Origin of the sequence: Paenibacillus oryzisoli, from assembly GCF_001653565.1 — a bacterium.
In the GTDB taxonomy this organism is placed as follows: Bacteria; Bacillota; Bacilli; order Paenibacillales; family NBRC-103111; genus Paenibacillus_E; species Paenibacillus_E oryzisoli.
Map to the genome: position 1 here is coordinate 171,381 of NZ_LYPB01000049.1, position 355,010 is coordinate 526,390.

286 protein-coding genes and 3 pseudogenes (1 of these 289 only partly in view) are annotated in these 355,010 nt (G+C 44.4%); 72 read left to right on the top strand and 217 right to left on the bottom strand.

Going from position 1 to position 355,010, the window contains the following annotated elements:
- Positions 1–1,164, top strand: partial view of a DUF11 domain-containing protein gene (locus A8708_RS06845; RefSeq protein WP_082927307.1) — the 3' portion only. Its footprint begins 5,556 nt before the window's first position; the window shows 1,164 of its 6,720 coding nt (coding positions 5,557–6,720); its start codon lies off the left edge, out of view; it ends in the stop codon at positions 1,162–1,164.
- Positions 1,161–2,846 (top strand): DUF11 domain-containing protein, encoded by a 1,686-nt coding sequence (locus A8708_RS06850; RefSeq protein ID WP_068662752.1) that lies wholly within the window; start codon positions 1,161–1,163, stop codon positions 2,844–2,846. Before A8708_RS06845 ends, A8708_RS06850 begins: the two co-directional genes overlap by 4 nt.
- A gap of 111 nt (positions 2,847–2,957) precedes the next feature.
- On the opposite strand, the gene ypfJ is transcribed toward A8708_RS06850, so the two are convergent.
- Positions 2,958–3,803 (bottom strand): KPN_02809 family neutral zinc metallopeptidase, encoded by an 846-nt coding sequence (gene ypfJ / locus A8708_RS06855; RefSeq protein ID WP_068662753.1) that lies wholly within the window; start codon positions 3,801–3,803, stop codon positions 2,958–2,960.
- A gap of 123 nt (positions 3,804–3,926) precedes the next feature.
- Positions 3,927–4,847, bottom strand: a complete 921-nt coding sequence (locus tag A8708_RS06860) for an NHL repeat-containing protein (protein WP_068662754.1) — start codon at positions 4,845–4,847, stop codon at positions 3,927–3,929.
- A gap of 164 nt (positions 4,848–5,011) precedes the next feature.
- On the opposite strand from A8708_RS06860, the gene A8708_RS06865 reads away from it, so the two are divergent.
- A complete protein-coding gene (locus tag A8708_RS06865) occupies positions 5,012–5,848 on the top strand; it encodes an AraC family transcriptional regulator (protein WP_068662755.1) in 837 nt (278 codons plus the stop codon).
- Between the two features lie 35 nt (positions 5,849–5,883).
- On the opposite strand, the gene A8708_RS06870 is transcribed toward A8708_RS06865, so the two are convergent.
- From A8708_RS06870 to A8708_RS06895, 6 genes are all read right to left on the bottom strand, one after another.
- Positions 5,884–7,647 (bottom strand): glycoside hydrolase family 2 protein, encoded by a 1,764-nt coding sequence (locus tag A8708_RS06870; protein ID WP_068662756.1) that lies wholly within the window; start codon positions 7,645–7,647, stop codon positions 5,884–5,886.
- 617 nt (positions 7,648–8,264) lie between these two features.
- The gene (locus A8708_RS06875) at positions 8,265–8,543 is read right to left on the bottom strand and encodes a hypothetical protein (protein ID WP_068662757.1); all 279 of its coding nucleotides are present in this window, start codon (positions 8,541–8,543) and stop codon (positions 8,265–8,267) included.
- A gap of 165 nt (positions 8,544–8,708) precedes the next feature.
- Entirely contained in the window at positions 8,709–9,575 is an 867-nt protein-coding gene (locus tag A8708_RS06880; RefSeq protein WP_157264577.1) for a hypothetical protein, read from the bottom strand.
- Positions 9,541–10,560 carry a hypothetical protein gene (locus tag A8708_RS06885; RefSeq protein ID WP_068662758.1) on the bottom strand — a complete coding sequence of 340 codons (1,020 nt, stop codon included), beginning with the start codon at positions 10,558–10,560 and terminating at the stop codon, positions 9,541–9,543. Before A8708_RS06885 ends, A8708_RS06880 begins: the two co-directional genes overlap by 35 nt.
- A gap of 13 nt (positions 10,561–10,573) precedes the next feature.
- Positions 10,574–11,341 (bottom strand): DUF975 family protein, encoded by a 768-nt coding sequence (locus tag A8708_RS06890; protein ID WP_068662759.1) that lies wholly within the window; start codon positions 11,339–11,341, stop codon positions 10,574–10,576.
- Between the two features lie 75 nt (positions 11,342–11,416).
- Positions 11,417–12,319, bottom strand: a complete 903-nt coding sequence (locus tag A8708_RS06895) for an ArsR/SmtB family transcription factor (protein ID WP_068662760.1) — start codon at positions 12,317–12,319, stop codon at positions 11,417–11,419.
- A gap of 147 nt (positions 12,320–12,466) precedes the next feature.
- On the opposite strand from A8708_RS06895, the gene arfA reads away from it, so the two are divergent.
- Positions 12,467–13,978 (top strand): arabinosylfuranosidase ArfA, encoded by a 1,512-nt coding sequence (gene arfA / locus A8708_RS06900; RefSeq protein ID WP_068662761.1) that lies wholly within the window; start codon positions 12,467–12,469, stop codon positions 13,976–13,978.
- A gap of 171 nt (positions 13,979–14,149) precedes the next feature.
- The gene (locus A8708_RS06905) at positions 14,150–15,754 is read left to right on the top strand and encodes a glycoside hydrolase family 26 protein (protein ID WP_239696574.1); all 1,605 of its coding nucleotides are present in this window, start codon (positions 14,150–14,152) and stop codon (positions 15,752–15,754) included.
- On the opposite strand, the gene A8708_RS06910 is transcribed toward A8708_RS06905, so the two are convergent.
- From A8708_RS06910 to A8708_RS06940, 7 genes are all read right to left on the bottom strand, one after another.
- On the bottom strand, positions 15,751–16,221 hold the full coding sequence (locus tag A8708_RS06910) for a hypothetical protein (protein WP_068662763.1): 471 nt from the start codon (positions 16,219–16,221) through the stop codon (positions 15,751–15,753). The two genes, A8708_RS06905 and A8708_RS06910, sit on opposite strands and share 4 nt — an antisense overlap.
- Before the next feature lie 13 nt (positions 16,222–16,234).
- Positions 16,235–16,537, bottom strand: coding sequence for a hypothetical protein (locus A8708_RS06915; RefSeq protein ID WP_068662764.1), 303 nt, complete (start codon positions 16,535–16,537; stop codon positions 16,235–16,237).
- A gap of 120 nt (positions 16,538–16,657) precedes the next feature.
- The gene (locus A8708_RS06920; protein ID WP_068662765.1) at positions 16,658–17,428 is read right to left on the bottom strand and encodes an arylamine N-acetyltransferase family protein; all 771 of its coding nucleotides are present in this window, start codon (positions 17,426–17,428) and stop codon (positions 16,658–16,660) included.
- Between the two features lie 56 nt (positions 17,429–17,484).
- Positions 17,485–18,777, bottom strand: a complete 1,293-nt coding sequence (gene murA / locus A8708_RS06925) for a UDP-N-acetylglucosamine 1-carboxyvinyltransferase (RefSeq protein ID WP_068662766.1) — start codon at positions 18,775–18,777, stop codon at positions 17,485–17,487.
- 19 nt (positions 18,778–18,796) lie between these two features.
- Positions 18,797–19,468, bottom strand: a complete 672-nt coding sequence (locus A8708_RS06930; protein WP_239696575.1) for an FHA domain-containing protein — start codon at positions 19,466–19,468, stop codon at positions 18,797–18,799.
- A 172-nt stretch (positions 19,469–19,640) separates the two neighbouring features.
- A complete protein-coding gene (helD, locus tag A8708_RS06935; RefSeq protein WP_068662768.1) occupies positions 19,641–22,073 on the bottom strand; it encodes an RNA polymerase recycling motor HelD in 2,433 nt (810 codons plus the stop codon).
- 267 nt (positions 22,074–22,340) lie between these two features.
- On the bottom strand, positions 22,341–23,267 hold the full coding sequence (locus A8708_RS06940; protein ID WP_068662769.1) for a ketopantoate reductase family protein: 927 nt from the start codon (positions 23,265–23,267) through the stop codon (positions 22,341–22,343).
- A gap of 148 nt (positions 23,268–23,415) precedes the next feature.
- Here A8708_RS06940 and A8708_RS06945 point away from each other — a divergent pair, with 148 nt between their 5' ends.
- Positions 23,416–23,622 (top strand): hypothetical protein, encoded by a 207-nt coding sequence (locus A8708_RS06945; RefSeq protein WP_068662770.1) that lies wholly within the window; start codon positions 23,416–23,418, stop codon positions 23,620–23,622.
- Positions 23,623–23,765: 143 nt separating this feature from the next.
- On the opposite strand, the gene A8708_RS06950 is transcribed toward A8708_RS06945, so the two are convergent.
- The 8 genes from A8708_RS06950 to A8708_RS06985 all read right to left on the bottom strand — a co-directional run bounded on the left by A8708_RS06950 (position 23,766) and on the right by A8708_RS06985 (position 34,738).
- Positions 23,766–25,190, bottom strand: coding sequence for an aldehyde dehydrogenase family protein (locus A8708_RS06950; RefSeq protein ID WP_068662771.1), 1,425 nt, complete (start codon positions 25,188–25,190; stop codon positions 23,766–23,768).
- Between the two features lie 9 nt (positions 25,191–25,199).
- On the bottom strand, positions 25,200–26,555 hold the full coding sequence (gene gabT, locus A8708_RS06955) for a 4-aminobutyrate--2-oxoglutarate transaminase (RefSeq protein ID WP_068662772.1): 1,356 nt from the start codon (positions 26,553–26,555) through the stop codon (positions 25,200–25,202).
- Between the two features lie 205 nt (positions 26,556–26,760).
- Positions 26,761–28,266: an extracellular solute-binding protein gene (locus A8708_RS06960; RefSeq protein WP_068662773.1), complete on the bottom strand. Its 1,506-nt coding sequence runs from the start codon at positions 28,264–28,266 to the stop codon at positions 26,761–26,763.
- Between the two features lie 60 nt (positions 28,267–28,326).
- A complete protein-coding gene (locus A8708_RS06965; protein ID WP_157264579.1) occupies positions 28,327–29,193 on the bottom strand; it encodes a carbohydrate ABC transporter permease in 867 nt (288 codons plus the stop codon).
- Between the two features lie 20 nt (positions 29,194–29,213).
- Positions 29,214–30,164, bottom strand: a complete 951-nt coding sequence (locus A8708_RS06970; protein WP_068662774.1) for an ABC transporter permease — start codon at positions 30,162–30,164, stop codon at positions 29,214–29,216.
- Positions 30,165–30,609: 445 nt separating this feature from the next.
- Positions 30,610–32,211, bottom strand: a complete 1,602-nt coding sequence (locus A8708_RS06975) for a response regulator (protein ID WP_068662775.1) — start codon at positions 32,209–32,211, stop codon at positions 30,610–30,612.
- Positions 32,211–33,944, bottom strand: coding sequence for a sensor histidine kinase (locus A8708_RS06980; RefSeq protein WP_068662776.1), 1,734 nt, complete (start codon positions 33,942–33,944; stop codon positions 32,211–32,213). Before A8708_RS06980 ends, A8708_RS06975 begins: the two co-directional genes overlap by 1 nt.
- Positions 33,941–34,738 (bottom strand): helix-turn-helix domain-containing protein, encoded by a 798-nt coding sequence (locus A8708_RS06985; protein ID WP_068662777.1) that lies wholly within the window; start codon positions 34,736–34,738, stop codon positions 33,941–33,943. The genes A8708_RS06980 and A8708_RS06985 overlap by 4 nt, the downstream gene beginning before the upstream one ends.
- A gap of 121 nt (positions 34,739–34,859) precedes the next feature.
- Here A8708_RS06985 and A8708_RS06990 point away from each other — a divergent pair, with 121 nt between their 5' ends.
- Positions 34,860–35,213, top strand: a complete 354-nt coding sequence (locus A8708_RS06990; RefSeq protein WP_068662778.1) for a Rieske (2Fe-2S) protein — start codon at positions 34,860–34,862, stop codon at positions 35,211–35,213.
- 17 nt (positions 35,214–35,230) lie between these two features.
- Positions 35,231–36,304, top strand: a complete 1,074-nt coding sequence (locus tag A8708_RS06995) for an amidohydrolase family protein (RefSeq protein ID WP_068662779.1) — start codon at positions 35,231–35,233, stop codon at positions 36,302–36,304.
- Positions 36,305–36,372: 68 nt separating this feature from the next.
- On the opposite strand, the gene A8708_RS07000 is transcribed toward A8708_RS06995, so the two are convergent.
- From A8708_RS07000 to A8708_RS07170, 35 genes are all read right to left on the bottom strand, one after another.
- Complete coding sequence (locus A8708_RS07000; protein ID WP_239696576.1) at positions 36,373–38,631, bottom strand: glycoside hydrolase family 88/105 protein; 2,259 nt, start codon at positions 38,629–38,631, stop codon at positions 36,373–36,375.
- Positions 38,632–38,646: 15 nt separating this feature from the next.
- Positions 38,647–40,203, bottom strand: a complete 1,557-nt coding sequence (locus A8708_RS07005; RefSeq protein WP_068662781.1) for a type 2 periplasmic-binding domain-containing protein — start codon at positions 40,201–40,203, stop codon at positions 38,647–38,649.
- 179 nt (positions 40,204–40,382) lie between these two features.
- Positions 40,383–42,743 (bottom strand): helix-turn-helix domain-containing protein, encoded by a 2,361-nt coding sequence (locus tag A8708_RS07010; protein ID WP_082927310.1) that lies wholly within the window; start codon positions 42,741–42,743, stop codon positions 40,383–40,385.
- Positions 42,744–42,815: 72 nt separating this feature from the next.
- Positions 42,816–43,682 carry a carbohydrate ABC transporter permease gene (locus A8708_RS07015; RefSeq protein ID WP_056623712.1) on the bottom strand — a complete coding sequence of 289 codons (867 nt, stop codon included), beginning with the start codon at positions 43,680–43,682 and terminating at the stop codon, positions 42,816–42,818.
- A gap of 56 nt (positions 43,683–43,738) precedes the next feature.
- Positions 43,739–44,707, bottom strand: coding sequence for an ABC transporter permease (locus A8708_RS07020; RefSeq protein WP_068662782.1), 969 nt, complete (start codon positions 44,705–44,707; stop codon positions 43,739–43,741).
- Between the two features lie 331 nt (positions 44,708–45,038).
- Positions 45,039–46,571 (bottom strand): sulfatase family protein, encoded by a 1,533-nt coding sequence (locus A8708_RS07025; protein ID WP_068662783.1) that lies wholly within the window; start codon positions 46,569–46,571, stop codon positions 45,039–45,041.
- Positions 46,572–46,578: 7 nt separating this feature from the next.
- Positions 46,579–49,884, bottom strand: a complete 3,306-nt coding sequence (locus A8708_RS07030; protein ID WP_068662784.1) for a glycosyl hydrolase — start codon at positions 49,882–49,884, stop codon at positions 46,579–46,581.
- 442 nt (positions 49,885–50,326) lie between these two features.
- A complete protein-coding gene (locus tag A8708_RS07035; RefSeq protein WP_068662785.1) occupies positions 50,327–51,940 on the bottom strand; it encodes an extracellular solute-binding protein in 1,614 nt (537 codons plus the stop codon).
- A 26-nt stretch (positions 51,941–51,966) separates the two neighbouring features.
- Positions 51,967–52,827, bottom strand: a complete 861-nt coding sequence (locus A8708_RS07040; protein ID WP_068663018.1) for a carbohydrate ABC transporter permease — start codon at positions 52,825–52,827, stop codon at positions 51,967–51,969.
- A gap of 42 nt (positions 52,828–52,869) precedes the next feature.
- Positions 52,870–53,838, bottom strand: coding sequence for an ABC transporter permease (locus A8708_RS07045; RefSeq protein WP_068662786.1), 969 nt, complete (start codon positions 53,836–53,838; stop codon positions 52,870–52,872).
- 99 nt (positions 53,839–53,937) lie between these two features.
- The gene (locus tag A8708_RS07050) at positions 53,938–55,716 is read right to left on the bottom strand and encodes a sensor histidine kinase (protein ID WP_068662787.1); all 1,779 of its coding nucleotides are present in this window, start codon (positions 55,714–55,716) and stop codon (positions 53,938–53,940) included.
- Complete coding sequence (locus A8708_RS07055; RefSeq protein WP_068662788.1) at positions 55,713–56,807, bottom strand: response regulator transcription factor; 1,095 nt, start codon at positions 56,805–56,807, stop codon at positions 55,713–55,715. Before A8708_RS07055 ends, A8708_RS07050 begins: the two co-directional genes overlap by 4 nt.
- A 117-nt stretch (positions 56,808–56,924) precedes the next feature.
- On the bottom strand, positions 56,925–58,757 hold the full coding sequence (locus A8708_RS07060; RefSeq protein WP_204787480.1) for an S-layer homology domain-containing protein: 1,833 nt from the start codon (positions 58,755–58,757) through the stop codon (positions 56,925–56,927).
- Between the two features lie 139 nt (positions 58,758–58,896).
- Positions 58,897–63,912 carry a golvesin C-terminal-like domain-containing protein gene (locus A8708_RS07065; RefSeq protein WP_157264581.1) on the bottom strand — a complete coding sequence of 1,672 codons (5,016 nt, stop codon included), beginning with the start codon at positions 63,910–63,912 and terminating at the stop codon, positions 58,897–58,899.
- A 151-nt stretch (positions 63,913–64,063) separates the two neighbouring features.
- Positions 64,064–64,942: an AraC family transcriptional regulator gene (locus tag A8708_RS07070; RefSeq protein WP_068662791.1), complete on the bottom strand. Its 879-nt coding sequence runs from the start codon at positions 64,940–64,942 to the stop codon at positions 64,064–64,066.
- 34 nt (positions 64,943–64,976) lie between these two features.
- Complete coding sequence (locus A8708_RS07075) at positions 64,977–66,152, bottom strand: Gfo/Idh/MocA family protein (RefSeq protein WP_068662792.1); 1,176 nt, start codon at positions 66,150–66,152, stop codon at positions 64,977–64,979.
- Entirely contained in the window at positions 66,149–67,159 is a 1,011-nt protein-coding gene (locus A8708_RS07080; protein WP_068662793.1) for a zinc-dependent alcohol dehydrogenase, read from the bottom strand. The genes A8708_RS07075 and A8708_RS07080 overlap by 4 nt, the downstream gene beginning before the upstream one ends.
- Positions 67,160–67,338: 179 nt before the next feature.
- Complete coding sequence (locus A8708_RS34725; protein WP_082927312.1) at positions 67,339–71,811, bottom strand: S-layer homology domain-containing protein; 4,473 nt, start codon at positions 71,809–71,811, stop codon at positions 67,339–67,341.
- Positions 71,812–72,054: 243 nt separating this feature from the next.
- On the bottom strand, positions 72,055–74,400 hold the full coding sequence (locus A8708_RS07090) for a helix-turn-helix domain-containing protein (RefSeq protein WP_068662794.1): 2,346 nt from the start codon (positions 74,398–74,400) through the stop codon (positions 72,055–72,057).
- A 16-nt stretch (positions 74,401–74,416) separates the two neighbouring features.
- Entirely contained in the window at positions 74,417–76,000 is a 1,584-nt protein-coding gene (locus tag A8708_RS07095; RefSeq protein ID WP_068662795.1) for an extracellular solute-binding protein, read from the bottom strand.
- Between the two features lie 906 nt (positions 76,001–76,906).
- Positions 76,907–81,343 (bottom strand): S-layer homology domain-containing protein, encoded by a 4,437-nt coding sequence (locus tag A8708_RS07100; RefSeq protein WP_068662796.1) that lies wholly within the window; start codon positions 81,341–81,343, stop codon positions 76,907–76,909.
- Between the two features lie 90 nt (positions 81,344–81,433).
- Positions 81,434–82,333 carry a glycoside hydrolase family protein gene (locus tag A8708_RS07105; RefSeq protein WP_068662797.1) on the bottom strand — a complete coding sequence of 300 codons (900 nt, stop codon included), beginning with the start codon at positions 82,331–82,333 and terminating at the stop codon, positions 81,434–81,436.
- 2 nt (positions 82,334–82,335) lie between these two features.
- Positions 82,336–83,934 carry an extracellular solute-binding protein gene (locus A8708_RS07110; protein ID WP_068662798.1) on the bottom strand — a complete coding sequence of 533 codons (1,599 nt, stop codon included), beginning with the start codon at positions 83,932–83,934 and terminating at the stop codon, positions 82,336–82,338.
- A gap of 59 nt (positions 83,935–83,993) precedes the next feature.
- Positions 83,994–84,869, bottom strand: a complete 876-nt coding sequence (locus tag A8708_RS07115) for a carbohydrate ABC transporter permease (RefSeq protein ID WP_068662799.1) — start codon at positions 84,867–84,869, stop codon at positions 83,994–83,996.
- A complete protein-coding gene (locus A8708_RS07120) occupies positions 84,863–85,837 on the bottom strand; it encodes an ABC transporter permease (RefSeq protein WP_082927313.1) in 975 nt (324 codons plus the stop codon). The genes A8708_RS07115 and A8708_RS07120 overlap by 7 nt, the downstream gene beginning before the upstream one ends.
- A gap of 279 nt (positions 85,838–86,116) precedes the next feature.
- Entirely contained in the window at positions 86,117–89,608 is a 3,492-nt protein-coding gene (locus tag A8708_RS07125) for a family 16 glycoside hydrolase (protein WP_068662800.1), read from the bottom strand.
- A 116-nt stretch (positions 89,609–89,724) separates the two neighbouring features.
- On the bottom strand, positions 89,725–91,071 hold the full coding sequence (locus A8708_RS07130) for an FAD-dependent oxidoreductase (protein ID WP_068662801.1): 1,347 nt from the start codon (positions 91,069–91,071) through the stop codon (positions 89,725–89,727).
- 93 nt (positions 91,072–91,164) lie between these two features.
- Positions 91,165–92,706, bottom strand: a complete 1,542-nt coding sequence (locus A8708_RS07135) for an ABC transporter substrate-binding protein (RefSeq protein WP_068662802.1) — start codon at positions 92,704–92,706, stop codon at positions 91,165–91,167.
- Between the two features lie 58 nt (positions 92,707–92,764).
- A complete protein-coding gene (locus tag A8708_RS07140) occupies positions 92,765–93,703 on the bottom strand; it encodes a carbohydrate ABC transporter permease (protein WP_338044186.1) in 939 nt (312 codons plus the stop codon).
- Positions 93,704–93,727: 24 nt separating this feature from the next.
- Positions 93,728–94,639, bottom strand: coding sequence for an ABC transporter permease (locus tag A8708_RS07145; protein ID WP_068662803.1), 912 nt, complete (start codon positions 94,637–94,639; stop codon positions 93,728–93,730).
- Positions 94,640–94,739: 100 nt separating this feature from the next.
- Positions 94,740–96,362 carry a response regulator transcription factor gene (locus A8708_RS07150; RefSeq protein ID WP_068662804.1) on the bottom strand — a complete coding sequence of 541 codons (1,623 nt, stop codon included), beginning with the start codon at positions 96,360–96,362 and terminating at the stop codon, positions 94,740–94,742.
- Complete coding sequence (locus A8708_RS07155) at positions 96,355–98,106, bottom strand: sensor histidine kinase (protein ID WP_204787481.1); 1,752 nt, start codon at positions 98,104–98,106, stop codon at positions 96,355–96,357. The genes A8708_RS07150 and A8708_RS07155 overlap by 8 nt, the downstream gene beginning before the upstream one ends.
- A 131-nt stretch (positions 98,107–98,237) precedes the next feature.
- Positions 98,238–99,797, bottom strand: a complete 1,560-nt coding sequence (locus A8708_RS07160) for an extracellular solute-binding protein (RefSeq protein WP_082927317.1) — start codon at positions 99,795–99,797, stop codon at positions 98,238–98,240.
- Positions 99,798–99,838: 41 nt separating this feature from the next.
- A complete protein-coding gene (locus tag A8708_RS07165) occupies positions 99,839–100,699 on the bottom strand; it encodes a carbohydrate ABC transporter permease (protein WP_068662806.1) in 861 nt (286 codons plus the stop codon).
- The gene (locus A8708_RS07170) at positions 100,693–101,553 is read right to left on the bottom strand and encodes an ABC transporter permease (RefSeq protein ID WP_239696596.1); all 861 of its coding nucleotides are present in this window, start codon (positions 101,551–101,553) and stop codon (positions 100,693–100,695) included. The genes A8708_RS07165 and A8708_RS07170 overlap by 7 nt, the downstream gene beginning before the upstream one ends.
- Before the next feature lie 303 nt (positions 101,554–101,856).
- Between A8708_RS07170 and A8708_RS07175 the strand changes: the two genes are divergently transcribed.
- The gene (locus A8708_RS07175) at positions 101,857–104,097 is read left to right on the top strand and encodes a helix-turn-helix domain-containing protein (protein ID WP_068662807.1); all 2,241 of its coding nucleotides are present in this window, start codon (positions 101,857–101,859) and stop codon (positions 104,095–104,097) included.
- 48 nt (positions 104,098–104,145) lie between these two features.
- On the opposite strand, the gene A8708_RS07180 is transcribed toward A8708_RS07175, so the two are convergent.
- From A8708_RS07180 to A8708_RS07220, 9 genes are all read right to left on the bottom strand, one after another.
- Complete coding sequence (locus tag A8708_RS07180; protein ID WP_068662808.1) at positions 104,146–106,422, bottom strand: FAD-dependent oxidoreductase; 2,277 nt, start codon at positions 106,420–106,422, stop codon at positions 104,146–104,148.
- A gap of 229 nt (positions 106,423–106,651) precedes the next feature.
- On the bottom strand, positions 106,652–107,197 hold the full coding sequence (locus A8708_RS07185; protein WP_082927319.1) for a DUF1003 domain-containing protein: 546 nt from the start codon (positions 107,195–107,197) through the stop codon (positions 106,652–106,654).
- 29 nt (positions 107,198–107,226) lie between these two features.
- Complete coding sequence (locus A8708_RS07190) at positions 107,227–108,042, bottom strand: PPK2 family polyphosphate kinase (protein WP_068662809.1); 816 nt, start codon at positions 108,040–108,042, stop codon at positions 107,227–107,229.
- Positions 108,043–108,054: 12 nt separating this feature from the next.
- A complete protein-coding gene (glgD, locus tag A8708_RS07195; RefSeq protein WP_068662810.1) occupies positions 108,055–109,197 on the bottom strand; it encodes a glucose-1-phosphate adenylyltransferase subunit GlgD in 1,143 nt (380 codons plus the stop codon).
- An 18-nt stretch (positions 109,198–109,215) separates the two neighbouring features.
- A complete protein-coding gene (locus A8708_RS07200) occupies positions 109,216–110,397 on the bottom strand; it encodes a glucose-1-phosphate adenylyltransferase (RefSeq protein ID WP_068662811.1) in 1,182 nt (393 codons plus the stop codon).
- A 7-nt stretch (positions 110,398–110,404) separates the two neighbouring features.
- Positions 110,405–112,309, bottom strand: coding sequence for a 1,4-alpha-glucan branching protein GlgB (gene glgB / locus A8708_RS07205; RefSeq protein ID WP_068662812.1), 1,905 nt, complete (start codon positions 112,307–112,309; stop codon positions 110,405–110,407).
- A 253-nt stretch (positions 112,310–112,562) separates the two neighbouring features.
- Complete coding sequence (gene araA, locus A8708_RS07210) at positions 112,563–113,987, bottom strand: L-arabinose isomerase (RefSeq protein WP_068662813.1); 1,425 nt, start codon at positions 113,985–113,987, stop codon at positions 112,563–112,565.
- A 42-nt stretch (positions 113,988–114,029) separates the two neighbouring features.
- Positions 114,030–114,725: an L-ribulose-5-phosphate 4-epimerase gene (locus A8708_RS07215; RefSeq protein WP_068662814.1), complete on the bottom strand. Its 696-nt coding sequence runs from the start codon at positions 114,723–114,725 to the stop codon at positions 114,030–114,032.
- Positions 114,726–114,727: 2 nt separating this feature from the next.
- The gene (locus A8708_RS07220) at positions 114,728–116,344 is read right to left on the bottom strand and encodes a xylulokinase (protein WP_068662815.1); all 1,617 of its coding nucleotides are present in this window, start codon (positions 116,342–116,344) and stop codon (positions 114,728–114,730) included.
- A 304-nt stretch (positions 116,345–116,648) separates the two neighbouring features.
- Between A8708_RS07220 and A8708_RS07225 the strand changes: the two genes are divergently transcribed.
- The gene (locus tag A8708_RS07225; protein WP_068662816.1) at positions 116,649–117,746 is read left to right on the top strand and encodes a GntR family transcriptional regulator; all 1,098 of its coding nucleotides are present in this window, start codon (positions 116,649–116,651) and stop codon (positions 117,744–117,746) included.
- Between the two features lie 79 nt (positions 117,747–117,825).
- Here the strand turns inward: A8708_RS07225 and A8708_RS07230 are convergent, their stop codons facing one another.
- From A8708_RS07230 to A8708_RS07245, 4 genes are all read right to left on the bottom strand, one after another.
- On the bottom strand, positions 117,826–118,587 hold the full coding sequence (locus tag A8708_RS07230) for a GTP cyclohydrolase II (protein ID WP_068662817.1): 762 nt from the start codon (positions 118,585–118,587) through the stop codon (positions 117,826–117,828).
- Positions 118,588–118,649: 62 nt separating this feature from the next.
- A complete protein-coding gene (locus A8708_RS07235; protein WP_068662818.1) occupies positions 118,650–120,011 on the bottom strand; it encodes a hypothetical protein in 1,362 nt (453 codons plus the stop codon).
- A 28-nt stretch (positions 120,012–120,039) separates the two neighbouring features.
- Positions 120,040–120,810: a DODA-type extradiol aromatic ring-opening family dioxygenase gene (locus A8708_RS07240; RefSeq protein ID WP_068662819.1), complete on the bottom strand. Its 771-nt coding sequence runs from the start codon at positions 120,808–120,810 to the stop codon at positions 120,040–120,042.
- Positions 120,811–120,818: 8 nt separating this feature from the next.
- Entirely contained in the window at positions 120,819–121,478 is a 660-nt protein-coding gene (locus A8708_RS07245; RefSeq protein ID WP_068662820.1) for an alpha/beta hydrolase, read from the bottom strand.
- A 142-nt stretch (positions 121,479–121,620) separates the two neighbouring features.
- On the opposite strand from A8708_RS07245, the gene A8708_RS07250 reads away from it, so the two are divergent.
- From A8708_RS07250 to A8708_RS07260, 3 genes are all read left to right on the top strand, one after another.
- On the top strand, positions 121,621–122,172 hold the full coding sequence (locus tag A8708_RS07250; protein ID WP_068662821.1) for a helix-turn-helix domain-containing protein: 552 nt from the start codon (positions 121,621–121,623) through the stop codon (positions 122,170–122,172).
- Positions 122,173–122,744: 572 nt separating this feature from the next.
- Positions 122,745–124,673: a PAS domain S-box protein gene (locus tag A8708_RS07255; RefSeq protein WP_082927320.1), complete on the top strand. Its 1,929-nt coding sequence runs from the start codon at positions 122,745–122,747 to the stop codon at positions 124,671–124,673.
- A 21-nt stretch (positions 124,674–124,694) separates the two neighbouring features.
- Positions 124,695–125,468 (top strand): helix-turn-helix domain-containing protein, encoded by a 774-nt coding sequence (locus A8708_RS07260; RefSeq protein WP_239696579.1) that lies wholly within the window; start codon positions 124,695–124,697, stop codon positions 125,466–125,468.
- Positions 125,469–125,476: 8 nt separating this feature from the next.
- Here A8708_RS07260 and A8708_RS07265 read toward each other — a convergent pair whose 3' ends face one another.
- Positions 125,477–126,448, bottom strand: coding sequence for a Gfo/Idh/MocA family protein (locus tag A8708_RS07265; protein ID WP_068662824.1), 972 nt, complete (start codon positions 126,446–126,448; stop codon positions 125,477–125,479).
- A 186-nt stretch (positions 126,449–126,634) separates the two neighbouring features.
- Between A8708_RS07265 and A8708_RS07270 the strand changes: the two genes are divergently transcribed.
- Together A8708_RS07270 and A8708_RS07275 are read left to right on the top strand one after the other, a co-directional pair.
- Positions 126,635–127,444, top strand: a complete 810-nt coding sequence (locus A8708_RS07270) for a helix-turn-helix domain-containing protein (protein ID WP_068662825.1) — start codon at positions 126,635–126,637, stop codon at positions 127,442–127,444.
- An 85-nt stretch (positions 127,445–127,529) separates the two neighbouring features.
- The gene (locus A8708_RS07275) at positions 127,530–129,344 is read left to right on the top strand and encodes a family 43 glycosylhydrolase (RefSeq protein ID WP_068662826.1); all 1,815 of its coding nucleotides are present in this window, start codon (positions 127,530–127,532) and stop codon (positions 129,342–129,344) included.
- A 72-nt stretch (positions 129,345–129,416) separates the two neighbouring features.
- Here the strand turns inward: A8708_RS07275 and A8708_RS07280 are convergent, their stop codons facing one another.
- A complete protein-coding gene (locus tag A8708_RS07280; protein WP_068662827.1) occupies positions 129,417–130,259 on the bottom strand; it encodes a phytanoyl-CoA dioxygenase family protein in 843 nt (280 codons plus the stop codon).
- A 128-nt stretch (positions 130,260–130,387) separates the two neighbouring features.
- On the opposite strand from A8708_RS07280, the gene A8708_RS07285 reads away from it, so the two are divergent.
- The gene (locus tag A8708_RS07285) at positions 130,388–131,266 is read left to right on the top strand and encodes a helix-turn-helix domain-containing protein (RefSeq protein ID WP_068662828.1); all 879 of its coding nucleotides are present in this window, start codon (positions 130,388–130,390) and stop codon (positions 131,264–131,266) included.
- Positions 131,267–131,338: 72 nt separating this feature from the next.
- Here the strand turns inward: A8708_RS07285 and A8708_RS07290 are convergent, their stop codons facing one another.
- The 4 genes from A8708_RS07290 to A8708_RS07305 form a co-directional block, all read right to left on the bottom strand.
- Positions 131,339–132,421: a Gfo/Idh/MocA family protein gene (locus A8708_RS07290; RefSeq protein WP_068662829.1), complete on the bottom strand. Its 1,083-nt coding sequence runs from the start codon at positions 132,419–132,421 to the stop codon at positions 131,339–131,341.
- Between the two features lie 445 nt (positions 132,422–132,866).
- Positions 132,867–133,583, bottom strand: a complete 717-nt coding sequence (locus A8708_RS07295; protein ID WP_056624013.1) for a response regulator transcription factor — start codon at positions 133,581–133,583, stop codon at positions 132,867–132,869.
- Between the two features lie 120 nt (positions 133,584–133,703).
- Positions 133,704–135,500, bottom strand: a complete 1,797-nt coding sequence (pnpS, locus tag A8708_RS07300; protein WP_068662830.1) for a two-component system histidine kinase PnpS — start codon at positions 135,498–135,500, stop codon at positions 133,704–133,706.
- A 147-nt stretch (positions 135,501–135,647) separates the two neighbouring features.
- Complete coding sequence (locus A8708_RS07305; RefSeq protein WP_068662831.1) at positions 135,648–137,198, bottom strand: fumarate hydratase; 1,551 nt, start codon at positions 137,196–137,198, stop codon at positions 135,648–135,650.
- A gap of 117 nt (positions 137,199–137,315) precedes the next feature.
- Here A8708_RS07305 and A8708_RS07310 point away from each other — a divergent pair, with 117 nt between their 5' ends.
- Both A8708_RS07310 and yfbR read left to right on the top strand, forming a co-directional pair.
- Positions 137,316–138,455: a polysaccharide deacetylase family protein gene (locus A8708_RS07310; protein WP_068662832.1), complete on the top strand. Its 1,140-nt coding sequence runs from the start codon at positions 137,316–137,318 to the stop codon at positions 138,453–138,455.
- 714 nt (positions 138,456–139,169) lie between these two features.
- A complete protein-coding gene (gene yfbR / locus A8708_RS07315) occupies positions 139,170–139,769 on the top strand; it encodes a 5'-deoxynucleotidase (RefSeq protein WP_068662833.1) in 600 nt (199 codons plus the stop codon).
- A gap of 327 nt (positions 139,770–140,096) precedes the next feature.
- Here the strand turns inward: yfbR and A8708_RS07320 are convergent, their stop codons facing one another.
- The 4 genes from A8708_RS07320 to citZ all read right to left on the bottom strand — a co-directional run bounded on the left by A8708_RS07320 (position 140,097) and on the right by citZ (position 144,370).
- Positions 140,097–140,537: a hypothetical protein gene (locus tag A8708_RS07320; protein WP_068662834.1), complete on the bottom strand. Its 441-nt coding sequence runs from the start codon at positions 140,535–140,537 to the stop codon at positions 140,097–140,099.
- 272 nt (positions 140,538–140,809) lie between these two features.
- A complete protein-coding gene (gene mdh / locus A8708_RS07325) occupies positions 140,810–141,751 on the bottom strand; it encodes a malate dehydrogenase (protein WP_068662835.1) in 942 nt (313 codons plus the stop codon).
- A 52-nt stretch (positions 141,752–141,803) separates the two neighbouring features.
- A complete protein-coding gene (gene icd, locus A8708_RS07330; protein WP_068662836.1) occupies positions 141,804–143,102 on the bottom strand; it encodes an NADP-dependent isocitrate dehydrogenase in 1,299 nt (432 codons plus the stop codon).
- Between the two features lie 155 nt (positions 143,103–143,257).
- Positions 143,258–144,370 carry a citrate synthase gene (gene citZ / locus A8708_RS07335; RefSeq protein ID WP_068662837.1) on the bottom strand — a complete coding sequence of 371 codons (1,113 nt, stop codon included), beginning with the start codon at positions 144,368–144,370 and terminating at the stop codon, positions 143,258–143,260.
- A gap of 302 nt (positions 144,371–144,672) precedes the next feature.
- Here citZ and A8708_RS07340 point away from each other — a divergent pair, with 302 nt between their 5' ends.
- Positions 144,673–146,211, top strand: a complete 1,539-nt coding sequence (locus A8708_RS07340; protein WP_068662838.1) for a Ppx/GppA phosphatase family protein — start codon at positions 144,673–144,675, stop codon at positions 146,209–146,211.
- Here the strand turns inward: A8708_RS07340 and ppk1 are convergent.
- Complete coding sequence (ppk1, locus tag A8708_RS07345; RefSeq protein WP_082927321.1) at positions 146,180–148,336, bottom strand: polyphosphate kinase 1; 2,157 nt, start codon at positions 148,334–148,336, stop codon at positions 146,180–146,182. The genes A8708_RS07340 and ppk1 overlap by 32 nt on opposite strands.
- A 236-nt stretch (positions 148,337–148,572) precedes the next feature.
- Here ppk1 and ytvI (A8708_RS07350) point away from each other — a divergent pair, with 236 nt between their 5' ends.
- Entirely contained in the window at positions 148,573–149,658 is a 1,086-nt protein-coding gene (gene ytvI / locus A8708_RS07350) for a sporulation integral membrane protein YtvI (protein WP_239696582.1), read from the top strand.
- A 32-nt stretch (positions 149,659–149,690) separates the two neighbouring features.
- On the opposite strand, the gene A8708_RS07355 is transcribed toward ytvI (A8708_RS07350), so the two are convergent.
- The 8 genes from A8708_RS07355 to A8708_RS07390 form a co-directional block, all read right to left on the bottom strand.
- Positions 149,691–150,086 carry an FxsA family protein gene (locus tag A8708_RS07355; RefSeq protein WP_068662840.1) on the bottom strand — a complete coding sequence of 132 codons (396 nt, stop codon included), beginning with the start codon at positions 150,084–150,086 and terminating at the stop codon, positions 149,691–149,693.
- A 4-nt stretch (positions 150,087–150,090) separates the two neighbouring features.
- Entirely contained in the window at positions 150,091–150,534 is a 444-nt protein-coding gene (locus tag A8708_RS07360; RefSeq protein ID WP_068662841.1) for an acyl-CoA thioesterase, read from the bottom strand.
- 567 nt (positions 150,535–151,101) lie between these two features.
- The gene (gene pyk, locus A8708_RS07365; protein WP_068662842.1) at positions 151,102–152,856 is read right to left on the bottom strand and encodes a pyruvate kinase; all 1,755 of its coding nucleotides are present in this window, start codon (positions 152,854–152,856) and stop codon (positions 151,102–151,104) included.
- A complete protein-coding gene (locus tag A8708_RS07370) occupies positions 152,849–153,829 on the bottom strand; it encodes an acetyl-CoA carboxylase carboxyltransferase subunit alpha (RefSeq protein WP_068662843.1) in 981 nt (326 codons plus the stop codon). Before A8708_RS07370 ends, pyk begins: the two co-directional genes overlap by 8 nt.
- A complete protein-coding gene (accD, locus tag A8708_RS07375) occupies positions 153,819–154,685 on the bottom strand; it encodes an acetyl-CoA carboxylase, carboxyltransferase subunit beta (protein ID WP_068662844.1) in 867 nt (288 codons plus the stop codon). Before accD ends, A8708_RS07370 begins: the two co-directional genes overlap by 11 nt.
- A gap of 66 nt (positions 154,686–154,751) precedes the next feature.
- Positions 154,752–154,940 (bottom strand): hypothetical protein, encoded by a 189-nt coding sequence (locus tag A8708_RS07380; protein WP_028554922.1) that lies wholly within the window; start codon positions 154,938–154,940, stop codon positions 154,752–154,754.
- Positions 154,941–155,202: 262 nt separating this feature from the next.
- The gene (locus tag A8708_RS07385; RefSeq protein ID WP_068662845.1) at positions 155,203–155,703 is read right to left on the bottom strand and encodes a phosphatidylglycerophosphatase A family protein; all 501 of its coding nucleotides are present in this window, start codon (positions 155,701–155,703) and stop codon (positions 155,203–155,205) included.
- 334 nt (positions 155,704–156,037) lie between these two features.
- Positions 156,038–159,634, bottom strand: a complete 3,597-nt coding sequence (locus tag A8708_RS07390; RefSeq protein ID WP_068662846.1) for a DNA polymerase III subunit alpha — start codon at positions 159,632–159,634, stop codon at positions 156,038–156,040.
- A gap of 122 nt (positions 159,635–159,756) precedes the next feature.
- Between A8708_RS07390 and A8708_RS07395 the strand changes: the two genes are divergently transcribed.
- The 3 genes from A8708_RS07395 (at position 159,757) to A8708_RS07405 (ending at position 160,956) form a co-directional block, all read left to right on the top strand.
- A complete protein-coding gene (locus A8708_RS07395) occupies positions 159,757–160,089 on the top strand; it encodes a YtrH family sporulation protein (RefSeq protein ID WP_068662847.1) in 333 nt (110 codons plus the stop codon).
- The gene (locus A8708_RS07400; RefSeq protein WP_068662848.1) at positions 160,086–160,577 is read left to right on the top strand and encodes a hypothetical protein; all 492 of its coding nucleotides are present in this window, start codon (positions 160,086–160,088) and stop codon (positions 160,575–160,577) included. Before A8708_RS07395 ends, A8708_RS07400 begins: the two co-directional genes overlap by 4 nt.
- An 85-nt stretch (positions 160,578–160,662) precedes the next feature.
- Positions 160,663–160,956 carry a YtpI family protein gene (locus tag A8708_RS07405; protein WP_068662849.1) on the top strand — a complete coding sequence of 98 codons (294 nt, stop codon included), beginning with the start codon at positions 160,663–160,665 and terminating at the stop codon, positions 160,954–160,956.
- On the opposite strand, the gene A8708_RS07410 is transcribed toward A8708_RS07405, so the two are convergent.
- The 7 genes from A8708_RS07410 to A8708_RS07440 form a co-directional block, all read right to left on the bottom strand.
- Positions 160,953–162,281 carry a DRTGG domain-containing protein gene (locus tag A8708_RS07410; protein ID WP_068662850.1) on the bottom strand — a complete coding sequence of 443 codons (1,329 nt, stop codon included), beginning with the start codon at positions 162,279–162,281 and terminating at the stop codon, positions 160,953–160,955. The two genes, A8708_RS07405 and A8708_RS07410, sit on opposite strands and share 4 nt — an antisense overlap.
- A 176-nt stretch (positions 162,282–162,457) precedes the next feature.
- Positions 162,458–162,760: a hypothetical protein gene (locus A8708_RS07415; protein WP_239696584.1), complete on the bottom strand. Its 303-nt coding sequence runs from the start codon at positions 162,758–162,760 to the stop codon at positions 162,458–162,460.
- Between the two features lie 86 nt (positions 162,761–162,846).
- Positions 162,847–163,575, bottom strand: a complete 729-nt coding sequence (nfsA, locus tag A8708_RS07420; protein WP_068662851.1) for an oxygen-insensitive NADPH nitroreductase — start codon at positions 163,573–163,575, stop codon at positions 162,847–162,849.
- A 233-nt stretch (positions 163,576–163,808) separates the two neighbouring features.
- Positions 163,809–164,864, bottom strand: coding sequence for an acyltransferase (locus tag A8708_RS07425; RefSeq protein WP_068662852.1), 1,056 nt, complete (start codon positions 164,862–164,864; stop codon positions 163,809–163,811).
- Positions 164,865–164,983: 119 nt separating this feature from the next.
- On the bottom strand, positions 164,984–165,556 hold the full coding sequence (locus A8708_RS07430; protein WP_068662853.1) for a ferric reductase-like transmembrane domain-containing protein: 573 nt from the start codon (positions 165,554–165,556) through the stop codon (positions 164,984–164,986).
- Positions 165,553–166,518, bottom strand: coding sequence for an FAD:protein FMN transferase (locus A8708_RS07435; protein ID WP_068662854.1), 966 nt, complete (start codon positions 166,516–166,518; stop codon positions 165,553–165,555). Before A8708_RS07435 ends, A8708_RS07430 begins: the two co-directional genes overlap by 4 nt.
- 30 nt (positions 166,519–166,548) lie before the next feature.
- On the bottom strand, positions 166,549–166,884 hold the full coding sequence (locus tag A8708_RS07440; protein ID WP_068662855.1) for a hypothetical protein: 336 nt from the start codon (positions 166,882–166,884) through the stop codon (positions 166,549–166,551).
- A gap of 409 nt (positions 166,885–167,293) precedes the next feature.
- Here A8708_RS07440 and A8708_RS07445 point away from each other — a divergent pair, with 409 nt between their 5' ends.
- The 5 genes from A8708_RS07445 (at position 167,294) to A8708_RS07465 (ending at position 173,515) form a co-directional block, all read left to right on the top strand.
- Positions 167,294–168,685: a YheC/YheD family endospore coat-associated protein gene (locus A8708_RS07445; RefSeq protein ID WP_068662856.1), complete on the top strand. Its 1,392-nt coding sequence runs from the start codon at positions 167,294–167,296 to the stop codon at positions 168,683–168,685.
- A gap of 8 nt (positions 168,686–168,693) precedes the next feature.
- Positions 168,694–169,806 carry a YheC/YheD family endospore coat-associated protein gene (locus A8708_RS07450; protein WP_204787483.1) on the top strand — a complete coding sequence of 371 codons (1,113 nt, stop codon included), beginning with the start codon at positions 168,694–168,696 and terminating at the stop codon, positions 169,804–169,806.
- 104 nt (positions 169,807–169,910) lie between these two features.
- Positions 169,911–171,275: a YheC/YheD family endospore coat-associated protein gene (locus A8708_RS07455; RefSeq protein ID WP_068662858.1), complete on the top strand. Its 1,365-nt coding sequence runs from the start codon at positions 169,911–169,913 to the stop codon at positions 171,273–171,275.
- Entirely contained in the window at positions 171,275–172,402 is a 1,128-nt protein-coding gene (locus A8708_RS07460) for a YheC/YheD family endospore coat-associated protein (protein WP_068662859.1), read from the top strand. Before A8708_RS07455 ends, A8708_RS07460 begins: the two co-directional genes overlap by 1 nt.
- Positions 172,403–172,408: 6 nt before the next feature.
- Positions 172,409–173,515 (top strand): YheC/YheD family endospore coat-associated protein, encoded by a 1,107-nt coding sequence (locus A8708_RS07465; RefSeq protein ID WP_068662860.1) that lies wholly within the window; start codon positions 172,409–172,411, stop codon positions 173,513–173,515.
- A 91-nt stretch (positions 173,516–173,606) separates the two neighbouring features.
- On the opposite strand, the gene A8708_RS07470 is transcribed toward A8708_RS07465, so the two are convergent.
- The 3 genes from A8708_RS07470 to A8708_RS07480 all read right to left on the bottom strand — a co-directional run bounded on the left by A8708_RS07470 (position 173,607) and on the right by A8708_RS07480 (position 175,824).
- The gene (locus tag A8708_RS07470; protein WP_082927323.1) at positions 173,607–174,665 is read right to left on the bottom strand and encodes a cation diffusion facilitator family transporter; all 1,059 of its coding nucleotides are present in this window, start codon (positions 174,663–174,665) and stop codon (positions 173,607–173,609) included.
- Between the two features lie 186 nt (positions 174,666–174,851).
- Positions 174,852–175,076 carry a spore germination protein gene (locus A8708_RS07475; protein WP_068662861.1) on the bottom strand — a complete coding sequence of 75 codons (225 nt, stop codon included), beginning with the start codon at positions 175,074–175,076 and terminating at the stop codon, positions 174,852–174,854.
- A gap of 76 nt (positions 175,077–175,152) precedes the next feature.
- Complete coding sequence (locus tag A8708_RS07480; RefSeq protein WP_068662862.1) at positions 175,153–175,824, bottom strand: HAD family hydrolase; 672 nt, start codon at positions 175,822–175,824, stop codon at positions 175,153–175,155.
- A 320-nt stretch (positions 175,825–176,144) separates the two neighbouring features.
- Here A8708_RS07480 and nagB point away from each other — a divergent pair, with 320 nt between their 5' ends.
- The 3 genes from nagB (at position 176,145) to A8708_RS07495 (ending at position 183,134) form a co-directional block, all read left to right on the top strand.
- Positions 176,145–176,873, top strand: coding sequence for a glucosamine-6-phosphate deaminase (gene nagB / locus A8708_RS07485; protein ID WP_068662863.1), 729 nt, complete (start codon positions 176,145–176,147; stop codon positions 176,871–176,873).
- The gene (gene nagA, locus A8708_RS07490) at positions 176,870–178,042 is read left to right on the top strand and encodes an N-acetylglucosamine-6-phosphate deacetylase (protein WP_068662864.1); all 1,173 of its coding nucleotides are present in this window, start codon (positions 176,870–176,872) and stop codon (positions 178,040–178,042) included. The genes nagB and nagA overlap by 4 nt, the downstream gene beginning before the upstream one ends.
- Positions 178,043–178,478: 436 nt before the next feature.
- Complete coding sequence (locus tag A8708_RS07495) at positions 178,479–183,134, top strand: S-layer homology domain-containing protein (RefSeq protein WP_068662865.1); 4,656 nt, start codon at positions 178,479–178,481, stop codon at positions 183,132–183,134.
- 111 nt (positions 183,135–183,245) lie between these two features.
- Here A8708_RS07495 and A8708_RS07500 read toward each other — a convergent pair whose 3' ends face one another.
- The 11 genes from A8708_RS07500 to A8708_RS07550 all read right to left on the bottom strand — a co-directional run bounded on the left by A8708_RS07500 (position 183,246) and on the right by A8708_RS07550 (position 194,583).
- Positions 183,246–183,815 (bottom strand): manganese catalase family protein, encoded by a 570-nt coding sequence (locus A8708_RS07500; protein WP_068662866.1) that lies wholly within the window; start codon positions 183,813–183,815, stop codon positions 183,246–183,248.
- A gap of 15 nt (positions 183,816–183,830) precedes the next feature.
- Positions 183,831–184,097, bottom strand: coding sequence for a spore coat protein CotJB (locus A8708_RS07505; RefSeq protein WP_068662867.1), 267 nt, complete (start codon positions 184,095–184,097; stop codon positions 183,831–183,833).
- Positions 184,094–184,333 carry a spore coat associated protein CotJA gene (locus tag A8708_RS07510; RefSeq protein ID WP_068662868.1) on the bottom strand — a complete coding sequence of 80 codons (240 nt, stop codon included), beginning with the start codon at positions 184,331–184,333 and terminating at the stop codon, positions 184,094–184,096. Before A8708_RS07510 ends, A8708_RS07505 begins: the two co-directional genes overlap by 4 nt.
- Positions 184,334–184,479: 146 nt before the next feature.
- Positions 184,480–185,526, bottom strand: coding sequence for a sporulation integral membrane protein YtvI (gene ytvI / locus A8708_RS07515; protein ID WP_068662869.1), 1,047 nt, complete (start codon positions 185,524–185,526; stop codon positions 184,480–184,482).
- Between the two features lie 14 nt (positions 185,527–185,540).
- Positions 185,541–186,878 carry a hemolysin family protein gene (locus A8708_RS07520; protein WP_082927324.1) on the bottom strand — a complete coding sequence of 446 codons (1,338 nt, stop codon included), beginning with the start codon at positions 186,876–186,878 and terminating at the stop codon, positions 185,541–185,543.
- A 27-nt stretch (positions 186,879–186,905) separates the two neighbouring features.
- Complete coding sequence (gene yfkAB, locus A8708_RS07525) at positions 186,906–188,033, bottom strand: radical SAM/CxCxxxxC motif protein YfkAB (RefSeq protein ID WP_068662870.1); 1,128 nt, start codon at positions 188,031–188,033, stop codon at positions 186,906–186,908.
- Positions 188,034–188,161: 128 nt separating this feature from the next.
- A complete protein-coding gene (locus A8708_RS07530) occupies positions 188,162–190,387 on the bottom strand; it encodes an MMPL family transporter (RefSeq protein WP_068662871.1) in 2,226 nt (741 codons plus the stop codon).
- Positions 190,388–190,459: 72 nt separating this feature from the next.
- Positions 190,460–191,593, bottom strand: coding sequence for an HD-GYP domain-containing protein (locus A8708_RS07535; protein ID WP_068662872.1), 1,134 nt, complete (start codon positions 191,591–191,593; stop codon positions 190,460–190,462).
- Positions 191,594–191,710: 117 nt separating this feature from the next.
- Positions 191,711–192,523 carry an undecaprenyl-diphosphate phosphatase gene (locus A8708_RS07540; protein WP_068662873.1) on the bottom strand — a complete coding sequence of 271 codons (813 nt, stop codon included), beginning with the start codon at positions 192,521–192,523 and terminating at the stop codon, positions 191,711–191,713.
- Between the two features lie 46 nt (positions 192,524–192,569).
- Complete coding sequence (locus A8708_RS07545; RefSeq protein ID WP_338044185.1) at positions 192,570–194,054, bottom strand: bifunctional metallophosphatase/5'-nucleotidase; 1,485 nt, start codon at positions 194,052–194,054, stop codon at positions 192,570–192,572.
- A 58-nt stretch (positions 194,055–194,112) separates the two neighbouring features.
- Positions 194,113–194,583 carry a molybdopterin-binding protein gene (locus A8708_RS07550; protein ID WP_068662875.1) on the bottom strand — a complete coding sequence of 157 codons (471 nt, stop codon included), beginning with the start codon at positions 194,581–194,583 and terminating at the stop codon, positions 194,113–194,115.
- Positions 194,584–194,705: 122 nt separating this feature from the next.
- Here A8708_RS07550 and A8708_RS07555 point away from each other — a divergent pair, with 122 nt between their 5' ends.
- From A8708_RS07555 to A8708_RS07565, 3 genes are read left to right on the top strand one after another with little or no spacing between them, the layout of a single operon-like run.
- Complete coding sequence (locus tag A8708_RS07555) at positions 194,706–195,410, top strand: molybdenum cofactor biosynthesis protein MoaE (RefSeq protein WP_068662876.1); 705 nt, start codon at positions 194,706–194,708, stop codon at positions 195,408–195,410.
- Between the two features lie 57 nt (positions 195,411–195,467).
- Positions 195,468–196,496, top strand: coding sequence for a ThiF family adenylyltransferase (locus A8708_RS07560; RefSeq protein WP_068663028.1), 1,029 nt, complete (start codon positions 195,468–195,470; stop codon positions 196,494–196,496).
- 46 nt (positions 196,497–196,542) lie between these two features.
- A complete protein-coding gene (locus A8708_RS07565) occupies positions 196,543–197,592 on the top strand; it encodes an HD-GYP domain-containing protein (protein ID WP_068662877.1) in 1,050 nt (349 codons plus the stop codon).
- Positions 197,593–197,618: 26 nt separating this feature from the next.
- Here A8708_RS07565 and A8708_RS07570 read toward each other — a convergent pair whose 3' ends face one another.
- The 14 genes from A8708_RS07570 to A8708_RS07630 form a co-directional block, all read right to left on the bottom strand.
- The gene (locus A8708_RS07570) at positions 197,619–198,008 is read right to left on the bottom strand and encodes a DUF350 domain-containing protein (protein ID WP_068662878.1); all 390 of its coding nucleotides are present in this window, start codon (positions 198,006–198,008) and stop codon (positions 197,619–197,621) included.
- Positions 198,005–198,652, bottom strand: a complete 648-nt coding sequence (locus A8708_RS07575) for a hypothetical protein (protein WP_239696585.1) — start codon at positions 198,650–198,652, stop codon at positions 198,005–198,007. Before A8708_RS07575 ends, A8708_RS07570 begins: the two co-directional genes overlap by 4 nt.
- A complete protein-coding gene (locus A8708_RS07580) occupies positions 198,649–199,845 on the bottom strand; it encodes a glutathionylspermidine synthase family protein (RefSeq protein ID WP_068662880.1) in 1,197 nt (398 codons plus the stop codon). The genes A8708_RS07575 and A8708_RS07580 overlap by 4 nt, the downstream gene beginning before the upstream one ends.
- 4 nt (positions 199,846–199,849) lie before the next feature.
- Positions 199,850–200,536, bottom strand: a complete 687-nt coding sequence (locus A8708_RS34730; protein ID WP_082927325.1) for a hypothetical protein — start codon at positions 200,534–200,536, stop codon at positions 199,850–199,852.
- The gene (locus A8708_RS07590) at positions 200,533–200,754 is read right to left on the bottom strand and encodes a hypothetical protein (RefSeq protein ID WP_068662882.1); all 222 of its coding nucleotides are present in this window, start codon (positions 200,752–200,754) and stop codon (positions 200,533–200,535) included. Before A8708_RS07590 ends, A8708_RS34730 begins: the two co-directional genes overlap by 4 nt.
- A gap of 217 nt (positions 200,755–200,971) precedes the next feature.
- Positions 200,972–202,084 carry a C40 family peptidase gene (locus tag A8708_RS07595; RefSeq protein ID WP_082927326.1) on the bottom strand — a complete coding sequence of 371 codons (1,113 nt, stop codon included), beginning with the start codon at positions 202,082–202,084 and terminating at the stop codon, positions 200,972–200,974.
- A 201-nt stretch (positions 202,085–202,285) separates the two neighbouring features.
- Entirely contained in the window at positions 202,286–203,683 is a 1,398-nt protein-coding gene (gene sufB, locus A8708_RS07600) for a Fe-S cluster assembly protein SufB (RefSeq protein WP_057310357.1), read from the bottom strand.
- A gap of 63 nt (positions 203,684–203,746) precedes the next feature.
- The gene (gene sufU / locus A8708_RS07605) at positions 203,747–204,181 is read right to left on the bottom strand and encodes a Fe-S cluster assembly sulfur transfer protein SufU (RefSeq protein WP_068662884.1); all 435 of its coding nucleotides are present in this window, start codon (positions 204,179–204,181) and stop codon (positions 203,747–203,749) included.
- The gene (locus tag A8708_RS07610; RefSeq protein ID WP_068662885.1) at positions 204,168–205,394 is read right to left on the bottom strand and encodes a cysteine desulfurase; all 1,227 of its coding nucleotides are present in this window, start codon (positions 205,392–205,394) and stop codon (positions 204,168–204,170) included. Before A8708_RS07610 ends, sufU begins: the two co-directional genes overlap by 14 nt.
- Positions 205,391–206,686, bottom strand: coding sequence for a Fe-S cluster assembly protein SufD (gene sufD / locus A8708_RS07615; protein ID WP_068662886.1), 1,296 nt, complete (start codon positions 206,684–206,686; stop codon positions 205,391–205,393). The genes A8708_RS07610 and sufD overlap by 4 nt, the downstream gene beginning before the upstream one ends.
- Before the next feature lie 147 nt (positions 206,687–206,833).
- The gene (sufC, locus tag A8708_RS07620) at positions 206,834–207,664 is read right to left on the bottom strand and encodes a Fe-S cluster assembly ATPase SufC (protein ID WP_068662887.1); all 831 of its coding nucleotides are present in this window, start codon (positions 207,662–207,664) and stop codon (positions 206,834–206,836) included.
- Positions 207,665–207,830: 166 nt separating this feature from the next.
- Positions 207,831–208,400, bottom strand: a complete 570-nt coding sequence (locus A8708_RS07625; RefSeq protein ID WP_068662888.1) for a DUF1802 family protein — start codon at positions 208,398–208,400, stop codon at positions 207,831–207,833.
- 123 nt (positions 208,401–208,523) lie between these two features.
- Positions 208,524–208,691, bottom strand: coding sequence for a hypothetical protein (locus A8708_RS35290; RefSeq protein ID WP_157264591.1), 168 nt, complete (start codon positions 208,689–208,691; stop codon positions 208,524–208,526).
- 90 nt (positions 208,692–208,781) lie between these two features.
- The gene (locus A8708_RS07630; RefSeq protein WP_068662889.1) at positions 208,782–209,240 is read right to left on the bottom strand and encodes a Dps family protein; all 459 of its coding nucleotides are present in this window, start codon (positions 209,238–209,240) and stop codon (positions 208,782–208,784) included.
- 240 nt (positions 209,241–209,480) lie between these two features.
- Between A8708_RS07630 and mtnK the strand changes: the two genes are divergently transcribed.
- Positions 209,481–210,701 (top strand): S-methyl-5-thioribose kinase, encoded by a 1,221-nt coding sequence (gene mtnK / locus A8708_RS07635; protein ID WP_068662890.1) that lies wholly within the window; start codon positions 209,481–209,483, stop codon positions 210,699–210,701.
- A complete protein-coding gene (gene mtnA / locus A8708_RS07640) occupies positions 210,698–211,792 on the top strand; it encodes an S-methyl-5-thioribose-1-phosphate isomerase (RefSeq protein WP_068662891.1) in 1,095 nt (364 codons plus the stop codon). Before mtnK ends, mtnA begins: the two co-directional genes overlap by 4 nt.
- A 290-nt stretch (positions 211,793–212,082) precedes the next feature.
- On the opposite strand, the gene A8708_RS07645 is transcribed toward mtnA, so the two are convergent.
- Positions 212,083–213,051: a helix-turn-helix domain-containing protein gene (locus A8708_RS07645; RefSeq protein WP_068662892.1), complete on the bottom strand. Its 969-nt coding sequence runs from the start codon at positions 213,049–213,051 to the stop codon at positions 212,083–212,085.
- Between the two features lie 33 nt (positions 213,052–213,084).
- Positions 213,085–214,101 (bottom strand): Gfo/Idh/MocA family protein, encoded by a 1,017-nt coding sequence (locus A8708_RS07650; protein WP_068662893.1) that lies wholly within the window; start codon positions 214,099–214,101, stop codon positions 213,085–213,087.
- A 379-nt stretch (positions 214,102–214,480) separates the two neighbouring features.
- On the opposite strand from A8708_RS07650, the gene namA reads away from it, so the two are divergent.
- Positions 214,481–215,485 (top strand): NADPH dehydrogenase NamA, encoded by a 1,005-nt coding sequence (gene namA, locus A8708_RS07655; protein WP_068662894.1) that lies wholly within the window; start codon positions 214,481–214,483, stop codon positions 215,483–215,485.
- 51 nt (positions 215,486–215,536) lie between these two features.
- On the opposite strand, the gene A8708_RS07660 is transcribed toward namA, so the two are convergent.
- From A8708_RS07660 to A8708_RS07725, 14 genes are all read right to left on the bottom strand, one after another.
- Positions 215,537–216,391, bottom strand: coding sequence for a M15 family metallopeptidase (locus A8708_RS07660; RefSeq protein WP_068662895.1), 855 nt, complete (start codon positions 216,389–216,391; stop codon positions 215,537–215,539).
- A 206-nt stretch (positions 216,392–216,597) separates the two neighbouring features.
- A complete protein-coding gene (locus A8708_RS07665; protein ID WP_068662896.1) occupies positions 216,598–217,893 on the bottom strand; it encodes a homocysteine synthase in 1,296 nt (431 codons plus the stop codon).
- A 221-nt stretch (positions 217,894–218,114) separates the two neighbouring features.
- The gene (locus tag A8708_RS07670; protein ID WP_068662897.1) at positions 218,115–218,807 is read right to left on the bottom strand and encodes a DUF1961 family protein; all 693 of its coding nucleotides are present in this window, start codon (positions 218,805–218,807) and stop codon (positions 218,115–218,117) included.
- A 3-nt stretch (positions 218,808–218,810) separates the two neighbouring features.
- Positions 218,811–220,394 carry a sulfatase family protein gene (locus A8708_RS07675; protein ID WP_068662898.1) on the bottom strand — a complete coding sequence of 528 codons (1,584 nt, stop codon included), beginning with the start codon at positions 220,392–220,394 and terminating at the stop codon, positions 218,811–218,813.
- A complete protein-coding gene (locus A8708_RS07680) occupies positions 220,391–221,590 on the bottom strand; it encodes an oligogalacturonate lyase family protein (RefSeq protein ID WP_068662899.1) in 1,200 nt (399 codons plus the stop codon). Before A8708_RS07680 ends, A8708_RS07675 begins: the two co-directional genes overlap by 4 nt.
- Positions 221,591–221,704: 114 nt before the next feature.
- Complete coding sequence (locus A8708_RS07685) at positions 221,705–223,261, bottom strand: extracellular solute-binding protein (protein WP_068662900.1); 1,557 nt, start codon at positions 223,259–223,261, stop codon at positions 221,705–221,707.
- A gap of 132 nt (positions 223,262–223,393) precedes the next feature.
- Complete coding sequence (locus A8708_RS07690; RefSeq protein WP_068662901.1) at positions 223,394–224,275, bottom strand: carbohydrate ABC transporter permease; 882 nt, start codon at positions 224,273–224,275, stop codon at positions 223,394–223,396.
- Positions 224,276–224,335: 60 nt separating this feature from the next.
- Positions 224,336–225,304, bottom strand: a complete 969-nt coding sequence (locus A8708_RS07695) for an ABC transporter permease (protein ID WP_068662902.1) — start codon at positions 225,302–225,304, stop codon at positions 224,336–224,338.
- A gap of 134 nt (positions 225,305–225,438) precedes the next feature.
- On the bottom strand, positions 225,439–226,470 hold the full coding sequence (locus tag A8708_RS07700; RefSeq protein WP_068662903.1) for a glycoside hydrolase family 88/105 protein: 1,032 nt from the start codon (positions 226,468–226,470) through the stop codon (positions 225,439–225,441).
- Positions 226,471–226,763: 293 nt separating this feature from the next.
- Positions 226,764–229,067, bottom strand: coding sequence for a helix-turn-helix domain-containing protein (locus A8708_RS07705; RefSeq protein ID WP_082927327.1), 2,304 nt, complete (start codon positions 229,065–229,067; stop codon positions 226,764–226,766).
- Between the two features lie 239 nt (positions 229,068–229,306).
- Positions 229,307–230,038, bottom strand: a complete 732-nt coding sequence (locus A8708_RS07710) for an amino acid ABC transporter ATP-binding protein (RefSeq protein WP_068662904.1) — start codon at positions 230,036–230,038, stop codon at positions 229,307–229,309.
- Between the two features lies 1 nt (position 230,039).
- Positions 230,040–230,687, bottom strand: a complete 648-nt coding sequence (locus A8708_RS07715; RefSeq protein ID WP_068662905.1) for an amino acid ABC transporter permease — start codon at positions 230,685–230,687, stop codon at positions 230,040–230,042.
- Between the two features lie 83 nt (positions 230,688–230,770).
- Complete coding sequence (locus tag A8708_RS07720; RefSeq protein ID WP_068662906.1) at positions 230,771–231,562, bottom strand: basic amino acid ABC transporter substrate-binding protein; 792 nt, start codon at positions 231,560–231,562, stop codon at positions 230,771–230,773.
- A 223-nt stretch (positions 231,563–231,785) separates the two neighbouring features.
- A complete protein-coding gene (locus A8708_RS07725) occupies positions 231,786–232,088 on the bottom strand; it encodes a YunC family protein (RefSeq protein ID WP_056624253.1) in 303 nt (100 codons plus the stop codon).
- A 652-nt stretch (positions 232,089–232,740) separates the two neighbouring features.
- Here A8708_RS07725 and A8708_RS07735 point away from each other — a divergent pair.
- On the top strand, positions 232,741–233,232 hold the full coding sequence (locus A8708_RS07735) for a hypothetical protein (protein ID WP_068662908.1): 492 nt from the start codon (positions 232,741–232,743) through the stop codon (positions 233,230–233,232).
- 43 nt (positions 233,233–233,275) lie between these two features.
- Here the strand turns inward: A8708_RS07735 and A8708_RS07740 are convergent, their stop codons facing one another.
- From A8708_RS07740 to A8708_RS07775, 8 genes are all read right to left on the bottom strand, one after another.
- A complete protein-coding gene (locus A8708_RS07740; RefSeq protein WP_068662909.1) occupies positions 233,276–235,135 on the bottom strand; it encodes a putative bifunctional diguanylate cyclase/phosphodiesterase in 1,860 nt (619 codons plus the stop codon).
- 190 nt (positions 235,136–235,325) lie between these two features.
- Positions 235,326–235,694: a DUF423 domain-containing protein gene (locus tag A8708_RS07745; protein ID WP_068663030.1), complete on the bottom strand. Its 369-nt coding sequence runs from the start codon at positions 235,692–235,694 to the stop codon at positions 235,326–235,328.
- Positions 235,695–235,729: 35 nt separating this feature from the next.
- On the bottom strand, positions 235,730–236,032 hold the full coding sequence (locus tag A8708_RS07750; protein ID WP_068662910.1) for a hypothetical protein: 303 nt from the start codon (positions 236,030–236,032) through the stop codon (positions 235,730–235,732).
- Positions 236,033–236,131: 99 nt separating this feature from the next.
- Positions 236,132–237,052, bottom strand: a complete 921-nt coding sequence (locus A8708_RS07755; RefSeq protein WP_068662911.1) for an AEC family transporter — start codon at positions 237,050–237,052, stop codon at positions 236,132–236,134.
- Positions 237,053–237,091: 39 nt separating this feature from the next.
- The gene (locus tag A8708_RS07760) at positions 237,092–237,532 is read right to left on the bottom strand and encodes a MarR family winged helix-turn-helix transcriptional regulator (protein ID WP_068662912.1); all 441 of its coding nucleotides are present in this window, start codon (positions 237,530–237,532) and stop codon (positions 237,092–237,094) included.
- Between the two features lie 135 nt (positions 237,533–237,667).
- Positions 237,668–239,266: an extracellular solute-binding protein gene (locus A8708_RS07765; RefSeq protein ID WP_420848539.1), complete on the bottom strand. Its 1,599-nt coding sequence runs from the start codon at positions 239,264–239,266 to the stop codon at positions 237,668–237,670.
- Positions 239,267–239,341: 75 nt separating this feature from the next.
- On the bottom strand, positions 239,342–240,232 hold the full coding sequence (locus tag A8708_RS07770; RefSeq protein ID WP_068662913.1) for a carbohydrate ABC transporter permease: 891 nt from the start codon (positions 240,230–240,232) through the stop codon (positions 239,342–239,344).
- Positions 240,233–240,245: 13 nt separating this feature from the next.
- Positions 240,246–241,169: an ABC transporter permease gene (locus A8708_RS07775; RefSeq protein WP_082927329.1), complete on the bottom strand. Its 924-nt coding sequence runs from the start codon at positions 241,167–241,169 to the stop codon at positions 240,246–240,248.
- A gap of 273 nt (positions 241,170–241,442) precedes the next feature.
- Between A8708_RS07775 and A8708_RS07780 the strand changes: the two genes are divergently transcribed.
- From A8708_RS07780 to A8708_RS07790, 3 genes are all read left to right on the top strand, one after another.
- Positions 241,443–243,728 (top strand): AraC family transcriptional regulator, encoded by a 2,286-nt coding sequence (locus tag A8708_RS07780; RefSeq protein ID WP_167355856.1) that lies wholly within the window; start codon positions 241,443–241,445, stop codon positions 243,726–243,728.
- Positions 243,725–244,663 (top strand): hypothetical protein, encoded by a 939-nt coding sequence (locus A8708_RS07785; RefSeq protein WP_068662914.1) that lies wholly within the window; start codon positions 243,725–243,727, stop codon positions 244,661–244,663. The genes A8708_RS07780 and A8708_RS07785 overlap by 4 nt, the downstream gene beginning before the upstream one ends.
- A 74-nt stretch (positions 244,664–244,737) precedes the next feature.
- Positions 244,738–244,977 (top strand): NHLP leader peptide family RiPP precursor, encoded by a 240-nt coding sequence (locus A8708_RS07790; protein WP_068662915.1) that lies wholly within the window; start codon positions 244,738–244,740, stop codon positions 244,975–244,977.
- Between the two features lie 42 nt (positions 244,978–245,019).
- Here the strand turns inward: A8708_RS07790 and A8708_RS07795 are convergent, their stop codons facing one another.
- The 13 genes from A8708_RS07795 to A8708_RS07855 form a co-directional block, all read right to left on the bottom strand.
- Positions 245,020–246,927 carry an ATP-binding protein gene (locus tag A8708_RS07795; protein WP_068662916.1) on the bottom strand — a complete coding sequence of 636 codons (1,908 nt, stop codon included), beginning with the start codon at positions 246,925–246,927 and terminating at the stop codon, positions 245,020–245,022.
- Between the two features lie 250 nt (positions 246,928–247,177).
- Positions 247,178–248,134, bottom strand: a complete 957-nt coding sequence (locus A8708_RS07800; protein ID WP_068662917.1) for a 3'-5' exoribonuclease YhaM family protein — start codon at positions 248,132–248,134, stop codon at positions 247,178–247,180.
- Positions 248,135–248,230: 96 nt separating this feature from the next.
- Entirely contained in the window at positions 248,231–248,563 is a 333-nt protein-coding gene (locus A8708_RS07805; protein WP_068662918.1) for a hypothetical protein, read from the bottom strand.
- A 538-nt stretch (positions 248,564–249,101) separates the two neighbouring features.
- Positions 249,102–250,964 (bottom strand): FAD-dependent oxidoreductase, encoded by a 1,863-nt coding sequence (locus tag A8708_RS07810; protein ID WP_167355857.1) that lies wholly within the window; start codon positions 250,962–250,964, stop codon positions 249,102–249,104.
- A 118-nt stretch (positions 250,965–251,082) separates the two neighbouring features.
- Positions 251,083–251,916 carry a (2Fe-2S)-binding protein gene (locus A8708_RS07815; RefSeq protein ID WP_068662920.1) on the bottom strand — a complete coding sequence of 278 codons (834 nt, stop codon included), beginning with the start codon at positions 251,914–251,916 and terminating at the stop codon, positions 251,083–251,085.
- Between the two features lie 204 nt (positions 251,917–252,120).
- A complete protein-coding gene (locus A8708_RS07820) occupies positions 252,121–252,645 on the bottom strand; it encodes a DUF6930 domain-containing protein (protein ID WP_068662921.1) in 525 nt (174 codons plus the stop codon).
- Positions 252,645–253,088 carry a DUF7309 domain-containing protein gene (locus tag A8708_RS07825; protein ID WP_068662922.1) on the bottom strand — a complete coding sequence of 148 codons (444 nt, stop codon included), beginning with the start codon at positions 253,086–253,088 and terminating at the stop codon, positions 252,645–252,647. The genes A8708_RS07820 and A8708_RS07825 overlap by 1 nt, the downstream gene beginning before the upstream one ends.
- A 39-nt stretch (positions 253,089–253,127) precedes the next feature.
- Positions 253,128–254,354: a plasmid pRiA4b ORF-3 family protein gene (locus A8708_RS07830; RefSeq protein WP_068662923.1), complete on the bottom strand. Its 1,227-nt coding sequence runs from the start codon at positions 254,352–254,354 to the stop codon at positions 253,128–253,130.
- Between the two features lie 11 nt (positions 254,355–254,365).
- Complete coding sequence (locus A8708_RS34735; protein WP_082927333.1) at positions 254,366–258,796, bottom strand: hypothetical protein; 4,431 nt, start codon at positions 258,794–258,796, stop codon at positions 254,366–254,368.
- Positions 258,780–259,541: a DUF6063 family protein gene (locus A8708_RS07840; protein ID WP_068662924.1), complete on the bottom strand. Its 762-nt coding sequence runs from the start codon at positions 259,539–259,541 to the stop codon at positions 258,780–258,782. The genes A8708_RS34735 and A8708_RS07840 overlap by 17 nt, the downstream gene beginning before the upstream one ends.
- Complete coding sequence (locus A8708_RS07845; RefSeq protein WP_068662925.1) at positions 259,525–261,051, bottom strand: replicative DNA helicase; 1,527 nt, start codon at positions 261,049–261,051, stop codon at positions 259,525–259,527. The genes A8708_RS07840 and A8708_RS07845 overlap by 17 nt, the downstream gene beginning before the upstream one ends.
- A 252-nt stretch (positions 261,052–261,303) precedes the next feature.
- Positions 261,304–261,582, bottom strand: coding sequence for a hypothetical protein (locus A8708_RS07850; protein ID WP_068663035.1), 279 nt, complete (start codon positions 261,580–261,582; stop codon positions 261,304–261,306).
- 2 nt (positions 261,583–261,584) lie between these two features.
- Entirely contained in the window at positions 261,585–261,851 is a 267-nt protein-coding gene (locus A8708_RS07855) for a hypothetical protein (protein WP_068662926.1), read from the bottom strand.
- Between the two features lie 175 nt (positions 261,852–262,026).
- Here A8708_RS07855 and yhbH point away from each other — a divergent pair, with 175 nt between their 5' ends.
- From yhbH to A8708_RS07870, 3 genes and pseudogenes are all read left to right on the top strand, one after another.
- Positions 262,027–263,184 carry a sporulation protein YhbH gene (gene yhbH, locus A8708_RS07860; protein WP_068662927.1) on the top strand — a complete coding sequence of 386 codons (1,158 nt, stop codon included), beginning with the start codon at positions 262,027–262,029 and terminating at the stop codon, positions 263,182–263,184.
- Positions 263,181–263,993, top strand: a pseudogene (locus A8708_RS07865) (SpoVR family protein); the annotation flags it as partial. The gene yhbH and the pseudogene A8708_RS07865, both read left to right, overlap by 4 nt.
- Positions 263,994–264,186: 193 nt before the next feature.
- On the top strand, positions 264,187–265,617 hold the full coding sequence (locus A8708_RS07870; protein WP_068662928.1) for a SpoVR family protein: 1,431 nt from the start codon (positions 264,187–264,189) through the stop codon (positions 265,615–265,617).
- A 223-nt stretch (positions 265,618–265,840) separates the two neighbouring features.
- On the opposite strand, the gene A8708_RS07875 is transcribed toward A8708_RS07870, so the two are convergent.
- The 9 genes from A8708_RS07875 to A8708_RS07915 all read right to left on the bottom strand — a co-directional run bounded on the left by A8708_RS07875 (position 265,841) and on the right by A8708_RS07915 (position 279,846).
- Positions 265,841–267,772, bottom strand: coding sequence for a hypothetical protein (locus tag A8708_RS07875; RefSeq protein ID WP_157264595.1), 1,932 nt, complete (start codon positions 267,770–267,772; stop codon positions 265,841–265,843).
- 179 nt (positions 267,773–267,951) lie between these two features.
- Positions 267,952–269,310, bottom strand: coding sequence for a restriction endonuclease subunit S (locus tag A8708_RS07880; protein ID WP_068662930.1), 1,359 nt, complete (start codon positions 269,308–269,310; stop codon positions 267,952–267,954).
- Positions 269,303–270,790 carry a class I SAM-dependent DNA methyltransferase gene (locus tag A8708_RS07885; RefSeq protein WP_068662931.1) on the bottom strand — a complete coding sequence of 496 codons (1,488 nt, stop codon included), beginning with the start codon at positions 270,788–270,790 and terminating at the stop codon, positions 269,303–269,305. The genes A8708_RS07880 and A8708_RS07885 overlap by 8 nt, the downstream gene beginning before the upstream one ends.
- Positions 270,791–274,039, bottom strand: coding sequence for a type I restriction-modification system endonuclease (hsdR, locus tag A8708_RS07890; RefSeq protein ID WP_068662932.1), 3,249 nt, complete (start codon positions 274,037–274,039; stop codon positions 270,791–270,793).
- Between the two features lie 265 nt (positions 274,040–274,304).
- The gene (locus tag A8708_RS07895; RefSeq protein ID WP_082927334.1) at positions 274,305–275,975 is read right to left on the bottom strand and encodes a zinc-ribbon domain-containing protein; all 1,671 of its coding nucleotides are present in this window, start codon (positions 275,973–275,975) and stop codon (positions 274,305–274,307) included.
- A gap of 182 nt (positions 275,976–276,157) precedes the next feature.
- Complete coding sequence (locus A8708_RS07900; RefSeq protein ID WP_068662934.1) at positions 276,158–276,904, bottom strand: NAD-dependent deacylase; 747 nt, start codon at positions 276,902–276,904, stop codon at positions 276,158–276,160.
- Between the two features lie 5 nt (positions 276,905–276,909).
- Positions 276,910–277,545, bottom strand: a complete 636-nt coding sequence (locus tag A8708_RS07905; protein WP_204787484.1) for a hypothetical protein — start codon at positions 277,543–277,545, stop codon at positions 276,910–276,912.
- Positions 277,546–277,840: 295 nt separating this feature from the next.
- On the bottom strand, positions 277,841–278,110 hold the full coding sequence (locus A8708_RS07910) for a hypothetical protein (protein ID WP_239696587.1): 270 nt from the start codon (positions 278,108–278,110) through the stop codon (positions 277,841–277,843).
- A gap of 29 nt (positions 278,111–278,139) precedes the next feature.
- Entirely contained in the window at positions 278,140–279,846 is a 1,707-nt protein-coding gene (locus A8708_RS07915) for a DUF262 domain-containing protein (protein ID WP_082927335.1), read from the bottom strand.
- Between the two features lie 128 nt (positions 279,847–279,974).
- On the opposite strand from A8708_RS07915, the pseudogene A8708_RS07920 reads away from it, so the two are divergent.
- The 3 genes and pseudogenes from A8708_RS07920 to A8708_RS07930 all read left to right on the top strand — a co-directional run.
- Positions 279,975–280,384, top strand: a pseudogene (locus A8708_RS07920) (SpoVR family protein); the annotation flags it as partial.
- A gap of 350 nt (positions 280,385–280,734) precedes the next feature.
- Positions 280,735–282,213, top strand: coding sequence for a recombinase family protein (locus A8708_RS07925; RefSeq protein ID WP_068662938.1), 1,479 nt, complete (start codon positions 280,735–280,737; stop codon positions 282,211–282,213).
- Positions 282,210–283,931: a recombinase family protein gene (locus A8708_RS07930; protein WP_068662939.1), complete on the top strand. Its 1,722-nt coding sequence runs from the start codon at positions 282,210–282,212 to the stop codon at positions 283,929–283,931. Before A8708_RS07925 ends, A8708_RS07930 begins: the two co-directional genes overlap by 4 nt.
- A gap of 173 nt (positions 283,932–284,104) precedes the next feature.
- On the opposite strand, the gene A8708_RS07935 is transcribed toward A8708_RS07930, so the two are convergent.
- The 3 genes from A8708_RS07935 to A8708_RS07945 all read right to left on the bottom strand — a co-directional run bounded on the left by A8708_RS07935 (position 284,105) and on the right by A8708_RS07945 (position 287,179).
- Entirely contained in the window at positions 284,105–285,163 is a 1,059-nt protein-coding gene (locus A8708_RS07935) for a toll/interleukin-1 receptor domain-containing protein (RefSeq protein WP_068662940.1), read from the bottom strand.
- A gap of 594 nt (positions 285,164–285,757) precedes the next feature.
- Positions 285,758–285,982 carry a hypothetical protein gene (locus tag A8708_RS07940; protein ID WP_068662941.1) on the bottom strand — a complete coding sequence of 75 codons (225 nt, stop codon included), beginning with the start codon at positions 285,980–285,982 and terminating at the stop codon, positions 285,758–285,760.
- 111 nt (positions 285,983–286,093) lie between these two features.
- Positions 286,094–287,179, bottom strand: a complete 1,086-nt coding sequence (locus A8708_RS07945; protein WP_068662942.1) for a ParB N-terminal domain-containing protein — start codon at positions 287,177–287,179, stop codon at positions 286,094–286,096.
- Positions 287,180–287,372: 193 nt separating this feature from the next.
- On the opposite strand from A8708_RS07945, the gene A8708_RS07950 reads away from it, so the two are divergent.
- From A8708_RS07950 to A8708_RS07960, 3 genes are all read left to right on the top strand, one after another.
- Positions 287,373–288,182 carry a hypothetical protein gene (locus tag A8708_RS07950; RefSeq protein ID WP_068662943.1) on the top strand — a complete coding sequence of 270 codons (810 nt, stop codon included), beginning with the start codon at positions 287,373–287,375 and terminating at the stop codon, positions 288,180–288,182.
- Positions 288,183–288,306: 124 nt separating this feature from the next.
- Positions 288,307–288,717 (top strand): GIY-YIG nuclease family protein, encoded by a 411-nt coding sequence (locus A8708_RS07955; RefSeq protein WP_068662944.1) that lies wholly within the window; start codon positions 288,307–288,309, stop codon positions 288,715–288,717.
- A 13-nt stretch (positions 288,718–288,730) separates the two neighbouring features.
- The gene (locus A8708_RS07960; RefSeq protein ID WP_068662945.1) at positions 288,731–288,946 is read left to right on the top strand and encodes a hypothetical protein; all 216 of its coding nucleotides are present in this window, start codon (positions 288,731–288,733) and stop codon (positions 288,944–288,946) included.
- Positions 288,947–288,974: 28 nt separating this feature from the next.
- Here the strand turns inward: A8708_RS07960 and A8708_RS35775 are convergent, their stop codons facing one another.
- From A8708_RS35775 to A8708_RS07980, 6 genes are all read right to left on the bottom strand, one after another.
- Complete coding sequence (locus A8708_RS35775; protein WP_167355858.1) at positions 288,975–289,409, bottom strand: NAD(P)/FAD-dependent oxidoreductase; 435 nt, start codon at positions 289,407–289,409, stop codon at positions 288,975–288,977.
- A complete protein-coding gene (locus tag A8708_RS35295) occupies positions 289,385–289,549 on the bottom strand; it encodes a hypothetical protein (RefSeq protein WP_157264596.1) in 165 nt (54 codons plus the stop codon). Before A8708_RS35295 ends, A8708_RS35775 begins: the two co-directional genes overlap by 25 nt.
- Positions 289,550–289,593: 44 nt before the next feature.
- Positions 289,594–290,112, bottom strand: a complete 519-nt coding sequence (locus A8708_RS07965) for an NAD(P)-binding domain-containing protein (protein ID WP_068662946.1) — start codon at positions 290,110–290,112, stop codon at positions 289,594–289,596.
- A gap of 27 nt (positions 290,113–290,139) precedes the next feature.
- Positions 290,140–290,628, bottom strand: a complete 489-nt coding sequence (locus A8708_RS07970; RefSeq protein WP_068662947.1) for an arsinothricin resistance N-acetyltransferase ArsN1 family A — start codon at positions 290,626–290,628, stop codon at positions 290,140–290,142.
- A complete protein-coding gene (locus A8708_RS07975) occupies positions 290,619–291,101 on the bottom strand; it encodes an ArsI/CadI family heavy metal resistance metalloenzyme (RefSeq protein ID WP_068662948.1) in 483 nt (160 codons plus the stop codon). Before A8708_RS07975 ends, A8708_RS07970 begins: the two co-directional genes overlap by 10 nt.
- A 70-nt stretch (positions 291,102–291,171) precedes the next feature.
- A complete protein-coding gene (locus tag A8708_RS07980) occupies positions 291,172–291,630 on the bottom strand; it encodes a MarR family winged helix-turn-helix transcriptional regulator (RefSeq protein ID WP_068662949.1) in 459 nt (152 codons plus the stop codon).
- 91 nt (positions 291,631–291,721) lie between these two features.
- On the opposite strand from A8708_RS07980, the gene sigZ reads away from it, so the two are divergent.
- Both sigZ and A8708_RS35300 read left to right on the top strand, forming a co-directional pair.
- Positions 291,722–292,294, top strand: coding sequence for an RNA polymerase sigma factor SigZ (gene sigZ / locus A8708_RS07985; RefSeq protein ID WP_068662950.1), 573 nt, complete (start codon positions 291,722–291,724; stop codon positions 292,292–292,294).
- Positions 292,295–292,513: 219 nt separating this feature from the next.
- Positions 292,514–292,669 (top strand): hypothetical protein, encoded by a 156-nt coding sequence (locus tag A8708_RS35300; protein ID WP_157264597.1) that lies wholly within the window; start codon positions 292,514–292,516, stop codon positions 292,667–292,669.
- A 73-nt stretch (positions 292,670–292,742) separates the two neighbouring features.
- On the opposite strand, the gene A8708_RS07990 is transcribed toward A8708_RS35300, so the two are convergent.
- Both A8708_RS07990 and A8708_RS07995 read right to left on the bottom strand, forming a co-directional pair.
- Positions 292,743–292,940, bottom strand: a complete 198-nt coding sequence (locus tag A8708_RS07990) for a hypothetical protein (RefSeq protein ID WP_068662951.1) — start codon at positions 292,938–292,940, stop codon at positions 292,743–292,745.
- Positions 292,941–293,006: 66 nt separating this feature from the next.
- Positions 293,007–293,387 (bottom strand): YolD-like family protein, encoded by a 381-nt coding sequence (locus A8708_RS07995; RefSeq protein ID WP_068662952.1) that lies wholly within the window; start codon positions 293,385–293,387, stop codon positions 293,007–293,009.
- Between the two features lie 246 nt (positions 293,388–293,633).
- Between A8708_RS07995 and A8708_RS08000 the strand changes: the two genes are divergently transcribed.
- A complete protein-coding gene (locus A8708_RS08000; RefSeq protein ID WP_068662953.1) occupies positions 293,634–294,344 on the top strand; it encodes a hypothetical protein in 711 nt (236 codons plus the stop codon).
- A gap of 88 nt (positions 294,345–294,432) precedes the next feature.
- Here the strand turns inward: A8708_RS08000 and A8708_RS08005 are convergent, their stop codons facing one another.
- From A8708_RS08005 to A8708_RS35785, 12 genes are all read right to left on the bottom strand, one after another.
- The gene (locus A8708_RS08005; protein ID WP_068662954.1) at positions 294,433–294,867 is read right to left on the bottom strand and encodes a protein-tyrosine phosphatase family protein; all 435 of its coding nucleotides are present in this window, start codon (positions 294,865–294,867) and stop codon (positions 294,433–294,435) included.
- Positions 294,868–294,878: 11 nt separating this feature from the next.
- Positions 294,879–295,352 (bottom strand): ArsI/CadI family heavy metal resistance metalloenzyme, encoded by a 474-nt coding sequence (locus A8708_RS08010; RefSeq protein WP_068662955.1) that lies wholly within the window; start codon positions 295,350–295,352, stop codon positions 294,879–294,881.
- 1 nt (position 295,353) lies between these two features.
- Positions 295,354–295,782, bottom strand: coding sequence for an arsenate reductase (thioredoxin) (arsC, locus tag A8708_RS08015; RefSeq protein ID WP_068662956.1), 429 nt, complete (start codon positions 295,780–295,782; stop codon positions 295,354–295,356).
- A gap of 31 nt (positions 295,783–295,813) precedes the next feature.
- Complete coding sequence (locus A8708_RS08020) at positions 295,814–297,226, bottom strand: arsenic transporter (RefSeq protein ID WP_068662957.1); 1,413 nt, start codon at positions 297,224–297,226, stop codon at positions 295,814–295,816.
- Positions 297,227–297,235: 9 nt separating this feature from the next.
- A complete protein-coding gene (locus tag A8708_RS08025; RefSeq protein WP_068662958.1) occupies positions 297,236–297,559 on the bottom strand; it encodes an ArsR/SmtB family transcription factor in 324 nt (107 codons plus the stop codon).
- The gene (locus tag A8708_RS08030) at positions 297,559–297,996 is read right to left on the bottom strand and encodes an arsenate reductase ArsC (RefSeq protein ID WP_068662959.1); all 438 of its coding nucleotides are present in this window, start codon (positions 297,994–297,996) and stop codon (positions 297,559–297,561) included. The genes A8708_RS08025 and A8708_RS08030 overlap by 1 nt, the downstream gene beginning before the upstream one ends.
- A 198-nt stretch (positions 297,997–298,194) precedes the next feature.
- Positions 298,195–299,643 (bottom strand): CD-NTase-associated endodeoxyribonuclease Cap4, encoded by a 1,449-nt coding sequence (gene cap4 / locus A8708_RS08035; RefSeq protein ID WP_068662960.1) that lies wholly within the window; start codon positions 299,641–299,643, stop codon positions 298,195–298,197.
- Entirely contained in the window at positions 299,640–300,116 is a 477-nt protein-coding gene (locus A8708_RS08040) for a Mov34/MPN/PAD-1 family protein (protein ID WP_068662961.1), read from the bottom strand. The genes cap4 and A8708_RS08040 overlap by 4 nt, the downstream gene beginning before the upstream one ends.
- On the bottom strand, positions 300,109–301,827 hold the full coding sequence (locus tag A8708_RS08045; protein ID WP_068662962.1) for a ThiF family adenylyltransferase: 1,719 nt from the start codon (positions 301,825–301,827) through the stop codon (positions 300,109–300,111). The genes A8708_RS08040 and A8708_RS08045 overlap by 8 nt, the downstream gene beginning before the upstream one ends.
- Positions 301,828–302,823, bottom strand: coding sequence for an SMODS domain-containing nucleotidyltransferase (locus A8708_RS08050; protein ID WP_068662963.1), 996 nt, complete (start codon positions 302,821–302,823; stop codon positions 301,828–301,830).
- A gap of 53 nt (positions 302,824–302,876) precedes the next feature.
- Complete coding sequence (locus tag A8708_RS35780) at positions 302,877–303,314, bottom strand: hypothetical protein (RefSeq protein WP_167355859.1); 438 nt, start codon at positions 303,312–303,314, stop codon at positions 302,877–302,879.
- A gap of 210 nt (positions 303,315–303,524) precedes the next feature.
- On the bottom strand, positions 303,525–303,695 hold the full coding sequence (locus A8708_RS35785; RefSeq protein ID WP_167355860.1) for a hypothetical protein: 171 nt from the start codon (positions 303,693–303,695) through the stop codon (positions 303,525–303,527).
- Between the two features lie 252 nt (positions 303,696–303,947).
- On the opposite strand from A8708_RS35785, the gene A8708_RS08055 reads away from it, so the two are divergent.
- Complete coding sequence (locus A8708_RS08055; protein WP_204787485.1) at positions 303,948–304,280, top strand: helix-turn-helix domain-containing protein; 333 nt, start codon at positions 303,948–303,950, stop codon at positions 304,278–304,280.
- Positions 304,277–304,810, top strand: coding sequence for an ImmA/IrrE family metallo-endopeptidase (locus tag A8708_RS08060; RefSeq protein WP_068662965.1), 534 nt, complete (start codon positions 304,277–304,279; stop codon positions 304,808–304,810). The genes A8708_RS08055 and A8708_RS08060 overlap by 4 nt, the downstream gene beginning before the upstream one ends.
- A 62-nt stretch (positions 304,811–304,872) precedes the next feature.
- On the opposite strand, the gene A8708_RS34740 is transcribed toward A8708_RS08060, so the two are convergent.
- Positions 304,873–305,586, bottom strand: a complete 714-nt coding sequence (locus tag A8708_RS34740) for a restriction endonuclease (protein ID WP_082927338.1) — start codon at positions 305,584–305,586, stop codon at positions 304,873–304,875.
- Between the two features lie 233 nt (positions 305,587–305,819).
- On the opposite strand from A8708_RS34740, the gene A8708_RS08070 reads away from it, so the two are divergent.
- Complete coding sequence (locus tag A8708_RS08070; RefSeq protein ID WP_068662966.1) at positions 305,820–306,677, top strand: hypothetical protein; 858 nt, start codon at positions 305,820–305,822, stop codon at positions 306,675–306,677.
- A 213-nt stretch (positions 306,678–306,890) separates the two neighbouring features.
- On the opposite strand, the gene A8708_RS08075 is transcribed toward A8708_RS08070, so the two are convergent.
- Together A8708_RS08075 and A8708_RS08080 are read right to left on the bottom strand one after the other, a co-directional pair.
- The gene (locus tag A8708_RS08075) at positions 306,891–307,223 is read right to left on the bottom strand and encodes a YnfA family protein (RefSeq protein ID WP_068662967.1); all 333 of its coding nucleotides are present in this window, start codon (positions 307,221–307,223) and stop codon (positions 306,891–306,893) included.
- A 12-nt stretch (positions 307,224–307,235) separates the two neighbouring features.
- A complete protein-coding gene (locus tag A8708_RS08080; RefSeq protein ID WP_057304368.1) occupies positions 307,236–307,631 on the bottom strand; it encodes a MerR family transcriptional regulator in 396 nt (131 codons plus the stop codon).
- Between the two features lie 78 nt (positions 307,632–307,709).
- Between A8708_RS08080 and A8708_RS08085 the strand changes: the two genes are divergently transcribed.
- Both A8708_RS08085 and A8708_RS08090 read left to right on the top strand, forming a co-directional pair.
- Positions 307,710–307,961, top strand: coding sequence for a hypothetical protein (locus A8708_RS08085; RefSeq protein WP_068662968.1), 252 nt, complete (start codon positions 307,710–307,712; stop codon positions 307,959–307,961).
- Between the two features lie 4 nt (positions 307,962–307,965).
- On the top strand, positions 307,966–308,313 hold the full coding sequence (locus A8708_RS08090) for a hypothetical protein (RefSeq protein ID WP_239696588.1): 348 nt from the start codon (positions 307,966–307,968) through the stop codon (positions 308,311–308,313).
- A gap of 237 nt (positions 308,314–308,550) precedes the next feature.
- On the opposite strand, the gene A8708_RS08095 is transcribed toward A8708_RS08090, so the two are convergent.
- On the bottom strand, positions 308,551–310,041 hold the full coding sequence (locus tag A8708_RS08095) for a recombinase family protein (protein ID WP_068662969.1): 1,491 nt from the start codon (positions 310,039–310,041) through the stop codon (positions 308,551–308,553).
- A gap of 105 nt (positions 310,042–310,146) precedes the next feature.
- On the opposite strand from A8708_RS08095, the gene A8708_RS08100 reads away from it, so the two are divergent.
- The 3 genes and pseudogenes from A8708_RS08100 to A8708_RS08110 all read left to right on the top strand — a co-directional run bounded on the left by A8708_RS08100 (position 310,147) and on the right by A8708_RS08110 (position 311,390).
- The gene (locus A8708_RS08100; protein ID WP_068662970.1) at positions 310,147–310,356 is read left to right on the top strand and encodes a hypothetical protein; all 210 of its coding nucleotides are present in this window, start codon (positions 310,147–310,149) and stop codon (positions 310,354–310,356) included.
- Between the two features lie 71 nt (positions 310,357–310,427).
- A pseudogene (locus A8708_RS08105) lies at positions 310,428–311,063 on the top strand (SpoVR family protein); the annotation flags it as partial.
- 150 nt (positions 311,064–311,213) lie between these two features.
- On the top strand, positions 311,214–311,390 hold the full coding sequence (locus A8708_RS08110) for a YjfB family protein (protein WP_068662971.1): 177 nt from the start codon (positions 311,214–311,216) through the stop codon (positions 311,388–311,390).
- A 57-nt stretch (positions 311,391–311,447) separates the two neighbouring features.
- Here the strand turns inward: A8708_RS08110 and A8708_RS08115 are convergent, their stop codons facing one another.
- On the bottom strand, positions 311,448–312,014 hold the full coding sequence (locus A8708_RS08115) for a Uma2 family endonuclease (RefSeq protein ID WP_420848537.1): 567 nt from the start codon (positions 312,012–312,014) through the stop codon (positions 311,448–311,450).
- 195 nt (positions 312,015–312,209) lie between these two features.
- Here A8708_RS08115 and A8708_RS08120 point away from each other — a divergent pair, with 195 nt between their 5' ends.
- A complete protein-coding gene (locus tag A8708_RS08120) occupies positions 312,210–312,848 on the top strand; it encodes a spore coat protein (protein ID WP_068662973.1) in 639 nt (212 codons plus the stop codon).
- Between the two features lie 119 nt (positions 312,849–312,967).
- On the opposite strand, the gene A8708_RS08125 is transcribed toward A8708_RS08120, so the two are convergent.
- The 5 genes from A8708_RS08125 to A8708_RS08145 all read right to left on the bottom strand — a co-directional run bounded on the left by A8708_RS08125 (position 312,968) and on the right by A8708_RS08145 (position 317,332).
- Positions 312,968–313,741, bottom strand: coding sequence for a YqcI/YcgG family protein (locus tag A8708_RS08125; RefSeq protein ID WP_068662974.1), 774 nt, complete (start codon positions 313,739–313,741; stop codon positions 312,968–312,970).
- Between the two features lie 99 nt (positions 313,742–313,840).
- Complete coding sequence (locus A8708_RS08130) at positions 313,841–314,467, bottom strand: LysE family translocator (RefSeq protein ID WP_068662975.1); 627 nt, start codon at positions 314,465–314,467, stop codon at positions 313,841–313,843.
- Between the two features lie 71 nt (positions 314,468–314,538).
- The gene (locus tag A8708_RS08135; protein ID WP_068662976.1) at positions 314,539–315,129 is read right to left on the bottom strand and encodes a DUF1989 domain-containing protein; all 591 of its coding nucleotides are present in this window, start codon (positions 315,127–315,129) and stop codon (positions 314,539–314,541) included.
- A 155-nt stretch (positions 315,130–315,284) separates the two neighbouring features.
- Positions 315,285–316,388 (bottom strand): ABC transporter permease, encoded by a 1,104-nt coding sequence (locus tag A8708_RS08140; RefSeq protein WP_068662977.1) that lies wholly within the window; start codon positions 316,386–316,388, stop codon positions 315,285–315,287.
- Positions 316,385–317,332: an ABC transporter ATP-binding protein gene (locus tag A8708_RS08145; RefSeq protein ID WP_068662978.1), complete on the bottom strand. Its 948-nt coding sequence runs from the start codon at positions 317,330–317,332 to the stop codon at positions 316,385–316,387. The genes A8708_RS08140 and A8708_RS08145 overlap by 4 nt, the downstream gene beginning before the upstream one ends.
- 237 nt (positions 317,333–317,569) lie before the next feature.
- Here A8708_RS08145 and A8708_RS08150 point away from each other — a divergent pair, with 237 nt between their 5' ends.
- Together A8708_RS08150 and A8708_RS08155 are read left to right on the top strand one after the other, a co-directional pair.
- Complete coding sequence (locus A8708_RS08150; protein ID WP_157264600.1) at positions 317,570–317,782, top strand: hypothetical protein; 213 nt, start codon at positions 317,570–317,572, stop codon at positions 317,780–317,782.
- 151 nt (positions 317,783–317,933) lie between these two features.
- Entirely contained in the window at positions 317,934–318,737 is an 804-nt protein-coding gene (locus tag A8708_RS08155; RefSeq protein ID WP_239696589.1) for a hypothetical protein, read from the top strand.
- An 807-nt stretch (positions 318,738–319,544) separates the two neighbouring features.
- On the opposite strand, the gene A8708_RS08160 is transcribed toward A8708_RS08155, so the two are convergent.
- From A8708_RS08160 to A8708_RS08185, 6 genes are all read right to left on the bottom strand, one after another.
- Entirely contained in the window at positions 319,545–320,384 is an 840-nt protein-coding gene (locus A8708_RS08160; RefSeq protein ID WP_068662980.1) for an aldo/keto reductase, read from the bottom strand.
- Between the two features lie 155 nt (positions 320,385–320,539).
- Positions 320,540–321,985: a nicotinate phosphoribosyltransferase gene (locus tag A8708_RS08165; RefSeq protein WP_068663039.1), complete on the bottom strand. Its 1,446-nt coding sequence runs from the start codon at positions 321,983–321,985 to the stop codon at positions 320,540–320,542.
- Between the two features lie 72 nt (positions 321,986–322,057).
- The gene (locus A8708_RS08170) at positions 322,058–322,606 is read right to left on the bottom strand and encodes a cysteine hydrolase family protein (RefSeq protein ID WP_068662981.1); all 549 of its coding nucleotides are present in this window, start codon (positions 322,604–322,606) and stop codon (positions 322,058–322,060) included.
- 183 nt (positions 322,607–322,789) lie between these two features.
- Positions 322,790–323,110, bottom strand: a complete 321-nt coding sequence (locus A8708_RS08175; protein ID WP_068662982.1) for an SPW repeat domain-containing protein — start codon at positions 323,108–323,110, stop codon at positions 322,790–322,792.
- A gap of 139 nt (positions 323,111–323,249) precedes the next feature.
- Complete coding sequence (locus A8708_RS08180; RefSeq protein ID WP_068662983.1) at positions 323,250–324,368, bottom strand: stalk domain-containing protein; 1,119 nt, start codon at positions 324,366–324,368, stop codon at positions 323,250–323,252.
- 117 nt (positions 324,369–324,485) lie between these two features.
- Complete coding sequence (locus tag A8708_RS08185; RefSeq protein ID WP_068662984.1) at positions 324,486–326,192, bottom strand: methyl-accepting chemotaxis protein; 1,707 nt, start codon at positions 326,190–326,192, stop codon at positions 324,486–324,488.
- Positions 326,193–326,351: 159 nt separating this feature from the next.
- Here A8708_RS08185 and A8708_RS08190 point away from each other — a divergent pair, with 159 nt between their 5' ends.
- The gene (locus A8708_RS08190; RefSeq protein ID WP_068662985.1) at positions 326,352–330,143 is read left to right on the top strand and encodes a response regulator; all 3,792 of its coding nucleotides are present in this window, start codon (positions 326,352–326,354) and stop codon (positions 330,141–330,143) included.
- An 84-nt stretch (positions 330,144–330,227) separates the two neighbouring features.
- Positions 330,228–331,133, top strand: a complete 906-nt coding sequence (gene trhO, locus A8708_RS08195) for an oxygen-dependent tRNA uridine(34) hydroxylase TrhO (RefSeq protein ID WP_068662986.1) — start codon at positions 330,228–330,230, stop codon at positions 331,131–331,133.
- Between the two features lie 291 nt (positions 331,134–331,424).
- Here the strand turns inward: trhO and A8708_RS08200 are convergent, their stop codons facing one another.
- Both A8708_RS08200 and A8708_RS08205 read right to left on the bottom strand, forming a co-directional pair.
- Positions 331,425–331,967 carry a hemerythrin domain-containing protein gene (locus A8708_RS08200; protein WP_068662987.1) on the bottom strand — a complete coding sequence of 181 codons (543 nt, stop codon included), beginning with the start codon at positions 331,965–331,967 and terminating at the stop codon, positions 331,425–331,427.
- A 139-nt stretch (positions 331,968–332,106) separates the two neighbouring features.
- Positions 332,107–334,317 carry a methyl-accepting chemotaxis protein gene (locus tag A8708_RS08205; RefSeq protein WP_068662988.1) on the bottom strand — a complete coding sequence of 737 codons (2,211 nt, stop codon included), beginning with the start codon at positions 334,315–334,317 and terminating at the stop codon, positions 332,107–332,109.
- A 351-nt stretch (positions 334,318–334,668) separates the two neighbouring features.
- On the opposite strand from A8708_RS08205, the gene A8708_RS08210 reads away from it, so the two are divergent.
- From A8708_RS08210 to A8708_RS08220, 3 genes are read left to right on the top strand one after another with little or no spacing between them, the layout of a single operon-like run.
- Complete coding sequence (locus A8708_RS08210) at positions 334,669–336,123, top strand: circularly permuted type 2 ATP-grasp protein (protein WP_068662989.1); 1,455 nt, start codon at positions 334,669–334,671, stop codon at positions 336,121–336,123.
- Positions 336,124–336,163: 40 nt separating this feature from the next.
- Positions 336,164–337,123 (top strand): alpha-E domain-containing protein, encoded by a 960-nt coding sequence (locus A8708_RS08215; protein WP_239696591.1) that lies wholly within the window; start codon positions 336,164–336,166, stop codon positions 337,121–337,123.
- Positions 337,120–337,983 (top strand): transglutaminase family protein, encoded by an 864-nt coding sequence (locus tag A8708_RS08220; RefSeq protein ID WP_068662990.1) that lies wholly within the window; start codon positions 337,120–337,122, stop codon positions 337,981–337,983. Before A8708_RS08215 ends, A8708_RS08220 begins: the two co-directional genes overlap by 4 nt.
- 448 nt (positions 337,984–338,431) lie before the next feature.
- Here A8708_RS08220 and A8708_RS08225 read toward each other — a convergent pair whose 3' ends face one another.
- Positions 338,432–339,655: a GNAT family N-acetyltransferase gene (locus A8708_RS08225; RefSeq protein ID WP_068662991.1), complete on the bottom strand. Its 1,224-nt coding sequence runs from the start codon at positions 339,653–339,655 to the stop codon at positions 338,432–338,434.
- Positions 339,656–340,033: 378 nt separating this feature from the next.
- Here A8708_RS08225 and A8708_RS34745 point away from each other — a divergent pair, with 378 nt between their 5' ends.
- Both A8708_RS34745 and A8708_RS08235 read left to right on the top strand, forming a co-directional pair.
- Complete coding sequence (locus A8708_RS34745) at positions 340,034–341,281, top strand: carbohydrate-binding protein (protein WP_082927341.1); 1,248 nt, start codon at positions 340,034–340,036, stop codon at positions 341,279–341,281.
- A 574-nt stretch (positions 341,282–341,855) separates the two neighbouring features.
- Positions 341,856–342,044 carry a hypothetical protein gene (locus tag A8708_RS08235; RefSeq protein ID WP_068662992.1) on the top strand — a complete coding sequence of 63 codons (189 nt, stop codon included), beginning with the start codon at positions 341,856–341,858 and terminating at the stop codon, positions 342,042–342,044.
- A gap of 212 nt (positions 342,045–342,256) precedes the next feature.
- Here the strand turns inward: A8708_RS08235 and A8708_RS08240 are convergent, their stop codons facing one another.
- The 4 genes from A8708_RS08240 to A8708_RS08255 form a co-directional block, all read right to left on the bottom strand.
- Entirely contained in the window at positions 342,257–348,382 is a 6,126-nt protein-coding gene (locus A8708_RS08240) for an S-layer homology domain-containing protein (RefSeq protein WP_204787486.1), read from the bottom strand.
- A gap of 101 nt (positions 348,383–348,483) precedes the next feature.
- The gene (locus A8708_RS08245; RefSeq protein ID WP_068662994.1) at positions 348,484–350,037 is read right to left on the bottom strand and encodes an extracellular solute-binding protein; all 1,554 of its coding nucleotides are present in this window, start codon (positions 350,035–350,037) and stop codon (positions 348,484–348,486) included.
- 82 nt (positions 350,038–350,119) lie between these two features.
- Positions 350,120–350,980, bottom strand: a complete 861-nt coding sequence (locus tag A8708_RS08250) for a carbohydrate ABC transporter permease (RefSeq protein ID WP_068662995.1) — start codon at positions 350,978–350,980, stop codon at positions 350,120–350,122.
- 16 nt (positions 350,981–350,996) lie between these two features.
- Positions 350,997–351,902: an ABC transporter permease gene (locus tag A8708_RS08255; protein WP_068662996.1), complete on the bottom strand. Its 906-nt coding sequence runs from the start codon at positions 351,900–351,902 to the stop codon at positions 350,997–350,999.
- 335 nt (positions 351,903–352,237) lie between these two features.
- Between A8708_RS08255 and A8708_RS08260 the strand changes: the two genes are divergently transcribed.
- Positions 352,238–354,511, top strand: a complete 2,274-nt coding sequence (locus A8708_RS08260) for a helix-turn-helix domain-containing protein (protein WP_068662997.1) — start codon at positions 352,238–352,240, stop codon at positions 354,509–354,511.
- Positions 354,512–355,010: the final 499 nt, after the last annotated feature.

Below are 355,010 nucleotides of genomic sequence, written 5' to 3' on the forward strand. Positions count from 1 at the left end.
CCAACGCCTCAAACGCTCGTTAACACGGCAACGGCTAACTTCACATATAGCCCTCCTGATGGGCGAATCATCAACGGATCCACCACTTCGAACACTGTAACGATTCCTGTTTCAGCACCTAATGTATTGCTCTCCAAATCATCTCTTGCAACGGATGCTGTTGTTGGTGATATTGTTCCTTATGAAGTTGTCATTACGAATAATGGGATCACAACGATTAATGGCGTACAATTCTTTGATCCGCTTCCAGCTTCAACAAGCTTCGTAACTGGCAGCGTAAAGATTAATGGAGTAACTGCACCGACTGCGAATCCAACGAACGGTATTTCACTCGGTTCCATTCCTGCAGGCAGCCAGATCACAGTCAGCTTCAATGTCACGGTTACGGCATTACCTACTTCCCAGCAACTTAGCAATCAATCGTCTGTCACCTTTACATCGGGTGCTTTCTCGGCTGCTGCCTTCTCGAATACGGTTATTATCCCTGTGTACCAGCCAATACTTTCTGTGCTCAAAGGGGCGAATACAACCAATGCTACAGTTGGAGATACGATTATCTATTCCTTAACACTGCATAATTCCGGGAATCTCCCAGCAGTTGCAACAGTGTTCGATACGATTCCAACGGGTACTGCCTTTGTTCCAAACAGTGTTATTATCGACGGGGTGACACAACCAGGTGTGAATCCAGCAACAGGTATTGACGCGGGAACGATAGCGCCAGGCGCTTCAGTCGATGTCAAAATCACGCTCGAAGTAACCGTAGATGCGCTGCCATCACCACAATTACTTTCCAACCAAGCGACTGCCAACTATACGTACTCACCGCCAGATGGCCGTCAATTGTCGGGCACTGTCCTATCCAATATTTTGGTTATACCTGTATCAGCGCCTAATGTAAAAGTAGTGAAAAGCACGGATGCCGTTGACGCCATTGTCGGTGATACTATCCTGTACACCATCGTGGTAACCAACAGTGGTATCGAAACCGTCAATAACGTTGTGCTGACTGACCCGATTCCAACTGGAACCACCTTTATCGTAGGAAGCGTAACCGTAAACAGTGTATCCAAACCTGCGCTGAATCCGAGCACAGGTGTACCACTCGGTCCTATACCTGCTGGTGGTTCTGTCACGGTTACATTTGAGGTGACGGTCGTATGACGGCCGACTCCCACTCCACTAATCACCTTATTAATCAATCTGTCGTAAGATTCAGTTCAGGCACCTCCACTAGCCATTCTTACTCCAACATCGTAGATACCCCTGTGGTTGGTCCAATTATTACTGTGCTCAAAAAGGCAAACACCCATCTGGCCGTTCTCGGCCAGATCATCACTTATACGTTGTCGATCGCCAATAAGGGTAACTTGGATGCACAAGTTACCCTTTTTGACAACATGCCCGAAGGTACGGCATTCATACCCAACAGCGTCATTGTTGATAATATTCCATTGCCCATGGCTAGACCCGATCAAGGCATCCAACTAGGAATTATACATGTATGCCAAACCATGGAAGTCACCTTTCAAGTCATCGTCTTAGAAATACCGGCCAATCGGCAACTTAAGAATCAGGCCACTACCGTATATCATTTCCGTACATCTGGAGGTCGAGATGTTTCAGGAAGTTCAAAATCCAATACAATCATTATTCCATTCAAAGAATCTCTAATAAAATTCACCAAACAGGCAAGCTCTACCTCTACGTATGTTGGAGACACGGTCAGCTTTTATTTCACCATCAAGAATGACGAAGCTTGTCCAATCCATCATCCTTTTTTCCAAGATGAATTGCCTGCCGGGGTTGCATTTGTACCAGGAAGTGTCAAAATCGATGGGGTTAGTTACCCGTCCGCAAATCCGAATGTAGGTATTAAACTTGGAGAAATCCCTGCGCATTCAGAAGTCTGTCTTCAGTTCCAAGTGACCATCATGCATGTGCCTACTTCCCACTGTATCGTGAATTCAGCTGTGCTCACGTATACCAACGAAGATGGCAAAGGAAAGATCGTTTCGAATACGATATCGATTCACGTATATGATCCAGCTCTGACTGTAGTTGAATCTGTGGTAGAACCTCAGGCTACGCTTGGAGATACATTGACATACGAGATTACCATTACCAATCATGGCAATATTGCCACAGAGGTTCATCTTTCCGATTTCATTCCGCAAGGCAGCTTCTATGTCGTTGGAAGTCTTACCATCAATGGCGTTCCCTATAGTCAGAAAGTTCTGCCAAGCTCAATTCCGCTGGGCACGTTACAGCCAGGTGCGTCATTCCTGGTGAAATTCCAAGTCACGGTTAGCTCGTTTGCTATTTCCTTAGATCAGAGACTGCTTGTTAGTCAGGCTCATGTCCTATTTACCTATGTACTCCCTGATGGTCGAATCGTCTCTAATCAAATATTATCCAATCTAGTCAGTGTTGAACTCCTACTGCCCATTGTGGATGTTCTACTTTCGGCTACGCCTCGTCAAGCTGAACCTGGTACGGCCATTCATTATCAAATTTTAGTTGCCAATACTGGAAATTTAGCCGCGAATCAAGTAAATCTGCTCGATTGGATCTCACAACTCAATACACTTATTCCGGGATCCCTGCGGATAAATGGCATTCTCATCCAAGAAGTCAATGTGAAACAACCTTTGTCCTTAAGCAATCTACAACCTCGTTCAACCATAGAGATTACCTATGATGCGTCCATCATTCATCATTCCAATGTAAGGCGTCTCACACTTCAAGTTCCTGCAACCTACGAGTACCAAGTGAATGCCCCCGTTCATAAGGGAAATGTGTTATCCAATGTGATCGTGATTCGAATTGATCATTCCGAGGAGTAACCAATTTACCTAAACATGCAACAAAGCAACAGCCTAGGACGACGAAATGAAGTCCTAGGCTGCTGCACGTTATACGATTTAGATTCTGTTCAGTGTGACAGTTGTCCATGTTCACAAGCTGGACGCACTAAACGTATCTCCGCCTTCAATGGTTCCAGTGCTATATCCCTTCTTGAACCAGTTCGCACGTTGTTGGGACGTGCCATGGGTAAAGGTTTCAGGTACGACGTATCCTTGCGCTTGCTTCTGCAGCCTGTCATCGCCGACGGCACTCGCCGCACCAAGAGCTTCTTCGACATCACCCATCTCCAGCAGGTTCATCTGCTGTTCATGGTTCGCCCAAACGCCAGCCAGGTAATCGGCTTGAAGTTCAAAGCGCACCTGATACGTGTTGTAATCCCTCTCGCTCAGATTCTGCCGAAGCGCGTCTAGTTTATCGGTCGTGCCCAGCAGCGTCTGCACATGATGTCCGACTTCATGTGCAATGACATAGGCTATTGCAAAATCGCCCGGCGCTTTATACTTGTCCTTAAGCTCTTGAAAGAAGCTGAGATCAATGTACAGCTTCCCATCTCCAGGACAGTAAAATGGCCCCACCGACGAAGATGCCGAACCACAGGCAGACTGAACTTGGTTCATATAGAGGACAAGCTTCGGATTGGTATACGTCAAACCTTCCTTGCGGAACTCCTCTGCCCACACTTTCTCAGTATCCGCCAGCACCACGGAGACGAATTCCTTCATTTCTTTGTCCTGGGCAGATTCCGTATAAGAGCTGCTTTGTTGCTGCGAGTTGCCTTGCAAGCCGCCAAGCAAATCCTCGGTATTGCCGCCAAGTAGCGTAATAATGAGTACGATAACCAGCCCGAGTCCGCCTCCAATGATCCCCTTGCCGCCTGTCGACATGCCCCTGCGATCTTCAATATTCCCGCTTCCTTCTCTGCCTCTCCATTGCATAATTCATTCCTCCCTGGGTTTGTGAAATGCGTTCTCCACTTAGCTGCCTCGAGACGCATAGATTAGAAATCACTTACCCAGGAATTTCTTTTTCAAAACAAATGCCTGTCACTTCATCTAACTTTACACGCGACGCAACTTCGTTACTCGGCCATCCGAAATCCATTCGGCTACATAGACATCACCATTGGAGTCAGCACACACCCCGTGTGGAGAGCTAAATCTGTCGTCACGATAATAGTCCTTCGCTAAATTCGGCCAACCTTGCTGTTTATATGCTTGCTGGTCTTCACCTAAATGAGCGACAAGCGTATCATCCTTGGCATCGAAAACGGTAACACGACTGTGAAGATCAGGGAACAGCATGTAGTCACCGGTAAAATAAAAACTACACGGCATATCCATATCATTTGTAATAAATTTAATATGGTTGCCCTCAAGATCTACGACTTGAATGCGGAAGTTACCGCGATCCGCTACGTAAAGCTGCGGCTCCTCCCCATCAAGCTTCACTGAGATGCCGTGTGGACACTTAAACTTGCCTGGCTCATTCCCTGTTCCCCCAAAGGATGTGATGTACTCACCGCTTGCTGAATAACGATGAATCCAGTGCTGACCGTACCCATCTGTCACATAGATATCCCCGTTCGGAGCTACAGCGAGATCTGTCGGCTTGTATTTCTTCTCTTCATTGTATACATCCGGAAGTTGTGGAGGTTGAATCTGTAGGACGATTTCTCCTTTCAAGGTTGTCTTTATAACCGTTCCTAAATTCACATCGGTCAGATAGAGAAATTCCTCCCCCTGTTCGACATGTAAATAAAAGCCGTGGGCACCGTCTGCTATACCTGCTGCAGACCAGGAGCGCAGATATTCCCCAGACTGGTTAAATACGGTAACATTCTCATGCCCCGTGTGAAGGACATAGACATTGTCTTGCTGATCTACCACGATTCCGTGCGTATAGCCGAATGATTTTCCTTCCGGCAGCTTGCCCCACCCTTGTACGACTTCCGTCATAAATTGCTGATTTCCTGTTTTCATATGTGGCTCCTTAGTTATATTGAATATCTCTTCCCTCTACTTTACCTGATTCAACATAGACTCTATTTCCTTTTACATCGTACCTTTTCTATTTACATGAATCTTCTATTTTGCTAACCTATTTGTAGTGAAAACTAACTTTGTTTTTAGAAAAGGGGCTTTACATGGCGGTCGAGGTTCTGGAAAATTCATTGCGCAGCATACTGACCAATCTGCATGTTGATGTAATCGTTTCCAAAGAACAACACATATGCGACGATTGGGAACGTGACAACAAAGTTCATAGCTTTAACCGATTGTATTACATCGTTAGTGGCCGAGGGGTGCTCGAATCGGATGGGGTAACGTACAACTTACATCCAGGCCAGCTTATTCTGCTTCCTTGTCATTCCGCTCAAAAGATTTCCATTGACAGCGGGCAGAATTTCCATAAATACTGGTGCCACTTCACCGCCCGTGTCGGGAATCGAGATTTATTCGAAATGTATCGTTTTCCCGTGTCTATAGATAAGTTGGATTGCTCTGAGATCGAGGCTTGGTTCCAACATATGATACTCTCAAATGATGATCCATCCCCTGCTTCTATTCTCAAAGCTAGAGCATCACTTCTTAGTTTACTGAGTCAATTCCTTGAGCAGAATTTCGAGGAAATCTCCGATCCACTGTCTGCGACTCGTAAAATGCATTGTGTACTTCAATATATTGAACAGCATCTGGATCAGAAAATAACTGTCGAGCAGCTCGCTGGAATCGCTCATTATCATCCCAATTACTTTATTAGAGCCTTTCATACCACCCTAGGCTGTTCCCCTATCCAATACATGAAACGTCTGCGAATCGATAAGGCACGAAAACTGCTAGCTTCAGATCAGCCTATCGGCAGCATCGCGCTTGCTGTCGGGATTGAGCAGCATAACTTCTCTACGTTATTTAAGACCTATACAGGCTTTTCCCCCCGAGAGTTCCGTCGCATGCTGAAGCATGAGGGGAAATCATCGTGAGAAAGCCGAGGCTGCAATAGCCTCGGCTTCGTTAGTTACTTGCGATCATTAATCGCTTTGATGATTTCCACAGGGATTTTAGGCTTGCGATCGTAGGTAAGCAACCCATTGATCTCTTGTTCAACATCCGTCAATTGTGTATAACAGTACCCTTGGACAACGCCTGAGTTCAGGAGTGGACGAATGACGGCACGCAGCTTTTGCTCATAGTCCTCATCATTATCTGCGCCAGAGTAGCCCCAACCTTCCCATTCGCTCTTCTTATAGGCAATCCCGCCAAATTCGGTAACGAGAATCGGCTGATTTTGATAAGGGAACCCTTCGACAAATAAACGTCGATTCGCCGGCATCGCATGAACTGCTTTCTCTTTAGAGCTGTAACGCTCCGCGAGCACCTCTTCTCTCCACTCATAATCATGAATGGCGAACAGATCGGTTGTCACTAGCTCCCATCCATCATTCGAAATAACTGGGCGCATAGGATCCAGCGATTTGCTCAAATGATACATTGTCAAAGCATGCTGCTGCTGCAATTTATCAATTTGAATGTTCGGGACACCCCAGCTTTCATTGAGCGGTACCCATGCAATAATCGACGGATGATTATAATCCCGTTCCATCGAAGCAACCCATTCTTTAGTAAATTGACCTACGTATTTGTCCGAATACTCATAGGCATTCGCCGCTTCACTCCAGACAACAAGCCCAAGCACATCACACCAATACAGGAATCTTGGATCTTCCAGTTTCTGATGCTTACGAGCTCCATTGAAGCCCATCGCTTTCGTAAGCTCAACATCTTGTTTAATCGCCTCATCGCTCGGAGGCGTCAAATTCCCATCTGGGAAGTAGCCTTGATCCAGCACCATTTTCAGGAAATACGGACGATTATTCAAGCACAACTTGCCATCCTCGATCGAAACTTTGCGCATCCCGAAGTAGCTTCCTACAACATCCTCAACCTCATTATCCACTAGCAACGTGAACGTAACGTCATATAAATTCGGTTTCTCTGGTGACCACCATCCGCCAAGCCCATGATCATTAAAATCATTCAAACGGATCTTCCGTGCACCTGTCCCACTTCTAATGCCATATACATCTTCGGAAACTAGCTCGCCTTTCCAAGAAATATCAACCTTAAGTTGGTATTTGGACGTTGAATTCGCGTCGATACCATCAATTTCATATTTGATTTCGATTTGCTTCGCATCAATATCCGGCGTCATCTTCACCTTATCTAAGTGGGCGTTAGCAGAAACAGCCTCTAGCCACACTGTTTGCCATATCCCTGTCGTTCTTGTGTAAAAAATACTAGCGGAATCCGCTTTCCAATACTGCTTTCCTCTTGGTAGTGTTACGTCTTTGCTGAAATCCACTGCCTTCACCACAAGTGAATTCGTCCCTGCTTGAAGCGCTTCCGTAATATCCGCATGGAATGGTGTATGGCCACCTTCGTGCGTGGCCACCAGAATGCCATTCACCCAAACCGATGCAAGGTAATCCACCGCGCCGAAGTGAAGCAGAATTCGTTTACCGGCAAAAGACTGCGGAATCTCGAGATCGCGGCGGTACCACACGATATCGTGAAATTCATTAGAGCCAATACCGCTTAATTGGCTTTGAAAAGCGAAAGGAACTTGAATCGTCTTCGAGAACGCTTTATCACCCTTGTGCCATTTCTCTTTCGTACCTATGGAAGCATCATCGAACTCGAACTGCCACTCCCCATTTAAGTTAATCCAGCTATCTCGTACAAATTGCGGTCTAGGATATTCAGCTCTCGGTTGGTTGCTCATTGTAAAGGAAAACCTCCATTGAATAATTTGTAAGTTAACTAAATAACGTGATAAATCCTAAACTCATTATGCAATCCCTCAAAAATAAAGTCAATACATGTTATTCAATTAACTTTAAGGTTAACTTAATGTCACTCTACATGGCTCACTTGTTACTTCTCACTTCCCCCTTACATTCACCTTGCTACATCACTTTCTATCTCCACACTTACCTCCTACTACAACTAGCTACTCTTTCCTAATTACACTTACCTCCTACTCCAACACGCTACTCTTTCACTCCCCCTTCCCCTCTCCTCCTACACGTTTAACTGGAAAAACTACATCTATTTCTGCGATTTCCCTTCAATATTTTCATTTAAATGGAAAAAGTACATCTAATTCCCTCTAATTCTTGATTTCCAATAGAACAGGGTAAAATTAGCTACATAAAATCCAGTTATTCCTCCAAAAGCACGATTTTCACGGAATTTAGATGGAGGAATTCCAGTTATTTCGCGTTATTTGCTGTTGCAGGCTGGCTACCATCGGCATTTCTTGACTGTTACAGTCAATGTGCCCAAGCACAAAAGAACCCCCACGTAGATTTCTCTACGTGAGGGTCCTCAGAGCAAACATTAATCCATGTAGCCAGCCATGCCATTTTTCATCAGATACTCCATCTCGGCCTCAAGAATCGTATCCACCGCAAGCTCGCTTAGCTTCACGTCTGGACGGCCAAGAATATGATCAATCAAGTCATCACTGTCGATATCTACAGCACCTTTCGAACTTTGTTCTACCTTGGCGATATAGGCTTTCTCATGTTTCAGAACTAACTCAATTTGCTTGGGATCCGCCTTCGTCTTGCCGATGATGAATTGTAAAAGCTCCTGCTCGTTCACGCTTGCAGTCATTCTTCTCACTCCTATTCGATGTATGCCTCTTATTGTACCATAGATAGGCAAAAAGAGACCCACAGCAACGGGCTGCGGGTCTAAAGGTTTATATTTAAAAAGGGGGTCGTCTTTTATTATAACCGACTAACATGTATGGAAGATGACGACTATATTTCTTTTATATTACAAATTTACATGAATTACGTAAGGAACGATGAACTCTTCATTATTTTGCTGAAATTGGCCCCAAATTTTATAGATTCCTTTCTTTGGAAACACAATTTTGAACGCCGCGGTCGGCCCCGAAGTCGCTTCTGAATCCGTCGGATGTACATGAACGAAATCATTCCCATCCTCACTGATCGCAACGACATGTCCGACACTCCCCAGGTAGGGCTGTAGATTCGTTACGGGTGTTTTGGCTGCTCCCTGCGTAAACGAGAACACCATATCCAGCTCCATGCCTGCCATGAGATGATCGAAAGCTAGGGTGACTTCCTTGTCACCGACCTGTTTCGTTAAACGTTTATCCGGGAGCAATTTAACGTTTTTCGGCGCCTTCCCGTCAATGGTCACCCAATGGGACTGCACACTTTCCCCCGAGCCCGTTGGTGTGAAATCCGCAATAAGCTGATAATAGCCTCCTGCTGGAAACGATGTCTGGACATCGAATCGCCCGGCGCCAGCATAGGTCGGATGCACGTGTTCGAAGTAGGACAAATCCTTACTAACCACAATAAGGTGCATGAGTTTCTCGTGCATGACATCGAATTTCTCGATGGGGCGATTCCATTTATTTTGAACCAATATCGTGATGTTGGATATCTCTTTCGGTAAATTATGGGGTGAATCCACTGCAAAATGAGCAATCGCATCGCTCGTATGCTGATGTGCAACAGATGATGCCATCGTCATTCCCGACATCCCGGACATATCGGACATATCAACCGTCGTGGCTGACGAACCGCAAGCGGATAGGAGTATGAAGAAGCAAGCTATGGCAACAGCATGACTCTCATTCGGTTTTGTCGGATGAAACCGGCCCTGCAAGAATACTTAACCCGAGTGAGGACAATGCACATAAGAAGATGGATCCACCCCAGAGCTCTGGCGTCCAGTTCAACGTTTCAAATAATTTCAAATGTGCGAAATACAGCCCCCAGATCAAGATCGGAAGTACAAAGAAGATGGCTTTATACCGCCAATCTGCTCTGTCCCGCTCTTTGATCTCTCGAAATAATAAATCGCCGATCACACCACTAATTAGCAGAATGATAATCGAGCTATAGTCCCGGAACCCGTCCAGTACCGCTAGGAACATCGACTCAAATAGAAAGAAGAACGTCACCGTCCCGAACGGGAGTTTCCATCTGCGCAGGACGAACATCAATGGAATCACAAGAATCATCGTGGTAAGGAGGAAATCCACGACAGCTCTGCCAATCGCATCTTCACCTCTAGCCATCCACAGATTTTGCCGAAAGGACCAGGCGTACATGAGGAAGAAGGCGAACACCGTGAAGGTTAGTCCTACTGAAGTTAACGCCGGTAACAATTGGCGAAACGTTGGTGCTGCACCCTTTTCAGCAGCGCTGATCGCACGGTAGGGACTTGTCAGTATCAGTAAGGCACCCGTCAGCAGCAGGAGATGCGTAGGGCTAAGCAGGGCTTCAATATTTTTCTCAATGCCAAACACAGTATGCCAGTACATATCACCAAGCCCGCCGACAAAGAAAAGAATGACGCCAGCGACACCAAGTTTGTAGCCGACAGGAATTGCTGTGAACCATGTTGGGGATTGCGCGCTGATTTTGTTCGAACGGATCATCATAAAGATCCACACCGCACAAGCCAAATAACCAGAGTAAAGAATCGCGTGCCACGGTGTAAAAAATGTTTCTACTGCGCCATGATTATGGGCGAAACCATCAATAAACAAACCAATGATAAGCCACATGCCCATGATCATTGTAATCGAATGCTTGGACGTCGTCGTGGTTGCTTGCGTCTTACTCACCGCTACTTGGACGGACACAACAATCAGCTCCTTATGAGATCGGTAAATGTAATTCTTCCGAGGTGCTAAGTCCATCATATAACGCCTGTTGACGCAGTGCCACATATAACTCTGCTTTGGTAGAATTATAATACGGTAATACGAACAACACTCCTACGCCGAGCGCTATTGCACCAAGAAGGAACCACCCAATAAACGAGAGATCCAGTACAAACATCCGCCATTTATGGCCTCGCGTCATCTGGTTGCTGAGCTGAACCGCTCTTTTCCGACCAATAGTCGGATTGTCGCCAAGGATATATGGCACCATGCTGTACGCATAGGACTTCACTATGCCTGGAATGATGAGCAATAAAAACCATAAGAAATTAAGTAAAGCACTCCAGAACATAGCAGCAACCGTGCCTAGGTATCTTCCTTTGCCGAATGCGTATAGGAGATAGTTCATATTCACATCGCCTTGGGAGGCTTGTTTGAAATATTGCTGTGCATTCACCTTAAACGGATTAAGTACGAAGATACTGAAGGCTATCGCTGACAAACCAGCTATAATCGCAACAATGACGATGATAACAAGAATGAGTGCACCGACACCATCCGAAATATCCCCCGTGCCTAGATGCCAGTCTGATATGTTGAATGACGACGACGATGCCCCATTACTTGAACCCCAATTATTGCAGCTCGGAACCCCGCCTCCAACAATGGCAAGCAGCAAACTAACCAGAAATGCCTTCCAATACGATGTGCGAAGTACTTGTTTGGCTCTGCTCTTCAACTCTTTACGTGACCAACCCACGCAATCCCTCCTCAAATAAATACATATATACCATCTTATTGGGTCTTGGAAAGTCATAGAACAATACGCTATCCCTCACTCATAAAAACATCTCATCTTAATATCTTGCTCGTAATTGCCAAATCCCTTGCCGAAAAGTGTTAGACCACCGCGCCCACGTTTCGTATCCTCCGCACTTATTCGAAACACCCAGTACTTCGGATCAATACGCAGGTCCGTGATGCTGATATCCGAAAGTCGTTGACCATCCATGAATGTCCCCCTATCCGTAATCCGAAGAACCTTCAGGAGCCCATACTGATTCACATCCGAGTGCCACCACTCTGGTGTTAGCTTCCCCCTCGTCTCTCCATAGTCACCAGGACTTGTCCATACACCAAGCTGCGTTTCATTCAGTGTAAAACAAATATCTGATGGCCAATTCTCATTTACTTGAGGAGCTTCCGAGCCAATTTCCAGTGAGATTTCTATTTCTTTCAGAGAGTCATCTTTCAACAAATAATTGGGTACTTTATACTCGACAAATCCTCTCCCAAACCAGAGAATACCAGCCTCTACTCTTTCAGGATCCATAAAATAGGCCGGATTATCATAGTTGCCAATGACCTTCTCGGTCGTAGCAAGCCCACATGTCGGCCACGCTTCATAATCGGTGTAATGTCCGATTGGCACGGACACTTCCTTGCATTTATGCAAGGAGGTTCTTTCCGGAGATAGCTTAATCTGCAAATAGGACGTATTCACGAAACAATATTTATAAGTTCCACCGTTAACACGCCTCATCTTACTCCCTACAAGTCCTGCTTGCTCGAGTTTGTTAACATGGCTGCTGACAATGGCATTGCTGAGATAGAGTTCGGCAGCTAGTTCCTTAATGTGCATTTCCTTTATGAATAGTTTATCTATGATTTTCAGGCGAACTTCACTCGCCAATGCCTCATACACTTGAAGCGAAGCAGCATCTGTCTTAAGATACATTCGTTCACACCCTTTAGAATACGCAATTTTATTAATCCTATAAAATAACCATTGATGATCAACTCCATTATCGTACATAATAAAGATGAAATCAACATAAGTAGAATTCACAAATATATTAATTATTAATATAAGGAGCGATCAATCATGTCTTTACGTTCACAAATGCTCATCGACAAAAGTTTTGTTCTAGCTCAAATTGACCCTCGTCTATACGGATCCTTCATCGAACATCTGGGACGGGCTGTTTATGGAGGGATTTATGAACCCGATCACCCTACGGCAGATGAGAATGGTTTCCGACTAGATGCGATGGAAGCGATCCGCGCGCTGCAAGTTCCGATTATTCGTTACCCAGGCGGCAACTTCGTTTCCGGATATAATTGGGAAGATGGCGTTGGACCTAAGAAAGACCGTAGACGATTGCTAGAACTAGCATGGTGGACAACGGAGACGAATGAAGTGGGCACGAATGAATTCGCGGATTGGGCGAAGTTAGTTGGTTCTGAAGTGATGATGGCGGTTAATCTCGGCACACGCGGCATTGACGATGCTAGAAATCTGATTGAGTACTGCAATCATCCTTCTGGCTCCTATTATAGTGATCTGCGCATTTCCCACGGCTATAAGGAACCCCATCGTTTCAAAACCTGGTGTCTAGGCAACGAAATGGATGGCCCTTGGCAGATTGGCACGAAGACGGCTGTTGAGTATGGTCGCCTCGCGAATGAAACGGCCAAAGTGATGCGTTGGGTAGATCCTAGTATCGAGTTAGTGGCTTGTGGCAGTTCATCGAGCGGTATGAGTACGTTTGCAGATTGGGAAGCTACCGTTCTGGATTTGAGCTATGAGAATGTTGATTATTTGTCGCTCCATGCTTATTACAATAATAATAGCAACGATACAGCCAATTTCCTTGCCTCATCGCTTAATTTAGATAGTTTCATTAGCAGCGTCGCAGCCATCTGTGATTATGTGAAAGCCAAGAAGCGCAGCAAGAAGAAGCTTATGCTCTCCTTAGACGAATGGAATGTCTGGCATACCATTGGATCAAGTCGCGCCGAAGAGCGTTGGCAGATTGCTCCACCCGAATTTGAAGATGTGTATACGCATGAAGATGCCCTAGCTGTTGGTTGTTTCCTTATTACGTTACTCAAGCATGCTGATCGTGTCAAAATGGCCTGCATGGCACAATTGATTAATGTTATTGCACCGATTACGACAGAAACAGGTGGCCCTCTGTGGCTGCAAACGACCTACTATCCGTTCCTTCATGCTTCCGTCTACGGCCGAGGCACTGTCCTTCATACGGTCAATTCTTCACCTAAATATGATGCCAAAGATTATACCGACGTCCCTTACTTGGAATCGGTGTGCGTATACGACGAGGAGCAAGGCTATATTACGGTTTTTGCCGTCAATCGCCATCTCACCGAGACTATGGAACTCGATCTGGATATCCGCAGCTTCGGTGACCTTAGCTTGATTGAGCACATCGTGCTCCAGCACGAAGACTTGAAAGCCGTAAATACGAAGGCTAACCCACATCATGTTAAGCCGCATCATGACGGTTTGTCCGTCCTTGACAATGGACATGTCAAAAGTAACCTGGCCAAAGCATCTTGGAACGTTATTCGCCTTCAAACTAAGCAAGGATAATGGTTGTCCCTTGCCTTATCATCGAAGCGGGTCCCTTCAGCATAATATGCGCACGGGACCCGCTTTTTCATCACGCCATTGTTGCGCGAACCTGCAATTATACGTCATTGACCCACCTTCGAGTTTGGGCATACAATGAAGAGGAATCCCCCTATGAGAGGAACCTGTATCATGCGAAATAAAGTTGCTTGGGGGCTTACAACCCTCCTCGGATTGGCGAGCTGTATCGCGCTTCCCTTGCTTGTCATGAAGACTGGCGGCGATTCGCGCGAATCCCATTCGCTTGATGCCGTTGTCAGGCTGGATCCTCCTCCGGTTGTCACTCCTTCTTCACAACCTAAGCAGCCTGATATCGTCACCTATTGGCTCAACCAAGAGAAGAAATCGGAACAAACCGGACATGCTGAGACCGCAACAGCCTATCGGAAGCGGATCGATGCCTACCATGCTGGTCTTCCTTCGGCACTTCCACTTATGTCTAGTTGGCCCACTAACCAAGCCACTTCAACAGATATGGAACTCTATCTCCGCGTTCCGACACCGGATCAACCACTTAAACCAACAGAATCTCCCCTCACGCTTGCCAAACATGAGCCTGCATCAGGGGTCTATATCGGCATGCTGGGAGCAGATCGGCGAGTTGGCTATGATGTAACGAAGATTGAAGATGTCTACGGCCGCAAGCACGCACTGTATTTGTCATACGTGGGATGGCGCAAGGTGCAGACCGACACCAATACCTACTTTCCCGCGCGAACAGCGGAAAGGGTGAAGGAACTAGACGGCGCACTTCAGATCGGCTGGGAACCGCGGTTCGGCTTAGACGACGTGCAAGATGATGAATATGTTCGCCGTTTCGCCCGGGAGGCGAAAGCTTCCGGCATCCCCATTTTCCTCCGCTATGCTTCAGAGATGAACGGAGCTTGGGTGCCGTGGCACGGCGAGCCGCAGAAATATATCGAGAAATTCCGCCTGATTCATGACATTATGGCGGAAGAAGCACCGAATGTCGCCATGGTATGGTCGCCAAACTTCTGGCCGCCAGATACGATCGATAGTTACTATCCAGGCGATGCCTATGTAGATTGGGTGGGTTTCTCCTTATATAGCACCCCTTACTCAGCAGAAAAAGAGCAGCTCCAAGGTACCGTGATCGATACCTTCGCTCCTCTCTATAAACGATATAGCCATAAACCTATCATGATTTCTGAGGGTGCTGTTGCTCATACGTATTTGCCAACTAACCAAGCTTACTGGAGCTGGGCAGAGAGTCAGCTGGGTTACATGTATGGCCATCTCCCGCGCTTGTTTCCACAAGTAAAAGCAATCACTTACTTTAATTTCAGTCGGGCTCAGGCGATTCGAACGAACGGAAGCTATGTCTATGACATCGGGGAAAATCCATTTATGGACGGGTATTATCAACGGCTGATTGCATCCGATTGGTTTCTGAGTAAAGTAGAGCCAGGGGTAAATCCCATTCCATACCGCTATACACCAGTCTTGACAAGTTCTCTTCCTACTGGTCGACAGACCGCTCTTGTCTATCCTAAACTTGTCAATAAAGAGGGTAAGCCGCCCTTTGCAATTGCTATTTACCAAGGGGATCAACTCCTTGGTGCCAGTTATGAAGCTCCATGGGAAATCGAAATTGGCGTTCGGCCAGAATCTGCATCAGCACCTTGGTATGTCGTCGCTTACAATGATCAAATGGAAGTGACTGCTGTCAAATCAGGCATTGGACCTATCGCTCGCACAACTGCTGTTACACCTTAATTGCCGAAATGATGGGATGGAATAATACGAATGTCCTTATCCAAATTCTTTAGCATCATGAAATTACGATTAAAAGTAAAAATGCGTTTCACCTGATAGTACGACATGGTTACAGCCGTAAGGGCTTCGCTGAGTGAGAAGCGGAGCTCGGGCCTATCCATTAACAATCTGCGCGATTCCCCCTCAAATTCCGGGCCGCTTGAGATGACGGCCAATCTCCCTCTACTTACTGCTTTCTCAATCGCCTTCAGGAAATATTCCGCCTGCTCATAACTATATTCATTCCGCAGCCATTCATGGAGATCGAATACAATGGAGTTCGTCGTCATGTAATTACGTTCAAGATCATGTAAATCCAGAAACATGGATCTTGCTTTGATATATCGAGGGTCTTTAGGGTTCATAAGAGCAGCTAGAGCTGTTTCATCCAGAAAAATGGCATCCTGAATATTCAAGTGATTATCCATCGATCAGACCTCCTTAATCTTCTTGTTTGCAAATACCGTCCAAGTATAGCAGCGGGTTTGCTTCCTTTTGATCCACAGAGATGGGGGTTAGTTCGTAAGTAGCGCTTGCCAAATATTGCGCAATGAGTCCATTAACGATCGCTTCTACAGTGGTTTGCTGTAGATCGGCAGTTTCTTTCAGCTTATCCACATAACGTGGGTCGAGCTCTATCATGTCTTCATCTTGTTCCGCATTTCTTGGAGAAATGAACTCGGATGCGGTAGACTTCGCTTTTTCGAATTGATTATGAATGAAGCGTTTGTAATTGTTCGCCATCGTGATTCACTCCTTATGCTATAACTCCTATACAGATTCGTCGAATTTCGTCGATTTCAGGGGGTAATTAGGCTAAAAAGGCAACCGTACCCTAAGGTCAGCTGCCTTCTCAAGTTCTATTTAGTCAAGACGTATGCCAAAATACGTGAATAAAGCTTCTTTGTACGCCTCGTCTGTCTGTGGTGTAAAGGTTTGCACGTCTGTAGCGCTGAATACGCGGAACTCCTTGTCAGCAAGGGTATGCCTTCCTTCTGACGTGCGTATCGCAACAATAGCGGATTTATTGAAAACCGAATCCGGGGACTTTTCACACCAGAAACTCGCAAATAGATAGTCTTTGGGGAGCTGAGGCTCCTCTGTGAAAGAGTAGATGCGTTGCCACCCCTTCGTTTTCTGCTCACAAAGCACCCAGCCGTCATAGGGATCTCGCTCTAAACGGTACATCTCCTCACCTTGCTTCTGGGCAACACCTTCGACGAATGGAAGCGGTCTGCGGGGTACGATTCCGCCCACGCCAACATCGCACAGGTAGTTGACGCCTTCAGCCTCTACCTTCAAGACATGATGGCGCCTTTTGGGAGGCAGATTGGGCTCATCACGCCAAAAACGGGCAACCAAGTCCGTCACCTTGTAGCCGAGTTCACGAAGCAGCCATCCGAATAAGGCATTGGTTTCAAAACAATATCCACCACGATGGCGTATGACAATCTTCTCGAATAGATCCTGAGGATTAAGCGATAACGCTTTTCCTTCGAGAATATCAAGATTCTCATAGGGAACCGTGTGCAGGTGCCGTTCCTGCAGATGGGCTAATGTCTTCGCACTGCCATCGAGCGAACCATGAAAACCGATGCGTTCGAGATACTTCTCAATTGGATTGTTTGAATGCATCAAGGGAAGACACCATCCTTAAAGTTGTTATACGTTCATTATCAAAGAGATCACCGTTATCCTTGCATGTGAATTCGGCTGGAAATCTCTTGAGCATCCAGCTCGCGCATCGAGAGCTTACCACCGATCGATCTAAAGCTGCCAATAACGTCCTCATAGCCGCGCTCGATGTGCTCGACCCCTGTTATACACGTGCTGCCCTCCGCCGTGAAACCGGCCATCAGCATGCAAATTCCGGCACGCACATCCGTCGCGTGCACCCAGCCCCCTCGCAAGGGGAGCCCACCGCGAATAAATGCTGATTCTTGGCGTATCTCTATTTCCGCACCAAGCCGCCTTAGCTGCGGAACATGAGCGAACCTTTTCGGATAGACACGATCGGTAACAATACTCTTGCCCTGAGCCTGCAACAAGAGCGCGGTCATGGGTTGCTGTAGATCAGTAGCAAAGCTTGGATACATGCCTGCACGAATGCGCGTTGCTTTCAGTAAGCCAGAACCATAAGCTGTAATACTATTTTCACCGCATTCCACATGCAGTCCGACTTCCTCCAGTTTCGCTAGACAGGAACCCAGATGCTCCGGAATAACATCTTTAACCGTAATTTGTCCCCCATTGAGCCCAGCTGCCATTAAGAAAGCCCCAGCAATGAGTCGGTCTGGAATGACCGTGTGGAAGCCCCCGTTCAAGTAAGGAACTCCTTCAATACGAATGCGATCCGTACCTGCCCCATAAATACGTGCACCGAGCTGATTCAGGAATCTTGCCGTATCGCATACCTCCGGATCCACAGCCGCATTGTGCAGCTGAGTCCGCCCTTTGGCCAACACAGCCATCATCATCGCATTCATCGTCGCTCCAGAGGTAATTGTGTCGAAATAAATGTCCGCTCCCCTCAACTCTGCCGCTTCAACCTCATAATAATCCTTGAAGATGCGGACTTGAGCGCCAAGCGCTTGGAACACCTTGATATGCTGATCCATCGGTCTTGAAACGAAATCGTCCCCACCAGGCAATCCAATCGTGACTCTGCCGAATTTGGACAGCAGCGCGCCAACGAAATAATAAGACGCTCTGTAGCTCGATGCTTTGCCAGGATCAATGACGGAGCTGTGAATCCAGCGTGGATCTATAATGACCTGTCCGCCTGCCTGTGTGAGCTTGAGGCCGATATCTCGGCCAATATCCGCGATAAGACGGACATCATCTATGTGTGGAATTCCTTCTAATGTTACGATATTATCCGCCAGACAGGCAGCTGCGAGTAAGGCAAGAGAACTATTCTTTGCTCCAGGTATGTGTACTGTTCCGTTCAGTGGGCCTGAGTACTCCGTTTGTATATACTTCATGAAGGGTCCCCAACTTTCGTTATGACGATTTCAAATCGGATTCGAGCATATAACCCCCGCCGCGAATGGCACTAATGAGAAAGGTGTCTTTTCCGTACTTTTTGCGTACCCGATACACCAAGGCGTTCAGTTCGTCGAGTGACACATCCAAGAAACCTGCTGCCCCCGGTGATCTTTCTGGCCATACCTTGGATTTAATTTCCTCCAGCGGAACGAGTCTGTTGATATGCTCATGCAGCACACGAATCAATAGATATTCTTTCTCGGACATCGCGATCCGCTTGCCATCCACCACACACTCTCTTTTCTCCCAACTTATTTCCAGTGGAAGTTTAGGAATTTCTAGCTGTCTGGTGATGCTGAGCGGTTCGATTTCAAGCGTTTGATCGGCAAACATATAAGAGAAATGGATGACGGTCATCCCTTTGGCAAGCCTAATAATATCAAAATTGTTCAACGGATACGGGGTATGCGGCGTTAACTGTACGCCGTTAATTTCAGTCCCATGGCGACTTCCCAAATCATAGAGCACCGCTTTGTCTTGCTCTTTGCGGATGATGATATGCTTTCGGGAAATAAAAGCGTTCGTAAACGCCAAATCCGGCGTTAACTCCTGGGATATCCGGCCGATGTTCGTTTCATCCTCATTCAAATTCACGCAAGTGCCCGCTCGATAGGGCTCACCGCGCACAACATATAAGCATGCAAAGTTATCCAGTAGTGTCCCCTCCGTTTTTGCGCATGCAGCTTACCTCACTTCTTGGGAAATAACCCCATTAATTATCGTACCTCAAACTGACGCTGAATAAAACCCCTGCACACTGACGGATCACTCATATTTCAGTCATAATTTACCCTGCCTATTAACCCTCTGCTTCGTATAAATTCGCATCCAGTGACTGAATAAATGGTGTCCATTCCCCTGTCGTATAGAGTAGAAGCCGGTGCATCGCACGCGTACATGCGGTATAAAATAACTTACGTTCACTCTCACGATCGTACACGTGTGCAGATGCATCATAAATCAATACGGCATCGAACTCGACACCTTTGGCGAGATATGCGGGTATGATCATGGTTCCTTTTTCAAAGGTCAACGTTTCCTTCGTAATAAGCCGCATCGCCTCTGAACCCGCTGACATCAAAGCTTCATAGGCTTCGCGACTCTCCGCTGCAGTCTTCGTAATAACGCCAATCGACGCGAAACCCTCTGCCTTTAATTCAGCGAGATGCGCTAGCATTCGCTCAACTCTCTCTGCAGGGTTGCTCACCTTAATGAGACGCGGCTTCTCTTCACTCCGTTCAAAAGGCACAATTTCTACGCCAGGCAGTAACGCCTTCGTAAACGCAACAATCTCGCTGGTGGAGCGATAGCTTCGTACAAGTCGAATCAGATTCGTTTCCTCTTGGCCGTATAGCCGAATCAACGGCGAATTCAGCTCGGACAGATTGGTCGCCTGTGGGAAAATCGCTTGGCTAAAATCTCCGAGAACTGTCATATTGGCACGGGGAAATAGCTGCTTAAGGAAGTAGAATTGGAAAGGGGAATAATCCTGGCCTTCATCGACAAATACGTGTCGCACATTCGTGTTCCTCCGCGTCCCCTCTACGAATTCTTTCAAGCATAAGAACGGCGCTGCATCCTCATAAAACAGCTCACCTCGACTCAGCTTCTCCTTCGTTTGCCTGCAAATTTCCGTCCATTGTTCGGGTATCACGGTCTCATTCGTCATTCCTCGATACGCAGCCTCATCGCTGAATAACTGATCGTACAATCCGATGATATCGATAAACTTAAATCGCTTAACGTCATTTCGCAATGGCTTATAGTGTCCACTCACGATCATCTTCCGAAGAAGTCCTTCTATTTCCTGCATAGCAAAATCAATATCCTGCTCTTCGTCTTCCCCCTTGCCAAGAAACTGTCCATAATCATCCAGCAGCTGCTCGTTCATATGAAGGACTACTTCCTCTTCCTGCTTATATTTCTTGAGCAACTCTCTGTAAGCTTCGGCGTATTGCTCGTTGTCGAGGTAATCGAGCTCATCTTGCACCCAATGCGCTCTTTGTTCTTTGCGCTCGAGCAAAGTCAGCTGTTGCAGGATCCATTCCTGTAAAAGAAGAACTCGATTAGCCAGACGAATCGTAGGGTCATAGCTGTAGAATTGCAGTTGAATCCGCTCCGCGGTAATCAACTCACGTTCCTGGAATCGGATGCTTCGGAACAGCATGCCTTCTTTCCCCAACCATATCGCGTACTGCTGCAAGGCATGGAGGAAAGCTTCAGATGCTTTATACTGAACGCCACTTCGTCGTGCTTCATACGCTTGCGAAGAAAGGGATGTCAGCATATATTCGATCTGCTCGAATGGACTTTCCAGCTCTAACGTGGATCCCAGCCAATACACCAAATATTCTTGGATGGTCGTTTGCTGCATATTTTCCTCACCGAGCTCAGGAAGAACCGTTGAGACATAACTATTGAACATCGGATTCGGGGAAAAAAGCACGATTTGGTCCGCTTTAAGCTTATCGCGGTGCTTATATAATAGATAGGCAGCCCGCTGCAATGCTGCTGACGTCTTGCCACTGCCTGCCGCTCCCTGCACAATAAGCATGCGAGTCTTATCGTTGCGAATGATGGCATTTTGTTCCTTCTGAATCGTCGCTACAATGCTCTTCATTTGTGAATCTGCTCCTTGCGCAAGCACTTCTTGGAGCAACTCATCCCCGATCGTTACACTCGTATCGAACACACGCTTGAGCTTGCCGTCGCCGATGTGATATTGCCGCTTCAGCGTCATCTCCCCTGCAACTCGACCTCCTGGCGTGTCATAGGCCGAAGCTCCTGGGGAGTAGTCGTAGTACATACTTGCAATAGGTGTTCGCCAGTCATACACCAGGAAGCTTAAGCCGTCTACGTCTACGAAAGACGAAACGCCGATATAAATAGGTTCGCTGAAGCTGAACCCCTCTTCTTGAAAATCTATTCGACCGAAATACGGCGAGGGCAACAACCGCTTCATGCTCTTCAATCGCTGCATCCGCTGCCCGTGACTCCGTTCCCGCTCCGATAACAATGTTTCTTGCTGTCTTATGCTATAGAAGGCTTCCTCGAAATCTTCATGCGTGCTCGTGTTGATCGACACTTCTTCCCAAAAACGTTTGCGGAAGTCTGTCACCTGATCGCGTAACCCCACGACTTCGGGTTCAATTTCTGAGATTGCAGAACGCAATTTATCCGTAACGAGGTCTAATCGTTGTTGTTCTTGCTGCCATTCGTTTCCCTTTATCATCTTCACGAACACGCTCCTTTAAGATCTTGTGTGAAAAAAATAAAAAATATTTGACAACCTGCCTTTATTCATGCTAAAATTTAATTAAAGATAAGATGTAATAGTTATGCGTTAAATTAATAAAAGGCCAATGGTCTTTGTATCTTAACATAAAACACTCTCGTGTGTAAATATAGGATTGAGCAAGAAGAACCGGCATTTCTGCCGATTCTTCTTTTTTCATTTTAACCTGGAGTCCACCTCGGGACCTCCGATATTGTTGTTCAATTATCGTTTCCCGTTAGGTTCCGTTTTGATTTCATTTTGACTTAAAAATTTCATCAAATCATTCCTCAGCTGCACAATCTCCTTGTTGGCATTATTCGCATAATCCGGCAACATCATATCCCTAACCATTTTAGTTCGCAGCCATGTCATAAAGAAAAGATTCAAAAATAAGTTTGGACATTTAACCACTATCTTAAGCATTGGCGGATCAATTGAAACGCCAGCTTGTTGTATTTCCCTCAGATAAGCTTTTAGAGTGACTGTTATTTGGCTTGCCATCTTTCTGGTTCTGGCTGTTTTGTTGTCAGTTATCTGATTCTCAGAATACAAAGCGCTCAACAATGCAATGTCTGATACGGAATGTGTGATTAGATACGCTAGCATATCCTTTTTAATAACGTAGGGAAGCTTTGCTGTTTTAAATACTTTCGCGAGGTTTTCAGTGCGTTCAGTCACTTCACCGTTTATTTCTCCAAATGCAGTTGCCGCTATCATCTTTGGTAGAAATCGAGGATGCAATACGCCATCTTTAATCTGTCCGCCGAAGCCGGGAAAAGCCGGCAAAAGTCTATCCCCTACGATATTCAGCCACGAAGAAAATCCAATTGAATTATTAGTCATCGTAACTATATGTTTGCTTTGATTATTTTTTAGCGCTAACAACGCTGATTCGGACCGATCATAACGGACGGTAACGAAAATAAAATCGTATATATCGTCACTTTCGAGCGTATCAATGACATTCACTTGGATTGATCTAACTCTACCTTTTTTTGTATATTGCAGGCCATTTTCTCTTAATGATTTAAATCTATTAAAATGTGCAAATAGGCTAACGTCAAACCCTGCTTCAATAAGCTTAATTGCGTACATGCTCCCAATGACACCTGCACCAAAAATTAAAATTCTAACTTGTTTTGCTGACATTAAAACCACTCCTACGTATTAACATTTCATTTTATTCATCAGACAACATGTTGGATGATGTGATTATAAATTTTTACTATTCCTTGATCAACCATCAGTTTTTTAGTATTTGTCGGATGATATTCTATTTCGTTAGTAGGAGGGCACCATGAAAAAGCAGCCCCAAATAACGGAGCAAACAAATCAAAAGTTTGTAGAAGTTTTTTGTGAGTCATATAGCCAAAAGCCGATTGAGAAAATTTCGGTTCAGGAAATTGCGAATAAAGAGTTATCGATGCATACGGTTCAAGATGCGCTTCATTGTCTGGACAAAAGAGAACATCTCTTGGTTCTCAATGCCCTTTTGGGTGACTAAAAGGCAGAATAAAGAGCTGAAATAGCAGTACATTTTCCAGTTAATTGGTTCGTGCAGCTTCACCAAGTTATCTTTAGCCATGCTATGTAATCCTAATCATCGCATATCATACGAAAGCACCCCAAAGGGTGCTTTTTTCACGCCTATAACTTAATTGAAATGAGCTTCAACTCCGTCAACTCCTCCACCGCATAGCGGATGCCTTCCCGTCCGAAGCCACTTTCCTTCACACCCCCATAGGGCATGTTATCCACGCGGAACGTGGGGAAATCATTAATCATGACACCGCCTACTTCCAACTGCTGGGCAGCGTGCAGCGCGGCACGGATGTCATTCGTATAGATCCCTGCTTGTAGACCATAGCGGGATTGATTCACATCGTTGATGGCTTGATCAAGCGAGGTGAACGAGGAAACCGTAACAAGGGGTCCGAACACTTCTTCACAAGAAACAGGCTCGTTAGCAGCAACATTCGTCAGAATGGTCGGAGGATATATGCGAGAATTTAGCTCTTTGCCGCCCGTGATCACAAGGGCTCCTTTGGACACTGCACTATCCACCCAATCCTGCATCCGACGCACATCCCTCTCACTAATCAGCGCAGACACATCCGTCGTCTCTTCTAGCGGATCACCCATCACCAATTTCTCCACTTGTGCTTTGAATCGAAGCATAAAATCATCATGATGTGACACATGGACGAGTATCCGCTGAATAGAAATACAGACTTGACCACTATATGAAAAGGCACCGAGTACACAGCGACTGATTAACTCATCTGTCAACTCATAGGCTTGATCTATAATTAAAGCTGAATTCGATCCTAACTCTAAGGTAACTCGCTTTAAACCTGCTTTGTTTTTCAACGCAATCCCGACTGCAGGGCTGCCAGTGAAAGTAACTGCCTTCACACGCGAATCACTCACGAGCTTCTCGCCCACCACCGAACCAGGCCCAGGAATGACATTCAGTGCCCCATTAGGAAGTCCGGCTTCTTGAAAAATTTCTGCAAGCATCAAGGCGGAAAGTGGTGTTTGCCCTGCAGGTTTGAGCACAATTGTGTTCCCTGCGGCAATCGCAGGACCGACTTTATGTGCAACCAAATTAAAAGGGAAGTTAAAAGGCGTGATAGCCGCGATCACACCTAGCGGTTTGCGCTGCGTAAAGGCAATGCGGCCCTCTCCGCCAGGCGCTGCATCTAGAGGAACCGTTTCGCCATGGATTCGACTTGCTTCCATCGCAGCGAATTTATACGTTTGGATCGTCCGGACGAGTTCGCCTCGCGCGGTCTTGAGCGGTTTAGCCGCTTCCAAAGCAACTAGTCGAGAAAGCTCCTCTTTGCGTTGTTCCAACAATCCAGCCACTTTATATAAAATAGTCGTACGCTCGTGCGCGGGCATGTGAGCCATGATCGGTGCGGCTGCTTGCGCAGCTCCAATCGCTTCATCCGTTTCCGCTACATTCGCATACCCTACGTCTGCAAGCCACTCCCCTGAATACGGTGAGTAAAGTGCTTCGTAACGAGCAGCTTCTTTCCATTGTCCGTTAATAAACAAATGCCTCTTCATCTGTATTCCCTACTTTCTCTCTTCGGCATATCGCTCAATTATAACATGTTGGATGATATCAAGGCCTTCCGCGAGCTCTTCATCGGAGATGACGAGTGGGGTCAGGAAACGAATCACATTGCTATGCACCCCAGCGCTTAATAGGATAACGCCGGCTTCATAGCAGCCTTTTTGAATCGCTGCTGCATTCGCTTTATCCGGTTCTTTCGTATCAGGATGAACGAATTCAATCGCACACATCGCCCCTAAACCTCTAACCTCGGCAATGTGTGGAACCGTCTTCTGCAAGTCCGTAAAGAAACTGCGGATTGTTTCACCGATAACCCGTGATCGTTCAACGAGATTCTCGCGTTCTATCTTCTCGATAACCGCTAGTGCTGCCACACAACCAAGTGGACTGCCGCCATACGTCCCGCCGATTTCACCTGGTGCAGGCGCATCCATAATCTCCGAACGCCCAATTACCGCCGAAATCGGCAGTCCTGCTCCAATGGATTTCGACATCGTCATCAAATCGGGCTCAATCTCAAAATGAGTCGAAGCAAACATTTCTCCCGTCCGCCCGAAACCAGTTTGTATTTCATCAGCAATGAATAAAATATGGTTTTTTTTACAAATTTTATATACACCTTGAACAAAATCCTTCGGAGGCACGATAAAGCCACCTTCACCTTGGATCGGCTCCATAATGACTGCCGCTAACTCTTCTGGTGCTACGTCTGTAAGAAGGAAATCCTCAAATTGCTGAACACAATAGCGCGCATACTCTATCTCTGACATGCCTTGCGGACGATTCATCGGATACGGAAACTGCGCTTTGTAGGTGGCTGGAGCAAACGGCCCCATCTGGAACTTATAGGGTCTGACTTTGCTTGTAAGCGACATGCCTAAGAGCGTCCGACCATGGAATCCTCGCGAAAAGGAGACAATGCCTGATTTCCCTGTAAATTTCCTGGCAATTTTCACAGCATTTTCAACGGCTTCTGCACCGCTATTCAAGAAGATCGTTTTCTTCGGGAAGCTGCCTGGCGTGATGTGCGCCAATTTCTCTGCTAGCTTCAGATACGGTTCATACATAGCAACATGGAAACAAGGATGAATATATTTTTCAAGTTGATCTTGAACAGCTTTGATAACTTCAGGCGGGCAATGCCCCACATTCAACGTCCCGATGGCACCCGCAAAATCAAGGAACACATTACCATCCACGTCATAAATCAAAGCGCCTTCAGCTTTTTCAACAAAAATAGGCGTATTGTTAGCAACACCCCTGGGTACGAACGCTTGTCTTTTATCCATGAGTTCCTGCGTGCGGCCACCCTGTAATTTGGAGGGTACTGATGCAAATTTACGCGCGATGTGCATGTTCCTATTCCCCTTTACTAGTTAGATAAATCCCATTATGATCTCCTTTATACCCACTACTTTCTCCTTTATTTTATGACTGTACTTATTGAAATACGATTATGTAGAAGATAATAAAATAGGAAATAGAACAAAAAGGGCCCCCACCATATTCATGGCTTCGGGACCCTCCTTATTCAAATCAGCACAATCCACGCCGAAATTTCTATTTCTTTTTGGTAAACCATTCATTCATCGCATCGATAGCAGCCTTGCCACCCTTAGCGTTGAACTCCTGCACAAACTTATCAAACTCGCCTAGATCTCTTTTGCCCATAATAAATTTCAAAGCGTTCTCTTCTGTGTAGTTACGCAACTCTGTAAACTTCGTATCGTAAGCCTCAATTGAAGGTGCGTATGCAGTTTCTTCACGATTTTGTTTGAATTTCAGCAACGGCTCGTAATACGGAAGGAATCCTTTGACCTTCAAACGCGCATTGAAACTCGGGTCACTGTCACCGAAGAAGTACAATGTCCGCCATGGAATGTTGTTGCTCTGTTCTGGCGTCTGCACGATTTGCCCGTTATCCACCTTGTAATCCTGACCTTCAATTCCGTATGTCAAAAATTTGTCCGTATCCCCATTCAGAATGTAATTGATGAAAGCGGCAGCGCCTTCCTTATTCTTAGCTTGCTTTGGAATAACGATATAGTTTCCTGGGATACCTTCCTCTTGGAAGCCTGAGGCGCCATTCTTACCGCTAACTGGAGCGATATACTGCAAGGTTCCTCCGGTCTTCTTATCTTTGATTGAGGTATCAATCGTCAGCGCATCGCCCCAATACACCGTACCGAAAGCGGCAGTACCGTTGATCATCTTATCCTTAATATCTTTATTGATAGCGAATTCTTGGTCGATTAGGCCTTCGGAATACCATTTCTTCATAGTCGTGAGGTATTCTTTATATTCCGGTTGCAGCCATGCGAATTCTAACTTACCATTTTTATTCACCGTGGAGGTACCTACTCCGAATGCTGATGCGTAAGGCAGGAAAGAAGACATAAACGCACCAGGATTGCCAGCAGCCCCAGTGAGAGGCGCTAAGTTCTTTTTCTCTTTGATCGTCTTGAGCGTCGTGTACATCTCATCGATCGTAGTCGGTTCTTTCAAGTTGAGCTCCTTCAGAATGTCAGAGCGCTCCAGAAGGCCGTTGCCAACTTTTTGGGCAACACGTACGGGAATGCCGTACATTTTACCATCCAACTTGGAGGCGTCGAGAATTTCTTTAGGCAGAAATGAAGATAGATTAGGAATATTAGTTGAAACCAACTCGTCAAGTGGCTCAAATGCCCCTTGCTGCGCTAACTTAAAGTAGTCAGATTTGCCTGGAATCCACATAATATCGGGGACATCACCTGAGGCTAGAATGATCGAAATCTTCTGGTTGGGGTTGTCCTTGGGCAGTGACTCAAATTTCACATTGTACCCGGATTTCTCCTTCAGCACGTTGACTAGCTTATTATCATTAATCGTATCGTTGCCCTTGTATTGTTCCATGGCAGGATGATACATGCGCATCACTTTCAGTTCCTTGTTTTTAACCCCACCACTTGAACTTGTCGTTGCAGGGCTAGTGCTTGCAGGAGCTGCGTTATTACCACTACAACCTGCCACAAGTCCAACCAGCAGGACAGATGACATGCCCACAAGCGTTGCTTTTTTGATTATCATTGAATATAACCTCCCCTAAATTGTTTATAAGAAATAACGGGTGTGCTCGCAGGTTGGCCATTACCCTTTGACTGCACCCAACATAACCCCTTTGACGAAATATCGTTGAATGAACGGATACACGAACAGAATAGGAACTACCGCGCACAGAATGGCCGCCGCCCGGATCGTTTCCGGGGTAACTTCGCGAAATACATCATTCACAACCAGATCAGCTGATTTCTCATCGGTAACGAGTTGTAAGAGAAACATTTGTAGCGGCATTAACTGCCGGTCGGTGATGTACATCATCGCTTGGAAGAATGCATTCCAGTAACCAACTGCATAGAACATGCCAACGGTAGCCAGTGCAGGTACGGATAATGGCAGGTAAATGGAAGTCAGAATGCGCAAGTTCGACGCCCCGTCCATTCGGGCAGATTCCTCAAGCGAGTCCGGTACGCCCATGAAGAAGTTGCGGATCAGAATCATATTAAACGGAGCCAGCGCAGTTGGCAAAATGAGCGACCATAACGAGTTGAGCAGTCCAACTTGTTTTACAACGAGATATGTCGGAATGAGTCCACCATTGAAGAACATGGTGATCACGAATAGCAACATCATAAAGCGCGTGTACGGTAAGCCTTTGCGGGAAAGCGGATACGCTGCGAGCACCGTCAATGCCATGCTGATGATCGTCCCGACGATTGCAATGAAAACCGAGTTACCGAACGAATAGTAAAATTGTTTATTTGAAAGCACGTATTCGAATGAAATTGTAGTTATTCCCTTGGGCCATAATAAAATGTCTTTGGCTAGCACATGTGCTTCGCTGCTGAACGCTTTGGCTGCCACATGGATGAACGGCAGAATCATCGACAGCGATATGAGCGAAAGAATGAACACGTTAATGTAGCTGAATACGGTTTCTCCTCTAGTACGAATCACACTAGCACCACCTCTCTAAGTTAGTAAATTCCTTCCTCACCCATTCGGCGGGCAAGCGTATTTGCAATAACTAACAGCACACAACCAATGACTGATTTAAACAGCCCCGCTGCGGTAGTCAATCCGAACTGCATGGTCCCTAATCCCACTCGGAATACGTACGTATCAATAATATCACCGACATCGTAGACGGTTGGGTTGTACATGACGAGCACTTGCTCGAAACCAGCATCGAGTAAATGACCAATTCGGAGCAGTAGCAGAATAATAATGGTTGAGCGAATACTCGGCAATGAGATGTGCCAGATTTGTCGAAGCCTTCCCGCTCCATCTACGGTTGCTGCTTGGAACAATTCTTCATTGATGCTAAGCAATGCCGCCAGGTAAATGATGGCTCCCCATCCGGCTTCCTTCCAAACATCGGTGTACACGAGAATCCAGCGAAACCATGACTCACTCGTTAAGAAGAAGATGGGCTCTCCGCCAAATGCTTGAATCAATTTGTTCACGATTCCGCTGCTCGGTGACAGCAAGTCGACTGCGATTCCGCCGATCACGACCCACGAGATGAAATGCGGCAAGTACGTAAACGTCTGAACCCAACGCTTGAAAATAGCAAGGCGAAGCTCATTTAGCAGAAGCGCGAGCAAGATTGGTGCCGGGAATCCGATGACCAGCTTCATCAAGCTGATTACGAGTGTGTTGATCACTACTCTCGGAAACTCATCGAACATAAACAACTCTCGGAAATACTGTAAACCAACCCATTTACTTGCTAATACCCCTTGCATAATGTTGTAGTCTTTAAAGGCAATGACGACTCCGTACATCGGTCCGTATTTGAACACTAGCAGGAACACCAGCGCGGGTAGAACCATTAAATAAAGATCCCAATACTTAAGCAGCGGATGGCGATTGGCTCGCTTGCTTGTCAGCACATGAGTTGTTGCGGCAGGGACTGAGGCTTTCATATCTTGGATCTCTCCTCTCCTAGTTGCTGGTTTTGAACTTCTGTGCCCTCATTATATCCCTTGCCGATTTGAAAGCGTATACCAATCCTTTTACTATCATTGCAACTATTTTTACTTCCTGAGTTAGAGCAAATCGAAGCCACACGTAGGGTTAACTGGAAAACCTCACCTACCTAGATCAAATCCACACCAACCTTGTATTTAACTGGAAAACCTCCAGTTATTTCATGGATTTATGTTGGAATTTCAAGTTTAACTGGAAAATATACAGCTAATTTAAGAGTTTCTGCTGTTTCTGAGACAATCGCTTGAAATTAGATGTAGTTTTTACAGTTACTACTATAAAATAGAAAATCCCCACCGAATTAGATGTATATTTTCCAGTTATTTCATAACCCAGCACATCATTACTCCGACGAGAAAAAGCCAATCACAGGATTGGCCTTTATTTGTTAACCTCGCTCGGTTTAACGCCCCAGAACTTCTGGAAACTCTTGGAGAAATAGTTCATATGACGGTAACCGACCTGCTCCGATGCATCGGATACCTTGACTCCTGTGCTCAATAACTCCTTGGCCCGCTCCATCCGAAGGCGCAGCACATAACTTGAGAACGATTCCCCAATCGTTTCTTTGAAAATTCGACTTAAGTACGAATAATTAATGTACATGCTTTCCGCTGCAAAATGTAAACTCAGCTCTTCCTTATGCAAATGCTCTTGAATAAATCGCATGACCTCATGTGCGGTCCGCTGTGAGCTGGACTGTCTTCGCTGTGCGATAGCCAAACTGATTCGGCCTGCCATCCGATTCAGCCATCCTGCAATCTGCTCCCGGGTAAGCAAAGAAGCGAACGACTCGAAGTCTTCATAGTCGCTTTTCAGCGTTCCTCGCAATGTCCAGCCTTGCGCGTGTACAATCCGTGCAAGTAAACAAGCCATCCGGAACAAGACCTCTCGTGCTTCCACCACGGGTATGCCACTGGCAAACCCCGTCTCCATAATACGACGGATGGTCTCTTCTCTCCGCTCCTCTTCGCTGCCCGCCTCGATCACCGCCTCAAACTCACGTTCGATCTCTTGCAGTTCGTCCCAAGAATCTTCCTCAGGTACATCGTCACGGTATGGAATCGCAACGCCGTTGCCAAGAATTAGCCTCTCTTGCAGTGCAAGACGGCACATCTTGTAAGCCCTGGGCAACGAAGCGCTCTCAGCCACTGGAGTACCTATTCCAGCACTTGCAGTCAACTTCAGTGTGTCCTTGACCGTCTCCAACAGCGCAAGAATCTGCCCGTTCGCTAGCCCTTTCATCGCGTCGTCCCCTTCGTCCGTAGAAGCAAAGAAGATAGCTGCTGTCAAGCTATCGTCATCCTGTACGACAACACAGTTCTCATTCTCCAGCATATCCCGAGCAATCGTAAACAGTGAGAACTGCACCAACTGACGGTCCTTCACCTCAAAGCGCTCATTTCCATCGGGGATTGGATCCATATCCAGAATAATGGGCAGCATCTTTCGATTTGCTAGGTCTATGGCAAGGTCATGACCTCGTCGATCGATTTCCCAGGCGGAGAACCGGCCGTTCAACCAATTTTTATAAAACAACTCCTTCAGATGGGGCAAATGTTCGTTCCACCGCATTTCGAGCAGCGTGGTATTATGCTTTTCGTTCAGCTCTTTTTCCCTTAACTGCTTCGCTTCCAGCACAGCCTCTATAATCTGCTCATTCTCTGCCGGCTTGATCAAATATTTGAATACGCCTTGCTCAATACTTTCCCGAGCATAATCAAAATCGTCGTGACCGGTCAGAATCAGCAGCTTCATATGCGGGTACTGCCGTTTGACAATCTTCGCCAGTTCCAATCCATCCATCTCTGGCATTCGAATATCCGTCAGTACGATATCAATATGATCATTCTGAAGGACAGACATCGCTTCTTTGCCCGTGGACACGGCAGCTGCCAGTTCAATCTGCACCTCGGCCCACTCGATGCCCTCTGCCAATCTCTCGCGAACGTAGCGCTCATCCTCCACAATCAACAACTTCATCACGCTTCATCCTTTCCAAGTGGAATCTTAATTATGACCTTCGTTCTCTCATTCACAACGCTGTGCACCTGCAAATCTGCCTGTTCACCGTAATACAGCTTGATTCGTGACTTGACATTCTTCAGTCCAAAATACAAATCCGGAGGGCTGCTCTTAGAAATCCGATACGTATGGCTTGTAATCGTACTCAGCTCGCTGTTCAGGTGATTCATCTTCTCTGGTGGAATTCCCAAACCGGTGTCTTCCACCTGTATGAACAGGAAACCGTCCTCCAAGTTCGAGCTAATTCTTAGTTCGCCCCCCGATGGATTGCGTTCTAACCCATGAATGATGGCATTTTCAACGACAGGCTGTAAGAGCAGCTTCAGGATTTGAATCGACTTGGTAGATTCCTCTAATGTGATCACAACTGTAAAATGATCTGAACGAATCTGCTGCACTCGGATATAGTACATCAGATGCTGAACCGTCTCCTCCAGCGTAAACGTCTCACGCCCCTTACCGAGACTGACCCGGAAGAATCGGGCAAGATTAATGACCATTTCACTAATCTCGTGAATTTTATTCTTATATGCAACGGAATAGATGGAATCTAACGTGTTATATAAAAAATGCGGATTAATCTGCGATTGCAGAAGGCTAAATTCCGATTTGGCGAGTCGGAGTTCCTTCACGTAATCCTCCTCTATGAGTAGCCGTTGTGCCTCTGCCATTCGGTTAAAGCCATTCATGACGGCACCGAATTTATCCTTGCGTCGGTGTACAATTTGTGTATTCAGGCTGCCGCCACTGAACTGCTTAAATGCTGCCAATAGTTTCGATAGCGGCTTAGAAATTTCCACATACACGAGCCACGCAATCCACACTGCCATGATGATACTGATAAAAATAATCAAATACGTAAACTGTTGTAACCTATGCGTCAGCTTGAACAATTCCGAGCGCGGCTGCTCCAGCTCAATTGACCAGAAGTTACTCTCTTCTTTAATTGACATCACATCTTTCTCACTGCCGTTCCCGTGTATAGCATTCGGATTCGTTTCTAACACGAAACCATTATTATAGGCCAATTTAATGTTCATATTGTCAGAAGTCTGGAGATGTTGAATAATTTTGCGAACGGAAATTTTGTCTACGGCAAGCACGAGCACGTTTGGCTCTTTGCTGTTGCTCTGCATATCGAGCAGCCGAGAATAATAAATCATATCGCTATTCAGATAGGCAGACGCGCCACCGACTTTCGCCGTCGGCACATGCACCACAAGCCCGCCATTCGAGTTCACGGTTTGCTTGAACCAGAACTCCTGTTTCACATCCGGCCATCTCAAACCACCCGTCATCGTGGATACACCATTCCCGCTTTCCCCATGAATGATAAACGCCTCTTTGATAGAGCCATTCACATTGGTAAGTGCGCTTAATTGCTGCTGTACCGTATGTAGTCCATACAGATGATCTGGACTGAGAGGGTTATCAATATTGTTCCAAATATCGACAATGGACGAATTCAGTGAGATAAGCAGCGTTTGTTGATCCATGTTTTTCGTCAGTTGATCTACATACTCGAGGGTCGTCAATAACGCACCTCGGGTGCGGTCATTAATCTGATCATCCAGAATGGACTGGGAATAATTATTGGCAAAAACACTGACGCTAACGAGCGGCAGCAAGATAAGCAGAAAGGTAAGCGTTAGCTTAAATTGAATGGAATGCAGCCGATTAAGCAGCTTCATCGCAGGCCACCTCTTTGGACTTCCCGCTGCACAGCTGAGGGCGGGTGGCCCATTATTTTTTTGAACACACGGTTGAAATGAGCCTGATCGCTATATCCCAAATACTCCGAAATCTCGCCGATTGTCATTCTTGTGTTAAGGATCAAGTCGCGCGAAGCATGCACACGAATGTGATGTAGATAGGTAATTGGTGTCATGCCCGTTACTTCCTTGAATGTTTGCGTCACATAATTGGGAGCACGGTCTACTAGTTGGGACAGCTCCTCAATGCGGATGCGATCCCGATAGTGGGCAGAGATATAGTCTTGCACTTCGCGCATCAATCGCAGCTTCGCATAGCCAAATCGTTCTTCCGATGTTTCTTGCACAAAATACCCGAACAGCTCGGTTGCAATCCCTGTGCAGATGATGTCGGCATGCTCTCGCTGGCCGAACCAATGCTGCGCAAGTGTGCTGAACCGTTGCTTGATATAGTCGAATTGCTGAGCCTTCACTTTTCGATACGGTTCAAGATTCGTGAACGCTTTCATTTCGTGTCCAGACTGCCCAGGGTGCAACTGAAAATGCGATGAATACTTCACATGAGGGCCGTCTGGGGAATTTGTTCCTGAGCGCATCGCACCTTGTCGAATATACAGAAAGTCACCTTTCTCCAAATACACCGGATCATTCTCCACAATATATGTCACTTTGCCATGCGTCACAAGAATCAACATGTCCGTTAAGGTCGCTGATTCCTCCTTCTGCCAATCTGCGTTCATATCATCAATAAATACAGAAACGAGCTGCATCATCGTACATATCCCTCCTTGCCTCTTACCTTAGAATTATACAAAAAACAGTTGTTTCCGCAATAGTTTTTTTTCAGCAATTCCCTTAAGATTGAACTAACAAAGCTTAAGGGGGCTGAACATTATGGCCATATATCCGGTCGCTTCCATTGAAGATATTCCATCCGGTTCATTTAAAATCGTACAAATCGAACAACGCTCCATCGGGGTCTACAACGTCAAAGGTGAGTATTATGCTGTTCATAATTATTGCCCGCATCAAGGGGCCGAGTTATGCAAAGGCGTCGTCTGCGGAACAACCCTCGAATCTCAAGTGTATGAATTCATCTATGGGCGCGATCAAGAAATTTTACGCTGCCCTTGGCATGGATGGGAATTCGATCTCAAGACGGGCAAGTCATTATTCAGCGATAAAGTGCGGACACGCACCTACCCTGTCGTCGTTGAAGATGGTCAAATTGGTATCATGATTGGTTAATAAGGAGGAGATATGAGATGAATCCCAACAAAGAGAAGTTGCCTGTTATCGACTGTGATGTACACAATCAGTTCCGTAGTAGTAAAGACTTGATCCCTTACCTTGATGAGCCATGGAGGAGCCATGCCGAGCGGTTCGGTTTACCCGGAGCTGGGCTTCCCTATTCGTCGCCAATTGGCAGCAAGCGCAAAGATGCGGATCCACCTAGCGGGCTACCGCTCGGATCCGATCCGCATTACATGCTCGAGCATCTGGTCGAACCGTTCAACCTTGATTACGCGCTGCTGTGCTCCGATTCAGTCATTGGCATCTCTGGTTATGCAGACAGCGATCATGTGGCAGCCGTATGCCGAGCCTACAACGATTATCTAATCGCCGAATGGCTGCCCGTTAGCCCGAAGTTCAAGGGCTACCTGTGCATCGGTACCCAAGATCCCTTAGAGGCAGCACGCGAGATAGACCGAGTCGGCCCGCATCCAGACATCGTCGCTGTCAGCGTGATCGGCGGTGCTCGGATGCCATACGGGCAGCGTTTCTTCCATCCGATTTACGAAGCATGTGAGCGCAACGGACTTCCATTAGTCATCCATCCGGGTGCCGAAGGTGCAGGTTCCTTTAACCCACCGACAGCGGTAGGCTATGTATCGAACTATTTGCAGTGGCACACTTGCTTACCGCAAACCTTCATGGCGCATCTGGTTAGCTTCGTGTGCGAAGGTGTTTTTGAGAAGTATCCCGGGTTTAAAGTGGTGTTCTGCGAAGGTGGCGTCACGTGGCTGCCTCCCCTATTATGGCGGCTGGACAAAAATTTCAAAGCTTTGCGTTCCTCCACGCCATGGCTGAAGCGTATGCCGAGCGAATATGTGCGCGACCACTGCTTCATGACGACTCAGCCGATCGAAGAACCGGATGACTTCAAGCATCTCGAAGCCATGTTCAATATGTTCGACGCTGAGAATATGCTGCTCTTCTCCAGCGACTACCCGCACTGGGATTTCGACGATCCGACGAAAATCCTGCAGCGCCTTCCGATTGAGAAGAAGAGGAAAATTTTCAGCGAAAATGCTCGGCAGTTATTTAAACTGAAGTAAATGTACAAAACTCCCCTACTCCTCTAATAATGAGGGGCAGGGGAGTTATTTGTTTCCAACTATCAGGCTTACAATGTATGGTTAAAATTGTAGAGTGCGTTCCCTTCGGCCAAATAGCGTTCCAACTGCAGCACTTCAATGCCAGCAAGCAAAACAATGCCGATACCATGCGTATCGTTAAGCAGCCATGACAGATCGTCCTTATAATAACCAACACTGTACGAGTAGCCTGAACCGCGGCACACACCATACACATTGCCGAACTTATCAATAGAAATACGGGCCATGCCGTTCCATCCCTTATGGATCGCTGCGATATACTTCTCTGTATCTCTGATCCAGCCATATCTTACACCGCGAGCATACGCATACAAAAACATCGAGGTGCATGAGGTTTCTTCATATGAAGCCGGCTCCGTCAGCACTTGGTGCCACAGGCCGTTCTCCCCTTGCAGACGCAAGTAGCCTTCGCTCAATTCATTGAAGAACTCCAGCAGTTCGCCCCGTCGCTCATGACTTTCCGGCAGCACAGCCAGCAATTCCGATAAGGAGAAAATGACCCAGCCATTGCCGCGGCCCCAAGCAATCTTCGTCGGCTTGTCGATACCGAAGTCATAGACGTGAGACATGATTTGCAGATCAGGGATGTACAATTTCTTCTTGAACTGGATGAACTGGTTGGCTGCATCTTCCAGATAACTCATTTCACCGGTCCGCTGGTAGCAGCGGCACATGTACGGCACGCTCATGTACAAGTCGTCGCACCACAACGTCGCATTCGGGAAATCAACATGCTTCGGCTTCCGGTACAGGGAACCGTCAGGGAGCCGATCCTGTTTGTTGCTCATATAATCCGCAATCACATCAGCAATCCGCTCAGCGCCTTGAAGCGGCTGATTTTGCAGCGCAAGCAGCATTGTTGCACCGAACGAGCCGCAGTCATCCAAGCTATCCAGCGTCGCCAATGTGTTCAACACACCCGAAGCGCCATATTGCGTTTTGTCCCAATTGGCATACGTATAGAGCCGCGTGCATGTTTCAATATGCTTATACACATACTGCAGCAAATCGTCACGACCAAGCAGCTTTCCGGTCTGAAGCATCCCATATAGCGTTACGCCAAGCGGATAGTTCCACTTGCCGAACAACGCATTCTCCGTGAACGGTCGTACCCACGTGTTCGGCTGATCCAGCCGCCAGAACGTTCCGCCCTCTTGCGTTTCCACCAAGGCAAGGAGCGAATCCTCAACATCAGGGATGGCTTCACCTGCAAGGAACGGGCCTAAATATAACCAAGCATCCTTAGCCCCATGTACAGGATATGGTTCCACAAGCTGGACGCCAACCGAAAGCGGATCCAGACGAAAGCCTGCGCCCCCGTTCGTTCCAAAGCATTGCATGACAAGATTATGCTCGCCGTACGCTAACTGCAGTTCAACACGGAAAGCGCCTGCTTGGCCGATTCGGGCTTGCAGTTCCCCATTCACATAAATCACAATGCTTCCTTCCGCATGACCGCTTAATTCAACCATCCGCAGTTCAGACGAGAATGAGCGCAGCTTCGTCCAAGCCATTGCATACTTGCCGCTAAGTTCTCCGAAGATGCGTGCAACAGAGGTCTTCGGCTGCTCGTCGTCGCTCCAGGCCAACTTCGGATACCAAGTGCGATCTGCTTCCGTACTTCCCTCTCCGGGGAGCTCGCTCCACACATGATCCTGCGGTGCAGAGTAGATCCAACCTTCGTGGCCGAATCGCTCGGGTGAAGGTGCCAGGAAATGCACCGGATTACTCTTATAGGAACCTGGTCCTAGAGAGCCGCCGCAGCCCGCTTCCGTTTTGGTAAACTGGAACACCAAGTGATTCCAGCCTTTATGCATCTGAATCGTAACGACCGTTCTTCGTCTCGGATTTAGTTCGTCTGCGATATTCGCTTTATAAACGGGCTGCCCGTTCGCATACAACATGAGCGGTCCGTAGCAGTGCAAAATGAAATTGAGCGGCATTTCCACATCACTCCAATATTGCGACCATGCATAGACGATCTGTCCGTTCTGAAGATCGGGGAACCGTTTTACGAAATTAAAATCATAACTGTAATCGTGGTTCTTCCTAATCCCGTTGGCACAAAAAGCCCGGTATGCCATCGGATGAGGCGGATTGTTTCCTACATATCTGTCAGCTACTGTAGCTAAAATTTCGCTTACACGGTCTCCGCATTTCGTAAAAATGCTTTCGTTGATGTCGATGTAACGCTCCGTCATGGTCGCTTCCTCTCCCGTTTCAATAAATAAAGAGGCGGAGTCTCCCCGCCCCTTGCTAAAATTCATTCACACAACAAGTTCTTATTTTGCAGCGCCGCTGCTACGTTTTTGATAAGCTTCCGTCATTTCTTGGCTCATTTTCGCCAAATCCGCATCTGCTTTAGCTTTGGTAACGAAATCATCCCAAGCCGTAATCGGCTCGCGTCCAAGAATAATCTTCGTTTTCAAATCTTGCACCTTTTTCTCAAATTCAGGCAACAGCTTTTGCGCCGTCGGCGAGTATAGACCGATACTGATATCGGCGACACTTGTTTTGGCACGCTCATCTTGAATTTTCATGAACAAATCGTTGGCTTCTTTCGGGAAATATACCTTCGTGGAGCTCGCATAAGGATCCGCGACATAGACGATTTGGTTAAAGTCAGGACCGTTATCTTTCGCCAATTGCTCGGTATTGATCACTTTTTGACCATCCTTGACCGTATGATCCACACCTTCGATACCGTATTGTTGAATCGCGAACACATCGTCGTTCATCCACGTATCTACCATTTTCAAGATGCGCTTCATTTTAGCTTCAGGTACGGATTTCGGAATAGAAACCATCCCTGAGAAACCAGGACCTTTCGGATTGTAGCCATTCATGTTGGTCAATGGATAGAAATCAGTCGGCTTCATATTCGGATCGATTTTTTTGAGCAGTTCATAGTGATCGTTCATCGTACCTGCTTTATCCATGATGATGCCTGCTTTACCTCCGTTAAACAAATCAGAGGCCTGGGAAAGCTTCAATGATGCGAAGTCTTCCGGAAGCAGCTTGTCTTTGTACATTTTAGTCAAATATTCAATGGACTTGCGAGTTTCCGGCAGCAACGCTGTATTTACAATTTTGCCGTCAACCAATTTCCACTTGTCGTTCTTCACGTTCGCTCCAGTAAAGCTGTTCTCGATTGTAGCCAGCGTGCCCATATCGGCTGGAGGCGTCATAAAGGCTGCGAGCGGAGTTGTATCGTTTTTACCGTTTTTATCCGGGTCTTTCTCCGCAAAGGCTTTCATAACGTCGTACAGTTCGTCAGTTGTTGTCGGCACCTTAAGTCCCAGATTGTCGAGCCAGTCCTTGCGAATAATGAAGAAAGAATCAGCTTCAGCCGGGCGCGGGCGCGGAATGCCGTAATTTTTGCCATCCTGCATTTTGGTCAAATCCCAAGCTGTTTTGGAAACTTTGGAATTCAAGTTCGGATAGTCCTTAATATAGGGTGTCAAATCCCAAAAAGCACCTTGGGTTACTGCGTTACGGAATACTGGGGTGAACGGATCGTTAATCGTAATTAAATCCGGAATATCGCCTGAAGCCAGCGTCACGTTCAGCTTATCTGTATAGTTGTTGCCAGACACCCATTGAATTTTCATCTTAGAGTTCGTGGCTTTCTCAATCTCCTGCTTAATCTTGTTATCATCTGCTGCCGGAGACGGCGTAAGCAAGATCGTCATGATGCTGACATCTAACGGTGCTTCTTTTCCGTCTGATGCGCCATTTCCTGTCGTGCTCTTATTTCCGCATGCTGCAACGAGACTAGAAATCGCCAACATAAGAACCATGGAACCTAGGACAACTTTTTTGCTTTTTCTTACTTTCATGAGTGATCCTCCCTTGTTATGAACTTCTGAACTTCTTCGTATCCATCGCTCCAACAGAGCACAAGGTAGACATTAGTACATTCCGCTTTGATCGACAATCGGACTTTTTTGTACGGCCATTTCAGCAGATTTAGGACTATCTTGCAACTTGCACATCGATGCACAAAGCCAGAAAACCCTTATTCCGTGCGGTTTAGCTCGCGAAATTGACTTGGTGTAATGCCTTCGTACTTTTTAAATAGCCGGTTAAAATAACTGTGCTGGTAGCCGATGGCATCGGAGACTTCATTGATTTTCATATCGGTTTCAATGAGCAGCGACTTGGCGTTACCTATTCGAATGTTCGTCAAGAAATCGATGAAATTAATGCCTGTGATCTGCTTGAATGCGCGGCTTAATGTATATGGACTGGTGCCAAATAAATCTGCGCACGATTCCAGCGACAGCTGCGTCATGTACTGCTCGCGCAAATGAACGATCACCTGTTCAATGATTTGTTTGAAGTGATAGTCCTGCCGGGAAATCATCTCCTGCACGAAAACGCCGATCACTTTGTGCTGGAACCACTTGAGCATTTCTTCCGGCTCTTTAATCTGCGCCAACTGCTCGAACAAGTTCACACTGCCGAACAACTGCACCGGATTCATCCCGGATTGCAGAGATGCGTATCGGATGCTCCCCAGAAGCTGAAGCATGCCTTGCTGAAGCATGAATTCCGTAGAACCATTGGCAGCCAACTCCTTCATGAACTGAGCAATAAGGTCGATGGCACCTGATTCCTGGCCGTTGCGGATCGCATTAATAATTTCTTTATCCAAGGTGAAGGGATAGCCTGTTTCCTTATAAACGTTTAACTTGGAAAGCTGTTCCGTCTTAATAATCTGATTCTCATCGAGCAGATCCCGATAGACCAACGCTTGCTTCACTTCCTCGAACACATTTGGAATTTGTTTCACGTTGTGGACCCATTTACTGATCGATATGGTAACCTGCATTTTTAGAATCCCATTAATGGCTCGAATGATCTCTTGGCACACCTGCTCCAAATCGTCCTCGAGCCAAGTCGTCGGATGGGATAACGGAAAGGACAGCAGGATCCCAATTGAAAAGTTATGGAAATTAATAATCTCCGCTTGCTCATATTGGCTCCTAATCAACTCATCGATAATGTTCGACGCTGCGAAAGTTACGAGGTTCTCATCCCCTTGAGAGAACCTTCCCTCGAGGTTTGCGAAACCCGTCAATTGAAACACCAACGCAACAAATTGACGACCCTCCGTTTCCCAACCATATCGCTTCATCCGTTCCTTCATGTCGTTCTCTTGCAGGGAAATCAAGTAACCCTGTGCCAGTTGCAAGAAGAAGCCTTCACGCAAAAGCGGCATTTGCTCCTCAAGCTTATGACGCATCGTTTCGCTCTCCCTGGACATATGCTGCCAATGTTTCTCAATCATGGCGAATTCGTCTTTCACCTCTTCGTTCTTTTCACCAGACAACAGCGTCATTAGACGCTGCACGGGATGATAGATACGGCGGGATACGAACCACGAAAGCAGCAGTGCAAAAAGCAAACCTGAGACGCTAATCACCAAGATCCATTTGGAAATGGCAATGACCGGCGCGGTAATGGACGATAGCGGCGCAGCAGAGATATAAACCCATTTTTGACCCAACCGATTAAAATGACCGTAAGAAACCGAGTACGAAACCTTGTTGTAGTCAAATAAAAACGATTCTGGTTTCGCATCTTTTACAGCCGCTTCGCCAAGCTCCATTTGATGCTTCGCGTAAGCCTCTTTGAGAGCGAGATCCAATTCCGATCCTCCGGCTCCACTACTTGATAAATTCCATTCTTCTTTCTCATTGAACAGCATTGTGACCCCCTCATCATAGGGAGTCAACGTTTTCAGCACCTTCAGCAGATTATCCTGATTCAATGTGGCAACAAGAGCACCGAAGGGTTCGGTGCTGTCGCCGGGGATTTTATCTATAATGGCAAGTCCCTGTTTGCCTGTTCCTTGCGGCTTCCGTAACATCCAGAACATCGACTTATCATGCCGGAGTAAGGTCTCATAATTTTCGATGTCGGACTGATTGCTGAGAAATGTGTAGCGTTCCGTTGAGAACACAAGCGGACGCGGCTTGTCCAGAAACAACTCCACCTTTTGCAGAAAAGGATGTGCGCTCTCCAGCGACAAGAGGGTCCGGTACATATCCTGAACCGTGTCGTAATTATAAGCAAAATTAATCGTTTTCAGCTTCTCATCGAACTTGGAATCGAACGCCCAGTGCGATACGGTCATTTCCAGAAATGCAAGCTGATCATCAATATTGGCCGCCCGATTAGAAATTTGATTCTGGTGGAGCCCTTGTAGTTCTTTTTCCACGTTATTCGTTGCGATCCAATAAATGCTCAGACCGATAATCAACCCGGGAATACTTGCCATAATAAGTATCATGACAAGGCTCTTCCGGAAAAACCGCTTGTTATATTTATATTTCTGAATATAGCCTAGTACATTATTGAAGATTCCAGCCAAGATGTTCACCTTCCAATCACTAATATTCTACACGCTTCGACATCTTGGACTGGAATCCCTCCCCTCAGACTGCTACCCCTTGACCGAGCCTACCATAGCTCCTTTGGCAAAATGCTTCTGCAAGAAAGGATAAACCAGCAAAATCGGAACCGTCGCGACGATCACTGCTGCCATTTTTAACGTTTCAGATGGAGGCGGAACACTAGAAACATCCATCCGAAGGTCCGCATTATTGGCATTGAGCAAAATGTTTTGCAGCATAACCTGAAGTGGCCATTTGCTTGCATCGTTAATATAAATCAGTGCATTAAAGAACTGGTTCCAGTACGCGACTGCGTAAAACAATCCGAATGCCGCCAACGAAGGAAGCGACAGCGGCAAAATGATCCGGAAAAAGGTCGACAGATCGTTGCATCCGTCCATCGAAGCGGACTCCTCCAGCTCAGCGGGGATGCTGTCAAAAAAACCTTTCATCAAAATCACATTCCAGCCACTGGCAAGTGCTGGTAAAATCAACGACCATAAGCTGTCAATCAGGTGCAGCTCACGAACCAACATGTAGTTCGGGATCATACCGGGATTAAACAAAATGGTGATGAGAATCGCAAGCAGAGCGAATCGTCTTCCGCGAAGCCTTTTTCTAGACAATGTATACGCTAGTGAAGCGGTAACAACCAAGCTCAGTGCCGTACCGACAAGGGTTACGTAGACGCTCACACCGATCGATCTCGGGAAAGCGCCCGTCGCCATTAGAAATTTATACGATTCCAGCGACCACGTCTTCGGGAAGAGCACGAAGCTTTCTTTCAGATATTCCGTCGGGTCGGTAAAAGAAACGACAAACACATAATACAATGGAAAAAAAGTGATGATACCGACCAGCCCCAGCACAGCAATATTTGCTATGTTAAACAATCGGTTGCTCAGGCCTACTTTCATATAATTCCCTCCTAAGGACATTGCTATAGCTACGTCTTGTCGATAAGAAGTAACGTTTAATATACGCCTTCTTCGCCCATCTTTTTAGAAATCCAATTCGCTATGACAACCAATACTAAGCCGACTATCGATTTAAACAAACCGGCAGCGGTACTGTAGCTAAACTCACCTTGCTGAATCCCAACCCGGTAAACATACGTATCGAACACTTCAGCCACTTGCGAAACAGCGCCATTGTACATCAGAAATACTTGTTCAAACCCTACATCTAACATATGTCCAAGCCGCAATATGAGCAGCGTGATGATGACCGTACGAATCGCTGGGAGCGTAATGTGCCACATTTGGCGAAAACGTCCCGCCCCATCAATTTTGGCTGCTTCATAAACCCCTGGATCAATGCTGGCCATCGCCGCCAGGAACAGAATCGTCCCCCACCCACATTCTTTCCAGATGGATTGAACAGTAAGCATGGCCCAAAACGTATTGGGATTCGTTAAAAAGTCCATTCTAGCAAAGCCTAACCCTTCCAGCACTTTGTTGACCAAACCTTCTCCCTTGGCAAACAACAGGAATGTTAAGCCAGAGATAATGACCCACGACAAGAAATGCGGCATATACACGATCGATTGAATCACCCTTTGATATAACACGCTTCGCAGCTCATTCAAGAGAAGCGAGAGTACGATCGGCAGTGGGAAAAAGAGGACGAGATTCATCAGATTAATCGCCATCGTATTGCGGAAGAGCAGCATAAAGTCTGGATTGGTGAAAAACCGTTGGAAGTGCTCGAATCCCACCCATTCGCTGCCGGTAATGCCGGCAAACGGAGAAAAGTTCTGAAATGAAATCACGACGCCCCACATCGGGACAAATTTGAAAATCAGAAAAAACAACACACCTGGCAACGCCAGTACATATAAATATTTGTCACGCCTTAAATCCCGTAAAAGACCTCCCTTGCGAACAGTTCGGGATTTCGCAGAATTGCCGGATGCTGCAGATTCTGGTTGTACCATTGCCATCCTCTCATTCCCCTTTCCAGTTATGTTATCGAATGTTATCAACTTAGACTAGTTTCGTACCGTTTACAATCAGACAATATTGTTTGGGTACAGGGCAATTTTGTCGCAACTGGAATGGGGATTGCGACTATTTTGCCGATTGAGACAATATTGTACGGTGGCCTAAGAATGGCGTCATGACGTGAAAAATCGCGTGCAAGGAGGGACTTACTGCTGGAGACTGCCACTCTTTAACGCTGAGCTCCCGTCCAAATGAAAAGGGGCAATCCCCCTCGTCATCGACGCTTGGGACAGCCCCTTCTTTCATTGAAGACGTTCAAAAAAAACAAGATTATTCCAACGCCGCAAGCCCATGCCGGTCATAAAAGACCGGGCCGCGGGACCAGACGCAGGCCAAATGCATAAGCAGTTCACCAGTCATCCGTTCACGGATCGCCGCATACTTCTCATCGACATACACATTGTGCCATTCATTCGGATCCGCAGCCAGATCGTAAAGCTCCCCTTGGAATTCGCCGATTCGGCCAATCGCCCCTCCAAGCGTGCCTTGCATATACATGATCAGCTTGTAGTCCTGCTTTCTCCACATCAAAGCGGGAGCCGAATGATGCGGCTCAGTCCCTTTGCCATGAAACTCGCAGAAAGTCGCAAGACGCTTGGTCTCGCCCAGTAAATCGAGTCCGGGCAACTGCGGATTACGTGGCAAGCCCGCCACCTTCGACAAGGTTGGTACGAGATCCACCAGCTCGGCCGGACGATCATCCTCCGTGCCGTGCGACACTTGCGGCAAATAACTGCCAGCCAAGATCATCGGCACACGGACACTGCTCTCGTACAAACAGTATTTACTGAAGCGGTGCTGCCGTTCGCCCATCATCTCGCCATGGTCAGAGACGAAGACGATCAGGGCATTGTCGAGCCTGCCTTGCCGCTCCAGCTTCTCAAGCGCCTTGCCTAAGTAATCGTCAAGCCAAGAGCAATTCGCCCAATAACGAAGCGTCGTCCGTTTGCGTTCCTCCTCTGTCATCGCTTCCCAGACATGCCGCTTCTCCCAATAGTTGATCTGACTGCTCTCATTAACAGCGTCCGTCGCGGCTAGATGTGTATCTTGCTCAAGCTCCCATGGCGGCTGCGGGATATCCGGGATCTCGTTTATATCGTAGAGATCCTCGAATTCCTTCGGCACATTGAAGCCGGCATGCGGCTTTAAAAAGGAAAGATATAGAAACAGCGGACGCGACTCATCCAGCCCCTCGTCGATGAAATTCAAACATTGCTCCGCCACCCAGCCGTCACGGTGCCAAGGCGTCGGCACTTGACTCGTGCAGCCGATGTAGCCTTTCGAATTTTCTTCGCCTCCGCCGTAGTCTTTCGTTTCTTCATAATAAGCAGCGAGTCCCTCCGGCTCGGCATCCCCCATCATGACGGCGCCGTCTTCGTAATGTCCACTGTCACGGGACAGCCCGACAGCCCGCACCTCGAAGCCCCGCGTGGACGGGACCTCAGTTTTTACGCCGTGATTCCAATGCGTTTTCCCGAAGCCTGCAGTTTGATAACCCGCTTGCCGCATCAATTCCGGGAGCGGATTGCTTGGCAGCTTATCCTCATCATATAATCCGCCATGATTGGTTCTCACCCCGAGCTGCGATGGATAGTAGCCAAACATCATGGAAGTGCGACTCGGCACGCACATTGGCGCCTGGCATACGGCCTGACTATACGTGATGCCCTGTGCAGTCAACTTGTCGATATTCGGTGTATGGATATGTGAGTTGTATGTACCAATACAATCCCAACGTTGCTGATCCGTCATGAAAAAAATAATGTTAGGTGTAGACGCTGCATGTTCTGTGTTGTGTGGCATGTATGTCTCACTCCCCTTCCCGGTTCTGGTAGGATTGCACGCGCTCAACAGTGTACACCGGCTTCAGTTCGTGCTTCGCATAATCGAAATACTTTCCTTCCAGCAAACCGATTAACGTATTGGTCACGCGCACTTCAATACGATTCATACCTTCCGTCAACATGGATGTCTGGCCACGGAAGTGGTAGGGCATCCATGTGCGGGCTCCAAGGGAAGCACCATTCACCAGTACTTCCGCCACGTCGTGGAATTCACTGTCCAGTCCTTCGAACACAAGCTCAAATCTGTCCTCCGCCGGCAATTGCTCAAACTTCAGCTCACGGCTAAAGCTCATCGTTCCGGCAAAAAATGGATAACCTGCATATGGACTTGCAGCGAGTGGCTGCTGCTGGCCAACCGGACGCTTCAAAACAGGACGCTGCTCCGCGTCAAAACCAGTTTGGAAGCTCCCTGTTACATACAGCGCATCGATCAGTCCGTTCCAATCCTGTTCAATCGTAACTTCTACCTCAATTTCATTGACTCCAGGCTTCAAATAAGTGGTAATCTCGCAGCCCACGTTCATAAAGTCATACACATTGTGTCGCGTAAAATCCGATTTATGGAGACGATGACCATTTATCAAAATCGATCCCTCACCAGAGATCGCACCTTGATCCATCACGAGGTGAACCCGATCGAGCGGCTTCTCTATAACAAAGGTTGCCGTATAGTTCGCCTGCAGTGGATATGCTAGCTGGATGCGCATCGGCGTCCCAAACAACTGGCTCATGTTCACTGGCAACTTCGTCGAAGCAGCAAGGTCGGCACACTGATCAATGAATGTTTTCACTTGTACCTGTGGAAGTGCGTCCTGTGCACCTGCTTCCGAGCTGTTCACACCTTGCACGGATAGGTGGAAGGTATCCAAGCGTACCGCATTATCTTCATCGGTCTGCATCGTCCATAAGGTTGAGTCGGACGCATCGATTTGGAAAGTCCATGGTTTGTTTGGCACGGCAACCACAGTATGGCTGCGCGTGATGCGGAACAGTCTGGATTCATACGCTCCGAGCAGAACCGGCAATATCCAGCCGTTGACGAAGAGCTCAGCCCCAACAGCTGCCTCGTCACCGTGATCTAAGGATAGCTCAGTAAACTGAGCGGCCTTCACGTCATTTCCCTCCCAAAGAGCGGTGGAAATTTGTAAAGACAAATCACGTTCCGCCTCTTCCTGATTGCTTAGGAAAACAAGGAAGCTATCCGCGTCAATCCGGCGCGTTTGCATAAGAATACTGCGCCCGCCGTATGCCGGGTTCAGTTTCACAGCCAGCGGCTGCAGCTCTTCTAGGAGCGCTGTCATGCTGCCCAGCGTCGCAGCCTCGTCAGCCGACGTCGCGAACGGCAAGTGATAGGCACTCCCTGTGCCTTTGGACCACGACAAGGACGATTCAGCGCCTTCGTTCCAGAAATGCTCGGCGACAGGCTGTGGCAAACCGAAGGTGCTCGCTGACGTCGCCAAGTCCCAGCTGTTCTCTTCAATCGCGTGGTACGGTAATTGCCCCATGCTGATCACCGTTCCGCCCTGCGCAAGGAACGCATCCAGCTTTGCCCACGCGCCGCTCTCTAGATTGGTTATTGGCGGTACAATCACGATTGAATAGCTGGCATTACCAAGTAGAATCTGACCGTTCTCTACCACGGCTTCCGCTAGCAGTTCCGTATCCAAATGGTCGTAATCGCGGCCACTGTAGGTCAGCTCGTTGCAAATGCGTGTCCACCACGCTTTCAAGTCGCCAAGTTTGCGCTTCTCTTCAGCGTTGTTGCCACCGTAATCAAAATGATGGAAGGGATTGCCCATTTGTGCCCAAAGCGAGGTTGTCGGTTGAAGTACCGCTGTTCGAATGTCGGCTTCACCACAGCTCATGACGTAGCTGATCCGTCCAACATAATCGCCGAGTTGTCTAAAATGCGGCCAATACGGATTTTGTAGGAACTGTGACGGCGGCGCGTCATGCTTCATTAATGCATCGAGCGTATAGAAAAAAGCATGGAAGTTAAAGAAATTCGTGCCTTGCGCAGCCATACGATCGATCATCCACTTGGCATCCTGAAGCGTCATCGACCATCCCACACTATGGAAGCACTCAATCAAGTTACGCTCACGACCGAATTGACGGGCAATGGAGCTGACCATTTTGGCACTCGACCGAAAGCTTTCCGCTTGGTTATTCAAAATCCAATCCAGCGAACGTCCGAGCTTCTCATGTGCGGTATCGCCTCCAGGCACATGGCTGTATCGCTGTGTCGTATGCCGCACGGAAGGCACCTCGGTCACGTACTGCAAACCATACCGTTCGCACCAATCGTGCACCTGTTTATGGTAAGTGCTGAGCAGCAGCTCATGAATGGCTTGATAGTAATCATAACGAATACGAGCCGACTGCTCCCCTTCTTCATACAGCAGCGCATGAAGGTGCTCCCGCAAATCGTAACCGTTGCGTTTCTGGAAAAAATGCGGCAGCCTCGGAGACCAGGGCAGCTTGCCCAACAGCCCGATCTCGTCGGTAAACATACCTTTAATCGTACCGCCGAAGTATTCGCCCAGGTGCTGTGCATACTTATCGTGGGTCAATCGAATAAACGTCGCCATTGCTTCATGATTGCATGGATCGACGAACGTTCCGTAGTATTTGAAATCTTCGATTTCCTTCTCCTGCATAATTAGCACTTCCCAATCGCCTGGGGGTGCCGTCCATTCCATTTTCTGAACGGTGCGGTACGTAAAGAATCGCTTTTGGTTGTAGGCCGTTAAGCCTGCTTTCTGAAAAATCGGCTCCGCCTGGAAGTTCCCGATCGACGAACGAACGTCTATCGCCTCATTCCACAGCTTAGCGCCTTCCGGACTGAGAGGAATCGCTTTGGCATATAAAATGCGCGCCCACGGCAGCTCCATGGACAAGTGCTCTCCACCTTGCACCTCCTCTGCTCGATGCTCGAGTGTATAGTGCTTCGCCTCCGGGTGTTCCAGCGTCACTTCACCGCCCGCGATCCCGCTCGGATAAGGATACTCGTCATAGAGCCACACCTGCAAGTTGCGGCGCTCGGCCGCTTCAACCGCTACGCGTACTTTTTGAAACCAGGCATCGGATAAGTAAGGTACCTCAAGACCCTGTCTCGCACAGATGAAAAATCCCCCCAACCCCTTGTCCGCCATCTCATCGATCTGATAACGAATCTGTTCATCGTCCATATCGCCATTCCAAAACCAGAACGGATGAATCCGGTAAGTTGCTTCGGGCTGTGCAAAAGACTGCATCGTAAACTGGGCCATATAAGCTCATCTCCTTGATAAGTGAATAACTACTTCCTTCTATATAAGCACTATAAAGGAAGTCACTTTGCCCTAACAATCGGACTATTTTGAAACGGTGTTCCTCCACCTGCAACTATCTTGTCGAGTTTGCACATCCTTGCAAAATTTCTACATAATTTGTTAAAGTTGAAAAATTCGTTAATACACCTATTGCGCATAAGATAAGAGCCCTTGAAGTTTTAGTCGAACGCGACAAATGGGTTTGTAAGCTACTAACCACACCCCATGTCTTTGGTGTAAGCCATTTGCGTTCCAAGAATGCCTTCAACCATTAATCCCGTGAATTTAGCTGTAACCTATTCTCTTCCATACCTAAAATAAAGTAGACCCATGCGCAATTGCATGGGCCTCTCACAGAACAGAATGTCAGACTGTCTAACAATTATTAGTCATCCCGCTGCTATTTCTTATTCAATTTGTCATAAATAGCTTTGCCGTCTTTGGTAAACCAATCCTGCGACGCTTTAATGACATCTTGTCTGCCAGCTGCGTCCGCTTTTTTGAAATACTCATCCAATGCCGTCAGAGGTAATGCCCCGTTGATGATTTTGGCAATATATTCATTTCTCAGGTCGATCAACGCTCTTCCTTTGGCAAGTTCAACTTCCGTCTGCGGTCTGTATTGGTTGATATTGAATGCTGTCAACTGTGCGCCTGCTTGGGCAAAGCTTTTCATAGCTGGCTCATATCCTCCAAGCAATGCGTTAGGCAACCAAATGTCCGGTGTATTCCACATTCTGTAATACAGTTTATAGATGATTTGATCATAAGCAGGTTTCTTCGGAGTCAGGGCACCATTGACCATGTCATAGTGAACGCCTTCCTTACCGAAATTCACAAACTTCTGCAGATCCTTATCTTTCAAATAGGTGTTCAGTAAATCTACAGCTTCATTCACATTTTTCGAGCTTTTCGGAATGATGTAGAAGTTGGATACTGGTGCAGGCATTGTATAACCTTTCTGACCGTCTTTCCCTTCTACTGTAGGCAAGAAGCTCAACTTCGCATTAGCATCTGCTTTATTTAAGCCTGCTTGGTAGGTCGCTGGGTCCCAGTAACCTGCAAACACAGTAGCTGCTTTCCCTGACGACATCTTCTCTGTCACTTGCTGTGTTTTGTTGAATAAGTACTCGTTGTCAATCAAACCTTCTTTGTAGAGCTTGTTCAGGTAGGTCAGCAAATCCTTCAGATTCACATCTTGTGCATCAACCAATTTGCCATCCCTTACGATGAAAGGAACAGCGAGGTTATTGATGCCGGACATTCCGAAAGCTGCGGTAATGACATCAAGTCCATCCAGCGGATTCCCGTTATTGCCAGCTGCTGCTACATAAGGTATGGTTCCTTTGCCGCTTGGATCTTTATCCTTCAACGTTTTCAAGAACGTGTATAATTCATCCAAATTCTTAGGTGCCTTCAATCCCAATTTATCCATCCAGTCCTGTCTTGCTAGAAATCCTGAGCCAAGATCAACGTTTTCGAATTTCTGAAAAGGAGGAACCGGAATCGCATATTTCTTCCCTTCCAAGGATACAGCCGTCCATGCGTTCTCCGTTACTAATTTATCGACTTCGCTACCATATTGCTTGATGGCATCGTCCACTGGCAGTAGAGCTCCCTGTGCGCTGAAACGTTTGAAAATATTGAGATCGCTCGTATAAATCAGATCATACACATCACCAGAAGCAAACATCAAATTGTACGTATCCAATTGATTAGCTGCCGGAATGACATTCCATTCTATATTGGTGTAACCCGTTTTCTCTTTGATCATGTTTAGGAATTGATTATCATTTGCGCTTGCTCCTTGCTCGTAGCCCTTGACTCCTGCATTATCGGGAACGGCGATTCTAATTTTGGCCGCCTTATTCAGCTTTGGTCCCTGTGTAGCAGAAGCCACTTTCGTTTCCTTGCTTTCTGGTGTCGCCTCTTTACTACAACCAACAAGTGCTACCGATGCTGCAACTGCGACTACTAAAGTTGTCGTTGACCATTTTTTTAATTTTGTACGCATATTACTTCCCCCTTTATAATAGTGAGCTATTGTTTTACAGCCCCAAGCGTCAACCCTGTGACAAAATATTTTTGTAGGAATGGATACACGAGTAGAATCGGTATGGAAGAAACGAAAATGGCTGCGGCCCTGAATGTCTCAGAGGCAATATTGGCCAATTGTTCGGGATTCTCCATCCCGTTCTTGTTGGAAGCTGCCACGACATTTTGCAAGAATAAAGGCAAGACCTGAACTTCTTTTTTCGTTAAATACATTAAAGGGTCCATATAGTTGTTCCATATCCCTACCGCGCTAAAAATGGCGACTGTCGCAAGCAAAGGCTTGGAGATCGGAAGCATGATGCGGAACAGGATGGTCAGATTTCCAGCTCCGTCTATTCTCGCTGATTCCTCTAAACTGTGAGGCAACGACTCAAAGTAATTTCGCACTAGAATCAAGTTGAAAGCGCTAACCATCCCAGGAATAACAAGCACCCACAGATGATTTATTAATCCTGTATTTTTAATAACCATATACGTAGGAATCATTCCCCCGTTGAACAACATCGTGAACACATACAGAATATTGATGGCCTTACGACCTACCAAATCCCTCTTCGCGATGGCGTACCCGACACAGGCTGTAAAAAACACTTGAACGGCTGTACCAATAACGGCTACAAACAAGCTGTTCGTAAACGCAGTGCGAAAATCAACGCCTGACAGCAACACTTTATAGGCTTGTAACTGAAAGCCCATTGGCCATAAGCCTACTTGACCGCTGACGACGTAAGCTTCTTCACTAACCGATTTTGCTAAAAGTGTGATGAACGGTAGGACGCAAATGAGACCTACTGTTATCAACAATGTGTAATTAACAACCGTAAAAACCTTTTCCCCGGTCTTCATCCTCTTGTCAAACAAAGCTATTTGCTCCTCTCTGCCTCTTATTTACCATATCCCTCGGTTCGAATACTTCCGACTAATCTTATTGGCCGTAACCATCAATGTAAATCCGATAATGGATACGAACAAACCAACTGCCGTTGTATAGCTGTAACTACCATTCTGGATTCCTTCCCGGTACACGTAGGTTCCAATGACATCCCCAACACCGTAAACAAGAGGATTATACAGGAGTAATACCTGTTCCGTATCGCTGCCCAATAAGGTAGACACCCTTAGAATAATAATGAATACGATCGTACTGGCTATGCCTGGGAGCGTAATATGCCATGTTTGTCTGAGCTTACCCGCACCATCAACGCTGGACGCGGCGTACAGATCAGGATCGATAGACGTTAAAGCGGCCAAGTAAATGATGGCGCTCCAACCGGTTTCTTTCCAAGCTGTTGATGCAACGAGAACACTTCGGAAGTAACTATCATCACCAAGGAACGCTATCGGCGAGATATTAAATACCTTTAGCATCGCATTGATAATACCTGTACTTGGGGAGAGGATATCCACAAAGATTCCTGCGATAACAACCCATGACAGAAAATGAGGCAGATAGGTAAGCGTTTGCGTCATCCGTTTGACAAAGCCCGTCCTAACTTCATTCAATAACAGCGCCAAGATAATAGGCAATGGAAACTGAAAAATAAATTTGAATAGATTAATCAGCATCGTATTGCTCAACACACTAAAAAACTTTGGATCCGATAACAATGTTCGAAAATGCGTTAATCCTACCCACTTACTATCCAGTATGCCATCAAATACCCGATAGTTCTTAAATGCAATGACGATCCCCAGCATCGGGACATAGCTGTAAATCAAAAGCACCAGTAAGGGGATCGAAATAATCAGATATAAATCTAGATTATGAACGATTCTTGCCTTCAGGCGATTTTTTGTCTTGGGGATCACACCTGCGTCTAGTGAATCTATCGTGTGGGAGGGTGTAATCTTTGCCATTTCATCACCTCAACTCCTCGTTGTATAGCTTTATTTTACGTAAATAAGCCTATCAACCACAACAGGACAGAAGTAAGATATCACTGACAAAAATACGGATTATACGCTCCCCGAAGCCTTTAGTTTAGCGACTACACGGCAGCCACTGCCAGGCTCGCTGTGAAACTGTAGGCCACATTCCTCACCATAATAGACTTGTATACGCTGATGCACATTCTTCACGCCATATCCTCTACTCTCGGTTTCAAAGAGTTGCTGCAGCCGCTCCCCCGTTATCCCCACGCCATCATCTATAACCTCTAAATACATATAGGCTTCTTCCCGATAAGCTCGGACGGCAACCGTTCCAGCCTTCCCTTTTTTGGGCCTGATTCCATGAATAACTGCGTTTTCGACTAGCGGTTGCAGAATCATTTTGATCATAATCATCTGTTCCAGACCTTCCTCAACGTCCGTTATGAACTGGATAGCCCCTCGATAGCGGTAATTAATAATGTGCATATAGTTACTAACTTCCATCATTTCTTCGGCGACGCTAATATGTTCCTTGCCTTCATTCAGACTGAGCCTCAGAAACTTCGCAAGTGATTCCGTCAATTCCGCAATTTCCTTAGCGTCGATTCGCAGGGCACTCCATTGAATAATATCCAAGGTGTTATACAAAAAGTGCGGGTTAATCTGCGCATACAGCAGCTTCATTTCCGCTTCTTGCTTGCTGATTTGTGCTTGATATACCTCTTCGATAAGAGCTTTAATTCGCGTACTCATCTTATTAAAAGAGCGCTGTAATCGCGCGTACTCATCATTTCCTCGAATGTTGTCCTCCGTCTCAAAGTTCCCTTTTTCCGCATGTTTGATGAGCTTGACTAACTTTTTCAACCGTTTGGTAATACTTCCTGAAATGATGAAGGCCGTAATAATCGCTATAATCGAGACTACCCCTGCCAAGCCGAGCATAAAGTTCTGAATCCACCTACTGTTCATCCCTAGATGCTTCTCCGTCATGAGTAGTGCAATTTGCCAATCCAGACCCTTCGCCTTGCTGAAAACAGCATAATTCGTTCTCTCCGCAGGTCCGAAACTAGCAATCCCTTCTTCTTCTTCCGGCAAAGACTTCAGAAAGAGGTCGCTTACACCGCTGCCCCCTGCGAGTAATTGTGTTTGTCCAATTCGCTTGTTAGGGGACATGACCAGTGTTTCCGCGCCATCCGGAAGCCGAATATCATTCAGAATAGACCAGATAAATTTGGCATCCAGCTCAATCATCACATAGCCAAGAACGTACTGGAATCGATTGATATCCTTGATTTCTTTAATAAAGAGAACCTCGTCATTTTGAACGATGCTCAAATGTTCCACGTCACTGGCATAGAACCATTTCTCTTTGATTGTGCCATCCAATAGTGGCTTTAGACCTCCTTCACGTTGAAGCTGGTCTATGCCAAAAAAATTAGGACTTGCCGAAACGAAAGTTGGATTCCCTTTCATGAAATAGCTAACCTTGAGCACATTGCTCTTGCCCACGTAATTGCTCACATTTTTGTTAAGCAGATTGAAAAAATCGATTACTTCACCCGACGTCAAAGCTCGTTCAGATACCGTTCTAAGAATTTGTTGAATATCATAGTTGCTTTGCGTCAGATCAGCAATGTTATAGGCAGTTTCGATGCCGAACGCAATGTTTTTCTCTGCTTGCTTCAAAGTTTCCAAGTAGGCATTGCCTGTCTGCTCAACCACTGATTTATGAATCGTAATATAGGAAAAGTAGACCAATACCATTACCGGAATAATAATGAGAATTAAATAAGAAATGACCAGCTTGGTTCGCAAGTTGATGTTATAGTACATGCCGCTAAGCTTATTTAGCACGGTTCTCATAGCATTTTCTCCCGATATTCCATAGGGTTGACGCCCACGACCTTCTTGAATATTTTGGTAAAATAATGCGTATCTTGGTACCCAACTTGATTGGCTACTTCATATATTTTAATAGAGGCGTCCTTAAGTAGCTCCTGCGCCTTCTTTAATCGTACATGCGTGATATAATCATTAATCGTGTGACCTGTTTCTTTCTTGAATAACGTTTGAAGATGCCCGGGAGACATGAATACTTCCGCCGCCAGTTGCCCAATCGTGAGATTCTGATAGTAAATTTTATGAATAATACCCTCAACATCCCGAATAATTCTGCGAGACTTACTGTTTCGCAACTCATTGGAAGCCGACTCCAAATAGGTCAGCTTCTCGAGCACAAACATCTCGATTTGCTGAGGGCTCTGCATCGTTCTGAATTGGTGCAGGGACTCTTTCACTTCTTGTGCTATGGCAGAATCAATATGCATGGATGCTTTGCGTATGGCTTTAATCAGAAGCTCAGAGCAGATGGTCGTTAGGAAAAGCATGCTTTCCATCTTTAATTGCCGAATTGTAATAAAGAGTTGCTGCACCTCTTCAGTCAGTGCTTCCGTTTGCCCCGTGCTGCACATTCCTACAATCTTCTCTATGGAATCCACGATTACGGGCAGCCCTGTAGATGAGATACTCCCTGAATAATATTGACTGACGTCGTCTTTCAGTTGCTTCTCGGCTCTTTCTTTATCCAACTTCGTGACAACTTTGGCGACTACCTGCTTTAATTCCTCTCGATTAAACGGTTTCAATATATAATCGATGGCATCCAATTTAATTGAAGCCTTCACATACTGAATGTCTTGATGAGCGCTAATCATAATTACCATGACAGCAGGCTGCTCAAGTTTCAACTTGTCGATTAATGTGATACCGTCCATCACAGGCATCACGACATCGGTAATTACGATATCCGGCCTCAGATCACGTGCAACAAGCAGCGCCTCCGCCCCGTCTTCTGCTTCACCTACAATCTCGATACCTAGACGATCCCAGTCGATGAGATCTCGCAGTCCTTCCCTCGAAATATAATCGTCATCGACAAGCATCATTGTATACATGGGCAGAACCTCCTAGGGAATTCAAGCGTGTTCTCTTGATTGTAGCTTACTCCCCTAGATTTGCTCAATCACAATATAGGGTAAACGTAGGGAAGCAACACTTATTGGATGATCAGCTTACTCGTTCATGAACGAAAGCTTAATCAACATACGTTTCAGCATGACAGCTGCTTCGGCACGTGTCGCTGGTTGAGAAGGTCGTATTCTGTGCTCCTGATCCCCTGTAATGATACCGAGTCCCACCATCCCTTCAATAGCGGCTTTAGACCAGTCGTTCAGTTGTTCCCCCTCTAGCAGTTGAATTGATTGGGGAGGTGAATCGTATTTATATCCCGTCAGGTGAATCGCACGATCTAGCATAACGGCAAGTTCTTCCCGCGTTACGAATGCATCTGGACGAAATAATCCTCCATCATAGCCTTCCATTAGGCCGAATGAAACCGCTTTACGAAAAGATGCAGAATACCAAGCAGATGGGTCTACATCACTGAAGGTCGTGCGGACATCTTTCTCTGGCAGGGCAAACGCATCCGTTAGCAGCTTCGCGAACTCAGCTCTAGTTATGGCATCATCCGGGCGGAATCGGCCCTCTGAATCCCCATTCACGAGCAAGCGGCCTGCCATGACTTCAATGTGACGTTCGGACCAGTGTCCGCTCAAGTCTGCGAATGTTCGGCTCCCCGTAATAAGCCCGTAAGTACTATTGCCCATACGTTGGATGAGTGCCACGTAAGAGCCATCCGGTTGCTTCACGAATAGGGTTGGAACTGGGGCCATGGTGCCATCTGGAAGGAATAGAACAGCTGCCGTTTGCTCTGGATCCAGTTGCCTAGCCGGTAATGTTCGAGCGGCAAACGCACTATCATAGTCATGCAGCTCAGTTATTTGACCTGAGGAAAGTTGGATTGAAACGGAGAAATCCACTGGCGCACCCGTGAGTGTAAAGCCTTCTGCTGCAACACGTGTACCAATCGCCTGTATTTGTTCTTCTGTAACGGTCGCCATCGCTATCGTTACCTTCGAATTCGCATCCAGTTTAAGTTGATTAATTGGCAATTTATACATGCCTACGGAGCTCGAAATAACGAGAGAACCACTTCCACCGCTTGCAGATAGGATTGCTTGAAGAACTTCGGAGGGGATATCCACCGAAACGGACGAAGACTCCTTCGTGGGAATCGTGATAACGAACGTTGATGTTTCCTTAGAGGATTCCTGAATCTCTTGCAGAACTTGTGTCATATTCAAGACAGCATGTACACGATTCCCTGATTCGGAAGTGACCCTAACCGCTTGTTCAGACACTTGCATGGTTTGAGCAGGATTCGTAATTATAGCGACTTCCGGGGCTACAGTGGCAGGTTCTTTCCCAGCTCCTTCCGCTCTAGGCGCACTTACGCCTCCTGTACTTCCAGTACTTCCTGTATCATCAAGACTAGATTCAGAACGAGCTTGAGCCCGAAATGAACGATCCGGCGTTACGGCAACTTCCTGCAAACTGCGGTTTGCAATCTTGAGCGATTGCCAGCTGACCTCCGTCTCCCCTTCTTGGAGCACATTAAAAGTAAGCTGGGCCATTCTCACGATACCATTGAGGGACTGTTCATTGCCCGCCTCTGACCATGCAAGAATAATAGTCCCTTCACCACCATCAGGTTTCAACAGATTGCCGTTTGAGGCTCCATCTGCACGAATCAGCTTAACTTTCAGTGGGTCATAACGAAATATGGCTTCGAAGGCGAATACCTCCGAAACCTGCGCTGTCGCAGTTACCGTGAAACTCCCACCAACCACTGGGCTTGCATTACCTGATAGGGTAAAAGCGGATGCCGCTGGCAACGTATTGGCATGTGCTGGGAATGGGGCTATAAGCATGCACAGCAGCACAAAAATATATAAGGGAATCCTCATTTTCCAACGCTTCGAATTATAAATTGCAATCATTTCCATGCTCCTTTGCACAAAATAAACGACTACTCCGTCCTTCACGGACGTCTCCTAGTACCACCCTTCGATGGTGCCTCGCAGGGTTCATGAAATAAAAGATTCGGGAGATTGGGTCTATACCCATCTCCCGAAGTCTGGATAGCTATTCCATTTTCATAGCAACTGCGGCCATATCAAGATAATCAATCTTCAGATCTTGATTAACATCGTACCTAAGAACAGTCGACCAATCAGGGCTTGCTGATGTTTTGCCATAATTGATCAAAATTGGATACAGATCGCTGACGCTAATCCGATTGTCACCATTCAAGTCCTCAGGCTTCCGCTTATTCACGGTCAGTTTAAAGGCGTCTACAGCCCCTAAGAGTACGCTCGTTGCCGTATCAATCTGCGACTGAGTCACGGCAGTGTCCGCCTCTACGGCCTTCGCTGCGTTAATCGCCGATTGAAGCGTCGCTTTGGCACCTGCTGGATACTGTCCGATCAGTGTTCCCTCTACCGAAGCTGTATAAAGTGCCTCTGCGGCAACAATAGCTGCGGTTAAGTTTGTTTTGTTTGCATATTGCACGTTGACTGTAAGCTTGTGGGAAGCCAACGTGCTTTCAAGACCTGCGCCGACAACGGCAATGGAAGCGGCTTGAAGATCTACACTGCCATTCGTTCCATTCGCTTTGGATGTAAAGTTCAACTCGAACACATCGCTGTTCGCCTTAATGGCTTTAGCTGCACCTAAACTTGAAGCAATGATACGCACTTGGCCCGCAACTGGGGTTTTCGTCGAAAGTATGTCGAAACCTTCCTTCAACGACGCAGCTGAGATGAAATCCAGTTTGGTCGCATCATACGTTACAGTCGCATCCAGCGCATATACGCTGTCCGTCACACTGTCGAGACTGTACGTGACCTTGAAGCTTTGACCTCCATCTACCGTTGCCGGACCTGTCAGCTTATTGTTCAAGTTCTGATTCGGAATCGGTATTGGACCCGTCCGCGTAAAGCGAACGCCATCGGCCAGAATAAAATTGCCTTGTGTATAAGCATTGGTGACAACTACGCTTCCCGATTCCCCTTTATGGAAAGGGTAGCTGCCAATTTTGTACCAACTCTTCCCATTTTGCGATTGATTCACCGGGACTGTTTCGGAACCGTTTGCATGATGAATGGTAAAAGGTGCGTTCTGCGTCCCCGTCGTAATATGCTGCCATACATAGACATCATACATACCGTCAGTCGGAATAGCTGGCTTGTAGCTCACGCTGGATGCTCCGTCTTTGGTTGTATTTAAAGCAAAATTACCTTTGTTTGCATCTGCATTTGTTCTGCTTTCCCATTGGCCTAAGAGGGTGACGCCAGTAGGATCTGAATTATCCATGGAGATAGTAACATTCTCTGGCACCAACTCAAAGCTAACGTTATCAAACACAATTTTACCTACTCCTGAAAGGATGCCCACATTAAGCACTAAGTTTATGGGCCCAGTGACTTCATAAGTTTGACTGTAATTGACATACTGATTCGTTAACGTAACTGGGGCAAGCTGATGATCGACAGTCCCATCCCAAATGTTCAATTCAGGCTGCACATCGCTGCCTTCCAACTTTTTAATCTGCGCAGAGAGTACGTATGTACCAGGCTGGGTGATAGATACTTGCTGGTACAAAAACGTTCTATTACTCGGCGCTCCTGCCGAATTGAATTCAGCCGCGCTCTGTCCTGCAAATTGAGAAGTCTTCGTCACATAGGCATTGGTTCCATATACACCTCTGTTCCAGCCCATCGTCCAATCTGGCAGCAGCACAGCGGACGTGCCTCCTTCCGGGTCTCCGCTTACACGTTCAAAGTCCCCATTTTTCACTGTCGCAAGTGGCACATCTCCCGTAACTTTCGTGATTTGTAATGGAGCTTGAGAGACAATAAACAAGCTATTCTTTTTCATCAAGCGTTTCGTTCCATCGAAATCCGTAACCGGGACAGCATTACCGTAGGCATCCTGCGCGCTAACGATTTGCTCTGCGTTGGCAACTGTGACATATAACAATAGGTCATCTGCTGATAGTACACTTAGATACTTTCCATCCGTACGTCTCAGATAGTGATTGGTTTTTAGGAAATTAGCCCCTTCAAAGTTAGCATACGAACCTAAATATTCATCAGCCTTACGAATATGATGCTGCAGTGTTGCTAATGCCTGATACATTTCTGTTGGCGACTGGGAATGCCGTGTAACGAACGTATCTTCAGCTGGTGTGCCCATGTTGAAATATTTAGCTGTACCTACGCTCAAGAAATCCATGTAATTCCACACAGTGTCATAAATGCGCCATGGCGTATAGGTGCTATTAAGTGGGTACACCTCCGACTGCCACAACTGCAGATTCGGGTGATTCGTTTTGGCTTGCCCATAAGCGGTAAGAATATCTGAGATTCCTTGTGTTCCGACATATCCATGCACATTGTAAATATCGTAATAGTTAATATTATTCCCCTTCAGTGTATCAACCGCCATTTGGCGATCTGCAGCTCCGTCTGGTGTTGCAAATCCGCTTGTTGTTACGTAGAGCTCAAGATCTTGACCCGTCGCCAGCTTATGTTCGGATTTCACACGCTGCGCTTGTTCATAAGCTATTTTTTGCATCAGGATATATTCTTCCATTGTACCTGAGAAAGCAGCTGTGACTGCTTTGGGATGTGAAGTTGGGTGGAAGTTCACTTCGTTGAGGACCTCCCAATACTTCACCTTACCGGCATAGCGCTTCATCGACTGGTAGACATAGTTGGACCAATCCTCGCCTGTTCCTGGCGTCCCGTTCGTATACTTGATATCCTTCGGCACCCAACGTTCCGCTCGATACATAAGATCCTTCAAGTCTGCTGAAATATCCTGTTCAGAAGGTCTACTGGATGCCCAATCGGAAGGGTAACCAAGCACGGCGAGCACATCCATTCCTGCTTCTTGTGCTTTCTCCACGTAAGCATCGCTTTTGATCCAATCGAAATTGCCTTTGGTTGGCTCAACGGCATACCATAAGAACTGCAACGCACCTTCCCAACCGCGCGTTGCGCTCGTATTAATTTTGGTCCATGCCGACATATCATAGTCATAATTCGCATGCTGTCCATAATAATTGGCATATTTACCATCAGCTACGCCTGCTTCATCTACGGGTACTTTGGATATGCCACTCTTATAGACGATAGGTGCGGTGTTGCTTGAACTCACTGTTGTTTCCAAATACCAGAAGCCTACCTTATTCTTCAGCAAGGGAAGCGGCAGCTCCTCAATACCATACGTACCCCCAGCTGCTACTTGCACAGTATGGTTCTCGGTAAATTCCACCTTCCCGTAAGGATCTGTTGCTTTAATGCTTACGTTGTAGCTCTTGGTACTGTCTCCATAATTAACCGTCATAACTGGATAGACAGCGTCTTCGCCTGAATAGTACACCTGTTTCTCATTTCGAAATGCAGGCTTTACTACGCTGTATTTGGCTGAGTTATGCCAAGGAGTAATAAATTTCTGGGATTGAATGTCTTGGCCAAATGTAATGTCAGCAAGTAGTGCCGTATCCGTTCCCCGGCTGAAAGTCTGTGCCGTGTGCTCTAGTTCACTTGCACTTAGCGCTTTGGTTGAAACCCTAACTTGGCTGACATTAAACGGACTGCTGCGTTCTACCATGAATTCGTAGGGCATGAACTTCTCCATTACCGCTGGGGCAGTTACAGGAGTTGGAGGTGTAACTTCAACACCATCTTTATAAATAGCGGCATAACCGCCAGTTCCCATTTTCCAAGTAAATGCTAAATTAAATGACTGACCAACTTGATAGCTGAGTTGATTCGGCTGTGCATAGGCATATGCACCATTGGTTCCTTCCCCGTTTCTCACAAAAAAGGTAAGCGGTTGTTCATACACTGCATTCGCACCGGTAGGCTTCTTACTCGGCGGTGGAATATGTGCCTGAATCAACGTATTACCGGGACCACTTTGTTCCGGAATTAATTTGAACAAGAAATCCCACGTGTTACCGAATTCCTCGTAAGGTTTATCCAGACGCACCCGAAGCTCAATCGTCCCTTCATTCGGATTGAATATTCCCGGTGCATAATCACGGTACCAAGTTGGTGTATCCGTGAAATTGCCTTCATCACCAGGGGTCGTGACTGGACTTGGCGCAATCGTTACTGCGAGGCTAATCGTAGCTGATGCATCACCCATACTCAGTTTTATGTTAGCGTTTTCATTTACATCCGAAGTTGTCAAATTCTTAGCTTTTAGCAGCAGTTTACCATCTACCACTTTCAAATATGTACCATCGACTGGAGCTACTGCGGTAATTTGAATATTAGGGTTACTTGAATTCCCCGTCTTCAATCGAAGAACCTGTTCATACACGCTCGAACCAACTGTCGTACTAGCCGCAATTGTGCCTGTCACTTCGTATTTCGCTTTTTCCAGATCAACTGCCCATTGGTTCATGGATGCCGTCATGTCGGCATCACGCGCAACTTTGATTGCATCCAGTCCTGCTTGGTCTGGCAGCTCTCCGACTTTGATGAACTTAATGCCGTCAATGGCAATCGGAATCGTGCCATTCGCAGCAGGCGCTACTGGCGGGAACAACTGATACCCAGTTCCACCAGCTGTAACCGTATAAGTCTGTCCGCTTCGGAAAGGGTATACGCCGTATTGCACCCATGCATCTGTCCCGTTGCCTGAACTCGGGTTGTTAATCACATGTTCACCTGCGACATGTGTAATCTTATACGGGACGTTGCCGGCATACCAGCGCGTCGTAGCAGGCTTCCTTACGTAGAATGCGTACATGCCATCCTGCGGAAACTGAGGTGCAAACGTCATGCTTTGAGGCGTTTCCTTGTTCAAATTCGCATAAGTAAATCTGCTTTGATACGTTCCACTTGCTCCCTGTATGAAGTTCGCCACGCTTGGCGGAGCTGCAAACCCCGTGTACGTGACACTCGGATCTTGATCGTCAATGATTACGCCAATCTCTTCAGCACCCAGCACATCGCCTGTAGCTGCATAAACCGCTGTCATTCCAATTGGAACGATGCTAATTAGCAGCGTCGCAATCATGATCAGTGCTATGACCTTTTTTACAACACGACTTCTCCTTACTCCTGTTAACCTGTTCAACATTTTCCAAACACACCTCCGATGATTATGATCACGCCAGCAATAAGTCTTTAGTCACCTCAGCTCTTATGGGTATGATCTTATTCTAAGAAAAGGATGTATGCGTTCACAACAGGACAGAAGTAAGATATCTATGACAAAAGGACGGACTATTTCACTGCTTGCCAATATTAGAATTCATCGCCATAAACTGGCTGGGCATAACGCCGACTGTAGCCTTGAATGATCGACTGAATAAATAAATGCTCGAAAAACCCACCTGTTCAGCAATAGCGGTTAAAGTTTGCGTCCCTTCAATTATTCTGATTTTCGCTTGTTCGATACGAATATGCGTCAAATATTTATGAATCGTAATACCAAGCTGCTCTTTAAATAGAAACGATAAATGATTCGTCGAAATTCCGACATGCTCACTTATCGTATGATTATCCAGTTCAGGATCCCAATATCTTTCATTTATGAATGTAATGGTGTTCTCTATGAACATCCAGCCCTTCGTCATCTTTCCTTCTCTAGCGTGATGACCCACCTGCCCCTTCATAAATAGGACTAATAATTCCAGACATATCCCCTTAAGAATCAACGAAAAGCCGGATCTCTTGTCCAAGAACTCCTTCTGCATGATTAGGAATCTCTTCTTTAGCTCGATCCGGTCCGGTAAGCTCAAGTGGGATATTGGACTTGCAGATGCGAACTGCATCTCCTTGGCTGGAATCGCTTTCCGCTCTTCCGTAATCGCTTGATCCTTCCAAGTGCTTCGTTCTTCCTCATAGTACAAATCAAAATGTACGATATACTGGATCAGTGGCACCTCTGACGTAGAGCGAATAATATGCGCCATGAAGGGTGGCATGAGCAGTATGTCGCCTTCCTTCACTTGGTATTTGATCCCATCCAAAAAGAACTCCGCTTCCCCTTGTTCGATATACGTAAACACATGGTCATAATCCATCCATTCACCCGCTAGAGAGAAGGATTTGTGAATTTTGACCACTCTGACGAAAGGCGTTATGCCGTTCATCCAATTCTCCATATACATCCCTCCTGCGGAATGATTGATGATCACCTTAATATTTAACAGTTATTCGTGCACCCTTTGACGCCGACTTGGCAATCGCATCCAACACCACTTGATTCCGATACCCATCCTCGAAGCTTGGAGACGGATTGGTATTGGTTGAAATGCCTTCCATAAACGCATGCATCAGATTTATAAAAGTGTGTTCATAGCCAATTCCATGACCAGCCGGCCAGTAAGCTCCAGCATACGGGTGTATGCTTTCTGTACATTGAATTGTTCTAAAACCTTGCATGCCGAACTCATCCTTGTCCAAGTATAACTGAAGGGTGTTCATATTTTCCATATCCCAGCGCAAAGAACCCCTCGATCCATTGATTTCAAGGCGATTGCCATTGCGGTTTCCTTTGCCATATCGTGAAGCTTCAAATACGCCGAAGGCCCCATTTTCAAACTTGGCCAGCGCCGCAACAGCATCATCTACCTCTACATCTGCTAAGACCTGTTCACCAGTCCCAGCAGTTGGACCTGCAGTAGTAGGACCTGGTAAGCCCTCCATAGGCCTTTGTTTAATAAATGTTTCCATCATGCCACTAACCTCTTCGATTTCACCCACCAGAAACCGCGCCAAATCAATGGAATGAGCCATAAGATCGCCTAAAGTCCCTGATCCGCAAATATCTTTTCTTAAACGCCAGACGAGGGGAAAATCGGCATCCATGAGCCAATCTTGTAAGTATTGCGCTCTTATATGATAGATTTCCCCTAGAACTCCTTGTTCAATGAGCTTTTTGGCATACTGAATGGCGGGCGAGAAGCGGTAATTATGTGAGATCATATGGATCACACCAGCTTTTTGAGCAGCCTTCCACATGGTGAAAGCTTGTTCTTTATCCATGGCGAGTGGTTTCTCGCAAATAATATGCTTCCCCGCTTGAGCTGCAGCTATGGCAATTTCCGCATGCAAATGATTCGGAGTACCGATATCAATCACATCTATATCGTCTCTCTCGATTACACGACGCCAATCCGTCTCATAGGATAACCATCCAAATTTATCTCCTGCTTGTTTGACATTAGCTTCATCACGACCAACAATTGTTTGCAGGACAGGCTCGATATCTGTATTGAAATAAAAAGGTAAATCTCGGTACGCATGACTATGCGCTTTGCCCATAAATTTGTAACCGATCATACCAATGCGAACTTTTCTTTTCAAACTCATGCCTCGCTCCAATCAAATAATACACCGCTGTACTGATCTTTATTTAATCGGAGACCCTCATAAGCTGTCTTGGCTTCTTCTGGCTTCAACACATGGCTAATTAAAGGTTCGATCTGCAGTCGTTTCTGTTTCATCAGCTCGAAAATAATAGTCGAATTTCTGACCAAGGAATGTTTAACAAACTCGTTGGGTTCAATCGGATAACGCCATTCATGCGCTCCTTTGAAAGTAATACATCCTCTATTATACAGATGACAATAATTCAGAACCTCCGTCACGTCCGTGTTATATTCACCGCGAGGACTGCCTAAGAAAATGATTTCCCCTAGCTTGGCGACATAAGGAAGACTCTGGATGGCTACTTGCGGGATACCTGTTGCCTCTATATGGGTTGAAACGCCCTTCCCATGGGTGATCTCGGCAATCTGTTCCTTTACGCTGTCTTGTCCACCATGCACACCATAACTCAAACCACATTGCTCGGCAATACGAAGTCGTTCCCCGGACAAATCTATACCTATCACTGTGGCGCCTTGAGCCTTCGCTAGCTGAGCAGCCATATTTCCGATTAGACCAATCCCTGTTACGCTTACATAATCCCCGAACTCAATCGCCGAAACACGAATCGCTGTTGTTGCGACAGTAGCCATACGCGTAAAAGGTACCCATTTCAAATCCAGATTCTCAGGAACTTGAAGAAAGGTTCCCCTAATCGAAACAACCTCATACTTACTGTGGCTCCCATAATGAAAAACAATATCACCTGGTGAAAATCCCGTTACACCTGCTCCAACTTCCACAATTTCACTCACTGCCGCATATCCAGGAATGCCTGGCATCGGGAACCAAGATTCATTCCCTGACAACATGGCCAGTTCCGTCCCCGGACTGATTAAGGTGTACAGTTTCTTAACAAGTACCTCCTCTACGCCAATTTGTGCAGTGAAGTTCTCTTTCACCGTTTCAACCTGCCATGGACTTTGGAACATTACTTTTTTGTTGATCATCACATCGACACACTCCTTATATATGGATCTCATTTTCAATATAAATGTTTTTACTTGGAGCGTCTTTGATGGAAAGCATGATTTTTTATCTAAAAACACGGAACCCCATATGGAGTTCCGTGTTTTTGTTCTTGCGATGTTCTACATGGTCAAAAATGGGGCTTAACCTCTGTTTCCTCTTACGGAAGGATCAACCCGGCCTGCTGCAGAAGACGTTGCGACATGACAGCAACTTCTGCTCGTGTCAATAATCCTTTCGGTGCCAGCGTACTATCCGTTCGGCCAGCAACTATGCCTCCCTGTAGACAAATGAAAATACTTGTTTGCGCCCACTCCGATACCTGATCAGCATCCTGATACTTGATAAGAAGTGCTGTGTCAGCTAGGTTCTTCTTCATGCTTGTTAATTTCATGGCGTTAGCCATGATCATCATCGCCTGTTCCCTGTCGATGGTATTCGTCGGCCGGAAAGTGCCATCCTCATAACCCCCAATAAGATGGTAGGCAGAGGCAGTTTGAATCGCATCATGGTACCACGATGTACGAGCAACATCAGCGAATATACTACTTCCATTTTGCAGCTTTAATCCTAGCGCCCGAACAATAATAGTAGTAAACTCCGCTCGTGTAATGTGATGATCCGGGTTAAAGTAATTATCGTCTTGCCCTTGAATAACCATTCTGGCAGCCAAATCATTTACTTCTTTTTTCGCCCAGTGATTTTGAACGTCTCCAAACTCGACGCGGTGTGAGACCAGAAAGTAGACGCTATTCGTTAAACTACTTATTTGAGCCCAATATTTCCCGTCTACTTTCACTATCTTGGTCGGTACGTGTCGTAAGGTTCCGTCTTGGTCGATCACGACTGCTGTCGTGATTTGGCCCACATCTGCTTGATTCTCAATTGGCAGCATTCTTTCTACATAATTGCTGAAATGAGAAATCTCTATCGTTTGGCCGTTATAGCTTGCAGTCACTTTGAAGTCAACTAGCGAAGATTTCAGCTCCAGCTCGTTAGTTTGAAGGGTATTGTTTACAAGCTGCACCATATCCTCATTAGGTTTAACAATTTCAATCTGGATTGCAATGTCTTGAAACGCCACATTTTCACCAAACTGACGCTGTAAACTTTCAATTTGAATCTGCTTTGCTGGTAAAGTATACCTAGCTGCATCGGTTTGCAATTCTAGTACAGCATTCTTTTGCTCCATGCTTTTAACCATTTGTCCGGTCAATTTACCTAGGAATGCGTCCGTTGTACCCGAAGTCGACAAAATAATATGACTACCCTCTTCACCTGTGGATAAACGCTGCTCCAGCTTTTGAGCATCGACGGTATAAGTGGTTGTGGATTTGCCTCCTTGTTCATCTATAACAGTAGAGCCCAACTCACCTGTTTGTGAGGTAACAGGAGCCTGTCCGGAAGGTATACTAGATGGATTGCCATCCCCGTTATTCGAATGCTCTTCCGTATACGGAACCGCACTTACTTCTTGCGATGCTTCGCTGACACCACCCGGATTTACAGCTTTAACGGTAAAATAGTACTTCGTGCCATTGATCAAATTCACGATATCATACGTATAAACAGAGCCGCTTACGGTTGCAAGTTCGCTTCCATATTCACCTGAACTCGTGCTGACAAAAATCTGAAAACTCGTCACATGATCCATCGGGTCCCAGCTGAGACTTACTTGCCTGTTGCTAACAACTGGGGCTTTAACGGTTGGTGTGCCAGGCGGCGATATTTGTGGTGTTGCACTGACTTCCTGGGATGCTCCACTTAATCCTCCTAGATTGCTGGCCTTTAGAACAAAGTAGTAAGGTTTTCCATTCGTTAAATTCACAACATCATACGCATAAACAGAACCGCTCACGGTTGCAAGTTCATCTTCGTATAAGCCTGAATGATCACGGACATAAATATGATAATGAATGGCTGAATCCATTGGTTCCCAAGTGAGACGCACTTGAGTATCGCCCGGCAGCGCGGACGTTACTTGAGGTGCTCCCGGCATTGCTATTTGCGGGACTGCTAACAGTTCATTGGAAACACCGCTCTCTCTTTCACCACGAACTGCCTTGATGACGAAGTAATAAGTATCGCCGTTATTCAGTCCTTCAGCCTTGTACTTATAAACTTCATTGCTAACCGTTGCTAGCGGGGAACCATATGAACCCGCTGTTGCGCTAGCATAAATGCGATAATTCAAGGCTCTGTCTACGTTGCTCCAGCTCAGATTCACGTAACCATCTCCTGCTATAGCAGATAGCAATTGTGGTTTGTTCAGTTCAGTTACCGTAATCGTTGCCACTTTTTTGAATTCACCATTCGAGGTTTTGGCTTCTATGAAAGCTGTACCTAAGCCAATCGCAGTAACGAGTCCATTTTTATCTACGGCAGCTACATTTTTGTTGCTCGACGACCATAATACTTTATTATTCGTTGTATTTGCTGGCAGCACCGTCGCCATCAAGGGCTCCGTTTCGCCTGGAAGCAAGGCTAATGCTGTTTGGCTCAAAGAAATGCTTTCCGGATACACTTCTGGACCATAGACTTCAAACTCCCAGATTGAATAGCCATACTGCGTAGCCCTTACTGTACCGTACATCCTTACATATCGAGCATCAGTCTGATTAAATGTAATTTTTTCAATTAAACCCTTGCCAGCGGTTGTGCTATACACGTTATTCCAGGATTGCAGATCATTTGACACCTGAATCTGATAGCTTTTTGCGTAGGCAGCCTCCCAATAAAGCTTCACTTCATTAATAGATTTGATGGTTCCCAAGTCAACATAAATCCAGCCTGGATCGACGGCTCTTTTGGAACCGAACCGGGTCGACATATCTCCGTCAAATGCCCAAGGCGCCGTATCCACCGTGCTGTCATTAGAGGAAGCGACCGCTGGCTGATTTAGGGCCAGATTCGTCTGGGGCCGAGGTTCAGGATTCTGTAGCGGTTTGATGGTGATATCGCTGTAATTGTCCTTATTCGCAAAATTCATCTCATATAAACTTGCCGCAGGCTGGGCTTTTCCCGGCATATATACATTCTCAAATGTGATTCCACTTACGAGGGCATCGGGCAGCCCTTTAATTTTGGCAACACCCTCGCCAACATCACGTACGTTAATATTTTTGACCGTAATTCCTGAGATCGGTCCTACACCCGTATTGCTCCCATTTACCGTGAACAACGTCATCCAAGCACTGTTATCTTCGTTGAACCCGCTAATATCCTCGACATCTATATTCTCGAAAGTAACATTGCTCACAGCACCAGTGCCATATTTATGATGAATCGCAAACCCGACTGCCGCCTTGTACACGACGCCATCTCGAAAAACTACATTATTCTGATCCTGCATGACCCCTTGGCCAATTTTGAATCCGTAGCACAATGTCCAAGTGATGACATCCTCAAAGAGCACATTACTTACAGGCTGTGGACTGCCGGGCCAAGGTACTTTGCCCGACGCAATATCCGTCGTTTCATTCCAAGTTTTCGTCGAGAAGGGATCATCCAGCGCAATCCCGATTGCATTTCTCACTACGACATTTTGCGACTCGCACACATCGATCCCGTCATTTTCACCCATACCCAAACTGTTAAAAAACTTCACATTGTTAAAACTAAGATCGTGTGAACGAATAGGTGTAACCGCCCAAGATGCGGATTCTCGGATAATAATCCCATCCATGATGAAGTTAGATGTCGCAATGGGTACAACCAGATTGTTAATCATACCTTTGCCATTCGTGGATTTATCGTCATGTAGCGCTGCGCCATTCCCATCTATTGTTCCACGTCCATACAGCTTGATGTTCGTCGACTCGAATGCGGTAGAAATCCACCAGGTTGCCGGCCTGCCCATTGAATTCTTGAACCAGTGTTCTTTATAATCGGCTGTTTTTCCAGTTCCTATAAACACTGCCCCCGGCTGCATATAAAGCGCGGTATTGCTTTTCAGCACAAGATTGCCAATATAGTATTGTCCCGCAGGAATATACACGATTCCTTGGACGCCGTCCCCTGCCTGGGTACCGTAGCTGCTAGCATCGTCAATGGCTTGCTGAATGGCTGCTGTTCGATCTGCCACACCCGTTTTGTCCCCGGTTGGGGTGACTAGATAAGGGGCTTGTCCAACATTGAAAATACCTGTTCCTGATGATGCAGGCACATCGGTTTCTGCCGGATCAGCCGCAATGACGAGGCGTGTCTTCCTGCTGTTCATCGTAATAATCAAATATTCGTCTTTCTGCGTGGTGAACGTCAAGGTTCGACCCACAACGCTGTCCGGTTGAATTCCCAGTTTCTTGGGGCTAATTGCGTAATCGTGAACTTTGTCCGTATTTAATATCGTAACCTCGAAGGTAACCGGTCCATTGGACATGGAAAAGTTCGCATAATCATAATCGTCAAAAGCTTTGACTACTGGAATATCCACTCCGTTCGCCTTCAGCGTGTAGTTAACGGAAGCCGCATACTTCGCTGGTTGATTATAGGGATATATGACTGCTTTCGGAGCTGCTACATTATTTTCTGAAGGCACTGCTGCCTCCATGCTTGTTGTTAGAGGGTTAAAAAGAAACCCTGCCGTAAAAACAACCGCCATGATCATACTGAAAAATCGATTAATTGTTTTCATCTGTTAATTCCCCCCTGTATAGCTTCGCTGACTTTCGCAAAGGTGTTAGCGCTTCCACTTTTCCATTATAACAACTGGATCCTTTGGTAATAATGCGGTATTCTCCATTTTGAGGGCAGATATTTATTGATAATGGCGCTCAGCAACAACGATAATGAAAATAACGTATAAGAAAACCCCCGCTGCTCTTGGCAACGAGGGATTGATATAATTGGAATATTTTATATTTAAAGGTAATTACATTTATGCATTGACCCGCAACAACTCTGCACGATACTCACCTGGCGTCTTCCCGGTTTCCATTTTAAATGCTTTCGTGAAGGATTGAACCGTCAAGTAACCTACTTGATCCGCAATCTCCTGAATTTTCAGTCGAGGATCGCCGAGAAGCGTCCTGGCAGCCGCAAGTCGACGCTCCGATACTCTGTCCTTAATCGTCATGCCGGTTTCATCCTTATAGATTTTACGCATATGGGACGTGCTGATTGTAAAAATTTCACTTAACCGCTCAATCGTTAAGTCATCTGCCAGATGTGCATCGATATAAGCGGTAATTCCGTCAGCTAATTCCTGATTTTTCAGAGATCGTTTCTGTTCTAGCTGATCAAGTACGAGCTCGTAGAGCGCCTGCATGTAAGCGACCATGCTCTGCATCGTTTCCATTTCCAACAGGTCGGTATGCCTTAACTGCTGAATAACCGGCTGAAAGCCGAGGTTGGCGTCGATATCATACACACAGCGCAGTGATGAAGAAAACAACTGTAGGAAGTAATGCCTTACCACCTCAATTTGCCTCGCGTGATGATCCATCATATGGCTTTCAAATTCTTGTAAGCCAGCAATGACACCTTCCCGGTTCCCCGTTTTGAAATGAGTTAACAATTGCTTCTCGAGGCCCAACGGATATATTGCAATGCCTATATCAGGACGAATGGCTTCGTAAAAGATGACCGTATTGCCGCCATATACGAGCTTCTGCCGCAGCGCTGATCCAGCTTCCTGATAGCAATCACTAAGCTCTTCGATCGTCATATGCAGTGCACTTACGCCGATCGTAAACGTCATCATAGATTCCTTGCATAGAAGCTCTAATAACTGACGCAACCAAATGCGCAGGTTATCAGGAAGCATCTCTGATGTGTTCTCTTCTTTGTCCAAATGGAGTACCAGCACCATTTCATTCGGCTCTGTCTCGACCAAGAATCCTTGATACGCCTGTTTGCCGAAAGCCTCTTCCTGTAACCCCTCGGAAAGCTGTAGGAGCCTTGAATTTCGCTCGGATTCATGAATCCCCTGAGAGAACTTGGTATATTGATCCATGGAGACGAGTACAACAACGAAAGCCCCTCTCTCGGGTAAGCTCAAGCCGTAATAAGCCAATCGTTCCATGGTTTGTGGCGTTATCTGTTCGTCACCGCAAACCAATCGTTGCAGAAATTTATTCCGGCTTTGGATCTCATAATCCTTCAGCAACATGGTCAAATCGCGGTTCTGATCCATCAGACGGCTGACATTGCGCTCAATCTGAACGATCTCCTTGACATGTTCAGATTTCCTATCTTCGGGTTTCTGATCCGTACCGCGCATCATAATCAACAGCCGGTTCATTGGATTGACGATTCGTTTGGACAGCAGCAACGAGCCTATTAGGCTGAGCACCACCGCCATCAAACTGATAATGACCGTCATCCGGCTCCATAAGTGGAGACTGTGCGTCACTACGGACTTCGGAATCATGTACGTGTACACCCAACCGCTCGTTACGGATGTGACATAGCAGACCAACGTGTCTATTCCGCGTACTTTGGTCAGTAAGCTGCCTGATGCCCCGTTAAATTGAGAAATATCTAGGTCGCTGACAAGTTCACCAATATCGGTGATCCCTTCTTCCGTTTTTTGTGAAAGAACATGCCCTTCCTTGTCGGTTACAATCAATTGGACATCGGGATTCGTATTCAACGACTGCATAATCTGCGCCAAATAGTTCCCCTTGATGTTGATCACGACATAAGCGGAGGGCGTCCCTGCATGTATGATAGGAAGCGTCTTCACAATGGAGATAACTGTTTCTTCCTTAGCTGCGGAAATTCCCGGTAGAAATCTTGTACGGACGAGCGATTTATTAATCGGCTGTCCTACCATAGAACCGACGAAGTCTCTGTCTTGAAAACCGCTGAGCGGCACCGCTCCCTCTAACGAGGACAGAATTAACTGTGAGTTGGTATAGTAAATAGATACGGAGTGAATATAGTCACTGGACAGAACGACATTCTCGAGACGCTGTCTCAGCTGCAGCTGCATGTAGATATCAGCTTGCTCATAATAATCCATATAATGAAGAAAAGATGAATCCAAGAATACAGATTCCATCGCCTTATCGACTTCAGCCAGCACAATTTCCTGCCCGTTCTTAAGCAATTGCAGCGTATTGCTGCTGTTCTGGATGGCATCTCTCCAAAGTAAAGAAGAGGATGAATAATATAGTGCCCCGCCTGAAATCGCTGCGACCAGTAGAGAAAGCACCAAGAAATAGTTGAAATATTCAAATAAGCTGCTCTTCATAAAGCGCTTTTCTTTTTTCTCTTTCATTTTTGCAGCCCCCACACTAGATACCTGGGCTCACATTGCCCGATCTCAGTTCGTTATATGTTTTTATCTTGGAGTCCATCAAGGCTTTACCACCCTTCTTCTTCCATGTAGCCACATATTCGTCCCATTTGGACAACGGCTCTTTCCCAGTAACAAATTTGATAAACATCTCCTCTTCGTATTTGGCCACATCGGGGCCGTACGATTTCTGCTCATCGGTCAGTGGAATCCCATAGAAAATATCCTGGTACAAGGTATATTGAGCTGCCGATTCAATGAAGTGATTATTATTAATTTGCACCGGATCCTTAGATGAGTTGCTCACTTGCTCCACTAGCTCTTGTCTCGAAATAATTTGACTAAGCGGGTCCAGCCATTTCTCGTCGAACGCCTTCTGTCCAGCTTGCGTCCGTGCCTCCGTAATTTCACGATAGTGCTCACCTTTAATGCCATAATGACTAAGCTCCCAGCCCTCATCTGTAGACAAATAATCGAGAAACTGTAGGACGGCTTCCGGATTTTTCGTCTTAGATGAAATGGCAATTACTCCGCCTAAATTACCAAAAGACAACATCCCGCTTTTCCCTTCTGGCCCCTTAATGCCCGGAAAAATAGGTTCCCATTGTGCATTCGGCACAATATCCTTCATTTTAAGCTGCTGTCCAAGTGTTTGCGGGGCGAAGGACCACCAGGCATTGAAATAGCCGATTTTCCCTTGAGCCACCTTTTGCATCGCTTGGTCGGCCTTAATCGTAAACATCTCCGGATCGATGACCTTAGCATCCCATAAGTTTTTGATATAGCTAAGCGCTGACTTATATTCTGGTGAAATGGCAACGGGATAAATCTTGTTACCTTTTAAATAACTATGCATAGGCACACTGTTGGCAAACATGCCTGGTGAGATGCCAAATGCCCCGAAAATCGGCATGAAGCTTTCCGCATACGTGTTCGCGTTGCCGATGCCGTACGTATCATTCTTGCCGTTCTTGTCAGGGTCATCATAGGTAAACGCTTTCAGCATCTGCTCAAATTCTTCCAGATTAGTGGGCATCTTCCTATTTAGAACATCCAGCCAATCTTTGCGCACGACAGGAACTTCCTTGCCTGCCGCATTCTCATAGGGAATTACGTATTGCTTGCCTTTGTGCTTCGTCAACTCCCACATCTCGGGCTTCACATTCTTCATCAGGTTAGGCGCATATTGAGCTAAATAAGGGGTCACGTCCAGGAACAAGCCTTGATCTACAAATTTCTGATAGTCGAACGAGCCCAGTCTGCTCATATCGGGAATATCCCCTGAAGCAGCCAGTGCGTTATATTTACTATTAAAATCATTATTGGGCAGCATGTTCACGTTCAGCTTCACATGAGTCCTTTTCTCGATTTCTTTGGTCACCGAATTGTCGTCTCGCCAAACCCGACCCCCATCGGGCTGAATAAGCGAAAGGGTCACTGGAGTCTCAGATACTTGACCACTCTGAACACTGCCACTTGGAGGGTTCTTGGTTTCCGTGCTGCTGCAGGCCGCCGCCAGAGTTGCAGCTAACGAAACCATATATAGCAAAGCGGTAGCGCGCTTAGTTGAATTGGTTTTCATTAATGGCCATCTCCCCCTTTGTCTTGTTTTTATTATAAGCCATAACTGCCAATGATCACAGACTTCCCCTTTATAAAACTAGTTCCACGATTCATCCTGCGCCAGGCCACGATTTGTGCATAGTGATTGATAACTCTATTTTCCCACGAAAGCGATTACATTTATAGATAACAATGTGCTTTTTTGTGCCCGTATTGCCGAATCGTCAGTTTGGATAAAGAAAAGCAATTCTTTTCATTGCCAACTCACGATTGGGACGTAACGCTAATTTTTGAAGGGTTTCTCTCATCTGATCGAGAGGGAAACATAACGGGGGCGGCGCAAGGGCGGGAGCGTGTGGCCAGTAAAATGGCAGGGGCTCAGTGAGAGCTGGCGACGATGGGGTGGGTGACAGCTCGATGGGCGACGGCGGAGCCCCAAAAGTGCAAAAATACAACCTTTTCCACTGATTTATAGCTCAATTTGGTAAATACGTGCAAATAGGCATCCTTTTTGGGCTATTTCACGATAATCTGGTGAAATCTCTCCAAATTGATGCCTATTTGCATCAATTTCCAATAATAGAGAGGAGAACCGTTTCCCAAAAGTGCTCATTTGCACTTTTGATAAGGGGGGGAGGACTTGAAATCTTACTCTATCGAGCAATACATTTGTTTCATCGACTATCTTGCTACTTTACTTCTTACTATATACTCTACTCTACTCTACTCTTACTCCTTCTCCTACACAATACTTTACACGACTCCACTTACCGACACATTCTTCATCCTCCCAACTATTCAATCTTATTCACCACTCCAACTAGTTAGATCAACTGGGCAAAGTTGCGGATACCGGATGGGAAACACAAATGATTGCCACACACCCAGCTTTAATGACTAGGTGAGTGACAATCCTTGTAACTAGTTATTTAATAACTGGTATCCCTTCTTTGGTTAGCTTCCAAAGCATTTGAATCGCTTCTGCTCTTGTGGCAAACCCTAATGGTCTGACGGAACCATCCTCATAGCCGCTTAGCAAGCCGGCAAGAGCTGCCTGCTGCATATCTTGCAGCGCCCACTTCGAAATAGCATGTTGATCGAGAAAAGGTGGTCGTTGGGCAGAATCTTCGAGTTGAGTGACTTGGCGGCCTGTATAGGTCAGCCCCCTCATCAACATGACGGCCATCTCCTCACGAGTAATTTTCGCTTCAGGCACGAATAGTCCTTCCTCTTTCCCAGTTACAATCCCTGCTTGCTGCGCTATCGCAACTGCTTCTGCATAATACGCCGAAGCCGCTACATCATGGAAGCCTGCTCCTATCGCGGAAGCCGAGTCCCGTTTTACTGGCTCTAATCCCAATGCCCGTATGACCAGTGTAACAAATTCAGCTCTCGTAACCGACCGCTCAGGCACAAAGAGGTCAGCACTGTCTCCATTTACGACATGGGCTGCCGTTAAGCCTCTGACTGCCGGGTATGCCCAATGGTTTTTGGTAACATCCGAGTAGTTTTTCGAATACCCCAGCAGCGAGTAAGTGCTGAAATGGTTAAGGCTAGCCGTTATCGTATGTTTGTTCGCGTCATATGTGCTTCGCACATATTCTGGGGCTCCTGTGCCCGCATTCCAATAATAGATACCCGCTACGTCTGGATTGGGCAGATGATCTGTGTTGAAAGTAAGCGTAACTGGCGCCGCAAAAGAATGGACAGACACTTGCTCGCCACTCGAAGTCACTGTGTGAAGCGTCAGCTCCAAGGGCTTGCTTATTGAAGTTAAACTGCCGCCCCACTGGGCTTGTGTCCCCGATAATCCCGATAACTGCGCTGGCGTATAATCTCCCAGACCTTTGACGCCAATCCGAATACTTGTGTAAGCATGTTCTTTCCCAAATAGAGCTTGCAAGACAGTCTGTGGAATGATCAGTCTACCCATTTCCGTTTCGAGCTGTAACCCTTGGCCGTTCAACTTACCCAATAGTTCCGACCCCAATTCCACCAAATCCGCTCCAGGCGGAACGAATGCTAGGAGTGTACTGCCATGCATAAGCTTCAAGTCGTCTGCCGTTAACTTTTGCACAGTATCATCCGACGGACTTCCTTGTATTCCCCCACCCGATGTGTTCACTGGTATAGATGGTGTTCCTGCAATAGCGGTCACACTGGATTTCACAGACATGAGTCGTCCAATCGCATCGAACGCTTTCAATTTCAAGTCGTGGGTGCCGGGTAATAGCACCGTAGAAGCCGTAAGCGTTTGGCCGTTAATCTGATAAGGAACTATGGTTCCGTCTACCAATAGCTCTGCCGTCCCCGCTGCGAAAGGAATTTCTCCTTGCACCAAGTCGGCGGAGATCGTAACATTCCCTGATTGAATCTGCTGATTATTTACCGGAACCAGATTGATGATTTTACTATACAGACCTATATCAGGCTGCGTATAGACGCCGACCTCCCCAACCTTGAAAGAAACATCGGTTGCTGTCCTGGAATTGATGCCGATACTGAACCTCTGGATCTGATCGGGATCCAGATGGAAATTGTCATCCGGCGTTCCGAAAGCAGCGAAATCCGACCACGGTAATTTGACTTGCTGCCAGCCACCTACGGGTGTAATTCCCGTTCCAGTGAAATACCCGGAACCATTATTTTCATAGATGAAACTTCGAACAACTACACCGTCTATAGGGGCTGGGAAATAGACATTGAACGTAACTCCTTCCGTTCCAGCGAAGGACAAATCACTTGGCAAATAATAATTCGGATACGTCCACTTGTCCCCAACATTAGCAAAATGATAATCAAACTGAATGATCCCAGGGCTCGGCTGAGTCACCGTAGCGGTAGCACCTGGCGAAATATTTTCCTCCCACTTGGCAGGATTATCATAGTCTGGAACCAACAAACTCGGCGTTACTGCCTTGTTTTCATTCGAAGCGATCAATGTCGTCGACTTGGAGGTGGGCTCTCCGCTGAACAATCCTTGGAATACGACTGGGAACTTCACATCTGCCGCAATATTCTGGCTTCCTGTTAAAGTAAACGTCAGTGTCTCTTTCGAATATGGAGCAACTGTCACGACCTTGGAAGGTGTTGATAAGTTCCAACCGCCATATACGGATCCGTTAATGGTCCCACTCATCGGTGTCGCATTAAAATTGTAAACTTCCACTTGAATATCCGATGCTGTTGTCTTATCCAATAAGTACCCTTTGGCTTTAGCCTTAGCCGCTGTAGATTCGGGATACTTCTGCATGATGACGATTTTATCCGCACTCGAAAGCTCATCTGCTTTAGGCACAGGCGTTCCATAGAAGGAAGTGCTCAAACTTTGGAAGCTGCCAGCAATCCTCAAATAATGGATATCAGGACCTGACGTCAATGCATAGCTGCCGGTGGAGGACGTCAACTGCATCTCTTTACCTATAATATCCGTTAATTGTGCCGCGTTAGTGCCTGTCGACAAGGTTAGTGGCGTCTCATGCTCGCTCCAGTAAGCGACCACGCTGTCTTCTCCGTCTTTGAACACATAACCGGCCACTCCTTCAGGCAAGCCAGTTGGCTTGCCTAGATAAATGGCTTCACCTAGTGCATGCGTCATCGCTGCTTCCGCATTCACCGCTGCGTATGGCGTCCCTCTGGAGGTGAAAGTACCATAATTCCCAATGGTCTCCTGGTAATTCGGGAACACGAACCAGAAGTGCTTATCCACGCCAGTAGCGATAGATTGAATCGTGGAGGTGGTCAAATATCTGGCCTGCGTCCGCAACTGCTCGCCATACAGCGTCTGTGTGCTGTCAGTGAACGTTTGGGCTACCCCTGCTTCTGTCACATAAATAGGTTTCGTATCCAAATCGTAGCCCTGAATAAACTCCGTATGAGCCGCAAAGGATGGGGGCAAGTCCAATATCTTCTGATCCCCATTATCACTACGGTGACCATGATAATTGTAGATGTCGATATAAGGAGCAATATCGTTCTCCATTAGTAACTCTGTATAACCCCCTGGCGGATAGGCGATTCCTCCCAGTGCGACCCGAGTATCTGCCCCGGAATCCCTCGCTGCAATCGTAGTTGCCTTCAAGAATGCGGCATATAGATCGGCAGGCTCACTATCCGCTGTATAAGCAATATCTTCCTCGTTCCAAAACTCCCAATCTGATTGGCTTCCATAATGTTCAGCACTTTTTCTGGCCAGTTGATACGCATCCAACAGGTTGCGAGGCAGTTTTTTATCATCACTCTTCGTCCATGTCGGAGCAATGTGGTTCAGCTCCAACACGCGAATGCCATTCGCCGCATAGGCGGTGTTATAGGGATCATATTTGCTGAAATCATAGGATCCGCTCGCACTGCTTATGGAATTCCAATGCATCCGTTCTCGCACATAATCGACGCCGGTCAGTCTGACCGCACGAGCGTAATTAGCAGCTTGAGCAGCAGGAATCAGAGAGCCTCCCGCCGCATCAACGGCAAAGGGGTTGCCCGGAGCTGGCCTCCGCTCAGACGAATTCATCACAACCGAGAAATATTCCTTGATCGGCTTGCCGTTATGATCAGCTTCCGCGGTTATCGTATAATGGCCCCGTTGCAGCTGCGATACAGCAACCGTGTAGGAAGGCTCGTACACACTCATGGTCACACTATTCTGAAGAACGACATTGCCGTCATAATCTTCGACCTTGTAGTCAAGGACATGACCACCGCTGGCAGCATCGGTGAATTGGATGGAGATTTCCTTTGTATCCTGTTCTTCAAATAAGCTATTAGGTGCATTGGATGTGATTTTGTTCAGTCCCCAAGGGAGCTTGGTAAACTGCATATAATCCAAGTAAAAATAGATGCGTCCGTCTGACGCTCTCCCGTTCGGAATACGAAAGGTGATTGTATTGCCCCCTGCTTGAAGCGTCACCGGACCTAGATTGAACTTATGAAGCACATTCGCCGGTGTGTCAATTTGCCCAATCTTAGTGGCTAACGTGCTATTTACCGCAACATAATTGCCGTCATTAATTTTCATTTCATAAAGCGGGAAAGATGATAGGCTAATCGGGCTCGACATCACTTCCATCCCATAAATGCCTGAAACTTCAACGTTCACTTGATATTGAACCGTGTAATTTGAAACAGGTACACCACTTAAGCTTTTCATATACAATAGGTCACCATTACTTAGTAAGCTCCGATTGATACCCAAATAATTTTCTTTTGTCCCCGTAATCTCGTTCCCAACTTTGGAGGTGTAATTCTCCCCCTCTACTCGGATTACAGGTACATTATCAGCTGAAGCAATCGATGGAACCGCTTGCAAGATAAGTGTGAGTACAAGAAAGAATGATAATAGGAATGACAACTGTTTTTTCACAGCTCGTTTCCTCCAATTCGATAGAATTCAATAGGATGAGTCGTCTATCACTTTATAATAGGGCTACCCTGGCGGCAGCCCTATGATCTCTTAACGCTCTTTGCCTGGCCAGTCCCATATTTCCAAGTCCTGGCTCCAAGCTATGCCAATCGAAGCATGCGTGTCAAACAATACGCTCTCATCCTCGGGACCACTTCCGTGAAAAAACATCACAAATGCCTCTATGCCTTCCGTTTGTCGGAGATCCAGGACGAACCCAGCCGTCAATCGGCCTTGTGCCCATTCCCACTCCTGCTGGCCCAACGTTATTAGATGGTCATCATCATGCCAATGAACCAAATCCGTTGACCTCATAACAGCGATGCCATTCTCAGGAGAATGGAGCATCACATACGCCTCTTGATACCGGATGATGCAAACGTTCTCTCCTGCACTTGCGTTGCCGCAATAGGTCCACTGCTGAAAATTATCCGTTTTCGATAGGCTCACGCCATTTTGCTTGTAGAAACAAAACCATTCCCCAGGCTTACCGGCGTTCTCTATGAAATAAGGATCGATCATTCGCCCCATCTCCTCCACAGCAACCTGGTCTCCCTTGACACGGAGCAGTTTCGGAGCCGTCCAGTTGATCAGGTCTTCGCTTTCCATCATCCAAATGCGGCAATCACCGTTACCATATTTCTCACCATGGGGTCGCGGATAGGATTGCAAGCACATTCGCCAGGTGTTGTCAGTCCGAATTAGATTACCAGGACTGGAGAAATTCAAGTGTTGATCCCTTGGGGTCAGAAGAAGCGGCTCGCTCCACTGGCGAAGATTCGTGCTCTGACTCATTGCCGTGTACATAAAGACGCGGCCATCTTCCTCCGTCTCCACGAGGGTGTAATACAGCCACCAAATGCCGTCTTTATAAAGCGCGCACGGGTCCCGGAAAGCTCTCCTGTGATCACCCTTCAAGAGAATGGGCGACGACATTTGGCTATCATCCATGATTAGATACCAGAGGCAATATTACTTGATTTCAGTTCGTTATACTTTTTAACTTTGGAATCCAACAGGGATTTGCCGCCTTTCTTCTTCCATCCATCTACATAGGCATCCCAGTTTGACAGTGGCTCGGCGCCTGTTACGAATTTCAAGAACATCTCCACTTCATATTTCGCAACATCGGGTCCTAGCGTATTTTGCTCATCCGTTGCCGGGATACCATAGAAGATGTCCGAAATCAATGTATAACTAGCTGCTGCATCGATAAAGCGGTTGTTTTCAATGGCAATCGGATCCTTCGTAGCGGCATTAATTTTATTCTGGATATCTACGCGAGAAACGATCTGGCTCAGCGGATCTAACCATTTCTCGTCAAACGCTTTCTGACCCTCAGGTGTACGAGGCTCATTAATGCTAGTGTAATGCGTACCCTTAATACCGTAGTGGTTCAGCTCCCAGCCTTCATCTGTGGACATGTAATCCAGGAATCGCAATACAGCTTCAGGATTTTTCGTCTTCGCGGAAATGGCGATCGTTGCGCCTACATTACCGAAAGACAGCATGCCGCTCTTTCCTTCTGGCCCCTTGATGCCTGGAGCGACTGGTTCCCATTTCACATTTGGCACAATCTCTTTCATTTTTAGCTGCTGAATGAGCGTTTGCGGAGCAGTGGACCACCATGCTGCGAAATAGCCGATTTTCCCTTGCGCTATTTTTTGCTGTGCCTGATCGGGTTTGATCGTAAATAGTTCGGGGTCGATTACCTTCGCATCCCACAACTTTTTGATATAGGCTAATGCCTCCTTGTATTCAGGCGATACAGCAACCGGTACAATTTTATTGTCTTTCAGATAACTGTTCATAGGCACACTGCTAGCGAACATCCCAGGCGCAATGCCATACGCTCCAAATATCGGCATGAACGTTTCCGCGAAGCTGTTGGCCATGCCCATACCGTACGTATCGTTCTTGCCGTTTTTGTCTGGATCGTTGAACGTGAACGCTTTCAGCATTTGCTCGAACTCGTCCAAATTCGTCGGCATTTTCATATTCATGGCATCCAACCAGTCTTTCCTAACTGCTGGAACTTCCTTACCTGCTCCGTTCTCATACGGAATGACGAATTGCTTGCCTTTGTGCTTCGTCAACTCCCACAGTTCTGGCTTCAGGTTCTTCTTCAAGTTCGGTGCATATTGATCAATAAGCTTAGTAATATCTAAGAACAAACCTTGATCCACATACTTTTGGTAATCGAATGCGCCGAGTCTGCTCATGTCGGGAATGTCACCGGAAGCAGCAAGTACATTGAACTTTGCGTTAAAATCGTTATTTGGCATCATGTTTACGTTCAATTTGACATTGGCCTTTTTTTCAATTTCTTTGGTGACAACATTGTCATCTTTCCAGACACGTCCTCCATCGGGCTGTGCAAGAGAGATCGTTGCTGGGGCAGTGGATGCGGTTGAAGTTGCAGGTGCCTTGGTGCTTTCCCCTGTAGCTGCTGGTGTACTAGTTTCCGTGCTGCCGCATGCAGCGGTCAATGCTGTTGCGATCGAAACTGTAGCTAAGGATGCGATAACACGTTTGCTTGATTTGGTTTTCATAGATTTTGTGTCTCCCCTTTGAATAGTTTTGCGAATCGTTTTTATGATAAGTCAACTCTTTACCCCTTCACGGACCCGACCATAACACCCTGCACAAAGTACTTCTGCAGGAACGGATAGACGATGATGATTGGCAAAGCTGACAGAATCACCGTAGCGGCACGAATCGTCTCTACAGGCGGCGGCAGGCTGTCGCCGTCAAGCTGTTCCAGCGAAACCGTATACATTTTACGCAGGATCATTTGCAGAGTCGAAAGCTTCGGATTGTTGATATAAATAACGACATTAAGATATTCATTCCAGTGTCCCACACCATAGAACAGAGCTAGCGTGGCTACGATTGGCAGGGACAACGGCAGCATGATGCGAACGAGTATCCCGAGCTCCGAACAGCCGTCCAATCGGGCCGATTCGCTCAGACTAACCGGAATGCCCTGAAAAAAGTTGCGCATCAGGATCAACAGCCAGGCATTAATCGCAGTTGGAATCATCAACGCCCACAGCGTATCGACTAGATGCAGCGAACGGACAACGAGATACGTAGGGATCAATCCGCCGTTGAACAGCATTGCGATGACGATAATCGTCATCAACGCATTGCGCCCCGGCAGCTCCCGGTTAGAGAGTACATAGGCTCCAAGAGCAGTCATAACCAAATTAATTAACGTGCCGACAACCGTAATAAGAATCGTGATGCCATAAGCATCAAGCAGCCCGGAATGGCGCAGCACATAGCGATAGCTGTCGAAATGGATCGAACGTGGATAGAGTAATACGCCCCCTTGCAGCACGTAATCCTTCATATCGGCGAACGATACGATAATGACATTCACGAATGGATACAGGGTGCTTACGCAGAGTAGTGTCAGAATGAACCAAATGATATAGTCCACGAAGCTTGGCTTAGATAAGGACTTGGATTTTGCGTTTACCATATTGCCCCCTCCTCATCAAGTTTCTTGGATACAAAGTTAGCAATCAACACGAGTACAAGTGCGATAGCCGATCGGAATAAGCCTACTGCAGTGGCGTAGCTATAGTTGTTTGTATTCAGCAAGCCGATACGATAAATATAGAAATCAATGACCTCCGCTACTGGAGCTACCTGAGGATTATACATAACCAACGTTTGCTCAAAACTTACACTGAGAATACCGCCAAGGCTCAATACAAACATAATGCTAATTGTGCTTCTAATGCTTGGCAGCGTAACATGCCACAAGCGATGCCAGCGGTTCGCACCGTCAATGGCCGAAGCTTCGATCATATCGGGGTCGACCCTCGTTAAGGCAGCCAAAAAGATAATGGCCCCCCACCCGATTTCCTTCCAAATGGCGCTGCCTACGAACATCATCCGGTAATATTCCGTGGAGGATAGAAATTCAAATGTGTGACCAACCGACGATTTAAGCGCGATATTGATCAGTCCGCTTTCCGAGAACAAATTGTACATTAAAGCGTACACGACAACCCAGGACACAAAATGCGGCAGATAGGAGACCGTTTGGAAGAAGCGCTTCCATTTTGTGAATCGCATCTCATGAACCAGCAGCGCGAACAGAATAGGTGCCGGAAATCCGAATAGAATGCGGTAAAAAGCTAGTACCAGTGTATTTTGGAAGATCTCCCAGAAGTCACCGCTATCAATAAAACGTTTGAAGTGAGTGAGCCCTGCCCACCGGCTTCCGAAGATGCCATCCATAAAGGTGTATTGCTTGAACGCAATCACCACGCCGGTCATCGGCGCATAATGGAAGATGACATAATAGGCCAGTACCGGCAAGAATAAGAGGTAAAGCGGTAGGAATCGCTTCATCTTCTTCCAATTTTTGCGCCGCTTGGCCGATGTCGTTGGCTCCCTGATCAGCGTATGGGGTATGGCGTGATTCGTTGCAGGTTTCATCTTGGTATTCCCCTTTCCGATATGTAGCTAGGCGTTTAAAATTCATTTAACATCATCATGTAAGCGATTCCGCTTTACAATTCCCTGCTGTGACCCCATTGTTGCATGAAGATGGCTCGTAAATATAGAAACCAAATTGCTTTTTGTTGCCGATAACGCCAATTCAGCAGTTCGGATAAAAAAAAGCAGTGGGGTATAAGAGTAAAAGAGTGCCCTCCACCTAGCCTTTCTGGCTTGGTGAGCGGCACTCTTTATTTATTTGACATCTATTTCATATGATTAAGGCGTATCTACTAGTATGAGGCTATTAGCTTGAAGTCCACCCTCCACTGTCGTTACTGTAATTGTAGCCGACCCAGCGCTTAATGCTGTCACATTACCCGACTGATCTACCGTCGCAACCGTTGGATTACTCGTCGACCACACTACTTTTTTATTATTCGCTTCAAGAGGAAATACCGATGCTTGTAAATGATAGACATTATTCGTCACCGTATCGAGTGTGGGATTCATGGCTGAGACCGTTACTCCAGTGACTGGTACATACATCGTCACAAGCATATCGTCGAATAAAGCGGATGTGTTGTAGGATCTAAAGCCGATTGCTCCGTTACCTAATGCCGTATCTGTGAGCGAAATCTTCTCCTCCCCGTTTAGGTAACCCTTTATTGAAGAACCATTTATCAAAATCTTAGCCAGGTACCAAGTATCTAAACTCAGCGTCTGGGAAACAGTCCCTAGTGTCGTCCATGTCCCACTTTGCTTTTTTAATATTTTTAATTGATTACTTGCACGGTTTAGCTGAAAATAGTACATATTATTGCCATTCTGGTATCGGAACACCAGTCCTGCTCCTGAACTTCCCGAACCTTCCGAGGTCATTTTGATTCTCGACTGAACGGCATAGTTCGCCCAACTCGTATTCCCCGTTGATATTACATACTCTCCTGAATTCGAATTGGCAGCCAACAGCTTGTTGATGCCATCCGTAATAATGCTCCAAGTACCTAGCACCTGCGTCCAGCCCACAGAATCCCCGTCATCGAAGTTATCACTGAAAAGATTCGCGCCTGCAAGATCTTTTACACTTACATCGTCATAAACGGACGCGATGTTGTAAGCCTTAAAACCAATTTTCCCCGTGCTAAAAGTCGTATCCGTCATATTAATCTTTTCTGTGCCATCTAGATAACAGATGATGGAGGATCCATTGACAATGACCTTAACGGTGTACCACTGATTCCATTCAAACTGCTGCGTAACCGGTGTACCTACTGTGGTCCATGTGCCCGCTTGTTTTTTCAAGACTTTTATTTGACCATCCGCTTTATTCAATTGAACCGCATACATATTATTGGCATCTTGGTAACGGAATAAGAGACTAGCCCCCGTTCCCCCATATCCTTGCCCCGTCATCTTAACCTTCGCTTGAACCGAATAGTTCGCCCAGGATGAGGTACCTGCTGCTATCTGACCGTCTGTTGATGGAATACTCAACACTTTAGAACCTTCCGACACCACATTCCATGTGCCTAGGGAGGAGGTCCATCCCGTGGAATCCCCATCTTGGAAATGATCACTATACAAGTTGCGATCATAATACTTATCATACTCGTATACCCAAGTACCTGAAGATGTTCCTACATATACCCTTGGCAAATTGGGATGAAAGGCGACCTTCCATATATCCTTGGTGCCTTTAAGTCCTTCGACGACCCGCCAGTTCTGACCGCCGTCCAATGATTCGAATAATCCAGCACTAGGTGTTAATCCCTGATTATCTGTTCCCCCTGCTATGAGATGCAGTTGATTATTAGGATCCTGTGCGATATCAAAAATAGGTAAAGTACCGCTTAAGCTTTTGACCAAGCCATTCGATTCATTGATACTCGTTAGCGTACTTCCATCAAGTCGGTATAGCCCGGATACATAGCTGCCTATCCAAAGGCGATCCGCCACGAACAGATCCGGTACGATACTCTGAATACCACTGATTGAGGAAGTCATCGTTACCCATGAAGAGGGGGAACCACCATTCGTTGACTTTGAAATAACTCCTCCATCGGCTGACCATACAACATCTCCATCGAAAGGAGACACAGCGGCAACACCTTTATCTAATTGACTCCAAGTGAGGCCACCGTCTATGCTTTTATTTTTACCTGCATAAATAATGTTATTGTTCTGCGGGTGATACATGATTACGCGAGCTTTCGAAGTCATCCCTGTGCCTGGAATCTGTGTGAAATTCAGTCCGTCGTCATGGCTTTCTGATAGGATGGTATGCGAGCCCCAATCCCCGATATTGATGAACAAATGCTCAGAATCCTGAGGATCGCGGGCGATTGCATGTACAGTCCTGTGCCCACCATACCTTGGTTCGTAGCGATCATCCATCAAATATTGAAACATCGGATACTGTTCTGTACCGTATACGTTCGATCTTACAAGCCCGCGATCAATAGCTGTGATATAAATATTATGATTATCTGTAGGATCAAATAGGAATCCACTTGCACGTAATCCGGAGAATCCACTACTGGAGGGATACAAACTTACTCCGCCGTCTTTGGACTTGTAGATCTCATTATCCAACGGCACCCATACGATATTCGGATTTGTAGGGTGCGTAGTAAAGGCTTCACTAAACCATCCCCAGTTATCTTTCATGAAAGCGGTGCCATTATTAACCGTCGAAGCTTGCCAAGTTACTCCCAAATCCGTGCTGTACCTCAAACTATACTGCGAATTTCTAATGGAGAGATATAATCTTGGGTGACCATAGGCATCCGGTGCTCCAAATAGAAGCTTGGTAAACTTCCCGTCTGTTGGAACATCGAGTCTCGGCACCTGTAAGTCAGTCCAGGAACTCCCTGCGTCAGTACTGGTATATACCTTCCCATCTGCAATAGCAAACCAATGATTGGGATTGGTCGGATTTTCCGAAATGCTGGCAGCTTCTAATCCGGAAAATCCCGTATTTTTCGCCACCCACGTCGCACCGTCATTCAAACTGACTTGAATGCCACTTCCGTATGTCGCCGCCATGACCGTTCCGCTCGTGGCATCTACAAATAAGTCATTGATAGCTTGGTCGATTAGACCGATATTCGTCCAAGTCTCTTTCTCTCCATTACCAATAGATTTGAAAACTCCCTTACTATGCGAGGCCACATAGATCGCTCTGTTGCCATTACTCTCGATCCCTCCGAAACGAATCAGCTTATTGGATGATTTCCTATAGAAGGACGTGCTTAACACTTGCTTCCAACTAGTGCCGCCATCTGTACTTTTCCATATTCCAGCCAAATTGGACTCTTGCATGATGTTATTGGCCGAATGTGGTGAAGCCGCTGCATAAGCAATTTGTTCATTATCAGGATCAAAGACGATATCCATCGTCCCCATCAACCCAAAGCCATCATTACTGGATTTCCATGTTACGCCTCCGTCCTCGCTCTTCCAAATCCCTGAGGTATCTGTTCCCATGAGTAGATGCTGCGGATTTACCTGCGAAACAGCCATGGCATACACCATCTGCGAGGCCTCTCCACCTTTATACCCAATAGCTGCTTGCTCTTGAGGCGTCATATGATATTGCACCCACCAAGGCGTATCATAACGGGTTGTTGTCAAAGCATCAATATCGGTTCCAGCAGGTAGAGATATGGGGGGGACAGGTAATTGCGTCAACGCTTCTGCTCGCTCCGTGAAAGGATTACACATGAATATCAGCATGATGATCAAAAGGCCAGCTAACTTTTTTCTCATTTTATTTCCTCCTTGTACGTTTCTATTTCGTACGATCTCTAATCATCCCATCCTTACATTTATTTTCTATTTAGGTTCTTACCTATCACCACCCTTCCAACCCACTCTGCCTTTCACTACAAAACAATAGATCCGCCACTTTGTAACCGATGACGCAATGACTGCACATCCACATTGGCAAATCCCTTCTCTTCGGTAAGCGCAATGTAAGCCGCAACACCCACCGCTTCGCCCAATTGATTCATATTGACCATGACTCGCACACCACCGAAAGCTTCCTCATCAATGTCCAACATCCGGCCTGCCACAATCACATTCTTGTATGGACCCTCAGGGAGTAAACTACGATACGGTATCTGATAAAAAGTAGGATTACGTTCCATTGGCTCCCGCCATCTTCCAACCTCTTTCGGATAACCAGGCCGAATATAGGCTTGCTCACCGTCTAAATATTTGAAGGTAATACCTGGCTTATCCTGATGATGAATATCGATACGGTAACTCCCATTCGCAATTGCGTCATCGAATCTTCGACCATAGAGAACGTCTTCTCCCGTCAATTGATAGTGACATGAGATATGGCGGGTTTCACGTGTCCCTATATAGGAAGGAAGTGATACGAGTGACATCCTGTCACCATGACCATACGTATGGACGAGATCCATAATCGCCCTCACTTGCCGGCGCCCCTCCATTTCGCTATAGGTCAATGCATCACCATCTGCACTGTTGGCATGGTATACACGCGTACCTGCGTACATATGGACATCCTGAGACCCCGGAACCTGGGTCCCCCAACCAAAACCTTCAGGAATCCCAAATTCATCTTTATGTTTCAGCAACAAGTACGGTAAGTCGATCCCTTCTGTCCCTTGCTCCCATCCGCTAATCTTTGCACAAGCTGTGGAAGGTTGAAAATGTGGTGAAAGCCGCTGTGCGATTCCTAATCGATCACATAGATCTCCATCCCCTGTCGCATCGATAAACAACTTCGCTTTAATCGCCCCGCGACCTGACTTATTTTCAACAATAACGGCCTGAAGTTCGCCATTCACCACATGGGGAGATACGAACATCGTGTGTAAATATGCCTTCACCTTGGATTCCTGAATAAGGCGATCTAACTCAATCTTCAGCTCTTCCGTGTTAAGTACATACCCCGCTGAGTGATTCTTCCTCTCCTCAATGACCCCACCTACTCGGTCCAACCGCTCGATGGTTTCTAGCGTTAAACCGGCAATGATCTGTTGATCAAATTCCGTATTTTGCAGTGAATGCCAAATGTTAACCAAGCCTGATGTCGCTACACCACCGAAAGCGTTCTGTTTTTCAATAATAACGACACGGGCTCCCAGACGGGCAGCTCGCACAGCAGCAAATACGCCAGTACAGCTTCCCCCTAATACACATATATCCGCTTCATAAAAGATAGGAATTTCCCTGGCTTCCTCACGTAATAGCATGTTTTCAACTCCAAGCCCTATTTGTATTGGCAAAAATGGATAGTCAAAAGAAGTAAACCAAGCAAATAACCGCTTGGCTCAATTCCCTATTTGTTACTTCTTTTTAGTAGCGAGAAACTCATCAAATTGCTTCTGCTTCTCAGTAAGAATTTTATCAACACCAGCTGCCTTCAATTTCTCAAGATATTTGGGAAGAATCGTATTCGGATCAACAGCACCGGTATTTAAAGCGCCAGAAAACTCAACTTTTACAGAAGTCGTTGCAGCAATTTCATTTTTAACAGCAGCCGTATCGAACGTAAATCCTACAGCAACTGAAACAGCGGCTTTCTTATTGAATTCGCGGAATTTATTCCACTTCTCGGGATCTTCGTTCTTCCATAAGTAATTCAAAAACTGACTACCGAACATCCAAGCTGCACCAGGCAAGTATTTATTTGCCTTTGGATCGTTACCAGGTGCGATATCAATGACATTATCGTTTACCTTCACATAGTGCACGCCCTCGATGCCAAAATCGAGTAAATTCAGTAAGTATTTATCCGTATGGAGCAAATTAATAAACATCATGGCGCGCTCAGGGTCTTTACTCGTTTTTGAAATTGCGAGCATCGAGCCAGATGCCGTTGATGAGCTGGTCCATGTCTTCATCGTTTCAGCCTGCACAAACGGATAGCCTGAAGCTAAACTAACTTCCCCATCCTTACCTGGTTTAAGCGGCGTAACAATGGCAAATACATTGCCTGCTTTTATTTGTGTTTCTGGCGAATTTTTCGTCGTTGGCGCGTCTTTGTTGATGTACCCTTTCATGAACCAGTCGTGAGTCAAATCTATAAGATCTTTATCTTTTTGCTGTTCTTGTGTGAGGACGACCTTCGTACTCGTAAGCGTTCCATCAATAGCACCGAAGGAAGTCGCCCCTCCCATGTAATCCCATGTGTTTAGATGCTGAACAAGATTGTTGCCGCCGTCGAGATACAACGGAATCATGTTGGGTTCGCTATCTTTAATAATCTTGAGAAACGGCTCCAGATCCCTCTCTGATTTAAGCGTAGACAGGTCCAATTTATATTTCTCTACCATGTCTTTTCTCAGTAGGAATCCACCTGAAGTGGCCATTTCTTTATTTGTGGGAACAGCGTAGATTTTCCCTTTGATTCTCGCACCATCAAGTGCACTTTGACCCAATGTTTCCTTAATGCCCTTACCATATTTGTCGAGTAAATTCTTCTCTTCCAGGTCAATGAAAGCTCCTTTGGTTACGTTCGTGGCGTATGAGTTCCAATTGGCTGCGAACAGAATGTCCATCGGTTCACTAGATGCAATCATCAGATTAACCTTATCCCCCCAAGAGCCTGAGGAAATCGGAGTAATATCAATCGTTGCATTGATTTTTTTAGTTAAATATTTGTTCATTTCTGCTACAACTAGGGCTTGATCTTTTTGAACCTCACCAGGATAAATCAATTTTATTGTGTAGGGTGCGAGTTGCGGTTCTGCTGTAGGGCTGGATGCGGATGGTGCTGCTGTAGATGAAGATGCTGATTCCTTATTTGTGCTGCACCCCGTCAAAAAAATCGCGAGAACCATACTAACGGATACGGCCAACAGACTTGCTTTTTGAATCCTTTTCATGCGAATCCTCCCTTTTTTTGTAACCAATTTGATATAAATTACGTAGCCAAGGCTAGATTCAGCCTTTTACAGAGCCTACGGTCAAGCCTTTAATGAAAAACCTTTGAAAGAAGGGATACGCAAATACAATCGGACCTACGCCTATGACACACATGGCCATTCTCACGCTTTCGGTTGGTAGATTCATGCTTCCGCCTGCTTGTGTAAATCCTTGCTGTGCTTGGATATTGGTCGTCATAAACTGAATATTCAGCATGGCTTTATACATTAAGTACTGGATGCTTATCGTTGTATTATCCGTAATAAAAACGAGACTTAGAAACCAATCATTCCAATAATTCAGCGTACTGAACAAGGCAACAGTGGCTAGTACTGGCAAAGAAAGCGGCATCACGATGCGGCTAAATATTGTCGTTTCACCAGCCCCGTCGATCCTAGCCGATTCAATCAAAGCAGGTGGGATTGTCGTTTGAAAGAACGTACGAATAACCAGTACGAAGAAGGGTGAGATCAGCAAAGGAATAATTAACGCCCAGATGCTATTCTTTAAATCAAGGAACTGCGTGTAAACAAGGTACCAGGGTACCAGACCACCGTTAAAGAGCATGGTAAAAAACATGAAAAACGTAAATATCCTTTTATGCGGAAAATCTTGACGTGAAATGGGATATGCGAACAATGACATAATAATGACACTGATAGCGGTACCTGCCACGGTAACAAGGATCGATATGCCATAGGATTTCACGATCTGATGGATGTCCAGCAACATAAATCTATAAGCCTCTAAACTGAAGTGTACAGGTAGAAATCGATACCCATCCGTCAAGACTGACTTTTCTTCTGAAAAGGATACGGAGAGAACGAGGATAATGGGCAATAAACAACAAATGCTGTACACTCCAAAAAACAAGCTAAAGATCATATTTGCCTTACGAGATATTGCGTTAATGGGATTGAATGACGGATCCCTATGGGGCTTAACCGTTTCTATCACTTCCAAGCATGCCACCTCCTTTATTTAAAATAGTGCGTTCTCTTTATTAATTTTCCTAACAATATAGTTAGAGAAGAATACCATGATGAAACCGACAAGAGATTGGTAGAGTCCTGCTGCAGTGGACATTCCTATATCTCCCAGCGTAATAAACGTGCGATATACATAGGTGTCGATGACATTCGTCGTGGAGAATAAAGATCCTGAATTCAGGGGCACCTGAAAGAATAACCCGAAGTCCGTATAAAAAATTCTGCCAATTGCTAGCAAGGCTAGAATAACAATGATTGGAACGAGCGATGGGAGCGTAATATGGATCATTTGTTTCCATTTACTAGCTCCATCGAGTGTAGCTGCTTCGTAATACTCGTTATCGATGCCAATGATGACAGCTAAGTACATAACTGTTGAATAACCAATCGTTTTCCACGTGTGAACAAATGACAAGATATATGGCCAGTACTGAGGCTCGCTATACCATGAAATCGGTTTCATACCAATGAGCGGTAGAAGCGTGTTATTAATGAATCCGTGCTCCGTACCCAAGTAGCCAAAAACTAAATAACTCGTCACAATAGCAGATAAAAAATAGGGGAGAAACATCGTACTTTGGAAAAACTTCGAAAGAAGACGGTTTCTTAATTCATTCAACATAATGGCGAACGAAACCCCGATTACGATATTAAGAACAATAAATAGCGCATTATAAAGCAACGTATTACGCGTAATAATCCATGCATCGTTCGTTTTAAACAGATACGTGAAATTATCCAATCCTACCCAAGGACTTCCTAGAATACCATCCGTCAAATTAATGTTCTTAAAAGCAATGATAATGCCGAACATGGGGAGATAGTTGTTGATGAGTAGGACTACCGATGCTGGCAGCAGCATCAAATAAAATACCCAATAGGTTCGTATTGTTCTCACTGGCATGCCTCCTGTGTTACTGGTTGATAACTTAATTATAGGAGGCGCTCCCTTGTGAAACTATCCGATACGTGACCTGTTAGTTAACACTTTAATGACATACTTGTTAGTCTATTTCAAGGGATGATTTAACCATTTTGCGATAATCTTGCGGCGTAAGAGAAGTCAATTTTTTAAACATTTTTCCAAAGTGCGAGAAGTGCGAGTAACCGACTGCCTCCGCCACAGTTGAGATTTTCAGACTTGTTTCTTCTAAAAGCCTCTTAGCTTTGTCGATGCGGATCTGCAAAATATAGTCGGCTAGCGATAACCCTGTTTCTTTTTTGAACAGCCGCGATAAATAGGCCGGATTCAAATGAACATACTGCGCAATGTCTTCACGCGTGAACTCCAGGCTCATATTTAATTCCATATATTGCTTAACGGATGCAATGACTCCGCCATTGTCGCTATGGCTCTCTCGATTGAAGTAATCCATTCCTATTGCCGCGATACGTTTCGCCCAAAGACTGAAATGAACCAACGAGCGAATGGCTTGGGATTCGCTGCTCAGATCCTTTAGGGAATAAATATTGTGTATGGAATACCCTTGACTATGAACCGTGTTATAGATCATATGAATGTATCCGTGATAGAACGCTTCTAACGATTCAGGCGGGATCACATCATGTTTCCATCGTTCCACAACTTGATCCAGCTTGGTATACAGCTCTGTCTTCCTTCCTGTTTCAAATAACAATGACCATTCACCAAAATCAAGCAGTGGTATGACCGTAACAACATCACGGCGCATGTGTTCAAATTTGAATACGACACAGCCCACTGTCATAATATTATTGCGTTCCAACTTCAGTAAATCACGATACTCTGTTGCCAACTTATTTAAAGCTACAGCATTGCCGACATAACAGGACATACTGCATTCAAAGTATTGTGAGCACGCATCCAAATAAAGCTGACAGATCCTCTGCAGCTCATCATGTGATAATCCTACTTGACCATTATCGTAAAGCAATACCACATTGCTACCGTTACCATCCTGAATGACATGGCCATTTCGACGATTCAGAAAAATTTCCGCAGCAACATTACGCACGGCGTACCCCATAATTTCTTCATCACGTACACTCATCTCTTCTTTCCAGTATTCAATATTAATGATAATTGGAATTATCCTATCTGTCGGGGAAAGCGGAAGCTGATACAGCTCAAATGCAGCTGTTAAACGTTCAGGAAATAAGGGAATACGCTCGTTCAGCACATCTTGCCAGAATCGCTCAACCATTAACGGCAGTTGAACAAACCATTCTTTATAATACTTTTCCAATACTTTGCCGTATTGCCTCTGCTCACTACTCTCGCGAACTACGCCTAGAGCCGCAGATACAACCCGCTCCAATTGTTCATTATCGACAGGCTTAAGCAAATATTCAAAGCTGCCAAGATGCACCGCCTGTTGAGCAAATTGAAAGTTGGCATGACCGGATAAGAAAATCGTTTTGGTCACTGGGGAGTGTTCTTTCACCCATTTGAGTAATTCCAAGCCACTCCTTCCAGGCATATCGATATCAGAAATCATGATATGAATGGGGTGCTGACTCAGTATGTGAATCGCTGTTTCAACATCGTACGCTTCAAACACGGCCTCAAAGGACCCCGACCAATCGATCGACTGCGTAATGCCTTTCACTGTATACATTTCGTCGTCCACTACAAGAAGGTTATACACGTTCATCTTCCCCCTTATTTTGACTTTCCTTTATAAAAGGAAACCTCATTTGCACCGTTGCGCCACCATCCGAGCCATTAAACAGCTTGATTTGAGCCTGTCCTTTGTAAACAATCTTCAATCGACGAATTACATTCCATATCCCAATATGGTTCTCGTCTCCAGCATCTATACTCGAATCATTCGCCATGAAATAGGTCAGCGTCTCCTCACGGAATCCTACCCCATTGTCTTGGATACGCACTTCAAAATATTGCTCTGGATGTACGGGGTCAGGAGCTACCGTAATATGAATACGAAACATTTTCCCTCTTTTCTGAAACCCGTGAATAATCGCGTTTTCAACGAATGGTTGAATAATAAGGGCTGGAATTTCAAAGGTTTTATACACATCTGGAATTTGTATGCTTGTCTCCAACACATCTGGAAACCGCATCTGCTGAATTTCCAAATAATTGCGGATATGCCTGACTTCCTCCTCAAGCGTAATGAAGTTCCGATTGTTCCGCATGATAAAACGAAAATATTCGGCTAAATGCATCGTCATTTTCTGCACCGTTTTATAATCTTTCAGCGCTGCCAAATAATAAATGATATTCAATGTGTTCAAATAGAAATGAGGATTAATCTGCATTTGCAGATGCTTCATTTCTGCTGTTTGAACTCGCAGCTTTTCCTCGTATACATGAATCTTTAGATGTTTAATTTGCGAAATCATATCATTGAACGATCCAATTAAAGAGGCAAACTCATCAACCCGGCTCTCCTTCAATCGAAATGCAAGGTCGCCCTGCGCGATTTTCCGCATTCCATTCATTAAATTGGTCATCGGTAGAAAAAAAGCTCTGCGCAAAAACAATAAATAAACGGATAGAATGAGAAGACTTCCAATCGGGATAAAGTAAAGAGCTGTTTGAAAATAGGGAAGGTTTTGAAGTAGGGATTTCTCTGGAATGACAGAAATAAAGGAAATCGGTACCCATGCCGACTTGCTGCCAATAACAAGGTAATTCTGTTTATTTTCTGTATCTTTCATGATCTGGTACGATTTATCGGCCAGTTCTACCATCATTTTAGGAAGCGTTTCTGACTTGGAAATAAGCCACTCATCGTTAGAGAGAATCTGTCCCTCGTCGGATACAATGTAATACCTCTCATCAACGTTTCCTTTGTTGTCTTGCAATGGCGCCATCATCGTACCTACATTAATCCAGGACCCCATATAAATGTCCTCATTTACACTTACGATTTTAACGATGGCATACCCCGTTGCCGTTTGAACCACCTGCCAATTCTTCAATTTCTCTGGAGAGATATTTTGAACGAAGCGAGGAATCTCCTGATTAATCATTCTCGTTATTTCCATCGAGGTATCTTGTACAGCGAATATTAAGTCTTGATTTTTCTGGCTATATACAAAAAAAGCATCAATTGTATTGTAAAATCCAATATCTTTTGTAAGCTTGTTGGTAATGCTAACTTGGTTCAAGACATATTCATCGCTATCTTTCGCGTAATCCCTCAATAAATAAATATCTTGTTCTTTATCGAGATACTTATAGATATAATTACTAGCTTCCTTCATGGCTCTATCTGCTTGCGAAACAAACGTGTACAGCACACTGCTTTTGGAATTGGAGATTTGATTATGCAGAACGGTCATAGAGTAATAATTGCTATAGAACAGAAAGATAACTAGCGGAGTTGTAGTTCCAATAAACCAAACGATAATCTTTGTCCTCAATGAATTTCTCATCATCATGCCACTCCTGCCCTACACATAAACCGAAAAGGCACCAACCAGTCCGACACAGGAATCGCGCGTTCTGGCATAATGCCTCCAAGTCACCTTATCATTTCTCATATTACAAGACTTTACTTAATCAATCCTTTTTCCTTAAAAGCCTTATCGGCCTCATCCACATACTTCTGTAGTTGGTACGTTGTGTTCAACGTTTTCACAAAATCGTCGAACTGGTCGATCGGGCGTTTCCCGTAAATGAATTTAATGATCTCTTCATTCTCGAAACGATCCTTATCTGATTTGTTTAAGCCGTCAGGAATCTTGGAGAAATTGTTATACACTTTGATGTACGGCAGGTTAATAGCAAAATCGATGTACTCTTTTTGTTTCGGGAATTTGGTATACAAGTAGGGCAACTCATCACGGCCGGTCAACTGTAATTGGAATGTCGTACCAAGCTCAGACACGGCTGGGAGCGGTTTGATGGCATCGCCTTCTTTGGTATAGTGGGTGCCTTCAAAACCGAACATCACCAAGTTCTGACCTTCGCCCGCTCCTGTGATGAAATTAAGGTATGCCAGCGCTTTCTCTAATTTTTCCGGCGTTTTCTCGAGTGCTTTTGGAAGAGCAATACGCCAGTCGGCTGCACTGTTGTCAAACGCTCCGTTAAACTTACCTCCTGATCCAACTGGCGGCTCTATCGTTATGAATTTGGCATTGGGATTCGTATCTGTCGTAAGCTTCACAAACTCATCTTTGAACATATCCGACCAATTCGAGTAAATAACGCCTACTTGCCCCTTCTGAGCTTTGGTAGATGCCGCGTTCCCCTTGTTGGTAAGAATATCAGGATCGATAGCGCCAGATTTATAAAGATCATTGATAAATTTGAGTGCTTGCTTCATTTCCGGCTGGGTAGTGGAATACGCCACTTTATCGTCTTTAATCATTAAATTCCCTTCGGCCGACGAAGCTGTACCATAGCTAGCGCCAAAAGCTCCGAAAAATGGCGCGAATACATCCAGTCCCGTACCCGTCAGTCCGTAGGTGTCTTGCTTGCCATTCCCGTCTGGATCCCTATCATGAAAGGCCTTAATGACTATCGCCAATTCGTCCAGCGTCTTAGGGATCGGCAAATTGAGTTTATCCAGCCAGTCCTTCCTAAGCATCAGAGTCCGATATGGAACTGCCGCCCGCTTAGGAAGCGTCATTTGCTTACCATCGACTTTGCCTTTGGTTAAATCGGCGGCACTGTAGGCTTTTTTTACATTGGGCATCTTGTCCATATAGTTTGTTAAGTCTAGAATCGCCCCTTGCTTGGAAAATTGCTGCATTTGATCATTGCTGACGGTGAAAATATCCGGCACATTGCCAGCGGCAACTCGGACGTTGATTTGATTGGCATATTCATTGTTATTGCTGGTTTGCATCACATTGAAATCGAAATCCACACCGATTTTTTTACCGATTTCAGCTTGAATTTTCTTATCGACATCGCTTAACCCCGTTCCACCAATCAGCACACTAAGTTTAACTGGCGTCGTTGATTTGGGGGATGCAGCTGGCGCTGCCGTTGCACCGCTAGGTGTTGCTGTACCGCCATCTGTCACAGACTCCGTCTTTCCACAGCCACTTGCTACGATACTGAACGACAAACCGATTACCGCACATAGCTTGAATGAAACTTTCATAGAAACATCTCCCCTTTTTGATCTTAAATATATGTTAACTGTTATCCCTTCACTGCGCCAATAAGCATTCCTTTAGTGAAATACTTTTGAATGAAAGGATAAACAATTACAATCGGAAGTGCCGTTAGGATAACGCCCGCCATTTGCAAGGTTGTGGAAGGAACGGTATTCTCCAAATTAATTTCAGCTGACATGGATGAGGTTAAAATGCTTCGCAAGACAACTTGCAGCGGATATAACGATTCATCCGTAATATATAAGATAGAGCTGAAAAACTCATTCCAATGCATCACACCATAGAAGGTACTGATTGTAGCAACCACGGGTACGGACATTGGCAATAGAACACTAACCAGAACTCGGCTTTCCGAAGCCCCGTCTATTCTTGCCGCTTCCATAATCTCCTCAGGAATATTTTCAAAGAAGGTCTTTGTGATGAGGAGAGAAAAGGTGCCTACGGCTGAAGGGATAATCATCGACCATACGGAATTCAACAATCCAGTCTCTTTGACGATAAGGTAGGTCGGTATAATCCCCCCATTGAACATCATCGTAAATAAGATTAGGAAGAGAATAATGGATCTCCCAGGCAATGTTTTCTTACTTAGCGGATAAGCCATGAGCACCGTAAGCAAGACGTTTAATGCAGTTCCGACGATCGTGACAAATAGGGAAACACCAAACGCTCTAGGGATTGTAGCATCCTTTAGAAATAGTGCATACGCCTCAAACGAGATATGCTTCGGAATGATGATAAAGCCTCCATTTTTCATAACCTCGCTAAAGGGGGTCAGTGACATGGATAACACGTACAACAATGGAAATATAAAGCAGACAGCCATAAGTAAGAGAATGACATAAATAATGCCCTCAAAAAATCGTTCTCTCCAATCCATCACCATATGCTTCCACCTACTCGCTTCGCTAAAGTGTTCGCACCGAGAACTAAGATCAGTGCAATGATTGATTTATAAAGTCCTACGGCTGCTCCCAAGCTAAAATTGAACTGCTCTAAGCCAGTCCGGAAAACCCAAGTATCAATAATATCTACTTTCTCATACACTTGAATATTGTACATCACGTAGATTTGTTCAAATCCAGCATCCAAAATTGTGCCAAGACGAAGGATTAGCATCAGGATAATCACATTACGGATCCCGGGTAAAGTGATATGCCAAATCATTCGGATTCGGCCAGCTCCATCCACCCTAGCCGCTTCATACAAGGTTGAATCAATGCCGGCAATAGCAGCTAAGTAAACGATAGTGCCCCACCCTAGATTTTGCCAAATATCCGTCCCTACAATTAACGATCGGATCCATTCATTCGACGTTAGAAAAGGAATCGTTTTCAGACCGGAGTTCTTCAGTATCATATTAATTAGTCCATCTGCTTCCGAGAATAAGGCCAAGGAGATTCCGAAAATAATCACCCATGAAATAAAATGCGGCATATACATAATAGACTGAATAACATTTCTAAAAGCTTTCCATCGAATCTCTGATAATAGAATAGCTAGAATGATAGCAGGCGGTACAATCCAGAAGAGTTTGTATACACTAATGAGCATGGTATTGACCATAATTTGCGTAAAGTAAGGTGAATCATAGAAATATTTAAAATGCTTGAACCACGGGTCAGCCCAAGGACTATGCCAAATCCCACCCGAGATGTTGAAATCTTTGAACGCAATGATGGCGCCCCCCATCGGTACGTACTTGAAGATGAAATAATATAGAAGGCCAGGAAACAACATGAGATAATGTGCTTTGTGAAGAATAATTCGCTTGTATATAAGACTCACCTTTCTTTCTGGATCTCGGTTGCGTGCTTCAAATCCGTTGATACGACTTACTCTATTCGCTTGATTAAACGTTGTATAGTTCTTAGTTTGAAGACGGTTCTGTGATTCACATAACGTCAAGTTCTCCTTTTCACACAAGGTTTTCAATCTCATGAAACCCTCTTAGATGATTGCTTTCTAATAAGACTGCTGAGACAATGGAAGGGACACATTACGGAGATTTTTCCATTTTCATAAACTTGGGGGTTGGCAGCTTTGCTAAGATGGATTCATTTCAAAGAACTGTACATGCGTATTTTTTTCATCATAGGGATGGTCTTTGTCGGAATGGCGTTGCTCTATTCGCTTTTCCTCTCCCAACAAATTTCGAAATATGCGATCAATGAAGTAAATGGAAGTACGGCCGTTAAGCTTAATCATTTCAAAAATACGATGGAAATTACGTTACGCAAGTTAAAAGTAAGTTCTATTCAGCTGTATCAGGAGCGAAATATTGGCTACTGGCTCACGGCTACTGCGAAGGATTCCTATTTGAATCATCTCATTGATTTAAAGATTGGTGAATTTCTAAGTACAGAGAGACTCATTCAAGATGTGTATTTATTCAATCTGTCTTCTCGCGAAGTCTTCTCGGCAAAAAGCGGACCGGTCCCTTTCGATAACTTTCCCGATCAAGCCATGCTCCAGCAAGTTGTCAATCAAACGATGCAACCGCTTAATTTCTCTAAAGTGACCTTCATGGGGCAGACGGAGTTGACACTATCTCTTCCTAATGGTGGCATAGACCAAACGCCCAATGGCCGCCTTATGATTGTTCTAGATAAAACTTTTCTCGCTGAGGATCTTCTGCTAAGCAATAATGAGTTCGAAGGAAAATGGTTCGTGGTCGATAAAGACCAGAACATGCTTATGGGAGATGTTAGCGCATCTAGCGCAGGTGACATCATACATGCAGGAAATCAATGGCGATCCGATGGACAAGACTGGGGCGTTCAATCCATTACCTTTTCAGATGAAGACTGGCAACTGTTTCTGCTATCCCCTCAGGGGATATGGAAAAATAAACTCTTGGTGCTGAACTTCAAGGTATTAGGCTCTTTCTTTCTCATGATTGCTCTACTGCTAGTCATTCTTTATTTCTTATCTAAGCACAATTACAAACCATTAACAGAGATTCTGGGTAAAATTCGTATGTACACCACAGGAGCGAAACTGTCAGAGAATGCACTGTCGATTTCTTCCTTACATACGGAATTCAAGTTAGGAATTGATACGTTGGTTCATCGCATTGAGGAACAGAATCGCTCGCTTAAAAACAATGATTCCATTGTCAAAGATGAACTGCTCAGGCAGTGGATCTTAAGCGATACGGTTGGTCCCTCCTTACGTGAAGACCTTCAACAGAAGCTAACCATTCGTTTAAATAAGCCGATTCGGTTAGTGGTCTGTCGCATTGAGGATTATACCGCCTTCTGTCAAACTTACAACTTTCAATCCCGGAAATTGCTGAAATTTGCTATACAGAACGTGATGGAGGAAGTTCTCCGAACTTATGGACTCAAAGCAGAGACCTCCGATCTCGGGAGTGATCATATCGTCATTGTGCTCTCCGTTCCTGATACACAGAAACATAGTGAGCAAGAACTCCTAGGTATACTTGGAGATGCTAAACATCACGTCCTGCAATGGATCAAGGTCGCCATAACCGTTGGATGTAGTGATCCCATCGAGCCAACTGAAAATATCCATCATATCTATCGAATGACGTATGAACTAACTGAAATCTCCTTTATTACAGGAGAGAATGCCATCTATACACCACAAGATCGAAAAGCGACATACATGAATACCCCATTCAATGGGTTGGATACCGAGCAAATAACAGCATTTATTCAATCGATTCGTATTCGGGATACGGATGCCCTGCAACGACAACTCCAACAATTGTTCAATCAGTTGCAAGACTTGCCTGCTGATGAGAGCAAACTCCAGCTCATACAGCTTCTGTATGTGCTACAGAAATCTTTTAAACAATTGAATACACCTGGTGGTATGGTCGGCATACGCAGCCAATTGGAACCATTCAACAATTTGAAAGAAGTTCATGTTTGGGTTGAAGAGACACTTATGAATCTCATTGAACAAATGTCCAATCGTCGTACACAGAAGGAAGATATTTTCCCTGAGATTGTTGAATACATTTCCAATCATCTTCACGATGCCATGCTAACCATTGATGATATCGCTAATCATGTGAATTTCTCAGTCAATTATCTTCGTGTGATATTCAAAGAGCAGAATGATATCTCGATCTCCGATTTCATTTTGGAGCGACGCATTGAGAAAGTGAAGGAATTGCTGATCAAAACCAAATGGTCGATTGCCGAAATCTCCTCTCAGTCTGGCTTCCAGTCCAAAAGCCATTTCTTTACTGCTTTCAAGAAAGGCACGGGGATGACGCCTAGCCAGTATCGTGATGAGCACACGCAATCCTAGCCTAAATAAAGTCCAAGGAGTCCTGCATGTAACAGGACTCCTTGGACTTTATTCATACACCCTGACTTCATAAACAGCCGCGCTGGGATCACCATTGGTCTCATGAATGAGAATTCGTATCTGTGTTGTATGAACGGCTTGAGCGAGACGATGAATTCGTTTGCGATTGTAATTATTATCCACCCGGTCCAAAGTAGCCCAACCATTTGCTATCCATGCTTGTAGCTCATAAACTTTCACGCACTGTGGGTCCTGGTTAAGTGGCGCGTAAAAGCGATAATCACGCAGCAAATTTCCTGCGAAAGTTACTTCTACCTGTGAAATAACTTGTTCCTCACCCCACGTTAATTCTATCCACTGGGGCATCATTTCCGAAGGTGATGAACGCCACAGATTCGTACTCCTATAAGGTCTCGTAACGCCGCTTAGTACATGTGTAACGGGATAGCTGCTTTGTTCAGGTTCAATCTGGAAAGCCAACGTTTCTCCGTTTCCAACCCTTCGCATAAGCCCATTGCCCATATCCGCTGCGGCTGCCATGCCTGGTACCATATCGGCAGCTTTATGCCAGTACAGATGCGGATGTGCTCCGATGTCTAGACGAATATAACTTGCAGTTTGATTTGCTTTCAATTCCATATTCATTTCCCAGCGAATCCAATGGTGCTTGCCAGGTGGAACCGCAAGTTTAGTTTGAGCAAGCTTAGGCTCAATATCCGTTGCATAGTCCCAAATGTGTCGAACTGCTACTAGCGAAGCCTCGACCCACTGTGTCTGATTCGTAGAATTACTTAAACACACGGCGAGCGCCTCCACTTGCTCTGTGCTTGTTGCAATCCATTGACCACGCATCTCACTTAGAAGCTCGCCTTCATCTAGGGTGTCATCCTCGTTGACTACTTGTCTCGGTTCAACTCGACGCAGCCTCGCTTCACTACTTGCCGAAGGTTTTGCCGTTCTAGCCAGATCCATCACATCTTGATTTGATTCATGCAGCAAGAAGCAATCGTCTCGTATCAGCCTTTGTTTAAGCGCCGTGATTGTACTTGCCGACAAGTTCGTTACGCTCTCCCCTCGGCTGAGTGCAATTGCAGCAGCCGTACCTGCCGCTTGACCTAGCAAAGCAGTTGTCCCCATCACTCGGGTGCTTCCTAATGCCACATGAGATGCGCTAATATTGCGCCCCGCCATCAACAGATTAGATACGTCCTTAGCTATTAAGCTTCGTAGTGGTATGCCATAAGGAGGGATATAGCTCTTCTTCATATAATCCGAATTCTCACCATCAGCGACCGATTGCTCACTGTATTCAGCAAGTAATCCTCCAGATTTATGTAAATCAATATACCAGCCACCGAAGGCAACTTCATCTTCAAACACAGGCTGATTGACAAGATCTGCTTCCGTTAATAGGTAGTGCCCCATAATTCGACGACTCTCACGTTTGCCTGGAACTTGCCCGATCCAGTCAAGTGCATACTGTTTAGTCTTTTCCATTAAATCAGGATCCTTATTCTTCATATAATCCCATATGCCCAGCACATGTCGGGTTAATTCATGCCGAATTAACTCGTTATCAGTGATTGTATGCCAGGGTACACCTAGTTCAATCCACCAAAACCCACCCTCCGGATCATGCGGAACGCGGCCCCCCTTATAGAATACATCGGGGTTATCATAATGATATGCCCAGGCAGGTGCCTGAAAGGGTACAGGCTTCCCCATATCCTTGGCACGAAAATGAATCGAGCTCCCCATCACGTCAGAGCTTGCTGTTAGGGGAGCATGGTGCTCACCGAATTCCGCTTGTCCCTCTGTTCCCATTCGCCACTCACAACCGGATAATGCAGCTAAGATGCCATCCCCAGTACAGTCAATAAATACATTGGCATACAGGGTAAGGTTAGTCTCCGCGTTTCCAATTCTAGCGTGAATCGCCTTGATCTCCTTGGTTTCCCCCATTTCCAATGCATACACGGATGTGTTCAGATAATGCGATAAATTGGGGGTACTTATAATTTTGTCATATAAGATGAGATCCCAGACACTATTTGTTCTGCCATTCTCACTATTGGGCTCGTGATTCACCGCACGTTCTTCGATCAACAATTCTGAGATAATACCTGTCTCTCGTGCATAAGCATTGTAATTCGCTGCTCCCTGTGGAAATACACGAATTTCAGATGAACTGTTTCCGCCGAATACAGGACGATCCTGTACAAGGCATGTTCGTGCACCATTTCTTGCTGCTGCAATTGCAGCACATATCCCCGCTAATCCACCGCCACATACGATCACATCATAAGAATCATGTATCTGTTGCAACCTTAACCCCCCTGTCATTCAGTTACTCATTGACTCCACAACATACTTCAATAATGAATTCGTTGATAAGGGATACTGTAAGCCTTCATTCCCAAAATGTATAGTTCTCAGTTTTATGTTGGTTCTGATAGCAACGAAAACCTTGTGTGGTTTCACGCAGATATCCCCCAACCAACACAAAGAGGCTCCCTCCCAGGAGCCTCTCATCAACTACTTATGTATGAAGACACTACCTACTATCCTGTTTCTCAATTCTTGCAAGCCTTTGATCCAATCTTTCCAACAGGACCTTGATCTCCATATTTTCCTGCTCTGCATGATAATTAATTGCGAAGTCAAGGATCGCCTCCTGTTTATCTTTAGAAGCTTGTCGGTTCTGACTCATGAGAATGACTGGAGCTTGAAAGGCCGAAATACAAGAAAGGATAAGGTTTAGCAGGATGAACGGGGGTTTATCGAAGGCGAAACTCATGACATTAATGGACATCCAAAGGATCAAGAACAAACTGAATAGCAAGATAAATGCCCAACTTCCACCGAAATTTGCAATGCCATCAGCAAGCCGATCAGCCCTAGAAGTCTTCTTCTCCTGCTGCTCAATTAAATGGGATTTAATGTTCCCTTTATACGCATTTACAATGGAGGCTATGCGTTCTAATTGATCATTATCCAACTTAAAGTTAGGATCATTATCTAATTCATGAAACAACTTCTCCGATGTGACATCATCTGTGGTTTGTGCGCCTTCCGTCGCTTTTCCTATCTCTTTATTCATACTCCTGTCCCTTCTTCCCTAGGCCAAACTTACTGCAATGTAGCGAGGAGCTTCTCATCAAACTCCTGATCCGATTCCGGATAAGTTAAATCCATGCTTTCTAACGTTGCCACGGCAATTTGCAGTACCGCCCAATCCCGATACCAGCGATGATTGGCAGGGACAATATACCAAGGTGCTGACTCCGAGCTGCAGTGTTTGATCACATCCTCATATGCCTCTTGATATTCGTCCCAAGATTCACGTTCGACCAAGTCGTTCTTATCAAATTTCCAACGCTTTGTTGGATCCTTGAGTCGATTTCGAAGTTTGGCTAATTGGAAATCTTGCGAAATATGCAGGAAAATCTTAACAATCTTAACACCACTACTCTCCAGCAGTTTCTCAAAATGTTTAATATGCTTGAACCTTTGTTTGGTTTCAACTTCGTCAATCGTTCCATGGACGCGGGTGATCAGTACATCCTCATAGTAAGACCGGATGAAAGCTCCAATCATGCCTTTGGCTGGCGTTGCTCTATGCGCACGCCACAGAAAATCATGAGATGCCTCTTCTTCTGTTGGTGTTCGGAAACTCGTAACTTGGAATCCTTGGGGATGCAAACTACCAAGCGCATGCTTTACCACACCATCTTTCCCACTGCAATCCATGCCTTGAATAACGAACAGAACAGACTGTCGCTTTTCTGCATACAACATGTTTTGAAGAGCTTCTAACCGTTCCCTTAAACGTGCCATATTAAGCTCAATTTCATCTCTTTCTTGATGAGCATTTGTATCGTTGGGATCTAATTCAGATAAATGCACTTTTTTACCAGGTTCCCATCGGAAATCGCTGTTAGACATAGTTGACCTCCTCTACCGTGTCATGTGTTGAATCCCCACGAATTTCTCTGCCACAATGGGGTGGGCGAACTCTCCGCGTAAGATAGCCCCTTCCTCCACAACAACTTGTTTATCCAAAATGACATGATCCAAATAGGCATTCGCTTCAATGGCACACTGGTGCATCACGATACTATTTTTGATGCTAACGCCGCGATTCACCTTTACACCTGGAAACAGAATGCTATTCTCCACATACCCTTCAATGCTGCATCCAGGTGCAATGAAGGAATTACGCACCAATGCTTGATGATGGCATGCCGTTTCCAGTTCTTCCTCTTGTCTTGTATAGACTGATTCATGGTTTATCATGAATTCACGCCACCCCTGCGGTTGCAGAAGATGCATACTATGAGCATAGTAACTATCAATCGAATCCATTATTGCCACATACCCATGATTGGCATACCCTTGCACATGAATATCTCCCAAGCGGTTCCAGATGACTTCTTTCAGATACCTTTCACTACCTAGCTTCATACTTTGTTCAATTAATTCAATGAGCAGACTTCGCTTGATCACCATCGTATCCAAATCGATATTTTGTGGTTTCAAGCTTGGTAATGCATGGTACGTTGGTGCGACACTTATGACCCTGCCCTGATCGTTCATTTCCAAGTTATACGCATGACCGATATGTGCATGACGATCCATCTCCATCACATGCTTATAGAGAATCGTAATATCTGCGTCATTGTTAAGATGGTAATCGACCATATTTTCGAAATTCATATGGTAGATTACGCTGCTAGGCGCAAGCAGGATATAGGTTTCGGTACAATTCTTCAGAATATCAATATGACTGTACAGGTGAAAGAGATCCCCACGCATATCTTTAGCGAGTTGGCAAGGAGGGAGAATCGTTACGCCGCTTTCCCCCGTCATCGTTAAGCCCCAATGGTAACCGTCACCGACATGTTCAAGAAGGGAATCCGCTTTGTCATTCGCAAGCAGCATAACCTTCTGAATACCGGAATTGCTCATATTCGAGAGCGCAAAGTCGACTATACGGTAACGACCTGCAAAAGGTACAGCACCTACGCAGCGATTGCGTGTAAGTGTAGATAAATCATCCTGTTCATTCATCAAATTGATCATCCCAAGAATATCCTTCATCTTATATGCCTCCTTGGATTATCCGAAGTACACTTGATTGGTTAGCTTGGCCGGAATAACAGCTGGGTACTGACGTCTTACTGTTGTTCTCTCCGCAATGGTTGTAATCTCGAATCCATCCATCTGGCCTACAACAGCTCCATCTTTAATAATCGCGCCTTCTCCGATAATCGCATTGCTAATAAGTACATTTTTCCCAATTTGCACACCTGGCATGATGACACTATTGAGAATTCTGCTATTTTCCCCAACCCGTACGTTATCGAAGATCACAGAATGACTGACATTTCCATAAATGGTTGTCCCATCACCGATTACCGCATTATTGACTCTGGCCGTTAAGGCAACATGCGCTTTCGAGAGATTCTTCTTTTTGGTCAGTACAGGCCACGTTTCCTGGTCCAACTGCAACTTCGGCGTATAGCCAAGTAAATCCATATGGGATTCCCATAGGCTTTGAATTGTACCTACATCTTTCCAATATCCTTCAAATGGATACGCAGATAAATGGGCACCTCCAGCCAGTAGTCCTGGAATAATATTGTGTCCGAAATCATGGTCCGAGGTATGATCTTGCGCATCTTGTTCCAAAGAGGACAGAAGAACATCCCAATTGAACAAGTACACACCCATGGAAGCTAGATTACTATCGGGTTTCAGTGGTTTCTCTTCAAAAGCTGTCACCCGGTGGTTGTCATCCGTGCTCATAATCCCAAACCGGCTCGCTTCCTCCCATTTCACAGGCGTCACCGATATGGTCACATCCGCACCAGTTGCCTTGTGATGCTCAATCATCGCGCGATAATCCATGTTGTAGATATGATCACTGGAAATAATTAACACATAACTTGGATCCTGTTTCCGAAGAAAGTCCAAATTCTGATAGATGGCATCTGCTGTCCCCGAGTAAGCATTAGGCGCGCCAACTTGTCTTTCGAAGAGAGAGATCCCGCCTCTATCACTCTTCATTCCCCAAGCTTCCCCGTTTCCGATATGAGCATGCAGAGTGGCCGGTTTGTACTGTGTCAACACGCCTACCGTATCAATTCCCGAATGGGTGCAATTGCTCAAAGAAAAGTCAATAATTCTATATTTCCCACCAAAATGGACAGCTGGCTTTGCAATATTTTTCGTTAACGGACTAAGTCTGCTGCCCTCACCACCTGCTAATAACATAGCTACACATTCCTGTTTCTTCACTTTAATCTCATCCTTCCTTAGGCATATATTTGAGGATTACCGCTGCAAGTGGCGGTATGTTAACTGAAATACTGTGAGCATATCCTTGACAAGACCATTCCTCAGTTTCCAACCGTTCTGCATTCGTTATTCCTGAACCGCCGAATTCTAACTTATCGCTGTTAAAAACTTCCTGATAGCCCCCAGGCTCTGGGACCCCAAGGCGATATCCTTCATGCGCTTCAATCTTGAAATTGTTAATGAGAATCAGCTGATCGTTGCCACTCTTCGCTTTTCGTAAGAGCGTTACCAAACTATCCTCTTTCTCTTCCGCAACTAGGGAGACAAAGCCGCTGGGCTCAAAATCAAGTTCCCACAATGCTTTTTCTCCTTTATAAAAATGATTCATCTCCTTCACAAATTCGGCAAATTGTTGATGCTCTTCATGGCTCAACAATTCCCATTCCAAGGAACCTTCTGCATTCCAGTCGTTCATTTGACCGAATTCAGTGCCCATAAACACGAGCTTTTTGCCCGGATGAGCCATCAAATAGGCATACAGTACACGCAGATTAGCAAAACGTTGCCAATTATCGTCCCCCGACATTTTACCTAACAAGGACTTGTTCGGATAATTCACTTCGTCGTGGGAGTAGGGTAAGACATAATTCGCATCCCTTGTCCCTAACAGTGAGCGGGTTAACTGATCTTCCTGTCCGTTGCGTTCGCTCTGATTCTTCTTCATAAATGACAGCGTATCCGAGGTAAACGCTAAATTCCATTTGTAATTAAAACCGAGTCCGTCATAGTCAACAGGTGTAGTCACACCTGGAAAGGCACTGGAATCTTCTGCAATCATCAACATATCGGGATACCTGGAAAATACAACTGCATTTAATTTCTGAAGAAACGCAATTCCTTCCAGATGCTCTTCTCCGCCATGTTCGTTCGTAATCCATTCCTCTTTCGGCCGATTAAAATTCAACGTTAACAGACTATACACAGCATCAACTCTTAGTCCATCCACATGATATTTATCCATCCAGAAGAGCGCATTCGAAATCAAATAGCTGACGACTTCCGGCTTCCCATAATCGAAAATATATGTCCCCCAAGTCGGATTCTCACCTTTGCGACTATCCGCATATTCGTACAAGGGCGAACCGTCAAATCGGCCTAAGCCATGCGCATCCTTGCAAAAATGGGCAGGAACCCAGTCCATAATTACGCCAATTCCCTTTTGATGACAACGATCAACAAAGTACATAAAGTCCCTCGGTGATCCAAACCGACTTGTCACGGAATAATAGCTAGTTACTTGATATCCCCAAGATGAGTCAAGCGGATGTTCGGCTAGTGGCATGAGCTCAATATGGGTATACCCCCGCTCGTGAACGTAATCGACGAGTTCATCTGCTAGTTCCACATAACTATAAAATCCGCCGTCCTCCTTGCGCTTCCAACTGCCCAAATGCACCTCATAGATGAGAAGCGGCCGCTGCAAGTGTTGATCCGAGGAGTTATTCGCCACCCAGTCCTCATCCTGCCATTCATAATTTTCAAGCGAAGTAATAATCGAAGCGGTTTCTGGTCGAACTTCCGTTTGAAACGCATATGGATCCGCTTTTAGATATCGATCCCCGTCCAGCGTAACGATTTCATATTTATAGAGAGTTCCTTCTTCAAGTTCAGGTATGAACAATGACCAAATGCCATCTTGCATGGTCATTGCATGGTGGGTTCCATCCCAACCGTTAAAGCTGCCAGATACGTTGACTTCTTTGGCGTTCGGCGCCCACACAGCGAAGTTGACTCCTTTGCAGCCATCTCTTTCTTCCAAGTGTGCTCCTAGAAATTGGTAGCTTTGATATTGTGTGCCCTCATGCAGCAAATAGAAAGCTTCCTTGTTTGATTTCGAGGCAATCAATGTCATGCCGTTTCCTCCCCGTGTGTCGAGTTTAATCCTAATTACACATATCTTGGTAAATTGAAACAACAGACGTATAACTTCTTGCACGAATTTCAAAATAGCACGATACCTAAATGGCTCGTGTTCAGTGTTTTTTGTAGCATTTATATTACAAAAAGAAGAATACATAAATAGCCCGTGGGATATTCTCCCACAGGCTATGCCTTATGTTGCCTATATGCATTTTTGCCACACTTCAGCTTCCAAGAATGATGAATTACTTAATGACGACGTATTCTAAGTTAACCAACTTCGCGTAGGTCACGATTTGGTCTGTCGTCAGGTTCAAGGAAACGACAGTGTGGTGGCCTCCACCATTCTCGATCCAAGCTTTTACCCCATCTTGGAAGTTCGGCTTTACGTTCCACAGAACTCTAGCCACGGGAAGATTAGGAGCTGGAACGGTCGGCTCGAATGCAGAAATTTCGTTGATTAACAGTTTATAATGCGTACCGAAATCCGCCATAGATACGACGACACCTTCGCCCGCTTTACCGTCGAATACCAGACGCGCCGGATCTTCTTTACCACCGATCCCGAGCGGGGAAACGATGATTTTCGGTTGGTTGCTTGCCAAGGTTGGATCTACCTCGAGCATATGGGATTGAAGAATGGATTCCTGACCAATCGCCATCTCGTACGTGTAATCCTCCATAAAGCCCGTGTTCTGGTTGCGGCTCATCACCTTCAACAAGCGATCGATTGCGGCCGTCTTCCAGTCGCCTTCACCGGCAAAGCCGTAACCTTGCGCCATGAGACGTTGAACGGCAAGGCCTGGCAACTGTTTCATTCCATGCAGATCCTCGAAGTTCGTGGTGAAAGCATTATAGCCTCTCTCGTCGAAAAAGCGTTTCATCGCGATTTCATAGCTCGCTTGAACTCTGACGCTGGCTTCCCAATTTTCTTTGCTATTCGTGCCATAATCGAATTCGTAAAGTTCCGCATATTCGCCCATCAGAATGTCAATTTCCTGCTCGGTCACGGCATTCACGTATTGCACGAGATCGCCGATGCCGTAGTAGTCCACAGTCCAGCCGAACTGAATCTGAGCTTCAACCTTGTCTCCATCCGTAACGCCAACATTACGCATGTTGTCGCCGAAACGGGCAACTTTGATGTTGAAACTTTCGTTATAGGCAACAGCTACGTCCATCCAATCCGCTATCTGCTTCTTGACTTCCGCACGTTCCCAATAGCCTACTACGATTTTATTTTGTTTCTTCAGGCGAGCATTGATGAAGCCGTATTCACGGTCGCCATGGGCGGCCTGATTTAGGTTCATGAAGTCCATGTCGATCGTTGCCCAAGGAATGCTTTCATTATATTGGGTTGCCAAATGAAGCAGAGGCTTCTGCAGTAATTTCGTACCGCGAATCCACATTTTTGCAGGTGAGAATGTATGCATCCACGTAATCACACCCGCTACTTCGTCGCGATAGTTGACCTCTTTCATGATGGTTGTAATTTTATCTGCGGAGATAGCCAGGTCTTGCAATACAAGCGGATATGGTAGCACACCGCTGTTATTCAAAGCATCTGTCATCGTCTGTGCATGAGCTTTAACTTCAGCCAAAGCTTCTTCCCCGTACAAATGCTGCGATCCTACAACAAACCAGAACTGTTTAGTAGCTGTTGCTGACATCCTGATCATCCTCTTTTCTCTATTTTATAATGAATAATGCCATTACTTCTGCCCGTAGTAGGCATCTTTCCCATGTTTACGAAGATAGTGCTTATCCAAAATGCCTTGCGGCAATTCTTTGGCAAAGTTGTTTAGTTGTCTCGCGTACAAATTCATTTTGCACACTTCTTCCAGCACGACGCTGTTCACTACGGCTGATTTCACGTCTTTCCCCCAAGTGAACGGCGCATGACCTTGAAGAAGGACAGCAGGAATTGCCATAACATCCACGCCAAGTTTCTCGAAAGTCTCGATAATCACGCGACCTGTCTCAGCTTCATACCCCCGGTCAACCTCTTCTTGGGTCAAAAAGCGCGCACAAGGGATGGCGCCATAGAAGGTGTCCGCATGCGTCGTACCCATGACTGGTACATCCAATCCTGCTTGGGCCCAGATCGTTGCCCAAGTAGAGTGGGTATGGACGATGCCGCCGATTTGCGGATAATGTTTGTACAAGACCGCGTGCGTCGCAGTATCGGAGGAAGGTCTAAGCTCTCCTTCGACTACACGGCCATCGAGATCTACAACGACCATGTCGCTCGGCTTCATCGTTTCGTAGCTGACCCCGCTTGGTTTAATGACGAACAGACCGCTTTCCCGATCGACGGCGCTCGCATTGCCCCAAGTGAATTTCACCAGTCCGTGCTTCGGCAAGTCTAGATTCGCTTGATATACTTCTTCTTTCAGCTGTTCTAACAACGTTAGCCCCTCCCGTTCTCTAGCATATGGTATACAGCAGCCTGTTCAATAGCTAGCCCTGCCTGGTAGCGTTGGATGAATGCTTCGAACCCGCTAACGTCCGTCGCATCCGGAGTAATTTCCTGTCCTTCGACATCTTTGAATACTTTCTCTCCGAGGAAATGCTCCAAGCTTTGGTCCTGATCCTTATTAATCAGGTAAGAGGCCAGTAGCGCCATGCCCCATGCTCCGCCTTCGCCAGCCGTGGACATCACCGAGATCGGCACGTTCAGCGCAGCCGCTAACATCTTTTGTCCGACGACAGGGGTCTTGAAGAGGCCGCCATGAGCCAAAATACTGTCGATGGCCACCTTTTCATTTTCCGTCAGGATATCCATACCGAGCTTGAGGGCTCCGAACGCCGTGAATAGATGCGTACGCATGAAGTTCGCCAAATTGAAATTGCTCTCCGGCGAACGAACGAACAACGGCCGGCCTTTATCGATGCCGGTAATATTTTCGCCCGAGAGATAGCCGTAGCTAAGCAAACCCCCGCCATCCGGGTCCGCTTCGAGCGCTTTGTTAAGTAGTTTGCTGAACAATTCCCCAGAATCCACGTTGAATCCCATGGTTTCAGAGAACTCACGGAACAATCCGATCCAGGCATTGAGATCACTGGAACAATTGTTGGCATGCACCATACCGACAGGACTGCCATCCGGCGTCGTCACCATATCGATCTCTGGATATACCTTTGCCAGTTCTTTCTCTAGGACAATCATCGCAAACACGGAAGTGCCCACGGAAATGTTTCCCGTACGCTTCTTAACGCTATTGGTCGCCACCATACCTGTGCCGGCATCGCCTTCCGGAGCACATAATGGAATGCCAGACTGCAGATCCCGTGCTGGATCAAGAAGCTTGGCTCCCGCCTCCGTTAATTCACCGGCTTGCTCGCCGGAAAGATATACCTTAGGAAGAAGATCCTCCAGCTTCCACGGGTAGCCTTTGGCTGCGATTCGTTCATCGAACTGCTTAACCATTGCAGGATGGTAGTCATGGGTTGCTTCATCAATGGGAAAAATACCCGAAGCATCTCCAATTCCAATGACTTTATGTCCAGTCAGCAGCCAGTGAATGTAACCGGCCAGCGTCGTCACGAAATCAATGCGAGGCAGATGCTCCTCTTGATTTAATATCGCTTGGTATAAATGCGCGATGCTCCATCGCTCAGGAATATTAAATTGAAATAAGTCCGTTAGTTCCCTTGCAGCCGCACCTGTTGTTGCATTGCGCCAAGTCCGAAACGGCACTAACAGCTCACCTTTGTTGTCGAATGCCATATATCCGTGCATCATAGCGGAAAATCCGATTGAGCCCACTGTCTGGAGCGTGACTCCGAAATTCTGTTCCACTTGCTGCTTCATTTCGCGATACGCAGTTTGGAGACCTGTGATAATATCCTCCTGGTTGTATGTCCAATATCCGTCTTTCAACAGATTCTCCCACTCGTAACTTCCCGATGCGATGGTCTCGAATTGACGATCAATCAGCACCACTTTAATCCGCGTAGATCCTAATTCAATACCCAGCGAAGTTTCTCCCTTGGTTATCGCTTCTTTCAAATCTAGATGATTCATGATCACATAAATCCCCTCTCTATTCGCGGTAATACACGTAAACAACTTTATTTCTCGAACTAACAACATCAGTATATTTTTTGTACGTACATTTGTCAACGACTTTCATTAGTTATACCTACATGAATGTCTACCCTGTCTCCTAAGATAACTCTTACTGCCTCTAATAGGGATAAGTACAGAACAACTAGTGGGATTCACATCACCTGTATTTGCAATCCATACGATTCATGTTAAAATGTGTACGTACAACTTAAAACCTGTACGTACAACTTTACTGACAACAATGAAAGAAGTGGATTGCATGAAACCAAAGTATCAAGTAATCATTGATGATATAAAAAGTAATATCCTTTCAGGAACGTACAAAGCAAGCGAGCAGATCCCTTCGGAATCCACTTTGCAGGATAGCTACAACGTTAGCCGGCAGACCGTTCGAAAGGCCATTCTAGAGTTATCGAATGAAGGTTTCTTACGAAGCGAAAGAGGATCTGGGACGTTCGTTAGCAGTCAATATCGAACCAAATCGGGCGGGAGTGCTGCGAAAAAAACGATCGGCGTCATCACGACCTACATTTCAGATTACATCTTCCCCTCCATTATCCGCGGCATTGAAAGCCGATTGAATGAAGACAACTATTCGTTACTACTAGCCAGTACAAATAATGATATCGCCCAAGAAAAAAAGGCGTTGGAAATGATGTTAGCCTACGGCGTCGACGGACTCATTATTGAGCCTACAAGAAGTAATGAATACAACCCGAACATCGCTTATTATTTGGCATTTAGGGAGCAGGAGATTCCATTTACGATGATTAATGCCTATTATGAAGAATTGGAGGTTCCTTTCTTCTGTCTGGATGACGTGCAGTCCAGCTATCTGGCAACTCGAGAACTGATTGCCAAAGGGCATAAGCAGATCGGCATTGTCGCGAAAATGGACGATTTGCAAGGGAAGTATAGAATGAAGGGTTATATTAAGGCGCTTGGGGAAGCCAAATTAAGATTCCACTCTGAACATGTGCTTTCTTTCGATACGTCGACGAAGCCACACCTGTCCTCTAACTTGGAGGTGTACCTGAACGACAATCGGGATGAATTGACTGCGCTTGTGTGTTACAACGACGAGGTTGGTTTGGAAGTCGTACATGTCTGCGGAAGACTTGGGATCTCCATTCCGGACGAGTTATCCATTATTGGCCAGGACAATTCATATATCGCCAAAAGCGCAAATATCAAACTAACAACGCTGACGCACCCGCAAGAACAAATGGGACGTGACGCAGCAGACTGGGTCATCAAAAATTTGCAAGGCAAAAAAGACCTACCTACCAATACCTATTACCAACCCGTGCTAATCGAGGGTGAAACCGTGAAGGACATCCTAGCTGAACCTAACTGACCTGCTAGAAATTTCCCTTCATCGAAAACACAAGGAGCCACCCAGACTTGCGGGATGGCTCCTTGTTCTAGATCTCAGGTTAATCATTATTGCAACAGCCTTCGTCGGCGTTCAAATGCCCGGATCGCTCGATTTTCGTTTTCAAGTACTTCTCGTTATACTCGGAGACATCTCCCCACAGCTGCACGCGATCCTCTATATCCAGACCTGCTCTACTAAGCGCATCTAATTTCTTGGGGTTGTTTGTCATCAGTGTGACCGGCTTAGTTCGGAGTGCTTTCAATACCTGGATCGCGTCACTATAATCACGTGAATCATCCACAAAACCAAGTTGAAGATTCGCATCCACTGTATCGTATCCGTTTTCTTGTAGAATATAGGCAAGCGCTTTGCTAAAGAGCCCTATACCTCGTCCTTCATGATTCGCTAGATAAAATAACGCGCCATTCCCATGATCGGCAATATGTTTCAACGACTGATGGAGTTGATAGCCGCAGTCACATCGCTTGCTGCCAAAGATGTCTCCGGTATGACAGATGGAGTGAAACCGAATCAAGGCATGATCTGCCTGCTCAAAATCCCCATGGACAAGAACACTCGATTGTTGATATTCCGCTAAATTAGCAGAAGATAATTTGGCGATAATACGCTCAAAGTCTTCCGTTACTTCATCGCAATTGAGCCAGCAGTACCACTTAAACTGGATGGTCTCCCCAAATAAGTTAACCGGCAGCCCGATAGGTCCAACAAGATATACCGCCCCTTCGCCCTTTTTGATCAGTTTTATTTTCTCTTGTAAAAGCGAAATCACTTTAGGATCAAAACTTTGTACAACAGGCATGAATTTTTCTCCTTTTCAAAAGAGCATGTGGGATTTCCGACCCATCCTATCTTCTGTCTTTCTTAATTTCCTAATACAACCATCACATAAATGATTAGCACGATCGCCATACAGCCAGCAAATTTGTAATTGGGCACGACCACTTCAAACACTGGCTTCTTAAATAGACCCGCTAGCAAGTTATTCACGGCCGAGGCCGGTGATATGGGGTTGGATAAGCTCCAACTTCCCAACAACAGCACTGCGAAATATAACGGACTGATCCCTACACTTGCCGGATCAATGCCACCCGCAAGAATGGTTACCGGTACGATCGGGTGAAGACCGATTAACGATGATCCGGCGATGAGAAGCACTGTGAATAGCGAGAAGGTAATCGATACAGATAGTGGTATCTGTTCCAGCATTGCCGGAATCGAGGATCCGAACTTGGTTGCACCAATGGAACCGCTAAAAAATCCGGCAGCCAAGAACAGTGTGATTTCTTTCTGCAAAGCGGGTAGCGTGACGGTAACATGATTCTTCAACCCTTGTCTGTATATGGCCATCGCTCCATTAGCCATGCACCAAATGAGCGGAAATAATACCGCCGCCATGCAAATTAATATTACCATCGGCAGCTCGATCAACCGCTCCAAAATCAATATAGCCAAGATTGCTGATAGTAAATATATGCCAAGCCCAATCGGAAAAACGGCACTTCCCTGCTTCTTAATCGACTCCCGTTTCGTTCCGTCTGTTTCAGCCCCCTGTATTTCCCGGAAATCGACCGCAAAGCTCACAACAAGACTTAGGAAAGCTAATCCCAGCATATAAGGAAGAACAGACGACCATGGCAATTCAAGCGCCGTTGTCACGAGCGTCATGGCAGCAAAATACGGCGACCATAGTATCGCCCCTGCAAATCCTCGGTTTAATGCATTGGCAAGCAGCCGCGACATACCGGGTTGCGGCTTTACCAAAACCATTTGATATACGACAGGAATCGAGCCGACGTTGATAAATACACCCATAATTTGCGTAAGAATCTGCGTTCCTATGAATAAAGCTGCTTTGCTGCGAAAGTTTTCTTCATAGAAACGTTTCAGTGCTTCGACGTATTGAGGAATCCGTACGGGAATCCCGAACAGGGGCGCGAAAAGAAATAGCGTTACGATCGTCACATTGATTCCAGCCGATTCGAACCATACGGAAGCCCCCACTTCTTGAAACAACATGAGCACAGTCCCGGCAACCATAAAGGATACTGAAAGCCAGAAGGTGACTCCTTTAAGATTCGGCAACAATATGGCGATGGCTAAGAAAACAAGGCATCCCAGTATTGGCGTTAGCATTTCCAACTGCGTCAGTTGCTGAACAATATAAACCACGGCAATGGAGAAAGTAATCCCCCTCTCCATTGCGGCTTTACCTGCGGATATCATCTGATCCGCCCTCTTTCATTTAGCTTCATTAGTTAAACTGCCAGCAACTTAAACTTAGGTTGCCGTATTGGTAGCTGCGGTGAAGCAGCTTCGCTTGACGATTCGCGTCCCCTGATCCCATTGCAAGAATCAAAGGAATAAAGTGTTCATTGGTTGGCACAGCTTCTTGGGCATTAGGGGCTAGCTCATGATATTGAAATAGCGCCTCAGTATCCCATGACTCCAGCTTATTCTGAAGCCAGTTGTCGAATTGCTCTGCCCAATTATCGTTTCCTTGTGATTGCCAATTCAATCTTCTTAGATTATGAACGGTTCCTCCACTTCCGATAATCAGAACATCTTGTTCCCTAAGCTCCCCTAACGCTTTGCCGATCTGATACTGCTCCTCGTTACTCAGATGACGATTCACGGATAAGGCGACAACCGGTATATCCGCCTCCGGATATAACAGCTTCAACACCGCCCAAGCTCCGTGGTCAAGTCCTCTGCTCTCATTCAGAACGCTCTGAATGCCTTGTTTCTCAAACAGGGCACGAACATGATCACTTAGCGCTCGGTCGCTCTTGGCCGGGTAGGTCATCGTATAGAGTTCGTCTTGAAACCCGCCGAAATCATAAATGGTTTCATACGTTTCTGCAGCTCCGACAGACTGCTTCGACTCTTCCCAGTGGGCGCTAAAGAGCACGATGGCTTTCGGTCTAGGTGTATTGTCCTTAAATTTCTTTAGCAGTTGTGTGTATTCGTTATCTTCAAGTACGATCGACGGGGCGCCATGCGCGAAAAAATAGGAAGGCATCATATCGCTTCTCACTCCTTTATTATAGTCAAACCAGCATCTTGCTTAAGCCAGTTCAGAAAATCTAATTGGTTCTCTTCAGCTACACCGTGGTCAGTTGCATATAATTTAAATGTCAAATGCTGTGTCTTATCCCTGAAGTATGCCGCCGACTCGTGCCCGATCCGAACAGGGAAGACGGAATCATACTCGCCATGTGAAATAAATACCGATACATCCTTCACACTTCGTAGCGAATACTCCGTCTTCACGAAATCAGGAACATACCCGTTCAGCGAAACAATTCCCTTCAGCTCATCTCCCATGGTAAGCGCTAGTGTCATCGAGAGGATTGCGCCTTGGCTAAAGCCCAGCAAATACCGTTTGCTTGGATCGATTGGATATTTTTCCGTTGCATAATAAATGAAAGCTTCGAGTTGTTTAGCCGCTTCATCAAACATCTCACGTATAGGATTGCCTAGGCTTTTCAAATCATAATACTGGTAACCTGAGCCAAGGAGTAGATTGCCGCGGATACCGATAATAATGAAATGGTCAGCCAACGGAGCGACTAAGCCAAACATATTGTTCTCATTGGAGCCCTTGCCATGCAGGGTAAAGACAACTGGATATTGCTTGGCCGGGTCCATTTTGGTCGGTAAATGAATGTCATATTGATAAAATGGTTTCATCATGATCCCCCATTAATATTAGTAATAAAGAAATAAAGTTTATATAACTAATTTAGATCATAATGAATTGACTTGTCAATATATAAATTGCTAATATAAAATTATATTTTCTATTACTAATATTTTTAAGGGGTGTATGCGGATGGATATCGGCTCCACGATACGAGCGATTCGAAAGAGAAAAAATATTACCATCGCTCAAATTTGCGAAGAAACCGGCTTGTCCCAAGGCTTCATGAGTCAGGTTGAAACGAATAAAACATCCCCCTCTATAGCAACGCTTGAGCATATAGCTCAGGCTTTGAAGGTACCTTTAGCTTATTTACTCCTTAAAAAAGAAGATCGCATGCATATTGTTCGAAAGAATGAACGAAGAACCACAACAAGCGGTTCCGAGAAGCTGAAAGTGGAACATCTTAGTTCTACGAAGAACGTTAGAATGATGTTGGTAGAGTTCCCGCCAGGAGCCTCGATAGGCGATGTGCCTCACGCTCATGAAGGTGAAGAGGTTCATATGGTCGTTTCAGGAAGAATATACGCAGAGCAGGGAGAGGATGGAGCTGAATTCGGAGAGGGTGATTCGTTTAGTTGGAACGCATGTACTCCCCATGTGGTAAGAAATATAGGGGAAGATACGGCAATCGTACTCATATCGATCTATACAGAAAGTGACATTGGACAAGACCTTATCTAAAAGTTAGCTAACGAAAGACACGGACATTGGATAATTGGTTCGAATATAAAGTGTCCCAACTCAATTGACTCCGCCATTAGTATATAAATTGGCTATCTCAAAGTCTATGTTGACTTCCTCAGACGCCTCTCTTTCGCATTATCAGGTTAACTAGAATCTCTGGTTGGCCTTTATTTAGGTTCGGTATAAGATGGCGGTAGCCCGGAGAACGAGCTTCCGTAATTTAGCTGGATTTCCTCCATCTATTTGAAACGAATTTAGCTAATTCGAATGATTAACTGTATATCCTGTAGTTAAATTCCTTCCATTGAATCAATTTTTCCAATTTCATAGAATTTAACTGTAAATTTTCCATCTAATCAGCAAAATCCCTTAAATTCGAGCACATTAACTGTAGTTTTTACATCTAAATGTGATCCAGCATCCGATGATGCCCCGCGGGCAATTCCAACATATCCATGTACGGTTGCAGTGACTGCGACTGATATCGATGTCCCATTCATAGTCCCTGTCCAAGGACCTATTTATAGACAATATTTCGACAGCAATCGATCTCATCATACAAATTTTGGATGAAAAAGAAAATAAACAAGCCGACATCTCTTTCGAAATTTAAAGGAAAATTTGCCACTTTGTCCAATACTCTTAATAAGAATGATATCATCGTGGATCAAGGAGGACACATGGCAACGACTCTAGACATTTTACAGCCCGATCTCTTCTCTCAAGTGTTCAAATACTCACCTATTGGCATGGCACTCCTATCCGATGAAGGAAAAATGCTACAAATTAATACTTCTCTATGCCAAACAATTGGGTATTCAGAAGCAGAGATCCTTGGCATGACTTTACAAGACATCACTCATCCAGATGATTTGGATCATGCAAGTCCTATTAGCAATCATTTCGTAGACAGTACGATGGATTGTTACCAAATAGAGAAATGTTTCATTCATAAGAATGGCTCAAGCGTACGCGTTTTATTGGTCATTACTTGCATCAGGGACGAAAGTAGACAACCCTTGTTTTTTATTAGTCAAATAAAAGATATTACAGAAAGAAAATTAGCAGAAGAGGATCTCAAAGCGAAGACGGAGCAATTGCAATCTTTTATCGAAAATAATGCGGATGCCATGTGGGTGATTGATGTCGACGATTTTCTGCTGGAAGTGAATCCTGCTTTTGAAAAGTTGTTTGGTTGGTCGGCTGAAGAGGTTAAGAACAGAAAATTACCTATCATTCCGAATTTCCTTAAGGATTCTATAGAAGAAATTCACCAAGGTATCAAAGTTGGAGAAACAGTCATAGGTTTGGAAACCACTCGTCAACGAAAAGACGGCGTCCTCATTAATGTGGAGGCAACGTTATCTCCGCTTCGCGATCGTAATGGATCGGTTATCGGAATCACTGGCATATGCCGTGACGTTACCAATAGAAAACGTGCGGAAGAGGAACTCAAGGCTAAAACAGAGCAACTAGAGTCTTTTATCGAAAATAATGCAGATGCGATTGTCATCTTTAATAACGAAGGTTATGTGCAGCGAGTAAATGAAGCATTTGAAACTATTTTCGGGTGGTCAAAGAAAGAAGTCTTTAATGTCGAGTTACATAAGCCTCCATTTATTCCCACCGAATATTGTAAAGAATTCAACCTTATGCTTGAACAAGTGAAACAAGGGCAGTCTATCATTGGTGTCGAAACGATTAGAGGGCATAAGAATGGAGATGTAATCAATGTTGTTTTAACTGCTTCTCCTATTGTTGATGGTAAAGGCACCCAACTTGGTTGGTCAGCTACACTTCGAAATATAACAGCGTGGAAAATTGCTCAAGAACATCTTCAAAATTCGGAGAAATTATCTGTAGCCGGACAGTTGGCTGCTGGAATAGCCCATGAGATCAGAAATCCCATTACTTCCATCAAAGGGTTCATTCAATTAATGAAATCGGGAATTGGCGAGAAGCCAAAATATTTCGACATTATATCATCTGAAATCGAGCGGATTGAATTGATTCTTAGTGAACTGTTAATACTGGCGAAGCCGCAAACAATTAAATTTGAGAGAAAAGATATACGGGTGTTACTAAGCCAAGTTATGACCCTACTAGATACACAAGCGATTCTTAACAATGTGGAATTCTCCGCGGAATTCAAGCCTGGCGCTACCCATCTGTACTGCGATGAAAATCAATTAAAGCAAGTTTTTATTAATTTCATCAAGAATTCCATTGAATCCATGCCAACTGGCGGGAAAATAACCATCGAAATCAACAGTGATAATCGTCAGCAGATGTTGATTCGTCTCATTGACCAAGGCTGTGGAATTCCAGAAGACGTGCTCTCCAAATTAGGCCAGCCCTTCTTTACCACCAAAGAAACAGGAACTGGATTAGGTTTTATGGTAAGTAAAAAAATCATTGAGAATCACGCTGGTTCAGTCCATGTAGAAAGTGAGCTCAACAAAGGCACTATAATTGAAATAACTCTGCCTGTTACGTAATACGAATTGGAGGCAATGATCATGAGCTTTGATGAATATCCCCTACTCGCTGGACTCTATGTGAAGAACGACTCGTATAACGAGCAACGACCCCAAGGAAGGCAAGATTGGCTGCTTACGTTCACCCTCGAGGGCGAAGGTTTTTTTAACCTGCAAGGCAGCTTGTCCAAATGCAAAACAGGTGACATTCATTTATTGCGCCCAGGTACCCCGCAACACTATGGAACAAGTCCTAGTGCGACGTGGAGATTCTGCTGGGTTCATTTCCCGGATACCTTCATGGAAACGAATCTTCTTCCCAATCTACAACTGTTGCATCTCACTGTGGATAGCGAGTCGCTGCGCGAGCGTATTTATCATACCTTTATTCGTATCCTTGAAGATTCACGCGAACGGCAAGAATATTGGTTTGAGCTTTGCAGCACGTCCGTCCAAGAACTATTACTCGTCATCGCTCAGAAAATGCACAAAAATATCGACCCGCGCATCGAAGAAGTACAGTACCTGCTCTCGAAGAATATGCACCAACCTATTCGAATTGATGAACTGGCTAGTGCCGTTGGTTTATCCTCTTCCCGTTTATCTCATCTCTTTAAAGAAAGTACAGGACATTCGGTTATCGATACTCTGAACCAAATGCGAGTTAAACAAGCCGTTCTCCTCCTGAAACACACGGATCGCAGCGCTTCTGAGGTATGCTATGACGTTGGATTCCAGAACTACAACCATTTCACAAATCAATTCCGTAAATGGTACGGCGTGAATCCTAGTGTATTAAAGAAAGAGGAGCGGTAGATTGGCATCTAGTTGAACCGATAAGGCAACCCCGATTTCGCCGATTCCAAGGCAGCAACTGTCACTTGCTGAGTCTTGAAAGCATCCGCGTAGTCTGAAAGAATACGCCCCGTATCCCCTGTTTTTAGAGCATATATGAAGGCTTCATTCTCTACTACATACGGATTAACTTTTTTATGCCTAATCGTAGTTTCATGCGCTTCAATCATTGTCAATCTGTCTGGATCCCACTCCAGTATTCCTTGTTGTGTGTAACAGGTAATCCCTGTCTTCCCCACACCATCAGGCAATACGCACGTATTCGAAATATTTGCAATAACTCCGCTCTTAAATTTGAGCGTAACAGTCCCTACGTCAGGCACTGTAACACCCTCATATTGCTTATGGATTACTTGATGGCCATACATTGCGTAGACTTCATCTATTTCCCCAACGCAATAACGCATAATATCAACCAAATGTGTGCTTTGCTCAAGGAATTGCCCACCAGATTTACTCTGATCTCGCCACCAGGCAACCTGAGGCATACTCCCCATCCATTTACCAGTCAGCATCCCAATTGGCCGTTCTTTCAACAGCTGTTTCATCAGATCCACTGTATCTGTATAACGGAAATGATAGCCTACAGACGTAATTAAGGATTGCTTACTTATCTCATTTCGAATCTGTTCAGGCTGCTCTGTATTCAGACCCAGCGGCTTCTCAACAAAGAAAGGAATACCTCTCGCGATGAGCTTCATTTCATATTCACCATGTGACATTGGTGGTACTAGGATATAAACAGCATCCAAGCGTTCGCCATCCAACATGTCATCTAGGCTTTCATAGCTGGACCCAATTCCACACGCCAGGGCAAACGCTTCAGCCTTTGCTAAGCTCGTCCCGCATACCGCCACCACCTGCACGTCATCCATCCCAGATAGTATTCTCGCGTGCATCTTACTGAACCCACCTGTACCGATAAGACCGATTCGTAACATCGTTATCCTCACCTATTCTTATAAAATGTCTCTCTTCCTTCTACTGTAACATTCGAGCACGCATTCCGTATAGCTCAATAACGCCTGACTTATTGTGCTATAATTATTTTCAAGTCTCTTTAGTTCACTTATATTCTAAATAATTCTTCATAAATAAACTGATCAATGATCTTGTGGTGATACATAATGATACAACTATTTACTTGTGGTTATAATTTCGTTCATGGTAATGGCATCGTGATTGATAGGCCTCGTGGATCCGGGGATTATGCATTTGTGCTGTTTAAAAGCCGTGCAGAACTTGTTCTTCATGGTCACTTGCACACGATTGAGAAGAACACCTATATCTTAATGAAACCTCATACTCCGCATCTCTACAGACATTTGGATAAGCCGTTTATCAATGACTGGTTTCATTGTTCTGGTAACGAGCTTGAGTCGTTCCTGTCCGAGATCGGTTTTCCATTGGACACGCCAATATATGCGGATGATACCATGCTGATTTCCAAATGTTTGATGGACATGAGTAATTATCTTCGACAAAATTCTCCTCTGAAAGAAAGAATCTTAGACTGTGATCTGCAATCACTCTTTATGAAGCTCGTCAACTTACGCAACCAGTCTGCGGTCCATGAAAGTAAGAGCCAGTATCTGGTTCCGTTCACCAAGCTGCGAAACCAGTTATACAGCTCACCTCATTCAATTTATACCGTAGACAAGCTCGCTTCTAGCGTAAATTTAAGCAAATCTTACTTCCAACATATTTATAAAGAATTGTTTGGGTGCTCCATCATCATGGATCTCATTAACGCTAGGCTTGAATATGCCAAATACCTCCTGTTGAATAGCAATACATCCATTAATCTGATTGCAAGTATGTGCGGCTACGAGAACGATACTCATTTTATGCGACAATTCAAGAAATTTGTTGGTGTTACCCCTAGTCAATATAAACGCAATAGAATCTCAGATCATGAAAGGACGATAGGTCAGTAAACAACCACGATAGTTTATTGATCCACTCGTAACTGACACCTATACTTTTACTATAATTCATCAATTAACGAAGGAGTACTTCCAAATGTCAGTACATACTAATCCATATGCAGGCTATCTTTTGGTGCATTTTATCGGAGAACAGCCACTCGGTGAACAAGTCTATTTCTCCTATAGCGAAGACGGTTTGCACTGGAAGGACTTGAACGCGGGTCTGCCAGTACTGTCTTCAGAGTTGGGCGAGCAAGGCGTGCGGGATCCTTTTATCGTCAGGTCACCGAAGGAGGAGAAATTTTACCTAATCGCCACGGATTTGCGTATTGCGAACCAGAAAGGTTGGGATACCGCAGTAAATGCCGGAAGCCGCGACATTATTGTCTGGGAATCTGCAGACTTAATCCATTGGTCGGCCCCTTGGTCCGTTACAGTAGGCGTGCCAGGAGCTGGCTGTGTCTGGGCGCCTGAAGCCATTTATGACGAAGCCTCCGGCGATTTCCTTGTATTCTGGGCTTCGGCGACACAAGAACGCCATGAGGATCATAGAAAGCAAAAAATCTTCTGTGCGCGCACCAAAGATTTCCGCAGTTTCATAGGAACGGAAACGTACATCGAGCGTGACAACCATATCATCGATACCACAATCATTGCCCATAACGGGTGCTATTACCGATATTCCAAGGATGAAACAACGAAGAATATCCGCGTTGAAAAAGGTATCTCGCTGGATAAGGATTCTTTTATCGGCCTGAGCGCTCCAGCTTTAGAGGAATTATTAGGCGTAGAGGGGCCGCAAATATTCAAGTTTAACGACCGGGAAGAATGGTGCCTCATTGTGGATCGCTTTGCGGAGGGCAAAGGTTATCTTCCCCTTCTGACCTCCGATTTGGCTAGCGGTGAGTTCCGGGTTCTACAGGATGGGGAGTTCAACCTCGGTGCATCCAAGAAACGTCATGGCGGCGTCATCCCGATTACTTACGAAGAGTGCAGCCGACTACTTGCAGCATTCGGAGACGGTCATCAAGTGCTGGCTGGTCAATTCGCCGACCCTGATCTTGTGAAGTTCGGTGACCGATATTACCTGTATCCTACAACAGATGGATTCGATGGCTGGTCAGGCACGCAGTTTCATGCATTTTCCTCAGCAGACCTATCGAATTGGCGAGATGAAGGTGTGATTTTGGATCTTGCAACAGGGGATGTTCCTTGGAGCGTTGGTTCTGCTTGGGCACCCGCTATCGCCTTCAAAAGAAGTAACTATTATTATTACTTCTGTGGTAAAACGGAAACCGGAAGCCACGCCATTGGAGTTGCAATTGCCGAGACACCAGTGGGTCCGTTTCGGGCGCAGTCCGAGCCGCTTATTTCGATGGAACAAATGAAGCGTTTGGGCATTCCCATGTCGCTTACCATCGATCCCTCCATTTATATCGAAGACGACGGCACCCCTTACCTGTTGTTCGGAAATGGGAATCCTACTATCGTTCGGCTCGAAGATGATATGATCAGTGTTGCCGAGGATACGATGCGAAGTGTGTCTGGTCTGCTCGACTTCCGAGAAGCTGTAACTGTCCTCAAGCGCGGCGGAATATATCACTTCACCTGGTCCTGTGATGATACAGGCAGCGAAGATTATCACGTCAATTATGGCACAGCGGAGCACTTGTATGGCCCTGTCACTTACCAGTACGCGATTCTTGTTAAAAATAAAGAGAGAGATATGCTCGGCACCGCTCATCACTCAATTCTCCAAGAGCCCGGCACCGATCAATACTGGATTGCCTACCATCGGTTTGTCACACCGCTGACACGCTTCACCCAGGGTAAAGGCTTTCACCGTGAAGTCTGCATAGATCCACTTACATTTAGCGAAGACGGTCTTATGCACCCCGTGCAGTTGTAATCCTACGTGCAACACTACATTTAATAAAGAAGATCGCCTCCTTCACTAGATTCAGTGGGAAGGCGATCTTCTTTATTTACGGCTATATAACAAGGGATTGAGTTCAGAAGCAGCGAGCTCTCCTGGCCCCAAACCAGGAAACCACCTATTCAGATCACTCTCGCGCGCTTTACTATCCGGTTCTGCGATACGCAAACCATCCGCATAGTAGATAACGGTCATAACTTTGCGCATCGTATCTGTCGGATTGCCTGGCGCATTGTGCAGCGTCCATCCCGCGTGGAACGTCGCATCCCCCGCTGCCATTGCTCCGTGTGACTTCGTTTCGAAGCCCTTCCCTTCGATATATCCCGCTAGCGTCCGATGAGACTCATCAGAAATTACCATCTTATTGATATAACCCAAGAGATGGGATTTCGAAGCAAACGTCATGGAACCTACTGCTTCGGAAATCGGGACAAGGGGCATCCACATGGTAATCGTCTTATCCGTGTCCAGCGGCCAATAAATTTGATCTTGATGCCATGGCGTATGACCGCCATGAGGCTCCTTATACAAGGCTTGATCATGATAGATGCGAACTCCGTCTACGCCCATCAAGTCAGCGGCAATTTGCGCAAACCGCTTCGCAAATACGAAGCGCTGAATGGCTTCACTATGCTCCCATACATTTGAAATTTGGATAAATGCCTTCCCATACGTATCACGCTGATCAAGCGGTTTATCTTGCGTGTTTAAATTCTTCACAAGCGTCGATATGATCGGCTCATACACCTGAATCTCAGCTTCGCTCGCAACACCTCGAAGAGCGATATGACCATCGCGTTGATAGCCCTCCTTCTGCTCTTGCGACAATGTGTAACTGTCTTCTAACATCGGCAATGCGTGGATTTCATTAGCATTTAGATGACTCATGCGATATGCACCTCTTTTGTCTATTTATAGCTTTATTATACGAATCACCTATCTAATTATCTTTGTCAAACAAGGCTGTTGATTTGTCAAAAACAACTATAATATACTAAAGTGAAAAGAGGACTTCTATGCTGCAACCCTTCCAAGATTCTCCGCCGATTGTCCCTTACATCCGAGAATGTGATTTTGCCGTTCGCAAGCCTTGGAACTACCCAGAACGCAGACTGATGGATTATTTGTTGGTATACATCCAAGAGGGGACATGCTGCTTCTGGGTGAATGATCAGAAGTATATGTTCTACGCTGGTCAGTTCTGCCTCGTCCAACCAGGCAGCTTAGTAACTTTAGAGGGATTAACGAACACGGTCACACCTTTTCTCCATTTTGACATTGCCTATAGTCCCCTTCGAGAAGAGAGCTTTCCCACACGACCGGGACAAATTGATCTATCTGCTTACAACCATCTCATCCAGCCATCCTTACACGACTTATTCAAGATTCGAGTTCCCGTACATATCCAACCGCAGGATCCTATTCTTCTCAAAGAAAAACTCCTGCAAACGATAGAGCTATTCTATGTACCCAACTCGCTCACCCAACTTCGAACACAGCAGCTCATGTTAGATATCATTCTTTCTATTATGGAACCCTATCAACGCGAGGCTCCTTCACCTGCTCCATCTTTAAACTGGATCACCTCTTATTTCTCTCATCATTTAAGTGATCCGATTTCAGTCAAAGACATGGCTGGCCGCGCCAATCTGTCACTTTCTAGGTTCAGCTTTCTTTTCAAGCAACGCTACGGCACATCTCCACACCAATACTTATTGCAGATGCGCATTCACCATTCGCAGGAGTTGCTTACGAACACAGAGCTCAGTCTTGAATCCATCTCTGATTATTGCGGCTTTGCTGATTTGCATCATTTCTCTAAAATATTCAAACAACGCACAGGCACAACGCCCGGCGAGCATCGAAAATCAACTAAAAATCCCTCCACCCGATAATAGCTATCGGGTGAAGGGATTTTTCATGTCATTAACTATTTCCCAGAAAATAGGACATACGATCTCATTGTCCTAGTCGAAGTAAACAGCTTTACCTGTTCTCGCCGACTCATAAATAGCTTCCAGTATCTCAGATACCACACATGCTTGTTCAGGGGTGACCACTGGATCTGTATCGTTCTCTATTGCTTGAATCCATAATTTCATTTCTAAATCGGAAGCAGATTCCGCTTTACCGTCATAGAACGCAACACCGCCAGCTTGCAATTCTACTTCTGTTGTGAACAATCGACTATGTTTCTCGCCGTTGATACGTAGGCCGCCTTTCATATCCGCGCCGCCTTCTGTTCCGGAAAGCGTACATTTCGCTTCATCGACTTCCAGCGTATTCAATGCCCAACTCGATTCAAGAATAATTGTTGCACCATTTTTCATCGTAATCATGCCAAATGCAGAATCTTCTACCGTGAACTTAGCTGGATCCCACGGTCCCCAAGCATTTGCCGCATTCTCACGTTGGGATAGCTTGTGGTAGGAAGTCCCCAAAACAACAGCTGGCTCATAGTTGTTCATCATCCACAACGTCAAGTCTAAAGCATGCGTGCCGATATCGATTAACGGGCCTCCGCCTTGTTTCTCTTCATCGAGGAACACACCCCAAGTAGGTACCGCGCGGCGACGAATCGCATGTGCCTTCGCGAAATAAATATCGCCGAGTTCACCTTCCGAGCATAGCTTATGTAAATGTTGGCTATCGCCGCGGAAGCGATTGTTATAGCCAACTGTTAACTTTTTGCCTGTACGTTTAGCTGCTTCAACCATGCGTTTAGCGTCAACCGCAGTTTTCGCCATTGGCTTCTCTGACATCACATGCTTGCCAGCTTCCAAAGCAGCAATCGTAATCTCAGCATGCGAATCATTCGGCGTACACACGTGTACGATATCAATGGAGCTATCTTTCAATACCTCGCGATAATCTTCATACACACGAGCTTCTCCCTTACCGTACTTCGCAGCAGCTTCCTGCGCTTTCTCGGAAATGATATCACAAAAAGCTACCATTTCTACATTGTTCAACTTGCTTAGACTAGGCATGTGCTTGCCATTGGCAATCCCTCCACACCCAATAATTGCAATCCGATACGTCGTTGACATGATGTTCCTCCTCTATACTGATCTTGCAAGTTTTTATGATGACAGCAGTACTTGTATGTATAAAGTAATTATACCCAATACCACCGTTAATAAAATTCCCGATTTGGCGATGATTGTATGCAATTGTGTTCTCTCCATATGTAACGAGCTAGCTAATTCTAGTCCTCTTCCAACACTTAACTGGAAAAACTACAGCTATTTCAATAAAAAAATCTCTCAAAATCGATTTAGATGGAAAACATGTAGCTAATTCTCGACTTACTCTTCCAATCAGCTAAATCATCTACAATTACCTGTAGGAAATCCATTTATTCTTCATTTCTGTCGGAATATCCAAGAATTAACTGCATAACACCCATCTATTTCTTCGACTACTAGCAACTCCTCCCAACCTTCCAAAAACAGAAAAAAAGCACGGTTACTGACGAATCAGCATCCATGCTCTTTACTTTTTAATCATCGTGGCCACAAGCTTGTATCCCACGCCGCGTATCGAATCAATCTGAACCGATTGCTGATTCATTTCCAGCTTCTTGCGCAAAGAGCTCACATGCACATCAACCGTACGTTGACCTCCGATATAGTCGAAGCCCCACACGATATTCATGAGATCATCTCGGGTCACAACGACACCCGGGCGCTGGACCAGATACAGCAGAACCTCAAACTCCTTAGGTCGGAGCGGAATCGACTCGCCATTCAACACAACTTCATATTTCTCCGGATAGATGCGAAGCTCACCTGCCTGAATCACTTTCTCATTCGATTTGGCGATATCAGCAGCCGCTTCGTCCGATTGGGTACGACGCAAGACTGCAGCCACTCTCGCAAGCAGCTCGGCCACTCCAAATGGTTTTGTGATATAATCATCTGCCCCATGCTTCAAGCCCTGTACGACTTCATCTTCGGCATTCCGAGCAGTCAGGATTATGACAGGCGTTCGATTTCCTTTCTGCCTAAGCTTTGCCAATACTTCAAAGCCACTAAGTCCTGGCAGCATAATATCCAAAATAATCAAATCATACGACTGCTGAAGCGCCTCTTGCAAGCCGTCTCCACCATGATCTATTACCTTCGTATCGTACGCTTCCTGCGATAAATTATAAGACAATAACCGAGCCAATGTCGGCTCATCTTCTATAACTAGTATCTTTTGTGCCATGGGATCCCCCGCATTTACAGTTTATTAACATTGCACAACCCCAGTGTAACACACAATTGTAAAGGCATTGTAAAGCCTTCGTCAGCGCAATGTAAATCCGCCTCAATTAATCAATCTATTTTAATGAATCACAGGCAATTCAATAATGAATTTTGTACCCACACCAACTTCACTTTCAACCCGAATCGTACCTTTATGCATTTCCACGAGATGCTTAACGATAGATAGCCCTAGTCCTGTACCGCCTGAACTTCGGGATCGCGCTTTATCAACCCGATAGAACCGTTCAAAGATACGCGGCAAATCCTTCCTCGGTATCCCCATTCCCGTATCTGAAACGATGAAGCGTAGTCGCTCATAATCTCCGTCTGCATTGGTTTCCAGGGGTTCTACTCGAAGCCTAACTTTCCCGCCATCTTGCGTATAGGCAATCCCGTTGGACAGCAGATTGATAATGATTTGTCGTAACCGGTCCTCATCCGCCTCAATATACATATCATCCTCAACCGTCATACTGAGCTCGATATGCTTCTTCTCCGCTTCTTTCCGCAACACACTAAATGATCTCTCCAGAAACTCAGGTAAATAGACAGGAGAGAAATTCATCGGAATCCGCTTCGATTCAATCTTCGATAGCTCCAGAATGTCCCCAATTAAACGGTTCAAGCGCTCACTCTCATCAAAAATGATTTGCAAAAACGATACCGCCGTTTCCTTGTCATTCAATGCGCCTGCCAGCAGCGTCTCAGCAAAGCCCTTCACTGCGGCAATCGGCGTCTTCAGCTCATGGGAAACATTCGCCACGAACTCACTGCGCATACGCTCTAATCTGCGAACCGCGGTGATATCGTGAAGAACGATAAGCACACCTGACCATTCTTCATCTTCATGAGCGATCGGACTCAAGTGAATATCCAAGATGCGCTCAGCAGGGTAATAGAACATCATCTCATCTGAGATCGGTTCCTGCAGCTCAATGCATTCTTGAATCATTTTGGTAAAATCATATTGTTGCTTAGCTTCATTGTATTTCTTCCCTAGTAGCTCTTGGGAAGAAAAGCCAAGAATCGCCTCAGCAGACGGATTGAGCAACATGATCCGCTCTTCGCGGTCAATCATCATGATCCCGCTCATCATGTTTTCCATGACGCCTTGCAGCCTGCGTTCATTTTCTTGAATACGTGCCATTTGACCTTGGAGACTTTCGGACATCCGATTAATCGCTTGGCCAAGTTGTCCCACCTCATCATTCCGATAGGCGGGCACACGAGATTCATAATTCAAATTCGTAATTTGTTGAGCAACTTTAGTCATTCGTTCAATCGGACGTGTAATCCCTTTGGCAATGCGATAGCTGACGATACCCGCGATGACGAAGAGAATTGCGAGTCCGGAAATAAGGAAATACCACAGACTGCGAATAGATTTATCCACTTGAGCTAAGCCCAAAGAAATGCGTAAATATCCAATTGTCAGCTTGGCTTCATTTTTAACTGGAATAGCAGCGTACAACATATTCTCCTTCAACGTATCACTATACCGTGTCGTATACCCAATGCCATCCTTAGCTGCTGCCGCGATTTCCGGTCTTGTTAAATGGTTGTCCATCTGTTCTGGCAATTGATCAGAGTCACCGAGTACCTTGCCATCCGCACGAATATACGTCAAACGCTCCGTTGTCGCATCTTTGAGTCGGTGGGCTTGCGTTGTGTAGTACTTAAACAACTCAGCGTCCGTCCCTTGATAATCCCATACACCACTGGAGGCAATCACATGAAGCTCTCGCTCCATATTTTCTTGTAATGAATTCACATGCGAATTCTCGAGCACTTTTGCCATGAATATGCCGGCAACCAACATCGAGCATCCAATTAGTAAAATTAAAATCAGGGTTAGCTTTGCACGAAATTTGGTCATGAATGCATGAACCTCCAACAGAGTTGTGTGCCTATGTCGTCTATAACATATAGAAAAAGGGCTACTCTAAATAGTAACCCTAATTTCTACAGCTAATCCAGTTTTTTTTTTGTAAAGGTAGAAGTAGAGATAATCACAAGGAATGTATTATTTGAAAACTGGCTCTTTCAGCGCTGCCAACTTCTCTAACGAATTCTTCTCTACATCTGCATGCAAGCTGTTGCCGTGTGAATCCATCGTCACAATCGCCGCAAAACCTTCTGTTTCTAAATGCCACATTGCTTCTGGAATACCGAACTCCAGATAGTCAACGCCTTCAACCTTTTTGAAACATTGTGCGTAGTACTGTGCAGCACCACCGATGGCATTCAAGTATACGCCGCCATGATCTTTCAGCGCTGCTAGCGTTTTAGGACCCATGCCGCCTTTACCAATTACCGCGCGAATACCGAACTTTTTAATGATGTCACCTTGATATGGCTCCTCACGAATACTCGTTGTCGGCCCAGCCGCTTTCACATGCCATTCACCCGCGTCATCTTTGGCCATAACAGGACCACAGTGATAAATCGCTGCGCCATTTAGATCGATTGGAGCGTCATGATCCATCAAATATTTGTGCAGGGCATCGCGTCCTGTGTGCATCGTTCCATTAATAACGACAACGTCTCCGACCTTCAAGCTGCGAATTTGCTCCTCTGAAATCGGAGTCGTCAATACGATCTCGCGACGTTCTTCTTGCGGCGTGTTTCTGGCTTCTTCCGCACTTGCTTCGAAAGCCTCCTGGAAGGATACTTCAGTACCTCTTGGATAGGACCAGCCATTGATTTCTCCCGTTTCAGCATTGAGAATCACACCTTGGCGACGGAACGCCCAACAGTTATACGCCACAGAAACGAAGAAGCTAGCTGGCAGACGGTTCATCACGCCTACTTTACAACCAAGCAAAGTAACTTGACCGCCAAATCCCATCGTACCAATCCCTAGTGTGTTCGCGTGCTCCATCACATACTCCTCAACCTTACGAAGGTCTGGATGTGGGTTCACATCGTCAACATGACGCAATAATTGATGTTTCGCCAGCTCATAACCGCTTGTGCGATCGCCGCCAATACCAACACCGATAAAGCCTGCGCTGCAACCTTGACCTTGTGCTTGATACACGGCGTGCATCACGCACTTGCGAATACCGTCGAGATCACGACCTGCTTTGCCTACGCCTTCGAGATCAGCTGGAAGACTGTATTGAATGTTTTTGTTTTCACAGCCGCCACCTTTAAGAATCAGCTTCACCTCTACATCATCACGTTCCCATTGCTCGAAGTGAATTACAGGTGTTCCAGGTCCAAGGTTATCCCCACTATTAGCACCCGTAAGCGAATCTACGGAATTCGTTCGAAGTTTGGAAGCCTTCGTTGCATTCGCAACAGCTTCAAGAATATGTTTCTTCATAACAATTTGGTTTGCCCCAACTGGACAGTGTATAATAAACGTTGGCATGCCTGTATCCTGACAAATCGGGGATACATTCGTCTCCGCCATATGAATGTTATCAGCAATTCGGGAAAGTGATAACGCAGAACGCGTGCCATTATCCTCTTTAATTTGTGCAGCCTGTACCGCACGTCGAACATCACCAGGAAGATTCGTGGAAGTTTCCACAATTAAATCATACACACTTTGATAAAAATGTTGCATAACGCTTTCTAGCTCCTCTCAATTACCCGCATAATCGTAAAGAATATCTACCATTATACCATACCTCGTAGGAACAGTTCGACGGTTCTTGTGAGCAAAACAAGGAGATTCGCTGACATGTATAAAAGAATCGCGATTTCGTTTCTCGTTAGTCTATTAGGGCTTACACTTTTGCTGACGCCCCTGCAAGCTGAACGGTCCGAGACCATATATTACGAAGATCAGGTTGCCGTTCTGATGTATCATCACATCCATGAGACAGATAAGAGCTCAAGCACAATCACAAGTGCCCTGTTCCAGAATCAGTTAACAACACTACTGAGCAAAGGCTATCATTTTATTTCTTTAGATGAGTTCAAAATGTATATGGCAGGCGCAACGGTTCCCTCTAACGCTGTGCTAGTCACGTTTGATGATGGGTATCAAAGTTTCTACACTGGGGCTTATCCGATTCTCAAAAGCTTGCGCATACCCGCTGTCAACTTCGTCATCACGACAGATCTAGCGAATCCGTTGGCCTCATATATTCCTTCAATGTCCAAGGAACAGATTAGTGAAATGACCCATGCGACCAATTTCATTGACATTGGCTGTCATACGGACAACCTGCATCATAAGAATCCAGATGGAGAAGCAGCGTTAGTTGGCAAGCTCGATGGCGAGAACGATGAGGCCTACAAACAGCGTGTTGCCGCTGATGCGGAGGCTTGCGTCGGCAAGCTGGCACCGCTGACGGAGAAGCCGCTAGACGCGATGGCGTACCCGTACGGCATCGTGTCGCCTGAGGCGACAGAGCAAGTGAAGAAGGCGGGCATCCGCTTCGCCTTCACGATCTCGCCCGAGATGGCGACGCGCAGCGCCGATCACATGTTGATCCCGCGGATCAACGCGGGCAGCCCGAACATCACGCCGGAGCTGCTGCTGCGCTCGATCCAGCGCCGGACTGAGGCGCAGCGTGACGGCGCGCCGCTGCGCGTGGATGCGGCAGCTGCCGCCGCGCAGCTCGGCGGCAGCGCTGTCGCTGAGGGCGGAGAGCTGCGCCTCCGCCTAGGGCAACAGGCATTCACCCTAGGGGTGAATGCCAAGACCGCGACGCGCGGCGACGGCGCGCGCGTCCGGCTGCGTGAGCCCGTGCTGCGCGAGCACGGGCTAGTAACGATCGCGCTTGACGATCTGCAAGCGCTGAGCGGGCAGCCGCTCGTCTACACCCCCGCCACCGGCAAGGTGGCTGTTCGGGTGGCGCCGAGCGTGAAGTAGTGCATAAGGGGCAACACGTTTTTCACGTGTTGCCCCTTATTTTTTGGCTATCAGGACTAACTACTCGTATTATCCACCTATCCCACTTCTATCACCACTCGCTACTCCAATTTCCGACTACACCCACGCCTATCGCCACTCGCTCGCACAAGCTACTCGAATTTATCATCTAACTACGCATAAGTTACTCCTCCCGCACCAAATAGTCCGAAATAACCGAACTATTCTCAGGTGCCGCATCACTCAAGATTAATTAGTCAGAAAAAGCCTAACTAAATCGATCCCAACCCCTCCACCAAAGGAAAAATGGGATAATTAAGTCGACAAAATCGGACTAATTGGCCTATTTCAAAAGCAATTCTCGCTTTATTTCGGTGATTTCGGACTAATGATAGTTCCTTCGAAGCTGGACGTTCAAGCACTTTTTTCCACACCGCGGTTAAGCTCGAAGTTGTAGCGCAGTTTATCAGGAAAGAATACAACAGCAAGCAATCAGGTTCTAGCCTTCTATTCTTTATGCACTCCGAACGCCTCCCAGCACGGTGCTATCGCGGCATGCGGTGCTCGGTCACGCGTCAGATGTCAAATCTCGTTCCTAGCTTCTTCCCCACTTCGACTCCCACATTTATTGACTTCAAATAGGTGAAGTGTTATACCTGTTAGGGGACAATAATTTACGGAATGCATACGCTCCGTTTTCGGGAGGAACTTACGATGAATCATCACTTTTTTGCTTACTTATATCGTCTCAAATATATCGACCGCTGGAGCCTCATGTGGAACATGCGCCGCGAGAATGTAGCCGAGCATTCCTTCTATGTTGCTTCGATTGCACATATGCTGTGCACCATCTCCAACGAAGTCTATGGTGGGAATGTACCAACCGACCGCGTTGTCTCTATCGCTCTGTTCCACGACGCTTCCGAGGTGCTCACAGGTGACATCCCTCAGCCCGTCAAACACAACAACGAGCAAATTCTGCGGAATTTCCGTGAAATTGAAGACGTCGCTGTAGAAAGACTGATCGGCACTATCCCACCAGCGCTAAGCAGCATCTACCGCGGCCTTATACAAGAACCTGACCCTGAGCTTTATCGTTGGGTGAAGGCCGCTGATCTGATCGAAGCCTACATCAAATGCTTAACTGAGCTCTCTACTGGTAACCGTGAGTTCGTTGTCGCCAAACAGCAAGTGCTCGACAGCTTGAAGAAGATGAACATGCCAGAAGTCGATTACTTCTTGGAACATATGAGCGCTTCCTTCGAAAAAACGCTGGATGAAATCACGCTGGATATCGCAGACCCGAGCGAATAAGACCGCATTGGAAGATTATCGCTCCAAGCTGACTACTAACAGGAAAAACTCCATCTACTTCTACCGTTTTCACCTCATTTTTTGAAATAGATGGATTTCATGTAGTTAATTTAGTCGATATGCATCCAATTTTCCGAAAAGCCTCAGATTAGCTGTACAATTTCCATTTACTGCATGAATCCCATTGTTTCCTCCAAATTTAACTGTAAGAAATCCATTTAGTTGGCCAGTAGTTGATAAGTGCCTATCCCTTATCACCCAAACAACAAAGAACCTCTTATCCCGCATGAACCATGCGAAATAAGAGGTTCTTATGTATCCTTATTACTATGCCAAAATTTGAGGATTTGTCATAATCACAATAGCTAGAATAACTGCAATGGAAGCAATCCAGCTAAATGTTTTAATTTTCGCAGCGTCTGCTGCTGTATTTTTACCTGCCGCACTGTTCGCTCTCAATTTCTTGATACGACCGCCAATCATGCCTGTAACTGCCCCCACAATTACAAGTAGAATGATAGCGAGTGCCATCCATAAACCTGAGAAGCTACCTTCGCTGACCATCGCTCCTCCAGAGATGAAGGTGACAATCAAAGAAAACTGGCCAATACGATTCAACGTTGACAATAATCCCATGAAGCTTTCTTGTCCTGCACCGGATAAGCTGGCTGCTCGTCCTACAATGAAAGGGAAAACAACATAAGATCCAAGCAATAAAGCACTAATTACGTGTAAAAAAAGCATTACGTGTTGTACTGATTCTGGCATTGAGTCGACCTCCGCAATTTTAATTAGAATCGTTCTCTTTTAGTATACAGAATCAGAATGTAGGTAACAAGAAAGCGATGTCAAATTCCATACAAATTCACCATATCTCCATAAAACTGTGACTAAATAAGCAGAAACACCCCCTAATCTCCCTTCGTAAGATTCGAGCATTGACACGGAAAGACCTATCGATCCTTCAATATCCCTTCATTGGTGCATCTCAATAAAAAAAGACCAGCCTCCTAAGATCTAGGAAACTGGCCCATCTTGATTTAACCTGCCACTACTTTAATAACATTCCGTACGGATTCAGCTGTTTTGTCCAGCGCTGACTTCTCAGCATCTGTCAATTCGATGTCCATAATTTTCTCGATGCCGTTCGCACCCAGAACTGTCAGAACTCCCATGAACAGATTGTTATATCCGTACTCGCCTTCAAGCAGCGCGATTGTCGGTATGATTCGCTTCTTATCTTTCAGGATCGCTTCCGTCATCTGCACAAGCGACGCCGCTGGTGCGTAGTATGCACTACCGTTACCAAGCAGGTTAACGATTTCGCCCCCGCCAGTGCGTGTACGCCCCACGATAGCTTCGATGCGCTCAGCTGAAATCAGCTTCTCAATCGGCACACCGCCGGCGTAGGTGTAACGCACAAGCGGTACCATGTCATCACCGTGTCCACCGATAACAACACCCTTTACATCCTCCACGGATACGTTCAACTCTTGCGAGATGAATGTTAAATAACGGGCAGTATCAAGTACACCGGATTGACCGATAACGCGGTTTTTCGGGAACCCTAGAGCCTGGTAAGCGACGTAGGTCATGGCGTCAACAGGATTACTCAAAATGATTACAATGGAATCTGGCGCAACTTCCTTCACGTTCTCACAAACGGATTTGACGATACCCGCATTTGTGTTAACAAGATCGTCGCGGCTCATTCCCGGCTTTCGAGCAATCCCTGCCGTAATAATGACAATGTCGGAATTGGCTGCATCCTCATAACTGGATGTACCTGTGATTTGAGCGTCAAAGCCTTGCACAGGACCTGCTTCAAGCATGTCAAGCGCTTTTCCCTTAGTAGGGTTTTCTAATTGCGGAATATCGAGTAGAACAACGTCACCAAGTTCTTTTTGAGCTAGCATTAGAGCAGTAGTAGCACCTGTGAAACCCGCGCCAACAACGGTAATTTTATTACGACGAATAGCCATTTAAAATATACCTCCTCATAATCTTCAGTCTAACTCAACGATAGGTACGAAATTAAGCCATGTTTTTGATGATTTCGTTTGCGAACTCGGAGCACTTGATTTCTTTCGCGCCTTCCATCAAACGTGCGAAGTCGTAAGTAACTGTTTTGTTGTTGATGGATGTTTCCAAACCTTTGTAGATCAATTGAGCTGCTTCCAACCAGCCAAGGTGCTCAAGCAACATTACACCGGAAAGGATAACGGAACCTGGGTTAACAACGTCAAGACCAGCATATTTAGGAGCTGTACCGTGAGTTGCTTCGAAGATCGCGTGACCAGTCAAGTAGTTGATGTTAGCTCCTGGAGCGATACCGATACCGCCAACTTGTGCAGCTAGTGCATCAGACAGGTAATCACCATTCAAGTTCAATGTAGCGATTACGTCGAAATCCGTAGGACGTGTCAATACTTGTTGAAGCGCGATGTCAGCAATCGCATCTTTTACGATGATTTTGCCAGCAGCTTCAGCATCTTTTTGTGCTTTGTTTGCAGCTTCAGCGCCTTCTGCTTCTTTAATACGGTCATATTGTGCCCATGTAAATGTTTTATCCGCATATTCACGCTCAGCCAACTCGTAACCCCAGTTTTTGAACGCGCCTTCTGTGAACTTCATGATGTTACCTTTGTGTACCAATGTTAACGTTTTGCGGCCATGTTTGATTGCGTACTCGATAGCTGCGCGAACCAAACGCTCTGTACCTTCGGAAGATACTGGCTTAACACCGATACCTGAAGTTTCAGGGAAACGGATTTTGTTAACGCCCATTTCATTTTGCAAGAAAGAGATTACTTTCTTAACTGCTTCGGAACCAGCTTCCCACTCGATACCTGCGTAGATATCTTCTGTATTTTCACGGAAAATAACCATGTCAACCAACTCAGGACGTTTAACTGGGGATGGAACTCCATTGAAGTAACGAACTGGACGGGAACATACGTAAAGATCAAGCTCTTGACGAAGTGCCACGTTTAGGGAACGGATACCGCCACCGATTGGTGTAGTAAGAGGTCCTTTGATAGACACGATGTATTCACGCATAGCTGTTAATGTATCGTTAGGCAACCAGTTGTTGAATTTGTTGAATGCTTTCTCACCAGCAAATACTTCATACCAAGCGATTTTCTTTTCGCCTTTATATGCTTTCTCAACTGCAGCATCTAGAACACGAACGGAAGCTGCCCAGATGTCAGGACCTGTACCGTCACCCTCGATGAAAGGGATAATTGGGTTATTAGGGACTTGAAGTACACCGTTTTCGATCGTGATTTTTTGTCCTTCTGTTGGTAGTTCGTAGTTTTCGAATTGTGGCATGTGAATAGTTCCTCCTCAAATTTGTATGAAAATGATATCTTTTTCTATATGTTGTGCATGACTAGGCACACAAAAAGTGACGGGTATTACAGCACTCCCCCAGATACCTGGGGCACAGTACCGAACGCCCGCACTTTGAGCTTAAGAATTAACAATTAGCGTTGGCCAATTGGAATATATTTTTGGTTAACTGGACCTGTATACTCTGCGCGAGGACGAATCAGACGATTGTTCTCGTACTGCTCAAGAATATGAGCGGCCCAACCGGAAGTACGGGAGATCGCGAAGATCGGTGTAAACAAGTCACGTGGGATCTCTAGCGTCGTGTATACAGATGCGGAGTAGAAATCAACGTTCGGTTTCAAACCTTTAAGACCTGTTACCAACTCGTCTGCTTTAATGGACATTTCGTACCATTTCAGGTTACCTGTCAATTTGCCAAGCTCATAAGACATTTTTTGCAAGTGCTTTGCACGAGGATCCCCGTTTTTGTATACGCGGTGACCGAAGCCCATGATTTTGTCTTTGCGCTCTAATTTGCCGTTAATGTACGGAACAACATTCTCAACTGTACCGATCTCTTCAAGCATAACCATAACCGCTTCGTTCGCGCCACCGTGAAGTGGTCCTTTGAGCGTGCCGATTGCGGACGTAATACCAGAATAAATGTCAGTCAATGTTGCTACAGTTACACGGGCAGCGAACGTGGAAGCATTCAACTCGTGGTCAGCATGAAGTACCAATGCTTTGTCCAACGCTTCGATAGCAACTTTATCTGGCTCTTTACCTGTCAGTTGGAACAAGAAGTTAGCAGCAACAGATGAATATCCTGGGGAAGCTACTGGCTCTTTGCCTTCACGTATGCGTGAGAAAGCCGCGATAATTGCTGGAATTTGCGCTTGCAATTTGATAGCTTTACGTACATTGGATTCCGAACTTGAATCATTTGCTTCCGCATCATACAGAGCAAGTGCAGAAACTGCTGTACGAAGCGCAGCCATGGAATTCACATCTTTCGGGAATGCACGAATCATATCAATTACCGCGTCGGGTACTTTGCTGTATGCGTTCAGGTCGCTTTGCAATTTCTCAAGTTCAGCTTGAGTAGGCAATTTACCGAACCAAAGTAAGTAAATAACTTCTTCAAAAGTCGCATTTTCTGCGAGGTCATCAATATCAATCCCGCGATACGTAAGCACGCCATCTACAATGGAGCTGATCGACGAGGTTGTGGCTACAATTCCTTCTAAACCTTTGGTTGCAGACATGGGAATCTCTCCTTAGCTACTCTATTAGCATAATATTGCTGTTTTCTTCTCTTAATAATAAGGTATTTTACTCGTTAAGTGAACAAATGGGGTCATAGAAGTAAATTATCACTACCATAGAAAATCTTTTTGGCGAAAAATTTTCGCGTTTTTTGAACTCACTGGTTCCGAACACACGATACAAGTTTTTGTTAAATTCCTCGAATTAATGCAATGTGTACGGAAAAATTTGTAGACATTGTGCGAGATTGATACAATGTAAGGAATGTATCCGTGAAATTAAGTTATAAAGGAGCGACACAATGAGCAACCTTGCAACTAGGATTGGCATCATCGATATCGGATCCAACTCCATTCGACTTGTCATTTATGAAATAAATGCGCATGGAGCATATCGCGTCGTGAGCGAACATAAAGATTCCGCTAGACTTAGCGAACGTATGGGTCAAGATGGCATCTTACATAACACAGATATTATTTCAATCGTTCCTATCTTAACCCACTATGCCAGGTTATGCCAGTCTCAATTTGTTACAACCGTTCGAGCCGTAGCTACTGCAGCTGTTCGAAACGCTGCCAACACGTCAGAAATCGTCCGGATTCTTGAAGAACAAACAGGACTCACAATCGAGGTGCTGAGCGGGTTTGAGGAGGCTCGGTATGGCTATTTAGGCGTCATTAATTCCATGGATATCCGCGATGGCATGATTATTGATATTGGCGGTGGAAGTACAGAAGTTTCCTTCGTCAAAGATCGGGAGCTCGTGCAAAGTGTCTCTTTTCCCTTCGGAGCTGTGAACACCACTCGTCAATTTATGAAAGGCGATAATCTAACGGATTCTGAGATGGCTGATATTCGTAAAATGGTACACGAGGCCGTAGCTTCACAGTCATGGATTATGAATTCACCCTATCTTCCTATGATTGGACTAGGCGGGACGATTCGGACACTTGGCAAAATGAGCCGCAAACGTAATAGGTACCCCCTTCAACTTGCTCACAATTACGTTATGAAGCCTGGTGAGCTTCAAGAATTCTCAATACTTTTATCCACGTTAACGATTGAAAAAAGAAAGAAGATCGATGGCCTCTCCAAAGAACGAGTGGATATTATGGTGCCTGGGCTACTTATTCTAGAGACGATATTCGAAGCCGCGCAATCCTCATCATGTGTCATAAGTGGATCTGGCTTACGCGACGGCTTATTCTTTGAAACCTATAACCCGAAGCAGCCTGTAAAGGTTAACGTATTGGAAGCTAGCATTCAGAATATCCTGATGCTCCACCCGAATGCAGCTCTCCCCCATGTTCGGCACATTGACACCTTTGCGATGCAATTATACGACGCGCTGGCGCCATGGACAGATTTAGAAACACGCGGCAGACTGTTGCTTCACACAGCTGCTCTTCTGTACCGAATTGGCGTGAGCGTCCATTACTACCAGTTCCTGAAGCACACGGAATACATGATTCAAGAGGCGCACATTGACGGCCTCAGCCATCGAGAGATTGTTATCGTATCGCTAATTGCCACTTTCAAAACAAAAAATCGGACCCAGCAGCAGGCACTTGTATACAAGGACCTCTTACTGGAATCCGATCTTACCTTGATCATCAAGTTAGGTGCTTTACTTAAGCTTGCTATAACTATGGATGCCAGTGAGACACAGCCCATTCAAACCTTACAGATCGACAGTTCTGCAACTTCAATGAATCTCACTATGCATTACACGCACAAGCCTTATTTGGAGCTTAAGGAACTTAACGCAATCACCAAGGATTTCGAAAAAATATGGGAACTCAAACTTTCTACTCAAGACGAAGTTTTTTCCAAGAAGTAATTCGCATCGCCTCGAACTGGCTCCGATAAGGGGTCAGTTCATTTTTTATGCGCGTATACATACCATTAGGCATGAGTTCCCGTGCTTTGACATTATCATGAAGTGTCACATTGAGAATTTGAATCATCATCTTCTTCATATCTCCGTCCAGAACAGGGCACATCAACTCGATTCGCCGAGTCAAATTGCGCGTCATCCAATCTGCTGAAGACAGATAGACATCGACATCTCCGCCATTCTCGAAATAGTAAATCCGGGAATGTTCCAAGAATCGGTCTACAATACTTCGAACAGTAATATTCTCACTCAGACCAGGCACACCAGGTCTCAAGCAGCACACACCTCGAATGATAAGTTCAATTTTCACGCCAGCTTGTGACGCTGCATATAGCGCATCCACCATTTCTTGGTTAGATAAGGAATTCATTTTCGCAATAATCTGCGCTGGACGGCCTGCTCTCGCATGCTCTGATTCACGTGCGATAAGCTCGAATAACTTATCCTTCAAATCCGTTGGCGCGACAGCAAAAGATTGCCAATCATGAGGTGCCGAATAACCGGTAATTTCGTTGAAAAGTGCAGAAGCATCTTCGCCAATCACACTGTTCGATGTGAATAAACCTACATCCGTATAGAGCCGCGCTGTACTGTCATTGTAGTTCCCTGTTCCAACATGAACATAACGACGAAGCGTATGCTCTTCCTGACGAACGACAAGTGTAATTTTGGCATGTGTTTTGAGTCCTACTAGTCCATAAACCACGTGGCAGCCCGATTTCTCCAGCATTCGTGCCCAAGCAATGTTCCGTTCTTCATCGAACCTCGCCTTCAGCTCAACGACTACCGTAACTTGTTTACCAGATTCTGCGGCCCTAGCCAAAGCTTGAATGATCGGCGATTTGCCACTTGCCCTGTATAAGGTCATCTTGATAGCCAATACGTGCGGATCATAAGCGGCATGGACGATAAAATCCGTCACTGCGTCAAAAGTTTCGTACGGATGATGAACGAGCACATCTTTCATTCTGAGAATATTAAAAAATTCTGCCGAATTAGCTGTATCTTCAAACTCTACAGGATATTTGGCCACAACGCGCGGATAGCGCAGATTATCGTAGCCGTTCAGAGTGTTGGCAAGCTTCATAAAGTATGTGATATCCAAGGGTCCATCAATCTCAATGATTTGTTCCTCAATCTCAAATTCATCCTGCAATTGCGCCAGCGCGTATGGATGGATACCCTCTTGGACCTCCAGTCTCACAGGAGAGCCCCAACGTCTGCGTCTAAGCTCCTTTTCGATCTCTTCCAGTAAATCCTCTGCTCCTTCTTCATTGAGCGTTAGATCCGCATTTCGCGTTACTCGGAAGCCATGCACAGAAATAGGAATGTAGCCACTAAATAAGGACTGAATGTGATGCTCAATCAACTCTTCAAGAAGAATAAACTCATTCTTTTTGCTATTAGTCCGGGTAGGAACAGGAATACAGCGAGATAAATTGCTAGGAATTTGAACAATAGCGAAGTAAGGTTCCTCGTCCAGATCCTCCCCCTCACGCACTAACAACACGGCCAAATATAAGGATTGATTATGTACAAGTGGAAACGGACGACTCTGATCAACTGCCATTGGCGTGAGTACGGGAAAAATAATATCATGATAATACGCGTCCATGGCTTTTTTCTGAGACGTGTTCAGATCTTCATATTCCGTAAAAACGATGCCTTCCTTCGCTAGATGCCTCGTTACTTCTCGATACGTCTTGTACTGCTCCGTCACCATTTTCGCTGTACGCTTCATAATTCGCTTAATGAGTCCTGCCGGTGTGTACCCCGTGAAATCCTTCTTAGTATAGCCAGCCTTTATCTGATCCTTGAGTCCTGCGACACGAACACTCATGAATTCATCGAGGTTGCTCGATACGATCGATAGAAATTTCACACGCTCTAGCAGTGGTGTACTCGCATCCTGCGCTTCCTCAAGCACACGCCAATTGAACTCGATCCAGCTCAAATCACGATTTAAGTACTTGGTTGAAATCTCTTTGACTTCTTTGATTTCCTTGAGTTCTTTCAGTTCTTTCAGTTCCTTAACATCCTTCAGTTCTGGTTCGCGCGCAATACTCATAAATCCTCCAGTATTATTCCATTTTTAGTGATTTAATATCTTCATTGTACTATGCGTGTTAGGGGGGCGACAATCCAATACCCCTCATTTCACTATATTAAGATTTTGTAAAGATGATGATATTTCCGTATTTATCCATGTTCGTGTTACAATATAATGACTTGAAACAAGGAGTGATTCCTACCATGGGTATCCTAAATCCGCGACTGGTTCACCAAATTTTCAGGGGCATATGGGTGGCCATAATTCTGTTCTTAGTAGCCATTGCCTTTTACTATATCATTCCACTCATTTATCCTTTTATTTTTGGTTGGATTATTGCACTTATGCTCAATCCGTTAGTTAATTTTTTTCAATTCAAATGTAAGCTTCCCAGATGGCTGTCTGTCTCGTTATCCATGATTTTATTCGCTGGTGCAATGGTTACCATTATCACTTTGCTTGTAGCTAATATTGTTGTGGAACTTGGCTCCCTTGCGGATACAATTCAACTTCAAATTAACCGGTGGGTCGAAGAATTTAACGTATTTATTAATTCCGTCACCTTTCAACAATGGATTGAGCGCGTGAATGAGTTTTTTGAAAATAACCCGAAATATCAGGAGACCGTTAATACCAATCTCTCTTCCACAGCTGGTTCAATTGCAGACGTAAGTAAATTGGTCATCACCTATATTTTTGCAGCGCTCAAAGCTTTCCTAACCTCATTACCCAATATCGCTACGATTACAATCATTGTTATGTTGGCTACCTTTTTCATCAGCAAGGACTGGTACGGACTCATAAAGCGCTATAAGGGCATCTTCTCTGATGTGATTGTCAAAACGACCAAATTGATTCGAACAGACCTGCAGAAAGCGTTGTTTGGCTATTTAAGGGCTCAGTTGATTCTCGTTTCGCTCACTGCACTCGTCGTTATTATTGGCTTGCTTGTTCTCCGAGTTGATTACGCGATCACGATCGGCCTATTAACTGGTTTAGCTGACTTGATGCCGTACCTAGGAACAGGCGCTGTTATGGTACCATGGATCCTCTACGTTTTCTTCGCGCAAGGTAATATCGTACTTGGCATTGGTCTGAGTGTCCTATATGGCGTTATTGTGATCGCGCGGCAAATTATGGAGCCTAAGGTATTAGCCTCATCGGTCGGCCTTGATCCACTAGCTACACTTATTGCCATGTTCGTAGGGTTGAAATTATTCGGGCTACTTGGACTCATCGTCGGACCCGTATCCCTTATTCTCATCACCGCGTTCTATCGGGCACGAATTTTCCATGATATTACAGCATACATACACAAAGGCTCGGCACCTCCTGAATAGGAGGCTGACCGAGCCTTTCGTTTACATATTCCTTATCTGCGATTAATGATGTGCATCTTGCCTTTACCAATTTGTCTACGAATGATGGCTAGCAGCATAACTTTGAATATCGGCCTCGTGTAGGGAAAGACGAGTAGGAAACCTAGGATATCTGTTATGAATCCCGGTGTAATAAGCAAAATCCCACCAAGGAAAATACAGATCCCATCAAGGATTTGCTGCGCTGGCAACTGCCCCTGCGACCACTCAAACTTCGCATACTCCATTACCTTCCGTCCCTCGCGCTTCGCAAAGTAAGCACCCAAGAAGCCGCTCGCTATGATTAACAGGAAGGTCATCCAACCTCCAACTAAATGTCCAAGCATGATTAGAATGGTAATTTCTACTGCAGGAACGAGAATTAAAATAGCTATAATCCATCGCAACATAGGTTCAGCCTCCGTCTTCAGTATACTTCATAATGAGCTGCCACAACTCCGGCGCTTCCTTATCTATACGTACTGGCTTCCAAGAAGGATTCACCCAAACGTGATGGGATGTTCCGGTAACTAGCAATTCTTCAGTGAGATCGTCATGAATTCTGCGAATTTCATAGGCAAATTGCAATCGAACACCGCTCATTTGCGACACCCGTGTGTAGATGCCAATCCGGTCATCGTATCTAGCGGGCTTTTTGAATTTGAGATCGGCTTCCGTAACGGGGAGCAAGAGTCCCATTTCCTCTATTTTACGATAAGGATAACCTAACGATCGAATGAGCTCTGTTCGTCCGATTTCGAACCAAGTCAAATAGTTGGCATGGTACACGACCCCCATTTGATCCGTCTCTTGATAACGCACACGCAGCTCTTGCTGATGCCACCGTTCTTGAGTCATGGTGTTTCCTCCCACTATCACTTGGTGAGTCCATTATACCATAGGTACGGTGTATATCCTTCATTGTGTGGTCTACTACATAACGATTACTGATGCTGTTGCCTTGCCACTTCCCCAACCCCAACTCCAACCTCCACCTACGCCTATGCCTCTGTAGCCGCAGCCAAACCTTACTCCACCGCCACAAACAAGTTAAATGGATTTTATGTAGTTATTTTCGCTGATTCTCTGTATTCGAGAGCTTTAGATGGATTTTCTACAGCTAATTTCCTGTAAAACCCACGAAACCATCAATCTTGATCAGATTAGCTGTACTTTTTCCATCTATTCGATAATTCTCAGAGAAATCAGTGAAATTAACTGTAGATTTTACATTTATTTGGAAAGCATGCTACTCAATTGACCATACTTCTACTCCTTCATCTTTACCTTCTACGATTACAGCCAAGTAGCCCAAATTGAGCTAATCTTAGCTCTACAGCGGAAGAGGGAGCGATATGGAGCAGAAGCGGAAAAACGCAAAAAAGAGTGAAGCAAGATAACTCTCGCTTCACTCTTCGTTATACCTTACAGAACGCTCGCTTGACCTGAGTAGATAACGCCTACTTCTGGGTAAATGGACACTTCTGTACCGTCTTTGATTAATTCAACTGCATTTTCTACGCCTACGATGACTGGGATACCAAGGCTTAGTGCAACAACTGCCGCGTGAGACGTGATACCGCCAACTTCGGTAATCAGGGCAGAAGCTCTTTGAACAGCCGGCATGTACTCTTTGTCCGTCGAAACTGTTACAAGCACAGCTCCGTCTACCATTTTGGCAAGAGCCTCTTCAGGCGTACGTGCCGTTACGACAGTACCTGTCGCTGTTTGCATGCCAATGCCTGTCCCTTTTGCAATCATCTCACCAACGTGATGAACTTTGATCAGGTTCGTTGTTCCAGAGCGGCCTACTGGCACGCCTGCTGTGATCACAACGATATCACCAAGGGAAACAAGTCCTGTTTTGATGGAACTATCCACCGCAAGGTTGAATAGCTCGTCCGTTGTTTTCGCTTGTGTTCCCAGTACTGGGATAACTCCCCAAACAAGTGATAAACGACGAATCACTTGCTCGCTTGGTGTAACTGCGATGATCGGCGATTTCGGACGATATTTGGATACCATACGAGCTGTGTAGCCACTTTCAGTAGCTGTCAGAATCGCTTTAGCGCCTAGTTCTAGTGCGGAGTTCGCAACCGCTTGTGAGATCGCTTCAGTCACAGTCACTTGTTGCGCTTGTGCTTGGCGTAGGAAGATTTCTTTATATTCCAAAGCCGCTTCTGCACGCTCAGCAATACGAGCCATCGTTTCAACGGATTCAACTGGGTATTTTCCAGCCGCTGTCTCACCGGACAACATTACAGCATCCGTTCCGTCGAATACCGCATTCGCTACGTCACTTGCTTCTGCACGTGTAGGACGCGGATTACGTTGCATGGAATCGAGCATCATTGTAGCCGTAATAACCGGTTTACCAACGATGTTACATTTTTTGATCATTTGCTTTTGAACAACTGGCACGTCCTCAGCTGGAATCTCAACACCAAGATCTCCACGAGCAACCATCAAACCGTCGGAAACTTCAAGAATTTCGTCAAGGTTATCAACGCCTTCTTGGTTTTCGATTTTGGAGATAATTTGGATATGTGAAGCGTTATGACGCTCCAACAATTCACGAATTTCCATAACATCACTTGCTTTACGCACGAAAGAAGCTGCGATGAAATCTACACCTTGTTCGATACCAAACACGATGTCATTCGCATCTTTTTCGGTGATGCCTGGAAGGCTAATTTTCACGCCTGGTACGTTAACGCCTTTTTTACTTTTGATCGTTCCGCCATTAACAATACGGCACTCGATTTCAGTTCCACGAATGTCAACAACCGTAAGACCGATCAAACCGTCATCGATAAGAATCGTCGATCCGACTTTAACGTCACGCGGCAGATCCGAGTAAGTAACAGAGATACGATCTGCATCCCCGAGAATTTCTTCTGTTGTTAAAGTGATGTGCTTGTCCTGAACAAGCTCAATTGGCTCTTCTTTTAGCTTGCCTGTACGGATTTCCGGTCCTTTGGTATCAAGCAGAATTGCAGCTATTTTACCTGTCTCGGCGGATGCAGCGCGAAGGTTGCGGATACGTGCACCGTGCTCTTCAAAATCTCCGTGGGAGAAGTTAAGACGAGCGACGTTCATGCCCGCTACTAGAAGTTTTTTCAAATTCTCTTGTGATTCGCTTGCTGGTCCAATGGTACAGACAATTTTCGTTTTACGCATGGTTACTGTTACCCTCCTGAGTGAATGTGAACCGACCGATATCTCTAAATTTGCGGTAACGGTCCTCGAGCAGCTCCCCTTCGGTCATACTTAGCAATTGCTGAAGCTGTTCCCAGATCGCTGATTTAATATGTTCGGCTTGTGTTGCTAAATCCCGGTGAGCGCCGCCCTTGGGCTCCGGTATGATCCCATCGATAACACCGAGTTCAAGGATGTGATCAGCCGTAATTTTCATAGCTTCTGCCGCGTGTAATGCTTTAGACGCATCTTTATAAAGAATTGAAGCCGCGCCTTCGGGACTAATAACCGAATAGATCGCATTCTCCAACATTAACACCTTATTGCCTAAACCTAATGCAAGAGCGCCACCACTGCCGCCCTCTCCGATAACGATACAAATGATCGGCACACGAAAAGAGGCCATTTCCAGCAAGTTTCTGGCAATCGCTTCTCCTTGACCGCGTTCTTCAGCAGCATTCCCAGGGAATGCCCCTTTGGTATCAATAAAAGTCACAATCGGACGCTTAAATTTATTAGCTTGACGCATCAAACGCAGCGCTTTACGGAATCCTTCTGGGTGCGGACATCCGAAATTTCGTAAGATATTGTCCTTCGTATCTTTCCCTTTTTGGTGACCAACAACCGTCACGGGTACCCCGTTCAGTTTCGCCAGACCCCCAACGATGGCTAAATCATCACCATATAAACGGTCTCCATGAAATTCGATGAAATCCGTAAAAATCGTATGGATATAATCGATTGTCGTCGGTCTTTGCGGATGACGTGCTAATTGCATTTTTTCCGCAGACGTCATGGTTGTATACAGTTCATCCTCTAATTGCGCATATCTTTCTTCTAAACGTCGAATTTCCTCTGAAAAGTCAATTTGCTTCTCTGCGCCAAATTTACGCAGCTCGGCAATTTTGCTTTTGAGTTCCGCCAGCGGCTGTTCAAACGGCATTTCACCCGGCATAAGTCGCCTCCTCCTTCGTCCCGTGCATGTCAAGCAGCTTAATTAACGTCGGTCTCATATCCTTGCGGCAGACGACCTTGTCGAGCTGACCATGTTCGAGATTGAATTCAGAAGTTTGGAAATTATCCGGAAGTTTCTGCTTAATCGTTTGTTCAATAACACGGCGACCGGTAAAACCAAAAGAAGCAGCCGGCTCTGCAATAATAATATCGCCAAGCATCGCAAAGCTCGCCGAAACCCCGCCGAATGTCGGATCTGTAATAATAGATATGAATAATCCGCCATCCTCGCTAAGCTTGGACAATGCTGCACTTGTTTTGGCCATTTGCATAAGGCTAAGAATACTTTCTTGCATACGTGCGCCACCAGATGTGGAATAAATGAGAATCGGAAGCTTTTTCTCAATCGCAATTTCGACGGCTCTCGTCATTTTTTCACCAACAACAGAACCTAGCGAGCCTCCCATAAAATCAAAGCTCATCGCAGCAACGATAACCGGATATCCGCCAATTGTTCCTTGACCCGTCATAATCGCATCCTGAAGCTTCGTTGCATTCTTGGCTTTGTCCAACTTCTCGACATAATCAGGAAACTGCAAGGGATCTTCGGAAATCATATCCGCATCAAATTCTATAAATTGACCTTCATCGAGCGTTAGTTGGATTCGTTCGGATGCGCTTAAACGATAATGATAACCGCAAGACGTACACACTTTTAGATTCTTCTCAAGCTCTTTGCTTGTTTGAATCGTGCCACACTTCGGACATTTATTCATTAAACCCTCAGGAATCTCTCTTTTCGTTCTTTCGGAAGGAATCGTTGCATATTTTCGCTTTTGAAATAAATCCTTTAGCACATTTCCACCTCTACTTGGCTATGATCTATATTCCCTGACAAGCCACGTTTCTTAGTTCTACTTTAACTATCTATGTAAAATAGAATTGAGCACTTCTTGCACTTCTTCTAGCTCCCCTTCGGGAACAACAATTTCAAACTGATTCTTGGATAAAGAGATGCCTCGTACTTGAACCAGAAAACCTTCTTCCGTCAGCCTCTGTTTAATCCGCTCTGCAATTTTCGCAGTAGGAGCTATATAGATCACCGTCCACATGAATAAACCTCCTATGACGTGCAACTACAAACACTAAGGCAACTAAGCTATGACGATAATAACATCCTTTATACCCATAGGAACACACAATGCAATAATGATAGCATAATTTCACTTTTGCCCGCAACAGAGCAGATTCTTGAAACGAAATAAACGACTACACAGTCCACTATGGACGTGAGCGTTTATCTAGAAATATAGCAGATTTATTATGTGAAACATATAATTTCTATATTTAAAGTAAAGCCTGAACTATTTGGGTTTAGTCCAGACGTTGTTTGGAGCTATAATCAGGCGCATGCTCATTTTGGTGAGCGATTCTGGCTGAGGCTGCTGCTGCCAATCCACAAATTAAGTCGTCCAGAAAAACATGCACACTGCTGCGATCATCGTTCAGCGCCCGAATGATTCCTATTTTTTCCTTATCCAAATAACCGAAGCTGGTTAACCCAATCATCCCATACACATGCACTATCCCAAGTGCTAACGTCTCATCTACCCCGTAGAGAGGCTCATCTACATCAAGAATCGATTGCAGCGGTTCTGGCAGCATCTTCTTCTCGGCTAATTCATCCAGCGCAATCCCTGTATAGAGGGTATATTGCACTTCGCGTTTGGAAAGTACTGCCAGCACACTGTCTACACATTCTTGAATCGTGAGTTGATCATTATACGGCTTCTGCAGCTTGTATACAATTTCTGAGACTTGATCCACGGACACACCGCGTCTCTGGAGCAGCTGGATCATGTGTTGTTCGGTCATAAATCCTCCTCCTAGCAATGGGATGCTGAATATGAATAAGAAAATCCGGGTTCCTATTCATATGCGAAGGAAGTCATATTTACCACAAGAAACACTAGAACAACAAGTAAAAACAACGATATACTTTTTAGCCTGGCCCTCCGGGCGGCGGGCGCTTGCGCACAAATATTGTGCGCTAGGAGCAGTTTCCCTCCAACGAAGTGGTAGGAATGAATATTTACATATATATCAAGTGGTGCCTGATGTCAGAAATAAGTGGAAAATGCCCTAACTCAGCAGTAAGACTACAATTTAACCTGATAGCACTCGTTAAATGGCTCCGATAAAGGAATTCTCATTTCACTCGAACGGAATCTTTGCCCATAATCGTCTCGATCATGCGTGTTAAGTCCTTGTTGGGATCGACCCGGTACTGATCGCTTAAAGCCAGGAGCTTGTTGCTTCCCTCATAGAAAAGCGCAACCGCTAGCTCGCCCTTGTGCAGCTTCAGCAGCGCCTTCAGCTGCTGGAGCTTATCCGGCTGCTCGCAGTCAGCCGTGATCTTGACGAACACCCGCTGCGGCTTCGCCTCCGAAGCGGCAGGCTCTGGGCGGCCCGCTGCCGGGGCCGCCTGTACTGGAGCGGCGCTGCGCGCGCCGCTCTGCGGGGCAGCCGAGCGCGGCGCACGATCCCTGACATCGTCAGGGGATCGTCTGCCCGCAGGCTGCCGGCGAAGCCGCTGGACGGCCTCTGAGTCGTCCAGCGCAGCCAGCTGCTCCGCGAGCAGCTTGGGCGCGTCCTCGTCCTGAAGCTGCAGCTTCCCGCGGACGAGAACGAGCCTGCCCTTCCCTACGAGCGGAGCCGATTTCTTCCAGGTCTCGGGGAACAAGACCACCTCGACCTTGTCAATGCGATCCTCCAACTCCATGAACGCCATCGGATCACCTTTTTTGGTGACGATGGTCTTATTCGAGAGGATCATCCCGGCAACCAGAACATCGCTATGATCTGGTAGCTCTGTCAGCTGATGGAGCATCACAGCATCAAGCTCTGCTAGCTGTTCCGTATAGGCATCCAATGGATGACCTGAGATGTACATGCCAAGGAGCTCTTTCTCCAGCTCAAGCTGCTTCGTTTGCGGCATCGGAGGGATATTCGGTACTTCCACCTCCCAATTCGGTTCTTCAACGAATCCGAACAGGTGAAGCTGGAGATCGTCCCGTTCCTTGCGCCATTTCGTAGCGGAAGCGATCGTTTCATCCAGGATGGCAAGATGCTGCGCGCGATGACCGCCAAGCGAATCGAAGGCCCCGCCTTGAATGAGGGATTCTACCACGCGTTTATTACATACACGGAGGTCGACCCTGCGGCAGAAATCGAGCAAGCTCTCGAACGGCGCTTTCTTTCTCTCGCTAAGAATGGCATCTATAGCTTGCGTGCCCACATTTTTGATAGCTGCCAATCCAAAACGGATCGCGCCTGCACGCGAATCCGGTGTAAACACCGTTCCGCTGCCGTTCACATCCGGTGGCAGGACGGCTAACTTCACGCGTCTACATTCGTCCACATACTCAGCAACCTTGCGGTGATTCCCCATAACGGCGGTTAACATGGATGCCATGAAGTAGATGGGATAATGCGCTTTAAGATAAGCTGTTTGAAAAGCTAAGACGCCATAGGCTGTCGCATGCGCACGCGGGAAACCGTAATCGGCAAAACGCACGATCATATCATACACATGGTTCGCCTCATCCGCGTTAAAACCTTGACGCAAACTTCCCGAAACGAAATGCGTCCGTTCTTCATCAAGGACTTCCCGCTTCTTTTTGGAAACAGCTCTACGTAATAAATCTGCTTCGCCTAAGCTGAAACCTGCCATCGACGAAGCAATTTGCATGATTTGCTCTTGATAGACGATGATGCCGTAAGTGTCCCTCAGAATGGGTTCAAGTGTTGGATGCGGATAAACAACCTCCATTTGTTGGTGCTTGCCAGCAATATATTTCGGAATAAACTCCATCGGACCTGGACGGTACAAGGCCAAGACAGAAATAATATCTTCGAATTGGGATGGTTTCAAGTCCTTGAGAACTTTGCGGCAGCCGGTCGACTCTAGTTGGAATACACCTGTTGTTTCCCCTCTGCTGAGCATTTCATATGTGATATCATCCGAATCCATATCAAGGAGGTCGAAATTAATGTGAACCTCTTCCATCTGGGCAAGCCAATCTACGGTTCGTTCAATAATTGAAAGCGTCCTCAGACCCAAGAAATCCATCTTGAGAAGTCCAATCGCCTCTAAATGCTCCATCGTATATTGGGTAAGCGCCGTCTGAGTCGTCCCTTCTTGCAGAGGCACATAGTGTGTCAGCGGCTCTCGTGAAATGACAACACCAGCAGCATGCGTTGAAGCATGACGCGGCATCCCCTCAACGCGCATGGCCATTTCTAGCAACTCTGCGGTCTTAGGTTGTCTAGCGACCATTCCCTTCAAGTCAGAGCTTATCTCCAGAGCATCCTTCAGGGTCATCCCCAGCTGATTCGGAATGGCTTTCGCCGCTCGATCCACGTCTCCATAAGGGACATTTAGAACACGCCCTACATCTCGTACTGCAGCTTTTGCCGCCATCGTTCCGAAAGTAATAATTTGCGCAACGTGTTCATGACCATATTTGGCTACGACATAATCAATGACTTCATCCCGTCGTTCATCGCTAAAATCGATATCAATGTCGGGCATTGAGATACGCTCAGGATTCAAAAACCGTTCGAATAGCAGCTTATATTGCAACGGATCGACATTCGTAATGCGCAGGACATACGCAACTAAACTTCCCGCAGAGGATCCCCGCCCTGGCCCTGTCATAATCCTTTTCTCATGTGCAAATCGAATAAAGTCCCATACGATTAAGAAATAATCGGAGAAGCCCATGTTCGCGATAACACCAAGCTCATAAGTGAGTCGGTCTTCGGCTTGTTTCTTCATGGGATGGGCCGCATCCTGCCACTCAGGCTTGCTGCCGTAACGCTGTTCCAGCCCTTGTCTGCATAGCTCCTCCAAATAAGCGCCTGCTGTTAAATGTTCTGGGATCGGACGGAAGCTGGGCAGAATCGACTTGCCGAACGTCAGTTCTAAATCACAGCGTGATGCTACCACGGCCGTATTCGCAAGCGCTTCAGGCACATGGACGAATAGACGCCTCATCTCCTCTTCGCTTTTCAAATACATCTGGCTCGTTCCCATCTTAAGCCGATCCGTGTCCTCTACCGTTTTGCCCGTGCCTATACAAATAAGAATATCTTGCATCACATGATCTGGCTCTGTGACATAATGCACATCATTCGTTGCAATCAACGGGATACCGGTTTCTTTGCTCAATTCAATCATGGAAACCATCACTTTTTTCTGCTCGATCATGCCATGATCTTGAATCTCCAGGAAGAAATCGTCACCGAAAATGTCGCGATACCGCTCTGCTGCTTGGCGAGCCTCGTCATACCGGTTATGCAGCAAATGCTGGGAAACCTCACTCCCTAGACAGGAACTGAGGCAAATTAACCCTTCTGAGTGCTGGGATAAATGTTCTAAATCAATACGTGGTTTATAGTGAAAGCCCTGTAGATGTGCGATCGACGTGAGCTTCATGAGATTTTGATAGCCTTTGAAATTTTTGGCAAGCAAAATAAGATGATAAATCGGCTGCTCCTGCCGGGTCCCTTTTTCACGAATGGAACTCGAAGTGAAGTAAACCTCACAGCCAATAATTGGTTTGATGCCCCGCTGTTTGCAAGCTTTGTAGAATGCGATTGCCCCGTACATGACGCCATGATCTGTCAACGCCAGAGAGGTCATACCTAGATTGGCCGCTTGTGTAACAAGCTCCTCCATTCGTGCCGCACCGTCTAATAAGCTATATTCACTATGCACATGCAGATGTACAAACGAACTCATCGCTGGTTCCCCCCTTCTTTCGTGATTTATTCCTTACATTTTATCATAATAGAGCTAGCCAGTCCCATACAGTAGTAGAGAGAGTTTGTCCTCCAACTCAGTAGAAAGGAAGCGATTGGCACATGGCTGGCTTTTGGGCAAGTATTATCATGTATTTCTGTATTGCGTTTGGGGTCGTATTCGGAGGAAGTATGTTGAGCGGCATCGCAGCCGTATTAACCTTACAGTCTCCAACGGAGAAAATGCTGACCATTTCGGAAAATATCAAGATCTGGGCGATGGTCGCTGCGGTAGGCGGTACTATTGATCCAATCCGCTATATTGAAAGTCATGTGGCTATCGGCCATCTCAATCCGGCCATCAAGCAGATAGTCTATATTATCGTTGCTTTTACAGGGGCACAATTCGGTACTGCACTCATTCAAATGATCTGCAAAGGTGGGCATCAGACTTGAGAATCCCTCCTTTTGCAAGATACCAACGACTGCTGGCGAGCTTTGGACTGCTGTTGTCGGGAGCGATCATTGGGAGTGCTGTGTATATGAGTATTCATCAACATACATACAACGAGTTGTATGTACAGTTACATAAAGTTTTGCAGGAAAATCAAGATCTCGAAGATGATATCGCTAGTTTGAAAAAGACCAAAAATAACCAAACCTTAGTCAATGTCATTAATGTTCATCTGCTGCCCAGGAATCAAGACGATCTGATCAGCGAGGATATTCAAAAAGAAATCGAAGGCGATGTGAAAGCTGAACTCAAGCTGGTCATTGGCCAAAAAGCAACCTTCGTGCGGGATTCTCAACCCCTCTACGAGCGACTAATCACACAAAGAACGTATTTTCTTCACGATAAAAAGTATGTTGTCGAGGTCAAATCCATCGTTCTTATTCAAACGGAGTTAACCCTCTGGATTACAGCGCAAGAGAAAAAAACATAGCGTCGGCTGGCCTCTCATCTTGCAATCCCCTCATAAAATCGCTAAAGTTAATTGTAAAATCAATGAAAAGGGACGGATTGTCGCTATGCACGCCATACAACTGACGTTATTCATTCTTATTTGCCTCTTCCTCGCGCTTACATTGTTCTATAGCATTCGCTCACGTCGCGAGCCGGATGCCGCCAAACGAGGCTTGTATACAGCACGCATGAACATTTGCATGGGCTTGATGCTCGTACTCATCGCAGTTACGCAGATCTTCTTCTTCAGTGAATCGAGTTTCCGCCGTATCTTCGGTACTGTGCTCGTATTGATCGGTGTATTCAATGTTTTCGTTGGTATCCGCAATCATGGACACTTCGACCGCTTGCTGCGCTAGATCACTTGGGCGGTTAACATCGCCTTGGAAACTAGAGCTCCCGCATGATAAATTTCTACATCAATCTTGCCAAATTTACGGCTCACCTCAATGATGGTGGGTCGTATTTCTATTTTGGAATCAATCTGAAGCGGCTTAAGGAAATAGGTCGACATATTATCCATAACGAGATCACCTTTCTTATGCTCTTGCACAATGCGGTAGGCCGCCTGCGTCATAAGTGTCGTAAGAACCCCTTCCGAAACCGTGCCTAAATGATTCGTCATCTGCGGAGTAATGATCCCATGAAATTGCAGTTTGCCCTTCTCATCTCTAACCTCTTCCATCCCAGACCAGATTAGATCTTCAAAGGTTTCACCATTTTGCGGCTGTTTTTGGATCGATTGCATAGCTTTTAAGATATCGCTGCGGTTGAGCACGCCAACAATTTTGCGATTGGTATCCACAACTGGCAAAAGCTCAATGCCTTCCCACACCATCATGTGGGCAGCCGATGCGACTGAAGTCTGTGGTGAGACCGTCAAAGGATTGCGTGTCATCAATTTATCAACGGATTGCTGGATGCTCGCGCCAACCATATCTTTGGACGTGACAACACCGATAATGCGATTCCACTCATCGACAACAGGAAAGCGGCTGTAGCCCGTATCCTCGGACATACGCTGCCAATCCTTCAACGTACTGTTCGCCTTCAAGGCGAAGAGTGCTGTACCAGAGGCGAGAATATCTTCGACGAGCATGATTTTCTTTTTGATCAGACGATCGTAGATAGCTCGGTTAATCATGGATGCCACGGTAAACGTGTCATAGCTGCTTGAAATAATCGGCAACTCCAACTCGTCCGCGAGCACTTTGACCTCTGTACTCGTATTAAATCCTCCTGTAATGAGAACGCCAGCGCCTTGCTCAAGCGCACATAAGTGGGCCTTATTCCGGTTACCCACAATCAGTAAGCTGCCAGCCTCAATGTAACGCATCATCGCGTCTTGCTCCATCGCACCGATAACGAACTTGTGCAGCGTTTTATGCAGCCCCTTCGCTCCGCCAAGTACCTGGCCATCCACCATATTCACAACTTCGGCAAATGTCAGTTTATCAATGTTCTGACGAAGCTTCTTCTCCACGCGAACGGTTCCGATCCGCTCTTTCGTTGAAACGAGTCCTTGATTCTCCGCCTCTTTAATGGCGCGGTATGCCGTGCCTTCGCTGACTTCCATATTTTTGGCAATTTTACGTACGGAAATCCGACTGCCTAACTTCAAGTCCTCAATATGCCGCAAAATTTGCTCATGTTTCGTTAATGTATCGACGGAATGTGTTTCCAACTGTTACACCTCATCATAAGTTCCTGTATTAGTCTGTACTACTAGTATAATCATTCTACGGAGTAAGAACAATGAGGTATTGCAAGATGGAAAAGCATCCAACCCTAATGGATTGGATGCTTCTTATTCATTATACCAAACATATGTTCGAAGTCAAAATTCAGCTCATTCTTCGCTTACTTACGGAATTGGAGTAGCTTTCGTCTACCTTGTACAAGCTGTTCCATCTGCCATTTCTTCATCCGATTAATTCGGATTTGCTGCTTGCGTTTCTCTTCATCTACACCTAGAATCTGATGCAAATGCGAAGCGATGATAAGCAAGGCCATCACAAGCCAGATGATACTAAAAATCATCGGCAAGGAGCCCACATCACGAAAATTCAATTGAGGAATGGAATAAAATAACATGCCGACTGCCAAACTCATGTACACGACATTCTTGAAACCTTTCAACCGGATCACACGCCTTTCGTTCATAGTAACCGCGAACCTCGCTCTACCTACTTCCATTGTATGAGACAAGTCGTCGAAATATGAACACATGTGGCGTCGTATGGCCAAGTTTATTCGACTTCGTAGCCTTGACTGCTCAGGAAAGCTTTCATATGCTTCCTTGGACGCTGCGCTTTGGCAGCCATTTCCTTGGACCAGGTTGTATCGACTTTACCATCGGTACGCACGTTCATGTAGTCGCGGATCGTCTCGTCATACGAATCGACCGATGGTGCATTATAAGCATACCGATTCTCGTGGTATACGGCTTCGAGCGGGAGCCGCGGGCGAAGCAGCGGCTCTTGATCTGGCATGCCGATGCACATGCCGAAGACTGGGTACACGAGCTGGGGCAAGCCCAGCAGCTCGGATACTTCCGCGGGCTTGTTGCGCAGCCCGCCGATGTAGCAGACGCCGAGGCCGAGTGACTCGGCGGCGATCGCTGCATTTTGCGCAGCTAATGCAGCTTCGACCGTGGCAATGATGAAATTCTCAGCATTGCCGGTAATTGGCGTGTCCACGTGAAGGTGGGCCACTTCCGCGTAGCGGTGAAGGTCTGCGCACCACACGAGGAACAGCGGGCACTCGCTGACATAAGCTTGATTGCCAGCTAGCTCCGCTAGCTGGCTCTTCAGGTCAGCATCGGTTACATGAATGATGCTGTAAGCTTGCATGTTGCTCGAAGTGGAGGCTGCTTGAGCAGCCTGAAGAATCGCTTCGCGCTGCTCTATGCTGATAGGCTCATTCGTAAATTTGCGAATGGAGCGATGGCTTTTTAGTAGATTAATAATGGCATTCATGAATGGATCCACTCCTTTCATCTCTTTTATATCAGTATCCATGATAATGGAACGATATTCAATTTCTAATCACTTTGTGGCATGTCAGCAGCTGTGGCGGTCGTTGGAAGATTGTAGGCGAAGTTACAGAGAGTAAACAGATCTCCTACAAAAAAGCTCCCGCAAAGCTGCGTTTTCGCAGTTTTGCGGGAGCTTGATATGAAATTCATTCTGCTGCAACATAGTACGCTACCTTATTTCAACAGCACTCTTCTTACCTTTCGATACAGCAAAGTCAGTATCCAAGGTATAGCCACAATCAAGACAAACACAATGCCATTATATAGATTAAATAAGAGAATGGATCCCGGCATGTGCACCTTATATTTCCACAAGGAAAGTAAGGCTGGATGCATGAGGTAGACGCCGAAAGAGACTAGCCCCAACGAAACGAAAAATTTCGCCACGCGCTTCCATCGCACTAGGAGTTCCTTCGCCATCCAGATCATGCTCACGCCGATGCCCAGATTGTACAACAGCCACGCAATTTCATACCATGTATTTTCAAAGGTATATCCTCTAGAAGCTAATAAATAAAGCCCCGTGTACACCAAACCGCTTAAAATTGAGGAGGGAATGACCCACCCTTTGTTGCGATCCAGCCATGCGCGGAAATTGCTATAATTCATTCCGATGGCTCCGCCAACTAGGAAGTAACCGAAATAAGTGATACATAATTCAGGTTTATGAGAAATCGGACCGATCCAATGACTATAGCTATAAACACCAGCTTGAATCGCCAATCCCCAAAACGCCAGTGTTTTACGAAACCATGCAGCATGCCTTACTGCCCATACGAGCAAAGGAAATAGCAGGTAGAATTGCACAATAATGATCATAAAATATAAATGATAGCCTGAATCCGCCCATTTGAGCTGCTTGAGAAATACACCAATATCTAGCGTAAACGGATGCCCAGGCGTCCATAACCACGGATTATATATATAGTAGAAAAAGGACCAAACGACATAGGGAACGAGCACTTGTCGAACACGTTTCCAATAGAATATGCCAGCTTGCTTAGCACTCCAATTATCCCCATAAATATAGAACAACACGATACCGCTCAAAAATATAAAGACGGGCACAGCAAAATAACTAATTTTGTTAAGAAATAAAATAAACAGCTGAGTGCTGCTGCCTTTCAACGCTGGATCTACTGTCCAGTCTGCCGTTACATGAATCAGAACTACAGCCAAAATAGAAATGGCTCTGACAATATCAAGCTCCGTAATCTTTGCTTTTGCCATGTCGGTTTACGATCCTCATTTCAATAATAAATACCCCTTTAACTATAGACATTTTCGACATGTTTCGCAACATGGGAATAAGCAAAAGAGCCCCAATCACATGGAATTTGAACTCTTCGTCACAGCGGTTTCGTGTGCCCTACTTTAACTTGACGTTTACGTGATGACATTTGAAATCTAACCAGCGTTAAACCGACTAGAATAATCGCCGTTGCGATGTACATCGCGGCTGCCCAGCCTTGCTTACTATCTGTCCCTAAGAAGATACCATGCAGCATAGATAATGCAAATATGGGATAAGACAGCATGTGAAGGGCAAGCCATACTTTTCTTTTCAGCTTATTTCGAATATCCGTTGTAAATAATACAAGGAGTAGCCCATACATGGCGATTGTTCCCAAGCCGGTAAGTACTGGATTGTTTTGAGCAGAAAATGGAATTAAGATCTCAGCCCAGTCGAAAGGCATGAAAGTATCTATAATAAGTAGAACCGTATGAAGGAGAGCGAAGCCCATACCTGTTAAATTGGCATGCGTGTGCCAGCGAAGCAATTGGCCTTTCCTGTGCCCTTTGAACTGTGGAAAGCTGTAGGCAATACCGATCGCCATGCCAACGAACAAGGTGAGATAGGAAAGTATACCAGAGGTTCGAATCAGCAGCCAAGTAGGTAGTTCAATCAAGAAATGAATCATAGGCATCTTTCTCCTTTCAACCCTATCCAGTTAAGCTCTATGCTGCCCAGAAGTGGCTTCACATGAAACACATCACCATCTGAGGTATACATCAAAGCTTCCATACCATGTGATCTGCGCCGGAAGAGGGAAACACCTGCATCAATCCCAAGTATGCACAACACTTTGGCCCAGACTTCACAAGCTGTCAAATCTTGACCGACAACGGTACATTGAACAACTGAAGATAAGCTTGGCCGCATCGTGCGTGTATCAATGAGATGATGCATCTCGCCAGCGTTCGTTTGCCAACGTCTGCGCATGATGCTCGAAGTAGCTACAGCACCCGTTCGTAATTCAATTCTAACTTCCTTGGAAGGATCAGCTTCGAAGGGGGTGGCAATACCGATACACCAAGGTTCATGTTCTCCAGCCCCTCCCCAGACCGCCACGTCTCCACCAGCATTAATGAAACCACGACGAACTCGCCAATCACTCTGGAGACGACTTGCGATGTGCTGTGCAGTCCAGCTTTTAACAATGCCACCGAAATCCACTTTGTACCCGGCTAATAGGCGGACCGATTTCATCCAGTGATCTATTTGCAAGGTCATTTCGGACTGTTGAGGAGCATTGCGTTGCTCAAGCTCCATTATGTGATCCCGCATACGCTCAAATGATTGTCGGTATCCAGCCTGCTCTATCGCATGTCCAACACAAATATCAAAAGCACCGTTGGTTTGTTCCTGGTAATGCCTTGCTAGTTCAACAACTTCGAGCATGCTGTCCGAAACAAAGCTTAGCTGCCCGCTTCTCGTATTGAGGTAAGAACATTCACTTGTTGGAAGAAAACGACTAAACCGTTGTTCTGCCTGGGCAAATCCATCCAACACAAAGGTTTCAAGCTCAGGAGTTAGTTTTTCCGTTTCCAGTAAGACTTGTATGTGTGAATTCATCGCACGAAAGGTCAAATCACGAAACATATAGCCATCCTCTCCTGTCCTGACTCGACGCTAAGATGCGTGACTTCTTGTGTGGGTCTTGGTCTGATTGGTCTGTTGCGATTGTGGAAGTGATTGGGAGGAAGATTCTTCTGTCCGATTGATGGAATCCCGACTACTTTCACTACGCTCCCGCCTATTCGTAGCATTGCGACCGAAAGTTTCTGACGAAGGCCTATCTAGCCTTTCCTGTGCAATCACGGGTGTCGTGCCCAGCTTGGCCTTCGACGCTTCACGAACAGCCGTTAGAAATTCTGGACTCTCTTTGACTTCCTGAAACAAATAGACAACAATCATCGCACTAACGACTCCTAACTGCCATTTGGTCCATTTCGAGGATGCTTTCATACCTAACCCATCCCATCTCTATGAATAAGAATCTAAGATCATTATACGCGGTTAAAGATCTTAAATCCTGAGTAAGCCCTAAAAATTAGCTGAATACTCGCTGAACTATGTTTGAAGAATGGGCGCTTTCCTCCCGAAGCCTAGGCACAAAGGGAAATATGTCCTCATATGATGGAGTAGTTTACTTGGCATAAAGGGCAATACCGCCATGACCAGATAAGAAAGTTCACTTTCGGTTAACGAAACAGCTTTCTTGTTGGAGATAAAATCAATCTACCAGATAAAGGGATCTTTGGTCGGATACCAAAGTCTCTCCTTTCCCGGGGCCCCTTTGTAGGGGAGAATAGCGGTCGATCATCCTTGAATGGCCTCGATAGGGATTTTCTCATGCTGGAAGGAGTGTTCACTATTGACCAGATCGAAAGTTGGCGTAACCATTCAAAGCACCAGCATCTTTTTGGATGATCGGACCGTTGTTCTAAGTGAAGCCATTGCAAGAAAATGGAAAGTTCCGTCCAATCATATGATTAACATGCGATTCGGCTCCTATCAGCAGGACGTTAAAGTAGTCACAGCTGCTGTGCCGAATAGCCTTCGTGTCGACCCTGCGCTTGCATCTAAGATCGGCCTTCATCAAGGGGCTCGGCTTACCATCAACTATAAGCCAACTTCGAATACAATGTCGATTGGACCCTTAATTGGTGTCATGATTAGCCGCGTTAACGCGAGTTCCCCGAGTCGCCCTTTTGGTCCTATCACTACGTTTTGTAAAGAATTGACCGATGCATGTGATCAGATGGGAGCTAGCGTGTGTTTCTTCCCACCGAAAGAAATGCGCGCCAATCCACAATCGCTTTCTGCTTATTCTTATGCCAATGGTACTTGGAGTAAAAGAACGTTCCCGATTCCAAATGTTATTTACAATCGTCTCACTTCACGCAAGTACGAGAATTTACCCAATGTTCAGCAGTTCATGAAGGACGTTAAGTCCCGATATGGCACAGAAATCTTTAACGAGAAATATTTGAATAAAACAGAGGTTTTTGAGGCATTGCGAAAAGATAGTTCATTGCATAGCTATTTGCCGGAATCTTATCTCTTCAAAAACTTTCCCATGCTAAAATCTATGGCTGCACGCCATGGTGTTCTATTCCTTAAACCAATTACTGGAAGTCTTGGAAATGGCATTATTCGCATTCGCAGAGAAGGCCTTGGCGAGTCATACACGGCGCATTCAACTAGCCTTGCGGGCGTCCGCAGACAAACATACCCTACTCTTCTTGCTGTATTTCAGTCGATTTCCGGGAAACTCAAGACACAGCGTTATCAAATCCAGCAAGGGCTTGATCTCATTTCATCCGAGGGCAACCCGATAGACTTCCGAGCACTTGTGCAACGGGGAGAAAAAGGCGAATGGGAAATCACCTCAATTGTAGGTCGGATTGCTGGCAGCCAACACTTTGTTTCTAACCTAGCACGAGGCGGATCTTTATCCACTGTGCCGGCGGCGCTTGCCAAAGCTTCTTTCACCACGACTGCTGCTCGCGCTGCGATTATTCGTCGTTTACGCAAAGCTTCATTGGAAATTGCCAAAGGAATCGAAACCCAAATCCCAAGTCATTTCGGTGAACTAGGCATTGATCTTGCCGTTGATCGATCAGGCAGAGTATGGCTGCTAGAAGTGAACTCTAAGCCCTCTAAGGATGATAATACAGCGCTCAACACCGACAATACCAAAAATAAGATCAGACCTTCTGTGCGAACTTTGGTGAAATACGCTCGTTTTCTAGCGAAGCAATGAGGTGAATGATGCGATTGCGAACACAACGACCCTTGTTAGGCATCATGGTTACTGAACTGAACCGAGATCTTCCCTTTGCAAGTGCGATCTTCTATCAGCATCTAACGCGACATGGGGCTAGCAAAGGGATTGATGTGTTTGTTTTCTCGCCTAATCGCATCGATTGGATGCAAGAGATGGTAAGGGGTTATATGTATGACCGTACACAGCAAGCCTGGATTACCAAGCTGTTTCCCCTTCCCTCTCTTATCTATGATCGCTGCTTCTTCAGCAATAAACAAAGCTATCTTACCTATCAATATCATGTGCGCAAGTTGCGTGATATTCCTTCGATTCGCTTCCTCGGCTATGGTCTTGGCGGAAAGTGGGAAGTGGGGCTGCTGCTGCAGAGAGATCCTGCCTTGCTCGCCTACTTGCCAGAGACGAGTAGACTTAGAAGCGGAAACCAACTTGAACAATGGTTACAGAGTCATTCAGACGCATTCCTAAAGCCTCAAGGCGGTAGTCAAGGCAAAGGTGCAATTCACATTCACAAAGAGGATTCTCACTTTCAATTGCAAGGACGAGATGGGCGCAATCAACCCATCTTAGAAGAGTTTCAAACGTGGTCCGCATGCTGGCGGTGGCTAAAGCAGGCAATAGGCTCACGTCCATATCTCCTCCAATCTTATTTACAGCTTCATGCGATGAACGGAATGTCCTACGACGTACGGTCTCTAGTCCAGAAAAATGGTCGAGGAAACTGGGAACATACGGGCATGGCCGTTCGTGTCGGAAAGCCTGGTAGCATTACTTCCAATCTGCATGGGGGAGGCACTGCCGAAGATGCACGCGAGTTTCTAACTCGCGAATTCGGAGAGAACAAGTCAGACCAATTAATTGACACGATAACCATGCTCTCCACACATATCCCAACTGTACTCGAGTCCTATCATGGTCGATTAGCCGAGTTAGGCATTGATTTCGGTATTGATAACAGTGGGCGCGTGTGGATTATAGAAGTGAATTCAAAGCCGGGTCGAACGATTTTCGCCCGCTTGCATAATGAGCGAGCTCGTTCGAAATCAATTGCAAATCCAATCCACTATGCTGGATTTTTGTTGAACAAACAGCTGAGCTGACAGTCGCTAAGCTTTGTTTGAATGTGCTCATGGGGGCAGAACGTCATCTCTGCTTGTTTGACACAGAAAGCCCCGTAGGGCAACAAGTTTAGGAGGGTAACCTAATGAGTTTGACATCGTGTATGCTCCACGCCGTACAACGAACAGATAGATCGGTCTACTTAACGAGTGATCTCGCCAAAGCTTTACGGTTAACCGGAACTAAATCCATTACTGTAAAGGTTGGGAGTAAAGGGACTTCGTTACCGGTCCGTTTGATCAAAAAAAGTGGTCAGCATATGTACATCCCGCTTTCCCTAATGGCCTCCTTGCGTATTCCTCGCACTGGGAATGTGTTAGTCGTTAATACCAATAATAAAGAACTTCGCATCGGTCCACTTATCGGTGTTCTAACCAATGTGGAAAGCGGTACATCTCCATTCGGTTCCAAAACAGGATTCATTCGTCAAGTCATCAATACGGGCTCACAACGTTCCTTCAGCTTCGCTTTCAGCCCTAAGAGTGTCAATTGGATCCAAGAGACGGTAACTGGCCTTATTCCCAAAGAAGGCGGCGGTTGGATGCGTAAAACCTTCCCGCTTCCAGATGTGATTTACAATCGACTCTCTAGCCGTAAGGCAGAGAAATCCGCAGGTATGGAAGGTTTTAAAAATCGCTTCGTAGGGCGCGGAATTCCAATCTTTAACTGGAGCTTCTTTGATAAGTGGGATGTTTACAAAATGTTGGATGGCGATGAAGCGTTCCGCTTCGTACCCGAATCTCGCATTAATCCAACAGCCGAACAAATCAAAGAAATGCTGGATAAACATAAATTTATATATTTAAAACCAACAGCAGGCAGCCTGGGCATCGGTATCTATCGCGTGACCTACAATCCCAAGCGTGGTTATTTCGTCCGTTTCCGGAAAGGGAACAAAAATGTCCTGATTCGTTATGCCAAGTTCGAAGGCTTGATGCAAATGCTGGGAACAGGACGCGGCCGTTTAGCAAGTTATGTCGCCCAACAAGGCATTCGTCTTATCGAAATTGACAATTGTCCGATTGACTTCCGCTTCCACTTGACGAAAAACGGCAGTAATCAATGGGTTGTTGCAGCGATTGGGGCTAAGAAATCGGGCAAAGGCAGTGTCACAACGCATATTCGTAACGGCGGGCAACTCATGACACCTGAGCAGGTTCTCCGTCTAGTTTATGGGGCGCGTGGGGAGCAAATTCTTGATAATGCTAAGGAAACTGCGATTAAACTCGCACAAGGCATTGAAAATAATTACAATCATCTGCTCGGAGAGTTAGGCTTTGATATCGGAATTGATCAGAATGAAAAAGTGTGGATGTTTGAAGCTAATGCGAAGCCTGGTCGATCCATTTTCAAGCATCCTTCGCTAAAAGAGGGAGATACTGCCACTCTTCAAAGTGTGTATGAACATTGCCTCTATTTGAGCCGTTTCCGCTCAAGGAGGGAAAACTAATGGGTTTCACCCTTCATGAGAAAGCTCCTAAACCAACACTCGCAATCCTCACAGTGAAAGACAGTTCCCGTGTATTTCGCGGAAATTTAGATAATTTTCTAGATCTCATTAAAACAGGTGAGCGCTACGGTGTAGATGTGTATGTCGTGACGACCAAAGACTTCAGTATATCAAATTCTGAAATGTACGGTTATCGCTACCGTCCAAGTGCCAATAAATGGAGCAGGGAACTCGTTCCCTCTCCTCAAGTTGTTTACAACCGTATCCCTTACCGGAAAATGGAAATGAGACCTGAGGTTCAGCAAACCATCCAGGCTTGTAAACGCAGCACCAGCATTCATTTATTCAATCCTTCCTTTTTCAATAAATGGACATTATTCAGTTGGTTAAATAGTGCCAAAGAAAGTAAGACGTTCATGCCAGATACACTGCAAATGAATGAAGTATCCGATCTCTCCCAACTATTGCAGAAACACCCCGTTCTCTACCTGAAACCTGTAAAAGGAAAAGCTGGAATGGGCATTATGCGCATAGATCGTGTTAATCCCAAGGGAAGCAGTGGCCAATATCGTCTTAGCCGCCTTCATGATAAGAAAATGGTCTATAGCTACCACAACGGCTCAGAGGACATCTGGCAGGAATGGGAACGGTATAGCGGCGGTCAAGATTATATCGTCCAACAAGGGATTGCCCTAACAAGGTTCAAAGAACGGGCTTACGATCTGCGAGCGCTCGTCCAGAAAACAGCAAGAGGTGAATGGAGTGTCTCTGGAATTGGCGCCCGTGTAGCAGGTAAAGCAAGTATAACCACACATGTTCCGCGCGGAGGCTCAATAGATGAACCTAGGAAACTCCTTGCTTATGTCTTCGGAGCTAAAGAAGCCAAGAACATTCTAAAACGTGTTCGAAACGCGGCCATAACACTCGCAACGCAAATTGAGAAATCATCAGGCAGTCCGCTTGGTGAGATGTCCATGGATATCGGTGTTGACACGTCTGGACATATCTGGTTTTTTGAAGCGAATTCGAAACCGATGAAATTCGATGAACCTCGAATCCGCCAGAAATCGCTTGATCGGATTATTCAATATAGTCTGCATTTGATCAATAATCGGAGAAGAAGGTGATTATGCTTGGCTCAAGAACGACTAGGCGTACTCGCTATTTATTTAAACAACTCACGACTTGAGGAGCTGGCTTATTTCCAGCGGCTTAGCAATGAAGGTAAGCGGCTAGGCGTTCAAGTCGAAGTGTTTACTCCGTCGGATGTACAGGGAAATGCCGTGCGAACGCTCACATTTGATTCCAGTCGAGGAAGATGGCTTCGGAAGTACACAACATTACCTCCCATTATCTATGATCGCTGCCGCTATAAAGCCGCGGCGAATTATCATATGCTTCAAGCTTTTCGCAACCGTCATGCCAAACTCATTTATTTGAGCAAACCCCTAGCCAACAAGTGGTCAATGCATCAAACGCTCTCCCAAAGCAGTGCCATTCGCCCTTATCTGCCAGCAACTGTTCGCTACAGCACCATCCATGAATTGATGAGATTTCTGAAGAAATATAAACTCATCTATGTTAAACCGAAGAATGGTACCGGAGGAAGAGGAATTCTTCGAATTGAACAGATTTCCCCTGATCTTTATTTGTTACAAGGCAGAAATCAATACCGTTCCATCATTGCTCCCTTCAAAGCGAATGAAAAACAGCTTGCTATCAAGCTGCATACGTTGAATCTGAGCCCCGATTATGTCGTTCAGCAAGGTATCCATTTAACTTTGAATGACGGTCGGGTTCATGACTATCGGCTGCTTATTCAGAAAAATGGTCAAGGCGTATGGGAAGTAACGGGGTGTGCAGGAAGAATTGGTCCTCATCGCAGCATTACCTCTAATCTACATGGTGGCGGTACGGCTGTAACGCAAGAGCGTTTATTAGGTTATCGCTTCTCGTCCCCAGAGAAAATTGCCGATATCAAAGACGAGATGAATGATTTTGCCTATAAATTGGCCGACTATTTGGAGGTCAAATTCGGCAAGCTGTGTGAATTGGGGATGGATATCGCTGTTGACCCCAATGGCAGTGTCTGGCTTCTCGAAGTAAATCCGAAGCCATCACGAGAAGTATTTCGCAGAATTGGACAGCACGCCACCTACCAGAAGGCCGTAACAAGGCCCCTCGAATATGCGCTATGGATGCTGCGGCAGAAAAAAGGCGCAGAGGAAAGAATGGATTAATCATCCACAAAAAAAACAAGCGAATCACCTTATGGTGAAAGCTTGTTTTTTTGGGGTTTACCTCATCTTTCAGGCCTAGATGTCCCGTTAATTATACGGGAAGTGCTTGATGGCTGATCGTTGATTTCTCGATTTGTATGGTCGTATGCGTTATGCCAAAACGCTTCTCAATGACGGTGATTCCTTGCTGCAGAATCGATTGGCTATCTCGATCATCCCCAATCAATAGATGACAACTCATGGCTTCTATGCCAGACGTAATCGTCCACACATGCAAGTCATGAACGTCAACGACACCATCAATCCCCTCGAGAACTTGTTTAACAGCTACCAACGAAATTGCATGGGGTGTGCCTTCCATTAAGATGTGGAGGGTTGATTTCAGAACACCCCAAGCACCTTTTAAAATAAGGAGGGACACAATAATACTTATGATTGGGTCTGCCACATACCAGCCAAAAAGCAGCATCACAGCGCCAGCTACAATTGCGCCGACAGAACCTAACGCATCACCTAATATGTGCAGGTATGCACTGCGTAAATTCAGATTCCCTTGTACATCGCCCTTTCGCATGAGCGACCAAGCACTGATTAGATTGGCGATAAGTCCTATGCAAGCGATAAGCATCATGGACCCGCTGGCAACAGCAGAAGGATGGAGGAAGCGTTCAATCGCTTCCCAAATAATAAGTCCAGCAATGACGAATAACGTCACCGCATTAAACAGAGCTGCTAAGATTTCTATACGATGAAATCCGAAGGATAAACGAGCTGAGCTAGGCTTCGCTGTGAACCATATGGCTAAGAGACTTAATGCCAGCGCACCCGCATCGCTCAACATATGACCAGAATCGGACAGCAATGCTAAGCTATTCGTCCAGAGTCCGCCCACAAATTCAAGAACCATGATGCCCGCTGTTATTCCAAGCGCGATTAGCAGCCCTTGTTTATTGCCCGTATGCCCGTGATGATGGCCATGGTGATGCCCGTGTCCATCATGATGATGGTTGTGGCCATGATGGTCGTGGCGCTGACTGTGCTGCCCAGGTTCGTGCTGAGCCTGACCTTCGTGGTCATGATGCACATGGTCTTTATCTTCGCCGTGGTCATGTCCACATACGTGTTCCTTTTTCGAATCATGCTGATCCATGGCATTCCCTCCCTAGTTGCTCACTTACTACATACGTTTATTTATATATGAATGATTGCTCATATGTTATATAATAAATAAGCAGACTTGCCAGTGTCAATAGGCTTCTCAAAAAAAGAAAGACCAATTCATCTCTCCACGTATGGTGAGTTTGAATCGGTCTCTATCATGAGCAGCTTGCTTTGTTTAGGTCCCAGTTGCTGTCTTGTTCGCCCCTGCTTCAATCCCGTCAGGGTCTACTGTAATTGTCGCACTGAATACGGTCCCGGATATCGAGAAGTCACCCGTTATTCCACCGCCAGCCCCTGTGTACGTCTTGGAGGCACTCGTCGGGGCAATGACACACGTATCACCGTTAATCAGGTTTCCTTCATTCCTTATAATGTTGAATATCCCTACAAAAGAAGGCATTCTGATCAGCACCTTTATCTATCAATGTGCTACAGTGTATGCCCAAGGCTCACGCTTTGCGACTGACCTGTGAGAATTAGAAAATGTAGTCCAGCAGCTCAGCAAATCGTCCAATTCGGATATGTGCACCTTCCAGCTCACCAGCTTCTCGAAAGCCAGCATAGTCGCATGCCACAACGGCAAGGTTATTGCGAAGACCCGCTTCTACATCGGACGAGCGATCTCCTACCATCCATGCGGACTGAATGCTGTGTTTCTCAAGCAAGATTTTGACTAAATCTACTTTGGATCGCGTTTGGTACTCACCTGCACTGAATAAGCCTTCGAATAGATGCGCTAGCCCCATCTCCGCGATGACTCGTTTGACGTAAACCTCCAGCCCATTGCTGGCTACAAATAAACGAACACCCTTGGCATGCAACGTTTGTAAGGTTTCTGCGACACCCTCGTATAATATACCTCGGCCTTTCTGAAGTCCCTCGACCTGGTATTTAATTAATAACTTATTAGCCTCCTGATGTACGGCAACAGGCGACTCTGGCATAACAATCATCCAAATTTGTTCAAGAAGCATACCTAACGCACCAAGAATTCGCTCTTCAGGCGGTGTCTCCCCCTCGTAAATTCCTTGAGCTCGAAGCTCGTCAAAGGTCGCATGGTATGCTGGTAATAGTAAGGTTTCTGTCTGAAATAACGTCCCATCCAAATCAAAAAGCATCGCTTCTGGCAGTTGTCTCCGAGTTGTCATGTTCCCTACTCCTTTGAATGTATAAAATAGTTGTAATGATCTATGTTAAGAATGGCAAACATACCCATGTAAGTCAATGTACAATCACAATAATCGATTACGCCAGCCTCTATAGTGCGATACTTAGAAACCTATACAAGCTGCTATTTATAGGTAAAATGGTTATTGCCGATCTTAATAATTTCAGTTATGATTGAAATGAGAAAAATTTTATGTATTAATGATATTTTCACGCAAAATAAAAACGGACTTTTATTAAATAATCCATGAATTTGACTTTTCCCTACCCCTTACATCCATGAAAGCGAGGAATAATGAATATGAATCTTCATATTTTTCAGAATCAACAAGAGCTTAACGAAGCAGGAGCAGGTATTATCACCTCCCTTGTACAAATGCAGCCGAAAGCCGTTCTCGGCTTGGCAACCGGAGGCACACCTGTGGGCATTTACGAAGAACTCGTGAAAGCTTATCAGAAAGGCCGCGTGAGTTTTAAACAAGTAACGACTTTTAACCTAGATGAGTACGTCGGCTTAGCTGAGGACCATTCTGAGAGCTATCATGCCTATATGCAACAACATTTATTTGCGCATATTGATCTTCCTGCAGAATCCGCTCATATTCCGAACGGCAATGCCCCTGATTTGGAAGCAGAATGTGAGCGATTCAATCAACTTTTGGACGATGCTAAGCAAATTGACTTGCAAATTCTTGGCCTTGGCCATAATGGTCATATCGGCTTTAATGAACCTGACGATTCTTTGATTAGTGGTACTCACCGTGTTGAATTGAAAGATGAAACACGTGAAGCTAACGCGCGTTACTTCGATTCCATTGAAGATGTGCCTACACACGCACTGACGATGGGGGTTGGTACCATTCTGAAAGCCAAAACAATCCTCTTAATCGTACGCGGTGCTGATAAAGCCGAAATCGTACATCGTGCCCTAACGGGACCAATCACAACCGAGGTGCCTGCCACACTGTTGCAGACTCACCCTCACTTAGTTGTTCTGCTAGATGCTGAGGCTGGGAGGCTGTTCGAATGAGCGAGATACTGATCTCTGGCGCTAAAGTAGTTACGGAACAAGGCATCATTGAGGATGGATTGGTTCATGTCATGGATGGTAAATTGGTGTACGTAGGCGAATCCTCTGGTTGGCAGGATACAGCTAGTCCAAGTGCCGTTCGCATCGAAGCAGGCGGTAAATGGTTGCTGCCTGGCTTCATTGATGTGCATGTACATGGCGGTTACGGCGCAGATTTCATGGATGCGAATGCGGAGACATTGGATACGATCACAAAATATCATGCCTTGCATGGCACAACGGGCATGTTGGCTACGACGATGACGGCTACGCGTGAAGCGATTGAGCGTGTGCTTGTTGAAGTGCACAGCTATATGGAGCAGGGGATGCCTTATGCTCAGCTGCTTGGTGTGCACTTGGAAGGCCCTTTCATTTCGCCGAAGTGGGCCGGCGCGCAAGATCCAAACCTCATGGTGCCGCCGCAGCTGCCATGGCTTCAGGAATGGCATGAGCGGTTCCCGCAGCTCATGAGTCAGTTGACGTTGGCCCCCGAGCGCGAGGGGGGCCTTGAGATGATCGCGTGGCTGCGCGATCACGGGATCGTTGCCGCATGCGGCCACACGGACGCCTCTTACGCCGACATCCAGTCGGCGGTGGCCGTGGGGCTCTCGCATGCGGTGCATACCTTCAACGCGATGAAGCCGCTGCATCATCGCGAGCCGGGGACCGTCGGTGCCGTGCTCACCGACGCCCGCATCAGCGGCGAGGTGATCGCCGATGGGATTCACGTGCATCCAGCAGCGATTAAGCTGCTGACGATGGTCAAGCAGCCGCATGGCCTGCTGCTGATCACGGACGCCATGTCCGCCGCCGGGCTCGGCGACGGCCAGTACGACCTTGGCGGCCAAGCCGTAACCGTGCAGGCGGGCGTTGCCCGGCTGACGGAGGGCGGCGCGCTCGCCGGCAGCACGCTGACGATGATCGATGCGCTCCGGTTTATGGTGCGCGAGGTCGGTGTCAGCGTCGCGGACGCGAGCCGCTACGCGAGCGGCAATCCAGCGAGGCAGCTCGGCCTCGAAGCGACGCACGGCTCGATTGCCGCCGGCAAGCAGGCTGACCTGCTGCTGATCAGCCCAGAGCTTGCGCTCGAGCAGGTATGGGTGCGCGGCACAGCGATGATAGAAGCTTAATCGGAGTTATCTAGTTTGTTTGTCATTCCTTACGCCTAACGACAATCCTATTAGTCCGCTTTTGCCGAATTAATTTCAATAACCACACGCTTAAATTATATATAGTCCGAAATTTCCTAACTAAAACGCTCCTTCAAGAAAAATGGGCAAATAGTTCGGTATTTTCGGACTATTTGTCCTTCCCTATACGTAATCCTTATTTTAGTTCGGAGAAATCGGACTAACGCAGTCGAAGGCCCCACTAAAGTAGCCATAACTACTTTGAGGGGGCCTTCTTTTTATGGAATGCGGGTATGTCTCAATGGGGTCATACAAATATCCGGATCCTCTGCGTGTGGTCGGAATTGAGAATTTAAGTTACTTTAATAGCCTAAAAAAGGAATTTTCAGTATGATCACCGAAGTAATACAAATCTTACAAAATTGGAGGACTTTGCGTGATACGATCAAGGAATCACAGAGCAAGCTTAATCGTTCTGCTCGCTTTAACACTTTTATTTGGCCTATTGGGTGCAAACCTTTCGCCTATTCAGGCTGAAGGAATCATCCCGTATGTTTCGCCACAGAGACCGATCGAAGGGGTAGACAGCTCTAAGACGGCAACAGTAAACAGTTTGAACACAGCTGCAGCAATCTCTCCAATAAAGTCGTTGTCCTTTTCACAAGGCGTCTCAGATTGGCTGGCGGACTGGAATGCAGGCTATCTCTACGCTGTATCAAAAAGTACAAACAAGCTTTATTTCATACGAACTTCAGATATGACGATTCAAAAAGAGTTGATTGTCGGGTCCAGCCCTACAAGTATAGCACGCAACGGTAATACACTCTTCATTGCATTGTCTGGAGCCACGCTTATTCAGCCTGTCGATCTTTCAACGCAATCCTTACTGCCGTCTATCGCCATAAACGTGCAGCCCCTTTACATTGGGGCAACATCCGACTATTTATTTTACACTTCCGATTGGAAGAACTATTCGTATAATCGCAGCAGCGGAACGATTGCTAAAATTAGCTCTAATGAAGATGAAGCCGTTTTTGCCGCTGATGAAGCGACTCATACCATTTATATCGGTGAAACAAGTTCTTCAGGCTCAAAACTTAATGCTTATACTTATTTAACTAACACGTTAATCAGCTCAAGTAACTACGACGGCGGATACGGCTTTGGGTTTCCTAATCCAAAAATTTTCTTCGACGGAAGCAACGTATTTTTTGGCGGTTCTAAAATGAATGCAGCCGATCTTACAGAAATCAACGGCGCCTATAAGCGATACGGTGATTATAGTTATTTGAATTCTAAAATTTTGGATGTGGCAGGAAGATACGTCCTGACAAGTCAGGCAGTTTTCGATAAAGATACTGGCGTAAAACTTGCCGATCTGCCTTATGAAGTTACGCATGGTCTACTGGGCGATAACGGAACTGTCTATCTGTATGATAGCAGCTACAGTCATTCATCAGTTGAGTCATTTACTCTGGATCTTACTCACCCTTACACCATGCAAACGAACTCTCATACCAACTTTATTAGTACAAGTGACTCTATTAGCGCGTGGACCACGGACGACTCTACACCATATATTTATGCCGTTTCCAAAGCAACTAATGAATGTCTAGTCATTCGCAAAAGCGACATGACCGTTATCAGAAAGCAGGTCATAGGCGCTAATCCTACCGACATCAAGCTGCAAAATGGCAAACTGTACATTGCACTCAGGGGAGAAACTCATATTGCTGTGGTTGATGCCTCCTCGCTAGCTGGAAGTACACCGGCAATCATTCGGTACTCTCTAGGATCCAATCCGGATAACGTGTATCCAGCAGATCATTTGCTTTATTATTGGGGACAATACTTTGTAAGCAATATGCGCGTATATGATTCAAATTATGGATCGAATCGGACATTAGCTGATAAATCGCTACCCATGAATTTCAATTTTAACGGAGCTTTTTATGAAACAGTGACCGGTGCCATGTACGGTTCAGGCAGTGTAACATATGGTTCTCCGAATAGCATCTTTCAAATTGATCCCGCTACCCTTACAGGTAAAGCAGTCTTTAATCTGGATTTCTGGACAAATGTGGGACGGTTGTTTAAGGATGGCGATCAAATCTACTATGGTAACAAGCGCTACAGTGTTACTGGTGTCGTGTATGGAACATATCCCGACCAGGTCATTTATGCCAAAGATTCGCTAGTATTCGGTTCATATGGCATCTATGATCGTGGTACATTCCTTAGTCTTAAAACTTTGCCTTTTACCGTTACCAACGCCTACGTTACTCAAAACGGTGAAATGTATATATCCAGTGATAAAAGCATTTATCACTTTACAAACTTATCCGATATCGATACGTACGTCCAAACGCATTTATTAGCACAAAAACCTGTGCTTTGGGACAGTGATACCAACGAGAAGCAAATCGGTGGGCATATCTACTTCAAGCCAGCGCAAGATAGCCGAGTTGTCTCAAACTATGTGATTGCCTTTCTGAATAACAATCAACAAATAAGCGGTTATATATACCCTCAAGATAAGAAGACTCTTTCCGACGGAACTTTAGATTTCATTTTAAATACCACCAATGTGCCCGATGATGCTGTTTCCCTAGGGATTTTCTCTTTAATACAAAGGGACAACTACACAACTTCTCAACTTAATATTCCTGTTGTATTCCCGTTATGGGACTCACCAACTTATTTGCCTGTGCAAGTCACTTTAACAGCGACAAAAGATACGCCGGGCGAATTCATAGGAACTCTGCAATGGCAGCCTGCCAAAAAGGAGACATCAGATGCGATATACCGCGTTTACTATATCAATGATGAAAACCTATTTGGAACACCACTGGTGGAGCTTGCCACAGGACAACCCAATTACACGGTTCCATTAGACTTACATCAGGTACCTGCTTCTGCGCGCGGCTTCGCTATCGTCGTTGAATTGCCAGACGGCAGACAGCCTTATTTTGTAAATACAAAGATTTTCCCTAGAAACCTGACCCCTAAGCTGCTAAGCAGCTCCATTAAAATCATCAAAAATTCAATTGTAGCGGATACGGTCACAGTAAACAACTTGCTGCCAGGTGATCACATTCGTGTTTACAATGGTAACGGCTATCTACTTGGAGAAGGAACTGCAGGGGCGGGACTTTATACAGTTACAGTCAACATTGACGACGTCGGACCCATAGGTAGTACAATCTTCATCACGAACCAAAGCGCTGGTAAAGCAGAGAGTGATCCCGTCTCAGTTCAAGTACCACCAGCAACAGGTGGTGGTGGCGGCGGATCCGCTTCAGATCCCTATGGATTAGGGGCTGATGTCTGGTCAAGTGCTACACCGCTTCATGCAACGAACGTGACTTCAACCAGTGCAACCTTAGCATGGGCTCTGAGCCAAAATAGCGCAAATGTTAAAAAGATAAGAGTATATTTACTCAATGATCATACAATGTTTCCCTCATTTGAATTGAAAGCAGAAATCGATGGTCTTGTCACATCATTTAATTTAACGGATCTCAGTCCTGACACAACATATACCTATGTGTTGCAAGCCGGTGACTCCAGTGGCCATTGGGGCGTATTGGGGGCACCTTCAGTAAGAGTTACTACGAAGAAGCCAGACACATCTGCTCCAACATGGTCCGAGAATAGCAGAATGACAGTTGCAAATATAACAACCACTAGTGCCTCACTTAACTGGACTCCTGCCTATGACGATGTTGGCGTGGCAGCATATAAACTTTACACGGTAACCGGAACCACCTATCAAGAATTAGCGACAGTAAGTAATGGACTGCAATACAATTTGAGCAACTTGAAACCTTCTACATCGTATACATATGCCATTAAAGCTGTGGATGCAGCAGGGAACGGGAGCGATTATGGGCCTGCCGCTTCATTCACCACGAATGCAGGCACCGGCGGCGGCGGTGGCGGCGGCGGTGGATTCAAACCAACTCCGACTCTGGACAAAGATGGCAAAATGGCCCTTAATCTGAACCCCGATCGGGTGGATTTCCTTGTTGATCTAAAATCGGATAAAAAAGAGTTAAATCTTGATGCACAGACAGGGGAAAGAGTTGACAAGCTCTCTATCAAGCTGGATGCTGATATCCTCCAAATGGCTGGGACGAACAACAAACCCTTGGTAATTACATCTAACAACGGGACACTTCGTTTCCCACCTAATTCTATTTCGATTAAAGATGGAAAAAATCAAATCGAATTGGAGCAAATCATTGAAGCTGCTCCAGCGGCAATCCCGCAATTCAAAGCTGTTTCCTCCCTTGTTATTTACCATCTAACGGAGAACGGGGAGCCAGTTGGCGCTTTTACAAAGCCTGTTCAAGCAACATTCAAATACGATACAACTAAAGTAAGTAACCCTGACAAACTTGGTGTCTATGTGCTGGATGAGCAGACAGGAGAATGGAACCGTGTGGACAGTAGCATTCAGAGCGCCGGGACTATCACGGCTTCATTGCCGCATTTTTCCACATATGCAGTTTTAGAGAAAGTAAGCGACATAAATTTCCTAGATATTCAAGGACATTGGGCCCAAAAGGAAATTGAACATTTGGTTACCGATGGCATTATCGACGGTATGGATGCTTCATCTTTTAAACCGGATAACCATTTGACAAGAGCACAATTCGTCTCCCTGCTTTCAAAAGCATTGAAGCTAGGAGGACAGGCCGCCGAAACAGCGGATTTCGACGATATCTCCAGCGATTCCTGGTATAAGGACTCCGTTTATGCCGCTCAAAAAGCCGGCATTGTTAGTGGCATAAATGACCATACCTTTGCTCCTGAAAGCAGTATTTCAAGAGAGCAAATGGCCGTTATGATGGTAAAGGCTTACTTATACGCTACGAAAAAGCAGCTCACTGATCTGTCAGTTCCCACCGAAAATAGCTACTCAGATAATGATGCTATCAGTGAATGGGCTAAATCGTATGTTAAGTCTGCAGCAGTTCTTGGAATCATGAACGGTTACGATGAGCAACATTTCGCTCCTAGTACTGAATCTTCAAGAGCACAGGCCGCTGTTGTCATTAACAGGTTGTTACAAATCATAGCTAAATAAACCATAACGTAACAAAGCTAAAACCTCGTCTAACACGTTAAAAGATCGCCAACCACCTAGCCGCGATGAAGGGCTGAAGGGATTGGCGATCTTCTTTTTTCTAGCTTATACTTAGAATATCTTCTTCTCTTCCCGATCTGCTTTCAGAATCTCAACAGCTTCCCTAAATCGAAGCGAATGCACAATCTCCCTTTCCCTGAGGAATTTCAAGCTGTCCTGCAAATCCACATCATCCGTAGTGTCAATAAGCCATTGATAGGTCGCTCTCGCCTTCTCCTCGGCCGCAATATCTTCGTAGAGGTCAGCTATCGGATCTCCCTTGGCTTGTATGTAGGTAGCCGTCCAGGGGACGCCTCCAGCGCTCTGATAAAAGAGTCCTCGATCATGAGCGACATAGTGATCATCAAGCCCAGCTGCCTTGATTTGTTCCATTGTGGCATCCTTCATCAGCTTATAAACCATTGTCGCAATCATTTCTAAGTGGGCAAATTCTTCGGTACCGATATCCGTCAGCAATCCTACAACCTTATCTGGAATCGAATAGCGTTGGTTCAAATACCGAAGCGCTGCAGCGAGTTCTCCATCGGCTCCCCCATACTGCTCAAGAAGCAGTCTCGCCATCCGAGGATCACATTTGCTCACCTTGACAGGGTATTGCAGCTTTTTCTCATATATCCACATTAGCGATCCTCCCTCTTAAACTTGCCACGGCCAAGGTGTCTCCACCCACTGCCATGGCGCTTTTGTGAAGCTGTGTCCAAAGGGCATCAAAGGTCCGAATTCCATTTCGAACTGCTGGGCCATATGCATGCGCTTATGGGCAAATTGATTATACTGTTGGATCACACTCAAATCATCAGGGTGCGTATCCAAATAAAGTGTTAACTCCACCAATACAAAATCCACGGCTTGCAGATCACGAAGTTGCTTATAATAGGCTTCAGGCAGCACTTGCTCGCTCATGTTGATTGGCCTCCTTCATCGCCTCTAGTCACTTGTAATGGATTCGGGTAGGGTCCATAGAGTGCAGGCCAGAGCGTCCCTGTTCTCAAAGCATCATACGGACTAAACTGTGGCAATCCTGGCGGTTGAAAATTCATATATAATTGCGGCGGGGTATTATACCATTTCACTCGAATCGGTGGACATGGGTCACACGGTCCAATATACGGATACCAACTTTTAAATTGTGTGTACATATGTCTCCTCCTTTGCAGAGCCTATATGACTCGTTATATGCGGCATAACTTGACCAAAATTACCGATATCCTATATTTTCCGTTATGAAAAAATCCCTCTCCAATTGCAACCGCGCAATTCGGAAAAGGATTTTTTAATCTCAATGTTAATCTAATTGAATATTCAATTTTAACACGCCTGCTTTGCGCAAGGCTTGATAAATAATGACGACCAGGGGACCAAGGAACAAGCCCGCGAAACCAAGCCATTCAAAGCCAATATACAAGGAAATCAAAGCCGCTAATGAATTGATGCCAACCGCATCGCTAAGCACTTTGGGCTCTACAATCCGGCGAAGGATGATAAGTACCAAGAAGAGCACGAACAAGCCAATTCCCATGCCCGTATAGCCTAGCAGCAGTTGGTAAATGATCCATGGGATGAAAATAATTCCGGTCCCAATCACGGGCACGAATTCCATCACCATAACAAGTAGTGAAATTGCGAGAGGGTATTCAGCCCGAAGGACTAGCAGTCCAATGAACGTTAGCAAATACGTAAAGATCGCCATAATCAACTGTGCACGAATAAAACCGAAAATAGCTTCACGCAAATAAGTCAGTACGTTCTCCATTTTATCCTTGGTTTTCGTTTCAAACATCGAGAGAAAAGCAACTTTCAAATTGGGCAAGTTGTACATACACAAATACAGGGTGATTACATAGATGATCACTAGCATGAATAAATTAGGGATCTTTCCGGCCATATTGAGGAAAAATCCAGAAATACCACTCAATATACTCGTTAATGCGCCAGTTAACGTCTCGGTCCCCCGCTCTACCCACGTCTGTACTTGTGCTGCCATCTCTGGGGATAATGAATCATAGAATACCTGGGTTCGCACCACAGCCTGATCTACGTAATTATTGACATCCTCCATGTAATTAGGCGCTTTACGACCAAGGTCAATTAACTCGGTAACGACATTCATCCCAATAAAATAGATTAACGCCACCATCAGTAGAGTAAATGCCGTGCTAATGATCGTTGCGGCGACAAAACGTTTCATTTTCGCGACACGCATCAAGAGCGTTGTGAGTGGGTCCAAAAAAATAGCTGTCACCAGCGCTAAGAGAAAAGGCAGCCCTACGGTAAACAAACCGTATAACACCAATGCTCCTATCGCCATGATTATAGCTGTCTTGGGTGACATAGAGACGCCTCCGATTATTCATTTCCCGGTTTAACTGTGTCGATATTCGTTATATGTATACGCACAATACGCAATCGATCTACCTCGGTCACTTCGAAAACATGATTAGCATAAGGTACTTTCTTCCCTTTGACAGGCGCGCCTTCTACCTTCTTAAACAGCCAACCGCCAATCGAATCCACATCATCGTCTTCAATTTGGAGATCCAGCATATCGTTTAAATCTTCCAGCAGTACTCGACCATCCACAGAGGTGTATTTATCTTTCACTTCCACGCCAGGCCGTTCATTCACATCGAATTCATCATGCAATTCTCCCACGATTTCTTCGATGATATCTTCCAAGGCTAAGAGACCAGCCGTCCCCCCATACTCATCAACGACAATAGCAAGTTGAGAATGCTTTTTTTGCATGAGTTTGAGCACGCGGCTCACTTCCATCGACTCAGGAACATTCAGAATAGGACGGATGAAGGTCTTAAGCTCCTGCTCAACATCCGGATCAGCCGTCAGTAGATCGGCAATATGGACAAAGCCTACAATGTTATCTTTGTGCCCATCAGCAACAGGATAACGGGTATGCTTGGTTTCGTGAACGAAGCGCAAATTATCAATAAAACTTACTTCGAGAAATAAACAATCCATATCTGTCCTTGGCAGCATAACCTCGCGAGCGATAAGATCGGAGAATTCGAAAATATTATCAAACAGCGTCATCTCGTCTTCGTTGATATGACCGCTTTTGACACTCTCATCCATCAGGATGCGAATTTCTTCCTCCGTATGAGCAGCCTCATTCTCACTCGCAGGCTCGACACCAATCATCGCAAGAAATTTATTCGCGGCACCGTTAAGTACCCAAATAATTGGACTAAATATTTTATAGAAAAACAATAGCGGTGCTGATAGCCACAGGGAAGTCAATTCTGGCTTTTGAATGGCAAAGGATTTGGGCGCAAGCTCTCCTAGCACAATGTGCATAAACGTAATAAAACCGAAAGCAACGATAAAAGATAAAGTCGTTGTATACATGGATTCGCCTAAACCAAGTGAATGAAACAGAGGCTCCATAATCAATTCATCAATCGCCGGTTCCCCAATCCAACCCAGTCCCAGAGAAGCTAGTGTAATCCCAAGCTGTGTAGCAGATAAATAGCGATCCAGCTGAGAAGTTACTTTACTCGCGTATTTAGCCTTGCCGCTGCCTTCATTGACCAGTTGTTGAATACGAGACTGTCGAACCTTCACAAGCGCAAACTCCGCTGCAACGAAAAATCCGTTAAGCATCACGAGTAGGATAACTAGGAAAAGATTAAGTACGATAGAACCGAAATCAAACGACGTATGTGGCAAAATGTAATTTCTCCTTCAGAAAGATGATTAGATAATAGCTTTACGACTTTTGAAATCTACTGTGCGATAGTATGAGTCTGCTACAAGCAAGTTAGGTCCGCAACAAGATGCTTTACTACAGAAACAATTCACCTGCTGGTTCAGCGGATTGTTCTCCCAACGAGCAAAGATATCATCAAGCCCATCATCATGTATATTTCCAAGCGGAGGCTCATTAGCAAAATCGGTGACGAAAACCTCGCCAGTAAACGTACTGACGTTCAAACGGTTTCGCCCATCTGGGTCGTTACGAACCGTAACATTGCGCTCTTCACGTAGACGCTTAACAAGCGTACGATCCGCTTCCAGTTCATTACACGCGAAGAATGGCAATGTGCCGAACAGCATCCACATGTCTGGATTCCGATCGTCTAGCAACCGATGGATACTCGCGCGCAATTCGTCCAGCGTAACCATTGGAAGATGGGAAGCGAAAGAGCTCGCATACATCGGATGTACTTCGTGACGCTTGCATCCCATTTCGTTGATTAGCTGATGAATCTCAGGCAATTTCAAATGGGTTCGCGTGTTAATCATCGATTCCGCTGAAACGTACAAACCGCCTTTGCTTAGTGCCCTCGTATTATTAACCATTCGTTCATACATGCCGGATGCAATGGCCTTGCCCACAGGTCGCGGCGAGTTCACAAATCCTACTTGATGGAAGTCATCCTCATTCAAATAATTGAAAGAAATATGCATGACATCCAGATAAGGCGCCAGCAGCTCATAACGCTCCAAATCTAATGTTAAATTCGAGTTGATCTGGGTCCGAATCCCCCGCTCCCGCGCATATTTGAGGATGGGCAGCATGTAGTCTTTCACGATCTTAATGTGGTAGGAAGGTTCGCCGCCTGTTAAACTAATCGTTTCCAAATGTTCAATTTCATCCAGTTTCTGCAAAATAACTGGTAACGGTATACGTGGACCTTCTGACATCGTAAGTGAATCGCCAACTGCACAATGCTCACAACGCATATTACACAGATTGGTGATGGTAAGCTCTATACTAGTTAATACGTGTTTCCCGTATTTCCGATACGACCGAATGGGGTCCCAAGGATCATACTCAGGAGTTAACTCCGGTAAGATGGAGTGTGTTGCGTTCCTATTCATGCTGTTTACACCTGACCTATCATTTCCTATTCAAGAACATGTTACTACCTATTATGCCTATACCTATGCCCTTTATTGTAACTTATGATTGGCAAAAAAGGAAACAGCCATAGGAATCGCCGCTAGCCTTAATGCTTGTCTATTTGGGATTGCGGTTTTGCACGAAGCCACTTCGGGGCCCACCAGTTAGCGTCACCTAGCAGCTTCATTAGCGCAGGCACAAGCATGACTCTAACAATGGTGGCGTCAATCAATACCGCAAGTCCGAGACCTAGCCCCAGGGCTTTCATAATTTCAATATCGGTGAAAATAAAAGATCCGACTACGACAACAAGAATGAAAGCCGCGCTTGTAATTAAGCTTCCTGTTTTTTTCAAACCTTCGGCTGTACTCTGATCATTATCTCCACTTGCCTCATATTCTTCCATGATACGTGAAATAAGGAACACTTCGTAATCCATGGAGATCCCGAACACGACGCAGAAGATGATGACAGGCAGCGTTGCGCTCACATATCCGATGGACGTAATATGCAGCATATCCGCCATGAATCCATGCTGAAACACTAAGACGACGATCCCTAGACTAGCGCCTAAACTAAGCATATTCATCAAGACAGCTTTCAGCGGGAGTAAGACCGAGCGGAATGCCAGCAAGAGTACGAGATAAGTAATTCCCATAACGAAAATAAGAACCTCAGGAATTTCCTTTTGAATACGGTCAATAATGTCCAAACGGTACGCAGGACCACCTGTTACAGCAGTCTCTAATCCTCCAGTACTCAACTTACGAAGATCGTGAACTAATTGATCCGTCACAGGATCATCCGTGTCCTTTTCAGGGATAACAATCATTAGAGCCGTATGCCCTTTCGCTAATTGCGTTTCTTCTACCTGGTGCTGAACCTCAGGCTTTGTAAACATCCCCGCAAGCTCTGCATCAGAATGCTGTCCCAGAACAGTTAGATAGCTCTGGACCTCTTTTACACCACCTACAGCTTTGACCTGCTTACTGTAAGCTTGAATCTCGCCAATCGAGGCGGCTGACCAGATCTCATCTTTCGTATGTATCACAACTTGAATCGGTGCTGTCATGCGAGGGTCATAGGCGCTCTTGAGCAACTCAGCTCCATAACGGGACTCATAGCTTGGAGGAAGGACCTCCGCGTTCGGTACCCCTAATTTCATCTGCCAGATCGGCGTCATACTATAGATCAACACACCACCTACTACAACAACTAGCAGAACTGGACGTTTCATCACTGCATAAGCAATTTTCTCCCAGAACTTCGATGTTTCTTGCTTACGGAATCGTTTAGGAACGACCTGTAAGGAGTTAATACGATGACCCAAAATACCCAAAAGAGCTAATAACACTGTATTGGCCACAATGACGGAAATTGAAACAACGATAACTCCTCCGAGACAGAGGGAGCGGAAGAAGGTCAAATCCACAAACAGCATCCCCAACAAACCAATGAGGACTGCGATCCCAGAGAAAAATATCGATCTTCCTGCTGTTTGACATGTCATTGCGACGGCAGCAGCAACACTGCTCTGCACTTTGAGCTCTTCACGAAACCGGCTGACCAGAAATAGCGCATAGTCAATTCCAACCGCAAGCCCTAGCATTGTTACCATATTCGGTAGAAAATTCGATAAGGATTGATGCTGCGCAATAAAATAAGTAACGCCCAGTGTAAGTGTCACACTCATCAGTCCTACGACCATAGGTAAGAATGCTGCAACCAATGTTCCGAAAACAATTAACAACACGAGAAGTGCAATAGGTAAACCTATCGCTTCCGATTTGGCAATATCATGTTTACTGGCGACTTGCATGTCATAGAGAATTGCAGGCCCACCTGTAACATACACGTCCATACCTTCTGGTGGATGTACATGCGACTTAAGTTCCGGATATATCTCTAATGCGGGATCTGTATCTAACGAGAGTGATACACTAACTGCTTGTACATCTAGATGTCCTTCATTACGAGGCGTAGTTACGAATCTCACATCTTCCACATAAGACAGTTCTTTCACCTTCGTAAGTGTGGCCATAATCGCATCTTGCTGAGCTTTCGCCGTTAAATCAAGCCCATTATGACCCGTATACACGAAACTCAACTGTGTGCGAGGCACCCCAAGCTCATCCCGCATTTGAATCAATCCCAGATCGGATTCGCTCCCTTTGGGAGTAAACCCATTGTCTTTCAACATACCTGGCGCTTTTTGAGCGAAAATAGCAAAGATGAGCATTAAGCTAATACCAATCGTTAGCACTAACCATCGGAACCGAAACATGGCGTGCCCCCATTTCCAAAACACGCCTTTCTCCATAGACTCCCGCATCGTGACTCCTCCTTAATCTACAAAAAGAACCTGGTTTCCCAGGTTCTTTTTCTACTATGTACGATATCTATTCTATAATATTGTAGGCATACTTGTATCTAATATCGAGTCATTTACTTTAATTTCCCCAATTTCAGAAATTAATATCGACAGTTTGTTTGAAAGATCGATTTCATACGGTTCTTTAAGCACAGTACCTGCCTCATTTTGAAGCACGCGAATCGTTGGTCTATGCGGCACAGACATGTTCAACTTAGAGACGATCCCATATTCCCCAGTATTCAATCTTACCGTAATCCCCAATGGGTAAATGGCTATTTTGTCCCGAAACAAAGCAATCTGACTCTGGTCATACATCGTACCAGATCCTGCAAATAACTGTTCCATGGCTTCATGTGGCAATAACGGTCTGCGATACACACGTGTCGTCGTCATGGCATCATAGGAATCGACAAGTCCAATCCATCTGGCGAACTCATTAATCTCGCCCCCTTGAATGCCACGTGGATATCCACTGCCATTAATCCGTTCATGATGCTGCAAGGCACAATGAGCAGAAAGAAGTGGGATATTCGGTTCATCCTTCAATAGATTGAAGCCATAGGTTGTATGATTTTTCATTTCAGTGAACTCGTCTGGTGTTAGCTGAGAAGGCTTGCGAAGAATGCCTAATGGCACTTTCGTCTTCCCAATATCATGCAATAACGCGCCTAAACCAAGCGTCTCGAGCTTCTCTCGACTATACCCATAACTGATTCCCAGCATAATCGCATAAATGCTCACATTAACGGAATGCTGGAATAAGTAATTATCCTTCACATTCATATTATTCAGCATGACCATTGCACCATCGTGAGCACTCAAATCATCAATGATCATCTTCATAACATCGCGAAAGTTGCGACCAATGTCGTAATAATTCACAGCTCCGCGTTTATTCGAATCTTCCATAACCTTCTTAAAAGTATTGCGAATTTCCATAACCGCTTTGGTTCTTGTTTCATCCTGAATAACATCCGGTTGAATAATATCATTCGTTCTAGCGTCTTCTATGTAAATATAATCGATTCCATAGCTAAACAAGCGATCAAGAAGTCTCTGTGTAAGCTCAACATTAACGGCCAAAAGGACCATACCATCATCGTTGTATATATTCTTAGCCAGCCTCATTCCAGGTTGACACATGTTGATCGGCATAAACAGCATTTCAGAACCCCCGCATAGGTGAGCATTACGTTCTACTTAAATGTAATAGATTTCAATGAAAAGTTCAATACAAAAAACCGCGTCTTTCGACGCGATTCGCTATTGTTGTATAAAAAACTACTTTAAAAACATATAAAGCGCGAAAATAATCGCGACTGCAAAACGATAATACGCAAAGTAAGTGAGCTTCATTTTTTGCACAAATTTAATGAAAGAGACGACAGCTAGTAAAGCCACCACGAAAGCCACTAGAAATCCTACAATAAAGAAAGCCAAATCGTCGGATGACAATGCATCATAATTTTTCAAAAAGTAGACGCCAGAAGCTCCGAACATAATCGGAATGGCCATGATGAAAGTGAAATCCGCTGAAGCCGCACGGCTTACACCTGATAGCATACCACCGGCAATCGTAGAACCCGATCGTGAAAAACCAGGCCAAATCGATATGAGCTGCCACAATCCAATTGCGAAAGCTTGCCGGTACGTCAAGTCGTCTAGGACGGTCGTTTTGGGTTGTTCCTTTTTCTTCTCGGCAATGATGAGCAGAATACCGCCGAGCACGAGTCCTACTAGAACCGTTGTTGTATTGAATAACTTCTCATCCACAATATCATTGAATAGAACGCCGATCACACCTGCAGGTATGATACCAATTAAAATGTGCAATAGATTCAGCTTTTTCCCTGTTTTACTTTCGCTTTTCCGGTTCACAAGTCCAAATAAGGATAAGATTCGCTTCCAATAAATAATGACGACTGCCATAATGGCACCCAATTGAATGACGAAATCGAACGTCTTCATGACTTCATCATTTTGTGTGTTTAGCAAACTTTGTGCCAAAATCATATGCCCTGTCGAGGATACGGGTAAAAACTCCGTCAAACCTTCAACGATCCCAATAATGATCGCCTCAAAAATTGTATGCATGATTGCCCCCTATATTCTGCTAACTATCAGAAATTTGCTCCGGTTCCTATTCTACCTGTTTAGTGCTGGGTCTGACAACATCTATGAACCGACGGTGGTGGCTGCCAGCGATAGCAGCCTCATCTTGCAGCTGATTGGCTAGCACATCACGGATAAACTCAGGCAGCATGTACACGATCTGCTTGCCTCGGCTCAGGGATAGATAGCCTGATCCAAACGTAAACATATCAATCGTACCTACAAGGTAGGTACGTTCTAGGTCTAATAGCTCCTCGCCAACATACACGGAGAGGATGCGCTCGTAGGGAGGGCGTGAGGCATCCATCTGGACAGTAATTCCGTCCACACAGAGAATGCCCAGCACCTCCCCGCGGAAGCCGTACCCGCGAATCGGCTTCTCCATAAATTCGTCAAGCAGCGACTCTTCGAGCGCTTGACGAATATCCGCGCCGCTGAGCTCCATGCGGCAGGGATTGATCGGGCCGGGGCAGATTTCCAGCAGCCGGCCCCGGGAAAGGCTCCCCTCCTTCAGTCCCTGAAGGAGCTGCCCGCTATTGACCAGCCCGATCTCGGCGCTGGTCCAGCGGCGAATCCCCGCGGCAAGCAAGTTGCCGAGCGGGGATTCGCCGTACCAATCCAGGCGCAGCGGCTGCCGCAGCTGCGCCACCTCTGCCGCCAGCGATGCGGAGCTGGCGATGCGATAGTGCTCCAGCAGCGTGATGACGCTGCTGTCTTCCTCGCTCGCGTCCGTCATCGGGACGACGCGGCCGTTCAGCTCCACGATCCGGCGCTGCGCCGGATCGTAGGCAAGCTCGATATGGCCGGCATACTGCCCGAACTTGCCGGCCGCACCAATATAAGTGCCGCTGAGTAGAAGCGGCTCTTCGAGCAAATGATGGGTGTGCCCACCAAGGATAATGTCGATGCCATCCAACTCCTCAGCCATCCGCTGGTCCGTTCTCAGGCCCAAATGCGACATGACGATTAAGATGTCCACCTTGGGACGCAGAAGGCTCACATGGGCGCTTACAGCTTTCATAGGATCACTTACATCCCAACCGAGTAATTCATAGTAATCTTGATAAGCGGCTGTAACGCCGATCAGACCGATACGCATACCCGACTTTTCAAGAGTCAAGGAGGGCAGCATCCAATCCGGCGTTTCATTCGTCTTGCTATCCGTTATATTGCTGCCAATAATGGGAAATTGGGCATGTTCCAGCACAACTGATCTTAGCCATTCCGGTGTAAAGGTTAATCCTTCATTGTTGCCTAGAACCATCGCTTCGTAGCCGGTAGCATTCATGATTTCTAAATTAGCGATCGCATTCGTCCCTTCTGTTTCTGGAAACATGCGATCCATATGATCACCAATATCAAGTGTCAACACTTGATCGGGCGGCCATAGGCGGCGAACACGATCAAAATAAGCGCTTATTTTGGGCATCTGTTCGAAATGGCTATGTATATCATTCGTATGTAATATGACTAGCCGTTGCAAGGGGGCCGACATCCGTTCACCTCTCTTCATAATGAGAAAACCCTGATCTCAACATGCCTGTCTCTATGTTATGCAAGAATTCGCTTCCTCATTTCTTGAATTTGAGCTCATCCAGGGTAATTTTGTTCTTAAACCCATACGTTGCTTCTTCACCTAAAGCTGGATCGTTTATAAACCATATTTTGATGATACTCTTTACATTCAGGCACTCACTGCTTCCATCAGGTACATATAATCGAATCGGATACCCTTTCTTCAGTGCCTGTCCCTCCTGTGCATATAGGAATAATGCTTGATCTGTTTGTCCCCATGGTATCAGGGCTTGAAACTCATCTACCGCTTCCACCCTCACGTGAGTAGGCTCTTCATCTATACGCTTCTGCCCATTGCTGTGCCAGCTACGGTACCATGATTTGAGATCAAAGGCTTCTCCTTCCACCGATGGAACGCGATCTTGAATGTTACATCTCAGATCCGCTATTGCAACCATTTCTTCAACTGTAAAAATTTGTATGTTCCTATGTAAGTCAGACACTTCTATCCGTGAATTAGTTTGCATGCTGATACTCCTTCCCATTTCAAATTCCAAGTCCTGCCAAGGGATCACTCCATTATACCATTTTCAGGGCAAAATATGATATGCTGTAAGGGATTCTAACATCTATGGCAAGGAGAAACAAATTGAACTTACATATTCAACTCTTCGCAGGTCTAGTAGACCTATTCGGAACTTCTGTTCTCACAATTACTGTCGATCCTGATTCGATAACGATTGCTCAGTTGAAGGATAAAATCATCGCTGATTATCCTGCTGCCTCGGCGCAGCTCTCTACATGCTTTTTTGCCAAAAATCAAGATTACGCCGGAGATCAGGACACGGTTACCGCCTCAGACGAGCTTGCGCTTATTCCGCCGGTTTCAGGTGGACAGCCTTCTCTTTACGAAATCACCGATTCAACGATCGATGTCGTTTCCGTGACCTCTAAGGTGAATCACCCCAACCACGGCGCTTCACTTGCCTTCATCGGCACGACGCGAGAAATGACGTACGGACAGCGAACCGTCCTTTTGGAGTATGAAGCTTATATTCCGATGGCCTTGAAAACGATGGCAACCATCGGGGAAGAAATCGATGCGAAGTGGCCTGGCACCTTATGTGCGATCACCCATCGATTAGGTAAGGTTGGGATTGCCGAAGCGAGCGTCGTGATTGCTGTCTCTTCACCTCACCGCGCTGACTGCTATGATGCCAGTCGATATGCCATTGAACGCTTGAAACAAATTGTACCTATTTGGAAAAAAGAAATATGGGCGGATGGGTCCGAATGGAAAGGCAATCAAACAGGGCCCTGGAACCCGCTTCATGCACCGCAGGCTGATAACTGATTCGAACGGAGATGACTTCACTTGGACCCTCATTTACATACAGAAACTTCAACAGGAATTGACCCACGCTATTCGAGACAAATTCTCTTCCCCCCGATCGGCATGGAAGGTCAGCGCAAACTTGGCCTCGGTCGTGTGGCTATTGTCGGTATGGGCGCATTAGGTACCGTTCTTGCTAATCATATGGTACGTGCAGGAGTTGGATATGTTCGAATCATAGATCGCGATTTTGTTGATAAGAGTAATCTCCAAAGGCAAATGCTGTACGATGAAGACGACGCTTCAGCGACGATTCCCAAGTCCATCGCCGCTGCGAAACGTCTGCAGCTAGTGAATTCCAATGTCGAGATTGATCCTCATGTCTGTGATCTTAACGCGACAAATGCCGAGGGATTGCTTCATGATGTCGATGTCATTCTGGATGGAACCGATAACTTCGCCGTTCGGTTCCTGCTCAACGATGTCAGCATGAAATTAGGGATCCCTTGGATCTATGGCGGTGCTGTTGCCTCGCGAGGTGTCTCGCTGACCATTATCCCTGATCGAACACCTTGTTTGCGCTGCCTCTTCCCGCAAGCGCCAGCTGCAGGCACCACAGATACCTGTGACACTGCAGGTGTCATTGGGGGAATCATCCATGTCGTTGCTTCCTATCAAGCCACTGAGGCTCTTAAATTACTCGTAGGCGCAACGGATCAACTCAATCTCAACATGCAGCAATGGGACTTATGGTTCAATCAGAATTCCGCGATACGGGTCTCTGGGGCTAAGAAGTCAGATTGCCCAGCTTGTGCTCATAAACAATATGAGTATTTAGATGCTCATATTGAAAGTGATACCATTCAGTCCTTATGCGGTCGCAATTCGGTTCAAATTCATCCAATTATTCCAAGCACACATCCGTTGGAGTACTGGGAAGAACGGTTACAACCGCTAGGTCTGGTTGAGAAAAACCGCTTTCTTTTAAAGTTTCACGCTTCTGACGATATTCAAATGATTATATTTCCTGGTGGTCGTGTTCTCATTCAAGGGACGGAGGATTTAATTCAAGCCAAAAGTCTTTACAGTCGTTATATTGGGATGTAGTATTACAATATACCTATAGGATACTAGGACTTGGAGAGGAGCTTATATGCGTGTACATGTGCTTCAACTTATCGTTGGTGACAAATTAATTTCCGATTCCTACAATGCAGTAGGCCTTCATTTACTATCTTCAGGCACCATTCTCGACGCTGGAGACATTTCGATGCTCAATCGTCACAGTGTGGATTATGTTGATATAGCTCCAAGAAGCAGTGAAATCGAGAAAGTCATTGAAGAAGTGCCATCCCGGCAAGCGAATATCTTACAGGTTACCTCATTTAATAACGCTACTCAGGGCATTAAAGAAATGTTTGAATCTTTGCAAGACGGTGGTTCTCTTCACAACGAAACTGTAGAATCCGCTTTCAATCCGCTAATCGAGAGCATTCAGGATGAGAAAGATGTTGTTTCTCTGCTTCTTTCCTTGCATAGTAAAGATGACTATACCCTTCAACACAGTGTCCAAGTTGGAATGTTATCGTACTATATTGCCAAATGGATGAACAAATCTGAGAAGGATGCGTTAGTCATTGGGAAAGCAGGCTATCTGCACGATATCGGGAAATGTAGAATACATCCGGATATTCTGAATAAGCCGGCTAAGCTGACGAAGGAAGAATTCGAGGAAGTTCAGAAACATACGATTCATGGTTATGATATTATTCGCAAATCGTTAAAAGATGAAACGCTCGCACTCGTTGCCCTGCAACATCACGAGCGAATGGATGGTTCAGGCTATCCGCTGCGGAAAAGCAGTACAGAGATCCATTCCTACTCCAAAATTGTCGCGGTCGCAGATGTGTACAGCGCAATGATTTCGAGCAGAGTGTATCAACAACGACGTGATTTACTGCATGTTCTTAAAGAGCTTCATCGCATGAGCTTCGGCGAGTTGGATCCCAAGATCACCCAAGTGTTCATACGCAACATGATTCCTAATTTTATTGGTAAAACGGTGTCTCTGAGCGACGGACGTGAAGGTACTATCATTATGACGAACCCTACTGATTTCTTCCGACCGCTCATCAACATTGACGATCAGTTCTTAGATTTATCGCAGCTCGCTAATGTAGAAATTACGAAAATTGCGATTTAGTACTTGGGATCTCATACATAGAAATGTTAAATAATTAGAGAACTTATCGAAATCGCGATACCGATATATACGGCTGCAAGAAGGGTACCGACAGCCACATTGCCTCCCTTAAGCTGGTCTGATAGCTTCATACCTGGGGTTAGCCAATCGAACACCCAATATGAGGCTATTAAGCATGCGTACCCTACTGCAAACCATAGACTCATATGCCAGATGGAGCCGTTCGTATAGGCTGCAATACCTAAAATGATCGCAGTAGCTACGAACTTGCCTCCCATGGTAATCCCAACTGCCACATTGCCGTTATTGATTTCTTCCATATCCCGATAGGGAGTCATTAGACTAAAAATGAACATCCCTGTAAACTGCAGCAAGACAATTACAAATAAACTAATAATAAGGTCCACAACGATCATTCTGCCCACCCCCGAAATTTAGCCATCGATTGATCATAATCTGTATAATCATGTACTTCTTCTAGGACTACGCTTACCTCTTTTTTATCCTTAAAGGTTGTATATCTTGCTTCTGGGATCGGCTGCTTAACCTTTTGTCCAGTTGGCAATTCAACCACCGCAAAGTACCTAAATTGGCTATCTAGCTCTGTTTTGTAGACACCGATTAATTTCACATCCGTCTTTATCTCCACTTTTAACTCCACTAAATCTTTGTCTGCCTCTTCTTTTGTTTTGAAAGACTTAATCGGTTTCCATTGCGACAACGTAACATCATTCTTGCCTTGACTGTCCGCCTTCATCGTTGCTTGCATGAAACTCAATACCCATATACTATCCCCAGTTGCAAAATTCTGATCGTTGGACATGCGATCATTATTCGGCAACAGCACCATATCACCGTCGATAAGATCTCCAACCTTGACTTGCTGGACTATATAATCCCATGGCACGTCACCTGGTGCATAGTTCGATATCGTCGAACTGTTGCCTGAAGTTTGGCTTAGTACAGAAGGCTTCTTATCCAACGCCGAGGAAATTATCCATATTATTACTATGATGCCGATCAGTCCTATAGCTAATCCAATAAATCTTCCTTGTTTCAAGGCGTTTTCACTCCAATCGCCACAAATTGACTTGCATTCCCCGTTATAATTCCGCCCGCTCTACCTAAAAGCCCGCACGGCGTCCCATTCAATACGAATAGCCCTGTTAATAAATGGCCTTGACCATGCTGGAATGTTAGCCGTGGCAGGTCAGCCCGCTCTTGATACACACGTTTAAAAAACACGCTCGTATCAAATCCTGCTTCATCCTTATACTCCAATTCTCCCTGTTCGTTATATAGCTCAACAGACCCGCCTTCACGGCCAAACATCGATTTCGACACATAGTTACCTGCTAGGATAGGACTCCTAAACGTTGGTAGCATGTAAGCCTTAATCATGTCATGCTCCTCTTGCGTAAATAAGTCTGACTGGTTGATATGAAGATCCCAAATGAGTGCTTGCAAACCTTTGGATTGTAAAATCACAGCATGCAACGGATTAAATAAATGAATGAATTTCTCCTCGATCGCATACGATAACGCCTCTCCCCCATCGTCAACCCCCATCCATTCCTTCGGATATAAGGCAAACATACGATTAATGATCCCGTCACTACCAACCTTAACGACGCCCTCGTCGATCCACAAATCCAAACAGTCTACACAGGTCACCTTGCGTCCACTATGCGCGACAAGTGCATCAATGGTGCCGGTGTCTTCGGCATGTGTGCCGTAGGCAATACACGCCGCGTAATCTGGTGCCTCAATCTCCCAGGCTGCCCTTAGAAGTTCCTTCATCCTACGATTCGGTGATTCCAAACCATATTGCTCACAGAGCCATGGTGTTGCAATGGAGGCTTCGACATACCCCGTTGGCGTATCCGCATTGAGTTCAAGTAGTTTAATATAGCCTGCTTGATCAACTGTAAAATCAAACCTAGCATAGCGACTTATGAATCCCTTACTATTCGGCTCAAGTCGATCCAGCCCATCCCATAACACTTCCGGTATCGATAAATCTGCATATAGCTCTCTTTTGCCCAGAACATAACGAGCACCTTTATCAAACACCTGCCAAAGCCCAGAAGCAGCCTGAACAAGCTCCTGGTACACCTTATCTGACATAACAACTAGCTGGTCAATCCAGTACTCTTCCTGCTCCAAGTTAGCCCACGTAAATCCAAGTTCAGCTAGTTGCCGTACACGAGAATCTCTATCCAGGGCTGGTGTACCGATTACTTCAAATACCATGCCACTAACCCCCAGAGCTTGAGCTGGAGGAGGAGCTAAAACCGCTGGATTTACCACCTATGCTGCCTGATGAGGTTGATGTTGATTTGGAACCGCTAGACGATGTAGTGCCACTTGTGTTTGATCCGCTTACGGAGGAACCCGTTGTGCCTGACTTTGTAGTTGACGATTTATTCGAGTTCGAAGTAAAGGTTCCACTCCCGCTTGAAGTTGTTGGTGCTTTGGTCGTTGAACGATTCGTAAAAGAACTTGGCTGATACGTTTTATTAACATAGGGCGTATTGGATCGATAATAATACGAGCGATGGTTGTTCCCCCAGCTACTAGATGAATAAGGGCTTACCGTATTGAAAATCAAGTGATACAGCAGCAGATCATCCCATCCAAAACCACTGCCACTTCCCGAAACCTGATTCACTATGACAGTTGAACTGCTCGTGGAATTACTGCCTGTCGTTGGTGGTGTTGGCGTAGGAGAAGGTACTGCTGATCCTTTATCAGGCGGTATAGGTAACCTCCAATCCACTTGTGGATCGTAATAGGCTTTCACATCCTCATTGGACCATTCCACCAATGTAGATGCCCCTACATTAACACTAGGTGTCTCCGCGGCCTGTGAAGTTCCTAACAGCATCTGGCCTAATAAGATCAAGCTCAATGAAGTTGAAAGTACTTTAAGCGGTCGTTTCACTCCTTGCTCCCTCCCGCTTCTACGCCAGCTTTAACGAGCAGCAACTCAAACACTTGAAGATCCAAATTCAAACGACCTTCAATCATTTCGTATTCCTTCCCGCCAACGAGAATAAAATTAGCCACATTTAAGGCTTGAATAAGTTGATCATCCCAGGCACGATCACTTAGATGGAGCAGTTGCCCCTCGGGCAACTTTTCATAAAGCACGATTCTCATACTGATAGCCTCCTTCACAAAAAAACATTCTACACATTTAAACGCATAAGAGATACAATTGTTTCAAAATTGACCCATAATATAATTTCAAGTACTCATAAATTCAACATGACGAGCTTCAATAACGGACTTTCTTTCTGAATTGTCACGCCAAAAAGCACAACTCGAAAAATCGAGTTGCGCTAGGCGAGCTAACTTCTTCTTATCTTTATGTCAACTAATCAGCAATCCGCTTTGCTTTAAGGAATGTCTTCTTCCAATAAGCTTTATCGATACTTGATATCTGTACCCCATTCTTCGGCTCGGGGGAGGCATGCAGCATCTTCATGTTTCCAATATAAATGCCGACATGACCAACTGTTTTATTCGATTTGAAGCGCCCGGGTACGTAAAAAAACAACAGATCTCCTTTACGTAACGATTTGCGAGATACCAAGTTACCTTTAGCGCCTTGTTGGCGAGCTACGCGCGGCAGCTTTATATTATATTTTCCATAAATATACTGGGTAAATGTTGAACAATCGAATCTGCCTGTTTTGGGATATGGGCCTGTACCAAATTTATATTTAACTCCCATATAATTTTTTCCTTTATTAATCATCGCATTAATATCAATATTTTTCAGTACCGGCATATCTTCATTGGGATTACTTGGCGACCACACTTGTAGATCATGATGGGTACGACTAGGCACTCCTGCAGGGTTTGCACCTGCACCATCCTCTTTGAATGGATCGGTAGGATCATCCCCGAAGTTTAATTCAGGCGAGTTATCGTTCGCACCGGCAGGATCATCCTCATGTTCAATAATCGCAATGGGCGAAGCATGAACAATGACGTCACCTTGCCTAACTTCGTAAGACATATCATCTTGAAATAAGTCCGCTAAGTCTGAAACAGGCACATAAGCCGTTCCGCCTTCTTTCACTACAGGCTGACTTAATTGAATATCCGTCCCATCCTTCATGGCTTTATTCGAGTTCATGATGAGTTCAAAATTTGCATCATTATCCCCTATCATCAACTTACTTTCTGAATCTTCCCATTCGGATTGGAATTTGAGTGTTTTAATTACGTCTTGAGCCGATACATAATTGACATTTCCTATTTGTTTCATTGGCAGGATTGCATCATCGTTTGCTAGCGAAATAATATCTTTACCCGCTTGCGACATACTCTTCGTAACCGAATTGTTGGAGTTCGTCAAACCTGTTGGGCTTTGCGACGGTGCTACACTAGGTGGGCTCGCATTATCCTTCCCACAAGCCGTCGAAATCGCCAGCATAACAATCACGCTGCCTATTGCTGGTATTTTTAGCTTATTCCACATCAAATTCTCTCTCCTTCAGGGACACATTATTATCCTTTATAGAGTGAGACAACTAGCTCCCAAATATGCAATCCGTACGTTCAAACTGACTTGGCTTTTGTTGGAAGAATCGGTATCAGTAAGATGCGAGCTTCGTATAGATAAGTACAACAAAAAAAGCGTGCCAGAGTATGTTCTCTGGCACGCTTTTATATGAGGAGATTAACCGATAGACCCTTCCATCTCGAACTTGATGAGACGGTTCATTTCCACGGCATATTCCATCGGAAGTTCTTTCGTAAACGGCTCAATGAAGCCCATAACGATCATTTGCGTAGCTTCTGCTTCTGTAAGACCACGGCTCATGAGGTAGAACAATTGATCCTCAGATACCTTGGATACGGTCGCTTCATGCTCAAGCGTAATGTTGTCGTTCATGATTTCATTGTAAGGAATCGTATCTGACGTAGACTCGTTATCCAAGATCAACGTATCGCACTTGATGTTGGCTTTGGAACCTTGGGAGTTACGCCCGAAGGAAGCGAGACCACGGTAAGTTACTTTACCGCCATGTTTGGAGATCGACTTGGAAACGATCGTCGATGTCGTATCTGGTGCCAAATGCGTCATTTTCGCGCCCGCATCTTGATGTTGACCTTTGCCCGCAACTGCGATGGAAAGAACCATCCCTTTAGCGCCGCGGCCTTTAAGAACAACAGCTGGGTACTTCATTGTCAGCTTGGAACCGATGTTGCCATCAACCCACTCCATCGTAGCTCCTTCTTCTGCAACCGCACGTTTGGTAACGAGGTTGTAGATGTTAGGTGCCCAGTTCTGAATCGTTGTGTAACGAGCACGGGAGTTCTTCAAACATACGATTTCAACTACTGCGCTATGAAGGGAGTTCGTGCTGTAGATCGGCGCTGTACAGCCTTCTACGTAGTGTACGAAGCTATCTTCGTCAGTGATGATGAGCGTACGCTCGAATTGACCCATATTCTCGGAATTAATACGGAAGTAAGCCTGTAAAGGCACTTCACACTTCACGCCTTTTGGAACGTAGATAAAAGATCCACCGGACCATACTGCTGAGTTCAATGCTGCAAATTTATTATCGGAAGGAGGAATAATCGTTCCGAAATATTGTTTGAACAACTCTGGGTATTCACGAAGAGCTGTGTCTGTATCCGTGAAGATAACACCTTGATCTTCAAGCTCTTTTTGCATACTGTGGTAAACAACCTCGGACTCATACTGTGCAGATACACCAGCAAGGAACTTCTGCTCAGCTTCAGGGATACCAAGCTTGTCAAACGTTTCTTTAATTTCCGTAGGAACTTCTTCCCACGTTTTACCTTGCTTCTCGGAAGGACGAACATAGTATTGGATATCATCGAAATCCAAATCATCCATGTTTCCGCCCCAACGCGGCATAGGCATTTTGAAGAATTGCTCAAGGGATTTCAGACGGAATTCCAACATCCATTCTGGTTCGCCTTTAATTCTTGAGATTTCTTCAACGATTTCACGAGTTAGACCTTTTCCTGATTGGAAAATGGATTTATGCTCATCTCTAAAACCATATTTGTAATCCTCTAAATCTGGCATTTGTTTCGCCATGGTTGATTCCTCCTTAACGTTCTTTTACTTGCCTTATGTTTAACCTATTCTATCGCAAATGCGTTAGTTATCGGTTTTATGAGAATGTTCAATCCCTTTGCGTAGTGCATTCCACGCTAGCGTTGCGCATTTAATTCTCGCTGGGAATTTGTTAACGCCCGACAGAGCCTCAATGTCTTCATATTCAAAATCTACAGATTCGCCCTTCATGAGACCTGAGAAATCATCAGCCATCTTCAGTGCTTCTTCGACAGTCTTCCCTTTGACAGCATCCGTCATCATGGATGCCGAAGATAAGCTAATCGAGCAGCCTTCGCCTGTGAATTTCGCCATTTTCACGATCCCATCTTCAACTTGCATCTGCAGTGAAATTTTATCCCCACAGGTTGGGTTGTTAAGGTCAATCGTAACGGACTCGCCGGACTCAAATTTCCCACGGTTGCGAGGAGTTTTATAGTGATCCATAATTACTCTACGGTATAAATCATCCAATTGCATCGCCGAAGTACTCCTTTGTTTTCAGTAAAGCCGTCACAAGACGGTCTACATCATCTTCCGTATTATATAGATAAAAGCTCGCACGAGCCGTGCTGCTTTGTTCTAACCATCTCATCAGCTGTTGGCAGCAGTGGTGACCAGCACGAACTGCAACGCCCATCGAATCCAATACAGTTGCTACATCATGAGGATGAACATCTCCAAGGTTGAAAGTTACTAACCCCGCACGATTCGTTGTAGGCCCGTAAATAGCTAAATCTGGAATCTGCATCATACGATCCAACGCATAATTCGTAAGCTCTACATCATGTTTGAAAATGTTATCCATCCCAACTTCGGTTAAGAAGTCGATGGCAGCGCCAAGCCCAACTGCTCCTGCAATCATAGGTGTTCCGCCTTCGAATTTCCACGGAAGTTCCTTCCAAGTTGACTCATACAGATCGACATGATCGATCATTTCCCCGCCAAACTCTACTGGTTCCATGTTATTCAACAAAGACTTCTTCCCGTACAATGCCCCAATTCCGGTAGGTCCACACATCTTATGCCCAGACAAGGCATAGAAGTCACAATCCAAATCTTGCACATCCACTTTCATATGCGGCGTACTCTGTGCTCCATCGACCATGATTTTGGCACCATGCTTATGGGCAATAGCAGCAATTTCCTTGATCGGGTTGATCACACCAAGCACGTTGGATACATACACAATCGAAACAATCTTCGTCCGATCAGTAATGGTATTCTCCACATCTGCAAGGGAGACGGATCCGTCTGGCTGCAGTGGAATATATTTCAAAGTAGCGCCTGACTTCTTAGCAGCTTGCTGCCAAGGGATCAGGTTGCTGTGATGCTCCATCGGGGTAAGGACGATTTCATCGCCCTCACGAAGTACCGATTCGGCAAAGCTAGCTGCCACAATATTAATAGCTGTTGTTGTGCCTCGAGTGAAAATAATTTCCTGCTCACTAGATGCGCCGATGAACTTCGCCACTTTGGCTCTTGCTCCTTCATACGCATCAGTTGCTCGGGAACCTAGGGTATGAACCCCGCGATGAACGTTCGCATTGTCCCACTCGTAGTAATGCTTCAGTGCCTCGATCACCTGAATAGGCTTCTGGGAAGTAGCAGCACTATCCAAGTAAACCAGAGGATGACCGTTCACTTCTTGCTTCAGAATGGGAAAAAGTTCACGTATCTCGGCAGGTATCATTGTCCTAACTTCCTCTCCACTAAGCTTTGCAGCTGTTCTTCAACGCTCTTAACTGGAATCTCGGAAACGACTGGTGCCAAGAATCCGTAAATGATTAAGCGTTGAGCTTCTTCTTTGGTAATCCCACGGGACATGAGGTAGTGAACTTGCTCGGCATTCACTTGCCCAACGCTCGCAGCATGACCTGCTTTAACATCATCTTCGTCAATCAGAAGAATTGGGTTCGCGTCTCCACGAGCTTTCGGGCTAAGCATCAAGACTTTCTCGGTTTGTTGACCGTTACAGCCTGTTGCGCCTTTCTCAATCTTCGTGATTCCGTTAATGATCGCTGTAGATCCATCACGCATAACTGCACGTGTAATCATATCACTTGTTGATGCTTTACCCCAATGTACGGCACGCGTTGTTAGGTTCAGCTTCTGTTCTTGTGTACCAACACAGATCACTTTGGCATCGGAGTCGGATCCTTTACCTTTTAGAACGGATGTTGTATCAGACATTGAATTGCCGTAGTTTAACTCACCCACAACCCAACCAATACGGGAATCGTCTTCAAGAATCGCACGACGATACGTGAGGTCTGTTACAGATGCTTCCAAGCTGTGAATGGAGGAATAGCTAACACGTGAACCTGGTTTGGCAAACACTTCAACGACACCGTTCTGCACAAGCTCTGCGCCGCCAACGGAGGACACAAAGTTATCTACATACGTAACCGAGCTGAATTGTTCAGCTACAATTAGAACGTGCGGAGCAAATGTTGCCTCAGCATCATCTGCAACAAACAACGCTTGAAGTGGGATATCAACAACCACATTCTTGGGAACGTAGATGAAAATACCACCATTCCATAATGCCGCATGCAAAGCTGTCAGTTGATTTTCATTCGCCTCAACAGCCTTCATGAAGTAAGGTTTAACCAAATCTCCATGCTCGCGAACAGCCGTTTCTAGATCTGTGAAAATAACGCCTTGTTTCTTCAATTCCTCAGATACTTGATTGAACACGATACCGGAGTTGCGTTGTACGATCAAGTTGTCAGAATTCGTTAAGCCCTGCGTCACTTCAGGTAATGCATCAAGTGAGCTCAACGTTGCTTGCTCTTTATAGGAACCGTAGGCGGAAATGCTCCAACGGTCGATTCTTGTTTTTTCTAGTATAGGTAATTCCAACGAATTCGCTAATGCTACCCCTTCAGTACGAAGGGCTGTCATCCACTCCGGCTCTTGCTTGCTGCGGGAGAGCTCAGTAACAGCATTAGTATCGATGGAAAGCGTTGTTTTAGTGCTCATGATTTCCTCCATTTATAAGTATCTTTGACCCTAAGATCAAAGTCTCTCAAAAGATAAGAACGTATAAGTTTTACTTCATACAATTGCTTATCTTTCTCCATAAGCGCTACCGTCCAGATAGGACGGAGTAGCCGTTTATTTTGTCTCCTAGTACTTCGGCCCTGGTGTGTTCATTGGAACTTTGAATTCTTCCTCGTCTTGACCAACTGTTTCGTCAACGATGCCCAGTTCTTCTTTGATCCAATCGTAACCATCCGCTTCCAAACGCTCAGCGAGCTCAGGACCACCGGATTTCACGATGCGACCTTGCATCATAACATGTACAAAATCAGGTTTGACGTAGTTCAATAAACGCTGGTAATGCGTAATAATCAAGAAGCCGCGCTCTTCACTGCGCATCGCATTAACACCTTCAGCAACAATACGCAGGGCATCGATATCTAGACCGGAGTCGATTTCATCAAGGATAACGAATTTAGGCTCAAGCAAAAGCATTTGAAGAATTTCATTACGCTTCTTCTCACCGCCGGAGAAACCTTCGTTCAAGTAACGGTGCATGAACTCAGGGTTCATTTCAAGTTGCTTCATTTTCGCTTCCATTTGACGGATAAATTTGATCAAAGAAATTTCGTTACCTTCGCCGCGGCGAACATTCATTGCACTGCGCAAGAAGTCAGCATTCGTTACGCCTGTGATTTCACTTGGGTATTGCATAGCCAAGAACAAGCCAGCGCGTGCTCTTTCGTCAACAGCCATCTCAAGCACATCTTCGCCGTCTAATGTAACAGAACCCTCTGTTACTTCGTATTTCGGGTGACCCATCAACGCGGAAGCTAATGTACTTTTACCCGTACCATTCGGCCCCATAATCGCGTGAATTTCGCCGCCTTTGATTTCTAGGCTAAGACCTTTCAAAATTTCCTTTCCTTCGATGGTCGCTTTCAGACCCTCTATTGTAAATGTTGATGAATTTGCCATTTTCTTTAAGCCTCCATAATGTTTGAGTGTACTAGATAGTTGACAATCACATGTAATGATTATCACTGATTCTCATTAGAATAATTCTATTATAACTTACTGTAACAAATCAAGAAAGGGCATTTCCATGAAAAAGGCGAGCTTTTTGTGAAATGCTACAGAAATTTTACGCCAAAGTACGTTTTATTTCAGCAACTTGTGCCGTAAATTCTGCCTCATTCAACACGGGGGTCATCTCAGAATCATCCGGAACCGATGCCCCCAGCTGGATCCATGATTTGCAGCCCATATAGGCCTGTTCGATCTCAATCTGAATCGGTTCGTTAAGCATATATACCCTTAAAATCATTATATGCAACGGGTTTTTACGTTTCCACTTCAATCGCTCTTCCGTGAAATTTTCTGTCCAAATATGAAAAGGAAACAACTGATGGAGCTTTTCTTGGTCGCTGACTTCGATATCTTCCACCATTCGAGCATAAGAATGTATGGTCACATGCGTATCTTGTGCGCTCCAGTTGACCAACGTTTCATCGATAATTCCGCGATAGGGTTCTTTCAGCAGTTCTTTTCTCTGATGCTCGTATGTTGGATAGAGAAAGAAATCATTCGATTCCACCTGGAAATCTCTCGTTTCTTCGACAATACCTCCCTTGCGCATAATAAAAATTTGCGAGCCGGCTTCTAACGCTTTAACGGCAGATGCCCATTCCTTCAATGCTTTCCCATTCCCCATGTCGCCAACCCCGTTCTCCTCATTAATCTATCTATTATAAATAATCTTTGTACGTAAGACAAATGGGAAAGACATTTACAAGAAAAAACAAAAAAGGAACAGCCATCACAATCGGCTATTCCTTTATTTCGTTAAATCCTTGTCATACGTTACCTGCATTCGGGCAAACTGATCTTGATTATGTTTCATTGGATTCGGGTCATAGGTGCTGTGAGGTGTATCTGCTTGGTAGGCAAGAAGTAAGAACATCGTGCCCAGTGCAATGACCAGTAGGACATTCAGTAGTTTCATCCATTTCACATCCTTCGAAATCAGATATTTCTAGGATAATGGAATTTCATATCATGAATGTTTGTGTGAATTAAAGATTGTGTAAATATGTCATCCCAGGAATGATTGCAGCATCCAACGATGCTTCTCTAGAGAAGTTTGGATCGCTAAGAGCATATCCGATGTGGTATCGTCATTCGCTTCCTCACAGATCCCCATGCCCGCCTTCAGCTCTTGCGTGAGAATAGTGAAATCTTCAACAATCGACTCGACCATTTTCGTAGCCGTTTCCGTACCGGATGCTTCCTTGATTGAAGAAATGTCTAAGTAAGCTTTCATCGTTGCGGCAGGTTGACCGCCAATCGCCAACAATCGTTCGGCTAACTCATCCACATGAAGCGCAGCCTCATTATAAAGCTCCTCAAATTTGACATGAAGCGTAAAAAATTGATTTCCCTTGACATACCAATGAAAATTATGAAGCTTAACGAACAGTAAATTCCAGTCGGCAATTTGCTTATTAAGTACCGTTTGAATTGATTGCGTTGAGACCAATGTTGCGCTCGTCATTCAAATCCTCCTTCATTCTCCTAAAAATCATCCTTGTACACGCTAATTTACGTCTATTACGCGAATTTTATGTAAAATAACCGACATTTCTGAAAAGTGTATTTCATGCGGAAACAATTTGTCTTATACTAGGTAAAGACAATTAATACTCAGTAAATTAGTTGGATTTAATTCCAATCACTTTTAAGAAGATACTTACGAAGTCAGTTTTCTGACGAAACTTTTTTGGGAGGTTCATTCATGTCCACTTATCATCCATTATCGGAAGCGCAAGCCATCGAATACGCTCGCCATATTCCGCAATTGTTTCAACCAGGTTCGGATCTAACTAGCCAAGAAATTGGAGATGGAAACTTAAACCTCGTGTTTCGTATATCAGAGGGAGCTACTGGAAAAAGTATTATTTTGAAACAAGCACTTCCTTATGCCAAAGTTGTTGGGGAATCCTGGCCGCTGACGCTTGATCGTGCACGCATCGAGAGCGAAGCATTGATTATTGAAGAAGGACTTGTGCCTGACCTTGTTCCACATGTGTATGCTTACGATGCAGACCTGGCGCTAACTGTCATGGAAGATTTGAGCGATCACGTGATCATGCGTCGCGGGTTAATTGAAGGGAATCAATATCCGCTTTTTGCTGAGCACATTGGGCGTTTTATGGCAAACACTCTCTTCTTCACTTCGGATTTAGGTAAAAATCAACAAGAGAAAAAGATTCAGCAAGGACGCTTCATCAACCCTGAACTTTGCAAAATCACCGAAGATTTGATCTTCGACGATCCGTATCGGGATGCAGAAACGAACAATATTGACGCAGCGATCCGTGATGCAGCAGAGCAACTATGGGGGGATAGCGAACTTCACTTCGAAGTTGCCATCCTGCGCAATAAGTTCCTCACATCGGCACAAGCTTTGCTTCATGGCGATTTGCATACTGGCAGTATTTTCATCAAACCCGATTCCACGAAAGTAATTGACCCTGAATTCGCTTATTATGGGCCGATGGGCTTCGATATTGGTGCTGTTCTTGCTAATCTTCTACTTAACTTTGCTGCGCAAGAAGGTTGGAGTAAAGATGATGCAAGCCGTTCCGCATACCGCGCCTATTTGACACAAACTGTGAAGGATGTTTGGACACATTTTGAAGAAAATTTCCGTGCACTATGGAACGAGCATGGGGTAGATCGCGTATTTGCCGCTCCAGGCTACCAAGATTATTTCTTGTTAAACTTGCTGCGTGATACGGTTGGATTCACAGGAGCCAAAATGGTCCGTCGCGTAGTAGGACTTGCCCACGTCGCAGATATCGATAAAATTGAAGATGCGGCAGCACGAGAACGCGCACAACGTTTGGCACTAACAATCGGAACTGCAGCTATTCGGGCGAACCGTCAGGTAACATCCATTGATGAACTCATCGCAATCGCAACACGAGCAGCAGAAAGAGGTTTTGTACTATGACGACAAACAATGTAAAAGATGAAAACGTAAACGACCAAATACAAGAGCAAGTTGCCTTGCAGTCCTTACGCTGGAATGGCCAGCAGCTAGATTTGCTGGATCAACGCCTCCTTCCTGAGGAGATCGTATATTTGCCGCTGGAAACACCTATCGAGGTGTGGGAAGCGATTCGGCACTTGAAAGTTCGCGGCGCACCTGCGATCGGGATCGCCGCCGCGTATGGGGTATACCTCGGCATCCGCGGTGTGGATGCCGTAGTTGATGGGCTTCTGGCGGAAGTCCAGAAGGGAGCGGATTATCTGGCGACGTCACGTCCGACAGCGGTGAACTTGTTCTGGGCACTCGATCGCATGCGCGCGAGAGCGAGTGTTCTGGCAGCCGAGGGCGTTAGCCCGGATGCGTTCAAAGCTGCGCTTCTGCAAGAAGCGCAAGTGATCCAGGCGGAGGACGAAGACACCAACCGCCGTATTGGCGAACATGCGCTGACGCTGTTCGAGGATGGGTTCGGCGTGCTGACGCATTGCAACGCCGGCGGTTTGGCTACGGCCAAGTACGGCACGGCGCTAGCGCCGTTCTACTTGGCGAAGGAACAAGGGCTGAACATCAAAGTGTTCGCCGATGAAACACGGCCGGTGCTGCAAGGCGCGCGGCTCACGGCTTTTGAACTGCAGCAGGCTGGCGTAGACGTCACGCTGATCTGTGACAACATGGCCGGCGCGGTCATGGCCAAGGGCTGGATTCAAGCGGTCATCGTAGGAACGGATCGCGTAGCGGCAAATGGCGATGTTGCCAACAAAATCGGCACCTACAGCGTAGCAGTGCTGGCGAAGGCACATGGCATCCCGTTCTATGTGGCAAGTCCATTGTCGACCATCGACTTGAACACGCCAACTGGCGGCGATATCCCGATCGAGGAGCGCCACGAGGACGAGATCACGCAAGGTTTTGGGAAGCGTACCGCACCAGTCGGCGTGAAAGTATTCAACCCAGCGTTCGATGTAACCCCGAATGAGTATGTAACTGCGATTATCACGGAAAAAGGCATCGTTCAGGCACCATATGGCGAAAACCTGCGTAAGCTTTTCGAATAAATCTCAAAGGCCCCCTTATTCAGGCCAGCAGCGTTGCAATTAACTGGAAATCCTCCTGTTAAATGCGCGAGATCTTATTAAAAGTTACATTCAAATGGAAAAACTCCAGTTAAATTCCGACTATCTGCTTCTTTTGTGAAGGTAGTCAGATAATAGCTGGAGTTTTTCCAGTTAATTGGGTTATAGCTCGAAATTCACTCAAAATAGCTGTATGTTTTCCAGTGCTACGTATAACCAAACAGAGCCGTTCAAAGTAGATACTCTACTTTCGAACGGCTCTTTCATTGGGGTTACATAGTGCTCGCGTTTTGGAGAAGTGTATTTTCACGGTAGGCGTTAGGCGTTGTGCCATGCGCTTTCTTAAATACATAGTGCAAATAATTGCTAGACGTGAAGCCGCTGCGCTCTGCTATTTTCTCCAGCGTCAGCGTGGTTTGCTGCAGCTCGCTGCATACGAATTTGAGGCGAATTTGCTCTAAGAATTCACTGAAGGACACATTGGCCTTCTCCTTGAAAATCCGTTGAAGCTGCCTAGAGCTAATCTGCACACGTTCAGCTACCCCCTCCAAGGTTAAGGGACGACGGAAGTTATCCGTAATGAATTGAACGGCCATCTGATAGCGATAATTCTTCATATCACGAGCAGGCAGATTAACTCCCTGCTGTTCCTGATTATACGCACTAACGGTTCTTAACAGCATTTGGATGATGGACTGTTTAATAACCGTGTACTGACCTAACTGATTGTTCTGCCACGCTTCGTAAGCGACGAGGAAGCATTTCATCGCTTCATGCCGATCCACGGCTGGAACATGAGGAAGCTTATTTAGCTGTCCCATACACGCTTCAGCTTCAGCCATTTCCCATTCCTCTCCCCAACCAGTGGGGGACATACTAGAAGAGGCGGCTTCTTCCTTACCCGCTAATTTCACAATATCTACATGGAGACATAGCTCGCCCATCGCTTCGTGATCATCCGCTTCTTGCCGATGAATGACACCAGGTGCTGTGACGTAGAGCAATCCTTCATGGAGTGCATGCGCAACTCCTTCTAGGATAACTCTTCCTTTGCCACAAGGAATATAGTGAATTTCGTACTCAGAATGTTGATGATAATCGACGACTGCTCCAGCTGGAAAGGAAGTCAGATGGCAACGCAATACTCGAATTCCGTAAGCTCCCCAACGGAAGCTTAATTCCAGGCGATCTAATGCCATCGGATTTTCTAACATAGGTTCGAAGTAAAAAGGTTGACTCATAGGGAATACCTCTTCCTTTCCAAATGCTGACGATTAGTTTGTTAGAGAATCCAAACGAACTTGGCTTTTGCTAGCAACAGATAGATTGGAAGCTTCCATCAGCTTCGTTAAGTCTACAGCCAATCCGATATTTTCGGTGGCTTTAGTACCATTTTGAATATGTGCTACCCATTGATCAAATGCAGTTGGCTTAGCATCAGGAATTGATTCGTAAGCCACCCATTGTGCTGACGCTTCTTCCAGCTTGTTCGTACGCAGTAAGACACGGCCATCATGCTCAGAGAACAAAATACTGCCTTCTGTACCATGGACTTCAATAACGAAAGGCGAAAAAGCATTCACAAAACCTGCTTCCACGATCCCGAGCGCACCATTCTCATATTGAAGCAAAGCTACTGCGTTATCTTCTACTTCTCTTCCTGTCACATAACCATAAGAAGCGCTTACAGCAACAGGTAAACCTAGCAACAATCGATTGAGATACATCGGATGGCAACCAAGATCGATAAGTGCTCCACCACCACATTGCTCAGCATTGTAGAAATGCTGCGGCAGCCAACCATTCGGATTCGCCGTAGTCGAAATACCGCCATTATGCGAAAGTCGTGTACGCACAAGTGTGACTTGACCAATTAACTCTTTCGCAATGATGTCTTGAATCGCCAAGGTAGACGGTGAATTCAAACGCGGTAAGGAGACTGTTAAGGTTACCCCAGCTTTCTCAACGGCTGCTAGGATCTCATTCACTTCGTGAAGCGTAGGAGCAATAACTTTCTCTGTAAAAATATGTTTACCTGCCTGAGCAGCAGCGATAATGACATCTCGATGAAGGTTGGTTGGTGTGTCGACAACAACGGCTTCAATTTCTGGATTAGCTAATAACTCTTCAAGGCTTGCATAGAAAGCCACACCTCGTGCTTCGGCTTCTTGCTGTCCTCTCTCTACAATCTCGTCCCAAATGGCAACGATCTCTGTATCCGGGTGCTCATTGACCAATTTCGCATAATCCTTTGCATGTACATGCCAGAAACTTAACATTGCTACTTTCATCCTAAATAACCTCCAAATAAGTGACTTGGGATTATTGTATCACGGGCACAGTAGCGGATAAATTCCGAATTCGTGACAGATTAAGGTGCAAATTTACGACATGCCATTATTTAATACCCTATACGAAGATTAGGATAGAATATCTAGAACGTCAAGCTTTTTCATAGAAATAAACCGGGTAGACCGTCCTTCATTCCAACTCTGAGTGAGATTGGTTGCATTGCGAGCTGGCCGATATCCTCGTGTCCTCCTGAGCCGATGGGATAGTGAGGATAGGCGGTGTGAAAAGCCGACACAACCGTCTAAAATTGATAATTCCTATATGTTTAGTTTACAATAAAAAGAAATCTCTTAAGTCCCTGAAAGGAGTTCATCTCACATGTTATTTACACCCTATACCCTTGCTGGCGTCACACTCAAAAATCGGATCGTCATGTCACCGATGTGTATGTATGCCTCTGATGAAACTGGTGAAGTCAAAGACTGGCACCATGTTCATTACGCTACACGGGCCGTCGGCCAAGTTGGACTTATTCTATTAGAAGCAACGGCAGTCACTGCACAAGGACGAATTTCGACGCGTGATTTGGGCATCTGGGAAGACGCGCATATCGATGGCTTGAAGCGCATTGTCACTTCCATCCATGGAAATGGCTCCCATGTGGGCATTCAGCTCGCACACGCAGGCAGGAAAGCTGTCCTCGACACACCTATCATTGCCCCATCGCCCATTCCGTTCTCAGATACGTTCAAAACGCCTGATGAAGCTACACTATCAAACATCCAAGAAACAATTCAAGCCTTCGCGGATGCGGCTGATCGTGCCAAGCAGGCTGGATTTGATGTTATCGAAATTCATGCCGCACACGGTTATCTCATTAACGAATTCCTATCACCTTACTCGAATCATCGTCAAGATGCATATGGAGGTGACCAAGAGGGGCGCTTTCGCTTCTTGCGCGAAACTGTTCAAGCCATCCAAAAACGCTGGGACGGTCCGCTGTTTGTCCGTATATCGGCCAATGAGTATGTGGAAGGCGGACTCACGCCGCAGGATCATGTCTATTTCGCAACCCAACTCAAGGAGCTTGGCGTCCATCTAATCGACGTCAGCTCCGGTGGCAATGCACCGATCGTTCTACACTTTTTCCCAGGCTACCAAGTGCCATTCGCGGAACATATTCGCACCAAAGCCGACATCCCTGTCGGAGCTGTTGGACTGATCACAGAGCCTCAGCAAGCGGAAGAGATCCTTCAAAATCACCGTGCCGATCTCGTTTTTCTTGGTAGAGCCCTATTACGCAACCCCTACTGGGCAAGATCAGCTGCGCATGACTTACGCGTGGAACTCGTGCCTCCAACGCCTTACCAACGAGGCTGGTAACGTGAATACAAACAACCCCACCTGGACATTCGTCCTCGTGGGGTTGTTACGTTATTTGGATACTGGTACCGTATTGTAATACTCTTCCATCGTCACTTTTTTCGCTTGGATTTCCTTAGCAATGTCAGATCCTACATACCTCAAGTGCCAGGGCTCATATTGATAACCCGTAATAGCAGCTTTTCCTTGCGGGTAGCGGATAATAAAACCGTACTCACTTGCATGCTTCTCTAACCAGATAGCTTCCTTCGTTCCGCCAAAGCAATCAGATGCCGCGCATTTGCCATTACTACCTGTTACGTCAATGGCAAGCCCCGTTTCATGCTCACTTGTTCCTGGTACCGCGCTGTAAGTTTTGGCCTTTTCTTCGCCATCCTTTTTCACGTAACTATCAAACAAAGCTTTCTGTGTGGCATACGAACGATACGCAGAAACACCTGCTAATGGAACACCATCTTTTTGCGCTCCAGCGAAAAGCTTCTCTATGGCAGTTGCTGCGACTTGACGCATTTTGCGTTTATCTATCTTTTCGGAAAATGTAAAGGCAATGTTTGGGTACACAAGATCTGTTGGCTCATAACTGGATGGCAGTGAGTTCGTCTTATTGACCAGAACGGTAATACTCTCCGGCTTAGCAATCACTTGAACTGCGCCATTCTTAGTTGGTGTAGGGCTAGCAGCAGGTGAAGTCACAGGATTCGACGATGGTTTCGTTGTTGCTGTAGCTGTAGGTGAAGTAGTCGGTGTCGTTCCTGCACTTGGTGAAGCTGTTGGGCTTGTTGTCACACTTGCCGAAGCTGTTGGGTTAGGAGCAATCGTAGAGGCTCCTTCATTCTTACCCCCGCAACCTGCCACAATCGTTAACGCCAATAGAATGGCAATGGATACGTTCATTTTGATTTTCATGTTGGTTTACCTTAATCCTTTCAATTCATGTCATCGTGCCGCCTAAAGGCGGCTTGAAAAAGCTATTCAAAGTAATAGACCGCGTTTTAGTTGAAAAAGTTTCATACTTGGTACGATTTTAGCTAACAAAAAAGGCTGCATTTAGGTTGAGCTCCTAAAATCGCAGCCTTCTCATATTTTATGCGGAACGGGTTACCGTTTCAAGTTTACTTCTGGCTAGCAACAATCGCTTGTTCCAAATCATAAATAATATCTTCAATCGCTTCTGTTCCAACGGATAAACGAATAAGTCCTGGGGACACACCAGCGGATGTCTGTTCCTGCTCATTCAATTGTGAGTGTGTGGTACTTGCAGGATGAATGATTAATGATTTGGAATCACCCACATTGGCCAAATGGGAGAACAGCTCTACAGCGTGAATCAGCTTCTTGCCCGCTTCGATGCCGCCTTTGATACCGAAGCTTAGAATCGCACCTTGCCCTTTCGGCAAATACTTCTTAGCTAAGGAATAGGACGGGTGACTTTCAAGTCCTGCATAGCTTACCCACTCCACAGACTCATGAGCTTCTAAATATTGAGCTACTTTCAACGCATTGGAGCTATGACGCTCAAGACGAAGATGCAACGTTTCTAAGCCTTGCAATAATAAGAATGAACTATTCGGAGATAGGGATGCTCCCAAATCTCGCAATAATTGCACGCGTGCCTTAATAATGTAAGCAATCGAACCGACGGCTTCCGTGTAAACAACACCATTATAACTCGGGTCTGGTGTCGTCAAACCTGGGAATTTGCCACTTGCAGCCCAGTCGAATTTCCCACCGTCTACAATAACCCCACCAATGGTCGTACCGTGACCACCGATAAACTTCGTCGCGGAGTGCACCACAATATCAGCGCCGTGCTCGATCGGTCTAAGCAGATATGGACTTGGGAATGTATTATCAACGATAAGTGGAATACCATTCTCATGCGCAATCGCCGCTACAGCTTCAATATCCAAGACATCCCCCTTGGGATTTCCAATGGATTCTGCATAGATGGCTTTCGTTTTGTCCGTGATCGCTGCACGGAAATTATCGGGATTACTGGCATCTACAAACTTCACTTTAATTCCTAATTTAGGCAACGTGTTTGCAAATAAATTGTATGTACCACCATATAAGGCGGATGCGGATACGATTTCATCACCCACTTCGGCAATGTTCAGAATCGAAAATGTGATGGCTGCTTGTCCAGACGCTACAGCAAGTGCTGCTGGCGCACCTTCTAGTGCAGCAATACGTTGTTCAAATACATCTGTCGTTGGGTTCATAATTCGTGTATAAATATTGCCAAATTCCTTCAGAGCAAATAAATTCGCAGCATGATCGGTGTCGTTGAAAACATAGGATGTTGTTTGGTAAATAGGTACCGCGCGTGAATTAGTCGTGGGGTCAACCTTTTGACCTGCGTGAATCGCTAGTGTTTCTGGTAAATGCTTACGTTCCGAATTTGACATGAACTTGCCTCCTAGAATAATAGATGTATGAATAAAACGTCTAGAATAAATCTTATAATACCCACTGGAATAGTATACTATAATTCTAATGGGAAATTGTACCTACTGTCAATATATCATACGAGTTAGGCATTTTGGGAGAAAACCTAAAATTTCAAGCTATACGATAGAGAAAATAGCCTGAATTATATCTAATCCAGGCTACTTAAACCAATTTCATTTCATAATTTGGAAATCGCATATACATTCAGATTAGCATATTCCGCAATGAGAGGGGCCATCTGACGAAATCCAATCTTTCCGCCGAACAGCGGTTTCCCAAACGTCTCACCGTCATCAACCCAATGAAAAATAGTCAGGTCATTTATAACGAATACAATTTCACGCCCCCATTTTACTAATTTCATTCGGTATGGCCCCTTTGCATCCACTACAGATGGGATTGGATCTCCACCCTGCGAAACCAAATGAAAGCCATGGCTTTTGCGCAGATTGCACGTATGGAAATTCCGCTCTTCTTCTTCCTTGCGTCTGAAGTACGAAACATGAAAAGCATTGATATCTCCATGGTGATATTGTTCATACATGCCAGTTCTTACTGAAAGCTGGTTGTCAAACATATCTTCACCTTCCATGCCTTTCGCGGCAAAAAACAATATGCAAAGACCCGGCTCGCGAATCGGCCAAAAATCCCAAGTGATCGCGATGTTGTCTGGAAATTCAACCGGACTCCAATAAACAAAATTAGATTTTTGCCCCAGCCCTGCGTCAAGCTTGTTTTCCATTCGCATGCGATTCATCGGAAAACTGACAACGGCTTCCCCTTCCATCTTGAAATCCCGAACATCTTGTTCTTCCGCCAAAGGATTATGATAAATTAGCTTCTCTAGTGAGAAGATTTCATTCCAATTCATGCCCTACATCCCTCCTCCCAATAAGCGAATAAGCCGGCTCCAATCTCCACCTAGTTCTTTCCAAAACCATGAGCGTTGCTGCTCTGGAAGCAACGATGGCGGAATTCTGGAATCCCATGGCATTCGCGAGAATGGCCTCGGGTTCAATTTGGCAGCTTGAGGCTGAAATGGCATCACTTTCAACTTACACCCTGTTTCATCAAGTGCAACTTCCGGATTTCCATAGTCGATAACCCAACGAATAGCTTCTTCTTGATGCTCTTTTATTACATGCAGAAAGTCAGGATTATCCGCCAAATCAACAAGTTCATGCGGATCGCTCAGGAGATGATACAGTTCCTCATATCCCCCGTTCTGATAAAAGAGATATTTCCACTCTTTGCTGCGGACATGGAGCATATAGTTAGGTGACACATAGAATTCAGAACAGACGACATTTCGCCGAACCGAGGAAGGTTCCTCGAGCAGTGCCAATAGATCCAAACCAGACCTGCCATCGTACTTGCCCTTTTCACTTGTCCGATTAACGAGAGTAGGAAATATATCAAGCAGGGTCGTCAATTCCTCACAGCGGGTACCTGGATGAATGACACCCGGCCACCAGGCCAGCATCGGGATGTGCAAGCTGCCTTCGTGCCCTAAGTTTTTGAACCATAACCGATGGTCGCCAAGCAGTTCCCCGTGATCGGATGTGAAGATAACCAGGGTATTGTCAGCCAAGCCTTCTTCCTCCAACGTTCCCATAATTCGACCTATTTGTTCATCAATAAACGTAATATTAGCATAATAATAAGCCCTGTTAGTAAGAATTGCATGTTCTGAGTATAGATCAGCTTCCATCGCTAGACGATGCGAAGCCAAATAAGGATTTTTCGATGTTCCATCCTTGTCTGACACCCAAGGTCTAGGCATTTCTTCTGGTGCATACAAATCCGTCAAGTGCGCAGGACAATCGAAAGGAGCATGAGGTTTGACGAACGATGTCCATAAGAAAAATGGCTTGTTCGCAGGTCTCTCCGTTTTGAGCCATTCTACCGTTCGATCTCCACACCATTGAGTAATATGAAGCTCTTTGGGCAGGCCATTCACAAGCGGCTTCAGTTCGTTATAACCAATCTCGGGAGGCTTCTCCCATCCCCAAGCATCGTTCTCCATCAGAAAGCGGTCATAATCATCAAACCGAATGTCCGCTATGCTTCCGGCTGTACGTACGCCTCTCATTTCTTCTGATAAAATAAGATGATCCATCCCATATGTTTGCTCTTCTGGCGTAAAATGCATCTTCCCAATCGCCTGATTATGATACCCAGCCTTGGACAAATAAGCAGCAATCGATTCATCGGCAGAAGTGACAGGTGCAGATTCGTTATTGAACACATTCGTCTTTCCGGCAGCATACCCTGTCATCGTACAGGCTCTGGCAGGAGCACAAAGCGGACAAGGGGTAATCGCGTTTTCGAAGACAGCTCCTTCCTGCGCCAATCGATCCAAATGCGGCGTTTGAATCGTTTCGTTTCCGTATGCCCCTAAAGTATCCCATCGTTGCTGGTCCGTAAAGATGAGAAGTAGATTTGGTTGTTTCTTCATGTAACTGGCATCTCAGGTAACGATTCGAATGCTGGCACGTCAACCATATACAAGTTACCATATCCCGACATATCACTCGTAAACAGCACATGCTTGCCGTCAGGGCTTAGTCTCGGATGGACATGAAGATTTTGCGAATGAAAACTTCCCCTGTGCTTGCATAATATACGCGGACCTTTAAATCCGGCACCATCATTGCGCCATACCTGAATCGTATCTTGAAATTGCTGCCCATGATAGGCACTTGTTTGCTGACCGTCACCGATAACAAGAGATAGGTCATTAGAATGAACATGCATATTTTGAAAAGGAAACTCGTACTGTTCAACATGACTGTTGTCAAACAGGACAGCCCCGATAATTTTACCGGAATGATCCTCAAGCGAATTCGTAAATCCGTGATAACCGATATGAATGCCGTCTGACAGCCAATATTCATGGCCAACATATTCATTCGGCATTTTGTCCTTCACCTTCCAAACTTCTCCGGTAGCGATATCCAGCACCCAAATTCGATGATCAATCTGTTCCCAAGGGCCTTCATGGCAGAATGTTAACAGATGAGCTTGCGTTGGCGAAGTATTGACGTGGCCAATCCACAACTGGTCTTCATGAAACTTTTTTACTGTCCCATCGATCGGGGAAACACCCATGATCATACTGTGCGGCTTCGCACGGAAATATTCCTCAAAACCCAAGTAACCATTCTTGGTATCCATCGCAATACTTTGCGTTAAATCCTTGTTCAGTCCAAAACTTACCCACTGCCCATCAGCGGTGCAACTCAAGCTGCCAAATTTATACCCTTGAGGGATGGTATAGAGAATTCTTTCTTCCGTCGTTACCAGATTGATTGCCATAATGGCATTGTCATAGTAGAAGTAAGCCTCATATCCTTCTGGATGCAGGAAGGTCCCTTGAATCCGGGATTCACGGCCTCGTTCCAAATCCGTTAATTGAGTTATCACGCCTTCATGCAGATCCAAACTGTACAGATTGGTAACATTCTCTCGATCAGATCCAAAGATTAATTTCCCATCGCCATAGAATCCATTATTGGTGAAATAAATATGGTGACTATGCGAACAGTGGTTGGTTAACTGAGTCACAGTAACGCCTGTTATCCTATCTCTATAACTGCTCATTTCCGAAGGCCAAACCGTTCCTTTACCGCCTCTGGATCTTGCTATTATCATCGCTATCGCTCCTTTAGTAAGGTTATTAAATTCAATTGGAATCGTTGAGAGAAAAAGCCCAGCCCTATGCAGCGACTGGACCTTATCCTCTAAAAAGCAGGTTTATTCACTTGCTTATTTAGCCTTACTTGCAGCGAAAGCTTCGCTTATTTCTTTCGTATAGTCATCGCCACCGCTCTTTTTCCACAAATCCATTTCGGCTTTGTAGCCAGCTTCATCAATTTTCCCAACAATAAATTTAATTCTTGCATCTTCTACCATTTGATCCATTTGCGCACCTTTTTGTGTATAAGTTGCCGTTGTAAAAGGTTCTCCTGGATTCGTAACAATGATTTTCTCATTTGCCTTTTGTACTTCAATCGATTTCGTACGAAGTGGTGTAGATGGCTTGAACATATCAAGTATAATGTACGGAATCGAAGATAAGAGCTGAGTCATATTCTTGTTGTTAATATCTGGGGCCATTGGGTCAGTCGGAACGATAAGATTAACCACTTTACCATCTTCCACTTTATAATGAACGCCTTCAAGGCCAAAGTTGAGTAATGCTTGCATTTCTTTATCATTGGTCTTATCCAAGAAAGTAAGTACTTTCTTCAGATCCGCTTCTGTTTTAACATTAGATTTCGAGATAAGAAACATGCCGTTGTGTCCAGCTGTCGGTTGATTATGAAGACCGGTAGGGCCGCTTACAGCTCCAATTAAATCTATACTGCCCTTAGGATTAACTTGTTTCATTTTCTCTTCAATTTGATAGGAACGTTCTGTAACGTCAACCGCCACACCCGCTTGTCCGTTAATAATCGGATCATTCCATTTCGCCGAATCATATACAGCAAAATCTTGATTGATTAATTTCTCGTCATATAATTTTTTGAAAAACTTGAGTGCATCCATATATTCCGGAGTCAAATGAGCGGGTATCAGCTTGCCATCTTTCTCAGCCCATTTATTCGGAGCACCGAACCAAGTTTGCATAATATCAAAAGGTCCCGCATATTTGGTTATAACCATGCCATACGTATCATTTTTGCCGTTTTGATCCGGATCATTGTTGGCAAATGCCTTTAACATCGCGTAAAATTCATCGATCGTCTTCGGTTCCTTCATGCCTAAATTATCAAGCCAGTCCTTACGGTAGCTGATCCCCATCCGTCCGATCGGGCGGGATACGTATAGACCATAGTATTTACCATTTACCGACGTATTGTTAAGAACAGTTGGGTTCGCTTGTTTAAGATTCGGATAATCTTTTAGGTAAGGGCCAATTTCCCAGAAAGCTCCTCCTTTGATTGCGTTGGCAACCGCAGGCAATTTCGCATTGTTGACAAATAGAAGAGAAGGAATTGAACCGGAAGCAAGCGTTATGTTCAGTTTATCGTTATAGCTTGCATCAGGAACAAATTGAAAATCCAGCTTCGTGTTCGTATATTCTTCTAATTTTTTCCATACTTTACTTTCCGGAGTAGCTGTATCATTGTAATAGCTCTTCAGCATAATACTAATTGGCAATGGCTTTTCTACGGCTGCCGTCGTTGCTCCTGCGGTGGCCTTAGCCTTGTCTGTCGCTTGGGAGCTGTCAGTACCCGAACTGCACCCCGCAATCACCGTAACTGCTAATAACGCGCTAGTTGTTGCAATCAATGGTTTTTTCTTTTTATCCCAATTCATATTCTTTTGCCTCCCTTTGTTAGATCGAATATTGTTTTGTATATGATGAAGCAAGCACCTGTCGTCAATACCTTACCGGTCTTAAACCGATGCTGCGACAATCCGAAAATAATCCCTTCACATCGAAAATAGCTAACCTTTTACCGCACCAATTAAAACCCCTTTAGCAAAATACTTTTGAATAAATGGGTAAACTATTAAAATCGGTAATGTCCCAACAACGATAATTGCCATTTTAATCGATTGATCCGGAGGTTTTACGTAAGTAGGATCATAAGTTCCCATTTCTAGCGAGCCTGTTGCCATGAGTACAATTTGCCGTAATAGTACCTGCATCGGCCACTTCTTGGCGTCTGATAAATAAATCAGTGCATGAAAGAAATCGTTCCAATGTGCAACCGCGTAGAAAAGAGCGAAAGTTGCGATAACTGGTTTAGAAAGCGGTAGAACAATTCGCCACAGCACACCAATATCGTTACACCCATCAATTCGGGCCGATTCTATCAGTTCATTAGGAATTTCCTGAAAAAATGATTTAATAACAATCAAATTAAAGGCGTTGATCGCAACAGGCAGCATAACAGCCCAGTAGGTGTTCAACAGCCCTAAGCTTTTAACAACTAGATAAGTAGGAATGATGCCGCCGCTAAACACCATCGTGAAGATGATTAGGTTCATGAAGACATTTCGGCCAATCATATGTCTCCGCGATAACGCATAGGCCATCGTAAAGGTAAAAAATAGATTGACAAGCGTACCCCCAACCGTAATAAATACGGATACTCCCAAACTTCGTGGTAACGTATTATCTTTAAAAACGAATTTATAGGCATCCCATGTGATGTCTTTGGGAATAAGGAAAAAGGATCTGCTCCCTATCTCGAGATCACTTGCGAACGATCCCGCCACGATATACATGACCGGAAGGATCATGACTAGCGCGACGATAGCAAGAAACAAATAATTGGCGATATCAAATAATTTTTCGCCTACAGACAAATGACGTGTGTTCATCGTACTCTCCTCCTCAGCGCTTCGCGATAGCAAAACTGACTTCGTAAACATGTGCTACTATCAGAATATGCCGGAATGTCCAGCCCTTTTGGCTAAATAATTCGTTGTAAAAACAAGAATGACTCCGATAATGGCTTTAAATAGCCCTACTGCCGCGCTGTAGCTGAACGCGCCTTGAATGATCCCCGCTGTGTAAACATACGTGTCAAACACCTCAGCGACCGATCTGTTTAAAGGATTAATCATCAATAATACTTGTTCAAATCCACGGTCCATAAAGTGACCCATTCGTAGAATCAGCACGACAATGATCGTTCCTTGAATAGCTGGCAGTGTAATGTGCCACAGCTGGCGAAATCGATTTGCTCCATCGACGATGGCCGCTTCATATTGCTCTTGATCTACCCCCGCAAGCGCTGCTAGGAAAATGATCGTTCCCCAACCCATCTCTTTCCAAATACTCTGTGTAATAATCATGGAACGAAACCAACTTTCACTCGTTAGAAAGTCGACTTTATGACCGAATAGCTTCAGCATCAATTCATTGATGACGCCACCTTCTGTCGTCAGAAGAAGATAAGAAATACTCGCAACGATAACCATCGAAATAAAATGCGGGATATAAATTAGCGATTGAATAAAACGTTTATAAAAAGATTTGCGAACTTCGTTTAGCAAGATCGCAAGGATGATAGGTGCTGGGAAGAAAAACACCATATCGTACAAGCCAAGCAGAAGCGTGTTGCGTATCAATTTGAAGAAGACAGGATCTTGAAAAAATTGTTTGAAATTATCGAGCCCGACCCACTCGCTTTTCATAAAACCGACATAAGGTTGATAATTTTTGAAGGCTAGCAGGATCCCCCACATTGGAACATATTTAAAAATAATAAAGTAAGCTAGTCCAGGTAGAACCAACAGCAGCAAATATTTATCTCGTATCACTTTAGCTATTAACGTACTTCGCTTGGAAGTTCTAACGGATGGGACAGGCACGATGTGTTGTTCAGCATCTGAAGTTTTGATCATGTTCTCACTCCCTCGCAATTCAAATTGTAACTTGTGGCTCTCTATGTCCCACACTATAAGATTCAAAAATTTCTGACAATAACACTTTTTTGAAATCGTTTTCTCCAAAATAGTATGAATTCAGAAAGAAAGTATTATTCCTTAACCCATTTATACGTAAGCAGCGAAGATAGGAACACCAACGCAAGGCCCTGACCCCACCCTTGTATTCGCTGATGGGCAACCCCTATATAGCCGTCAGCATCTTTCATCACAGCCGTTCCTGCCGATACGTCCAATACGGTACCGTTATTCGATATTTTCGATAACAGGGCAGGCATTGCCTTCTGAATAAATGCATTATACATAGGGGCACCAATGGCTTCGTTATATCGGATTAATCCAGCGGCAAGACCCGCCGAGCCTGATGTTTCCTCATAAGCAGTCGGATCATTCAATACGGTATGCCAGAGACCATGAATGGATTGAAGCCGAACGATGCTGCTCAGTTGATCTCGTAGTGAATCGTATATTTTCATATAAGATGGATGTGTGACTTCTACAATATGAAGAGCTTCCGCCATCGTGTATGCCGCCCAGGCATTCCCTCGTGCCCAATACACCGCAGACATGTTATTCTGGGCGATATGATCCCAACCGTGAGCATACAGATTCGTATCAGGATCCTGCAAGAAGCGCTCGTGAGCATGGTACTGCAATAAACCATCCTCTAGCCAATCGTTTCTACGAAGCAATGTACCGATTCGGATAAGAAAATATCCAGCCATAAACATCGTATCGACCCAAGCCTGCTGCGGGAAATCGTAGTTTTGCGATACCGTATGCTGAAACACGCCATTCGCAAAGCGAACAGCATCGGTTCGCAAGAATTCCGCCATTTGGACGGCTACTTCCAGATACCTATCCTCTTTGGTCTGCTCGTAAAGTGTTAATAGCGTATGACCGATGGATACCGCGTTGACCGTTAAATCAGGTATACCGTCCTCCAATTGCTCATCAATCCACATTTGCAATTGATTCAAATACTTCACTTCTCCTGTAGCCAGATAAGCTTGTCCTACTCCGTAGAAAGCGACTCCAGCGGGCCAATCCCATGTCATATCCATCTGAAAAGTTCTTGTTACAACCCGATCGATAGCTTGTTTAATATCCGTTTCATTGAACATTACATATTTCAGAAAAATTCCTCCCCGAACATCTAAAATGGCCTGTTTAACCCCGCATCATTGCGCCGGTTGGCTGCATAGGCTGCCCCATCTCATCGTGCTCCTCTCCAAATTCAATTTGTAACCTGGTCCGCTTGGTTCAAGACTAATCTCTGCTGAAATTTCCTTCAACAACACTTTTTTAGTTCCAGCGATGACGGGAATTCTCACTTTTTTTACAGAAATAAGACTTTTTTTCAGTCGTAGTATACAAAAAAACCGCCATTACTTGGCGGCTTGTGAGTACAATGCTATTACTTTCGGTATAAATCCCGATATTGGCTTGGTGTTATACTTTCTTGTTTCTTAAAGATCCGGTTAAAATAACTTGGCTGATAGCCAACCTTCTCGGCGATGTCATTGATTTTCAAATCCGTTTGACTCAACAGATCCTTCGCCTTATCAATGCGCAGTTCGGTTAAATAGTCGATAAAGTTTTTACCATTAACCTGTTTGAACGCTTTGCTTAACGCAACCGTATTCGTCCCTGCATGATCGGCACAACTGTCTAGCGATATTTCCTTCATATAATTGTTCTGCAAATAAATCATCGCAGTTTCTACGGTCTTTTTCACTTGCGAGTCGGAGCGCGATTCCAGTTCGAGCATGCAAGGGCTCACGACTTTGTCATGAAACCAAGCGATCATTTTCTGCTGATCTCCGATTTGCATCAGTTGCTCGTACAAATTCGCCGATTTAAACATATGGTTTAGATCCAGACCCGCAAGTCGAATAGCATGCAAGATACTCCCAAGCAGTTGGAGCGCTCCCTGGTGAATATCAATCATTGTAGCACCGCGTTCAATCAGCTCTTCAATGAAGGTCTGAATAAGCTGTTTCGCCTCATCTTTCTGGGATGTACGAAGCGCTTGAATGATTTCTCGTTCGAGTGCAAAAGGATAATGAATCTCCTGATTCTCTTTATCCTGCTCATCCAAGGACTCCAAATCGATAATTTGATTCCGATTCTCGAAGCGACGTCTGCTGGTTGCTTGCATGGCTTCCTCAAATCGGGAAGGAACATGAATGACAGATAAGGCAGTACCACCAATTGTAACCGAGACGTACACATTAAGCACATGATGTATGGCTTGAGTCAGTTCCTGACTAAAGGTTCTGAATGCTTCTTTTAAATCGGTTTCGCTTTCATCCGGAACGATTAGGAGGAGACCCACCGATAAATCTTGGAAATTCATCACTTCCGCTTGCTCGAAACGGCTTGCCGCGAGCTCCTTTGTAATATTCGCAGCAACGAAGGTGACAAGACCTTCATCGCCAGAAGAGAAGCGTCCTTCCAAGTTTTCAAATCCGCTCAAATGGATGTACAGCACGGCGTAATGCCGATTATCCACCGACCAGCCGAAATTGCGCATCCTCTCAAGAAGAGCCTGCTCGGAATATGAATAGAGATACCCATGAACTAGTTGAAGCAGGAAGCCCTCCTTGAGATGAGGAAGTTGCTGTTCGAGCTTATTCTGAAGCGTCATGCTCTCTCTAGTCAGGTGCAGCCATTCTTTCTCAATTATTTTAAAGTCATCGTGATGTTCGTTCCCTGACCCCGTTATAGCTGTATTTCCCGTCAGCATGCGAACTAGCTGGGCGATAGGCGTATAGATGCGTCGTGAAGCTACCCAAGATAACACGATTGCGAGAAGCAGCATCGCGATGCTCAAAGTCAAAACTAGTTTAGAAATAATAACAACTGGTTTGGTAATCGCGCTAATGGGCGATGCGGTTACATACTTCCAATCGGTACCAATGCGTGGCATCGTCCCAAAGGATACCGTATAGGTCGTTTGATTCCAATCAAATAGGAATGATCCTGATTTGGTCTTGTTGGCAAGAACCTCACTCTTAATGGCTTCTTCCAGTTGCGACGCTGAAGGTTGCCCTGAGCTAGATAGAAGTTGCTCGCCATTCTCATCCAACAAGAACGTCCCCCCATCGTCATAAGGGGCCAACGTTTGCAGTAATTTGACGACCTTCTTCGTTTCGATCGTGACAACAATGATACCGAAGGGCCTCTCATCGGTTTCAGGTATTTTTATCATTAAAGATAAAGGTTTATCACTTGGAGAATCCGATTCGGGCGTAATCTCTGACCAGAACACGTTCTTATCATGTGCGAACAATTTCCTATACCCGTCGATCTGCGCAGCATCCGTTAATGCCTCATATTGCGGATGAAATCGTACAGGAGCTGCCCCTTCCAAATACAACTCAGTTTTAATAGCCAGTGGATTGGCACCTTTCATATTGGCTAAAGTCTGTGTAATGTTGCGAGCAATCTCAAAATCGCGCGATAGACTTAAACTCGCTAATGAGTAACTGAAATTGGGATCGAATGCCCAATGAAGTACCGACGTTTCCAAGTAAGAGAACTGCTCGTCTATATTGGCTGCTCTCAGTTGAATCTGCTTATTGTGCATTTGAAGGAGATCGTTTTCAAGTTCTCCTCCTGCCAGCCAATTCATTAAACCTCCAAAGACAAGTCCAGGAATACTGGAAATGAGGAGAATCATAATCCAATTATTTCGAAAGCGCCTACTTCTATACACGAAATCATTTCCCCCTTATGTAAATATTCCAAAGTTGCTTGACCACGACATTTTAACCTATCCTTTACCATGATAACGCTCTTTCCTTAGATATGTCCATTAACTCATGATCATCTGCATAACCTTCTACCATTTGATATTCGTTATTATCTCGTCTCAAACGGGGTGAGAATTGCGCAGTTCGGCAGGCGCGATATACAAAAAAGCCCGCGCTAAGCGCGAGCCTTCTTACATAACCACTATAGTACTTTGGACAAAAACGACTTCGTACGTTCCTGCGTAGGTGCCTCAAAAATTTGTTGCGGGTTACCTTCCTCGACAATAACACCCTGCTCCATGAACATGACACGATCGCCAACTTCACGCGCGAATCCCATTTCATGCGTAACGACAACCATTGTCATGCCTTCTTTGGCCAATTGCTTCATCACCGCTAGCACTTCGCCTACCATCTCAGGATCAAGCGCCGATGTCGGTTCATCGAACAACATGATTTTCGGCTCCATCGCAAGTGCACGTGCAATCGCAACACGCTGCGCCTGTCCACCTGATAAAGAATCCGGAAGCGCGTTTGCTTTATCAGCGAGTCCAACCTTAGCCAATAGCTCCAGGGCTTTCTTCCTTGCTTTATCCTCCGGCCATTTCCTTACCTGGAGCGGCGCAAGCATAATATTATCAATAACCTTCATATGCGGGAATAGATGAAACCGCTGAAAAACCATACCTAGTTCCATGCGGATCTCATTAATTTTGTTCGTAGGGTCCATGAGATTGCGACCATCGATCGTGATCGTTCCACCATTGGGCTGCTCCAGCAAGTTCAAGCATCTCAAGAACGTAGATTTCCCTGAACCGGAAGGGCCAATCACAACCAGCACCTCCTGGTGCCGAATTTCCGTACTGATGTCCCGGAGAACAACGTTATCTCCGAACGCTTTTTTCAGGTTCTTTACTTCAATTAAAGCAGTCATGTTATACTCTCCTTTCGATATAGCCAAGAAGCTTGCTAAGAGAGTAAGTAAGAATGAAATAAATAAGTGCAGCTGTCAAATACGGCTCCCACACTTTGAAATACTGGCTTCGCATCGCATTCGACCAATACATCAACTCCGGCGCCGCGATAATCGCGAACAACGAGGAATCCTTGATAAGCACAATAAATTCATTCCCGAAAGGTGGAATCATGCGTTTAATCGCTTGCGGTAAGATAACTGATTTCATCGTTTGGAAGTGCGTCATACCCAGTGAATGCGCGGCTTCCGTCTGACCTTTATCAATCGATTGAATACCTGCACGGAAAATCTCTGCCATATATCCTGCGGAATTCAACGACAACGCTACTATGGAAGCGATAATCGGATTCGTAGATCCTAAGAATAAGGGCACTACGCCAAAGTGAACAAGCAGGATTTGAACCAACAACGGGGTGCCGCGGAAGAAGTTAACATATATACTTGTCGGCCACCTTAGATAGCCGCGGCGTGACATTTTACCTAAACCAACTGCAAGACCCAATACAGACCCGAAACAGATGGATAGAATGGAAATACCAATCGTCCATAGCGTACCTTTCAGCAGCAAAGGGACATAATCAAGTATGATATCAAAGCGAAAATCCATTCCACACGTCCTTTCTATTCATTATTTTGCTACTCATAGAAGAAAAGCATGCGTAAGGTTAAGTCACGCATGCCCTTGAACTTTTATTTTTGGTCGAGCAATTTTTTCGTATCAGGCTCTTGACCGAACCATTTTTTGTACACAGTCGCATACTTGCCGTTCTCAATTACTTTCTTAATTGCTGGATCCAGCTTTGCTTTCAGATCGCTGCCTTTAGGAAGCAAGATACCGTAGTACTCGGATTCGAAGTTTTTCGCGTCAGCAATCGAAACGAATTTTTTGTTTGGATTATTTTTAACATACTCACGAATAATAGCAATATCCGCAACAACCGCGTCAACACCGTTACTTTCAAGTTCCATTAGGGCAAGCGTGTTATTATCCATACGTTTCAGGGACTTGTTATCTCCACCCATGATTTTCGTCATAAGCGTATCGGCCGTAGTCGAAATTTGAACCGCTACTTTCTTGTCTTTCAAATCAAGCGCACTTTTGATCGGGCTGCCTTCTTTAACAAGAATCATGTTCGTTGATTCGAAATAAGGAGCTGAATAATCATACGTTTGTTTGCGCTCATCCGTAATGGATACGCTAGAAATACCTGCTTGATATTCTTTGCCTTGTTGAACACTCGTCAGCATCGTATCCCAACCCGTGTTAGTAACGCTATAAGATAGTCCCGCTTCTTTCATTACTTCAGCTAGGAAGTCAATATCGAAACCGGCCACCTTATCTTTATCCATATATTCCATCGGTGCATATGCTGCATCTGTTGCAAATTTAATTTTGGTACCACCACTATCCTTCGCGCCACAACCTGCCATTGTCAAAACTAAAGCTGCTGCTACTACAGAAATTATTAACTTTTTCATCATTTTTCCCCCGTTCTATGTAATGGACGAATCATATATTAACACTTGGTCAATAAAATAACAATACTTTTATACTTAAAAAAGGCTAGGAAATTGCAGGAAGTGTGATTTATTCTTCATTTTCAGTTTCATGCACAGATAGCTTAGACGGTTTTGTCATTTTGCATAATACAAAAAACGCTCAGGTCCATTGACCCAAGCGCTCGAGCTTGCTGATTCATCCCTCTTACATCATTTTAAGTATCGCTTCTCGTCCTGTCATCCCAGCTACAATGCCCAGGTCCTCCGCCGTATAGGTTACTGATTCAAGCGGTGCTTCCAATAGCTCCTCGATCGTTCGAACCCCGGTAGCACGTGCCGCTACAATATTCCTGTCACTTAATCGCTCGTTGAGCAGCGCCACATCGAGGGCTCCACACATAATGTAACCTTTATCCGTTGTCACCACTAGCAAGGTCGTTTTCGGCAATTTAACCTCTATCGCGATTGCTGTATGTCCTTCAAGAAGAATGGGTTCTACGCGCATCATGCTCTGCACAGCTCCTCTTCGCAGTCTTACGGTAGTATATGCGCCTGTGGCTAATACGGTGTGAGGTCACTGTAAAGATTCTGTGTGATTTTCTATTCATAACCTCATTAAAGCTCTCCGCTCAGCTTGAGGTCTGCATACTTGACAAACGCCTACAACTCTTCCTTGTTCGTCAGAATAGAAACTTAGCTTTCTTTCCTTTTTACGGCAAAACGAACACATCTGTTTGTTCACTTTGGATACTTTCTTCCCGTAAAGGGACATTTGAATAATCTTCGTCGTCTCAACCTTATTTCTAATTTTGAAAGTGAGTTTATACACCAAAAGAAGCACACTTAGTAGGAGGATAACAAGTACAATCCATTTCATAGCGCAACCTTCCTTCTTAATATTCGTTCAAGTTGACTGGAGTTGGTAATCGGACGTAAATTGGCTTACAAATCATTCATATTCCTTTTCTGCTTCTTTGAGAATGAGTTCTGTTCTGCCTCGATCCATTTTAAACTCAATTCTTTTCTCGCTGTATAAATATTTATAGCGGTACCTCCGAAATAACGATTTATTTTCTCTGCTCGAAATCGAGGCTACATTTGCTTATGATATCATGATATAGTTAGGTTGAGTGCGATTTCAGTGCAGTAAGGAGGCTATGATGAACCCACGGGATCCAAACACAAGTCCGAAGAATGGACATCTATTCACCGTAGAGATTTTAATTGAAGATGGAACCAATGGCCTGGCAATGGAAAAGCTACTTCATTTATTAAATGTAGACACGGTCAAAGACTACCAAATTCTTAAAGGCATACAGCTAGGCCAACTTATTGAATTAAATAAGAAGCAAGGAATCCCCAGTTCCTTACATACAAATAAAAAGCCTGTCGTTCCTACGCCTACTGTTGCTGCCAGAACGAGTCATTCTGAAGCCGCCAATCACATTGTTGATCAGCTAGAGAGTTTCAAAACGAACAATACCTTGATTCGTTTGACGGTGATCAAAGCGCAAGGTATTAAACTGAACCTCCCTTGTCGCATCCTCAATTTCGACGCGAGCAGCCAGAATGTGACTGTCTATCATGTGGATGAAAAGAAGGTCTACCTCTTTAAGTTAAATGAAATCGATGATTATGTAGCCTCAAATTAAAAATAAAGGTACCCTTGCAAACAATCTGCTTGGGTACCTTTTTCTATTCGCTTGATGCCGCTGCAACAGATATGCCGTGTCTTAGCATGTGCTCAAGCTCTATACGATCGACAGGAGGACTAAACCAATAGCCCTGGACTTCATAACATCGATTCTGATATAAGAATTCCAACTGCTCTTCGGTCTCTACACCTTCCGCAATAACCTTCAAATTTAAATGGTGCGTCATAGCTATAATGGTCGCGACAATAGCAGCATCATTCGGATCTACCATAATATCGCGAACGAAGGAGCGGTCAATCTTCAGCTTATCAATCGGAAATTTCTTCAAATAATATAGCGAGCTATACCCTGTTCCGAAATCGTCGATGCTCACATTCACACCAAGTTCTTTTAATTCAAGAAGTGATTGAATCGCATGATCTACATCCATCGTCATACTTTCGGTAATTTCCAATTCCAAATATTGCGGTTCAAGTTCTGTCTGTTCAAGCACACGACTTATTTTACCTATCAGGTTATGCTGGAAAAACTGTCTCATTGATAAGTTAACGGAAATCGGAATAGGGGCATACCCTTCGGTCTGCCATGTTTTATTTTGTTTACAAGCTGCGCGGAGCACCCACTCGCCAATAGGTACGATCAATCCACTTTCTTCCGCTAATGGGATAAAATGTGTAGGCATGACCATCCCCTTATCTGGGTGATTCCACCGAATTAATGCTTCCACACCTACAATGCGCCCCGATCCGATGTCCACCTGCGGTTGATAGTACAGTTCGAATTCTTCATGGGCTAACGCTCTGCGCAGCTCATTCTCCATCCTCAAACGATTAAGAGATACAGATTTCATGTCCGAATTGAAAATCTGAAAATCGTTTCTGCCCTTCTCTTTGGCTCTGGCTAAGGCGATATCCGCGTATTTCATCAATTCGTCGGCCTCATCCGTATCATCAGAGGAAATAGCGACGCCAATGCTTGCCGTGACGTGCAGTTCATATTGTTCAAGGAGGAAGGACTTCTCCAAGACACGATTAATTTCGGCAATGACTGTCATCACATCGTTCGCATCTTCCACATTGGAATAGAAAAAGGCAAATTCGTCACCTTCCGTACGTGCCAAGAAATCTTCTGCGGTCAAACAACGTGTGAACCGTTCTGCGAGTTGCAACAGAAGCATGTTGCCATAGTCATGCCCAAAGCTATCGTTTACAAGTTTGAAGCGATCAATGTCCAAATAAAACACTGCAACCTTATGTCCATCTTCTTTGCACAGACGAAGCCGTTCGTTCAAATGATCTTTAAATAACCGGCGATTCGGAAGTCCCGTCATATCATCGTAATAGGCCATATATCGGACTTGCTCATCACCACGTTTACGTTCGGTAATGTCCTGACAAATCAATATGTTCCCTTTGGCATGGTGATGAATGTCGACAGGAACCGCTGTTACATGCAGATCGACGCGATACCCCCGCTGATGCAGCACCGCCGTATCAAACGTATACGGAACGCCATTGCGGCTTTGCTGCAACTGCCGCTTGGTAAGCTCTAACTGTTCTTCCGTTACAATGTTCGTAAAAGGTTGATGTAACAATTCTGCTACCGGGTATCCCAGAATCGATTCAACCGCTTGATTCATACGAATGAATTTGCCCTCATCATTGAAAATCCCAATCGCATTGGGGTTATGTTCAAATAGCGAATCCAGTACACTCAGATACGCATGATCTCTCGGGAGTTCCTTAGAGATCTGCGCTTGAGGCAGCGATTGCTTAGGACGCAATATATACAGCAACGCGAATGCACCCAAGAGACAAATCCATGGGGCGTACGGCTTTACGAAAATGCTAGCGCATATGGCTACGACGACATATACACCAATATAGAGCCGATTGTTCACGAATTCGCCCCCTTCTAGACTTCTATGTTCAATTGAAAAGCCTTCATTGATTCCGATCTTGGCTTCCAAATGATGTTAATTGACTTCGCGTATATTTCCAATCTTTGTTTACTTTCGACAACGGTCGTGCCATTTCCTGCTAACTGGTCATGAAATGCGAAAAAGAGCCAGATTTCTCCGGCTCATTTTGCTAATTTATTTTAAAAGCTGCAATGGCTAGCAAAATCCAACCGACTAGAAAGCTCAATCCACCTAGCGGTGTTATAGGTCCAAATACTTTAATGCCCGTCAAGCTTAATCCATACAAACTGCCAGAGAACAAGATAATTCCAATGAAGATTGCCCATCCTGAGGCATTCACCAGTGAAGTGTTTCCTAGCTTGTCCGCGAGCAGTGCGATCACAAGTAAAGCAACCGCATGAATCATGTGATAATGAACGCCTGTTTGAAACACATCGATCTTATCTGGAATTTTCGCTTTTAGAATATGGGCACCAAACGCACCTAACGCGACAGATAGGAAAGCATTCAGGCTTCCGAGAATTAAAAACAATTTCATCATAAGACTACATTTCCTTTCCTTGCTGTGATGAACTACTCGACTTCACCAATATCATGTTGACCTACAATTAATCGAACTGGCTCTAAGAAAACTCGCGTAACCGTAGGCTGCTCGATTAAATTCACTTCAATATCTTCAATCTTATAACGAATTGTCTTGCCTTCACGCTTGTCATAAACAACATCAAACTGCTTTAAACCTAGCTGGTGAATCAGAACGGAAGAACCAATCGAGACAGCGTTGGATTCATATTCTCCATGTTCAAATACTACCTCGGACATAATTTCATCATTCATATCGACAATCGTAACGTACTGGCAAAATTGGTATCTCATCGTAAAAACTCCCCCTTGGATTGGATGTGTTTAGGTATATGTACCCATTCGCCAAAAAACGTCGATATTCCTGCTATTTTTTATAATTCCCCATCATGTTCACATAAAATCCAATAAATAGATGACAATCGGTATCGTAAACATGCTGAATAATGTCGAAGTAAACACCGCTTGGGAAGAAAACTCTGCCTCATTCTCATACTCAATGGCAAGGAGTACACTGCTTAATGAAGTAGGAACTGCGCAGGACAGAACCAACGCCTTCGCGGTCAGGCCTTCAATCCCCAACATCCACACAACCAGAAAGCCTAACAGCGGACCGATCGCCAATCGCAACATATTCGACAACAAGACATTCGAGAACTGAAACGTCCATTTCATAGCGCCAAGCTGTACGCCTAACGTCAATAGCGCCGTTGCCATAAAGGCATTTGCAATATAGTTCAAAGGAATGTTGATCGAAGATGGTACCGGCACATGATAATAACGCAATAAGAGTGCTATTGGAATGGCATATATGACGGGTAAAGAAAGAATCGTTTTCATGGTTGCTTTCCAACTAGCCTTATGTGCGTTTAACGTGTATATCCCGTAAGTATTAGGGATGAGCGTCTGCATAATCATAATAACAATCTGGATAGCGAGTGTATAGGCGTTGCCACCGAATACAGTTTGATTCAGCGGCAGCGCATAATTCGCACTATTATAGAAGATAACGCTATTCCGCATGGCGATCCGCATACCGCGCTGCAACTTCTGTATGCGGATAATCACTTCAATAGTTGCAAATAGAAGGCTGAAGAAAATGACAAAAAACAAGAGTACCTGCATGAGAATCGAGAGACTCATTTCGGATTCATATAGCTTTACAAAAACCAGCGCTGGTGAAAACACATAGAAATTGAGCTTGGAGAGCGTTCGAATATCAAGCTGAAAGGCCCGATACATGGTCACGCCCACCGCGATCATGATACAGATCGGAACAATATTATTGATTAAGATATACGCGAAATAATTCATTACCTAGCCTCAATTCATCGAGAATCCCCATGATGCTCCTTACATGGTCGCATTAACACTTGTGATGATTCGTTTCAACTGCTCATTAAAACTCACAATTTCTTCCTGTGATAGGCCGCTTGAAGCGAACAGTGTTTGCGGAATGCATAACGCCTGATCATAGAGAGCTAGCCCGGCTTCTGTAATACGTATGAGAACTACCCGCTCATCTTCCTGTGAACGGTTCCGAACAAGCAACTTCTGCGTTTCCATTCGTTTGAGCATTGGAGTCAGTGTACCTGAATCCAGGTCAAGCTTTTCGCTAAGCTCCTTCACCGTGCTCTCCTTTTGCTCCCAGAGCACAAGCAGTACCAAGTATTGCGGATAGGTGATACCAAGCTCCTCTAGAAGAGGGCGATACATACGGGTAATCGCTCTGGAGCTTGCATATAGACTGAAACAAAGCTGATTCTCCAGCTTCAAAAATTCACTGCTGCTCATCGTCGTTTCCTTTCCTTCCGTCGTATTGTGAACAATCGATTTGCTTCCAATTTAAACAAAAAGCGCCCGACTGTCAATACAAAACGCGGATGAGCCCCCATTCATTGGGTACACATCCGCGTTTTGTAAGTTTACCTATCTAATATTCTGACTTTTCACATACTCTAACCATTGTTTCTTGTACTCTGCTTGAATTTTATCAAGTCCTGCCACTTTCGCTTTCTCCATAAATGTTTTCAGTCCGCCTTCAACATCCGCAACGAGTCCTGCCTCCAGTGGATACAGATATTGTTTCTCCACTTGCTCTAGTGCTGCTCTTTCTGCTTGATAACTGGTGTAGTCTTCTGCAAAGCCCGTGTATTTATCCGGTGTTGCAATTTTATCCAGATCAGCGAAGATCTTCTTCACACCGTCGTATCCTTTATCGAATAACATAAACTCAGGATTTCTCCAAGCCCAGCCCTGCATAGCTTCTCTAGGGAAACCATTACTGTTCGTGTCACCGATCATCGTGTAGTACCCATTATCAACCGTGTAGTTTTTGCCTAAGATACCATACTCGGTCAATTGATTGTATGTTTTGTCCGTTACCATTTTTTCATAAAAAGCAAGTGCACGCTCCGCATTTTTACTGCTTTTCGGAATCGCGAAGCCATTGTGAATCGGGTGAACGGGCTCGGCGTGCCCTTTAATCATTGGCGCTGGATAATACTCAAGCTTCCAGTCTGGGTGTGTAGAAGCAATTTTCAACTTTTGATCATTGAAACGGCTCGGATTATCTCCTAAGTTCGCTGCTGCTTTACCGCTCGTAATTAAATCTGTCATCGCATCTTTCGTGTTCAGAACGTTCTTCGTAATGTAGCCAGCATCCTGCCATTTCTTCATGGCTTTCAACTCATTCAAGTGCTCTGTTGAACCCCAGTATGTGCTAACTTCGGATGGCGTTTTATATCCAATGTTCAAGCCGTAGGGAACAGCACCAATGGGATCAATTGTTAAATTCTTGTATTGGTCAGACAGACTTCCTTTCACATCACTATTTGCAGCCAGCGGTACCATATCAGGCACATTTTTCTTAATTCCAGCCAAATACGCTTCAAAATTTGCTAGCGAATCTGGTTTCGGCAAATTGAATTTCTCTCTGAGATCTTCACGCCAGATGAAGCCTGTCGTTACATACTCTTTATACGTGGCAGGAACGGTGTAGATTTTGCCATCAATTTTGACAGCTTCCCACATGTCCTTCGGTACGAAGCTATTCAATTTAGGCGCTGCTTTCGGAAGTAACTCATCGAGTGCTAAGAAAGCTCCTTTTTTGGCGTAGGATTGATACTGTGTCCATTCTGCTGTGAAGATCAAATCCACCGCTTGACCGGAAGATAATAGCAGCTTATATTTCTGATCCCAATCCGTCCATGTTGTGAAATTGAATTTGACCGTTGCGTTCAAATCCTTCAAGGCCAGCTTGTTAATTTCTTCTTCGATGATCGGAAGATCTTTCGGTGCAGGTCCTAACATATAGAATTGCAATTCAACCTTCTTCGATGTGTCTATTCCTGCTGGTTTAGCTGTAGCCGCTGCTGCTGAAGCCTCTGGCGCTTTTGTTGCTGGGGCTGTGGAAGGACTTGGTGAACTTGTGGATGTAGAACTGCTACACCCTGCAACAACGGAGCCGGCAAGCGCTAAAGCCATTGACACACTGTACATCTTCTTCGCATTCATTTTCATGTGAATCCTCCCTTTATTTGTACTCATATCAAATTGGATGAAACCATCTATGTTAGCTGACGGAACAATTCCGTAACAGTTCTAACCTTTTACAGCGCCTATGGTTAGGCCTTTAACGAAAAATCGTTGAACGAATGGATACAGGAATAAAATCGGCCCTGTTACGATAATCGCCATCGCTAGTTTAGTTGATTCAGATGGAATGTCCTGACTCATCGTCACTCCCGTAGAGACACCGAGCTGTGAAACCGCAGCAGCCGTGTTAATGATGTTATACAAGAAATACTGCAGCTCATATTTGTTCTGATCATTAATGAAGAGCGATGTTGAAAACCAGCTGTTCCAATAATGTAACGCTAGGAATAATCCAACAGTAGCAATCCCAGGCATGGCTAAAGGAAGAACGACTCGGTAATATATCGTGAAATCATTCGCGCCGTCAATCTTGGAAGACTCGGTCAACTCTTCAGGAATCGAAGACTTAATGAAGCTGCGCATTAATATAATTAGAAAGGGAGACATCAACCCTGGGAATATCAGTGCTGCGTACGTATCTGTTAACTGCAGATATTTGGTCATCATGATGTACCAAGGGACAAGACCACCACCGAAGAGCGTAGTAAAGTAAATATAGAAGGAAAGCTTATTTCGATACTTAAAATCTTTCCTTTGCAGCACATAGCCAGCCATCGTCATCATGAACAGCCCGAGAGCCGTTCCTACCACCGTCACAAAGATGGTAACCCCATAGGCTGTCAGCACTTTCTCAGGGAATGTTAGAACCGCCTTGTAAGCTGTCAATGAAAAGACGCTCGGTATGAGATGATATCCATCTTTAATAATCGATTCATTGTCCGTTAGAGAACCAGAAATGATTAGAAGGAAGGGGAATAAACAGATCACAGAAAACGCGATAATGACAAGATAAGCAATAATGTTAAAAGTAACCGAATCAATTCCTCTAGTGCGCATGTGCTCTCACCTCCTAAAAAAGTGCATATTCATCGTTGGATTTTTTAATCAGATAATTGACGGTCATAATGAGAACGAACCCGAAGATCGATTGGAACAATCCAGCTGAAGTCGCCATACCGATATCAAATGTTACTTTCAAGGAACGGAAAACGTAGGTGTCCAGAATGTCTGTTGCATTGTACAGAATACCGTTATTCCCAATTAACTGGTAGAACAGATCGAATTGACCTTTCATAATGCTGCCTAATGCAAATAAAAGCAATATAATGAAGGTTGGCTTCAACATGGGAATTGTAATAAACCAAATCCGCTGAAAAATGTTCGCGCCATCAATCGTCGCAGCTTCGTAATACTCATCACTAATGCCCGTTATCGTGGCTAGATAAATCACCATGGTATAACCAACATTTTTCCACACATAGAACATAATCAACAGGAAAACCCATGAAGAAGGTGTGTTATAAATGTCCACTGGACCTGATCCCCAGGATTTAAGCGTTGTATTCACAAAGCCAGTGTCATAATTAAACATGTTGTAAGCGATTGCATTCAGCAGAACAAATGAAATAAAATAAGGTAAGAACATCACGGATTGGGTAAGTTTCTTAAAGAACTTTCCTGTCATTTCACTTAATAAAATGGCACAGAAGATGGCTGTCACATTTAAAAAAACGATGAATGCCAGGTTGTAGGCTACCGTATTCCGCGTTAGCGTCCACAGCACGCCTGATTTCCATAAGAATTCGAAATTTGCAAGTCCTACAAAGGGACTCCCAAAAAGTCCTCCATTAAAATCAAACCGGGTAAATGCAAAATAGATCCCAACCATCGGTACGTACGAATTAATAAAGAAGAAAATTAATGTTGGCGCTATCATGAGAAACAACAATTTATTTTTGCGTAACTCGTAGAAAAAACCTTTCTTTCGGATCATGCTGGTAAACCTCCCTGCGATAATATGTCCTGTTGATCTTGTCAGTTGCCATACTCGAATTATAGACAGAATTATTCCGTCAAGGATACTGAAGATCACCTAACATTTATGAACGGACCCACCCCAAACAGCCTAAACCGCATATGCACAATGTAAACTTTCATGGAGAATTCGGCGTTTCTAGTGCATTTTCAGCATCGAGGCGATCTGATTCCATTGCAAGCCAAATCAAGTTGGGATATACTTTTTTTACCAAAGGGGGGGCCGGATAGCTTGATACTTCGAAATCAAGAAAGCAAATTCATGTACCGCAACATACTTCTCAGTATTGTTTTATCCATCGTCATAACCTTGCTTGTCTCCTCTACAATTCTTTATTTCAACTTCGACAATATTGCGCTGAAACAAGTATACGAATCCGATTCCAACTCCTTGCTCCAAACAAGCCAAGAAATTCGAACCATTACGGAAACCGCAACCTCTCTGTCTTTTCAGATTTATCGTGATTTCGTGATCAGTAAATTGTTATTTTACGATAAACCAGATATTTATGATGTCCAAGGCAGCATGGCCCAATTGAATTTATACCGGCTAGCAATGCCGTTTATCGATTCCATTTATGTGTATAACGGTACCTCAGAGCTTTTCTACGTCAGCTCGAACAATTTTCAGAACGGTATCCAAACGAAAGCCAACCTTGGCGACCCTGGCATGGTCGATATCCTCGATCATTTTCAGGATTACATTCCCTTCTTGCCGATTCCAAGAACCTTCAAGTCAACCAATGTAAGCTCACTGCAAACAACTACTGTCGGGATCTATTCCTATTTGTGCTATGATGCCATCAATTTGAATAATTCCTTGAATTCTGCCGTTGTCGTGAATATCTCAGAATCATTCTTCAATAAATCATTGAAGAAAATCGCCAATAATCGGGCAAGTAACGAATTTATTATTAATAAAGAAGGCGTTCTGATTTCCACAGATGGATCCAATCCCGTACTTTCCAATTATGGGGATAGAAGTTACATCCAGAAGATTATCGCCCATGCTTCTTCACCTGGTTATTTGGTCGATAACGTTAATGATAATCCATCTTTAATTTCGTACACAGCGCCTGATTCCCTAGGATGGCGTTACGTCCGAACAACCCCTTACACCATTATTACAAAAGAGATCCGAGACATGCGTCTCAAAACGATTTATATCTCACTTAGTATTCTTCTAGTCGGGCTGCTCCTTTCGTTCTTTATGTCCAAACGATTATTCGGTCCCATCGATAAGGTCATCCGCAGCTTAAAGACATTAGAAATCGAAAAGCGAGATAACCTTCAAATTTTACGACAAAATTTCCTGAGAAATATTATGCTTGGTCGAGATGCCTACCATCCTCAGGCTTTGAAATCAAAATTAGCCTATTTCGGCTCCAAAATTACCATTAACCATCCTTCATTGCTTCTTATGGTCAAAATTGATAAATATGAGGAAAGCACTCGAACGTATAAGGATCAACTTACCTTGTTACGCTATGCCATCATGAATATTGGTACCGAAGTCAGCTCCTCCACCTTTCACGCGGAAGGCATCGATATGGGGGATGATCAAATCCTATTACTCCTGTCTGCGAAAGAAGCGGATTTCAAATGGGACCCCCTTTCTTTCACTGCGTTGCTTCACAATATACAATCATCCATATCTTCCTTCATTAAATTATCTGTTTCGATTACCGTAAGCCCGTTGCAGGATGAAACGATTCCGTGTTTCCAACTATATAAGCAGTTGTTGGAGGCCTCTTATCATCGATTGTTTCGAGGTCATGGTTGTATCATTTGGTCCGACGAGATCATCGCGTATCGCACCAAGGAGTACAAATTCCCATCTCAAAAGGAGAAACAACTCGTCGATTGCCTCATGACCGGTGATTCTGAGGAGGCCGAACTGCTGTACACGGAGATCGTGAATGAAACATCGCTGTACCCTTACACGGTCGTCCATTTGGCCATTTCCCATCTGACCTTAACCGTTAATAATGTACTAACAACAATCAACAAGAATCATGCGCTTGCCTTTCCCCTCTACTTGGATGCTGATGTCGCTTCGCTGACCCATGTCGAAATCATCGAAGAAATCAACGTGCAGTTCATTGACGTATTCAACCAGCTTCAGAAGAAGTTAGATGAGAAGCGAAGCTCTAAGCATGTGGAGCTGATCAAGAAAATGAACGACATTATTGATCGGGATTATGCGAATCAGAACTTGTCGCTTAACTCAATAGCAGATGAGCTCGCCATGTCTTCCATTTATATTAGTCGTTTGTATAAGCAGCATACGATGGCTGCCATAACCGATGTGATTCAAGATGTGAGGATGAGCAAATCCAAAGATTTGCTTTTAAATTCATCCCTATCCGTTGCTGATATCGCAGAGAGGACAGGATTCACAAGTGACTCGTATTTCTATCGCTTATTTAAGAAATATAATGGCATCACGCCGAATGATTTCCGCAAACAGCTCAAATATGAAAACACGCTCCTACAGAAAGGAATTGAAGAACGATGAATTGGCTACAAGATCACAAAAATCAATTACATCTTATTTTCGCAGAAGCAAAAGAAACTGTAAGCCGATTTCCTTCTCCATTGGAAGGGTTAGGTCTTGCCTATTTAGCTAAGTTTGACCCCACTCACGAAGGTAGCAGCAAGAATTATATCTGTTATCTTCTTCCCTATTGGATGAAAGATATCTGCAAGCTGCCTGTAGAGTCGTTCAACAAGCTTTCTCTTGCGAATATCTTCGTGATGCTGTACTACTTCATTCAAGACGATATCATGGATGCCAGCAAAGGCGAACACGCCAGTAAGTTACCGCTCGCAAACTTATTTCATGTCCAATTTCTTTCCATTTATCGCGAGCTGTTTCCTTCTAATTCCCCTTTCTGGGACTATTACGAAACTTATATCTTAGAATGGTCTAAGAGTGTAACGAATGAGCTTCAATCGGATTATTTCCACGAGGACAAATATCAAATTGCCAAGAAGGCTAGTCCTGTTAAAAATGCGAGCACAGGAGCGCTGCTACTTGCCAATCAATCGCATCTTATCCCAACAGTAACGGAAGCCGTTGAACAGACACTAGTAACTCTCCAGATGTTGGATGATTGGGCTGACTGGGAAGAGGATCTCGTGGATGGATCGTATAATTGCTTATTAGCATCCATCCGCAAGCAATTGCTACTTTCGCCTGCTGATATTCTTACACCCGACATGGTCAAGCAGCAGCTCTATGTCCATGATTTCTTCGCTGATTATGGGAACACAGCTGATTCCCATCATGAGCACCTGCGAAGCCTGTCTGTAGGGATGGATCAGTTGCTAGCTTTTCATGATACACTCGTGCAGAACATTCATCGTGAAACCTACGAAATCAAAGAACGAAGAGCGACTTTAGTATCTGGTGGATTTTACTATTTTTTGTCTAATTCTGATAGATTTTGATAGATTAATAGATGTAAACATGATATACTTTTGTTTGTAGGAAAAATTGCCCAAATGACTAGGAGTGATTACAAATGTCCACAAATGAAAGCGTTAAGGCCAAAATTATTCAAAAAGCTTGGGAAGATGAAGCGTTCAAACAACAACTTCTAGCCAACCCGAAAGCAGCGCTCAAGCAAGCATTTAACATTACACTTCCTGATGACATCAAGGTTAAAGCTGTTGAAGAGACTTCGACAGAATTCGTTTTAGTAATCCCTACAAACCCAGCCAAAGTTCTTGTTGCCTCTAATGCAGTCGAAATAGTGTGGTAAAATAATAAAGGTGTCCCGCTCAATCAGCGGAACACCTTTTCTTTAATGTATTGTCACATTTGGGAAACGTATAATTACTTCTGTACCTTGGTATCTTTGGCTTTTAAACTCGATACGCCCCTTCATAATCTCAATCAATCGAAACGTCACCATTAACCCTAGTCCCGTCCCCTTCGTCTTCGTTGAGTAATATGGCTCGCCTAACTTCCTTAGCTGCATGGGCTCAATTCCCTCGCCATTATCCTTAATATGTATGAATACCTCTTCATTTTTCTCATAAGCCCATATATGTATTTGTCCATCAGCTTGAAACGCCTCAATACTATTCTTAATAATGTTGATCAAGATTTGCTTAAGCTTCGATGAATTCCCGCTTATGTGTAAATCAGTAGGAACATTAACTATTATTCGTCCACCATTCAGCGTTGCTAAAGGAACGATAATACCTTCTATTTGACTAATTTCCTTACTTACATTCAATTCTACTAATTCGTCAAGCTGGGGCTTCGCAAATGTTAGAAAATCTGTAATAATGACTGAAGCCCGATCTAATTCTTCAATGGCAATCGTCATATATTCTTTGTTCTTATCATCCGTTCTTGCAGCAACAAGCTGCAGAAAACCTCGAGTAACCTGTAATGGATTCCTTACTTCATGTGCGACCGACGCTGCTAAGGAACTAATCATCTCCATTTTCTCGGAAAGCTGCAACTGATGATTATAGAATTCCAGCTCCTTGGAATAGTTCGACATCTGTTCCTGATTCATGGCGAAACGTCTGCCCAAGATCACGATAAGTGCAATAATAAATCCAACCACACCGAATTTCCATAAGAAGAACTGATACTTTTGATTATTCGTGTAGTAGAGTATGAGATCAAAGATACCCATGAGTGCAAATATGGCGAAGCCCGAAGAGAAGATGACAGCCTCTCGGTTTCCTCGAATGACAAAAACGATGGACAAACCAATAATTAATATAAATTGGAGAATCATAATTACACTTAACAAGGTCAGTGAGAAGAACGAATATATGTCTAAAAGTTGATAGTGATTGAGCTGATTTAGTACCATTAAAATAAGGCAGAATGCTGAATAGCCTATCTGAAATTTCCGGAAAATACGTATCCATTTAAATTTGCCATTATCGAATATTTTCTCAAAGAAATAAATAAGTGATGGTAAAAATACGGCTAAGGAAACATCAAAAGTGTTTACGATTAGAGCACCAAAAGGCGTGAAATTAGCATAAAGGAAAGGTGAGTAGGTAAGAAAGATCATACCTAATGTAAGAATAATCAGACTAAGTGATATCCAGCTTGTCCGTTGTTTCTGTTTGAGAAAGAAAGAGCAAACTAGCATAATAACAGCAATGAATAGAAAAGCAAACCCAAGAATAATATTCTGCAAATCCCGAAATATGAATGTACGTGTTAATAAGCTATAATGATCCAATCGAATATCGGAATGTATGCCTAATTGGTCCATGCTAGTCTGAAGCTTTAAATAAACACTTCCCCCACCGTCCTCAGCACTGATAGGCAGCAAACTCCGCTGTTCGTCGTAAGGAAAGTTAAATTTCACCTCATTAAGTAATCTATCTCCTATGTAAACCGATACATGTTGTGCATATATACCGTCAATATACATGCCATAATCTTTCGGAAGCTGGTTTGGTAGTTGAATATGAATCCAAGCTGTAGACACCTTATCTGGTTTATCTGGCATCTCCGCTCCACTTTCTATCGTTATCCATGAATCTTCCTGAGTCGAAGATATGATATCTTGAATTGTATCATCTGGCCCCCCCCACTTCATCTCCCAGTTTGGAATCGTTTTCACACTTTCGGGCTGCTCCGCCATCACATAATTCGCCATAAATAATAAGCCAAGGATCATAACTAACCCTATTTTCCAGCGCAAATGATGCTTTTGAAGCCATAATTGCATGTATTCACCTTCCCCCCGAACGCCTGTAATTTATTTACATTAAATGAATTCGACGGGGGTATGTGCTTTCCTTCTTAGCCTAGTAAACATTATACAAACAAAATGAAACGCTCACCTCATTTCAAAAGGCAAGCGATCCTTAATCGTAAGGCTATTTAATTGCGTCTGAGAAAATTCCAAATTCAACCATATATACAAAAAACCGCTTCCAAGTAGATCGCTCTTCTTGAAAACGGCTTTCGGAACTAGCTTACAGCTTCAAGCGATACATCGCTTTGTTTTCTAAACCGCGGATCATCGGCGTCCATGAATCGGACTCTGGTGTAACAAGCAGTGTATCCTCAACCATTTGCAGCTTCGCATCCATCGAATCGATGTAATGAAGTGCGACTGCCTCCGGTAGCTGCGGCAGCACCGGACTTCCCCACTCCGGCAAGTTGTGGTGCGATAGGACAATATGCTGCAACCCAATGACGAGGTCAGATTGGAGATCTAGCCCAAGGTGCAGTGCAGCCTCCGTAATCCAATTCGACGCCATGGAGATGTGACCCAGAAGCTTCCCTTGCACGCTATAGTCGGAAACAATACCGAGCTGCGCGATCATTTCTTCTGGCTTAGCAATGTCATGAAGGATAATGCCTGCTTTGATCAAGTCCGTATTGAGAAATGGACGCTGTTTACAAATAAACTCACCAAGTTCGAGCATCCGCACGATATGATAGGCAAGCCCTGCGAAATACGCATGATGATGTGTCTTAGCCGCTGGATAGTGGTCCAGCTTATCCCCAACCTTCGCCACGCAAAATGCGACGATAGACTGAATCGTTGGGTTGGTAATACTCGCCAACACGCCGTTAATCGTATGTATTAAATCCGTTGGACTGATCGGTGCTGATCGGATGAAATCCGTAATCTGCACGCCATCTTCAGGCCGTGCTTTGCGAATCTTTGCAATTTTCACTTGCAACCGTTCACGATACAATTGAACAAGTCCCTGTACCTTTACTAAAGTCATCGGGAAAAAGGTCTCTTTATCCGCACTACTGACGTCCCACATTTTAGCAGATACTTGTCCAGTCGCATCACAGAGTACAATATCCATGAAATCCTTGGCAGGGGTTGTATTCGTTTGTTTAACTTCCAGCTCTTTAATTAAGTAGAAACCTGTAAATTCATCTGGTGCTTGTAAATGTTTAATTAATGTCATGTGTGTGCCTCCAATAATCAATAGGAACATTATACTACGAAATGCTCCCAATTGATTAGTGTTCTGCCTAGAAATTTATGTTTATACACTGACTTTTCACATGACATACTCACGAAAAACCTCATTCACATACACATATTTACTCGCGGGATATTTGAACCCTAGGAAAAAGCCAGAGAAATCAATCTCCACCGAAACTAATCTTCGACTGGTTACGGTTCTTCGTATCAGATTATTTAACAAGGCCTCATTCTCTGTATTAATTGCCTTTACTACTAGTGCCGCGTAGCGCGGATTGCAAATAATTGCTCGATATAACGGAATAACGGCGTTCGCAATCGCACGATTGATTGTGGCATTGAAGGTGAATTGCACTTGACCAGGGCGAATTGTTGTCCCATTCGTGATTACAAGAAGCGGTTTCGGCAAAGGAAAATCAACGAACCACCATATAGAGTAGACTATTGCTTATGACTTGGGATGGTGTGGGCTTAGGTCGAAAATGGAGATGCCTATTTACAACTTGCAGCAAGCAGCTTTCGGGGAATTAACTGGATTTTCTACATCTATTTCCGAGTAAAACTAGCCCTTTAGGGCATTTAAATGGATTTCCTACATCTAATTTGGCTCAACATGTTACCATTGGCCGAAAAGGGCTTGAAATGACGGGAGGAAATCAGAGGAAATCCAGTTATTCTGCAAAATGCACGAACTTCACTTGAATTAGCTGTAGGAAATCCAGTTAAAAGTATGCCGAGGTTGCCCTATGATAGCCGATGTGTTTCCTTCACGAGCACCCTGCGCAATGCAACCTGACATCAACTTCACTTCCGCTACCGCGCGAAGCTCCCAGCGCGCGGTTTGGCGTCGCAAGTTAATATCAAAAAGCCTGCTTGAGCTGAGACTCAGGCAGACTTATCAACGCTAGATTAACTTTAAGCAGAAATCATAAGTTTGATTTCCCTTCTCATAAACGCCTCGCGATTACCTCATTTCGCGCCTCATTCCAATCCCATTGGTAGCCTAGTTCTTCCGCAAGTTTCGCCCAGCTAATGAGTACGAAATTGTTCAGCACTTGCACGTCTGCCGAAGGAATCGTTCCATTCCTACCCATGAATGTGTATTGAATGCGCTTATTCTCTTCATCATACGTAGCATCACCTTGGCCTAGCTTCTCGAACGTTTGACTGAGCGGCACCCAAGGTATGCCTCCGATGACGATGGGTTTGATCCCATTGTAAGCGACCGTTTGACCTTCGTTCCTGATACGGATAAACGGCAAATGATGCGCGATTTTATTACCTTTCAGCAAGGTAATCCTTCCGCTGTCTAACTCTACTCGCTCTCCTTCTGAGAGATGAGCAATTTTGTTCTTCGCGACTTGGTCATTCAACTTGATCTGATAGGTATGCTCCATCCGCTTATGCAGTTGAGCCATTTCTTCTGGGGTCGTCGACTTCAGGCTTCTCCCCTGCATCTGCGCCATCAACACGCCGATAGACTCGCCAGCCATTGCGCCATTGGGCTGAATTCTTGCGCTACCGTATGCTACAGCAGATGCACCAACCAGCTTTCCTGCGGTGACGATGTTGTCATAGTCTTGAAGCAAATAGCTTCGCAGAGGCATGCCATATTTATCTGGACGCCCAATAGCTAGTCCTTCCCGATTCGAGCGCGAACCTTGAATGTCCATGAAATATCCTCCGACGCTAACGTTATCCCAGAACATTCGGCCGCTCATTAAATCAGATGCTTGCAGCACATAGTCAGTTGGATAATGGTTATACTCACGGATGTACAGCTCGTTCGGTTCTCCACCCAGTTCCAACTGCTCGAAGCCTGCCATATGTTTACGTAGATGATCTCGGATGAATGGCATCTCTTCTTTGGCAAGCTGCATCCCCCGCGCAATCGTTTCTTCTCGACTGGGGTCGATGCCATAGACCTGAAGCGCATTAATGATGATCTCGCCATTGCCTTGATTCAGAATGTTCAGTCCTCGGAGATTAAGCTCATTCTTGTTGTGCAGTTCATAAGCCGATACAATTGGCGGAAACCCATAAGCAATGTGCGAATTCACATAGCTTTCGGGTCCGAATGTATGTGCTCGCTCGATCTTCGTCATTTTCCAAAACTGATTTTGAAACTTGTCCCAATCGACTCCCCTAAATTTCATCATGTACGTGCCACTCATATATTCGCGTTCCTTGCTCCCATATAGCGCTTCCAATCCAGGAAGCGGTTGGACATCGAGTTTACGAATTAACGCAGCATCATCCGAATTATCAACAAGATAAGAAGGCTTCACCATTCGCTTTTTCCCGTCACCGTCTTGATAGGCAAGTGAAATGACCTTCTTATCTGAAACTTTCAAGTCTTCAAGCACGATGTTTCTCTCAACAGGAATGCCCTCAATAAGCTTGTGAAAATAATGGGCGAACTCGGTTTTCGTACGGATACTTCCTTGCGTGTACTGTTGAAAAAGCTCCTTCATCCCACCTTGCATGAGGGGAGTACCCTCATCATCGTAGGTTCCATCGAGATAGAGCATCTCTCCCTGAATGAGTTGTCCGCCTAGTCGCTCTTTCGTTTCAAGGATTAATACATCAAGTCCTTCCTTCTTCGCTTTTTGAGCAAGATACATACCTTCTAGTTCTGTTCCCATGACCACCACATCGGGCTCAAAAGTCGAATGCGTATGTAGGGTAAATCCCCCATCACTGTCTCGGAGCAACCCGTAGTAACCTAACAGACCGCCAACGATCGTAATAAGGACGAGAATACCGGAAATCACTGCCGATTTCATCTGACTCACTAGCCATTTTCTCAAAAAGTTCATCACCCTGCTGCATCGAATACGTGCTTTTCCTTATTGTATTCATATTACAAGAAAAAACCAACAGGAATTTGACCAATGAAGGACCTTTCCATAAACAAACATGCGTTGGTTAATTCGCAACAATTTTGGCAGCTGCTTCTTCAGCGAATTGAGCTCGCAATCGTTCTTTGCGCTCTTCGCGCTCTTGCGGTTTCATCCGTGGACACGTATAGCAATATTGCCCGCCCTCTGTCCGGTAGTACATACAGCAAGCCGTCTTCATTTTAATTGTCGTATCAGGCTCGCCGGGTTTACCAGGGTAATCCAGATTCACAATGTTTACATGCAAGGGATTGCGAAGGCGACCGAACACTTCACCTTTTAACTCCTTGGTAACGAATACATGGTCCTCTTCATAGCGAGCATGCCACTCCTCTGATACACTTGCTTCTTTCCATTGCCCGAAAATAAACCGAAGGCGCATGGGTACAATTTTCCACAAATGCCTAATATCCATATCAGCGGCGGCAGCTATCGCTTCGACAATTGGCCGGATCGTCTCCGCATACCAGCGGGATAAGTGTGCTTCACGCCATTCGCTGCGACCTCCACAGGGCGGACCGCTAAGCGGTCTTATTTCTTGCAGCACAATTCGGAATTCAATAAACCCCTTCTCACTCCGATACAATTGCAACGCCCATAACGAAGGAGACAGATCCACTAATTCATCATGTGTCACCATATATTGCATCGCCGCATTCAGACTTCCGAGACGGCTGATCAAGTAGGCACCAGCAGCTGCAGGTTCAAGCGCCTTCATTAGCGGCGAGTATACTTGCAATAGCTCTTGCATCCCTATCTCCGTCAATAAACGTGTTCCTGCTATCGTGATAATCGGGTCTGGATGGGAATCCGTTGTAACTCCGTAATTTTCCGCTATATATGTCTGAACTGATGTACTCATGTTCCTCTCTCCTTGTCGTTAGCGTAGTTCACCCCATTAGAATTCTCATTTGATTATACCACTATTGATAATGACAATCATTATTAAGTATAAGATAACCTAGTTTTTATAACACAAAAAAGCCTGCTCAATCTTCAACGCCTAGCCACAGAAGATTGAGCAGACTTTATGTTAAATTTCGAAGACAACTAATTGATCTAATCACTATCTCCCACCAGTTAAGTGTTCCATCATCTCTTCTTTAGCTTCGTCTAAAGAGGGAAGTTCACTTGTCAAGTACACTTGAATTTCAAACGCAACTAGAATTTGCTTCAAGTAATGAAAAAGGTCTTCACTACAAATCCATATTTCTTTAGGAACGACATGTACTTTCTCAATAATGTCCAGCAGGAGTCCGACGATCTTATCTGGAGTTTCGGATTTGTCCGACAAACCGAACCCCAGGATCTGATTCGACTCTTGATCAACTATCAATCCCATCATTGGGTAGTACGGTCGATTCCCTTCGTTAATTGGCATAGGTGCATAACTGCAATCTATTTCCCAAATCCCTTCATACCCTTTAAGTGTCTTTTTGGCTTTAGCCAGGCGTAATTCATCGATAGCACTTGTTTCTAAAATATGAACATGACCTGGAGGCTTCGGTACTATCCATTGATCTGACCAAACCAAGTTCTGCACATTTCTATTCGATACTCTTGTTAGGAAAGCATTGTCCTCGCCTTCCATCAGGGCATACTTAAAAAAGTTAAATCTCCCTCATTCTGAATTGGCCATGGAACAAACCCAGGTTCATATAATCTGAAAGTCGGCCAAGCATTTGCTCCTCGGAACTTCAATCCAAGCTCTTTTATTTGTTTGAGTTCGGAGGGGTACAACTCATCTCTACTGTCGAATAAAAGCATTAAGCAATGTTGCGAGAACATCGGATCTATATCCTCTTCCCCACTCAACATGCCCAGCAAAGTCTCTAGGCCGAAATAGACAGCCAGACCATACAACTCGCCTCCATTTCCCATAATGCAACAATAGCCTATGTCTCCATTCAATGGATTCTCCACACCAAAAACATGAACATTCTCAAAGTAATTCCAACATTCCGCCTTTTTGAACGCTGCCGCTGCTTCATAAAGTCCTTGCCATTGCTCCGCAGTCGGACTCATCTCATTCATTTTTTCTTCAGCTCCCATCGTGGCCTATTTTTTCGAAGACTAACTGTATCGTTTGGGCGACCCTCCATTCCCATCCAACACTTGGGGTTTACTCCCCTTCGTATTCATATCTGACACACTTTCTACACGAATCTGGAAGTGCCATTCATCTCCATAATCGAATAAATACAGGAAGGTTTGACCAATTGTCAAATTCAACTCCCCAAGTTCAGCCTCATCTGCCCCTGGCTCTTCCCCGTCATCAGGCGAATAGAAGGCAAATCTAGACCAACTCTGACCATCCATAAAGAAAGCATATAAATGATCATTGTCTAAATCAAATGCGCTTTGAATCGCAATATGCAGCTGATGCAACGTTTGATGTGATGAAATCCGAATGGTACGCCAGCACTTAAGGTGCAATGAGATTTTAAGATCATACGTTCCATCTACGAATATTCCCGTTAACCTAGGCAAGAAACTTACCAACTCTCCAATTGGAAATAATGGTTTGAATGATTCTATAAAAGGCTCATCCGAATCTCCACGCCAATCGCCTGAGTCACGTCTTAATTGTAAATTCCAATCGCGCAAATCTCTTGTTTCTATTAGAACAGCACCTAGTTGGTAAAGCAATAGAGACGGCGTAATCGTTTGGGCTACATAATGATATTTGGCATGCCATATAGCCGAACGTTTCTCATCTTTGGTCAGCTCCCAGAATCCGAAATAGGTAAAATAATGCATAAAATAATTCCATCTATATAAGAATGATACGAGATTCTCATTGTCAGAGTTATCACTTACAGTTATTACAGCTCCAAATGGGCATTTCAGTAGTTGTTCAAATAAAATGGAGACACCATAACCGGGGCTATAGCGTTCTCCGTACTGCAGATCATCCCAATTTACATCGACCCAAAAGGTTTCTAGTAAGCACATATACTGCTCGGTCTCATTCATTTGAAGAAACAAAGAGAGCCGTTCTGTTCTCTCAAGTGTCGCTTTTCCACTCTTCGCCTGAATTATGCTAAAAAATCCTGCTGCTATACAAATATGATAATACAAATGCAAAAGAGGATATGTATCCTGATCAGATGTCTTCGTGCGACCCTCTTCTGGTACAGACATTCGCGCATTTATTTCCAATAAGTTATTTCTTGAAAGCCATTGCCTAGACTTCGTTAGTCCAACTTCTTGAGATGTAAGATAATCCGTAAAAGTTAGGAAGTCTTTTATAAGTTGTTCCGGTACTTTTACAACCTTTGCAAGATGTTCCATGTCCATTCCCGGCCTCCTCATATAAACAACTCCATCTGCTTAACGTCCCCTAATCTTTCCAGTGAAATCGGCGCATGATCACGGAAATAAGCCTGATTAATTTCCTTTTCTTTGGTCATCACCAGTTTGCTTCCATTGGTCGATTGTCTAAGTCTACAGCTAAAGACAACCGGGAAATAATCCTTGAGGAATTTGCCTTCCGCATGTGCAGTCAGTGCGATGATCTGGAAGCCAAGCTGTTCAGCGATAAAAAACACAGGACTTAATACATGGTCACTCGATGCTTTCCCGAACGGATTATCTAGAATTACAGTACGATGCCGCTTCATGTTCGCTTGAATATGCTGGCGCTTCTCAGCGACATAGTTCAGTAACCCTAAGAATAACGTCATATTCTTGCTCCATTTTTCCCCGCCAGACCAATTATTAGACTGTTCCCACGAGAAGGAAGCTTTCGTTACGTTATTCTCATTCGTTACTTTACGGCATGATACTTTCATGACTTTCTCTTGCAGAACAATTTGCAGAAGCTGCTTGGTGTCCAGCCATTTTTCAAGCTCCTTGCGAACCGTTGACTTTACTTCTTGATCGTTGTCATCGCGGTAATGGCCTTTTTCAAGTTCGGTCAAAATCCATTCCAGATGCTTACGCAGATGATCCTTCGCTTCAAGCTCATCCCATTCAGGGATGAGAAAGGAGAAAATTAGCTTCCACTGCTCTTCGACTTTAACTCTCGTTTTATTCGGAATATCTCGTAGCTCAGATGCAATCAGCTTCAAATGGCTGTGCACATGGATAATATACTGTTCAAGCTGCTGATTGTGTGTGCGCATCGTTTCTTCTGCAACATGATTGACACGTTCGATGCGGCTGTGCATTTTATGCTGAAATTGTGATAGCTCTTGATAGTTCGTCTTGTTTTCAACACCTTGCTCAGCCATATCTCTCATCTTAATATCTTTGATGTGTTTCCGGCAAAAATCAATAAAATGAAGTCTAGCCTTTTTCACCGTAGACTCTTCTGCCTCCAGCTCCTTCATCAAAGCGGTTAATGTCGCCACAGATTTCCGCACCCATTTCATTCTATCATTCGGAAACTCCGCTCTCTGTTCCTCCGAGATATAGGCTGCTGGAATGAGTTGATTTTCAAATCCGTGCAAGAGTTTATATTGATTTAAGTATTGGATCACATCTTCCATTTTACTTAATTGCACCTGGATTTGCGTATGTTGCTGCTGTAAGCCCAATTTATGCTGCGTTAGACGTGCATCCTCACTTTGGACATGCACATCCACTGCGCTTAGCGACTCTGTAAAGGTCATTGGTCCTTCATTCTCATGTGTGCTACGATACTGCTCAACGAGTAACTTAATTCTCGCTGTCAATTCATTAAATTGCTTGTCGACCCTCGCATATTCTTCCTTATCGCGTGCCAACCGTGATTCGTGTTCCTTGAGCTCGTATAATAGCTGTGACATCTGATCTTCACCCGTCACAGAGAACGGAAGCTCCTCGTTCAAATGCAAGTCCGCTTGTTCCAATCGCAGCTTGCTCATTTCCCGCTCCGCCGATGTCCTGCTAGCTTGAGCATGCTTCAACTCCGCTTCCAACTGTTGGCGTCCTTGCGAAATATGATTGAGCTTGAGATGCAAATCTTTTCTTTCCGTTTTCAACCAATCTAAACTATGATTCGCTTCTATTGGCTGTACTTCCCCTAGTTCCATATACAGATCTTGGCTTTGAAGACTCGCCTTCTCTGTTCGCAAGACGTTCATTCTGCTTTTCACGGATTCGTTCTGCAACTTCACCTGCTCCATCGAACGCCGCCTGCCCTCCAGCTTATGTTGCTGGTCGTCAGACTGCTGGACAAGATGCTCAATGGTACTGTTCAACGCAACGATTTCTTTACCCAACTCAACATATCTCCGGCCTTTTTCAATCCATTGCTGGAGTTGTACCATTTCCTCTTTGTGCTTGTCCATGACGGCATTATGCTGATAGATCGTCTGCTCAACCTGGCGAATGGCTTTCTGGATGGCATCCTCTTGACCTTCTAGCTCACGTACCGTTTCACGTGTGAGTCCAACTCTCCGCTCCATTTCTTGCACAACTTCAAGGGGGTATTCCAGTAGAAATCGGCTAAAAGCCGTCTGAAGATCAGAAGTTCTCTGAAGATCACTTTCCTTTTCTTTACGTGCGCTCCGAACTTCTTCACCCTTTTGAGAGATCATATGCTTCCAGCTGATGAATTCCATATCCTCTGCATTGTCACGCCAATGCTGTGGTTCAACCCATACGCTTTCCTTCACGGCTATTGGAATATCTGCATTAACCAGACGCCCCGCTTCCTGCGAGGAAATCACTTGAATCGGGAACTGCATATCTTCTGCATACTGCCGCAGCTTGCTTGTAACTAACTCAACCTCACCTTCAGTTGTAATTAATGTCACAGACCAAAGGGGATGAGTCTTCGCCCGCTCGGCTAACTGCAAACTCTGCAAATATTGAATACCTGTCTCCAATAACTTGAACTGGTTACTCCACTTGTCCACCAAACCCGCCACATAGGCATCAGCAAAAAATACAGGCTGAGCGCTATAATCATCGATATAGCGAAAAGCCAGACGCTCTTTCAGCAGATAAGCTTCCTTCTCAAGCAGCAGCTTTTCTTTATCTTCACGAAGTCGCTCCTCAATCGAACTCTGCTTCTCATAAATGGAAGAGAGTTTCCCCCAAGAAGGCCTGTACGAAGCAATTTCTTCCAGGATGGATTGATGCACTTTTTTAAATAATTCGAGCCTATGCTCTGCATTAGCACGCTCAACGAAGGCTGTCTTGAGGTTTCCACTCACGGTAACCAGTTGCCTTTCACTTTCCTCTTTACTGGCTGCCAACTCCTTGTTCTTCTGCACGAAGAGAACATTGTCTTCATCCAACTTCTGATAACGCTGATTCCAATCTGCCATGCTGGCTTCCATACTCTCAACAGCTGGATTGGCCAAACTATTTGCTCTCAGCTCGTCTCGATCTTTCTCTCGTGCTTGCACAAGGGATCTGTGTGAAATGAGCTGCTTGTTTAATGCCTCCAGTTCACTTGAAAGCTCATTAAGTATCGTTTCCTCTAAGTTCAACCTATTCTGATGTGCAGAAGCTTCCTGGAGAAGTTTCTCTTCTTCAACCTGCCACTGCTGTTCCATCTTGCTGTAAATACTGCGAATTTGCCCGCCATTCTGAACCCATGCTTTCCGCAGAGCATCCTCTTCTTGCGTATGACCGAATTGTTCTAGTTCGCGCTGCACATAGTTCATGCGTTCCTCCGCCGAGGTCCATTGTTGTCTGTAATCAGCCAATCGCAGTGAATAGTAGTTCTCTTTGGCTCTCCGTACGAGCTTTCCTTTGAACTCAACGTCTTCCAGGACCAAGCTCAGTTTTGTTTCCAAGACGGATTGCTCCTGCTTTTGCTTCGCAATAAGAAGCGATTCTTTCTTCCGTGCCAGTCCCTGCAACTGCTCATCGCAAGCTGCCATCATTTGATGCCAACCCGAAAGCTTGGCGGTTTCCTCGTTCTTCTGCCCACCAACCAGCAGCCAATAAGCTTTCGTTTCTGCTTGCGCAGCCCCATAAGCCTTCTGCTTCGTATCCATTGTTGAATAGCGAATCACATACTGGTCCAATTCAATTAGAATTTTTTTGTTCTCTTCGATTTTTTCTTTTAATTCTTTATATTTTTTGAAGCTGTCCCTGTGCATTTCGAAATTGTTCGCAAACTCGCCTTGTTCATAGCCCCCCATCGCATCTTCAACCGTGGGGATCAACAAACGATCAAACAATTGGCCCGTTGTTTTGCATTCATCAAAGAAGCTCTCTACCCCGCCCTCCGAGCTATTGATTTTCGCAATCCGTTCCCACTCTGAGGCAATGATATGATAGTCGTTTTCTAATATTTTTCTATATTCTTTCATCGTAGAAGGCAGCTTCGCATTCATTTTTTTCACAGTCATCCCGTGGTAGTAATCATGAATTTCACCTTTATCCGCTGCTCGCATATGGCCTGCATTCCCCTTAACGAAAGGAATCCGATCAATCGCATCGGGATCAAGCACTGGGTAATCATACACATACCGATACGAATCAATCCCTGTTGCTGTCAGAAACAAACTAATGCAGGTCACGACATATCGCCGAGGTCTTTCACTTAGAATCCACTCGATCGCGATGTGCGCAGGACCATTTTCAAGACTTAACGTATCTTTGATTTTACGTCCGGCTAACTCCTCGTGAGGCAGAATGGCTTGCATGGCAGACTGGATGAATACCGTCTTACCGCCTCCATTTTCGAGCAAGATTGCACCGTTATGTCCATCAAAATGAAACAACTCATCGTTGTATCGTTTATTTCCATCCTCATAGACGACATTCGTAAACCGTATTCTAGAGATCGCTGGCATGTTCGCTTCCCTCCCCCTCTAACCCATTGCTTTGATATAAAAACTCCAAAATACCGCGGTTATACTCGAGTTCCATGAAATAACGCTGCACAACCACTTTGGCCTTTTCGGTCAACGTAATTTCTTGATTGCCAATATCGATTACCAGTTCTTGCGCGATTAGAAACTTACGGACAGAATCCATGAAGCTAACCCTGCTAATCGTATTCCCGCTTTGCTTCGCAGCCGTTTCCTTAATATCGTCCATGGCACTCCATTTTTCGATCAAGGCTGTCCAGTTATAGGAGAATTCCTTCTCCATCTCTACTAATTCCGCTTCTGGATGTGTTCTTAGCAACTCAATTCGTTCATTCACGAGCGCCGTCCACTCTTCAATCCCAATAAAACTTCTCGTCGGCTCCATCGTTTGATAACTATCATAGAAGGCACCAATCAACACAATAATGCTGACATACATCAGATAAAGATCCGCATTCACGGCGTTCGCCCGCAGATAAGTTCGTTTGATTACTTCGTTATTCATATGAAAAGGCGATAGCCTGGTTTCCGGAATCATATAGAGCCCTTCTCCAGCAATAATCGTTACGCAATCCACTTCTCGCGCAAATTGATCTACAAGACCACGTACCCCATCATCCGCCATGTAAGCTTGAAGCCATTCCTTCCCTACCTCACTATCACGCGCGAGTAACGTGTAAATCCGAAAAGCTTTCATTACCGTTCCATTGTCAAGTCCGATTGTCATCCTGTTCTCCCCATGTAATCAACATATTCTGTATGCTAAATCTATCATTAACCTGAATAATATCCTGTTGTTCAATCACAACCAAACATCGGCTGCCCAGTAGTACATACATATCCTCCAGCAGCGTTGCCTGCTCTTCATTATGCTCTGTATTCGTATCAACAGCGCGCAAGGGGCTCCTCTGATGCAGATAGATCCAAAAATCATAGAAAGCTCTCTCATCTAGCAATCCTGCATGTTCATGTACTTTGAATTGTTGGATAAAAGCATTCACATCCACTTGGCCCAGCTCTTCCATCATGTGCAGAAGGAGCTCCATAAGATGCTTGTACAATTTTTTCTGCATCGATTGATACCGATATTCCTCACTGTCTCCACCAATCTCTAGGAACGTATCATCCCGCTCCTGCCCGCTGCTGTCTTCCAGCAAATTCTGCTCCGCCCACACGGTCAAAAGCGACCACATCTTCGTCTCTTGCACCGGTAAGAATGGGGCTATTACACCTTTCATCGTCTCTAGCGGCAGCGGCGTACTGAAGATAAGAGAAGCAATATCCTGATCCCAATTAAAGGAATCCAGTCCCGTATAATATAGGGATTCTTGTGCTGCGCCCAAGGCATGTGATTTGAGCACCATACTCTGATGAAAAAGAACGGAATGCTCCCCGTGCACCTTCTCCAGCTCATTGGATATTCTTAAAATTAACTCATAAGGTCGTTGATCTGCCTGCCTAACCGTCTGTGCCTGAACGCGATCCTTAGTCTCTTTGACGAATTCGCGTAATTCTTCAAATTCCTCATTCTCCATGTGCAAGCGCAAATAAATATCTTCTAGCAGACCTTTATATCGGCCGAATGTTTCCTCTGATACAATATTTCTTTTCAACTCATGCTCTAGTTTGACCATCCGCTCCTGTAATGCTTCCACGTCAATCCGCATTTCATTAATTTGCCGTAAGGCACCTTCAAACTCGCCCTTCTCCAACTGTTTGCGCAATACCAACTGATGAATCGATAATTGAAATTCCGTATAAAATTCTTTGGTCGCAAAAATAAGCTCCAACCCATCTTCGTCGAGCGTGTAGTACTGCGTATTCGTTTTTAAATCGAAGGCATTCGCCTTCAGAATCGATATGTAGATGTGCTCTGTCTGCCCCGATTCCCAGTTCATAAATGTAAAATCCCGTTTCTTTCCTGTCGTCGGGCGAAACACCTGCGTGATCTGCCTAGCCAGATCTTCAAATCCAGCTTCGTCCAAATCAATGAAGATCCCCGTCACCTTTTGAAGAAACTCAGCTAAGTCTTTGACGCCTGCCTTATTATTGCGCATCAACTTCTGCTCAAAAAAATAAAGCAGCGTGAGCAGCCCAAGTTCCATAAAGTCGAGCGGTTTGTTTTGTCGATCGGTTTGCCTCTTTCGCTGCAGCTCATAAAGCGGATCAAAAAGCGCTAGCTTGGTCATCCGTTCCCGAAATCCGGAAATCACCTGACCAATTTCTACGTAGTCCATGCTGTGTGCCTCCAAATCTTGCAAAGCTCGTGTGGGGGTAATAGAAAACCTTGCTTATATGTACGAATGATAAAGTTAGAATTCAAGATCATATGTTCCTGATTGCGCATAATTCCACCTTACATCATAACCGATTACGTCCGTTCAAACCAATGATCTTTACAGACTTCCAGAATTATCTAAAAAGCCTGCATGATCTCCGATGTGTAGCCGCGGGAGATTAGGCAGACTTCTTGTGATTTAATGGGGCACTTACTTTTCGCCAGGAAATAAAAGAGCAACAATAGTGAATACACCATCTACTTGCTCAAAATAAATCCTAAATTTTTTGACCACTATACGGGTTATTCCTTTGTATTCACCAAACTCCTCCATATAAGTCTTGCCGATTATCGGATTCATCAAGTAATCTTCAACTTCCAAAACAACCTGAGAAATGAAATCAAATGTTTCTTCCGGAGTGAAACGTTCACTTCGAAACTGAATTAGCTTTGCCCTAACAGTAGGTAGCCAAATGATCGAGCGATTCATCATTATGCAAAATCCTCTGGTGACAATGATTTCAAAAGCTCCGTAGTCGACATTCCCTTACCTTGTTTATATTCTTCACGGCTTCCAGTAATCATGTTCTTAAGTTCTGGATTCGCTGTAACTTCGGAACTAATGGAAAGATGATCTTCCTCTTGAAGAACAACTGTAAACTTTCCTTTTCCAGGAATAAGAAATTGTCGAACTGAATGCTCACTACTCATATTGATGAAAGTGTTCATAAGTTCTTCGGAGCTATTTACTTTTTCCATTACGATCACCACCTATCCTCTTGTTCATTTATTATAACATTTATTCCTTAGCAAAAACATTCACTCACAATTCACCACATATCCCCCGCGCACTTGAATATATTTAATAACAAGCTTTATTTTCCTATGTCTGATTAGCGCTGCCGCTTATCATAAACGCCAAGGAGGTGTCCCCATGACAGAACCCTTATTTATCGTTTCCAAAGAGGATTGGTCACTCCACCGCAAAGGATACCAAGATCAAACCAGACATCAAGAGAAGGTCAAAGATGCCATTAAACAGAACCTTCCTGATCTCGTTACAGACGAAAGCATTGTCATGTCCAATGGGAAACAAGTCGTGAAGGTACCGATAAAAAGCTTAGACGAATACCGCTTCCGCTACAACTTCAACAAAGGCAAGCATGTCGGTCAAGGCGACGGCGATTCGCAGGTTGGCGATGTACTGGGAACAGACCCGCAGCCTGCGCAAGGTCCCGGTAAAGGCGAAGGTGCGGGCGATCAAGCCGGGGATGATTATTACGAAGCCGAAGTGAGTATGGAAGAGCTGCAAGCGATGCTATTCTCTGAGCTGGAACTGCCGAATTTGCAGCAAAAAGAGAAGCGAAATATGACGTCCACTGAAGTTATTTTCAACGATATACGCAAAAAAGGAATCATGTCCAACATCGATAAGAAGCGGACGATTCTCGAAAATATGCGCCGCAATTCGCGAGGCAGCTCGCCGGGTATTCATCATATTTCGCCGGATGATCTCCGTTTTAAAACATGGGAAGAAATCGAAAAGCCGCATTCCAATGCGCTTATTATTGCCATGATGGATACCTCTGGTTCCATGGGCTCCTTCGAGAAATACATAGCCCGCAGCTTCTTCTTCTGGATGACCCGCTTCCTGCGCACCAAATATGAGAATGTTGAGATTGTTTTCATCGCGCATCACACCGAGGCCAAGGAAGTGACAGAGGAAGAGTTCTTCACAAAAGGTGAGAGCGGCGGCACCATCTGCTCCTCAGCTTATCAAACCGCTATTGATATTATTGATAAAAGATACCCCCCTTCTCAGTTCAATATTTATCCGTTCCACTTCTCGGATGGCGATAATTTAACCTCCGATAACGAGCGCTGCGTGAAGCTGATTACACAATTAATGGAACGCTCGAACATGTTCGGATACGGGGAAGTGAATCAATATAACCGCAGTTCTACACTCATGTCCGCGTTCCGCCATATCAACAATCCGAAGTTCCTGCACTATGTTATCCGTGAAAAAGGTGAAGTGTATAAAGCGTTGAAAACCTTTTTTACCAAAAAGGAAGGAGTGCCTGCACAGTGAGTAAATCCGAAATCCAGAAGCTGGAATATGCCATTGATGAAATCACGGAGATCGCGAAAGGCTTTGGGCTCGACTTCTTTCCCATGCGTTACGAAATCTGTCCGGCAGAAATCATCTACACCTTCGGTGCCTACGGCATGCCAACACGCTATAGTCATTGGAGCTTTGGTAAAAATTTTCATCGCATGAAAACGCAGTACGATTTCGGACTTAGTAAAATTTACGAATTGGTCATCAATTCGGACCCGTGTTACGCCTTCCTTTTAGATGGAAATTCGCTGATTCAGAATAAATTGATCGTCGCGCACGTGCTCGCCCACTGCGACTTTTTCAAAAATAACGCACGCTTCTCCAAAACGAATCGCAACATGGTCGAGAGCATGTCCGCTACCGCTGAACGCATCCGCCAATATGAAATTGAACATGGCATTGATGAAGTCGAACAATTCATAGATGCCGTTCTCGCCATCCAAGAGCACATTGACCCTGTACTAACACTAACCTATGGGCAGACTCGCAAACGCCAAGAGAATAACAAAGCAGCTACACCAAGCGTTCGAGGCGAAGCCACATACGGATATGAGGATTTATGGGACTTAGATAGTCGAAACAAACCTATTGTCTCCTTGGATAAAGAAGATACGAAGCGATTCCCACCGAAGCCGGAGAAGGATCTCTTGCTATTCATAGAGGAACATGCCCCTTACATGGAGGATTGGCAACGGGATATCCTGACCATGCTGCGTGATGAAATGCTCTACTTCTGGCCGCAGCTCGAGACCAAAATCATGAACGAAGGCTGGGCTTCCGTTCATAAAGGAGCTTATCTGCAGAGTGCTGCCTGACCCTGCTCTCCCTTCCCGCACTGTATATTTAGGGTCATTATAGACGCAGAATTTCAGAGTGTAAAACGGTAATTTATGACTACTTGATCTAATGAGCAATTTATCCAGATATGAGCAAGGTCACACGTATCCGATAACAATCAAAGGGGGTTCAAATATGACAACCTCGGATATCAAAGCACTAGAATATGCCATTGATGAGATCATGGAGATCGCAAAAGGGCTTGGACTTGATTATTACCCGATGCGCTATGAAATATGTCCAGCTGAGATTATCTATACCTTTGGTGCATACGGAATGCCAACCCGCTTCAGTCACTGGAGTTTCGGCAAGACATTCAACAAGATGAAAATGCAGTATGATCTCGGGCTAAGTAAGATTTATGAACTCGTGATCAACTCCGATCCTTGTTATGCTTTTTTACTGGATAGCAACTCTCTCGTGCAAAATAAACTAATCGTTGCCCACGTTCTCGCCCATTGCGACTTCTTCAAGAATAACGCCCGCTTCTCCAAAACGAATCGAAATATGGTCGAGAGTATGACCGCCACGGCGGAGCGGATTCGAGATTATGAGACAACTTACGGAATATTGGCAGTTGAACAGTTCATTGATGCCGTTCTAGCGATTCAAGAACATGTCGATCCTTCGATGGTAAAGCCATACCAGATGACCAGAGAAGCATATGTCTCTTCCTTTAAGAGGCAAAAACAAGTCATTCCAGCACCTTTTCAATCCCCTTATGAAGATATTTGGTCATTAGAGACCATGAACGATGTGCCAGCGAATCGGGATGAGCCGGTTCGTTTCCCACCACAGCCAGAGAAGGATATATTATGGTTCATAGAAGAATATTCTTCGATACTGGAGCCATGGCAGCGCGACATCTTGACGATGCTGCGAGATGAGATGTTATATTTCTGGGCGCAGATGGAAACCAAAATTATGAATGAAGGCTGGGCGACCTTTTTCCATCAACGGATTATGAGAGAACTTGATTTAACAGGCTCTGAGACCATTGAATATGCAAAGTTGAACTCCTCCGTCGTGCAGCCTTCTCAGCATTCGTTAAATCCTTATTATTTGGGACTCAAAATTTTTGAGGATATCGAGAAGCGCTGGGATAACCCAACACAAGAGGAACGAGATAGGTTAGGTCGAGTGCCAGGGCGCGGCAGAGAGAAAATGTTCGAAGTACGTGAGTACGATCACGACATCTCGTTTATACGCAACTATTTAACCAAAGACCTGGTGAAAGATCTGGACTTATATGTATTTGAGAAGAAAGGACCTGAATGGAAGATCACGGATAAATCATGGGAAAATATCCGCGATCAACTTGCCTATTCGCGAGTTAACGGTGGATTCCCATATTTGGTTGTGAAAGACGGAGATTATATGCGCAATGGTGAAATTTATTTGCTGCATCAGTTCGAAGGTGTTGAGCTGGATTTGAAATATGTGGAGCGGACGCTTCCTTATGTTTATCAGTTGTGGGGAAAGACAATCCATTTGGAGACGATTGTAGAGGATAAGGGATTGGTGTTCTCGTATGATGGAAAGAAAGTAAGTCGGAAATATTTTTAGATCAAATTAACGTCTTCAACGAAATAAAAATCATCTGGATGCCTGTTGGCTCCGGATGATTTTTGTTTTAAAACTATTTCTCGGTAGCCTATCTGGCAACCGAGATGAAACGCCGGAAAAGTGCTTGTCCACTGGGGTTTATCCGCTTTCTATATTCACTAGTAAGACATGAATATAGGATGGTAAACGTTTTACGTAATTGGGTATACCACCACGTCCAATTTCAAGAAGATAAATTTAATAATATCTTTTCAATTTTGTTGCTTAAGAATATCTCTATTTTTCTTATCAGGCTTTTTAGCGTCGTTCCATACATCATGTTTATTATCATAACTACAAGCAATAGAACGAAGCACACAGCCAGAATATATGTATTCCATATCTTGGGTATATCCCACGGAAATGTGTATATTACAACTAAAACTAATACAACTATAACAGAAACTTCCAACAATTTTGCCGCGAAACTGGCATACTTATTAGATCTATTCTTAATATTGCTTTTCCTTGTAAGTTCAGTTTCCTCTGCTGCCGCAATCTGTTGAAATGATTCAGTTCTCTTGACTTCTAACTCAAAAATCTTTTCTTTCAATTTCTTTTGAGCGTTTTCTTTAACAATTTCTAATATTTCTGAAACTGTACCCTGAGCAAACGCATCATTGTCACCTTCAGTGACTTGCACTAGTGCCTGCTTTGCATCTAAAGTATAACGAAGTAAAAAGTAATCATCATTCGTAATTGTTTTATCACTCTTCAACTTTTCTATCTCTTGTAGATATTTTTTCCAGAGGTTCTCTGCTGGTTGTAACGCAGCATAACAATTTGCAATAATCATCTTCCTTGCCAAATTAGGTGCTTTAGTAGGCTTTTTAAGCCACAATAGGTTTGTAAGATCAGTATCTGTAATTAATGGTGGTGTTGCTTCCTCTCTATTCTCTTTATAAAAATGTTCATTTGCAGCTCTTACAAGCCGATGATTTGTTGTGACAAAAAGTGCTCTACAGTCTTCTAGTGAGTAAAAAGGCTTGTTACCTCTTAAGCGATAAATAGACGAAATTGATTTTACGTCTCTAGTTAGTGAACTTTTTATTCTATATGTAATCTTAGTCTGTATTGCTTCTTCTAGTCCTTTTTCGTCATTGACTGATAAGTGATCATCGTAATTTGGAGTATCAACAACTTTTATTCTTAAGTGTTCAAGGTTTGTTTCTATTTTTGCTGCCAATAATCTGACATCCGACTCAGATTTTCCACGTAAAATAAAATGCTCAAATGATTCTAGACTAAAGCCTGATAAATCATTTTGACTTCTCCCCGATCCCCCTAAATCAGATGCACATCCTTCAATAATTGCTCTTACTTCTGAAACGGTATGTCGGAAACATTTTAAATCAGCACCAGTTTCGTATAATAAATTCAACAGTTCCTCACTTGGCTCTCTTCGTGAATCTCCTGTGTACCCTAATGCAAATAATAAAAAAGCTGTATCAAAATATACTGTTGTCTTTTTGAATTTTTGTGTTACTTTTCCTTGGTCTTTTACAAATAATGCGTTTGCTAACATATTACCTTTAAAGACCTCTTCTAAATAATCCATTCTCGGATCGTTCTCTTCTTGTAATCTTCGAATGAAAGAAGCAACAACGAACTTGAAATTTGTGGGCGATGTTCCTGTTACTTTAATTAATGCTCTGTTGTGGGTAACATGTAGCATTTGTAGAATCTCTTCATCAAAGTATTTAATTAGTGCATTTTCAGCTTCTTCAAAACTCCATTGTGCCTTATGTTCATCTTTACAATACTGTTGAAATGACTTGATGACTGATTCATGCGCCGTCAGAACTCTTTGCTGTACGGCACCTAAGTTAGAATTATTAACTATATCCCTGTTAATATAATAAGCGTTATTTTCTTTTCTAAGATACTTGCCTTTGTTAGCTCTACCTATAAGTTTTGTTATTACATTATGCGGAAATCTTAAGCCGAAGCGTTCTTCAACTTGTTTCTTAAGATCTGGTACTGACACTATTTCTGAATGACTATCTTTCAAGCAGTCCACAATAAATGGAATAAAATTTTCAATATAGTCTTTTTTATTGTTGTCCCAATTAACTTTCAACACTGCTAGGCTTACAAGAACCGAAATATCACCCAACTTAGTCCATCCCTTCAAATTATATGTAAAAATTTCAACGAAGTCCATTCAAAGTCTATATCATATAGAAAAATTGAACAATACTTTTTTCCAAAATAATCAAGAATTCGACAATAGAACACCTAGATGCTTATCTCGGTTTATTAAAGCAAAGGCTGCCTTTTTAGGCAGCCTTTGCTTTAAGTTATTCTTTTTAGCAACTCGATCGCTGATTCATCTTCATTAGATGTTGTACCTAACTCTCCTGAAAATGCTTTCTTCAAAATACCATTAACCAATAAATCTACATTGGGTTGAATTTCTTCAATCCTATTCATAACGCTTGAATCACTATCGGAAATATTATTCAAAATTTTCAAGATAGCATTTTGTTCCTCTAGAGGTGGGATTGGGACGAGTAAATTCTGCAGCACCGTTTTGTTGATTTTAGGCATATTTCCAGCTGTGCCAGTTGCATTCTGTCTAAAATACTGTTTTCCATACATTGAATTTATCCAAAGAACCAAATATTGAGGCAGTACAATAGCTTCATTCACTTTCCCTTTCATAATTAAATCAGGATATATACAATCATCATCTGGACCAGTAAAAATTGCCGAAGTACCAACATATTCAATAGAATTAGCACGTTGGATTAAAAAGTCTCCGTTTTTTAACCAAAGGTGTGAATCTTGATCTATACTTTCATCAATATACTTGAATTCATTGTCTTTATAATATCCCTTCGTTATTGCCCCAAGTTTTAATGTTTTAGTATTAAAACTTGAGTCAGTTGACTTAGGGGAGTAACCATTTCTAGGGAAATCATTGAATAAATTTACCGACTTTATCCATTTCCAACCAGTTGGTAACTCAAAACTAACATTATTTTTCTCTGAATTTAGATAAATACTTTTGACAGTTTTATCTTCCCGCCACTTCTTCGTCAGCTCACCACGAAAAGCCTTGTCCAAAATTGCCGCTCGACGAAGTTCAAAGGTTTCTTTGGCTTCTTTAATTAGTTGTTTGGCTTGATTGATTTTGTCCAAGAGTTTTTCTACTTTGTCAGCAATTCGTTTTTGTTCGTTTAGTGGAGGAAGAGGCATTGAATATTCCGTTATATTAGCAAGCTTGATATAGTTTGTTGCTGATCCATATTGTTTGTCTGCATTATGTGCCTTCCAACCAAATAATAAGTGGTAATATATATATTTTAAATACGCTACTTGTGATTGCAGGACGTATGTTCTTTGGTATGCTTCGAATTTTCCAGAAAAGTATAATACTAAGCCAACATTTGCTCCATTTCCCGGAAGTATTATTGAATCTCCTTCGAAACTAAAAGTTGGACTACTAATTGGTTCGGATGCACATGTGAAAAAAGGGTACCTCCCATCCTCTGTAGCATGGTTAGCGTCTTTTTTTCCCGTCTTTACTGAAACTATATGACCAAGTTTAACCCAAACCCAATTCTCCAGCACCTTATAAGGCTGCTCCTCTTCCGAAACCAACGCTTCTTTCAATAACTCTTTTTGAGTCTTCACATTATTCTTACTCATTCCCGTACACCCAGGATGCTTCAAAGAACTTCGCTAGTGCTGGTTTGCTTTCTTCAGAGCCATCACTCGTCGTCTCGACTGCCTTCAATTCCGCAACAACTTCACCAAGTAAAGCCAACGCTTCCTCCAGCTTCGCCATCGCTTCTTCTGCCGAGTCGATCGGGTCAGGGAGATTATCATAAGCGGACAAAGACTCATCGGCAATCAAGCCGATATCAAGGCTGTCATCCTTTTTGCGGATTTCCTCACGGGTGAATACCTTGAACCGTTCATCTTCCACTTTCGTGCGATCTACTGCTGTATATGCTGCAATAAACGCGTCAAAATGTGCCTCTGTCAGCGGTGCACGCTTGCCGAAGCTAGGCATATTCGTCCGCAGATCATAGAGCCATACGTCCTTAGTGCTGTCCTTATCCGTCTTCTCACGCGTAAAAAACAAAACGTTCGTTTTTACACCCTGCGCGTAGAAGATCCCTGTCGGCAAGCGAAGAATAGTATGCAGATTGCACTTATCCATCAAGTCGGCGCGAATCTTTGCACCTACGCCACTCTCGAACAATACATTATCCGGCAAAACAACCGCCGCGCGTGCCTTGCCGTTCGACTTCAACGCACGATAAATATGTTGAAGAAAGTTTAGCTGTTTGTTCGTTGTTGTAAACGTCAAGTCATCACGCGTTGGACGTTCGCCGCCTTGTTTAGTACCGAATGGCGGATTCGTCATGATTACGTCGAAGTTTTTCAGATTTTCCCCATCATTGGAGAGTGTATCTCCAAGCGTGATCTCACCATGAATATCGTGCAGCATTGCGTTCATCATCGCCAAGCGATGCGTATCCTTGACCAATTCAACGCCTGTGAAAGCTTGATTTTTCTGGAATTCTGCTTCCTTCTCTCCCAGATCGAAATAATCGTCCGTCTTGCTGCGTACATGTCGATCCGCCGCAATCATGAAGCCGAAAGTTCCCGCAGCAGGGTCATTACAGCGCTCACCCGGCTGTGGGTCTACAAGCTTCACGATAACATCAATAAGTGGACGAGGAGTAAAATATTGCCCCGCTCCCGATTTCGTCTCACTGGCATTCTTCTCCAGAAGCCCCTCGTACAGATCACCGAGCCCTTCTTCCTTGGCGCTATACCAATCAAGCTGATCAATGGATGTAATAATTTTCTCCAAATTTTTTGGTTCATTGATGTTGGATGATGCATTCATGTAAATTTGCTTAATGGTCTCGTTACCTTGAATACCGAGATCAAGGAGCAGCTTTCGGTAATGCTGCTGTAGAACCAATCCGTGTTTCTCAGTCAAGGTATCCCACCGATATTCCTCCGGCAGAATGCCTTCATTATCGGTTTCTTTCATCATTTTCAAAAAGAGCAAATACGTCAATTCCGTTACATATTGATGATACGTGATGCCGTCATCACGCAGTACGTTACATAAATTCCACAGCTTCTGAACAATATCCTGATTACCCATTTACGCAAGATCCCTCTTTCTAGGTGTATAAAGTGCGGTATTGATGGTTGTTACAATCGTATCCATCTCGCCATCAAAAATTTTATTCAACTGCCTATAGCCGCCCTTGCTCTTGAAGGGCTCGACATCGAATGCCTTCTCTGGGCTCGGATCCAGTACCGACTCTTGCAGCAGCTGCTTCTCAATCCGCTTAAGCCAGTCTTTCTGAACCTTCGACCAGACTTTCATATCATATATCTTTTTCATCGCGCCTTCAATGCGCTCTTCATGGCTAATTAAGGGATCTCCAAGTGCTTGCTGACGGATGAAGCTGATAATGTCCGCCGCGATATCTTCGTTCTTCGCATCACGCCATGCCGCTTGCAGCATTTTCTCCGAGTAGCCTTGCTGATCCAGTGCTACGCGCAGCTTACGAAGTTCGTCACGAGTCAAGTCATTTGGACGCTTGCAAATGATTGTAAGAGCCGGTATAAGGTTCATATTCTCATTGATAAAGGACTGAAACCCTTCCAAATAATCCTCCGGCTTCTCGGCATTACCGTATCCGCGCGTGGTTGAGAGCAGTTTATCCTCATGTTCGGAAATATAGATCCGATGCGCTCTGCCGCGATTTTCATCAATGAATGCAACAAGTGATTTCCTCACTTGAAGGTCGGCTCCCGCCTGAAGTGCGCTCATATTTTTCAGATCGGTGATAAACTTCTCTATGCTCATTCCGCCGGATAACGCCTTAAAGTCTTCGTGATCCTTAGACGTCCAGGTACGCTTCTTGCGCTGCATTTTGGCGACGATCTCATCTTTATGCTGTTTACCTTTTTCTTCGCTATAGATCTGGAAAAGCTCATCTGTAAGCACATCCAGCGTTATGGAAGGTTTGGTCACGACCGGCTTCATGTCTGTATATGGTTTCAACGTCTCGTAAATCCCTACAGCGTCGTAGATCATAAAATGGTCCTTGCCAATCTCATCGCAACGTCTGGTCGCTCTTCCCAGCATTTGCTCGTACAAAATGCGCGAACGTAAACGGCGCAGGAACACGAGGTTCGTAATGCTCGGAATATCTATACCTGTGGTCAACAAATCTACGGTTACGACAATACTGGGCAGCCTCTCATTTTTGAACAGCTTAATCGCATGCAGCGGGTCCTTGATCGAACCCGTAATCTTGAGAACAGCATTATCATCTACAGTTCCGTACACCTTCTCCAACTCTTCCTTGAAAATCCGAACGACCATATCCGCATGATCATCCGTCGCGGCGAAGATGAGCGTCTTTCCTTCTGATTCAGGGTCTATATATTTGGTGAGTTCTTCCAAAATAACTCGGTTGAAATTTTCCGTAATGACCGTTTTATTAAATTGGGTTACTTCCAGATTGATCTCGTCCTGAAGCATCTCCTTATCAATACTGCCAGAGGAGACATCGTACACTGCAACCTCTTCCCCGATTTGCCATTTGATCCCGTATTTCTTAAGCTGCGTCTCAAACTGCATCGGCGGTTCATGGTCGATCAAGTAGCCATCGATGACCGCTTCACGGTACGAATAATTGAAAACTGGGCGTCCAAAAATATCTACCGTATGGAGCGCTGGTGTAGCTGTTAATCCGATGCGGACCGCGTCGAAATAGTCCAGCACCTTGCGGTACTTGCTCACGTAATCTTCGTGATCACGAAACTCCAGCTCAAGCTCTGACATTTCTTTATCCAACGTGTATCCACGATGGGCTTCATCGACGATAATACAGTCATATTGATCCACTGTAGGGATACCAATATCCTCAGAATCGCAATAAAACAACCGTTTGACCATACCCTGAACGGTAGCGATCTGTACTTTAGTCTCCTGATTGGGCTTCTTGTCATCCAGAGTCTGAAGCTCGAAGATTTCAGTAAAAGAATGATAGCTTTCCAGCTTGGAATCCTTAAACGCCGCTTCCGCCTGTCGTCCAAGTGCCGAGCGGTCAACGAGAAAAAGAATGCGTTTGAATCGATTATGCTTGATTAAACGGTAAATAAGCCCGATCGCCATACGTGTTTTCCCTGTGCCGGTCGCCATTGCGAGCAGAATATTGCGTTGTCCCGATTCAATTGCACGTTCGACGGAAAGGATCGCGTCCTCTTGATAAGGACGAAGTTTTAGATAATCTAAAGTCTCGTCTTGCAATGCTTGGGTAGATTGCTCAAGATCCTGCTGCAGCAGACTTTTCAATCCCTGTGGTGAGTACCAAGCTTGCAGCGGACGCGGATGATTGGTAGGCTTACGCGAATCGAGGAACCAGATGCCCGACATATGTTTTAGCTGTTCCAGATAAGGGCGTCCGTTTGTGGAAAAAAGAAACGGTACCTGGTAGTTGCCCCATGGTCCATGAATGATCTCATCGCCGTGACGAACGACCTGCATCGCATATTTTTTGGCTTGCGCAATATCCGCTTCTACGTTCTTGCTGATCCGTTTCGCTTCAACAATGCCAACCAGCTCTAAGCCACAAAAAAGTGCATAGTCTGCAAATCCCGTTTTGAGCGCCCATTCCGCGATCGCGAGATTTCGACCTTTTTCCGGACGAACACCATGACCAAAGCGTAAAGTTTGTGAATCAGCCTCCCAGCCGACTTGGCGCAGCTTCTCGTCGATGATTAGTCTAGTCTCGGCTTCGGTTAGGGTGAAGGCACTGCCTGCCTGTTTGGACTTCGTGTGGCGCTTCTTCTTAACTTCATGCGTGATGGTCGTCTGCTGCTGACGGAGGGCTACCAGTTCTTGCTGAAGCTGAACCATCTTGTCTTCATAGGATTTAGCAAGCTGACCCAGTTGCTCTTGATTTGCTACGTTATCCTGTGGCGTAGGCTCCATGAATTCAGGCGCTTGGAAGTCCCAATTGCCGTATACCTGCATGAACCAAACACCGATTCGAAAAGCCAGGTGAGTAAGAGTCTGCGCTTCTCGAGTAGACCCGTAGCCTGCCTCATGATTCGCTTTGTTTCCTATTTTGCGAAGGGTATGGAGCATATCCACGATCTCATCAGATATCAGGTCATCCCTCTTCAGCTGTGACAACCGATCTACTTGCGTTAGTTCCTTCGTCTCATCCATTTCTTCAATAGCGCAAATAAATTTGGTTAATGTTTCTCCGAACATTCGGAGCTTTATTAATGATGTATTCGGGTCGGCAAAAAGATTTCGCTCCGCCATCTCACCTAGATTCGATAATATTTCCCATCGGTTATGTAGAAATTCAAAGTTGCCAGCCATTCGTATCACCTCAATTTAAGCAGTTGATATCGTGCATTTCAATAGACTCATATGATAACTTAAGTCATGGAACATAGTTTGTGTATGACCGATTAGTTCTTTAGTAGCAGATACAGATAACAATTCGATATGAAGTCCTCATAAACCTTTATTCCCATAAATTTCAAATCTTCATCTCAACAAACCAAAAAAGCTAAGCTGCCGATGAGCATCCTAGCTTTATCCGAATCCGTTATTAATTACTAATTGGCTGCTTGTTACTTTATTACGATTTGGTATTCTTTAAATCCTGCTTCTTTTTATCTCTACATTTTCGGCAACCCCTCCCCTTTCTCGCTGGAACATCAGATCTATTAAAGAGATAATCATCCCATTCATTTCCGCATTCTAGGCATTTCCACCATACCTTCTTTCTCATTCCTGGAGTAACGCCATATGGTGTTAACACTCCGTTTTTGTAGGGGTGCCACTCCTGAGCAAGTTGAGGTGCTTTTATTGCCAGACTTTTCTCATTGGTTACATTCCTAAAATTACATTTTGGACACTTCTTTCCATAATGTCGAGCTTTTATCTCCTCTGCCCATTCGTGACCGCATTTTCCCAACCACCAGACAGTTTCCGCAGAGGTTACTAAGAAGTTATCTGGAGATTGAATGCCATTTTTCGTTGGGTGCCATTCGGCAGCGAGTTCGAGGTTATGCTGGGAAAGGGGTTTGTATGGTCCTCGCACAGTCCCAATTTTGCAATATGGACACCACCTCCCGCTTTGAATATTCGTAGGCGACATTGAGAAACAATGTCCATTTATACACTCCCATTCAAGAGGGGTGTGAGCATCTTCAAATATATTTGATAGGCAGTTACCTCCGTTTGACTCTGCGATTTTAGCGTATCGTTCCAACATTTGATCGTTAAACCGAAAATCTTCCATGTTGATGGTATTAGTAATTAGCTTAATTCCATATTTCAACAATTCCCTTTGAATTAGAGCTATTTTTTCTTTTTCGGAATTAACAAAATAAGGAATAATAATCAGTTTAATGCCATTCTCAATGCAAAGTGATTCTTTGATTTTATCAGTTTCCTTGCGAAGTTCTAAATCAGATTTATTCGCATGCCAGTGCTTTATATACTCATAGTGCTGTCTGCCGTGATATTCGAAACCTATTTTTAGTTCATCATTATATCCATCCATCTCATATAGTTGATTGAAAACCTGCCGATTTTTTGGAAAGCTCTTGCCCGTAAAGGTTTGTAAAATAAACCTGCACTTTTCTTCATTAATATTGATCTGGCAATGCGGACACCAGCTCTCGCGATTTTTGATGCTATCCGGCGTCGCTGTCCATGGGGGATGTCCTTTTGCACACTGCCAGACTAACTCTGTCCTAGCATTTAAATATATATCGGAAAGACATTTACCACCGCGATCTTCAGCTAAAGCTTGCATTTCACCAAGAGAACCCCTTAATTTATCGGCTGTTTCCTTGTGCGAACATAATCTACACCATGTTTCTTCAGTTCGAATTTTGTTTGCATTAAGCGGAAATAGATGTCCCAATCTGCATACGAAGTCAAGTGGTTTATGCGCATTAACATATAATTTTGATAAACAATTGCCACCTCTGTACTCTGCGTATGCTTTCATTTCAAGTAATGAGTCTTCCCTATACTTTTGTTCTTGATCTTCTTTACATTTAGGACACCCAGCAATTCGCCCTTTTCGATACCTTGCGAAAGGGCTTTGATCCCATTCATGTGAACAGACATGACAAAGCCACCAAATACTTCGAGTCGATCCATAAGTAATGTCGTGTGGGGTTAATTCATCGTTTTTAGTTGGATGCCACTCTATACAAAGTAGTGGGCATACGACGGCAATCGTATTTTCTGCTTTTATATTAGAACTAGCTTTACTGATATCGGTTACCCCCAACTTAAAATCTGGTTGGAAATTGTATGATGTCCTTCGATGAAGCCTTCACAAAACAAAGGCATTCCACTCCTTAGCTTTTCATGTTTTTTTAGATTTTGTACTTACAAAGAAGTCGTCTTCAGTAGCCCTATTAGCTTTTGCAGCATCAACCAGCAGACCAATTTGATTCATTAAAGTTATTCTTAACTGCTCCTTGTATCATTCAGTGAAGAGTCCCTAAATTCTTCATCAGTTTTGCTTAATGTATTGCCTATTGATAAGTTAATAACTAGATCTGCATATCGATCAAAAGGAGTAGGGTCGTTGTTGACTATAACTAATTTTGCACCGCGAGATTTGGCTTGCTTAGGAAATTGGTTAGCAGGGCTTACCTGCAAGGAAGACCCCAATACAATTAAAAGGTCGACACCTTCTAAAAGATTATCAGCAAGCTGAAGTGATGCTTTTGAAAGCATCTCGCCGAATAGTACAACATTTGGTCTAATGAATCCTCCGCAGCTGCACGAAGTCATTTCTTGAGGCTTTAGATAAATATGAGATTCATATTGCTTATTACAGCTCATGCAACGCAGTGTTCCAAGATCACCGTGAAGTTTTGCAATTCGACTAGTGCCAGCTTGCTCATGATAATTTTCCACATTCTGCGTAATGACCCCTTTAATCAATCCTTTACTTTCCCAGCTTGCGAGAATACGATGTCCATCATTCGGTTGATGTGTAGACATCTCTTGAATACGCCACTGATAAAACTTAATAAATTCTGAACGGTTCGAATCGATGGCTTCAATATCCGCGAGCTCAATTGGGTTTAGGTTATTCCATAAACCTCGGTCTGCCGATCTAAAGTCTTGCAGCCCACTCTCCGTCGACATTCCAGCCCCTGAGAATATAACTGTCGAGTTGGATTTCAAAAGAAACTTTGATAGCAAGATACTCACCCCTTTAATACAATCTTTAATGATTCTATTGCCTGATTCATTAAATTCGGCTCTGTTCTCCATCTTCGCGGATGTGAATAACGTCCTTTGTCGTCAACAGCACATATACGATGTTCTATCTCCTCTGACCAGGTAAGAACTTGCTGTAACTTCTCTTCAAACACTCCATCCACGAAACCCATGATGACGAATTTCGATTTATTACACTCATCCAGAAATAATTCTCGAGAATGAGTTATAGGATCCTCAAGCAACTGATGTCTTACGCATGGAAGGACTTGTTTAGCTCGTTCATGGTATTCCTCTGCCTTCTCACCGTCTGGTTGACGGACATTTGAAAGGTTATATACTCGCAAAATTCCGTTCGGTTTAAGAAGTCCTGCCGATTCGTACCCACATCTTATTACCCTAATAACATTCTGCATAGATAAGTCAGGGTAATCGTTTGCTATAAAAGTATCCGATGAACCTTCTCCTAATTTGAATGCATTCCACCCTGTTGTTTTATTAAATTCAAACTTTCCAGGATTAGTCATGACTACGATTCCAAGAAGGTCTGTGGAGTCTCCGAACTGAATTTCAGTAGAGTGTCGCAATAACAAGACTTCACTATCATGAATTAATCGAATCATTGAAGCTTTAACCTGCTCCGGATATACCCTCGTCATTTGCGCTCCCTCACAATCAGAAACTTATTACACCAAATTATGGACATGGTTATGAGTATTCAATTGCGACAATTATATTCAATATTGATACACTCTTAATACCCATCTGTTACGTAATTACAAGCCATAAAATGAAAATCTCCATTCACCAATATCCAACCTATAGAAAAAGCCAAGCTGTCTATGTGCAGCTTAGCTTCTTTTTAGCCCAATTCTGAAAGTGAAATATATGCCACTGGGTTTCCCGATCCAAATTTCTTTAACAATTGTCCTTCTGAAACTTGGAGTTTATTGAGGAATTCGGAGGTAGCCTCAACGCCTTCAAAGAATTATCCTCTCCTTCTTCTACAATACCCCATTTTGAAGGCTGGAAGGCACATTCCACCTTACCTCGGTTGATACCTACTGCATACCGTATAGATTCTATGCGTCTTTTGCTCATTTTCCAATGCTTTCGTGTGGCTTCGTAATGATCCTTGCCATCTTTGAGACCATTATGAATTTTGAATAATACGATTTCTTCTTTCATTTACGATTTCTCCTTTGGCTTACGTTTAATTACAGCTTCCAGATTCCTGCTGCTATCCCAGCCAATTTTTCAGTCCGTTCCTCGATAGAAGTAATATCCCATTTCGAGTAATCCGTTAGTTGTTTGGTCATTAAGATAGATGATTTCTCGTAATTTTTCTTCTTTTCTTCAAATGGATTATTCGATGCAGATATATTTAAGTTTGATCCAAGCAGAGTCAGATTCCCAATTTTATTTACATGAACATCATGTTGATGGGAGTCTTTCCCTAAATAACTCTCCCAATCCCCGTACTCTTTTTTGCTACTTTTAGATTTAATCGTTTTCGGCATTATATGCTCAATATGGACAAGAGATCGGTTTGCAATGATTTTTTCTTTACTGAAGTTTACATGATAATCCTCAAACCGCTCCAATATATACTTGCACTGGTCATCTTGTCTGAAATTCTTTGATTTAAAGTTTGCAATGAAATCCATGTCTGAAGGGATATAATCCGTTCTAGTCAGTATCCCTTTTACATATTCCACGCAACTCTCGTCAACAGGAGTGTTAATCGCCAATTGATTAAATATTGGGTCAAGATTATTCGTGGACCAACTGCAAATGGCTCTTCTCAGTGCAAATGTCTCAATTAGGTTAAGGACTGTCACAACCTGTTGATCATCGACCTTATTTTTAAGTAATTTTAACAATAATGTATAGCTTGTTGCTGCACCAATTGCATTAATAGCTTTTAACTTTTCATTTACTGATGGATACTTTGTTGTGGCAGTGCAAATCTGACTATAAACAACCGCGTATTCTTTCAATTCATCAACTAATTCCACAATGGAATTTGTGTTATCAACCAAGGTTTTGTAACGATCATACAATTTATTAAACGAAAATACTCCTTCTGCTTTCGACAATAATACTTGTCTGAAGAAACGAAGATGATCCAACTGACCAACAAGCTCTACAATTTCATCCCATGTCTCTACGATAGCGTCAAGTTCATCTTCAGAAGTACGTGCGGCTTTACTTAAGATATAATTTTTTATCAAGTCTGCCGCCGATAGGGATAAGCCTCGGTCATTTAAGGTTTCAAACAATCGAAATGCATCCTTGTGAGACATGACCTGAATCAGAACTACCTTCAATGAGCCAATGATTGTCTTAGCTATTTCAACCAGGTCATTTTGCTCTGAAAATTGAGCTTTAAAAAATTGATATGCCGAATACATATTAGAATTTATCAAATCTCTTATTTTCCGATCAATAATCGTTGCGAAGTCATCTCTGTCCAGTTTTCCTGGAATAAGTTTAGGTAAGTTTTTGTTGAACATCGTTGAACAATGCATATATCCATGAAGAGCTTCTCCTATGGATAATTCCTGTTCCCCCCCATGCTGAATCAAACTGTCACGCAATGCAGCAATTAATAATGATAGTGTTGTTAATCGTTGCTGTCCGTCAACCACTTCAAATTGATTAATCTCAATATTATGCTGAGGATTAATTACAACAATGGAACCCAGGAAATGATCCTCGCCTACCTCTATGTTTTGAATGTCATTCCACAAATCCATCCATTGATCTTTACCCCAAAGATATCTTCTCTGGTAAACAGGGACAATAAACTGCTCATTCCCAACTGAGAATAAACGCATAACTGACATTTCATTCGCTTCAATAGTTTTCTTCAATGAACTTAACCTCTCTCTAGTTCCATAGTAATAGATTAATACTTTCATTCGACACTGTTACCTATAAAACCTTTCATATTTGGAAAATCCAAGCGTATACATGATATGAGAGACTCATCGTAAATGTAGGAGACATTTAGAGCCAATACCTGATGTACCACTCGAAATAAGGCAGCAGAGATAATTTGTTCGAGGTACATGAGTATGATTATGATATTTCTCTTATTCGATATTACTTAACTAAGGACTTGGTAAAGATTTGTACCTGTTTGTGTTCGAGAAGAAAGGTCCTGAGTGGAAGATCATGGACAAATCATGGGAAAGCATCCGCGACCAGCTTGCTTATTCGCGAGTTAACGGCGGATTTCCATATTGTGTTGTGAAAGACGGAGATTACATGCGAAATGGTAAAATTTACTTGTTACATCAGTTTGAAGGCGTTGAGCTCGATTTGAAGTATTTGGACCGGACGCTGCCTTATGGTTATCAATTATGGGGGAAGACAATCCATTTGGAGACGATTGTAGAGGATAATGGATTGGTATTTTCGTATGATGGAAAGAAAGTTAGTCGGAAATTTTCATGAGATATTAAGGAGTTTTAAATATTTGATTCACTTTTTATTTGCACTAACTTTCTTATAAATATAACCTTCATCAACTCAAGTTTATTTCTTTTCTATATTTTTCTCTAAGTCTCGTATTATCTACTACTATTGCGGTTATCATCTAAGCATAGAAAGGGTGCTTATCAATAACCAAGAAATCAGAAGGCAGAAAGTTTTCAGTGAAATCAGTAAGCTATATCCACGATGCAGAAGCTGCTCAAAAGTGGTTTGAAGTTTTAAGAGAAATTTTAAACGAAGAAATGTACAAAGCTCACTCAAAAAGGTCGGACAGCCAGCATAGAGATTAATAATGAAAAGGGGGAATTCAAATGGATAACAGGATAACAGTCGCTTATTATCGTAGCTCCTCTGAGCTGCAAGAAAACTCAATTGATATGCAAAAATACAAAGCTGAAAAAAAAGCAATTCAATTGAACTTACTGATCGAGAACGTATATATAGATGAGTTCGTCTCTGCACGTACGAACAAAATTTTTCAACGACCACAAATGAAAAATTTATACGATGATATTAAAAATGGCATCGTAGGTAAACTACTGGTTTACAAAAGAGACCGAATTGCGCGCCAATCAGTTGAGTATCTCCAATTTTATGAGCATTGTAAAAAATACAAAGTAGAAGTTATCTTTACTTCCGATATGGAGAAAGAACTGACTTTTGATTATATGGGCGAGTTTTTCGAACACATAATGGCAGGTTTCGTGGAATTGGAAGCAACCAATATCCACGAACGCTTAAATCAATCGAGAATCACTCGATTTTACAATAATGAATACGGAAGAAAAATGCCCTTTGGATATTCTTGGAACCCCACAACGAGAATAATTGAACTTAACGCCGCCGATTTATCCCTAGTACGAGAAATCTTTTACGAGGCAAAGTCAGGTAAATATAGCACTTTAAACGATTTACGCAAGCATCTCAATAGCAGCAACAAACTAAAAAAAGGCAAGCCGTGGTCAGTACAAGCCCTTGAAAAGTTGCTTCGACATCCACTCTATTGTGGCAACTATATCATGCACTTTTCAGGTAAAGAACACTCCAAATTTCATGAAGAACTGGCAATAATTTCGCTTGAAGCTTGGGAAGACGTTCAGGAAATGGTTGAGGATATGATGCAGCGGCGAGACAGTAAAAAAGCTGAGGACCCTTACCTCCTTCACAATTTACTATCGTGTAGTATCTGCCAAAAACCGCTGACCTCTAAAGTTATTGCAGATGAGACTGGTCAAGAGAATAAGATTTATGGCTGTGCTAAACATGATATTTCACTTATTAAGGAAAATGTTGAAGATTTCGTTATAAAGCACATTTTATCTTATGTAGTCTCATTAGCTAGTACGAACTGGAGTAAATTATTCAATAAACAAAATAAAAATGAAGTTAAATCAAAAAAAGTAACAGCCAAAAATGAACAACAAGAGCTAAAGCGTCTTCGTTCGAATATTTTTAGGCAAGCAGATATTCTATTAGGCAATCCGGAAACTTCTATAAAAAATGAAGTCGAACTCAACTTACTGGCTCTTCATGGAGATTTAGCAAGCCAACGGGAAAAATATGACGATTCCCTTCGTTCATTAAACACCGCTCTTAATTTTTCTGAACAGGTTAAAGAAGATTTAGCGCAACTCAAGAATGAAGAAATTATTAACTATCTACAAAAATACTCAAAAACCCATTTACGCGCACTAATTGAAAATGTTCTAACTATCGTCAAAGTTAATCCAAACAGAGAATTTGATTTTGTTTACAAATATCCCTACTCATTGAAAGGAGATTCTGTATGATAAATATTAAACCAGGGAGCAAATGCGCATTATATGGTCGCGTTTCCACAAATAAACAAGATGTTGAAAATCAACAAAAAAGTATTGAAGAATTTGTTAATAGATATTCGTGCATCATCACAGATGAGTATCTCGACGAAGCCGTTTCTGCTTTTAAACGAAAATTAACCGATAGAAAAAACCTGATCAAACTGCTCAACGATATTCCTACAAAAAAGTTCGATTGTATTCTCATCTTTGAGAGAAGCAGAGTTGCCCGAAATGCGCTTGAACATTCTGAACTTCGAACATTTTTTAAACATGCCAATATCCCAGTAATCATCGTTTCAACTGAAAGTTACTACGACTCCGGTGATTCATTTACGGATCTAATTAAAGATGCCACGACAAAGCTAGAGGTAGCGCAAACCAGCGATAGAACAAGAAGCGTTCATGAGTCATTGACCAAAAAAGGTAAATTACTTGGCGGAATTCCTCCTTTTGGATATAGATACAACGACAAAAAATATTTAGTCGATCCTCAGGAGTCTTTAATGCTTCAGCAGGTCTTTGACTTGTATAAGAAAGGGCTTGGTTTTGATTCATTAGCGAAAAAGATGCCGGAGAAAAGTTACCGAGGCGAGAATTGGCATGATTATCATGTAAAGGCAATTATCACAAACCCTATTTATACAGGTAAAGCAGCGATGCATATTAGAAATAAATATTCTCGAGCTAGCATCAATGACAGGAAACTTTGGGTTACAGGTGAGAGCCCTAATGTACCTCCACTTATTTCTCAGGAAGATTGGGAGTATTGCTTTCAATTGTATTTAATGCGGCGAGAGGGGGTCATAAATCCAAAGGAGAATACAACCAATTTCTTCTTCAAAAACTTAATTTATTGTAAGGCTTGTAATACTCCACTAAATACGAAAGATCAACGAACCACCGATAAGAAGACCGGAAAGAAATATGGTGCAAGGGTATATCTTTGCGATTGTGGCATGAGAGTCGACGCTGAGGATGCACATCATTACGTTCTGTATTATGTTGTTAATAAAATGATCGTAGATGGTGTATACGGGTCATCACAACAAATTCATAATGAAATAATCAAAGGAAATCAAACTGATATTGAGAAAATTGAAAAGCAGATATATTTGCTAAAAGTAAATATCCAAGAAAATGAAAAAAAGTACCTGAAAATTAAAACCAAAATCGACGGGCTTCTAAATCAGGCACAAAGAATACAAGATAATATCGCAATAAGAAAAAGGGAGTTATTTGAGAAGGGCATGAAATCCGACAGCGTGAATGATGATCAAATGGTTGTTCAGTTAAATTCTCGCAATTACGATCTTGAAAAGATTCTATCCGTTTTTCAACATTATCTATTAGAAACAGTTCAGGAAAACGAGCAAATTAACACTTTGATTACGGAACGTGCTGAGCAAGTAGATTTTATCAAACATGTTCTTTCGAACTTTAAGCTTTGGGATGAGCTCTTCAAGCATTTTATGAGAATTGAGGACTCAGAAAGTTTTAATTTGCGTCGATTATTATCATTTTTTATTGAACGAATTGAAGTGGAGAACGATCCACGCGAGGAAAATAAGGTATCTTTTGAAATTAGGGCAAAAGTTAACCTTGAAACGGAGCGATTTGTTGAAATTGACTTTAGAGCTAAGCCGGAAGATTACCCTGACTTTGATGATAAAGATGAACAGGTTAGTTAACTCGCTACGCCATCAAATTTTCAATAATCATCTGACGGTAAACAAAACATAAAATTAAAACAGTGATAAACGTAGACGAGAAATTCAAGTCAAGGGATATCACTGTTTCAATGAATGTTTATTCTTAATAAAGTAGATAGCATGCCGAGTATACCCGACAGCTGTTCGGACGATTATTTTTGGGGATGTGTAATTCGGACAATAAATAAAGCTTCCCAAAAAGGACTATAATCTAGTCCGAAACGAACCCCAGGATTTTCTTCACGAAAGCGTTTCTCAATACTCTTTCCATACTTTTCAATGACAGCCTGCAACTCGTTTAAAGCAGCGGTAGCCTCTTCAATGTATGGATGACCTTTATCCATACGCCATCCGTCATTCCAGATAGCCATTCCTTCGCTATCCAAAGCGTTCAATGTGGCGTTGTCATCTTCGTCTGCTATAAAACCGGGGTCGAACATACCAGCTTTTCTGTTATAGTACAAGACACTTACCGCAATACGCCTAAGCGGACGAAGAGCGTCTTTAACTTTTTCTACTAAGTCCATGAACGTCTCCCATTCGTCCATTTTTTCGTAGTCCATCTGCTTAACCTCTTCAGCATCTTTCATTTGTCTTAGCTTATTGTTCTCTTCTCGTAAATTCTTCTCATCTACTTCTGCCAATTCATATGCCTCTTTGTAACGTCCCACATCACTTCGCAATTGCTTTACCAATGCAGGTGTTACGACCTCGCGTTCGTTCATGGCTTTGATAAACGGTAGTAACTTATCTTTGCGGAAATCACGTGCACGTGAGATGAAACGTGTAGAGTTGGCACCTGAGCCTATCTTCCGATCATTAATGGCATCGAATAACTGAGATAGACCTTTCTCAGAATCAAGCTGAATTGTTTGCAACCAACGGCGGTACGGAGTAGCATCTAACGCAGTATAATCGAGTGGTGCCACAATTAATGGAAGCAAATTGGCGACATTTACCCAAGCAGCACCAAGTTCACAAATGCAAAATGCACTCTCCAAATAACTTGGAGTAATAATCGGCATGATTAATGTAGATTCATGCATCGCTTGACGGATCTGTTCGATCCAGTTACCACCCGCTGTAAGCTGCTCGTCCGAGGTGTTAAAAAAGTTTTCCCGCGTAAGATTAAATTGCGATTGAATCATATCCATTAAAGCATTAACCATCTCCGAATCAGCGGAGGCATGACTTATAAAAATCTTCGACACTCAAAACCAACTCCCAAATTATGTTCTCATCCTATTTATACCAATTTGGCGGATTTTGTCAAACACAAAAAGAGCTGCTTAACAGCTCCTAAATTAATACATTCACAAAGTGTTCCAGTGGGATCAGCAGTTCCTTATCATTTTAGCGATGCTTGCGAGCTGTATGGATGCATTTCATTCTGCCTCTCGATAGGTAAAGCTGATTAGCTACACTTATTTTTTGTTTAGTATTACTCAGAGAGGTGTACTATTCCTATTCACTTCTAAGCTTTAAAATTACTGTGTTGTTTTATTTATCGAATCTCGGTTTTTAGGTAATAATTTGCTTAATTCTCTCGGTAATTAGATAGTACCGGGATCCCGGTACTATCTAATTACCGAGAGAATATTGCATTAATAACGCCATTACAACTGAATTTTATGATTTTATCACGACGAAAGTAGTGACAGAATAATTAAGCTCGGTTATTGGGTTAGCCGTTTCACATATTTCTCGGCAATTAGGTAATTCACATTATCATTTAATTTTATCACAGTAAAACTTATTAGGAAAAGCAAATCAAGTCGTGATAAATTAATATCACGACTTTTTATTTAATACCAACAACCGTCAGATGTGTAATGATACCATTCGTGTTGATAATACACATTTACAGTCTTCTCTTGTTTATCCCATTGCACCCTTTTGATTTTTTCAACCGCATACAATGGTTTATAATCCAATCCGTGTGCTTGAGAATGTAATTTGTACGTACGCTCTAAAATTGTTTGTTGTTGAGGCGTTAATAAATCATAGCCTTCGACATCTCCTAGCTTCATCTGCCTTTTCAGCATCCTTTCAAAACATATTATAGCTGATAATTCCCACTATTTTGGAAATTTCATAAAAATACATGAAATGATAAAAAGAGCAGCTCACGCTGCCCTTTTTTATCCAGAGATAACCACACTATAACCTCTATCCGTTTTCTCAATCCGTGGAGCTGTCCAGACCTTTGTTTTAACAACGTTTATTCCCATCTCATGTTTAGCAGCCCAAAGCAATGAAGCTTTTTCCTTTATATGACTTTCCTCATTACTTACAATAACTCCGTCATTTTTACTGCTACTACGCCTTTCTTGTTCAAACCTCTCTAGCACGCCATCAATGACTTCATTTACTGTATTTCTCGCGGTCAGTAAATGAGTTAGGGTAGTTTCCCGTATCATACTACCCAACTCATTATTAATTTTAGAAGTGACATGTTTAAGTTCAAAACTACAATAGTTGACCCAAAAATCAGCATAAGCCGAATCGGGATCCGTTTGCATAATTGCCTGGATAATAATCATTTCAGCTTCATTATCAGTAAACTTTGCCTTTGCCAAGACGTTTTCTACTGCAACCTGCTTTTGGTCAAACGTGAGGGATTGATATACTTTGAACTTCGCCATCTTCTTTAGTGCTGTTGCGTGGTCAACCCCTATCTTGTCAGTATTTATCAATCGTTGAAGAAGTTCATTTTTATACTCTGTGCTGACATTCAAGTCGTGCCAAATAACGGCAAGCGCATCTTGGCTTTTTCGTAGCTCTTCAACCCGATCGCGCCAAAACTTTGGAATTACTATTGCCCTTCTTATCCTTTTTTGCGTAATCCTTGGAAGTTCATTAATGATATCGTTCACATTTTCGGAGTTTTCAACAAGTTTTTGAATTTCTATCGCAGTCATTCGCTTATTAGTTCGTTTCAGGCGTAGCCGAATTGAGTTGCGGTTTTCTTGAGACGTTTCCTTTCCATAAAGCCTACATGGTATGCTCTCAAATTCCATTGGATACCTTCTCATAATATGGTTACGCCGATACCCATCTAAAATAAAGAATTTTCCCTCAGCATTCGGTCCCTCAACTAATAGAGGGATTAGCACCCCTTCTTCCAATAGGCTTTGCTCCAGGCTCATACCATCGATGTGAATACTTCCATTAATATCACAAATCAATTGATCAAGTGACAATACCAACAGCTCATCATTTTCCAAAGGTACTCCTCCCTTCCCTCTTACCATTTCTTGTAATGAGTATACGACAGGCATAAATTGTCCTATTCAATCATATTTAGAGAGGACGAGTTCCTTTTCTCATTTTTTTTCGGTTAACCATATTAACCTGGTTAACCCCTGAATATATGCACTTTTTAAAGTTAACTTTAAAATCGAAGGAGTTGCCGCCGCTATGGCTGATCCCACTTTTGGAGTAAAGGTTACATCTGATTTCAAAGAGAAAGTTGAAGAATTGGTAAAAAAATCTGATTTTAAAACAACAAAAGAATGGTTTGAGCATTTGGTTGGAACGTACGAACTACAACTCCTGAAAGAGAATGTGGGGGCACAATCTTATATTGGAGACATAGAAGCAATTGAATCACTCACTTCACGCATTGTAATTATCTTAAAATCACTGGTGCAAAAAGCTACAGACAGTTTCCAGATCAGCCAGGATGAGTTTCAAGCATATAAAAGTAAAAGTGATCATGAAGCAAGTTTAGCTCATAGTCGAATCGATGAATTACAAACGGAGGTTTCTTTAAAACAAAAGGAAATTAAACAAATACATGACGATCAAAAAGAGATTCGTAAACAGGTGAGCCAACTTGAAGAATTGACGATTTCACGTAAGCAAGTCATTGAAGCTAAGGAAGCAGAAAATGACGATTTGAAGAAGCGGTTACTTGAACTCAGTCAAGGCGACCTTAGAAATGAAAATCAACGCTTACAAAACGAACTAAACCAGCTAAGGCATGAAATACAATTAAAAGAAATGGCATTTAACAATGAGATAGCACAAGAACGCGTTCGATCTGAAAATAACAAAGAACAAATTATTTTGCTTAAACAGCAAATTTCCGATTATCAACAGATGTTAACCGTTAGAAGACCTCCAGGTCGCCCCAAAAACGAACCCAACGAAACTTCATCTCTTACACGTGAACAAAAGGATCAACTTGAGTTAACTGATCAACTGGGTATTGCCGAGACGGAATAGTTAATAAAAGGGTGATGGGGAGAGCTATGAAAACCGATGCCTCCCCATCATTCAGCAATTTATTTTTGAAAAATGACCTCTGCTTGTCATAAATATAAGTACATTCTAATATACTTATATCGAGGTGATCGTTATTAGCAAATCAGGTGTAGTAGTCCAATTATTTCCGCGCAATCGAAAAACCAAGAAAATCAAGAATCATATCGGGGTCTATGCGATTGTAAATGCGGTAAATAATAAAGTATTTATCGGTTCAGGAGAATTAGAAAATCGCAAAGCAACACAGTGGAGTTTATTAAATGCTGGCAAACATTATAATAAACGCCTACAGCAAGAATGGAATCACTTTAAAGCTGAGAATTTCAGGTTCGTCACCCTTTTCGAAGCAAAAACCAATGAAGATTTAGATTTTTTGCAACAATGTGAAGAATATTGGATAACTTATACGATGGCTACTGATAAGAAGTACGGTTATAACATCTATAAAAAATCCTCGCTTTCGCACGAATTTCGGCTAAAAATTCAACCTATATGATTCGAGGTATGACGTGAATAAGCATTGGTATCTTATTGCTGGCGATTATGATGAAGCCATGATCGTTAATACAACACTTGAAATGGCAGAATTTTTAGCTGACGCTTATGTAGAAAAGCTCGAATACGAAATTTACCTCACCGACGATGTTCAACATGCACAAAAACTTATTGAGAGCCGTTCATCTCAACCACCGTATTTTCCAACCTACAAAAAACCAGCTGAGTAATTCAGCTGGTTTTATTTTTAATCATTGATTAACAACAGACTTCTTTCTTGTCTCCTTTTGAGATTAGCGACGCTATGACTGATTTGCACGTTTTTCTCAAACCTAAAATAAAACGAAAGGTTGGACCATGGGAATGAGATGATAATGGTCCAGCAAAATATAGCCCTCTTTCGCTTGATTCAAAGAATTCATCTAACTTTGGGAATTGATTGAAGCCTTCTTCACGAACGATACTACTTATCAAGTCCATAGTTAAGAAAGGGACACGGTCGAGGTTTATTCGAAATCCAGATGCTGAAATGACATGATCAACAACACGTTGTGTTCCATCAGACAAGAATAATTGAACTTTGTCATCAGTTGTTTGTTCTGTTCTGGCAATTGTAACACTGCCTGTTTCGGGTACTTTTCCATCTACATAAGATCTTAAAAAGTGCGCTACGCTGCCAGGTGATTGCCCCACTCCTCTTGCTTTTCTTCAAGAGGTAACCGAAAAAACACGTCCCCAAGATTCCGGATCTCAATTTCAGCTTCTCTGCTTCCCGCGTAATTAGCCGCATCTCTTCGATAAACAAGTTCGACATCGCTGCCTGCTAAATACAAGAGTGCAGCTGCCTCCCATGCGCTTTGTCCGCTTCCGACAACAGCTACATTTTTCCCTGAAAACCCTTTAAAGCTTGTATTGTATAGCCAGAGGTATGTGAAACAAGATGTGATGGCAGAGATTGAAACATGTCAGGCATATATTTGAAGTGCTCAACTCCTGTAGCAATAATGACATTCCTTGCTTTTAATATTTGCCCTTTTTCGGTTTCAATCAAGTATTCGTTGCCAGATTTGGACAGAGCGATTACCAGCTCAGGGGTAAATTCTACACCTGATTGAATTGCAAACCACATAGCGTAATCAACAAAGACGGGGCGCGGTAACGGAGAAACAAGCTCTACACCAGTTTCTATTGCAAATCGCTGAATGGTAAGCTCATCATTTGCATCCGAGAAGCTGCAAAACTCATGTGGTGTACGGATAAACATGTCTTGTGGCATTTGATTTTCCCAAAAATCCATGGGATATCCAAGCAGTTTGTATGTTAAATTGTTTGCAACCGCATGTGCGGCAAGTGAAATACCGTATGGACCGGCACCAATGATAATCAGTTCATACATAGGAATACCCCCTTGAAATTAAACTATTTACAGAAGCTTCTCCATCGCCATTACATCAACAAATTTGCCATCTAGGATACCTTGATTTTGAAATACGCCAACTTCGCGGTAACCCGCCTTCCGATACAAATTTTGACCTAAATTATTAAACGGAAAGGTAAAGAGTACGAACTTATAAAACTTATTTTCTTTGCCTATCTTCTCAAGTTCACCTAGCAATTGTCTTCCAGCGCCTCTGCCTCGATGGTCCCGGTGAATATAAATTGATAAATCACCCACGCCATCATAAGCGCATCTTGTACTGTATGGATTGATGGCAGCCCAACCAACTACGACTCCCTGCTCCTCAGCAACAAGCACTGCAAATCGACCCTGATGCTTAACAAACCACTCCTGCATGTATATTTCGTCTTTTGTTTCGGATTCCAACGTGGCTACGCGGTCTTCAATTCCTTGGTTATAAATCTGAAGAAGACTTACAATATCTGCTTCGGTAGCTCTTCGAATCAACAGCATGTGTTTTTATCCCTAAAATCAGTGAAATTTATGTTTGTCTTCGTTGATTCAGGAGTTGGACAACACACAGACGGCATGGGCATAACATGGTCTTCTGCTGCTTCAAATTCACTATCTTCTTTGGTATAAAACACTTCCCAAGGGTTTCCTTCAGGATCACTTACCCAAATTTTATCTTGAACAGCATAACAACAAGTCGTATCCATCTCATCAAAAGATACGAGACCTGCTTCTTGTAACCGCTGCTTAGCCGCGAGCACCTCTTCTGTGTTTTTCACTTGAAACCCAAAGTGGTTGAGCACACCCTTATTATCGTAATCACGGACGTTTAAAGAAAAGTGAAGAGCTGGTTGATCTAATTCGAACTTCGCATAATTCTCTTTTACTTTTGTTGGTTCTGCATTAAACAGCTTTTTGTAAAACGCCAAGGAATCTTCGAGGTTTCTTACGTTAATGGCAACATGCATTTTCATGTAAAACACACTCCTTTTGATTTTATCAATAATTGATATTTGCAACTATTAGTTAAAAATAAACTCCTCTTTACAGAGGAGGTGTACAACAATTGGGACTTAAACTCATCGCATCACTTAGAATTTGTAGACTTTCTAATACTTGTTCCCTTTTATCTTCCGGGACATTCTTAAAAATGCCGAGAACATATTCTTCCATGGTTTTGGCAATCTCGTTGTATTGCTCTTCTCCCTTTTCAGTAAGCGACAGAACGACATATCGTCTATCTTTAGGATCAGGAAGTCGATTTAAAAGATCGTTTTCAACAAGCTGTTGTACTTGACGACTAAGCGTGCTTGTATCGATACTCAACACGTCGGATAACTCATTTAAAGCGATTTCAGGACGTTTATAGAGCTCATAAATGATATGGCTTTGCACGACAGATATACCGCAGCACTGGGCACCATCTTTTTGAAGCAACCCGAATCGTCTGACAAGTAATTGAAGGACTTCACGTACGTTTACGTACTGTGGTAATTGTTTCATTATGATCACCTAAAATATTTATAACATACAATAGTTGATAATTGCAAGTATTTCATTTAACATTTAATTATTGAATATTGGAGGTGTCCAAATGAACACACATACTATTTGGATGGAATTCAATAAGGATCTAAAGAAGTATATACAAACACGGGTAAATAACAAATACGACGTGGAAGATATTTTGCAGGACGTTTTTAAAAAGGTACACAATTCAATCCATACACTCACTGATGAAGGCAAAATCCAAAGTTGGGTTTATCAAATAACACGGAATACGATCATCGATTATTACCGCGTAAGCGCAAAGAAAAAAAACATAGAAACTCATTTGGATTATAAAGAGGAATTCTCAGAGGAGGAAGTGCAGGAAAACAACCTGAACAAGGTTGTTAGCGGGTGGCTGAATTGTATTGTGCAAGAGTTGGATGAAAAGTATAGAGAAGCCATTCTGTTAACAGAATTAGGCAACTTCACTCAAAAGGAGCTCGCGGAGCGGCTTGGTATTTCGATTTCGGGAGCGAAATCGAGAGTTCAGCGCGGCAGGGAAAAGATCAAAGAACTGCTCCTGGCGTGTTGTCATATTGAACGAGATCGCCTTGGAAATGTTATCGATTTCGAGAGCAAATCATCAAATTGTAATTGCAGTGGATGTCACTCATAAAGTTTTGCGTCCTTTTTGAAATGCCTCCGTCTTAGTTGATGAATAAAAAATAAGGAGGCTGATTTAAATGACAGATGTAATTAAGGCAAACAATGACGGATGCTGCACAGATGATTGTTGTAAGGACGATTGCTGTGAACCGAACTGTTGCAATACTGAAGCTAAAAAGCCAACTGGCTGCTGTTAACAACAATTAGTAAAAATGAAGGTGTGATTTGAATGTTAAATGAATATGCTCTGGAAAAGTTGGCGGAAGCAAAAGCAAAAGAGATGGAACAATATTTCTATCAGAGTGATTTATGTAAAAAAACAAACATTCGCTTTAATTTGTCCTCGCTGTTTATAAAACAAGAAAAAGTTTGCTGTAGTTGTTAAGTTAATGAAGAAAAAGGTCATTTTGCTCAGTAAATTGACCTTCTTCTTCATTTGTGTGCTTTCTATTATTCAATTATCTTTTATTAAAAAACTGACAATTTGCCTTTACAAAGCGTTCACCATTCGTACCTAATACGTATTCATCATCATGAGATTGAATAATTACATTCTCGCCAACAAGCTCGCCTTGTAAAAAGATTGATATTGGTTGCTGAAATACCCGCATTCGTTCAAAGTCTGCGTGCACGTTGAGTTGCCGTTGTTTTAACATGAATAATCTCCATTAATGAAAAATGACATGAAACATTATTACATAAATAGGAAACTATTTACAATTCTACGGGTCAATCATTTCATCCTCAGTCCACTCTTTGCTTAACTCCGCTTTTATTACATCCTGATATAAGATCCATTCAGAGTCCTCATTTCCGTTAAATGGATCGACAGAATCCAAACGAAAGCTATCTCGTTGGCTTCGACTCACAATGCCGGTTAAAGTGCGCGTCTGAAACTCATCGTACAAAGTGAGTTGAATAATTTTTTTGTACATTTGGGATTGGCTCAACAATCCTGATATAAGCTGAACTTCTTGAAGATCAAGAACAGTGCGTGGAACCCGTTTATGTTCGCGCTGCTGAAGTCGGATAGATTCTTTAAATTCAGGTCCAATGAATCGAGAGGATTCCCATATACCATTCGATTGAAGTTTCTTACCCATTAATACCCACTCTCCAAATAGGAACATTTGTTTGTATTATATATCGAGGACGTAATGACTATGCAAGAGAAATTTTATTGTAATGAACATATATCGATATTGTTATTAGAGTAATTCCAAAAATTTATTAGTGGATTTTTTTCAGCTTACCCTAACTTTTCTGAAAATTGGGACACTGGCTTTCGAGCTATGGTAATATAAATCTTAAAATTGATCATGCATGTAAAGAGGGGAAGGTTTTAAAAATTGTTTGATAAAATAGTTGGATATATCAGCAATAAGAAATGGTTACTTATACTTATTGTTTTATTTTTCCCGTTTTTCTTAATACCTTTTGTTGCTTTTATTTTAAATTTATCTTTGATTTTAGGAAGCTTTCTTCCAGGCTGGATGATATTACTAAGGGGCGATACCGATGAATTAGTATCAGTTTCAACCTTTATTTACTATTACACATGCTTCTTGGCAATAGAAGTAACCGGGATTTTAAGTTATGCTGTCTATCAATTTAGCATTAAAAAAGAAAGTAATGATGTATATGAGAGAAATAAAGAACGGAGACTTAAACACGTACGAAAGATCGTCCTAATAAATGATGAATTACAGGAAAATCAAAAATTATATTTAAAAGAACGTGGAAATTCGAAATGGAGCTTTTATTCTGAAATGGAACATAATCATTTTAGAGTGCAATTTGCTTACCACATAGAAGGTCAAGAATTCAAATTGGCTCAATGGAGAGAATTAAAGGGTGATCTGAACATAATTCTAAGTGAAATCAATAATATTGATTTGTTTATTAAGATGGAGTACATCTATCTAGGGTTAAACGAAATTATAAGTCATCAAGATAAGAATGAATTGGATTTAACTTTATTCAAAAATTTGAACGAGACACTTCAAATCGTAAAGCAAGAGAACGAAAAGATAATAAATTATTTGTCTTACTACCAATAATTTTAGGATAACGCTACTCTAATTGATATCAAATCACAAAGGGCTTTCCCATGTCCGAGGAGACAAAGGAAAGCCCTTATTTGTAAAATTATTTAATAAACAACTTTTCTAATGCCTCACGTTGCGGAGGTTTAATATTCACTTTGGAACGAATTGATTTTGCCAAAGCTTCAGCCTCATCAATCGACTGACTCCTGCCAAGTGTAATTAATGTACCCACCGCTACTGCACCTGTTCTGCCACCACCACCAGCGCAATGAAAGCCTACCTTCTTCCCACTTTTATATGCTTCAACAACATGATTAATGGCTTGCTCGAATAATACGTCCTGTGGACCCTCGGCATTGTCGCCAAGTGGGACTTGAATCCATTGCACGTCAGCACTAGAGTAAGCACATTCTGTTGCTTCCCCACGTAGATCAACCACAACTTCTACACCTTCGTTTTTGACCATATCCTCAACGTCAGCCGCGCCACCAAAGAAGATTTTATCTTCAAATAGAGCTTGATAATTTTTAGTCATTTATAAACTCCTTATAATAACTGTTTTTTGAATGATGTGAACTCAACTGGTGTTGGCACCGAAGGCGGCGCACAGCATAAAGACATATCACGTGCATCTCCAGCTGATTCGAACTCTGAGTCTTCTTTTGTATAGAAGATCTCCCAAGCGTTTCCATCAGGATCGTAGACCCAAACTTTGTCTTGGACCGCATAGCAGCAGGTTGTATTAATTTCGTCTATAGTCAGTAGATTACTTTGACGAAGTCGTTCACCCATAGCTAAAACTTCTTCCGTATCATTCACTTGAAACCCCAAGTGGTTCAGCACACCGTTTTTCTCAAAAGGTCGAACATTAAGAGAGAAATGAAGCATAGGTTCGTCAAGTTCAAACTTTGCATAGTTACCTTTAATTTTAGTTGGTTCGGTTCCAAAGAAAGCACGATAAAAATCTAAGGACTTGTGTAGATCAGAACAATTGACCGCTACATGCATCCGTTTAATCATGTTACTTTCCTTCTTTCACAAATTGCTCAATACGGTCTTTAATTGAATCGCGAACTTCACTGAACTTCGCAGTAATTTCTTCTTCAGTCCCCGTTGCCTTAGCCGGATCTTCGAAGCCCCAGTGCCACTTTACAACATTCTTGTTGGAGATAACGGGGCAATGCTCGTCTGCGTGTCCACAGAGCGTAATGACGTAATCAGCGCGGTTCAAAATTTCGGAATCAATGACATTGGATGTATGGTTAGAAATATCGATTCCTGTTTCTTTCATTGTTGCAACAGCACGTGGATTCAAACCATGCGCTTCTAATCCTGCGCTTTGTACTTCGTATTTATCACTACCTAATGCTCTTAAAAATCCGTCTGCGATTTGGCTGCGGCAAGAGTTCCCTGTACACAAAAAGTAAACTAACGGTTTATTGTTTTCCATGGTTTCATTTCTCCTTTTGGCTATTCAAGTATTAAGCTCCCTGATGCCCACTTTTAGTTTGTTTAGCTCCTAGAATTGCTTTTATGAGTATCGCGGCAACCACTACCAGGATTGCAATCAACACGATTAATAACCAGATATTCAAGCTTGTAGTATTAATGACGTGTAGCCAGAGATAAAGCCCTGTAAGTGTAATAAAGAGTGTTGGAACGGTCAGTATGATACCTGTCTTAAAATAATTGCCCCACGTAATTTTCACACCCTTCGTGGATAAAACGTGAAGCCATAAAAGTGTAGCGAGAGAACCAATCGGTGTAATTTTAGGTCCAAGATCGCTTCCGACGATGTTAGCATAAACTAATGCTTCTCGAATAATGCCGTCGGTGTTCGTTCCTTTGATTGCAAGGGCATCGATCATCACCGTCGGCATGTTATTCATGATGGAAGACAGAATCGCTGACAAGAAGCCCATACCTACCGTTGTAACAAACAATCCCTGTCCTGCCAAATTCTCAACAACTTTGCCCAAAGCATCGGTAAGACCAACGTTTTTAAGACCATACACAACCACATACATGCCGATGGAGAAGATTACAACAGCCCAGGGAGCATCTTTGATCACACGTTTTGTTTCGATTACCTTACTAGATCTAGCCATTAAAATGAAGACGAGTGCCACAACACCTGCGATGATGGACACTGGAATTTTAATAAATCCACTGCTCACATAAGCGACGAGTAGGATGCCTAGGATAACCCATGACATTCTGAATAGCTTAAGATCCTTGATGGCATCTGAAGGTCTTTTCAATTGTTTCATATCGTAACTCGTTGGGATATCTTTTCGGAAGAAAACGAACAAGACCACCAAACTTGCTCCAAGTGAAAATAGACTTGTTACAATCATCCGGCTTGCATAGGTAACAAAATCGATGCCGAAGAAGTCAGCTGACACGATATTGACTAAGTTACTTACAATTAGAGGCAAGGACGTTGTATCCGCAATAAATCCACTTGCCATGATGAACGGCAAAATCATTTTGTCGGGAAGCTTTAATGCTCGAACCATTGCCAAAACAATCGGGGTTAGAATGAGAGCTGCGCCGTCGTTGGCGAAAAATGCGGCAACTGCCGCGCCTAACAAAATGACGTAAACAAACATGAGTCTTCCGTTTCCTTTTGCAATACGAGCCATATGCAAGGCTGCCCATTCAAAAAATCCGATTTTGTCTAAAATCAAGGAGATGAGAATAATCGCTACAAAAGCGAGGGTGGCATTCCAAACGATGGATGTAACGGTCAACACGTCATGAAATGAAACTACTTGGAAGATGAGGGCAAGAATAGCTCCAGCAGACGCTGACCATCCAATATTAAGTCCCTTAGGCTGCCAAATAACAAAAGTTAATGTTAACAGAAAGATGATTACCGCTATGTAAGTCATGTTTTCCTCCTAATCACAACAATCAAGTTTTTCACAAGATGTGGATTCAACCTTTTCTTTCTGTGATGGAAGCTGATTGAATAAATCCGAAATGAACGGTTTATTTTCAATCGTAAGCGAATAGTAAACCCACTGTCCTTTTTTGGCTTCTTTGACCAATCCGCCATCCTTCAATTTGCGTATATGTTGACTAACATTTGGCTGACTCGTTTGTAGAATGTCAACAAGTTCAAAAACACAGAGTTCTCTTTCTTTAAGCAACAGAAGGATCGTTAATCTCGTCTTGTCACTTAAGAGTTTCAACGTCTCAACCATTTTTTCAATTTCAATCATCATTTAATCTCCTTTAAACCGGGTACATTCATGCCTTTAAGCAGATCGATCACTTTTTTCTCAATTTCATCCCTTGTTTTGCGGAGCGCTTCGAGGTTTCCTTCGCTGTGCTCTAAAGGATCAAGTATATTCCATTGTACATTAGTAATCCCAAAAGGAACGACAGGACAACGTTCAACTAAATTCTCACACAACTTAACAATAACATTGGAAGCTAAGAAGGTTTTCATGTCGATTTTCTTGGAAGCATGATCAGAGATATCAATGCCGACTTCTTTCATAACCGTAATTGTAAGAGGATGTATCTCACTTGCTTCTAACCCAGCACTTTCAGCGATAACATTATCATTCCCGTAATGCTTGGCAAATGCTTCTGCGATTTGACTTCTGCAACGATTTTGAATGCATAAGAAGTAGATACGAACTGGTTTTTTCAAATTATTCCCCCTCCATTCATTAATTATTATATAATTATTCACTTATATTAGTAAAGTGAAGATTATGTAAATTAATCTATTCTGACCACGCGAAGAACAAAAAACCTAAAATAGTACCTTGACTTAATGTTTCGGTTTCCAAACGAAAAGACCGCCAGGATGGCGGTCCTTTTTAAGTATCATTTTTTGCCTAGAAGATTATTTCAAGAAGCAAGTTGCGACGTATTTATTATTACTGACCCATTCAAAGCATTGAATGGGTGGCAGCGCGTTCGATCGATAACCTAAAAAAAGAGCTAAGTGAGTAGGACCAGCGAAAAACAGATCTATTTGTTTCGCCTCAATACTCCCAGCAACTGTCGTTATTCCCCTTTTTATTGTTGCGACCGCCGCGTTTGCTTGCTTTGCCGAAACAATAGGCTCCGAGGAATACAAATGCAGTCTTGGGAAATGTGATAGTTCAGTGTTTTGCGTAAAAGCTTCAACTTCGGAAGCAAGATTTTCTTTCATTATGCCTATTGTTACAATTAATCGGTCCCCTGCACCTTCAACATATGTAGGAGTGACCGCATAGTCAGGTGTTTGTGAATTTGCAAGATCATCTGTCGCCCAAAGTTCTCCACGATAATCCATATCCACTGTAAATCCGGCTACTGCCGAAAAAACTTTTCCAATGGCAATCGCGGCGGAGATGCGTCGATTACCTTTTAGCACTATCCTACGTGTATCCCGTTGACTTTTTACCCACTTGGATGTTTCGTACAACTGCGTTATAAGTTTGGAATTCCACTCAGAAGTGGGAGGGTAATTCCTACCTGCCCCTCCGAAAAATAACTCCCATTCAAATTGTAACGTTGTTTCAAGCTTATTAACTTCTTCTGTTTCAGTGGAAATAACGACAGGTTTTGGTGGGATGTGGTATTTCTCATTAATCGCTGATTGCATGGTCGTTTCTATTTGATCCCTCGTGATAGGTCGCGCTTTATTTAATCGAATAAGTGTAAGCAAGTTGCTAAAAACATTTGGAATTTCTTTACCCGGAACCTCACCATACTCTGGTAAATGAAGTTGAATCTGATCTCGAAAGATCCCTCTGGCATTATCCCCATTTGAGATTAAATTCCAATCAGGTTCAATTAATACTTTCTTATAAAGAAATTCTGCCATCTTTTCGTCTTTGCCAAGTTTACGAACACGACCAACATAATCGGAATACGAATTCACAACAACTCCTGAAGAAACTTCATAAAATGACTGCGGATCTCGTACCCTGCGCAATCCGTTTATGAGGGGCTTTATATCTTCAGATATTCCATTGCAACATAGTGTAAATCGTCCGAAAGTACCCGGGCTTCCGATATCCAATTCTTGAAATCGTTCAATTTCTTCCCAAAATTCTTTTGGCTTAACAATATGATTTTTAGCTTCCAGCGCTTCTCGGGTAATACCTTCAGCAGGAGAGAAGAACTTTGCTTCAAAATCGGCTACCCCTTCGCGAATTAATGAATCAAAACCCTCAAATGATAGCCAAAAAGGGATTTTGCAAAGGATCAGGTTTGTTTGAAAATCAAAACCACTCTCTGCCGTATCTCCACCTTGTGATTCAGCTTCAAGCAACGATGGTGTTGGCTTTTTATTATCCGTCATAATGTATCCCCCTCCAATAATAGCTCGCCTGTCATAACTTCAAATCCAGGGGCAAAAAGACTAACACTGCCTGCTAATTCCCCCGCCGCCAATTTGACAATCAAAAGAATGGAAAAATTTGCACCAACGGATGGGTCCTGTACTATCTCCCACATACTTTCTTGATCAAGGCTGCTCGGTATCAACGAAAAAGAGGGGTGAGAGTGCCACTCTCCCAAATAGTTAAATCGGGTGTATTGAAAATCGGTACTTTTAAAAAATGTCCGTAGGGACTGTTTAAGTGACTCCTCCATTTTTCGCACGAAGGAAATCCATGTGCCACCTTGCTGCTGAACTGTGAAATCGCAAATTCGAAACACACTTTCAGATACATGCTCCCCCATTAAGATGCCACCAATTTCACGGGTCCCCGCACTTTTAAGTAAGCCGATCATTCTTTTTCTTATCTTAAATGGCAGAAGGATATTAATCATCTTTTTCCTCCAATAATTTCATAAGAAAGGAAACGTTCTCGGATTGTAATTTGGCATCCACCACAGAAGGTTCCTCATCTTGGAGCAAATGGTCGGTTTGAATCGGTCTCGTGTCAAATGGTTGACTAAAGATCCATCCTTCGGATAAACCAATGAGATACATGGAGTAAGGAAACATCGATTTGTCCGAATGTACTGCAGTATCTACAACAAGGCGTGTTAAATGACTCGCTATAACCGATACATCTGCATCTGATGCAATATATACTTCTCCATCGCTATTTTCAATTGTGTATGGTGCAGGAATAGATGGATTAAAATCTGGCGCGTCGACGGTATACTGATGGTAAGCTTGCCTCATGGCTTGTGGGTTTGGATCACGTCCTGGGCGACTGCGCGCTACAAGCCCTCCAATACCGCCGGCATACACTTCTGTCCAAATCAGAGGTTTTTTGCTCGCGGCAGAAATAGAAGCCAACAAATTGAATACTTGCCCATTTGCCGTTGCATCAACGATAACATCACATGTGCTTATTTTTACAAGCGCACCGTTGACTGCTGCATTCGATTCTTGTCCAGTTAAATTGATACTCGTCGTTTCAACTGCAACAGTTGGTGAAATGTAGCGTAGTTTTTGTGCAATGGCGTCCACTTTATGAAAACCAACATTGCGCCAATCGAGGGAATGTCGTTCAAGATTTCCAACCAAGAACAGATCTTCATCGACCAAATAAAATTTACCGGCTCCCATGCGACAAAGGGATTCTGCCACCTTACTACCTACTGATCCTAAGCCAACGATGGCAATTCGTTTTTCGCTCAACCTTTGGCAAAATTCTGGTGTCCGTTTATTCTTACTATCGTCCATCAAGATCGCTAAGTCGCGCAGTTCATCGTCCGAAAAATAATACAAATGCATCCCTGCTTGTTGATCGATCAGGATGACGCCCTGCACTCTATCTTCACCGTTTGGCTGAGATAATGTAAGCACTACTTCGTCATGTGTTTTAACCAATTCCTGCAGATTTTCAATTGTTTTTATTTCTCGCACTTGCTCAGCTGTAGCAGATGTGCGGTAAACAAGCCATTGTTCCTTACCATAACTTTTTTTAAAAGGTTCTGGCATCTGTGGGTTTTCATAATCGTTGATTTGAAGTACATGATAAACAATGGTTCCAACTTCAACAACATATTTTAATGTCGCATGCCCTACTTTTTTTTCTTCGGTCGCTGATAAATAATCAAACAGAGATTCTGACATGTGCATACGGAAAATTTTACTTCGAAGTGATTGACCAGGCGTTAGAAAATGGCGAGATGGAACGATTCCGTGCTGTTCCGATTGCCCTAGTGGGTTCTCGGCTTCGAGCAGTCGGTAAGTGCTCTCTAGCATTTGCGCGGCTGTTATATCATGATGCCAATTATCTGGTCCCCATTCCAGACATAGGGTACCGTTGGCATATTGATGCTCTGACCATCGTACATCGGAATCGATTGGTGCCACATAAGGAGGTGTGGCAGGGAAAAAGTCAGGATATGTAAGCTTTACTTGGTAAACAAGCTCGTGGGCTCTAATATCTGCTTTTATTGTAAGCCTTGGTTCGATACTCCACATAATACCTACAAGCCAACTTGCATTGGCTTGTAGTCTGTCCATTTCGTTACGCTCATGCGCCAATCGAGACTGATCAGTTAAATACCAAATACCCATTTATGCAAACCCTCCGGGTTTTTTCGGCTCTACCGCACGATTAGGAAATGCAAGCGTTGGTGCTACTGCGCTAGCAAGAAGCGAATTGTTTTGAACTACACTGGATTTCGGGAACCTATCTCCGAATAAAATACGCCATTTATTAATTGACTTGTCCGCGTCTTTCTCATCGATAGCTTCTCTTCCAATTTTGGCATGGGCTTTGACCTTATTATAAAACCCTTCAAAAGCATCAAAAGTCATGCCGGCGGTAACTGAATTGCCACTGACACCCGGATCGCTAATATGCGGGATGCTACCAAGTGAAATATATATCTTGTATTTCTCCACGATCTTTTCTAGGGTCCCAACAAACAATTCACCGTAGTTGGTTTGTTGCCGATCCATACATTCAGCAACGATACACTCAATAACAAATCCCTTAGGCTTTTTAGCGAGAGTTGTGTTCTCCCTTCTCCACCATTTCATCAACTTAACAAGCGGTTTAAAACGTGCGCTACAATCTTGATTTATTTCGGTCGTCCAGACTGTATGTTTCGGAGGATTTGTAATTATCCATTGTTCCTTTTTACGGTCTGGAATATAAAGCGTTCCTTCTATGCCGTTTGGAGCAATAATCGGTACAACATCGATGTCAACTTTATCGGTCTGAATGCCTACTGATCGATTTTGTTTCCGAATGATTGAATACTCGGATCTTAATGTACTGTATAAGGAATCGATCACACTTTGAGGATCGTCGGACAATGTATGTTTTGTAACGATGATGATATCGACATCGGGGCGCGCAACAGTGCCTTCCTTTATTTTAGGACGAATTGCTGTATCTCGTATATATGACCCAGATAAAAACGAACTGACATAATACTTCTTATAAGTAGCGTGTCCACTAAGAAAGTCTCTTACCTTAGTGTGCCCATTGCTTGCATCTGTTTTGGTTGTTTGGCTCGGTTCAATATCAGTTAAAAATGAAGTGAATTGTGTTTGTGTAATCAATTTTCCCGCTCCCTTATTGGATAAATTGGTTTATTTCGACAACTCTTCTAGGCTCAGTATGCTCTTCGCCGTCTTGGACGAGAGTCGCTGTTCCCCATAGCCACGAGCATAAACCCAAGCACACAAAACACGATTAACAGCCAAGAGAAGTATACAAGGAAGTAAAGGCTAGCGATAACAAACAATGCCCCTGCTACGCATAGTAAAATCCGTATCCATAATGTAATCTCGTCACCTATATACGACAGACGGAAGGAAACAATTGCTGCAAAACCGCAGAGTAAAAATGCACTAAATGAAATACAGGTAATTTTCAAATAATGTAATGGACTAGCAAAATAAAACTTTACTAGTTCAGAAAACGTTTCGGGTTTAGGAAGTTCTGAAATCAATGTATACGCGTAGTACGATATCGCGGCTGCTACCGCATATATGATGGCACAGAACCATGGGTTTTTCATTTCATCGATGGCTTCAAGAAAAGAACGCATTCGTAACCTGCTTTCAAAATTAGTTTTAAGTGGCAGGAATTTAGTGAGTGATGTAGAATAACCTTGTATTAACTATTCTGGTTTTTGTTAATGACTTTTGGCGAAGGTTAACAAAAACACACATGCACTACCAAATCCCTGCGATGAAAAGCTTAACTTCGGTTAAGCTTTTTTTCTTTTTCACAACAATCAGTTGAAGCTTGTCCAATACTACTTCTCCTTACGGACTCCTTTAAACGGAGCTGGACTGCTTGTTTTCTGATCCATGATTCTACCGGTATTGCTGTCCCGTTTTACCCAATTACCGTTTGGAGCTTGAAATTGACTCCGATCTCGAACTGCCCCAACTCTTCCTGCACCTGGTTTGCCGTTTGTTGCCATGTTGGCACCTCCTCTCTTGGATATTTTTCCCTTAAGCACATTACTAGATTAACATTATCAAAACAATAATGTCAACACGATTAACAGGTTTATTTTTACATGTCAATGATATTGACATTCAAAGTGAGAAGTAAAAAGTTTTAATGTCAACGTCACAAACATTTATATATTCGAGACTTGCCTCTCATTGACTTTCAATTTTTTGAAGGTAATATTAGTGATAGAAAGACTTTTAATTGGAGCTAAAAAATGATGATCGAAGAATTACTTTACCAAGAAATTGGAAAAAGAATTAAAGCCTACCGCGAGCAGAAAAAATGGACACAAGAAGAACTTGCCGATCGTGTTCATCGTTCAAGAACTTCTATAACTAATATCGAACAAGGAAAACAGCGCTTTCAAATCCATTCCTTATATGAAATTGCGGATACTTTGGGTATTACCCCTTTAGATTTACTTCCACAACCAGGTGAACTCATTACAAATGTTGACTTACCAGAAAATGTGGAAAAACTTGATGCTGATGGTATTGAATTTTTCAAGAAAATGTATTTAAATTCAAAGAAACTGGGGGAAAAATCATGAATATAAATAAAGCAGAGAAAAAAGCCGAACAACTGCTAAACAAATTTAATATTCAAGAATTACCAATACCAGTTGAAGAAATTGCGAAGAATTTAAATATTCATGTACAATACCAACCGTTTGAAGGTGAATTATCCGGGTTACTTTTTCGAAATGAAGACGAGAGTGAAGTAATAATTGGCGTAAACTCTTCTCACTCTTTAAATAGACAACGTTTTACAATTGCACATGAACTTGGTCATTTTCTCTTACATAAAGGTAATGAAATGCATGTCGATCGCGGGTTTAAGTTAAATTTTAGGGATGAAAACTCCGCTAAAGCCATTAACCCAGAAGAGGTCGAAGCGAATGCTTTTGCCGCTGCACTTTTGATGCCAAAACAATTTCTTATAGAAGCAATTCAAGAAAAGTTAGATGGGGAAATTGATTTACTTAACAATGAATCAAAACAGTTCACTGAAATAGCTGAACAATTTAAAGTAAGTCAACAAGCATTATTTATTCGTTTAGGTAAAATTGGTGTAATTTAAATTATGACTTAGCAAAAAGAGGCAATCTTTTAGATTGTCTCTTTTTTCATACATTTTTAATTTTAGGATACTTCATCTATTAATTTTAGCAAATGATTTCCGTTAATAAGCCTAATCGGCTTGTCTTTTACATAATCAATTGCCGGATTCGTAAAGTTCCCTGTTGTGATATAAAATCCTTCTTTTGCACGCTCATCAATGATTGCACTGTGGAATTTTTGGATTTCAGGGCGCCCAACTTTTGTTTCGTTGTAACGTTTACATTCAACAATCGATAAAACACCATCCTTCGTGAGAATGATGTCTTTGCCACCATCACCTGTACGCTTTGTAACTTTCGCCTTGTATCCCTTCCGCCTATAGAGGTCAGCAATATATTCTTCAAACGCATAAGGATTCATACTTTTTAATTCATTTAAAGTACGATAATGACGAATATGTTTAATTTGACGTTGTGTCTCTTCTAGGTTTTTTTTGAATAGCTTTTCTTCCTGATTCAATTTCCACTTTACTTCCTCTTCTTTTCTTCTTTCTTCTCTCCTGGACTTCATTTGGTAAATCAGTATTATAAAAATGGCAGTAACACAAATAAATAAAACTATCCCCAATGCCCATTGAGTTCGTGAAATGTGTGTAATAAATACAACAAAATAGTTAATCTTCTCCAAACTCCATCTCTTAAATGCCTTTAATACAAACGAAGCAATCAATGCGAAAATAACAATCGTACCTAATGCTTCGAGAGCATTGTTATTACTTCCACGTCTTCTCCCCATTGCAACACCCGCCAAATTAGTAGTTGTCTAATCATATGTGGACTAGGGTTATATAATTAGTGGCATCTCTTAAAAATCTTTATGCTCTACATATTCGGTGAAAATAAAGTATTTATCTCACGTGGTGGTCCCTCAACTACCGGGCAGCAGATATGTTAAATATTGAATATTAGTTGCTTCAACAGGGGATGTTGTTATTGTATAACAGACCCATTTTTGGCTGGAGGAGCAATATGAGGAAAACTGGATTATTTCTTATGGGATTGGTTTGTCTGACATTGTTAAATCCTTTTCTACCGCAGTTAAGAGCGAAAATGTCCGTATTCTCTCCACAAGATATGATTCGTATCTCGGATTATATTGTTGTTGGAGAAATTAAAAAAGACGTTACTACAAAAAAACGAGATGCAGAAAATACAGCTACACACAAGGAAGTAACGATATCAATCGAGTCCGTCCTAAAAGGCGATATGGCTCAAAAGGAAATTGTATTACAGAACGATATTCGAACAGATATCATGCGTACAGATGGTGTTGACTTTAATTTCCCCAAAAAAGGCACAAAAGTTATGCTGTTGTTAAGGAATTATGAAAGTAGCGGAATATCACTAGCGTATGCTAATAGTATTTGTGTAATTAAAAAAGGCAAAGTTCAAGTATATGATGGTATGAGATTTGGTAACAATGATGTAATCTTTGAACCAAATGATTATGAGAAAGCATACCAAACCTTTTACGACAAACGGAAACGAGAGATTAGCGGTGAGACATTTAAGCCTCTTTCAGTGAATCCAGAATATATAATTGTAATGAAAAAGCAACCTCCAAATAAGGTTCTTGGAAGTTTAGTTCTTCTAGGTGAGCAAGCTAATCAGATTGTAAATGAAATCAACACATCCCATAAATTGATTGCATCAAAAAGTTGTGATCCTTCAAATGATTCGTTTGATGTGGTTGTTCATTATAAAAAAGGATTAAAAGATCGTAATTTTACTGTTTTTAATTGCCCAGGAACGATAGACCAAGCAAGTGGGATAATGATTGAACCAGGAATATCAGTTCAAAACTTTGATAAACTATTTAAGCAATAATGAATCGTTCAACTAACGTGAATGAGAGTTAAATATTTGTTACATGATTGAAATCTTATTTTCATCTGGCATTAATCATTAAAGATGATAATAAAAGTCGACCCCCTTTAAAATAAACTTAGACCCACAGCCCGTTGCTGTGGGTCTCTTTTTGTTAAGCTAAAGGGCAGTTTAACGTGTTGGTAGCTTGAGATTTTGAATATTATGAATCTACTAACTTCTTGGAGCCCATAGCATTATAGACACGCCTACAATGCAAACAGCAGCGCCTATCCAATCGTACATATCGGGTGTTTTTTTATCGATAAACATACCCCAATGCACAGCAAGAACAACAAACACGCCGCCGTATGCTGCGTAGACTCGACCAAATGATGGGAAACTCTGCAACGTTGGAATGATGCCATAAGCGACAAGGATGAGGCTTCCGAAGATACCATACCAGAGAGGCTTTGACTCCCGCAACCATAGCCATACCATGTACCCACCGCCAATTTCGGCAAGTCCTGCGATAATGAATATTAAGATAGTTAAGAACAAAATCATTTACTCCTTTCGCTATGAACAAGTGCCGGTGGTCTTTATTTTATCAAAGCATTCAGACCAAGTGAGGCATTTGCATTTTAAGCCATCGTCTAAAATTTGAATCATCGAATTAATTTGTTTCTTTTTCTCTTCAAGCTGAGCGCGTTTTTCTCTAGCCATCTCTTCCCATCTATCCGATGTAGGGATTGTTTCAAATCCTTCAAGCAAAACCGCAATTTCTGGAATCGTAAACCCGGTATGCTGTGCTATTTTTATAAATGTAATTCGCTCCAAAAGGCTCTCGCTATAGCGACGCTGACCATTTTTACGGTCTGTATTTGGTAACAGTCCAATGGATTCATAATATCGAAGGGTCGATGGATTCACATCTGCTTTAGCTGCTAGTTGACCAATACTAAGTTCTGACATTTATATGCACCTCACTTGACTTAAAGTAAGCTTTAAGTATTATGATGTAATTATAATATTAATAAGGTGGTGGCGTAAATGAAAAAAAGTGAATGGTTAGCAGGGCTTGGTATTCTTGGAGCATGCGCGCTTTGTTGTGCAGTGCCTTTACTTGGTGGCGCAGCTGTTCTTGGCATATCTTCTTTCTTTTTAAATCCTGTAGTGATTGCGATATTGGCTCTCGTTCTTATTACGGTGGCAGTTGTTGTATATCAGCGCCGAAAGGCAAATGGAACATCTTGCATGAAGCCAGGTTGCAACTGCAAGTCTTGTGCTAGTGGAAGGAGCTAAGCATATGAAAAATGAAGTGCCTGTTGCTTGCTGCCACTCCGTTTTTACGAAAGTAGAGCGGATGAATTACAAAGATGCTTGGGGCGAATTAGAAAAAAGAAGGACGGCTGTAATGGAGATTGAAGCAGGTTTCCAATATCAATTTCCCGGCGACTCGGAAACGCTTCGCATTCTGTATGATTGGATTAGTCTAGAGAGGAAATGCTGTCCGTTTTTAACTTTTACGGTGACAGCAAGTAGCGAAGATGAGCCTGTTTTCCTTCAATTAACTGGAACCGAAGATGCAAAATCATTCTTACGTTCAGAAATCAACGATATGATTACTTTGATTACTACAACGAACGATAGATAGTGTGTACTTAATAATTATGAGAGCAAATCATTAAGTTAACGATGAACGTTTGTTCAAAAAAACAGCAGCATTCTAGGACTTTATTTTCTAGTCCATGGCTACTGCTGTTTTGTATTTCTGAGTCAGTCTAATACTTTATTATCACAGTATAGTATACTCCATAGACCCGTTGATTAAAAAAGGAGCCACAATGAGCTTGCCCATCATGGCTCCTGTTGTCTCCAATTTTCTAATCATTTATATCGAAATTAAACCAATCTCGATATCCCGCTCTCCCTTTACAATTACTTTTTCCACCAAAGTGTGTAACAGTGGTTTAGCTTCTTCAATCGGCAAAACATCTATTGCATCGACGACTGTTTTTATTCGATTTTGTACTAAAGATTCAAGCTCCTTAACATCGTAGACGTGTACCTCATCTTCCTGATAGTTATTGAGCAGCTCCTGTACTTCATCATACCTGACTTTTTCTTGTTTCAAGTCATCAATTTCAATTAATCCACTGCTGTAAGCTTCAACCTTTCGATTGTACCTTGCTTTTGAAGACTGCACTTTCTTCTCTAGTTCAGTACGCTTGTTTTCAGCAAATTTTCTTCTCATGGATAGGGAAATAGATGGAATGCATTTTTCAAAGAGTATCCCTAATCCTTCTTTAAACCAAGCTTCAACTTCATCAGCTCGATATTGTTTGCTGATACACATGCCTTTGTTTTTATTTGCAGAGCATCGATATACTCTATATCGTCGATCCTTGGAACCAGAGTTCGATACACTCATTCCATAACCGCAATGCCCGCATTTTAGGAGACCACCCAGCAAATGTGGGCTAGATACAGCTCGCGGCGCAACGCCTGGATTTAATGCCATTTTCCTTTGCACATGATCCCAGGTTTCTTTATCAACGATAACTGGCACGCAATTGTCAACCACTACCCAGTCTTTCTCATCCTTCTCTTCTCTCTTTTTCTTCTTCGCATTCACACGATTCCAAACAAGCGTTCCCTTGTAGGCAGGATTCAGTAACATCAACTTTACAGTTCGATGAGACCACCCTCTCTCATACTTGGCTTCCACGCCTTCCTTATTTAAACCTGTAGCAATTCTCAAGTAGGAGTAACCCTTGCGCAGATACTCGTTAAAAATTCTGCGAACAATAACTTCTTCTTCTTGATTAATAGCAAGTTCTTTATCAATTAGATCATACCCGTAAGGTGGCTGCGTGAGCCATTTCCCTCCTTTTGAAGCATGAAACATGTTTTCAAATACACGTTCACTATTACGTTCACGTTCGAATTCAGCAACAGCACCCAAAACTTGAAGTGTTAATCTCCCAGCTGGTGTATTTGTATCAAATGACTCAGAAATCGAAACAAATGAAACGTTATAATCCTGAAACAGTTCAATTAGGTTAAGCAAATCAAGAAGCTTACGACTCATCCGGTCTAACTTAGTTACGATGACTTTCGAAATTAAGCCCTCTTTTACTTCTGATAATAATTCGTTTAATTTTGGGCGATCAATGCTTTTAGCAGAATATCCATCCTCAATAAATACCTTAACCTCTGTTGTCCAGCCTAATGCCTTACAATAAGATTTAAGGCGATCTTCTTGTTCTCCAAGTGATAAGCCTTCCCTTGCTTGTTCATCGGTTGATACACGAACGTAGATTGCCAGATATCGCGTTGCCACTTCACCTTTGATGTCCTTATGTTCTTGAGTCTTCTTCATCCTTGTACCACCACCACTAATAGCTTATTACTGAAACGTATTTTCAATGAAATAAAAAGGCTAGTCTCGCCCCCTCAATGCATAGATATGTAATGAGGTGATCCTTTGGAGCCCATCCGTGTTACTTTCAGCGTAACAAGTGAACATGGAACCACCTCCTTCAAAGGTCTAGATGAACTGCAACCAGAGTTTCAAGAGGATTTGATCAGTTGGGCTCAACTACTTATTCATACAGCATCTCAATCCCTATTAGCAGAACACATCGGACCTGAAGACGCAGATCAACTGACCTTCTCTATTACATGTAAACTTTGAGGGGGGCGAGCCGATATCGGCTCGTTTTTTTATTTAAAGTCTTATTTATTTATTAAGCTCCTTAGTGAACGGAAGGCTGGGCATCATACTGGCATCAACACATCCTGCGTGAAATGGATTTGACCGAGGAAGAAACGATCGAATACTCCAAGCTGAACTCCTCCGTCGTCGTTCCCTCTCGCCATTCCCTAAATCCTTATTATCTGGGTGTCAAAATATTCGAGGACATCGAGAAACACTGGGATGCACCAACAGAAGAGGAAATCCGCAGATTCGGTCGTGTACCTGGGCAAGGTCGGAAGAAGATCTTCGAAGTTCGCGAATACGAGTCAGATACTTCGTTTATCCGTAACTATTTGAATAAGCCGCTAGTTGAAGAACTAGATCTGTACGTGTTCGAGAAGAAAGGGCCTGAGTGGAAAATAACAGACAAAACGTGGGAAAATACGCGGGATCAGCTCATTTACTCCCGAGTAAACGGCGGTTTTCCCTACATCGTCGTGGAGGATGGCGATTATCAGCGCAACGGCGAGTTGTATCTGAAGCATGCTTTTGAAGGCGTGGAGCTGGATCTGAAATATGTCGAGCGAACGCTGCCATATATTTATAAGCTGTGGGGTAAAACCATTCATATGCATACGATGGTGGAGGATAAGCCAGTGTTGTTTAGTTTTGATGGGAAGAAGCATCATCGGAGATTCTTGTGAGAGAAAGCCCAACCCGTGAAGGGTTGGGCTTTTGAGGTTTTCTTGTATAACAAGCTCCTAATTCCTCACTTTAATTAATCTCACTAAAAATAGCAGACCAATATTCCGATATAGAAAGGGTCAGATACTCAGAAATTAAGGAGGAACCTCATGGACATTCCAGCTATGTCAATGTCATTTGCCCAGAACGATTTATCCCAAGCAGTTGGAATAAGCGTATTGAAAATGGCGAAAGAACAAATGACGGAACAAGGCCAGCAAATGGTCCAATTAATTGAACGCAGTGTACAGCCGAACTTAGGTGGCAATCTTGATATAAAAGTTTAAAGCAAATAAGGGATCTACGTTCGCCTTCGGCGATGTAGATCCCTTACTTATTCCCACTTATTCTAGGCTAAATAACATATTTAGCGGCATCTGCAAATCTTTAAATATGAAGGAATGGATTGTATCCCCTTCTGTATATAAATGCTGTACCTGGTAGCTGCCATCCTTCAGCCAGTATACGTGAACTGTTCGATTTCCTGGATCGACAATCCAATACTCCTGTACCCCATATTTCTGATATAGATTGAACTTCTCATTAAAGTCTTTCAATGCCGTAGATGGGGACAACACTTCAATGATTAAAGTTGGAGCACCTTGGCAGCCATTTTTTGCAATTTGATCCTTCGAGCAAACGACCGAGAGATCGGGTTGAGCGACATGATCAGGCGACTTATATTCTTCACTTTCGCTAAAAAACACATCGAATGGAGCCACAAAAACAAAGCAATTCCGATTCTGTAAAAAAGTCCGTAGAGCATAATAAAGCTCTCCTACAATATATTGATGCAATGATGTCGGAGCCGGTGACATGTTATAGGATTTGCCATTAATTAACTCCCATGCTCCGTCCCATGTCAGCCAATCTTGATAGGTGTGAAATTTCTTCTCATCTGGATTTGACACGATGTTGGGCCTCCTTCTGATTGTGTTTATCGTGTACTAATTGTAGCACGATCAAGTGAGTCGTTGCCAATTTTCACACTCGCGGCTCCTATATGACTGAGCATTACCTGATGAAGTTGCAACCATGCATAAACCAACGAACTAAAGCTAACATTAACGAAGTTACATTACCTCAACATCAAAGGAGACTTCGTTATGCAGCAGCAAATACAACCCAATTCCCCTACGCAAACTACGCTGTCTACAAACCACGGCGGTCATGAGCTTTTTGATTTACATGAAGTGTTGGCCTGTACCATTAATGTATTGGATCAATTCATGATGTTCAGGCAGTTTGTACAAGACAGCGAGCTGCTGGACATTCTGGATCGTCAATACCAGTTCACGCTTGCCCAATACAATCTAACGGTTAAGTGTTTCACAACAGGGCAAAAGCCAAGCCAAGAAACGTCCACGTACATGATTCGGCAATTATCGGATCCAATCTATGGCATTCAACCGTCCCAACCGAAAAAGCCAAACCAGTCACTCTCTGATGTGAAAGATGCGGGGATAAGCGGGCATATGCTCGGTCTGGTCAAAACACATGCCTCGTTGCTAACCATGACAGCAGTAGAAGTGACGAATCCCGTCGTTCGGCGTGTATTAGCTTCTCAGGTGCAAAATTTCATCGAAATGGCTTATGAAATCTTTCTATATCAAAATAGACTGGCCTATTATCAGGTGCCACAATTAGAAGCTTCGGATATGCAAAGCATGCTGACAGCATTCGTTCCCGCAGCTGGTACACCACAAATGCCCCCAAATAACAGAGGGGCATCCTCTGTGCACTAGGTAACAGCTTATGAAGCCCAGCAGCGGCCTTAAGGCAGCTGTTTGGGCTTTCTCATTTTTTCTAGCCAGAGATATGGGGGGGAATTACGTATAGTGACTATGCGGCTACTCCAGATATTTTATTTATGAAAAAGCACACCTACGGCTTTTAGTTTATTTTTCATATACGTGTAAGGACATTTAGAAGGGACGCTTTCATCATCACGCAAAAAGTATTGCTTCCATTCGTGGTTGTCCTCTTGCCCATACCATTTCAGAGAAGGATGTGCGGGGATTCCATCGTATGCCTCTAATTTTTGGCGAATGCGCTTTTTCATATGACGACCAAAAGGGGTCGAATCATTGATTTCTTCAAAGACCCATCGCGGTTGGAAGGCAATGAGGAAATGTGGAAACATGCGGCTCTTTCTAACGATGTGGGCAGGTGTCCCGCAAAAAGAGAAATAGGGCTCCCCATCACAACAAAATTCCCAAGAATGGTGCGAAGGATCCTTTGAAATATGCGCAGGCAATGGCGCCCCATCTCTAGCGCTGACTCCACTTAGAACAGACCAAAATAGCTCCTCGTAGTCTTCTACTGAGAAGCTATTCAGCATGTCTGCGGGTGTTTGGAAAAAAATAACCAGTGAAGCAAATTTACCAGTTTCCCTTGAACAACGGCCATAGGCTTGCAAGAGCTCCAATACGTCAAGGGCAGCTTGTTCTGATCTTGGATCCGCAGCAAAGCCAAAGCGCAGATTGTTAGTAAGAAATCCTTGACGTCCAGGGATACAAGGATACGTATTGCCTGGATCCGCAATCATCTTTGCGAATTGATGGAAGGCATCTTGCTGCCATTCGGCAAGGGTGTTTATATGTGCATCAAGCCAGTCTTTGGCATAGAGATCAGTCATGTCGAAATAACCTCCTTCGTGAGTACGAAGCATACTATGCGAAGGAGATTGGATGGGTGAGTATCACGGTCTAAGGTTGATGGAGATATTGACTTCTGACTAACCCGTTAACTGCTTAAAGGCCTGATAGCCAAAATACATACCGAATCCTATGAGAGAAAGCCCAGCTAGAGCAGAAATCATTCTCAGTGTCGTGCGGTTGCCGAATTTGTGAAAGGAGCTAGCTAGCGTGGACATAGCCACATCCCACAAAAGGATGCCTACAAAGATACCTGAGGTATGCCAAAGCACCTGCTTAAGGCCATAATTCTGTACACTTTCGGCTAAAATAGAGCCATAAATACCGAGCCAAAACAAGATATTTAGCGGATTGGTAAGAGCCATAATAAATCCGGATCGGAAAGAACTTACGCTGGATTGAACCTCGCGGGGGTTGTCATTCTGGGGTATTTTCACGTTTCTAAGCGTATCCACGCCCGTGTAGAGAAGAACAAAACAGCCAAATAACCATAGAAATGTTTTCATAAACGGAGTGGTCAAGAAATGGGCTAAACCAAAATAGATCAACAGCATATACAGCAAATCGGCACACATCGCGCCTAATCCGATCAACCACGCGGCAGTAAAGCCATATCTAGCTCCTTTGTCGAGTTGAGCAGCATTAATAGGACCGATAGGTGCCGATAATGAAATTCCAAGAAGTAGATACGTGAAAAAAGCATGCATAACCTCGCCCCCTGAATATCAGATAACTTGTACAAGTTATTGTATGAGAGGCGCAAGTTCAATAGAAGATCTCAAAGAATATCAACGCGAATCGGTGTACAATGGTACCCATTGCAAAGGCTTTCTGAGCATGGGCAAGCCGATATAGCCACAATGAGGTCCATTTCTGCACGAAGCTCAATATAATCTCCTGCTTGAGATAGCGGTTTTTCAACACTAATTTGTCCAGAAGGCCCAATGACGGTGTTCATGAATATATTAAATGGATAATGTTGATCAGGGGCAGGGATGTCAAAGGGTGACAGTGCAGCATTTAAATTCATATAACAACTGGTGTGATCTTGCTTATTGTACAGCAGCGCATACATTTCGGGCCGACAGGCCGAGTTAATCCAATCGTGCTGTCCCACCGTATCCTTTATAATCGTGAGCATAGGGGTATATTTATTGGAGTAGATGGTATCCCCTGGCTTCACTTTCATCGAATGTAAAGCGTCCATGGTAACAGTGGGGTCTAGCCGCTCACTGATATCATCCTCACGATAGGCTACAAAGTCGGCAACTTGTTCTCCCTCTACATCTGTAACTCGAATCACTTGGCCCTTCTTGAGATGGAGACCGAGTCCCTCTGTAGCTGGGATTTGCCAATGCTGTTTGCTCATTCAAGTCCTCCTGCTCATTGGTAAGTTCACCTTACAGTATGGCATTTGGTTTGCGGATTTATGAGAAAAACTTCTATGGAAATCCTTCGGTGACACAAAGAAAAAGCCCAATCTCAGAGAGATTGAACTTTCTCTTTGCAGGCAACCCGCTTCGCCTACTCCCACTTAAACGTAAATGTCGCCACAATGAAAGACACGACTAGCCAGATAGCCAGAAACAGCCCTTCCTGCCACAGATCCCCAATGCCCGCGCCCACATTCATAATTTGCCGAAGGGCGGTGCTGAGCTGCGTAATCGGAATCGATTTCACAATGGGCTGCAAAAACTCTGGCATGCTGGAGATCGAGAAAAATACACCGCCTAAGAACATGAGCGGAAATGAGATCAACCCGGAAATCGGCCCTACACTCTCTGGCGTTTTGGCTAAACCAGCAATGATGAAACCGATAGACATGAACGTCAATGTCCCCATGACAACGAACAGCATGAGCAGCCACCACGAGCCATTAACCTGTGTGCCAAAAATCAAAGCACCGACAAGCAGCACGATTAAGGCTTGCGCCGTGTTCATCACAAGGCGCGCAGTTATCTGCGCGGCGATAAACGTAGATGCCTTCAGTGGCGTACTTTGCATACGTCGCAGCACACCGCGCTCACGCCATGAAGCAATTTGTCCCGAAACGCCATTTAAGTTGTTGGTCATGATCATCATTGCCAGAATACCCGGTACGAGGAAATCAATGTAGCGTAGCTGCAGCGCTTGCACACCAACCGGTTCAACTTTGACAATGGGCATATAATTGGACATTTGCTTAGAAACGCCATCTGCCACTTGACCTATCGTTTGCAAACCAATCTGTGCACTCTGCTGGTTCGTCTGATCGTAATATACCTGCAAGAAGCTCGCCTTCGAGCTGTCCGCTCCCTTTTTCGCAACGGCTTCTCCGTAATTCTTCTGAATAACGACAACTAACTTCTGATCCCCGTGCTTGAGCTGCTGGAGTGACATATCCATATCCTCTGCAGGTTTTAGCTTCAAAATAGGATTCGCTTGCAGCGCCTCCACCATGACTCTCGATTCCGCACTTTGATCCTGATCAATGACGACGCCATCGACGATGATATCATTACCTTTGCCAAGAAAGGAGCCGAGCATAATCATGAAGAAAAGCGGCATGAACAACGTGAACACAAGCACTTGTCGATTCCGAACAAAAAACCGAAGTTGGCTTAACGTCAATTGAATATAGGCATTCATTCTGCTTTCAAGCTCCTTCCGGTCATGGAAATAAACACATCTTCGAGCGTAGCCGTTCGTGTCTGCAAGTCAGCCAATTGCCATCTGCCGCCAGCGCTTTTCTGAGCGAGATCAATAAGTGACTCCTGCAGTTTGTCCGTATAAAGAACGAACACATCTTTACGCACGTCAATGCCCTTGACTTCACGAATATCGCGAAGCTCCTGAAGGACAGCGGTTTGGTCCGCTTCTGCCAAATCTTGCAACCTGAATTCAATCGCGCTATCTGATTGCAAGGAGCTTACTAGTTTACGAGGTGTATCCAATGCGACGACTTTCCCCTGATCCATTAAACAGATACGATCGCAAAGCACATGCGCTTCCTCCATATAATGCGTGGATAGCACAATTGTTTTGCCTCGCTCCTTCAGTTTCAAAATAATTTCCCACAGCGTACGTCTTGCTGTCGGATCCAACCCCGTCGTAGGCTCATCCAAGAAGATGACCTTAGGATCATTCAGCAGCGCAAGACCAATGGCAAGCCGCTGCTTTTGCCCGCCGGATAGATGCTTGACTCGGCCGTTTCTTTTATCAACTAACGTCATATCTTCTAACAGTGGACCAATCGGAACAGAGCTAGGATAGAAACTAGCATACATCCGCATAATTTCCTCAACCGTCAACAACTCAAATAACGAAGTTGATTGCAATTGAACGCCGATGACTTCCTTCACCTTGCCCAAATCCTTCTGTGTATCATAACCAGCCACAATAGCTCGACCGCCGTCAGGCTTCCGCAGCCCTTCGATCATTTCCATCGTAGTCGTTTTCCCAGCACCATTAGGGCCAAGCAAACCGAACACCTCGCCTTGATAGACTTGGAAATTAACCCCTCGCACAGCTTGGAAGGATCCATAATTCTTAATTAAACCATCCGCTTCAATAACGATATGTGAAGACTCCATCAAGCTAGCCCCCTCCGCTTCCAAATTTTACGTAACTCATCCTATCATACAAAATAAACGTATACGCCGTCTATCCAGGGTCGCAAGCACCCATGATCACCTAGAGCAACTTAACAGAATAAACATATCAACTGACAGAACTAGTGGAATTCCGACAACGCCAATCGACGAACTTATTGAGAAAGGTATGATAATCTTAATATCTACTAGTATAAAACCAGAAGGAGATGTGTTGAAGTGAGAATGAATATTTTATTCAATAAGAAGCCGATTTCCGTTAATTTCGTCGGCACGGACCATAAGTTAATTCCCTCTTTGATCAACGCACTTCGCCATAACAAATTCACCGTCATGAATTTAGTTAATTCGTTAGAGCGAGTAGATTTATTCAGCTCAGAAGCGATTTTATATGCCAAGGATGGCAATAAGGCACGTATTCCGATTTTCTAATTTTCAACGTGGTACATAGCAGTTGCGTAACGAACGCTTACGAATGGTAGATTCCTTCGTAAGCGTTTTTTTTCGTAGATTTTCGTAGATAAATAGGCATATCCCTACTATTTTTTCATAGACTGATAGAAATAAGACCACTACAGCTGGGATGGAGAAATCTATGCACCTTACTCGTCTATTTAAAGTACATGCTGCTCAGCTACTAATCTATCTACTTATCGCGACCATCAGTTTCGTCTGGACCTTAATTTGGGGCTTTCACACCACCACTGGGCCGCCTCCACAAGCAAGTGCTGCATATAGCATCAAACCCGCTTCGAACGGCGTGCTGCTTCATGTGATCCAAACCACACCTCAAAACATCGGACTTAAAGCCATTACGGCCAATGTGACCGATCGGCAGGACAATGGGATTAATGGCGGATTTTTCTGGCAGGGGTATCTGCTTAGCATTGCCGTGACCAATGATCTCCCTGTGAAGGGGCAACCTGGCGACTACGGCTCGGGCTGGTACAACACGGATCGGAAACGTGGAACACTCGTGTGGGATGAGAAGGCACAAACCTTTACCGTCCAAGTTGTCGAAAATGCGGGTGAGCTGCAGGTACAGGACCGCACTCGGTATTGGGCGCAGGGAGGCGTGAGCATGGGACTCACGAATCCATGGGGGTGGGCGGAGCAGGCCATTTCCGAAGAAATGCCTGTCATTAACGAGAAGCGCATGCGATCCGGCATTGTGTATGATCGAATGAACAACGTGTATCTGGTCGTTGCGCCTACCCCGTGCACGGGCGAAGAGTTCCGTACAGCTGTGCAAGAGCAGGTAGGCGAAAAACAGCTAGTCGATGGCCTGTTCCTTGATGGCGATGGCTCTTCTCAGCTCAAGGTCGCGAATTTCTTGCTGCCCGGCGATCACCGCGAGGTGTACCAGATGATCGCTTTGTTGAAATGAGTGGAGGGAGGTCGGCGGGATATTGGATCAAGGGTGTTGGCTTGAGAAGAGCGGACACTAGATACCAGGTACCTCGACACCAGAAACCAGACACCTGACACCTGACACCTGAAACCAGACACCTGACACCTGACACCTGAAACCAGACACCTGAAACCAGACACCTGAAACCAGACACCAGACACCTGAAACCAGATACCAGAAAATTGAAACCAGACACCACACGCTATCGGGCCGGCCGTGCACCTATTAACTGTAAAACCTCCATCTATTTTCATTAATTTATACCAAATTGAGCAAATAGATGGAAAATCTCCATCTATTTCACTGTTATATGCCCTTTTCGACGGTTCTGCTCGGAATTAACTGTACTTTTTACAGTTATTAGGAAATTCAGGTTCATTTCAGCAATTTTAACTGTAGATTTTCCAGTTATTTGCTATGATCTTGTACCACTGAAGACGGTATTAATTAAAGTGATAGTAGGAGTTGTTTTAGCAGAAGTAGAAGTGACAATATTAGTTGAATGAGTAGAAGTAGAAGTAAAAGTAAAAGTAGAAGCAGAAGTAGAAGTGACAGTATTAGTTGAATGAGTAGCAGAAGTAGCATCAGTTAAGTAGCTAGCCTTCGATTAACTGTATAATCTACAGCTAATATCCACACATCACCTGTGATTTTACGATTAGATGGAAAAAGTACAGCTAATCATTGTTGGGAGCAGCGGGAAGGCAAGACGGTATTGGTTGAAGTGGCAAAAAGAGGAAACCCCTATGCCTACAGGCGTTTCCTCTTGTCAATTCATACAAATTAGAATGTCACATGATCGGGATCCGGTCCAATACGTTTGTTGATATTCAAAGCATCCACCAAAGCCATATCTTCAGCGCTTAACTCAAAATCGAAAATATCCGCATTCTCACGAATTCGATGTTCCGTCACAGACTTCGGTATCGTAACGACACCATGCTGAATATCCCAACGCAGCACTATTTGTGCTGGAGATTTGCCGTATTTAGCCGCAAGCTGCGCCAATGCAGGATGATCTAGTCTGCCCTGCATAAGCGGGCTCCACGCTTCCAATTGGATACCGTGTTCACGAGTAAACATGAGTAAATCCTTTTGAGAGAGCTCCGGATGATACTCCACTTGATTAACGGCAGGCACTACACCCGTGTCTTCCATCACATGTTCCAAATGAGAGATCTGGAAATTGCTCACACCAATTGCGCGAACATGCCCTTCTTTGTAAAGGTGGACCAATGCTTTCCACGTTTCACGGTAGGTTGCGGAGACAGCCCAGTGCACTAAGTACAGATCAATCGTCTCCAAACCAAGCCGTTTGCGGCTTGCTTCAAACGCTTGCAGTGTGGACTCGTATCCTTGATCCGCGTTCCACACCTTCGTGGTTACGAAAATCTCGTCACGCGGAACACCGCTCTGACGAAGACCTTGGCCAACGCCTTCTTCGTTGCGATAAACTGCTGCCGTATCAATGCTTCTATAACCTAATTGCAAAGCGGTTTGAACCGCCCCGATAACCTCTTGGCCTTCTTTGGTTTTATAAACACCGAGACCCAGCCAAGGCATATGTATACCATTATTGAGTGTAACCCCAGTCGTCAATGCTTGATTCGCTTTCGTAGACATTAGCAGTAACCTCCATCGGAATAAGATTAGAATGAGCGCATCTTTGCCGTGTAGCTCCTTTTAATCATACCATCGAAGTCGGATATCCCCAAGTTTTGCGCGATACGGACGACTGGAACTGCAAGTTGCAGGACTCGCACTTCATAATAAGCAAGCTAGTCTTGATGTGCATGGATCAAATCCATTTTCAACTGCCACAAGGCAGCACTCAAATTGACACGATATACCTCGGGATTCAACATCCGCAAATATTGCGGCCAAACAGTCTGCATTTGCTCGGCATGGTAGTCACGTATGCTTTCCAAAGTAGGGAGCTCATACACCAACTTCCCACCCTCGAAAATCGACTTTAACAATGGAACTGCCTCATAATTCTCGATGTACTTGAACAGATACGGATGGATGGGGTCGAATAGCTTAATCCGCTGCCCTTCTCGAATATCGACCTCATCCTGCAAAGCCAAATAATCCGCTTCCGCTTTGCCCGTCGCCTTATTCATAATCCGGTAGGCTTCCTTGAAACCAGGATTCGTCACCTTCTCGGGGTTGCCCGAAATCTTAATGACCGGCACTAGCGTGCCGTCCTTCTCACGGGCAACAAGCTTATACACCCCGCCCAGCGCCGGCTGGTCGGCGGCTGTAATCAGCTGGGTGCCGATGCCCCAGCTGTCGATCTTAGCCCCTTGGGCTTTCAGCCCGGCGATGATGTGCTCATCCAAGTCATTGGATGCCACAATCTTCACCTCCGGAAAGCCCGCCTCATCCAGCAGACGCCGCGCCTGCTGGGACAGATACGCCAAATCGCCGCTGTCGAGGCGAATGGCGTTCAAGCGCTTGCCGCGGCTCGCGAGCTGCCGCGCCGTCGCAATGGCATTCGGCACGCCGCTGCGCAGCGTGTCGTAGGTGTCCACGAGCAGCGTGACCTGCTCGGGCAGGGCCTCCGCGTAAGCACGGAAGGCGTCCGCTTCCGTGTCGTGGGCCTGCACCCACGCATGCGCGTGCGTGCCTTTGGTCGGGATGCCGAACAGCATCCCGGCTCTAAGGTTCGATGTCGCGTGGAACCCCGCGATATAGGCGGCTCTTGCGCCCCAGATGGCGGCGTCAGCCTCCTGTGCACGGCGTGTGCCGAACTCCATCAGCACATCATGCGGAGCAACCCCCTTCATCCGCGAGGCTTTCGTCGCGATGAGCGTCTGGAAGTTCACGAAGTTGAGAATCGACGTCTCAACCAGCTGCGCTTCGAATATGCTGCCAATCACTCGAACAAGCGGCACATTGGGGAAAACAAGCGTCCCCTCGGGAACGGCTTGGATATCGCCTTGGAACGAAAAGGCACGAAGGGCATCAAGGAACTCCTCCTTGTAGTTCTCCTCTTGCTCCCGCAAATATGCGATTTCTTCCTCACCGAAGTGCAAGTTTTGTACATAATGAATCACCCGTTCCAACCCAGCGAACACGGCATATCCGCCATCAAAAGGCAACTTTCGGAAATACACCTCAAACACAGCTCTCTCGGTATGTGTTCCCTGTAACCAGTGAGCGTACATCATGTTAATTTGGTATTTGTCTGTGTGCAGCGTCAAGTTATTCATCGCATTCATCGTTTGCCAATTCATTACGTCCATCCTCCCCATCCTGCAACTATACTTTCATCTTCCCTATCACCATTTTACTTAATTTTTCCAACCATGAACAACTTTAGCCCCTAACGTCTTCTCAAAATGCCGCAATGCCCACACATGACCATTCGCATCAAAGCTAGCAACCGCATCCTCATGAATAACGAGGGAGAAACCTTTATTATACGCATCCACCGCTGTATGTAAGACACAGATATCTGTACACACACCTGCTAAATGAATTTCCTGAACCCCTCTTGCTCGAAGCTGCAGTTCCAGATCCGTCCCGCAGAATGCGCTGTATCTCGTTTTATCCATCCAATACATTGCATCTTTATGAGCTTCATGCACTTCTTTTAGACAACCATATAGCTCTCTGCCATCCGTCTCACGTAGATTATGAGGTGGAAATAACGCCGTCTCCGGATGGAGGGGATCTCCTTCCTCATGCAAATCAACTGCCATCACAACAAAGTCTCGCTCCGTAACAAAGCTTTGGGTCAACGCACACAACCGAGTTTCTATCGCAATAGCAGGCTCCCCGCAAGGCAGTTTACCCACTACAAAATCCACCGTGTAATCGATCAGTATCAAGGCTTTCATAGTCTCCACTCCTTATATTGTATATTTAATATTATTATAACGACTTTATCAATGAATAAAAAGAGAAGCCTAACTGTACAACAAACAGCTAAGGCAGTCGAGCTTTCATCCATTTCATAACCACATCTCGATAAAGTCATTATGACATAATTAAAATCACTTTTCAATAGGCACATGAAGAATTTATTGGGAATCTGGATACAGATTGGCGTAATTAATAAGAATCGTCATAAACCCTAGAGCAACGAAAGAGAAAAATGCCATGAACGTTAGGTGATACACATTAGGAAACACGATAAATACGACTCCGCAGCCGACACAAACCCAGTTCTGCCACATGTGCTTCCCTGTTTTTCCTAACGCAAGCATCGAACTTACGAATTGTAGACTTCCGAACAGCGCACAGGTGAACAGCGCATTGGTTACATCCCCGAATCCAAACACCCACGGAGTCAACAGAAACCAAAGACCCATAAGTGCTGATAAACTATTTTTGAGATACATACCGATCACACCTCCTACATGCGGGATGTTACAGTATATGCAAACGCTTTCAATAACGTGTTAGGTAAAAAGCCTTCAAAACACCTGAATCGGCATTTGAAGGCTTATTATTAATGATTACTCAAGTTTTTCCACGCAATTATTGCACGATATGAATCCCTTTTGAATCAATTGTCACTTCAGCTTTTAGAATATCTGACACAAATTTAGTAGGCACAAAGAGGGTATCATTCAGAATGACCGGAGCCGCTCCCAGCGCAACTGGCGCCATTTTGGCATAGAAATAGCTATCTTTCCCCACACTCACACTCGTCCACTGGGCACCTTTCGATAGTTCTGCCCCATACGTTGCCTGATTCCATTTCACGGTGTAACCCAATCCTTCAGCTACTTTGCGGAAAGGAACAAGTGAAACGCCATCCGCATTCTGTTCGACATCACTCGTTGACAACTCTACTTTCACTTTGTCGGTACCAGGTAGTGGAGTAGTATTCGGTTGAATGGTCAGATTAGAAGGCAAAGTGAAACGGAATTCTGGACTTCCAGCCACACCAGCTGCAATGGCATATTTGGGAAATACAACAACCGCCACCCCTTTTTCTACAAAGAAGCCTTGATCTGAATCAATTCCTTTAAATTGATCCGGAAAGAAATATTGCGGTTCCTCCTTCATCTTGGCAATGACACCTGCATTCACAGTTGCTTTGTAGTCCGCACCAAGCAGATCCTGCAGCGTTACACGTTGAGCTATCCCTGCATTCAGCACATTATACGTGTCCACTTTCGGCATGCCAGTACCACCTGTTTCTCCATACGAAGTGACCGTAAGGGAAACTACACCTGAAGGATAGCCTGACCCATCGGATTTTAATGTGTACACGATCGTAAGGCCGTAGGGACGGTATGTATACCCCTTATCTTTGGCAGCTGCTGCCGCCTCTGCAGCTTGCTTCTCCCAACTTACTAAATCTTCATTCGCATGTGCGAGGATCGTGTTATTCAGTTCGTCTTGGTATTTGGTATCGAGCATTCCGCTCAACTGCGGTACTTTGATATTCGTCGTTAGGTCTTTACTCTTGGATGTAAGCACTACTTCTTTAACGACAACAGGCACTGACGATGTCGTTGTGGAGACAGCAACAACGGCAGCAGCTGCTGAAACTATACTCGCAACTGGCCCTACCGAAGCACTCACACCTACGAGTACTGCGCAACCAACAACACCGATTTTCAACATGTTCCAAGGATTCTTTTTCATTTGCTATGCACTCCTTCTGAGTTATCGTGTTTGTGTCGTTTGTTTTACCTTCACGATAACTAGACGTACCAGCCCTCGGAAAAGTCTGATTTTCTTCCCTATTTATATAAATTTAATTTATGATAATCGGAAAGTACCTACCACTTGATTCAAATCCGTGGCAATTCCGGCAAGATTTTTGGCGGATGCCGTAATTTCTTCGGCGGATGCTAATTGTTCCTGTGTGACTGCCGCAACAGATTGTGCTGTACCTGATGTTTGCTGCGCTACAAAACCAACTTGAGCAACGGTAGCTGCTACTTCTTCCGAACTTGCCGCCATCTGCTCTGCAGCTGCCGCTGTTTCTTGAATTTTGCTAGCTACTTCTTGCGAAGCTTGTACAATTTGACTGAATGCTTTCTCAGCAACACCCACCTCATGCAGACCTTCCTGCACTTCGGTTCTTCCATTGTTCATGACATCTACAGCCCGAGCGGAATCCCGTTGGATCGACGTAATCAATTCTGAAATCTCACGAACAGAATCATCTGTCTGGGAAGATAGCTTACGAACTTCACCAGCTACAACGGCAAAGCCCTTGCCGCTTTCACCAGCACGCGCTGCTTCAATCGCTGCATTCAATGCAAGCAGGTTCGTTTGTGAAGCAATATTCCCGATCAACGTAGTAATCTGACCGATGCTTTGGGAATGCTTCTCTAGGTCCTGAATGACCTGATTCGCTGCATCAACGGATGTAGAGACTGCCTGTATTTTATTCACGACACGCTCCATGGCATGGGTACCTTGCTCTGCAATATTCGTCGCCGTCATGGATAGGTCAGATACATCAGCTGTGGTTTCAGCAATACGGGAAATACCTGCCGCCATTTCTTCCATCGCTCTTCCACACTCAACAGAGCTTTGAGCTTGTGTATCCGCGCCAGTTGCGAAATCTTGTACGGATGCAGCAACATGTTGGGAAGCTGAGCTATTCTGCTCGGAACTCGCAAACAGTTGCTGAGAGGATGCTGCCACACTAGTTGAAGCATGCAGCATTTGCTCTACGGAATGGCGCAGATGTCTCACCATTTGGTTCACATCCCCGATGAGCTGACCAATTTCATCCTTATTTTTCACAACAATCGTTTCAACGGTAAGATCTCCTTTGGAGATTCGATTTAACGCTTGTGATGCTTTGCTAACAGGATTGGAAATGTTGCTGACAAGGAAATAACAAGCTGCAATCATAAACACAAGCATGACACCCAAGGCAATAAATGAAGTTAGTACACTTTGCTTGTATTCCGCTGCACTCGCCACGACGCCTTGCTGACCGCCATCTTGGTTGTAGGTAACCAATTCCGCCATCGATTTCTGTGCTTTGCCGAAGGCCACTGACATGACTTGAAGGCTCTCTGCTGCTTCCTTCACTTTACTTGGATCACTTGATAATTGTTTATTGGCCACGAATGATGTTTTGAAACCATCCCAATTCTGGGTTAGCTCTTGCAGACGTGCCCCTTCTTCTTCACCTGACACAGAATCCTTATATTTTCCTAACAAATTGTCGATTTGTGTAATTGTTGCCATAATGCCATTGTCTATTGGTTCATGCTTTTTCACGTCTGGTTCTAATTTCTTCTGATAGTACAAGGTTAGTAAATGTTCCGTTTGATAGTGAATTTCCTCAATAATTTGAATCCCCATCATCCAGTTGTTTGCCAGACTGTTATTCATCTCTTTTAGTGCGCCCATGCGATTCATGGCTGTCCAGCTCATTCCCGCAACCATCATAAAGATGATCGCAAATACCGCAATAAATTTCGTTCGTACTGTCATCTGCATATCGAATCCCCCAATTTTCATTAAACCAATTTTCACAAGTGTGTATACGTAACTGATCTGTTGGATATATCATAAATGGAAATCATTAAATTTGTTCTATTCTAATCATGATAAAATTATGAGGTTTTCTAACAATTACATGGTTTTCGGAGGCTAACAATGTCATCATCTCTGCGTTTTAAACTTGTCGCCTGGCTTGTTCTAATCACATCTGTCTCCCTTGCCGTCGTTGGAATTACCAATTATACGCTATCGCGAAACAAGCTTATGCAGCAGATGAACGAGCAATCCTTGACCTCCGTATCGAATTCCGCACGGAATATGTATGACTTCTTGTCCATCCGTTTGGCAGAGATTGAGCTCATTAGTCGCGTAAGCATTATGAAACAAGGCACACAAACTGACCGTTTGAATTTCCTAGCTCATGAATTAGAAACGGAAGGCAATCAATATTACAGCATGGGGATTATTGATTTAGCAGGCACACTTCAATTTACCACGGGGAAAACACTTTCCGTTTCGAACGAACCCCGGTTTCAAGAGGCACTGAAAGGGAAAAGTTACATATCTGAACCCTATATTAGTAGAATGAAGGGTTTCTATGTGATCTCTATTACAGCTCCGGTCTTTGATGATCAACATAAAGTGATTAGTATCGTCAATGCTTCACTCGAAGCTGCACCTATGTTTGAGAACCATTTGCTCGCTCCGATCGCTGGTGGAGAATTATTGATTACTAATCGAGAAGGACTAGCCCTCTACGCTACCGATGCAGCTACGATTCTTAAGTTGAATGTATTCACTGCATTTCCCGAACTTGGGCCAGCTTTTGAAAAAGCATTACAAGTAGACAACGGCTATATTGACGAATCTCTTATAACGGGTCAGAAGACTAGGTGGTTCTATGCGCGAATCCCTCAATTAAACTGGTATCTCAGTTATTCTGTTCCGATCAGTGCCATTGAAGCGCCTACTAGTCCTCTCCTTTGGTCAACTGTGGGGATCATACTGATGACAGTAATCGCTATATTTTTCCTTATTTATCTCACAACGAACCATCTCATTATTAAAAGGATTAAACAAATCCTCCAAGTGACGGAGGCGGTTGCCGCCGGTGATTTTCACATGAAACCTATCGTGTTCAAAAGTAAAGATGAATTAGGTGCCCTGGCCCTCTCTGTCAATGGCATGATGGAGAATATTCGCGAGCTTTTCGAGCCGTTTGAAGCGTTCATTCGTCATAATCAATACGCCATGATCGTGATGAATCCCAACTTTACAATTAACCATCTCAATGGCAGAGCTACGGAGATGCTTGGGTATTCTTTTGCAGACTTATATAAAATCGCCACTCCCTTAATCTGGTTAGATCAAAAACAGCTGAATGAAAGAGCCGCACAATATTCTGCAGAACTAGGCGAGGCGATTCCTCCCGACTGCACAACACTTGTCATACGTTCCTTGCGTCATCTGAAAGAGGATTTGGAGTGGACCTGGTATCACAAAGACGGCACGCGGATTTATGTGCAGACGAGCGTGAGCTGCATCACGCATCCAAACGGTGATTTAAAAGGATACGTCCTTATTGCACGTGATATCAGTGACATCAAGGCCAGTAATGAAACTAAAGAAAGGCTGCTCACGATTATCGAAAGCGCACGGGATGCCATTCTCACCTTTGATCAAGATGGTTACATCTTCTATATTAATCCAGCCGGTATTCAATCCATGGGACTTGCTGGGACGGATTATATCTATTCTCATTTTCATGAGTTTGTCGAGATCTTGAATGACTTTAACTTTGATGAAGGACTTCAAACCGCAATCCGAGAGGGTTTCTGGGAATTCGAAGCGGAAGTCATGACCAAGCAACATCAACGTATCATCGCGTCACTAATCATCGTTCCCCACTTCCCTCTCGATAACGGCGAGCTCTACTTCTCAGCGATAACGAGAGATATCACGGATCAAGTCTATGCCAAGGAGCAACTTATCTTAGCTAAACAGGAAGCGGATGATGCGAATTTAGCCAAAGGCGTTTTCCTTGCTCGCATGAGCCACGAAATACGCACACCTTTGAATGGGATTGTTGGACTATCCCACTTACTTGAGCGAACAACAATGACCGAATTGCAAATGGACTATACACGCAAAATTTCTCGTTCTTCCCAGTCGCTTGCCCATATCATCAACGATATTCTGGACTTTTCTAAGCTGGAAGTAGATAAGCTCGTGATTGAACATCATCCATTTCAGCTAGATGAAACCGTCGATCGTGTGTGTGAAACGCTGAGTGTACTGCTTGGTCATAAACCTGTTGATTTCATTTGTGATATAGCTGAGGATGTACCAGCTGAACTGATCGGTGATTCTCTGCGGCTCTATCAAGTTCTGCTGAATCTCTCCAGTAATGCGATTAAATTCACGGAGCAAGGTACCGTCACACTTCATGTTGCCGTCGATCAGAAGCATGATAACGAGGTTACGCTTCGATTCAGCGTTACGGATACGGGGATCGGCATGGATGAGAAACAGTTGGCTAATTTATTCCAACCCTTTATCCAGGGTGACGAGGTGACGAGCCGCAAATATGGTGGAACAGGACTAGGTCTTGTTATTTCCAAAAATATTATTGAAAATATGGACGGCTCCATCTCAGTCTCTAGCACGCAAGGCGTAGGAAGTGAATTCCTTGTGATTCTGACCTTCACGCTCTACCTGCCAACTCACCAAGCAATCGTTCCCTTGCCGCTCACGATGCTCGTCGTAGAAGATCATCCGACACTCAATAGGGTGCTTGTCCAAAATCTACAGTCCATGTGCAGCGATGCTGCCGGTGTGTCTTCCTGGAAGGAAGCCCTTCAAGTTCTTCATCACATCCCGCTTAACTTCATTCTGTTAGATATGGAAGCCGATGATATGTATGGGGAGGAAGTCTGGCTAACCATGTTGGCTGCTTGCCAGCAACAGGGGATTAGAACGATTATTTACACCTCATTATCAGGAAGAGATGCCCTTGAACAGTTACCACCCGAAGCTTCACCCGATGCTATTCTGGTCAAGCCGATCTCACGAAGTCCCTTATACAGAACGCTCACTTCTCTGCAAGCTGAAAGCGAGATTGTTACACATTGGACAGATACGATTGCGAACGAAAGGGAGAAGGACTTTGCCCCCCTACCTTCAAACAGTTTAAGCAAGGCTCCACTCCGCATTCTGATTGTGGAGGACAATGAAATTAACCAAACGGTTGCTCGCTCTCTGCTGGAAAGTATGCTGAACTGTCGCATTCAAGTAGCAGGTAACGGGTTCGAGGCCCTGAATGACTTGGCGATTCATACGTATGATTTGATCCTGATGGATATCCACTTGCCAGAGCTCGATGGAATCGAAACGACCAAACGCATACGCCTTGAGCCGAAATGGGCACATATTCCAATCATTGCCTTAACCGCGGACTCGACGCTCGACAATCGGTTAGCCTGTATGGAGGCAGGGATGAGTGAGATGATCTCCAAGCCCATTATCCCAGAACGACTGAGAACTGCAATTAAAACCACACTTGGTCTACAAGCTGAGATGGAGGCAACTCCTGGACTCGACATCGCGGAAGCACTTCCACGCATAGGCGGCAAAATGGACATTTATCGGGAGATGCTTCGTAAATTCCAGACCCAAACCGATCCGCTGATGGCTCAATTGAAAGTAAGCATCGACGAATGTAATTTGGAGGAAGGAGCTCGTTTGCTTCATAGTATTCGCGGCTCTTCCAGCAACCTATCAGCTAATCGTGTGTTTGCCGCGGCAAGCGAGCTAGAGGATGCTGTAAATGAGCATAAGAGGCTGCAAGCACCGGAGTCGGAACTATCTAACTTGTTTCATTTGTTCCAAGCCTTAGAGTTCGAGCTGCAGTTTGTATATCATACGATCCAAAAATTGCTACTTGATTGAAAAAAACACGAATTTATGTCACTATATGCGTATACGCCATCTTCATGGCGTGTGTCATTTTATACGTATAGGTGGTTAATTGTTATGACTGAACATGGCGCTCCATACCGCATCTTGTTGTACTATAAATTCGTTGCTGTAGCTGATCATGAAGCATTGGCGCGAGAACATTTGGCTTATTGTAAAAAGCTCGGTGTAAAAGGACGCATTCTGATTGCGCCTGAGGGCATTAACGGCACCTTGTCTGGGACCGTAGAGCAAACGGAAGCCTACATGGCGATGATGAATCTCATGCCATTGTTTTCAGATATGGTTTACAAAATCGATGAACATGAAGGACATGCCTTCAAGAAGCTGTTTGTTCGTCCGAAAAAGGAGCTCGTCACCTTCCGTCTGGAAGAAGACGTGAATCCCAATGAGCTCACAGGTACGCATTTGAAGCCGAAGGAATTCTATGAAAAGCTCAAAAATGAAGATGTCATCGTGCTCGATGGCCGTAATCACTATGAGTATGATATCGGACATTTCCGTGGGGCTATTCGTCCTGAAGTCGAGACAACCAAAGAATTCCCTGAATGGATTCGCAACAATCTGCAGGAGTTTAAAAACAAACCCATTCTCACTTATTGCACGGGAGGCATCCGTTGTGAGAAGCTATCCGGCTTCTTGATCAACGAAGGGTTCACCGACGTGTATCAGTTGGACGGCGGAATCGTCACCTACGGCAAAGACGAAGAGGTACAAGGTCGCCTTTTCGACGGGAAATGTTATGTGTTCGACGAGCGCATCTCCGTACCGATTAACCGCACCGATGAAGATATCGTTGTAGGCAAATGCTACCACTGCGGAACCGCAGAGGATCGCTATATTAACTGTGCGAATGATCTGTGCCACTTGAAGCACATCTGCTGCGAAGCTTGTGAAGAAGAGCATGACAGCTTCTGTTCCAAAGAATGCGAAGAGAAAACGTTGAGCGCATTGGAGGCATAAGGGGCAGCGGAACTCTAGCGCGAATAGATGGAAAAACTCCATCTATTCGCGCTAGATTCGGGCCATTTCTTCCATTTAGATGTAAAAACTCCAGTTAAATTTCACCTTTAACGCTGTAAGCGTGCGAAAGATGAAAAATAGCTGGAGTTTTTCCAGTTATTCCTACATTTAAGCCACATCGGCCCGAAATAGCTGTAGGTTTTCCAGTTATTCTGCCAGAATGACATTTGCCCGCCCAATCGTGCAGTGGATTGCAAGAGCAACGATGCACAACGAAGCGCAGCGCTTCGTTTAACTAATCTGGTCCTCAATTTGGTCCATGATCCGATCAATTAGCGGGTAAACAAGCTCCTCTTCCAACGTGAAGTGCTTGAGCAGGATGAGGCAGGCCGTCAGCAGCTCAGAGGCCATCACATGAACGAAGTCCATGTCGATCGGCAAGCTCATCGCGTTGACACCGTTGACGTATGACTGCACGACTCTTTTGGCCAAATCGTGATCCTGCTCCAATACATGCATGGACCGAGATACCGAGATAGCCATCGTCGGATGCAAATAAGTTTGTAGACTCGGAAATAAGACTCCTTCTTCCCATTCCGAATGCTGCTCCAACTCTTCCACCAAGGATAGAATGCCGTCCTGAAGTTCGATCAGACGACACATCCCAATTGAGCAATCTTCAAGGGTGTACAAAGCAGCAGCAAGCGTACGAATGTCGGAGAGCTGCTCTCGCATTTGCACATGCTCCTCCTTCAAACGCTGGGCTAGCATTCTAAATTCACTAGGATTCACATTCTCTGCCCTATTCGTTTGAATGCTCAAACGGTCACTCATTCGACATCCTCCTCCGAGTTTTCGTTAGACAATTTTCTTCGTATGTAACCATGATGTGGACATAAAAACCCCATACCGCATTATCATTGTATGCGGCATGGGGCTGTTAACATGCGAAAGAATGACGAATAATCCTCTTTTATCGAATCCGGCTTTCTGTCAAATGAAACTGATTCACAAGCTGTAACATGGACTGTGTTATCGCACCTACATCACCTGTGGTCTGACGCACATGATGCATGTCCTGCAGCAGCTCTTGCACGGTGTGCTCAACTTGCGCTGAGATCTGACGGTTCTCTTTGCTCACCGCTGCAATTTTCTCCATGAGCGCTACGACTTCCTCTACCACCTGCGTTTTCATGGTGTCGTGGGCATTCGCACTGCTCAGAATCTCGGACGCCGCAGCAACAATCTGCGTTCCTTCTAGAACGACCTTCGTGCCTTCTTCCATGGAGATGAAAGCTTCATGCGCATGTCGTTCAATATCCTCGATCGTTGCATTAATTTCTGTCGTAGATTTCTTGGTCAAATCCGCTAGCTTACGAATCTCTCCAGCAACGACGGCGAAGCCTTTGCCATGTTCACCTACTCGCGCTGCTTCAATCGATGCGTTCAAGGAAAGTAGATTCGTCTGTGCAGAGATCTCTTCAATGACTTTGAGCAGCTTCGGAATTTCTTGCGTCGTGTGCAGAAAGGTTTGAATGGTTTGATTCGTTTCTTCAACCTTCGCCGAAATATCCGTCATCTTCTGACCAATACGTTCAACCTCATCCTGTGCGACTGCAATCTGTCCAGAAGCTTTCTGCTCCAATTCGCGTAACGTTCCGCTCATATTTTGCGTAACATCCTTCGCGATATCGATATCCTTCAACTGCCCGCGGAGCGAACGGATCATATCATGGATTTTCGTACTCATGCGTCCTGTTGATTGCTCCGTAGATCCCGTTGAGTCATTCATTCGCTCTTGGCTTACTTGTACTTCAGCAGCCGCTTGCTTCACTTGCAGCATGATGCCTTCTAAGGAATCAATCATGTTGTTGATCCATTTGGCCAATTCCCGGGTCTCATCGCCAGCAAACTCATCAACTTTCAGACGTTGTGTCAAATCCCCTTTACCCTCTGCATTAATTCGAATAAATTTGTTAATTTGGGCGAGCTGCCTAGCTATTGGCTTACTCCCTTGACGTCTAATTAAACTTGCACCAACACCACCGAAGAGGAGATTAATGCCTACCATAATCGCAGCGCCGACGCCATTTGAAACATGTCCATTGAGCAGCCAGAAGCCCCCCGCGGAAACAAGCAACATGAGAACAACGAACCGCATTTGCAGACTGAACATTTTCCAATCAATCGAACGAATGCGATAGACTTCTTCCAAATCCCCTTCACACATCATCCCCCATACGTCCGGACAATGCGGCAGCTGGAAGGTCACACCTTTTCCAATAACAGCAATATGACGATAATCAGAATACCCCGGGTATTCCACGAATAGATTATTTCCCTTGGCAATGGTTCCTGCTACACCGGGATGTAACTGTCCCGTCGCAGGATCCGTGAAAACTAGCTCCAACTCCGTATGCTCCTTGACCCCAACGAGCCCATAATCGGTTCGAACACCATCTTTTAAATTATCCCCATGCGTAAAAGTTAAATCTTCGAATCGGCTTCGCGATAACGCGGTTCCAGGAACGATTTGCTTATTTAACCCTGGCTTCGCCATAAATATATAGTTATCACCAGAATCGGGGTACACATGCCCTGACTCCCGCTGAATCAGATCTCCGAGCACATCATTAGGCACACGTCCGCAAATAACTCCGTTCCATTGCCCCTTTATCATAATAGGTACAATAAAAGCAATCGTCATCGCATCATGAAAAGGTGAAGTGCTTGGGCCGATTTGAAGTGTGAGGGGATCCGAGAAAGGTCCGAATAAGCATTTCGAGCCTTTGCGCGATTCCTCCAATCCCTTCCCCAGCACGCCCCCCGCCACATAGGATCTTCCCACATGAGCGCTGTGTGTGGAGTATACGACAGTCGCCTTCTCATTCAAAATGAATACTTCCGAGAAATCAGCTCCACTCTTCATCGTTGCTGCCAGCAGCTTGCCTACCTCTAATGCGTCTCTCGACTCGGAAGACGCCTTCAACAACTCAGCACCTACGAACTGTTCCAACAACCGATCCAAATGGGACCAGTTAGCAATAGCCCAACTGCGCAAAATCTCCGTTCTTGTGTGTGCAATTCCTTCGAAAATGTGCTCTACATCTTCCTTGATATGACGATTCAGGCGGTAAGACCACCACAAAGGCAGACCTTTTCTAAATCCCAACCAATCAAACATACCGCAACACCCCTCTTATCACATTTAATGTGACTTTGTTTAACATTCACTTATTCGACAATTTTATAGTGATTTCCGACGCAAAGCAAGACAATATATAGAATATACCCTGAAAATTCCGAACATTCACAAAAAATTCATGCTTATTGTCGGTATTTTTATATGTTAGTTATATTGACATAATTTTCTGATAAATTTACAATATAAGAAAAACTATCTCCTCTCCATTAGAAAATGTTATCTTTTCTAACATTTCAAATAACTTAGATCAGAAAGGAGGCCTGGTTTCTGCTTCGGGCCCTTAGCTTCAAGTAGCTTCCGAATGCACAAAGATGAAACCAGGAAGCTGCGATGTCCAAACCTGAGAATCTGATCACGACCCCTTATGATCCTCATCCTTTTTTTGATGAGATGTTTATGAACGCCTACTCGGTTCGCCCTCATTATCAAAGTACTTTTCTTCAATTCATGTCGATGAAGAGAGGTAACTTAAACAAGCGCGAAACCGCGACGATGAAACGGATGATGGAGGAAGGTATTACCTTCACACTTTATAGCCCTGATCAGGCGGAAGCTCTAGAGCGAACACTTCCCTTCGATCCGATACCTCGGATTATTCCACAAGATGAGTGGATACAACTTGAGCGGGGACTCAAACAACGTGTAAAGGCACTCAATCTTTTTCTCAAAGATATTTACCATGATCAGTCCATCCTCAAAGATGGCATTATTCCCAGGAAAATGGTGCTGTCCAATTGTTATTTCCGACCCGAGATGATGCGCTTATCCATCCCTAACGATGTATATGTAACGGCCTCTGGCATTGATTTAATCCGAGATGAGCAGGGGAAATATTTCGTTCTTGAGGATAATCTCCGTTCTCCTTCCGGCTTTTCTTACTTATATAAAAGCAGATCGATTATGACGCACTTGTTCCCTGAGCTCGTATTCAGTCATCCCATTCAAGATATTGAGCATAGCTTAAATGTATTTCTGACGGCACTTCGTAAATTAAGTCCTTCTGGTAAATCCAATCCGGTTATTGGCTTATTAACGCCAGGTTGTTATAACTCTGCTTATTTTGAGCACACGTTCCTCGCTCAGCAGATGGGGCTAGAGCTTGTTGAAGGACACGATCTAGTCGTCATTGATCATAAAGTGTATATTCGCGGGATCAAGGGACTTCGCCAAATCGATGTTCTCTATCGTCGGATTGATGATGATTTCTTGGATCCACTTGCTTTCGATCCGAACTCGATGCTAGGAGTCGCTGGCATTATGAACGCTTATCGAGCAGGGAATATCAACATTGTGAATGCACCAGGTACAGGTGTCGCTGACGACAAGGCTATTTATGCTTACGTGCCTGATATGATTCGCTACTATTTAAACGAAGAGCCAATTCTGAACAACGTACCGACGTATATCCTTTCAAGGCCTGAAGAGCGAGAGCATGTGCTGAAACATTTGCACGAAATGGTTGTGAAAGAAACTTCTTTATCCGGCGGCTATGGGATGCTGATCGGGCCTTCGGCTTCGGAGAGTGAAATTGCTGATTTCCGTCTCAAAATCCTAGCTAACCCTGATCGCTATATCGCACAACCAACCATTCAACTATCCAGAGCTCCTGTTATGTTGGATGGTCAGATGGCAGCTAGGCATATTGATTTGCGGGCTTTTGTCATCGCGGGTGAAGACATTCAAGTGATTCCTGGCGGGCTTACGCGTGTTGCTTTGAAAGAAGGCTCCCTTGTAGTGAATTCTTCGCAAGGCGGAGGATGTAAGGATACGTGGGTCATTCGTTAATGGTGACCTACAATTCAATTTCGATAGGAGGCTGATTATTATGGTGATGATGGGACGAACAGCGGAAGCTTTATTCTGGATAGGGCGATATTCGGAAAGAACCGAGAATCACGCTAGGCTGATCGACGTGTATTATCATATCCGTGAGGACAGAGAGGGTAGCGGCGGCCAATCTTGGAGCAGGCTCATCGATACGATTGGGAATCGCGCTGCATTCATTGAACAGTATGGCAGCTTCACCGAACAACATGTACTTCAATACATTACGCTGGATAAAAATAATGCGAACTCGCTGCTTGCCTGCACAAACCACGCACGTGCTAACCTTCGAAATATTCGGGAGAAAATGCCTTCCGAACTCTGGGATATTTTAAATGGACTCTATCTATGGTTAAAAGAAAAAGAAGTCCGCGATATCACAAGTGATTCGCCGCATTTATTTTATCGTTTTATCCGAGATACACTATCTATGTTTCAAGGTGCCGCCACTTCTGTCATGCCTCGTCAGAATGAATGGCATTTCGTTGAAGCTGGGCGTTATCTCGAACGTGCCGAGAATCTGCTTCGCTTAATTCAATCGCTCTGTTCGGAATATGCGAAGGAAGATTTCTCCTCCTACCCGCTCATGCTTGCTGTTTTAAAATCAGTCAGTGGATACGAATCGTATCGCAAAGAATATGCGGATGGGGTCAGTTTGAATAGTATCATCAAATTTCTACTACTACATGAGACATTCCCACGTTCGGTCGCCTTCTCCATTCAAGCGCTGGAGAGATCGTTCAAAGGCATTCAATTGGATGATCGTGAGCTCAACAACGCCGTTCATAAGCTAGCGAAACTTGCAGGGAAAATGAAGTCGAATCTGGCTTGCATGGATGAGGATGACCTGAGATCAGGGAAAATAGAAGCAACGCTACAGACTCTACTTGATTCCTGCAATGGGATGGGCGCTAGCATGTCGAAAGTCTTTTTTCCCTCTCGGGAGGAGGTTATCGCATGAAGAAGTTGGAAATTACGCACATTACTCGCTATTCTTACACCGATTCCGCACAGGACAGTGTCAATGAAATTCGGCTAACTCCGTTAACGGACAGTCGACAGTCCTGTTATCATCATGCGATTACAACAGAGCCAGTGTCGGCTCTCTTCACCTATTCAGACTATTTCCATAACCGCGTACATGCCTTTACCGTCAACAAGCTCCACCGAGAGCTCACGATCAAAATGGTTTCCACCGTCGTAACCCATGAGCATGATAACCCTCCTGTGTCGGTTAGTTCTCCCTACGAGGATAAGACAGCTAGATACGGAGATGACTTTCAGAATGACTATGCTGAATATTTATTACCAACTAGCTATACGGGCCTAACCCCTGAGTTGAAGACTTACTCTGACGCCATTCTCGATGATGGGGTTCCCTTGTATGATCTGCTTACAAATATATACACAACGATTAATCGTGATTTTACTTATGATGTTTCTGCCACTTCCGTGCAAACAACCGTGGGCGAGATGTTGAAACTGCGACGTGGTGTTTGTCAGGACTACTCTCATTTCATGATCACCATTTGCCGTGAAAAAGGCATCCCCGCACGCTATGTGAGTGGTTACCACTTCGTAGGTGATTTACAGGGCGGCAGCGCCGACTTCACGCAAGCCTCTCACGCTTGGGTCGAATGTCTGATTCCAGGCGCAGGCTGGTTCGGCTATGACCCAACGAACAATTGCGAAGTCAATTGGCGTTATATCAAGCTTGGGCATGGACGGGATTACAATGATATCGTTCCTGTTAAAGGCGTCTATCGCGGGTCGGGTACACAGGACCTGGAGGTTATTGTGGATGTGAAGCTAGTAGAATAGAGGACTTGCGGTGGGGAGAAGCTGCTATATGCGTTCGCGACTCGCTTTCCTTGATGGATTAAATGGAAAATATACATCTATTTGGCGAAAATTCTCTCTAGAGCTCGATTTAACTGTAAAATATGTAGTTAAAATCGCTTATTTTCTTCTATTTAGGCGAAAAGGTTAAAATTAACTGTAGGTTATCCAGCTATTCTGTGATTGAACAAGTAAACTGTAAATTTAACTGGAGAAAATCCATTTATTCTACTAACTCACGCTACTAAGTCCGCAGCCCGGATTCATACCTCTTGTGTTCACTATTCTATATACTCTGCCTACTCTATCTACTTTTATTTCCACAACTATCCACTATACCCACATCCAGCATGTCACTCATCATTCAAACAGATGGGTAAGCCTCTCTTACCACTAGAAGGCACGGATCGCTGATCCGTGCCTTCATTCATTAGAAGAAATCCGTCAGATACGTTGTGCGTTCCGGAATCCATTGTTCCAGTCTGGCGATCTCACCTGCGTCACCGTGTAGACGACCAATGCGATGAAGCAATGACGCTCGTTTATACGCCATTAACAGTGCGGATAAGGTCTGGATATCACACGAGATGACATGGTGTTCTTCTTTTCCCCCAATCCTATCGGTTGTGGACATATGTTCATCCTCTAATTTAACAATGTGGTTCTCGCCACCATGCACAGGCTGAATTCGGAATATCCCGTTATTCCACTCGGCATGTTCGTCTCTAACCTGCAGATAAAACGGTTTCCCCGCGCTTCCCCCTTCGGCATCCGTGTTAAAAGGATACTCCCTTAGAAATGCCGCAGCATCGACGATCCGCGCCATAAAATACGGAACCACCTCTTGTTTAATCCGAGGATCCGCCAACACAAAAGGCAGCGGGTCGCCGACCGGCGCCTGGCATACTACTTTTTCAATCATCGAGTCATGATTGGAAATCAATCGCCATAGCCCGCGATTCGCATCCTCCGTTAATGTAATCAGTTCATGCACAGTGAGCACTTTCTCCTTCACTTGATAAATGATGTATCCTTCGGTCTCTCCAGCAGCATTCCGATACAGGGTTACGATTCCTTTTTTTCTGTGGAAAACTCGCTTATGCCACCAATCTTCTGTTCGTACAAGCATCCCGTTAAAACGCTTCGCGTACGCCTCATAAATTGGATTCAGCACGGCTGAATCCGGTTCAATCCGTTGGAACTTGCTGCCAGCCGCCACTTCCGGCTTCGGCAGTTGGTGGGTTGCAATTTCATATCGCATGTATTCGATATACCCCTCCCACCCGTACTTGCGATAGAATGCAAAAGCAAACGGGGCTAAGAAAGATAAGGTCTTTCCGGATTCTTTCATCACTTTCAGCGCATGAGACAACAATTGTCCGACCATTCCTTGCCTTCGATATTCTGGCCATGTCGCTACGGCAGCAATACCGCCCATCTCAAATGCTTTGTCGTTAACCCATGTTTTAATATCCAAAATGACTAACTGGGCCGCTAACTGTTCTTGTTCGAAATATCCCCAAATCTGCTGTGAGGCCATAACAGCCAGACGTTCCTCCCGCTCCGCAGGGGAAGCAGTGTACTGAAAAGCAAATTCCGACAAGGTAAGACTGTTAGGTAGTTCATCCTTTTTCAACAATCTAATGGGATCCATAATGCCTCCTAATTGTCCATTTCTTTCTATTTTAACATGTAGAATTGAACACAATCCATCCCTCCTCATTATGATCAATATTCTTAAGAAGTGATAACCCAACATGCCTTTGTAGGCGTATTTATGGCTACTTTCCAAAAATCTGACGATAGTTCGCCTACCCATTCACGACTACAATGAAGAAGCGCAGATTACTTTCGGGTTTTGGGATTAGCGAGAGTACAAAGTTCTGCGTAGTGGAGAGAATTCCCCAGACAAAGAAAGAAGGTGATGGTTTAACGTAGCAAGGCAAGAAGGAACAACGTCAACATGAATTTGGCAGTAACTTATCATTCTTTCCGAAACAAGGCGTTTACTATTTTAAACAGGAGGTTTTTTATGAAAAAGAAAGTTTTACTATTTGTACTTGTATTCTTCATGATGATGGGTTCCGTTGTTGCGTATGCCGCACCAAAAGTGAATACCTTTGAGCGGCCAGCAAGAGGAAGCGCTTACAGTTTATCGCAATGGGGCGTTGACGGTTGGAGTGCTCCTTGGGACCTTGGCATGAGCACTCGCACATGGATTGATGGCTACAATTTTAACCACTCTGGCGGTCAATCACTCCGTGTTTTCTACCCCCAAGGCCAAATTGATCCACAAAATTCTGGCGCTCAAGCGCCTTTTACCGTCACACCAGGGCAAGAATACTATTTATCATATTGGGTGCGATTTAGTAGTGATTTCAGTTGGGGATCGACCGAAAATGCTGGGAAACTAGGGCTTGGATTAGCCGGTGGTGCCGCTTGTTCAGGCGGGCAAGAGTGTACGGGGTACAATGGTTTTAGCTCTCGGATGATCTGGCGCTCAGGCGGGCAAGCCGCGATTTATTACTACCACATGGGCAATGCGGGACAATATGGCGACTATGCGGTTCTGAAAAACAACGGTACCGACATCTACTATCCGAAAGGCTCATGGGTGAATATCGTTCAGCGCCTCAAAGTTAATACGGTTACGAATGGGAACGCCAATCCAGATGGTGAGATTCAAATTTGGTATAACGGCACTTCAGCAGCTAACATTACAGGATTGCGTTTCGTCCGCAACACCGATAAGGTTGATAAAGCATACTTCTCTTCGTTCTTCGGCGGAGCTACCTCTGCATTCGCACCTCAGAATGACTCCTATATCTGGTACGACGATCTCAAAGTTTCTACAAATAGGGCGGAAATCTGTGAACTCGCCGTCGGTGGCTGTTATAACCGCACCTTCCAAGCCGAAAGCTACAATTCGATGAGTGGCGTCATTACCGAGACAACACCTGATTCAGGTGGTGGCCAAAATGTCGGCGCCATCGACAGCCAAGATTGGATCGCTTTCAGCAATGTGAATATCCCCACAGCAGGCACATATCTGGTCGAATATCGGATCGCGACTCCGAATAATAACGGCAAGATCTCGCTGGACATCAATTCCGGTGGCACTGTTTTAGGCCAAATTGATATCCCCAATACTGGCAGCTGGTCTAGCTATCGCACCGTCTCGCACCAGGTCCAGATCCCAGCAGGCACACATCAATTCGGCCTCTATGCCACAACCGGCGGATTCGACCTCAATTGGTGGAAAATCACCAAGCTGTATTAATCTGAAGTGAAAGCAGGATAAGTCAATTGCTGAGGCAATTGGCTTATTCTGCTTTCACTTGCTTGCTTCCATTCTTGCTCTCCTCTCTTGCTCCCCTCTCTTGCTCTCCTCAGCTCGGCCCCCGGAGCTTGCTACCTTTCTCCTCCTCATCTCGGCCCCCCTTAATCAGCAATAGTCCGATTTGGCCGAACTAATTCAAGTGTCCTACGCTAACATAGTCAAATAGTCCGACTTTTCCGAACTATTAGCACCATTTTCTAGACGGTGGGACGTTTTCGGCAATTTAGTTGGGCTTTTTCGGACTAATTCGAATTTGTTGGTGCTAACACTGAGATTAGTGGGGTATTTTCGGACTAATGGCGTTGTGGTGGCAGGTAACCTTTATTACCTCTTGGATCGATCCCTACTACTTCTACTTCTACTTTGGCACTCCATATACTACTTCACATTACTCAACTTGTCCCACATTCTTCCCTCCTCCCTACAACTAGCTAATTATTTCACATTTCACTCGCTACTCACCGTTACTTTTAACTACTCATCTTGCTGGTGTCGGCGGCCAGGAAGATGTTGGATGCGGGGCGACAGCGAGGACTTTGGGGCAGGGGGCGCTTACTTGCGGCACACGGCGATTGGCATATGGGTGGACGACACATGGTCACAGGTGATAGTGAATACGGGCATACGAGCGAACGAGCCATTGGCCGACGAGACAATGGCGGTTGAGCTGCTTGCCATTGTGCCGCGCGGAATGAGCAACTGACCAGCACACGACCGCCGCCGCCACGCAAACGAACCCCCGAAAAACACGCGCTTGCGATGCAAGCGTGTGTTTTTCGGGGGTTTTGTTCGCGTCTAGTCTTGTTTACGTCTAGATTTGCTTCAGTCTTGTTCGCACCTTGATTCTCGTCAGTTTTGTTTTCATCTAGGTTTTCATCTAAGTTTGCATCCAGATTTACATCTAATCTTACAAACTTACTTTTGTAACAATCGAGCAATCACCGTGATTGCCTCTGCACGAGTCACTATGCCCAAAGGTCCGAAGCGGTTCTCCGCGTATCCTTGCATTAACTCAGCTTCTTGGACGATGCCTACAGCGTCGATGGCCCACGCAGGGATGTCGGAGACATCCGCGAACGCTACGGCTTTGACCGTTAAGGTACGAGGTCCAGATGCATTTGCCAGCACAACAGCCAGTTGTGCTCTTGTTAATGGATTACCTGAGCGGAATGTGCCGTCCTCGTAACCCTGAACAAGGTTCGATTTGGCTGCCAGCGCAATCGCCTGCTTTGCCCAATCGCCGATGGAATCTGCATCCGAGTAATTCGGCAGCTTCTCTGCCCCCGCGTTAGGATGCAACCCATTCATCAGCATTACGATGAATTCCGCACGCGATACGAATTGATCCGGCTTAAATGAGCCATCCTCATAGCCATGGACAATGCCTGATTGTAACGCCGCTTGGATATCTGCTTCCGCCCAATGCCCTGCGACATCACTTAGCTTGGATACTACCGATGGTTTCCCAGGTACAGTCGTCGTTTGGTTAACAGCGAATACGGCATATTTGGTAAAATGGTCCACATCGACAGTGATTTGATTCCCATTTACCTTGCCGCCCGGGATTTCTACCCACATCTTGTTAGCTTCGTCAAAATAGAATACCACTGCTTTTTGGTCAGCTTTCAAGCTAGTTTTGTCAAAAGCAAACGTTAAAGTAATAGGTTTACTGAAGTTCTCTGTGAAGTTTTTCAATATCTCAAAAATCGGACTAGCGAGAACCTCTTTATTTGTAATCAGTTTTTGCGAATCAAGTACTTTGTCTATCGTGACTTTCAAGTCTTTGGCCGAAGCATCCGCCGGAATCGTAATCTTCACTTCATTGTTCAGACTAACCTCGCCCGTTTTACCTTGCGGCAATGTCAACGTACCATTAGTAGAGACAACGGGTGCGTTGTTTGAAGATGAAGGTGATGATGACGATGTTGAACTACTGTTATCTGCGCCACGTGTCACGGTTACTGTATAAGTTTTACTGTTGCCGTTCTGCGCAGTCACGACGATCTTGATGTCATTCGTACCTATTTGTAAATTAACCAACTCGCTAGCTTCACCGCTACTTGTTGAAACGCCATTCACGGTCATCGTCGCATGACGGTCATACACATTCGCCGTCACCGATAGACGAGAGACTGAATTAGAGACAGACACACTATAGCCCGTTGTTCCTGGAGCAAAACCAGGCGAAATAACGCCAGTAGACAACGTTAGTCCACTCAAATCAGCATTACTGCTCACTACAGGCACTTCTGCTCGATTCACACTAATTTGATATGGATTCATGGCAATGCCATCTTCCGCTGTTACGTTCACATAAATCACGTTAGATCCCACTTGTAATTCGTTCACCGTATACGTGTACACGTCTCCTGTCACTGAACTATACGTTGCACCAGTCACTGCCAAGGATTGCTGGGAATGACCTTTACCAATAGTCAAAATGAGACTACTCACACTGTTCGGAACGTCTACACTGTAAGAAAGCTGCGCAGTATCAAACGTTAACACACCTTGATCTACACCCAAACTCGACAACAGAGCGTCATTGCTTATCACGACTGGAACACCTAGTACAACCACTTGGGTAACTACGGCGTGATCATAATTCGTCGCTGTAACCGTTATAGTATGACTACCTTCGCTTAACACGCCAGCACGTATCGTGATCATCCCTGCGCCAATCGTGTAATCCGCCGGTGACAATGTCACTGCGCCATCCTTCACTGCCGTGATGGCTCCTCTCCAGGCCGCATCCTCTGTAAATGTCAGATCGATTGCGTTAAGTGTATCGTTCGCAGTTACATCTGCTGATAACACTGGAGCAGATGCCGTCTTCACACTTACCATCACAAAACCATTATCTTTGGTGAATGGTACTTCCGTACCGTTCCATAACACTTTCGTTGTGTCTGGTGCGTAAATCACCGTAGTCACAGAGCTAACTCCTGACAACTCGCCCATAGACAACTGCAGTTCGTTCGCGCTCACACTCGTTGTGATGTCCACATTCTCTGCTGTTTGTTGCTTACCATCTACAAAATAATACTGCAACTGCCCAGCTACTTCTTTTTCACTATTTGCATAAAATAATTGCTTACGCCCATCTTTCAAATCCACTACAATGTGTGATGCATCTGTTCTACGCACGTTCTCGATTTTACTTGTTCCTTTAAATGGCTCAAGCACGCTGACAAATTGCGCCTTGTTGCCATAGACCCGATTAACCACTGTTGGTGTGTAAGCAGATGTATCGTTACCTGGCCCTGGTGCTTCGCCTACGATCATCGTTGAAGTCGCGCTCGGCGAGCTAGTTAAACTGAATAGCTTTAATCCATTTCCATTAACCGTATTCCATGCACCTTCCCACTTACCGGACAGCTCCTTGGATGTGCCATTACGGAAGAAAGGTGTGGAGGCCTTCGTACCCAGCGGACCTGCGAAAATGTCCATGGATGTACCTGGTGTGAATGAACCAATTCCATGCAATAACCAATCATACTGACGACTCGTTGCCGATTCTAGTGAGAATAAATCGATCATGTAGTCCTTCGTTACTGCCACCGTTCGCTCATAGCGATTCATGCTCGCATAAGCTTTACTTGATGTGTTCGTCATAATATTGAATGGTTCAGATTGCATGAATAATTTCGTAGGTTCATACACTTCCACATTGTTCACAGTTGGAATGGCCTGCGTATCGCCGTCAACCATGACGGTGTTATGTGAAAATGTCGTTTTGTAATAAGACGTGTACATAGAATTACTGTAAGGAGGGATACCCAGATCCGGAGCCAACCGCTCACCTTTTCCGAAAACTTCAAGATGAAGCTTATCCGGATGACCATGATAACCGCCATGTACCCCGTAATCTACCAATGCGTAAAGCTGTTCATCTCCCGTACCTGCACGCAAAACAGAATGGCCAAGTCCCGTGAAATTGATACTCTCTGACGGTAAAGTGCCTCCCGTTGGAATCGACGTTTTCCCGTAAAACACCGCTTGTTCGCCAACAATACCTGAGCTTGTGTTGCCTGGTACAATAAAACCGCCTCTTGCTCGCGCTCTGTCATTATAAAGAATGCTTAGCAGCGTTCCGTAATCAGCGTCATTATACTCCGCATACACCCCTTCGTAATCCATGGGTACGACTCTGCCTGGCGCCCCTAAATTCGTTGGATACTTACCCGAATCGTTACTATTAATAATGCCAAGATCAGGGAAAGCATACTGCAGTGTAACATCGAACGTTTTCTTGAAGTTCGGACTCGCAAATAAATCATAACCCATATTCTTCAAAGCTTGCGCATGGAAGAACAGGGCAGATTGTGCGTAGAAATGGTAACCAATCGCTCCCTCATACCAGAAACCATCGGACAGCACGCTATTTGCCATTTGGAAGTTAAATCCGCTCTTCCCGGTTACAGAGAAATCCATTAGCGTCTTGTCTTCCAACGCTGCGCCCACAGCGCCGATCGCCGCATTGTGCCACGTCTGCCAATTGGACTTCCCTACGTCATAACCTTGCAAGGTTTTAGCTGATGGGGCAAACAAATTCTGCTCCACATTGTACTTATCAGCGGCATTCAATAGACCGCTTGGTTCAATTAAGTCATAAGCTTGAACAAGTTCAATCATTTGAACCGCTTCATCAAGCGACTGATAATACAGTCTGCCGTTAAGCGCCTGCATCGCATAGCTCGGATAAAGTTCAGCATAAGCGAGCAGCATATCTTTGGCTTTCTGCGCATACTTCACATCTCCACTCAATGCATACGTCAGCGCCAGATTGCGTACCGCTTCAATATTCACGGTGTGAGCTGTAAAGCGCCATCCACCATCCACATCCGCCCCTGTGTACACCTGATTGTCAGTCGGACAAACATGCGCATGCGGACTGTCATAATTGAAAACAAGCAGTGTATCTCCGCAGACGAATTTCCCACTCTCTCCCGCTGGTTTGGACGGGTAATAGATTGTTTTATTCAACCAACTATCCGCTTTCACTTTAATTGCATCCAGGTAATCCTCAGCCCAGCCAAAACTCTGAATCTTAGCTTTAGCCTCATTTAACTGCGTTTGGGAGGTCATAATGTAAGGATGCTGCTTCGTCGCAACCCTTGAGGCTCCAACTTTCACGTTCAACTCAATCGTAATTTCCTTACCGCCTTGAATAGGCTTCACCGTATAAATGGCCTTCTGCACATCGCCCGCCTGGGCGGAAGCAGGTACCTTAACCTGGAGATTCACATCCGTTTCCGCACCCTTCGCAACGACAGAGGTTGTGGAGGCCACCGTTACATCATAGCCAGGTCCAAATGAGGTTTTCGGTGAAATTTGATATGCCGTATCGACGTCACTAATATTTTTGAGCGAAAATGTGTAGTTCAGTAGGCTATCTGGTAAAGTACTCTTTTCAATTTGTTTAATGGAAGATTCGACTGCATTCTTCGCTAGAGCAAAACCATCGAAATATATCTTATCCGTCGGATCGGATACATCTAAATTGTACCAATTGGGATGTATGATGACTTGATTGAAATTCGCTAAGTCAGCTAATCCCGTTGAATTCAACATTTTATTGAAGGGAACTTCAACTTTCTTCCATCCAACCCAATCCACATAAAACGTACTCATAAAATAATCGAATCCTGGTGTTGGAACGTTACACTCCAGAATGAAATACACCTTTTTATTCGACGCTTTCTCCGAATACATCCAGAATTCAATCTGGTCATTTTGTTTCCAAGGTCCCGTCAACCCTGTGACGTTAATGGCTGTTGTTGGATCTGTCCATTTCCCCGACTTGGTTCCGAGAACTGCTGGTATTTCGGACGTTGCTGTCGTGTTCGTCCATCCGCTAAACGTCTCCATATTGCCAATAGGGATACTAGAGCTTCCAGATAAGTCAATGTTGTATGTGTAACTCTTCACTTCACTGACCTTACCCTCAAACTCAGCCTTCGTCGTCACTGTTTGTGTACGATCAATCAGAATGGGTATGCTATAGGGCTTGTAAGCAGCATCCACGCCTTCAATTTTATAATAAACCGCAGCACCAACAGTCGGGGAAGATAATGCAACTGTTTTCGTCTCTGCATACAAGCCTGCAGGCGGGTTCACATTGACCGTCTCTACATAATCTCGATAAATAATCGAGTACTCATAGGTCGTTTCTTCGCTTTCTGTCGCGTTTATAGCTGATTTGGTAACTAACGTCACATTCGCTGTCTGCTCACCATTCGCTGTGAATGTGAGTGGACTTGTGTAAAGTTGGAATGTACTATCAATACCCACGCGTTTATAGTATATCTTTGTGAGAATAGCTGGCGTCGATAAGCTGGATAGATTAACTGTTACTTTATTTGTATATTCGCCAGAGGCTTTATCTGCCGTAACAGGTTGAACAGATGCCGTATTGGTTAATCTCAAATCATCCAAGTAAATTTGCAAGCCTAGGTCAAGCGTCGTATTGGCAATAGCCGCTTGATCGAAACGTACGTAATCTAATGAACCCCAATTATTCAATGTTGCTATGCTCTTCTGCGTTTTGACAACACTGAGCGGAATCTCAATTTCTTTCCATCCTGTCCAATCCAAAAGGACTCTGTAGTAATAATAGTTACTAGTGTCACCCTTCATATAAAATCGAAGTTGAATCGGCTTATCCGCTTGATCGCCGGTTCTTGCTTTTATGGAATAAGCCCATATTTTCATGGTGGTATATCCGTTCAAATCAACGTTCGGTGCTAATTTAGGATAAATAAGTGCCGAACCTGCAACATCTGCGCCATTATTAAAGGCTAGCAACCATTTCTTGGATCCCGTACCCTCTTTGATATACTGAGGATCCGAATTATTGACAACAGCAAGATCAGCTGTTCCTTTGATATCGCCAGTTAGATTCGTCGTCGAATCCATATTGTTCAACTGTAAAGAAATTGGAAACTCCTGAATCGCCGCACGTGCGGCTTGAAGTGGAACAAACACTTGCAGCAGGCTTAAGAGTAACAGCACTGCTTGTAAAACCGAGAGCCTTTTCATAAACCGACGAAGCACCATAATCTTCATCCCTCTCCTCTGGATCATACAAAGCCCCGCTATCACAGGCGGGGCTTTAATCTCTAAACCAATCCTCTGTAAACCTACTTTTTCACGGCAGCTTTCGCACGTTTGTCAGCATTTCTGTAAATATTTACAATTTCCTCATAGCCCAGCTTCTTCTGCTCTTCAATGAATTTATCCCACTCGCTGAAGTTACGTGTGCCCATAATGAATTTGGAGAAATTCTCATCACGATTAGCGTTCAAGGAATCACCTTTGGTATCCAAAACTTGTTGCTCTTCGAGCGTGAAAGCAAGCGTACTATTTTTCTCACCATCATACTTAGGTGCCTCTTTATAAGCGGCTTGCAACTCAGGTGAAGAGACAGAAATATGCGCATTGAAATCAAACCATGTGTAAGCGCCATCTGTGGACAAACCGGTTTTCTTTCTCAAATCTGCAATGTCTGCATATTTCGTTGCGAAAGCATTGCCGTTAGCCGTGTCTCCTTCTTTACCCCAGCTAACAAGTTTCTTCCCTTCTTCAGAGTAGAAGAAATCCAGATACTTCATGACTTCTTTAATTTGTTTCGACTTGGAGGAGACCATGAAGCCTTCTTCTGTTACTGCTGTAAAGGCCGTCTTACGCGGTCCACCTGTCCAACCTGCTGGTGGGGCCATATAGTTCATCGTGAATTGTGGATTGTCCTTGCGTAATGCACTGTTATAGAAGTCAATACGTCCCATGTAATCAAGTGTTACGAATGCACGATTCGTGGAAACGATGTCCTGCCACATTTTCGTATCAATTGTTAAGAAATCTTTCGGGATCAAGCTTTCTTTGTAGAACTTGTTCATATACGTCAACAATGTCTTGTATTCGTTCTGGATCGGCGCATATTTCCAATCTTTGGATGCGCTGTCAAAGAAAACGGAAGCTTTCCGTTTCTCTACTTCTGCAGGGACATTGAAGCCCGCTCCGAAATCGTACATATAGCGCAGACCATTACGGAACGTCAATGGATAGCTATCTGGGTATGCTGCTTTCAACTTCTTCAAAGTCTCGTAGAGTTCATCCCAGTTCGTTGGCGCTGCTAAACCGAGCTTCTTGAATACATCCTCCCGATACATCCAAGTACGACGGTTGGACTCACCTAAACCTTGGTTCGGGAACACATACATTTTGCCATCTGATGATAGGACGTTCTGTGCTTCTGTTGGGTACTTCTCCATCCAAGCCTTCAAGTTCGGCATATCCTTCACATAGTCAAGAATGTTGACCAAGGCTCCTTGCTGACCGAATTTATCAGCGATTGCTTTCGTCTGTGTCCACATGAGATCCGGCATATCCCCAGAAGCAACAGTCATGCTTAGGGCATCCTCAAGTAAATTTCCTGGCGGCAATTGAATATCTAGCTTCACGCCCGTTTTCTCCGTCAAATATCCCCATACTTTCCAATTCGCATCATAAGGCCAGCTTGGGTTACTGTAGTCTAGGAACTTGAAGGTTTGTGCTTTCGGTGCCGATGACGCTGATGACGATGCTGCTGTCGATGCTGCGGATGGCGTTGCTACGCTACTTTCTTTGGAACATGCACCCACAACGAAACTCAAGCTCATAATTGTTGCTAACATAACGACCGACTTCTTCTTCATACGTTGCCCCACTCTCCCTAATATCCTTGAATTTGCTTTCGTCCTTGCCTTCCTCGCTCCCCATTGTTCTTGTACCTCTATTTTAACCTTTGATCGACCCAATTAGTGCTCCTTTAGCAAAATACTTCTGTAGGAACGGGTAGATCATCAGGATGGGAACCGTTGTAATAATGATGGTTGCATATTTAATGGATTCATCTACGATCATACTGTCGCCGCCGATATTACCAGCACCTGTGCCTTGACCTTGCAGCACCATGTTGCGAACAATAATCTGTAACGGGAACAAGTCGGCATCTCGCAAATATAAGAGGGCCGAGAAGAAGTTGTTCCAGATCGCAACGCCGTAGAATAAACCAATCGTTGCCAGAATCGCTTTGGATAACGGTAATACGAGCCGGAAGAAAATACCGATATCCGTGAGTCCATCCATTTTGCCAGACTCCTCCACTTCCTGCGGCATACCGGCAAAGAACGTACGCATCACGATGATGTTCCAGGAACTGACCAAGGTTGGTAGAATCATCGCCCAGATCGTATCGATAAGATGGTAGCTTTTGACGACTAGGAACGTCGGGATCATGCCACCACTGAAGAATAGCGTAATGACAATCATAACCATGAAGCCACGATGGAATAGCATATGTTTCTTGGAAAGGGCATAAGCAGCAGCTGCGCTGACGATCAATGATAGTGTCGTACCTAGCAAGGTATAGAAGATCGTATTGAGGTAAGCCCTTCCAATTTCTGGCTTTTCGAATACGGATGCATAGGTGTTCAAATTAAACTCTTTGGGCCATAGGAATACCTGCCCCTTCAAGACGGGAACGACACCACTGAACGAAACCGCTATCATATAAACGAAGGGATACAGTGCCGATACGACCACTCCCAGCAAACTCACGAATAAAACAATATCAAAGAGACCGAATTTTCTTTTCATACGCGTACTCCCTTCCCTACCATAAGCTTGTCTCGCTCGTTCTGCGGCTAATCCAATTGGCAGTCAGAATGAAGATGAGGTTAATGATGCTGCTGAATAAATCAATTGCTGTCGCATAGCTATAGTTCATGGACTGAATACCTGTCCGATACACATAGGTGGATAGAACGTCGGCCGTCGAATAAATGGAAGGATTCAGCATTAGAAGCACCTTTTCAAACCCGATATCCAGGACATGTCCGATGTTCAAAATAAACAGAATAATAATCGCCGGCCGAATGCCCGGAATGGTAATATGCAGCAATTGGTGCCTGCGATTCGCGCCATCTACTCGTGCCGCTTCATATAGTTGAGGATCAATTGCGCTTAGCGCAGCTAGATAAATAATCGTTTCCCAACCGACATGCTGCCAAATTTCAGATAAAATATAAATTGCCCGGAAATAACTTTCATTCTGCATGAAGTTTACGGCGTCATAACCGAACCATTGGATCACTTTATTGACTAATCCACTCGTTGGCGAGAGAAATAAGAACATCATACTCACAACAACGACATTCGATATAAAATGAGGCAAATAACTGATGGATTGCACAAATCGCTTTAGTGTAGCCCTACGCACTTCATTTAATAGTAGAGCTAGAATGATTGGTGCCGGGAATCCGAAAATAACTTTGGAAACTCCTAGGAGCACTGTGTTTTTCAGCAGTTTCATGAAATCGGGACTATTGAAGAATAGTGAATAGTATTTCAAACCCACCCATTCACTTGCCCATACACCTTTGAAGGTGTTGTAATCCTTAAACGAAATCAAAATTCCGAACATCGGCACGTATTTAAATAATAGGTAATAAATAAGCGCCGGCAAAAACAATAGCATTAAATATTTGCTGTTATGCCATCTCTTTTGGTATTGCCCCATGCCTTGACCTCCAGTCTGAATATCCTGTCTATGCATCAAACTTTAAAGTAAGCTGGTCATCCGGGCAATGAGGCATCCTTTCGATTCCTCACTATTTTCTGCATTCCCGAAATCGACATAGGTTCTTAAAGAAAGACAATATCCCCCCATTCTGCCTTGATGGGAAATTTACCTTATATATCCACCATCTGTCACAATTTTGCACACTAGCCACACGTATTGCTGCCTTAATCATGAAAATGGAGAACTTTTTAAAGCTCCGAGTATTGAACCCCACCCATGACTCCATGCTATACTCAATATGGTTAACCCTTACTAAGGAAAGGAATGACACGATGAAGTGGATAGCACGATTTTCGACAAAAATCCAAAATCAAGTATCACTGTTCTACACCCTGTTCTTCAGCTTCATCGCGATTATTCTATTGCTCGTTTCCATTAATACGTGGTCTTATTCTTTCTTCCGCGATCGGATTAAGGACGAGATTATTGTGAATAGCGGTCTGAATTTGAATACCACTTTCGCTAATTATGAGAAACATATTAAGCTGATTCGCAGTATCATGGTCGGCTATCTGTTCAGCAATGAAACAGAAATCCTAAAGAATGGGAATCCTTTATCCCACTACGATATTGTCATTAAGACGCAAGCTAATTTACAGTACTCCCTTAATAATTCCTTGCTCTATTTGGACAACATCCTATATTACTTCAAAGATAGTCGGTTCGTTATTGAAAAAGACGGCACCCGGGACGGGGAGACCATGTTCAACAAGTTTTATGCCCAGTCCGCTTATACGGTCGATTTCTGGAATAAGGAGTTGGCAAGCTCTCAAAGCTTCAAAGTCTACCCTTCTGCCGTTTTCAACTCTGTCACCGCATTTGAACATAAACCAATTAACAGCCTGATGCCCATCATGATTAAAAGTGCTTATGATACGAATTTTGCTTTTATCGTCTTTATGAAGAGTTCTAAGATTTTTGAAGCATTTCATCAGTCTCAACCTGAAAGCAGCCTCTTAATTGTAGATGGCAATCGCAGCGTTATATTCTCTTCGGAGGAAGCCGAGCTGCCTGAAGAAGTCAAAGCGATAACCGGAAACGGCTATACGCTCATTAAGAATACTTATTATTTCTATCGTACCAGTGCAGAAACCGGATTAACCTATATCGAGATCGTTTCTGACAAAGGTCTTACGCAACAAATTCACCGGCTTAACCTGAATATGCTGGCGCTTATCCTGCTTTCCTTATTCATCTCACTGGCAGTGTCGTATCTGATCGCTCGGAGATTCCATAACCCACTTGCGAACATGATTTCCTCGCTGGAATCGTTTCACCCTGCAGGCTTGCAGGGCAATAAGAACAGTCGAATTAAGGAATTCAACTTGCTTCACAATACGCTTCATGACTTATCCCGATCAAATCAGGAATTTCATAAAGATATTCGTTCCAAGAACACCTTGTTGCAACAATTTGCCTACATGACACGATTGAGGAAACTAGAAGGTAAAGGCTCGCAATTACACACTTCAATTGATGCGAACAAGCCTTATAAGCTCGTCCTTTTTCAAATTGACTTCAAGGATAAGTTTCTGGCAGAAATTACGAATGGGCAGCAGCGTATATTCACTACCTATAAAGAACTGATTGAGACGCATTTCTCGCGAATCTACACAGATTCATTAACCTTTCAATTGGAAAAAGATCAGATCCTCTCCATTCTATTCATTGAAAATGAGGAAGAAACTGCGCATTCAGACAATCTGGATCATCTTGTAGATATGCTGGCAATGGACGCCCAGTATTGCAACTTCACCATTGCACCAAGTCCAGTTCACAAGAGCTCGTCTGACTTCGTAGAAACCTATCAGAACGCGTTAGATCTCATTAAACAAAGACGGCTGGGAGAAGATGTCCAGATCATTACGGAGTGGCTTCCACAGCCAGCCCTGCTCATTCCTACGCCTTCGGAGGAGAATGAGTTGACAGCTAATCTACAAGCAGGCTCTGATGCCGTCACAATTCCATTAGCCGATAAGCTGCTCGATCAGCTTGCAAAGGCTGGTGCACTGGCTTATCAGTTCCAAGACTTCACCAAAGATATCGTGAACAAAGCGATGAAGAGTATGTATGCCCAAAATATTTCCATCCACACGTTCTCCGACAGGGGTTCACCCTACGATCTCTTGAAAGCCTGCCACACCTTGGAACAGTACAAGGAATTCTTGCACTGGTTCCTGTCCCGGTCCGCAGCCGCCATGAAAGAGAAGAAATCGGAAACCGACGTCATGACCAAGTTCGTCATGGAATATGTCGAGTCCAATTTCGGAGATGACCTGTCACTGGAAGCCATCTCTGCTAAGCTTGGAATTACCGGTCCGTATCTGTCGACCTACTTCAAAGAAAAGACCGGAACGAACTTCAGCGACTATATATTTACCGTCAGAATGAATAAATCGATTGAAATGCTGCGAGATACCGACCTGAAAGTGCAAGAAATTGCTTCGCTCGTCGGCTACTTCACAGCTGCTTCTTTCAACCGTGTGTTCAAGCGTCATACCGGAATTACACCTAGCGAATTCCGTAGGCTGAATAATAAGAACTGATCCTGGTAGAGATATGCCCACTTGGAGGTGGGCTATCTCTCAAGCGTGGGGGAGGTACGGAACGTGGTTCCGTTAGTTAAGTTAAGGAGGTTGAAATCGCGAAATACTGAATGTGGTTTCCTTTTTGGTTTCGCAAGACTTGATTCCTGGCGAATCGAATAGGAAAGGGCAGAGGCAACTGCGTGCTGGTCTGGCTATGCTCGATTGCTCTGGCAGTACCTTATTCGGGCAGCTTTAGGGGAAATAACTGGATTTTCTACATCTATTTCCGAGTAAAACTAGCCTGTTTGGCGTTTAGCTGTATTTTCTACATCTAATTTCACTCAAAGTGTTCCGTTTGAGGGAAATGGCTTAATTTAACTGGAGAAAATCCAGTTATTATGAAAAATGCGATGATTTCGCTTGAATTAGCTGTAGAAAAGAGTCAATTTCATAATCTCAAACCCGCACCAAACCTAGCTTTTTTCACACATAAAAAGGGACTACCTCCCCAAATCTC

Excerpts from the sequence above, each read along its gene's own strand:
- A8708_RS06850 (WP_068662752.1), top strand. The coding sequence starts at position 1,161 with ATGACGGCCGACTCCCACTCCACTAATCACCTTATTAATCAATCTGTC.
- ypfJ (WP_068662753.1), bottom strand. The coding sequence starts at position 3,803 with ATGCAATGGAGAGGCAGAGAAGGAAGCGGGAATATTGAAGATCGCAGG.
- A8708_RS06860 (WP_068662754.1), bottom strand. The coding sequence starts at position 4,847 with ATGAAAACAGGAAATCAGCAATTTATGACGGAAGTCGTACAAGGGTGG.
- A8708_RS06865 (WP_068662755.1), top strand. The coding sequence starts at position 5,012 with ATGGCGGTCGAGGTTCTGGAAAATTCATTGCGCAGCATACTGACCAAT.
- A8708_RS06870 (WP_068662756.1), bottom strand. The coding sequence starts at position 7,647 with ATGAGCAACCAACCGAGAGCTGAATATCCTAGACCGCAATTTGTACGA.
- A8708_RS06875 (WP_068662757.1), bottom strand. The coding sequence starts at position 8,543 with ATGACTGCAAGCGTGAACGAGCAGGAGCTTTTACAATTCATCATCGGC.
- A8708_RS06895 (WP_068662760.1), bottom strand. The coding sequence starts at position 12,319 with ATGTATCTTAAGACAGATGCTGCTTCGCTTCAAGTGTATGAGGCATTG.
- arfA (WP_068662761.1), top strand. The coding sequence starts at position 12,467 with ATGTCTTTACGTTCACAAATGCTCATCGACAAAAGTTTTGTTCTAGCT.
- A8708_RS06905 (WP_239696574.1), top strand. The coding sequence starts at position 14,150 with ATGCGAAATAAAGTTGCTTGGGGGCTTACAACCCTCCTCGGATTGGCG.
- A8708_RS06910 (WP_068662763.1), bottom strand. The coding sequence starts at position 16,221 with ATGGATAATCACTTGAATATTCAGGATGCCATTTTTCTGGATGAAACA.
- A8708_RS06915 (WP_068662764.1), bottom strand. The coding sequence starts at position 16,537 with ATGGCGAACAATTACAAACGCTTCATTCATAATCAATTCGAAAAAGCG.
- A8708_RS06920 (WP_068662765.1), bottom strand. The coding sequence starts at position 17,428 with ATGCATTCAAACAATCCAATTGAGAAGTATCTCGAACGCATCGGTTTT.
- murA (WP_068662766.1), bottom strand. The coding sequence starts at position 18,777 with ATGAAGTATATACAAACGGAGTACTCAGGCCCACTGAACGGAACAGTA.
- helD (WP_068662768.1), bottom strand. The coding sequence starts at position 22,073 with ATGATAAAGGGAAACGAATGGCAGCAAGAACAACAACGATTAGACCTC.
- A8708_RS06940 (WP_068662769.1), bottom strand. The coding sequence starts at position 23,267 with ATGTCAGCAAAACAAGTTAGAATTTTAATTTTTGGTGCAGGTGTCATT.
- A8708_RS06945 (WP_068662770.1), top strand. The coding sequence starts at position 23,416 with ATGAAAAAGCAGCCCCAAATAACGGAGCAAACAAATCAAAAGTTTGTA.
- A8708_RS06950 (WP_068662771.1), bottom strand. The coding sequence starts at position 25,190 with ATGAAGAGGCATTTGTTTATTAACGGACAATGGAAAGAAGCTGCTCGT.
- gabT (WP_068662772.1), bottom strand. The coding sequence starts at position 26,555 with ATGCACATCGCGCGTAAATTTGCATCAGTACCCTCCAAATTACAGGGT.
- A8708_RS06960 (WP_068662773.1), bottom strand. The coding sequence starts at position 28,266 with ATGATAATCAAAAAAGCAACGCTTGTGGGCATGTCATCTGTCCTGCTG.
- A8708_RS06970 (WP_068662774.1), bottom strand. The coding sequence starts at position 30,164 with ATGAAAGCCTCAGTCCCTGCCGCAACAACTCATGTGCTGACAAGCAAG.
- A8708_RS06975 (WP_068662775.1), bottom strand. The coding sequence starts at position 32,211 with ATGAAGTTGTTGATTGTGGAGGATGAGCGCTACGTTCGCGAGAGATTG.
- A8708_RS06980 (WP_068662776.1), bottom strand. The coding sequence starts at position 33,944 with ATGAAGCTGCTTAATCGGCTGCATTCCATTCAATTTAAGCTAACGCTT.
- A8708_RS06985 (WP_068662777.1), bottom strand. The coding sequence starts at position 34,738 with ATGATGCAGCTCGTTTCTGTATTTATTGATGATATGAACGCAGATTGG.
- A8708_RS06990 (WP_068662778.1), top strand. The coding sequence starts at position 34,860 with ATGGCCATATATCCGGTCGCTTCCATTGAAGATATTCCATCCGGTTCA.
- A8708_RS06995 (WP_068662779.1), top strand. The coding sequence starts at position 35,231 with ATGAATCCCAACAAAGAGAAGTTGCCTGTTATCGACTGTGATGTACAC.
- A8708_RS07000 (WP_239696576.1), bottom strand. The coding sequence starts at position 38,631 with ATGAATTTTAGCAAGGGGCGGGGAGACTCCGCCTCTTTATTTATTGAA.
- A8708_RS07005 (WP_068662781.1), bottom strand. The coding sequence starts at position 40,203 with ATGAAAGTAAGAAAAAGCAAAAAAGTTGTCCTAGGTTCCATGGTTCTT.
- A8708_RS07015 (WP_056623712.1), bottom strand. The coding sequence starts at position 43,682 with ATGAAAGTAGGCCTGAGCAACCGATTGTTTAACATAGCAAATATTGCT.
- A8708_RS07020 (WP_068662782.1), bottom strand. The coding sequence starts at position 44,707 with ATGGCAATGGTACAACCAGAATCTGCAGCATCCGGCAATTCTGCGAAA.
- A8708_RS07025 (WP_068662783.1), bottom strand. The coding sequence starts at position 46,571 with ATGCCACACAACACAGAACATGCAGCGTCTACACCTAACATTATTTTT.
- A8708_RS07030 (WP_068662784.1), bottom strand. The coding sequence starts at position 49,884 with ATGGCCCAGTTTACGATGCAGTCTTTTGCACAGCCCGAAGCAACTTAC.
- A8708_RS07035 (WP_068662785.1), bottom strand. The coding sequence starts at position 51,940 with ATGCGTACAAAATTAAAAAAATGGTCAACGACAACTTTAGTAGTCGCA.
- A8708_RS07040 (WP_068663018.1), bottom strand. The coding sequence starts at position 52,827 with ATGAAGACCGGGGAAAAGGTTTTTACGGTTGTTAATTACACATTGTTG.
- A8708_RS07045 (WP_068662786.1), bottom strand. The coding sequence starts at position 53,838 with ATGGCAAAGATTACACCCTCCCACACGATAGATTCACTAGACGCAGGT.
- A8708_RS07050 (WP_068662787.1), bottom strand. The coding sequence starts at position 55,716 with ATGAGAACCGTGCTAAATAAGCTTAGCGGCATGTACTATAACATCAAC.
- A8708_RS07055 (WP_068662788.1), bottom strand. The coding sequence starts at position 56,807 with ATGTATACAATGATGCTTGTCGATGACGATTATATTTCGAGGGAAGGA.
- A8708_RS07060 (WP_204787480.1), bottom strand. The coding sequence starts at position 58,757 with ATGGAAATGATTGCAATTTATAATTCGAAGCGTTGGAAAATGAGGATT.
- A8708_RS07065 (WP_157264581.1), bottom strand. The coding sequence starts at position 63,912 with ATGTTGAACAGGTTAACAGGAGTAAGGAGAAGTCGTGTTGTAAAAAAG.
- A8708_RS07070 (WP_068662791.1), bottom strand. The coding sequence starts at position 64,942 with ATGGAGAATTGGATGAACGGCATAACGCCTTTCGTCAGAGTGGTCAAA.
- A8708_RS07075 (WP_068662792.1), bottom strand. The coding sequence starts at position 66,152 with ATGAGTTTGAAAAGAAAAGTTCGCATTGGTATGATCGGTTACAAATTT.
- A8708_RS07080 (WP_068662793.1), bottom strand. The coding sequence starts at position 67,159 with ATGATCAACAAAAAAGTAATGTTCCAAAGTCCATGGCAGGTTGAAACG.
- A8708_RS34725 (WP_082927312.1), bottom strand. The coding sequence starts at position 71,811 with ATGAAAACAATTAATCGATTTTTCAGTATGATCATGGCGGTTGTTTTT.
- A8708_RS07090 (WP_068662794.1), bottom strand. The coding sequence starts at position 74,400 with ATGAAAGAGAAAAAAGAAAAGCGCTTTATGAAGAGCAGCTTATTTGAA.
- A8708_RS07095 (WP_068662795.1), bottom strand. The coding sequence starts at position 76,000 with ATGAAAACCAATTCAACTAAGCGCGCTACCGCTTTGCTATATATGGTT.
- A8708_RS07105 (WP_068662797.1), bottom strand. The coding sequence starts at position 82,333 with ATGGATGATAGCCAAATGTCGTCGCCCATTCTCTTGAAGGGTGATCAC.
- A8708_RS07110 (WP_068662798.1), bottom strand. The coding sequence starts at position 83,934 with ATGAAAACCAAATCAAGCAAACGTGTTATCGCATCCTTAGCTACAGTT.
- A8708_RS07115 (WP_068662799.1), bottom strand. The coding sequence starts at position 84,869 with ATGGTAAACGCAAAATCCAAGTCCTTATCTAAGCCAAGCTTCGTGGAC.
- A8708_RS07120 (WP_082927313.1), bottom strand. The coding sequence starts at position 85,837 with ATGAAACCTGCAACGAATCACGCCATACCCCATACGCTGATCAGGGAG.
- A8708_RS07125 (WP_068662800.1), bottom strand. The coding sequence starts at position 89,608 with ATGAGAAAAAAGTTAGCTGGCCTTTTGATCATCATGCTGATATTCATG.
- A8708_RS07130 (WP_068662801.1), bottom strand. The coding sequence starts at position 91,071 with ATGCTATTACGTGAGGAAGCCAGGGAAATTCCTATCTTTTATGAAGCG.
- A8708_RS07135 (WP_068662802.1), bottom strand. The coding sequence starts at position 92,706 with ATGAAAAGGATTCAAAAAGCAAGTCTGTTGGCCGTATCCGTTAGTATG.
- A8708_RS07145 (WP_068662803.1), bottom strand. The coding sequence starts at position 94,639 with ATGCCAGTGAGAACAATACGAACCTATTGGGTATTTTATTTGATGCTG.
- A8708_RS07160 (WP_082927317.1), bottom strand. The coding sequence starts at position 99,797 with ATGAAAGTTTCATTCAAGCTATGTGCGGTAATCGGTTTGTCGTTCAGT.
- A8708_RS07165 (WP_068662806.1), bottom strand. The coding sequence starts at position 100,699 with ATGGTGATGGATTGGAGAGAACGATTTTTTGAGGGCATTATTTATGTC.
- A8708_RS07170 (WP_239696596.1), bottom strand. The coding sequence starts at position 101,553 with ATGTTGTTTCCTGGCCTTCTATATTATTTCATCTTCAAGTACGTACCG.
- A8708_RS07185 (WP_082927319.1), bottom strand. The coding sequence starts at position 107,197 with ATGAATAAAGAGATAGGAAAAGCGACGGAAGGCGCACAAACCACAGAT.
- A8708_RS07190 (WP_068662809.1), bottom strand. The coding sequence starts at position 108,042 with ATGTCTAACAGCGATTTCCGATGGGAACCTGGTAAAAAAGTGCATTTA.
- glgD (WP_068662810.1), bottom strand. The coding sequence starts at position 109,197 with ATGAAGGATATTCTTGGGATGATCAATTTGATGAATGAACAGGATGAT.
- glgB (WP_068662812.1), bottom strand. The coding sequence starts at position 112,309 with ATGACATTGATTGCCTCGAAATCAAACAAGGAAGCTTTCTATTTGCTG.
- araA (WP_068662813.1), bottom strand. The coding sequence starts at position 113,987 with ATGTCAGCAACAGCTACTAAACAGTTCTGGTTTGTTGTAGGATCGCAG.
- A8708_RS07220 (WP_068662815.1), bottom strand. The coding sequence starts at position 116,344 with ATGAATCATCTAGATTTGAAAGAAGCGATAACCAAGGGAGAAACTTCG.
- A8708_RS07225 (WP_068662816.1), top strand. The coding sequence starts at position 116,649 with ATGAAACCAAAGTATCAAGTAATCATTGATGATATAAAAAGTAATATC.
- A8708_RS07230 (WP_068662817.1), bottom strand. The coding sequence starts at position 118,587 with ATGCCTGTTGTACAAAGTTTTGATCCTAAAGTGATTTCGCTTTTACAA.
- A8708_RS07235 (WP_068662818.1), bottom strand. The coding sequence starts at position 120,011 with ATGATATCCGCAGGTAAAGCCGCAATGGAGAGGGGGATTACTTTCTCC.
- A8708_RS07240 (WP_068662819.1), bottom strand. The coding sequence starts at position 120,810 with ATGATGCCTTCCTATTTTTTCGCGCATGGCGCCCCGTCGATCGTACTT.
- A8708_RS07245 (WP_068662820.1), bottom strand. The coding sequence starts at position 121,478 with ATGAAACCATTTTATCAATATGACATTCATTTACCGACCAAAATGGAC.
- A8708_RS07250 (WP_068662821.1), top strand. The coding sequence starts at position 121,621 with ATGGATATCGGCTCCACGATACGAGCGATTCGAAAGAGAAAAAATATT.
- A8708_RS07255 (WP_082927320.1), top strand. The coding sequence starts at position 122,745 with ATGAAAAAGAAAATAAACAAGCCGACATCTCTTTCGAAATTTAAAGGA.
- A8708_RS07260 (WP_239696579.1), top strand. The coding sequence starts at position 124,695 with ATGAGCTTTGATGAATATCCCCTACTCGCTGGACTCTATGTGAAGAAC.
- A8708_RS07265 (WP_068662824.1), bottom strand. The coding sequence starts at position 126,448 with ATGTTACGAATCGGTCTTATCGGTACAGGTGGGTTCAGTAAGATGCAC.
- A8708_RS07270 (WP_068662825.1), top strand. The coding sequence starts at position 126,635 with ATGATACAACTATTTACTTGTGGTTATAATTTCGTTCATGGTAATGGC.
- A8708_RS07275 (WP_068662826.1), top strand. The coding sequence starts at position 127,530 with ATGTCAGTACATACTAATCCATATGCAGGCTATCTTTTGGTGCATTTT.
- A8708_RS07280 (WP_068662827.1), bottom strand. The coding sequence starts at position 130,259 with ATGAGTCATCTAAATGCTAATGAAATCCACGCATTGCCGATGTTAGAA.
- A8708_RS07285 (WP_068662828.1), top strand. The coding sequence starts at position 130,388 with ATGCTGCAACCCTTCCAAGATTCTCCGCCGATTGTCCCTTACATCCGA.
- A8708_RS07290 (WP_068662829.1), bottom strand. The coding sequence starts at position 132,421 with ATGTCAACGACGTATCGGATTGCAATTATTGGGTGTGGAGGGATTGCC.
- A8708_RS07295 (WP_056624013.1), bottom strand. The coding sequence starts at position 133,583 with ATGGCACAAAAGATACTAGTTATAGAAGATGAGCCGACATTGGCTCGG.
- pnpS (WP_068662830.1), bottom strand. The coding sequence starts at position 135,500 with ATGACCAAATTTCGTGCAAAGCTAACCCTGATTTTAATTTTACTAATT.
- A8708_RS07305 (WP_068662831.1), bottom strand. The coding sequence starts at position 137,198 with ATGCAACATTTTTATCAAAGTGTGTATGATTTAATTGTGGAAACTTCC.
- A8708_RS07310 (WP_068662832.1), top strand. The coding sequence starts at position 137,316 with ATGTATAAAAGAATCGCGATTTCGTTTCTCGTTAGTCTATTAGGGCTT.
- yfbR (WP_068662833.1), top strand. The coding sequence starts at position 139,170 with ATGAATCATCACTTTTTTGCTTACTTATATCGTCTCAAATATATCGAC.
- A8708_RS07320 (WP_068662834.1), bottom strand. The coding sequence starts at position 140,537 with ATGCCAGAATCAGTACAACACGTAATGCTTTTTTTACACGTAATTAGT.
- mdh (WP_068662835.1), bottom strand. The coding sequence starts at position 141,751 with ATGGCTATTCGTCGTAATAAAATTACCGTTGTTGGCGCGGGTTTCACA.
- icd (WP_068662836.1), bottom strand. The coding sequence starts at position 143,102 with ATGCCACAATTCGAAAACTACGAACTACCAACAGAAGGACAAAAAATC.
- citZ (WP_068662837.1), bottom strand. The coding sequence starts at position 144,370 with ATGTCTGCAACCAAAGGTTTAGAAGGAATTGTAGCCACAACCTCGTCG.
- A8708_RS07340 (WP_068662838.1), top strand. The coding sequence starts at position 144,673 with ATGAGCAACCTTGCAACTAGGATTGGCATCATCGATATCGGATCCAAC.
- ppk1 (WP_082927321.1), bottom strand. The coding sequence starts at position 148,336 with ATGAGTATTGCGCGCGAACCAGAACTGAAGGATGTTAAGGAACTGAAA.
- A8708_RS07355 (WP_068662840.1), bottom strand. The coding sequence starts at position 150,086 with ATGTTGCGATGGATTATAGCTATTTTAATTCTCGTTCCTGCAGTAGAA.
- A8708_RS07360 (WP_068662841.1), bottom strand. The coding sequence starts at position 150,534 with ATGACTCAAGAACGGTGGCATCAGCAAGAGCTGCGTGTGCGTTATCAA.
- pyk (WP_068662842.1), bottom strand. The coding sequence starts at position 152,856 with ATGCGTAAAACGAAAATTGTCTGTACCATTGGACCAGCAAGCGAATCA.
- A8708_RS07370 (WP_068662843.1), bottom strand. The coding sequence starts at position 153,829 with ATGCCGGGTGAAATGCCGTTTGAACAGCCGCTGGCGGAACTCAAAAGC.
- A8708_RS07380 (WP_028554922.1), bottom strand. The coding sequence starts at position 154,940 with ATGTGGACGGTGATCTATATAGCTCCTACTGCGAAAATTGCAGAGCGG.
- A8708_RS07385 (WP_068662845.1), bottom strand. The coding sequence starts at position 155,703 with ATGACCGAACAACACATGATCCAGCTGCTCCAGAGACGCGGTGTGTCC.
- A8708_RS07390 (WP_068662846.1), bottom strand. The coding sequence starts at position 159,634 with ATGAGTTCGTTTGTACATCTGCATGTGCATAGTGAATATAGCTTATTA.
- A8708_RS07395 (WP_068662847.1), top strand. The coding sequence starts at position 159,757 with ATGGCTGGCTTTTGGGCAAGTATTATCATGTATTTCTGTATTGCGTTT.
- A8708_RS07405 (WP_068662849.1), top strand. The coding sequence starts at position 160,663 with ATGCACGCCATACAACTGACGTTATTCATTCTTATTTGCCTCTTCCTC.
- A8708_RS07415 (WP_239696584.1), bottom strand. The coding sequence starts at position 162,760 with ATGAACGAAAGGCGTGTGATCCGGTTGAAAGGTTTCAAGAATGTCGTG.
- nfsA (WP_068662851.1), bottom strand. The coding sequence starts at position 163,575 with ATGAATGCCATTATTAATCTACTAAAAAGCCATCGCTCCATTCGCAAA.
- A8708_RS07425 (WP_068662852.1), bottom strand. The coding sequence starts at position 164,864 with ATGGCAAAAGCAAAGATTACGGAGCTTGATATTGTCAGAGCCATTTCT.
- A8708_RS07430 (WP_068662853.1), bottom strand. The coding sequence starts at position 165,556 with ATGATTCATTTCTTGATTGAACTACCTACTTGGCTGCTGATTCGAACC.
- A8708_RS07435 (WP_068662854.1), bottom strand. The coding sequence starts at position 166,518 with ATGTTTCGTGATTTGACCTTTCGTGCGATGAATTCACACATACAAGTC.
- A8708_RS07440 (WP_068662855.1), bottom strand. The coding sequence starts at position 166,884 with ATGAAAGCATCCTCGAAATGGACCAAATGGCAGTTAGGAGTCGTTAGT.
- A8708_RS07450 (WP_204787483.1), top strand. The coding sequence starts at position 168,694 with ATGCGATTGCGAACACAACGACCCTTGTTAGGCATCATGGTTACTGAA.
- A8708_RS07455 (WP_068662858.1), top strand. The coding sequence starts at position 169,911 with ATGAGTTTGACATCGTGTATGCTCCACGCCGTACAACGAACAGATAGA.
- A8708_RS07460 (WP_068662859.1), top strand. The coding sequence starts at position 171,275 with ATGGGTTTCACCCTTCATGAGAAAGCTCCTAAACCAACACTCGCAATC.
- A8708_RS07470 (WP_082927323.1), bottom strand. The coding sequence starts at position 174,665 with ATGGATCAGCATGATTCGAAAAAGGAACACGTATGTGGACATGACCAC.
- A8708_RS07475 (WP_068662861.1), bottom strand. The coding sequence starts at position 175,076 with ATGCCTTCTTTTGTAGGGATATTCAACATTATAAGGAATGAAGGAAAC.
- A8708_RS07480 (WP_068662862.1), bottom strand. The coding sequence starts at position 175,824 with ATGACAACTCGGAGACAACTGCCAGAAGCGATGCTTTTTGATTTGGAT.
- nagB (WP_068662863.1), top strand. The coding sequence starts at position 176,145 with ATGAATCTTCATATTTTTCAGAATCAACAAGAGCTTAACGAAGCAGGA.
- nagA (WP_068662864.1), top strand. The coding sequence starts at position 176,870 with ATGAGCGAGATACTGATCTCTGGCGCTAAAGTAGTTACGGAACAAGGC.
- A8708_RS07500 (WP_068662866.1), bottom strand. The coding sequence starts at position 183,815 with ATGTGGATATATGAGAAAAAGCTGCAATACCCTGTCAAGGTGAGCAAA.
- A8708_RS07505 (WP_068662867.1), bottom strand. The coding sequence starts at position 184,097 with ATGAGCGAGCAAGTGCTGCCTGAAGCCTATTATAAGCAACTTCGTGAT.
- A8708_RS07510 (WP_068662868.1), bottom strand. The coding sequence starts at position 184,333 with ATGTACACACAATTTAAAAGTTGGTATCCGTATATTGGACCGTGTGAC.
- ytvI (WP_068662869.1), bottom strand. The coding sequence starts at position 185,526 with ATGTCACCCAAGACAGCTATAATCATGGCGATAGGAGCATTGGTGTTA.
- yfkAB (WP_068662870.1), bottom strand. The coding sequence starts at position 188,033 with ATGAATAGGAACGCAACACACTCCATCTTACCGGAGTTAACTCCTGAG.
- A8708_RS07530 (WP_068662871.1), bottom strand. The coding sequence starts at position 190,387 with ATGCGGGAGTCTATGGAGAAAGGCGTGTTTTGGAAATGGGGGCACGCC.
- A8708_RS07535 (WP_068662872.1), bottom strand. The coding sequence starts at position 191,593 with ATGCTGTTTATGCCGATCAACATGTGTCAACCTGGAATGAGGCTGGCT.
- A8708_RS07540 (WP_068662873.1), bottom strand. The coding sequence starts at position 192,523 with ATGCATACAATTTTTGAGGCGATCATTATTGGGATCGTTGAAGGTTTG.
- A8708_RS07545 (WP_338044185.1), bottom strand. The coding sequence starts at position 194,054 with ATGAAGAGAGGTGAACGGATGTCGGCCCCCTTGCAACGGCTAGTCATA.
- A8708_RS07550 (WP_068662875.1), bottom strand. The coding sequence starts at position 194,583 with ATGCAAACTAATTCACGGATAGAAGTGTCTGACTTACATAGGAACATA.
- A8708_RS07565 (WP_068662877.1), top strand. The coding sequence starts at position 196,543 with ATGCGTGTACATGTGCTTCAACTTATCGTTGGTGACAAATTAATTTCC.
- A8708_RS07570 (WP_068662878.1), bottom strand. The coding sequence starts at position 198,008 with ATGATCGTTGTGGACCTTATTATTAGTTTATTTGTAATTGTCTTGCTG.
- A8708_RS07580 (WP_068662880.1), bottom strand. The coding sequence starts at position 199,845 with ATGGTATTTGAAGTAATCGGTACACCAGCCCTGGATAGAGATTCTCGT.
- A8708_RS07590 (WP_068662882.1), bottom strand. The coding sequence starts at position 200,754 with ATGAGAATCGTGCTTTATGAAAAGTTGCCCGAGGGGCAACTGCTCCAT.
- A8708_RS07595 (WP_082927326.1), bottom strand. The coding sequence starts at position 202,084 with ATGTGGAATAAGCTAAAAATACCAGCAATAGGCAGCGTGATTGTTATG.
- sufB (WP_057310357.1), bottom strand. The coding sequence starts at position 203,683 with ATGGCGAAACAAATGCCAGATTTAGAGGATTACAAATATGGTTTTAGA.
- sufU (WP_068662884.1), bottom strand. The coding sequence starts at position 204,181 with ATGCAATTGGATGATTTATACCGTAGAGTAATTATGGATCACTATAAA.
- A8708_RS07610 (WP_068662885.1), bottom strand. The coding sequence starts at position 205,394 with ATGATACCTGCCGAGATACGTGAACTTTTTCCCATTCTGAAGCAAGAA.
- sufD (WP_068662886.1), bottom strand. The coding sequence starts at position 206,686 with ATGAGCACTAAAACAACGCTTTCCATCGATACTAATGCTGTTACTGAG.
- sufC (WP_068662887.1), bottom strand. The coding sequence starts at position 207,664 with ATGGCAAATTCATCAACATTTACAATAGAGGGTCTGAAAGCGACCATC.
- A8708_RS07625 (WP_068662888.1), bottom strand. The coding sequence starts at position 208,400 with ATGGGGAATGGGAAAGCATTGAAGGAATGGGCATCTGCCGTTAAAGCG.
- A8708_RS35290 (WP_157264591.1), bottom strand. The coding sequence starts at position 208,691 with ATGAAACTACTGAATGTCCTACTGGTCATTGCACTGGGCACGATGTTC.
- A8708_RS07630 (WP_068662889.1), bottom strand. The coding sequence starts at position 209,240 with ATGACGAGCGCAACATTGGTCTCAACGCAATCAATTCAAACGGTACTT.
- mtnK (WP_068662890.1), top strand. The coding sequence starts at position 209,481 with ATGTCCACTTATCATCCATTATCGGAAGCGCAAGCCATCGAATACGCT.
- mtnA (WP_068662891.1), top strand. The coding sequence starts at position 210,698 with ATGACGACAAACAATGTAAAAGATGAAAACGTAAACGACCAAATACAA.
- A8708_RS07645 (WP_068662892.1), bottom strand. The coding sequence starts at position 213,051 with ATGAGTCAACCTTTTTACTTCGAACCTATGTTAGAAAATCCGATGGCA.
- A8708_RS07650 (WP_068662893.1), bottom strand. The coding sequence starts at position 214,101 with ATGAAAGTAGCAATGTTAAGTTTCTGGCATGTACATGCAAAGGATTAT.
- namA (WP_068662894.1), top strand. The coding sequence starts at position 214,481 with ATGTTATTTACACCCTATACCCTTGCTGGCGTCACACTCAAAAATCGG.
- A8708_RS07660 (WP_068662895.1), bottom strand. The coding sequence starts at position 216,391 with ATGAAAATCAAAATGAACGTATCCATTGCCATTCTATTGGCGTTAACG.
- A8708_RS07665 (WP_068662896.1), bottom strand. The coding sequence starts at position 217,893 with ATGTCAAATTCGGAACGTAAGCATTTACCAGAAACACTAGCGATTCAC.
- A8708_RS07670 (WP_068662897.1), bottom strand. The coding sequence starts at position 218,807 with ATGAATTGGAATGAAATCTTCTCACTAGAGAAGCTAATTTATCATAAT.
- A8708_RS07675 (WP_068662898.1), bottom strand. The coding sequence starts at position 220,394 with ATGAAGAAACAACCAAATCTACTTCTCATCTTTACGGACCAGCAACGA.
- A8708_RS07680 (WP_068662899.1), bottom strand. The coding sequence starts at position 221,590 with ATGATAATAGCAAGATCCAGAGGCGGTAAAGGAACGGTTTGGCCTTCG.
- A8708_RS07685 (WP_068662900.1), bottom strand. The coding sequence starts at position 223,261 with ATGAATTGGGATAAAAAGAAAAAACCATTGATTGCAACAACTAGCGCG.
- A8708_RS07690 (WP_068662901.1), bottom strand. The coding sequence starts at position 224,275 with ATGAACACACGTCATTTGTCTGTAGGCGAAAAATTATTTGATATCGCC.
- A8708_RS07695 (WP_068662902.1), bottom strand. The coding sequence starts at position 225,304 with ATGATCAAAACTTCAGATGCTGAACAACACATCGTGCCTGTCCCATCC.
- A8708_RS07700 (WP_068662903.1), bottom strand. The coding sequence starts at position 226,470 with ATGTTCAATGAAACGGATATTAAACAAGCTATCGATCGGGTTGTAACA.
- A8708_RS07710 (WP_068662904.1), bottom strand. The coding sequence starts at position 230,038 with ATGACTGCTTTAATTGAAGTAAAGAACCTGAAAAAAGCGTTCGGAGAT.
- A8708_RS07715 (WP_068662905.1), bottom strand. The coding sequence starts at position 230,687 with ATGGATTTTCGCTTTGATATCATACTTGATTATGTCCCTTTGCTGCTG.
- A8708_RS07720 (WP_068662906.1), bottom strand. The coding sequence starts at position 231,562 with ATGATGAAAAAGTTAATAATTTCTGTAGTAGCAGCAGCTTTAGTTTTG.
- A8708_RS07725 (WP_056624253.1), bottom strand. The coding sequence starts at position 232,088 with ATGATGCGCGTAGAACCCATTCTTCTTGAAGGACATACAGCAATCGCG.
- A8708_RS07735 (WP_068662908.1), top strand. The coding sequence starts at position 232,741 with ATGAACCCACGGGATCCAAACACAAGTCCGAAGAATGGACATCTATTC.
- A8708_RS07745 (WP_068663030.1), bottom strand. The coding sequence starts at position 235,694 with ATGAAATTGTTTTTAATTCTCGGAAGCCTGAATGCTTTCCTATCTGTC.
- A8708_RS07750 (WP_068662910.1), bottom strand. The coding sequence starts at position 236,032 with ATGAGATACCAATTTTGCCAGTACGTTACGATTGTCGATATGAATGAT.
- A8708_RS07755 (WP_068662911.1), bottom strand. The coding sequence starts at position 237,052 with ATGAATTATTTCGCGTATATCTTAATCAATAATATTGTTCCGATCTGT.
- A8708_RS07760 (WP_068662912.1), bottom strand. The coding sequence starts at position 237,532 with ATGAGCAGCAGTGAATTTTTGAAGCTGGAGAATCAGCTTTGTTTCAGT.
- A8708_RS07770 (WP_068662913.1), bottom strand. The coding sequence starts at position 240,232 with ATGCGCACTAGAGGAATTGATTCGGTTACTTTTAACATTATTGCTTAT.
- A8708_RS07775 (WP_082927329.1), bottom strand. The coding sequence starts at position 241,169 with ATGATCCGAAAGAAAGGTTTTTTCTACGAGTTACGCAAAAATAAATTG.
- A8708_RS07785 (WP_068662914.1), top strand. The coding sequence starts at position 243,725 with ATGAATTGGCTACAAGATCACAAAAATCAATTACATCTTATTTTCGCA.
- A8708_RS07790 (WP_068662915.1), top strand. The coding sequence starts at position 244,738 with ATGTCCACAAATGAAAGCGTTAAGGCCAAAATTATTCAAAAAGCTTGG.
- A8708_RS07795 (WP_068662916.1), bottom strand. The coding sequence starts at position 246,927 with ATGCAATTATGGCTTCAAAAGCATCATTTGCGCTGGAAAATAGGGTTA.
- A8708_RS07800 (WP_068662917.1), bottom strand. The coding sequence starts at position 248,134 with ATGACATTAATTAAACATTTACAAGCACCAGATGAATTTACAGGTTTC.
- A8708_RS07815 (WP_068662920.1), bottom strand. The coding sequence starts at position 251,916 with ATGAGTACATCAGTTCAGACATATATAGCGGAAAATTACGGAGTTACA.
- A8708_RS07820 (WP_068662921.1), bottom strand. The coding sequence starts at position 252,645 with ATGGAAGGCGAGGACAATGCTTTCCTAACAAGAGTATCGAATAGAAAT.
- A8708_RS07825 (WP_068662922.1), bottom strand. The coding sequence starts at position 253,088 with ATGAATGAGATGAGTCCGACTGCGGAGCAATGGCAAGGACTTTATGAA.
- A8708_RS07830 (WP_068662923.1), bottom strand. The coding sequence starts at position 254,354 with ATGGACATGGAACATCTTGCAAAGGTTGTAAAAGTACCGGAACAACTT.
- A8708_RS34735 (WP_082927333.1), bottom strand. The coding sequence starts at position 258,796 with ATGCCAGCGATCTCTAGAATACGGTTTACGAATGTCGTCTATGAGGAT.
- A8708_RS07840 (WP_068662924.1), bottom strand. The coding sequence starts at position 259,541 with ATGACAATCGGACTTGACAATGGAACGGTAATGAAAGCTTTTCGGATT.
- A8708_RS07845 (WP_068662925.1), bottom strand. The coding sequence starts at position 261,051 with ATGGACTACGTAGAAATTGGTCAGGTGATTTCCGGATTTCGGGAACGG.
- A8708_RS07850 (WP_068663035.1), bottom strand. The coding sequence starts at position 261,582 with ATGAATCGCTCGATCATTTGGCTACCTACTGTTAGGGCAAAGCTAATT.
- A8708_RS07855 (WP_068662926.1), bottom strand. The coding sequence starts at position 261,851 with ATGGAAAAAGTAAATAGCTCCGAAGAACTTATGAACACTTTCATCAAT.
- yhbH (WP_068662927.1), top strand. The coding sequence starts at position 262,027 with ATGACAGAACCCTTATTTATCGTTTCCAAAGAGGATTGGTCACTCCAC.
- A8708_RS07870 (WP_068662928.1), top strand. The coding sequence starts at position 264,187 with ATGACAACCTCGGATATCAAAGCACTAGAATATGCCATTGATGAGATC.
- A8708_RS07880 (WP_068662930.1), bottom strand. The coding sequence starts at position 269,310 with ATGAGTAAGAATAATGTGAAGACTCAAAAAGAGTTATTGAAAGAAGCG.
- A8708_RS07885 (WP_068662931.1), bottom strand. The coding sequence starts at position 270,790 with ATGGGTAATCAGGATATTGTTCAGAAGCTGTGGAATTTATGTAACGTA.
- hsdR (WP_068662932.1), bottom strand. The coding sequence starts at position 274,039 with ATGGCTGGCAACTTTGAATTTCTACATAACCGATGGGAAATATTATCG.
- A8708_RS07905 (WP_204787484.1), bottom strand. The coding sequence starts at position 277,545 with ATGATTCGATTAATTCATGATAGTGAAGTCTTGTTATTGCGACACTCT.
- A8708_RS07910 (WP_239696587.1), bottom strand. The coding sequence starts at position 278,110 with ATGAAAGAAGAAATCGTATTATTCAAAATTCATAATGGTCTCAAAGAT.
- A8708_RS07915 (WP_082927335.1), bottom strand. The coding sequence starts at position 279,846 with ATGAAAGTATTAATCTATTACTATGGAACTAGAGAGAGGTTAAGTTCA.
- A8708_RS07925 (WP_068662938.1), top strand. The coding sequence starts at position 280,735 with ATGGATAACAGGATAACAGTCGCTTATTATCGTAGCTCCTCTGAGCTG.
- A8708_RS07930 (WP_068662939.1), top strand. The coding sequence starts at position 282,210 with ATGATAAATATTAAACCAGGGAGCAAATGCGCATTATATGGTCGCGTT.
- A8708_RS07940 (WP_068662941.1), bottom strand. The coding sequence starts at position 285,982 with ATGAAGCTAGGAGATGTCGAAGGCTATGATTTATTAACGCCTCAACAA.
- A8708_RS07950 (WP_068662943.1), top strand. The coding sequence starts at position 287,373 with ATGGCTGATCCCACTTTTGGAGTAAAGGTTACATCTGATTTCAAAGAG.
- A8708_RS07965 (WP_068662946.1), bottom strand. The coding sequence starts at position 290,112 with ATGTATGAACTGATTATCATTGGTGCCGGTCCATACGGTATTTCACTT.
- A8708_RS07970 (WP_068662947.1), bottom strand. The coding sequence starts at position 290,628 with ATGCTGTTGATTCGAAGAGCTACCGAAGCAGATATTGTAAGTCTTCTT.
- A8708_RS07975 (WP_068662948.1), bottom strand. The coding sequence starts at position 291,101 with ATGAAAATGCATGTTGCCATTAACGTAAGAAACCTCGAAGATTCCTTG.
- A8708_RS07980 (WP_068662949.1), bottom strand. The coding sequence starts at position 291,630 with ATGAAACAATTACCACAGTACGTAAACGTACGTGAAGTCCTTCAATTA.
- sigZ (WP_068662950.1), top strand. The coding sequence starts at position 291,722 with ATGAACACACATACTATTTGGATGGAATTCAATAAGGATCTAAAGAAG.
- A8708_RS35300 (WP_157264597.1), top strand. The coding sequence starts at position 292,514 with ATGTTAAATGAATATGCTCTGGAAAAGTTGGCGGAAGCAAAAGCAAAA.
- A8708_RS07990 (WP_068662951.1), bottom strand. The coding sequence starts at position 292,940 with ATGTTAAAACAACGGCAACTCAACGTGCACGCAGACTTTGAACGAATG.
- A8708_RS07995 (WP_068662952.1), bottom strand. The coding sequence starts at position 293,387 with ATGGGTAAGAAACTTCAATCGAATGGTATATGGGAATCCTCTCGATTC.
- A8708_RS08005 (WP_068662954.1), bottom strand. The coding sequence starts at position 294,867 with ATGACTAAAAATTATCAAGCTCTATTTGAAGATAAAATCTTCTTTGGT.
- A8708_RS08010 (WP_068662955.1), bottom strand. The coding sequence starts at position 295,352 with ATGATTAAACGGATGCATGTAGCGGTCAATTGTTCTGATCTACACAAG.
- arsC (WP_068662956.1), bottom strand. The coding sequence starts at position 295,782 with ATGGAAAACAATAAACCGTTAGTTTACTTTTTGTGTACAGGGAACTCT.
- A8708_RS08020 (WP_068662957.1), bottom strand. The coding sequence starts at position 297,226 with ATGACTTACATAGCGGTAATCATCTTTCTGTTAACATTAACTTTTGTT.
- A8708_RS08025 (WP_068662958.1), bottom strand. The coding sequence starts at position 297,559 with ATGATTGAAATTGAAAAAATGGTTGAGACGTTGAAACTCTTAAGTGAC.
- cap4 (WP_068662960.1), bottom strand. The coding sequence starts at position 299,643 with ATGACGGATAATAAAAAGCCAACACCATCGTTGCTTGAAGCTGAATCA.
- A8708_RS08040 (WP_068662961.1), bottom strand. The coding sequence starts at position 300,116 with ATGATTAATATCCTTCTGCCATTTAAGATAAGAAAAAGAATGATCGGC.
- A8708_RS08045 (WP_068662962.1), bottom strand. The coding sequence starts at position 301,827 with ATGGGTATTTGGTATTTAACTGATCAGTCTCGATTGGCGCATGAGCGT.
- A8708_RS35780 (WP_167355859.1), bottom strand. The coding sequence starts at position 303,314 with ATGCGTTCTTTTCTTGAAGCCATCGATGAAATGAAAAACCCATGGTTC.
- A8708_RS35785 (WP_167355860.1), bottom strand. The coding sequence starts at position 303,695 with ATGGCAACAAACGGCAAACCAGGTGCAGGAAGAGTTGGGGCAGTTCGA.
- A8708_RS08055 (WP_204787485.1), top strand. The coding sequence starts at position 303,948 with ATGATCGAAGAATTACTTTACCAAGAAATTGGAAAAAGAATTAAAGCC.
- A8708_RS08060 (WP_068662965.1), top strand. The coding sequence starts at position 304,277 with ATGAATATAAATAAAGCAGAGAAAAAAGCCGAACAACTGCTAAACAAA.
- A8708_RS34740 (WP_082927338.1), bottom strand. The coding sequence starts at position 305,586 with ATGGGGAGAAGACGTGGAAGTAATAACAATGCTCTCGAAGCATTAGGT.
- A8708_RS08070 (WP_068662966.1), top strand. The coding sequence starts at position 305,820 with ATGAGGAAAACTGGATTATTTCTTATGGGATTGGTTTGTCTGACATTG.
- A8708_RS08075 (WP_068662967.1), bottom strand. The coding sequence starts at position 307,223 with ATGATTTTGTTCTTAACTATCTTAATATTCATTATCGCAGGACTTGCC.
- A8708_RS08080 (WP_057304368.1), bottom strand. The coding sequence starts at position 307,631 with ATGTCAGAACTTAGTATTGGTCAACTAGCAGCTAAAGCAGATGTGAAT.
- A8708_RS08085 (WP_068662968.1), top strand. The coding sequence starts at position 307,710 with ATGAAAAAAAGTGAATGGTTAGCAGGGCTTGGTATTCTTGGAGCATGC.
- A8708_RS08090 (WP_239696588.1), top strand. The coding sequence starts at position 307,966 with ATGAAAAATGAAGTGCCTGTTGCTTGCTGCCACTCCGTTTTTACGAAA.
- A8708_RS08095 (WP_068662969.1), bottom strand. The coding sequence starts at position 310,041 with ATGAAGAAGACTCAAGAACATAAGGACATCAAAGGTGAAGTGGCAACG.
- A8708_RS08110 (WP_068662971.1), top strand. The coding sequence starts at position 311,214 with ATGGACATTCCAGCTATGTCAATGTCATTTGCCCAGAACGATTTATCC.
- A8708_RS08120 (WP_068662973.1), top strand. The coding sequence starts at position 312,210 with ATGCAGCAGCAAATACAACCCAATTCCCCTACGCAAACTACGCTGTCT.
- A8708_RS08125 (WP_068662974.1), bottom strand. The coding sequence starts at position 313,741 with ATGACTGATCTCTATGCCAAAGACTGGCTTGATGCACATATAAACACC.
- A8708_RS08130 (WP_068662975.1), bottom strand. The coding sequence starts at position 314,467 with ATGCATGCTTTTTTCACGTATCTACTTCTTGGAATTTCATTATCGGCA.
- A8708_RS08135 (WP_068662976.1), bottom strand. The coding sequence starts at position 315,129 with ATGAGCAAACAGCATTGGCAAATCCCAGCTACAGAGGGACTCGGTCTC.
- A8708_RS08140 (WP_068662977.1), bottom strand. The coding sequence starts at position 316,388 with ATGAATGCCTATATTCAATTGACGTTAAGCCAACTTCGGTTTTTTGTT.
- A8708_RS08145 (WP_068662978.1), bottom strand. The coding sequence starts at position 317,332 with ATGGAGTCTTCACATATCGTTATTGAAGCGGATGGTTTAATTAAGAAT.
- A8708_RS08155 (WP_239696589.1), top strand. The coding sequence starts at position 317,934 with ATGGAGAAATCTATGCACCTTACTCGTCTATTTAAAGTACATGCTGCT.
- A8708_RS08160 (WP_068662980.1), bottom strand. The coding sequence starts at position 320,384 with ATGTCTACGAAAGCGAATCAAGCATTGACGACTGGGGTTACACTCAAT.
- A8708_RS08165 (WP_068663039.1), bottom strand. The coding sequence starts at position 321,985 with ATGAATGCGATGAATAACTTGACGCTGCACACAGACAAATACCAAATT.
- A8708_RS08170 (WP_068662981.1), bottom strand. The coding sequence starts at position 322,606 with ATGAAAGCCTTGATACTGATCGATTACACGGTGGATTTTGTAGTGGGT.
- A8708_RS08175 (WP_068662982.1), bottom strand. The coding sequence starts at position 323,110 with ATGTATCTCAAAAATAGTTTATCAGCACTTATGGGTCTTTGGTTTCTG.
- A8708_RS08180 (WP_068662983.1), bottom strand. The coding sequence starts at position 324,368 with ATGAAAAAGAATCCTTGGAACATGTTGAAAATCGGTGTTGTTGGTTGC.
- A8708_RS08185 (WP_068662984.1), bottom strand. The coding sequence starts at position 326,192 with ATGCAGATGACAGTACGAACGAAATTTATTGCGGTATTTGCGATCATC.
- A8708_RS08190 (WP_068662985.1), top strand. The coding sequence starts at position 326,352 with ATGTCATCATCTCTGCGTTTTAAACTTGTCGCCTGGCTTGTTCTAATC.
- trhO (WP_068662986.1), top strand. The coding sequence starts at position 330,228 with ATGACTGAACATGGCGCTCCATACCGCATCTTGTTGTACTATAAATTC.
- A8708_RS08200 (WP_068662987.1), bottom strand. The coding sequence starts at position 331,967 with ATGAGTGACCGTTTGAGCATTCAAACGAATAGGGCAGAGAATGTGAAT.
- A8708_RS08205 (WP_068662988.1), bottom strand. The coding sequence starts at position 334,317 with ATGTTTGATTGGTTGGGATTTAGAAAAGGTCTGCCTTTGTGGTGGTCT.
- A8708_RS08210 (WP_068662989.1), top strand. The coding sequence starts at position 334,669 with ATGTCCAAACCTGAGAATCTGATCACGACCCCTTATGATCCTCATCCT.
- A8708_RS08215 (WP_239696591.1), top strand. The coding sequence starts at position 336,164 with ATGGTGATGATGGGACGAACAGCGGAAGCTTTATTCTGGATAGGGCGA.
- A8708_RS08220 (WP_068662990.1), top strand. The coding sequence starts at position 337,120 with ATGAAGAAGTTGGAAATTACGCACATTACTCGCTATTCTTACACCGAT.
- A8708_RS08225 (WP_068662991.1), bottom strand. The coding sequence starts at position 339,655 with ATGGATCCCATTAGATTGTTGAAAAAGGATGAACTACCTAACAGTCTT.
- A8708_RS34745 (WP_082927341.1), top strand. The coding sequence starts at position 340,034 with ATGAAAAAGAAAGTTTTACTATTTGTACTTGTATTCTTCATGATGATG.
- A8708_RS08235 (WP_068662992.1), top strand. The coding sequence starts at position 341,856 with ATGCGGGGCGACAGCGAGGACTTTGGGGCAGGGGGCGCTTACTTGCGG.
- A8708_RS08240 (WP_204787486.1), bottom strand. The coding sequence starts at position 348,382 with ATGAAAAGGCTCTCGGTTTTACAAGCAGTGCTGTTACTCTTAAGCCTG.
- A8708_RS08245 (WP_068662994.1), bottom strand. The coding sequence starts at position 350,037 with ATGAAGAAGAAGTCGGTCGTTATGTTAGCAACAATTATGAGCTTGAGT.
- A8708_RS08250 (WP_068662995.1), bottom strand. The coding sequence starts at position 350,980 with ATGAAAAGAAAATTCGGTCTCTTTGATATTGTTTTATTCGTGAGTTTG.
- A8708_RS08255 (WP_068662996.1), bottom strand. The coding sequence starts at position 351,902 with ATGGGGCAATACCAAAAGAGATGGCATAACAGCAAATATTTAATGCTA.
- A8708_RS08260 (WP_068662997.1), top strand. The coding sequence starts at position 352,238 with ATGAAGTGGATAGCACGATTTTCGACAAAAATCCAAAATCAAGTATCA.